This is a genomic window from Arthrobacter senegalensis (assembly GCF_059091765.1).
This window is the reverse complement of sequence record NZ_JBNHGZ010000001.1, coordinates 629656-1082678: the sequence shown is the minus strand read 5'-3', so window position 1 is coordinate 1082678 and position 453023 is coordinate 629656. Positions and strand designations below refer to the sequence as shown.

Sequence of the window (453023 nt, the reverse complement as noted above, 5' to 3'; positions counted from 1 at the left end):
AGGCCACGTCCTCCAGGTCCTGTCCTGACGGGCGCACGGCCGGCGGGCCCGCGGGACGCCGCGGGGGCATCGGCGGCCGGCGCGGGACGACCGGCTTTCGGGCACCGAGCAGGTCGGCGGACGGGCGTTCGGCGGGCTGCGGCCGGGTAGGTGCGGGCTGCGGCGCACGCGGTGTCCCCGGCCGGTGGCCCGCGACGCCGCGCCACTGTCCGGCACCGGCGCGCAGCCGCCCCGTACCGGACTTGGCGGCAGCGCCAATCCTGCGCGAAGCGGGAGCAATCTTGCCGCCCAACTCCTTGGCACGACCCGCGGCCTCCGCCCATGGCAGGGCGGAGATCGCCGGGCCGGCGGCGCGTGCCGCGGCCGAAAGCCGTTCGGCAGCCCGGCGCCGGCCACCCGCCTCGGGCCGGTTGAGCACCATCAGGATGGCCGCGAGCAAGGCGACCGGGATGGAGACCAACACGGCAACGGCGCCGGCATACATGGCCAGGAAAACCTTGGCGGGGGAATCAAACAGGCCGGTCACGAAGGCCGCGGCTCCCAGCAGCAGCCAGAGCCAGAAAACCATGACGCCGCAGAGCGTGGCGCGGGCCCGGCGGTAGGTGCGGAGCGACCGCCCGCGCACGGTGTGCTTAGCCGCCTCCACGCTTCCTACTCCCCAACGACAGCCCCACGAATAGGGGCACCTGAGCACATTGTAGGCAGCCGCGTGCGCCCGGCGCGCAGGGCACGCCGGGGGAGCGGGCCGGCGAATGCGGCCCTGCCGGAAGCGGGGCCCGACCGAGGGTTCAGCTGCGTCTGGGGCGGTGCTAGTCTGGCCGCAGGCCGGCCCCGCACCTGCCGGCGAAGGATGCACCAGGACCACCGAATCACTGTCGACAAACAGGGAGGAAACCTGGACCATGACCAATTCAGCGACGCCCCACATACTCATCCTGGGCGGCGGCTACGTCGGCCTCTATACTGCCTGGGGAATCCGCAAGCGGCTGGGACCGTCGTCGGCACGGATCACGGTGGTTGAGCCCAACTCCTACATGACGTACCAGCCGCTGCTGCCGGAGGTGGGCGGCGGAGAAATCGAACCGCGGATCGTCACGGTCAACCTCCGCAGCGCGCTGAAGAAGGTGGACATCGTCCGCGGCAAGCTGGTTTCACTGGACGTCCAGGCGAAGAACGCCCGGCTGCTCGAGCTCGGCGGCGACCAATTTTCGGTGGCCTACGACCATGTGGTCTTCGCCGTCGGTGCGGTCACCAGGACCTTCCCCACGCCTGGGCTGGAGCAGCACGGCATCGGGTTCAAGACCGTGGAAGAGGCCGTTTACTGCCGTGACAAGGTGCTCGACAACGTGGCCCTGGCCGCCGGCACGAGCGACCCGGAGGAACGGGCCAGGGCACTCACGTTCGTGGTGGTCGGCGGAGGGTATACCGGCGTCGAGGCCCTGACCGAGTTGAGCGACCTGTCCAAGCTCGCCGTGGACGCGCATCCGGAGCTGGACCGTTCGCAGTTGCGCTGGGTGCTGGTCGAGGCGCTGGACCGGGTTGCCCCCGAGGTCGGACCGCTTCTCTCGGAGTGGACCCTGGGCCAGTTGCGCCAGCGCGGCATCGATGTGCGGCTGAACACCACCATGCCGTCCTGCGAGGATTCGGTGGCCGAGCTCAGTACCGGCGAGCGCATTCCGGCCGGTCTCATCATCTGGACGGCCGGCATGAAGCCCAATCCCGTGCTGGACGACACAAACGTGCCGCGCGGCCCGAAGGGACACGTGAACGCCAACGCCCGGCTGCAGGTCATCGACGATGCCGGCCAGGTAGTGCAAGGCGCATGGGCCGCCGGCGACTGTGCCCAGGTACCCGATCTGGAAGCGGAGAAGCAGCCGGCCTACTGCCCGCCGAACGCCCAGCATGCGGTCCGCCAGGCCAAGCTGCTCGCCCAAAACGTGGTCAACGCCGTGCAAGGCCGGCCGCCGGCCGAGTACCGGCACAAATCGCTGGGCACGGTCGCGACCTACGGCGTCGGCCGGGGCGCCGCGAAGATCTTCGGCTACGAGCTAAAGGGCAAGCCCGCCTGGTACGCCGCCATGGGCTACCACGCCTTGGCGCTGCCCACCTGGATCCATAAGTGGCGCCTGCTGGCAGGCTGGAGCCCGCTGGTGTTCGGCGGCCGGGACATCACATCGATGGGCGCGACCCAGCACCCGCGCCGCGCCTTCGTGGAGGCACACGCCGGCACGCAGAAGGGCCGGACGTAGGCTTCCGGGCAAGCAGGCGGGCCGGCAGGCCGCAGGAAGGGCCCGGGCAAGAGCAAGGTGTCGGACAGGCCGCAGGCAGGGCGCTGGCCCGGGCTGCCGGCTGAGTTGGTGCCGGGTCGCCGCCGGTGGCTCCGCGGCTGCCCGCCGGCTGTGCGGAAGCCCCCTCCATGCCCGCGCCCTCCCGCGTCCGCCCTGGCACCACGAGGGCGGCCGAGTCCAGCCGGCGCCGCCAAACGTGAGCCAACTCTCCATTGTTACGGCGGGAGACCCTTCTGCTGCGAAGCCTGCCGCCGGAAGTTCGGCGCGGGGAGTAGCCTGCTGGACGGAGCCCCACCCGGGCAGCGAGGAGAGCAGTATGTCCAAACACCCCAGTGGCGCACTGCTTTTCGTCCTGACCTGCGCCATGGGCGTCGGCCCGCTGCTGAACTACGGCCTGAGCACCGTCAGCCCGCTGGTCATTGACGACCTGGGCATCAGCGAGGGCCAATTCGGCCTGCTGGCCACGGCCATTTTCGCCAGCGCCGCGGTCTCCAGCATGTGGCTGGGCAAACTCAGCGACCGGATTTCCAGCCGCGCCCAGCTGATCCTGATCTTCGCCGGCACGGCGGTGGCCCTGGTGGTCGCCGCACTGTCCCACCACTACCTGGTCCTGGTGATTGCCGCGCTGCTGGCCGGCCCCGCGCAGGCCATTTCCAACCCGACCACGAACCGGATCATCATGACCCAGGTTCCGGCACCCAAGCGCCCGGGCTGGATCGGGGTCAAGCAGTCCGGCGTCCAGGGCAGCCAGCTGTTCTCGGGCTTGTTCTTCCCCGTCGCCGCGCTCTGGGCCGGCTGGCAAGGCGCCACCGCCCTGGCGGCCGTCGTCGCCGTCGGGCTGCTGCTCTACGGCCTCCGCCACCTCCCGGAACGGGGCACCGAAACGACGGCGGCGAAGGGGCCTCCCGCCCACGCGGCGCCGTCCGCCACACCGCCGGGCGATACCCCAGCCCCACCTGGCGCAAGCACCGCGGCGGCCCCGCCGGGACGCACGGGCCGCACGAAGCAAACCGAGGACGCCGGCGCGCCGGCCCGGTTCCCGCTCTCGGTGTGGCTGTTCGCCGGTTACGCACTGCTGTCCGGCCTGGGCATGCAGGCCACCAATGTCTACCTGCCGCTGTTCACCGTGCGGGAACTGGACTTCAGCCTTGTCATGGGCGGCGTGGCAGCCGGCGTCTCCGGCGTCGTCGGGGTGACCTCCCGGGTGCTGTGGGGGCGGCGCATGGCCAAGGGCGTGCGGGCCTCCACGCTGCTCATCCTGCTCGGCATCGGGGCGCTCGGCGGAGCGGGGGCCTTCCTGGCCGCGGGGTCGCTCGGAATCCCGGCGTTGCTCTGGGTGGGCGTCGTCCTGCACGGGGCCACCGTGCTGGGCACCAACGTGGTGGTGATCGCCGGGGTGATGCGCGTGGTTGCGGCCGAACGGGTCGGAGCAGCCTCCGGGATTGTCTCGATGGGGATGTATGCCGGGTTCGCCGCCGGTCCGCTGCTCATGGGCCTGTTGCTGGAGGCCACCGGCAGCTTCGATACCGGCTGGCTGCTGGTGGGCGCCGGTTACCTGCTGTGTTCGGTGCTGGCCGTCGCCCTCCGCACCTACGGCAACCGCGCCGGCGTCGTACGCTGACCTGCCTGGCCCGACCGGTCCGGGGCAGCCGACGGGTCGCCTCGGGTAGCTTGGTGAATGGTTAGATTTGTAATTGCAGGAAGGCACATGGTGAAAAAGCGCGCGCTCGGACGGTCGGGATTGCACGTCTCGGAACTGAGTTTTGGGGCCGGCGGGTACTGGGGCATGAAGGCTTTCCCCGAACGGCAGGCGGCGCATCTGATCGGCCAGGCGCTCGACGGCGGCATCACCGCCTTCGACACCGGCCCGAATTACAGCCGCGGCAACGCCGAAGAGCGGCTGGGCCGGCTCCTCAAGGGCCGCACCGAAAATCTGGTGATCTCCACAAAGGTCGGATCCCACTGGATCAACAACCGGAATGTGAAGGATTACTCGGCCCGGGCCATCGAAAGGAGCGTGCACGGCAGCCTGCGGCGGCTCCAGCTGGACCACCTGCCCCTGCTGCACTTCCATGGTTTCCCCCGTCCGGCCGGTCCCGCGATCGACACCGTGTTGAAGCTGAAGGAACAGGGGAAGGTCGGGGCGCTCGGCGTCTCCACAGGTCGCGGCGGGGCAGCGAAGGCGCTGAAGCTGGGCATTTTCGACGCCCTCATGCTGGAATACAACATCGTGGACCGGTCCCTGGCGCCGGTGATCTCCGAGGCGCAGGAAGCCGGAGTGGGCGTCAAGCTCAAGTCACCGCTGGCCCAGACCCTCTACTCGCGCGACATCTTCAAGATCACCGGCCCCAGCGACGTCTGGTACCTGTTGCGGGCGCTGAAGAACCACCGGCACAAGTTTGTGCAAGGCCGGAAGTACCGGTTCATCAACGACGTCGACGGCCTCTCCGGGAGCGAGATCGCACTGGCCTTCGTGCTCAGCCATCCAGGGGTCTCCAGTGCGGTGATCGGCACCGTGAAACCGGAACACCTGCGCTCCAACCTCAAGGCGCCGCAGGTCCGTTTGCCGGCGGAGCTGTTGGAACGCATTGAGCAGGCAGGCTCTACGGCCCGGGGATGAGGGTGCACGCCCCGGAGCCGAAGCGGCCGGAAGGAATCGCCGCTTTCGCCCCTGCACGGGCCGCCGGTGCAGGGCTTTGCTAAGGCAGGTACGCCGAGGCGGTCCACAGATGGAAGACGGCGTAGGCCCGCATCGGCGACCAGGGCCGGCCGAGCGCGCGGGCCTCGGCCGCGGTTTTCACTCCGAGGGCCCGCCGCAGCACCAGATCGCCGTCGGGATAGGCATCGCGGTCGTGCAGCGCCCGCATGGCGAGGTATTCGACCGTCCACGGGCCGATGCCGGGCAGCGCCAGCAGGCGGCGGCGGGTGTCTGCGTGGTCCGTATCCGGAGAGAGGTCCAGCCCGTCCGCGCAGGCTTCGGCCAGGACCTGGACGGTCCGGGCGCGGGCGCCGGTCAGGCCGACGGCTTCGCGGAGGGCGTCGGGGCCGGCGGCGGCCAGGGCCTCCGGAGTGGGGAAGAGCGCCAGGCCGGTGCCGGTCCGCGGGCCGAAGGCAGCGACCAGCCGGGCCGTGAAAGTGCGGGCCGCGGCGAGCGAGACCTGCTGGCCGATCACGGTGGAGACGGCACCTTCGAAGCCGTCCGGGTACCCAAGGATCCGCAGCCCGGGGCGGTCGGCGAGCAGGGGCCCGAGCACCGGGTCGGTGCCCAGCGCCGCCGCCACCCGCTCCGGTTCCAGGTCCAGGTCGAGCCAGCCGCGCACCGCCGTCGTAATCTCCCTCACGGCGGCGGGGGAGTCGCTGCCGAGGTCCAACTCGACGGCGTCGGGCGACAGGGTGGCCGTGACCGGCACCGGCCCGGTGCCGGTGTTGAACAGGCGGGTGCAGGTGCCCGCGGTCACGTCGACGGTTTCCATGCCGGGTACCGCATGGGCGGCCAGGGCAGCCAGCGCGGCCCGGGAGTCGAACGGCGGAAGCAGCGGCAGGCCGACCTGCATGGGTCAGCGGGCCTTGACCGCCAGGACCGGACAGTCGACGGTCAGCAGGATCTCCTGGGCGGTGCTGCCCATGATCAGCTTGCCCACCGGGGAGCGCCGGCGCAGGCCGATGACCAGCAGCGAGACCGAGAGCTCGTCAACCAGTTCCACGATCTCGTCCACGGCGTCCTTGCCGCGGACATACTGCTTGAACTCTGCCTGCAGGCCGGAATTGTACAGTTCCTGCTGCACCCAGGCCGCGTCGTGGGCGTCCGAGAACGACTCGTCCTTCTGCGCCCCGCCCGGACTGGCGTTGACGACCACCAGCTTCTCATTGTTCTGCGTGGCCATTTGAATGCCCTTGCTCAGGGCCGCACGGCCCTCGGGACGCGGGGCGTAGGCAACAAGAATCGTCAACGTGCTCTCCTTACCGGATAACTCCTGCGGTGCCGGCTCCCGGTCGAACATGCACGTCCGGTTCCCCGAGGCCAGCGGGTGCACATCATTGTGGCACGCATCCCACGGTGCGGCGGATGCGTGAAGTGATTGTGAAAGCCGGTGTCAGTTCCAGATGCCGGAGGAGCCGCGGCGGTGGCTGTCCACCAGGTGGGTGTCGATCATGCCGATGGCTTCCATCAGGGCGAACATGGTGGTGGGGCCGACGAAGGCAAAGCCGCGCTTGCGCAGGGCCTTGGACAGCGCGACGGACTCCGGCGATGTGGTGGGCACGTCCTGGATGTGCCGCGGCGCGGGCGTCTCCTTCGGCTGGAACGACCAGACGAAGTCGCTCAGGCCGCCTTCTGCGCGCAGGTCGATGGTGGCCTTCGCGTTGGTGACGGCGGCGCGGATTTTGGCCCGGTTCCGCACGATTCCGGCGTCCTGCATCAGCGCCTCGACATCGTCTTCGGTGAACGCGGCGACGGTATCCACGTGGAAATCATGGAACGCTTGCCGGAAGGCGGGACGTTTGCGCAGGATCGTGGCCCAGGAGAGCCCGGCCTGGAAGGCCTCCAACGTGATGCGCTCATAGACGCCTTGCTCGCCGCGGACGGGCATGCCCCATTCGGTGTCGTAGTACTCGCGCAGCAGCGGATCCGTGGCGGCCCACGTGGGCCGGGCCAGGCCGTCCTCGCAGAGGACTACGCCGGAAGCGGTTGTCTCCATGATTCGATTCTCTCCTACCGCGGCGCAGCCCGCAGGCCCGCCCCCACATGCTGTGGAAGACCGCGAACCCTTATGCCAGGCCGGTCACCCGCATGGTCAGATTCAGCCGGCCGCCGGTCAGCCCGCAGGCGGGATCGGCCGTGCCCGGGTAGATCCTGGGCACGCCGTGGTAGGCAAACCGGGCCGGTCCGCCGAAGACGAACAGGTCGCCGGAGCGCAACCGGACGTCCGTGTACGGCTTGGTCCGCGTTTCGGTGTTGCCGAAGCGGAACAAGCAGTCGTCGCCCACGCTGAGCGAAACCACCGGGAAGTCCGCCTGTTCGTCCTTGTCCTGGTGCATGCCCATCTTCGCTGTGTCGTCGTAGAAGTTGATCAGGGCCGTGTCCGGCTCGTAGCCTTGCGCCGCGGCCGGATCCCCCGATGCGTCGGCCAGCGCCCGACGGCCCCACTCGGCCAGCCAGTCCGGGAACTCCAGCACGCGCGCGCCGTTCACGTCGTCGGCGGTGCGGGTGTACTTGTACGGCGCCCAGTGCCAGCCCAGGCACAGCGTCCGCACGCTCATTTCGTGGCCGCCCGGCAGCTTGGCGGCGCGGTAGGGGACCGGTCCGCGGCCGAATTCCCGGCAGGCCCGGACCAGTTCCCGCTGCTGTTCCACGGTCAGCCAGCCGGGCACATGCACCGCGCCCGGCGCGATCTCGCGCGGGCCGGCCGGAGCGTCCTCGAACAGGGTGCTCACGCCGCTGCCTCCAGTCCCAGCAGGTAGGCCTTGGCCTCCGGCCCGCCGAGGTAGCCGCCGAAGGCGCCGTCCGAGCGCAGCACGCGGTGGCAGGGCACGACGACGGGCAGCGGGTTGGTGGCGCAGGCGCTGCCCACCGCGCGCACCGCCTTGGGATTTCCGACGGCGGCGGCCACCTGCGCGTAGCTTTCGGTCCGGCCGTAGGGGATCTCGGGCAAGTGCCTGAGCACTTCCGCCCGGAATCCCTTGGACAGCCGGCGGTCCAGCCGGAGGTCGAAGGAGCGCCGCCGGCCCGCGAAGTACTCGTCCAGTTGCCGGGCGGCGGCCTGAAGTCGGGCCGGAGCATGCAGGATCCGGGGGCTGACGCTGGCTGCCAGGCCGGCCAGCACGGCATCGTGGTTTTCGTCCTCGAAGGCCACGCGGACCAGTCCTTCCTCCGTGGCGGCCAGCAGCAGCTGCCCCAGCGGCGTGTCGGCGGTAGCGTAGGCCAGGTCGAGGGTGCCTTCGGCGGCGGCCTCATGTTCCAGCCTGGTGTGCAGCCGCTCCAGCAGCGCCGGATCCAGGCGGGTCAGCACGTCGAGCCCGGGTCCGGGCGCGGCGGCCCGGGCCGCCGATTGTGCGTCGGTCATCGCAGAACTCCTTCGCTCGCGTGGTGTGCGGCCGCTCCCGCGTCCTGCTCCCGGCCGCCGCGGTAGGACGCCCGCAGCTTGGCGATGCCGTCGGCGGCCGCGCGGCGGACGGCTCCGGTGGTGGAGCCGGTCAGTGCGGCGGCTTCGGCGTACGGCAACCCGGCCAGGTAATGCAGCGCGACGGCTTCGCGCTGTCTCAGGGGCAGGGCAGCGACGGCCTGGTGCAGTTCGTCGTCGTCATTCCCGGGGATTCCCAACGTCGACGGAGACTCGGGCAGGTACCCTGCCGGCACCGGAGCGCGCTCCCGCCGCCGGACCACGTCGATGGCCTTGCGGTGGGCGATGGTGACCAGCCAGGCCTCGTGGTTCGCGGCGGCGGGCAGCCCCGGATAGGCCCTGAGCGCGGACAGGAAGGTCTCTGACCAGGCATCCTCGGCGTCCGGCCCGGGGCCCAGCACCACCCGGCAGACGCGCAGCACGGTGGGGCCGTGGTCGCTGACCAGTTGCTCGAAGGGTTTCATCTGCACACCTTGTAGACGCCCGCGGGGCGTATTCCGTGAGGTAGGCATCAGAAAAGCCTGCCCGCTTTCTGATCCGCGGGCTCTTCCAGCTCCAGCAGGAAGCGTTTCCGTTCCAGCCCTCCGGCATAACCCACCAGTGATCCGTCCGCTCCGACCACACGGTGGCACGGCACCACGATGGACAGCGGGTTCTGGCCGTTGGCATGGCCGACGGCCTGGGCCAGATGCGGGTCGCCCAGCGCGGCTGCGAGCTGGCCGTAGGAGCGGGTCTGGCCGTAGGGGATGTGCCGCAGCAGGGCCCACACCTTCTGCTTGAAGGGGTCGCCCTTCGGCGCCAAGGGCAGGTCGAACTCCCTGCGCCGGCCGGCAAAGTACTCGTCCAGTTGCGCAGAGGCTGCTGCAAAGACTGCTTCGCGGCCGACGGCGGTGCGCTCGCCGAACGTGTCGGCAGCCGGCAGCCGCTTGTGGCCCGGGAAGTAGAGCGCGGTCAGCGACCCGTCCTCGGCGACGGCCGTCAGCCGCCCGAGCGGGGTGTCGATGAGGGTGTGCACGCGGGTCATGGCGCTCCTTCGTCCGCTTTCATTCTCTCCCGTGCAGACGTTCCGGCGCGCGTTAAGGTGAGCCCCGCGCTTCTGTTCCGGCTTCCTCCGGGCAGCGGCAGCACGACGTGCCTCCGCAACGACGTGCCGCCGGGTGCCGGTCAGCCGCGGTAGCGGAACACCGTGTCCTGCCATTCTTTGTGCGCGGCCGGGTCGCTGCCCATGCTCACGTGTTTGATGTTTGTGTAGTCCTCCAGCGAATAGGCGGACATGTCCTTGCCGAAACCGGATGCCTTGTACCCGCCGTGCGGCATTTCGGAGACGATCGGGATGTGGTCGTTGATCCAGACGCAGCCGGCCTGGATCTCGGCCGATGCGCGCAGCGAACGGGCCAGGCTGCTGGTCCACGCGGAGGCAGCCAGCCCGTACTGGGTGTCATTGGCGAGGGCGAGGCCCTCGCCGTCGGTGTCGAACGGGATCGCGGTCAGCACCGGACCGAAGACCTCCTCGCGGACTATTTCCGCGTCCTGCCCGATGCCGGTGACCAGCGTGGGCCGGTAGTAGGCGCCGTCCGCCAGGTCGGCGCCGGGAGCGGCGCCGCCGGCCAGGATCTTCGCCCCCGTGTCCCGGGCCCGGTCCACGAAGCCAGCCACCTTGTCCCGGTGCGCGCGGCTGATCAGGGAGCCCATGTCGGTGGCGTCGTCGGTCGGGTCGCCCACCACCACCAGTTCCATCAGCTCGGCGACCCGTGCGGTGAAAGCGTCGAACAGCGGCCGCTGGATGTACGCCCGGGTGGCGGCGGTGCAGTCCTGGCCGCCGTTGATGGTGCAGCCGGCCACCGCCCCGTGCGCGGCGGCTTCCAGGTCCGCGTCGTCGAACACCACGAATGGTGCCTTGCCGCCCAGCTCCAGGTGCACGCGGTTCCCCCGAGCCGCGGCCAGCGCCATGATGCGGCGTCCGACGGCGGTGGAGCCGGTGAAGGACGTCATGGCCACATCCGGGTGGGTCACCAGGGTCTCGCCCGCTTCCCGGCCGGTGCCGTTGACGATGTTGACCACGCCGTCCGGTATTCCGGCCGCGGCGGCGGCTTCGGCGAAGATCAGGCTGGTGCCCGGCGTGAGCTCGGAGGGCTTGAGCACAATGGTGTTGCCGGCGGCGATCGCCGGGAGGATCTTCCATGCGGCCATTTGCAGCGGGTAGTTCCACGGCGCCACGGAACCCACCACGCCGATCGGCTCGCGCCGGATCATCGAGGTGCCGCCGGTGCCGTATTCGCCGGCCGCCACTCCCTGCAACTGGCGGGCCGCGCCCGCGAAGAACGCCGCGTTGTCGACCGTCCCGGGGACGTCGAATCCGGTGGCCAGGCGGATGCTCTTGCCGGTCTGCGCGGTCTCCACCGCCGCCAGTTCCGCGGCCCTGCGGTCCAGTTCGGCCGCCAGCTTCAGCAGGGCCTCGGAACGTTCGGCGGGCGTCGCGCCGGCCCAGGCCGGGAAGGCGGTCTTGGCCGCCGCCACGGCGTCGTCCACGTCGGCCCCGGAGGCATAGGCGATGGCCTCCGCGGCCTCGCCGGTGGCCGGGTTCACGCGCGTGGCGCGTTCTCCGCGGCCCTCGCGAAGTCCGCCGTTGATGTACTGGTGCATCCTTGTCTCCTTTACGAGTCGAAGCCCATGCCGGCGGCGTCCATGGCTTTTAACCAGGGGCCGCGTCGTCCCCGGTTGCGGTCGGCGCGGATCAGGGCGGCGGTGGTGAGTTTGATGCCGAGCCAGGCGAGCGGCTCGGGCGGGAACGGCAGCGGCTTCCGCCGCACCAGCTCCAGCTCCGTCCGTTCGGTCGGCCGGCCCGACAGCAGGTCGAGCATCACGTTGGCGCCGAAGCGCGATGCTCCCACGCCGAGGCCGGTGAAGCCGGCGCAATAGGCCACCCGGCCGGCGTAGGCGGTGTCGAAGAAGGAGAAGAAGCGGCTGCAGGTATCGATGGCACCGCCCCAGGCGTGGCTGAAGCGCACGTCGGCCAGTTGCGGGAAGGTGGCGGCGAAGTGGGCGGCGAGGCGGCGGTACGTTTCCGGGCGGTGGTCGTAGCCGTGCCGGAGCGACCTGCCGTAGTGGTAGACGGCGTCGTAGCCGCCGAACAGCATCCGGTCCTGCCCGTCGGCGTCGGTGGTCAGCCGGTAGTAATGGAACCGGTTGTCGTTGTCGGCGATGCCGAACCGCTCGGACCAGCCCAGCGATTCCCGTTGCCCGCCGGTCAGCGGTTCCGTCATCAACGCGTAGTCGTACACCGGGACGGTATGCAGCCGGGTGCGCGCCAGCAGCGACGGGAAGGCATTGGTCGCCAGCGCGACGCGTCCGGCGGCCACGGATCCGGCGTCGGTGCGCAGCAGGATGGAGTCCGCCTGCCGGGACAGGGAGCGTGCCGGCGTGTGTTCATACATCTCGACGCCGGCGCGCAGGCAGGCGTCGCGCAGCCCCCAGGCGAGTTTCGCGGGGTGCACCATCGCCGTTCCCCGCCGGTCCCGCAACCCTGCCCGGTAGGCGGGGGAGGCCACCTGCTGTTGGACGGCGGCCTGGTCGAGGAACTCGAGCGCGGGGTCCTCGGCGGCCTCCTCGGCAAGCCAGCCGACGTGGTGCTCTTCGGTGGCCACGGACAGCGTGCCGGTGCGTTCAAAGCCGGCGTCGATCCCGTACCGTGCCAGGCTCTCTTCGATCTCGTCCAGGTTCTGCAAACCCAGCTTGTCCAGCAGTTCGTTTTCGCCGGGGAGGTGTCTTTGCCCGTTCGCGCTCCCGTGGGTCAGGCTGGCCTCGCAGAAGCCGCCGTTGCGGCCGGACGCGGCCCAGCCGATGCGATTGCCCTCCAGGAGCACCACCGAGCGGTCCGGGTCGCGCTCCTTGGCGAGCAGCGCGGTCCACAAGCCCGTGTAGCCGCCGCCGACCACGGCCAGGTCCGCCGTTACCGTGCCGCGCAAGGACGGCAGCGGTGCGGGGCGCGAGGGATCATCCAGCCAGAACGGCGTCGGGGACGCCCCGGCCAGGGCGGCGTCGAGGCGTGCGGCCGGGATCTGCTCTTCGGCTCGGTCGTAGAACGTTTTCATGCCGGTGCCCCCTGCCGTTCGAAGACCGGTTGGCCCGCCACGAGGGTCATATCGGTGCCGACGGTGTGCAGTTCCTCCGGGGGCAGGCTGAACGGGTCGAGGGTCAGCACGGCCAGGTCGGCCGGCGCTCCGGGAAGAATGCGGCCGGCGTCGTCCTGGCGGTTCAGCCACGCCGAGCCGGAGGTGTAGGCGGCCAGCGCGGCCTCCAGGGACAGCGCCTCGCCCGGAAGCAGCGGCCCGTCGGAGCCGTCGTCCGGGTGTCGGCGGTTCACCCCCACGTGGATGGCCTGCCAAGGATCCGGGCTGGACACCGGCCAGTCCGAGCCCATCGCGAGCCGGGCGCCGGAGGCGGCCAGGGAGGCGAACGGGTACTGCCAGCCGGCCCGTTCCTCGCCGATCAGCGGCACGGTCAGCTCGCGCATCTGGGCATCGTTGCAGGCCCAGAGCGCCTGCAGGTTCGCGGTGACGTCGAGTTCGCCGAAACGGGTGACGTCGGCCGGGTGGATGATCTGCAGATGCGCCATGTGGTGCCGGCCGGCGCCGGGGCCGTTCGCGCGCCGGGCACGCTCCACAGCGTCCAGTCCCTCCCGCACGGCACGGTCGCCGATCACATGCAGATGCAGGTCGAATCCGGCGGCATCCAGCGCCGTCACCACTGCCACCAGAACGTCCTCGGGAAGATAGGTCAGCCCGCGGCCCGCCGACGGACCGTCCGCCGCGTTGCCCGGGGCGGGAGCGCCTTCGTGTCCCGCAGCGCCGGCACAGGCGCAGGGCTGCAGGTACGGCTCCAACATGGCGGCGGTCCGGTTCTCCGGCACCCCGTCCACCATGATCTTGGCGCTGGTGGTGCGGAAACCGGCCGCCGCGTTCTGCTCCCGGCGGGCGATGAAGTCCGCGACCAAGGCGGGGACCGTGGCCAGGCTGGTGCTCCGCGGCACCCAAAGGGCTCCGGCGGCGCGGCCGGTCAGCAGGCCCTCATCCAACAAGGCCCGGTACGCGGCGCTGGCCTCCGGATAGCCGGCGTAATCGCCCAGGATCGCTTCCTGCCATCCGGTGACGCCTACCGAGTGGAGGTAGCGCTGGGCCTCCAGCAAGCCGGCCCGCATGTCCTCGACCGTCGCCCGCGGGATGACCCGGTTGACCAGGTCCATGGCACCTTCGTGCAGGGTCCCGGCCGGGTTTCCGGAGGCGTCGCGCTCCAGCAGGCCGTCTGTCGGGTCGGGGGTGGCGGCATCGATGCCGGCCAACTCGAGCGCACGGCTGTTGACCCAGGCACTGTGGTGGTCCGCGTTGACTAGATAGACGGGGCGGTCCGGGACCACCGCATCCAGCGCCTGCCGGGTCGGATAGCCGCCCGGGAAATCCGCCTTGTGCCAGCCGCCGCCGGTGATCCAACCGCCGTCGGTGGAGGAGGCGCACGCGGCTATCCGGGCCAGCACCTCGTCGGCCCCGGCGCACAGGGACAGGTCGCAGCCCAACCGTTCCATCCCGCCCATCACGGCATGGACGTGGGCGTCCGTGAAGCCGGGCGCCAGCAGTCGGCCGCGCAGGTCCACGACGGTGGCATGAGGTCCCGCCGCGGTGCGGGCTTCGGCGTCGGTTCCGATGGCGGTGATTACCCCGCCCGTGACGGCGACGGCCGGGGTTCCGGGCAGCAGGCGGCGTCCATCGAAGATCCTGCCGGAGTGAAAGATCCAGTCCGCCGCCATGGCCGCTCCTCTGACCCGGCGGATGCCGGAAATGAATGGGTTTCACTTATGACACAGTGGCCGGGTCCCTTTGTCAACGGTTTTGGCCCGGTTCCCCGGTACGTGACGGCGCCGGTCCGGCTTTGCCGGCAGCCCGGGAGCTCCGGCGTCGAAATACGCAACGAAGTAGTTGCTTAATCCGCGTGAGCGTAGGCTACCCTTACTTTTGTTTCCCGTTCCTTGATCCGAGGAGGCCCGAGTTGGCCCTTTCACGCATGCGCCGATTGGCTGCCGCCGCCGCCGTCGTCCTGATGTCCCTGACCGCCTGTTCCACCGGTCCCGCGGGCGGAGGTTCCGAGGGCGGCCCGTCGGCCGCGGCGTCGGACCAGTTCCCGGTGACGGTGGAACACGCCTTCGGCGAGACGGTGATCGAGGAGCAGCCCGAACGCGTGGCCACCGTGTCCTGGGTTAATTCCGATGTGTCGCTGGCGCTGGGCGTGGTTCCGGTCGGCATGCCCAAGGAAGACTGGGGCGGAAACGAGAACGGGTCCACCCCGTGGCGGGACGCCAAGCTGGAGGAGCTGGGCGCCGCGATCGGCAGCGAGAATGCGCCCACCCTGTATTCCGAGGCGGACGGCATCGCCTTTGACGAGATTGCCGAGCTGGCCCCGGACGTCATCCTTGCCGCCTACTCCGGGTTGACCCAGGAGGACTACGACACGCTCAGCAAGATTGCCCCGGTCGTCGCTTACCCGGAGACTCCCTACGGCACGGACTGGCAGGACTCCACCCGGCTGATTGGTCAGGCGCTCGGGCGCAGTGCGGCTGCCGAGGATCTGGTGGCCGACACCGAGCAGACGATCGTGGCCAAGGCCGCGGAGTACCCGCAGCTGGCTGGCAAGAGCTTTATTTACGGCAACCTGGAACCGGCCAAGGGCGACGGCGTGAACGTCTACACCGCCAACGACAACCGGCCCAAGTTCCTCACCAGCATCGGCATGGTCCAGGCGGATGTTGTCACCGAGGCCACCGCCGGCTCCGACGAGTTCTTCATTCCCTGGTCGGCCGAGAAGGCCAACGAACTGGAATCCGATGTGTTCGTGACCTGGGTGCCGGACGACAAGACCGCCCGGCAAATCACCAAGGACCCGCTGCTGGGCCAGATCCCGGCGATTAAGGACGGCGCGCTGGTGGCGGACTCGGACAATACGCTGACCCTGTCCATTTCCGCCGCGTCGCCGCTGAGCCTGCCGTGGGCGCTGGATACCTTCCTGCCCATGCTCGCCGAGGCCGCTGACGCGGCTGACGCCGCCGCCGCCAAATAGCCCGCGGCCGCCGATCCCCAGGACGACGGCGAGGGGCCACGCTCCGCGCAGCGTGAGCAGTGCCGGGGGTGCCCCTTTGCCTGTCCCGTCGCATAAGGTTTCCGGAGATTGCCTAACGCGGAAGGGGTGGGGCGGTGAAGACCCGCGGGACCAGCCAGTCGTTGTCCGCCGGGCTGCTGATCGCCGGCATCCTGCTGGTGGCAGCCAACCTGCGCCCGGTGCTGACCAGCGTGGGCCCGCTGCTGGACCAGATCGGCGCGGACACCGGGCTGGGCACCACCGCCCTGGGCGTGCTCGCCGCGATCCCGCTGCTGGCCTTCGGCTCGGTGTCCCCGCTGGCGCACGGGTTGAGCGAGAAGTTCGGCGTCGAGCGCACGGTTTTCGGGGCCCTGATGCTGCTGGTGGCCGGGACGTTCCTGCGGCCGGTTCCGGGCGCCGTCGCGAATTTGTGGATCGGCACCTTCCTGGTCGGTGCGGCCATCGCCGTCTGCAACGTGATGCTGCCCGCGCTGCTCAAGCGGGACTTCCCGGAACGGATGGCCTCGCTGACCGGCGCCTATTCGGCGGTGCTGGGCGGCTGCGCCTCCCTCGGCGCCGGCCTGGCGGTGCCGCTGGCGCTCCTTCCGGTGGGCGGCGGACCGGCCGGCTGGCGCTTCGCCCTGGCGGCGTTCGTGGTGCTGGCGGTGCCGGCCGTGCTGCTGTGGCTTCCCCGCCTGCGCGGCGGCACCGCGGCCGAAGAGCGGGCCCGTGCCGCCGCCGCGGCCCCGGCGCTGGTGCGCGGTTCGGTGTGGAAGTCCGGCCTCGCCTGGCATGTGACGGTGTACATGGGGTTGCAGTCGATGACCTTCTACATTCTCATCACGTGGCTGCCCACTCTGGAACGTTTTCACGGCCGCGGGGACCTGGCCTCCGGCTGGGACCTCATGCTGTTCCAGCTGATCGGCGTGGTATCCAGCCTGCTGACCCCCGTTGCCCTGCGCGGGCCGACCCAGCGCCTGGCCGCCTCGCTGCCGCCCCTGCTGGTGGTGGCAGGCGGCCTGGGCATGATGCTGATGCCGCAGGTCATGCTGTTCTGGGTGCTGGTGGCGGGCTTCGGCTGCGGCAGTTCCCTGGTCACCGCGCTCTCGCTCTTCGGCTTGCGCACCCGCACCCACCGCGAAGCCGGCGCCCTCTCCGGGATGGCCCAGTCGATCGGCTACCTGCTGGCCGCCGCCGGTCCGCCGATTTTCGGCGGGCTCTTCGCCGCCACCGGGGCCTGGGAAACCTCCCTGGCGCTGCTGTGCCTGATTGCCGTGGCGCAGGCGGCCATCGGGCTGCTGGTTGGACGGGACCGCTTCGCCTTCACCCCGGTGAGCCCCACAGCGCCGGCCGCGTGAGCCCCGCAGCGCCGGCCGCCTGAGCCCCGCAGCGCCGGCCGGGTGAACGGGCAAGCGACCTGTCGGGCGGCCACCTACATGCCCTGGCGGTAGGTCTCCAGCTGCCGGAACCGGCGCTGCAGCGACTCGCGCCGGTGCTCGTCCTCGCCGGCGGTGAGCTCGATGTGGCGGCGGCCGAAGCGCCACAGCAGCAGATCGTCCAGCAGGCGGTCCGGTCCGGGGGAGTAGCGGTGTTCCAGGGCGGCGCGGACATCCGTGATGGTTTCCGGATTCAGCAGGGCCGCCAGCTCGGTCGTGGTCTTCAGGCCGTGCGCCGCCAGCAGCTCCGCCGCCCAGCCCCAGTCGTCGTCGGACTTGCGGTCCACGTGCGGCAGCAGGGTCTGCCAGACCTCGCGGACCCGGCGGGGGGTCAGCGGCGCGGCGCCTTCGCCCTCTTCGTCCCAGTAGCCGGTGACGGTTTCGTAGCGATCGTGGAGTTCGGCGAAGGCCGACTCGACCGCTTCCAGCATGGCGGCCGTGGCCGTGAACTGGCGGTCGAAATAGGGGCTCCAGGCACGCGGGTCAGCGGACTTGAAGCGGATATCGTGCTCCAATTCCGACCAGGCGTGCGAAAGGATCGTACGGATTTGTACTTCGAAGAGGTAGCTGCCGGTGGCGCGGGCAGGTTCGCCCAGGGCCTGCTGGTACGCCTTCACCGCGTTGTTCTGCAGCGTGCGCAGGATCAGGTGTCGGCTGGCGTACCCATAGGTGCCTGACTCGATCGAGCCGATATCCTTCTCCCGGTCGGCACGGCAGTCGAAGTCGCTGCGCTGGCGCTTGATCAACGCTGCGGCCTGCCGGATCTGGTGCGGCAGGCTGACGATCACCCGCACGCCCACCAGATCCTGGATTTCGCGCAGCGGATCGGGGAATTCCAGCGCCGGGGCGCCGCCGGGTTCGGCCGGCTGGAGCATCCGCGACGCCTTGTCGCGGAAAGACTCCACGCTCTTGGTCCGGGCCGTGACGAACAGCGGCGTGAGTTCGGCGGTGCGAAAGATGTTGCGGATGTCCGACTGCAGCTGCGAGGTGACCGTTTCCAACGCCGGGCGAACCCGCTCGTACTGCGCCGTGCTGGCTTCCACCTGCGGGCGCAGTTGCTCATCCAACCGATCCCAATGCATGCCCATGCTCCTGGCTCTCCTGCGGTAGCTTCATGCGGTAAGTGAACAACCTACCAAGACAGCGGCCGCGGAACGTATCCGCAGGATGTCGGGAGCGGACCGCAGGCCCGCGGCGAACGCGCACAGCCCCGCCGCGTTCGCCGCACACGGCAGGCCATGCGGCGAACGCGCACAGCCCCGGCGCGCCCGCCGCGCCCGCTCAGCCGGCGGCGTGCGTGTCCGCCAGCTCCAGCACCTCGTCCAGGATGGCCAGACCGGTGCGCGCATCCTCCACACTGATGTTCAGCGGCGGCACCACATGGATCCGGTTGAAGTTGGCGAACGGCAGCAGCCCACGGGACTTGCAGGCCGCGATCAGCTCGTTCATCTCCGGGCTGGAGGAACCGTACGGCGCCAGCGGCTCGCGCGTGGCCCGATCGCGCACCAGTTCCACCGCCCAGAAGGCCCCGACGCCGCGGACCTCGCCGACCGACGGGTGCTTGGCCGCCAGCTCGGCAAGCCCCGGGCCGAACACCGTGGTGCCCAGCTCCGCCGCATGCTCGACCATCTTCTCGTCCCGCATCGCGTTGATCGTGGCCACCGCTGCGGCGCAGGCCAGCGGATGCCCGGAATAGGTCAGCCCGCCGGGGTAGGCGCGTTGGGCGAAGGTCGCGTAGATCTCCTCGGAGATCGCCACGCCGCCCAGCGGCACGTAGCCCGAGTTCACGCCCTTGGCGAAGGTGAGCAGGTCCGGCACCACGCCGGCGTGGTCGATGGCGAACCACTTGCCGGCACGGCCGAACCCGGCCATCACCTCGTCGGCGATGAACACGATCCCGTATTTGGTCGCCAGCTCGCGGACACCCTTGAGGTAGCCGGGCGGGGGCACCATAATGCCCGCGGTGCCCGGGATCGATTCCAGCACGATGGCGGCGATGTTGGCAGCTCCCTCCAACTGGATCGTGGTTTCCAGGTGTTCCAGCGCGCGCTGGCATTCCTGCGCCTCGTCGGCGGAGTGGAACTGGCTGCGGTACAGGAAGGGTGCGTGGAAGTGGACCGTGCCGGCGTTGCCGTAGTCGTTCGCCACCCGCCGCGGGTCGCCAGTGATGTTGACCGCCAGCGCCGTCCCGCCGTGGTAGGAGCGGTAGGCGGAAAGCACCTTGTAGCGGCCGGTGTGGAGCCGGGCCATCCGGACCGCGTGCTCCACGGCGTCCGCGCCGCCGTTCGTGAAGAAGACCCGGTTCAAGTCCCCGGGGGTCAGCTCGGCGATCAGGCGCGCGGCCTCGGACCGGGCGGCGTTTGCATGCTGGGGTGCCACGGTGCACAGCAGACCGGCCTGCTCCTGGATGGCCGCGACCACCTTGGGATGCTGGTGGCCGATATTGGTGTTGACCAGCTGCGAGGAGAAGTCCAGCAGCCGGTTGCCCTCGCCGTCCCAGACCCAGGACCCCTCCGCCCGGGTGACAACCATGGGGGTGATCTGTTCCTGGGCGGACCAGGAATGGAACACATGCTGCCGGTCCAGCTGATAGGCGCGGCGGCCGGCTTCCAGTTCCGCCGAACTCAACGGTGTGCCTGTGGTGGTGGTCATGGCGCTCTCCTTTAGATGTTCTGCGGGAAGCCGAGGTTGATGCCGCCGTGGCTCGGGTCCAGCCAGCGCGAGGTCACAACCTTGCCGCGGGTGAAGAAGTGCACGCCCTCGGAACCATGCGCATGGCTGTCACCGAACAGCGAGTTCTTCCAGCCGCCGAACGAGTAGTACGCCATGGGCACCGGGATCGGCACATTGATCCCCACCATACCCACCTGCACTTCGTTCTCGAAGCGGCGGGCGGCACCGCCGTCGTTGGTGAAAATCGCCGTGCCGTTGCCGTACTGATTCCCGTTGATCAGCGCCAGCCCTTCGTCGTAGCCCGGCACCCGCACCACCGACAGGACCGGTCCGAAGATCTCATCCGTGTAGATGGACATCTCCGGCGTCACCCGGTCGAACAGCGTCGGGGCCAGGAAGAAGCCGTCGCCCTCCGCATCCGGCTCCACGCTGCGCCCGTCCAGCACCAGTTCGGCGCCTGCTTCAACGCCTGCCGTGATGTAGCCGGCCACCTTGTCCCGGTGAGCCGCCGTGATCAGGGGCCCCATGTCCGTGCCGCGCAGGCCGTCGCCCACGCGCAGCTTTGCGGTCCGCTCGGCGATCTTGGCCACCAGTTCGTCCGCGACGGACTCCACTGCCACCACCGCGGAGATCGCCATGCAGCGCTCGCCGGCCGCGCCGTAGCCGGCGTTGACCGCGGCATCGGCGGCAAGGTCCAGGTCGGCATCGGGCAGCACCAGCATGTGGTTCTTGGCCCCGCCCAGCGCCTGCACCCGCTTGCCGGAGGCCGTGCCGCGCTCATACACGTAGCGGGCGATGGGCGTCGATCCGACGAAGGAAACGGACTTGATCTCGGGGTGCTCCAGCAGGGCGTCCACGGCTTCCTTGTCGCCGTGTACCACGTTGAAGACGCCGTCGGGCAGCCCGGCTTCCTTCCACAGCTCGGCCATCCAGTTGGCGGCCGTGGGGTCCTTTTCGCTGGGCTTCAGGACCACGGTGTTGCCGCTGGCGATCGCCACCGGGAAGAACCACATGGGTACCATCGCGGGGAAGTTGAAGGGGGAGATGATTGCGGCCGGCCCCACCGGCTGCCGGATCGAGTGCACGTCCACTTTGGTGGAGGCGTTCTCGGTGTAGCCGCCCTTCAGCAGGTGCGGGATGCCGCAGGCGAATTCCACAACCTCCTGCCCGCGCGACACCTCGCCGAGCGCGTCGTCCAGCACCTTGCCGTGTTCGGCGGTGATGATGGCGGCCAGTTCGCCCTTGCGCGCGTTCAGCAGCTCGCGGAAGTTGAACAGGATCTGCATGCGGCGGGCCAGCGACGTGTCGCGCCAGGCCGGGAACGCTGCCGCCGCCGCCTGCACCGCTTGATCGACGACGGCGGTGCTGGCGAGGGCGACGCGGGCGGAGACTTTGCCGGTGGCCGGGTTGCTCACGTCGCCGAGTCGGCTGTCGGGCTGCGGGGCCATGTAGGTCCCCTGGATCCAGTGCTGGATGGTCTGCATGGTTCTCCTTGTTTCGAGTTGTTGCCCGCACTTGGCCCCCGGCCAGGAAGTGAACGGGGACACGTGCGATGGGTCTTCCCCTATCCTCGGGTGCCCCGTCCGCCCGTGCCACTGACACTCTGTCGGAAGATACGCGTTGGGGCTTACACTGTGTCAATGCAGCTGAGCGTGCGGGACGTACTCGACCTCGAGGTGGTGCGGGCCGGCGAACCCGAGGTCCTCTCGGGCGCCGACGCCTTGGCCTCGCCCGTCCGCTGGGTCCACGTGGCCGAGTTGCGGAGCCTTGCCGGCCTCCTGGAGGGCGGCGAGCTGGTCCTGACCACCGGCCTGGCGTTCGAGGACTCCGCCGCCGAAGCCACCCGCTACCTCGCCGAGCTGGCAGCGGCAGGGGCCGCCGCCGTCATCGTCGAAATCACCGCCCAGAGGCCCCGGGCCGCCGCCGCACTGCGCGAGGCCGGCCGCACCGCCGGCCTGCCGGTCATCCTGGTGACCCGCCGCATCCGGTTTGTGGAGGTCACCGAGGTGGTGCACCGCATGCTGGTGGCCGGACAGCTGGCGCAGCTGGAGCGATCGCGCCAGGTGCACGAGGTTTTCACCATGCTCAGCCTGGAGAACGCCCCGCCGGAGGAGATTGTGGCCCGGGCCGCCGAACTGATCAATGCTCCCGTGGTGCTGGAAGACGTGGCCCATCTGGTGCTCGCTTTCGCCCCGGCCGGCATGCCTGCTTCGGAACTGCTCGACGGCTGGGCCGAACGCTCGCGCCTGGTGCACTATCGCGAGGAGACGGCCCGTGCCGGCTCGGCAGGCTGGCTGCAGGCACCGGTGGGACTGCGCGGCCAGCGCTGGGGCCGCCTCGTGGTGCCGGTGGCGGGCGAACCGTTGGCCGGCGCTCGGGCGGACGGGACTGTTGAAACCGCCGACGCCGACGCCGCCATGGTGCTGGAGCGGGCCGGCCAGGCCCTGACCATCAACCGCATGGCGGAACGGGACCAGCGCGAACTTGCCCACCAGGCCCGCTCCGGCCTGCTGCACGAACTCCGCCGGCCCGGCGCACTGGAAGAGCCCGAGGCCCTGGCCCGGGCTGCGGCCCTGGGGCTGGCGTCCGCTCCGGTCTACCTGCCGGTGGTGTTCCAGCTGGCGCGGCCTGCCGCCGAAGAACCGATCGAACTGCAGCGGCGGGAGCGGGCGCTGCTGGACTTGCTGAACAGTGTGGCCGCGGCCGCCCGGGTGTCGGTGCTGGCAGCCAGCCTGCAGGCCGGCTCCATCGGGCTGCTGGTCTCGGTGCCGGCCAGGCAGCTGGAAGACCCCGTGCTGGAACGGCTGTGCGGCCAGTTGACCGAGCAGACCAGCCCCGACTGGACCGTGGGGGTTGGCCGCGGCCGGCAGGAGCTGCTGGCCGCTGCCGCGGGGATGGACGAAGCGGCACATGTGGCCGAGGCCGCGGCCGGGCTCGGCACCGGCAAACGGTTCTACCGGTCTTCGGACGTCCGGTTGCGCGGCGTGCTCTCCCTGCTGCGCGACGATCCGCGCGTGGCCGCCTTCGCCGACGCCGAACTCGCCGCCGTCGCCCACGACCGCGACGCCCTGGACCTGCTGCAGCGGTACCTGGAGGCCGGTGGCAACAAGGCCCGGCTCGCGCGCGACGGTTACCTCAGCCGCCCCACGCTTTATGCGAGGCTGGCGCGCCTGCAGGAGCAGCTCGGCGTCCCGCTCGAGGACGCCGAGTCGCGGACGTCGCTGCACGTGGCCCTGCTGCTGCACCGGATGCGCGGCTGACCCGACCGGCCCGGCGCAGGCTAGGCCGGCAGCGAACCCTTGCCAGCGGTGGCCGACCGGCCGATATGGTGGAGGCATGAGCCAGAGCAGCGACACGGCGGAGTTCAGCACCAAGGGCGCCTACGTCCACAGCGGCGAAGAGTTCGACCGGGACACGAACTACATCGAGGACCGGATCGTGGCCGATCCCGATGCCGTGCGTGCCTCGGACGGGCCGACCGGCGGCACCATCGGCAACCCGAACGGCGGCCTCGGCGACGGCGCCAAAGCCTGGCCGGTTGAGGCCGGCCGCTACCGCCTGGTCGCCGCCCGCGCCTGCCCCTGGGCCAATCGCGCCATCATCGTCCGGCGCCTGCTCGGGCTTGAGGACGCCATTTCGCTCGGCCTGCCCGGCCCCACCCACGATGCCCGTTCCTGGACCTTTGACCTGGACCCCGGCGGCCGGGACCCGGTTTTGGGCACCGAGCGCCTGCAGGAGAATTACTTCAAGCGCTTCCCGGACTACCCCCGCGGCATCACCGTGCCGGCCATCGTGGACGAGGCGAGCGGCGCCGTCGTCACCAATGATTACCCGCAGATGACCCTGGACTTCTCCACCGAGTGGAAGGAGCACCACCGCGAGGGCGCGCCGGACCTGCTGCCGGCCGACAAGCTCGACGAAATGCAGCCGGTCATCAAGCGCATCTACACCGAGGTTAACAATGGCGTCTACCGCTGCGGTTTCGCCGGCTCGCAGGAAGCCTACAACGCCGCCTACGACCGGCTCTGGGCCGCTATGGATTGGCTCGAGGAGCGCCTCACCAGCCGGCGCTACCTGATGGGCGACACCATCACCGAAGCCGACGTCCGCCTCTTCACCACGCTGGCCCGCTTCGACGCCGTCTACCACGGCCACTTCAAGTGCAACCGGAACAAGCTGACCGAGATGCCCGCGCTATGGGGCTACGCCCGTGACCTCTTCCAGACCCCGGGTTTCGGCGACACCACCGACTTCGTGCAGATCAAGCAGCACTATTACATCGTGCACGAGGACATCAATCCCACCCGGATCGTCCCGCAGGGCCCCGAGCTCTCCGGCTGGCTGACCGATCACGGCCGCGAGGCCCTCGGCGGCAGCCCCTTCGGGGACGGCACCGCACCGGGTCCGGTGCGCGAATCCGAACGTGTCACCGCCGGCCACAACCCGCTCTACCCCGCTTAGCAGCATGTCCCGCGGGGTGGATGACGACGGCCGTCCCCGCATTGCCGTCAGCTACGCCCGGGACGCCGCGTCGCATCCCGCCTGGTTCTCTGACGTCCTGGCCTCTCTGGCCCGGCACGCGGCCGCAGGCCTGGAAGCCGCCGGCGCGGATCCCGTCGTCGTGAATTCCGCGTCGGGCCACGTCTTCAGCGCGCTCGACTATGACGGCGTGGTCATCCTGGGCGGCGGGGACGTGGACCCGGCCCGCTACGGCGGCGACACCGACGAAAAAACCGTCCACGGCGTGGACACGGCCGCCGACGAGACCGAGATCGACCTGGTCAAGGGGGCTATTGCCAACGGCCGGCCGGTCCTCGGCATCTGCCGCGGACTCCAGTTGATCAACGTCGCCTTCGCCGGCACCCTCTTTGAGGATCTGGGCCCGGAGTCGTTCCACAAGATACATCGGCCGCAGCCGCCCATGGCCAGCCATCCGGTGCGGATTGCCCCCGGCAGCCTGCTGGCGGCGGCGCTCGGCAGCGGCGAAGTCGCGGTCCAGTCCGGCCATCACCAGGCCGTGCGCCGGTTGGGTGACCGGCTCCGCGTCGTGGCCACTGCGGCCGACGGCGTGGTGGAAGCCCTGGAACTCGCCCGCCCCGATGAAGGCTGGCTGCTGGCGGTCCAGTGGCACCCCGAAGAACCCGGGTCGCCCGAAGGGCAGTTCCAGGCGCTGCTCAGGCCCTTCGTCGAGGCGTGCCGGAAGACGACCGCAAGCCTGGGCTGACAGGGGCCGGCACTAAGCCAAATGCCTCTCGGCGTAGGCCTTCATGGCATCCCGCACGAAAGACGCGCCGGCCTCGCCGCCGTAGTTGGCGCCGAACCGCGGGTCGGCCACGTACATCTCGCCCAGACCGGTGAAGTAACCGTAGGACACCTGCTGGCCGCCGTTGGCACTGGAAAGCCAGTCGAACTGGCGCTGCGCCAGGGCCTGAGCCTCCGCGCTGTCGGCGGCTACCCCGGCCTGGCTGGCCGCGACCCAGTCGGCCATCAGCTGGCGGGACCGTTCCGTCCAGGCCTTCCGCTCCGCGTCGGACATCCCGCGCCACCACTTGTCGCCCTTGGCATACGCATCCTTGCCCCAGCGCTCTTCGACCTCCTGCTTGTACTGCGTGTGGTCGAATCCGTCGAACATTTCACTGGCCACGAGATCCTCGCCCCTTTCCGTCTTGTCGATGGTGGTCTTGACGGAGGCGATCTGCCGCTCCAGCCGGTCGCGCTCCTGCAGGAGAAGTTCCAGGTGGCCCCGCAGGGCCGCCGACGCGTCCCGGGTGCCCTCGAACACCTTGCCGATCTCCGGCAGCCCCAACCCGAGCTCCCGCAGCAGCAAAATGCGCTGCAACCGCAGGAGGGCTCCGTCGTCGTAATAGCGGTAGCCGTTGTGGCCGATGCGGCTGGGCTCAAGCAGGCCAATGTCCTGGTAATGCCGGAGGGTCCTGCTGGTTGTTCCCGCCGCCTTGGCGACCTCCTGGATCGAGTATTCGCCCCCTCCAACCTGCGGTGCTGTTCCCATGACAACCACTATGGAGCTTGACGCAGCGGCAAGGTCAAGTGGTCCGGTGCGGCGGTTCCCTGGCCGTCCGGGATAGCATCGGCACGTGCACACCGACCGGCCCGCAGATTCTCCCCGAGACCCCGGTGGCGGTGCCTCCCCGCCCGGCGGGCAGAACGTGGCGCACCGCCAAGGCATCCGGATGTCCGCGCCGCTCGCGTTGTTCCTGGCGTTGTTGGCAGGGGTCGGACTGGCCATGCAGAGCCGCCTCAACAGCCAGTTGGGCATCGAGCTGGGGGACCAGGTGGGAGCAGCCCTGGTCAGTTTCGGTACCGGGCTGGCGGCCGTTCTGCTCTTCACACTGGTGCACCCGTCGGTGCGGGGCAAGCTGCGTGCCGTTCCCCGGATCCTGCGGCAGCGGGCCTATCCGCGCTGGTACCTGGGGGCCGGGTTGGTCGGCGCCTTCTACGTGTTCGCCCAGGCGGCCACCGTCGGGCCGATCGGGTTGTCGCTGTTCACCATCGCCATTGTGTCCGGCCAAATGGCGTCCGGCCTCCTGATGGACCGGTGGGGGATCGGGGCCGGACGGAAAATCGCGGTCAGCGGTGCCAGGTTCGCCGGCGCGGCGCTGGCTTTCCTAGCCTCGCTCATTGCCGCCAGCGCCCACCTGGGAGCGTCAAGGACAACGGGGCTGCTCGTACTGTTCATGCTCATCCCGCTGGCGGCCGGGTTGATGCAGAGCGTGCAGCAAGGCGTTCTCGGCCAGGTGGGCGCGGCACACGGCAGCCCGGTGATTTCCACGCTGCTGAACTTCGGGGTAGGGACGGCCGCGTTGCTGGCGGTCTGGGCGGCCCAGGCGCTGATGACCGGGCGAACCGACCTGATCACCGGCGACTGGTGGTTGTACCTGGGCGGGCCGCTCGGAACCCTGATCCTGGCCGCCGGCACCGTCGCGGTGGCCAGCACCGGCGTGCTGCTGACCACCCTGACGGTGATCGGCGGGCAACTGGTGGGTGCGCTGGTATTGGATCTCTTCTGGCCCTCCGCGGGGAGCGCGGTCGGTCCGCAAACGCTGGTGGGCATCGCGCTGACGGGCGCCGGGCTGCTGATTGCTGCCCGTTCCGGCCGCGCACGCCGTTCCGGCCGCACTGGTTAGGAAGGCCGGTGCCGCAGGCGGCCCACCGCGCAAGCTTGGAGGGCCGGTGCCGCGGGCGGCCCGGCGGTGGGCGGCGCTACCATGGCCCAATGGACGACGGCGGTGCCTCCTGCGGCCCGGTGCGCTCGGTCTTCGGAGCGGATCCGGAGAGCCGCGCGGCCCTGGCCGTCCTGCAGATGCTGCGCGACCTTGAGCCATGGCTGCTGCGGGACGGGGCCGCCGTCGAGCAGGGGTCCGCGCTGGCGCTGCTGGACGATCGATTCGCCGCCGTCCACAGCGTGAGCAGCCTGCTGAACCAGTCCTTGGCCGCGGCGACGGACAATGTGCTGGCGCTGCGCCGGCTGCTGTTCGAGGAACCGGGGGAGCACGGAACAACGTCGTACCGGGTGCACACGCACTCGCCGTACTCGCTGGTGCGGACGGTCATCGAATGCACCTCCACGGTGCTGTGGGCACTCCAGCCGGAAGAAGGCACGGAGCGGGCGCGGCGCGGCCTGGTTCTCATTGCCCGCGACGTCTTCAACGCCGCGTCGTTCTGGGATGCGTATCTAGGCGACCTGCGGCCGGACCGGCATGCCCGGGCCATGGATTACTTCGACGGGCTCCGCGGCGCGGTCAACGAGGCCGCCGAGTCGCTGCAGCTGCCGCCGATTTTCGCCGCCAAGGCCGACGGTTCCTGGGGCTACGCCACCAAGAACCGTACGCAGACTTCGATCCTGAAGGACCTGCGGGAGGGGGACCTGCCGCCGTCGTTGATGTATGTCTGGCAGTTCTGCAGCGGACATTCGCACGGGCTTCAGTGGGCATCCGCCCAGGGGGTCCGGTACCCGGATCCGTTCAGCGACTCCGGGACCGAGGAGTTCCGCCCAGGGAGCATGCAGCAGCTGCGGCGGATGTGCGAGGTGTCGCTGGGCCTGGTGCCGCGGGCCTGGGACGTTTTCGACAGGGAGCGCCGGGTGTGGCCCTTGCTCTGACCCCAGACGGGGAATCAGCGGTAGGAGCGGTGCAGGTTTTCCTTGGCGGAGGCGCCGCCCGGGCGCCCGGAAATCCACGGTCCGGTGCCCTCGGACGGGTCCAGCACGCCGGTTTCCAGCCAGGTGTAGTCGCCCGCGAGCACGTGCGAGGCCAGCCGGCCGTCGCTGGCGTCGGAATTGCGCCAGAGGTCATCGAAGAGGTGGCCGATCCGTTGCCGGGCCTGCAGGCAGAAGGCGTCGGCCAGCTGGTAGGCCGACCTGCCCTGGGCGGCGTCCCGGCTGCGCAGCATTTCGGCGTGGCTGCAGCAGGCGGCCATGGCAAAGAGTTCGGCGCCGATATCCACGATCCTGCCCAAAAAGGCCTGCCGCTTTTCCAACCCGGCCTGCCACCGGCCCATCCCGAGGAACGTCTGCCGGGCCAGCCGGCGGGAGGACCGTTCGATGAACCGCAGGTGCCGGGCCAGCAGGCCGAACTCGCTGTACGACCGCGGGTTCATGCCGCGGCCGGCGAGCAGCCGGGGAAGCCAGCTGGCGTAGAAGCCGCTGGCGCTCAGGGCCGCCTTCGCCTTGGCCCGGGCGTCTGCGTCGGGCGAGGCCAGGTCGCCGGCCGCGGCCAGGTGGGCGTCGACGGCCTCGCGGGCAATCAGCAGGTGCATGATTTCGGTAGAGCCTTCGAAGATCCGGTTGATCCGCATGTCGCGGAACGCTTGTTCCGCCGGAACGGCGCGCTCGCCGCGGGCAGCCAGAGACGCGGCGGTCTCGTAACCCCGGCCACCGCGGATCTGGACCAGTTCGTCGGCAATCCTGAAGGCGGATTCGCTGGACCACAGCTTGGCCAGCGCCGCTTCAATCCGGATGTCCTTCATGCCGGCATCCGCGAGCCCGGCAGACAGCTCAAAAACCGCGTCGAGAGCGAAGGAGCCCGCGGCGATGAAGGCGATCTTCTTGCCGACCGCTTCGTGCTTGCCCACGGGTTTGCCCCACTGGACCCGCGCATTGGACCATTCGCGGGCGATCTTCAGGGACCACTTGCCGTTCGCGGCGCAGAGCGCGGGAATGGACAGGCGCCCGGTATTCAGCGTGGTCAGGGCGATCTTCAGGCCCTGGCCTTCACGGCCCAGGCGGTTGGCTGCGGGGACGCGGACGTTGTCGAACCGGGTCACGCCGTTTTCGATGCCCCTCAGGCCCATGAAGGCGTTGCGGTTTTCCACCGTGATCCCGGGGGAATCCGCTTCCACCACGAAAGCGGAGATGCCGCCGCGCTGGCCGTCATGCTCCGGCACCTTGGCCATCACCACTACCAGTTCCGCGATCACGCCGTTCGTGGTCCACAGCTTGCTGCCGTTGAGCAGGTACGCGTTGCCGTCCTCGGTGAGGGTCGCGGTGGTGCCCAGGCGGGCAGGGTCGGAGCCGACGTCGGGCTCGGTCAGCAGGAACGCCGTCACGGCGCCGGCCGCGCAGCGGGGCAGGTATTCGCGCTTTTGCTCCTCGGTGCCGAAGACTTTCACCGGCTCGGGCACGCCAATGGACTGGTGGGCCGAGAGCAGCGCGCCGAGCGAGGGGTGCACGGAACCCAGCAGCATCAGGGCGCGGCCGTAGTACAGCAACGACAGTCCGAGGCCGCCGTATTCGACCGGGATCTTGATGCCGAACGCTCCGATCCCGGCCAGACCGGCCAGGTACTCGTCGGGGATTCTCGCCTCACGCTCGATCCGCGCCCCGTCCATGGTCCGGGCGAACTCCGCCAGCGTCGCCAAAAACGCTTCGCCGGCCTCGCGCTCGGACGGAGCCGGCAGCGGATGTGGATGGATCAGGTCCAGGTCGAAGCGGCCCATGTACAGGCCCTTGGCGAAACTCGGCCGGTTCCATTCGGTTTCGCGGGCTGCCTCGGCGAGTTCCCTCGCCTCGCGCTCGCCGGTCTCGGCCGGTCCGGCTGTCCCTGCTTCGGCCGGCAATGGTCCTGCGTCGGGCGCCGTGCCGGCGTTCCCGGCCTTCGTTCCGGCAGCGGCTGTGCGGGCGGCAGTTGTCTGGTCGGTCTCGGCGCTCATGGCAGTCCCCTTCGACGCGGGCCTGCGGGCGCCAGGCCCTGTGCTGTCCCCTCATGTTACTGCCCGGTAGCGCTTTTGCCGAGGGAGGATTTTGAGAACGGGAATAACTGCGAATAGCTGAAGCTTCAACTAATTAGTTATTGCACGCAACCCCGGGAGCACCATGGACTTCGGCATTTTTACCTTCGGCGAATTAACGCGCGGCCCGGGCGGGGAGTCGCTGTCGCCCCGCCAGCGCCTGGAGGAACTGGTCCAGCTGGCCAAGATTGCCGACCAGGCGGGCATCTCGTTCCTCGGGCTGGGCGAGCACCACCGCAAGGACTTCGCCATTTCGGCGCCGGAAATCGTCCTGGCTGCCATCGCCCGCGAGACCACCAACCTGCGTCTGGCCACGGCGGTGACCGTGCTGTCCACCCAGGACCCGGTGCGCCTCTTCGAGCAGTTCGCCACGCTGGATCTGCTCTCCGGCGGACGCGCCGAGGTCATTGCCGGCCGCGGCGCCTTCACCGAGTCCTACCCGCTGTTCGGGTACGACACGGCCGACTATGACGGACTGTTCGAAGAGAAGCTTCAGTTGCTGCTGGCCGCCCGCGGACAGGAGAACCTGACCTGGAACGGCACCTACCATCACAGCATCCGGGGCATGGACGTGTCGCCGCGGCCGCTGCAAGAGAGGCTTCCGGTCTGGGTCGGCGTGGGCGGCACGCCTTCTTCCTTCGAGCGGGCCGGACGCCTGGGGCTGCCGCTGTACCTGGCACTGCTCTCCGGTCCGCAGCACTTCGTCCGGCACATTGAGTACTACCGTGAGTCCGCCGCGGCGCACGGGCACGACCCGGCCACGCTGCCGGTGGGAACGGGCGGCCACTTCTTCGTGGCTCCGACCTCGCAGCAGGCGCGCGACACGTTCTACCCGTACTACCGCGCATACTTCGAGCAGAACATGCCGCGGCCGGCCGGACACTTCCCGCGCGAGACCTTCGAAGCGTGGGCCGGCCCGGGCGGCGGCCTGCTCGCCGGGAGCCCGCAGGAAGTGATCGACAAGATCATGGAGCAGTACCAACTGTTCGGTCATGACCGCTACATGGCCCAGGTGGGCCTTGGCGGGCTGCCGTTCGCGGACACCGCCCGGTCCATCGAACTCCTGGCCACCGAGATCATGCCGGTCATCCAGCGGGAGACGCATCCGGCCAAGCAGCCCTAGCGCCCTCGATGAAGGGCCGGGCCCCGCGCGGCCGGGGTCAGGCGCCGCGCTCGGCGGACTCCGCGTGCCGCAGGACCGCGTCGGCGCAGGCGCCGGGCTGCTCCCAGTGCACCATGTGCCCGGCGTCCTGCACGGCCACGTGGTGCCAGTGCGGGTGCCGGGCCAGGAAGTCCGCGACCGCGGCAGGCGGCCGGGTGGGATCGCGGGTGCCGGTCACCACGAGGGCGGGAGCGGCCACCAGTGCCGCGACCTCGGGTGCGGCCCCGGCCAGCCCCGCGGGCAGGCTGCGGCGCACGACGTCGGGGTGCCGCCTGAAGGGGGCCCGGAATGTTACGCGGTCCGCGCCCTGCGGCTCGTTGCCGCCGCTAAACCACGCGCGAATCAGCTCCTCGCCGGCGGCCAGGTACGCTGCCGGATCGGAAGATTCCCCGCCGAACAGGCGGCTGAGCTTGTCGACGGTTGCCGCCGACGGCGGCACCGGCACCATCCCCACCACGGTGAGCGACGCCGTCGTCCGCGGAAAGCGTGCCGCGATGGTGGCGGCGATGTTGCCGCCGAGGGAGTGCCCGACCCAGTGCACCGGCCCGCCGCCGAAGCGGTCGACCAGGGCCGCGGCGACGTTCTCCACGGTCCAGTCGAAGCCGGCGGGCGGACCGCTGCCGTAGCCGGGAAGATCCGGGGCCGCGACGTCGCGGCCGCCGGCGGAGAGCCGGGCGGCCAGCGGTTTCCAATAGCCGGCGGAGCAGGCCCAGCCGTGCAGCAGGACAATCGGATGCGTCATGGCTCGATTATGCCCGGCAGCCCGCCCTGAACGGGACGGCCGGGCGACGGGTGTGCGGGCGGGTGATGCGGGCGGGTGCCGCGCGCTGTCCGGGCGCGCGGCCTGCGTGCGGGTCCGGCAGCAATTAGGGCAGGAAAGCGGTTCTTAATCGCGGAGAACATAGGTTAGCCTTACTTGAGTCGCTTTTTCCGGCCCGAGGGGGTATGCGCATGCCAGCTGATCCGGCGGCGACGGCGCCTTCCCATCCGGGGCCCGGGCCTCGGCTTGGCCGCGCTTCGGGCGGCGCCAACGGGACCGGCAGGCCGTCCTCCACTGCTTCCGGTGCGGCACGGCTGCCGCGCAGGGTGCTGGTGGGTATCCCGGCCGCCCTGGTGGTGCTGGCGCTGATCTGCTGTGCCTCGCTGGCCCTCGGGGCGCGCCCCATCGGCGTGGAGACGTTCATCCAGGCCTTCGCTGCCTTCGACCCCGCCAACGGAGACCACGCCGTGGTCCACTCGCGCATCCCGCGGACCGTCACCGGGCTGCTGGTGGGAGCGGCCTTGGGCGTCGCCGGCGCCGCCATGCAGGGCGTGGCGCGCAACCCGCTGGGCGATCCCGGCATCCTGGGCGTGAACGCCGGGGCCGCGCTCGCGGTCGTGGCGGGCATCTTCCTGTTCGGCGTGACGCAACTTTCCGGCTACGTCTGGTTCGCGTTCGCCGGCGCCGCGCTCGCTGCCGTGCTGGTCTACGGGGTGGCCAGCATGGGACGGGAAGGCGCCACCCCGATCAAGCTGGCGCTGGCCGGCGCCGCCCTGTCCGCGGGGCTGAGCTCGCTGATGTACTCGGTGCTGGTGACCAACCAGGACACGCTGGAGGGGTTCCGCTACTGGCAGGTGGGATCGGTGGCCGGCCGCGGCTGGGACCTGATCGGCCAGGTGGCCCCGTTCATCGCCGTCGGACTGGTGGTCACGCTGTTCACCGGGAGGATCCTGAACAACTTGTCGCTGGGCGACGACGTGGCCCGGGGCCTGGGCCAAAAGGTGGGCCTGTCCCGTGCCATCACGGCGCTCGGCGTCGTGATCCTGTGCGGCGCGGCGACCGCCATCGCCGGCCCGATCGCCTTCGTGGGCCTGATCATCCCGCACATGGTCCGCGCCCTGACCGGACCCGACTACCGCTGGATCCTGCCCTACTCCATGGTGCTGGCCCCCGTGCTGCTGGTCGGCGCCGACGTGGCCGGCCGCTTCCTTGCGCCGCCCGGCGAGATCGAAGCCGGCATCACCACCGCAGTGATCGGCGCGCCCGTGTTCATCTGGCTGGTCCGGCGGCGGAAGGCGGCCGGGCTGTGAGCAAGGTGGACACCCCGCGCGGAAAGCGCCCGGAATTGGCGCAGCAGGCTGCCGAGGCCGCCACGCCCCAGGCAGCCATGCCCCAGGCCGCCATGCCCGAGGCCGCCATGCCCCAGGCTTCGGACCGGCCAGTGCAGGGTTTATCGTCGAGGGCAGGGTATATGGACGGTGCACTCGAAGATTTACCCCGCACCCGCGGAGGCGGCGGCCAGCGAGCCGTGGCTTCCGTCAGGGCCGGACGACGCAGCCGGCGGCGCGCGGCGCTCATCGCCGCCCTGGCTGGCATCGTCGTCGTCCTGTTTTTTGTCAACGTCCTGCTGGGCAGCTACACCGTGACCATTCCGGACTTCTTCCGGCTGCTGGCGGGCGAACAAATCCCCGGGGCCAGCTTCATCGTGATGGAGCACAAACTGCCGCGGGCCGTGATTGGCGTGCTGGTCGGGCTCGCGTTCGGCCTGGCCGGCAGCATTTTCCAGACCATGCTGCGGAACCCGCTGGCCAGCCCGGACATCATCGGCATCAGCTACGGGGCCAGCGCCTCCGCCGTGACCGCGATCGTCGTGTTCGGCGCGGCCGGCGCCGCGGTCTCCGCCGCCGCCATGGCCGGGGCGCTGGTGGTGGCGGGGGGAATCTACGCGATTGCGTACCGCTCCAGCACGGTGTCCGGGGCGGCCGGCTCGCGGCTGATCCTGGTGGGCATCGGCTTCGCCGCGGTGATGCAGGCGCTGGTCAGCTACCTGCTGACCCGCACGGATATCCGCACAGCCCAGGGCGCGCTGGTCTGGCTCAACGGGTCGCTGAACTCCAGCAATTGGGACCGGGCCACGGTCCTGGTGGCCGGGCTGGCCGTGCTGTTCGTGGCCGTGGCACTGTTGGCGCGCAGCCTGCACGGCCTGGAAATGGGCGACGACGCCGCTGCCGCGCTGGGTGTCCGGGTGGCCCCGGCCCGGCTGAGCCTGATGACGGTGGGGGTGCTGCTGGCCGCCGTGGCCACTGCGGCGGCAGGTCCGGTCGCGTTCATCGCGTTCCTGTCCGGGCCGATTGCCCGCCGGTTGCTGGGCGGTGCGGCATCGCTGCCGGCGGCCGCGCTGGTGGGCGCCCTGATCGTGCTGGCCGCCGACTTCGCCGCGGCCAACCTCATCCCGATGTATCTGACCGACGGCGCCTCGCTGCCGGTCGGGGTGGTGACCGGAGCGCTGGGCGCGCCGTTCCTGCTCTGGCTGCTGGTCACCACCAACCGCCGAGGCCAAGGAGGCTAAGTGCGCACGCTCGAATCCCGCAACCTGACGCTGGCATACGACCAGCGCACCGTGGTGCAGGACCTCACCGTCCGGCTGCCGGAAGGCAAGGTGACGATCATCGTCGGGGCGAACGCCTGCGGCAAGTCGACGCTGCTGCGCGGGCTGGCGCGGCTGCTCAAGCCGGGTGCCGGGTCCGTGCTGCTGGACGGCAAGGACATCCACCGGCAGTCCACCCGCGACGTGGCGAAGGTGCTGGGCCTGCTGCCGCAAAGCCCGGCGGCCCCCGACGGAATCACCGTCGCGGAGCTGGTGGGCCGCGGCCGGTATCCGCACCAGGGCTGGTTCCGGCAGTGGACCCGGGAGGACGACGACGCCGTCAGCGCGGCCTTGGCGGCCACCGACACCCTGGAACTTGGCGACCGGAACGTGGACGAACTCTCCGGCGGCCAGCGCCAGCGGGTGTGGATCGCGATGGCGCTGGCCCAGGAGACCGACGTGCTGCTGCTGGATGAGCCGACCACGTTCCTGGACGTGGCCCACCAGGTGGAGGTGCTGGATCTGATCACCGACCTGAACCGGCGCCGCGGCACCTCCGTGGCCATCGTGCTGCACGACCTGAACCTGGCCGCCCGCTACGCCGACCAGCTCGTGGCGATGAAGGATGGCCGGGTGGTGGCCGAGGGCGCCCCCGCGCAGGTGGTCACCGAGGAGCTGGTGCAGACGGTGTTCGGACTGGAATCGCGGGTGATCCCGGACCCGGTGTCCGGAACGCCGATGGTGGTTCCGGTCGGCCGCCACCACTGCGCGGCGCCCGCCCCGGCCGAAGACGACGCCGACCCGGTCCTGTCCACGACGGACCTCAAGCACGAAGAACCCGCGGCGTGAGCGAGGCCGGCCGGCGCCGACAACCGCCCGCACAGGGGCCCGGCGGCGCCGGAAGGAAAACCCGGCGCGCAGCCGAAGGAACGGACATGGAGAACGGAGCACGATGACCGCCGTAGCAACTGAAACATCCGCCGTAGTGCCGGTGCTGGCCTTCGGCGTAGCCGTCGCCCGGGTCGAGGACATCTCGCCGAGCTACCGGCGGGTCACCTTTTGCGGGGAGTCGCTCCGCCGTTTCGGCGTGGACGGGCCGACGCTGGATCTGCGGATCAAGGTGATGATCCCGTCCACCGGCGCCGACGGGCGTCCGCTGCCGCTGCCGGCATTCGGCGGGCCCGCGCGCCCGGCCCCTCCCGTGACGCCGGGCAACCAGGAAACCATGGCGGCCGACACGGACACCGCCGTGGAACTGGGCGGCGGCTGGTACCAGCAGTGGCTGGCCATGGACCCGGCCCGACGCGGCTCCATGCGCACCTACACCGTCCGCGCCTTCCGGCCGGCGGAAGGCGGGCGGGGGCCCGAACTGGACGTGGACTTCGTGCTGCATTTCGACGCCGACGGAAACGGCGGTCCGGCGTCGTGCTGGGCGGCCGCCGCCGTCCCCGGCGACGAGGTCACCATCATCGGCCCGAACGCCGCGGCGGCCAACTGCGCGACGGCGAAGAGCTACGGCGGCATTGAGTGGCGGCCCGGGCTGGCTTCGCACGTGCTGCTCGCCGGCGACGAAACCGCCGTTCCCGCCATCGCGTCCATCCTGGAGAGCCTCCCGAAGCACATGACGGGCCACGCCGTGCTCGAGGTCCCCGACCCAGCGGACTTCCAGGACATCCGGTCTGCGGCGGACGTGCAGATCTCCTGGCTGGCGCGGGGCGCCCGCCCGCACGGCGAACTGCTGGACGAAGCGGTGCGCGCCGCCGTCGTTGTGCCCGGAGCCGGCCTGACGCCGGCGACGGGGGAGGACCCCGAAGAAGTGGACATTGACCAGGTGATCCTGTGGGAAACCACCGCCGGTTCCACCCGGCCGTTCTACGCCTGGATTGCGGGGGAGGCGGCGGTCATCCGCGGGCTGCGCCGTTACCTGGTCCGGGACGTGGGAGTGGACCGCAAACAGGTGGCGTTCATGGGCTACTGGCGGGCCGGCAAAGCCGAACTGTAGGGCGCCGGCACCCGCCTGTCCCTCCTGGCGGCGGCATCGCCGGCCGGGGACACGGGCGTGGTGCACGCGCCCGCTGGGGCCACGGCGCCCGCGGCTAAAATTCCCGGGCGAAACCGGGCAGGCCGCTGCCATACTTGCTCCATGGGCGTTGAGGGACAGCGGGACCAGGACGAATTTTGGGCCATCGTGGCCGAAGGGGAGCAGCGCATTCGGGAGACTTTTCCGGAGTTGCCGTGTTTCGGCCTGCGCGGGTGGGACGGCGGCGTCATGGTCGGCGAATGGATTTTCGACGGCGGCCCGCACGGGCTGCTGCATGGCGACCCGGGGCTTGGTTCGCCGTATGCGCAGGTCCTGACCACGGCCCACGAGGTAAACCAGAGGATTCGAACCATGCGGCTGGGCGCCCGCGCCGTGGTGGAGGACAAGGACGCCTACCTGCGGCAGCTGGACGAGTTGGACCGCCAGGAACCGCGCATGGTGGGCATCGCCGTCGACGGTGAACGGGTGGAATTCGCGCTCTGGCAGGACGGCGGCAAATGGTGGGCCGGTGCCGAGCGTGGGCGTTACGGCATCATCATCGAGGCGGCCGGGCTCGAGGCGCAGACGGTGGCGCTTGAAAGCGTGGCCGACATCGAGCCTTGCCTGGCCGCGCGGCGTCAGTGGCTGCGGCAGGTCCGCGGCGAAGCCGAATGAGGGCGGTGGGTGGCCCCGCCACCCACCGCCCTGCCGTTTCCGGGAAGGCCCCCTCCCCGGGATTCCTGCTGCCGGTCAGAGGTGGTTCATGCCCTCCGTGAGGACGGAGCGCAGGATCTGCTCGATCTGGTCGAATTCGCGCTGTCCGATGGTCAGCGGCGGAGCGAGCTGGACTACGGGGTCTCCACGGTCGTCCGCCCGGCAGTACAAGCCGGCGTCGAACAGCGCGTTGGACAGGTAGCCGCGCAGCAGGTGCTCCGACTCTTCGTCGTTGAACGTCTCCTTGGTGGCCTTGTCCTTGACAAGTTCGATCCCGTAGAAATAGCCCTCGCCGCGGACATCGCCGACGATCGGCAGGTCCAGCAGCTTTTCCAGCGTCTTGCGGAAGGCCGGGGCGTTCTCCTTGACGTGGTTGTTCAGGCCCTCGCGTTCGAAGATGTCCAGGTTGGCCATGGCAACGGCGGCCGAGACCGGGTGCCCGCCGAAGGTGTAGCCGTGGTAGAACGTCGTGTCGCCATGCTTGAACGGTTCGAACAGGCGGTCCGAGGCGATCATCGCGCCGATCGGCGAGTAGCCGCTGGTCATGCCCTTGGCGCAGGTGATCATGTCCGGCACGTAGTCGAAGTCGGTGGAGGCGAACATGGAACCGATCCGGCCGAACGCGCAGATGACCTCGTCGGAAACCAGCAGAACGTCGTACTCGTCGCAGATTTCCCTCACCCGCTCGAAGTACCCGGGCGGCGGCGGGAAACAGCCGCCGGAATTCTGCACCGGTTCCAGGAACACCGCGGCCACGGTGTCCGGGCCTTCGAACTCGATGGCTTCGCCGATCCGGTCCGCGGCCCAGCGGCCGAAGGCCTTCGGATCTTCCAGGCCCGCCGGCGCGCGGTACTGGTTTGTGTTGGGGACACGGAAGGCGCCGGGCACCAGCGGTTCGAAGGGTGCCTTCATGTCCGGGATGCCGGTGATCGAAAGCGCTCCCTGCGGGGTGCCGTGATAGGCGACGGCGCGGGAGATCACCTTGGTCTTGTTGGGCTTGCCCTTCAGCTTGAAGTACTGCTTGGCCAGCTTCCACGCGGATTCCACGGCTTCGCCACCGCCGGTGGTGAAGAAGACCCGGTTCAGGTCGCCCGGGGCGTGGTGCGCCAGGCGTTCGGCCAGTTCGATGGCCGCCGGGTGGGCATAGGACCACAGCGGCATGAAGGCCAGTTCCTTGGCCTGGCGGGCGGCCGCCTGCGCGAGTTCCTCGCGGCCGTGGCCCACCTGGACCACGAAGAGCCCGGCCAGGCCGTCGATGTATTCGCGGCCCTGGTCGTCGTAGATGAGGTGGCCCTCGCCGCGGGTTATCACCGGTACGTTGCCGCCGGCAACCAGTGGTGAGTGTCGGGCCATGTGCATCCACAGGTGGTCGCGGGCCGCCTGCTGGCGGTCCGTTCCCATCGGAGTGGTGTAGGTCCGGCGCATCGGGGCGTCGGTCGTGGTGCCGGCGGGCGTGCCTTGGCCCGGGAGGCTGGTGCTTGGCGATGCTGATGTCTGTGTCATCGGGTTCCCCAGTTGTATTCCTGCTTGCGCAGAGAGAGATACATGAATGTTTCGGTGCTCAGGACACCGGGAATGCCGCGGATCCGGTTGACCAGCCGCAACAAATCCTGGTCGTTTTCGCAAATGATTTCGGCCAGAATGTCGAACGAGCCCGCGGTGACCAGGCAGTAGTGCACCTGGTCCAGTTCGGCGATCTTGTCCGACACTTCCAGCAGGTCGGCAGCTGTCTTGATGCCCAGCATGGCCTGCCGGGCAAACCCCAGCTGCAGCGGGTCGGTGACCGCGACGATCTGCACGACGCCGGAGTCGATCAGCTTCTGCACCCGCTGCCTGACGGCTGCTTCGGAGAGCCCGACCGCCTTGCCGATGGCGGCGTAGGAGCGCCGGCCGTCTTCCTGCAGTTGCTCGATGATGGCCTTGGAGACCTCGTCAACCGCAGGGCTGTGGCCGTTGCCGATGAGGCCGTGGCCGGCACTGGGCAGCAAGGTCAAGCGTATCCACCTCCTAAGCGAATACCCGCCACCGGCAGGGATTGCTGACTATTGAATCCGTTGTGTGATGAGAGCGCAAGTGCTGAATCCGAAAAGATTCGCCGCGGAGGCTATCGATATACGCAGAACTAGAGGCTACTATCTGTTTGTGAAGCAGCTCACTTCAGCTTTCGCGTGCGGCCCTTCCGTCCGCCGGGTGCATACTTCGCGGATGCGCCCTCCGGGAGGGGACAATCCACGTGCAGGCAGCGGGGCATGCTTCGGATTTCGTCGTGTAACCAAAAATTTACAACTGAAACTATTGTCGGGGTCTCTGCGGTCTGCAAGTATCGACGCACCAGCGAGGCCCGATCCGTCAACAGGAGCACCAGATGCCGAAACGACTACCTGAAGACCCACGCCTGCGACGCCTGATCGCTGCGCAAATGTCCCGCCGGAACGTCCTGATGGGCGCCGGCGGACTGACTTTGGCCGGCCTGCTCGCTGCGTGTGGCACGGGCGGCACGGGCGGCTCGTCGAACACCGGCTCGGCCGGTGCGCTGTCCCCGGCGGAAGACCTGTCGGACCAGGAAAAGGAAGTCAACTGGGCCAACTGGACCCTGTACCTGGACTACGACGACTCCAGCCAGACCTACCCGTCGCTGGAGGCCTTCACCAAGAAAACCGGGATCCAGGCCAACTATTCCGAGGACATCGACGGAAACGACACGTACTTCGGAAAGGTCCAGGGCCAGCTCGCCGCCGGGCAGGACATTGGACAGGACATCATCACGCTCACCGACTGGATGGCGGCACGACTGATCCGGCTCGGCTACACCCAGGAACTGGACCACGCGAACATCCCGAACGCGGCCAACCTGTTGGAGACCCTGAAGAACGTGGACTTCGACCCGGACCGGAAGAACTCCCTGACCTGGCAGTCCGGATACGCGGGCATTGCCTGGAACAAGGAAGCGGTCCCGGGCGGGCTGCGGACGGTATCCGATTTGTGGAAGCCCGAGCTCAAGGGACGCGTGGAAGTGCTCGACGAGATGCGCGACACCATGGGCCTGCTCATGCTGGACAACGGCGTGGACATTTCCGGTGACTGGGGCACGAGCGAATACGACGCCGCCCTGGAGGTCCTGCAAAAGCAGATCGCCGACGGCCAGATCCGTCAGGTCAAGGGCAACTCCTACAAGGAAGACCTGATCTCCGGCGACGCGCTGGCGGTGATCTGCTGGTCCGGCGACATCACGCAGCTGAACTTCGAGGAGGGCGACAAGTGGCAATTCGCGCTCCCCGAGGCCGGCGGAACCCTGTGGTCGGACAACCTGCTGGTGCCCATCGGCTCGCCGCACAAGAAGAACGCGGAAACGCTGATGGACTTCTACTACGATCCGGAAAACGCGGCGACCGTAGCGGCCTACGTGAACTACATCTGCCCGGTGCAGGGAGCCAAGGAAGCCATGGAGAAGATCGACCCGGAACTGGTCGACAACCCGCTGATCTTCCCGACGGACGAAGACCTGGCCAAGGTCAAGGTCTTCCGCAGCCTGGAGGCCGACGAGGAAACCGACTTCGGCAACCGTTTCCAGCAGGCGATCGGCAACTGATGACCCAGGCACCACTGAGGACAGAGCACGCCCACGCCGTCGGCGAAGACAGCGGCGCGGATCTGGTGCTGTCGTCCGTGACCAAGCGGTTCGGCGATTTCGTGGCCGTCGATGACCTGGACCTGACCATTCCGGCGGGCCAGTTCTTTGCCCTGCTCGGCCCCTCCGGCTGCGGCAAGACCACCACCCTGCGGATGGTAGCCGGGCTGGAACAGCCCACGTCCGGCAGCATCAGCATCGGCGGCAAGGACATCAGCAAGGCCAGCCCGCACCAGCGGCCGGTCAACACCGTGTTCCAGAACTACGCCCTGTTTCCGCACATGAGCGTGCTGGACAACGTGGCGTTCGGGCTGCGCCGGCGCAAGGTCCGCGACGCCCAGGAGCAGGCGAAGAAGGCACTGGCGCTGGTGGAGCTGTCGCACCTGGGCGCACGGCGGCCGGCCCAGCTCTCCGGCGGTCAGCAGCAGCGCGTGGCGCTGGCGCGGGCCATCGTCAACCAGCCGGCGGTGCTGTTGCTGGACGAACCGCTGGGCGCGCTGGACATGAAGCTGCGCCGGCAAATGCAGGTGGAACTGAAGAAGATCCAGACCGAGGTCGGACTGACCTTTGTCCACGTCACCCACGACCAGGAAGAAGCCATGACCATGGCGGACACCGTGGCCGTCATGAACGCCGGCAAGGTGGAGCAGATGGGTGCTCCCCGCGAGCTGTATGAACTGCCGCGCACCGTGTTCGTGGCCAACTTCCTGGGCAAATCCAACCTGGTCGCCGGGGAGATCATCGAGGACCGGGGCGACGCCGTCGTCGTCAATGCCAACGGCAACCGGCTGGCCGTGCTGAAGGAGCGCGCGACCGTGCACCGGGGCAAGGCGCTGATCGGGATCCGTCCGGAGAAGCTGAAGATGATGTGGCCGGACGATGCGCCGGCCGAAGCCGCCAACGTCCTGCGCGGCACCGTGCTCGACACCTCGTTCACCGGGGTCAGTACCGAGTACCTGGTAGAGGTTGCCGGGATCGGCACGGTGGGCGTCTTCAGCCAAAACCACGGCCAGCAGCTGGCCCAGCCGGGCGACGCCGTCGTGCTCAGCTGGGACACGGAACACGCCTTCGGCCTCGACGGCGACGAGGAACCGCAGTACGGGGCGCCCGAGGACGGTGTCTGATGAGTGCGCTGGCCACCGCAGACACGTCATCGGCGCCGGATCAGGGACGCGGCAGCGGCGAGCTTAAGGAGGAACGCCGCCGGGGGCGGATGGGCTATTGGCTGATCCTGCCCGGCTTCTTCTTCCTGCTGCTGTTCTTTGTGCTCCCGGTGTTCTCGCTGCTCGCGACCTCGCTCTACACGAAGCCGCCGGGGGCCGACATCGGCCAGTTCGTGCCGGCGCTGGAGTTCAACAACTACGTGCGGGTGCTGGGCAGCTACTGGCCGGAGTTGCTGCGTTCCTTCGGGTTCGCGCTGGTCGCCACCGCCGCGGCGCTGCTGATCGGCTATCCCATGGCCTACCTGATCGCGGTCAGGCTGCGCGGGCGCGGCCTGCTGCGGGGCATCCTGCTGGTGCTGATCATCGCGCCGTTCTTCACCAGCTTCATCCTGCGCACGCAGGCCTGGAAACAGATCCTCGCCGACGAGGGCCCGGTGGTCTCCGTGCTCAGGGCGTTCGCCTTGCTTCCGGAGGACGGGCGGCTCACGGCCACCGCCTTCGCCGTGGTCTGCGGCCTGACCTATAACTTCCTGCCCTTCATGACCCTGCCCATCTACGCGAACCTCGAGCGGCTGGACACCCGGCTGATCGAGGCCGGCAACGACCTCTACGCGAACGGTTTCACCACCTTCAGGACCGTCACGCTGCCGCTGTCGATGCCCGGGGTGATGGCCGGAACGCTGCTGACCTTCATTCCGGCTGCCGGGGACTACATCAACGCCTCCCTGCTGGGCAACAACCAGAACACGACCATGATCGGCCAGGTCGTCGACTCCCGGTTCTTCCGCATCGTCGACTATCCGGGCGCTTCGGCACTGTCCTTTGTGCTGATGCTGGCCATCCTCGCCCTGGTCTTCATCTACGTGCGCCGTTTCGGCACCAAAGAACTGCTGTAGGGGGCTCTGACGTGAAAAACTCCTTCGGCCGCTGGCTGGTCCCTGTGTTCGGCGGCCTGGCGTTCGTCTTCCTGCTGGTCCCCATCGCCTACGTCTTCGTGTTCTCCTTCAACGACGCCGGGCGCACCAACCTCACCTGGCGCGCCTTCACGTGGGACAACTGGACCAACCCGTGCGGCGCCCCGGCAGTCTGCCAGGCGCTGGGCAACAGCCTCCAAATAGGCGCGGTTGCCACGGTGATCGCCGTCCTCCTGGGCACGGCCATCGCCATCGGGCTGGTCCGCTACCGGTTCCGGTTCAATTCCACCGCCAACATGCTGATATTCCTTCCGCTGGCCACCCCGGAAGTAGTCCTCGGCGCCTCGTTGCTGGCGCAGTTTCTGAACGTGGGCGCGGAGCTGGGCAAGGGCACCATCATCATCGCCCACACCGTCTTCTGCATTTCCTTCGTCGTGGTCACCGTGAAGGCCCGGGTCGCCAGCCTCGACCCGAAGCTGGAGGAGGCGGCGGCCGACCTCTATGCCTCCCCGATGCAGGCGTTCTGGCGGGTCACCTTCCCGCTGCTGCTGCCGGGGATCGTGGCGGCGGCCCTGCTGAGCTTCGCGATCAGCTTTGACGACTTCATCATCACCAACTTCAACTCCGGCAACGTGGATACCTTCCCGAAGTTCATCTACGTGGCCGCCACCCGCGGCATCCCCGCCCAGGCGAACGTGATCGGCTCGGCGATGTTCATCATCGCGCTGCTGATCGTGATCGGCGGGCAGATCCTCGCACACCGCCGCGCCAAGATGCTGGCGGCACGCTGACCCGCCCGACTCGCTGACTAGGAGCCCTTCATGATCGACCGGAACCGGCTGGCGGTGCTGTTCGCGCGCGAACTACAGGACTTCGAGGCCAAGCATCCCCAGTCCAAGGCACTGTACGACGGCGCGTCCCACCTCTTCGGGAAAGTCCCGATGACATGGATGAACAAGAGGGCGGGCAGCTTCCCCCTCTACCTCGCCCGGGCCCGCGGCTGCCGGGTGTGGGACGTGGACGGACTCGAATACGTGGACTTCGCGCTGGGCGACACCGGCGCGATGGCCGGCCACTCCCCGCAGCCCACCGTCGAGGCGATGATCCGGCGTGCCGCCGACGACGGGGGACTGGCCACCATGCTGCCCACCGCGGACGCCGAGTGGGTGGGGGCGGAGCTGGCCCGCCGGTTCGGCGTGGAGCGCTGGAGCTTCTCGCTCACCGCCACCGATGCCAACCGGTGGGCCATCCGGCTGGTCCGGGCCCTGACCGGCCGGAGCAAGATCCTGTTCAACCCGTACTGCTACCACGGGTCGGTGGACGAATCGCTGATCGTGGCCGGACCCGACGGCGAGGGCATGAACCGCCCGGGCAATGTCGGGGCACCGGTGGACGTTACGGAGACCAGCAGGGTCGCCGAGTTCAACGATCTTGCCGCCCTGGAGCGCCAGCTGGCCTACGGAGACGTGGCAGCTGTGCTGATGGAACCGGCACTGACCAACATCGGCATCGTGCTGCCGGAGCCGGGCTACCTGGACGGCGTGCGGGAACTGACCCGCCGGCACGGCACGCTGCTGATTATCGACGAGACGCACACCTTCTCCGCCGGCCCCGGCGGGGCGACCGCGGCGTGGGGGCTCGAGCCGGACGTGGTGGTGATCGGCAAATCCATCGGCGGCGGCATCCCCTGCGGCGCCTACGGGCTCAGCGCGGAACTGGCCGAACGGGCACTGGGCCGGGCCGATTTGGACCTGGTGGACATGGGCGGCGTGGGCGGCACCCTGGCCGGAAACCCGCTGTCCGTCGCGGCCATGCGGGCCACGCTCGAACACGTGCTGACGGACCAGGCCTTCGCCGCGATGACCGCGCGTGCCACGGAGTTCGCCACCGGCGTGCAGCGGGTGATCGATACGTATTCGCTGCCGTGGTCGGTGTCCCGGTTGGGTGCGCGGGCCGAATACCGCTTCGCCAACCCGGCGCCCCGCAACGGCACGGAGTCGGCGGCCAGCCACGACGGCGGGTTGGAGGACTTCCTGCACCTATACCTGGCCAACCGCGGCATCCTGCTCACCCCGTTCCACAACATGGCCCTGATGTGCCCGCAAACCACCAGCGCCGACGTCGAACGGCACCACGAGGTCTTCGAAGAAGCCGTCCGGGAACTGACCGGCGGCTGAGGCGGCGGGCGCCGAGCCGTCGGCTTGGGATACTGGATGGATGACGATCGCCAAATCCGCCATCCTGTTTGTCCTCGCCGCCGTCGCGGAGATCGGCGGCGCCTGGCTGGTCTGGCAGGCGGTGCGCGAAGGCCGGGACTGGTGGTTCGCCGGCTTGGGAGTGATGGCCCTGGGCCTGTACGGTTTCATCGCCGCCCAGCAGCCGGATGCGAACTTCGGCCGGGTGCTGGCCGCGTACGGCGGAGTGTTCATCGCCGGATCACTGGCCTGGGGCATGCTGCTGGACGGTTTCCAGCCGGACCGCTGGGATTTCATCGGCGCCGGCCTCGCGCTCGCCGGGGTCGCCGTCATCATGTACGCACCGCGCAGCGTCGCGTAGCGCCGCGCCGGGCCGCTGCCGGAACGGTTTCTTTGTTAATCTGGTCCGGTGACTTTCGCGCAGCGTTTTGTGGCCTTGGGGGATTCGTTCACCGAGGGGGTGGGAGACAAGGATCCCAGCCTGCCCAATGGTGTACGCGGCTGGGCCGACCGGGTAGCCGAGCAGCTGATGCTCGCCGATGCCGGCTGGGGCTATGCCAACCTTGCCATCCGCGGCAAAAAGATCACCCAGGTACTGAACGACCAGATCGACGCCGCCGTAGCGCTCCAACCGACCCTGGTCACCCTCTATGCCGGCGGCAACGATCTCCTGCGCCCGCGGGTGGACATCGACGCGCTGATGGCAGGGTACGAAGCCGGCGTGGCCAAGCTGGCCGCCACCGGTGCCGACGTCGTGCTGTTCACCGGCTTTGACACGGTGGCCTCGGCGGTCTTCAGCAAGACCCGCGGCCGCACCGCCATCTACAACGAGTGGGTGCGCGAGATCGCCGACCTGCACGGGGCGAAAATCGTTGACTACTGGCGGATGCGCGAGTTCCGCGACTGGCGTTACTGGGACGACGACCGCCTGCACATGTCCACGGCCGGGCACACGCTGATGGCCAAGAAGGTGTTGGAAGTGCTGCAGGCCGAGGACATCATCGACCTGCCGGCGCTGCCGGACCTGGCGGCGCTGACCCGCCGGCGCGCGATGGCCGCCAATGTCCGGTGGGCCCGGGAGCACCTGGGCCCGTGGATGGGACGCCGGCTGCGCGGCACGTCCTCGGGGGACTCGCTCACCGCGAAGTACCCGCAACTCACGGGGCTCCACACCACCGGACGGGTCTAGTGCCGTACGGGCAGAAGCGGAAGTGCCGGCCCGCCGGCCCTAACAGTTGAAGCCTCAAGTTTTATGGCAGAATAGAGGCATGACTTCTGCACGCTGGCTCGACCCCGAAGAACGCCAGGCCTGGCTGGCCTTGCTGGCGGTGTCCACCCTGTTGCCGGGCAACCTCGACGCCCCGCTGTACCGGGAGGGCAAGCTGACGCTCTTCGACTACAACGTGCTGGCCATGTTGTCCGAGGCTCCGGACCGGTCGCTGCCCATGAGCGAGCTGGCCTCCCGCACCTATTCTTCGCTGTCCCGGCTCTCGCACGTGGTCAAGAAGCTTCAGGGCCGCGGCTGGGTGACCCGGGCGCAGTGCGCCGATGACGCCCGGGTGACCATGGCGTTGCTCACGGATGCGGGGATGGACGCGATCGTGGCCCTTGCGCCGGGGCACGTCGAAACCGTGCGGCAGGCGGTTTTCGACGGACTGGACCGCCGGGATGTGCAGGACCTGGAACGCATCGGCAAGAAAATCGTGCAGCAGTTGGAGCCCAACAGCTGGGTGCTGCGCGAACCGCGGCTGAACAGCTGAGCCTTGCTCCCGGAGCCGCGGTTCGCTGTCGCCGTCGGGGACCGGCCGTTGGTTTGATCCAAACCGCCGCTGCCCCTAAGATGGAAAGGCGTTAAGTCACGCAACTTGGCACCCCCTTGCCCAGGCGGGGGGATGGCAACGTTGTGTGGCGTCCGTGTTTACCTAGAATTGAGGGTCGCGGATAGGCCGCGCCTCCCCCGGGAGGCAAGCGGCTTATTGCACCTGACTTCACCGTCTTCCCCGCGGCGAGGCACTTCGGCTGGATCTCACCCCGCCAGGTTCACCTCCGGAAAGTCGCAGTAATAACGGTGTCACAACTGGTGGCGGGCGCTCTTACACGCAGATTCGCAGGCGCTTTACTTACGTTTCTGCGTCAAGTCCGTCAATATTTACTACAACTGGAGGAGAGATCATGGCAGCACACTGCCAGGTGACCGGAGCCGAGCCCGGCTTTGGCCACAGCATTTCGCACTCGCACCGCCGCAACAAGCGCCGGTTCGATCCGAACATTCAGAAGAAGCGCTACTGGGTTCCGTCCCTGCGCCGCAACGTGACGCTGCAGGTTTCGGCCCGCGGCATCAAGACCATTGACGTCCGCGGCATCGACGCTGTCGTCGCCGAGCTCCTCGCGAAGGGTGTGAAGCTTTAATGGCCAAGGACAAGGACGTACGTCCCATCATCAAGCTGAAGTCCACCGCCGGCACCGGCTTCACCTACGTGACCCGGAAGAACCGTCGTAACGACCCGGACCGCATTGTCCTGAAGAAGTACGACCCGGTCATCCGCAAGCACGTCGAATTCCGAGAGGAGCGCTAAACATGGCCAAGAAGTCCAAGATTGCTCGCAACGAGCAGCGCAAGGTCGTTGTCGAGCGTTACGCCGCGAAGCGTGCCGAGCTGAAGAAGACCCTGGTCGACGCCAACGCGACCGACGAGGCCCGCGAAGAGGCCCGCCTGGGCCTGCAGAAGCTGCCCCGCAACGCGTCCCCGGTCCGCGTCCGCAACCGCGACCAGATCGATGGCCGCCCCCGCGGCACGCTCCAGAAGTTCGGAATCTCGCGCGTGCGTTTCCGTACCATGGCGCACAACGGCGAACTGCCGGGCATCAAGAAGTCCAGCTGGTAGAAATCCGGCCGGCTTCCCGGTGAAGCTGCATCAAGGCGGCGGTCCAGCAGGGCCGCCGCCTTTGCCATGCCCGGAGCGCTCCGGCAGGCAGCGGGGAGAACGAGGGCCGTGATCGACCGCTGGAACAGTCCATCGCCGTAGCTCCCACGCTGAAGCGGTGATCGTGTCGCGCCAGCCGTGCCACACGAAACCGGGGCAGCCGCGGCGCGCGGAAACGGCCCATCATATGCTCTCGGCGCAAAAAGCGGACCCCGCGGGGCTGAATCGGCCCGAAATCGGGGTATTTCGCTAAAAATTCCGCCAGATTCCGCGGATTTTGCCGGATCGGGGCGGCCAAGCTGGTAAGTTTTCGCTCAGTAGCTTTTCCGCAGCCTGCGGAGGCTCTGACCAAACCGAAGCAGTCCAGGAGGACAAAAATTGGCTATCAATCGCAGTGAACTTGTTGCAGCTGTTGCAGAGAAGGCCGGCACCAGCCAGACCGCAGTGAACGGTGTCCTGGACGCCGTGTTCGACATCTTCGCGACCTCCGTCGCCAAGGGCGAGAAGATCACCATCCCGGGCTGGCTCGCCGTCGAGCGCACCGACCGCGCGGCCCGCACCGGCCGCAACCCGCAGACCGGCGAATCCATCCAGATTCCGGCCGGCCACAGCGTGAAGCTGACCGCTGGTTCCAAGCTGAAGGCTGCTGTCGCCAAGAAGTAGTTTTCCCACCAGGCTTCCGCAGGACCGTCACCGGCAACCGGTGGCGGTCCTGCTCTTTAACGCCTTAACTTCTACCGGCGGTAAAATAGCCGGGCGGGGCGTGCGCCACAGGCACGCCCGGAAGCATCGGGACGGAGGACTCGGCATGGTCCAGCGGGAAGCGCGGCTGCTGCGCGGCTGGCTCGGCGCTGCCGTGGCCACCTCCGCCGCCGCGTTGTCGCATCTGGCCGGCGGGGGACATGCGCCCGCCCTGGCCGTCTGGTCCCTGTCCCTCGCCCTCTCCGGGCTGGTCTGCGTGGGCCTGGCCGGCAAGTCATTGTCCTGGCCGCGCCTGCTGGCCGCGGTGGGGGGCAGCCAGGCCATCTACCACCTGCTTTTCCGGGCGGGCCACGGCGCCCCGGCGGGAATGACCCCCGGCGCGGGAGCCCATGCCGGCCACGGCCCGGCGCTGCCTCCCGGCGACTGGGTGGCGGCCGCACCGGCCCCGCCGGCCGGGGCCGAGGATCCGGCGATGCTGGCAGCCCACCTTGCCGCTGCCGTTGCAACGGTCCTGCTGCTGCGCCGCGGCGAGCAAGCTGCAGCGGCCCTGGCCGGAACCGTGCTGTTGGCAATCCCGCGCCGGCTGTACGGCTGGCATCCGGTACCGCGGGCCAGGCTGGCCAGCCCCGGGGCACGGACTGTCCGTACCCTCGCCGCGCTTGGAGTGCCGCTGCTTTCGCTGCGGCACCGGGGGCCGCCCCTGCATCACGCTTTCTGACCGGCGCCATCCGCGCATCCCCCGACGAAAGAACGTGATGAACCCCCTGATGAACACCCCTGCACCCGTCCGCGTTGCCGCCTCCGGGTCTTCGGCAGCCAGGCAGCGCCGTGACGACGCCCGACGCCTCGCCCGGCAGGCGGCCCTGCGCCGACTGCTCGCGGCCGCCTTGGCCGCCATGCTGCTGTGGCTGTCGGCGGCGCTGACGCTGGCGCGCCCGGCCGCGGCCCACGACGAACTGATCGGATCCACCCCGGAAAACGGCGCCGTCCTCGACGTCCAGCCCGAGAGCATCGTGCTGGAATTCAGCGCGAATGTGATGGATATCGGCACCACCACCCAGGTCCTGGACAGCGCCGGCACCGACTGGGCCGCCGGAGCACCCGTGCTCGGCGGCCGTGAGGTCACCATCCCCCTGCAGGACGGGATGCCCGACGGCGACTACCAGCTGGGCTGGCGGGTCGTCTCCAGCGACGGCCATCCGATCGAAGGAACCACAAAATTCTCCCTTGCGGCCGGCGGCACCGCCTCGGCCCCGGCATCCGCAGCCGCGGCCGGCGGCACCGCCGAGGCAGCCGGGGAAGAGGACGGTGCCGGCGGCGCCGGACTGTTCCTCGCGCTGGGCGCCGGCACGCTGGCTATCCTGGCCGGACTGGCCGCCTTCGTGATGAGCAAGCGGGGCGGAGGCGCTGGCGGTCGTGGCTGAGCGGCTGACCCCTGCGGCTGACCGGCGTCCTGCGGCGATCACCGCCGACGGGATCGGCAGGGGATGGCTCCTGGCCGGTGCGGTCGTCCTGGTTCTGGCGCTGGCGGCAGCCCTGCTGTACTCCGGGGCGGCCGCCACCCGCCAGCTCTCCGACCCCGGCGCCTTGACCCGATGGGCGCTGCCGGTGGCCAAGGCCGCCAACAACACGGCTTTGGCAGCCGTCATCGCAGCGCTGCTCTTCGCCGTCGGCATCCTTCCCCGGCAGTTGCGTCCCGGCCGCAGGCCGGGCAACGGCGACCAGGGCCCCGAGCATCCCGCCTTCACGGCCGCGCTGCGGCTGGCCGCGGTTGCCGCCGTCGTCTGGACGCTGGCGGCCATGGCCGTGCTGGTCTTCAGTTTCTCCGACGTCGCCGGGCTGCCCGTGAGCGGGGACGCCAACTACACCGCCGGATTCATCGGCTTCATGACGGACATCGGGACCGGCCAAGCCTGGCTCGCCATCACCATAGTGGCCGCCGTCGTGGCCACGCTGATCTTCGGCCTCCGCTCCCTCCCGGGGCTGGCCACCACCTTGGCGCTGGCCACCATCGGCGGGCTGCTGCCGATGGCCCTGATCGGGCACTCGGCCGGCGGCGACGATCACTACGGGGCCGTCAACTCGATCGGGCTGCACCTGCTGGGTGCCTGCCTCTGGGTGGGCGGAATCATCGTCCTCGCGGTCATTTCCGGGACACTGGGCACCAGGGACATCACCGGGCAGGTGCTGCGTCGCTACTCATCGCTGGCACTGATCAGCTTCGGCCTGGTGTTCTTCTCCGGCATCATTAACGCGTCCATTCGGATCACCTCGCTGGACCAGCTTTCCACCCCCTACGGGGTGCTCGTGGTGATCAAGGCCCTCGCCACGCTGCTGCTGGGGGCCATCGGCTTCATGCACCGGCAGTGGATCATCCCCGAACTCGCAACGAAGTCCGGCAAGCGCGTCCTGTGGCAGCTCATCACCGTCGAACTCCTCATCATGGCGGCGGTCTTCGGCGTGGCGACGGCCCTGGCCCGCACTGCGCCGCCCACGCCCGAGGAACTGCCGCCGGACGCGTCCCCGGCGCGCATCCTGACCGGTTACGAACTGCCGCCGGAACTGGTCGGGAGCAGCTGGCTGACCGTCTGGCGGTGGGACTGGCTGTGGGTGACGTTCGCTCTGGTCACCGGCATCGCCTACCTGGTCGCGGCCGCCAGGCTGCGCCGGCGCGGCGACGGCTGGCCGGTGGCCCGGACCATCAGCTGGATCGTCGGCCTGCTGGCGCTCACCTATGTCACGTCGGGGGCGCCGGCAGTCTACGGGATGGTGCTGTTCAGCGCGCACATGCTGGACCACATGGCCCTGACCATGGTGGTGCCGCTGTTCCTCGTCCTGGGCTCGCCGGTCACGCTGGCGCTGAAGGCGCTGCCGCCGCGCCGCGACGGCAGCAAGGGCCTGCGCGAATGGATCCTCTGGCTGGTGCATTCGAAGTATTCCGCGGTCATCACCCATCCGCTCTTCGCGGCGGCGAACTTCGCCGGTTCGATCATCATCTTCTACTACTCGCCGCTGTTCGGCTTCGCCCTGCGCGAGCACGTGGGGCACGAGCTGATGAACCTGCACTTCCTGCTCACCGGCTACCTGTTCATCCTCTCGATGATCGGCCAGGATCCGCTGCCGCGGCGCGCGCCCTACCCGTTGCGGCTGTTGCTGCTGTTCGCGACGATGGCCTTCCACGCATTTTTCGGCGTCGCCCTGACCAGCTCCACGGCCCTGATCCAGGCCTCCTGGTTCGGCAGCATGGGACGCGAGTGGGGACTGCCGGCCATGGACGACCAGCAGCTGGGCGGGGCCATCATGTGGGGCATCGGGGAAATACCCACCCTCTGCATCGCCGTCGGAGTGGCCATCGCCTGGTCGCGGTCCGACGCGCGGGAAACAAAGCGTAAAGATCGTTCGGCCGATAGGAATAACGACGCCGAACTGGCGGCTTATAACGATATGTTTGCCAAGATGGCCCGGCAGGATGCACGCCTGGTCCCGCCGGGGGCAGCAAGGCCTGCCGCGGGGCCCGGCACGGACTCCGGCGACCATGAACTTCCGACAACCACCACCGGGCAGCCGCCCGTTCCGGAACCGGATGACGCCGGCCGGACACAAGGAGAAACCAGATGACTGAGGCAGCCGACACCATCCGCAGCAACTACCGGGTCCGTGCCTCGGACCTGGTGGGGCGCAACTGGCTGAACACCGGCGGCAAGCAGCTGGGGCTGGAAGACCTGCGGGGCAAGATTGTGCTGCTGGACTTCTGGACCTTCTGCTGCATCAACTGCCTCCACGTGCTGGACGAGCTGAGGCCGTTGGAGGAAAAGTACAAGGACGTGCTGGTCACCGTCGGGGTGCACTCCCCGAAGTTCGAGCACGAAGCCGACCCCGTGGCGCTGGCCGCGGCCGTGGAGCGGTACGAAATCCACCACCCGGTACTCGACGATCCGGAGCTGGACACCTGGCAGGCCTACGCCGCCCGGGCGTGGCCGACGCTGGTGGTCGTGGACCCCGAGGGCTACATCGTGGCGCACCTGTCCGGAGAGGGCCACTCGGGCGGCCTGGCGTCGCTGGTGGAAGAGCTGGTGGCCGAACACGAAGCCAAGGGCACGCTGCACCGCGGCGACGGGCCGTACGTGCCCGCGGAAACCACCGCCGGCGACCTGCGCTTCCCGGGCAAGGCCATTCCGCTGCCCGACGGCGTCGGTTCCGCCGGCGGGTCCTTCCTGGTCAGCGACACCGGCCACCACCGGCTGGTGGAATTGGCCGCTGACCTGTCGACCGTGCTCAGGACCTACGGTTCGGGCGTGAAGGGCTGGCAGGACGGGCCGGCCGATGCCGCGCAGTTCAACGAGCCCCAGGGCGTGGCCCTGCTTCCGGAAGGAATCCGCGGGAAGGCGGGCTACGACGTCGTCGTCGCCGACTCCGTGAACCACCGCCTCCGCGGCCTGTCCCTGGCCACCGGCGAGGTGACTACGATCGCCGGCAGCGGCGTGCAGCGGCTGCTCGATGCCGGCTCGCAGCGCACCGCGCCGGGGCTCGCCGAAGCCGGTCCCGGATCCGTGGCGGACGAAGCGGCTTCCGGGGAAGCGCTGGGGGAGGAACTGGCGGAAGCCATCGCATCGGGCCGGGAGCAGCTTCCCGCCGACCCGCTCGCCGTCTCGCTCAGCTCGCCGTGGGACGTCCTGTGGTCGACCCGGTTGGAGGCCGTGGTGATCGCCATGGCCGGCGTGCACCAGATCTTCACTTTTGACCCGGCCTCCGGCGCCGTCGCCATCCTGGCCGGTACAGGGCTGGAAGGCCTGCAGGACGGCGAGGCCACCGCGGCCTGGTTCGCCCAGTCGTCGGGCCTGGCCGAGGACGCGGCAGGAGGCATTTGGGTCGCGGACTCGGAGACGTCGGCCCTGCGCAAGATCTCCTTCGTGGAGGTCAAGGGCGAGCAGCGGGCGCACGTCTCCACCGCCGTCGGCACCGGTCTCTTCGACTTCGGATTCCGCGACGGGGAGGCAGCCGAGGCGCGGCTGCAGCATCCGTTGGGCGTGGCCGTCCTGCCGGACGGTTCGGTGGCCGTGGCGGATACCTACAACGGGGCGGTACGCCGTTACGACCCGGTGAGCGGGACCGTCTCCACCCTGGCGCGCGGTCTGGCCGAGCCGTCCGACGTCATGCTGGACACCTCTGCCGTGGCCGGGGGAGGCGAGCCGCTGCTGCTGGTGGTGGAAGCGAACAAGCACCAGCTCGTCCGGCTTCCCGTCCCCAAGGAAGCCCTGAAGGTGGACGAGGGGGCCTCGCAGACGCAGCGGCCCAAGACCGAGGTCTCGGCCGGGCCGCTGGCGCTGACCGTCCGCTTCGCGGCCCCCACCGGTCAGAAGCTGGATGACCGCTGGGGAGACCCGACGCAGCTGAAGATCTCTTCTTCGCCGGAGAAGCTGCTGGTTTCCGGCGCCGGCACCTCCGTGGGGCTGGTGCGCGAACTGGTGCTGTCCGACGAGGTCGCGGAGGGCGTCCTGCACATCACCGCACGGGCGGCGGCCTGCGACGGCGAACCCGGCGGCGAGATCCCGGACCATGCCGCCTGCCACCTGTACCAGCAGGACTGGGGCATCCCCGTGGTGATTGGCTCCGGAACCGGCGAGATGACCCTGGACCTGCGCGGGCTGAACTAGGCGGCCGCGCGGCAGGACTGACAACGCCAGAGGCGGACAGGACAGCCTGTCCGCCTCCGGCGTCTGGTTAGGAGCGGACTCAGTACTCCACGACGGGGGTCAGGGCCACTTTGCCGTCGATGACGGACAGCCGGCCGGTGAAGCCGAATTCCTGCTCGATCTCCCGCTCGACGGAGGCGCCGGTGAACAAGTCGATTTCCACGACGTTCAGCTTGGCGACGCCGGTCAGCGGGCTCAGCACCCAGCTGCCCTTGAAGGGTTCTACCTTAACGTCCGGGTACTTCACGATCGACCAGTTGATGGTGTCGTCCCGGACGCGGTCCATCGCGGCGCTGAACGGGCAGCCGGAGGGCTGCAGCACGCGCTGCTCCGCGCACGAGTCGAGGAAGGCATTGACCTGGGCGCCCAGGTCCTGAACCAGCTTGGGGGTGGCCGCCGTCGCCAGCGAGAGTTGGGCGTCCTGCGCGTTTTCCGGGCCGGTCAGCACGGATTCCACGACCGGGGCGGCGAAGTAGTCGCTCGCGTAGTGCGCCTCGAAGGTGCCGGGATAGAACACCGCAAAGGAATTCCTGCCTTCCGGTAGCGCCACCCGGGTACCGTTCAGTGAGGCCTCGTTCTCGTTGATCACGTCCACGCTGATGGTGGGAAGAGTGCTGGGCACGAAGGACCACTGGTTGAAAAAGAACCACGTCGTGCCGGTCTTTTCCAACGTGAACGTCGAGGTGTGCGGCGCCCCGCCAACCGTGTAATGGACGGGCAGGTCCACCTTGTCCTCGCCCGCCGGCACCGGATCGCCGACTTCCAGGTCTTCGATGTCCTCCACCGAGGCCTTGAGCGCGGCGCCGTCGAGCATGGCGGCGTTGGCATCCGGCACGCTTGCGTGAAGCAGACCGAGCGCCGCACCGCCGTCGCCGTCTTCCAGCGCTTTGAAGTACGCCTTCACCTGGTGCTGCGGGCTGAACACGAACGCATTGACCAGCATGATCGTCACAGCGGCAGCGGCCACGGCAAGCATCAGGCACAGCAGCCACGTGGCCACGGTCCTGAGCACTGTCGAATTTCCCACCCGCCCTACGTTACCTGCTGAGGGCGCCCGTTACCTGTCGGCGCGGTTCCCCGGACCGGTGTCAGCTGCGTTACATGCCGGCGGCTGGGCGTTCTGCCATAATCGGCCCATGGAACTGGCAACCGAGGACCTCAGGCATCTGCGGCGCTGCGTTGAACTGGCCCGTGAAGCGTTGGACGATGGCGACGAGCCGTTCGGTTCGGTGCTGGTCGACGCGGGCGGCAACGTCGTGTTCGAGGACCGCAACCGCGTCAAGGACGGGGACCACACCCGGCACCCGGAGTTCGAGATTGCCCGCTGGGCAGCCAGGAACCTTCCACCCGGGGAACGCAGGGCGGCAACCGTCTACACCTCGGGCGAGCACTGTCCGATGTGTTCGGCGGCGCACGCCTGGGTGGGCCTCGGACGGATTGTCTACGCAGTGTCATCCGAACAGCTGGGCCGGTGGCTGGCGGAGTGGGGCGTCGGGCCGGCGCCGGTGGCCGCGCTGCCGATTCAGCAGGTGGCGCCGGGAACCTTGGTGGACGGGCCGTCCGGCGAACTGGCGGACGAGGTCCGCGCGCTGCACCGGCAGTACCACCGGCGCTGAGCGCCGCCGGGGACGGTTACTTGACCGCGAACGGCGGGCGCATCAGCCCGTCGTCCACGGACTCCGCCGGGTCGGAGCCCAGGTCCACGATCCTGTTGCCGGCGTCCACGTGCACGACCGACGGCACGAAGGACCTGGCCTCGTCGTCGGTCATGTCGGCATAGGTAATCAGGATGACGAGATCGCCTTCGTGCACCAGGTGGGCGGCGGCACCGTTGATGCCCAGCACGCCCGATCCGCGTTCGCCGGCGATGGTGTACGTCTCCAGCCGGGCGCCGTTCGTGACGTCCACGATGGAGACCAGCTCGCCGGGAAGGATATCGGCGGCGTCCAGCAGGTCGAGGTCCACGGTCACGGACCCGACGTAGTGGAGATCCGCGTGCGTGACCGTGGCACGGTGGATCTTGGACTTGAACATTTTGCGCATCATCGCCTACCAGTTTAGTCCCCGCCCCGGCCGCCCCCGAAAGGGTTCCCGATCTGGCCCGCCGCCGGCGGCAGGTCTAGGGTGTACCCACAGGGGGCAACAACCTGCTTCAGCGAGGGCGATCGACGCAGGAGGCATGTGATGAGTTCGGAAATCGGCAGCAGCCGGCGGGACGGCGGGGTGCGGCCGGGCGACGATGTTCCGGCAGCCGCCCGCGAACCGCGGGACGGCGGGACCGAGCCCGCGCAGGCCGAACCCCCGCCGACCGAGGCCATGCCGGTGGCGGGCGAGGACCGCACCCGCAACGACCCTCCGGAGACGGCCGTGTTCGGCCGCCGGCCCACGGCGGACGACATGGACCCGGATGCCGTCGGCGGGAGCCCGGATGACGGGATGTATACCGAGCGGGGCTACCGGGACACCAGCGCCTACCGGCCCGAACCAACCCTCGACGAGGACTTGCTGTACCAGCGGCAGCACAATGCCTACGGCGGGCTAAGGCTGGGGTCTGCGTTCTTCGGCTGGCTGGCCGCCACGGCCATGATCGTGTTGTTCACCGCGGTCGCCGCCGGTGCCGCCGCGGTTTTCGGCCTCGCCAACGAGGCCGACGTGCGCGGCCGGCTGGACGACATCTCCGCCGGCAACGGGCCGGACGCCATGATCGCGGGGGCGGCACTGGCGGCCGGCATCCTGATCGCCTATTTCGCCGGCGGCTACGTGGCCGGACGGATGGCGCGGTTCGACGGCGTCCGGCAGGGCTTCGCGGTCTGGCTTTGGGGCCTGGTCATGGCGGTCATCGCGGGCGTGATCGGGCTGTCCGCCGGCGGGCTCGGCCTGCTGACGGGACCGGCGCCGGTGATCGACCGCCCCATCGGGCAGTTGGCGGTGCCGGGCCTGGTGGCGCTGGCCGTGGTGCTGCTGGCGAGTCTCGCCGGGTCGCTTCTGGGCGGTGCCGCGGGCATGCACTACCACCGGGCCATCGACCGTGCCGGCTTCGTGGCGGACGACGACGAGTAGGACGGCCGCTTCCCGCAGGGATGGGACAAACAAAGGCACCCCGGTCCGAGGGGCCGGGGTGCGCAGTGCGTGTGGAGCGGGCGACGGGAATCGAACCCGCGTATCGAGCTTGGGAAGCTAGCGCTCTACCATTGAGCTACGCCCGCACAGGATCCGCCGTGCAGGCGGATCCGGTCAACAACGAAACCGAGTTTACCCCAGTTCTGCGGCTGGCCGGAATTCAGGCCGGCTGGCCGGCCGTGGAGGCTTCCCGTTCGCGGGCTTCGGCGATTTCCTCTGCCCGGGCACGGTTGGCTTCCTCCGTCAGCGCCGCGCCGGCCGAGGCATCACGGGTCAGGTTTTCACCGGTCTCGGGGTCGAACAGATGCATCTTTCGGGTGTCCAGCCACAGTTCGGCGGAGCGCCCGCCGCGAATCCGGCTGGCGGCGTCCAGCGTGACCACGATCTGCGGCCGCAGTTCCTCGGCGTCCATCTCGCTGGCCAGCGAATTCAGCAACTCCCGGACGGCGGGGTCCGGGTCGAAGTTGATGTAGCCGTACTGCTCGTTGCCCAGCCACTCGGTGTGGGTCAGTTCGGCCATGAACGCGGATCCCCGGTCCTTCTTGTGTTCTTCCACCAGGGAGGCGTCCTCAAAGAACTCGGGCCGCAAACCCGCGAGCACCACCTTCCTGCCTTCGGCCGCCCTGGCCCTGTCACCGGACACGGGGATGTCGCCGATCGGCGTCTTCAGGACGTTGCCCTCCAGGGTGGCCGGCAGGAAGTTCATGGACGGCGATCCGATAAAGCCCGCCACGAACAGGTTGACGGGCTGCTCGTAGAGTTCCCGCGGGGAAGCGATCTGCTGCAGCAAGCCCTTTTTCAGCACCGCCACCCGGTCGCCAAGGGTCATCGCCTCGGTCTGGTCGTGCGTGACGTAGACGCTGGTGACTCCCAGCCGCCGTTGCATCTGCGAGATCTCGGAGCGCATCTGGCCCCGCAGTTTCGCGTCCAGGTTGGACAGCGGCTCGTCGAACAGGAAGGCATCGGCCTGGCGCACGATCGCCCGGCCCATGGCCACGCGCTGCCGCTGGCCGCCGGACAGGTTCCCCGGCTTGCGCTCCAGGTGGTCGGTCAGTTCCAAGGTCTTCGCGGCGTCGGTGACGCGCCTCCGGATATCGTCCTCGGTGAACTTGCCCTTGGCCAGGCGCAGCGGGAACGCGATGTTCTCGAACACGGTCAGGTGCGGGTAGAGGGCATAATTCTGGAACACCATGGCCAGGTTCCGGTCCCTGGGGGCCTTTTCGTTGACGCGCTCGCCGTCGATCAACAGGTCGCCGGAGGTGATGTCCTCCAGCCCCACGATCATGCGCAGGAGGGTCGACTTGCCGCAGCCGGACGGTCCCACCAGGATGATGAACTCGCCGTCGGCGATGTCGATGCTGACGTCGTTGACGGCGGCGAAACCGTCGCCGTACTCCTTGACGAGGTTCTGCAGCGTGATCGATGCCATGGGATTTCCTTTCCTGCCGCGGGCTCAGCCCTTGACGGCGCCTTGGGTCAGGCCGGAGACGATTTGGCGCTGGAACAGCAGGACCAGCAGCACGATGGGAATGGTGACGATGATGGCCGCCGCGGAAATAGCGCCGACGGGGGATTCGAACTGGGAGGCGCCGGTGAAAAAGGCCAGCGCCGCGGGAACCGGCCGCGCCGCTTCGGTGGACGTCAGCGAAATGCCGTAGACGAAGTCGTTCCACGCGATGAAGAAGGCGATGATCGCCGTCGTAAAGACACCGGGTGCGGCCAGCGGCACGATGGCCTTGCGGAACGCCTGCCAGGTGGTGGCCCCGTCAACCTGTGCGGCCTGTTCCAGTTCCCACGGAATCTGGCGGAAGAACGCGGCCAGGGTCCAGATGGAGATCGGCAGGGTCAGCGAAAGGTAGGGGATGATCAGCCCGGGCCAGGTGTCATAGAGGCCGACGTTCCGCCAGATGTTGAACAGCGGCGTGACGATCGAGATCACCGGGAAGATGGACACCGCCAGCGCGGTGGTCAGGATGACCTTCTTGCCGGGAAAATCCAGCCGCGCGATGGCGTAGGCGCACAGGGTGGCCAGCACGACGGCGATGAAGGTCGCAATCAGCGCGATGCCGATCGAGTTCCGCAGCGAGCTCAGGAACAGCTCCTGCGCCGAGCCGACCAGGATCTGCTCGTAGTTCGAACCCGTCCAGGTGTTGGGCAGGAACTGCCCGGAGGTCAGTTCGCTGGGCAGCTTGAACGAGGTGGCCAGGATGGACGCCACCGGGAACAGCGCATAAATAAGCACCAGCACGGAGATGATGGTCCAGATGACCCGCTCCTTGGTCCGCGACGCTCTCATCACTTGCCTCCTCTCTGGCCGGCGAGGTCCACTTTGAACAGCTTGACGGCGATGAAACAGATCAGCAGTACGCAGACGAAGAGCAGCACGGACACCGCCGAACCCAGCCCGATCTCCAGCCGCCCGATCGAGGTCCGGTAGGCCAGCAGCGACAGCACCTCGGTGCCGAACGCGCCGTTGGTCATGATGAACACGTTGTCGAAGATGCGGAACGCATCCAGCGCGCGGAACAGCACGGCCACCATGATCGCCGCCTTCATGTTCGGCAGGATCACGCGCCGCATCCGCTGCCACCAGGTGGCGCCGTCGACCTCCGCCGCCTCGGTGAGTTCGTCGGGGACCTGGGCCAGGCCGGCGAGCAGCAGCAACGAGATGAACGGCGTGGTCTTCCAGATCTCGCTGGCCATGATCACGCTCAGCGATGTTCCGGTGTTGGCGAACCAGTTCAGGTCGGGATCAATCCCGGGCACCCAGTCGAACCATGAGTTCACGAAGCCGGAGTTGATATCAAACATGTAGAACCAGGCGAACGCGGACACCACCGTGATGATGCCGTACGGGACCAGGATCGCGGTGCGCAGCCAGCCTCGCACCGCCTTCAGCGCCTTGTGCATGACCAAGGCCAGCGCGAAGCCCAGGACGAGTTCGACGACGACGGTCACCACGGTGATCAGCAGCGTGACGCCCAGGTCCCGCCACCAGACGATGTCCGTGAGGATCACGCCGTAGTTGGCCAGCCCGATGAACTCGCGCTCGTCCGGCGCGGTGAGGCGGTAGCTGAAGAGCGAGTCGAACACGGCCTGCAGGATCGGGTAGGCGGTGACGGCCAGCATGATGACGAAGGCGGGACCGGCCAGCAGCCAGCCCAGCCGCCGCTCGGCCTTGGCGCGGTCGCTGTACTGCTGGACCGCGCGCCGCCGTCCGGCCCGTCCGGTCCCGCTGGCGGGCTGGGTGGGGATTTCGATCGAGGTGCTCACAGCAGGTTCTCCCCCCGAAGAACGGAGACGATGAAGTCTGAGGTTTCCTGCGGCGTCGTGGCCGGATCCACTTGCGACGGCGGGGCGAAATTCTGCTGCAGGCTGGTGGAAACTTCGTTGTAGAAGACGGTCTGCGGCCGCGGCGCGGACAACTCCAGGGACTCGCGGATGGTGTCCGCCATCGGGAAGGACTCCTCGATCCGCGGATCCTCGTAGGCCTCCGTATTTGAAGGCGGGTTGCCGTTGGTGATAAAGTACTCGGCCTGGTTCTCCGGGGTGACGATGCACTCGATGGCCGCGTAGGCCAGGTCGGGATGCTCGCTCGCGGCGCCGACGCCCAGATTGATGCCGCCCAGCGGCGGAGCGGCGGGGTCGGTTTCGTTCATCTGCGGGTACAGGGTCCAGCCGATGTCCTCGATCAGCGAGGGGTCCACCGTGCCTTCTTCCGCGGCGGTGTTCGTGGCCGGCCAGACGAACGGCCAGTTGACCATGAACGAGCCCTCGTCGCCCTGGAACAGGATCATGGAGTTGTTCTCGTCCTGGGTCGGCAGCCCCGGGCCGCCCAGCCCCTCCCGGCCGATGGTCGAGATGACCTCCGCCGCAGCCGTCCCGGGATCGCTGGCCAGCCCCAGCTCTATCTGATCGGCGTCCGCCTCGGGGTTCTCCAGGATCTGACCGCCCGCCGACTCGACCAACGCGTTCAGCCACACGGTCATGGACTCGCCGCGCTGGCCCTGGACGCCCAGGAACTTCTCCTGCTCGGCCGCGGCATCCATCAGCTGCTGCCACGTGACCGGCTGCGTCATGTCCAGGCCGGCGGCTTCGGCCACCGACTTCCGGTACCACAGCAGTTGGGTGTTGGCCCAGAACGGGACGGCGACCAGCTCGTCTTTCCACGTGGCCCCCGCGAGCGCGCCTTCCACCACGTTCTGCGTGGTGCGCTCCGCAACATCGTCCGGGACCGGCGCCAGGAACCCGGGCTCGGCCAGTTCGGGGATGAACGGCGGGTCCAGGCTCATGATGTCCAACGACGAATCGCCGGCCGCAAGGCGCCGGGCAAGCTGCTCCCGCTGGGAGGCCGCGTCATTGGGCAGCAGCGACGTCTCGATCCGGTACGCGCCGTCCGCCTGATCGGTGCACAGTTCCGCGATCGTCGCCTGCCCCCCGTCGTCGGGGTTGATGTACCAGGTCAGGGTGGGAGTTCCATCCTCGGGGCTGCAGCCCGCCAGCAGCGTGGCTCCCAGAGCCAGCGTCACCGCCGCCCCCACGCGGGCTGTCGCGCGCCGGTGGCGCCGCCGGTTTTCGTCCTTGGGCATCGGCATGAGCCTCCCATTCTGGTAGACGCACTGGCCGCCCGGCTTCCGTTGCGCTTTGTGCCACGCAGCCTTGTGAAATAGAGCGTATTCTCCTGCAGGCGAATGCGCCATGGTTCGGCGGAGGTCAGGGACTGCGGGCCGGGGAATACCGCACGGCGGGCGGCACGTTGTGCCCCGTACTGCCGGAGTGCCCGGCAATTGATTTGAGGGACGGCGAGCATGACCACTCCACGCGACGAGACCCGCCGGCGGGAAAGCTGGCTCCGGTTCAGGGACAACCGGAACCAGGCGCTGGCAGCGGAGCACGGCTGGCTCACGCTCACCTCGCTGCAGTGGCTGCCGGCCGAGCCCGCGCGGCTGGAAAAGATCACCGGCCTGTGGAGCGCCAACGGGCCGGCATCCGGCGGCGGCCACGCCTCGTTGACGGCGAGCGCCGAGGACGGCCTGTATCGGGCAGACAGCGGGGAGCCGGCTACCGGCACCTTGACGGCATCCCTGGGAAACGAGGAGTCGCTGCTCTGGGTGCGCCGCGGCAGCGTCGCCGTCGAATTGGCCGTCCGGGGCGACCGGTACGCCATCCGGACGCGGGACAACGACTCGCCCAAGCGGCGGGACTTCGCCGGGGTCCCGGTGTTCGATTACAACCCGGACCTGGTGGTGGCCGGCCGGTTCCAGGCGTATCCGGAGCCCCTCGCGCTGCAGATAGCCACCTCGAACCCGGCGGTGGGAGGCATCGCCACCGCCGTCGGCACGGTCAGCTTCGAATTGGGCGGAACCGTCCATACCTTGGTGGCGGAGCAAGAGAAACTGGGCGCCCTGTCCCTGAACTTCCACGACGAAACCAACGGAGACAGCACCGCCGGCTGGCGTTCCGTGGTGACCCGCCGTCCCGGCCCCGACGGCACGGTGCTGATCGATTTCAACCGGGCCACCAACTTCCCCAGCGCCTTTACCGCGTTCGGCACCTGCCCGATGCCGGTGGAGGGCAACATTATTGCGGCACCGGTGGAGGCCGGGGAGCGCCGCATGGGCTGAGCATCGCCGGGAACGGTGGCGCTTGCCGCTCCTCTGCGGCAGGATCAGTGGATGGACCCAACGGCGGGAGACTTCCGCACCATCACCGATGACCTGGCCGGCCGCTTGGCGGAGCTCCCTGACGATGCCTGGGACGACCCCGCGCTGGAGCTGGAGTGGAGCTGCCGCGAGACGGTGGCCCACATCATGGACGACTTCGCGTTCTACGCCCTGCAGCTGTCGGGGCGGAACCCGCCGCGGGACGGCTACGTGGCGCTGCTGGACCCGCCGCCCTGGCGCCCGGGCGGGCCGCAGATCCTGTTCTGGCCCGACCCTGCCACGGGAACGGCCGGCATCGTCGGTTGTTTCGATGCCGCCGCGGGACTGCTGTACGCGGTGACGGCCACGGCCACCGGCACCCACCGCGGTTACCATCCGGCCGGGACCTCGGACGCCTCCGGTTTCGCGGCGATGGGCATCGCCGAAGCCGTGTTGCACGGATTCGACATACTGGCCGTCCACGGGGTCGGCTACCGGCCTGACGAAGCCGTGTTGAGACGGGTGCTGAACCGCATCTTTCCGGCCGCACGGCGCACCGGCGATCCTTGGCAGGATCTGCTCCACGCCAGCGGCAGGACGCCCGAAACCCGCGGCCGGAAGTGGCGGTGGGACTCCTCGGTCCGCGGCTGAGGACCCCAGCGCGGCTGCGGAGCATTCGCGGCGCCGGGGCCGTAGGCTGGTAGCAGGCCTGCAACGAGGCAGGAGGACCGACGGAAGCCGCCATGACCGTAGACAAGAACACCCGACGTCTCGAGGACGACATCGAGACTGATTTCTCGGACAAGATGAGCTATGGCTCCTACCTGTCCCTGGGCCAGTTGCTCTCCGCCCAGCACCCGGTCAGCCGCCCGGAGCACCACGACGAGATGCTGTTCATCATTCAGCACCAGACGTCCGAGCTGTGGTTGAAGCTGGTGCTGCACGAGCTGCGCACCGTCCGGCAGAAGCTGCGCGACGACGACTTGCGGTTCGCCATGAAAGGCATCGCCCGGATTAAGCACATCCAGCGCTCGCTGACCGAGCAATGGTCCGTGCTGGCCACGCTGACGCCTTCCGAATACGCCGAATTCCGGGGCGATTTGGGTGCGGCGTCGGGCTTCCAGTCCTACCAGTACCGTGCCGTGGAGTTCCTGCTGGGCAACAAGAACAAGGGCATGCTGGCCGTCTTTGCGGACGATCCGGCCGCCCAGGCCATGCTGGGCGAGCTGTTGGAACAAAGCAGCGTGTACGACGAATTCCTGGCTTACCTGCACCGGCACGGCTACCCGGTTCCGGCGGAGCTGCTGGACCGTGACGTGACCGAGGCCCACGAGTTCAACCAGGAACTGGTGGGGACGTTCAAGGCGGTCTACGAGAATGCCGGCGCGAACTGGGACGTCTATGAGGCCTGCGAAGAACTGGTGGACCTGGAGGACAACTTCCAGCTCTGGCGCTTCCGGCACCTGAAGACGGTGGAGCGGACCATTGGGATGAAGCATGGCACCGGCGGCTCCTCCGGCGCCGGCTTCCTTCGCCGGGCGCTGGAGCTCACCTTCTTCCCGGAGCTGTACGCGGTGCGCACGGAAATCGGCAAGGCCTGACCGCCGGCTTCTAAGCTGCCGGCGGAGGCCGTTCGTTCCCCCGCCGACAGCGGCCCGGTGGCCGCCACCGAGAGAGCTGCGGCCCGCCTGGTTCAATCGTCGCACCGCTGACACCGTTCCGACCAGAGGCCCGGTGCAAGTGCCCGGGCGGAGGCCGCGTCATGCGTCGGGGGAGAGCGCCGGTCCCGTGTATTTTTGAAGGGTGCTGATCTCCGACCGCGATATACGTGCCGAACTGGACTCCCAACGCATCGTCCTGGATCCGTTCCAGCCGGACATGATCCAGCCCTCAAGCGTGGACGTGCGGCTTGACCGGTTCTTCCGGCTGTTCGACAACCATAAGTACGCCCACATCGACCCGGAGTTGGAGCAGCCGGAGCTGACCCGGCTGGTGGAAGTGAACCCCGAGGAACCGTTCGTCCTGCATCCCGGCGAATTCGTGCTCGGCTCCACGTACGAGACCGTGACGCTGCCCCATGACATCGCGGCCCGGCTGGAGGGCAAGTCCTCGCTGGGGCGGCTTGGCCTGCTGACCCACTCGACCGCAGGGTTCATCGATCCCGGTTTCTCCGGGCACGTGACGCTGGAACTCTCCAATATGGCGACGCTGCCGATCATGCTCTGGCCGGGCTCCAAGATCGGCCAGCTGTGCTTCTTCCGGTTGTCCTCGCCGGCGGAGCATCCGTATGGTTCGGGCGTATACGGCAACCGCTACCAGGGCCAGCGCGGCCCCACGGCTTCGCGCAGCTACCAGAACTTCCACCGCACCGTCATCGAACGCTGACCCTGGCCGGGCGTCTCAGGCGCGGGGCGTACTGGCGCGCTGGATCCGTGCCGGTGTCTTGACCGGCAGCAGCGCCAGCAAGCCGGCGACCAGCACGACGAGGATGCCCAGGATGCCGTGGCGCTGTTCGCCGAAGACGGTGATGGACAGCGCAAACAGGGACGGGGCCAGGAAGCTGACGGCGCGCCCGGTGGTGGCGTAGAGGCCGAAGAATTCGCCCTCCTCGCCGCGCGGCGCGAGCCGGGCCAGGTAGGCCCGGGACGACGACTGGGCCGGCCCCACGAACAGGCACAGCAGCAGGCCGAAGACCCAGAACGTGGTGTCGCCGGTCCAGGCGTTGCCCAGGAACACGTGGTTGCCCGGGCCCAGCGCGAAAATGGCGACGGCGGCGACGATCAGCCCGACCAGCGCCCCCACGATGACGTTCTTCGGGCCGATGCGGTCGTCCAAGACCCCGCCCGCGACCGCGCCGACCGCTGCGACGACGTTTCCCGCGATGGCGAAGACAATTACTTGGCTGAGCGAGAAGCCGAAGGTGCCGGCGGCGATCACCCCGCCGAAGGTGAACACCGCCGCGAGCCCGTCGCGGAAGATGGCGCTGGCGATCAGGAAGAAAATCGTGTGCGGGCTGGAGGTGAAGATCGCCTTGATGCGGCGGAAGAGCAGCCCGTAGGACGCAAAAAAGCTCAGCGACGCGGCGGCAGGCTGGCGCGGGATCTCCGGGACGGCGAACAGTACCGGCAGCGCGAAGGCCATGAACCACACGGCGCAGAACACCGCCACCAGGCGGATGTTCAGCCCGTTCTCCGCCGTCGCCCCGAACCAGCCGGTTTCGGGCAGGACAAACCCGACCAGCACCAGGGCCAGCGCCACGACCCCGCCGACGTAACCCATGGCCCAGCCGAAGCCGCTGACCTTGCCGATGGTCGACGGCGTGGAGATCTGGGTGAGCATCGCGTAGTAATTCACGTTCGCGAACTCGAAGAAGATGTTGGCCAGCGCGATGAGTCCCACGCCCAGGAAAAGGAAGCCGGGGGAGGGGAAGACGAAGAAGCACAGGCCGGTCAGTACCGCGACGGCGACGCTGTTGAGCCCGAGCCACAGCCTGCGGCGGCCCCCGGTGTCGGAGCGTTGCCCGGTGACCGGGGCCAGGAGGGCGATGGCCAGCCCGGCGATAGCCAGCCCGTAGCCGAGGATTTCGGACGCGAAGGCCTCGCCGCCGAAGGCATCGCTGGTCAGATAGACGGTGAACACAAAAGTTGTCATGACCGCGTTGAAGGCGGCGGAGCCCCAGTCCCAGGAGGCCCAGGCCAGGACGTGCTTTTTATTCAACCGCTCCGCGGCCACGCCGCCCGCCGTGTGGGTTGCCGGAATGCCGGCCGACTCAGTCATACCGCGATGCTATCCGTTTCGCCTGCTGCGAACTTTGAGCAGCGCCGGGAGCCGCGTGAATCTTTGGCGAACAGCGGGATCACGAGCCCGCCGCGGCCTTCCCGGCCGCTGTCCGCGGCCTCCCCGGCCGCTGTCCGCGGCCCTCGGCGGGCGCCGCGCCGTCTATGCCATGGGTAGAATGGACCTTGGCCCTGTCCGTCTAAATCCTTGGCAAACCCGAAGGAAGTTCCGGAGTATCCTCGTGCTGATTGTGCTCACCCTGCTTTTTGCGGTGGCCTTTATAGCGCCCTTAATTTTCCGGAAGCTCGGCCGCTCAACGTTCTATATCCTCGCCGCGGTTCCCGCCGCCGGATTCGTCTGGCTGATCGCCACGTTCGACAACTACACCGGGTCCAGCCAGGCGGCGCTGGACGGCGCTCCGAACGCCCCGCCGTCGGAGGTCTTCGCCTGGGTCCCGGGCCTGCAGCTGGAACTGGCCTTTCGGATGGACACCCTCGCGGCGGTGCTGTGCATCCTGATCCTGGGCGTCGGCGCCCTGGTGCTGTTCTACTGCGCCCGCTACTTCAAGGCCGACGATCCGGACATCGGACCTTTCGGCGCACAGCTGCTGGCCTTCAGCGGCGCCATGTTCGGCCTGGTCACCGCCGATGACCTGATCCTGCTCTACATTTTCTGGGAACTCACCACCGTCCTGTCCTACCTGCTGATCGGGTACGCCAGGCACCGCCTCTCGGCGCGCCGGTCCGCGTTGCAGGCCCTGATGGTTACCACCCTCGGCGGGCTGACCATGCTGGTTGGCCTGCTCATGATCGGCCAAACCGCCGGCACCTACCGGATCTCCGAGATCCTCGCGGCAGCCGGAACGCTGATGGCACACGGCCAGATCATCGACATAGCCATCCTGCTGGTACTCATCGGCGCGATCAGCAAGTCCGCGTTGGTTCCCTTCCACTTCTGGCTCCCGGCGGCCATGGCGGCGCCGACCCCGGTCAGCGCCTACCTCCATGCCGCCGCCATGGTGAAGGCCGGCATCTACCTGGTGGCGCGGCTGTCACCCGGATTCTCCAGCACCGACTACTGGCACGGCGTCGTGCTGGGGCTCGGGCTGCTGACCATGCTGGTGGGCGGCTGGCAGGCCATGCGCCAGAACGACCTGAAGCTGATCCTCGCCTACGGGACGGTCAGTCAACTGGGCTTCCTGACCCTGGTGGTCGGGCTCGGTTCGCAGGAAGCCGCGCTGGCCGGAATGGGCCTGTTGCTGGCCCACGGTTTCTTCAAGGCGACCCTGTTCCTGGTGGTGGGCATCATCGACCACCAGGCCGGAACGCGTGACATCCGCGAACTGTCGCACCTGTACCGCAAGGCCCCAAAACTGTTCGTGGTCGCGGTCATCGGTGCCGCGTCGATGGCGGGCCTGCCGCCCCTGCTGGGCTTCGTCGCCAAAGAGTCGGTCTACGAAGCCTTCATCCACCGGGCCGAAGTCTCCGGCTGGGTGGGGGGCCTGCTCCTGGCCGGCGTGGTGGCCGGATCCATCCTGACCTTTGCCTACAGCGCCCGCTTCGTCTGGGGCGGGTTCGCGGCCAAACCCGGCCGCGCGGCCATCGAGTTCAAGCCAATTCCGTGGGCCTTCCTGGCGGCTCCCGCCGTGCTCGCCGTAGCCACCGTGGTGTTCGGGCTCTGGCCAGCCCCGGTGGAAGCCGCCGTCGCCCCCTACGCCGGTCTCTTCACCCTGGACACCGCAGCCACGCACCTGGCGCTGTGGCACGGGGTGACGCCGGCTCTCGGGCTGACCGCCGTCACCATCGCCGCCGGTGTCGCCCTGTTCCTGCTGCGCACTCCGATAGCGGCCTTCCAGGCCAGGATCAGCTTCATCCCGGACGCGGACCGGATCTACCGCGGCATCATCGGCGTGCTGGACGAGGTGGCCATCTGGGTCACGGGCCGGACCCAGCGGGGCTCGCTGGTCTTTTACCTGTGCGTGATCCTGATCGTGGCGATCGTGACTCCGCTGAGCGCCATCGTCCTGATGGACGCTCCGCTGCCCGAGAGCGTGGTGTGGTTCGATACCCCGGCGCAGGCCATCGCGGGGCTGATCGTGGCGGCAGGAGCGCTGGGTGCCATCCGCGCGAACAAGCGCTTCATGGCGGTGCTGATGGTCTCGGTGGCCGGCTATGGCCTGGCCTTTATCTTCGCCATGCAGGGGGCGCCGGATCTGGCGCTGACCCAGATGCTGGTTGAAACAGTCTCCCTGGTGGCCATCGTGCTGGCCCTTCGGTCCCTGCCGGCGCGACTGTGGCTGCGCACGCCGGGGCGCTTCAAACTGCTGCGCGCCATCATCGGCGCCGCTTTCGGCCTCACGATGATAGTGATCGCGATGACGGCGATGGCGGCACGCACGGCCGATCCGGTGTCCCTGGCCCTGCCGCAGCTGGCCTATGAGGGCGGCGGCGGCAAGAACATCGTCAACGTCATTTTGGTGGACATCCGGGCCTGGGACACGTTCGGCGAGATTTCCGTGCTGGCCCTGGCAGCTACCGGCGTGGCCAGCCTGATCTTCATCCGGAGCCGCGGGGAGAAGCGTCCGGAGCCCGTGGACGCCGTCGCCAGCGGATCCGTGGGGCGCGGTTACGAGACCGTGGCGCACTCGGACCGCGAGGCGGCGGCCCTGGCGACGGCCCGCAAGTTCGCCGTCGTCCCGCGCGACGCCTGGCTGGTGGCCGGCCGCACCCTGGCGCCGGAACGCCGCTCCATTATCTTCGAGGTGATCACCCGCCTCCTGTTCCACTCGGTGATGATCTTCTCCGTCTACCTGCTGTTGACCGGCCACAACCTCCCCGGCGGCGGGTTCGCCGGCGGCCTGCTGGCCGGCATCGCGCTGACCGTCCGCTATCTGGCCGGCGGACGGATCGAACTGGCCGAAGCCACGCCCATCAGCGCCGGCCTGCTGCTGGGCCTGGGGCTTGGCGCCGCGGCGCTGACCGCCGTCGTCCCGCTCTTCCTGGGCGGCCAGGTCTTCCAGAGCGCGATCCTTGAATTCAGCCTCCCGGTCTTCGGCGACCACAAGTTCGTCACGTCGACGATCTTCGACATCGGGGTCTACCTGGTGGTGGTGGGCCTGGTGCTGGACGTGCTGCGCAGTTTCGGCGCCGAGATCGACGAACGCACGGAGGAACGGACCCACGGCCGCCGCAAGACCGCCGAACTGCAAGTGCCCGCAACGATCGAGGAGGAGGTGTCCCGGTGACCGTGAACCTGACGCTGCTGCTGGTGATGGGCGTGCTGTTCGCCGTGGGCGTCTACCTGATCCTCGAACGCAGCCTGACCCGGGTCATGCTCGGCCTCATGCTCATCACCAACGGCGCCAACCTGCTGCTGCTCAGCACCGGCGGGCCGGCGGGCCTTGCCCCGATTTTCGGCAGCGACATCCCCGCCGACGCCTACAGCGACCCGCTGCCGCAGGCGTTGATCCTGACCTCCATCGTGATCTCCTTCGCCGTCACCGCTTTCATGCTGGCCATCATTTACCGCTCCTGGGTGCTGGGGCGGCAGGACGAGGTCCAGGACGACATCGAGGACCGCCGGGTGGCCAACCAGCCCACCTTCGACGCCGAGGACGACGCGGAAATCCCGGCCGAGACCACCGAGTTCGTCCCGCCCGACGAAGCCGAGGAAACGCCAGCCACCACCAGGTCACGGATGGAGAGAAAGCAGTGAACGCCGCCACCATCGCGCCGCTGGCAGTAGTCCTGCCGCTGCTGGGTGCTGCCCTGGCGTTCGTGCTGATCCGCCACCCCAACGCGCAGCGCCGGACCGGCGCCATCACGCTTACGGTAACGCTGGCACTGGAAGCCGTGATGCTGGCCTCGGCCTGGGCCAACGGCGCGCAGGCGGTGAACCTCGGCGGCTGGCTTCCCCCCTTTGGCATCACCCTGGTGGTGGATGAGCTGTCCGCCCTGATGCTGGTGGTCTCCTCGGCCGTTAGCCTGGCGGTGCTGCTGTACGCCTCCGGCCAGGGCATGACCGACGGCGACGAAGAAGGCCCGGTCTCGATCTTCCACCCGACCTACCTGATCCTGGTGGCGGGCGTTTCCAACGCGTTCCTGACCGGCGACCTGTTCAACCTGTACGTCGGCTTCGAAATGCTGCTCACGGCCAGCTACGTGCTGATGACGCTGGGCGGCACCAGCCCCCGGATCCGCGCCGGGGTGACGTACGTCGTCGTCAGCGTCATTTCCTCGGTGCTGTTCCTGGTCTCCATCGCGATGATCTACGCCGCCACCGGGACCATCAACATGGCCGACCTGGCGATCAAGCTCGGGCAGTTGGATCCGGCCACCCAGATGACGCTGCACCTGATGCTGCTGGTGGCCTTCGGCATCAAGGCGGCGGTATTCCCCCTGTCCTTCTGGCTCCCCGACTCCTATCCGACGGCGCCGGCACCGGTTACCGCGGTGTTCGCCGGCCTGCTCACCAAGGTGGGCGTCTACGCCATGATCCGCACCGAGACACTGCTGTTCCCCGGCGACCGGCTGAACACGTTCCTGATGATCGTGGCCGTGCTGACCATGGTGGTGGGCATCCTCGGGGCCGTGGCCCAGATCGACATCAAGCGCATGCTCTCTTTCACACTGGTCAGCCACATCGGCTACATGGTGTTTGGCCTGGCGATGTCCTCGGTGGTGGGGCTCGGCGCGGCGGTCTATTACGTGGCGCACCATATTACGGTGCAGACCAGCCTGTTCCTGGTGGCCGGGCTGATCGAACGACGCGGCGGAACCACGAACATGGACCGGCTGGGCGGCCTGGCCAAGCTGTCGCCGCTGCTGGCCATCCTGTTCTTCGTCCCGGCCATGAACCTGGCCGGCATCCCGCCGTTCTCCGGCTTCCTGGGCAAGATCGGCCTGGTGCAGGGCGGCGTGGAACTGGGCACCCAGGTCGCCTGGGTGCTCGTGGCGGGCAGCATGGTCACGTCGCTGCTGACCCTGCTGGCGATGGCACGGGTCTGGAACCGCGTGTTCTGGCGCCGCCCCGAAGACGCCGAGCACCCGGACCCGGTCCTGGTGGCCACCAAGCCCGACGGGTCCGCGCTGCGGACCACCCGCCACGTGGAAAACAAACCGCACGGGCGGTTCACCGGCCGCGGCGTCGTCCAGCTGCTGCCGCTGCCCATGGTCTGGCCGACGGTCGGGCTGGTGGCGATGGGCGTTGCCCTGACCGTGTTCGCCGGGCCCCTGTTCGAGCTCAGCGACCAGGCGGCGCGGGAGATGCTGCAGCGCACCCCGTACGTCGAGGCCGTCCTGGGTGAGGGTGCAATGCAGGAGGTGGGCCAATGAGGAAACCGCGCATCTCCATCTGGGTCGAGCTGCCGCTGCTGGCCTGGCTGGTCATCCTCTGGGGCTCCCTGTGGCAGGATTTCAGCCCGGGCAACCTGATCTTCGGCCTGTTGATCGCGCTGCTCATCGTGAACTTGTTCTACCTGCCGCCGGTCGAACTCAGCGGGCGTTTTAATCCGCTGGCCGCGGGAATCTTCGCCGCCACGTTCGTCTGGCAGGTCGCGGTCGCAAGCGTCGAAGTCCTGTGGCTGGCCCTGACCCGCGGCCCGACGCTGCGCAACGCGGTGGTGGCGGTCCGGCTGCGAAGCCACTCGGATCTCCTGGTGACTGCCACCGGGCATGCCATTTCGCTGATCCCCGGGAGCTTTGTGGTGGACGTGGACCGCTCGACGTCCACGCTTTACCTGCACGTGATCGACGTTGCCACCGAGGAGGCTGCCGAGCGTTTTCGCGCACAGGTGCGGCGGATCGAGGCCGGCCTGATCCGGACGATGGGCACGAAGGAAGAACTGGCGATGGTCAAGGCCGAAGGTACCGGCAGGGGAGGTGCAGTGTGAACGGGGACGTCATTCCGGTTGCGCAAATCGTCGTGAGCGCAGTGCTGGCCGTGGCCGCTGTACTGTCGCTGATCCGGCTGGCCCGCGGGCCGTCGCTGCTGGACCGGCTGCTGGCCATAGACGTGCTGCTGGCGATCGTCTGCGCCGGACTCATCGTAGACATGGCCGCCGGCGGCCACATGAACAACCTGACGCTGGTCGTCGTCATTAGCGTTGTCGGGTTCATCGGCTCGGTCGCCGTGGCTCGTTTCGTGACGGACGGGCGGCCCCGTGAACACTGACCTGATACTCGACATCGCGACCGCCGTCTGCCTGATCGCCGGCGCGGTGATGTCCCTGGCCGCGGCCATCGGCCTGCTGCGGTTTCCCGACCTGCTCTCGCGGATGCATGCGGCCACGAAGCCCCAGGTTTTCGGCCTGCTGCTGCTTCTGACTGGACTGGGATTGCAGCTGCGCAGCTGGGTGGCGGTGCCCGTGCTCCTCATAGCCTGGCTGTTCCAGTTGCTGACAGTTCCGGTGTCCGCCCATATGGTGGGCCGGGCCGGCTACCGCACCAAACACCTGCGCAAGGAAATCCTCAGCGTGGACGACCTCGACGCGGTGGTGGAGGCGGCGGCACGGGAAGACGCCGCGGCGTCCTCAGATGACGCACCGCTTGCCGGTCCCGGTGCCGCCGCCGACGGCGGCAGCCGTGCTGTGGCCGGGGGGCAGGACGCCGGGAAGCCGGGGGAACGGCGTAGCGCTGGGGCGGCGGCCGTTCCCGGGCGGACCGAGCGGGGCGGCGCCGGGCCCGCGGGCACTCCATAACCTGCGGACCAAGGGGGAGGTAACGCGCCGACCAAGGGGGGCGGTAACGCGCCGACCAAGGGGGCGCGGGGCGCGGGCGGGCGCCGGCGGCCGGTAACAGAGGGCCCGCGGCCCGTCCCCCATCGGAATCCTCGAGGGACCGCTTAGACCATTTCCCGGGTCTTGTCGTAGCGGATGACCGCCTTGGCGGTGGCGCGCTTGGTCAGCACCTGGATCACGCGCGCCACGGTGCCGGACACCACGGCGAAGGCTACCGCCGCCCGCAGGCTGTTCTCCAGGTCATCGTCGCTCTTCGGCGCATCTTTTCCGGTGACCATCTTCCAAACAATCCCCAGCAACTGGCTGGCTGCCAAGCCCGCGCCGATACTCACCAGTGTGCCCAAGAGCCTCAACACAACGCTCATGCCCGCTCCCTTCCGGGGCCGCAGCCCCGTCTCAACTGCTGTTCCGGTTCCCAGCCTACTGCCCGGCACCCGCCCGGGCCGTAGGCCGTCGTGCATTTTCCCCGGGTCTGCGCCCCGAATGCCGCGCCGCCGCGGGCGAGTGTAGACTGGTGCGTGCTGCCAGACAGCATCTAGTGACGACAGGGGAGCGTCCGACCGGCCGGTGCACACCGAGACCGGGAGGGACGCTGAGAGTGCGGATAGACCGCAGACCCTCGAACCTGCTCCGGTTAGTACCGGCGAAGGGAGTCGAGTTCTCGGGGCGCGCCGCGTGGCCGCCCTCCCCTCCTGCAACCAGGAGGATTCCAATGAGTACCGTTTCGAATGCACCCGCCACACCCACCCCTGCCCGGAGGCAGCGTTACGGCTGGCGGGTAGTGGACATCGTCGTGGCCTCGGTGGTCGCCGTGGCCGTCGGCGTCATCTTCTGGGCCTGGTCGGCGGGCTGGCCGCTGATCGAGGGCCTGACCATGGCCTTCCCGCCTTCCGCCGGGCTGTACACCGGCGGCTGGCTGATGGCGGGCGTGCTGGGCGGGCTGATCATCCGCAAGCCCGGCGCCGCCATCTACTGCGAGATGCTGGCCGCGGTTGTCTCCGCGCTGCTGGGCACGAGCTTCGGCATGACCGTCCTGGTCTCCGGCCTGATCCAGGGCCTGGGCGCCGAGGTCGTCTTCCTGCTCTTCCTGTACCGCAGGTTCAATCTCGGCGTGGCGCTGCTGGCCGGCCTGGGCGCAGGCCTGGCGCTGTCCATCAGCGAGAACATCCTCTACAACATGCTCTGGGCCGCCCAGTGGCAGCTGGCGTACGTGGGCTTCGCCGCCGTGTCCGGCGTCGTGATTGCCGGGCTGCTGCCGTGGCTGGCGGTCAGGGGCCTGGCGAAGACGGGTGCGCTGTCCTCCTTCGCCGCGGGACGCACGGCAGACGCCTGAGCCGTTTGATGGGAGCGCAGAGTACGACGGCGGCGCCCGGCCCGGTGCCGGTTCTCGCCGAGGGGTGGGGCTGGCGGCATGCCGGCCGCAAGGATCCGGCGGTGCGCGCGGCCAGTTTCAGCATCGCCCCGGGCGAACGGGTACTGCTGCTGGGCGCCTCCGGGGCCGGCAAGTCCACGCTGCTGCACGCCATGGCCGGCGTCCTCGGCGACGAGGGCGAAGGCGAGGAGACCGGCCGGTTGAGCGTGGCGGGGGTGCGCCCCTCCGAGGCCCGCGGCCGGGCCGGCCTCGTGCTCCAGGATCCGGAGAGCCAGCTGGTGCTGGCCCGGGTGGGCGACGAGGTGGCCTTCGGGGCGGAGAACCTGTCGCTGCCGCGCGGGCAGATCTGGGACCGGGTCAGCGAATCCCTGGCCGACGTCGGCCTGGCCGTCCCGCTGGACCATCCCACGTCGGCGCTCTCCGGCGGCCAAAAACAGCGGCTGGCGCTGGCCTCCGTCCTGGCCATGCGGCCGGGGCTGCTGCTGCTGGATGAGCCGACCGCAAACCTGGACCCCGCCGGGGTGCGGGAAGTACGGGACGCCGTGGCCCGTGTGCTGGACCGCACCGGCGCCACCCTTGTGGTGGTCGAGCACCGGGTGGCGGTCTGGGCGGACGTCGTGGACCGCGTGATCGTGCTCGCGGCCGGCGGCGGCGTGCTGGCCGACGGGCCGCCGGGCACGGTGCTCGCCGAGGGCGCCACCCGCACCCGGCTGATCGAGGCCGGCGTCTGGGTTCCCGGTCATACCCCGCGGCTGGAGCTGCCCGCGGCGCCCGCCCCGGGCGGGCCGTTGCTGCGGGCGGCGGCCCTGGACGTGTCGCGGAACCGGAAAGCCGCGCCGGTGCTGCGTGGGGTGGACCTGGACCTGTTGGCCGGGCAGGCGCTCAGCGTCACCGGCGCGAACGGTGCCGGCAAATCCACCCTGGCCCTCACCCTCGCCGGCCTGCTGGCACCCGCGGGAGGGGATCTCTCGGCGACGCCGGCCTTGCAGCGCGGTGCCGCCTTGTCCCCGGCTAAGTGGAAGTCCGCGCAGTTGGTGACCCGGATCGGCAGCGTCTTCCAGGAACCCGAACACCAGTTCCTCACCGGGACGGTGCTCGACGAACTGGAATTCGGCCCCCGCCGCGTGGCCAAACTGCCCGAGGCGGCCGTCCGGCAGCGCGTGGACACGATCGCCGAGCGGCTCCGGCTGACCCGCCTGCTGCAGGCCAACCCGTTCACCCTCTCGGGCGGCGAGAAACGCAGGCTGTCGGTAGCCACCATGCTGGCCACCGGCCCGGACATCCTGATGCTGGACGAGCCGACCTTCGGACAGGACGCCAACACCTGGGCCGAACTGGTCACGCTGCTGGCCGAGCTGGTGGCCGAGGGCCGGAGCGTGGTCTCGGTGACGCACGACGACGACTTCACCGCCGCGCTCGGCGGCGCCGTCATCCGGGTGGCGGACGGCGGCGTTCGCCCGGCCCAGCCGCTTAGGAGGGCAGCATGAGCATGGACCTGATGAACCCACGGCTGGCCGCCTCCCCGTTCAGCCGCGCCAACCCGGTGTCGAAGCTGGCCGCCGCCGCCCTGGTCACCGTGGTGGTCATGCTCAGTGTGGACTGGGTCAGCGCCTCCGTGGTGCTGGCCGCCGAACTGTTGCTGATGCCCGTGCTGGGTGTCAGCCCATGGCTGCTGCTGAAGCGCGGCTGGCCGCTGCTTGCGGCGGCTGCCGTCGGGGCCTGGGCAACCGCCTTGCTCGCCGAGAAGACCGGGGCCGTGCTGTTCCGGTTCGGTCCGCTGATCTTCACCGAGGACTCGGTGGCCGGCGGCGTTGCCATCGGCCTGCGGTCGCTCGCCGTTGCGCTGCCGGGCATTTTCCTGCTCCTGACGACCGACCCGACGGACCTGGCGGACGCCTTGGCGCAGAAGCTGAAGCTTCCCCACCGGTTCGTGCTGGGAGCGCTGGCCGCCATGCGGCTGGTGGGGCTGCTGGTGGAGGAATGGCGCACCCTCGGTCTGGCGCGCCGCGCCCGCGGTGTCGGGGCGGAGAACCGGCCGCTGGCCAAGGCGGGCGCGTTCGCGGGCCAGGCGTTCGGCCTGATCGTGCAGGCCATCCGCCGGGCCACCCGGCTGGCCGTCGCGATGGAGGCCCGCGGCTTCGGCGCCGGACCCCGGACCTGGGCGCGCGAATCCACCTACAGCATGGTGGATGTGTGGGTGTTGCTCGGCGGCGCGGTCGTCGCCGGCGCAGCCGCCGCCGCCGCCGTGGCCGCCGGGACCTGGAACTTCATCTTCGTGTGAACCGGCCCCCGGCGGACCCCGGCGATCGACGATCCATGAGAGCCGGGGTCCGCCGATCCATACAGGGCTAAGGCTTGAGCACCACCTTGATGCAGCCGTCCTCCTTCTTCTGGAACTTCTCGTACATCTCCGGCGCCTGCTCCAACGGAACCTGGTGGGTCGCCAGGTCGAGCACGCCCAGCGGGTCCGACGGGTCGTCGACCAGCGGCAGCAGATCGTCGATCCACCGCTTCACGTTGCACTGGCCCATCCGCAGCTGGAGTTGCTTGTCGAACATGGTCAGCATCGGCAGGGGGTCCTTCATCCCGCCGTACACGCCGCTGATCGAGATCGTGCCGCCGCGCCGGACGGCGTCGATGGCGGTGTAGAGCGCGTCGAGCCTGTCCACCCCTGCCGCCTCCATCGCCTTGCGGCCCACGGCGGACGGCAGCAGCCCCACCGCCTGGTGGACCGCGCCGGCCACGGGCGAGCCGTGCGCCTCCATGCCCACGGCGTCCACCACCGAGTCCGGCCCGCGGCCGTCCGTGCGCTCCCGCAGGTCGTCCGCGACGTCGCCGTGGAGGTCCAGCGTCTCGATGCCGTGGCGCTCCGCCATTGCCCGCCGCTCCGCCACGGGGTCCACCGCGAGCACCCGGTAGCCGAGGTGCCGGCCGATCCGGGCGGACATCTGGCCGATGGGACCAAGGCCGAGCACGGCCAGGGAACCGCCCTCCGGCGGGGCCGCGTACTGCACGGCCTGCCACGCGGTGGGCACCACATCGGAGAGGTACAGGTAGCGCTCGTCCTCACCGGCGTGGGGCACCTTGATGGGTCCGTAGTCCGCGTGCGGCACACGCAGGTACTCGGCCTGTCCGCCGGGCACCGAGCCGTAAAGCCGCGAGTAGCCCAGGAACTGGGCATTGTTGTTGTACTCGCGGACCTGGGTGGTCTCGCACTGGGACTGCAGGCCCTGCCGGCACATGAAGCAGTGGCCGCAGGAGACGTTGAACGGGATGACCACCCGGTCCCCGGCCTTGATGTGCGTGACGGCCGAGCCGACCTCCTCCACGATCCCCATGGGCTCATGTCCGATGATGTCGCCCTTGTCCATGAAAGGAGTGAGCACCTCGTAGAGGTGCAGGTCGGAGCCGCAGATGCCGGTCGAGGTGATCCTCACGATCGCGTCCGTGGGCTCCTGGATCCGCGGATCCGGGACCTCCTCCACGCTGACCGAGCGCCTCCCTTGCCACGTCAGAGCCTTCATTGTCCTCCTTCTCAGGGCTGCCGCCCGGACGGAACGACAGCATGCTGATCTTTCGGTCCAATCGACCCTAACACTGCACTAACGCGGTGGTCGAAGCGGGTATCGATCCCGGAAGGCGTCCAGGCCGAGGGGCATTTTTCATCAGTCCGACGGCAGGACGGCGTCCTACGAACCGACCAGGACGAAGACGTTGCCGTCGGGCGCACGCATCACGGCCACATGCCCCGACTCGGTGGCGAAGGGCGCCTCAATCCATTCCACCCCGCCGTTGGAAGACAGCTCCTCGAGGGTCGGCATGCAAACGCATTCAAGCTTCATGAACATGGGCGGTGGCTCCTCGGAAGACCCGGTCGGGGCAGCGTCAAGCGCGATGTTTCCTCACCGGTTACTCCTCCTGGCTGCCCTGGGCCAGCAGCGCCGTCAGTTCCTGGGTCAGATCGGGGGAGACGGGGATTTCCTTACCGTCGATGCTCTTGACCGGGGCAAGCAGGCGGATGCTCGAAACCAGCCAGACGGCGTCGGCTTCGTAGAGGTCGTGCGGCTCCAGCGGGCCGTAGCCCAACTGCCACCCGGCGGCTTCTGCCGCCTTGAACAGCACCGACTGGGACGTGCCCGGCAGGATGCCGCTCTCCAGCAGCGGCGTCACCAGCGTCTTCACGCCGTCGCGCACCCGCGCCATCAGTACCGTGGACGTGGGCCCTTCCAGCACGCGGCCGTCGCTGGACGTGAAGATGGCGTCGTCGGCGCCGTTCTTGTGCGCATAACGCAGCGCCGCCATGTTGACCGCGTAGGAGAGAGTCTTGGCCCCCATGAGCAGCCACGGGGCGCGTTCGGCCAGCGAGCTGTCGTACCCGCGGTCGAGCAGCAGCACGGAAATGCCGTCGGTGCGCTGGCGCCGCCCTGCCGCCGGTGGCAGCGAGGCCTGAACCCAGGCCGTGGGTGTGGGTGCACCTTCCACGCCGCGGGTCACCAGCAGCTTGATTACCAGCTCCTCGGCCGGCGGGTGCTCGGCGATTGCCGTCGCGATGGCACGCTCCCAGGCGTCCGGGGAGGGAAGCTGCAGGTCCATGGCCCGGGCGGAGCCGGCAAGCCGGTCCAGGTGCGCCCGCAGCTTGCGCGGGACCCCGTTGACCGCCAGCAGGGACTCGAAGATGCCGTCTCCGCGGGTGGCCCCGAGATCGGTGGCCATCAGCTGGGGCCGGGAGGCATCTGCGACACGTCCCGCCTCGTGGGCAGGGTCCAAAAACACCAGAACTGTCATGGCTCCAGCTTAGTGAGTCTGCCCCCAAACGCCGGGTAGGCTGGGAGGATTGCGCCGGCACACGGCGGGAGGGGAGGAACAGCCGCGTGCTGTGGTCGTTTGCGGGGCTGGGCACATTCCCCGAGTGGGCCGTCGTGATTCTGGGCGTCATGGATATGGCCATCCGCGTCATCGCCCTGGGCGTGATTCCCGGGAACCGCCGCCCCAATACCGCCATGGCCTGGCTGCTGGCCATCTTCTTCATCCCGCTGATCGGGCTGCTGCTCTTCTTCATGTTCGGCCGGTACCGCCTCTCGGAGCGCCGGATCGCCAAGCAGTCGGAGATCAACGGCCGGGTGTGGGCCGCCACCCGCAACCTCAAGGAGCCGACCAGCGAGCAGGAAGCCCCGGCCTGGGTGCACTCGGCTGCAGAGTTGAACCGGCGGCTCGGCGCCTTCCCCATGGTGGACAGCAACCACGTGGAGCTGTATCCGGACTACGACGAGTCCATTGACGCGATGACCGAGGCCGTGCGCGAGGCGCGTGAGTTCGTGAACATCGAGTTCTACATCATGAGCCGCGACGAAACCACCGGCAAGCTCTTCACCGCCCTGGAAGAAGCCGCCGCCCGGGGTGTCCGCGTGCGCCTGCTGTTCGACCACATCGGCACCCTCCGCGTCGCCGGCTACCGCAAGTTCCGCCGCTGGCTCGAGACCACCGACATCGACTGGCGCCGCATGCTGCCCGTGCTGCCGGTCCGCGGCCAGTGGCGCCGGATCGACCTGCGAAACCACCGCAAGATCCTGGTGGTGGACGGCCGGGTGGCGTTCACCGGGTCGCAGAACCTGATCGAACCCGGCTACCGCCGTACGTCCAGCCATAAAATCGGCCGCAAATGGGTGGAACTGATGGCGCGCTACGAAGGGCCCATCGTCACGGCGCTGAACGTTGTTTTCGCCACCGACTGGTCCAGCGAAACCGACGACACGCTCGAAGGCGAGCTGTTCACCCCGGCCCCCTTCCGCGAGCCCGGCCCCATGACCTGCCAGGCCCTGCCCAGCGGCCCCGGCTTCGCAACCGAGAACAACCTGCGCTTGTTCAACACGCTCATCTACGCGGCGGTGGAGCGGCTGTCCATCTGCAGCCCGTACTTCGTGCCGGATGACTCGCTGCTCTATGCCATTACGACGGCGGCCCAGCGCGGCGTCGAGGTCGAATTGTTCGTATCCGAACGCGGCGACCAGCTGCTGGTCCATCACGCCCAGCAGTCCTACTATCAGGCGCTGCTGGAGGCCGGCGTGCGGATCTACCGCTACCCGAAGCCGCTGGTGCTGCACGCCAAGCACTTCACCGTGGACGATGAGGTCGCGGTCATCGGCTCCAGCAACATGGACATGCGCTCCTTCTCCCTGAACATGGAGGTCTCCGTCATGATGCTCGGGGACCACATCGTTGAGCAGGTCTCGGAGATCCAGGACAGCTATCGGGTCATTTCCCGGGAGCTCACGCTCGAGGAGTGGAGGCAGCGGCCCCGCTGGCAGCGCTACGTGGACAACGTGGCCAGGCTGACGGCCACGCTGCAGTAACCGGGCCCCGCTCGGGGCGGTGCTTGTTGCCCTCCGTGAACGCCGCCAGGATCTGCCGCTTGAAGTCCGGCCGCGGGTGCGCCGCGGTGGACTGCGTTACTCCGGAAACGTTGCCCCGAGCGCCGAGAGCACCCCGTAGGCCTTGGCGCGGACCTCGTCCCATTCGTCTTCGGGCACGGAATCGGCCGTGATCGCGCCGCCAACGCCCAGGCTCAACCGGTTGCCGTCCATCACGAGGGTGCGGATCACCACGGACAGGTCCGCGGCCCCGTCCAGCGAAAAGTAGCCCACGGCACCCGAGTAGACGCCGCGCGGTCCGGTCTCCAGCCGATCCAGGATGTCCATGGTGCTGATCTTCGGGGCGCCCGTCATCGATCCGGCGGGAAAAGCCGCGGCCACGGCCTCCGCCCGCACCGCCCCGGGCAACAGCTGCGCGTCGATCGTGGACACCATCTGGTGCACCGTCGCGTAGGACTCGATGGCGCACAGCCGGCTGACCTGCAGCGAGCCCGGCACCGCAAAGTGGCTCAGGTCGTTGCGCAGCAGGTCCACGATCATGATGTTCTCGGCGCGGTCCTTGGCGCTGCCGGCGAGTTCCTCGACGACGGCGGCATCGGCGTCGGGATCCGGGAGGCGGCGCCGCGTGCCCTTGATCGGTTCGGCCCGCAGCCGGCCACCGGCGTCCAGGCCCAGGAACCGCTCGGGCGACGTGCTGGCCACGGTGAGCCGCCCGAACCGCAGGAGGCTGGCAAAGGGCGCGGGGTTGCGGCTGCGCAGGGCCAGGTAGGTGTCCAACGGATCCAGCGGTTCCGCCGCAGTCGCCTGCAGTTCCGTGGTCAGGCAGACCTCGTAGGTGTTGCCCTCGGTGATTTCCGCCTGCGCTTCCCGGATTTTGGCCAGGTAGGCCTCGCGCGTGTCGCGGGACCGGAATTCCGGCGCCTGTGGCGGCGCGCCCGGAGCCGGGGCGGGGCCTGGGGCCGGGGACAGTCCGCTGACCACCGCACCGGCAGCGGCGAGCCAGGCGTCGGCGTCGTCCCCCGCGGACGGGCCGGCCAACGCGAGCAGCCACGTGCACTGCCGCCCGTGGTCGAGCACGACGGCGCGGCCGGCGAACAGCAGCGCGGCATCCGGCGCCCCGTCCGGCACCCCGGCACCGACGTCCGAACCCCCGGTCTCGCGCTTGAGCCCGTAGCCCAGGTAGCCCAGCCAGCCCAGGGCGAAGTTCCCGGGGACCCCGGCCGGCAGGGTGACGGTGCGGCGTCCCCACACGGTGTCCAGCCAGCGGAAGAAACCGCCACGGACCCGGGCGGTGGCGTTGCCCCGGCCGACCATGGTCGTGCCGTTGCGGTGTTCGGCCCACGCGCCGAAGGCTCCGCCGTCGTCGGCCAGGACGCTGATCCGGTTGCGGTCGGCGGATTCACGGGTATTTGAACTGTCCAGCCAGACGCTGCGGCGGGAGCCGGCGTACAGGCGCCGGTAGATGTCTTCGGCGTCCGGATAGGCGGCCAGGCGTTCGGCGACCAAGCGGACGCCCTCGCGGGCGGCACGCTCCGGGGCCAAGGCGTGTTCGAGGGCGGGCACCGAGGCCAGCGCGTGGAGCACCTGCGCCGGATCGGTGCCGGAGGGACCGGATTCGACGACGACGTCGGCGGCCGCCGCGACGTCGTCGCTGGCCAGCCAGGCCTCTTCCTGCTCCGCCCAGACGTCCCAGAACGGTTCATACGCGGCGCCGTCCCGGGACAGGGCGCGGGTGCGCCGGTCGGCGGAGGGCGCCTGCAGCCAGATCACGGCGTCGAGGAGCCCGCGGGCAGCGGCATGGGCGGCACCGACGCCCTCGAACACCACCACGTCGGCCGGCTCCGTGGTGCGGGAGGCGCCGTCGCCGTTTGCTTCCCAGTCCCAGGCTGTCCAGCGCGCGCTGTCCCCGGCGGCCAGGGGCCGCAGCACGGAGTCCAGATACCGCTGCTGCCCGCCGGCCAGGCCGTGCCAGCCGGGGTAGATGTCCTCCAGATGGAACAGCGATACCGTGCGGTGGACCCGCAGCATCGCTGCCAGTTCCACGGCCAGCGTGGTCTTGCCGGCCCCCGAGCGCCCGTCGACGGCGATCAGTACGGGCTTAGTGCGCACGGATTTCCCCGCATCCGGTCGCGGCGGCGGCCCGGACCGGGGGATGCCCCCGGACGGGACCGCGGCGGCAGGGGCAGCCGGTGCTGGCGGCGATGATGCGGTACATGTCTTCGAGTCTATGAGAACCGGGCTACAGGAACGCCAGCATGAGGCCGACGGCGATGAACAGCGTGCCGAAGACCCGGTTCATCATCATCAGCCCGCGCGTGGTCCGCGTGAAGCGCTGGAAGGACCGGGCCGCGGCAGCAAAGAAGAACCACATCACGAGGATGTCCACCACCACCACGGTGGCGATCAGGACCAGGTACTGCTGCAGCTGGGGCTGGTCCAGCCGGATGAAGCCGGGCATGAAGGCCAGGAAGAAAACGATCGCCTTCGGGTTGAGCAGGTTGACCCAGAGGCCGCGCCGGAACATGGAGAAGGCGGGCTCGTTGCGCCGCCACTCTTCGATTTCCGCGCCGCCCGCCGGCTTGGCGAAGAACTGCCGCAGGCCCAGGTAGATCAGGTACACCGCACCCGCGTACTTGATGGCGGCGAACAGCATCGGCGACGTGGACACCAGCAGGCCCAGGCCCAGCGCCACGATCACCACGTGGACGACCAGGGCGGCCTGCTGGCCCAAAATCCCCCAGATGGAACGGCGGAAGCCGGCGTTGAGCGAGTTGCTCATGGTGTTGATGGCGCCGGCGCCGGGGGTGAAGCTGATGACCAGGGTGGCGCCGAGCAGCGCCAGCCATAACGAGATTTGCACCAGATGATCCTACGGTGCGGACCGGCGGGTTTCGGTCAGCGGGACTCGAGCACGGCCATGGCCGCGTTGTGGCCGCCCAGACCGCTGACCCCGCCGCCGCGCCGCGCGCCGGCCCCGCAGAGCAGGATCCGCTCGTGCGCCGTGCCCACGCCCCAGCGCCGCGCCGGGGCGTCGAGCGGTTCGTCGTCTTCGGCGAACGGCCAGTCCAGGGGACCGTGGAAGATGCTGCCGCCGGTCAGGTTCAGCTCCCGCTGGAGGTCCAGGGTGGTCTTGGTTTCGATGCACGGCTCTCCGCGTTGATCGCGCAGGATGCAGTCCTCGATCGGCTCGGCGAGCACGGAATTGAGCGAGGCGAGCACGGCGTCCTGCAGCCGCTGCCGCATCGCGTCGTTGTTCTCCTCGGTGATCAGCCGGTGCGGGGTCTGCAGCGTGAACACGGTGAGCGTGTGGGCTCCGGCTGCCTGCAGTTCCGGCGAGAGGATGGACGGGTCGGTCAAGGAGTGGCAGTAGATCTCGGCGGGCAGCGGATCCGGCACCCGGCCCGCGGCCGCTGCGGCGGCGGCCCCTTCCAGCTGCGAGTACAACTCGTTGATGTGGAAGGTGCCGCCGAACGCCGCCTCGGGCGCCACCGAGCCGTCCCGCAGCTTCGGCAGCCGGGACAGCAGAAGGTTCACCTTCGCCTGCGCGCCTTCCGGCGCCGCCTCCGGCCGGGTGGCCGGCCCGGCGCCGGCGGCCGCCAGCAGCCCGTTGAGCACGGCGGGGGAGACGTTGGCGAGCACGCGTTCGGCCGAGACGACGACGCCGCCCGCGCCGCCGTCGTCGTACGTCACCTCTCCCTCGGGGGAGACGGAGGTGACCCGCGCCCGGGTCCGCAGCTCCGCGCCGGCGCTGCGGGCCGCCTTTTCCAGCGCCGCGCTGACCGCACCCATGCCGCCTTCGGGCACGTCCCAGTCACCGGTCCCGCCGCCGATCACGTGGTAGAGGAAGCATTTGTTCTGCTGCAGCGAGGCGTCGTGGGCGCCGGCAAAGGTGCTGATCAGGGCGTCGGTGAGCACCACCCCGCGGACCAGGTCCGAGCCGAAACTGCGCTCGAGGACCTCGCCGATCGGCCGGTCGATGAAGTCGTTCCAGGCCTCGTCGTCGCCGACCCTGCTGCGCGCCTCGGAGCGGCGGGGCAGCGGTTCGGTGACGGAGGGCCAGAGGGCCCGGGCCAGCCGGCCGGTGCGCTGATAGAACCCGGTGAAGGGCTCGAAGTCGGTGGCCGCGCCCACGGCGGCGAAGGAGGAGCGGGTGGCGTCCGGGTCCTGGTTGTCCACCAGCAGGCCCGCCGCGGTCCCGGGCAGGGGAGTGTAGGACGAGAAGCGCCGGCGCAGCAGCCGCAGGTCCAGCCGCAGGTCCTCGATGATGCGACGCGGCAGCAGGCTGACCAGGTAGGAATAGCGCGAGATGCGGGCCCCGGTGCCGGGGAAGACTTCCGCCGAAACCGCGGCGCCGCCGACTTGGTCTTCGCGTTCGAGCACGAGGACGCTCCGCCCGGCGCGGGCAAGGTAGGCGGCCGCCACCAGGCCGTTGTGGCCGCCGCCGGCGATGATCACGTCGTAGTGGGGCATATCAGTCCTTCCGTCCCGCCGGCGGGATCAGGGTTTGCGGGCCAGGATCTCGCCGTTGGGAATCAGGAACCACGCATCCGGGGCAGCGGCCCACGTCAGCCATCCCCGGGCTATTCGTTCCAGTCCGGCCCGGTCGATCAGTCCCCGCTCCAGCGACTGTTCCGCGTAGCCGGAATGCAGGACCCGCTCGGACCAGACTTCGCCCTGCCAGCGGCGCTGCTCCTCGGTGGCGTACAGCCAGTTGGACGACGACGGAGTGATGTCGTGGAAACCGGCCGCCTGCGCCCAGGCGATGAGGTGCCGGCCGGCGTCCGGTTCGGCGCGGTTGCCGCGGGCCAGCTGCTGGTAGGTCTCCATCCAGTCGTCGAGTTCGGGCAGTTCCGGGTACCAGCTCATGCCGTGGAAGTCGGCGTCCCGGACGGCCACGATGCCGCCCGGCTTGACCACCCGCCGCATCTCGTAGAGCGCGGACACCGGGTCGGTCAGGTGCTGGAGGACCTGGTGGGCGTGCACGACGTCGAAGGTGTCGTCATCAAACTCGAGGTCGTAGATGTTGCCCGCGACGAAAGTGGCGTTCTCGATTCCGCGCAGGGCGGCGAGTTCGGCCGCCTGGGTCAGGACATCGTCGGACCGGTCCAATCCAGTCACCTGTCCCGGGGCCACCCGCTCGGCCAGATCAACGGTGATGCTGCCCGGGCCGCAGCCCACGTCCAGCAGCATCATGCCCGGCTTGAGCTCCGGCAGCAGGTAGGCCGCGCAGTCCTCGGCGGTCCGGATGGCATGGGCTTTGACCACGCTTTTGTGGTGTCCGTGGGAGTAGACCTCGTCCTTCATAGTGGGAGACTACTCCGCGCCCCCGCGGGCAGGCGGCTGCCGTGCCGGAATGTTGCGCTATTTGTCGGCCGACGCGAGCTCGTTCGATGCGACTTCGGCCGACGCGACTTCGGCCGACGCGACCTCGGCACAGGCGGTTTCGGTGGCGGCGATGATGTCCGCCAGGAACGCCGCGAGCAGCTGCCGGTCTTCCGCCGGATAGTCGGAGAGCACCCGGCCGATGTTTCGGGCCAGCGGCGCGAACATGGCGCCGCCGGTGGCGCGGGCCAGGTCCGTCAGCTCCAGGTGCACCTTGCGGCGGTCGGTGTCGCTGCGGGTCCGCTTCACGTGGCCGGAGCGGTCCAGCCGGTCCACCAGCGCGGTGGTCGCCGGCGAGCTGAGGTGCAGCTCGTTCCGCAGGCTGCCCGGGGTCACCGTGCGGCCCTCGGCGGCCGCCCGGACCATCGCGGCCAGGGCGTTGAGGTCGGTGCGGTGCAGGGCGTCCCGCTGGCTGACCGCTTCGATGTAGCGTTCGCTCTCCACGACGAACTGCTGCAGCAACAGCAGCAGCCGCTCTTCACTGTGCGCCACGTTCCTCCCTCCGGCAACCTCTCCAAGGATAGTTCACCCGAGACTTATCTCTACGGTGGAACTACTCTATAGTGGAGCTTGTTTTAGTCGGTCGACTTGCAAAGGCTCGGTTTCCCATGGCCCGTTGGCTCAGAATGCTCCTGCCCGCCCTGGTGGCGGTTGCCTGGCTCGCCGCCGCGGGCCTGGGCGGACCGACCTTCGGCAAGCTCTCCGAGGTGTCCACCAACGACCAGGCCGGATTCCTTCCGGCCGGCGCCGAATCCACCGCCGCGGGCGAATGGCAGGAACGGTTCCTGGATGCCGATGCGGTCCCCGCCATCGTCGTGGTCGAATTCGACGACCCGCTCCAGCCGCAGCAACTGGCGGAGTATGCCCCGCTGGCCGAACAGCTGTCGGAGGCTATCGGGACTGCGGGAGGTGGCGCCGCCGGGGTGGTCGGCCCGATTCCGTCCGAAGACTTCGAAGCGGTGCAGTTCATCGTCCCGGTGCCCGAGGACCTGGATACCGGCGAGGTGGTCGCCGGCCTCCGCGCCGTGCTGGCGGCCGAACTCCCGGTTTCCGCCACCGGCTATGTGACCGGACCGGCCGGGTTCATCGCCGACCTGGTGGAGGCCTTCGGCGGGATCGACGGGCTCCTGCTGGCTGTGGCGCTGGGCGCCGTGTTCGTCATCCTGCTGCTGGTCTACCGCGCGGTCCTGCTGCCGTTCCTGGTCCTGCTCACCTCCGTGTTCGCCCTCTGTGCGGCCATCCTCGTGGTGTACTGGTTCGCCCTGCAAGGCTGGATCCGGCTCAGCGGGCAGAGCCAGGGGATCCTGTTCATCCTGGTAATCGGCGCCGCCACCGACTACGCACTGCTGCTGACGGCCCGCTACCGCGAGGCACTGGGCGGGCAGGAGTCGAAATGGGCGGCAATGAAAACCGCCTACCGGGGGTCCGTCGAGCCGATCGCAGCCTCCGGCGCCACGGTGATCCTGGCCCTGCTCTGCCTGCTGTTCTCGGACCTTAACTCCAACCGCAGCCTCGGGCCGATCGCCGCGGTCGGCATCGTGTTCGCCGTGCTGGCCGCGCTGACCTTCCTGCCCGCCGTGCTGCTGCTGGCCGGCCGCGCCGCCTTCTGGCCGATCGTCCCCCGTCCCGGCCACCACCTGCACCGCGCGCGGCCCGACCGCCCCGTGGCCGGGACCGAGGGCCTGCGCGGGCTCTGGCTGCAGGTGGCCCGGCTGGTTGCCCGCAGGCCGCGGGTGACGTGGCTGGCTTCGGTGCTGGTCCTGGTGGCCGGGGCGCTGGGCGTGCTGCAACTGCAGGCGCACGGCGTGCCGCAGTCGGAGCTGGTGATGGTGCAGACGGATTCCGCCGACGGGCAGGAGGCCTTGGGCCGGCACTTCGACGCCGGTACCGGCAGCCCCGCCGTCGTCGTCGCCGATGCCGCGGCACGGGACGAGGTGCTGGATGTGGTCCGCAACCAGGAGGGCGTGGCGTCCGCGGAGTTTTACACCCGCGGCGACGCGGTGGTGGAACTGGACGGCCGGGTGCTGATCAATGCCACGCTCCGGGACGTGCCGGACTCCGAAGCCGCCGAGGGCACCGTCGCCGACCTGCGCGGGGCGCTGGACGGCGCCGATCCGGGCGCGCTGGTCGGCGGCGTCACCGCGGTGGCGCTGGATACCAATCTGACGGCGCAGGCCGACCTGCTGAAGATCACCCCGATGGTGCTGGGCGTCATCCTGCTCATCCTGATCCTGCTGCTGCGCTCGATCCTGGCCCCGGTGCTGCTGGTGCTGTCCGTGGCGCTGTCCTACCTCACCGCCCTGGGGGTCTCGGCGCTGGTGTTCAACCATGTCTTCGGCTTCCCGGGGGCGGATGCATCGGTGCCGCTGTTCGGCTTCGTGTTCCTGGTGGCGTTGGGCATCGACTACAACATCTTCCTGATGACCCGGGTGCGCGAGGAATCCCTGCGGCTGGGCACCCGGCCCGGCATCCTGCGGGGGCTGGGCTCCACCGGCGGCGTCATCACCTCGGCCGGCGTGGTGCTGGCGGCGACCTTCGCCGCGCTTGCGGTGATCCCGATCCTGTTCCTGGTCCAGCTGGCGTTCATCGTGGCGTTCGGGGTCCTGCTGGACACGGTCCTGGTGCGGTCGCTGCTGATCCCGGCGCTTTCCTACGACCTCGGACCGAAGATCTGGTGGCCGGCCGGGTTGTCCCGGCGGGGCCTCCCGCGGGACCCGGCGGAGCAGAAGTTGAGTCCGGTGCACTCAACTTGATTGACAAAGCCTGTCGTCCGAGTAAACTTGAGTGCAGAAGGCTCACATCGGCTGCCGCCCACCGCGGCGCCGCCCCGGATACTCCGGGGGTCGGGCCGCCACAGTAATCCAGGCCGTTGCGGCGGCCGCAAAGGAAGGACACGCGTATGTCTCGTGCAGTAGGTATCGACCTCGGAACCACCAACTCCGTTGTTTCAGTTCTGGAGGGTGGCGAACCCACCGTCATCGCCAACGCCGAGGGCGGCCGCACCACGCCGTCCGTCGTCGCGTTCTCCAAGTCGGGCGAGGTGCTGGTCGGCGAGATCGCCAAGCGCCAGGCCGTCAACAACATCGAGCGCACCATCGCCTCGGTCAAGCGCCACATGGGCACCGACTGGAAGGTGGAGATCGACGGCAAGAACTACACCGCCCAGGAAATCTCCGCCCGCATCCTGCAGAAGCTCAAGCACGACGCCGAGTCCTACCTGGGCGAAAAGGTCACCGACGCGGTCATCACCGTGCCGGCGTACTTCAACGACGCCGAGCGCCAGTCCACCAAGGAAGCCGGCGAAATTGCCGGCCTGAACGTGCTGCGCATCGTCAACGAGCCCACCGCGGCGGCCCTGGCCTACGGCCTCGACAAGGGCAAGGAAGACGAACTGATCCTGGTCTTCGACCTCGGCGGCGGCACGTTCGACGTGTCCCTGCTGGAAGTCGGCAAGGACGAGGACGAATTCTCCACCATCCAGGTCCGCGCCACCTCCGGCGACAACCGCCTCGGCGGCGACGACTGGGACCAGCGGGTGGTCGACTTCCTGCTGCAGCAGGCCAAGTCCAAGGGCGCCGACCTGTCCAAGGACAAGATCGCCCTGCAGCGCCTGAAGGAAGCCGCGGAGCAGGCCAAGAAGGAACTGTCCTCGGCCTCCTCCACCAACATCTCCCTGCAGTACCTCTCCGTCACCCCGGAGGGACCGGTGCACCTGGACGAGCACCTGAGCCGGGCCAAGTTCCAGGACCTGACCGCGGACCTGCTCGAGCGCACCAAGAAGCCGTTCCACGACGTGATCACGGAAGCCGGCATCAAGGTCTCCGACATCGACCACATCGTGCTGGTCGGCGGCTCCACCCGCATGCCCGCCGTCGTCGAACTGGTCAAGGAAATGGCCGGCGGCAAGGAGCCGAACAAGGGCGTGAACCCCGACGAGGTCGTGGCCGTTGGCGCCGCCCTGCAGGCCGGCGTCCTGAAGGGCGAGCGCAAGGACGTCCTGCTGATCGACGTCACCCCGCTGTCGCTGGGCATTGAGACCAAGGGCGGCGTGATGACCAAGCTGATCGAGCGCAACACCGCGATCCCGACCAAGCGGTCCGAGACGTTCACCACCGCGGATGACAACCAGCCCTCCGTGGCCATCCAGGTCTTCCAGGGCGAGCGCGAATTCACCCGCGACAACAAGCCGCTGGGCACCTTCGAGCTGACCGGCATCGCGCCGGCGCCGCGGGGCGTGCCGCAGGTCGAGGTCACCTTCGACATCGACGCCAACGGCATTGTGCACGTGTCCGCCAAGGACAAGGGCACCGGCGCCGAGCAGTCGATGACCATCACCGGCGGCACCGCGCTGTCCAAGGATGACATCGACCGCATGGTGCGGGAGGCCGAAGAGCACGCCGCGGAGGACAAGAAGCGCCGCGAGGCCGCCGACGTCCGCAACTCGGCCGAGCAGTTGGCCTACTCGGTGGACAAGCTGCTCGCCGACAACGATGACAAGCTGCCCGAAGAGGTCAAGACCGAGGTCAAGGCCGACGTTGACGCCCTGAAGTCCGCACTGGAAAAGCAGGACAACGACGACGAGGTCAAGGCCGCGTTCGAGAAGCTGCAGGCATCCCAGACCAAGCTGGGCGAGGCCATCTACTCGCAGGCGCAGTCCTCCGGCGCGGCCGGTGACGGTGCGGCCGCCGGCGACGGCGCCTCCGATGCCGGCTCCGGTGCGGCCGACGAGGACATCGTGGACGCCGAAGTGGTCGACGAAGACGAGAAGAAGTAACCATGGCGGAAAAAGGTAACGAAGAAGAACACCAGAGCGAGCCGGTGAACTTCCGCGACAACCGCAAGATCGATCCGGAAACCGGACAGGTCCGCGGGGCTTCGGGAGCAGCCGGGAACGCCGGGCAGGCCGCGGGAGAAACCCCCGCGGCCGGCCAGGGCGCCGACGCCGACGCGCTGGCCCAGGCGGAGCAGATCCTGAACGGGGCCGAGGTCCCGGCCGGGGAATCTGTTGCCCAGGGGACCACGTCGCAGGAGGCCGAGGAGTTGAAGAACGACCTGCTCCGGCTGCAGGCGGAGTACGTGAACTACCGCAAGCGGGTGGAACGCGACCGCGCCGTGGCCGGCGAGATGGCCGTCATCGGCGTGCTGAACTCGCTGCTGCCCGTTTTGGACGACATCGACGCGGCGCGCCAGCACGGCGATCTCGCGGACGGACCGTTCGCGGCCATTGCCACCAAGCTGGACGGTGTGCTCAAGACCTACGGCCTGGCCCGCATCGAGGAGACCGGCGTCGAATTCGACCCGAACATCCACGAGGCCTTGATGCAGCAGCCCGACGCCGAGGTGGAGCTGGACACCGTCAGCCAGGTCCTGCGCCTGGGCTACCGGGCCGGCGACCGGGTACTGCGCGCCGCCCAGGTAGTGGTAGCCGTACCGGCAGAATGACACCGGCAGCGGGCGCCACGGCGCCCAGCCCCTGATGACGGGTTGGCCTTCGGACGCTCGGAGGCCAACCCGTCACCGTCCGGGGGCGCCGGTGCCCATAGACTTTGTGACAACTGAAAGGAGGCGCCTGCATGGCTAGCCAGGACTGGGTCGAGAAGGACTTCTACAAGATCCTCGGTGTCTCCAAGGACGCATCCGACGCGGACATCAAGAAGGCGTACCGCAAGCTCGCGCGGACCCACCATCCGGATACCAACCGGGGGGATGAAGGTTCGGAAAAGAAGTTCAAGGACATCTCCGAGGCCTACTCGGTCCTCTCGGACCCGGGCGAGCGCGAGCAGTACGACGCGATCCGCGCCATGGGCAGCGGCGCGCGCTTCAGCGCCGGCGGTCCCGGCAGCGCCGGCGGGCCGGGCGCGGGCGGCTTCGAGGACATCTTCGGCAACCTGTTCGGCCAAGGCACCCGCACCCGCCCCGGCTCCGCGGGCACCGTGCCGCCGGAGTTCGCTGATCTGTTCGGCGGTTTCGGCGGTTTCCCGCAGCAGCAGCCCCCGCGCAGGGGCGCCGACCGCACCGCAACCACCAGCATTTCCTTCGCCGGTTCCATCAACGGCACCACCATCGGGCTGCGCGAACCCAGCGGCGAAGTGATCGACGTGCGGATCCCGGCCGGGATTAAAGACGGCCAGAAGGTCCGCGTCCGCGGCAAGGGCCAGGCCGGCCCCGCCGGCGCGGGCGACCTGATGGTGACCGTCAACGTCAAGCCCCACCCGTTCTTCCAGCGCGACGGCGACAACATCCGGATCCACGTCCCGGTCACGTTCCCGGAGGCCGCGCTGGGCGCGCAGATCGACGTGCCGACCCTGACGGGTGAATTCGTCAAGGTCAAGGTGCCGGCAGGAACACCCTCCGGCCGAACGCTCCGCGTGAAGGGACGCGGGGTGAAGACCTCGAAGAACACCGGCGACCTGCTCGTGACCATCGACGTGGTGGTCCCGCAGAACCTTGGGAAAGAGGCCGAAGACGCGGTTAACGCCTTCGCGGCGGCGACTGCCGGGTCCGACCCGCGCGGGAATCTTGCCGCCAAGGCCAGGCTGTAGCGGGAAGTTACGACAGGTCGGGACAGTCCGGACGGGAAACGCGCGAAGCGCAGGAGGGAGAGCACCATGAGCATCGATATGAATGCGCCGATCTTCGTGATTTCGGTGGCGGCCGAACTGGCGGACATGCACCCGCAGACGCTGCGCCAGTACGACCGTCTCGGCCTGGTCTCTCCGTCGCGCCAGCGGGGCAGGCAGCGCCGCTATTCGCAGAAGGACGTGAACACCCTGCGTGAGGTCCAGAGGCTGTCCCAGGAGGGCGTCTCGCTGGAAGGGATCAAGCGCATCCTCCAGCTGGAAAACGAGGTCGCCGCGCTCAAGGCCCAGGTCCGGGACCTCTCCGAGGAACTGATGGCACGGCAGCGCCGGGGCACCGACTCCAGCCGGGTGTTCGCCGCCGGCCTCGCCGGCGACGTGGTGACGCTGGCCCGCGGCCAGCGGCCGCGTCCGCGCAGCCAGGCGCTGATGGTCTGGCGGCCGCAGCGCTGACCCGTCCGGCCGGCGCCTGTGATCGGACGCCCGCAGCTGCCGGCCCCGGGCAGGCGGCCCCGGGCAGGCGGCTGCGGGCAGGATGGCGGCGTGGAGCTACTTGATCATTTCGCCGTCGGGGGCGACCACAAACCAGACGTCGTTCACGCCTTGTCCGGTCGTGTCTCCCGGGGCCTTGTCCTGCGCCCAGTAGTAGATGGGCATGCCGTTCAGCGTCACCTGCTGTTGCCCGTCCGGGGTGTCGATGAGGCCCACCTCCGCGGTGACCCCGTCGAGTTCCGGCTCTTCCTCGGCCAGCACGGGCGGCCACGCGGCCAGGCAGTCGCCCGTGCAGGCGCTCTCGCCTGAGTCCGGGACGTCCTTGGTGAAGTAGTAAACGGTCATGCCTTCGCCGTCCACCACGATTTCGCCCAGGTCGGATTCGGCCGTGGTGAGGGTAGAGGCGGCGCCGGATGCCTGCGCGCCGCCGGTCTCCCCGCCGTCTGTCTCCGGCGCCGCCGGAGAGGTCATTCCGGGGGCGCCCGTCGTCGGCGCCTCGCCTGCCGGCGGTGCCTCCGGGCCGGCAGGCGTTTCCGTACCCGAGCCTCCTCCGCACCCGGCGAGGCCCATCATGGCGGCGGCCAGCAGGGCTGCCGCGGCTGTCTGCGTGATTTTCATGGGGTTCCTTTGCCGTCTCCCGGGCGGTGCCCGGAACGTCGTGCCGCGGGGCGCGCGGCCCGCTATTGGCAAAGACGCCGGCCGCACCCACAATGGTTCAAACGTCGGGCGGAATGGATCCCGCGGGCTGGATGAACCGGAACGCCGCCGCCGTCGTCGTCCCCGGTAGGACGCCGCGTGGGACGCTGCACGGGGACGTCCGCCGCCGGCGGGGCGGCCGGGGCTGCCGGGAGGAAGGAGGCGGCCGTGGCATTGGACGACGAGGCCGTGGCCCGCCTCTACCGCGACCACGCCACGGCGCTGCGCCGGTTCGTGCGCGAGGCGACCTCCGACGCGGACCAGGTGGAGGACGTGGTGCAGGAGACGATCCTGCGGGTGTGGAAGCGCGGCCCGGAAACCGACAACATGCGCGGCTACCTCTACCAAACCGCCCGTCACGTCATTATCGACGGCTACCGGCGCCGCACCCGGCGGCCGGGCGAGACCGGCCTGGGCGAGGACGAGCCGGCCAGCGAAGAAGACCAGCTGGAGCGGCTCCTGCTCCGCGTGGTCATGGAGGAAGCGCTGGCACGCATCAGCCCCGAGCACCGCAACATCATCCTCGCCCTGCACTACCAGCGGCTCACGTCGTCCGAAGCCGCCCGGTCGCTGGGCATTCCGCTGGGCACTGTGAAGTCGCGGGCGTTCTACGCGGCCAAGGCCCTGCGGGCCGTACTGGACGAGATGGGGGTGGGGCAGCAGTGAATGCCAACGAGGAACAGCACCAACTGCTCGGCCTCTATGTGCTGGGCGGACTGGACCGCCGGGAACGGGCGGGCTTCGAAGAACACCTGGCCTCCTGCCCCGCGTGCCGCCGGGAGGCCGCGGAGCTGGAAACGCTGCCCGATCTGCTGGACGCGCTGCCACGCGACGCCGCCTTGGAGCTGGCGGCACCGCCGCAACACGAAGTCGAGGAACGCACCCGGGAACTGGTGGACGAACTGGCCCGCCGGCGGCGGAAGGAGCGACGGCGGTGGGCCGGGTTGGTGGCGGCGGTGGCGGGCGTGTGCCTGGTCGCGGGGGCGGCCATCGGGCCGTTGCTGACCCAACAGCAGCAGCCGCCGGTGACGGAGAGTTATGTGATGACCGCCGACGGCGGCCTGCAGCTGGAGCTGGCGCTGGTGCACAAGGCGTGGGGCACCGAGATGCAGGTAGCGGGGGAGCAGCTGCCGCGGGACGGACTACTCACCCTCTGGGTGACAGGAGACACCGGCTACACCTATCAGGTGGCCTCTTGGCAGGCGACGCCGGCGGGCCGCGCCACGCTCACCGCAGCCTGCGCCATGGCCACCGACGAGATTGTCCAGGTGGAGCTGCGCAACGGGGCGGACACAACGCTGGCGGCAGTGGTTACGGACTGAGCCCGCGGGGTCCAGTGCGGTTTAGCTCAGGCGGGGATCAGTTCCGGCGGTAGGCCAGGTCGAAGATCATCCGCCCGGCGTCGTGGGCCTTCTGCTCAAAGCTGGTCATGGTCCGGCCGTCGAAGCGGGGCGCCCAGCCGCCGTGCTCATCCATGCCTTCACCGGTGCTGGCATTTCCGGTACTGACCGGGATCTTGCCTTCGCGCACCGGGGCGCCGCCCACCACGCCTTCCACGCCGCTTTCCCAGACCTGGGTCAGCGGGCTGTCCTCGCCGGTGCGCTCGCCGGCATGCAGGTTGCGGAAGTCCGGCGAGGCGTCGGCCACCCGGCGCATCTGGATCGCGTAGTCGGACCAGTCGGTGGCCAGGCGCCAGATTCCGCCCGGCTGCAGGACGCGGGCGGCGAGGTCCGCGAAGCTCTCCTGCACCAGCCGCCGCTTGTGGTGGCGGGTCTTGTGCCACGGGTCGGGAAAGAACACCCAGAGCTCGGCGACCGAGGACTCGGGCAGCATGCTCGCGAGGGCGTCAGGCGCGTTGACCTGCGCCACCCGCACGTTGGACAGGCCGTGCTGGCCGATCCGCAGCAGGGTCTGCGCCAGCCCCGGCCGGTAGACCTCCAGGGCCAGGAAGTTCCACTCCGGATGCTGCTCCGCCGCATGGCAGACGGCCTCCCCGAGGCCGGATCCGATCTCCACCACCAGGGGTGCCTCGCGTCCGAAGGCTGCCGCCGCGTCGAAGACATAGTCCGGGTCCACGGTGGTGTCGCCGCCGTGGCGCGGGAGGTCCACGGCGAACCTGGGGCCGTATTCGTCCCAGGCCTGCTGGCGGCGGCCCTGCAGCCGGGATCCGCGGCGCACAAAGCTGACCGGACGGGCGAGGTGGGTGGGCTGCGCGAGGCGCGCACCGTCGTCGTTCGCGGGAAAATCAGGGGTGGGGGAGTCGCTGGTCATCCCCACCAGAGTATCGCCCGTGCGCGGGCGGCCCGGACGTGCTGCTAGACTGGTGCTACTCGGAGGCGCAGTTTGACGCGTTTCCCTGCGTCGATGAACGCTTTCAATTGCGCCGCCGCTTTCCGTCTAACGACGTGACCGGACAGGTCCGGGCGGTTGGCACTGTCTGATTTTTCTTCGGCGACCCTGGGCTAACCTGCCGCGGGGACACTGACCGGAAGACATTCTCACTTTCTTATGACTACTTTTGTTGCCCTTGGCGTGCCCAAGGCCCTTGCTTCGAAGCTCGCTGCCGATGGCATCGACGCCCCGTTCCCCATCCAGACCGAGACGCTGCCCGATACGCTGGCCGGCCGGGACGTGCTGGGCCGCGGCCGCACCGGCTCCGGCAAGACGCTCGCGTTCGCGCTGCCGCTGGTCGCCAGGCTGGCCGAGCGCGAGGCCGCCCATTTCCGCAAACCCGGACGCCCGCTGGGCCTGGTATTGGCGCCGACCCGTGAGCTGGCCACCCAGCTCAATGCCACCATTGAGCCGCTGGCGTCGGAGCTGGGCCTGAACACCACGGTGATCTACGGCGGCGTCTCGCAGCAACGCCAGGAAAAGGCGCTGCGCGCCGGCGTCGACATCGTGATTGCCTGCCCGGGCCGGCTCGAAGACCTGATGAAGCAGAAGATCATCACGCTGGAATCGGTGGAAATCACCGTCCTGGACGAGGCCGACCACATGGCCGACCTGGGCTTCCTGCCCGTGGTGAAGAAGCTGCTGGACACCACCCCGGCCGGCGGGCAGCGCATGCTGTTCTCCGCGACCCTGGACAACGGCGTGGACAAGCTGGTGCAGCGTTACCTGTCCAGTCCGCTGACCCACTCCGTGGACGACCCGCAGGCCGCGGTCACCACGATGGAACACCATGTGCTCGTAACCCGCGATGCCTCCGAAAAGAAGCAGGTGCTCAACCGGCTGGCCGCCGGAGCCGGGCGCCGCGTGCTGTTCACCCGCACCAAGCACCACGCCCGGAAGCTGGCCAAGGCCCTCACCGCCGCCGGCATCCCGGCGGTGGACCTGCACGGCAACCTGTCGCAGAACGCCCGCGACCGCAACCTCGCCGAGTTCTCCTCCGGCCATGTGCGCGTGCTGGTCGCCACGGACGTGGCCGCCCGCGGCGTGCACGTGGACGAGGTGGAACTGGTGATCCACGTGGATCCGCCCACCGAACACAAGGCGTACCTGCACCGTTCCGGCCGTACCGCCCGCGCCGGTTCCGACGGCACCGTCGTGACCCTGGCGCTGCCGGAACAGCGGCTGGAAGTCGGCAAGCTGATGAAGGCGGCCGGCGTGGACGTAGCCTTCGAAAGCGTCACCGCGTCCTCGGACCTGCTGGTGAAACTGGTGGGCGAGGTGGCCGCACCGGTCGATCCGCAGTTGCGGGCTCAGCAGCAGGCAGCGAACCTGCCGCAGCACGGCGGCGGCACTTCCACCGGCGCCAACGCCCAGCGCAAGCGGGCCATGCGGTCCGGCGGCCGCGGCGGACGGACCCGCTCCGGTGAAGCCCGCCAGGCCTCCGGCGCCGCACGCGCCGGCGGTCCGGAGAGCGGCCAGCGCCAGCCGGCCCGCGGCGAAAACCGCGGCCAGGCCGGCCGGGACGTTGCGGCCCGCGGCCACGGCAGCCATCGCAGCGCCGCCGGGGCGGATTCCGCCGGGCGCCGCGGCCAGTCGGGCACCGGTGCAGGCGGCCGCAGTGCGGGGCCGGCCCGTTCCGGCGGCCCGGCCCGGTCGGGCGGTGCGCCGCGCACCGCCGGCGGTCCGCAGCGCTCTACGGCCGGCGGCACCCGCCCGGTCTTCCGGTCGGAGACTCCGGCTTCCGAGCGTCCGGCCCGCCGCGGCCCGCGCCGCGCCACGGCGCCGGCTTCGCAGGAAAAGCGCCGGACAAGCTAGGCCGGGCGCAGAGCCGAAGGCCGCAGGGCGGTCCCTCCGTACGGAAGGGGCCGCCCTGCGGCCTTTTTGCTTTCCGGACAGGTCGTGTGGTGCCGGGGCGGGCCGCGCTGCGGTGCTCCACCGACGACCCGCGCCTCAACGGCACATCGGGGGCCACTCAGGGTCGTCCCGTATGGCGGCCGGGCGCGTCCGTGGCCAGAATGGTGGGATGAAGGCACTCCTGAACGTTATCTGGCTCCTGTTCGGCGGCATCTGGCTGGCGCTGGGCTACTTCCTGGCCGGCATCGTCTGCTGCCTGCTGATCGTGACGATCCCGTTCGGCATTGCGTCGTTCCGCATCGCGGGCTATGCGCTGTGGCCGTTCGGCCGCATGGTGGTCGACCGCGGCGGGCGCACCTACTTTATGTCCACGCTGGGAAACATCATCTGGCTGCTGGTCGCCGGCATCTGGATCGCGATCGGGCATGTGCTGACGGCGGTGGCGCAGGCGATCACCATCATCGGCATCCCGCTGGCGATCGCCAACCTCAAGATGATTCCGGTGTCCCTGACGCCGCTGGGCAAACAGATCGTGCCCACCGACCGGGCGTTCCCGGGCTACATTCCCGGCTATCAGCCGGGACCCGTTACCTGGCGCTGACCCGTCGGTGCGGCCGGCCGGCCAGGCGGGCGGCTACTCGATCTGCAGCCGGCGGCTGTCGCTGAGCCCCGGCGTGCGGCGGGCCGATGCCGGCACCACAAAACGCCGTCCGGTGACCACCGTGGGAACGATGCGGACGAAATTGTTCTTTTCGCCCGACTGCCAGGGGAACAGCGGCAGCATTGCCGATTCCAGGACGTCCTCAATGCTGTTCATCCGCTGGGCGCTGCCGCGCGCGACGGCGCTCCAGGCGACGCCGGTGGCCGGATCGAAGCCGTCCACCTCCAGAACCACTTCGCCGGCGAGGGCGGCGTCGAGCTTGGTTCCCGGGGCGGAGCGGAACACGATGCTGCCGTGATCCACGACGTAATTGACCGGAAAGATCTCCGGGTGGGAATCGACGACGACTCCGAGCCGGCCGAAGTCAGCGCTGCGGAACAATTTCCAGCAATCGGCCACAGGCAGCTGTGTCGTCGATGAAGGCATCTCGTTCGCGGTGGTCATGGCATCAGTCTATTGACCGCTGACAGGCTGGGATAGGGCGCGGATTCCGCCGGTCGGGTGCCGTTCCGGGGTCGCCGGGGCGGCCCCGGAATTCAGGCGCCCAGGTGGTGCACTGCGTCCCATTATGTGTTGGAATTACCACACGAGCCGCATGCGGCTGAAGGAGACGGCCGGGCGCATCCATCTGGCTTTGGGGAAGGCAGTGCCTGTGCCAGAGGAGGAGCGCTGCCATGTCCGAACTATCTCCTGATCTGTCCGGGGAGTGGCGGTTCGACCCGGCCCATACCCGGATCGGATTTTCCACCCGCCATGCCATGGTGACCAAAGTCCGGGGCGCGTTCAACGACGTGGAAGGCATCATCCAGGCCGACGTGGACAACCCGGCCAACTCGTCCGTCAAGGTCACGATCAAGGTCGCCAGCATTGATACCCGCAGCCCGCAACGCGACGAGCATCTGCGCACGAACGACTTCTTCGATGCGCCGAACTATCCGGAGATTACGTTCGTCAGCACCCGCATCGATCAGGTGGCAAGCGCAAACTTCATTGTGAACGGCGACCTGACCATCCGCGGCATCACCAAGCAGGTTGCGGTTCCGATCGACTTCATCGGCGTGGAGCGGGACCCGGGCGGGCAGCTCCGGGCGGGCTTTGAGGGCTCCCGGCGCATTGACCGGCAGGAGTTCGGGGTCAAATGGAACACGGCCCTGGACTCGGGCGGCATGCTCGTGTCGGACCGCGTGATGCTGGAGTTCGAGGTCTCCGCGGTCAAGGTCGAGGACGCCGCCGCGCAGTAGGGAACCGGCGCAATGAGGAGCCGGCTCCGGCGGCCCGGCGCCCTCAGGGCCCGGCCGCCTCAGTCCCCGGCGGGATAGACCGACACCAGTGCCGCGAACCCGCGGCCGCCGACCTCGGCCGCGACCGAGCCGACCACGGTGTCGTAGGGATGCAGCGGCTGGGCGGTGCCGTCAGCCGTCGCCTGGGCCTGGCCCTGCAGCAGCACCAGGTACTGTCCGTCCGACAGCCGCAGCGGCTGTTTCTTCGAGAGCTCGACGATCAGCAGGCCGGCGCCCCAGGCCCCGCGGCGGGTCATGACGTTCAGCGCGCGGCACGGCCCGGTGGGCAGGCTGCAGTCCGCGCTGCTCCCGCCGTCGAACCGGAACGGGCGGTAGCGTTCCATCCGGTGCTGGCTGCCGTCCACGGTCAGGAAGGCGACGTCGCCGTCCACAATGGTGAATATTCGGTCCACGCCCGGATATTCGGAGAAGCTGCCGTCCGAGCTGATGTCCGCCAGGCTTAACCGCCAACCGGGGAGCCCGTCCGTGCCGACGTCACCGGCCGCCAGTTCCCTGGTGACGCCGCCGCCGTTCCGCCACCGCTGTTCCTTGAGCGCGGCTGCGCGAATGATCTCCACTGGGACTCCTTGACCGGATGTTATAGCTGCCGGTCCCAGTTCAGCACATAAGCGTCCTGGTAGCCGTCCGGGCCGCTGACCGCCGCGGCCTCGTTCCGTTCGAACCCCAGCGACGTGACGATGCGCCGGGACGCGGTGTTGGCCGGATGGACCAGCGCCAGGATCGGCGGCAGTTCCAAGAACTCGTTGACATGGGCGACGACGGCGGCCACCGCCTCGCGCCCGTAACCGCGGTGCCACACGGCGGGGTCGAAACGGTAGTAGAGATTCAGCACCGGGCGCCCGGACAGCGCCACGTGCTTGACGCCGGCAAACCCGATGGCGTCTTCGCGGCCGGGCAGGCGGACGGCGAAGTAGCCCACGCCGTGGTCCTCCCACTGCCTTTCCCAGCGCTGGAACAGGCCCTCGGCTTCCTCGTTCCAGATCAGCGCGTCGGAAGGATTGAACCGCGTGGTGCGCCGGTCGGAGAGGATCCGGAACATGGCGCTGATGTCCTCCGGCGTCGGCTGGTTCAGCAGCAGCCGGGCAGTTTCCAACATGGTTTCCGTCAGGGCCACCTCCGTCCGCCTCCTGCACGTCCCCGCTACAGCCTATTCGCCGGACGCCCTTCCGGGCAGGGGCGCCGGGGCGACAAGATGGAGGCGGGCAAGGAGGCTTCGGGGGCGGGGGAGCAGAGCTCCGGGGGCGGTGATCCTGCGCTCCGCAGCCTGTGGATAACTTTACATTCAAAGTTGAGTGGAATACACTCAACTTAGTTTCAGGGCCGGCACTCACGGGGCTGGCCAGATCCATTCCGGAGCGAACGGAGAGATGCGTTGGACGCTAAATTCACCACCAAAAGCCAGGAAGCGCTGTCGGCCGCGGCGATGAACGCCTCGACGGCGGGCAATCCGCAGATCGAGCCCGCCCACCTGCTCAAGGCCCTGATGGACCAGCGCGACGGCGTGGCCGTAGCCGTGCTGAAGTCCGCCGGGGCCGATCCGGACTCGGTGAGTGTCCAGGCGAGCACCGCGATCAAGGCCCTGCCGTCGTCGTCGGGATCCTCCGTGGCGCAGGCGCAGTACTCCCGGGGCCTGCTCCAAGCGGTCCAGATCGCCCGGCAGGAGTCGGAAAAGTGGGGGGACACCTACGTGTCCACGGAATTTCTGCTGCTGGGCCTCGCGGCGGACAACGCCGCCGTCGGGAAGATCCTGCGCGACGCCGGTGCCTCCCATGAAGCACTCTTCGCCGCCCTGCCCGGTCTGCGCGGAGACCGGAAGGTCACCACCGCCGATCCGGAGAACACGTTCCAGGCGCTGGAGAAGTTCGGCACCGACCTGACCGCCATCGCCCGCGCCGGGAAGCTGGACCCGGTGATCGGCCGGGATGCGGAAATCCGCCGCGTGGTCCAGGTGCTCTCGCGCCGCACCAAGAACAATCCCGTGCTGATCGGCGAACCCGGGGTCGGCAAGACCGCCGTGGTGGAGGGCCTGGCCCAGCGTATGGTGGCCGGCGACGTGCCTGAATCGCTGCGCGGCAAGACGCTGATGTCGCTGGACCTCGCGGCCATGGTGGCCGGCGCCAAGTACCGGGGCGAGTTCGAGGAACGGCTGAAGGCCGTGCTGGAAGAGATCAAGAGCTCGGACGGGCAGATCGTCACCTTCATCGACGAGTTGCATACCGTCGTCGGCGCGGGGGCCTCCGAAGGCTCGATGGACGCCGGCAACATGCTCAAGCCGATGCTCGCCCGCGGCGAGCTGCGGCTGATCGGCGCCACCACGCTGGACGAGTACCGCGAGAACATCGAGAAGGATCCGGCGCTGGAGCGGCGCTTCCAGCAGGTCTACGTGGGGGAGCCGAGCGTCGAGGACACCATCGGCATCCTGCGCGGACTCAAGGAGCGTTACGAGGCGCACCACAAGGTGTCGATCGGGGACTCCGCCCTGGTGGCCGCCGCGACGCTGTCCAACCGCTACATCTCGGGCCGGCAGCTGCCGGACAAGGCCATCGACCTGGTGGACGAGGCCGCCTCCCGGCTGCGGATGGAGATCGATTCGGCGCCCGAGGAGATCGACCAGCTGCGCCGCGCCGTCGACCGGCTCACCATGGAAGAACTGGCGCTGGCCAACGAGACCGACGCGGCCTCGCGGGAACGGCTGGAGGCGCTGCGTGCCGACATGGCAGACAAGAAGGAGCAGCTGGCGGCCCTGAACACCCGGTGGGAGGCGGAGAAGGCCGGGCTGAACCGCGTGGGTGACCTGAAGGCCAAGCTGGACGAGCTGCGCTCGCAGGCCGACAAGTCCCAGCGCGAGGGCGATCTGGCCGAGGCCTCCCGGATCCTGTACGGGGAAATCCCGACGCTGGAAAAGGAGCTGGCCCAGGCGCAGGCGGCCGAGGAACAGGGCGGCGCGGGGCGGGACCAGATGGTCTCCGAGGAGGTGACCGCAGACGACATCGCCGAGGTCATCTCAGCGTGGACCGGCATCCCGGCCGGCCGCATGCTGCAGGGCGAGAGCCAGAAGCTGCTGCAGATGGAGGAGCACATCGGCTCACGGCTGATCGGCCAGTCCAAGGCGGTTGCCTCGGTCTCGGACGCGGTACGGCGCGCCCGGGCGGGCATCAGCGACCCGGACCGGCCCACCGGCTCGTTCCTCTTCCTGGGTCCCACCGGCGTCGGCAAGACCGAGCTGGCCAAGGCGCTGGCGGACTTCCTGTTCGACGATGAACGGGCCATGGTCCGGATCGACATGAGCGAGTACTCGGAAAAGCACTCCGTGTCGCGCCTGGTCGGCGCCCCTCCGGGGTACGTGGGCTACGAAGAAGGCGGCCAGTTGACCGAGGCCGTCCGCCGCCGTCCCTACTCCGTGGTGCTGCTGGACGAGGTGGAGAAGGCCCATCCCGAGGCCTTCGACATCCTCCTGCAGGTGCTCGACGACGGACGCCTCACCGACGGGCAGGGCCGCACCGTGGACTTCCGCAACGTGATCCTGGTGCTGACCTCCAACCTGGGCTCACAGTTCCTCGTGGACCAGACCATGGACGCAGACACGAAGCGCGAAGCGGTTTTGAACGTGGTGAACGCCAGCTTCAAGCCGGAGTTCCTCAACCGGCTGGACGACGTGATCATCTTCGACCCGCTGAGCATCGAAGAACTCTCCCGGATCGTGGATCTGCAGGTGGCGGCGCTGGCTGCGCGGCTGGCCGAACGCCGGCTGACCCTCGAGGTCACGGACGCCGCCCGCGAGTGGCTGGCCCTGACCGGCTTCGATCCCGCCTACGGCGCCCGGCCGCTGCGCCGGCTGGTCCAGCGCGAGATCGGCGACAAGCTGGCCCGCGGCCTGCTCGCGGGCGCGATCAGCGACGGCGACACCGTGCTGGTGGATGTGCCGGAGATCGACGTCGACGGCGGGGCCGGCGGGCTGATCGTGCAGTCGAAGGTGGGGGCGGTCCGGGGCGGCTGACCTGAGCGGCCCGGCCGGGTCGCGGAAGAAGTCCGGCGGCCCCGCCACGGCGGCCCCGCTACGGCGGGACCGCCGGACTGTTCCGTGCCGGGTTACAGGTCGACCAGCGACCCGGTGATTTCCTGGCCCTCCTCGGCGATCTTGAAGCAGTCGATCCGGCGATCGCCCTGCGCCCACGTCTCCTTTGAAGGCATGCCGTAGGAGTCCTTGAGGTCCGGCTGGTCGGCCGCGGAGTCGTTGAGGGCAACGGCCGTGCAGACCTCCTGGGCCTTGATGTTCAGTTCGTCGGCGCCTGGGAACTCTTCGTCGTCCCCGTAGGAGAAGGTGCCCACCAGTTGCGCCTCGTGCGGCGTGTCGCAGGTGACGACGGTTGCTTCACGCATGACGGCCTCGAAGTCGGTGAAGCACTGGCCCTGCTGGAAATCGAACGGCGAGACGTTCTCCGCGACGACGCCGTCCCCGTTGGGCGTCTCTGCGGCGGTCTGCGACGACGCCGGACTGGCCGCCCCGCCGGCAGGGGAGCCGCCGGTCAGGCTGGACACGATCATGGCGATAATCACGATCGCCACAATGACGACCGCGCCGATGATGACCAGCGGCTTCCAGTCCATTTTCCGGGCCGGGCCCGCGGCGGGATCGCCGGACGCTTCGTCAGCGGCGCCGCCGCGGCGCAGGCCGTCGGCGGCGGTGGAGTACCACTTCTTTTCCGGCGCGGAGCCGTCGGTGCCGGGCGGCGCGGGCTCCCAGGCCGACGGCGGGACGGCTGCAGCCGGCGATGCCGGCGCCCCGGTCGCGGCACCGGCCCCGGGGGCGGGGTTGCGGGCCGCGTCGGGCTTCGAGGTTTCCGGTGTGCCCGTGACGGCGGTGGCCCCGCGGGCGGGTTGAGGCGAGTCGGGCTTCGAGGCTTCCTCCGCTGTCCGGTCGCCTGCCGGGGCGTCGCCCGCCGGGCCCTGGTCGCCGGCGGGCGCCCCCGCGGGTGCGGTGCCGCGGGCCTTGACGGCGCGGTCCTCCCGGGTGCCGCCCACCAGTTGGCCGGCGGCATCGGCTTCCTTCTCCACCTCTTCGGCTTCGGCGGCAGCTTTGGCCAGGTCGGCCTCGGCCGCGGCATCCTCGCTGATGCTCGCCTGCCCCAGGGTTGGCTCGGCCAGCTCCACCTCGTCCGCGCTGACGTGCAGGCTGGGGTCGGGTACCTCGAGGCTCTCGGGGCGCTCCAGCGGAGGCCTCCCGTCGTCGTCAGGCCGCTTGTCCTGTTCGCTCATGGGGAAACTTGCCTTCCGTGCGTGTTGTCTTCCGGGAGAACGGGAGAACCGGTCCACGATGACTTTAGCCAACATTCCCGCGTTGCTGCACGATTTAGTCCTTTCGGGGCCGGGAGGGGCCCCTCGCGGCCACTGTTCGCCTGCCACGAGCGGTCGTGAAAACCATGTACCCTATAGGTACGACAGAATTGATCAATTATTCCGGGACCTCGTGCGCCAGTCGTGCGACCACTTCCGGATCGACGTACAAAGGGGGTCACGCCATGGGGCGCGGCCGTCAGAAGGCAAAAGCAACCAGGCAGGCCCGGGACATGAAGTATTTCAGCCCGGCCACTGACCTGACTGCACTCCAGCGCGAACTCGGCGCTGCGAAACGCCATAACTCCGACACGTTTTCCGAGGAGCCATATGAGCCGGACTACTCGGACTACGTGGACAAGTACGCAGATCAGTACGACGACGACGAAGACCACGGCAGCCGCAACGTAGGCTAGCCGGCTTCGGTCGTTTCTTCCCGGACGGGATCACGCACCAGCCTCACCCTCCTGCACCCTCTCGGGGTCTCCAGCGGGGGCACATGGCGTGCGCGGAAGTGCCTGCAGCAGGGGTGCCTGGCGTGCGCGGAAGTGCCTGCCCGGACTCCCGAACTCAGGTGCCGGACTGCTGCGGTTCCGGGGCGTCCGCCAGGGGCCACACCTCGATCACCCGGCGATGCCTCGGGTCTCCGTCAGGACGCATGTCCACCAGGGCCGCCTGGCCCACATGGACGGTGTCGCCGGCGTGGAGGCGGCCTTCCGCCTGATGGCTGACGTGCGGCCGGAAATGCCGGCGGGTATGGTGCGGACTCAGCACATGGGAATCCTCGCCGAGTGCGTCCAGCACGCCTTCGTGCAGCAACTGCAACCGTGGTTCCGGCTGTACCAGCGAGACGGGGACGGAACCGTTTCGGCCGAAAAAGTCGTCGGCGCCGATACGCACGTCAAACCCCGGTCGTCCGGCGAGAGCCCGGCCGACGCGCCAACCCACGGCCTCGGCCGGCCCCCGGGTATCGAAGCGGGCCAGCGTGATGTGCAGCGGCCACCGGCTGCGCGGGAACGTGTAGCCGGCGCTCACCGGCCTGACGAACGCCACCACCACGTACGCACCCATCCGTCCAGTGTGCCACCCTGACCGGACGGCCGGTATGCCGGACAAAACCGCCCCCGCACCGTCGCGTTCGCGGTGCGGGGGCGGTCCGGTGTCCGGGCGGGCCTAGGCGTAGGAGTTCACCAGGTGGACGGCACCGCCGTCGACGCCCTTGGCGCCCTGGACATAATCGATGCCGCCCAGGGACGGGTCGGCGGGACCGACCTGGCCCATCACCCAAGCGGGCACGCCGCGCTCATTCAGGCGCTGCAGGGCGGCGTCGGCACCGGCGCGGTCCACAATGGCAACCATGCCGACGCCGAGGTTCAGCGTCCGTTCCAGGTCCGCCTGCGGGACGTTGCCCAGTTCGCCGATGAGCTTGAAAATGGCCGGCAGCTCCCAGGTGGAACGGTCCACGGTGGCCATGAGTCCCTGCGGCAGCACGCGCGCGAGGTTCGCGGCCAGGCCGCCGCCGGTTACATGGCTGAAGCCGTGGACGCCGGCTGCTTCGTAGCGTGCCAGATCCAGGCAGTCCGCCGCGTAGACGCGGGTGGGCTCCAGGAGTTCCTCGCCCAGTGTCCTGCCGAATTCGCTGACCTGGCGGTCCAGCGCCCAGCCGGCATGGTTGATCACCCGGCGGACCAGGGAATACCCGTTGGAATGGAGGCCCGAGGAGGCCATGCCGATGACGACGTCCCCGTCCTTGACCCGTTCCGGGCCCAGCAGGTCGTCGGCCTCGACCAGGCCGGTGGCGGCGCCGGCAACGTCGTATTCGTGTTCGCCCAGCAGGCCGGGGTGCTCGGCGGTCTCCCCGCCCACCAGCGCGGTGCCGGCCACCTCGCAGGCGGCGGCGATGCCGCGCACGATGTCGGCGATCCGCTCCGGGACCACCTTGCCGCAGGCGATGTAGTCGGTCATGAACAGCGGTTCCGCCCCGACCACCACGATGTCGTCCACCACCATGCCGACCAGGTCGAAGCCGATGGTGTCGTGGATGTCCATGGCCTGGGCGATGGCGACCTTGGTGCCCACTCCGTCGGTGGAGGTGGCCAGCAGGGGCTTGCGGTACTTCAGCAGTGCCGAAACGTCGTACAGGCCGGCGAAACCGCCGACCCCGCCGATGACGTTGGCGTTGTGAGTGGCCTTGATGGCCCCCTTCATCAGCTCGACGGCCTTGTCGCCGGCCTCTACGTCGACGCCGGCGCTGGCGTAGGTGATCTGGCCCTGTTCGGGGGAGGTCATACTCGCTCTTTCTTGTCGTCGGCGGTCAGGAGCTTTTCCAGGTCCGAATCCGGCCCGGGGTCGCACGAGCCGTGTTCCTGGTCCGCCTCGCCGCGTTCCAGCAGGTTCTTGCCCAGGCGGTCGGCGGTGGGCAGTTCGATCGGGTACTCGCCCGTGAAGCATGCGGTGCACAGCCGCTCGCGCGGCTGTTCGGTCGCCTCGATCATGCCCTCTTCGGAGATGTAGCCCAGGCTGTCGGCGCCGAGCGACGCCCTGACATCTTCGACGCCGATGCCGTTCGCGATGAGCTCGGCCCGGCTGGCGAAGTCGATGCCGTAGAAGCACGGCCACTTGATGGGCGGAGAGGAGATGCGCACATGCACCTCGGCCGCACCGGCTTCACGGAGCATCCGGACCAGGGCCCGCTGGGTGTTGCCGCGGACGATCGAATCGTCAATCACCACGAGCCGTTTGCCCTGCACCACCGACCGCAGCGGGTTCAGCTTCAACCGGATGCCGAGCTTGCGGATGGTCTGGCTGGGCTGGATGAAGGTCCGGCCCACGTAGGCGTTCTTGACCAGTCCCTGGCCGTAGGGGATGCCCGAGGCCTCGGCATAGCCGATGGCGGCCGGGGTCCCGGATTCCGGCGTCGGAATCACCAGGTCGGCCTCGGCCGGGTGTTCCTTGGCCAGCTTCCGGCCCATCTCCACGCGGGCAGCGTGGATGCTGCGGCCGTTGATGGACGTGTCCGGGCGGGCCAGGTAGACGTATTCGAAGACGCAGCCGGCAGGCTTTTTCTCGGCGAAGCGCTGGGAGCGCAGGCCGTTCTCGTCGATGGCGATGAATTCGCCCGGTTCGACTTCGCGGACGAAGGATGCGCCCACGATGTCCAGCGCAGCGGTCTCGGAGGCGACCACCCAGCCGCGCTCCAGCCGGCCCAGCACCAGCGGGCGCACCCCGGCCGGGTCGCGGGCGGCGTACAGCGTGCCTTCGTCCATGAAGGTGAAGCAGAAGGCGCCGCGCAGCTTGGGCAGCAGCTCCAGCGAGCGTTCCTCGAGGGTCTGGCCCTCCTCGCCGGCCATGAGCGCGGTGACCAGCGCGGTGTCCGTGGTGTTGCCCTGGGCCAGCTCGCCGCGGTCGGGCTTGCCGAACTTCTCCAGCACCTTCTCGTACAGCTCCGCGGAGTTGGTCAGGTTGCCGTTGTGGGCCAGCGCGACGGTGCCGGTGGCGGTGGCGCCCAGCGTCGGCTGCGCATTTGCCCACGTGGAGCCGCCGGTGGTGGAGTAGCGGCAATGGCCGACGGCGATGTGCCCGCTCAGCGTGTTGAGGGTGGTCTCGTCGAAGACCTGGGACACCAGGCCCATGTCCTTGTAGACATTGATGCGTTTGCCGTCGCTGGTGGCAATACCGGCGGACTCCTGTCCGCGGTGCTGCAGGGCGTACAGGCCGTAGTAGGTAAGTTTTGCTACTTCTTCGCCGGGTGCCCAGACGCCGAAAACGCCACAGGCGTCCTGGGGTCCCTTTTCGCCGGGAAGAAGTTCATGGGAGAGTTTTCCGTCACCGCGTGCCACCCGCCCATTCTCTCATGCGCCCGGCGCGCGGCCGCACCGGGGTGACGGGGATTACGGGGGCCCGCCGGCAGGTTACGCCTGGCGTTCGCCTTCGGTTCCGCCCCCGGTTTCGCCCCCGGTTACGCCCTCGGTTCCGGCCCCGGTTTCGCGGTCCCGTTCGCGGGTGACGGGGGTGCTCCCGTCCCGATCGCGGGGCGTCTCCGGGACGTCGGCGGGGCCCGGATCCGCAGCCGGGTCCGCGGAGTCTTCCTGCCCGGGTTCGGCAACTGCCGTCAGGCGCTTCGCGCGTTTGACGCTGGCCCGGTCGATGAGCAGGAACAGCAACGATCCAACCAGGATGCCGGCCAAGCCGAACAGCACGGCCAGGAAGGCAAAAACGGTGCCGCGGGTGAACTCCGCGTTCTCCGGCCCGGTGTAGGCGGACACGGCGGCCAGCACGACGCCCAGCACGGCCCAGACGGCGATGAAGGGCGCATACTTCGGCGCCCGGCGAACGGTGACGTCGCGGCGCTCCGGCTCGATGGGTCTGCGGTCGCGAGCCGGTTCTTGCTCAGAAGTCATACGTTCCAGCCTACCGGGCGAAGAGCGGCAGCCTGTCCGCCAGTTCGGCCCGCAGCCCGGAGGCAGCGACCCTGCCCTCGGCGACGGCGGTGTCCCACCCGAGCGCCCCCGTCACCAAGGCAAGCCAGGTGGCGGGGTCGGTTTCCACCACGTTCGGCGGTGTGCCCCGGGTGTGCTTGGGGCCTTCGATGCACTGGGCGACGCCGAACGGCGGCACCCGCACCTCCACGCTGTTGCCGGGGGCACGGTCCGCCAGTTCCTCCAACGCGTACCGCACCGCCGTGGCAGTGGTCTGACGGTCCGTGGCCCCGCCGCGCCACGCAGCCACGGCGGCGTCGCCCTCCCGAGCCGGGATCCGGCGTCGTACTCCCATCGATTCAGGTCCTTCCGGGGCTCAGTCCAGCAGCGCGACCATGGGCGGCGCCAGCCGCAGCCTGCCCACCGGCTGGCCGCCGCCGAGGACGGGCTTGACCACGTCCTCCAGCACCGGGCCCACCTTCTCCACGTCGACGGCGCCGCAGGCGGCCAGCAGTGTCAGCGCGATCAGGGAACCGGCGCGGCCGCTGCCGTCCAGGATTTTCACCGCCACCGAGACGCCATTGGGGGTGGCCATCACCATCACGCCCTCGGCGCCGGACTTGGCAAAGACCCCCAGCTGCTCCATCACCACGGTGTTTTCCTGGCCCCAGCCGTGCACCGCCCACGGGTAGTCCAGCATGGCGGTGGCGATGGTGGCGGCGCGGGCATCGGCGTTCTTGTCCGCCGGAGCCTTCGCCAGCTTCCCCACGGCCCGGGCCAGGCCGGTCAACGACAGCGCGGGCGCCGGGGCGCCGCAGCCGTCGACGGCGATGTGCTCGATTTTTTCTTCGGCGTACTCCTCGATGACCTCCATCACGCGGCGCTGGAGGGGGTGGTTCGGTTCCAGGTAGGTCTGGGTATTCCAGCCGTTCTCCACGCAGGCCCAGAGGAAGGCGGCGTGCTTGCCGGAGCAGTTGAAGGACAGCCGCTGCTGGCCGCGTTCGGTGCGGACCAGCCAGCCGCGCGCCTGCTCGTCCTGCGGCCAGGCCGGCGGGCAGCGAAGATCGGCGTCGGTCAGGCCGGCGGCCTTGAGCATGCCCTCCACCACGTCCATGTGCTCGAGCGACCCCACATGGCTGGCGCAGGCCAGGGCCACCTGGTCGCCGCGCAGCGGGACGCCGGACTGCATGGCGGCCAGGGCCTGGAACGGCTTGAGCGTTGAGCGCGGGAAGATCGGTGCGCTGATGTCGCCGAGTTCGGTCACCACGGTGCCGTCGGCGGCCATGACCACCGCGGAGCCCAGATGGCGGGACTCGATGAAACCGTTGCGTTCGACGACGGCCAGTTCCACGGCGTCCGCGGCTTTGAATGTCTCGGGCATGGACTCAGTTTAGGGGCCGGTGCAACAACTTCGAGGCTCCGCCCCGCGACCAGTAGGCTAGTTCCTTGTGAAGGTACTTGTGATCGGCCCCGGCGGCCGCGAGCACGCAATAATCCGTTCCCTGCTGGCCGATCCCTTTGTCACCGAGGTGCATGCCGCCCCCGGCAACGCCGGCATCGCGCAGATCGTGCCCACGCATCAGGTGGATGCGGGCGACCCGGCGGCGGTGACCGAGCTGGCCCGGCGGCTGGAGTCCGACCTGGTGGTGGTGGGCCCGGAGGCCCCGCTGGCCGCCGGCGTGGCCGACCCGTTGCGCGCGGCGGGGATCCCGGTGTTCGGCCCTAGCAAGGAAGCGGCCAGGCTCGAAGGCTCCAAGGCCTTCGCCAAGCAGGTCATGGCCGCGGCGAACGTGCCCACCGCCATGGCTCACGTGGCCACCAACGCCGCCGAAGCGGCCGAGGCCCTGGATTCGTTCGGGGCTCCCTACGTGGTCAAGGACGACGGGCTGGCGGCCGGCAAGGGCGTGGTGGTGACCGAAGACCGCGACGCCGCCCTGGCACATGCCCAGGCCTGCTTCGACGCCGGCGGTTCCGTGGTCATCGAGGAATTCCTCGACGGCCCGGAAGTCTCCCTGTTTGTGATTTCCGACGGCGAACGCGCCATCCCTCTGGTACCGGCGCAGGATTTCAAGCGGATTTTCGACGGCGACGAGGGCCCGAACACCGGCGGCATGGGCGCCTATACGCCGCTGGCCTGGCTGCCGCCCGGTTTCGTGGACGAAGTCATGGACCGCGTCGCGCTGCCGACCATCCGCGAGATGGCCCACCGCGGCACCCCGTTCGTGGGCGTGCTCTTCTGCGGGCTGGCCGTGACCGGCCGCGGCGTGCGGGTGATCGAATTCAACGCCCGCTTCGGGGATCCGGAAACCCAGGCGGTACTGGCCCGGCTGCGCACACCGCTGGGCGGGCTGCTGCTGGCGGCCGCCAAGGGGGAACTGGACGACACCGAACAGCTGGTCTGGTCCAGGCGGTCCGCCGTCACGGTGGTGCTGGCGGCGGAGAATTACCCGGGAACTCCGCGCACCGGGGACCGGATCCGCGGCCTGAAGAAGGCCAATGCCTTGACCGACGTGCACGTGATCCACGCCGGAACCGCCCTGGACGGGAACGGCAAGGTGGTCAGCGCCGGCGGCCGGGTGCTCGCCGTCGTCGCGCTGGGTGAAGACCTGGTGGAAGCCCGCGAACGTGCCTACGAAGGCATCGACGCCATCAGCCTGGAGGGGGCGCAGTACCGCAGCGACATTGCCCTGCTGGCGGCCGAGGGCAAGATCAAGGTGCCCGCGTCCGGCACGAACTCCCGGGCCGGCGCACAGAGAGACTGAGGACGTCAACCATGGCATTTGCCCCCGAAGTACTCGAACTGCCCGGCTGGAAGCACGTCTACTCCGGCAAGGTCCGCGACCTGTACGTTCCGGCCGCTTCGCAGCAGGTGGAGACGGCCAGCGACGACATTGCCGCCGAAGGCCTGTTGGATCGGCGCAACGACACCGTGCTGGTGGTGGCGAGCGACCGGATCAGCGCCTACGACCACGTGCTGTCCAGCGAGATCCCGGACAAGGGACGGATCCTCACCCAGCTGAGCCTGTGGTGGTTCGAACAGCTCGCCCAGGGGGACAACCCGGTGGCGCACCACGTGGTGTCCACGGAGGTGCCAGACGCGGTGGCCGGCCGGGCGATGGTCTGCAAGAAACTGGACATGTACCCGGTGGAGTGCATCGCCCGCGGCTACCTGACAGGGTCGGGCCTCGCCGAATACCGGCAATCCCGGACCGTCTGCGGGTTGCCGCTGCCGGCCGGCCTGGTGGACGGCTCCCGGCTGGAGCCCGCCATCTTCACCCCCTCGGCCAAGGCCGAGGTGGGCGAGCACGACGAAAACATCACCTACGACGCCGTGGTCCACACCGTCGGAGCAGAGACCGCGGCCCGGCTGCGCGATAAGACACTGCAGATCTATACGCGCGCCGAAGCTATCGCCCGGGAGCGGGGAATCATCCTGGCGGACACCAAGGTTGAGTTTGGCGTCGATCCCACGACGGGGGAGATCACGCTGGGCGACGAGGTGCTGACCCCCGACTCCTCGCGGTTCTGGGACGCGGACACCTACGAGCCGGGCCGGGCGCAGCCGTCGTTCGACAAGCAGTTCGTGCGCGACTGGCTGACGTCGCCCGCCTCCGGCTGGGACAAGAACTCGGACGCTCCGCCGCCGGCCCTGCCGGAGGACATCGTGCAGAAGACGAGGGCGCGTTACGTCGAAGCCTACGAACGGCTCACCGGCCGGACGTTCGCCTGATCGGCAGCGGCGCGGGGCCGGGCCGGGTGCTCCCGGCCGCGCCCAGGGGGTCCGGCAGAGGGCCGGCCGGCAGCCCGGCCGGGCCCGCGGGGGAGCCGGGTGCGGTTTCCGGGAGGCGGCCGGCCGCGAGCTCGGCGGCCGCCAGCCGGGCCGCGGCTTCGGCGACGGCCGCGGGATAGCCGCCGACACCGCCGTCGTCGGCCGGACCAAGGGAACGCAGCGCGTCCGCACGTTTCAGGGCCCGGAGCATGGCAGCGGTGGCCGGGCGCGAGACGTCCGAAATGTCCGGGTAATCGATGGCCAGCGCCGGATCCAGTTCATAGGCCAGCCAGCGGGACCGGAGGCCGTCGTGCCGGGCCGCGGCTTCATGCCAGTCCCGGCTGTCCTGGTAGCGGATGGCGGCGGCGGCCGTACGGCTGATCCGCCAGACGGCGGGCGCGGCGCAGCCGGCAGCGAGCAGCAGCCAGAGCGGCACGGCGGACGGGAAGGCGGCCGCGGCGGCGAGCACCACGGCCAGGGCGCAGCACAGCCCGGAGAAGCAGTACCAGAACGCGGTGTCCGGATCGGGGCGGCGGCGCAGGCCGCGTTCCACCGCGTAGGAGGTCAGGAAAACCACGGCAGCCAGCACGGCCGTGGCGACGGCCAGCTGCGCGAACTCTGCGAGGAACATCGGCACCCCTGCTGACGGAGTTATCTTCCATTCCAGTACGGGGCGCGGGCAGAGTCAATGGGAGAGGGTGCCGCGGGGCCCCCGGGTCACTTGTCGACGCGGCCGACGACGTCGTCCAACTGCTTGAAGACCAGGGCCTGCGGCGCCTTGCTCATTACCGTCCGCTGGAGCTTTTGCTTCCACGGCTTCTGCTGCCGTGCCATGGCTGCCATCTTGCGCGAGCGCTCGACCACCTTGGCGGTGCGCGGGCCCCGCGCCCGTTCGTAGTTGCGCAGGGCGGTGGTGATGTTCCAGTCGGCGTTCAGCGCGCCGGCCAGCGCGACCGCGTCCTCAAGGGCCTGGCTTGCGCCTTGGCCGAGGAACGGCAGCATGGGGTGGGCGGCGTCGCCCACGAGGGTGGCGTGGCTGCCGGACCAGACGGCGGCGGGTTTCCGGTCGAACAGTTCGTGCGCCATGATGTCCTGGCTCTTGGTGGCGCCGATGACCGCCCGGACGGCCGGGTGCCAGCCCTCGAAGCGCTGCAGGGCCAGGGTGCGCCAGAGGACCTCGTCGTCCTGCGCCAGCACGTGGTTGGGCATGGTGGCGTACCAGTAAATGAGGCCGCCCGGCAGCGGGATCATGCCGAAGACCTCCCCGTTGCCCCAGGACTCGCCCCAGGGCAGCCAGCCCGGATCGAGGTCGCCGATCGGGCAGACTGCCCGCATGGCGGTGATGCCGGAGGCCCGCGGGGCGCCGTCGCCGATTAGGTCGTGGCGGACCAGCGAGCGCAGGCCGTCGGCGCCGACCACCAGGTCCGCGTGCAGGGAGCCGCCGTTGTTCAGCGTGACCGTCCCGCCGTGCTGATCGCGCCGGAACTTCACCGCCTGCAAACCCAGATGCACCGTGTTGACGTAGAGCGAGTCGTTCAGCAACGTGGTGAGGTCCGAGCGGTGGATGGAGCGCAGCGGGTGGCCGTAGCGCTGCCGGAGGTCGTCGCTGCTGAACGTGGACAGCACGTTGCCGAACTGGTCGTGCGAGCTGCCGCCGACCGGGAGGGAGGCCTCTTCAAAGGCGTCCAGCACGCCGAGCCGCTGCAGGGCGCGCGTCCCGTTGGCCCAGATCGTCAACCCGGTGCCCAGCTGCTGCAGCGTTCCGGCGCGTTCGACCACGTGGACTTTCCAGCCGGTTCGTTGCAAGGCCCGCGCAGTGGCGAGCCCGCCGATTCCGGCCCCTACGATGAGCGCCGAGCGCTGCAGAGACCCCATGGGTCCATACTTCCCGCTTTTGGGCCGGGTTCACAACTTTCGTCCGGTACAAACCGGTTCCGGGAGCGGAAAAGCAAGAACTCCCGCCGCTCCGAAGAGCGGCGGGAGTTCCCGGTGATTGGTCGGGGTGACAGGATTTGAACCTGCGACCTCGTCGTCCCGAACGACGCGCGCTACCAAGCTGCGCCACACCCCGATACCGTTGCCCCCGCCGTCGTCGTGACGGCCGCGAAAGCAACTGTTCAAGGATAGCGGAGACAGCCCCCAAAGGAGAAATCGGCGGTGGCCCGGCCGGGCCTCGGTCAGACCGGACGTCGGCCCGGCCAAGCCTCGGTCAGACCAGCGAGCGGCCAGGCCCCGTTCAGACCACCGAGTCCCTCCACGCCGCATGCAGTTGGGCGAAGCGGCCGTTGCCGGCGATCAGTTCCGCCGGCGAGCCGTCCTCGACCACCCGGCCCTCGTGGATGACCAGCACCCGGTCGGCGATCTCGACGGTGGAAAGCCGGTGCGCGATGATCAGCGCCGTGCGGTTGCCCAGCAGGGTCTGCAGGCCCTCCTGGACCTGGCGCTCGCTGGGAATGTCCAGCGACGCGGTGGCTTCGTCCAGGATCAGCACCGCCGGGTCGGCCAGGAACGCGCGCGCGAAGGAGATGAGCTGCCGCTGGCCGGCCGAGACGCGGCCGCCGCGCTTGTTCACATCGGTGTCGTAGCCCTCGGGCAGAGACAGGATGAACTCGTGGGCGCCGACGGCGCGGGCGGCGTCCTCGATCTGCGCACGGCTGGCCTCCGGGTTGCCCAGGGCGATGTTCTCCGCGACGCTGCCGCTGAACAGGAACGCTTCCTGCGTGACCATCACGACGGCGCGGCGCAGGTCTTCGTTGGACAGCTGACGCAGCTCGATCCCGTCCAGGGTGAGCGACCCGGAGGTCAGGTCGTAGAAGCGGGCGATCAGCTTGGCCACGGTGGACTTACCGGCCCCGGTCTGCCCGACGACGGCGACCGTCTGGCCGGCGGGAATGTCCAGGTCCAGCCTCGGCAGCACTACCCGGCCGTCGCCGTAGCCGAAGACGGCATCGCGGAACCGGATCGCCCCGCGGGCGTCCTTGAGCGGGACCGGGCGGGCCGGGGGAACGATGGTCGGTTCTTCCTCCAGCAGCCCGGAGACCTTTTCCAGCGCGGAGGCCGCGGACTGGAAGGAGCTGTAGAACATGGCGATCTGTTCTGTGGGGCGGAAGACCTGTTTGGTGGCCAGCAGCACCGCGACCAGGGTGCCGATGGCAAGGTCGCCGTCGAGCACCCGGAAGCCGCCGATCAGCAGCACCGCGGCCACGGTCAGGTTGCCGACGCCGTTCAGCACCGGCTGGAGCACGCCGAAGTACCTGATGTTCCGCAGGGTCGCGCCGCGGTAGTCGGCGGCCAGCTCGTTGTAGCGTGCGGAGTTGTCTCGCTCGCGGCGGAAGGCCTTGACGGCCCGGATGCCGGTCATGGTTTCCACAAAGTGCACGATCAACCGGGCTGACACCACCCGGGAGGCCCGGTTGGCCAGCTCGGAGCCCTTTTGGTACCACCGGGTGACGAAGGCGATGGGTATGGCGGCGACCAGGATGATCAGCCCGCTCTTCCAGTCCAGTCCGGCGATGCTGATGGCGGTGAAGAGCATGAACATCACGCCGGAGGTCAGCTGGGTGACGCCGTTGTCCAGCAGTTCCCGCAGCGCCTCCAGGTCCGACGTCTGCCGGGAGATGATTCGGCCGGAGGTGTAGGTTTCGTGAAACTCCAGGCTTAACCGCTGGGTGTGCCGGAAGACCCGGACCCGCAGGGCCAGCAGCATGGCCTGACTGAGCCGCGCGGTGACATAGATGTAGGCCGCCAGCAGGGATCCGCCGGCGATCGCGACGGCGGCGTAGGCGGCGCCGATCAGCACCAGGGGCATGGTGTCGCCGCCGGTGAAGGCCGGCAGCGCATTGTTGATGCCGAAGGCCACCAGCACCGGACCGGCGGCCCGGGCGGCGTTGCTGGCCACCACCAGCACGATGGAGAGCGCGAACAGCCGCTTGTGCGGGGACACCAGTTCGCCCAGCAGCCGCAGGGAGCGCCGCCTGACGGCTCTGCGGTCGGTTTGGTCCAGGTTGATGTTGTCTTCGCCGGCGACTCCGGTCATGGAACTCATCGGGCTTCCTTTGCGTCCAGGACGTCTTCGACCGTGGGCTCGGCCACCAGCGAGGCGATCACGTACCGGTAGTGTGTGCTGCTGCGCAGCAGCTCCGAGTGGCTGCCGACCGCCGTAATTTGGCCGTCCTGCAGCAACGCCACCCTGTCGGCCAGCGCCACGGTGGAGGGCCGGTGGGCCACGATCACGGTGGTGGTGCCGCGGAGTTCTTCCCGCAGCCGCTGCGTCACCGCTTCTTCGGTCCGCACATCCAGGGCCGAGAGCGGGTCGTCCAGCACCAGCACGGCCGGTTGCGCGGCGATGGCCCTGGCCAGCGCGATCCGCTGCCGCTGCCCGCCGGACAGGCTCAGTCCTTCCTCGCCAATCCGCGTGTCCACGCCCTGCGGCAGGTCATAGGCGAACCCGGCCTGCGCCACCTCGAGCGCCCGCGAGAGGAGGATTTCTGGATCTTCCCCGCGCGGGCGGGCACCGAGCAGCACGTTGTCCCGGACCGAGGTGGAGAACAGCGTGGAGTCCTCGAAGGCCACCGACACGCGGGCGCGCAGCTCGGCCAGCGGGAGATGACGGATATCCGTACCGTCCAGAAACACGGCGCCGGAGGTGACGTCGTACAGCCGGGGAATCAGCTGCAGCAGGGTGCTCTTGCCCGAGCCGGTGACCCCTACCAGCGCCAGGGTTTCACCCGCGCGCACGTGCAGGTCCACGCCGTCGAGAACCGGGGCCGCGTCCGCGGCGGCGTCGGGATAGCGGAAGACGACGTTGGACAGGCGCAGTTCCCCGCGCACGGGGCCGGCCGGTGCGGGAACGTCCGGGTCGATGATGGTGTTCTTCGTATCCATCACGTCGAAGTGCCGGTCCAGGGCGGTCTTCGCCGTCAGCGTCATGCCCATCAGGGAACCGATCGCTTCCACCGGACCGGCCACCACGGCGGCGGTGGCAAAGAAGGCGACCAGGTCGCCCACGGTCATGTGCCCGCCGGAGACCTGCATGATGCCGATGACCAACGCGGCGCCCAGCACCAGATCGGGCAGTGACACGACGGTGGCGAGGAACTTGGAAAGCGTGCGGGCCTTGGCCAGTTCGGTCTGGCGCAGTTCTTCGGCCTGGCCGTGGAAGTTCTCCAGCGCGTACTTGCCGCGGCCGAAGGCCTTGAGCACCCGGATCCCGTGCACCGATTCCTCCACGGTGGTGGCGAGGTCGCCCGCCTGGTCCTGGCTCAGCCGGGAGGAAGCGCCGAACGCGGTACGGAAGCGGAACCCCTGCCAGACGAGTGGCACGGCGGCGGCCAGGAAGATCAGTCCCAGCAACTGGTTCAGCGCGAACATCAGCGCCAGCCCCGCGACCACCGTCACCAAGGAGACCACCAGCATGAGCGACCCGAACGCCAGCCAACGCCGGATCAGGCCCAGGTCCGCCATGGAGCGGGAAAGCAGCTGGCCCGAGCCCCAGCGGTCATGGAAGGCGGCCGGCAGATGCTGCACGTGCCGGTAGAAGCTGGTGCGCATGCCCATCTCCACGTCCGTGGCGGGCGCGATCACGAACACGCGCCGCAGGTACACCAGGCCGGCCTCGGCCACGCCCAGCACCGCAATGACGACGGCGGGGCCCCAGACTTCCGAGGGGCGGCCGCCGGTATGGATGGTGTCCACCAGGCCGCGCAAGACCTGGGGAATGGCCAGTGCCACCAGGCTGGCGCCGAGGGCGCTGAAGAATCCCAGGATCAGCCGGGGGAGGATGGGCCGGACATAGTGTTTGAGCCGGGCGATCGAGCGCCAGAGGGATAACTCAGTCATGTGGTCGATTCGTCGCAGTGGTTCGGAGGGCTTCGTGTACTGCAGCAACTATCCTAGCGACCCGCGTTGAGGCGCTGGTCACTGTTGGCCCGGCCCGCGCCGACGCGTTGGGAAACCGATGCTTGCTAGGCTGTGCGGAACCATTCACCAACGGGGGGCGGGCATGGATCTGACGGACGTCGCGAACGGCTTCGGGGTGTTCCTGTGGATGTCAATGCTCTTTCCGCTGCTGCGGGTGGCCGGCGTCCTGCTCTTGGTGCTGCGGAAACCGGCCGGCTGGCTGGTGCTGCTGGCGGAACCGGTCCTGTCCATGGTGTTGATGGGCGTGGCTGGCGCATTTAGCCTGGCCGTCCTGATGTTGCCTGCGGTGGCCGCCTACGGATGGTGGCGGTGGCGATGGGGCCGGCGGTCGCGCCGACAGCGGGCGACCGGCGGGGTTCCGGTCCACCCGGTAGAGCGGTCCGACTGGCTGGCCGCGGCCGGGCTGATCGTGCTCGTCCTGCTGTTCTTCGGCATCGACGTGCTGCCCATGATGCTGATGCACATGGCGGACCCATGGGCGATTGTTGAAGCGGCGGTCGTTAGCCTCCTGACTCCGCTGCTGTACCTCGGTCTCGCGCGCGGCGTTATCGAAGCGTGGTGGATCGGCGTCGCCCTCTCGCTGATGGGGCTGACCAGACTGGCAGCGAACGCAAACCCGCAGGTCCTCTTTGCACTTGACGCCATCGTGTTCACCGTCCTGCTGGGAATTTTGAGTCTGTACGGCTGGTCCAAATGGCGCGAGGCGCACGCGGAGACGGCCGCTTCGACGTAGCATCGCGGCGCCGTCCTACCGTGCGCACGCAGGCTGCTTACCGCCTTTCGTAGGGCGTTCCCGGGTGGTGGCACCAGTTTGCAATAGGAGTAAGCGGGCTGCTTGCGGTCGTTTGGAGGCCTACCTGCACGGTTTTTCCCGGCCGCTCCCATCGTTACCCGCAAGCACTGCCTCTCGGCAGGCACTACTCCTACACACTGGGCCCTTTTGATGGCTATCGAATCTGTGTACGAATAAAATTGTGGTATGGCTCTTGCACCGTTGGACCGCACCGGGGAGATGGAAGCATCTCTGGATCAGGCGTGTGTGCTGCTGCAGGATGTTGCCGACCGCTTCCCCGTTGAGTTGTCGTCCCTGTCTACCCGGGACTTGGCCAACACGGTGGCGGCGGTCGAGGGTGTTTCGAAGCTCGTGGAGTTCCTGCAGGCGGTCGGCGCCCACGCGGTGGAGCGGGCGGACATCGCCGCCACCGGGGAACATGCGACGGCAGGACTCGGAGCAAGCGCCGGGGCCGGGGCGGAGGCGGGTGCCGTCGCGTCGGTCACCGCGGGGGCGGGGGAGTGGGCGGACCCGGTGGCGGCGATCAGCACCGGGAGCGTGGACGCCGCGGCCCCGGAGGGGTCCGGGGCGCCCCGGGTGCGGCGCGGCCGCAAGACGGAGTTCGCGAACACGGCGGAGTATCTGCGCTCCCGGTTGGGGATCGGGATTGTGGAGGCGCGGCGCCGGCTGCGGGTCGGCAAGGCGATCGCCGCGCCGGTGCGGTTGGACGGGGAGCCGGGTGCGCCGGCGTTGCCGGTTTTGGCCGAGGCCATGGCCGGCGGTGAGGTCAGCGGCCAGGTCGCGGCCTTGGTGGTTGATTCCCTGGACCGGGCCCGCCACGCCGGTAGCCCGGAGGCGTTGCAGGCGATGGAAGCGTCGCTGGTCCGACAGGCCGCGGACGCCGACGCGGACACCCTGGTGATGGTGGCCAGAACGTGGGAAACCGCCGTCGACCAGGACGGTGCCGAGCCGTCCGAGGAGGAACTGCGGGCCCGGCAGGGCATGTTCTACCGCGGCCGGCGCCGCGGGCTGCACCAGTTCGTCATCAACACCACCGACGCCCAGTACGAAGCCCTCGCCACCGTGATGAACAGCGCCGCGAACCCAAGGATCCGCCCCGACGCCATCGAAACCGCCGCCACCGGCAGCACCCCTACGGACACAGGCGAAGCAGACGCAACCGGCAACGCCAACACCGCAAAGGCGGGTCCGGCCGGTTCTGGGGAGTCCCACACCGAAAGTGACGGAACCACGGTCGCCGGCACGGCCAGCAGCGGCGGTAACCACGATGTTCCCGGCACCGGTCCCGGCACCGGTCCCAGCGCCGGTGCCGCGGAGGCAGGCAGGGGCGGAGCCGGTGCCGCTGAGGGTGACCGCGGCTACATAACCGGCGCGAGGGGCGATCTGTCCTCCGGGGCCGAAGCCAGCAGCGATAGTTCCGCCGGTGTGGATCCGACCGTGGTGGAGGCGATGGATGGTGCCACCCGGGCGCAGAAGCTGCTCGCGGGACTGGTCGGGGCGTGCCGGATCGCGCTGAACACCGGAAGGCTCCCGGACTCGGGCGGGCACCGCACCCAAGTGATCGTTACCACCGGGTACGAGCAGCTGGCCGGGCTGCTCTCCGGCGGCGGCAACGCGGTCTTCACCGGCCCGGTCTCGGCCACCACGGTCCGCCGGATGGCCTGCGACGCCGAGATCATCCCGGCCGTCCTGGGATCCGAAGGCGAAATCCTGGACCTGGGCCGGTCCCAACGGTTCTTCAACAGGGCCATCCGCCGGGCCCTGGTCGCCCGGGACAAGGGCTGCGCCTTCCCGGGGTGCAGCATGCCCGCGTTCTGGACCGAAGCCCACCACATCATCCCGTGGTGGGCCGGCGGCCGCACCGACGTCAACAACGGAGTATGCCTCTGCCTGCTCCACCACGACCTGATCGAGCAAGGGAACTGGGAGATCAACGTCGTCGACGGCATCCCCTGGTTCACCCCGCCGGACTACATCGACCCGCGCCGCAGACCGCTGCGCAACTCCTACTGGCACACCCACGTCCCACCCCAACCACTCCAAGCGTGACCGTGGCCGCTGCGGCGTGGGCGGATGCGCGGGGCACTGCTGAGGAAGTTTTAGCGGGCGGGCGCGCGGGGCGCAGCTGAGGAAGTTTCAGCGGGCGGGCGCGCGGGGCGCAGCTGAGGAAGTCTTAGCGGGCGGGCGCGCAGGGCGCATCTAAAGATGCATGTGCGGGTTGCGCAGAAGAAAGCGAGAGCTGGTGTAAGACCAGATGGACAAGCGTGCTTCTGTGCTCAGCTGAGCCCGGGGCCGGGCCCGGTGGGGCGGCCTTCGGCAGGGACTTCGCCGGCCGGATTAGCCGGTGTCAGTGTCAGCAGCACAGCCTCCGGGCGGCAGGCGAAGCGCACCGGAGCCAGACGCGACGTTCCCAACCCGGCCGACACGTTCAACGGGACGCTACGCCCCTCGTGCTCCCAGTACGTCAGCCCCCGGGCGCGCCACGTGGGCAGATCGCAGTTGCTGGTCAAGGCCCCGTAGCCGGGTAGGCGGACCTGGCCACCATGGGTATGCCCGGCCAGCATCAGGTCGGCGTCGTCGGCAGTGAACCGGTCCAGCACCCGCTGGTACGGAGCGTGGGCCACCGCGATCCGCAGGAATGCGGCCTCATCGGCGGATGTCGAACCGTTGGGGAAACCCGAATATTGGTCGCGCTGCAGGTGCGGATCGTCAACCCCCGTGAAGTCCAGCCGCACCCGGTCCACCACCACCGACTGGTGCCGGTTGGTCAAGTCGATCCAGCCCGCGGTGCCGAAAGCCGCATGCATCTCCCGCCAGGGCAGTTCACGCTCCGCGTAGTCCTTGGGCTGAGAGGAGGGGCCGGTGAGGTAGGAGAACGGGTTCTTCATCACCGGGGAGTAGTAATCGTTGGAGCCCGGGACGAACACGCCCGGAACATCCATGAGCGGTGCCAGCGAGTCCAGCAGGGGCTGCACGGCCTGATGATGGCTGAGGTTATCGCCGGTGTTGACCACCAAGTCCGGTTCCAGCGACGCCAGCTGCCGCAGCCACCTCTGCTTCAGCGTCTGCCCGGGAGTCATGTGGATGTCGGACAGGTGCAGGATCCTCAGAGGGCCTCGTCCGGCGGGCAGGATGGGCAGCGTTTCTTCGCGGACCTTGAAGAGGTTCCGCTCGATAACGGAGCCGTAGACGAGCGCGGCCCCGCCCGCAGCCGTGGCGCCCAGGGCCAGCGTGCCTGCGGTCCGGAGCCGTGCCCGCAACAAGTCAGTGTCCACGGTTAGTCGTTGCCTCCTCCGCCGTTGCCTCCGCCGTTTCCGTTACCCCCGCCGTTGCCGTTGCCTCCGCCGTTTCCGTTGCCGGAATCGCCGGAATCGCCGGAATCGCCGGATTCACCGGAATCGCCGGAGTCACCGGAGCCGCCGCCCGAATCCCCGTCGTCGCTGCTGTTGCTGGAATTCGAGTTGTTGTTCGACTCGGCGGGTGCCGGGGTCTGGACCGGTCGGGGCGGATACATCATGCTGCTCGGCGCGGAGCCGAACTCGCCCGTCTTGTACAGGCCGGCGACCTTCTCCATGTAATCGGTCCACTGCCCGCCGGCGATGGTCGCACCGTCCACGTAGTCGCGCGTTACGCCGTTGATGGGGATGTTGTTGATCGATTTGTAGGCATGCGGGTTGCCCACCCAGGAAGCAGTGGAAATGCCCTTGGTGTAACCCACCGTCCAGGTGTACTCAGACTTGTCGGTCGTGCCGGTCTTGACAGCGGCGGGAACACCAATCGGATGGATTCCTCCCAGCTGCAGGTTGACCAGGTTCTCCAGCGGGACGCTGACGGCAGCAGCCACTTCCTCCGAGATCGCCCGTTCGCAGGACTTCTTCGGCACCTCGTACTTGTTGCCCTGGGCGTCCGTCACGGAGGTCAGCGCGATCGGCTTGCAGTACACGCCGCCGTTGGCGAACGCCGCGAACGAAGCCGCCATCGTCATCGGGGACACGTTGGTCGTGCCGATGATGAAGGACGGGTGCTCAATGCTGATCGGTTCCTTGTCCGTCGCCGTCCGGACGCCGAGGCGCGTTGCCGCATCCTGGATGTCACAAAGGTCCAGCTGCGCGGCCATGGCGGCGGTAGCGGAGTTGATCGACCACGTCAGGCCCTGGCTGGCGGTCATGGTCCGCTCGAAACCTGGCAGCGCATTCTGGAAGTCCCACTCACTGAACCACGCGTCCGGCGGCAGGCAGCTGGCCTTCCACGGGTACTGCGCCGGGTACTCCGTCCGGCGCGCATCGACCGACGCGTTGAGCGCCTTGCCCGCTTCGAGCCAGGCGACCATGGTGTAGGGCTTCATCGTGGAGCCGGGCTGCCAGCCGTTGCCGCCGCCCATATCGGCGTCGACGTTGTAGTTCAGCTCCGTGTTGGCCGCGCCGTCTTCGGGGCTGTAGTTGGTGTTCTGGGCCATCATCAGGATGTTGCCGGTGCCCGGTTCAATCGAGACCATGGACGAGCCGACGCCGGACTCATCGCCCACCGGGACTTCCTGCTCGATCTGCTTCTGGCCTTCCTTCTGGAGGCGGGAGTCGAGCGTGGTCTTGATGGTGAGGCCGCCACGGGCCAGGAGCTTCGCCCGCTCGGTGGAGTCTGCACCGAACGCGTCGGACTGCATGATGGCGTGCTGCACGTAGCTGCAGAAGTAGTCGGCGAAGTTTGCCGCGACACAGCCGGAACGCACCGGCTTGAGGTTCAGGTTTAGGTCGCTGGCAACGGCTTTGTCGTACTCCTCTTGGGTGATCTTGCCCGCATTGCGCATGGCCGCCAGCACCGTATTGCGGCGCTCCACCGTGGCTTCCGGGTTGTTCACCGGATTGAAGTAGTTGGGCGACTGCACCATGCCGGCCAGCATGGCCGACTGCTGGATGTCCAGCTTGGCCGCGGGAACGCCGAAGAACGTCTTTGCAGCAGCTTCAATGCCATAGACCTGGCCGCTGAACAACACGATGTTCAGGTAGCCCTGCAGGATTTCTTCCTTGCTGAATTCCTTTTCGACGGCGATGGCCAGCTTCGCCTCGCGCAGCTTGTCGCCGATGTCCTTGGTGCCGCTGATGGTCAGCTCTTCGGCCCCCTTGCCCGCGGAAGCGCCGGCGTCGATCAGCACGTTGTTCACATACTGCATGGTCAGCGTCGACGCGCCCTGCAGGTCCCCGCCGGCCATGTTCGTCACCGCGGCGCGCATGATGCCTTGGGGGTCCACACCGTTATGTTCGTAGAAACGAACGTCCTCGATGGAGATGATGGCGTCCTGCATGTGCTGGGAGACCTTGTCCAGGGTCACCGGGACGCGGTTTTCGGCGTAGAACGTGGCAATCAGCTTGCCGTCGGCGGAGAGGATCCGCGACGGCTGGGACAGCGGTTGCGTCTGCAGTTCGTCCGGCAATTGGTCGAAGTATTCGATCGATGAGGTTGCCCCGACACCGGCCACGGCTGCGGCCGGAACCAGCAGACCGGCTGCGAGCACGCCGCAGAGCGCACTGATACCCAGGAAGCCAACAACTTTGCCTAGGGTGGTCGCAGTGTCGAAGAAGGGGGATTTGCGAGCGGCCATGGGGTTCAGTTTACAAGCAAGCGCTACCCTTTGAGTTATGACCAAATGGGAATACGCGACAATTCCGCTCATTATCCACGCGACCAAGCAGATTCTTGACCAGTGGGGGGAGGACGGCTGGGAGCTCGTCCAGGTGTTCCCCGGCCCGAACGGAACCAATCCGGTTGCCTATTTGAAGCGGGAGAAGCAGTAGCCATGACGGAAACCACTGAAGCCCGGAAGTCCACCGTCGAAGAGCGGCTGGCCGGCTTGGGACTGTCCCTGCCGGACGTGGCAGCTCCGGTGGCCGCCTACGTCCCGGCGGTCGTCTCCGGTAATTATGTGTACACCTCCGGGCAACTGCCGTTCGTCAACGGCGAACTTCCGGCCGCCGGCAAGGTGGGCGACGGTGCCGGCCTAGTCAGTGCCGACGAGGCGAAAAACCTCGCCGCGACGGCCGCCGTGAATGCCCTGGCAGCGGTCAAGAGCGTCATCGGTGACCTGGACCGGATCACCCGGGTGGTCAAGGTCGTCGGTTTCGTGGCCTCCGATCCGGCATTCACCGGCCAGCCGGGTGTGATCAACGGCGCCTCCGAGCTGCTGGGGCAGGTCCTCGGCGAGGCCGGCGCGCATGCCCGGTCCGCCGTCGGCGTGGCCGTGCTGCCGCTGGATTCGCCGGTCGAGGTAGAACTGATTGCCGAATTCAGCTAGTCCGCTGCGCGAGGAGCAGCGGCTCTTCCCCGTGGTACCGGACCAGCTGGGCGCGGCCCACAGCTGGTTCCACCACGGGGAACGTACGCCGCGCAAGCCCCGGATGGCCTCCTCGGTCGTCCTCGTTCGGGACGGCGCGGCCGGCACGGAAACGTACCTCGGCTACCGGTCGGGCTCCTCTCCGCTGGGCACGGTGGCCTTTCCCGGCGGCAGCGTGGAGGAGAGCGACGGCGACCCGGCGACCTGGTACGGCCCCTCGCCGAGCAAATGGGCCGAGATGCTCGGGCTGGACGACCACCGCCTGGCCCACGCCCACGTCGTGGGGGCCATCCGCGAGCTGTTCGAGGAAACCGGCGTGTTGCTGGCCGGTCCGGATGAATCCACCCTGCCGGAGTCCACCTCCGGCGCCGACTGGATGCGGACCCGCGAGGCCGTCGCCGCCCAGGAGGTGTCCTTCGGCGAAGCGCTCGGCAAGCGCGGACTCGGCGTCCGCACCGACTTGCTCAAACCCGTGGCCCACTGGCTCAGCCCCGATTTTGCCCATCGCCGCTTTGACACGCGCTACTTCGCTGCGGCCCAGCCGGCCAACCAGCGGCCGTCCCTGCTGGAAAGCAAGGGCGTGTGGGCCTCCTGGCTGCCGGCGCAGGAGTTGGTGGCGGGGCGGACGACCACGACACTGGGCGATCTGGTGGACCAGCCCGACACCCGCGGGTTGACGTTCAGCGAGGTGACCTCGCCCGCGGTGGAAATCATCGTGGAAAAGATCGCCGGCGCCCGCGGCTGCATCGCCTACCTCTCGCACAAGCGCCCGCAGCGGCTCTACCACCCGGAACTGATCCAGATCGACGGTGTGCCCATGCTGCAGGTCGCGGCCAACGCGGCCACCGAAGGCGGTGCCGCCCCGCGGGGACGCTGAGCCGCTCCGCCAACAGGGACCCCAGCCCGACGGCCCGTGCCGGACGGCCGACGGCACCCACCATCTCAAGCCACGACGACGGCGGGGGCCCACCATCGGTGAGCCCCCGCCGTCGTACTTTTGTGGCGAAAATCAGCGCGAACGCTGGCGCAGCCGCTGGATGTCCAGGATGACTACCGCGCGAGCTTCCAGGCGCAGCCAGCCGCGCTGAACGAACTCGGCCAGCGCCTTGTTGACGGTTTCGCGGGAGGCGCCGACCAGCTGGGCCAGTTCTTCCTGCGTCAGTTCGTGTGCCACCAGGATGCCGTCCGTGGCGGGGCGGCCGAAGCGGTCGGCCAGGTCCAGCAGGGCCTTGGCTACGCGGCCCGGAACGTCGGAGAAGACCAGGTCGGCCAGTGAGTCATTGGTGCGGCGGAGGCGGCGGGCCAAAGCCTGCAGCAGCTGCGCCGACACCTCGGGGCGGGTCTCCAGCAAACCACGCAGGTTCTCGTTCTTCAGCCCGGCGAGGCGGGTCTCGGAGACGGCGGTCGCCGAGGTGCTGCGCGGGCTCGGGTCGAAGAGGGCCATCTCACCGAAGAGCTCGCCCGGGCCGAGGATGGCCACCAGGTTCTCGCGGCCGTCGGCAGCGGTGCGGCCCAGCTTGATCTTGCCGGAGACGATGAAGTAGAGCTGGTCGCCCTGGTCACCTTCGCGGAACACCGATGCGCCGCGGGACAAGTCGACCTCGGTCAGCTCGTCGGTCAGCGCGGCGAAAACGTCGTCGTCAAGAGTGGCAAAAAGAGGTGCGCGGCGAAGGATCTCTACGTCCATGAATTCTCCAAGTTAGTACTGTTCGGCTGGGGTTCAAGCTGCTCTCCCGTGGGGGCACTGTTCTCCATTTTGCCGTATGTAAAGCCCGTGTGACATCTTCCACAAGGCTTTTCGCTCCCAGAGGAGGAAAGCGCGGCATCGAGCACCGGCACGGGCTGCCGGAGGTGACAACCCGTAACGGCGGTTAATAATTCCCGCGGGCGGACCGCCTAGACTGATGCACATCCCACCGCAACGGAGAATGAGTGATTTTCGGCCTGACCATCCTGGACGTTGTCCTGCTGCTGATCCTCTTGGCGTACCTGGTCTCAGGTCTGCGCAAGGGGTTCCTGCTCACCCTCGGCGGCATCGCCGGCATCGCCCTGGGAGCGGTGGCAGCTTTCTTCGCCATCCCCCTGGTCAGTGAATGGGTCCCCGACAGCGCCTGGCGGCTGACCGCAGCCATTGCCGTGGCCATGTTGCTCGTGGTGCTCGGGCACGCCCTGGGAACGGGTATCGGCGCAGCCATCCGGCGCCGGATGGACTTCCCGCCGCTGCGGCCGCTGGACCGGCTGCTGGGCGGCTTGATGAATCTCGCCGTGACCGCGCTGGTGATCTCCATGCTGGCGTTCAGCCTGGGCACCATGGGCGTGCCGTTCATCTCGCAGCAGATAGCCGCGTCCAAGGTGATCGCGTCGATCGAAAACCTCACCCCGGATCCGGTGAAGGCGTGGGCGGCGCAGGTGCGCTCGATCGTTGTTGCGGACGGCATCCCGCTGGTCCTCGACCCGCAGGCGCCGCAGGAGTCGGCGCCGGTTCCCGATGCCAGCACCGATACCGCGGCCCTGAACGAGGCGGCGGCCTCCGTGCTGCGGATCGCGGGGACGGCCTTCCAATGCGGGCAGAACCAGACCGGGTCCGGCTTTGCGGTGGCCCCGGACCGCGTGCTGACCAACGCCCACGTGGTGGCCGGCGTCAACGAACCGGTGGTGGAGATCCCCGACGGCCGGGTGCTGCCCGGACGGGTCGTGTTCTTCGACCCGGTGCGCGACCTGGCCGTCCTGGCCGTGGACGGGTTGGACGTGCGGCCGCTGCCGCTGGCGGGCGAACTGTCCGAAGGCGACCTGGCGGCGTTCCAGGGCTACCCGGCCGGCGGTCCCTTCCAGAGCAAGCCGGCCACCGTGCAGGGCCGTTCGCAGGTGCTGGTTCAGAACATTTACGGTGCGGACCCGTCGTCGCTCGAGGTCTACACACTGGCGGCGAACGTGCAGCAGGGCAATTCCGGCGGACCTTTGCTTGATGCGGACGGAAACGTGGCCGGCGTGGTGTTCGCCAAGTCCACGGAGGACGTGCCGGTGGGCTACGCCCTGACCCTGGCGGAGGTCCAGCCGGTCGTCGACGCAGCCCTCGGCTATCAGGAGACGATCTCCGCCGGCCAATGCGTGACCCGCTAGCGGCTCTCCTGCGGTAGCCAGTCCAGAAACTGGCCGTGCGGGCCGCTGACCGCCACCGGGCGCCCGTTGTGCGAAAGCAGGAAACGGCCCCGGCGGGTCCGGTCGTCCAGGCCGGGAATGTTGGAGTCACCAGCCGGCAGCGGCATCACGCCGGGACCTTCGTGCGCGAGCCAGTGCACGCCCCGCTCACGGATGAGCCCCTCCACCAGGGTGCGGAACCGCCGACGGTCCGGCTCGGGCAGGTAGGCCAGCACTGCCGAATGGAAGACGACGACGGCGGCATCCCCGGGCGCCTGGGCCACCAGTGCCGGCAGCTGCTCGGTCAGGTCGCCGGCCACCAGCCGGGCCGGTGTGCGGCGGGCAACCTCGATGGCCTGGTGCAGCCGACGGATGCGGAACTCCTGCCCCGGCCAGATCAGGGCCTCGAGCCAGGCGACGTCGTCGGCATCGTTAAGGTCCAGCGGATTCAGGTCGATTCCGGCGCGCCAGCGGACTTCGGGCAGCGACTCGGGCAGCGGCGGCCGGCCGGAGGTGGAGCATTCCAGCAGCGGCGGCTGAGCTTCACCGCCGGCGGGCGCGGCTTCCGCCCCGGCCCCCGCGGACGCCGATTCCGCCGCAGCCCCGGAGGGCGCCGTTTCCGCCCCGGCCCGGGCGGCAGGCGAGGACCGCGGCGCGAGGACCGCACCGCCGTCGTACTGGTAGCGGTACAGGTCGGGATAGAGCAACAGCCCCGCCGAGGCGCCCACCTCGATCAGCGCCAGCGGCTTGGCTTCGGAGGCGGCGATGGCCGCCAGGGACGGCAGGAAAACGGCGCAGCGGCCGGGTTCATTCGTCTGCGTGGTGCGCGCCAGTGCCACCTCCCGGACCGCGTCCCACCGCGACAGCAGGAAGTCGCGGAAGCCCGCGTACTCCGTCGCGCCGGCGCCAAGGGAGCGGGAGGCCGCCAGGATCAGGTTGGGCTGGCGCTTCGACGCGGGCAGGGCGTCGATCAGCGCCAGGACCTCGGGATCGTCGCTGATGCCCAGGGCCCATTCGACGTACACCGGGGACTGGCCTGCGGCCTCGTGCACGCCGAAGTTCCGGTACCAGCCGGCGGTGTCCCCTCGCTGTCCACCCATCGTCGCCGCGGCCGCTCCGCTACAGGGCCTCGGCGAGGTATTCGACCGCCAGCCGGTAGCCGGTGATGCCCGCGCCGGCGATGACGGCGTCCGCGATGCCGGAGATGTAGGAGTGGTGGCGGAACTCTTCTCGCCGGTGGATGTTGCTGATGTGAACTTCGACCACCGGGAGGGCCACGCCGGAGAGGGCGTCGCGCAGTGCCACGGACGTGTGGCTGTAGCCGCCGGGATTGATGACGATCGCATCGGCCGTGCCTCGGGCGGCGTGGACCGCGTCGATCAGCTCCCCTTCATGATTGGACTGCACGCACTCGGCGGTCCAGCCGCGGGCGGCCGCGGCGTCGGTGGCGAGCCGCTCGACGTCGGCCAGCGTGGCGGTGCCGTAGACGTCCGGTTCCCGCGTGCCCAGCAGGTTCAGGTTGGGGCCGTTGAGGATCAGGACGCGGCGGGTGCCGGGGATATCTGCAGTCATGCCTTTTACTATGCCTCAATCGCGTCTCGGGGGAGCTGACCTGTTCCAGCGGGGCGTCCTGGCCTCGCGGTGTGATGCCGTGGCCCGCCCGCCGCCAGGGGCGGGAGGGCCACGGCATTCAGCCGACTGTCCGGGCGTCAGGCCTTCAGCGAGGTCGCGATCTGCTGCATGACGGTGTTGTCCGCCAGGGTGGTGGCGTCGCCGACCTCGCGTCCTTCGGCCACGTCCTTGAGCAGGCGGCGCATGATCTTGCCGGAGCGGGTCTTGGGAAGTTCCGGCACCACCAGGATGGTGCGCGGCTTGGCAATCGGGCCGATCTCCTTGCCCACGTGGGCGCGGAGCGTGGCGACGATGTCCGGGTCTTCCGCCGCGCCGCCTCGCAGGATGACGAACGCCACGACAGCCTCGCCGGTTGTTTCGTCCTTGGCGCCGACGACGGCGGCCTCCGCGACGGCGGGATGGGAGACCAGCGCCGACTCGATTTCGGTGGTGGAGAGGCGGTGGCCGGAGACGTTCATGACGTCGTCGACCCGGCCAAGCAGCCAGATGTCGCCGTCCTCGTCCTTCTTGGCGCCGTCGCCGGCGAAGTACATGTTCTCGAAGCGGGACCAGTAGGTTTCCTTGAACCGTTCCGGGTCGCCCCAGATGCCGCGCAGCATGGCCGGCCACGGCTCGCGGATCACCAGGTAGCCGCCGTGGCCGTCCGGGACGGAGTCGCCAAGTTCGTCCACGACGTCGACGGCGATGCCGGGGATCGCCACCTGCGCGGAACCGGGCTTGGCGGCGGTGATTCCGGGCAGCGGGGCGATCATGTGCGCACCGGTTTCGGTCTGCCACCAAGTGTCCACAATCGGGGCCTTATCGCCGCCGATGACCCGGCGGTACCACATCCAGGCCTCCGGGTTGATGGGTTCGCCGACCGAACCGAGCACCCGGATGGAGGACAGGTCGTACTTGGCCGGGATCTCCTCGCCCCACTTCATCATGGTGCGGATCGCCGTCGGGGCGGTGTAGAGGATGGAGACCTTGTACTTTTCCACGATCTCCCACCAACGGCCCTGGTGCGGGGAATCGGGGGTGCCCTCGTACATCACCTGGGTGGCGCCGTTGATCAGCGGAGCGTAGGTGACGTAGGAGTGGCCCGTGACCCAGCCGATGTCCGCGGTGCACCAGAACACGTCCGTCTCCGGCTTCAGGTCGAACACCACCTTGTGCGTGTAGGCGCACTGCGTCAGGTAGCCGCCGGTGGTGTGGAGGATGCCCTTGGGTTTCCCGGTCGTGCCGGAGGTGTAGAGGATGAACAGCGGGTGCTCGGCGTCGTGCGGCACGGGCGTGTGCTCCGCCGACGCGGCCTCCACCGTGTCCGCCCACCACACATCGCGGCCCTGCTGCCAGTCGACGGGTTCGCCGTTGCGCTTGACCACCACCACCTTGGTCACCGTGTGGCCGGGGGCGGAGAGGGCCTCGTCCACGGCGGGCTTCAGCGGCGACGGCTTGCCGCGGCGCCAGGTGCCGTCGGCGGTGACCACCAGCTTCGCTTCGGCGTCGTCGACGCGGGAGCGCAGCGCGTCGGCGGAGAAGCCGCCGAACACCACCGAGTGCACGGCACCGATCCGGGCGCAGGCCAGCATGGTGATTACCGCTTCCGGGATCATCGGCAGGTAGACGGCGACCCGGTCGCCCTTGGCCACGCCGAGGGACTCGAAGGCGTTGGCGGCCTTCTTCACCTCTTCGGTCAACTGCGCGTAGGTGTACGTGCGGGTGTCGCCGGGCTCGCCTTCGAAGTGGATCGCCACCCGGTCGCCCAGCCCGTTCTCCACATGCCGGTCCAAAGCGTTGTAGGCCGCGTTCAGCTCGCCGCCGACGAACCACTTGGCAAACGGGGCGTCCGACCAGTCCAGCGCCTGGCTGAAGTCCGTGTCCCACGAGAGGACCTCGCGGGCCTGCTTGGCCCAAAAAGCCGGGCGGTCCGCCTCTGCGTCCGCGTAAACGTCCTGTTTGGCTACGGCTGCGGCGGCGAATTCAGCGCTGGGCGCAAATCTACGCTTCTCGTGGAGCAGGTTTTCCAGGGCGTCGCCGGTGGCGGCGGTCGACTGCGTTCCGTTGGCTTCAGACATGTGGGGGCCCCTTCGTCGTGCTGGGTCATTGGCGTGCCCCCGGCTTGTCAGCCGGGCGCACCTGCTGCTTGCCAGCCTAATCCTTTGTGCGCCGTCGGCGGTGTTGAGCGTCACACTGCACGATGTAAATGGAGGTGAATCTGCGGTGAACGGCACCCGGTGGCGCCGTCGCCCGCGGGAATCCGGCTAGTGAAGGGTGGGTTCCTTGACTACGCTGAGACCAGCGCCAGAAGGTTGCGCGGCGGCCCAAGCCCGCGGTGCAACCCGCAACGACCCACGGCGGGCCCGGCCCGCGCTGCAACCGTAAACGACCGGAGGATCGAAGATGTCCCAGAGCTCCCAGACCCACGGCACGGCAGGAACTGCGGTGGCCGGCCCGTTCACCGTGCGAGACATGGTGGTGGGCGCCGGCATCGTCCTGCTCTTCCTCTCGTCCGTGATGCCCCTGCAAGTTCTCCAGGGCATCGGCGTGAACCTATGGAATTCGGGGGGCCTGTTCCAACTGGGGCTGGGCATCCTGCTTCCGGCGGTGGTCTTGGTCCTGTTTGTCGTGCGGCGGCTGGCCCCGCAGACGCCGCTGCGGGTGGGCTCTTTGTCGGTCGACCAATTCGCCTCGGTGGTCGCTTCGCTGGCGCTGGCGTTCTACTTCCTGACGATCGTTACCGTCTTCAGCGTTAGCGGAGTCATCGGATTCATCGGCGCGGTGGTGCTCTTTGCGGGAACCGTTTGCGCGCGCTGGATTCCGCAGCTTGCCGTCGATTTCGCCGGCCGTCCCGAGGCCGTCGCCCACCCCGTGGCGCGCGACGCTGTTCCGGCTGCACCCCGGCCGAAGCAACCCAAGCCCGCCACCGGGCAGCCCGGCGCGAACCAGCCCGGCGCGAACCAGACGGGGGTCGGACAACCGGCCGGCCACAGCGGAGCCGCCCGCCAGGGAACGGCCAGGGCAGGTGCCGTCCGGATTGACGAGGCGGCGGAAGCACGCGGCGCAGGGGTCCCCGCCGGTTCCGCAGCACCTGCTCCGTCCGGCGCACACTACGCCGGAGCGCAACAACCTTCCACCGGGCAGTTCGCTGCACCCTCGGGTAAGGGAGCGGCCGGAGTGGCAGGCGCCGCCGCGGCCGCCCACGCCATGAACTCGCCGGAACACGGCACCGGCACCGGCACCGCGACGATCGCGTCGGGACGGGACACCGACGCCAGCCCGATCAGCACGCAGCGGGCCGAGGACCTTGAACCGGACGATTCCCTGTCGCCGGGGGCGGCAGACGGTGAGGCCGTCGGCATCCCCGTGACCGCCGATGCGAGCGGATCCGCAACGGCGCGCGCCGCCGCGTCCTCGGCGAGCGGCGTGGCCACGGACGTCGGCTACTCCGCCGGAACGGTGGTGGGCGGGTCTGCCGCGTCCGCCGGCGGCCGGCAATCCCGGGAGCCTGCCACAACGGGCCGCACCGGAACCGTGGATCTTGCCGGCGGTACAGGCGAGCATGGCGCAGCCGAACGGCAGGACGAGTCGGCCGTTCCCGCCGGCGGGCCCGTCGGTGGTGCAGCCGCCGAACCGGCCGCCGGTGCGGCCGTCGGCGGTGCAGCCGCCAAGCCGACCGGGGCCGGAGCCAGTGCCGCCACACCCGCCGACCAGACGACGACGGCAGCCACCACGGCCATGCCGTCGGTCGGGGAGAAGGTCACCGCTCGCGCCGGCGCCGACGCTGCCTCGGCGTCTGCTCCCATCAGCGCCACCAGGGAACACTACGAGGACGAGGAAGCCGAAGGGGAATACGAGGCCTTTTGGTTCGCAGTCGGGCGCACCCGTCCGGTGCTGGACGAGAACACCGGCCAGGCCATGTTCACGGTGGAGCCCGGGTCGTGGATCCTGGCGCTGCAGGACCGCGGCGACGAATTCCTGGTGCAGCACACGGACGGCCGGGTGGGCGTGTTGAGGGACCTGACGAACATTGAGCGTGCCTGATCGGGCGCCGGCCACCCGCCGGCGCAAGACCGAAGAGTCCCTTCTGGCGCGCAAACGCCGCGCCCGGCGGATCAACAAGGAGCTCGCCGAACACTACCCGTATGCCGTGGCGGAACTGGATTTCTCCAACCCCTTCGAGCTGCTCGTGGCGACCATCCTCTCCGCGCAGACCACCGACGTCCGGGTCAACATGACCACTCCGGTGCTCTTCCAGCGCTACCCGGACGCCCGCGCCCTCGCAGCAGCCGATGAGGCCGAACTGCAGGAGCTGATCAAGCCCACGGGCTTTTTCCGGGCCAAGTCCCAGAGCCTGCTGAAGATGGCCAACCAGATCGTCGACGAATTCGACGGCGAGGTCCCGGGAAACCTGGACGACCTGGTCAAGCTCGCCGGCGTCGGCCGAAAGACGGCGAATGTGGTGCTGGGCAATGCGTTTGGGATCCCGGGAATCACCGTGGATACGCATTTCCTCAGGTTGTCCCGCCGCTTTGGGTGGACCGGGTCGACCGACGCGGTCAAGGTGGAATTTGATGTTGCGGAGCTGTTCGAGCCCAAGGACTGGACCATGCTCTCGCACCGTGTTGTTTTTCACGGCCGCCGTGTGTGCCACGCCCGGAAGCCGGCGTGCGGCGCCTGTCCCGTCGCCCAATGGTGCCCGTCCTACGGCGAGGGAGAGGTGGACCCGGAGAAGGCGCGGAAACTGCTGAAGTACGAACTCGCGCCGGGACGCGAAGAACTGCTGGCCCGGATGATGGCCGGGGAGACGAGGCGGGAGCTTCGCGCAGCGGGCTTTCCGCTGGGAGCCTGACGATGAGCGCCAAGCAGGACCTGCAGCGGCTGGTGGAGCTGCCGATGGACCAGCGGCTCTCCGTCCGCGAACGGGAGCGCTGGTACGACGTCGCGCTTGACCAGGGGACGGCGCGCCCGGCCGCGGTGCTCCTGCTCTTCGGCGCCCTGGACGACGCACCGGCCCACTTCCACGATTCGGCCGTCCCGGATGACCTTGACCTGCTCTTCGTGGAACGCGCCGCGGGCCTCTCCTCGCATCCCGGGCAGGTGGCGTTTCCGGGCGGCCGCATCGACCCCGACGACGACGGACCCGCCGCCGCGGCGGTCCGCGAAGCGGTCGAGGAGACAGGCCTGGACGCGGCCGGCGTCGAAGTATTGGGTGTCCTGCCGGATATCCCGCTGTCGGTCAGCAACTTTTTGGTGACGCCGGTCTTGGCCTGGTGGGTTGCTCCCTCGCCGGTCGACGTGGTCGACTTTGCCGAGTCGGCGCAGGTCTTCCGTGTGCCGGTAGCCGACCTGCTGGATCCTGCCAACCGGCGGATGTCGGTGCTCCGCCGCGGCGGCCAGGTTTTCCGCAGCCCCGCATTCCTGGTCCACGGAGTGGTGGTCTGGGGCTTCACCGCCATCCTGCTCAGTCACCTGTTTGACGACCTGGGATGGTCGTTGGACTGGGACAGGTCGCGCGAAATCCCGGCACCGATCGCCCCGCGCCCTGCGGCCGGCTGACGGCTGCCCCGCCCGCCCTGTAACCGGCAGACGGCTGCCCCGCGCCCCTCCGGCCGGGCTTGACGGCCATGGTCCGCGCCCTGCGGCCGGCTGACGGTCATGGACCGGTGGCCAGCCGGGGGAGGCGCGCTGCCTTACTTGGCGTCGGCGTAGGAATCGACCACCGCCACACTGACCGGGAAGGCCACAGGGATGGCGCCGAAGACCAGGCGGGTGGCGGCAGCTGCGGATTCCTCCACCAGCCGGCAGGCCAGTTGGGCATGGTCCTCGCGGACGTGCAGCATGACCTCGTCGTGGAGGAAGAACACCATTTCCCCCACGAAGGTTCCTTCCGCCGCGCAGGCGCGCAGCCGCCGTCGTAATTCCGCCAGCCAGCACAGCGCCCATTCAGCGGCCGTGGACTGCACCACGAAGTTGCGGGTGAAGCGGCCGCGGCTGCGCGCGAGGGTATCGGCCCGTCGCTGCTCTTCGGCCGTGGCGGTCCGTTGGGAGGCCAGCCAGCGTTCCGACGGCGGAGGGCAGCTGCGGCCCAGGTAGCTGCTGACCACCTGCCCCGCCTCGCCGGCCCGGGCCGCGCGCTCGACCACCGCGATGGCCTGCGGATACGTCCGGGTGAGCTGGGGCATCAGCCGGCCGGACTCGCCGGTGGTCGCACCGTACATGGCCCCGAGCATCGCGATCTTCGCCTTGGCACGGTCGCCGCCGAATCCGGCGTCGGCAATGCCCTGATAGAGATCCTTGCCACGGCCGGCCGCTGCCAGGGCCTCGTCCTGCGCCAGCACCGCCAGCACCCGGGGTTCCAGCTGCGCTGCGTCCGCGACGATGAGCTTGTGGCCGGGATCAGGGCGGACGGCGTCCCGGATTTGGCCGGGTATCTGCAGGGCCCCGCCGCCGCGCGAGGCCCATCGCCCGGTGACCACGCCGCCCACCACGTACTCGGGCCGGAAGCGGCCGTCCCGGACCCAGGCGTCCAGCCAGGCCCAGCCATTGGCAGTGAACAGGCGGGCGAGCTTGCGGTATTGCAGCAGCGGCTCGATCGCTGGATGGGTGTGCTGCTTCAATTCCCAGGAGCTGGTGGTTTTGACCTCGATGCCGGCCCGGTGCAGGGCGCGGATGAGCTGCTGCTGGGAGTCGGGGTTGAACGTGGGATTGGCCAGCTCCTGTCCGAGCCTGACGGCGAGCTCCTCCAGCTTGTCCGGCCGCTGGCCTTCCCGCGGGCGTGCCCCCAGTTGGTCCTCAAGGATGCCCAGGTGCACGTCCTCGCGCCACGGCACGCCGGCGTGCTCCATCTCGGTGGCGATCAGGGCGCCTGCCGATTCGGCCGCCAGCAGCAGCTGCAGCCGGCCGCGGTGGACGGACGCGGCCACGGCCGCCAACTGGTCCTGCAGCTCGGCCACGAGGTCCTCCAGCTCGGTGCCGCCGGGCTGTGGTTCGTCAAAGAGGGTGAACTGGTCCGGGGACTGCTGCGGCGGCGGCAGCTGACGGGGCAGCTCTTCGTCCTGATGCGCGGCCGGCGCCTCCCGCAGCGCGCGGACATACCCGGTGTCCGGGGCGTGGACCGACAGGGCCAGGATGTTGCGGGCGAGCGTGAGATCGTGGCTGCGGTGCACGCCCGTGCCGGCGGCCAGCAGCGGCTGATATGCGGCGCGCGTGGCTTCGAAGACCCAGCGGGGTCCCTCGCCGTCCAGGCTTCGAACCGTCGAGGCGAGTCGTCCCTGGGGCACGACGACGGGCGGCCCGGAGGGGGTGCCATGCGCGTTGGTGCGCTGCAGGTAAGCGACGGGTTCTGTGCCCTCCGGCACGGAAATGTTCCGCGCGGCGGAGGCCAGGACCATGTACACACCTCAATTCTGCACCGACCGGTCCTCCACACGCCCCAAGCCGTCCCTGGCGGCCCACATCCGGAGTTGGCGTGGCGGGCGCGGGCCGGGAGTTCAGCGAAGATCGGGGCATGCCAGGACACCACACCGCCGCCGAGCGGTCCCGCTGGAAACCAGCGGAAGCGACGGACGTCGTCCTCGTCGGCGGCACCGACCGGCTGCGGGATGAAGTGGCCAGGATCGCGGCGGCGGCCGGGCTGGCACTGCGCCCCGACGGACGCCCCGACGGATTGCAGGGGGCCCCGGATGCCGCTCGTGGGGCCGCCCCGATGCTGCTGGGCACCGCCGGGCATCACCGGGTGCAGCGGACCAACGTGGACATCATCGTGGTCGGATTCATTGACGAGGCACCGGCCCTCTGGGACCTGGCGGCCTCCACGGGGGCCGGGCGGGTGGCGGTGCTGCCCGAGGGCGCGGTGTGGCTGGCGGAATACCTGAGCCGGACCTGGCGGCGTGAAACGGCCGGGAAGGTGGTTGCCGTGCACGGGGCCAGCGGTGGAGTAGGGGCCTCTGCTCTGGCCGCCTGGCTGGCCGCGGAGGCTGCCCGCTCGGGAACGGCCACGGTCTTGGTGGACGACGACCCGCTCGGCGGAGGGCTCTCGGCTGCCCTGGGTGCCGCCGACGTCCCGGGCCTGACCTGGCCGGATCTGGCGGCGGTGCAGGGAACGGTGAACCCGGTCCAACTGGCGGCGTCCTTGCCGGCGACCGGCGGATTCTCCCTGCTGTCTTGGCCGGGGACAGGGGACCCCGCCCTGCACGGCACCCCGCAGGACGAGGTGACGGCGGAGATCATGGCGGCCGCGTCAGGTGCTTTTGGCTTGGTGGTTGTCGACACCGGACGGCTGAGAAGACCGCCCCAGACCGGGCCTCCGGCCAACGACACTGTGCTGCTGGCCCGGACGGACAGCCGCTCCCTGCGGGCCGCGGCGGCCGCGGCGGCAGCGGCCGAAACCGGAACGAACCTGCACCTGGTGGTGCGGGGACCGTTGCCGGCCGGAGCCGACGAACAGCTGATCGCCGACGAGCTGGGGGTGCCGTTGGGCGGCTACGTGCCGCACCTGCGCGCGGTCCCGGCGGCACAGCGGGGAGGGCGCCTGCTGGATCTGGCCTCGAACAGGCGGATCCGCGCGTTGTGCGCCGGCCTGCTGGCGCGCCTCAACCCCGCACCGGGGCAGGGCAGCGGGTCATGAACGGGGCGGGACGCAGGCGGGCTGCCCCGGCAGCGGTCTCCGCCATCGGATTGGAGCCCTTCCGCCGCGCGGTGCTCTCCGATCCATCGCCGGTGACGGGGGCCCGACTGGCAGCAGCCGTTCAGTCGAGCGGCCGTTTGCTGGGAACGGCCGGTACGCTGCAGGCGGTGGACTCACTGGCCGCAGACTTGCGCGGACTGGGGCCGCTGCAACCGCTGGCGGACGCGGGAGCCACGGACATCCTGGTAAATGGCCCGCAGGACGTCTGGACCGACGGCGAACGCGGTCTGCTCCGTGCCCCCGTCGCTTTCGCCGGCGACGCCGAGGTCCGGGCGCTGGCCGTACGCCTGGTAGCAGCCGGCGGGCGCAGGCTCGACGACGGGAACCCGTGCGCGGATGTGCGCCTTGCGGGTTACCGGGTCCATGCCGTGCTGCCACCGGTTTCGACCGGCGGGACGCTGCTCTCGATCCGGCTCCATCGTCCGCGCCGCTTCACGCTCGCGGAACTGCTCACCGCCGCGCCGCAGTGGCAGCCCTATCTCGAAGCCGTCGTCGGGCAGCGCCTGAACTTCCTGATCTGCGGAGCCACCGGGTCAGGCAAGACGACCTTGCTTTCGGCGATGTTGGGGGCCGCCGGCCCGCAGGAACGGATGGTCTTGGTCGAGGATGCCGCCGAACTGGACCCGGACCATCCGCATGTGGTGGGCCTGCAGAGCCGGACCAGCAACGTCGAGGGCACCGGGTCGATCGGCATGGCGGAACTGGTTCGGCAGGCACTGCGGATGCGGCCGGACCGGCTGGTGGTCGGAGAGTGCCGGGGCGCCGAGGTCCGCGAGTTCCTTGCGGCGATGAACACCGGCCACGCCGGAGCCGGCGGCACCATCCACGCAAACTCCGCCGCGGCGGTCCCGGCCAGGCTGGCAGCCATGGGCGCGCTCGCCGGGATGAGCGCCGAAGCGGTCGTACTTCAGGCCGCGAGCGCACTGGACCTGGTGATCTCGATGCACCGGACCGCGGAAGGGCGCTGCGTGCGGGAGATCTGCCTGCTGCGGCGCGATCCCTCGGGTGGCTTGCAGACCATTCCGGCGCTGGCCGCTGACGGAGCCGGCATCAGACACTCGCCCGGTTCAGACGAACTCCACGAACGGTTGTTCCCATGACCGGCCTCACGGTATTCCTGTTGAGTGCGGCCGCCTGCCTGCTGCTGATGCCGAGGCGCGCATCCCGGTCGGCGGAGGTGCGCCGCGGCCCCAGACGTACCCTGGCCGGCAGCGGGACGCGGCGCCGGTCCGCCGGCGCCGAATTGGACCTGCTGCCCCTCTTCGTGCGGCAGCTGGCCGCGCTGTTGAGTGCCGGGCGCACGCCGGCCCAGCTCTGGCCGGACATGCTCTCCGTCTACGCGGCGGCGGGACCGCCCGACCGGTCCGCGCCCGGTGCACGGCGGCGGGATGGAACAGGGCCGGCGTCGGGTGCGGCAGCGCGGGAAGTGGGGCTGTTGCTCCCGACCCTTGAGGCGGCAGCACAGGCCGCGGATTTGGGGCTGGGAATAGGACCGGTTCTGCGGAGGCAGGGGCCGCGTGACGGCCGGCGGGTACGACCCGAGGCCGCCGCCGTGCAACGGATGTGGCATGATCTGGCTTCCTGCTGGGAGGTTTCCGAGAGGACCGGGGCACCACTGTCCCTGCTGCTGGAGAATTATGCGCGGCACCTGCAGCATCGGCTTGATGCCAGGGCTGCGCGCAGAATCGCGCTGGCGGGACCCAAGGCCACCGCGGCCCTGCTCGGGTGGCTACCGCTGCTGGGACTTGGGCTCGGCGCCGCGATGGGTGCCGACCCCGTCGCCACGCTGCTGCTGTCACCGACAGGGTGGCCGGTCCTGGTCACCGGGGCGGCACTCATGGTCGGCGCACGCTTCTGGTCCCGGCAGCTCGTGCGCCATGCTGCCGGAAGGGAGGGCCTGTGATTCCGGTGCTGACCGGTCTACTGCTCTTTGCTGCTGCCTGGCTGCGGTATCCGGGACTGGTCGGCGCCCGCCGCATCCCCGCGCAGCGGCCGCTGGTTTCAGGCGGAACCCGGAAAGGTGGCGGCAGGGATGAAGCGCCCGACGATCCGGCCCTGCACCTGGACTTGATGGGCGCGATGCTGGCAGCGGGACTTCCCTTGCCTCACGCCGTTGCTGCCCTCGCTGCCACCAGCCAGGGAACGACGAAGACGGCTTTGGACCAGGTCGCCTCGGCGTTGTTGCTGGGCGTGGACTGGCAGGAGGCCTGGGCGCTCGCAGAGAGCGGTTCCGGACTGCACATGTTGCGCGACTCCCTGCGCTTCGGTGCCGCAACGGGTGCGCCCTCGGCGGCGGTGCTCTTTGCCCAAGCCGACCAGCTGCGGCGGCGCGGGCATCAGGAAGACCAGCAGCGTGCGGCCGCGCTCGGCACCCGGCTTGTACTTCCGCTGGGGCTGTGCGCCCTTCCGGCCTTCATTGCGCTGGGCGTCGTGCCGGTGCTCGTCGCCCTCGTGCCCAAGCTGTAAGCACTCCTCCACAGCGCAGGCTCCATCCCGGAGTGTGCACCGGGACCAAGCCAGCAGTGCCGGGCCACTGGCCCGGTCGGGGAAGCTCGAATAACCGCAATCCGGCGGTCTCATCCAGGAGGAAAACATGTTGTCACTGGCCGAAATCCGGGACCGCACACCACGTTCGCTGCCGCCGAACCCTGCAGTGCAACTACCCGGAGACAAGACGGCGAGACCGTTCGCGACGGCGCAACCACCCGCGGCGGCGCAACCACCCGCGCCGGCTCAGCCGACCGCGACGGCGCAACCACCCGGGGCCACGGCAGGGCAACCATCCCCATCAGCGGAACCGACCGGGAACGCCGCGGCACAACGGCCTGCGGCGGCACTACTGCCCGCGGCGCAAGACGGCCCCGGCAGTCTGGCGGATGTCATTGACTTCCCGGCAGGCGGTCGGAGCAGGCTCGCCCGGAGAAACTGGCGGCACCTGACCGGCTCCGAAGCCGGAATGGCCACCGCCGAGTATGCCATCGCGACGCTTGCCGCGGTGGCGTTCGCCGGTCTCTTGGTCCTGATCCTGCGAAGCGGCGAAGTCCGCGGCATGCTCACGGACTTGGTGGAGCTGGCGCTGAGGGCGGTCTGACCGATGTCTGTGTGCCGCCCCGCCCGCTCCAGCACCGGCCGGCGTGCCCCGGCCGCCCAGCGCGCCGGCGAGCGCGGCAGTGTCACGGCGGAGTTCGCCGTTGTCCTGCCCTCCGTCGTCGTCGTGCTGGCTTTCCTGCTGGCCGGTGCGGCCGCCGGAGCAGCACAGCTGAATGTGGAGAAGGCCGCACAGGCGGCGGTCCGGCAGCTCGGCCGCGGCGAGCCGGAGACAGCAGCCGCGCACACGGTCCGCTCCATCGCCGGGGACGGCGCAACGTTGGCGTCCGGCAGCGGCGGCGGCTGGGTTACGGTCCATGTCACGGCTCAGGCATCCGGTCCATGGCCCGGGGTTGGCGGCTGGACGCTGGAGGCCCGGGCAACCGCGCCTGCCGAGCCGACCGGCGGGCCGGTGATTCCGCCAGGCGCAGGACATGGAGCCGGCTAAGCGACGGCCGGCGCCCCGTGCCGCACCACCCGGTGCGGGTGCCGGTTTCGGAACAGCCGGACCGGACAGCACCGACCACGGCGACGGCGCCGGCGCTGGCGTCACCGGACCGCACGGCACGGACCACGGCGCCGGAACGGTGCTGTCGGTGGGGCTGGTGCTCATGCTGTGCCTGATGCTCGCGGTGCTCGTCACGGTGATGCAGGCGGGCTTGGCCTCGGCGCGGGCGGGGAAGGCGGCCGACCTGGCTGCCTTGGCCGGCGCCGATGCTGCCCGCGGCCTGCTGGCCGGCGAACCATGTACCGTGGCCGCAGACGTGGCACGCAAGCAGGATGCCGAACTGCTGGCGTGCCACCGTTCCGGACCCGACGGTGTGGTGGTTGACGTCCGGACCCGAACCCGGCTGCCCGACCTGCTGGGGTGGCTTGACGGACAGTGGACGCATGCCGAGGGCCGGGCACGTGCGGGGCCACCACCGGGCGGGTAAGCCATCAACAGCGTGGGGTGGGCCAGCCCCAAGGCGATAACCATCGGCAGCGCGGACGAAGCGCTGTTTCCCACCTGGCGCGTGCAGGGATTGCCGAGTCAGACGGGCGTCGGTGCCCCTCGGTTAGGCGACGGCGGCCTGGTGCCTGTCGGCAGGGGCAGGGCCAGCTTGGGAAAGCAGAGCCTCGATCAGCGTGACCGCCCCCGACTTGTCCAAGGGATTGTTCTTGTTGCCGCATTTGGGGGACTGCACACAGGAGGGGCAGCCCGTTTCGCACTCGCAGGACCGGATGGCGTCCCGGGTGGCCGCCAGCCAGATCCTGGCTGCCTCAAAGCCCCGCTCGGCGAAGCCTGCGCCGCCGGGATGCCCGTCGTAGACGAAGATGGTCGGCTTGCCGGTATCGGCATGCAGTGCCGTCGATACCCCGCCGATGTCCCACCGGTCGCTGGAGGCCACCAGCGGGAGCAGCCCGATGCCGGCATGTTCGGCCGCATGCAGGGCACCGGGCACACGGGCCGCGACCAACCCCGCCGACGTTAGTTGCTGCTCGCCGATGGTGAACCAGACGGCCTTGGTGAACAGTTCCCTGGCACGAAGATCCAGGGGCTCTTCGCCCAGGATTTCGTTGGAGATGAACGCCTTGCGCTGGAAGGAGACGACTTTTGTGGTGACCTTGACGTCGCCGAAACAGGCCTGGACTTCGCCCCACTGCTCGGTTCGCTGCGCGCCGAGCACTTCGATCTGCGTGACGTCGCGGGCCTGGGTGTAGTAGTCCGGATTTCCCCGGGTCACCATCGCGCAGTGGTCCTGCTCGTTCAGCTCATCCACGACGTATGTCGTGCCCTGGTGCACGTACACGGCGCCGCTATGGGCCTGATAGTGCGACTGCGGGGAGTCCATGGTCCCGAGCAGCGTCCCGGAGTCCGATTCGACAATGCTGATGGGCCCACCGCCGTCGGCCCGCAGATTCACCATGGCCGCCGCGCTTTCCGGGTGGGTCCAGTACCAGCCGGCCGGCCGGCGCCGGAGATAGCCGTCGGCGGTTAGCTGGTCGAGCAGGCCCGGAGCCGCGGCGCCGAACAGTCCGATGTCCGCGGGCGTCAACGGAAGCTCTTGGGCGGCGGCGCACAGGTGTGGCCCCAAGACATAGGGGTTCGACGGGTCGAAAACGGTCGCCTCCACGGAGACGTCGAAGACGGCCTCGGGGTGGTGGACCAGATACGTGTCCAGCGGATCGTCGCTGGCCACGAAGGCAGCCAGCGCGTCCTGCCCGGACCGGCCGGCGCGGCCGATTTGCTGGAACAAGGAGGCGCGGGTGCCCGGCCAGCCCGCGACCAGGACGGCGTCCAATCCGGAGATATCGATGCCCAGCTCAAGCGCCGAGGTGCTCGAGACGCCCAGCAGCTGCCCCGACCTGAGCTTGGCTTCCAGCTCGCGGCGTTCCTCCGGCAGGTAGCCGGAGCGGTAGGCAGCCACCCGCCCGGGCAGCGAGGGGTGGACGTCGTCCAACAGCCGTTTGGTGATGGAGGAAATCGTCTCGGCACCCCGGCGGGACTTGATGAAGGCGATGGTACGCACCTGCGCCGCGACGAGATTGGCCAGCAGATCGGAGGTCTCGGCAACCACCGTGCGCCGTTCCTTGGCGCCGTTCTCGCCTTTGAGCTCGGTGAGCTGGGGCTCCCAGAACGCTACGGTCGTGGAGCCGTGCGGCGAGCAGTCTTCGGTCACCGCCTCTGCTACCGCGCCGATCAGCCGACGGAAGGAGGTTGCGGGGTCCGCGGAGGTGGCGGAAGCGCCGATGAACACGGGGTCCGCCCCGTAACTGGCGCAGACGCGGCGCAACCGCCGCACGAGATTGGCAACATTCGAGCCGAAGACACCGCGGTAACTGTGCGCCTCGTCAATGATCACGAAGCGGAGCCGGCGGAAGAACCGTGCCCACCAGGCGTGGTTGGGCAGGATCCCGAAGTGCAGCATGTCCGGGTTGGCCAGCACGAAGTTGGCATGGTCCCGAATCCAGCGGCGGGCACCCGGATCGGTGTCGCCGTCGTAGGTTTCCGCCCGCACGGTGGGCAGCTTCAGCGCCTTGATCGCCGCCAGCTGGTCGGCCGCCAACGCCTTGGTCGGGGCCAGGTACAGGGCGACGGCGCCGCTCGGCTCGAGGCTCACGGTGTCTGCCAGGGCCGTCCGGTGGATGGCGTCCAGGGCCGGCACCTGGTAGGCCAGCGACTTTCCGGAGGCGGTTCCCGTGGCAATGATCGTATGGCGGCCCTGATGGGCACCCTCGGCGGCGCGCACCTGATGGCGCCACGGCTCGTGCACACCGAGCGAGGCATAGGCGGCACGGATATCACCGTGGACCCACTCCGGCCACGGCTCGACCACGGCCTCCCGGGCCGGAAGCTCGCGGACATGCACCAGTTGCTCAGGCTCCGGACCGGAGCCGAGCAGCGGAATTAGGGAATCGTGCAGGGCCACCCGAACATTGTGTCACCACACCGGGGCGCGGCGGGCAGCACCCGCAGCACGGCAGCTGCGGGCCGTGCGGGCCGGCTGCTGCCCGCACCGATCGGCCAAGCAGCACGGGTGGGCCGGGCTGCATGGGCGGGCCGGCCTGCATGGGTGGGCACGCAGCACCGGTGTGCCAGGCAGCAGGCGGTCAGCCCTCCGCCACGGGCTTGAGGATCATCACATCGCAGACCGTGTCCCAGCCCAGGTGCCGGTACAGCATCTGGCCGTCGTGCGAGGCGATCAGCAGCCCGGTGTCCACCATGTGCTCCAGCACGGAGGCGATTAGCGCGCGCATCACGTGCGTGGCCAGCCCGCGCCTACGGTAGTTAAGGTCCGTTTCGATGTGGTCGAAGACCGCGAAATTGTCGACGGCGGCGGCGACGCCGTGGGCGGCCTCGTTTCCTTCATGCACCACCCGGACCTTGTGGACGTTCCCGTGCTTCTCGACCTCGGTCTTGTAATCGGGGTCGCGGTACCACGGGTCCTCGGCGTCCTGGCCGGACATGTCGGTGACCATCAGCGACTGGGCGTTGTGGTGCACCCGCAGCCCATGCTGCGGCGCCAGCTGATGGATCCGCTGCGCGTCGCGCGTCAGCACGGTGAAGATCCGTCCCGGTGACTTGGTGGTGTCGCGGGCCACGGCGGCGAATTCCTCGTCGCCGGGTTCGAACGCGAAGTACTCCCAGTCCCCGGTCTTGTCCGCCAGCAACACGGCCGGGTGTCCGTCGACCTCTTCGGCGGAGTAGCCGCGGCAGGCCGACCAGCCGGCGACCCAGGCGGCAAGGACGTCGTCGGGGACGTCAGTCGTATATTCGTGACCCATAGCAGGACTGTACCGAACAGCGGGCGCGGGCGGCATGCCTAATCGATGACAACCCTGTCACAATCCCTGATTACCGGCCACCGCGTAACCTTGATGCGTGGCTTTGAACCGGATTGTGCTTTATTACGCTTTCACCCCGTTGCCGGACCCGGACGCCGTCCGGCTCTGGCAACGCGCGCTGTGCGAGAAACTCGGCCTGCGCGGCCGGATCCTGATTTCCAAGGACGGCATCAACGGCACCGTCGGCGGAGAGCTGAACGCGGTGAAGCAGTACGTGAAAACCACGCGCGAATACCCCGCCTTCCGCGGCCTCGACGTGAAGTGGTCCGAGGGCGGGGCGGAAGACTTCCCGCGGCTGAGCGTCAAGGTCCGGGACGAGATCGTATCCTTCGGTGCCCCGGGAGAGCTCAAGGTGGACCAGGGCGGAGTGGTCGGCGGCGGGATGCACCTGCGCCCCGAGGAGCTGCACCAGCTCATCGACGCCAAAAAGGCGGTGGGCGAAGACGTGGTTTTCTTTGACGGCCGCAACGCCTTCGAAGCGCAGATCGGCAAGTTCAAAGACGCCATCGTGCCGGACGTGGCCACCACCCACGACTTCATCAAGGAACTGGACTCCGGCAAGTACGACGATCTTAAGGACAAGCCCGTGGTGACGTACTGCACCGGCGGCATCCGCTGCGAGGTGCTGTCGTCCCTGATGGTCAACCGTGGCTTTCAGGAGGTCTACCAGCTCGACGGCGGAATCGTCCGTTACGGCGAAACCTTCGGCGACGCCGGGCTGTGGGAAGGTTCGCTCTACGTCTTCGATCAGCGCATGCACCTGGAGTTCACGCCGGACGCCAAGACCATCGGGGAATGTGTCCGCTGCCAGGCGCCGACCAGCAAGTTCGAGAACTGTTCCAATCCGGACTGCCGCCAGCTGACGTTGTACTGTTCCGCGTGCGCAGCGGATCCGCAGACCCTGCGCTGCCCGGATGGCTGCCCGGAGCCTGCCGCGGCCTGACTGCCGCTGCTGACTGCCGCCGGCCGGCTCCCGTTGTGTGGCCCGGCGGCATCCGGGCCGTCCGTCCCGGGCAGGGGAGCGTCCCGGAGCTGTTTTGTGGACGTCGCGGGCTACCCAACGGCATCAGGTTCCGTGACGGGTCAGGCGTTCGCGGTCTCGGGCCACAGGCCCGCGGTGGCATCCTGGGGTTCGGTGTCCTCGACCTCGGTCTTGAACACGCTCATGCCCCGCGCCTGGTAGTTGGCCACGGCCGCCGGCCCGTCCAGCGAACAGGTATGCACCCAGACGCGCCGCACCGGCGGAAACCCGTCCCAGCGGCCATGCAACTGCCAGGCCTGCCGGATGCCTTCGGTTAGCAGGGCACCGCCGAAGCCGCGGCCGATCGCCTCGGGGAACAGGCCGAAGTACATGATTTCGACGTCGGTGCCGGTCTCGCCGGGCCGGCCCAACAGTTCCACGTAGCCGGCCGGAGCGTTGCCGGTGTACAGCACCCAGGTTTCCGCCCCGGGGGCACGCACTGCCTGTTCCCATTCGCTGCGCGTGAGCACCAGCCGGTCGGCCCAGTTCCAGCTGCTGCCCACACTGCGGTAGAGGAACTTGCTGAACTCGGGGCTGATCTGCCGCACCCGCACCACGGCGGCATCATCCGGCAGCGGGCGCGAGCCCGGCACCAGCTGGGCCGGATCGGTCTGTTCAAGGTAGGTGGTGGTGACGAGCATGAGGTCATTTAACCATCAGGGAACCGCCCCGGAGGCACGGGCAGCAGTGACCTGTGAGCGCTGAAGGGCCGCGGGCACCTTGGCCGGCAGGTCCGGGGCGTGTCTGTCCGGGTTACTAGACTTGGGCCGTGGATAGTGCAGATTTCTCCGACGTTCCCCATGCGCCCGCCAGCAGCGACCGGCGGCTGCTGGCGGACCTGGCCGCCGACCTGACCACCCTGGATTACAGCGTGGACGGCGTCGCGGCGCTGCTCGGAACCGAGGCGTGGGAGGCCTTGGACCGCGACCAGCTGGTTCCGGCCGTGCTGGCCACCGCCCGCCTGCTGGAGGATCCGGCACAGGGCCGACTGGCCGCCGTCGTGCGCCTGTGGCTGTTGGGTCGGAGCGTGCCGCCCGGGCTGCTGGCGCGGGCGTTCCCGCGCACCGGGGTGGACGGGCTCGCCGCCCTCCGGCTGGCCGAGCGCGACGGAGGTGAGTGGCGGGCCGCCGTAGACCTTCGCCCGTACGCCTTCGGCGAGACCGAGCTGTGGGTGGCCAGCGACCTCGGGGCGCACCAGCGGCCCGGCGTCCTCCGGCACGATCACGTCCTGGGCATCGGCCAGGCCTCGCTGACGCTGGCCCAGCTGACCGTCCGCACCGAGGTGGAACGGGCCCTGGACCTTGGCACCGGGTGCGGGATCCAGCTCTTCCACCTGCTGGGCCACGCCCGCCACGCCACCGCGACGGACATCTCGGAGCGGGCGCTGGCCTTCACCCGGTTCAACCTCGCCCTCAACGCCGGCGCCCTCGGGCTGGACCCGGACCACCTGGAGGAGCGGGTCAGCCTGCGGCTGGGCAGCCTGTTGGAGCCGGTGGCGGGGGAACGGTTCGACCTCGTGGTATCCAACCCGCCGTTCGTGATCACGCCGCGTCGCCCGGCCGAACGCGCCGACGAGCAGTTCACCTACCGCGACGGCGGACTGCCCGGCGACGACATCGTGGCCACCCTCTTCCGCTCCCTGCCCTCGGTGCTGGCCGACGGCGGCGTCGCACAGATGCTGGGCAACTGGGAAATTCCGGCGGGCGCGGGCAGCTGGCACGCCCGGTTGGAGCAGTGGCTGGCGCCGGACACCGACGCCTGGGTCATCCAGCGCGAGCAGCTCAGCCCGGCGCAGTATGCGCAGACGTGGCTGCGGGACGCCTCGGTGAACCGCGACCCCGAGCTGTTCGAATCCGCGTACGCCGCCTACCTGGACGATTTCGCGTCCCGGGACGTGGAGGCCCTCGGCTTCGGGCTCGTGTGGCTGCGCCGCTCCCTGCCCGACGCCGCGGCCGCCGCTGCAGGCGCAGGATTGCTGCGGAGGTTCGAGGAGATCACCTATCCGATCGAACAGCCCATCGGCCCGCACCTGGCCGCGGCGGTCGAGCGGGCCGATTGGCTGGCCGAGCACGCCGCGGACTTTGGCCGCCAGCACCTGCGGGCGGCCGAGGACGTGACCGAAGAGCGGCACCAGCGGCCGGGCGCCGAACATCCCGGCGTCATCCTGCTGCGCCAGGGCGCGGGGCTGCGCCGGACCAACCTGATGAGCACCGAGTTGGCCGGGTTCGTTTCCGCGTGCGACGGCGAGCTGGGCGTGGACCAGATCATCGGTGCGCTGGCGGCGCTGTTGGGCCGCGAGGAGCCGGACTTCGCCGGGCAACTCTCCGCCGAAGTGCGGAACCTGGTGGCAGACGGCTTCCTGGTGCCTGCCGGCGAATAGGAAATTGTTGCCGGATTGCAGTCCGGGATTGGCCGGCAGCCCCGCCCGGGAGCGGTGACCGGCATTACACTTACTGATCATGACTAAGGCTTCAAGCACGACGACCGGCCGGGCGGCCACGGCAGCGGCGGCCACTCCGGCCGAGCCGGCGGCCGGAGACAGGGTCAATATCTCCGATGCCCGCGCCATCCGTGCGCTGGCCCATAACGTGCGGCTGAAGGTCATCGAAGAGCTCTTTGATACACAGCAGCCGGCCACCGCCACGGAGTTGGCGCAGCGGCACGGGCTGACACCCAGCGCCATGAGCTACCACCTGCGGGCGCTGGAAAAGTGGGGATTCGTCAAACGGTGCGTGAACCAGGGCGACGGCCGGGAACGGCACTGGCAGGCCGCCGCCGGACGCCTGGACGTGACCAGCGTGGCGGACAGCCGTGCCGCCACCATGGGCGTGGTGGACGTGGAACTGAACGACCTGCGCGAACGCCTGTCCAAGTACGTCAAACGGGACAAGCAATTGCCGAACCCGGACACCTGGCGGCAGGAGGGGCACCTGGCTGCGCTCAGCACGGGGCGGTTCTACCTGACCGAGGAACAGCGGAAGGACCTCGGCCGGCGGATCGGCGAGATCCTGCTGGAATACAGCCCGACCACCAATCCCGAAAACCGGGGCGAAGGGGCGGAAAAGCTGTACTACGTCTTCTCCTTCCTGCCCGGCGACATCGACAACGATTAGGGCCTTGCCGCGGGCATCGGCAGCGGTCCGTTGCCGCGGAGGCAGCCGGCTGCACGCGCTGGCGTTTTCTGTTTCGCGGTACTGTTGCGGCTAACCTAGTGCTGACGGTCCTCCACCCCGCCGGGTTGGGGGACGTATTTACAAGCGCATCAACACCCTTTCTTTACGTAGGAGCACAGTGCCAGCCAAGGCCCGCGAAAAAACCGGTAAGAAACTCGTCATCGTCGAGTCCCCGGCCAAGGGCAAAACCATCGCCGGGTACCTCGGCGAGGGCTTTGAGGTCACGGCTTCCATGGGGCACATCCGTGACCTGCCCCAGCCCTCCGACCTGCCGGCCGAGCTGAAAAAGACGTCGGTCGGCAAGTTCGCGGTGGATATCGAGAACGATTTCGAGCCGTATTACGTGGTGTCTCCGGACAAGAAGAAAAAGGTGTCCGAGCTCAAGTCGATGCTCAAGGACGCCGACGAACTCTATCTGGCAACTGACGGTGACCGCGAGGGCGAAGCCATCGCGTGGCATCTGCTGCAGGTGCTGCAGCCCAAGGTGCCCGTGCACCGCATGACGTTCAGCGAGATTACCCGCGAAGCCCTGCAGCGCGCCCTGACCGAGGTCCGCGAGGTGGACACCGACCTGGTCGACGCGCAGGAGACCCGCCGGATCGTGGACCGGCTCTTCGGCTACGAACTCTCGCCGGTGCTCTGGCGCAAGGTCAAGGCGGGGCTCTCCGCCGGACGCGTGCAGTCCGTGGCTACCCGGCTGGTCGTCGAGCGCGAGCGCGAGCGGATGGCGTTCCGGGCGGCCTCCTACTGGGACCTGCTGGCAACCGTGGCGCCGGAGGACGCGGCCAAGGGCGGGGTGTTCAAGGCGAAGCTGGTCTCGGTCGACGGCAGCCGGGTCGCCGCCGGCAAGGACTTCAACGATCTGGGCCAACTCAAGGCGCGCTCGGCCGTCCATTTGGACGAGGCGGCCGCCACCGCGCTGGCAGACTCCCTGCGCAGCGCCAGCTTCTCCGTCCGCGGAGTAGAGAACAAGCCCTACACCCGCCGGCCGGCGGCGCCGTTCACCACCTCCACCCTGCAGCAGGAGGCGGCCCGCAAGCTCCGGTTCTCCGCCCGTTCGACCATGCAGGTGGCGCAGAAGCTGTACGAAAACGGCTACATCACCTATATGCGTACCGATTCGCCGGCGCTAAGCGATCAGGCCGTGAACGCCGCGCGGCGCCAGGCCTCCGAGCTGTACGGGCCAGAGTATGTCCCGGATGCCCGCCGCGTTTACAAGGGCAAGGACAAGAACGCCCAGGAAGCCCACGAAGCCATCCGGCCCGCCGGTGATTCTTTCCGCACGCCCGGCCAGGTGCGCAGCCAGCTTTCCGGCGACGAGTACCGGCTGTACGAGCTGGTCTGGAAACGCACGGTGGCCTCGCAGATGGCCGACGCCAAGGGATCGACGTCGACCGTGCGGCTGGGCGCCACGGCCGGGGACGGGCGGGACGCGGAGTTCACCGCATCCGGCACCGTCATCACGTTCCCCGGTTTCCTGGCCGCCTATGAGGAGGGCAAGGACGCCGGACGCGAGGACGAGGACGATGCCACCGGCGGGCGCCTGCCGAACCTCGCCAAGGGCGACGCGCTGGACGCGCAGGCGGTCGACGCCGTGGGGCACGAGACATCGGCACCGCCGCGCTACACCGAAGCATCGCTGATCAAGACGCTGGAAGACCGCGGCATCGGCCGTCCGTCCACCTACGCCGCCACCATCTCCACCATCATGGACCGCGGCTACGTCCGCACCCGCGGCTCCGCCCTGGTTCCGAGCTGGATCGCGTTCTCCGTGGTACGGCTGCTGGAGGAGTACTTCAGCGACTACGTCGACTATGACTTCACGGCGGAACTCGAAGAGGACCTGGACCGCATTGCCCGCGGCGAGGCCAGCCGGACCGAGTGGCTCTCCGGCTTCTACTACGGGGACCGCAAGGAAACCGGCCTGAACACCGTGGTGAACGACCTGGGCGAAATCGACCCGCGCCGGATCAATTCGATCGAGATTGCCGAGGGAATCACCCTGCGGGTGGGCAAGTTCGGCCCGTATCTGGAACGCAACGGCGAGGGCGACGGCGAGGAGCCGGAGCGGGCCAATGTCCCCGACGACCTGGCTCCGGACGAGCTGACCCCGGAGAAAGCCCTCGAGCTGATGGAAACCCAGGGGCCTGGCGAGCGCGAGCTTGGAAAGGACCCGGAGACCGGCCGGACGATCGTGGCCAAGGAAGGCCGTTACGGCGCCTACGTCACCGAGGTGATCCATGAGCCGACGGCCGAGGAACTGGCCGCACAGCCGGTGGAGTATTACAAGAACGGCAAGCCCAAGCCGCCGAAGAAGCCGGCCAAGGTCAGGCCTCGCACCGGTTCCCTGTTCAAGTCGATGAGCGTGGACACCGTCACCCTCGAGGACGCGCTGAAGCTCTTGAGCCTGCCGCGGGTGCTCGGCACCGATGCCGAGGGCACCGAAATTACCGTGCAGAACGGACGCTTCGGCCCTTACCTGAAGAAGGGCAGCGACTCGCGGTCGATCGGCTCCGAGGAGGAAATCTTCACCATCACGCTGGAACAGGCGCTGGAGATCTACGCGCAGCCGAAGACCCGCGGCGGCCGCACCGCCGCCGCACCGCTGGCCGAGTTCGGCGTGGACCCGGTGTCGGAGAAGAACATCGTGGTCAAGGACGGCCGGTTCGGCCCCTACATCACCGACGGCGTCACGAACATCACGGTGCCGCGCGCCACCAGCATCGAAGAGCTGACACGAGAGCAGGCCATCGAACTGCTGGCGGAGAAGCGCGCGAAGGGACCGGCGAAACCGGCGGCGAAGAAGCCGGTACGGCGCAAGGCCGCCGCCAAGAAGTAGCGGCCGCCCCGGCCGCTGCCCGCGGCGGCCGGGGCCGGACCCGTTGCCCGTTTGCGGTGCCCGTGCCGGAGGCCTGCATAATATGAACATGCGTCTGGGCGTTCTCGACATCGGTTCCAACACGGTGCATTTGTTGTTGGTGGATGCCCGCCCGGGTGCCCGGCCGGTGCCTTTCGCCTCGCACAAGCGGCCGCTGTCGCTGGTGGCGTATCTGGATGCCGACGGCAGTATCAGCGAAGAGGGCCAGCAGGAACTCATCGGCTTTATCCGAGAGGCCTGGCGGTTCGCCGGGCTGCACGGGGCCGAAGACATGCTGGCCTTCTGCACCTCCGCCATCCGCGAAGCGACCAACGGCAGGGCAGTGCTGGACCGGGTCAAGGCGGAAGCCAATGTCACGCTGCAGGAGCTGACCGGCCCCGAGGAGGCCGGCATGACCCTGGTGGCCGTCCGCCGCTGGTACGGCTGGGGGTCGGGCACCATCCTGGACCTGGACATCGGCGGCGGCTCCTTCGAGATGGCCATCGGCCACGACGAACTGCCCGAACACGCTGTATCGGTGCCGCTGGGAGCGGGCCGGCTGACCCGGGAGTGGCTGCCCGAGGACCCCCCGAGCGTGAAGAGCATCAAGGACCTGCACGGGTATATCCGCGAGACGCTGGCTCCCGCGGTCGAAGAAATTTCTGCCCACGGCCGGCCGGACATGGTGGTCGGAACCTCCAAGACCTTCCGCTCGCTGGCACGGATCGCCGGGGCCGCACCCTCGGCCGCCGGCCCGTACGTGCGGCGGGAACTGCACCGCACGGACCTGTCCCTGTGGACGCGGCGACTGGCCGCCATGCCGGTCAGCGACCGTGTCAATCTGCCGGGTGTCTCGATGGTGCGGGCGCCGCAACTGCTTGCCGGGGCGATGGTCGCCGAGGCGGCGATGGAGATGTTCGAGACCGAGACGCTGCAGATCTGCCCGTGGGCGCTGCGCGAGGGGCTGATCCTCAAACGCTTCGATCACCTGCTCTACGACAGCGACGCCCCGGTCAGTCCCGTGGGCACCATGCTGGTGCGGCAGGCGCTGGAGCCGGCCCCCGCCGTCGAGAAGGTGGGCAGTTAGCAGCCGCGGCGCAAAACCGCGGACACGTCACGCGGCAGGGCTGCGGTGGAGGGCTTAAATGGCGACGCCGGCGAACGTTGCGGTCGGTTGGGGGAGTCAACCGCTGTTCGCCGGCGCCTGGACCGGAACCAGCAGATCCGGTCCATCATCACTCGCACCTTGATGAGGTGTTTAAGACACTAGACGGGGACCTTGGGACAACGCCGTTAAACACCTGAACGGCACCTGTGAGTTCTTCCCCGCGGGTGTGCGCGGGGGCCCGAACGGCAGCACGCGCCGGATGACGGCGCCATGATTCAATGGCAGACATGACTGCTGACGCCAAGGAAACACCAACCGCTCGCCGCATCGCTTTCCTGGGCTGTGGGTCCATGAACGAGGCCATCCTGGCCGGGCTGCTGGCCTCCGGAACACCGGCAGAAAACGTGACGGCGACGGTGCGCCGCAGCGAACGCGCCGCGGAACTGCGCGGGCGTTATCCCGGCCTGACGGTGCTGGCGGAACAAGACGACCCGGCGGCCAACGCCCATGCGGTGCAGGGCGCCGACGTAGCCGTGCTGGGGGTGAAGCCGGCGGGCATCGCGGACCTGTGCCGGACCATCGCGCCGGCTCTGGATAAGCGGACCGTGGTGGTTTCCGTGGCCGCGGCAGTCACCGTCGCCGCCATGGAAGCTGCCCTGCCGGAAGGCCAGCCGCTGGTGCGCAGCATGCCCAACACGCCGCTCAAGGTGCGCCGCGGGGCGGTCGGCGTCTCCGCCGGCAGCCACGTGAGCGATGCCCAGCTGGAGGCCGCCCGCGAAGTATTCGCCGGCGCCGGCACGGTCGTCGTGGTTCCGGAACACCAGCTGGACGCGGTGTCCGCGGTCAGCGGTTCCGGCCCCGCCTATGCTTTCTACCTGGCCGAAGCGATGGCCGCCGCCGGCGTGGAGCTGGGCCTGGAACCGGAGCTGTCGATGACGCTGGCCCGCGAGACCGTGGCCGGCGCGGGCATCATGCTCGCTGCGCCGGATGCCGACCCGGCGGTCATGCGCCGTGCCGTCACCAGCCCGAACGGCACCACGGAACGCGCCATCGCCTCCTTCGACGACGACGGGCTGCCGCAGGTGATCGCGCGCGGTGCCGCGGCCGCTGCCGAACGGGCGGCCGAACTGTCGCGCGAGCTGGCCTGAGCCCTAAGGGGGCCTGGGTCCGCTGTTCTTGCGGGCGGCCCCGCTACGGGCGGCCCCCCTACGGGCGGGCCGCGAAACGCTCCAGCAGGTCCACGTGCCCGGAGACGATCAGCATGTCCCGGCTGGAGACCTTGGTTTCGGGCCGCGCATAGGTGAAGTCTTCGCCGGGCGACTTCACGCCCACCACCGTGACGCCGTACCTGGAGCGCACCTGCGACTCACCCAGCGTGAAGCCCTGGGTCTCCTTCGGCGGGTACATCTTGACGATGGCGAAACCGTCGTCGAACTCGATGAAGTCCAGCATCCGGCCGCCCACCAGGTGCGCGGCGCGGCGGCCGGCGTCGGCCTCCGGGTAGATGACATGGTTGGCGCCGATGCGCGAGAGGATCTTGCCGTGCGACGGGGTGATGGCCTTGACCCAGAGGTGCTCGATGCCCAGGTCCACCAGGTTCACGGTGATCAGCACCGAGGACTCGATCGAGGTGCCCACACCGACGACGGCGGAGCTGAACTCCTGGGCGCCCAGTTGGCGCAGCGCGTCGATGTTCGTGGCGTCGGCCTCCACCACGTGGGTCAACTGCCCCGACCACTTCTGCACCAGGGCCGGATCACGTTCGATCGCCAGCACCTCGCGGCCCTGCTTGACCAGTTGTTCCGCGGTCGAGGAACCGAAGCGGCCCAAGCCGACCACCAGCACGGGCGCGTTGTGGGCGGGACGTCTGTTCGATGCGGACTTGTCAGCCAATGATGGGCCTCTCTTCGGGGTAGTGGAACAGCTGGCGGCGCTCGCGCAGCGCCAGGGCGGCGGCCAACGTAATGGTGCCGACGCGGCCGGCGAACATCAGGGCGCAGAGCACATATTTGCCCTCGGGCGGCAGCTCGGCGCTCAGGTTGGTGCTCAGCCCGACGGTGGCGAACGCGGAAATGACCTCGAACAGCACTCGGTCCAGGCTTTCGCCGGTGAGGGCCAGCAGCAGGCCGGCGGCGAAGGCCACCAACGTGGCACCCATGACGATCACCGAGATGGCCACCCGCATGGCGCCTTCGGGGATGGTCCGGCCATGGACCTTCACATCCCGGTCGCCGCGGGCCTCGGCTGCGATGGCCAGGAACACGATCGCGATGGTCGTGACCTTGATGCCGCCCGCGGTCGAGGCGGAACCGCCGCCGGCGAACATCAGGGCATCGGAAAAGAGCATGGTGGACGGCTCGATGTCGTTCATGTCCACCAGGTTGAAGCCGAGCGAGCGGGTCATCACGGACGCGAACGTTGCGTGCAGGACCTTGTCCCAGGTGCTCATGCCGCCCAGGGTCTCCGGGTTGCTCCACTCCATGGCGCCCCAGACCAGGGCGCCTACCACCAGCAGGATCAGGGACACCTCGACCGTGAGCTTGGTGTGCAGGTTCCATTTACTGAAGCGCCAACCGCGCTCCAGAAGCACCATGACCACCGGGAACCCGAGGCTGCCCAGGAAACCGCCGACCATCAGCGGCAGCAGGATCCACTCGTCGGTCTCGTAGGGGACCAGGCCATCGGAGTGCGGGGTGAACCCCGCATTGTTGAACGCCGAGATGGCATAGAAGATGCCGTGCCAGGCGGCCTGGGGAAAGGATTCGCCGAGCATCAGGAAACGGGGGATCAGCACCAGGGCGAGCACCACCTCGATGATCACCGAGGTGGTGATCACGATCCGCAGCAGCGCGCCGACCTCGCCCAGGCGGCCCGCGTTGCTCATGGCGGACTGGGCGATCAGCTTGCCGCGCACGCCCAGCCGCTTGCTCACCATGAGCGCCAGCAGCGAGGCCAGCGTCAGCGTGCCCAGGCCGCCGATGAAGATGCCCAGCAGGATCACGGCCTGGCCGAGGAAGGTCCAGTGGCCGGCGGTGGACACCACGGTCAAGCCCGTGACGCAGACCGCCGAGACAGCCGTGAAGAAGGCGTCGTGCAGCGGCGTGATGACCCCGTCGCGGGCCGCGGCGGGCAAGGACAGCAGCCCGGTGAAGACCAGGATCACCGCCACGTAGACGATCAGCGCCAGCCGTGCCGGGGAACTGTTGGCAACGCTGTCCACGAAGTCGCGGAGCGTGCGCAAAAGCGAGAATCGTTCGTGTTCCCGCCCGGCTAGCCATGACGGCTGCTGTCTGGTCATCCCGATCGCTTCTGTCCGGCTCCGAAATCGCTGACTTGCTCCTTGCAGTAGTAAATCATCAATTGATCGCACGGGGCGCGGGAAGAATGCGCGCGCACCGGTGCTTTCGCGTAGCCTGTCTGTGATGTCAGCGACCCCAGTTCCCGCGGTTCCCACTCTGGCGGTGTGGAGTGAATCCGTCTTGGCCTACAATTTCGGCGCGCATCATCCCATGTCCCCGATCCGGCTGGACCTGACGGCCAGGCTGGCTGACGAATTCGCCATCTTCCACCGCCCGAACGTCACGTTGGCCGCAGCCGAAATCGCCGGCGACGCGGCGCTGCAGACCGTGCACGACCCGGCCTACGTGGCCGCGGTGAAGGCGGTCAGCGAAGACTCGGACGCCATCGACGACGAGCGCGGCCTGGGCACCGAAGACGATCCGGTGTTTCCAGGCATGCACACCGCCAGCGCCCGAATCGCCGGGGCCTCGCTGCAGTCCGCGGCCGCGATCCTGGACGGCACGGCGCTGCATGCGGTGAACTTCGCCGGCGGCATGCACCACGCCGCGCGCGGCAAGGCCAGCGGGTTCTGCATCTACAACGACTGCGCCCTGGCCATCCAGCACCTGCTGGATAACGGCGTGCAGAGGGTCGCGTACGTCGACGTCGACGCGCACCACGGCGACGGCGTCCAGTCGATCTTCTACAACGACCCGCGGGTGCTGACCATCTCCCTGCATGAAACCGGCACCCACCTGTTCCCGGGGACGGGCTTCGCGAACGAGAGCGGGGGCCCGGAGGCGCCGGGCAGTTCCGTCAACGTCGCCATGCCGCCCCGCTCCGGCGACGCCGCCTTCCTGCGGGCCTTCCATGCCGTGGTCCCGCAGCTGGTCAGGGCCTTCGCCCCCGAAGTTATCGTCAGCCAGCACGGCTGCGACAACCATGCCCGCGACCTGCTGAGCAGTCTTCGGCTGAGCGTGGACGCCCAGCGGCAAATGATGCTGGACACGGCCGACCTGGCGCGCGAGGTCTGCGGCGACCGCTGGATCGCCACGGGCGGCGGCGGCTACGACGTCTTCAATGTGGTGCCCCGGTCCTGGACGCACATGCTCGCCATTGTTTCCGGCCGGGCCATTCCGTTGCACAGCGAGGTGCCGCAGTCCTGGCATGACTACGTCGAGGTGCGGTACGGCCAGCAGGCACCGCTGTACATGGGCGACGACGCCGACCTGTGGTGGCGCTCGTGGGAGGTCGGCTATGACCCCAACGACGGCGTGGACCGCACCGTGATGGCCACCCGCAAGGAAATTTTCCCCTACCACGGGCTCGATCCCTGGTTCGACTAGGCCGTTACTGGGTTCGCCAAGCCCCCAGCGGATGGGGCGGCAGACCCTGGCCGGGCGGCCGCGCCAGACGCAGTCGTCCACCGAACCCGGTATCGAGATTCTGCCCTGCCCGGCGCCGGGACCAACGCCGGGGGTGTGCCCCGGAGCATATATGCGGTTAGGGTAATGCAATGGCCATCGATGATGTCTTTGCAGTGATTGCCGAAGGTACCCGCCGGGACATACTCGGGTCGCTCCGTGACGGCGACAAGGCGGTTGGCGAACTGGTCGAAGAGCTGGAGGTGAGCCAGCCGACCGTCTCCAAGCACCTGAAGGTGCTGCGCGAAGCCGGACTCGTGTCCATGCGCGCCCAGGGCCAGAAGCGCTACTACTCGCTGCAGACCGGGCCGCTGCAGCATGTGGCCGACTGGATCATCGGGTTCGGGGTCGATGTCCTGCCCGCCGCCGAGGCGGGGCCGGTGTCGCCCGCGGTGGCAGCCGCCGTCGTCGCCCCGCAGGAACCCGCGCATGCGGTGACGGGGCGGAGCCTCGAGGTTCCGGTTCCCGCCAACCTCAGCCGCTCCCTCGGCCAGGCGGCCAACAAGGCGACGACCAAGGCCGCGGACATCTTCGCGCATCTGCCCAAACTGCCGCGCCGCCGCCGCGGCTGAGCGGCGGCCACGGTGCCGATGTGAGCGGCGGCCCCGGGTGCCGGTGCCCGGCGACCCCGGAGCCGTTGCGCGCGGCAGCCCGGCCTGGACTCAGACGACGCCCGGCGGCAGCCCGGCGGCGCACGAGGCGGCAGCCCGGCGGAGTACCAGAGGGGCCACCCATGCGGGACGCGGAGGGCCCCGGGGCGTGAGGAGCCGCACATTCGGGCCCCGACGGGCGGGCGCGTTCGCCCGTGACGGCCGGCACTTTCCGCCCCGCCACCGCGCCCAGCGGTGCCGGAACTGCCCGGCGCAGTGCGACAAACCGGCCAACTGTACCGCCGTCCGGCGCGTTACGAGGCGGTTCGGCGATGTGTCAGGTGTGTTTCTTAGATCCCGCTTCTTATGGTTTTCTGTGTGAGGGCCCGCAGCAACCTGAGTGCCCCCATACGTCAGCTAGTGAAGGGACGCACCCATGGATGCCCACCTGCTTGAAGTCCGCGACGAAGTCTTCCGGCGCAATCCAGGCGAAACGGAATTCCACCAGGCCGTCACCGAAGTCTTCGAAACCCTCGAGCCGCTGTCCGCCCGGCACCCCGAATATTCCGACGCCGCCATCCTGCAGCGCATCTGCGAGCCCGAACGCCAGATCATCTTCCGCGTGCCCTGGGTGGACGACGCCGGCAACGTCCAGATCAACCGCGGCTTCCGCGTGGAGTTCAACTCCGCGCTTGGCCCCTACAAGGGCGGCCTGCGCTTCCACCCCTCGGTCTACCTGGGCATCATCAAGTTCCTGGGCTTCGAGCAGATCTTCAAGAATGCCTTGACCGGCATGCCCATCGGCGGCGGCAAGGGCGGGTCCGACTTCGATCCGCGCGGCCGGTCCGACGGCGAGGTCATGCGCTTCTGCCAGTCCTTCATGACGGAGCTCTACCGCCACATCGGCGAATACACCGACGTTCCGGCCGGGGACATGGGCGTGGGCACCCGCGAAATCGGCTACCTGTTCGGCCAGTACAAGCGCATCACCAACCGCTACGAGTCAGGCGTCCTCACCGGCAAGGGCATCGGCTGGGGCGGCTCGCTGGTCCGCCCGGAAGCCACCGGGTACGGCGCGGTGCTGTTCGCGCAGGAAATGCTCAAAACCCGCGGGCAGAGCCTGGACGGGCAGCGCGTGGCCATCTCCGGCTCCGGCAACGTGGCCATCAACGCCGTCGAAAAGGCGCAGGAACTCGGCGCCACGGTCGTCACCGCCTCCGACTCCGGCGGCTACATCGTCGACGAGGCCGGCATCGACGTCGAACTGCTGCGCCAGATCAAGGAAGTCGAGCGGGGCCGCATTTCGGAGTACGCCGAGCGCCGCGGCTCTGCCGTGCACTACGTGGCCGACGGCAACATCTGGGACGTCGACTGCACCGTGGCGCTGCCGTGCGCCACCCAGAACGAGCTGGACGAGAAATCCGCCCGGCGCCTGGTGGAGTCCGGGCTGGTCGCCGTCGCCGAGGGCGCCAACATGCCGTGCACGAGCGAAGCCGCCTCCATCTTCCAGGACGCGGGCCTGCTGTTCGGCCCGGGCAAGGCCGCGAATGCCGGCGGCGTGGCCACCTCCGCCCTGGAGATGCAGCAGAACGCCAGCCGCGACGCCTGGACCTTCGAGTACACGGAGCAGCGCCTGACGGACATCATGGTCGGCATCCACGACCGCTGCGCCGAGACCGCCGAGGAATACGGCATGCCCGGCAACTACGTGGCGGGCGCGAACATCTCCGGCTTCAAAAAGGTAGCCGACGCCATGCTCGCCCTGGGCCTCATCTAAGGCAGCCCACACAGCCAAGCACTGATGACGACGACGGTGCCCGCCACGGCGGGCACCGTTTCGTTCTGGTGGTGTGCGGGTCATCCCGCGGGTCCGGGCAGGCTTGACGGACGTTCCGGCCCGGCCTCCGCGGCGGCGGGACGCCCCGAGTAAGCTCACCCCATGGTGCAAAGACTCATCGGGCTGGACATCGGCGGCAGCAAGACACACGGCATCCGGCTGGACGACGGCTTGCCGGTCGCCGAAGCCACGGCGGGCAGCGCCAACGTGCAGAACGCCAGCCCCGCCCAGGCCGCCGCGGCCCTCGCCGAGGTCTTCGGCCGGCTCGGCGCGACCGGGATCACGGCGGTCTACGCAGGGGCGGGCGGAATCGACACCGAGGGCGACGCCGCGGCGCTGCGCGCCCTGATCGCCCCGCTGGCCCACGGGGCGGTCGTCCATGTTGTCCACGACACCCGCCTGGTGCTCGCCGCCGGACGCCTCCGCACCGGGATCGGCGTGGTCGCCGGAACCGGATCGTCCGTGTGGGGCATCAACGAGGCCGGGCTTGAGGTCCGCGCCGGCGGCTGGGGGCACCTGTTGGGCGATGAGGGCAGCGGCTACTGGCTGGGGCGGGAAGCCGTCCGGCACGCACTCGCCCGCCTGGATGCGGGCCTGCGGCGGGACCGGCTCACGGACCTGCTGCTGGACGACTGCGGGCTGCAGGAGCCGGCCGAGCTGATAGCGCTGTTCCACTCGGCGAAAACCGACCGGCGGTTTTGGGCGGGCAAGTCCCGCCTGGTGGTGGCCGCCGCCGACGGCGCCGATCCGGCGGCAGAGGCGATCGTCGACCGCGCGGCCGCCGACCTGGCCAGCCAGATTGCCCTGGTCGCCCGGCGGCTGGGCATGGGCGGCCCGGTGGTGCTCGGCGGCGGGCTGGGCATGAACGTCCCGCGGTTCCAACGCTCGCTCGCCGCCGCACTGGAACCGCACGGGATCGCAGACCTCCGCCCGCTGGACCGGGAACCGGTCTTCGGCATCGACGTGCTGGCCGGCCTGGCCTGAGCGGCCGGCGCCCCACACCTACGGATGCAGAAGCCGGCGCCCCGCCGTCGTCATAATCTGTCATGTCCCGGGCCCGCGTTTTCCTTCCCCCGCGGACCGGGCGTACAGTTCCGGGTATGACGACTCGTTGGTATGCGTATTTTGCGTTGGCTCTGGAGGGGCCTGACGTAACCGCCTAGCGCCTACGCATACCAACCTTCAGAGCCAACAGGGCAGAGATGATTCTCTGCCCTTCGCCATTTCTCCGGCGGGTTCTGTAGCGAAGTCCCGCCGCCAACAGACGGGACACCGACCATGAATTCAGCAGCCAACCAGCTCTTGGAAACCGAAGCGCCGACGCCGGCCGGCGTCGCAGCCGCCGACCCGGCCTCGCCGCGCAGCACGAACAACCTGCGGGTGGGCGGCTTCAGCCCGCTGCCGTCACCGGGCGAGGTGCTGCAGGAACAGCCCCTGACCGCCGAGGCCGCCGCCGTCGTCGCCCGCGGCCGGGAGGACATCCGGGCGGTCATGGACGGGGTGGACGACCGGCTCCTGGTGATCGTGGGACCGTGCTCGATCCACGACACCGCGGCGGGCCTGGACTACGCGCGCCGCCTGGCGCAGGTGGCACGTGAGCACCGCGAAGAGCTGCTGATCGTGATGCGCACGTACTTCGAGAAACCGCGGACCACGGTGGGCTGGAAGGGGCTGATCAACGACCCGCGGCTGGACGGCTCCCATGACATCGCCGCTGGCCTGCGGCTGGCGCGGACGTTCCTGCTGGAGGTGGCGGAGCTCGGCCTGCCGGTGGCCACGGAGTTCCTGGAACCGATCAGCCCGCAGTACCTGGCGGACCTGGTCAGCTGGGGAGCGATCGGTGCGCGCACCACCGAAAGCCAGATCCACCGCCAGTTGGTCTCGGGGCTCTCCATGCCGGTGGGTTTCAAGAACGGCACGGACGGCGGGCTGCAGGTTGCGCTCGACGCCTGCCACGCTGCGGCCGCGGCACAGGTGTTCCTGGGGATCGACGGCGAGGGACGGGCGGCGCTGGTCTCCACCAACGGCAACCCCGACACCCACGTGATCCTGCGCGGCGGCGCCAGCGGCCCGAACTACGGAGCCCAGGAGGTGGCGGCCGCGTCCGCGGCGCTGGCCGAAGCCGGCCTGAATCCGCGGCTGATCGTGGACGCCAGCCACGCCAACAGTGGCAAGAGCCACCACCGCCAGGCCGAGGTGGCGCTGGAGATCGCCGCGCAGGTCGAAGCTGGCGGCAGCGCCATCGCCGGCCTGATGCTGGAGAGCTTCCTGGTGGGCGGGGCACAGAAACTGGAGGTGTCCCAGGACGGCGGGGGAGCGGCGTTGGTTTACGGGCAGAGTGTCACGGATGCCTGCATGGAGTGGGACGTCACGGCGGATGTGCTGGCCCAGCTGGCGTCGGCCGCGGGGAACCGCGCCACGAAAGCGGCCCGAGGGTAAAAGGCCGTGCTTGGTTAAAATGCTTAAGCTACAGTGTGCACTTTCACTTTTGCCACAACAGCCTCTAAAGTATCTAGGAAGACGGTTGTTGGGGCGGGGCAAGGCGGCACGCCGCCGGTGTTGCTTACAGTAAAGGAACAGTGCGTAATGGCTGACGAGAACAATTTCTCGAGTGTGCGCTTCTTGACGGTGTCGGAAGTGGCCGCGGTCATGCGCGTGTCCAAGATGACCGTTTACCGCTTGGTGCATTCGGGCGAGATGCCCGCCGTGCGCTTTGGACGTTCCTATCGGGTGCCCGAATCGGCCGTGGAGGAGTACCTGCGCGGCGCCGTGATCGACCGGGAGACCGGGACGGCCTGACGCTCCGGAGCGGGCCGGCTGCCGTCCGACGGTCAAAGCGGGGGGCGCGGAGGCGGTACCCTGTTAAGGAACGTTTTACGTCATCGTCGAAAACCGTGAGTTGACGTGTGCCCCGCCGGGCACCGGCAGCTGACGAAACTATCAGTGAATGAGGGACTCGTGGGTTCAGTTATCAAGAAGCGCCGCAAGCGTATGGCCAAGAAGAAGCACCGTAAGCTGCTTCGCAAGACCCGTCACCAGCGCCGCAACAAGAAGTAGGACCGACAACCGGTTCCCTTTTCTTCCAAGGCCCGCCAGGAAACTGGCGGGCCTTGTGCCGTTAACCGGTTTTCATCCCCGCCGGCGTGGGTCCGGCCGTTACGCCGCCGGTCGCCGGAATCTGTTGACCCCGCGCCAGAGACCGTAGACCGCGCCGGCACCGGTGGCGGCCTTGAGACCCAAGGTGGCCGCCCGCCGGCCGCTCCTGTAGTCGTAGACCGGCCAGTTGTTCTCCCGGGCGTGCCGGCGCAGCCTGGCGTCCGGGTTGATCGCCACCGGGTTGCCCACCAGGGTCAGCAGCGGGACGTCGTTGTAGGAGTCGCTGTAGGCCCAGCAGCGCGCCAGGTCCATGCCTTGGCGGATGGCCAACTCCTCGACCGCGACAGCCTTGGCCGGCCCGTGCAGGATGTCCCCGATGAGTCGTCCGGTGTAGGCACCGTCTTCGGTTTCACCCACCGTGCCCAGGGCGCCCGTCAGGCCCAGCCGGTCGGCGATGACGGCGGCCACTTCAACCGGCGTGGCCGTGACCAGCCAGACCTTGCGGCCCACCCGCAGGTGTTGGTCCGCCAGGGCCCTGGTTCCGGGCCAGATCTTGGAGGCGATGACTTCGTCGTAGACCTCGTCGCCCAGTTGTTTGACGTCGTCGCTCAGCAGGCCGGTGGCAAGGGCCAGTGCCGTGTCGCGGATCGACTGGATGTCCTTGAGGTTCTCACCCCGCATCAGGAAGCGGGCCTGTTTGAAGCCGAAACCGGCAGCGTCGCGCATCCGGAAGGCGCCGCTCTGGTACATCTTGCGGGCCACGTGGAACAGGCTGGCGCCGCGCATCAGGGTGTTGTCGACGTCGAAAAATGCCGCTTCCGTCCCCGGGTCCGTGGAGACCGAGGCGCGCTGTGCATGGCCGGCGGCGGTCTTGGGCATGCTTCGAGTCTAACGAGGCGCCGGAGATTGTCCGTTCAGCGCCACCGGCCGCTACCGTGGAAGGCATGAGTGGATCCGACACGCGCCCCGGGCACGAACTGGTGCTGCTGACCAAACCCGGCTGCCATCTGTGCCAGGCGGCACGGGAGACCGTCGGGGGCGTTGCGGGGGAGCTCGGTCTCGCCTGGGAAGAGAAGAACATCCTCGAGGACCCCGAGCTCGAACGGCGCTTCGCCGAGGAGATCCCCGTGGTCATGATCGACGGCGTCCAGCGGGACTTCTGGCACATCGATCCGGACCGGCTGCGACGGCTGCTCACACAGTAGTCCGGGGCGGCCCGGCCGGCGTCACAGGAGTTGGAGAGCGGCGCGGGGGAGCTTAATCTTGGGGGGACACAAGCCTGCGGTTGGACAGCCGCCGGCGGCACCCAGGACCCGGAACGGCTGGAAACGGCACGGCCGGAGCCCCGCAGCAGGCATCGGAGCGACAACAGTGACCCACCTCCCGGATACCGAGGCTGCCAAGCCATCCGGCCACGAGATCCCGCCGGCCGCGCTCGCACGCCTGACCATCTACCTCCGGGCCCTGAATTCGCTGGTGTCCGAGGGCACGGAACGCATATCGTCCGAGCAACTGGCCGAGGCCGCCGGCGTGAGCCCGCCCACCCTGCGCAAGGACCTTTCCTACCTCGGGTCGTTCGGTACCCGCGGCGTGGGCTACGACGTCCGGCTGGTCGGCCAGGAGATTGCCGCGGCCCTGGGGCTCACCCAGGACTGGAAAGTCGCGATTGTCGGCATCGGCAACCTGGGCCGGGCCCTGGCCGGCTACTCCGGATTCACCACCAAGGGATTCGGAGTCGTGGCGCTCTTCGACGCGGATCCGCAGGTCGTCGGGTCCGAGGTCTCGGGGATGCGCGTCAGCCCGATCGGTGACTTGGAACTTATCCTGCGGCAGACCGGCACCAACATGGCGGTCCTGGCCGTGCCCGCCGGCGCGGCCCAGGGGCTCTGCGACCGGCTCGTCGAAGCCGGCGTCACGAGCATTCTCAGCTTCGCGCCGGCGGTGCTGCAGGTTCCGCCATCCGTGCAGCTGCGCAAGGTGGACATGGCCACCGAACTGCAGATCCTGGCGTACCACGCGCAACGGGCGCAGACGACGGAGCACGGCTGAACACTGCTGCGCCCCGCCGGGTTCCGGCCGTCAGGCGGCCGGAACCCGCTCCCGGTCAGCGGCCGTAGACGCCGAACTTGTGCGCCTTGGTGGCCTGGAAGAACCTGTTCGACGCCGGCAGGAACAGCAGCACGATCGCCGCGATGCCCAGCAGCACGGACAAGGTGCCGAACCAGATGTTGAAGAGTCCGAACAGCGAGAGCGCGGCGAACACCGCCCCGGTGATGCGGGCCCAGTTCTTGCCCGCCTTCACGCCGAAGGCCACCATCAGGTACAGCCCGACGGCGATCACCGCGGTGATGACGATGAACACTCCTGCCGTACCGCTCATCATTTCCGCCAGCTCGGCGTCGGAGAACTGGCCGCCCTGCTCGCCCAGGGCTTCGCGGACCGACGGGTCGTTGAGCACCATCGCCATGGTGCCGTCCAGGTTCGCCAGTTCCGTCAGCATTTCGATGGCGGTCAGCACGGCGGCAGCAATGATCAACCAGAACGCAATGACGACCTCGCGCGGCGCCGTGGGTTTGGCGGCGGTCTGCGCCTGCCCGCCGGGGTAGCCGTACTGGCCGGGCACGGCGTTCTGGTAGCCGTACGGGGACTGCCCGTACTGCTGGCCGTACGGGGACTGCCCCTGCTGGCCCTGGCCGTAGGGCTGCTGCCCGTACTGTTGTCCATACTGGGGTCCGGACTGCGGCGGGTTCTGCCCGTACTGTCCGTACTGCGGGGCGTTTTGCCCGTAGGGAGGCTGCTCCGAGCCGGGCTGCTGAGGCGCGTTCTGGCCGTATTGCGGCAGGTTCTGCCCGTACCGGGGCTGTTCCTGGCCTCCGGGCCGGCCCTCCCCGTCACCGGGCTGGTTCGGTTCGTTTACTGGGGTGCTCATGGCCGGTTCCTTTTCATCTCATCCACACGGGTCGCCCTCCGTGCGGCCGGCCTGCGCGCCGGCCGCAGAGGTGCTTGGCAGCTGTTAAGGCAACACTACAATGCAGGCCAGTGCCGCGGCGGTCGGCCGGAAGGATGATTTTCTTCCCGGGCAGCCGGCGGGGCCAGACACTACACCCCCGCGGGCGGACAGCGGGGCTTTTGGGCAAACACCGGCGGTTTGAGACACTTGTACCCATGCCCGAAGCTACCGTCCACCTGCTCCGCCACGGCGAGGTCCACAACCCCGACCGCGTGCTTTACGGCAGGCTGCCGAGCTTCAGGCTGTCCGCGCTGGGCCAGGAAATGGCCGAGTGTGCCGCGGGCTACTTTTCCGAACGCCGCGACGACGGCGCCAGGATCAGCTACCTGGTGGCCTCGCCGTTGGACCGGGCCCAGGAGACCGCGGCCCCGACCGCCAAGGCGCTTGGCCTCGAGATCGTCACCGACGAGCGGATCATCGAAGCCGAGAACCACTTCGAGGGGCTGGCGGACATCCGCTCGCACCTGAACCAGCCCCGGCACTGGCCGCACCTCTACAATCCCTTCCGGCCGTCCTGGGGGGAGCCGTACGCGGCGCAGGCCGCCCGGATGCGCGAGGCCATCGACGACGCCCGCCGGATAGCCGTGGAACGCGGCGGGGAGGGCGCCGAGGCGGTCCTGGTCAGCCACCAGCTTCCCATCTGGGTGACCCGGCTGGCCGCCGAGGGCAAACGGCTCTGGCATGATCCCCGCCGCCGCCAGTGCACGCTGGCCTCGGTGACTTCCCTGGAGTTCGACGGCGGCCGCCTCGCCGGGGTGCGCTACGCCGAGCCGTGCGCCCACCTCCTGCCCGGTGCGGCGAACCTGCCCGGAGCATAATAGAATTACTACGCGTTGTAGAAGTGGGACACCCCCAACCCCACGAAGAAAAGTGTGACTGTGACTGCCGATAACCCCCGTTCGTTCAATCGCCGTACCGCGTTCAAAGTCGGTGCGGGGCTGCTGGGCGCCCTGTCGCTCGCCGCCTGTTCCGTCGAGGATCCGTTGGCCCAGCAGGCCAACGCCGGCGACAACAAGAACTACATCGCCGGCGACGGCTCGGTCACCGAGTACGCGCCCGACTCGCGCGGCGAACCCGTCCAGCTGACCGCCAAGCTCTTCGACGGCACCACCGTCGATGCGGCCGACTGGGCCGGTCAGGTGACGGTCCTTAACTTCTGGTACGCCTCCTGCGCGCCCTGCCGGCTGGAAGCTCCGGACCTACAGGCGTTGAGCGAGGAATTCGCCGACGGCGCCCGGTTCTACGGCGTCAACATCCGGGACGAGCGCCCCACGGCAGAGGCCTTCGAGCGCAACTTCGGGGTGACTTACCCCAGCTTCATGGACAAGAACGGCGACGTCCTGCTGGCGATGACCGCCTACGTGCCCCCGCAGGCCGTCCCCACCACGCTGGTGCTGGACAAGGAGGGCCGCGTCGCCGCCCGGATCCTGGGCGTGGCGGACAAGGGCACGCTCCGGGCCCTGATTAAAGACGCAGTGGCCGCCTAGCAATGGGGTGGGCGACGGCCGCGCTGCCGATGACTGTGGGCGGCGCCTTCGGCGACACGGTGCTCAACGGCTCCGTGCTGCTGGCAATCCCCGTGGCCATGTTGGCCGGGCTGGTCTCCTTCCTGTCCCCGTGCGTGCTGCCGCTGGTGCCCGGCTACCTGGGCTATGTCACCGGCCTGACCGGCGTGGATCTTGAACGCCAGCGCCGCGGCCGGATGTTCGCCGGCATTGGCTTGTTCGTGTTGGGCTTTTCCATCGTCTTCGTGATCATCGGGGCGATCTTCGGCCAGCTCGGGGCCTGGTTGAAGGGAAGCGAAGCCGGCTGGGTCACCCAGGTGCTGGGCGTCGTCGTCGTCGCCATGGGCATCATCTTCATGGGCGGGCTGTCCTACTTCCAGCGGGACCGCAAGATCCAGTCGCGGCCGCCGGCCGGGCTGTGGGGGGCACCGGTCCTCGGCATGACGTTCGGGCTGGGCTGGGCGCCCTGTATCGGCCCCACCTTCTCGGCCGTGCAGGCGCTGGCCTACTCGGGCGGCGCCGACGCGGCCAAGGGTGCGTTCCTGGCCTTCGTGTACTGCCTGGGACTGGGGGTTCCGTTCCTGCTGATCGCGCTCGGCGTGCGGCGGGGGATGGGCGCCATGGCGTTCTTCCGCCGGCACCGGTTGTTCCTGCAGCGGGCCGGCGGCGCCATGCTGGTGGTTTTGGGCCTGCTGATGGCCAGCGGGTTATGGGGAGACTGGGTGACGCAATTGCAGGACTGGTTTGCAAATGAAGTGAGGCTCCCGATCTGATGAGTCAGAGACCCGAAGGCGCTGGACGCCACGACGACGCCGATGCCCCCGCAGCGGCCGGACCGGGGACGGATCGCGGCGGCCGGACTGTGAAGGACCGCCGACCCGCCGACGACCGGAAACGCAACCGCGGCCGGGACGACGTTGCCGTCCCCGCACTGGGTTTCGCCGGCATGCTGCGCTGGGCCTGGACCCAGCTGACGAGCATGCGCACTGCGCTGTTCCTGCTGCTGCTGCTGGCCGTGGCCGCGGTGCCCGGCTCGCTGTTCCCGCAGCGCCCTGCCAACCCCGCCGTCGTGACCCAGTACATTGCGGACAATCCCGCGGTCGGGCCGTGGCTGGACCGCTTCCAGCTCTTCGACGTCTACTCCTCGGTGTGGTTCTCCGCCATCTACCTGCTGCTCTTCCTGTCGCTGATCGGCTGCGTCATCCCGCGCGCCATCCAGCACTACAAGGCCATGCGGTCGCAGCCGCCCAGGACTCCCCGCCGGTTGTCCCGGCTGCCCGAGTACGGGTCCATGGCGGTCCCCGCGGACGCCGGCATTTCCGCCCGCTCCGCCGTCGAGGACGCCGCCCGCATGCTGAAGCGCCGCGGGTACCGGGTGGATGTGCGCGACGCGGACACCGACCGGCCCTCCGTGGGAGCGGAGCGCGGCTTCGCCAAGGAAATCGGCAACCTGGTCTTCCATACCTCGCTGATCGGCGTGCTGGTGTCCGTCGCCATCGGCGGGCAGTTCGGCTACACGGGCCAGCGGATCCTGGTCGAAGGCGAAACGTTCGTGAATTCGCTCATCGGCTACGACACCTTCAATCCCGGAACCGGGTTCACCGAGGACCGGCTGGAGCCGTTCTCCATGCGCCTCGACGAGTTCGATGTGGTCTTCGACCGGGAATCACCGACCCACTACGGCCAGCCGCTCGACTTCACCGCCACCCTGACCGTGCGCGCCGAGCCGGGGGCGCCCGAGGAGCAGCAGGTGCTGAAAATCAACCACCCGCTGACACTCGGCGGAACGAACGTGTACCTCATGGGCAACGGCTACGCGCCGGTCGTGACCATCCGGGACGGCGAGGGCAACATCGCCCACCAGGGTCCCGTCATCGCCATCCCGAACGACGGCGCCTACACCTCCACGCTGGTGATCAAGGCGCCGGACGCGCAGCCGGAACAGCTGGGCTTCGTGGGGTTCTTCCTGCCGACCGCGATGGAGGGCGAAGACGGGGTGGCCTACGGCAGCGACCCCGATCCCATGAACCCCCGGTTGTACCTGAACTCCTACTACGGGGACCTGGGCCTGGACAACGGCGACCCCAAGAACGTCTACGTCCTGGACACGACCGAGCTGACCGTCCTCAACGACCGCAACCAGGAGGACGGGGGCATCGAACTCGCCGCCTACGAAACCGCGGAACTGCCCAACGGGATGGGCAGCGTCACGTTCGACGGCCTCGTCCGCTATGCAGCGCTGGACATCCACCATGATCCCGGCAAGGTCGGTGCCCTCGTGTTCTCCTCGCTGGCCCTGGCCGGCCTGGGCGCCTCCCTGTTCATCGGCCGCCGCCGCGTCTGGGTGCGGGCCGGCACCCACGAGGACGGCCGCACCATGGTCGAATGGGGCCTGCTGGCCCGGGGCGAGGACCACCGGCTGGCCCCGGAAGCGGCCGCCCTCAGCAAACTCTTCCGCACCCAGTGGCTGACGGATGCCGCCCCCGGGGCGCACAATAGCAAGAGCGCCGCCGGCGTTGACAACCACTAAGGACATCTCTTCCCATGCCCACGATTGACCAGACCATGGCCCAGTACAGCGAGCTGTTCATCCTGCTCGGTGCGATGGCCTTCACCGTCGCCTTCATCGCCTTTTGCTGGGATTTGGTGACATCCAGCAAGACCATCAAGGCGGTGGAAGACCGGCTGGCCGCCGGGCACGACGCGGCCGAGCAGGGCGTGCTCGTCGGCGCCGCCGGTGCGGCGTCGACAGCTGCAGGCGCGAGGGCGGCCGGCGCGGGCGCCGGCGTCGAGATGGCCGCGGACTCGATGAACTACGGCAAGGAACGGCGTGCCGCCGCCCGGATCGGCGTGGCCCTGAGCGTGCTGGCTACCGTCATCCTGGCCGCCGGCGTGGTGGCCCGCGGCCTGGCCGCCCACCGCGTGCCGTGGGGCAACATGTACGAGTTCTGCACCACGGGGGCGCTGATGGTGGCAGTGGTCTACCTGATTGCGCTGACCCGCAAGGACCTTCGCTTCCTCGGCTCGTTTGTGATCGGCCTTGTGGTCGTCATGCTGATCGCGGCGTCCATCGGGTTCCCGACGCCGGTGGCCCACCTCGTGCCCGCCCTGCAGAGCTACTGGCTGATCATCCACGTCTCGGTCGCCGTGCTCGCCTCGGCGCTGTTCACGTTGACGTTCGCCATGTCCGTGCTGCAGCTCGTGCAAGCGAAACGCGAGGCCCGCGGCCGCGCCGGCAAGGCGGACAAGCTGGCCTTCATGCGGCTGGCTCCCTCGGCACTGACACTGGAGAACGCCGCCTACCGGCTCAACGCCGTCGGCTTCGTGTTCTGGACCTTCACGCTGGTGCTCGGCGCGATCTGGGCCGAACAGGCCTGGGGCCGTTACTGGGGGTGGGACACCAAGGAAGTGTGGACCTTCGTCATCTGGGTGGTCTACGCCGGCTACCTGCACGCCCGCGCCACGCGCGGCTGGACCGGTACCCGCGCCGCCTGGCTGTCCATCGTCGGTTACCTGTGCGTGGTCTTCAACTTCACGATCGTGAACGTCTTCTTCGCCGGCCTGCACAGCTACGCCGGGGTCTAGGACAAGCCGCCGGCATCGGCCGAAGGCCGCGGCCCCGAATCAAGACAAAGGACCGCAGCCTCCGAATCAACAGAAGGCCCGCAGCCCCATCGGGGCGGCGGGCCTTCTGCGGGTCCGGGGACCTGCGGGAGCCGGACGCCGGCGTCAGGTCAGCGGGCGCCTAGCGGGGCCCGTTCTCCGGGTCGTCTTCGCTCAACTGGCGGTCGTCATGGGCCGCGGGCTTGTCCTCGCCGCCGTGCTTGGGGTCCTCGCGCTTCTTGAGCTCCTGCTCCTTGCGGTTCAGTTCCTCTTCACGTTGTTTGGCGCGGCGCTGCGCATCGAGCGTGCGCAGGAAGGCGATGTCATCGTCCGGGGCCACCGGGCGGGGAGCCTGCTGGGCCTGCCGGCCGCCCGTCCTGGGGCGGCCCCACACGAACCACATCAGGGCTCCGATCAGGGGCACCAGGATGATTGTGAGGATCCATCCCGGTTTTGAGATACTGCGCACCTCGTGCGGCCGCGACCGGATGCACTCGATGAGGGCATAGATCACCACCGCGAGGGCCAGTACCGCGAGCAGGACATAGAGACGGACCATGAGTCAATTGTAGGTGAGCGTTAAGCCGGGGGCTGATGAATCTTCGGACCGGCCGGTCGATCTCGCGGGCAGCGTAAACTTGAGGCGTGGCTTTTTGGAAATTCAGCGCCCTGCGTCTCGGCATCATGGCCGTCATCTTTGTCATCTGCCTGTTTTTGAGGCTGGGTGTCGTCTACTCGGCCCTCGCCGCAGCGATCATGGGCTGGTGCATCACGTATCTGTTCTTCCGCAAGATGAGGGACGAAGCGGGGGCGGCACTGGCGCGCCGGTTCTCCGCCGGCGCCAAGGCACCGAGGACTTCGACGGAGATTTCGGACGCGCTGGCCGAGGACGCCGCCGTCGATCGGCACGGCGAACTGAACGTGGATTCCTACCGCAGGACCCGGGACTCCGGGCAGAAGCCGGACGGCACCCGGCCCGTGGACCGGGGCTGACCCGGTCTCGGGCGGGCCGCCGCGGCTACCGGCCGAGGGCCGGCTACGACAGCCGGCTCAGCACCACGCCGAGCGCGAAGGCGGTGGCGAACCCGAGGTTGATCATCCCGGTCTGCTTGAGTACCGGGATGAGGCTCTCGCGCTTCTTGCCCTTGAGCATCAGCCAGCTCGGCGTCAGGCATGCCGGCACCAGCAGCAGCACCAGCAGGATCCACGGGAAGTCGTAGACCATGATGAGCGGTAGCAGGAGCGCCACCGCGAGCATCATGACGTAGCTGACGCGCGCCGCCTCGTCGCCCATCCGGACGGCCAGCGTCAGTTTCCCCACCTCGCGGTCCGTCGGGATGTCGCGGACGTTGTTGGCCATCAGCAGTGCCGTGGCGATCAGGCCGGTCCCGACCGCGCCGAGGAAGGACGGCCAGCTGACCTGCAGGGCCTGCGTGTAGGTGGTCCCCATGGTGGCCACAATGCCGAAGAACAGGAACACGTACACTTCGCCCAGCCCCCGGTAGCCGTAGGGGTTGTTGCCGCCGGTGTATCCCCAGGCGGCGATCACGCAGCCGACGCCCACCAGCAGCAGCGGCCAGGTCTGCGACAGGATGATCAGGGCGAGCCCGGCCACCATGGCCAGCCCAAAGCTGGCGAACGCGGCGGCCTTCACCGCTTTCGGCTTGGCCAGCCCGGACCCGGTCAACCGCAGCGGGCCCACCCGCACGTCATCGGTGCCGCGGACACCGTCCGAGTAGTCGTTCGCGTAGTTCACGCCCACCTGGAACAGGACCGCGATGAGCGCCGCGAGGAGGGCATGCAGCGGCCGGAAGGAACCCAGGTCGTAGGCGGCCGCGCTGCCGATGATCACCGGAGCGACCGCCATCGGGAGGGTGCGGGGCCGTGCCCCTTCGAACCATTGCCCGGCTGTAGCCACTGTGGAGAGTCCTTACCTGTGGGGGTTCATGCATCGTTGGCTGCGGGCAGCCGCAGCACCGGTCTATTCTCGCCCATGGAAGCGGAAGGCCGGTGCAGCCGTCGCCGCAGGAGTGGCCGATGTCACGGCGACGGGGGTTTCCCGCCACGCGAGCCGCGGTCGTGGCCGGCGGCCTCCGCCGCCGCACGGCGCAGGAGATCGGCCACGGCCAGCCGGTCCGGCTTGCCGTTGGGCAGCAGCGGCAGCGCTTCGAGGCGCACCAGGTGGCGCGGGACGGCGGGGGCGCCCAGCGCCCGGCGCACCCGGGCCTCGATGTCCGCTTCCGCGGCGGAGCCCACGACGGCGGCGCAGACTCTGGTGCCCCACTCGGGATCGTCAATCCCCGCCACCAGCGCGGCCTGGACGCCCGGCAGCCCCTCGATCGCCTCGGCGACGGCCGCCGCGGATACCTTGACGCCGCCGGTGATCAGCACGTCGTCCGCGCGCCCGATGACGGTCAGCGCGCCGGCGTCGTCCGTCTCGCCGAGGTCCTCGGTGCGGAACCAGCGCGTGCCGCCGGACGCGCTGAAATGGGCGTCGGTCAGCTGCGGATTGTCCAGGTAGCCCCCGGCAACCACGTCGCCGCCGATCAGGACCCTGCCTTGCTCCAGCCGGAGGGTGACCCCCTGGAGCGGGACGCCGTCGTACACGCAGCCGCCGCAGGTCTCGCTCATGCCGTAGGTGCGCACGATCTTCAGCGACTGTTTGGCCGCCTCCGCCCGCAGCGCCTCCGGCATCCGGGCGCCGCCGAGCAGGATGGCATCGAACCGGCGCAGCGCCTTGAGCGTTTCGGGCTCCGCCGCGGCGAGCAGCCGGTGCAGCTGGGTGGGCACCAGCGAGGTGATCCGGAACCGGTCGGTCAGGGCGGCTGCCGCGTCGGTGAACGCGCGGGCGGTGAACCCGCCGGACAGGTCCATCGCCCGGGGCCGGGTGCCGGCGTAGAGGGAGCGGACCAGAACCTGGAGGCCGGCCACGTAGTTCGGCGCCAGCGTCAGCAGCCACTGCCCCTCGCCGCCCAGCCGCAGGGCCGTGCCCATCGACGACGCGGCCAGCGCGTCGATCCCCAGCATGGTGGCCTTGGGCGTGCCGGTGGACCCCGAGGTCCGCACGACCGCGGCGGTCCCGGGAACCAGTCCGGGCGAGGACACCGGCACCGGGGTGCCGTCCGGGGCGAGTTCGACGGCGGGGCCCTCGCCGCCCAGCGCCGCGGTCAGCGCTGCCAGTGCCGGCTCGATATCCATGCCGCCCGCCCTAGAAGTAGTAGGGGAACGACGACCAGTCGGGGTCGCGTTTGGCCAGGAAAGCTTCCTTGCCTTCAACGGCCTCGTCCGTCATGTACGCCAGGCGGGTGGCTTCACCGGCGAAGACCTGCTGGCCGGCCAGTCCGTCGTCGGCCAGGTTGAACGCGAACTTCAGCATCCGGATGGCCTGCGGGGACTGCCGGGCGATGTCCGCCGCGTATTCCAGCGCCACCTCCTCGAGCCGCTCATGGTCGACCGCCTCGTTGACGGCGCCCATGCGGACCATGTCCTCGGCCGAGTACTCCCGGGCCAGGAAAAAGATCTCGCGGGCGGCCTTCTGGCCGATCTGCCGCGCCAGCAGCGCCGAGCCGTAGCCGGCGTCGAAGCTGCCGACCGTGGCGTCGGTCTGCTTGAACTTGCCGTGCTGCCGGGAAGCGATGGTCAGATCGGACACGACGTGCAGGGAATGTCCGCCGCCCGCGGCCCAGCCGTTGACGACGGCGATGACCACCTTGGGCATGGTGCGCATCAACCGCTGGACTTCCAGAATGTGCAGCCGCCCGGCGCGGGCCGGGTCGATGAATTCGGCCGACTCGCCGGCCGCGTTCTCCACCGGGTACCGGTAACCGTCGCGGCCGCGGATGCGCTGGTCACCGCCCGAGCAGAACGAGTGGCCGCCGTCCTTGGGCGAGGGGCCGTTGCCGGTGAGCAGCACGGTGGCCACATCCGGCGTCATCCGGGCGTGGTCCATGGCGCGGTACAGCTCGTCCACGGTGCCGGGCCGGAAGGCGTTGCGCACTTCCGGCCGGTTAAAGGCGATGCGCACCGCCGGCAGGTCGCGCACCACGCTGCCGCTGGCGTCGCGCTCCACCTGGCGGTGGTAGGTCATGTCCTGGAAGTCGAAGCCTTCCACCACGCGCCACCGCGCCGGGTCGAAGAGGTCGGAAACCTTCTCCGGCAGGGCAGGCTGCGCCGGGACTCCGGCGTGGCCGGCGGTAGTGTTGGCGGTGCTGGCTGGGGCGGGGCTCTCGGAAGTCACCCTTCGAGTTTATCGTTGCCGTTTCGCGGCTGCGCCGGGAGCAGTGCCTCCACTAGGCTGTTCGAAACCTGACCCCTTCCGAAAGAGCGACCGTGGGCCATCACCTTGAAATAGTCCGGCACGTCAACGCACCGGTTGACGCCGTGTGGCGCGTGATCACCGACATCCCCGGCTCCGCCCGGACGCTGAGCTCAGTGACGCGGGTCGAGATCCTGACGCCCGGCGACTACGCCGAGGGCTTCCGGTGGCGCGAAACCCGCAAGATGATGGGCAAGGAAGCCACGGAGGAGATGTGGGTGGCGGACGTCGACGCGCCGGCGTCGACGACGGTCAAGGCGGCATCGAACGGCGCTGACTACACCACGAGGTTCACGCTCGCGCCCGTGGACGGCGGCACCCGGCTGGCCATGTTCTTCGGGGCCGAGCTGGAGAACCCGGGTACGCTCTCGAGGCTGATGATGGCGCTCTTCGGAAAGCTGGGACTGCGCGTGGCGCGCAAGCAGATGGCCAAAGACCTGGAAGAGATCGCCGCCAAGGCCGAGGGCCGGGACGAAACCGCCGGTTGAGCCGGCCGGGTTCCGTCGGGGCGCTGCCTCGGACCTTCTGCGTCACGGCAGTTGACCCCTCCCCGGCCGCGTGGGATTCTTTATAGAACGGTCGGTCGGTAATTTTAGTCGCCTGCGGCAGCCGAAGCGACCGCTCATCGTCACCGTTGAACGATCAAGCGCGAGGGATTATTTCTATGGCTGAGGCATTCCTGATTGGCGGGGCGCGGACCCCGGTTGGCCGCTACGGAGGGGCGCTCTCGGCGGTCCGTCCCGACGACCTGGCGGCGCTGGTCGTCAAGGAAGCCGTGGTCCGGGCAGGCATCGATCCGGATGCCGTCGAGGAGGTCATCCTCGGCAACGCCAACGGGGCGGGCGAGGAAAACCGCAACGTGGCCCGCATGGCCTGGCTGCTGGCGGGCTACGGCGACCACGTTCCCGGCATCACCGTTAACCGGCTGTGCGCCTCCGGCCTGAGCGCCATCATCCAGGCGTCGCACATGATCAAGGCCGGCGCCGCCGACATCGTCATCGCGGGCGGCGTCGAATCGATGAGCCGCGCACCCTGGGTGCAGGAGAAGCCGGGCAAGGCTTTCGCCAAGCCGGGCGAGATCTTCGATACCTCCATCGGCTGGCGCTTCGTCAACAAGCGCTTCGCCAGCGGCGACCTCAGCCGCGACGGCAAGATGACCTATTCCATGCCCGAAACCGCCGAGGAAGTCGCCGACGTCTACGGCATTTCCCGCGAGGACGCAGACGCCTTCGCCGTGCAGTCCCACCAGCGGGCCATCGCCGCCATCGAGGGCGGCCGGCTCAAGGAAGAAATCGTCCCGGTGACGGTCAAGGGGCGCAAGGGCGACACCGTCGTCGACACCGACGAGGGACCCCGCCCCGGCACCACCCTCGAGGTCCTGGCCGGCCTGAAGCCCATCAACCGCGCGGACGGCGTGGTGACCGCCGGCAACTCAAGTTCGCTCAACGACGGCGCCTCGGCCATCGTGGTCGCCTCCGAGGCCGCCGTCAAGAAGTTCGGCCTGACCCCTCGGGCCCGCATCGTCGACGGCGCCTCGGCCGGCGTCGCCCCGGAGATCATGGGCATCGGGCCGGTGCCGGCCACCCGCAAGGTGCTGGACCGCGCCGGCTGGAGCATCGACGACCTCGGCGCCGTGGAGCTCAACGAGGCCTTCGCCACCCAGTCGCTCGCCGTGCTGCGCGACCTGAAGCTGGACCAGTCGATCGTGAACAACGACGGCGGCGCCATCGCCTTGGGGCACCCGCTCGGTTCCAGCGGATCGCGCCTGGTGGTCACCCTGCTGGGCCGGATGGAGCGCGAAGGCGCACAGCGCGGCCTGGCCACCATGTGCGTGGGCGTCGGCCAGGGCACCTCCATGATCGTTGAGCGGGTCTGATGCTCTTCGACGACTACTCCTTCAGCACGCTGCGGCTGGACGAGCGGGAGGACCGCGTCCACCTCGCGCTGAACCGCCCGGAGGTCCGCAACGCCATCGACCAGGCCATGGTGGACGAACTGCATGCCGTCTGCGCCGTCCTGGAACGGGCGCCGAGGATCCTCATCTTGTCCGGCACCGAGGTCAACGGCAAGGGAATATTCGCCTCCGGTGCGGACATCTCCCAGCTGCGCGAACGCCGTCGTGATGACGCCTTGGCCGGAATCAATTCCACGGTATTCCACCGCATTGCCCAGCTGCCGATGCCGGTCATCGCGGCGCTCGACGGCTTCGCACTGGGCGGGGGAGCGGAACTGGCCTACGCCGCCGACTTCCGCATCGCCACGCCTTCCGTGAAGATCGGGCAGCCCGAGGTCGGCCTGGGCATCATGGCCGCGGCGGGGGCCACCTGGCGCCTGAAGGAACTGGTGGGCGAGCCGCTGGCCAAGGAGATCCTGTTGGCCGGCCGCATCCTGGACGCCGAAGAAGCGCTGGCGGCCCGCCTCGTCACCGAGATCCACGAGCCGGCCGCGCTCCTCGACGCCGCGCATGCGCTGGCCGACCGGATCGGCAAGCAGGATCCGCTGGCCGTGCGCATCACCAAGTCGGTGTTCCATACCCCGCGCGAGGCGCACCCGATGATCGACACCATCGCCCAGGGCATCCTGTTCGAGTCGCAGGCCAAGTTCGACCGGATGCAGGCCTTCCTAGACAAGAGCGCGGCCAAGAGCGCAGCCCGCAGTGCGGTCAAGACGGCTGCCGCCGCCCCGGACGGGGACGCCGTCCGAAGCCCTGGCGCCGCAGAGCAGCAAGGATCGAAGTGAGCGAGATGAATTCTGTGCAGACTATTCCCAACAACGTCGGTGTCCTTGGCGGCGGGCGCATGGGCGCCGGCATCGCCCACGCGTTCCTGACGGCGGGAGCCGACGTCGTCGTGGTGGAACGCGACGAGGCCGCCGCCGAGGCGGCCCGCGAGCGCGTGACGGGGGCCTTGGCCAAGAGCGTGGAGCGCGGCACGGCCACCGAACCCCTGGACGCGCTCAAGTCCCGGCTGTCGGTCTCCGTCGACTACGGCTCGTTCGCCGCGTGCGGGCTGGTCGTGGAAGCGGTGCCGGAGGACTTCGAGCTGAAGGCCACCGCGCTGAAGGCCGTCGAGGCCCAGCTGTCCCCGACGGCCTGGCTGGCGACGAACACGTCCTCGCTGTCCATCGCCAAGCTGGCCGACCAGTTGCAGCGCCCGGCGAACTTCTGCGGCCTGCACTTCTTCAACCCGGTTCCGGCCTCGCAGCTGGTCGAAGTGGTGCTGGCCCCAAAGACGTCGGAAGAGCTCGCCGCCGCCTCCAGGAGCTGGGTCGAGGCACTGAGGAAGACCGCCGTCGTCGTCAACGACGCGCCGGGGTTCGCCTCCTCGCGGCTGGGGGTGGCCATCGCGCTGGAAGCCATGCGCATGGTGGAAGAGGGCGTGGCATCCGCGGCGGACATCGACGCCGCGATGGTGCTGGGCTACAAGCACCCGGTCGGCCCGCTCAAGACCACCGACATCGTGGGGCTGGATGTGCGCCTCGGCATCGCCGAGTACCTCCATTCCACGCTCGGGGACCGCTTTGCCCCGCCGCAGATCCTCCGCGACAAGGTGGCCCGCGGCGAGCTGGGCCGCAAGTCCGGCAAGGGTTTCTTCGACTGGGAGGACTAGCCGGGCGGCTGTAGGCTGCTGCAATGTCGTCCGAACAGCCCCGCGATGCCGGCGCTGTTGCCTGGGAAGGCGCGGTCAACGCCCGCAGGGTGGCGGGGGACATCTTCCGCATGGGCCGCGCCGAATGGCTGACCGCCGCGGGCTGGCAGCAGGCGTACGACGACGGCGTGCGCACCATCGTGGACCTGCGGAACCCGGGCGAGCGCTCGCGCCGGCCGACCGATCCGGTGGTGCCGGCCGGGGCGCTGGATAAATTCAGGGTGCTCAACCGGCCGACCGAAGAGCCCGGGCACGCGGAGTTCGCCAACAGCGCCCCGTACATGAACCACCCGCGTTTTTACCTGGACAACGTGCGGGTCTTCCCGCACCTGATCGCCGAGGTGTTCCGCACCCTGGCACACGCGGAGGGCGCCGTCGTCGTCCATTGCTCCGCCGGGCGGGACCGCACGGGCATGGTCTCCATGATGCTGCTGCAGCTCGCCGGTGTCCCGGCCGAGCGGATCGCCGACGCACACGAGCTGGGCATCCGCGGCATCAACGACTGGCACCGGGTCAGCCCCTACCCGCATCCGGTGGAGCGGTACGTTGGCGGCGACGAGCTGGAGGCCCGGGTGGCGGAGATGCGCGGGTCCCTGCTGCAGGTCTTGGCCCAGCTGGAGGTGGAGCCGTTCCTGCTGCGCCATGGCCTGACGCCCGCCGACGTCGACGCGCTCCGGCGCCGGCTCGCCTGAATCCTTCGGCGGGCGGGGCGCCATGCGGTCACCGAAAAGGGGGCTGTGCCGGCTGCGGCTGTCATGTAGGCTGGATACGTTACCGACCGACCGTTCAGTATTTTATGTCCCGCCCCATCCTGCGCCAGCACCGGGGCCGGGCGAAGAAAGGGCTGTCAACGATGACCTCTACCGCCGTTGATGTCGAAATTGTTCCCAGCTACATCCAGGATGCCTGGTGGACCCCCGAGGGCGATGTGTCCGGCACCGAGGTCCGCGATGCCAGCACCGGCGCCGTGCTCGCCCGGGTCAGTACCGACGGCCTCGACCTCGCCGCAGCCGTCGAACATGGCCGCACCGTCGGCCAGGCCTCGCTGGGCCGGCTGACCTTCCACCAGCGCGCGCTCAAGCTCAAGGAGCTGGCCCAGTACCTGAACGCGCGGCGCGATGCGCTGTATGAGGTTTCGCACCGCACCGGCGCCACCAAGATCGACAACATGATCGACATCGACGGCGGGATCGGGGTGCTGTTCACCTTCGGTTCCAAGGGGCGGCGCGAACTGCCGAACTCTCAAATCGTGGTGGACGGCCCGGCAGAGGTGCTGGCGAAGGACGGCTCGTTCATGGGCCAGCACATCTACACCCGGATTCCCGGCGTGGCCGTGCAGATCAATGCCTTCAACTTCCCGGTGTGGGGCATGCTGGAGAAGTTCGCGCCGGCCTTCATTGCCGGCGTGCCCACCATCGTCAAACCGGCCACCCCCACCGGCTACGTGGCCGCCGCCGCGGTGAAGCTGATCATCGAGTCCAACATCCTGCCGGCCGGTTCACTCCAGCTGATTTCCGGTTCTGCCCGTGACCTGCTGGACCATTTGGATTACCGCGACGCCGTGGCCTTCACCGGGTCCGCCGACACCGCGAACCTGCTGAAGTCCCACCCGAACGTGGCCCAGGGCGGCATCCGTTTCACCGCCGAGGCAGATTCGCTCAACGCCGCGATCCTCGGGCCCGACGCGGTGCCGGGCACCCCGGAGTTCGACGCGTACATCAAGTCGCTGGTCACCGAAATGACGGCCAAGGCGGGCCAGAAGTGCACCTCGATCCGCCGCGCCATCGTCCCCAAGGACCGCATGCAGGACGTCGCCGACGCCGTGCGTGCCCGGATCGAACAGCGCGTCGTCGTCGGCGACCCGAGGGCCGAAGGCGTCACCATGGGCGCGCTCGCCTCGGTGGAGCAGCTAGACGACGTCCGCGCAGCCGTCCAGGCCATGATCGACGCCGGCGGCGAGCTCGCCTACGGCACGCTGGATTCGCCGCAGGTCACCCGCGCCGACGGGACCGTGGGCGACTCCGAGGGCGCCTTCATGTCGCCGGTGCTGCTGACCTGGGCCGATGCCGAGGCCGACGCCGTGCATTCGCTGGAAGCCTTCGGCCCGGTTTCCTCCGTCATCGGCTACGAGGACCTGGACGACGCCGTCCGGCTGGCCGCGAAGGGCTCCGGTTCGTTGGTGGCCACCGTCGCCACCAACGACCCCGAGGCCGCCCGCGTGCTGGTTACCGGGATCGCCGCCCACCACGGCCGCGTGCTGGTGCTCAACCGCGAAGACGCCAAGACGTCCACCGGCCACGGTTCCCCCGTACCGCACCTGGTCCACGGCGGACCGGGCCGCGCCGGCGGCGGCGAGGAATTGGGCGGCATCCGCTCCGTGCTGCACCACATGCAGCGCACCGCCATCCAGGGTTCGCCGAACATGCTTACCGCCGTGACCGGCGTGTGGCATACCGGCGCCGACCAGTATTTCGACGACGTGCATCCGTTCCGCAAGAACCTGGCCACACTGCGGATCGGCGACGCCATCCGTTCGGAGCTCCGCCAGGTCACGCTTGAGGACATCACCGCGTTCGCCAACGAAACCGGCGACACCTTCTACGCCCACACCAACCAGGAGGCCGCCGCCGCCAACCCGTTCTTCCCCGGCATTGTGGCGCACGGTTACCTGCTGCTCGCCTGGGGTGCCGGGCTGTTCGTGGAGCCGGCACCGGGACCGGTGCTGGCGAACTACGGCTTGGAGAACCTGCGCTTCATCACTCCGGTGGCAGCCGGCGACTCGATCCGGGTGACCCTCACCGCCAAGCGCATCACCCCGCGCGAGACGGACGGATACGGCGAGGTCGCCTGGGACGCGGTGCTGACCAACCAGAACGACGAGATCGTCGCAACCTACGACGTGCTCACACTGGTGGAGAAGTAGCCGGAGCTCCTCCTCCTGCCGCGTCCCCGGCGGCCCGGGCCCCGGGGACGGGCAGGAACACCACCGTGTGCCAACGCCAGAAGGCGAACAGCACCAGCAGCACGGTGGCGCCATACAGCAGCTGCGGCGTCGGCTGGCTGGGAAAGACCAGCGAGGTGGCCAGCTGCACCACGGCAAAAGCCAGCCACAGCCACCAGGCCTCATAGATCCGGTGCGCCAACCCCAGATACACCACCGTCATCACCGCCGCGTAGAACGCCTGGAGCAGGAGGACGGTCAGCAGGCCGCCCTCCAAGGGAAAGCCCGCCTGAATGTCGCTGGCCACGAAAACCACCGTGGCGGCGATGAGGACCAGCACGGCGGCCGCCCAGGTTCGGCCCGTTGCCCGCTGCACCCACACCGCCGGGCCGGCTGCACCCGGCGCAAGGAGCGGGGCGGCGGAACGCCAGCGCCACGCGCCGTAGCAGGGCAGCAGCAGCGCCACGCCTATCGAGGCATCGACGAAGAACCCGCCGCCGCCGTCGAAAGCCGGCGTGGGCAGCAGCAGGAAGATTAGGGCCTCCTGCACCAGCAGCACGGGCCAGGCCCAGCGGGAGTGGAGGCCGAACAGGAAGACCGTCAGCAGGCCCACCGACGCCTGCAGGTAGCCCACGGAAACCAGCGCGCCGGCAGGACCGTCCAGGACCTTCAAGGCCATGATCCAGTCCATGCCGCCGCCCTCCCGTCAGCTGGTTATGCGGCCCGTCCCGCCGGGCCGGGACCGGGAGCGGCCGGGCGCCCGGGAGCGGCCGGACGCCCCGGACGCACCGGCGCCAACCGGTGTTTGCTCCGCACCGGCCGCCGCAAGGCCGCCTGCCAGCCCAGGTAACCAAAGACCTGGAGGCCGGCCGCAATCGCGCCGTACAGCGAGACCCAGACCGGTGCGTCCCGGATGGCGGAGAGGAACATGGTGGACAGCGAGAGCGCTACGCCCAGCCACCACGACTGCAGGATGCCGTGGGCGAAGCCCAGGTACATGACGGCCGGAAGTGCGGCCAACAGGGCGTTGAACAGGTACAGGGGACCGATTTCGGCAACCGGGGTGACGCCGGCGAACCCGTTGAGCAGGAACAGCAGCAGCAACAGCCCCGCGCCGATTCCCCACTCACGCCCGTGGGCGGAGCGGAGCGGGACACGGACGCCTTCCCGCCGGTACTGGGTCCACTTCCACAGGCCGTAGAGGGCAGCAGCCAGCACAAAAACGGTGCTGGTGTTCAACCGGCCGTAGGGGATCCCGGTGGCCAGCAGCACGGCGGTTGCGGCCACCGGCAGCAACCAGGCCCACGGCACGCGGTAGGCGAACAGGACAATTGCGGCGATCGTGAGCGCCATGCTGAGCGCCGAGACCCACCCGAACTCCCCATCCATATCGATCACGTCCCCATAACATCGAATGGTGAGGTCAGCCTAGCAGGGGAGGACGGCGAATTCAGCAGGTACGCCGGCTCCGTCGGGCGGCCGCGGATCCGCGAGGGTGCGGCCGGCGCTGCCGCCGGGAATCAGGCGTTGGTGCGGGCCGGCGCTGCGCCGGGAGTCAGGCGATGACGCGGGCCGCGGCAGGCAGGTGGAGGCCGTCGAACATCATGGCGATCAGGTCGTCGGCGAGCTTCTGCGGGGACAGCGATCCGCCCGGTTTGTACCACTCGACGATGGAGTTGATCGTGCCGAACAGCAGCCTGGCCGTCGTCCTCGGGTCGATGTCCCCGCGCAGGGAGCCCTCGGCCCGGGCGGCGTCCACCAGGTCCGCCACCTTGTGGTCGAACGCGCGCCGGCGGTCCAGCGCGTCGCGTTCGATCTCGGTGTTGCCGCGCAGGCGCAGCAGCAGGGTGACGTAGGGCAGTTTTTCGCACAGGACCTGGACGGTGCCGCGGAGCACGAACTCCAGGCGCGCGTCCGCCCGGCCGGCGGAAGCCGACGGGTTTTCGAGCACGCCTTCCAGGCTGCCGAGGGCCTCATCCAGGGCCAGGCGCAGCAGGTCGCCCTTGGAGGGCACGTGGTGGTAGATGGCGCTCTTGGAGATGCCCAGGTTCTCGGCGAGGATGCCCATGGAGGTTGCCTCGTAGCCGTGCTTGTTGAACACGGCGACGGCGACGTTCAGCACCGACTGCTGGTCGTAGCCCGGGCGGCCGCGGCGGGCGGTCTCCTGGGTCCTTGTTTTCGCCATGGTCCTATTCTCCCACGACCGTTAGGTCAGTTATGCGGCGGGCGGCGCCTGCACAGGCCTGCTGCCGCCCGCCGTTCCCACATCCGTCAGGCGTTGTCGCGCAGGTCGTAGACCCGGCGCAGCTTGCCGCTGGACCGCGCGAGGGTGCCGGGGTCCGCAACCACGATCTTGCAGCTGGAGCCGACGTGGATCTTGATCTGGCGCTGCAGCTCCCGGGCCGCTTCGGTTGCCTTGGCGGGGGTGCAGTCTTCGCGGCGTTCGATCTTTACGGTCAGCTCGTCCATCCGGTGCGGCCGGCTGATTTCCAGCTGGAAGTGCGGGCTCAGGCCGGGGATGCGCAGGGCGATCTCCTCGATCTGGGTGGGGAAGAGGTTCACGCCGCGCAGGATGATCATGTCGTCCGAGCGCCCGGTGATCCGGCCGATGCGGCGCATATTCGGCCGCCCGGTGCCGGGCAGCAGCCGGGTGAGGTCGTGCGTGCGGTAACGGATCACCGGCATGGCCTCCTTGGTCAGCGACGTGAACACCAGCTCACCGGACTCGCCGTCGCCCAGCACCCGGTCGGTGAGCGGGTCGATGATTTCCGGCCGGAAGTGGTCCTCCCAGATGGTGGAGCCGTCCTTGTAGTCCACGCATTCGCCGGCGACGCCGGGGCCCATGACCTCGGAGAGGCCGTAGATGTCGCAGGCGTCGATGTCGAGCTTGCCTTCCAGCTCGTGGCGCATCTCATCGGTCCACGGCTCGGCGCCGAGCACGGCGACCTTCAGCGACGTCTTCGAGGGATCGACGCCGGCGTGCTCCATCGCGTCCACGATGGTGAGCAGGTAGGTGGGGGTGCAGAGAATGGCGTCCGGTTCGAAGTCCTGGATCAGCTGGATCTGCTTCTCGGTCTGGCCGCCGGACATGGGGATGACGGTGCAGCCGAGCTTCTCCGCGCCGTAATGTGCCCCGAGCCCGCCGGTGAACAGGCCGTAGCCGTAGGCATTGTGGACCTTCCAGCCCTTCTTGACGCCGGAGGCGCGGATGGAGCGCGCGAACAGCGTCTCCCAGTTCTGGATGTCCCGGCGGGTGTAGCCCACCACGGTGGCGCGGCCGGTGGTGCCCGAGGAGGCGTGGATCCGGGCCACCTCCTCCTGCGGCACGGCAAACATGCCGAACGGGTAGGAACGGCGCAGGTCTTCCTTGTCCGTGTAGGGGAACTTGGCCAGGTCGGACAGTTCCTTGAGGTCCTCCGGGCGGACGCCGGCGTCGTCGAACTTCTGCTTGTACATGGGTACGCGCTCATAGGCGTAGGCGACCGTGTGCTGCAGGCGCTTCAGCTGGAGGGCTTCCAGCTCGTCCCGGCTCATCAGCTCCTCCGGGTCGAGGGTGTCCTCGGCGGCGGGAGTCGTCTTGCGGGCTTTCGTACCGGTGGTGGTCGTCATGGGAACGGTCCTTTAATGCGGGTCGGGCAGTGCTGTCGGTGAAGGCTGGGGGCGTCGCTGTCGAAAGCTGCGGCGCAGTCAGGGCTTTCGCTGGTTGCGGGCGGGGTTGGGGACGGTGCGGGAACGGCCGCGGAATTCGAGCAGAACGTCGGCACCGCCGTCCGGTTTCTCCTGGGTGACGGTGATGTCGTACAGGCCGCTCCGCCCCGTCTGGTTGACCAGCCGGGCGGTTGCGGTCAGCAGCCGGCCGGCGAATCCCGGGTTGAGGAAATTGACGTCGACGCCGGAGGCCACCGTGATGGTGCTGCCGTCGCCGTCGGGGTCGTTGCAGGCCAGCGCGAAAGCCACGTCGGCGAAGGCGAACACCATGCCGCCCTGCGCCATGCCGAAGCCGTTGAGCATCTCTTCGCGCAGCCGCATCTCGATCACGACGTCGCCAAACTCCGCCTTCACGACTTCCACGCCCATCCAGCGTGCGGCCTGGTCGTTGACGAAGGCCGGGTGCACGGGCCGTTCGCCCGGCTGCAGCTCGTTGCTTTCCGCCGGAACGTCCCGGGAAGTGTCGACGTCGATGTCCGTCATGGAAGCCCCTCGCTGTTCATTACCGAATGTTCATTAGGTAATCCTGATTTGTGATTCAAGTCAAGGCGGCCGGGCAGCGCCGGGCGGGTCAGGCCGGCTCGCTGGCGCCGATCGCGTCGAGGGCGAAGGCGTAATCCCAGGCCCGGTCCTTCCAGGCTTCGTACCGTCCGGACGCGCCGCCGTGGCCGGCGTCCATCTCGGTCTTGAGCACGATCGGTTCGGTGCCGGTTGTGGCCTCCCGCAGGGCCGCCACCCACTTGGCCGGCTCCACGTACAGCACCCGGGTGTCGTTGAAGCTGGTGACCGCGGCGATCTTCGGATACGCGGCCGGCCGGACATTCTCGTAGGGCGTGTACGACTTCATGTACGCGTAGACCTCCGGGTCCGTGATCGGGTTGCCCCACTCCTCCCACTCCAGCGCCGAAAGCGGCAGGTCCGGGTCCAGGATCGAGGTCAGCGCGTCGACGAAGGGCACCTGCGCCACGATCGCCGCGTACTTCTCCGGCGCCAGGTTGGCGACGGCGCCCATCAGCAGGCCGCCGGCGGAGCCGCCCATGGCCGCGATCCGTCCCGAATCCGCCCAGCCCGAGGCCGCCAGCCACTCGGTGGCGGCGACGAAGTCCGTGAAGGTGTTCTTCTTGCGCAGCTTCTTGCCGTCCTCGTACCAGTGCCGGCCCATCTCGCCGCCGCCGCGGACGTGCGCCACCACGTAAACCACGCCGCGGTCCAGCAGCGACAGCCGCGCCGTGCTGAACGCCGGGTCCATGCTCACCTCGTAGCTGCCGTAGGCGTAGACCAGCGCCGGGTTGCTGCCGTCACGCCGCACCGAGGCCTTGCGGACCACCGACAGCGGAATCCTCGTGCCGTCCGCCGCGGCCGCCCACTCCCGCCCGGCCACGTAGTCCGCCGGGTCGTAGCCGCCGAGCACCGGCGTTTCCTTGCGCAGGTGCAGCGTGCCGGTGGCCAGCTCGTAGTCGTAGATCCGCGGCGGCGTCAGGAACGAGGTGTAGGCCAGCCGGATCACCGGTGCCTCGTAATCGGATCCGCCGACGCCGGCGGTGAACAATTCCTCGTCGAATGCCGGCTCCGCCGGGGCAGCCTGCGCGGCCGTGCCCAAACCGGCCAGGGGCAGCACCTGCACGCGCTCGATGGTGTCCTGGCGGATGGACAGCACCATATGGGTGGCGGTCACCCCGGCACCATTGACCCGCACGGCGTCGTCGTGCTCCACCACTGTGTCCCAGTGCTGCTCGGCCAGGGGCTTGGAGAACTCCGCGAGGTCCGCCAGCGAGACCATCGAGTTCACCGCGTCCTTGTTGTGGGTCAGCAGCACCTTCTCGGCACCGTCCAGCAGGAACGGCTCGGCGTCGTACAGTACCCGCTCGCCGCGCGGGATGAGCGTCCGCAGCCCGGCTTCCGGGGCGGCGAAGTCCAGCAGGCGCGTCTCGGAGTATTCGGAACAGCCGATCCCGATCACCAAATGCCGGCGGTCGGAGGACAGCTCGAACCCCATCCACATGGCCGGGTCGTCTTCCTGGTAAATCACGACGTCGGAGGCCGCCGGTGTGCCGATGGTGTGCGCCTTGATCTGGAACGGGCGCCAGGACTCGTCGACCACCGTGTAGAACACGCGGCTGCCGTCGGGATCGAACGCCAACGAGTAGAAGACGTTCTCCACGACGTCGTCCAACAGGTCGCCGGTGTCCAGGTCCTTGATCCTCAGGGTGAAGCGCTCGTCGCCGGCGAAGTCGGCGGCGTAGGCGTAGAGGCTGCCGTCTACGGTCACGGCAGAGCCGCCCAGCGAAAAGAACGGCTTGCCCTCGGCCTCGGCATTGCCGTCCAGCAGCACCTGCTCGCCGGGCACCGGCCGGCCGGCGTCGACCTGCGGGGGAGTCCAATCGGCTGCCCGGTCGCCGGTGTCCGCGGCCCGGACCCGGCACTGGATGCCGTACTGCTTGCCCTCTTCCATCCGGCCGTAGTACCACCAGCCGTCCTTGCGGACCGGAACCGACAGGTCCGTTTCCTGGGTGCGGTTCTTGATTTCATTGAAAATGGCCTCGCGCAACGGCTGCTGGTGCCCGGTGACCGCCGCCGTGTAGGCGTTCTCCGCCTCCAGGTGCGCAACCACCTCCGGGCTCTCCTTGTCCCGCAGCCACTCATAGTTGTCCACGAAGACGTCGCCGTGATGGGAGCGCTCGACGGGAACCTTGCGGGGCGACGGCGGTTCCGGCAGGGCTGCGGGGGAGGAGGCGGGGACGGTTTCGGCGGGGCTGTGCGTCATGCCACCAATATATAGAGCCCGCCCGCCCCGCCGGACGGGTTCGGCTGAGGGTGGAAGCACCGGGCCGGAAGTTGATCCCGGCTGATCCCTGACGGCCGCCCTTGGCCTTGACGGTTGCGGAAAATGCGCTATATCCTGAACGAACGGTCGGTAATTATTTCGCGGCCGGATTTCGTACAGTGAGGTGACCATCGTGGCAACGCAGACCCAGGCCGGCGACTCCCAGTTGCACGCCGTGCCGTCCCCCGAGGACGAGGCCGGGAAGGCCTACTTTGACAAGATCATTGCCGAGGACTCCCGGATCGAGCCGGCCGACTGGATGCCGGAGAAGTACCGCAAGACACTGGTCCGCCAGATGTCCCAGCACGCGCACTCCGAGATCATCGGCATGCAGCCGGAGGCGAACTGGATTACCCGCGCGCCCAGCCTGAAGCGCAAGGCCATCCTGATGGCCAAGGTGCAGGACGAGGCCGGCCACGGCCTGTACCTCTACTCCGCCACCGAGACCCTGGGCACGCCCCGGCACGTCCTCAACCAGCAGCTGCTCGAGGGCAAGGCCAAGTACTCCTCGATCTTCAACTACCCGGCCAACAGCTGGGCGGACATGGGGGCCATCGGCTGGCTCGTCGACGGCGCCGCGATCGCCAACCAGGTGCCGCTGTGCCGGGCCTCCTACGGCCCCTACGGCCGGGCCATGGTACGGATCTGCAAGGAAGAGTCCTTCCACCAGCGGCAGGGCTTCGAGATCCTGCTGGAACTGGCCAACGGCACCCCGGCGCAGAAGCAGATGGCCCAGGACGCGGTCAACCGCTTCTACGCCCCGGCGCTGATGATGTTCGGCCCCACGGACACCGACTCCCCCAACTCGCAGCAGTCGATGGCCTGGAACATCAAGCGCTTCTCCAACGACGAGCTGCGCTCGCGGTTCGTGGGGATGATCCAGGAACAGGTCAAGGTCCTGGGCCTGACCCTGCCCGATGACAAAATCCGCTACAACGAGGAAACCGGCATGTGGGAGCACGGCGAACTCAACTGGGACGAATTCTACGAAGTCCTCGCCGGCCGCGGCCCCTGCAACGCGCAGCGGATGGAACGCCGCCGCGAGGCACACGAGAACGGCGCCTGGGTGCGCGAAGCAGCAGCCGCCTACGCGGACAAGAAGGCACAGAAAGCACAGGTGGCCTGAATGGCAACTGGAGACCAGACCGCAATGGCCCGACCCGTGGAGACGGCGACGGCGGAAGCCGCGTCGTCCGACAAGCAGCCCTGGCCGCTGTGGGAAGTATTCGTCCGCTCCTCGCGCGGGCTCTCCCACGTGCACGCCGGTTCGCTGCACGCCCCGGACGCCGAGATGGCCGTGCGCAACGCGCGGGATCTTTACACTAGGCGCAACGAAGGCGTCTCCCTCTGGGTGGTGCCGGCGTCGGCCATCGTGGCCAGCGATCCTGACGCGAAGGGCGAGTTCTTCGAATCGCCCAAGGGCAAGGACTACCGCCATGCCACGTACTACACGAAGAGCGAAGGGGTGAAGCACCTGTGAGCGGCGAAAGCGCCACCCGGATCACGCCGGGCAACGCCCTGCGCCCGGAGGACATTGCCGCGCAGGTGACCGAAGGCACGAAGGCCAGCCACGACGTCGGCGAGTACGCGTTGCGCCTCGGCGACGACGCCCTGATCCTGGCCCAGCGGCTGGGCTGGTGGATCTCCCGCGCGCCGGAGCTGGAAGAGGACGTCGCGCTCGCCAACATCGCGCTGGACCAGATCGGCCACGCCCGGTCGTTCCTGACCTACGCCGGCTCCGCCTGGGGCAAGTCCGAAGACGACCTGGCTTACTGGCGCGGGGAGAACGAATTCCGCTCCAGCTACCTCGTCGAACAGCCCAACGGCGACTTCGGCAGGACGATCGCCCGCCAGCTGGTCATCGCCACGTACCAGCACGAGCTGTACTCGCGGCTGGTCGATTCACAGGACGAGACCCTGGCGGCCATCGCGGCCAAGGCGCTGAAGGAAGTGGACTACCACCGCGACCACGCGGCGCAGTGGACGCTGCGCCTGGGCGACGGCACGGAAGAGTCGCACCGGCGCATCGCCGCCGGCTTCCTCTCCATCTGGCCGTACGTGGAGCAGTTGTTCCTGGATGATGAGCTGATCGACCGGCTGCCCGGCATCGCCGTGCGGCCCTCGGAACTGCGCGAAGGCTTCGACGCCTTCATCGCGGACGTCTTCGCGGAGGCGACCCTGGAGGTCCCGGACGTCCAGCCCGCCATGACGGACAAGACCCGCGTCAAACACAGTGAACACCTGGGCTACCTGCTGGCTGAGATGCAGGTGCTGGCCCGCGAACACCCCGGCGCCACCTGGTAACCAGGCCGGTCATCGGAGTAACGGAGCTATTCATGTCCACCAATACGGCCCAACGGCCGGCAGGAACCGAAGCGGCGCGCGTCTGGGACGTCGCGGCCACCGTCTGTGACCCGGAGATCCCCGTGCTGAGCATCGAGGACCTGGGCATCCTGCGGTCCGTGTCGGTGCTGGATGAAACGGACGACGGCGGGCGGCCGGTCGTCGAGGTGACCATCACCCCGACCTACTCCGGCTGCCCGGCCATGGACGCCATCCGCGACGACGTCGTCGCCGCGCTGGCGTCCGAGGGCTACGCCGACGTCCGGGTGAAGCAGGTGCTGGCCCCGGCCTGGACCACGGACTGGATGACCGCCGAGGGCAAGGCCAAGCTGAACGAGTACGGCATCGCCCCGCCGTCTGGCATGGCGCCGGTCCGCACCGGACCGGTCAGGCTGGGCCTGAGCGTCAAGTGCCCGCGCTGCGATTCCCTCAACACCCGCGAGCTGTCCCGCTACGGCTCCACGTCGTGCAAGGCGCTGTACCAGTGCAACGACTGCCATGAACCCTTCGACTACTTCAAGGTGCTCTAGATGACTACTTCCACCCCGGAGGCCACGGCCGTCAAGCGCCGCGCCACCTTCCACCCGCTGACCGTCGCCGAGGTCCGCAAGCTCACGGACGAAGCCGTCGAGGTCACATTCGAGGTGCCGGAGGAACTGCACGGCCAGTACGATTACGTGCCCGGCCAGTACGTGGCGCTGCGCACCACGCTCGAAGGCCAGGAAATCCGGCGCAGTTACTCCATCTGCGCCGAGCCGAAGCCGGGCGAAATCCGGGTGGCGATCAAACGCGACATCGGCGGATTGTTCTCGAACTGGGCCAACGACCACCTCAAGGCCGGGGACGTCCTGGACGTCATGAGCCCCACCGGTGCGTTCATCTCCAAGCACCAGATGACGGAGATCAACCACCCCGAACAGATCAACGCCGACGCCGGGGCCACCTTCGTGGCGTTCGCCGCCGGGTCCGGCATCACGCCGGTGATCTCGATCGCGCGGACCGTGCTGGCCGCCAGCGACAGCGTCCGGTTCGACCTGGTCTACGCGAACAAGGCCGCCATGGACGTCATGTTCGTGGAGGAACTGGCCGACCTGAAGGACAAATACCCCACCCGCTTCGCGCTGCACCACGTGCTCTCCCGCGAACAGCGCATTTCGCCGCTGCTCTCCGGCAGGATCGACGCCGAGAAGCTGACCAGCCTGTTCGACAACGTGCTCCGCACCGACGACGTGGACGAATGGTTCCTCTGCGGCCCCTACGAACTGGTGCAGCTGTGCCGCGACACCCTGGCCGAACGCGGCGTGCCGGCCGAGAAGATCCGCTTCGAGCTGTTCAGCACCGGCGAGCCGACCAAACCGCAGGGCAACATCGGCCGGCCGGTGCAGCTCAACCCCAGCGCGGACAACTACGAGATCAACTTCAGGCTGGACGGGCTCTCCGGCACGGTCGCTTCGCCCAAGCATGCCCGGGAGTCGGTGCTCAACGCCGCGCTGCGCGTCCGCCCGGACGTTCCCTTCGCCTGCGCCGGCGGGGTGTGCGGCACCTGCCGCGCCAAGGTGGTCTCCGGCACGTTCACCATGGAGGAGAACTACGCGCTGGAACCGGACGAGATCGAGCGCGGCTACGTGCTGACCTGCCAGACCCACCCCACCGGCGACGAAATCACCGTCGACTACGACGCCTGACCGATCTTTAACAGCACCGACCCCGAAGGAGTCCCATGAGCATGATTGAGCTGTCCATCCAGGACAACATCGCCGAAGTGGTGCTCAACGCACCGGGCAAGATGAATGCGCTGGACGAACAGGCGGTCCATGACCTGGGCAAGGCGTACGACGACGCCGCCACCGCCGGCGTACGGGCGCTGCTGCTCCGCGGCGAGGGCCGCGGCTTCTGCGCCGGCCGCGACATCTCCGCGGTGGACCCGGCCACCGACGATGCCTACGGTTACCTGTCCGGCGTCGTCACCCCGGTGCTGCGGAAGATGGCGGAGTTCCCCGCGCCGACCTTCGCCGCCGCGCAGGGGGCGGCGCTCGGCGTCGGGCTCGGCCTGCTGATCGCCACCGATGTGGTGTACGTGGCCGACAGCGCCAAGATCGGCTCGCCGTTCGCCAACCTGGGGGCCACCCTGGATTCGGGCGGGCACTGGCTGTTCACCGAGCGGCTCGGTGCGCACCGCACGCTGGACCTGATCTATACCGCCGAGCTGATGAGCGGCGAGGAAGCGGTAAGGGCCGGGCTGTTCAGCCGGGCCATGCCGGCGGACGAACTGCTGGAGACCACCCGCGGCATCGTGGGCAAGGTGGCCCAGGGCGCCACCGGCGCGTTCCGCGCGTCCAAGGAGCTGGTGGCGAACATCCGTGACCAGCGGCTGGGCCTGTGGCTGGCCACCGAAGAGGAAAACGCCGCGCAGGGCCGGCTGTGCAAGAGCGACGACTATGCCGAAGGCTTCAAGGCCTTCCAGGAGAAGCGCAAGCCGGTCTTCAAGGGCTGACGGCGGGCCGAGGCCGGTGCCGCGCGGCTAGCCCGATGCCGCACGGTTGGTGCCGCGCGGTATCGGCCGCGCGATGAGCCTGTGCCCGCGCGGACGAACGGTAGGCTTCCAGGCGAAGCCCGTTCGCGCTGCCGGGCTGCCGGCCTCTGCTCCAGGAGTCACATGAACGCCGCCCCGCCTGCCGTCACCACCGTCGCCTGCCCCGACCGGGACCTGATGGCCGCCTTGGAACCCCTGCCCGCAGGGATCCGCACCGTCTATTGGGATTTCGACGGCGACCCCGAGGACGTCCGGCCCGAACAGATCGAGGCCGTGGTGCTGCCGTACCCGGACATGTCCCGGGCCGTCGCCCGCCTGCCGAAGCTGGCGAACCTGAAGCTCGTGCAGGCCCAAACCACCGGGGTTGACGGGATAGCAGCCGTCGTCGGACCGGACGTCGCCATCGCCAGCGCGGCGGGAGTGCACGCCGCGGCCACCGCCGAACTCGCCGTCGGGCTCGTGCTTGCCTCCTTGCGCGGGATCGACGTCGCCGCGCCGGGACCAGCCCGAGGGCCGGTGGCGCCACGTGCGACGGCCGTCGCTGGCGGACCGTAAGGTGCTGCTCGTCGGCGTGGGCGGCATCGGCCGGGAAATCGCGCGGCGCCTGGAGCCCTTCGACGTTCAGCTGACCCGGGTGGGGACCCGGGCCCGGGACGACGGCGACGGCCACGTCCACGGCACGGACGAGTTGACCGAGTTGGCCGCGTCCCACGAGGTCCTGATCCTCATCACACCGCTGACGGAAGCCACCCGCGGCTTGATCGATGCGGCGGTGCTGGCGGCCCTCCCGGATGGTGCTCTGGTGGTCAACGTCGCGCGCGGGGCGGTGGTCGACACGGCCGCCCTGACCGCGGAAGTCGTCTCCGGCCGGCTGAGGTGCGCGTTGGACGTCACCGATCCCGAACCGCTGCCGCCGGACCACCCGCTGTGGCGGGCCGGCAACGCGCTGATCACCCCTCATCTGGGCGGCGACACCACGGCATTCGAACCGCGGATCGTCCGGCTCCTGAAGAATCAACTGGCGGCGGTCGCAGCCGGCCGGGCGCCGCAGAACCTGGTGCAGCCGGGCCGCTTTCGGCCCTGACTCCCCGAAAGCGCCGCCGGTGGCCTGCCGAGGCGTCCGGGTCTGGACAACCCTCCCGGCCCGCGGGCAGGATGAAGGCGGCGCGTCGGCAGCGGTGTTACGCGCCGGGAGGGAAGACCCATGGGCATCATCGTGGCCAACATGTTCCTCACCCTCGACGGCGTGTACCAGTCGCCGGGCGCGGCCGACGAGGACCCGGAGGGCGGCTTCGACTACGGCGGCTGGCAGGCGCCGTTCTTCGACGAAGCATCCGGCGAGGCGATCGGGGAGGTCATCGACCGGATCGACGCGCTGCTGCTCGGGCGGAAGACCTACGACATCTTCGCGTCCTACTGGCCCAATGCCGGCGAGGACTCTCCGATCGCGGTGAAGTTCAACGCGGTGCCGAAGTACGTCGTGTCGACCACGCTCACCGAGCCCGCCTGGGCGGGCACCACCGCGTTGCACGATGCGATGGCGGCCGCCCACCTTCGCGAGCGGCACGACGAGGTGCACGTGTTCGGCAGCGGCGACCTGTTGCAGTCGTTGTTCACCGAGGACGTGGTCGGCCGCCTCAACCTCTTTCTGTATCCGCTCACGGTGGGCAGCGGGAAGCGCCTCTTCGGCGCCGGCACCATCCCGGCATCCTTCCGCCTCGCCGGCCCCGCCCGCTCCTTCGAGAAGGGCGCGGTGGCGCTGGTATATGAGCGGGCGGGCGGGGTCGAGACGGGCAACATGAACGAAGTCGCGGCGCCCCCGGGCGGGAACGGCGGCTGAGCGCGCCGGCAGGGCGTCGGGACCTGCGGGCCGGCGGCATGTCCCGGTGGCCCGCCGGCCGGTTCAGCGGGTGTCGAGGTCCTCGAATACCAGGAAGGTCTGGGTGTCGAGGATGCCGGGCATGGACTGGATCTGGTCAAAGATGACCCGGCGCAGGTCCACGTTGTCCACGGCACGGACCAGCAGGATGACATCGAAGTTCCCGCCGACCAGGGCGATGTGGTGCACCTCGGGGATGGCGCGCAGGGCCTCGCGCAGCTCGCGCCAGGAGTGCTGGCGCAGCTTCAGGGTCACGTAGGCGGATGCCTTCAGTCCCGCCTTAATCGGGTCCACCAACGCCGTGAACTTGGTCAGCACGCCCGCCTCGGTCAGCCGGGCGATGCGCGAGTAGGCGTGGGCGCGGGAGATGTGCACGTTTTCGGCGACCGCGGTCACGGACAGCCGGCCATCCCGGGTCAGCTCCGCCAGGATCCGGCGGTCGATCTCGTCCAGCTGCGGGACCTTTGCGGCGGCACCGTTGGCCATCTGTCTACACCTCGCGGGGTTATCCAGCTCACATTAACAATTCGTCTCCAAGACTACGGTCAGACAAGCAGATAATCCACGTTTTCCGGCACAAGTGGATACGAAAAGTAGCCGAATCCATACTAAAGCTACACAGTTTCTTCACCAGGGCCGCCCGCGCCATGCGGGGCGGCAGGCAACGGCGCCCGCCGACCAGGATTCGAATGGAGACACCATGACCATCTCAACCGGTAACCCGATCGAGGGATCGATGTCCGACCCGTCCGGCCGCCCCGGCATGGATGATCAGGTCACCGCCGAGGCCTACATGCTGCCCTCCGTGCAGCCCGTGCAGCTGGTGGACCCGGACGGCCGACACGTGCACAACGACAAGTACCCGCTGCCCGACGGCGAAGCCCTGCTGGGCGCCTACCGCGAACTGGTGGTCGGCCGCCGCGTCAACGACCAGGCCAACGCCCTGGTCCGCCAGGGCAGGCTGGCCGTCTACCCCTCATCGCACGGGCAGGAGGCCTGCCAGGTGGCGGCGGCCCTGTGCCTGGGCCGGGACGACTGGCTGTTCCCCACGTACCGCGACACCGTCGCCGTGATCGCCAAGGGCGTCGACCCGGTGCAGACCCTGACCCTGCTGCAGGGCGACTGGCACGGCGGCTACGATCCCTACGAGCACAAGGTGTCGATCCAGGCCACGCCGCTGGCCACCCAGCTGCTGCACGCCGTCGGCGTCGCCCACGCCGCCAAACTCAAGGGCGAGGACACCGTCGTCGTCGCCCTCTGCGGTGACGGGGCGACCAGCGAGGGCGACTTCCACGAGGCGCTGAACTTCGCCGCCGTGTTCCACCTCCCGGTCGTGTTCTTCGTGCAGAACAACCAGTACGCCATCTCCGTCCCGCTCAATAAGCAAACCGTGGCGCCGTCGCTGGCGCACAAGGCCATCGGCTACGGCATGCCGGGCGAGCGGGTGGACGGCAACGACACCGCCGCGTTGCTGTCCGTGCTCGGCAAGGCCGTGACCCGCGCCCGCGACGGCGGCGGCCCCGCCCTGGTCGAGGCACACACGTACCGGATGCAGTCGCACACCAACGCCGACGACGCCACCCGCTACCGCACCGACGACGAAGTGGCCGAGTGGGCGCCGAAGGACCCGCTGGTGCGCCTGCGGACATACCTCAAGGAACTGCACGTCCTGGACGAGGCCCTCGAAGAGGAAATCGCCGAGCGGGCGGAAACCGTGGCCGCGCAGATGCGCGACGGACTCAACGCCGAGACCGACGTGGACCCGGAGGACCTGTTCCGCTTCGTCTACACCGAAAAGACCAGCCAGCTGCGCGAGCAGGCCGCCATGCTCCGCGACGAGCTCTCGCGCGAGTCGGCCTGAGCGCCGCCGCCGACTAAAAGGACACAGCATGAGCACAACAATGACGTTCGCCAAGGCGCTGAACACGGCCCTGGCCGATGAGATGGAAGCCGACCGCTCCGTCGTCGTCTTCGGTGAAGACGTAGGCCCGCTGGGCGGCGTCTTCCGCATCACCGACGGCCTCACCAAGCGGTTCGGCGAGGAACGCTGCTTCGACACCCCGCTGGCCGAATCCGGCATCATGGGCATGGCGATCGGCATGGCGATGAACGGCCTCCGCCCGGTGGTGGAGATGCAGTTCGACGCGTTCGCCTACCCGGCGTTCGAGCAGGTGGTCTCGCACGTGGCCAAGATGCCCAACCGGACCCGCGGCAGGGTCAAGCTGCCGATGGTGATCCGGATTCCGTATGCCGGCGGGATCGGGGGAGTGGAGCACCACTGCGACTCCTCGGAGTCCTACTACGCGCACACGCCGGGCCTGACCGTGGTGGCGCCGGCCACGGTGGAGGACGCCTACACCATGCTTCGCGAAGCCATCCGCTTCCCGGATCCCGTGGTGTTCCTGGAGCCGAAGAAGCTCTACTTCTCCAAGGAGCAGCTGGACCTCGAAGCGCTGCAGTCACAGTGGGCCGCCCCCGCGATCGCGCAGGGATCCGGAGCGGGGCAGGCCGGAACCTCAGGGTCGGGCATCGGGCGCGCCGTGGTCGCCCGCCAGGGAACCGACGCCACACTGATTACCTACGGTCCGTCCGTGCCCACCGTCATGCAGGCCGCCGCGGCCGCCGCCGAGGAGGGGCGCTCGCTGGAGGTCATTGATATCCGGTCGATCGTGCCGTTCGACGATGAAACCGTGATGGCGTCGGTGCGGAAAACCGGCCGCGCCGTGGTCGTCGCCGAAGCCCCCGGCTTCGCGTCCGTCGCCTCCGAGATCGTGGCGCGCGTGCAGGAGCGCTGCTTCCACTCGCTGGCCGCCCCGGTGCTGCGCGTGACCGGTTTCGATATTCCGTATCCCGCGCCGAAGCTGGAGCGGCACTACCTGCCCAGCGTGGACCGCATCCTGGACGCGGTGGATGAACTTCAGTGGGAGGACGCGTAGCCATGTCGCGACAGGTATTCAAACTGCCCGACCTCGGCGAGGGCCTGACCGAGGCCGAGCTGGTCAACTGGCTGGTCAAGGTCGGCGACGAGATCCGCGTGGACCAGCCGGTCGCCGAAGTGGAGACCGCCAAGTCCATGGTGGAGGTGCCCAGCCCGTTCGCGGGGACCGTCGCTGTGCTGCACGGCGCGGCCGGCGACACCCTGGACGTGGGCAAGCCCCTCATCTCCGTCGACGCGCCGGGCTACGTGCACGACGACGGCGCCCAGGCTGCCGCGCCGCAGGCCCCCCGGGCGGGGGAGGCTGCCGCCGCGGTCGCGGCGGGAGACGCTCCCGACCCGGACCGCGCGGGGCCAGGCGCCGGCCATCCCGACGGCGAGGCCTACCGGAGGGAGGAGCGCGCCGGCATCCAGGAGCCGGCCGAATCGGGCTCCGGCAACGTGCTGATCGGCTACGGCACACCCGGCGGGTCGGCCGGGTCCAAGCGCACCCGGAAACCGAAGACCGGCCGCGTTGCCGTGGCGACCCTCCCGGTGGCCGCCCCGGCGGTGGTGGCCTCCCCGACGGCGGTGGCGTCCCCGGCGGTAGCTCCGACGACCGCGGCAACGCAGGAGGAACCCGTGCCGGCCGCGAGCGGACGGGCCCCGCTGGTCATCTCGCCCCTGGTCCGCAAGCTGGCCCGCGACTCGGGTCTCCGCTTGACCGACATCGCCGGCACGGGCCCGGACGGCATGGTGCTGCGCAAGGACGTGGAGGCCGCGCTAGCCGGAGCCCCGGCCCCCGCCGGCGCAATGGCCGAAGCCGCGGCCCCCGCCACCGGTGTCGCCGGAGCCCCGGCGGAGGGTCGCACGGCGGGTGCCGCCGATACCGACGCCCGTACCGGCCTGGGCATCGCCACCCGCACCCCGATGAAGGGCGTGCGGAAGACCGTGGCTCAGGCGATGTCGCGCAGCCGCAGCGAAATCCCCGAGGCCACCGTCTGGGTGGACGTGGACGCCACCGCCCTGCTGCAGATGCGCGCCGACCTCAAGCGCCGCGACCCGGAGAACACCCCGGGGCTGCTGGCCTTCATCGCGCGGTTCGTGCTGGCCGGCCTGGCCAAATATCCGGAGTTGAACACCCGGGTGGAAGGCGAGGAGATCGTCGGCTTCGACGGCGTGAACCTCGGCTTCGCCGCCCAGACCGACCGCGGTCTGATGGTGCCCAGCGTACGCAACGCCGACAGGCTCAGCGCCCGGCAGCTGGATACCGAGATCAGGCGGCTCACCGCCGTCGCCCGCGACGGCAAGGCCACGCCGGCCGAGCTGACCAGGGGCACCTTCACGCTGAACAACTACGGCGTGTTCGGCGTGGACGGCAGCGCCGCCATCATCAACTACCCGGAGGTGGCGATCCTCGGCGTCGGCCGGATCATCGACAAGCCGTGGGTGGTAAACGGACAGCTGGCGGTCCGGAAGGTGACCGAACTGGTGCTGGCCTTCGACCACCGCGTCTGCGACGGCGGCATCGCGGGCGGTTTCCTGCGCTACGTGGCGGACGCGATCGAAAACCCCGGCAGCGTCCTCGCCGACCTGTAGCAGCTCCCCGCCGGCCGGCGCCCGACCGGCCGGCGGCAGCCCGAATTTATCCCTAGCTGGCCCGTCCCGCCGGCGCTACCCTTAGGGCATGGTCACTCTGCCAGAGGCGTACAAAAAGTACCTCTCCCGCCTGTCTGCACACCATGCCGAGGCGCTGCGGCCGGTGTTCCTCGAGTCGGCTGCCGAAGGGGAACACGGCGTGATGGTCCGTGGCATGGGCTCCAAGCATGTGCAGGCGTACGTCGACGACTCCGTGCCGTTCGGCGAGGTGCGCGAGGTGCTTCGCTCCGTTCACGAACTCTAGCGCGGGACGCTCGCCAGGAGGCCGCAGCCAGTCGGCCGCGGTCTGGTGGCTGGGTGTGCCGGAGTGGTCGGCACGGTACCGTGGCAGGATCAGGCTGCGCCGTCTGCGCGGCCGGTGTTCGACGCGACGGAGGGTGACGACCCGGATGAGCGATGCCGCCCGATCAGAGGACAAGGCCGGAGGGCCGGGGGACATGCCCGGGGAGCTCGCGGAATGTGTGCAGGTGGCACCCGGCAATTACGTGATCAAGACCCGGGAGTATCTGTTGAACTCCGGGCTGGTCGTCGGCAGGAACAAGGCCTTGGTGGTGGATACCGGTGCCGGGCCGCGGCAGGCACGGCGGATCTACGCGGCCGTACGCGCGCTGACCAAGCTGCCGCTCGTCGTCGTGAACACGCATTTCCACTTTGACCACGTCTTTGGCAACGCCTACTTCGCGGCCCAGGGCGTGCAGGACTTTTACGCCCACCGCAATTGCGCGCACGACGTCGCAGAGAACGGCGTTCTCCAGCGCGAGGCAGTCGGGGAAACGGAACCCGAAATGGCGGCCGGCGACGGGGAGCATACCGGGATCAAGATGCCCAACAAGCTGGTGGACACGGAAACCACCGTCGACCTGGGCGAGGTCAGCGTCAAGCTCTTCCATCTGGGCCGCGGCCACACCGACGGTGACCTGCTGGTCGGTTCGCCCACCACGCTTTTTGCCGGCGATCTGGTGGAGCAGGGTGCCCCGCCCGCCTTCGAAGATTCCTACCCGCGAGACTGGGTGGAAGCGCTGCGCCGGATCTCCGGGCTGCGGCACGAGTACGACGTGCTGGTGCCCGGCCACGGCCAGACCGTCAGCGACGCTTTCGTGAAGAACATGTGCGAGACCATGACCCTGGCCGTCCGGATGGGGGAACAGGCCAGCCGCGACACTCCCGCGGACTCCACCAAGGCCATCCCGATCCTGCCCTACGGGCCCGTGCAGTCCCGCGCCCTGCTGCAGCGCCTCACCGCCAACCGGTAAGGGGAGTGGCGGCGGCGAGCGGGGGCGCGGCGTCGGAAAGGAGCGGATGCGGATGCGGGGGGCGGCGTCGGAAAGGCGTGCGTCAGCCCAGTTCCAGCCGCATGAGCACGCGCGGGAACCCGTTTATCACCGAGTCGGTGTCTGCCGCCTTCGTGAAGCCGGCCTGTTCGAAGAGCCTTCGAGTGCCGACGTAGGCCATGGTCAGGTCGACCTTCTTGCCCTCGTTGTCGACCGGGTAGCCCTCAATCGCGGGGGCATCGTGCCGGCGCGCCAAGTCGACGGCGCCCGCGAGCAGATGGTGCGAGATCCCCTTGCCGCGATGCCCCGGCCGCACCCGGATGCACCACGCCGACCACACATCGACGTCGTCCACGTGCGGGATCTTTCGGTTGCGCGCGAAGGCCGTGTCCGCCCGGGGATGCACGGCGGCCCAGCCAACCACCTCGTCGCCGTCGTAGGCGAGCACCCCCGGCGGCGGGTCCTGCCCGCACAAGCGCTCGACGAAGGCCGCTCGATCCTCGCCCCGCAGCGAGGCGTTGTCTTTCGACGGAAGGCGGTAGCTGAGGCACCAGCAGACGTTGGCATCGGCGCGCTTTGGCCCCAGCATGGCTTTCACATCGCCGAAGACCGTTGCCGGACGCACCTCGATGGCCATGGGATCACACTGCCACCGCCATCCTGTGCTGGCAACGCTCCGGGCCCGGGCGCTGAGCAATGCTTGAGCGCGGCCGCTGCCAATGCTCCGGGGCCCCGCCCGCCGGCCGGCCCCGAGCCCGGCCGCCGCTGCCGTTCCCACGCGTGGCCTAATGCCGGCGCGACTGGAGGCCGAACAGCCAGGTCAGCAGGGCGCTGAGCAGCATCCCGGTGCCGGTGATCAGGCCCATGCCGGCCCAGAAAAACAACGGGAGCCTGCCGGTGCCGGGGACGGGTGCCGCGCCGGCCTGTTGCGCCAGCAGGTAGAGTCCCGCGGCGGCGCCGATGCCCAGAACGGCCAGCAGCCAGCACAGCCGCGGCCACCACGCGGACGCCGCCCAGAAGCTGCCGTAGCCGGACCAGATGTTCCAGTCGCTGCCGCGCCGCAGCACGACCGGGCCGGCGGCCAGCACCCAAAAGCCGGCCACCAAAAAGGCCGCCACCACGTCCGCCGGGCGGTGCCAGCCGTTGATCAAGGTAGCGGCACCGGCCAGCACGGCATACAAACCGCCCGCGGCCGCAGCGAACGGCCGCCAGCGGGGCGAGACCACCAGGAAAATGGCCAGGGCCGCAGCGGTGGCGATGGTGGTGTGCCCCGACGGCAGCGAATTGTGTTCCAGCGTGGGCACGCCGCGGTCGGGCCGGTCCAGAACAAGGTTCTTCAGGATCCACGTCGTCGCCGCCGACGCCGCGACCACACCGACACCGACCACCGCCGGCCCCCACCGGCGTCGTACCAAGGCCGCCACCAGCAGCACGACGGCCGCCACGGCGACGGAGATATCCGGCAGCAAATCCAGGAAGTCCAGGAAAACGCCGCGGCCCAGCCGCCAGCCGGAGTCCGCCTCCGCCCAAGCCGATTCGTCGGCGAACTGCCCGGTAGTGGTGCGGACGAAGGCGTAGTAGTTCAGCACAAAGGCTCCCGCGCACAACAGCGCTCCCAGCCAGAACAGGGCAGGAGCGTGCGCCGCCGGACGGCTAGGCGCGGGCCGGGAGCGGACACGGGAACGCTGCGGAGTCATCGATTCTAGGGTCGCACACAATGCTGACAGCTTCCGGGAAGGGCGGCCGCCGTACAGTTGGAGGTGATGACACCGCACCAGATTCCCGATGTTCCCGGGCTTTCCGACCGGCCGGAGCTCCCCGACCTCGCCGACCTGCTCGCCACCGCACGCGCGGTGTCGCTGCCGATGAAAGTCCGCTTTCGCGGGGTGATGCAGCGCGAGGTGCTGCTGTTGGAGGGCCCGGCTGGCTGGGCGGAGTTCTCGCCCTTTCTTGAGTACGACGACGACGAAGCCGCCGCGTGGCTGGCGGCCGCGGTGGAGGCGGGCTGGCGGGGTTTCCCGACCCCGGTCCGGGACAGCGTCCCCGTCAACGCCACGGTGCCCGCGGTGGCGCCGGCGGAGGTACCCGGCGTGTTGGCCCGCTACGACGGTGCGCAGACGGTGAAGATCAAGGTTGCCGAAACCGGTCAGGACATCGACCAGGACGTGGCCCGCGTCGCCGCGGTGCGTGCCGCAGCCCCGCACGCTGCGCTCCGGGTAGATGCCAACGGCGGCTGGGATGTGCCCGCGGCGGTGGAGGCGTTGACCCGGCTGGCCGGGTATTCGCTGGAGTACGCCGAGCAGCCTGTCGCCGACATCGCCGGGCTGCGCGCCGTGCGGACCGAGCTGCGGCGGCGCGGGATCGCCACCCCGATCGCGGCCGACGAAAGCGTGCGCAAGGCCGCCGACCCCCTGCGGGTTGCCCGCGAAGACGCCGCCGACCTGATCGTGGTCAAGGTGCAGCCCCTCGGGGGCGTGCGGCGGGCGCTGGAGATCGTCGCACAAGCCGGGCTCCCCGCCGTCGTGAGTTCCGCCTTGGACTCCTCCGTGGGAATCCGTGCCGGCGTGGCGTTGGCGGCGGCGCTGCCGGAACTTCCCTTTGCCTGCGGGTTGGCGACGGTGTCCCTGATGGACGCGGACGTGGCGGCGGAACCGCTCGTGCCGGTGGCCGGCCGCCTCCCGGTGCGCGACGTGGTGCCCGACGCGGACCTTTTGGATCGTCTTGCGGCGCCGGAGGACCGGTGGCAATGGTGGCTGGAACGGCTGGCGCGGACCTACCGACTGCTGGAGCCGTGACGGAGGGTCGGGGGAACGGCTCCCTAGGGGGACCGTCCCGGCGGCCGGGGGACGTGCCGAAAGAGCAGGGGGATTGGCAGCGCCATCGACCTCGCCTGCGGGCCCGCTGGAGCAGTGAAGCGCCTGTGCTCCTGACGTGCTTCGGGGCTGCGGGAAGCAGCCCCTACAGCAACCTCAGGGGCTGAGGCCCGGTTACGCACGCTATGCCGCTCGCTTGAGGCTGAATTCGCGGCTCAATCGTGCGGTGAGCCCGTCTGGCCTTCTCGATTCCCTGCACCGCTGGCATGAGAACGAAGCCCTCAAACTGTCCGAGGCGGCCGGTAGCGTGTGGGTATGGAGGGCGAGGGCGACGAGCTTCGGTTCCCGGTTCCGGGACAGGGACTGGTGATGGACCTTGGCGTGCCTTCGCGTCCGGACAGTTCCCTGCTGGAAGCGCTGCTGCAGCACGTGGTGGCAGAGGCACTGCTCCGGCGGTATGGTATCGGCCCTGATCGCGCCGGTTTCTTTCCCGCGGCCGCTGAACCTGGCGCGCCTGCCGCCGCCGCGGCGGCCGACACTGCAGAGACTCCCTCACCGACCGAAGCCGCCGGCGGCGGGCAGCCAGCCATGCCCGAGGATCCCGGAGTATCCCAGGGATCTGCCACCGGACAGCCGACGGCCGGGACCACCAAGGAGGGGATAGGTCTGCCCGTGGTGCCGGAGGACGCCGATGGTAAGCCTGTGATGCCCGAGGGTGGGGTGGGGGTGCCTGCCGTGCTGGCCGGTTTGTTGGCGGTCGTGGAGCCGGCGGAACTGAATGACGTGCAGACCATGGATTATCTTTTGGCTGCGGCGCGGGTGGAGGCCTGGGTGCAGTCCTGCCGGGTGAAGGCGTTGGACCGCTTCGCCCGGCTGCGTCCCGGGACGGGCGGGGACCGGGACCCGGAAGGCTTTTCCCGCTTCGCGCCACAAGAGATCTCGGCGCACCTGTGCACCGGTGACGCGGCGGCGCGGGCCATGCTGGCCGACGCCCGGCAGATCTGCACGCACCTGCCGGACACTCTCGAGGCGATGGGCCGCGGCGACCTGGACTTGCCGCGGGCGAAGGCGCTGGCCCGCGGCTGCGCGGACCTGCCGGCCGAATGCCTGCAGGATTTCGAGGCCGCGGTGCTGCCCGGCGCCGGGGACGTCACACTGGATACCGTGCGGTCCCGTGCCCGGCGGATGCGGGACCGGCTGCACCCGGAATCCCTGGCGCAGCGGCACCGGCGGGCCAACGAGTCCCGCGACGTGCAGCTGACCGACCAGGACGACGGGATAGCCGAGTTGTGGATCCGCACCGGCGCGGACAAGGCGCATCTGGTCTTCGACCGGCTCCAGGCCACGGCCCGCTCCCTCCAAGGCCCGGGGGAGACCAGGACCCTGCCCCAACTGCGCGCCGACGTGTTCTGTGACCTCATGCTGGCCGGCCGCACCTTCCCGGCCGGCGGGGCGGAGACTACGACGGCGGAAGACGCGGGACCGGCAGTACCGGAGCCGGCCGCGGCACCGACAGAACCGGCCGCGGCATTGGCACCAGCCGGCAGCGGAAGCGGCAGGTTCGCTGAAGACTCCGTGGGGAACGGCGCTGTTGCGGCCCCTCCGCCGGCACCGGTCGGCGGAGGTACTCGGACCGCACCCGGCGGCGGTAACTGTGGTGGTGGTGCGGGGCTGGGGATGCTGGTCACGGTGCCCCTGGCCACGCTGTTGGGACTGGGCGAGGAGCCCGGGGACTTGGCCGGGCACGGCCCGATCCCGGCAGACATGGGACGGGAACTGGCGCAGCTGGCCAGGTCTTGGCTGCCGGTGCTCACCGACGACCACGGCCAGGCGATCGCGGCCGCACGGAAGCTGCGGATTCCGCCCGAATGGCTCAAACGCCTGGTCCGTGTCCGGGACCGGCACTGCCGCTTCCCCGGCTGCCGCCGCGCGGCCAGGTACTGCGAGATCGACCATGTCCGCGGGTGGGACGACGGTGGGCCAACTGTGCCGGAAAACCTGCAGTGCCTGTGCAGCGCCCACCACGCGGCGAAGACCGGCGGGCACGCCCGGGCCGAGGCCGGCCCACACGGTCAGATCACGTGGACCACGCGCACCGGCCACCGCAAGACCACCCACCCGGACGAGGGCTGGGACACCCTCCTGCCCCGGCCGAAGGAAACGGAAGCGGCAGCCACCGGCGAAAACGAAGACAACACCCGCGGCGCCAAAGGCGCAGGCGGAGACACCGACGATGGCGCCACACAAGCAGCCGACGGCGCCGCCGCCCGCGACATCAGCGACCAAGCACCACAAAAACGTACGCTCGGCGGCATCGAACTGCCCGACGACAACACCGACCCCAACGCACCACCCCCATTCTGACCAGGCGCTGCAATGCGCCTAGCCGATTCTGCGGGTGACACCTCTGATGCCGAGGCCAGCCGTGAAGAAACTCGTTGCCTCGCCCTGGAAGAACGCGAAGCCTCGCGGTCCCGGCCCAGCCCGGCAAGGTGTTTTGCCTGCCGTTGGCCGAAAATTCACCACTGCTCGGCCTGCCGGTCGACTTCGATCAGCACACTGGAGGACGATCCGACAGTTCAATGCAGAAGGTGAAAACGTGACCGAAACCAAGAAGCGCTACCTGCCAATGCTGGGCCATGTGTCCGGAAAACGCAGCGCCGTGACCTGCGCGCTCAAGTGCGACAACGCCTGCGCCAAGGGCGTCTGCAACACCTCGGACAATAACTACTTCCGGGACATCGTCTCCGCTGAATACTCCCGCCGCCGGATGATGGGGCTGGGCGGCGCCGGCGCGCTGGCGCTGATGTTCGGCGGCGGGGCTGCCGCCGAGGAACAGGTTGGGCTGGCCCCGGCCGCCAAGCCCGGGCGCGGACCCGGCAACCCAAGCAAGCTGAAGTTCGACGGCATCAAGGCCGTGCCCAACAACGTGGACGACGTCGTGGTACCCAAGGGCTACAACTGGAATCCGGTCATCCGCTGGGGCGACCCCCTGTTCCACGACAGCGCCGAATTCGATCCGGAGAACCAGACCAAGGAGTCCCAGTCGGGCCAGTTCGGCTACAACAACGACTACCTGGACATCATCGAGATCCCGGGTAGCAACGGCAAGCGTGCGGTCCTGTTCGCCAACCACGAGTACACCAATGAGGGCATCATGTTCCCGCCGGACATGCCCGTCGAACGCCAGCGCGAGGTAGCCATGGCCGCGCACGGGCTGTCCGTCGTGGAACTGGAGCGCAAGGGCAAGGGCCAGCCGTGGACCTACGTCCGCGGGGCCAGGCTGAACCGCCGCTTCCTGATGGACACCGAATATGAACTGACCGGCCCGGCCGCCGGCTCCGACCTGCTGAAGACGCAGGCCGATCCCACCGGCCGCATCGTGCTGGGGACGCAGAACAACTGCGCCGGCGGCACCACCCCGTGGGGGACGGTGCTCTCGGGCGAAGAGAACTTCAACCAGTACTTCAAGGTGTCCGCCCCGACCGCCGAGCAGCGCCGCTACGGCCTGACCAGCGCCGACCCGTCGCGCGGCTGGCACATCCCGGAGCCGCGCTTCGACACCGATCGGCCCGAGGGCAGGAACGAAGACAACCGGTTCGGCTGGATCGTCGAGGTGGACCCGTTCGATCCCACCTCCACCCCGCGCAAGCACACCGCCCTGGGACGGTTCAAGCACGAGGGCGCCAACGTGACCATCGCCGCCTCCGGCCACGCGGTGTCCTACTCCGGCGACGACGAGCGCTTCGACTACCTGTACAAGTTCGTCTCCAAGGGCACCTACCGCGAGGGCGACAAGAAGCACAACATGACCCTGCTGACCGAGGGCGACCTCTTCGTGGCCAGCTTCAAGGGCAATTCCCCGCAGAACCAGATCGACGGCTCCGGGGTGCTGCCCTCCGACGGCGCGTTCGACGGCACCGGGCACTGGATCCAGCTGACCCGCGACGGCGAGTCACTGGTGCCGGGCATGCGGATCGACCAGGTGCTGGTGTACACCCGGCTCGCCGCCGACGCCATGGGTGCCACCAAGATGGACCGCCCAGAGGACGTGGAGATCAACCCGGCGACCGGCAAGATCTACATGGCCTGCACCAACAACACCGCCCGGACCCGCGCGCAGGTGGACGAGCCCAACCCCCGGGCCAACAACCGCCACGGCCACATCATCGAAATGACCGAGGCCGGTGACCAGACCTCCACCGAGTTCACCTGGCAGCTGATCCTGGTGGCGGGCGATCCGGCGGTGGACGATTCGGTCTACTTCAGCGGCTACCCGGCCGACCAGGTGCAGCCGATCTCCTGCCCGGACAACCTGGCCTTCGACTCGGCCGGAAACCTGTGGGTCTCCACCGACGGGCAGCCCGGCACCATCCAGCGCAACGACGCTCTCTTCCGCGTCACGCTGGAAGGACAGGAACGCGGCAAGGTGGAGCAGTTCATGGCGGTGCCGATCGATGCCGAGACCTGCGGTCCGCTGATCCACGACGACGACGGGCTGGTGTTCGTCGCCGTCCAGCACCCGGGCGAGGACGGCAGCTGGGGAGCCCAGCGCTCCCTGTTCCCGGACTACGTCGGGGACGGGCGCCGCGCCAAGCCGGGCGACGCCGCGATGCCCCGGCCGTCCGTGATCCAGATGTTCAAGGGCAAGAACGGGCACATCAAGCGCTAACCCGGCCCCGCCGACGGAAGGCAGCCGGCCGCGTCCCTCGGGGCGCGGCCGTCTGCTTACCATGAGGGGGTGACTGCGCAGCTGAGCTCGATGGATACCGCCCGACTGGCCGTGAAGGCCTTGGTCTGGGGCGGAGTGCGCGACGTCGTCATCGCGCCGGGTTCGCGCAGCGCCCCGCTGGCGTACGCGCTTGCCGAGGCCGAAACGCATGGCGACCTGCGGCTGCACGTGCGCATCGATGAGCGGGGCGCGGCGTTTACCGCGCTCGGGCTCTCGCTGGGCTCGCTGCGCCCGGTTCCGGTCGTCACAACCTCCGGAACGGCCGTGGGCGAGCTGTTGCCGGCGGTGATGGAAGCCAATCACGCCGGCGTTGAGCTGGTGGTGCTCTCCGCCGACCGCCCGGCCGAAATGCGCGGCACCGGTGCCAACCAGACTACGGTGCAACACGGACTGTTCGGCATCCACGTGCGCTCGGCCGTGGACATCCCGGCCGGAGACGACCCGACGGACGCCATCCGCTCCATCCTCCTCAACGCGAAGGGCATCCCGCCGGCCCCGGCGGCCGCGACGGCCGACCTGCTCTCGCTGGCGGCCGCGCCGTCGGCGGCTAACGCAGCGACCACGGCGGCCGAAACGGCGGCGCATCCGGGTGCGGTCGGTCCCGTGCACATCAATCTCGCGTTCCGCGACCCGCTGTTCCCGGATACGGATACGGCTACTGACCACGCCGCGGCGCCGGTACGGGCAACGGACGACGGCGGTGCCTCGGCACCCGGGGCGATAGCACCCGGGCGGGCCACCAGTTGGAACGCGGGCCAGGCGGAACCGACTATCCACGCGACCGAGGAACGCCGCACCGTGGTCGTGGCGGGACACGGTGCGGGAGCCGGAGCCGAAGCCTTCGCGCGTGCACACGGGCTGCCGCTGCTGGCCGAACCGTCCTCCAACGCTAGGTTCGGCCCGAACGCCATCGGCCCCTACCGCCTGCTGCTGGGCCACCTCGGGTCACAGATCGAACGGGCCGTGGTCTTTGGCCGCCCGACGCTCTCGCGGCCGGTGTCCGCCCTGCTGGCGCGGGAGGACGTCCAGGCCGCGCTGTTCCAGCCGGATCCGGTCCCCTGGTACGAGCCCGGGCGCCGACGGGAGCGGGTGATTTCCGAGCCGGCGGACCTGTCGATCTTCTCGGGCCAGGGGTCCGGCGCGTGGTTGCGGCTCTGGCGGGACGCCGCCGATGCGGCCGATGCGGCCCTGATCAGACGCGTGGACGTCGAACCGGAGCTGACGGGCCTGCGGGTCGCACGATCGGTCTGGCTCCACACCCGTGGCCGGCTGGTGCTCGGTTCGTCCAACCCGATCCGCGACGTGGACCTGGCCGGAACGCCCACTGACATTCCGAACGCTTTCGTGCACGCCAACCGTGGGGTGGCCGGCATCGACGGCACCGTGGCGACTGCGGCGGGCATCGCGCTGGGAGCACGAACCGGAACCCGGGCCCTCATGGGCGACCTGACCTTCCTGCACGACGCCGGATCGCTGCTGCTCGGACCCGGGGAGCCCGAACCCGACCTGCAGATCGTGGTGGTCAACGATTCCGGCGGCGGGATCTTCTCGACCCTGGAACACGGAAAGGTGGGGGAGCACGCGGCGTTCACGTCCGCCGTCGAACGCCTCTTCGGCACCCCGCACCGCGCGGACCTTGCCTCGCTGGCGGCTGGCTACGGGGTCCGGCACCGGCTGGTCAAGGACGCGGACGAACTGGACTCCGTCCTCTCCGAGCCGGTGGCCGGGCGGAGCGCGGTGGAGGTGCGCACCGACCGAAGCCGGCTGCGGGCCGTGCACGCGGAAGTGGCGGCCGCCGTCGCGACCGCCACCTCCCGTCTGCTGGGGTGAGCTGCCCGTTGTGCTGTGTGAGCCTGCCCGGTGTGCTGGGGTGAGCTGCTCGTTGTGCTGGGGTGAGCCTGCTCAGAGGACCTTCGAGAGGAACGCCTTGGTGCGTTCGTGCTGCGGGTTGGCAAGCACGTCCTCTGGCTTGCCCTGCTCCACCACCACGCCGCCGTCCATGAAGACCACGCGGTCACCCACCTCGCGGGCGAAGCCCATCTCGTGCGTGACCACCATCATGGTCATGCCCTCGTCGGCCAGCTTGCGCATGACCTCCAGCACGTCGCCCACCAGTTCGGGGTCCAGCGCCGAGGTGGGCTCGTCGAAGAGCATCATGTCCGGGTTCATGGACAGGGCGCGCGCGATGGCCACCCGCTGCTGCTGCCCGCCGGAGAGCTGGGCGGGGTAGGCGTTCTCGCGGTTTGCCAGCCCCACCTTCTCCAGGTTCTTCCGGGCGACTTCCATGGCTTCGGCCTTGCCGCGCTTCTTGGCCCGGCGCTGGGCCAGGGTGAGGTTGTCCAGGACGTTCAGGTGCGGGAACAGGTTGAACTGCTGGAACACCATGCCGATCCGGGTACGGACCCGGTCCAGGTCCGTTTCCGGGTCGGTGATGTCCACGCCTTCCACCAGGACGGTGCCGCTGGTGGGCTCCTCGAGCCGGTTCACGCAGCGCAGCAAGGTGGACTTGCCGGAGCCCGAGGGCCCGATCACGCAGACCACTTCGCCCTGGTTCACATGAAAGTCAATGCCCTTGAGGACCTCGTTGTTGCCGAAGTTCTTGCAGAGGTCCTTGACCTCGATGGCCGGCCTGTCGTGGCGCAGCGATTCTTCAGTCATGGGGTTACCGGCTCCTGTTGTTGCGCTTCTCCAGCCAGGCGACCAGCTGGGTGAGCGGCAAGGTGATGATCAGGTACATGAGCGCCGCGGCGACCAGGGGAGTGGCATTGGCGAACTGGGAGACGCCGTCGCGGGCAAAAGTCGTGAGTTCCCGATTGCCCAGGGCCATGCCGGCGATGAAGAGCAGAGAGGTGTCCTTGATCAGGATGACCAGCTCGTTGGTCAGCGGCGGCGTGACGATGCGCACCGCCTGCGGCAGCACCACGGAGACCATGGTCCAGCTCGGGTTCATGCCCAGCGAGCGGGCCGCCTCCCGCTGCCCGGCGGGGACGGCCTCGATGCCGGCGCGGAGTGTCTCGGCAATGTAGGCGGCGGAGACGACGATCAGACCGATCAGCCCGGCCCCGGTGCTGCCTCCGGGCGGACGCCACTGGAACGCGATCGGGACCGCGAAGGCGAAGCCGAAGATGACCAGCAGGGCAGGCAGGCCGCGGAACAGCTCGATGTAGGCGGTCGCCACCCACCGGTAGGGGGCCACGGGCGAGAGCTTCATGAGCGCCAAAAGGAGACCGAAAAGCAAGCCGCCGACGAAGGCGATCAGGGTGTAGACGACCGTGTTCTTGGCCGCCGTGACGATGATGGTGGGGAACTGCTCACCCAGGACTTCCGGGTTCAGGAAGCTCGTGCGGATGGCCTCCCAATCGGCCACCAGGGCGACGGCGGCGACGGCGGCGATGAAGATGGCGTAAAGGACCCCGCGGAAAAGTCGGCGGCGGGTCGAAGGTTTCACTGGTGATGCCTTCCAGCTGTAAGTCGGCGGCCCCCGTTCCCGCTGCTTCACGCACGGGAACGGGGGCCGGAGGGCTTGCTACTCGGTGAAGTACTTGTCGTAGATTTCCTGGTACTTGCCGTTGTCGCGCAGCGTCGAGAGGGCATCGTTGACGGCCGAGACCAGGGCCTCGGACCCTTCCTTCTTCGCCGCGAAGCCGTAGGACTCGTCGGTCTTGTACTCCTCGACGATGGTGAACTTGCCGTCCTCGGTGTGGCCGATGTTCACCGGCAGGTCCTGCAGCAAGGCGTCGACCTGGCCGGCCTGGATGGCCTGGTACATCTCGGCATCGGACGGGAAGGCGACGACTTCGGCGTCCTCCGGCGCGTTTTCCCGGGTGTAGGCCTCGCCGGTGGTGCCCTGCTGGACGCCCACCTTCTTGCCGGAGAGATCGCCCACGGCCTTGATGTCGGAGTCCTTCGGGACCAGCAGCGACTGCAGCGAGTCGTAGTAGGGGTCGGAGAAGGCGATGTTCTTCTTGCGGTCCTCGGTGATGGTCATCGCGCTGGCGCCGAGGTCGCACTGCCCGGCGGCCAGGGTGACGCCCGACTGCAGGGCGTCGAAACCGACGTCCTGGATGGCCACCTCAAGGCCCATCTCCGAAGAGATCTCCGTGATCAGGTCGATGTCGAAGCCCGTGTACTTGCCGCCCTCTTCGAACTCAAACGGGGGGTAGGGGATGTCGGAGCAGACGGTCAGCGTGCCCGGCTGGACGAGGGGCAGCTCGGATCCCGCGCCGGCGGTGCCGGTGCCGCCGTTGCCGCCGGCGTCGTCCGAACCACCGCACGCGGTCAAAGCGAGTGCCGCCACGGCCAGAAGGGAGAACCCCTGGACCGCCTTGGATGCGTTTTTGCGCATAGTTACTACCTTTGTCTCGTTGGAAATCCGGCTTAAGTGTAACGGGAATGCCCGCAACAGGTGATATGCACCACAGGCTACAGCCATTGCCTATTGGAAAACAGCGTAGTCGGCGGGAGGCCGGTTGGCCCCCGGCCGTGCCGATTGTCGGTGAATAGTTATCTGCGGCGCAAACCGAGCGCCTCGATCATCGGCCGGAACTTGGCCCAGGTCTCCGCCAGCTCGGCCTCCGGATCGGAGCCGTCCACGATGCCGCAGCCGGCATAAAGCCGGACCCGCTGGGGACCCTCCACCACGGCGCCGCGCAGCGCGATGCCCCATTCACCGTTGCCAGCGCCGTCGGTCCAGCCCACCGGGCCGGCGTACGGCCCGCGGTCCATCTGCTCCAGTTCGCGGATCAGGGCGCCGGCGACCTCGGTGGGGGTGCCGCACACGGCCGCGGTGGGGTGCACAGCTTCGGCCAGTTCCAACGACGACGGCGGCTGCCCGCCGTCGTGCGCCAGCTCGGCCGAGACGTCGGACGCCAGGTGCCATACGTTGGGCAGCTCCAGCACGAACGGCTCGCTGTGCGAACTCATCGCGGTGGTGAAGGGCTCGAGTTTGCGGGTGAGCGAGTCGATGGCGATCCGGTGCTCGTGCAGCTGCTTCTCGGAGCCGGCGAGCACGCGCTGGGCGTAGTCGGTGTCCGATTCGCCGGCGTGGCCGTGGGCTCGGGAGCGGTCGAGCGTGCCGGCCAGCACGCGGGCGCGCGCCACGTTATTCTCCACCTTGATCAGCATCTCCGGCGTGGAGCCGATCAACCCGTCCACCGAGTACGTCCAGCAGTCCTTGTACCGCGCCGCGAGTTCGCGCAGCACCTGGGCGGTGGCGATGGGCGCGGCGAGATTGGCCACCACGTCCCGGGCCACGACGAGCTTGCTCAGGTTCCCGGCCCGGATGCGCTTGACCCCGGCCGCGACGGCATCCATGTACGCCTGCTCCGAGACCTGTCCCGGAACGAGGGAGTCGGCGGGATCGGGGCTGCGCTCTACCGAGATCTCTTCCAGCCAGCCCGCGAGCACGGCCTCGGCCGTCTCGGCGCTGAGGTGCGCATCGGCGTCGTACGTCAGATAGGTGAGCCAGGCGCGGTCGCCATCCAGGCCCACCAGCACCTCCGGCACCACCAGGCGGGAGCTGTGGGTCGAGGTGTAGGAGAACGCGAAGGAGCCGAAGGCGACCGCCCCGGTTCCCGGGCCGTCCACCCGGTTGTCGATGTCGGCGGTGGCCTGGATCCCGCGCCACCATGCGGCCGCCTGCCGGAAGCGGTCCGGCCCGCTGGCCGTGAACCGCGCGATCTCGCCGAAGCCGGCGAGCCCGCCCTCGCGCCGCACCCAGCAGAGCACGTCGTCGCGCACCAGATACTCCATGAGCCCTTGGGTGTCGGGCACCGCGGGCCACTCGACCGTGATGCCGCGCAGGGTCCCGCGGGGCAACCGGTCTGCGGCCTCCGGTTCCGTGCGGCCGGCCGCTGCGGCAGGCCCGGTTCCGGGCAGGCCGGACGAGGGGGACAGGGGGGAGGTCATGGTCATTAAGCCTACTCTGCCCGGCAAATGCCACCGCCCCCGAAGCCCGGGTTCGCGGGCGGCCGCCGGTCTTTGAGACAATGGCCCAGTGAATCGTGCATCGCTGGAGAAGCGCCCGGATGAAGTAGCCGCCATGTTCGATGACGTGGCGCCGAAGTACGACCTGGTCAACGATGTGCTGTCGATGGGCCAGACCCGCCGGTGGCGCCGGATCGTGGTGGACGCGGTGGGCGCCGAACGTGGCCAGAAGGTCCTGGACCTGGCCGCCGGGACGGGCACCTCCAGCGAACCCTATGCCGATGCCGGCATCCACGTGGTCGCGTGCGACTTCTCCCTGGGCATGCTGCGCGTCGGCAAGCGCCGCCGCCCCGACATCGACTTCGTGGCCGGGGACGCGACCAATCTGCCCTTCGCGGACAACTCCTTCGATGCCGTGACCATCTCCTTCGGCCTGCGCAACGTCAGCGATCCGAAACTGGCGCTGCGCGAAATGCTGCGCGTGGCCAAGCCCGGCGGCCGGCTCGTGATCGCCGAGTTCTCGCACCCCACCCTCCCGGTCTGGCGCACCGTCTACACCGAGTACCTGATGCGCGCGCTGCCGGCGATCGCGTCCAAGATTTCGTCCAACCCCGACTCCTACGTCTACCTGGCCGAGTCCATCCGCGCCTGGCCCAACCAGGACCAGCTGGGCGAGTGGATCACCGGCGAAGGCTGGCAGGACGTGGCCTACCGCAACCTGTCCGGCGGCATCGTCGCCGTGCACCGGGCGGTCAAGCCCGGCCGCGACGAGGCGGCCAACGCCCGGGCGCAGGCCGCGCTGCGGCGCCAGAGCAGCAGGCACACCCTGTAGCCATGTCAGTTCTCATTGTTGGGGCGGGGCCGGCCGGATCCACGGCCGCGTACTACCTCGCCCGCGCCGGCGTGGACGTGACCGTGCTGGAAAAGACGGCCTTCCCGCGCGAAAAGGTCTGCGGCGACGGCCTGACGCCCCGCGCCGTGCGCGAAGTCCAGCTGCTGGGACTGCCACACGAGGAATCCGCCGGCTGGCGCCGGAACCGGGGGCTGCGGCTGATCGCCGGCGGCCGGCAGCTTGAGCTGCCCTGGCCGGAACTGAGCGACTTCCCGGACTACGGCCTGATCCGCACCCGGATGGGCTTCGACGAGCAACTGGCCCGTCACGCGGCGGCCGCCGGCGCCGTCGTGCTGGAACGCCACTCCGTTTCCACCGCCCTCCGGGACGAGGCCGGACGGGTCACCGGGGTCCGCGCCAACGTGCTGGACGGGCGCGGACGCAAGACCGGGGAGACCGAGGACTTCTTCGCCGACGTGGTGCTGGCCGCCGACGGCAACTCCACCCGCACCGCCCTGAGCCTGGGCATCGAGAAGCGCGACGACCGGCCGCTGGGCGTGGCCGTCCGTACCTACTTCACCTCGCCCCGGCACGACGACGACTGGATGGAGGGATGGCTGGAACTCCCCGACGCGGCCGGCAACCCGCTGCCCGGCTACGGCTGGGTCTTCGGCGTCGGCGACGGTACATCCAACGTGGGCCTGGGCATCCTCAACTCGTCCAAGTCCTTCGGGAAGCTGGACTACCGGCAGGTGCTCCGCGAGTGGACCGCCGGCATGCCGGCGGAGTGGGGCTTCACCGAGGAAAACCAGGTGGGACAGGTCCGCGGTGCGGCCCTGCCGATGGGGTTCAACCGGACGCCGCACTACAGCCCCGGCCTGCTGCTGCTCGGCGACGCCGGCGGCATGGTCAGCCCGTTCAACGGAGAGGGCATCTCCTACGCCATGGAGTCCGCCCGCTACGCGGCCGAGCTGATCGCCGACGCGCACGGCCGCTTGTCCGGGACCGGCGGGCAGGTGCTCAGCATGGCCGGCTTCGACGCCGCGATGGCCCGCTACCCGGACATCATCCGCGGGCACTGGGGCAGCCACTTCACGCTGGGCCGGATTTTCGCCCAGCTGATCGGCAAACCGGCCATCATGAAACTGGCCCTGCGGACCGGAATGCCGGTCCCGCCGTTGATGCGCTTCGTGGTGCGGATGCTGGCCAATTTGACCGACTCGGGCGGCAAGGGATTTGAGGATAGAGTTATTCATCTGCTGGAGCAACTGACGCCGCCGGCATCGAACCAGGCCGGCGGCCACAAACCGGCCGGCCATACCGCCCCCACGATTAGTTAGTGTTGAACAGTGACTGACGCCAAACCGAGTTGGACTCCCGCCGGCCAGAACCCGCCGCAGTCGCCGGAGCTGGATACCGCGACTGCCGCCCTTGCCACCAGCCTGAACCTGCCGGACGGCTTCGCCCCGGTGGCCCAGGACGCCGAGCTCGGTCCCGCGGTTTCCACCGCCCTGGCGCGCGTGGAGAAGCAGTTGCGCGCGGCCATCGCACACTCCGACCCGTTCGCCGACGCCACCAGCCGCCATCTCGTGGAAGCCGGCGGGAAGCGGATCCGTCCGCTGCTGACCATCCTGGCCGCGCAGCTGGGCAACGGCTCCGTTCCCGACGTGGTGCAGGCCGCCGTCGTCGTTGAACTGACGCACCTGGCCACGCTCTACCACGACGACGTGATGGATTCCGCGCCGTACCGCCGGGGCGCCCCGACCGCGCACGAGGTGTGGGGCAACCAGGTGGCCATCCTCGCCGGCGACCTGATCTTCGCCCGCGCCTCGCTGCTGGTGTCCCAGCTGGGGCCCGAAGCAGTCGGCATCCAGGCGCGCACCTTCGAGCGGCTCTGCCTGGGACAGTTGCACGAGACCGTCGGCCCGCGCGAGGACGAGGATCCGGTGGAACACTACCTCTCAGTGATCGCGGACAAGACCGCCTCGCTGATCGCCACGTCCGGCCAGCTCGGCGCCATGTTCTCCGGAGCCGGCGAGCAGGCCGTGAACGTGATGCTGGAATACGGCGAGAAGGTGGGCGTGGCGTTCCAGTTGGCCGACGACGTGATCGACGTGACCGGCCTCAAGGCCAAGTCCGGCAAGACCCCGGGCACCGACCTGCGTGAGGGCGTCCCCACCCTGCCGGTCCTGCTGCTGCGCCAGGCCGCGGCCGACGGCGACGCGTCCGCCGCCGCCGTGCTGGACCTGGTGGACGCGGACCTGACGTCGGACCAGGCCCTGGCCGACGCCGTCACCGCGCTGCGCGGGCATCCGGTCACCGCCCAGGCCTGGGCCATCGCGGGCGAATGGGCCGACGCCGCCAAGGCCTCCCTTGCCCCGCTGCCCGAGAGCACGGTCAAGGCCGCGCTGACGGCCTTCGCCGAGGCCGTCGTGGACCGCGAGGTCTGACCGACGGGTCCACCTTGACCATGCCAACCCTGCCGGCGCCGTCCTTCGGGGACTAACGGGTGACCGTAGAACAAGCACTGGTGTCCTTCGCCCTGGTGGCCGGCCTGCTGACGCTGGTTCCCGGGATGGATACCGCTTTGGTGCTGCGCTCAGCCGTCAGCCAAGGCCGGGGCAGGGCGTACGCGACGGCGTTGGGCATCAACACCGGAGCCTTGGCCTGGGGCATCGCGGCCGCGGTCGGGGCGTCGGCCCTGTTGGCCGCCTCGGAAACGGCGTTCACGGTGCTGAAGGTGGCCGGCGCCGCTTACATGGCCTGGCTGGGCACCCGGATCCTGTGGAGGTCGTTCCGAAAACCTGCCACGCGCCCCGCAGACGCCGGCGCGCCGGCCGCTCCGGCGTCGTACGTCCGGGCGTGGCTCACCGGCGTCGGGACGAACCTGTTAAACCCGAAGGTCGGCGTCTTCTATGTGGCGATGATCCCGCAGTTCATCCCTCCGGGCGTCTCCCCGGCGCTGATGGGCATCCTGCTGGCCCTGGTGCACAACCTGGAGGGGCTGGTGTTTTTCTCGGCCATCATCTGGGGCACGCATGCGGCCCGGAAGTGGCTGCGCACTCCGGCCGTGACGCGTTCCATCGACCGGATCACGGGCATCGTGCTGGTCGGTTTCGGCGTCGCCCTGGCGGCCGAGAGCCGCTGAACCGGCCGGCGGCTCAGTCTTCCTCTTCGTCGTCGTCGCCGAAGACCCACTCGAACATCTCGAAGACGAACTCGCTGAAGGTCGCCTCCTCGCTCTGCCACTGCGGCTTCAGGCCGTTCGTGCGGATCCAGACGATGGGGTCCGGCACATCCAGGTGTTCGGTCTTGAAACCCCAGTTCGCTTCTTCGTCCATCTCGTCCAGGAACAGCAGGTAGCCGCCTTCGATCTCCAGTTCGTCCGGGTCGAAGAAGAAGTCGTGCGCCTCCATCAGGTCTTCGCAGCCCCCGAGCGCGTGGTAGAACTCCACCAGCGCCTGCGGGACCTGGAACTTGTGGGCGCCCAGCAGCCCTTCGAGTTCGTCGTAGGAGAGGCCGTCGTCCTCGGTCCACTTCCGGTCCAGGTACTTGGGCACGAGGGCACGGAATTTGTCCACGAACATTTCGGGCATGGTTTCTCCCTGGAACGGTTGATTGGAGGGCTTGGTCCCATCCTATGCGGCGGCACCGACTGCGCTGGACGGCGACGGCGGCACACACGGCCCGCCGGTGCCCTCGGACGGCCCGTCGTCAGTCGCGGCGGCGGGTAGCCAGGCCGGGGTAGTCGATGACGATGCCGTCCGAATCCACCACGATCTCGGCGCTGAAGTCCCCGGAGGTGTAGATGACCGCGGCGGTGCCCGTGCGGTCGTCGTAGGCGCGGGAGCCGCTGTAGATCTGCTGTTGGCCGAGCACGCGCAGGCTCGGCATCTCCACCCACGCGACCGTCAGTTCCGCGGCGGCCTCGGCGTCGTGAACCAGGCCCAGCCGCAGGATCGGCATCGTGTTGGTGGCCGGGCACAAACCCAGGTCGCAGTCCACCGCCCCGACCAGGGAGTCCGGATCGGCGATCCCCGGTTCCGGCAGGTCGCTGTCCCCGGACACCCTGGTCGCGGCGCTCCACCTGCCGTCGGGCGCGCGGTCCAGCACCAGATGCCGGCTCCAGCCCGGGCCGTGGACGGAAACCGTGAGGTTTTCGGTGAACCAGTTGCCGGTCGTCGTGAGGGACCAGCTGGCGGCGTAGCCTGCGGTGCGGGAGGCGCCGTGGGCGCTCAGGCGCTCCGGTTCCAGGTTCAGGGTTGCCGTGTCGGCGCGCTGCGGATCGTCGCTTCCCAGCCAGGTGACCGTCCGGCTTTCGTGCGTCTCGTGTCCCATGCCCCCAGCCTCGTGTCTGCGTCGAGTATTGGCAAGGGACCGGCCGGCTAGCCCTTCGTCCGCGACACCGAACCCAGCCGCCGCACCGTCAGGGCCAGCCACAGGTGCACCCGGTCCGCGGTGAGGGCGGGATCGTAGCCGGTCAGCTCCACGATCTGGGACAGCCGGTAGCGCACGGAGTTCCGGTGCAGGCCCAGCTCCTCGGCCACGGCCGCCACCGACCCGTTGAGCTCCAGATAGGCCTGCAGCGTGGGCAGCAGCGCCGCGTCGTGGGCCGCGTCGAACTCGGCCAGCGGGTCGAGTGCCTCGGCCGCAAGATCGGCCAGCGGCACGTCTTCCGAGGCCAGCAGCAGGGAGGTCAGGGACAGCCGCTGCGGCACGTTCAGCCGCTCGCCCCGGCCCACCGCTTCCTTGGCCTCGAAGTAGCTCCAGCGCAGCCCGTTCGCCTGCGCATAGCTGCCGCCCACCCCGACCGTGGCGGCGAAGCCCGCATTCTGCAGGTACGCACTGAGCTCCCGGCCCAGCGCCTCGCCCGATTCGGCGCCCTGGACCACCAGCACCAGCCGCTCGTCGACCAGGCCGGTGACCACGCCGTCGAACGCGGCGGGCAGCGGCAGCGTGGGCAGCGCGCGGCGCTGGGCGGCGGCCACCTGCACCATGACCACCAGCTGGCGCCGTCCGGCGTCGATCCCCACGTTGCTCAGCCGCAGGGAGGCGTCACCGCCCTGCAGCACCCCGCGCACCACGTCCAGCAGCACCTGGCCCACGGAACTGCGGTCGGCCGCGCGGCGGTGCGCCTGGTTGCTCAGTTCCAGGCTGATCAGGCTCTGCGCGTAGTCCACGATGGCGTTGCGCTCGTACGGCTTGCCCAGGGCCAGCGTGCAGCGGTCCTTCAGGCCGGTGGCGATGGGAAGCTCGTGCCAGCCGTTTTCCTCGCCGCCGCCGGTTCCGTACAGCCGGGTCCCGTATTGGGAGAGCACGACGTCGGTGCCCACCATCGCCGACAGGGTGCGCAGGAGCGCGGGGAGGCCGCCGCCGCCCAACAGCGAGGCGGCCAGCGCCTGGTGGTCCTTGAGGAGGTGCTCCAGGCGGTTGTAATGGTCGGCGGAAATGGCGTCGGCGACCATCTTGCTGATCGCCACGAAGGGTGTCTCGTAGGGAACTTCAAAGACCGGAAGCTCCAGCTGGTTCGCGGCGGCGAGCACGCCCGCCGGAACCCGGCGGTGCGTCAGCCCGAGCGCGAAGCCCATGCCGACCGCGCCGGCCTCGTGCACCCGCTCCACGAACCGGCGCTGCGCGGCCGCGGTCTTCTGGCGAAGGCCGGTGGTCAGCACCACTTCGCCGCCGGTCAGGAAGGGCAACGGGTCCTCGAGCTCGGTCGAAGCCACCCAGGTGATCGGCGCGTCCGGGTCGCCCTGCGCGGTACCGACCAGCTTCAGGTGCAGCGCGGGGGAGGCCAAGAGTTTGGCGAGAGTGACAGCCATGCCTTCACTATACGGGCCGCCGTTGTGCAGGTGCACTATTCGCCCAATAGCTGCCGCGGAGCGGCGGCCGGGCGGCCGGGGCGGGCACCCAGCCGTGCGTGCTCTCGCGTCGCGCCCGGGGCCGTGCCGGTTTTCGGGGCAGCCGCCCCACGGCGCTAGGATGGTCCGCGGCGTCACACGCGTCACACCACTGCCAGCCCTACACCGTGAGGTCCCTTCATGAGTACCAGTACCCCGCAGGCAGCGTTGGGCGCCAAGCCCAAGCGCGAGATGTGGTCCACCCGCAAGGTGTTCATCCTCGCGGCGATTGGCTCCGCCGTCGGCCTGGGCAACATCTGGCGCTTCCCGTACGTCGCCTACGAAAACGGCGGCGGCGCCTTCATCATTCCCTACCTGGTGGCGCTGTTGACCGCGGGCATCCCGCTGCTGTTCCTGGACTACGCCGTCGGACACCGCCACCGTGGCTCCGCCCCGCTGGCCTACCGCCGGCTGGCGCGCGGCGCCGAAGGGCTGGGGTGGTGGCAGGTGGCCATCTGCTTCGTCATCTGCGTCTACTACGCCGTCATCATCGCCTGGGCGGCGATGTACATGATCTACTCCGTCACCGAGGAGTGGGGGGACGACCCCGCCGGATTCTTCATGGAATCGTTCCTCCAGGTGAGCAAGGACGTGAACATCGGTTTCGACTTCGTGCCCACGGTCCTCATCCCGCTGGTGGTTGTCTGGGCGGTGGTGCTGCTGGTGCTGGCCGCGGGCGTCCAAAAGGGCATTGGACGGGCGAACATCGTGTTCCTGCCGCTGCTGCTGGTCATGTTCCTGCTCCTGGTGGTCCAGTCCCTGTTCCTGCCCGGTGCGGCCGACGGCCTGAACGCGCTCTTCACTCCCGACTGGGGTGCGCTTACGAACACGACGGTGTGGGCCGCGGCCTACGGCCAGATCTTCTTCTCGCTGTCCGTTGCCTTCGGCATCATGGTCACCTACGCGTCCTACCTCAAGCACCGGACGGACCTGACCGGATCCGGGTTCGTGGTGGGCTTCGCGAACTCCGGTTTTGAGATCCTGGCCGGCATCGGCGTCTTCGCGGCGGTCGGCTTCATGGCCTTCAGCGCCGGCGCCGAGGTCGGCGACGTTGCCGCCGGCGGGATCGGGCTGGCGTTCGTCGCGTTCCCGACCATCATTTCGGAGGCCCCGCTGGGCGGACTGCTCGGCGTGCTCTTCTTCGGCTCGCTGGTGTTCGCCGGATTCACCTCGCTGATCAGCATCATCGAAGTCATCATCTCCGCGGTCCAGGACAAGCTCGGCATGAGCCGGGTCAAGACCACGTGGTGCGTCGGCATCCCGCTGGCGTTGATTTCCATCCTGCTGTTCCCGACCACCACCGGCCTGAACCTGCTGGATGTCACCGACGCCTTCGTCAACAGCTTCGGCATCATGGCCTGCGCCCTGGCGACCGTGCTGCTGGTGACCTACGGATTCCGCAAGCTGCCGCTGCTGGGCGGACACGTCAGCCAGGTCTCGTCCATCAAGCTGGGCCTGGGGTGGCGGATCATGGTCGGCATCGTCTCGCCGATCGTGCTGGGCTACATCCTGATCAGCGAACTGATCAAGAGGATCCAGGAAGGCTACGGCGACCCGCCCATGCCCGACTGGTTCGTGAACGTCTTCGGCTGGGGCATGGCGGGGTCCCTGATCGTGGCCGGCTTCATCCTGTCGCTGATTCCCTGGAGCAAGAAGTCGGCGGCCAACGACCCGGAGCTGGATGCCCACACCCTGAAGGAGACACAGCCGTGAGTACCGCAGCAATTGTCATGCTGATCATTTCCATCCTGACGGTCTGGGGAGGCCTGGCGTTGGCCTTGGTCAACCTCAGCCGCCACCCCGAAGACGAGGGTGCCTTGCCGGCGGACCGCGCACCGGAGCTCTAACTCGACGGCCCGCCGCGGCGGCGTCCTGCGGCCTCCGTGCCGGCGGGCGCCGCCGTCTCTGCCTCTGGCCATCTGCACGGCAACATTGCACATTCGCTGTGCGGGCCGCCATAGGCAGCTGCGGGCCGGGAACCGTAATCTCGCTGTAGAGCTCGGCGTCCCGTGGCCCGGCCTGTCCGCCGGTTCCCCGCGAAGCTGCCGCTGCGATGCGAGTGTGCGGATCCTCCGGGCTGTCCGCTGCATTCCCACCCTCAACGTGAAAGGCACATCATGACCACTCAGACGACCCAGCCCCAGTTCCGGCTGGAGCAGAAGCGCGACGTCTCGGCCGGTTTCCCCGGCCCGAAGTCCGCCGAACTGGCCGCCCGCCGCAGCGCCGTGGTTGCCGGCGGCGTCGCCTCCGGCGTTCCGGTCTACGTGGCCGACGCCGACGGCGGCATCATCACCGACGTGGACGGCAACTCGTTCATCGACCTGGGCTCCGGCATCGCCGTGACCAGCGTCGGCGCCTCCGACCCCGCGGTCGTCGCCGCGGTGCAGGAGCAGGTCGCCAAGTTCACCCACACCTGCTTCATGGTCAGCCCCTACGAGGGCTACATCGCCGTCGCCGAGAAACTGGCCGAGCTGACTCCGGGCGACCACGAGAAGCGTTCCGTGCTGTTCAACTCCGGGGCGGAAGCCGTGGAGAACGCCGTGAAGGTGGCCCGCATTGCCACCGGCCGCACCGCCGTCGTCGCCTTTGACCACGCCTACCACGGCCGCACCAACCTGACGATGGGCCTGACCGCCAAGGCGACCCCGTACAAGTCCAGCCCGGCCGGCAGCTTCGGCCCCTTCGCGCCGGAGATCTACCGGGTGCCGATGAGCTACCCGTACCGCGAGGAAGCCGACATCAAGGGCGAGGACGCGGCACGCCGCGCCATCACGATGATTGAGAAGCAGATCGGCGCCGAGAACGTGGCCGCGATCCTGATCGAGCCGATCCAGGGCGAGGGCGGCTTCATTGTCCCGGCCGAGGGCTTCCTCCCCGCGCTGGCCCAGTGGGCCAAGGACAACGGCGTAGTGTTCATCGCGGACGAGGTCCAGTCCGGTTTCGCGCGCACCGGTGCCTGGTTCGCTTCGGAGCACGACGGCGTGGTGCCCGACATCATCACGATGGCCAAGGGCATCGCCGGAGGCATGCCGCTGTCCGCCATCACCGGCCGCGCCGAGCTGATGGACGCCGTGCACCCGGGCGGACTGGGCGGTACCTACGGCGGCAACCCGGTGGCTTGCGCCGCCGCGCTGGCTGCCATCGACACCATGCAGACCCAGGACCTCAACGCCCGGGCCCGCCACATCGAAGAGCAGGTCATGGGCCGGCTGCGGAAGCTGGCCGAGGAAGTCGACATCATCGGCGACCTGCGCGGCCGCGGCGCCATGCTGGCCATGGAGTTCGTCAAGCCGGGCACCGGCGCGACCACCAAGGAGCCCAACGCCGAGGCCACCAAGGAAATCGCGGCCGCCTGCCTGCAGGAAGGCGTCATCATCCTCACCTGCGGCACCTACGGCAACGTGGTGCGCCTGCTCCCGCCGCTGGTCATCGGCGACGAGCTGCTGGCCGACGCTCTGGACGTGCTGGAAGCAGCCATCCGCAAGGTGGCGGCGGCCTAGTACGGGCAGCGTCCGAACGGGCGGCTGCCGGATCCCTCGCCAGCGAGGTTTTCCGGCGGCCGCCCGCGGCCGTTCTGGAGGTGGCTCCGGCCGCCCGCCCCGTCCTGCTCCCGGCCTGTTGCAGCCGGCGGTCTCGGGTTAGAGTCGGAACCATCATCGCGTCACGGGGTGCGGATGTTGCCGGCACCGTCGCATCCGCTGCTCCACGGACAGGGACAGGGGTAGTTTGCATGCGTTATGTGGTGGGATACCAGCCGGACGAGCGGGGAGCCGATGCCGTGGCATTGGCCGTGGCAATCGCCCGGACGCAGGGGACGGGGCTGGATATCGTCTATGTGGTGGCAGACAGCGCCCCCTACGTGGCGTTGAATCCCGAAGGCAGCCGCGTCAGCGCCAGCGAGCAGGAAGTCCTCACCGCCCGCCGCGAGGCCCTGAAGCTGGTCCCGGCAGACGTCAACGCCGAATTCAAGGTACGGTCCGCCGAATCGTTCGCCGAAGGGCTGATCGCGGCGGGCGAGGAAGCCGGCGCCAGGTTGATCGTCATCGGCGCCAGCAGCAACAGCCTGTTTAAACGCTTCACGGTCGGCAGCGTGGCAAATGCCCTCCTGCACGCGTCGCCGATTCCGGTGGCGTTGGCGCCCCGCGGGTACCAGCGGACAGAGCCGCTGACCCGGCTGACCGCGTTCATCGGCGAGCGGCAGGGCGCGCAGGCCGCCCGGGACGTTGCCCTGAACGCGGCCTCGCGCCGCGGCCTGCAGCTGCGCCTGGTTTCCCTGGTCTCTCTGGACACCCGTGAAGCGCCGGACAGCGGCGAGGCAATCCACAGTGCCCACCTGCACGCGAACTCCGTGCTGGCCCAGGCCGCCACCGAACTGCCTCCCGGCAACGCCACGGTGACCGTGGCCCATGGGCGGAACATCGAAGAGGCCATCGATTCGCTGGACTGGGACGACGGGGAACTGGTGGTCATGGGATCCAGCCGGCTCGCCCAGCACAACCGCCTGTTCCTCGGTGCCACTGCGTACAAGGTCCTGCGTTCGCTGCCGGTGCCCATGGTGGTGGTTCCGCAGGAAGTGGACGGGGTGCGGGACTAAGGGGTGCGGGGAAGGCGGGGGATCGGCGGGGGCTCCGGTCTCCGCCCTGGCCGCCGGTAGCGGCCGTGACTGTTGCGGCGCCGGGGGCTCCGGTCTCCGCCCTGGCCGCCGGCAGCGGCCGTGTCTTGTCCGGCCGCCGCCATCCGGCACTGGTAACCTCCGTCACAAGCGGGTGTTTGTCTCACGCCATGTGTCAGCTTCCCGCCGTGACGCGCCTCAGGCGCACGTCGACGAGGGGGATCCTGCATGAGTGCTGTGCGCCGCTACGTTCTGCCGGTGGTTTGGCTGGCGATTTTCGCCGTCATAGCTGCCGCGCTCTTCAAGCTCGCCTTCGTGGATGGCATGCGCGCGGAGGCGGTCGACCAGCAGCCTTCGGCCCGCCTGGTCACGCCCAGCGTACCCGCGGCCGTGGGCACGGTGATCAACGTGGTCCAGCTCGAGGGATCGGTTGCCGGCGACCCGGCCGTGACCGTGCGCAGCACGGCGGAAGGCACGGTGAACCACCTCTTCGTAGAGGCCGGCGCGAACGTGGCCAAGGGTGATGCGCTGTTCCAGGTGCAGAAGCCGGTGGAACCCGACGCCGTGCAGCAGGTTTCGCTCGAACGGGATCCGGAGGACGAACCGGTCCCACCGGCCCCACCGGCTGCCCCGGCGTATACCTACGTGAACGTGGTGGCCCCCGCCGCGGGCAAGCTGACCGACCTGTCCGTGCTGGTGGACCAGCAGGTCTCGGTCGGTGCCGAAGCTGCCGTCATTTCCCCGGGCACCTTTTCGGTGACCGGGACACTGACCGCCGAGCAGCAGTTCCGGCTGCTCGACCGCCCCAGTTCCGCCACCGTGACGGTCATCGGCGGTCCGGCTCCCTTCGAGTGCAAGGCCGTGACGGTCGGGGAGAGCCCGGCAGCCGGCGCCCCGGGACCGGTGCCGGAGCAGCCCGGGGATCCGTTCGGGCCGGCGGCCCCGGCGGCGACGGGCACTGTCAACTGCGCCGTACCGGCCGATGTCAGGGTTTTCCCCGGGCTGGGCGCGACGATCGATATCACGGCCGGAACCGCCGAGAACGTGATCGTGGTGCCCACCACGTCGGTCCGCGGATCGGTGGACACCGGCCTGGTGTGGGTGGTGGAGGACGACGGCGGGGCGCCGGTTGAGCGCCCGGTCGCCCTGGGACTGACCGACGGGATGCAGGTGGAGATCGTCGACGGGCTGGACGAGGGCGACCTGGTCCTGCAGTTCATTCCCGGCGCGCCGGGGGACCAGATAATGCCCGGGATGGAAGGCGATTTCGGCATGGTGGGCGGATGAGCGCTGCGGCGGCGGGGGCCCCGCTGCTGGAGTTGCAGGGCGTGACGCGGAGCGTGCACATCCCGGACCGCGGCCCGCTGCACATCCTGCAGGGCATCGAGCTGAGCATCGGTACCGGCGAGCACGTGTCGATAGTCGGCCGGTCCGGGTCGGGAAAGTCCACCCTGCTGAACATCCTGGGCCTGCTGGATGTGCCGAGCACCGGTGAGATGTTCTTCGAGGGGCGGGCGGTTTCGTCCCTCGGGGAAAAGCAGCGCGCCATGGCCCGCGGTGCCCGCGTGGGATTCATCTTCCAGCAGTTCAACCTTCTGCCGGGCCGTACAGCACTGGAAAACGTCATGACCCCGCTGCTCTATGCCCGCGGCCGGCAATTCTGGCGGCGCGAGCGGCTGGCCGCTGAAATGCTCGATCGGGTCGGCCTGGGCGACCGGCTGGGGGAGAAACCGCACAGGCTCTCCGGCGGTGAGCAGCAGCGGATCGCCATCGCGCGGGCGCTGGTGCGCTCGCCCAGGCTGATTCTTGCCGATGAGCCTACCGGCGCCCTGGACATCGAAACCGGGCAAAACGTGATGGCCCTGCTGGACGAGGTGGTTCGGGAGTCGGGTGCGGCCCTGGTGACCATCACGCACGATGCAAACGTGGCGGTCCTGGCCCAGCGGCACTATCGGCTGGGCGACGGGATTCTGCACGCTTCGGAGCAGGCAGCATGACCGGCGCCGTTGCCCTCCTGGTCGAGGCATGGGCCGAGCTGCGCATCCACAAGACCCGGGTCCTGCTGGCCTTGATCGGCGTGGCGCTGTCCGTCGCGGCCCTGACCACCGTCGTCGGGCTCGGCAACATGGCCAGGGAAGGCATCGTGCAGGGGCAGGAACAATCCGGAGGCCGCGCAGCGACCGTGACGGCTGAGGTCCACCTGCCGACAGGAACCGAAGAACCGGCGGTCCTGCAGGCCGCCTTCGAGGGGCTCGTGGAACGCTACGGCGTGGAATACGCGAGCCGCCGGGCCTTCGCCCAGGTTCCCTTCCAGTTCCCCCACGGCGTCATGACGGCCGAGACCACGGTGGTGGACCGCAGCTACGGCGAGATGCGGCGGGTCAACCTGGTCACCGGCCGCTGGTTCACGGAAGCCGACGCCGCGGCGCTTGCGCCGGCGGTGATCATCAACGAAGCATTCCACCGGCAGCTGGGTGCACCGGACCTGGCGCTGAACCCCGTGGTGCAGATCTTCCAGCAGCGGCCGATCGCGGCCACCGTGGTGGGAGTGATGCCGGACTTCCACCAGGAAGCCATGGCCCAAGCCATGATGCTCACCAACCAATACGAGCGTTGGGGCCTCGGCGGGGAGGCAGGTCCTCCTCCCGTGCTGGAAATGTGGCTCCCGGTCGAGCTCGAGCCGGGCCTGAGCGCGGCGATCGCCGGTGACCTTCAGGCCCAGTTCCCCGATGCCCAGGCGAATGTGTACCGCAGCGACTATGCCGCCTGGGGCGACCCGTTCGAGGGCATCCAGTGGGCGGTAGGCGGCATCGCCGGCCTGGTGCTGCTGTTGGGCGCCGTGGGACTGCTCAACATTTCGATGGTGACGGTCAGGTACCGGGTGCGGGAAATCGGCATCCGGCGCAGCTTCGGGGCGACCTCCGGCCGGATCTTCTTCGGCGTCATGCTCGAATCGGTGGTCGCGACGTTCGTGGTCGGCGTGGCGGGGGTGATGCTCGCCGTCGCCGTGGTGAAGAGCCCGTGGATCCAGGACCTGATCGCCCAAGGCATCAGCGAACTGCCGCCGTTCCCGGTGGAAGCGGCGCTGCTGGGCATCGGCGCCGCGACGGCCGTCGGCGCACTGGCCGGCCTGATCCCGGCGGTGGTGGCCGTGCGGGTCAAGGTGATCGACGCGATCCGATACTAGTGCGGGGTTTGCCCGGCGGGCCGGACCGAAGCGGCAGAGCCCGAAGTGCCCGAGGGTGCGTTAGCCTCCGGGTATGCCTCTCCTAAGTCGTGCCGTTCACGCGGCGAAGGGACACGTGTCCCACAGGTGGTCCATGCCGGTGCCCGCGGCCCGCCTTTGGTGGGGGCTGACAGACCCGGAAGCCTTGCCTCATTGGCTGGGGAAGTTAACTTCCGGGCGGTTCGTCGGCGGGGATGTGGTGACCATCCAGCACGCGGAAAACTATTGCTGTACCAGCCGGATTCTGGAATGTGAACCGGAAAAACTGCTGCACATGACGTGGGACTTTCCGGACGAGCCGCCTTCGCAGGTGCGGATCACCCTCACCCCGGTCGGCAGTACGACCACCCTGGACCTGGCCCACGACGGGCTGGGGAGCGAAGCGGTCGATTACCTGCCCGGTTGGCACGCGCATCTTCTCTACTTGGAAGCGCTCACCCTGGGCCGGCCCCGACCCATGTCCGACTTCTGGTCAACGCACGACGGGCTGTCCGGCCTCTAGCCGCCGCACCCCGCTAGGGTGCCTCGGCGGCCGCCGGCTCCCCGCCGGCCTTGGGCGCCCGCTTCAGGGCCACGGCCATGTCCGTGGTCAGGATGGCCAGGGAGAGCCAGACCAGGCCGAAGCCGATCCAGCGTTCCAAGGGCATGGGCTCGTGCAGGAAGACGAGGGCGATGATGAACTGCAGGAGCGGGGCCAGGTACTGCAGCATGCCGACAGTGCTCAGCGGCAGCCGGCGGGCGGCGGCGCCGAAGAACAGCAGGGGCAGAGCCGTGATCAGGCCGCTGGCGGCCATCAGCCAGAAGTGGCCGCCGCCTTCGGCGAGCAGGGTTGCCTGGCCGCCGGCCATCAGGATGAGCATGACGGCCACGGAGACCGGGGTCAGCACCAGCGTTTCCACGCTCAGGCTGGTGACGGCGTCGACGCGGCCGCCGATGTTCTTCTTGACCAGGCCGTAGAACCCGAAGCTGAGCGCCAGGATCAGGGCAATCCACGGAACATTGCCGTACCCGAAGGCAAGCACCAGCACGGCGGCGAAGGCAACGCCCATGGCGGCCCACTGCGCCGGGCGCAGCCGTTCCTTCAGCAGGATGACCCCCAGCAGGACGGAGACCAGCGGATTGATGAAGTATCCCAGCGCGGCCTCGATGGCGTGTCCGTTCAGCACCGCGAACACGTAGGTCAACCAGTTGACCGCGATGAGGCCCGCGGCCAGGGACAACGTCCCGAAGGTGCGCCTGTTGCCCAGCGCGGCGCCGAAGGTGCGCCAGCCGCGCAGCGCCGTGATCAGCAGGAAGCAGAACAGCAGCGACCAGACAATCCGGTTGGCGACGATCTCCAGCGGGCCGGCGGGTATCAGCGCGGTGAAGTACAGGGGGAGGATGCCCCAGAGGCCGTAGGCCGAGAGGCCGTAGGCCATGCCGGCCCGGGTCTCGGTGTCCCGCCCCCCGCGGGACGCAGCGCTGGCGCCACCATCGGGGCTCCCGGCCACGCGGGCGGGGGAAGAGGGCTCCGAGGTGGCACCGCCGTCGTTCATGGACACGCTGGCGACAACCTCCGGTCGGTGGTTTCTATTCCACCCACCGTACCCCCGCGCGGCCGCGGCCGTCAGAACTTCCCGCCGGCCAGCTTTCCCACCAGGTCGCTGAATTCGTCGAGCGGATGCTGGCGGCCCCCGGAGGGATCGCGGTGGTACGTGACGGCGAGCGACTGCAGCGGCGGGACGCCCACCAGCCGCGCGCGCTCGCCGGCGGCGGCCAGGGCCTGCTGCGGGCCGAACTGCGCCAGCGCCTCCGGCCCGAAGAACGAGCAGGCGGGGACGCTGACGCCGGTGAAGCGCGCGGGAAAGGCCAACCGGTCCAGCAGCATGGTGTGCCCGGCCAGCGCGGTGCGGGCGTGGGCGCGGTGCATGGCCGAACCGAAGGAGGCCAGCTCGTCGTCGCTGAGCGGGTCCACCGATTCGCAGAACAGCTCCACCGACTCGTGCACACCCGTCGACGAGCGCGTCACGGTAAGCACGCCGATGGACGGCACCTCCGTACCGGGGCGGGGACGGCCGACCACGACGATGTTGCCGGTCATCGGCGCGAGACGGAAGCAGTAGTCGGTGAGGCCGGCAACGTCCCACGGTTCGCTGACCGGCTCGTGGATGCCCCAGCCCACCGGTGCGGCGCCGGTCAACTCGGTGAACAACGCGGCGGTGAACTCGCCGATGCGGGTGGATGCGCTGGCCGGATGCAGGATCTCGCCGCGGGCCTGGATCACGCCGTCGGATCCGGCCGGTGCCTGCAGGTAGTCCGGTGCCAACTGTTCCTCGGCGGCGAAGACGTCCCCGCCCCAGCGGTACTGCTGGCCGGTGAAGCCGTTGTAGAACGTGCCGTCCGCGGCGCTGGCCATCCAGACGCAGCCCTCGCGCTGCAGCAGTTGGTACAGCGGCAGCGTCAGCTTGCCGGTGCTGGGCGTCATCACCACGAACTGGCGCTCCGATGCGCGCGCGGCCACATAGGCGCGGGTGAGGGCGGGGGAGAGGAACGCCAGCGGCTTGTCCTGGAAGACGACGGCGGTTCGTTCGGTGTGGAAATCGAAGGCGGAGGCGTGCATGCCCATCCCTATTCTCCGGAGTTGGGCAGTTGGTGGGTGACGACGGCGCCGCGGCACCGCACGGCGATATTCTGCGCCACCCGGTAGCCGAGCGAGTCGCCGTCGGGGATGCCGTTGCGGACCGTGATCTCCTGCCACCACAGGTCCTGGTGCTCCGGCTCGGCGAAGTCCGGGTCGTCGGAGAAGATCGACGGGATCGGGGTGCCCTCGATGGCGTTCACGGTGGCGCCGGCGAGCAGCCGGGACACCTCGCCGGGAACCCGGACCAGGCGCGGCAGCTCGACGGCCAGCAGGGTGGTGCCGTTGCCGTCCTCGACCTCCAGCAGGGCGTTTCCGGCGGCCTCGCGGACGTACTCCTGCGGCACCACGGCCAGCAGCGAAACCATGACCACGTCCTGGCCCGGCTCATCGAGCGCGACGACGGTGACGGTGTTAGACATTGGCGGTCGCCTCCAGCGGGGTCCACAGGGTCTGAACTGTCTGCACCGGCCCGCCGGAGCGGACCAGCAGGCCGCGGCCGGGCGGCAGCCGGCGGGCGCGCACGTTGTTGAGCAGGCCGCCTTCGGAGCGGTCGCCGGAGAGGATCAGGCCGGTGCTGCCGGAGTCCCGCAGCGCGGCGAAGAACTGTTCGTACATGCCGCGGCCGGCCCCGCGCACCCGGCGGGTGAGGATCACGTTCAGCTGCAGTTCCGGGCCCATCGGCAGGTATTCGATCAGCGAGCGGAGCGGGCTGGCGCCGCCGGCCGTGAGGATGTCGTAGTCATCGGCCAGCAGGACGATCCGCGGGATGCTGTCCGCCTCGCCGATGCTGTCCTGCATCGCGTCGCCGCCGGTGGTCCGCTTGGACAGCTCCGAGGCGATCGCGTTGGCCAGCGGCTCGGCCTGGGCGGCGCTCGGCGCGTAGCCGCCCAGGTAGGCGTCCGGGACCACGTCGGCCAGCGCCCGGCGGGGATCGAAGACGGCGAAGACCAAGTCCCGGGACGGGTATTGCGCCACCAGCGAGGCGACCAGGGAACGGACGAGGTTGGTTTTGCCGGACTGTTCGTCGCCCATCACGATCAGGTGGTGCTCGCCGCGGACGACGTCCAGCATTTCGGGGCCCAGGTCAGTCTCGCGCAGGCCGAGCGGCAGCAGGCCCTGGAGCGCCGGGACCTCGAGCTGGGCGGCTTCCACCACCTGCGGCAGGATGCGCACCTGCATGGCGCGGGCATCGGTGGAGGCGGCGACGGCGGCCACCATGTCACGGGTGCCCTGCGTGGCCGTGTCCGCGTCGGCGACGCCGTCGATGCGCGGGAGCGCGAAGTGGCCGAAAAGCCTGGCGTCGGTCAGCGCGCGGCCCGGCCGGTCGGCGGGCATGGTCTCGGCCAGTTTGCGGCCGTAGGAGGAATCTGCCGGATCCGCCAGGCGCAGCTCGATCTTGGTGCCGAAGAAGGACTGCTGGGCCAGCCGGATCTCGTTTTGCCGGTTGGCGGTGGTGACCACGTGGATGCCGTAGCCGCCGCCGCGGGCGATCAGCGCGTGCACGGCCGGTTCGATGTCCTCGAATTCGTCGGTCAGCAGGCCGTAGCCGTCCAAGACCAGCACGACGTCGGCGCTGGGCAGCTCCGGAATCTTGCTTTGGGCGCAGAGCCTGCGCAGGGTGGCCAGCGAATCCACCTGGTACTTCTCGAAGACGATCTCGCGCTCGCCGAGCATGGCCAGCACTTCTTCCACCGTGCGGCGGACTACCTCGCGGTTGGTCCGCACGGCCACGCCGCCCACGTGCGGCAGGCCCTCCAGCGGGATCAGCGAGTTTCCCAGCAGGTCCACGCAGTAGATGCCCACTTCCTGCGGGCTGTGCGTGAGGGCCAGCGAGGCCGCGATGGTGCGCAGCGCGGTGCTCTTGCCCGACTGCGGTCCGCCGATGATGGCCACGTTGCCGCCCGCAGACTTCAGGTCCAGTTCCCAGACGCCCTGCCACTGTTTGGCCGGGTCATCGAGCAGGCCGATCGGGACCTTCAGCCCGCCGCCGGAGGCGAGCCGGATGCCCTGGCTGGTGGTGGTCACCGAACCGGCGGCGGTGTCCAGCGCCAGCGCCGCCGGCAGCGGCGGCAGCCAAATGGGATCCACGGCGCGCGGGAATCCGGCCAGGGTGGCCATCAGCGTGGACAGGACGGTCGGGCCGGTGGTGCGCTTGGACGCCCCGGTACGGGCCGGCCTGGCGGCGGCAGCGACGGCGTCGTCCGCCCGCTCCAGGCTGGCCGCATACGTGGGCATCGGCAGCACCCGGGGGCCGTCGTCGCCGGCGGTTTCGTCCGCCTCCTGGGCCTGGACATCCTCCAGCGGGCCCGAGACGTATCCGGCCTTGAACCGGGTGTAGACCGTGGTATCCACCTTCAGGTAGCCGTATCCCGGGACCGGCGGCAGGTGGAAGGCGTCCGGCGTGTCCAGCACGGTGCGGGATTCCGATTCGGAGAGCGTGCGCAGCCCGATCCGGTAGGACAGGTAGGTCTCCAGCCCGCGCAGCTTGCCGGACTCGATCCGCTGGCTGCTCAACAGCAGGTGCACGCCGATGGACCGGCCGATCCGGCCGATGGAGAGGAATAGGTCGATGAAGTCCGGCCGGGCGGTGAGCAGTTCGCCGAACTCGTCGATGATCACCACCAGGTGCGGCAGCGGCTCCATGGCCTCGCCGCGGGCGAGCCGTTCCTGCCGGTGCAGTTGGTAGTCGGTGATGTTGGCGATGTTGCCGGCGGCCTTGAGCACTTCCTGCCGCCGGACCACCTCGCCGTTGAGGCTGGAGTAGATGCGTTCGATCAGGCTCGCGTCATCGGCCAGGTTGGTGATCACGCCGGAGACCTGCGGCGCGTCGGCGAAGGGAGCGAACGTGGCGCCGCCCTTGAAGTCCACCAGCACCATGGACAGCAGCTCCGGCGGATGGGTGGCCAGCAGTCCCAGCACCAGCGACCGCAGCATCTCCGACTTGCCGGACCCGGTGGCGCCGACGCAGAGCCCGTGCGGGCCCATGCCGAACTGCGCCGATTCCTTCAGATCCAGCAGGGCCGGCCGGCCGCGGTCGTCGGGGCCCAGCGGGATCCGCAGGAAGTCCACTTCGCTGCGCGGCTTCCAGAGCCGCCTGATGTCCGCCTCGTCCAGCGCCGGGCTCAGGCCGAGCATGTCCAGGAAGCTGTCCGAGCTGGCGGCGGTGTTGTGTTCCAGCGAGTCCGCCGAGAGCCGCATCGGTGCCAGTTCCCGGGCCAGCGCCTCGGCGGTCGGCACGGCCAGGGGGTCCAGGGTTCCCTGTTCCACGACCGGCTCGACCGGATCCTCGCGGTAGTTCTGGATAGTGAATCCTGAGTCCGACGGCGGGGCGCCGGAGGCCGCGGAATCCGCGGCCGCGCCGGCCTGCGTGACGCGCACGCTGACCTCGCCGGGCTCCTGGCCGCGGTCGGCCACCAGATAGACCACCGTGATGCCCAGGTGGGCCAGTCCGGCGTGCCGGTCCGGCAGCACGAGTTCTTCGGGCAGCCCGCCGTAGCAGTCGGCGAGCACCAGCAGCCGCGGCAGGTGCTGGCTGGCGCCCCGGGCATTCTTGGAGGATTCGGCAGCCACCACCGCGCGGCGGTTCAGCTCGTCGGCGAGCACGGCACCGAGTTCGTCCAGGGAGCGGGCCATCCGGCGGACCGGGCCGGTGGCGTGGGCCTGCTTCTGATCCGCCAGATGCGGCAGCCACAGGGCCCAGTCCCAGTCGCCCAGCCGGTCTTCGCCGGCCGCGATCCCCACGTGCAGGTCCTCGGGCGAGTGGAAGGCACAGGCCTCGGCGAGCAGGTTCCGGGCGGCGTTGAGCACGAACCCGCGGGAGCCGATGATGCTGACGTTGCCGGCCGAGTCCAGCGGCAGGGTCAGCGGCAAATCCGGCGACGTCTCATACCGCCGCTGCAGGATCCGGACCTCGTTGTCCATGAAGGTGTCGCGCTGGGCCGTAACCGGGCCCTGCTCGTTGATGGTGATCTGCCGGCTGATCCGCTCGCCGGAACCGATCCGCACGTGCAGGAAGTCCTCGTTGCCGCGCCGCCGCTCCCAAAGCCGCTGCGTGTTGCGGACGATGTCGAAGAGGGCAGTGGGCTCCGGGTTGCTGGTGCGCGCCGTGGTGATGGTGCGCTGCTCGTCGGCGCGGAGCGTGGCCCGGGACTCCTCCAGGTATTCCAGGTAGCGGTCGCGTTCTTCGGCCCGGGCGCGGGCCGCCCGGCCGCGCTGGCCCAGCATCATGACGATGGACGCGACGACGGTCACGATCATCGCGATGGCGCCGACGGCGGCCAGGCTGTTGCCGCGGAAGAGCATCATCACGGTCATGGACAATCCGGCGCCCAGCAGCGGGATCAGCGCCATGGCGTTCATCCTGCCGGCCTTCTCGCCCATGGGCGGCGGGGCCTCCAGGCTGAAGGGGGCGGTCTCGCGCGCCGGGGCGGTGGTCCGGGCCGGCCGGTGGAAGATCTTCACGCTCATCGGCCGGTGTGCTCCATCGCCAAAGCCAGCGCGGTGGAGGCCAGCTCGGCCGCCTGCAGCCGGACGGCGCGGGACATCAGCCCCGGGTCGAGTTCCACCCCGCCGGCCAGGTGCCGGTCGTAGCCCAGGGGCAGCACCGAGATTCCGTCCCGCGCCAGCAGCTTCGCTTCGGCCATCGGGTCCAGCGGGGCGTCGGCATCCGTCCGGGTCAATACGGCCAGCAGGCCGGTCCCGGCCAGCTCAGGGGTGGCCGCCCACGCGGCCGCCGTGCGCCGCACGTCCTGGACCCCGGCCACCGAGGCGGGGGCCACCAGCACGGCCAACTGTGCGACGCCGATGGCCCAGTTGGTGTCCGGGTTCTCGCCCGGGCCGGTGGCGCAGTCGTAAACCGCCACCGGGCAGTACCGGGAGATGTTCTGGCCGGCCGCCGAGAGCGCGGCATTGCCGGCATGCCCGCCGAGCGCACGTTCCCCGGCCACCCAGAGGTTGGGCCCGGCGGCGGCCAGCTGCCGGCGCAGGTCGTCCGCGCTCCCGGCGGGGGAGTAGTGCAGGACGGCGGCGGCGTCGTCGATGGCCGGTGCGTCCGGCACCCCGAGCCGCAGCGCCAGGGTCCCGCCGGCGGGCGCCAGGTCGACGGCCGCGATGGTGTCCTGCCGGGCCGCCGCATACAGCGATGCGAGCAGCGCCGCCGTCGTGGTCTTCCCGGCCCCGCCCCGGCTGCCGATCACGGCGATCCGGCGCCCCGTGCTGACCGCGGCCTGCGCGCCGGCCGTGGCGGCGACCAACCGCCGCGGGTAGTCGTCGGAGGAGAGCAGGCCCCTCGCCGCCAGCACGGTGCGGACCAGCCAGGGCTCGCCGCGCCGGCCACGCAGGCGGCGGCGCCGCTGTTCGGCATCGGACTCGAACGGGCCGGGCCCGGCGGGTCCGGCGGCCGGGGCCGGCGTGCTCCACGGGTCGGCCACCTGTGTCCGGCCGGGCAAGCCCGCAGCGGACGGGGCGGCCGGGGGCACGGAAGCCTGCCGGGGCGGGCCTGCCGGGACGTGCCCGGTGGCGGTATTCTCCCGGGCGATCAGGTCCCTGCGCGACATCGGTTCCATGGAATCGGTTCCAACCTGTCTCAGTCGAAGGTGGTCAGCAGCGAGGCGAAGACGCCGAACAAGCCGATGACCAGCGGGACGGCGGCCAGGATGGCCAGCGTCTCCAACCGGTTGGCCAGCAGGCGCAGTTTCGCGGTGGAATGGTCGGCCAGCGTGACGGTCAGCGAGATCACCACGGCGATGGCCAGCACCAGCAGGCCGGCCGCCACGAACCAGCCGTGCCCCGGAGAGAAGGCCAGCACCGAGCGCGCCAGGGCCAGCGTGCCGACGGCGGCCGCCAGGTACAGCGCGATCCGGTCGGTGGCCAGCGGAAAGGCGCGCGCCCGCAGCCCGGTGGCCAGGGCCAGGCAACCGATCAGCGGCATCGTCCAGGCCTGCCGCTCGGTGTCCGTTCCCAGGATCCACAGTCCGGCGGCCACCGAGAGCGCCGCCAGCGCGGTGCCGAAGCTGAGGCCGCGGTGCGCCGAGCCGATGGCCACGTGGACGTCGGTGCGGCCGATGCGGCCTCCCTTGGCCCGCCGGTCGTCCAGCGTGGCCAGTCCGGACGCGGAGAGGGCGATCTGCGGCAGCAGGCCGAGGGTCGCGCAGCTGAGCAGCGCGGCCACGCCGGCGGCCAGCACCGGGGCGCCGAAGAGAGCCAGCGAGGCAGCCCAGAAAACGGTGAGCAGGGCGAGCAGGCCCGCCGCAGACATCAGCGCCCGCGGACGCTGCGAGATCAGGCCGGCACCGACCAGTGCCACGGCGCTCGCCGCGGCGGCCAGCAGCACGTGCGTCCCGTGATCGGCAGGCAGACGCAGCACGCCGCCCACGGCCAGCAGCCAGCCGGTGCCCACCAGCAGCGGGCCCAGCACCGTGGCGGTCACCCGGCCCAGGTAGATGCCGGCGCCCAGCAGCACCGCGGCCAGCGCGAAGAAGACGGCCGCGGCCATGGCCGTGGCGGCGCCCTCGAGCAGCAGGTGCACGCCCAGGTACAGTCCGACGGCGGCGAAGACGGCGCCCGTCCCGCGGCGGACCCGCTCGGTCCAGCGGCCGCCGATCTCCTCGGTCTGTTCCACCACGGCGTCGGTGATGTCGTACACCACCGGTGCCGGCGGGGCCTCGGAGACATTCACCAGCCGGAGCATGGCGCCGTCGGCAATGCCCGCGTCGGTCAGCGACGCGTCCTCGCGGACCGGATCGCCGGCGGGGGTGATCAGCGTTTTCACGGCGACGGCGGCGGCCGGCTGGTCATCGAGCAGGTCCAGGACCTGCGGCAGCAGCAGGCCGACGGGCGTTTGCGACGGGAGCAGGACGTCCACATGGCGCTGCGGCCCGGCCACGGTCACGCGGGTAAAGGTTTCGGCCATGCTCAAGCGGCTCCTCGGTGGGGGACGGGCGGCAGGCGGGCGCCGTCGTCGTCCGCCGGATGGCCACCGAGGTGGAAGACGACGGCGGACTGCGAGCGCTGCTGCCGTTCCTGCCGCAGGTCTTCCAGCAGGTTGGTCACGAACGAATAGCCCACGCAGACGGCGGCGATGACAGCCGCCATGGCGATGCTGAAGAAGAAGGTGCGCACGCTGGACTTCCAGCGCCGCTGGAGCGGGTTCGCGCCGTACAGCAGCGCCGTGGTCAGCCGGGCACGCCGGACAGCCACTGACTCAATGAGCTGGTTGTCGTAATCGTGAGCCACATCTCTCCTCCCAAGCGGTGCGTCGCCTACCGAGCTTATCGCTCCAAACGATGGATAAATTCCCGCGTGTCCCGCTCAGGATGGGGAGATGTACCCATTAACGTCGATTGACGCGGTGCGAGCCAGCGCGTTCTATGGTAAAGGCGGGAAACCGCTCGAAGACAACCGGCCGGGCGGCAACCCGGCGCACCGCGGACGCAGCAGGCGTCCGCCGGCGGAAGCGGCAGCTACAGCCCCGTGACGGGGCACGGAGGTGGAGCAATGAGCGGCAACCAGTTCATCAAGATGGAAAAGAGCGCGTTTGTCGACGCCGGGAAGGCCAGCGCGGCGGCCGATACCGAACTCCAGGCGCTGATGAAGGAGCTTGAGGCAGTTCCCGAGCCGATGCGTGGCAACACCGCCGGCGACTTCTGGGAGAAGTTCAAGGGCATCATGGGCCGGGCCAACATGGTGGCGTCCGGGCTGCAGAAATCGCTGGTTTCCATTCAGCAGGGCCAGTCCGAGGTCAACACCACCATGCAGCTGGGCGAGCAGCAGCAGGCCGACGACGCCGATGCCACCGAGGGCAAGGCGGCCTGGGACGACGCCGTCTTCCGCAACCGCGGCTAGCCTGCACCGGAAGCAGGCAGGCTCCCGCCGCTCAAGCGGCAATGACCCACAGACGATCTTTTTCCGGCCGAGGCCGGGCATGAGGAAGGAAACATCATGGCAGACCAGAATTCATTCGCCTTCTCCGACGGCGGAGCATCGCAGGCCCAGGACAACCTGGACCGGGTGAAGAAGAAGCTTAACGCGCTGGTGGAAACCCGCAAGAAAGACGCCGCGGACCTGCAGGCCAAGTTCCAGGCCACCGACATCGCAGAGCAGTACGACCGGGTGGAGCAGGCCTGGGCAGACGCGGGCTTCGCGTTCGCAGGCATCATGGCGGACGTGCACAAGCTGCTGGAGGATGCCAAGAGCACCGCCGGCAACACCATCAAGACGGCCGGCGCGAAGATCGCCAACATCTAGACCGGCAGCATCCAGATCGCATCCAGTCCGCCAAGGTCCGGCACGAAAGGCAAACAGCAGTGGCACTCGACGGCTGGGACATCGAACCCACCAAAGTCCAAACAATCGTCACCACCGCCAGCGGGCGGGCCGACAGCTTTGAGACGGATTTCCCGGCCCTGGGTACCGCCGTCAGCGACATCGTCGCTGCCGCAAAGTCCGGCCCGGTAATGGACGCGCTCAACGGCTGGGCGGAGAAGACCGTCCAACCGGGCCTGAACAGTGTTGCCGGACGGCTGCAGACCACCTTCCAGGGCACCATGGACGCGGTGAATTCCTACGTCATGGGGGACGCGCAGATGGCGTCGGATGCCCAAAACCTGATCGGGACGCTGCCCGAGGAGGGAGACGCCTCGCGGCCGCACCGGCCGCACGGACCCACTCCGCTGGCGCTCTGATCGACCGGTCCCGCAAATTTCACAAACATCAAGTCTCACGCACCGAATAAGGGGAAGCAATGACGGCCTGGGATCCCTACGCCGAGGAATACCCGCAGCGGCCCGACGCGGAACTGCTGCGCACCCACGCCAAGGCGCTGGACGACAAGGCCGAAGACATTGACGACGCCGTCGAACTGATCGAGAGCGACTGGAGCGGGCTGGAAGCGGTCTATAAGTCACCGGAAGCCCCGCAGGTCTACGTCGCGGTCAAACCCATCAGGACCACCACCGAGGACCTCAAGTCCGACACCGCGGCCATCAAGTCGGCCATCGAGGCGTTCGCCGACTGGGCGGACACCTTCACCTCGCGCTACGACGCGCTGGTGGCCCGCTGGCACGGCGTGCGGGCGCGGATCGCCAACGAAGGCAGCAATTGGCGCAAGGACGAGGACCTGGTCAACGACGACAACCGGATCCTCAGGGACGCCAATGCGCTGGCGGCCGAGCACATGGCGGCCGAGCGAACCTGCGCCAACGCGATTGCCGCGCTCTACGGCGGCATCACCCTGGCCGAAACCACGCAGGACGGCCCCGGCACCGGCCAGCAGGCCTACGGCTACTCGGCAGAACAGCTTGATTCGGCGACCGGCGAGGGGCACATTCCCTGGGGCAAGCCGACGGAGTGGGACAAGCCGTGGTACGCGGACGCCTGGGACGGCATGGTGTCCTTCGGCAAGGGCGTCTGGAGCGGGATCACCGGCACGGTGACCGGCCTGTGGAACATGGTCAACTTCACCGACGGCGAGACCTTCGCCGCCACCTGGAAGGGCATCGGCCAGATCGCACTGAACGTGGCCATCGTCTCCAGCCCCATCTCCGCGCTCGTGGCCGAGTCGATCGGCGGCCCGGGCACGGTCAAAAAGGCAGGCGAGGAACTGCTGGCCGTCGGCAAGGCGGCCATCCACTGGGACGACTGGCAGCGCGACCCGGCCTACGCCGCCGGCGCGACGGCGTTCGATCTCTCCGCCATCCTCCTGACCGCCGGCGGCGGCGCCGTGGCCAAGGCCGGCGGCGTGGCCAACAAGGTCACCGCGGTCAGCCGGGCCGGCGGGGCAGCGGCCAAGGTGCTGGACTTCTCCGGCCTGTCCAAGACCGCGGGCCTGACCACCCGCGCCATCGATTTCTCCACCAACTTCAAGTTCACTGCCATCGATGTCACGACCAGCGGCTTCAAGACGGTCACCGGCACGGTCCGCCCCTACGTCAGCACCGCCGGCCACGCTTTCACCGACGGGCTGCGCAACGCCGCCTCGGGCCTGCGCGCCGGCGCGGACAACTTCACGACGTCGCTGCGCACCGGTACGGACAACCTGGCGAACGCGCTGGGCGGCCCGCGCCTGGCTACCGCGGGCGGCGGTTACACCACCGGGCACCGGTTCGATGTGGAGGCGCCGTCCGGCCGCAACGCCAACAGCATCATGAACTTCGACGCGGACGGACCCAAACCGTCGCCGCGCTCCGGCGGCTACACCGTGCCGGAACGTCCCGGCCCTCCGCAATACGGCCAGCGGATTGAGACGCCGGAGGCCAAGCCGGCGCCGGCACGCACCCCCGACGCGGAGGCTCCGTCACGCACTCCCGACACGGAGGCTCCGTCACGCACTCCCGACGCCGGAGCCGATGTCTCAGGCTCAAGGGCCCCGGAACCCGATCCCATTACACCCAAGGCGACCGCTGCGGGGTCCGGCGACGGAATCAACGCCTACGACGTGAACGGACAGCGAGTCAACGACAGCTTCCGCCATCCGCAGGAACCGCAGTACGGCACCGCTGTGCCCGACGCGATCCAGAACCCGGAGGCACACGCCAGATATGGCCAGCACCGGGCCGATGACCTCTACCAGGACGTGGAGATGCCGGACTGGGCGGACCTGCCCAAGGACCAGCACGGCCGCCTGGACATCAACAGCGACCTCGACGCCATCGTGGACCGCTCCCAGCCCGCCTACGGCACCGACGAGCTCGGGAACCCCTTGGATAGAGCCGAGTACGCGAACCGGTACAGCGAGTTGGACGAGTTCCGCCCGGACGAGTACCGGGCGGCCTATCCGGACAACGCCGGGGCGGTCGAAGGAACCATCCGGACGTACTCGTCGTACGACGAGCTGCAGTCAGACTTTGGAAATGTCCAGCTGGACCGGATCGGCCCCAACGGCGGAGCCTACCTGGCCATCGAGGGAACCCCGTGGCACATGCGCGGCCTGCCGGTCGATACCCTCGGCAAGGAGCTGCACCACTTCGAGCTTGGACGCCTGCCCGAGGGCGTCAAGGTCGAGGTCTCCGAAATCGCCCCGGCTTTCGGGCGCCCGGGCGGCGGAACCCAGCTGCGGTTCCTCGACACCACCCAGGGGACCGATCCCAAGGCCATCGGCGTCGACGAACTGATCCGCAGGGAGGGCCTCCACGAGACCGGGCCGCGCCAGTTCGACCCGCCGTGGGCGCGCAACGCCGGCGACCCGGTGGACCTGCTGGCCAAGCACGACCTCGACTTGTCCGCACGGAAATCGGTCATTGACGCGGTCGAAGAGCAGCGCATCACGCTGGAACCCACGACCGTCTACGAGGTGGATGGCCGCGGCAAGTTTTACACGAACTCCGCCGGCCACATCCAGCAGATCGAGGCTCCCAGCGGAACCAAGGGCAACTGGAATCCCGAGTTGAACAACCCGCGGCCCAACGTCCGCTACCACATCGACGGCAACATCGTGGTCCACACCGACGGGTTGGGGCGCCCCACGGCACTGCACGCCCACGACCTCGAGTACTTCCCCAAGGAGCAGGCCGACACCTGGCGGCATCCGGGCAACCAGACCCACGTCGGAGGGCACGGCGGCGGCGACTACGACGGCGGCCACCTCCTCGCGGCCATGTTCGGCGGACCGGGGGAGAAGATCAACCTGATTCCCCAGCTGAACATCCAAAACCGGAATCTCGGCCTGGGCGCCCTGACGCCCATCGAGCGGTTGCGGCTGACGGGGGCCGCCGACACCTGGTATGACACCGAGCTTTGGATCCGCGACCAACTCCGCAACGTGCCTCCCGGGGGCAGCAAGCCCTCGGTCACCTGGGACGTCCGCCCGATCTACGATGCTGGTGGGGGAAACCGTGTTCCACATATGGTGGAACTCAAGGTAACGGTTAACGGCCAAACCCGGCGCTTCGACTTCGAAAACTAAGGAATGTACTCCCCGTGACATCACAGCTGCTCTCCGACGAGTTTTTGTCGGCCATGGCAACCGCGGCCTCTTCGCGGTTCCGGACCTATCAGGAGATCCGGCTGGAGTTCGAGATTTACGGTGCAACCGTCTCCTGGACGGAGATGGCACAAACGGCGGAAGGCGCATGGGTCAGCATTGACTTCTCCGACGCCGTGCCGCTGGACCGCAGGGCGTTGAAGTCGGACAAAGCCGCCAGCTACACCAAAGGCAAGGGCACATGGTTCGCCGCCCGGCTGACCCTGGTCCCTGACGAAGAGCCGCGGTTCGAACGGTTCGACACGGAGCCGTTGGAACCTGCCCCGGGCGCCCTCCAGATGCCGGTACCTCCCGCTGCGGTCCAGGCCGAGCTGGCCCTGTTTCCGCGCGAACAGGAACGGGTTCCCGGCTGGATGCGCGACATCCTCGAAAGCAACGGTTTGGACGTGCCGTATCTCGACCCGGCGACCGAAGAGCTGGTGCTTGGCAGTGAACGGGCTCCGTTCCAGGATCCCGCCCAGTAGCTCCCCCGCACCCTCCCGGAAGAAGGAACCCATTCCATGTCCGAACAGACGCCTGTGCTGCTCCGCCAACAGCAGTTGGCCGAGATACTCGCCGGCTGGATGCTGCAGGCCGTCAACTCCGAGCCCGGTTGGGACCGGATGGTGCTGGAGCTGAAACCATCCGCCGACGCCATGCTCATGCGCATCACCCAAGACCGCGGCGGCATGGCCGCGGCCAATGCCGGCGCCCTGCAGCCCGGCACCGCGCCCTTTGACGCCGCCGTCGAACTGCGCAGCCTCAGCGCGGGGGAGAACGGAGAATCCTGGCGCTCGGCAGTCGTGAACCTCTCCGCACGGGACTGGCCGGAACCGAAATACTCCCTGGACACCTACTTCAATTTCGACCAGCCCGCGCCCGATTTCGGTCTGGGAGAACCGGCCGACCAGGGACCCGCATCAGCGGCCGGGCAGGAACAGGCCGGCCGGCGCGGGCTGGATAACCGCTTGGTCGCCGACGCCGTGGCGAGATTCAGCGAGAATCCGGGGAAGACGGCGGCCGTCAATGTGTTGCGCCACCTGATCGGCAGCGAAGTGTTGCTCGATGCCACAGATAATCCCGGCCGCCCGGGCATCAGCGTCGTCGAAGTCCACGGTTCGCCGTCCGTGCTCGCCTTCACCTCGCAGGAGAAGCTGGCCGAATTCCGGGCCTCCACGGGCCGGCCGGGGGCGCCGGTGTCCTGGGTCCAGCCCGGCGAGGAACTGGTGAAGTTCGTCGACGGCCAACGGGACATTGCCTACCTCTACATCAATCCCGCCGGCCCCGCCTGCGCCCTCGGTCGTGCGGAAATCGGCTTTGCGGCCGGGAGCCTGGCCAATGTCGGCCTAAAGCGGGCAGTGGCGGGCCAGGGCGGCACCGACGCCGTCGCCGAACAGCTCAAGCGGCCCGGCGCCGTCGTTCTGGCGGTTGACCGTCCGGACGAGGGTGGTTCCGACGGAGGCCCGATCCTGCTCAAGGGCCAGGACGGCGGGCCGATTCTTCCCGTCTTCTCGTCCGGGCCGGAAGTTGCCGCTTTCCGGCCGGCGGCTCGGTTCAGGGAAGTGCCGGCGACCTGGGCCATCGACATGCTGCGCCAGAGGCCCGAACTGTCGATGGTGGTGGACCCCGCCGGCCCGGAAGCGCTGCTCCGCGCCTCGGACTTCTGACATGGCCGCCCACCTGGGGCAGCTGGACGAAGCCCTGCTGACGACAGCTGCAGAGTGGTTCGGGGGCCGCAGTTCCCTGGAGGACGGCGCCTGGACCGTCCGGAACGACTACGGCGTTCGGATGTCCATCGCGGCCGAGGCCGACGGCTTCGTCTTTCGGGACGTCATCGCGCCTTACTGGCCCGGGAAGCCGGAATACGTCCGCACCGCGGACCCGGAGGCCCTGCTGCGCTGCCTGTTGTTCCGGGCGGCGTTCTGGCAGCGCAAACGCCGCGGCCTGCGCTTTCTGGCTCTCTCCGACCAGGGGATGGATGACGCCGGCGGCTGGACGCTTCGCAGCAAGCCGCACAAGTCGCCCGCCGTGCTCGAACGTACGGGACCCGGCGGCACCGTCACCGCCGGCTTTCCGGTGGCACGCGACGCGCGGATCTTCACCCGGTATGCCGCACTTCCGATGGAGTCCCTCGTGGCGTCACTCGTCGCGGCGGACGGTGCCCCGTTGTTCGGGCCGGGCAGGCCGGGCCACGTTCTCCAAGGGCTGCCGGGCCGGCTGGCGGAACTGCCGCCCGAACGGATGGACAAGGCCGTCCAGTACGCCGCCATAGCCGAACCGCTGATCCGTGACGATCAGTGGGCGTACATGAACGCGGCCGGAGAGCGCACGACCGTCAGCGCGACCGCCGACGGGTACATCCTGGACTTTGAAATGCCGCACGACAACGCGGACCGGAAAAGGTCCTACGTGCGCACCGAGGACCCGGACATACTCACGCGGTGCCTGTTGTTCCTCAGCGGCCGGGCCAACCGGTTCCTGGAGGCAGCGGACGCCGGGGACGGTTTCCTGCCCTACACCGACCGATACGGTTGCCGGGTCGAGGACCCCGACCAGGCCTACCCCGTCACCCTCACCGGCACCAGCGAGCGGGGGGAGTTCCGGGCCTTCTTCCCCGCCGGCACCGGGGCGCGCCACCTGACCTATTACTCTGGGGCGCCCATCGAGGAGCTGCTGGCGTCGATCGAGTCGGACGACGGCTCGCCGCTGTTCGGTCCGGATCGGCTGGGAGCCGCCGGCTGAGGGCCGGACGATGCGGCAAGACTGACGAGCCGCACCGGTCCCTGGCCCCCGGCGACGCACCGCCGGCGCCCTGGAGCCAGTGAGATACGCGGCACACTGTTAGGAGGGAAACCGGCGGGCATTTAGAATAGGAAACTGTGCGCTTATTGCGCAGGAGGATTCCCGAAGAAGAAGGACTGCCCGTGTCTAACTCTGCCGAGGCCATCACCCAGCGTCCCCTGAGGGTGGCTATCGTCGGCGCCGGACCAGCCGGCGTTTACGCCGCCGACATCCTCACCAAGGCGGAGCGGGATTTCGAGGTCAGCATCGACCTCTTCGACCGCTACCCCGCGCCCTACGGGTTGATCCGCTACGGCGTGGCCCCCGACCACCCTCGGATCAAGGGCATCGTCAACGCCCTGCACAAGGTGCTGGACCGCGGCGACATCCGCTTCCTGGGCAATGTCGACTACGGCCGGGACCTGACCCTGAGCGACTTCCGGCACTTCTACGACGCGGTGATCTTCGCGACGGGCGCCATCCAGGATGCCGAGCTGGACATCCCCGGCGTTGAGCTCGAAGGATCCTTCGGCGCGGCCGACTTCGTGTCCTGGTACGACGGCCATCCGGACGTGCCCCGCGACTGGCCGCTGGAGGCCAAGGAAATTGCGGTCATCGGCAACGGCAACGTGGCGCTGGACGTGGCCCGCATGCTCTCCAAGCACGCCGACGACCTGCTCAGCACCGAGATCCCGGACAACGTCTACCGAGGCCTGAAGAACTCTCCCGTCACCGATGTGCACGTCTTCGGCCGGCGCGGTCCGGCGCAGGTGAAGTTCACCCCGCTGGAGCTGCGGGAGCTTTCGCATTCGCGCGACGTGGACATCGTGCTCTACCCGGAGGACTTCGACTTCGACGAGGGCTCCGACGAGGCGATCCGCTCCAACAACCAGACCAAGACGATGGTCAACACCCTGACCAACTGGCTGGTGGAAGAACAGGACACCGGCGCTTCCCGCCGCCTGCACCTGCACTTCCTGCACACGCCCGTGGAAATCGTGGAAGGCAGCGGCGACGGCGCCGGGCACGTGGCGGCGATCAAGTTCGAGCGCAACGAGCTGGACGGCACCGGCAACGTCCGCGGCACCGGCGAAATCGTCGAATACCCGGTCCAGGCCGTCTACCGGGCCATCGGCTACTTCGGCTCCGAGCTGCCCGAGGTCGGCTACGATGCCCGCCGCGGCGTCATTCCCAACGAGGGCGGGCGCGTGCTGGACGAGGACGGCAACCCGGTGCCGGGCATCTATGCCACCGGCTGGATCAAGCGCGGGCCGGTGGGCCTGATCGGCCACACCAAGGGCGATGCGCTGGAGACCATCGGCTTCCTGCTCGAGGACCGGCTGGACCTGCCCGCGGCCTCCGACCCCGCCGAGGATGCGATCATCAAGCTGCTCGAGGAGCGAGGCGTCGCCTACACCACGTGGGAAGGCTGGCTGAAGCTGGATGCCCATGAGCGTGAGCTCGGGGCCTCCTTCGTCCCAGAAAACAACGACGGCGATGTTCCCGCCGTCGAGCGCGAGCGCGTCAAGGTGGTCCCGCGCGAAGAAATGGTGAAGATCTCGCAGCACTGACCCGCGGAACCGGGTACCCGGTTCCGCGCGGGGAGCCCGCCCGACCCGGCGCCGCGTCGGCGCGCGTTGTGCGGCGCGCGGCTAGCGCTTGAGGTAGAAGCGCAGGACGTCGCCGCCGGGAAGTTCCACGCGGACCTTGTCGTCGCCGGGCGTGCTGAGGCGGGCTTCGGGATAGGTGGAACGCAGGCAGCTGAGCAGCGCCTGGTAAGGATCCGGGAGACAAGCATCCGGTCCGGGCGGGCTTCCCGATTCCGGGCGGTGGAGCCAGGTCCGGAAGCGGCCGCCGCACCGCTGCAGCAGGGACTGTACTGGAGCCACCATCGCCATCCTCGCCCGCTTCACTGCCGGCCGCCGGCCGGTCTGATTCCGCGTTTCTGCCCTTTCGCCCAGTATGGGAGCCGGCGGCCCTTTATCTGCGAGGCGTCCCGGCATGTCGCGGAAGAACGGGTGTCGGGCCGGCAACGACTATGCTGAAGCCGAGCCGGTGGCCGCCGCGTCCACCGGCGTCCCGATCCGCGTCGGGCGCTTCAGGTCCCACGCAGAAGGAGGCAGGGCACACCGCATGGCCAGACCGCAGAACCCGCAGCGCAAGCCGCAGCTGCTCGAGGACATCCTGGCCTACCTGCAGGACAAGAACCTCGCGGACCTGTCCTTTCGCCCGCTCGCCGAAGCCCTGGGCATCAGCAGCTACATGCTGGTCTATCACTTCGGGCACCGGGAACAGCTGCTTGAGGAGATTGTGCAACGGGTCGAGGCCGATCTCTCCGCGCCGTCGCCGGAGCAGTTGGCCGGCCTGGCGGTTCCGGAGCTGCGGCAGTTGCTGCTCCAGGTGTGGGAGCACTCGCAGACCCCGCACAGCCGCGCCCTGCAGCGCCTGGGATTCGAAGCGGCCATCCAGCAGGCGGCCGCCCGGCACACCACCCATCCGGTGCCGCCGGCGCGACCGCCCGGGTTCGTCCGCTGGCGCGATGCCGCCACCGGGTGGCTGCGGGCCCGCGGGGCAGGGGAGCAGACGGCGGCGGCCGAAGGAACGCTCTTCGCCGCCGGCGTGTGCGGCCTGTGGTTCGGGCAGGTGGTTGCCGACCAGGCCGGGGAGCCGGCGGCGGCGTTCAACCTGCTCCTGGAACGTTTCCTGGCGGCCGCCGCCTGAGAAGTCCGCGCGGCGCCGTGGTGACCCTGCGGGAGCCGCCGCCGGACGGAAGGGGCGCTCCGCCGTCGTGATTCGGCAGGGGCTCGCATACTCTGGGGGAGTGACGAACGATATACCGCTGAATGAAGAACAGACCCGACGCGTGGTTGCGCTCGCCATGGACCTGGCCCGCGAGGGTAAGACCGGTGAGCTCGCGGAGTTCCTCGACCACGGGCTGCCCGTGGACGCGCTGGATTCCGACCACAACACCCTGCTGATGCTGGCCGCCTACCACGGGCAGGAAGAGACGGTGGGCATGCTGCTGGAACGCGGGGCCAATCCCGATATCCGCAACGTGCGCGACCAGTCGCCGATCGCCGGCGCCCTGTTCAAGGGCGAGGACGCCGTGGTGTCCAGGCTGCTGGCGGCTGGGGCGGACCTGGATGCCGGCACGCCGTCCGCGCGCGATGCGGCCAAAATGTTCGGCCGCGAGCATCTGCTGGACAAGTAGCAATCCACTAGAACGAAAAAACTGCCCGGGACCGGCCGCAAGGGCTGGTTCCGGGCAGTTTTATGCCGTCAGGCGGGGCAGTTACGCCGAGTCGGTGTTCACGTCGACCGGGGAGATCTTGCCGGCCTGCAGGGCCTCGATGGCCTTGCGCACGCCTTCGCCGTAGGCCGGGTCGGCCTTCGTGCAGTTGGCGATGTGGCGTTCGATGGTCGCCTGGGAGGCGCCGTCGATGGCACGGGCGGTGTTCTCGAACAGTACCTGCCGCTGCTCGGCGGTCATCTTCTCGCGGAAGAGGATGCCGGGCTGCTCGTAGTAGTTGTCGTCGTCCTCGCGGAAGTTGAACCGGTCGGCGACGGCGCCCACGGCCTGGGCCGGGTCGCGGTAGGCCGGCTGTTCCTGCCAGCGGCCGTAGCCGTTGGGATTGATGCCTGGGGTCGCGCCCTGGTTCCCGTCAACGCGCATGGCACCGTCACGGTGGAAGGAGTTGACGAGCCCGGCGCCGCGCGGGTAGTTGACCGGGATCTGGTGGTGGTTGACACCCAGGCGGTAGCGCTGCGCGTCGCCATAGGAGAACAGGCGTCCCTGCAGCATGCGGTCCGGCGAGAAGCTGATGCCCGGAACCACGTTGGCCGGGGTGAAGGCAGCCTGCTCGACGTCGGCGAAGTAGTTCTCCGGGTTGCGGTTCAACTCCCACTCGCCAACCTCGATCAGCGGGTAGTCCTTCTTGGACCAGACCTTGGTCAGGTCGAACGGGTGGTACTTGTAGGTCTCCGCGTCGGCCTCGGGCATGATCTGGACCATGAGCTTCCACTTCGGGAAATCGCCCTTGTCGATGGACTCGAGCAGGTCGCGCTGGTGCGACTCGCGGTCCACGCCGACCAGCGCGGCGGCCTCGGCATCGGTGAGGTTCTTGATGCCCTGCTGCGTGCGGTGGTGGAACTTCACCCAGTAACGCTCGCCGGCGTCGTTGATGAAGCTGTAGGTGTGCGAGCCGAAGCCGTGCATGTGGCGGTAGGACGCCGGGATGCCGCGGTCGGACATGACGATGGTGACCTGGTGCAGGGCCTCGGGCAGGTTGGTCCAGAAGTCCCAGTTGTTCTCGGCGCTGCGCAGGTTGGTGCGCGGATCACGCTTCACTGCGTGGTTCAGGTCCGGGAACTTCAGCGGGTCGCGGAAGAAGAACACCGGGGTGTTGTTGCCCACCAGGTCCCAGTTGCCCTCTTCGGTGTAGAACTTGACCGAGAAGCCGCGGATGTCACGCTCGGCGTCGGCCGCGCCGCGCTCGCCGGCGACGGTGGAGAAGCGGGCGAACAGTTCGGTCTTCTTGCCGACCTCGGAGAAGATCTTGGCCTTGGTGTACTTGGTGATGTCGTTGGTCACCGTGAAGGTGCCGAAAGCACCGGAGCCCTTGGCGTGCATGCGGCGCTCGGGGATGACCTCGCGGTCGAAGTGGGCCATCTTCTCCAGGAACCAGACGTCCTGCAGCAGCATCGGGCCGCGGGGACCCGCGGTCAGGCTGTCCTGGTTATCGGCTACGGGCGCGCCCGCAACAGTTGTCAACGGCTTGGTGTTATCAGCCATTTAGTTATCGCTCCTTGTCGGATCTTCCAATTGAAGGTCTTTCGTGGCAGTGCAGGCGGGGCAGGTGCCCCAGAAGGTGACCTCGGCTTCGTCGATCGCGAAACCGTGGCCCTCGGCCGCCGTCAGGCACGGTGCCTCGCCCACGGTGCAGTCGACGTCGGCAATATTGCCGCACGACCGGCACACCACGTGGTGGTGATTGTCGCCGACCCGGGCCTCATAGCGCGCCGGGGACCCCGAGGGCTCGATCCGGCGCAGCAGCCGGGCGTCCGTCAGCGCCGCCAGCACGTCGTAGACGGCCTGCTTGGAGACGCCGCCGAGTTCGTCCCGCACCACACCGATGATGGTGTCGGCGTCGGCATGCGGGTGCGCGCGGACTGCTTCCAGCACCGCCGCCCGCGGACGGGTCACGCGCAGCGACGCCTCGCGCAACAAGTCCTCCGGATCCCTCATCTCGACCATGAAACGATTCTGCCACCTTTTTTGGACTGAGTCCAGAAAATTATCTGGGCTCAGTCCAATCATTACGACGGCGGCGCCGGCCGCCGGAAGGCACCTCGCCCGGGCGCGCTGCCCGCCCGGGCGCGCTGCCCGCCGGGGCGCCGCGCCGGCAGCCGCGGCGCCGGCTGCGGGGCTCCCAACGCCCGGGCGCGCCGGCCGCCGGGAGACGCCTCGCCCGGGGCGCGCCGCGCGCCGGGCCGCCACGCCGGCCGCCGGGGCTCGAACCGCCCGGGAAAGGTGCTGCGGGCAACTAGAATCTCCGCCATGCCCAAGTTGTTCGCCGATACGGCGCCGCTCAAGGAGAGCCCGGATTTCCGCCGGCTGTGGATCGGAACCTCGCTCTCCGCGATCGGCGCGCAGTTGACGGCTGTGGCGGTAAGCCTGGAGGTCTACCAGCTCACCGGGTCGACCTTGGCGGTGGGCGGCGTCGGCGTCGTCGGGCTGATCCCGCTGGTGCTGGCGGGCCTCTACGGCGGCTCCGTGGTGGATGCCTACGACCGGCGCAAGGTAGCGCTCTATTCCGGCCTGGTGTTGTGGGCCTGCACCGCCGTGTTTGCGCTGCAGGCATGGTTCCGGTTGGAACAGGTGTGGCTGCTGTACCTGGTGATCGCGGTGCATTCGGCCGCGGCCGGGCTCAACCAGCCGGCCCGCAGCGCGATCGTGCCGCGGCTGGTCCGGCGTGAGATGCTGCCGGCCGCCAATGCCCTGACCATGATGACGTTCGGGCTGGGCATGACCATCGGTCCGCTGGCGGCCGGGGTGCTGGTGGCAGGGGTGGGCTTCGGCTGGACCTACACCCTCGACGTCCTCACCTTCACGGCGGCCATCTGGGCGGTGGTCAAGCTGCCGCCCATCCCGCCCGAAGGCGAGGTCCGGAAGGCCGGCCTGCGCTCGGTGGCCGAAGGCTTCCGGTTCCTGCGCACCCGTCCCAACATCCGCATGACGTTCCTGGTGGACATGGCCGCGATGGTCCTGGCCCAGCCGCGCGCCCTGATGCCCGCCATCGGTGCGGTCATCATCGGCGGCGGCGAGGCGACGGCGGGCATCCTGCTCGCCGCTGTCGCCGCCGGGTCGTTCATCGCCGCGGTGTTGTCGGGGCCGTTGGGAGGCGTCCGCCGGCAGGGGCTGGCGGTGCTGTGGTGCGTGGTGGTGTGGGGGATAGCCGTCGCGGGGTTCGGCGCCGTCGTCGTCATGGCCGGGCAGACAAACGCCGCGGCCGCCGGGGACGTGAGCGGATGGCTCCTGCCGGCGGCCCTCTGCCTCGCCGCTGCAGGTGCGGCCGATACGGTGAGCGGCGTCTTCCGCAACACCATCCTGCAGGCGGCGACGCCGGATGCGATGCGGGGCCGGCTGCAGGGCATCTTCATCGTGGTGGTGGCGGGCGGCCCGCGGCTCGGCGATGCCGTCGCCGGCGGCGGCGGTCAGTGGCTGGGCGAAGGTTTTGCCGCGCTCGCCGGCGGTGTCGCCTGTGTCTGCGCCGTCGGGCTGCTGCACAGGTTCCAGCCGCGGTTCTCCCGCTACAACGACAGGCACCCCGAGCCCTAAGCGCCTGAGCGGAACATGGCGCCGGACTCCAGCGTTGGAATAAGTGACCGGTGGATACACTGAAAGACGGAGCCCTGTGCCTGCATGGCACGGGGCCGATGGGCGCGGGAGAGGACTCATAAGCGGTGCACAACCACTTCAATGGACTGAAAACGGCCGGCCTGCTCGGTGGGCTCTTTGCCCTCCTGCTGGCAATCGGCGCCCTGCTGGCCAGCGGGACCGGCAGCGCCAATTGGATCTGGATCATGGCCCTGATCGGCGTGGGCACAACCGCCTACAGCTACTGGAACAGCGACAAGCTCGCCATCCGCAGCATGCAGGCCTACCCCGTGACCGAAGCCGACCAACCGGGCATGTACCGGATCGTCCGTGAATTGTCTGCGCGGGCGAACCAGCCGATGCCCCGGCTCTACGTGTCCCCGACGATGGCGCCCAATGCCTTTGCCACCGGCCGCAATCCCAAGAACTCGGCCGTGTGCTGCACCGAGGGCATCCTGCGCCTGCTGGATGAGCGCGAATTGCGCGGCGTGCTGGGCCACGAGCTGATGCACGTCTACAACCGCGACATCCTGACCTCCTCCGTGGCCGCCGCGGTGGCGGGCGTGATCACGTCGGTCGCGCAGTTCCTGTTGTTCTTCGGCGGTCGCGACCGCAACGCCAACCCGCTTGCGCTGATCGCCATGTCGCTGCTGGCTCCGCTTGCCGCCATGCTGATCCAGATGGCCGTCAGCCGCACCCGCGAGTACGACGCGGACGAGGACGGCGCCACGCTGACCGACGATCCGCTGGCCCTGGCGTCGGCGCTTCGCAAGCTGCAGTACGGCACGCAGCAGGCGCCGCTGCCGCAGGACCAGAGGCTGGTCAACACCAGCCACCTGATGATTGCCAACCCGTTCAAGGGCGGCGGCGCGAAGAAGCTGTTCAGCACCCACCCTCCGATGGACGACCGTGTGGCGCGGCTGGAACGGATGGCCGGACGCCCGCTGGGCTACTGAGGCCGGCATGCGGCTGCTGCTGATCCGGCACGGGCAGACCCACTCCAACGTCCGCGGGCTGCTGGACACCGGTGCCCCCGGCGCCGAGCTGACCGACCTGGGGCATGCACAGGCGCGGGCGCTGCCGCAGGCGCTCGACGGCGAGCCGATCGACGCCCTGCTCGCATCCACCCTCGTGCGCGCCCAGCTCACGGCGTCCCCGCTGGCCGCCGCCCGGAAGCTTGAGACGGACGTGCGGGACGGGCTGCGCGAAATCTCGGCCGGCGAGCTGGAAATGCGCGGCGACCGCGATTCCATCATTGCCTACATGACCACGGTCTTCGCCTGGGCGGCGGGCGACCTGGAGCGCCGGATGCCGGGCGGCCCGGACGGCCACGAAACGTTCGGACGCTTCGATGCCGTGATTGAAGAAGCCCGATCCTCCGGCATCGGAACCCTGGCGGTGGTCAGCCACGGCGCCATGATCCGCAGTTGGGCCGGCGCGCGGGCGTCCAACCTGACGGTCCCGTTCGTGGCCCGGAACCAGTTGAGCAACACCGGGGTGGTGGTGCTCGACGGTGGTCCCGACGGGTGGGAGGCGCTCACCTGGATGGGCCAGGCCGTTGGCGGGCCCGAACTGGCCGACCCGCTCACCGACGGACCGACCGCCGATCCGGTCAACCCCGGGAGCGTCCCCTCCGGCCCCGACTCCCGGGACTGACAAGCAAAAAACCGCGCAGACCCGGAGCGGCCGCCGGCCGATGTCACACATCTGCCGGCGGCGGTGTCCTGTCTCTGTAACCACACACGAGAGGGAGTTCACGGTGAGCGCTAAGCATCAAATTGTCATCATAGGGGCGGGCTACGCCGGAGTCATGGCCGCAAACCGGCTCGCCGGCAGCAAGGAGCTGGCGGGCAGGATCTGCGTGAGCGTCGTCAACCCTTCGGCGGACTTCGTCGAGCGGATACGGCTGCATGAGGTCGCGGCGGGAGGCCGGGAATCGGCCGCCGTTCCGATGGAGTCGCTGCTGCACCCGGAGGCCACCCTGGTGGTCGGAACGGCCTCCCGGATCGATCCCCGATTGCGCACCGTCCACTTCGACGACGGCCGGGCCGCGCTGGAGTATGACTTCCTGATCTACGCTCCCGGCAGCGCGAGCCAACCCGTCCCCTCGGGATCAGTCGGCTTCACGCTGCAGGACGCATCCTCCGCCGCCCGTCTGCAGCACGCGTTGCAGCAGTTGGCTCCCGGCGCCGTCGTCAGCGTCATCGGTGGTGGCCTGACCGGCATCGAGGCAGCTGCCGAAATTGCCGGGGCGCTTCCGCGATTGAAGGTGCGGCTGGTCTCGCGCGGGCGGACAGGTGCGGACCTGTCCGAGCGGGGCCGCCGAGCCCTGCTGGCACAGTTGGCGGACATCGGCGTCGAGGTCATGGACGGAACCCGGGTGGACCGGTCGGACGCGCAGCGCATCATCCTGTCGGACGGCACGGCCGTGGGCTCAAACTGCACCGTCTGGGCGGCCGGTTTCAGCGCTTCCGGCCTCGCCGAAGCGAGCGGGTTGGCCACCGATGACCGCGGCAGGCTGCTCGTCGACTCAACGCTGGCCTGCCCCGGGTACCCGGAGATCGTCGGCGCCGGAGACGCCGTCCGCCCCCAGGACACGGTGGCCTCGCACCTGCGGATGGGCTGCGCCGTGGCCATGCCCATGGGTGCCCACGCCGCAGAGAACGTCATCGCCCGGATCCGGCAGCGCTCCCCTCAGGAGTTGTCCGTCGGGTTCATGGTGCGCTGCATCAGCCTGGGCCGGCGGTCTGGACTTGTCCAGCCGGTGCATGCCGACGACACCCCGCGCCGGTTCGCCCTGGGCCGCAGGGGCGGCGCCCTCGTCAAGGAACAGGTGTGCCGCATGACCCTGTCGTGGATCCGGGGCGAGCTCAAACGCAGCGGTTCGTACAGTTGGCCCCGCGGCCCCCGCACCGCCGCGGCACGGTAACCGCAGCACTCGGAGGGGGCGAGGGGCGCGACCGCGTACTCGGTTTCCGCGGGCCTGATTACCGGCGGGAGCGGGGCAAATACCCGGCTTCCGGTGGGCAAACACGGGGATGTATTTGGCCCACTACTCGACTCTTGCGGATCCGCCTGAGTTCCGTTGCCCCCGGTTTAGTCCGCCTGTTAGTGTCGCCGGATCCGCGCCGCGCGGGGTTCAGTTGGGGGAAGAGAGTTCATCATGCGTTTTTCGTCATTGGTGGCCGCGACGACGTTGGGGCTCGTCGTCGCATTGGCGCCAGCCGGCCCGGCGCTCGCCGGTCCAGCCGAACGGCAGGCCGCCTGCACAGCGCTGGGCGGAACGCTCAGCGGCAACGGCAATAATCAAACCTGCACCGTCGAAACCGTCGTCGTAGGTCCGGATGTTCCGTCAGGCACCCCGACGACCACATTCAGCCCGGACCGGCCCGTGGGCGACCCTGTCACCGTGGACACGTCGCTTCCATCCCGGCAGCCGGATCCCACGGTGACAACCGAGGAACGCAACGTCGGCGACGCGACTGTCGTCAGGACCGAGCGCGCCGGCACCCCGGTCGTGACCGAGGAAGAGCGCAACGCCGGCGAGGCCGTCAGCGAGGACGTCGTTGTTCCCGGCACGCCGACGTCGACAACCCGGACGGAGCGGGGCACGCCGACGAGCACCGAGACGCCCGCGACCACCAACTGCCGCAGGGTAAACAACGAGCGGGCGGCAAAGCCCGTGGAGAGATGCGAAAGGGCCGTCCTGACCACGACGACGACGCCCACAACGATCGTCACCACGACGACGACCCCGCAGGAACGGGTCACCACGACGACCCAGCCGCGGGAAACGCTGATTACCACGACGACGCCGTTCACCGAGGTCTTTACCAGCACCCAGCAGCGTGAAATGTGCACCACCACGACCTACCAGACGGTGGTCGCCACCGCGACGACGCAGCAGACGGAGCGCACGGCGACGACTACGCAGCCGACGACGCGGACCACCACCACGACGACCACCACGTACAACTTCCCGCGCGGCACCGACGTCCCTACCCCCACCGGCGTGCCGGTGGTGACGCAGGAAACGGAACCAGGGACTCCTGTGGTGACGGAAGCGGTGGTTCCCGGCACGCCGATCGTGACCACCGGAACCCGGCCGGGCGACGAGGAATCGGAGACCGAGTGCGCGCCGATCGCTCCCGTGGTGACGGTCACCGAAGGGGAAACGAGGCAGGAGGTTACGACGGCGACCGTGCCCGCAGAGCCGGTTGTCACCGTGACCCGTGAGGACATCGAACCGCTTGTCGTCGAGACCGAGGCCCCGGGGGCGCCGATCGTGACGACCGACGTCCGCAGCACCGGGCAGACCTGCTACAACAACCCCTCTAACGCAGAGCAGAGGAGCAACCGCTGCGCAGCCTAGCTCCGAACGGGTTCACTGACGCTGCCGCCTTCCCTCCGGGAGGGCGGCAGCGTGATGCGGTGTTGCCAAAGCTTTTAGGTGGCTAGAGCCCGTGCACCAGGAGGTTCCGGTGCGGTTGGAGCCAGCCTTTGGCCAATGCTGTTTTCGCGTCGTATCCGTCGGCGATCAGCTTGGCCTTGATTCCGGAGGCTTCGAGTCCAAGTGGGCCAGTATGCTCGAGCCGGCCACATCCGGCGGCGTAAAGACCGGCTGCCGGATTGTCCACGATCAAGCACATTTCGCGGGGATCAGGAGTGTCCATCGAGGCGGCGTAGAACGCGTAGCCGTTCATCTCCGTCAGGAACCGTACGCTGTCCGGGACTACGTCCAGGTGTTCCAAGCGCTCCGCCGGTATGTCATCCGCGGTGCTGGATGGGGCTGACAGCGCCGACACCCGGGGAGGCTGGTGGCTGGTGCAGCCTGCCAGCGCCAGCAGTACCGCGGCTGCAACGCTCAGTTTGGTCAGCGTGCGCATGATCTCCCCGCCTCCGGTGAAACAACGTTTGCCTCACGCTAAGCGGGAAATGATCAGCAAAGGACGAAACGAACGTTGCGATGCGGTAACTAAAGCACCAAGGAGTGGAAATTGGGCGGAATTGAGGAACTTATGGCCGAGTCCAACGAACGTTGGGCTAAAGCGGCTAAAAGAGCCCAAGGGTTGACGGACAACGGACTGGGCGCCGCCGTGAAGGTCTACTACACGCGATTCTGGCTAGTGGGCGTGATCGTCCTGATCCCGATTGGTTCCCTGGCGGCGGCTCTGGCGTTTGGGGCTTCTTATGGTGACTGGCCAACGTACCTACCGTTCGGCTGCATGCTGGCGGGGCTAGGCACCATGATCGGAGGTCTGATCTTCAACTCGAAAAGGGTCGTACCGGCAGCCGAATATGGAAACGTCGACGTGACCCTGTCGCTGACGAGCGAGGAACGAACGCACGTCCGCCGGCAGGTGGCAGGCAAGGCGGCAGTCGTTCCGGAGCATCTCACGGTAACGCGCGGCGCGGCTGTGCAGATGCGAAAGGCTCTTGCGACGCAGCTGTTGATAATGCCGTTCTACCCTTTGGTTTTCATTCCGCAAGCCATCAACGGCGCCGGACGGAATGATCCATTCGGCTGGGTCTTTGCAGGCATGGTATTTCTCTTCATGATCGGGCTCCTATTTCTCATACGGGATTTCCGCCGCTCGGGTCAATTCCTCGCACGCACGGCTGATCAGCCTTGAGGGGTGCCCTTGCCAATCCGTCATCAGGGAAGTCGCTGCGGTGGGGTGGCGTCAGGGCCTATGACAAGACAAGGACCGCAGCCGCTGGTCTTATGGCTGCGGTCCTTGTCGCTCCCGCGGATTCTCTGCGGGCTAGCGCCTGGTAATCATGCTTTGACTGGGCGTTATGTTTTGGGCTACCGGTAGTTGATGAACTGCAGGTCGACATCCAAGTCGGAGCCCTTGAGCAGCGAAATGACTTCCTGCAGGTCGTCCCGGGACTTCGAGGTGACGCGGAGTTCGTCACCCTGGATCTGTGCCTTCACACCCTTGGGGCCCTCGTCGCGGATGATCTTCGAGATCTTCTTGGCCTGGTCCTGTGCGATGCCCTCCTTGACGCCGGCCTCGATCCGGTACTCCTTGCCGGAAGCGAACGGCTCGCCGGCGTCCAGCGACTTCAACGAAATGCCGCGCTTGACGAGTTTCGACTGGAGCACGTCCAGAACGGCCTTGACCCGTTCCTCGGAGTTGGCCTTCATCAGGATTTTTTCGCCGCTGAAGTCAACCTCGGCGCCGACTCCCTTGAAGTCATAGCGCTGCGCGATTTCCTTCTGCGCCTGGTTCAACGCGTTGGCGACTTCCTGCTTGTCCACCTTGCTGACGATGTCGAACGAAGAGTCGCTGGCCATGGTTCCTCCTGGGTCGGGGCGTATGTGTCTTGCCACCAGCCTACTGAATCGCATCCGATGGCGCGGCTTTCCCAGCTGGGACGCAGGTTCCGTCCATTGTTCCTTCATCCGGGTTGGCGAGAATCGAGAAGCCGTATCGACACCAATCTTCAGGAGAAGCACACACATGGCAGCCCGCCCGCAGTACATAGTCACTTCGATGAGGGTTGCCGCGGGTTCGTTCCTGACCGTGACGGCCGTCGCCACAGTGGTTGTGATGGGCTCCGCGCCGGCCTCGGCGGCCACTGCCTCCCTGGCGTCCGCGCAGGCGCCCGCCGCGGCGGCCGGCGCCGCGACGATGATCCGTCGGGACACCCAAGAGCTGGAGCGTGAACTCCGCCAGGACCTCGCGGCAGGAGCCGTCTTCGATGGTGCCACCGGCGATGGCGGGTTGGCAGGCCTGGGCGACCCGTCCAGCGCCGCGGGCGCCGACTCCAGCGCCGCGGGGGAGAGGAATGGTTCCGGGCCCGCTGCCAGGTTGGACGGCATCCGCCGCGAGATGGATCAGGCGGTGCGGATGCAACTGGTCACCGCGGAGCAGGCAGAGCGGTTCGTCGGGCAGATGGAGGAGCGGATTTCCCGGGGTTTGTAGACCCCGCGGAGCCCGATTCGATTCTTGGACCGATCTTTGTGTAAAGTTGTCTTGCTTCCTCACGGGGAAGCGGTCTTCTTCTGAAGAAGGCGTTCGGCAGATTACCCGAGCGGCCAAAGGGGGCTGACTGTAAATCAGCTGGCATTGCCTACGGGGGTTCGAATCCCTCATCTGCCACCGAACGGGAAACCCCGTCTGACCAGGTGAATCACTGGTCGGACGGGGTTTTTCCGTACCTGCCGGCCATGCCGGCCGCCGCTGGTTCATTCCCCGGCACAGGGTTGGGGACCGGCGTCGATAGACTTGACCGCGGATGTGACCGGCGACGACCAACTGCCACGACGAGGAGTTTTCTTGCGACAATTCACCGCCCGCTTCGCGACGCCGGAGGAAATCGAGGCATGGGACAGCCATGTCACGGCCAACCCCAACGGCGGCAACATGCTCCAAGCCAAGGCCTACGCCCAGGTCAAGGCGGACCACGGGTGGAAGCCGCTGTACCTGGCGTATGAGACCGAGGACTACACCAGCTACAACCTGGTACTGGAAAAGCACGTTCCGCTGCTGGGCAACTACTGGTACATGATCAAGGGTCCCGACGTCGCCTCGCCCGAGGACCTGCCCGGCATCTTCGAGGCCAACCGCAACTTCTGCCGGGAGCAGGCACGCGGCGTCTTCGCGATCCGGATCGAGCCGGATGTCGAGGCCACGGACGGAACCCGCGCGCTTCTGGCGCGCGAAGGCCTGGTCAAGATGCCCGACCTGCAGCCGAACGACCACACCGCAATCGTGGACATCTCCCCGGAGCCGGACGTCGTCCTCAAGAGCTTTTCGTCCCGCGGGCGCAACGCCGTGCGCCGCGCCATCCGCGAGGGCGCCGAAGTGGTAACGGCCGAACCGACGGAAGAGAACTTCCGGGCGATGTTCAACCTGATGGGACAGGTGCAGCAGGGCCAGAAGAACGTGCAGGTCCGCTCCTTCGAGTACTTCAAGGCGTTCTGGGGCAACTTCATTGCCGCCGGGCAGGGCCGGCTGCTGTTCACGTACGAAGACGGCAAGCCGTCGGTGGGAGCGTTCGTGGTCAACTACGGACGCAAGGGCACCTACAAAGACGGCGGATCGCTGCCGCGCCGCAAGCAGTACGGCGACTCCCACCTGATCCAGTGGACGGCCATGAACCAGCTCAGGGAGCTGGGCATCACCAGTTACGACCTGTGCGGGACTCCGCCGTCGTCCGAACTGAAGAACCCCGAACATGAGTACTACGGCCTGGGCCTGTTCAAGACCAGCTTCACCAAGACCATCACCGACTTCGTCGGCTGCTATGACCAGGTGATCTCCCCGTTGAAGTACAAGCTGTGGTCCGCTGCCGGGGAAAAGATCGCCCGCGGGCTCTACGTGCGCCGCCGAAACCAGCCCTTCTACTGAGCGGCGCCGCCGGCCCCAGCGCAGGCACCTCGCAACAGCCCGCCCAGCCCTGTAGCCGCCCGGACAGCGAGTGTTCAGGCCGCTTCGGCCAGCGGCAGCGGATGGATGTCCCAGAGGAAGCAGTACGTTTTCGGCCCGGAATGGTGCATCACGTTGTAGTACAGCCACTGCCAGGCAGTGGCGCCGTTATGGTCTGCCGGAGCAGGCGGACAGTCGGCTGGCGTGTACCACCGCCCTTCGCTCCAGATGCAGTGCAGGTCGCCCACGTAGGTGGCCGCCGGTCCGGCGCCGGGCCTGCCGTGCGGCAGCCCGATCCTGCCCTTCAGCGCGGCGCCCTCACCCACGGCGTACAGCTCGTTCCGTGACGGGTCGTGGGCAAACGGCAGGTGCTCCTCCAACTCGTCCATCACGGCGAGGCTCTTGGAAATGGCGGCGTCGAGTTCCAGTCCGTCGGTGACAATCAGGACGGTGAAGCGGTTCATGTCGAATCCTCCGGTCGCGGTTTCTGGTGGAATTGACCTTAGGGATTCGGCCACGGCGGCCGGTAGCCCCGGCGGGGGATTGTGGATAACGGCCGGGGCGCCGGCTCATGCGCTGAGCGAACAGGGGGCGACAGGCCGCAACCCCGCGCGTTAGCGTGGAGGTATGGCAACCATCGATATCACCGAGGCCCAGTTCCCGCAGACCATCGAAGAGAACGACATTGTGTTCGTTGACTTCTGGGCCGACTGGTGCGGCCCGTGCAAGCAGTTTGCCCCCGTCTACGATGCCGCGTCCGAGGAACACGGCGACATCGTCTTCGCCAAGGTGGACACCGAAGCCGAGCAGGGCCTGGCCGCCGCGGCCGGCATCACCTCGATTCCGACCCTCATGGCCTTCCGCGAAAAGGTGCTGGTGTTCTCCCAGCCCGGCGCCCTGAACTCCAGCCAGTTCGGGCAGTTGGTGGACGCGGTCAAGGGACTGGACATGCAGGAAGTCCACGCCCAGGTGGCCGCCCAGCAGCAGGCGGCGCAGGAGGGCCAGGCCTCCGAATAGCTACAACGGTCAGGACTCCAGAGGGGGCGGGGCGCATGCCCTGCTCCCTCGGGGTTTAAGGCGCGGGGTAGTTTTCCGGCGTTGGTGCGGCGTCAGAGCCGTGTTAGTGCCGGCGGTGGTCCTGCGGCGCCAGCCGCGGCCCGAAGGCGGGCTTGCGGAAACCGCTCAGCACCAGCATCCGCACCACCCGCTGGCGGTGGCCCCGCCACGGTTCCAGGAGCTCGAGCATGCCGGCGTCGTCCGTCTTGCGTCCGGTGAGGGCGTAGCCGACGAACGCCGCCAGATGGAAGTCGCCCACCGACACCGAGTCCGGATCCCCGTGCGTGCGCTGCGCGGTCTCGGCCGCGGTCCACGGCCCGATCCCCGGGACGGTGCACAGCTTGCGGGCCAGTTCTTCTCCGGCCGGCAGCGACGCCAACCGTTCCAGGGCACCGGCCGAGGAACACACCCGCATGATGGTGCCCGAGCGCTTAGAGTCCACCCCCGCCCGGTGCCAGTCCCAGGACGGGATGCGCCGCCACCCCTGCGCCGTCGGCGGGACCATGAGCCCGCTCGGTGCGGGCCCCGGCGCCGGAGACCCGTGCCGGCGGACGAGGTATTTGTAGGAGTAGCGTGCCTCGATGGTCGTGATCTTCTGCTCCAGGATCACCGGCACGAGCGCATCGATCATCCGCCCGGTCGCCGGCAGCCGCAGCCCGGGGTGCCGCCGGCGGGGCTCACGCACCAGCCGGGGCAGGCCGGTATGGAAATCCGGGGTGTCGAACCCCGACCAGTCATCGTCCGCCCCCAGCAGCGCGGGGAGCCCGGCCAGCGCTTCCTCGGCACCCGGCCCCCAGGCCCGTCCCATGACGACGGCGGTGCCCCGGCTGCCGTCGTGCCCTCCCGGACCGCGGGTGAGGCGCAGGGTTGCCGCGCCGGAGGAGGTGTTCAGCGTCAGCCAGGCACCGGCGTCGTCGATCCGGGCGGTGGGATCCTGCGTGCCGCGGGACAGGATGGACAGGGTTCCGCGCAGGTCATACGGCTCCGGAAACTCCACCAGTGCGGTGAGCCCGATGCCGGGCGCGGTGGCGGTGGACAGCATGGATTAATCGTCCCACGCGCTCCGGACAGTTCTTTCACCCGGGCCTGTTCGGGCAAGACCCTTTTCGGGCAAGCAGCCGCGCAGGCGCGGCACACGGCGGCCGCAGGCGGGCCCCGGGCATGAACCCGTCTTACGCCGGATGTGCCCCCGGATACGCTGGCGGGTAGATTTGGGCCCATGAAATATGCCAATTCCGTTCTGGACCTGATCGGCAACACCCCGCTGGTCAAGCTGAACAAAGTGACCGAAGGTCTTGCCGCCACCGTCCTGGCGAAGGTGGAGTATTTCAACCCGGGCGGTTCGATCAAGGACCGCATCGCGGTGAAGATGATCGAAGAAGCCGAAAAGGACGGGCGGCTCAAGCCCGGCGGCACGGTCATCGAACCCACCAGCGGCAACACCGGGGTGGGCCTGGCCCTGGTGGCGCAGCAGAAGGGCTACAAGTCCATCTTCGTGACCCCGGACAAGGTGGGCCTGGAAAAGCGCGACGTGCTCAGGGCCTACGGCGCCGACGTCGTCGTCACCCCGACCTCCGTAGCGCCGGACAGCCCGGAGTCCTACTACGGCGTCTCCGACCGGCTGGTGACCGAGGTCGACGGCGGCTACAAGCCGGACCAGTTCAACAACCCGGCCGCGCCGGCCAGCCACTACGAGTCCACCGGCCCGGAGATCTGGCGCGACACGGACGGCCGGGTGACCCACGTGGTGATCGGCGCCGGCACCGGCGGAACCATCACGGGAACCGGCCGCTACCTGAAGGAAATTTCCGCCGACCGCGCCGGCGGTCCCGTGAAGATCATCGGCGCCGACCCCGAGGGATCGGTCTACTCGGGAGGCAGCGGACGGCCGTACTTCGTCGAGGGCGTCGGCGAGGACATGTGGCCGGACAACTACGACAAGTCGGTTCCGGACGAGGTGCTGGCCGTCAACGACGCCGAGGCCTTCGCGATGACCCGGCGGCTGGCCCAGGAAGAGGGGCTGCTGGTCGGCGGTTCCTCCGGCATGGCCGTGGTGGCAGCGCTCAAGGTGGCCGAGGGGCTGGGGCCGGACGACATCGTGGTAGTGATCCTGCCGGACTCCGGACGCGGCTACCTGGGCAAGATCTTCAACGACGACTGGATGAAGTCCTACGGCTTTATCGCCGGCGGAGACGAAGCGACAGTGGGCGAGGTGCTGCGGGGCAAGAGCGGCACGCTGCCGGACCTGGTCCACACCCATCCCTACGAGACTGTGCGCGACGTCATCGGGATCATGAACGAGTTCGGCGTCTCGACCCTGCCGGTGCTCTCGCAGGAGCCGCCGGTGGTCATGGGCGAGGTGGTCGGCGCAGTGAACGAACGCGAACTGACGGCCAAGCTGTTCAAGAACGAAGCGAAGCTGACAGACAAGGTCGGCGACCATCTGAGCGCGGCGATGCCGCTGGTCGGGGCGCTGGAACCGGTCTCGGCCGCCCGCGAGAAGCTGCAGGCGGTCGACGGCGTGCTGGTGACGTTGGCCGGTGCCCCGGTGGGCGTGCTGACCCGCCACGACCTGCTGTCCTACCTGACGAGCTGAAGGAGAGAAGAATGAGCGCAGAGAACACCCAGGGCTTCAACACCCGCGCCGTGCATGCCGGCCAGGTGCCGGACGAGGCCACCGGCGCGGTGGTGCCGGCGATCTACCAGTCTTCGACCTACGCCCAGGATGGCATCGGCGGGCTGCGCAACGGCTACGAATACGGCCGCGGCACCAACCCGACCCGCGATTCCCTGCAGGTGCAGCTGGCGGCGGTGGAGGGCGGCAAGCACGCCTTCTCCTTCGCCTCCGGGCTGGCAGCCGAAGACGCGCTGATCCGTGCCCTGCTGTCCCCGGGCGACCACATCGTGCTGGGCAACGACGCCTACGGCGGAACCTACCGGCTCATTGACCGCGTGCTCGGTGCCTGGGGGATCGGCCACACCGTGGTCGATATGTCCGACGAGTCGGCCGTGGCCGCCGCGGTCAACGAGCACAAGGCCCGGTTCCTCTGGGTAGAGACCCCGTCCAACCCGATGATGAAGGTCACCGACATCGCCGCCCTCGCCGAGCTGGCCCACGCCGCCGGCGCGCTGCTGGTCGTGGACAACACCTTCGCCTCTCCGTACCTGCAGAACCCGCTGGCCTTCGGCGCCGACGTCGTGGTGCATTCGACCACCAAGTACATCGGCGGACATTCGGACGTGATCGGCGGGGCCGTGGTGCTCAACGACGACGCGCTCGCCGAGAAGGTCGGTTTTGTGCAGTTCGCGGTGGGGGCCGTCTCCGCGCCGCTGGACGCTTTCCTTACCACCCGCGGGCTGAAGACGCTGGGCGTGCGGATGGACCGGCACTCGGCGAACGCCCAGGCCGTGGCCGAATGGCTGCAGGGCCGGGCCGAAGTCGAGGCGGTCTACTATCCTGGCCTGCCCGACCACCCCGGCCACGAGCTGGCCAAGAAACAGATGCGCGGCTTCGGCGGCATGGTCTCCGTTTCCTTCACGGGCGGCGAGGCGGCGGCCCGCAAGGTGGCCGAGTCCACCGAGGTGTTCACGCTGGCGGAATCGCTGGGCGGCATCGAGTCGCTGGTCAACTACCCTGCGGAGATGACCCATGCCTCGGTGAAGGGCACCGAACTGGCGGTGCCGGAGAACCTGATCCGGCTGTCGGTGGGCATCGAGGACATCGATGACCTGATCGCGGACCTGGAAAAGGCCTTCGGCCAGCTCTAGGCACCCATGGAGGCGGCGGTACCGGCAGGCCGGTCCGCCGCCTCTGGCGCGTCCGGGGCCGGAAGAGAATACTGTGTCCATGGATGCGAACAAGCAGTACCCTCCGGCCAGCGTCGTCGCCGGTCTGCAGTCGCGCAAGGCCCACGAACTGATCGAGTTCCTGACCGGGGCCATGGGATTCATCGAGCATGCACGGTTCGAGGAGCATGGCCTGGTGGTGCACGCCGAGTTGCTCTGGCCCGAGGGCGGGATGGTGATGGTCTCCAGCCACGCGGAGGGGACCCTGTGGGCCCGGGAACCCGGTTCGGCCCAGCTGAACGTCTACACCCGCGACCCGGACGGCGCGTACGAGCGCATGAAGGCGGCCGGGGCTTCAATCATCCGGGACCTGCAGGACACCGACTACGGCGACCGAGGCTTTGGCATCAACGACCCGGACGGAAATCTGTGGGCCATCGGAAAATACCGCGGGCAACCGCTGCCGGCCGACTCGGCCAAGGAACAGGACGTCAGCTACGAGGGCCACGCCTGAGCCAGCACCGGACGCACCTATGATTGCCCCATGAAATCCGGATCCCTGCTGGCCCTCTGCCGGCTGCACGCCTTGAAGCCCGATGCCAGCAAGGTGGGAATCACCGGGATCGACAAGCGCCCGGTCGACGGACGGGTGCCGGTCCACCCGATGGGGCTGCGCGCCGATGTCCAGGCGGATCGCAAAAACCACGGCGGAGAGCTCAAGGCCCTCTACGCCTATGCCCAGGAGGATGCCGACGCGTGGTCGGCCGAGCTCGGGCGCGGCATCGCGCCGGGGCTGTTCGGCGAGAACCTGCGGACCACCGGCCTGGACGTCAGCGGGGCGCTGGTGGGGGAGCGGTGGCGGGTGGGCCCCGACGTCGTCGTCGAAGTGACGATGCCGCGGATACCGTGCGCCACCTTTGCCCGCCACATGGGCGAGCCCCGGTGGGCCAAGCGTTTCCTGCACAAGGGGTTGCCTGGCGCCTATCTCAAGGTCATCGCCACCGGCTCGCTGGCGGCCGGTGACAGCATCGAGGTCCTCTTCCGCCCGGCGCACGGCGTCAGCGTGGCCGACTCCTCGCTGGGGCTCAGCCCCGGGCAGGCGCAGGCGCTGTGGGCTTCCGAGACCAGTGGGGAGATTGCGCTGCACGGCAACGTCGCCAAGGCGGTCCGGAGGGCACTCGGCCGAGTCCAGGCCTGAGACGCAGGCCGCGCTCCTCGGACCCCGGTTGTCCGGCGCCGCCCCGGGCCGTAGGCTTTATGCAACTTGTTGTGCAAAGGAGTGCATCGTGCCCGTGGCCTACCCGAAGTTGTTCGAACCGCTGGACCTCGGCTTCACGGTCCTGCCCAACCGGGTGCTGATGGGGTCCATGCACGTCGGGCTGGAGGAACTGCCCGGAGGCTTCGAGCGCATGGCCGCCTTCTACGCCGAACGCGCGCGCGGCGGCGTCGGGCTGATCGTGACGGGCGGCTTCGCCCCCAACGCGGCCGGCCGGCTGCAGCCCGGCGGCGCCATGATGACGACGGCGGAGGAGGCCGCCCGCCACACGATCGTCACCGACGCCGTCCACGCCGCAGGTGGGCGGATAGCGCTGCAATTGCTGCACGCCGGACGTTACGCCGCGCATCCCGATCCGGTAGCGCCCAGCCCGCTGCAGGCCCCGATCAGCCCGTTTACGCCCCGCGGGCTCAGCGAACCGGAGATCGGGCAGACCATCGAGGACTTCGCGAACGCTGCCGCGCTGGCCCGCGAAGCAGGATACGACGGCGTCGAAATCATGGGGTCCGAGGGCTACCTGATCAACGAGTTCATCGCCGCCCGCACCAACCGGCGGACCGACGGCTGGGGCGGCAGCTACCGGAACCGGATCCGCTTTCCGCTGGAGGTTGTCCGCCGGACCCGCGAACGGGTGGGCGAGGATTTCATCATCATCTACCGCCTGTCCATGCTGGATTTGGTGGAAGGCGGTTCCACCTTCGAGGAAGTCGCCGAACTGGCCCGCGGAGTCGAAGCGGCGGGGGCCACCATCATCAATACCGGCATTGGCTGGCACGAATCCCGCGTGCCGACCATCGCCACCTCGGTCCCGCGCGCCGGCTTCTCCTGGGTCACCCGCCGGCTGATGGGCGCCGTCGGACTTCCGTTGGTAGCCACCAACAGGATCAACAGCCCCGATACCGCCGAACAGCTGCTGGCCGACGGATACGCCGACATGGTGTCCATGGCCCGCCCGTTGCTCGCCGACCCGGCATTCGTGCTCAAGGCCTCGCGCGGACGGGCGGACGAGATCAACACCTGCATCGCCTGCAACCAGGCCTGCCTGGACCACACCTTCGTCGGCAAGACCACCTCCTGCCTGGTCAATCCGCAGGCCTGCCATGAGACCGAACTGCTGATCGCGCCCGCCGCCGCGCCCAAATCGCTGGCCGTGGTCGGGGCCGGGCCGGCCGGACTGGCCTGTGCGGTCACCGCGGCCAGGCGCGGGCACCGCGTCACCCTCTTTGAAGCGGCGGACGGCATCGGCGGCCAGTTCAACCTGGCCAAGCAGATCCCGGGCAAGGAAGAGTTCCACGAGACCATCCGCTATTTCAGCCGCCAGCTGGAACTGCTCGGCGTGGAGGTGCGGCTGAAGACCCGGGCCACCGCGGCGGCCTTGGCCGAAGGCGGGTTTGACGAGGTCGTCCTCGCCACCGGCGTGCTGCCGCGGGTCCCTGACCTGGACGGCGTGGACCACCCGAGCGTGCTCGGCTACCTGGACGTGCTGCGCGACCACCGGCAGCTCGGTGAAACCGTGGCGGTGCTGGGCGCCGGCGGCATCGGCTTCGACGTCAGCGCGTACATCACGCAGGCCGGTCCCAGCGCCACCCTGGATCCGGGCCGGTTCCGCGAGCACTGGGGGGTCGACGACGACCCCGCGGCGCACGGCGGCCTGGCCGCTCCGCGGCCCGAACGCCCGGCCCGCAGCGTTTACCTGCTGCAGCGCAAGGAATCCAAGCTCGGCGCCGGGCTGGGCAAGACGACCGGGTGGATACACCGGGCCGAGCTCAAGAGCCGCGGGGTGCAGATGATTCCGGCCGTGACCTACCGCAGGATCGACGACGACGGACTGCACCTTACCGTCGACGGCACCGACACGGTGCTCGCCGTCGACAACGTGGTGCTCTGCACCGGCCAGGAGCCGCAGCGGGAGCTGCAGGAGGCGCTCGAAGCTGCGGGGCTGCCGGTCCACCTGGTCGGCGGCGCCGACGTGGCGGCCGAACTCGACGCCAAACGCGCCATCAACCAGGCGACCCGTCTGGCCGCGGCGCTGTAACGGAGCGAGCCCTCATGTCCTTGCCGCACGCCATCCTCACCGCCTTGCTGGAGCGGCCCGGGTCCGGGGCGGAACTGGCCCGCCGCTTCGACAAGTCGTTCGGCTTCTTCTGGCCGGCGACGCACCAGCAGATCTACCGCGAGCTCGCCAAGCTGGAACAGAACGGTTTGGTCGAATCAACGGGCCGCGACTCCAGCCGCGGGCGCGCCAAGGAGTACCAGGTCCTTGCCGTCGGCCGGGAGGAACTGCGGCGCTGGACCGACGAACAGCAGAACCCCCGCCCCGTCCGGGAAGAGCTGATGATCCGCCTCCGCGCCTCCTCGGTGCTCGGAGATGTCCCGATCAACGGCGAAATCGAGCGGCATCTGGGCCTGCACCGCGCGCAACTCGCGGCCTACCGCCAGCTCGACCAGCGGGGCACTTGGACCGACGCCAACCGGCTGCAGCGGGCCGTGCTGCAGGCAGGCATCATGTTCGAGCAGGCCTGGATCGAGTGGGCCGAGCAGACCCTGCAGGGGGAGTAGGAACACGACCCGGGGCTCGGCGCCGGGTGCCCGCTGTGCCAAAGGTCACCGCCCGCCGTCGTGCTCCCCGTCCCCGCCCACCCGGAGCGTGCCGTACACTGGATACATCCCCCACTGTCGGTATTCCCTTAGTTCTGCGCGATAATGCCGTTTACGGTCTTGTCGAAGCGTCTGATTGTGTGTGGGCCCGCCTCTATGCGGCGGGCAGTTTCATGTTTGGGAGCGCCGGCTAAAGAAAACGCCGCCAGGTCTCTCCGCAGCTTGCGGGTGGCCAGCGAAGCGGCGGAAAGCCCTGCCACGGGATTGTAATAGCGCCGGGCTTTGAGTCAGAGGACCGCGGACATCAATGTGCCGCGGCCACCGGTCCCCAGCTGAATACGAGGAACTGCCCCGTGTCCGAAAACACTGTTAACACCCTGCCCGAAAACACCGACGCCGCCCCGGCCGTCGAAGACGAGAACACCGTACTCTTCACCGACTTCGGCCTCGACGGCCGTGTCCTGGCCGCACTGACCGACGTCGGCTACGAGAAGCCCTCGCCCATCCAGGCCGCCACCATTCCCGTCCTGCTCGAAGGCCGCGACGTCGTCGGCCTGGCGCAGACCGGCACGGGCAAGACCGCAGCCTTCGCTGTTCCCGCCCTCTCCCGGATGGCCGAACTGCCGCCGACCAAGAACACCCAGATCCTGGTGCTGGCCCCCACCCGCGAGCTGGCCCTGCAGGTGGCCGAGGCCTTTTCCTCCTACGCCGCCCACATGGACGACTTCACCGTGCTGCCCGTCTACGGCGGCTCCGCGTACGGGCCCCAGCTGGCCGGCCTGCGCCGCGGCGCCCAGGTGGTTGTCGGTACCCCCGGCCGCGTGATCGACCACATCGAAAAGGGCTCGCTGGACCTGTCCGAACTCCAGTACCTGGTGCTTGACGAGGCCGACGAGATGCTGCGCATGGGCTTCGCCGAAGAGGTCGACCAAATCCTCTCCAAGACCCCGGAAAGCAAGCAGGTTGCCCTGTTCTCGGCGACCATGCCGACCGCCATCCGCCGGATCGCGAAGAAGTACCTGAAGGACCCGGCCGAGATCACGGTCAAGGCCAAGACCACCACGGGCACCAACACCCGCCAGCGCTACCTGCAGGTCATGGGCCCGCACAAGCTGGATGCCATGACCCGGATCCTGGAAGCCGAAGATTTCGACGGCGTCATCGCCTTCGTGCGCACCAAGATGGCTACCGAGGACCTGGCCGACAAGCTCAAGGCCCGCGGCTACCGGGCCGCCGCCATCAACGGCGACATCCCGCAGCAGCAGCGTGAGCGCACCGTCGAGGCCCTGCGCGACGGCAAGATCGACATCCTGGTCGCCACGGACGTCGCCGCCCGCGGACTCGACGTCGAACGCATCACCCTCGTGGTCAACTACGACATTCCGCACGACACCGAGTCCTACGTGCACCGCATCGGCCGCACCGGCCGTGCGGGCCGCTCGGGCGACGCCATCCTGTTCATGACCCCGCGCGAGAAGTACCTGCTGCGGGCGATCGAGAAGGCCACGCGCCAGCCCGTCGAGCAGATGCACCTGCCCTCGGCGGAGACCATCAACAACCTGCGGATGCGCAAGTTCGCGGAACAGATCACCGAGACCCTGGCGTCCGAGGACGTCTCGATCTTCCGCGACCTGATCGCGAACTACGAGACCGAGCACGACGTGCCGGCCGCCGAGATCGCGGCCGCGCTGGCGGTCATGGCTCAGGGCGGTCGCCCGCTGCTGGTCCAGGACCTGCCCGAGGCACCCAAGGGCCAGCGCGAGCGTGCCGGCGGCGGACGCGACGCCATGAATTCGCGGGGCCCGTCCCGCACGCTGACCGAGGGCAACGCCACGTACCGGATCGCCGTGGGGCGCCGGAACCGCGTGATGCCCGGCTCCATCGTCGGCGCCATCGCCAACGAGGGCGGCCTGTCCGCCGCGCAGATCGGCGGCATCGACATCCGCTCGGACCACTCGCTGGTCGAGCTGCCCGCTGACCTGAGCAAGGACCAGCTGCGCGCGCTGTCCAAGACCCGCATCGGCGGCGAGCTGATCCACCTGGAGCTGGATGGCGGCCGCAAGCCGCGCCGGGACCGCGACGACGTCGCCGGCGGACACCGCGGCGGCTTCCGCAGCGACCGGGGCGACCGGCCGTTCAAGAAGAAGTTCGAAAGCGACCGCCCCTACAAGAAGAAGTTTGAGGGCGACCGTCCGTACAAGACCGACGGCGAACGCAGCTTCAGCGGGGACCGCTCCGACCGTGGATTCGGCGGGGAGCGCAGCGACCGCGGCTTTGGTGCCGCGCGCAAGCCGCGCCACACCCGCGGCTAGCCTCCGCGCAGGCCGCGCCTCCCGCGGCTCGCCTGGCCGGTTTGGCTTTCAGCCAGGAACCACCCCTCCGGGGCACTTGTCATTGGACAGGTGCCCCGGAGGCATTTAACGTTCCTGCCGCTTTCATGCAACGTCCCCGCCACGTTCAACCCGCCGGCCGGGTGCCGGAAACCACCGTGGAGGCGTGCTCCTCGGAACGGGCGATGGCCGGAACCAGTCCGCGCGCTTCGAAGGCCCCGGCCGCTGCCTCCGCCTGCCGCTCACTCGTTTCCACCAGCACCGACCCGCCCGGCGCGAGCCAGTCCGACGCCCCCTCCGCGACCCGCCGCATGACAGCCAGGCCGTCAGGGCCGCCGTCGAGCGCCCACGGTGCTTCGTGGAGGCGGGCTTCGGGCGGCAGCAACGTGATTTCCTCTGTGGGCACGTAGGGGACGTTCGCGGCCAGGACGTCGACGCGGCCGCGCAATGCCGCCGGCAGTGCCGCGTACAGGTCGCCCGCGTGCACCTGTGCCCCCGGCAGGTTCGCGCGCGCGCACGCCACCGCCGCCGGATCCACATCTGCGGCGTGCAGTTCGCTGGGCCTGAGCAGTGCGGCCAGTGCCGCCGCCACGGCCCCCGAACCACAGCACAAATCGACGACGACGGCGGTGGGCACAGGGGCCAAGGCCGCGGCCTGCCGGACCAGGAACTCGGTCCTCCGCCGGGGGACGAAAACCCCGGGGGAAACGTGAATGCGCAGGCCACAGAACCCGGCCCAGCCCAGGACTTGTTCCAGGGGAGTCCCGGCTGCCCGCTGTTCCACCTTGGCGGAAATTTCTTCCGGGGGACCGCCCTCGGCGAGCAGCAGGTCGGCCTCTTCCTCGGCGAAGACGCAGCCTGCCGCGCGCAGCCGGGAGGCGATGTCGTCCCGGCCCCATGGCTGGGAAACCTGCATGTGGAGTCCTTTCGAATGACGCCAGAGTACCCTTTCGTCCGCGTCCGCTGGCCGCCTCGCTGTGATCTTGACTGCAGTTCATGCGCCCGAAACGCCACCGGGGACAGGCCGCCCGGGGCTGTCCGCGGAGGAGACCGCCGTCGGACGTGTGGCCTTCACCACGGGGCACGATTCCGATTTCTTCCAGAGGGGAATTGCTGGTAATGTATTTCTCCGTTGCCCCCCTAGCTCAGTGGTAGAGCGCGTTCTTGGTAAGAACGAGGTCACCGGATCGATTCCGGTGGGGGGCTCTGAATGGCAAAGCCCGCGTCTGCGTCGCGAGACGCAGCGCGGGCGCTGCCATTCGTGGCGGTGTAGCTCAGCTGGTTAGAGCGCACGACTCATAATCGTGAGGTCCCCGGATCGAGTCCGGGCACCGCTACCAAGACCCTGAGGGGCCCGATCGGAACTTTGGTTCCGGCCGGGCCCCTCGGCTGTTAAACGCCCCCGCTGGCCCCGAAGGCCGGCCCCGCGACCGCAGCCGGCGGGGTCAGGGGAACTCTCACGTCGTTTACTAGAGTGGACGCCATGCCCGCCCTGTATCTCGCCCACGGCATCGCCTGGACCCCCGCGGGCCCCCGGCTGCGCCTGGCAACTCCGGACGGCACGCCGAAAGACCTGCCCGTGACGCAGGGGTCGAGGCTGGGCTTCCGCGTGATGGACCCCCAACGCTACTGCCTGGGCAGCCACCGGGTACTTTCCGCCGCGGAGCGCACGCATGTGCCGTGCCGGCTGCAGGCTCCGGCGGAGCGGGGTCACCAATGTGTGAACTGCTTCCTCAATGACGACCTGCGCTTCATGCATGACAGCCACCGTAGCGGCCGGGCTCCCGAGGGGCTGCTGGCCTACCTCGCCCAACCCCATTGGCTGTATGTGGCGACGTTTGCCAACGGTGCCAGCAAGGTGGGCACGGCGGCTCACGTGCGGAAATCGTTGCGGCTGGCCGAACAAGGCGCGGTGGCCGCCCGTTACGTCGCCCGGGCGCGCGACGGACGGGTGGTGCGGGTACTTGAGGACGCGGTCTCGGGAAACACCGCCCTGACGCAAGCCGTGCGCAGCGCCGCCAAGTTCACCGGGCTGCTGGCGCCGCTGCCGGTGCCCGAGGTGGACCGGCTCAACTCCGGCCATGCTGCCGCTGTGCGCGAACTGCTGCCTGCCGTTCAACTGGAGGGCTTCGACGTCGTCGACGAACAATGGCAGGTCCCGGAGCTGGCGGCACCGGTGCTGGAGGAGGGCATCAAGAGGGGCTATCCGGGCAGCTTTGCCTCGGGCGACCACGGGTTCATCGTGGAGGGCCTCCTGGGCAGCGTCGCGGCCGCGCGGCTGCAGGATGGCGGCCCGCTCTTCTTGGTGGACCTGGGCGGGGTGAAGGGCCGCCGCATCGCCGTCGGCGACTTCGCCTCGGAGCAGCCCGTCATCCAGGAACAGCTGTTTTAGGCGATCGGCAGGCGTTGCCCGGAGCCCGCAGTCCCGCACGGCTCCGCGGTTCGGCTGGCAGGGGGCGTGGCCGGTAACCTTGACGTATGAATCCTTGGGATCTTGGCTCGCCGCTGTACCGCAAGCTGGTCATCTCTGCCATGGTGCTGATCGGCGTCGGGATCCTCCTGTCTGTCATCGCCGCGTCGGCGAGCATCCAATGGCTGATCTGGGCTGCACTGGCCGCCATCATCACGGGTTTGCTGACCCACCTGGCCGGGCTGCTGGTCCGGTTCCGCGACGCCCGGGCCCGGCAGGCAGCCGCCCACCCGCGGGGCACACGGCCAGCGAAGCGTCGATAGTCCCATCCACTCCATCTGAAGGAGATCCATGTCCGAACATGCCGGGGTCAACCCCGACCTCGCCGGCCGCACCTACCCGGCCGGCCCCGCCTACATCGTGGGCCGCGAGAAGATCCGGGAGTTCGCATCGGCGGTCAAGGCCACGCATCCAGCGCACTTCAACGTCGAAGCCGCGCAGGAACTGGGCTATGTCGATCTGGTGGCTCCGCCCACCTTCGCCATCATCGTGGCCCAGCGTGCGGACGCCCGGCTGATCGAGGACCCGGATTCCGGGATCGATTTCTCCCGTGTGGTCCATGCTGACCAGCGGTTCGTGCACCACCGGCCGATCGTCGCCGGCGACGAACTGGTGGCCGAGTTGCACGTTGACCAGGTGCGAGCGATGGGCGGCGGCGCCATGATCACCACCCGGGCGGAAATCAGCACCGTCGCCGGCGAGAAAACGGCCACCACCACGTCGTCGATCCTGGTGAGAGGGGAAGGCCAGTGAGCGTTGAACTGAACGAACTGACTGTTGGACAGGACATTGGCTCACGGAGCATTGAGGTTTCCCGCGCGGACCTGGTCAGGTATGCCGGAGCGTCCGGCGACTTCAACCCGATCCACTGGAACGGACGCTTCGCCGAGCAGGTAGGCCTCCCCGGCGTCATCGCGCATGGCATGTTCACCATGGGTGCCGCGGTGCAGCTGGTGACGGACTGGATCGGCAACCCGGCCGCCGTCGTCGACTACCAGACGCGCTTCACGAAGCCGGTCCTCGTGGAAGATCTCGACGGACCCGGCGCCACAATCGACGTCAGCGGCGCCATCGGGGCCATCGACCAGGACAACGGCACGGCGCGGGTCGACCTCACCGTAACCGCTGCAGGCGTGAAGGTGCTGGTCAAAGCCCAGGCGGTCGTCAAGATTTGGTAAACCGCACCGCGCCCACAGCGGGTGGGAGGCCCGCACCGTGACTGAAACGATTCTTGCGCCGCTGACTACGGTCGGTGTGGGCGGTCCAGCCCGGCAATTCATTGAAGCAGGCTCCGAGTCCGAGATCATCGAGGCCGTCCGTGCCGCCGACGAGTCCGGAGACCACCTGCTCGTCATTGGCGGCGGGTCCAACCTCGTGATTTCCGACGACGGTTACCCCGGCACCGTGGTGGCCATCGCCAACCGCGGCTACAGCGTCCGCGAGGATGACGGCGCCGTCGGACTAACGGTGCAGGCGGGCCACCCATGGGACGAGCTGGTGGCGCTGACGGTCGACAACGGGTGGGCCGGGCTGGAGGCCCTCTCCGGCATTCCCGGACTGACCGGGGCAACGCCCGTTCAGAACGTCGGCGCTTACGGATCCGATGTCTCGCAGACCATCGTCCGGGTGCGAACCTGGGATCGTAAGACCGGGTCCGTCCGGGAATTCGCGAACCGCGACCTCACCTTCGGCTATCGGGATTCGGTCCTGAAACAAAGCACGTCCAATGGATCTCCACGCTTCGTGGTACTGGAAGTCGAGTTCCGCCTGGCCCCCAGCCGTCAGAGCCTTCCGGTCCGTTACGCCGAGCTGGCACGCGTGCTGGGTGTCGACGTCGGAGGCGTGGCCAAGGCCGCCGACGTTCGCCGTGAGGTACTCCGGCTCCGCGCCTCCAAGGGCATGGTCCACGATTTAGCCGACCGGGATACGTTCAGCACGGGCTCGTTCTTCACGAACCCCATCGTCGACATGGACACGGCGGCGAAGCTGCCGGCTGATGCGCCACGCTGGCCGGCCGAGGACAAGGCCAAGCTAAGTGCTGCCTGGCTGATTGACCACGCGGGCTTTTCGAAGGGCTTTGGGCTTTCGGGAACGTCAAACGGTCCCCTCAGCGGCTACGAGGTGGCGGGCGGCCGCGCCTCGCTTTCGACCAAACACACGTTGGCGATTACCAATCGCGGCGGTGCCAGCGCCGAGGATATCCTCGCGATTGCACGCGTAGTCCGGGACGGAGTTGAACGGTCCTTCGGGATCCGGCTTCAGCCTGAGCCCCTTCTGATTGGCTGCAGTCTGTAGCTGCAGTTCTCTTGGTCGCCTGGCTGCCGGTTTAGTCCACGGCACGTTGTGAGCGCCCGGGGCGCCGGCTGTCCGCCCTCCGCCCTCCGGACACCGGGTGTTGCGCGGTGCCCGCATGAGTGCGCCTATGAATGCCCGGCCGCTTCGGACACGAGGTCGTCGTCCGCCAGCGCAGGTTCCTGCCGCGTGAGGTGGGTGAAGTAGGCCGCTGTGCCTGCCAAGGCCACGAGGCCTCCGCGTGCGAAGGCCTCGCGCTGGAACCGGGAGCCCGTGCCTCGCGCCTGGACCTCCTGGCATAGGAGCCCGATGTCGGTCTCGTCCCCGGCGTCGGCAAGGGCCTGCCGGGTGTGCTCCAAGAGCAGGGAGATCACGGTGTCGGCACGGCAAGGAACGCCGGTGAGTGGATGCAGGAGATTGCCGGCGATGCCCCAGCGGCTGGCTTGCCAAGCGGACAACCGGAGTACCGACGCCGGAACCGGTGCAGGGGGCAACCCGGACCTCCACTCTCTCGTCGCCGTCTCCACGAGTGCCCTGGACAATCCGGCGATCAACACTGTGTCGCTGGCCTGAAGGCAGACATCGGCCACCCGGATCTCGACCGTCGGGTGCTTGTGGGACAGCCGCGCGTCGAGATAAAGCATGGCGTGGTCGAGTACGACGCCGCTGTCCAAGGCACGCCGGAGCGAGCGGTGGTAGGCGGCAGCCGAGCCGAATATTTCCGAAGGCCCGGTGCCCGGCCAGCGCAACCAAGCCTGGGTTCTGAAACCGGCATACCCAGTGTCGCGGCCCTGCCAGAACGGGGAATTGCTGCTGAGGGCGGCGAGTACGGGAAGCCAAATCCGAATGCGGTCCAGCACAGCTACGCCCTCCTCCTCAGAATCCACGCTGACGTGGACATGGCAGCTGGAGGTCAAGGACTCTTCTGCGGTCAGCCCGAACTGCGCCCTCAGTGCCTGGACGCGGGTATCAGGAGCTGGATGCGGTGCGGCCGGCGACGGCGATGTGGCCAGCGCAACGGCCCTTGCTCCGGACGCGCGGGCACAAGCGTCGGCCAAGGCTCGTCCGGCCAGAATCTCGGCTGCCAGATCGGACAAGGCTGCGCGGGGCGGGGAGATGACCTCGATCTGTTCCTGCTGGAGTTCGGTTGCGAGCGTCGGGCCGGTTGAGGCAGAGGCAGCAGCGACTTCCTTTTGCCCAGATTGCTGGGCTTCTCCCGCTGTGAGCCGATACTGGTCCATGACGGCTGCCGAGCGCGGCACAGACAGGCCCGTGGCGGGGTCGACCAGCAGTAGCTCCTCTTCGACACCGAAAGTGCGCATGCAACCACCTTTCGCCGGGCTTGTGTTGAGGGTGACGGCCGGGATGCCGCTGCTTAGCCGGGCTCACCAAGAGAGTACGTGCGGGAAGCCGGGCGGTCCACAGCGGCAACCGAACCTCGCCTCACTTCGTTGGCGATCCCCAAGAGGTGTGTGCGGACTCGGCGTCGTGCGTCCAGCCGCGCCGAGCGGGAGGTCCTCGGACATTCGGCGACCCTGTCTGGCGAGGCATGCTCCTAGGGAAGGTCTTCCCGTCCGATCGTCGCGTCAGCCTGCGGGTCTTCGACCTGCGGCGCTCCTGCCGGTCGTGGAATGCGCTGCCGTTCGGCGCGGCGCTTGGAATGTGCGGAAAGCTCGTCATGCCGAATCATGAAGCGGATGATGCTCGGGCGAAGCGCACGAAGATTGACCAGCCCGCTGCCGCAAAGCCAGCAGACCAGTCGGTAGCTGTGGTTCACTTGGACCAACCGGTCGGTACCGTGGTCCATGAGCCAATCGGGCGACAAAAACTCATGCATGGGTGGCAGCAAATGATCGGCGGGCAGTAGCCGCGCGAACGCATCCCGCGGTTCGAAGCACTGTTCCAACTGGAGCATCATCCACCATTCTTCGGAGAGGTAGGCAGGACCGCAGGTCTCCAGGAAGCGCCGAAGGTGAGCCTCCAACCTGAGTGAGCGGTCGAGCTGGATTGGTCTTACCTGACGTTGTTGGACGAAGAACTCCCGTAGCACGTCGTCGACTCGCGCCTTGGGCCTCGCATACCTGGTCACTGTTGAATCCTCTTGCTATGGGTTTCGCTTCATGTCGGTTGGAGCAGTGGGGCGTTTAGAACGGTGGCGGGGTGTTGTCCCATGGGCCGTCCGTGGCTTCGTCGACGCCATCACCGCTGGTCTCATTCCGCGGACTGATTGCCCCGTTGGCTCCGTTTTCCGTGGCTTCTTCTGCGCCGGGGGCTGAGGGGAGCGTGAGCGTCCAGCCTTCGTCGGGGGTGGTGGTGTGGGTGTGGCCGGAGCGGGTGGTGAAGTGGAGGGTCCCGTCGGGGTCCTGGGTGACGGTTCCGCCGCCGTGGTGTTTGGTTTTGTGCCCGGGTTTGCATCTGGCGCTGAGATTTTCGATGACTGTTTTGCCGCCGTCTTCCCAGGCGATGGTGTGGTCGATGTCGCATTGGTCGGCGGGGACGGTGCAGCCGTAGTCGCGGCAGTGGCGGTCGCGTAGCCGGACGAGGCGTTTGAGCCATTCGGGCGGGTGGCGCAGGTCTTTGGCGACGGCGGCTGCCTTGCCATAGTCATCGGTGAGCACGATCAACCAGGACTTGGCGAGCGCGGCAAGGTCGCGGGTCATGCCGGGCGGGATCGGCCCGTAGCCGGTGAGGTCGCCGGGTTCTTCGGCGAGCCGGAGCAGGGTGTGCAGGGGCGCGGTGACGGCGACCGAGGCGGTCACATTCCCGGCACCGCAGGTACAGGGCCCCTGCCCTGCCGTCCCTCCGGCTGCCGTGTTTCGGGCGGTGCACGCCGCAACTTCCGCGTCCGGGATTTTTGGGCCGGTTTTCTCGGGGGCGCCAGGTGGAGCGGCTGCCGTTGTCATTGCCGTTGCGTTCGTTACAGAGCCGAGCACGGTCCCGGATCCGGCAGCAGTTCCGGAACGGCTTGCTGCTCTCGGTCCGGCTGCTCCCTGGTTGGCGACTGTTTCGCCGCCGGTGATTCCGGTAGTTGCCGCGGCTGTGTCGCCGGCGGCGGTTCCGGTTGTGAAGGTGTCTGTGGCGGGCTGGTAGGCGTGGCCGGGGTAGCGCAGGAGCATGTCGGTGAACACGTCGGCGCGGAGTTGGCCCAGGGTGCGGGTTTCGTCGACGGTTTGGAGTTTGCGGGCGTGGGCCTGCATCAGGTTGTAGGCGAGCAGCGCTTTGTCGGCGCTGGTGCGGATGTAAAGTTCGGCCATCCCGTCGTCCTGGGGCTGGTAGTGGACGGTGCGGCGTTCCATCGCGGCCCGGTGCCGGATCTCGAGGGGTTCGGGGTGCAGCCGGTCGCGGACTGTGCGGGCCCTGGCCTGGACGGATTCCAGGGTGATAATCCCGGCGCCGGGAACAACGCGGGCCTCGTAGCCGGCCAGGACCTCGGGCGGCAGGCCGGCGCCTTTGCGGGCGATGGCGGTGGCGCGGGGCAGGTCGAGGTCGCCGGCGTCGAGGGCGGTGAGGGTGGCGGGCAGGCAGGTGGCGATCTGGTGTGCGTCGGCCAGTTCCGCGGCCGCGCGTTGGCGGGGCACGGCCAGGATGGGTGCGAGCTCGGCGGCGGCGTGCCGGCAGATCCCGTCCGGTGCCCCGGCGTCGGGCCCGGTTGCCGGGCGGAGCACGGCCAGGCGGTGCACGGCCCGCAGCCGGCGGGACTGGGTCCAGGCCTCGTGTTTGCGCACCGCCTGGAGGTAGTCGAGGGTCGACCAATCGTCCAGGGCCGCGGGGTCGGTGCCGGCGAGCAGGCCGGCCAGTTCCGCCGGTCCCAGGTCCTGCCAGTCGTCCGCCCACCCCCGCGGGACCGGTGCCGGTTCGGCGGAACCATTGTCCGGCGCGGCACCATCGTCGGACGCGGCAGGGGTACCGGAGGATTCCTCCGGCTCCTGCGCATTGTCCAACGGTTCCGCTGCCATACTTCAACGCTACGCAGCCCACGCCGCGGGTAGAACGGGTCTTCGATGAAAGTGCACAACCTGCCGTCGACACCTGCCTGTGTAGGACAACTCAGCCGGCGGATGGCTGAACGGGGAACCGTCATTCCCCTGTGTAGGACAACTGAGCAGGCGGACGGCTGAACGGGGAGCCGACCCTGCCCGTGCAGGACAAGTCGGAAGGCGAACGATTCGACGCGGAGCCGTCCACTGCCTGTGGAGGACGGCGTCCCCTGCATAGTGTCCTGATGTCGACAGCTCAGGATACGGCGTAGCGGGACTTCCATGGGCAGCCTGCGCCGCCGGAAAAGCGAACTGCCACCAGCGGGAGCCCACCCCTACAACAGCAGGAGCCCGTCCCCAAAGGGACGGGCTCCTCGTGGCTCATGGCTTCCGCCGGCCTCGGGCGGCAGGTCCTAAAGGTTGCCGGTGGCGATGCGCAGCATGCGGCGCAACGGCTCCGCCGCGCCCCACAGGAGCTGGTCGCCCACGGTAAAGGCGCTGATGTACTCGGGACCCATTTCCAGCTTGCGGATACGGCCTACCGGGATCTCGAGCGTGCCGCTGGCCGCCACCGGCGTCAGGTGCTCCATGGTGGCTTCCTTGGTATTGGGAACCACGCGGGACCACTCGTTGTCGGCGTCGATGATCCGCTCGATTTCGGCCACCGGCAGGTCCTCGGTGAGCTTCAATGTCAGGGCCTGCGAGTGCGACCGCATGGCGCCGATACGGACGCACAGGCCGTCGAACGGGATCCGCTTGTCGTCGCTCAAGCCCAGGATCTTGTTGGTCTCGGCGGGGGCTTTCCATTCTTCCTTGGACTGTCCGTTGCCCAGGTCCTTGTCGATCCACGGGATCACGGAACCGGCCAGCGGCACGCCGAACTGGGAAGCATCCAGTTCGGGGCTGCGCTGCTGGGCGAGGATCTTGCGGTCGATTTCCAAGATGGCGGAGGAGGGCTGCGCCAGCTCGTCGGCCACCGCGGCGTTCAGCGTACCGAACTGGTTCAGCAGTTCGCGCATGTGCCGGGCGCCGCCGCCGGAGGCCGCCTGATAGGTCATGGACGTGCCCCACTCGACGAGGCCGTTCTTGAACAGTCCGCCCAGGCCCATGAGCATGCAGGAGACGGTGCAGTTGCCGCCGATGAATTCCTTCACGCCCCGCGCCAGGCCGGCGTCGATCACGTCGCGGTTGACCGGGTCCAGCACGATGATGGAGCTGTCCTGCATCCGCAGGGTGGACGCCGCGTCTATCCACAGGCCGTCCCAGCCGGCGTCGCGCAGCTTCGGGTACACCTCGGCGGTGTAGTCGCCGCCCTGCGCCGTCAGGATGATCGGCAGCTTTGCCAGCGTCTCGATGTCGTACGCGTCCTGCAGCTTGCCCGCACCCGCGGCGAAGGACGGAGCGTCGCCGCCGGCGTTCGACGTGGAGAAAAACACGGGGTTGATGAGGTCGAAGTCGCCTTCATCCTGCATGCGCTGCATGAGGACGGAGCCGACCATGCCGCGCCAACCGATCAGGCCGACGGACTGGGCAGATGAAGTGGCTGCTGGGGAAGTCATGCATTCCATTTTACGGACCGGGTCAATTTAAGCGCTGTGAGTTACACAAGGTAGGCGCTGCGGGTTACACAAAGTAGGCGCGGCGGCTTACACGAGGTGGCGCTGTGAGTTGCACAGAGTGGGTGGAGCGCAAGCGTCACCATGACGACGGCGTTGCCCGGCGCCGGCAATTCCATAGGCCCGGCCTGTCCGCTCCGGCCGGGCCTACACGTAGGGCCTTAGCGCTCCTACTCCGGGCCGCGGACCCAGAGCGAGATGCGGTAGCGGGTGCCGTTGGCCGCGGTGTGCCAGTCCTCGGTGGGGCTGACGCCCTCGAACTTCCATTCCGGGCCGAGCTGGGGGGCGTACGTGTCGCCGTCCGTCTCCAGGTCGATGACCGTCACCGAGGCCGCGTTCGCGTGCTGCCTGGCGAGGTTGAAGATCTCGCCGCCGCCCAGGATCCAGATTTGGTCGCTGCCCGGGCTGGCCGCCGCCTCCGCCAGGGCGTCTTCGATGGTTTCGACGACGACGGCGCCCGCAGCGGCCAGCTGCCCGCGCAGTTCCGGCCTCCGGCTGACCACGATGTTGGTGCGCCCCGGCAGCGGCCGGTACTTGTCGGGAAATGACTCCCAGGTCTTGCGTCCCATGATCACCGGATGGTTCAGCGTGGTCCGCTTGAAGTGTGCCAGGTCCTCGGGCAGGTGCCAGGGCATGCCGCCGTCGCGGCCGATGACGCCGTTGCTGGTCTGTGCCCAGATCATCCCGACCACCGGAGCGGAGAGCGCCCCGGTCCGTCCGGCCCCGAGTACGGCTTCGGCGACGCTGTCCGGGTACGGGCGCGCGGCTGGGTGGTCGGCGCTCATACGGCCACCGGTGCCTTAATGGCCGGGTGGTGCTGGTAGCCGGCCACCTCGAAGTCCTCCAGCGAGTAGTCGAAGATGCTCTCGGGCTTCCGCAGGATGTTGAGCGTGGGGTAGGGGTAGGGCTCGCGCGACAGCTGCTCGCGGACCTGGTCCACGTGGTCGTCGTAGACGTGCACGTCGCCGCCGGTCCACACGAAGTCGCCCGGTTCCAGGCCCACCTGCTGGGCCAGCATCAGGGTGAGCAGCGCGTAGGAGGCGATGTTGAACGGCACGCCCAGGAACATGTCGGCGCTGCGCTGGTACAGCTGGCAGGACAGCCGGCCGTCCGCCACGTAGAACTGGAAGAACGCGTGGCACGGCGGCAAGGCCATGTTCTTGATCTCGGCCACGTTCCACGCGGATACGATGTGGCGGCGCGAATCCGGATTGTTCTTCAGGTCATCGACCAGCTGGGCGATCTGGTCGATGTGTCCGCCGTCGGGCGTGGGCCAGGACCGCCACTGCACCCCGTAGACCGGGCCGAGCTCGCCGTCGGCGTCCGCCCATTCGTTCCAGATCTTGACCCCGCGCTCCTGCAGCCATTTCACGTTCGAGTCGCCGCGCAGGAACCACAGCAGCTCCAGCGCCACGGACTTGAAGTGCACGCGCTTGGTGGTGATCAGCGGGAACCCCTGGGCCAGGTCGTAACGGAGCTGGCGGCCGAAGACGCTGCGGGTGCCGGTGCCGGTGCGGTCGGATTTGGCCCGGCCGTTGGCCATGACGTCGCGCAGCAGGTCCTCGTACGGGGTGGGAATCGCGTTCACAGCGTCCAGTGTAGTTGAGGGGTGCTGCGGCGGCTGCCGAGGGACGGCAGGCTCACGGTGCGTCCGGTGCGTCCGGTGCGAACCCGCGCGGGCGCCGCAACTGGCCGCGAACCAGGTTCAGGACCGTCTCATCGTCCAGTCCCGCGTCGCGGGCGGCGCGCACCAAATGTACGACGGCGAGGCCCACCTCGGCGGATCCCGCTGCGGTTTGGTGCGTGGCGGCTGCCGTGTCAGCCACGGTAGTGCCATGGCGCCGGCGGCTGACGAGCAGGCCCGCGGCCTCAAGCTCCTTGTACGCACGGGCCACGGTGCCGGCGGCCACACCCAGATCTGCGGCCAGGCTGCGCACCGGGGGCAGGCGTTGTCCGGCAGCCAAGGTGCCGACGGCGATGAGCGAGGCGACCTGGCTGCGGATCTGTTCGTACGGGGGAGTCGGTGCCGCCAGATCCACCCGGATCTGGGTGCTCACGGTGTGCGGTCCTGGCGAACAGCGGGCTCGTCGCGGTCCCGGCCGAGGTCGCGCGGCCCGCCGACGGCGTTGCCGGAGGGCTGCGTGACGGGGTGGCCGACATAGCTGGCCATCGAACGGCGCGGCCGCGATGCTCCCGGTAGAAGCGCCAGCACGATGGCGGCCAGGTAGAGCACGGCCGTGGTGATGCGGAGCGCTGTATGCAGGCCGGGGGAAAGCTGGTGGAGGTAGGACGAGATGCCGCCGTCCAGGAACCAGCCCCAGGCCGCCGGATGGGCGTTGAGCAGTTGGGCGGTCAGGGCGAACAGCCCGCCGGCGGTCATCCGCGCAACGCGGAAGCCGGAAACGCAGCGGAGCAAGTTGTCCGCCTCCGGAGTTGCCTCGAACAGCGGGGGACGGCGGTGCACCAACAGGACGGCCGCTGCCCCGAGCAAGAGCAGGGCAAGACCGGCCACGGCGAAGGCTGCCAGCAGGTCGGGCTGTCGGCCCGGGGCGGCGGCATTGAAGCCGATGGCGACGGCCAGCAGCACCGCGCCGGCGGCAACGGCGGCAAGGAGCGGGCGCGGAACCAGCCGGGTCGCAGGCATCATCCGGTCGTCAGAGGGCGAGCCGGAAGTGGCTTGGCCGGACGATCTGGTGTGGCCGCGCCAGAGCCGAACTTCCCCGGCTGCGACAACGGCCAAAAACACGGCCACCGGCACCGCAAACGCCAGAGGCAGCAATAGTAAGGGCGAAGCAGGGAAGATGGGGTTCCCGTCGTCGGAGACGGTGGCCGGCTGGACCGCGAAACCGGCCCACCCACCGACAGCAACCAGCGCAACTGCGGTGAAGACCATCGCGACGGTATGCATGGACTCCGTGATCTCCTGCCCCGCGGCATAGCTGCCGCGGTAGATGACCGGACGGCCCGGAGTGCCGTCGGGGGCCAGCAGGGGAGGGCGCCACAGGGCCATGGCGATCATTAGCGTGACCGTGAGCCAGCCTGCCAGTTGCTGGGCGGGTTCCCAGCCGGTGGCCGGTGCCGGTCCGTCGAGGATGAGGGCCGGCGCCTGGTGATTGGCGAAGCTGACTGCCATGGTGCCGAGCGTGGCGAAGAGCAAGGTGGCCGTGCGGAACAATCGATTGATGAGGATGCGCCGCAAGATGTCGTTGTCCTCGCGGTTGAGCGAGTCCACGGAGCGTCTGCGCACGACGACCGCCGTCGCCGCGGCGACACCGGCCGCGAGCGTCAGGATGCCGATCAGCAGGATCGGGGCAAAGTAGCTGCCGGGCTGGCGGCCGTTGTGCCCGCCGGAGACCTCAACACCGGCGAAGGATTGGGAACCGCTGAATCCGTCGATGCCCGGCAACTCCCGGACGACGATCGCCGCGATCACGGCCAGCACGGCCGCCGAAATCATGACTGAGAGCAGCGCCGGGGGGATGTAGTCGCGGATGCGCCGGATAGTGATGTCGGCGCGGCGGACCCTGCCGCGGGGCTTGGGCCAGGTGTATTGGCCGATGATGTAGATTCCGGCCAGGCTGACCAGCGGCACCAGGACGGTTAGGAGGTCAGCCAGCCAGGAAGGCGCCGGTGTATGTCCGGCGTAGTAGGCGGCCGGAATATCGCCGACCTTCGAGGCCGCAGACAGCCCGCTGGCGAAGAACGCGATGAGGGCCGTCCAGAACGCATGCATCCGGGCGGCGTCCAGTCCGGCCCCGTCCGATGGATCGGTGTCCACGCCGGAGCCCGCCTCCGCGAGGATGGCTGCACTGGCGCCGGCCCTGCCAGCGATGATCCGCAGCACGCCGTAGATGATGACGGCGCCGAACAGCAGGCCGGTGATGGTGCTGGTCAGTAAGTCCACGATCCCCCTCGTGCTGTATCAATGGATCAAGTATTTGATACAAAACGGCAAGGGGTCAAGGGTGGGGGTTGCCGGGCGGCGGCACGAGCACTCGTCAGGTGCCGCTAGTCGTCGTAGGCGTCGAGTATTTCGAGCGCGACGATCCGCCCGCCCCGGTGCTTGGCGATGTGGCAGACCAGCACGGCTCCCGGCCGCAGGTAGGGATCGTCCGTGGGCAGCTGCGCGGCGAGTTCGGGATCCATCCGGTCCGCCAGCACCTGGAACAGGTTCGGCAGCACCGGCCGGTGGCTGCAGACGGCGGTGGGCTTGCCCTTGTCGAGCATCTGGATGAGGGCGGCCCGGGCCTTCTTCGGGTTGCGCTCGTTGTTGTGTTCGGTGATGGCCTCGACGGTCCGCAGCTTGGTCTGGGTGTGCAGCACGTACGGGGTGACGGTCTGAACGCAGCGCAGCCAGGGGCTCGAGACGATCCGTTTGGGCTTCCACACGGACAGCATTCGGCACACGGCCAGCGCCTGCCGCCGCCCGGTGGCGACCAGCGGGCGCTCGCCCTCGGCCTGCGACCAGGCGGACCGCGGTTTGGCCTTGGCGTGGCGGACGACGACGAACGGATAGGTATCGAGTTCGTCCCGCCGGTGCGCGGCCTCCAACGCGTCCAGCGGTTCCACGTCGGAACGGTTGGTCAAGAGTTCACGGGCCCGGGCGGGCGGACACCACAGCACGCGGTCCACCTCGTCGCCGTCGGGCACGGGGTCCTGTTTCTCCAGCTTGGCGGCCCAGTACACCACCTGCTTGAGTCCGGCGCTGACCCGGTAGCGGATGGTGGGCAGCGGGATGCCCAGGCGCACCTGGACGCCGATTTCCTCGTGGACCTCGCGGACGGCGCACTCGGGCGTGGTTTCGCCCCTGTCCAGCTTGCCCTTGGGCCAGGACCAGTCGTCGTAGCGCGGCCGGTGGATCAGCAGCACTTCCAGCCGGCCCTGGCGGACGCGCCAGCACAAAGCCCCGGCGGCGGTGATCCTGGCGCCCGGGGGAGCGCCGGCGTCGCTGGTCTTGCTCTGCGTCATCAGCGGCGGGTGGCGGTGCGCTGGCGGGAGCGGGAGGCGAGCAGCCAGGACTGGATATCCGAGAGCGGGTTGCCGTCGTCGTCCTTGTGGTGCCTGGTCCACGCGCCGTCGCTGTCCAGGTGCCAGCTGGCGGTTCCGGGGTCCATGTAACGGTCCATCAGGAACAGCAGGTCGTTGATGTCCTCCCGGGAGTTCAGTTGCACCAGCGCCTCCACGCGGCGGTCGAGGTTGCGGTGCATCATGTCGGCGGAGCCGATGTAGACCACCGGTTCGCCGCCGTTGGCAAAGCCGAACACGCGCGAATGCTCCAGGAACCGGCCGAGGACGGAGCGGACCCGGATGTTTTCGCTCAGCCCGGGGACACCCGGCCGCACCGCGCAGATCCCGCGGACGATCACATCGACCCGCACGCCGGCCTGCGAGGCGCGGTAGAGCGAGTCGATGACGGCCTCGTCCACCATCGAGTTCACCTTGATCACCACGCGGGCGGCGCGTCCGGCCTTGCTGTTGGCGATCTCCTTCTCGATCCGGTCGATCAGGCCGGAGCGCACCGACCGCGGGGCCACCAGCAGTCGCTTGAATGTGGACTTCGGGGCGTAGCCGGAGAGCTGGTTGAACAGCTTGGACAGGTCCTCGCCCACCTGGTAGTTCGCCGTCAGCAGGCCCAGGTCCTCGTAATAGCGGGCGGTGCGCGGGTGGTAGTTGCCGGTGCCGATGTGGCAGTAGCGGCGCAGCCCGTCGCCTTCCTGGCGGACCACCAGCGAGAGCTTGCAGTGTGTCTTCAGGCCCACGATGCCGTAGACCACGTGGACGCCGGCCTGTTCCAGCTTCCGCGCCCAGTCGATGTTGGCCTGCTCGTCGAACCGGGCCTTGATCTCCACCAGCGCCAGCACCTGCTTGCCGGCTTCGGCGGCGTCGATCAGCGCGTCCACGATCGGCGAGTCACCCGAGGTCCGGTACAGCGTCTGCTTGATCGCCTGCACCTTCGGGTCGGCGGCGGCCTGCTCCAGGAAGGCCTGCACGGAGGTGGAGAACGAGTCGTACGGGTGGTGCAGCAGGATGTCGCGCCGGCGCATGGCCGCGAAGACGTTGGCCGCCTTGGACGTTTCGCTTTCGTTCAGGTGGCGGCTGGTGTGCGCCAACTGCTTCGGATACTTCATGTCCGGCCGGTCGATCTGGTAGATCGCCTCCAGCCCGCGAAGGTCCAGCGGCGCGGGCAGCGCGTACACCTCGGATTCTTCGACGCCGAGTTCGCGCACCAGCAGCTCGCGTACGCTGGGATTGATGTCCGTGGCCACTTCCAGCCGCACGGGCGGCCCGAACCGGCGGCGCAGCAGTTCCTTCTCCAGCGCCTGGAGCAGGTTCTCGGCGTCGTCCTCTTCGACTTCCAGGTCCTCGTTGCGGGTCACCCGGAACGTGTGGTGCTCCAGCACTTCCATGCCCTGGAAGAGCAGGTCCAGGTGCTGGGCGATGACGTCTTCCAGGGTGATGAACCGGGCCGTGCGGCCGGGGATCGAGCCGGCGCGGGGGCCGTCCACGGGGATCAGCCGCGAGAGCTGGTCCGGGACCTTGAGGCGGGCAAAGAGTTCCTTTTCGCTCACCGGATTGCGCACGATCACGGCCAGGTTCAGCGAGAGCCCGGAGATGTAGGGGAAGGGGTGGGCCGGGTCCACGGCCAGCGGCGTCAGGATCGGGAACACCCGCTCCCGGAACATCACGGACAGTTCGGTCCGCGCCGCCTCGTCCAGTTCGTCCCAGCGCACGATGTGGATGTGTTCGTAGGCCAGCGCCGGGCGGATCTGCTCGGCGAAGATCCGGGCGTGGCGCTGCTGCAGCTTGTGCGCGGCGACCTTGATTTGTTCGAGCTGCTCGATCGGGGAGAGCCCGGCGGCGGACGGCACGGCCAGCCCGGTGGCGATCCGGCGCTTCAGGCCCGCCACCCGGACCATGAAGAACTCGTCCAGGTTGGAGGCGAAGATGGAGAGGAAGTTCAACCGCTCCAGCAGGTAGAGGTCCTCGTCCTCGGCCAGTTCCAAGACCCGTGCGTTGAAGTCCAGCCAGCTGATTTCCCGGTCGAGGAAGCGTTCCAGCGTGAAGTCCCCGTCGGGCGCCAGCGAGGGCGCGAATTCCGGAATGTCGATGCGGTCCTGGGTGGCGCGGGCAGGGACCATTTCCGAGGAACCCAGCCGGGGAATGGCTGCGGCTTCGGGTTCGATGACCATGCTCTCTCCTGGGGCGTTGGGGCGGGCCGGACTCACCTCATCGTAGAGGCGTCCGGTAGCTATAAGGTTACCGACTGTTGCCCGCCGGCCTGCTCCTGCGGTGCGTACATCACATCCGCATCCCAGCGGGTGAAACCCAGCTTGCGGTACAGCCCGACGGCGGGCTCGTTGTCCGCGTCGACGTAGAGCATGATGGCGTGCTCGCCGGCGTCCTGCAGGTGCTTGATGCCGGCGATGGTCAGCGCCTTGCCCAGCCCGGTGCCCTGCGCCTGCGGCGTGACGCCCACGACGTACACTTCGCCGATGGACGGGTGGCTGCCGGAGCGCGGGTGGACCTTGGTCCAGTGGAACCCGACCAGGCCGCCGCCGTCCTCGCGCTCGGCCAGCAGGAAGCCGGCCGGGTCGAACCAGTCCTCGGCCATCCGCGCCTTCAGGTCGGAGAGCGTCATCGCGCCCTGTTCGGGGTGGTCGGCGAAGGCAGCGGCGTTGGCCGCCAGCCACGCCTCCTCATCCCTGCCGGGCACGAAGGAACGGATGGCCACGCCGGGCGGCAATTCGGCGGCGGGCAATCCGGTCGGGTGGGTCAGGCGCATCCGCCACAGTTCCCGGACCGGGGCGAAACCGAAGCGCGCGGCCAGCCGCCCCGCGGCCTCATGGCCGCCGTGCGACCAGGCCTTGAGGCCCGTCAGTTCGGTGTGCTGCCGGACGGCTTCGACCAGCCGGGTCCCCACCCCTTCGGCGCGGTAGGAAGGGTGCACCACCAGTTCCAGGACGTTGTCGGTGCCGGCAGCGGTGGTAAGGCTGACGACGGCGACGCCGGCCAGCGCCGTCGCGGTGGCGGGATCGGAGCGCTCTTCGCCCGCGTAGGTCGCCAGCACCAGCACGTCGGCCGACTCCGCAGCCCGCAGGTTCACCCACGTCTGCTCGGAGAGCGGGGGATTGCCGTCGGCCTCCTCGGCGGCGGCGGCCAGCGCCTTGATGTCCGCGAGGGTCTCGGCGTCGGGGGCGCCCTTGATGGTCAGCACGGGCCAGAGGTCCGAATCCGATGCAGTCATGAGCACAGACTATCCGAGCGGCCTCCGGCGGCGGGAGGGCGCCGCGGTCCGGCGCAGACCGGGCCGCCTCAGCCGACGCCGCTGGGTTCTTCTTCCGCCTCGCGTACCAGCGTGAACCGGTAGCCGACGTTGCGGACCGTGCCGATCAGCTGCTCGTGGTCCGGGCCCAGCTTCGCCCGCAGCCGCCGCACATGCACGTCGACCGTGCGCGTGCCGCCGTAGTAGTCGTAGCCCCAGACCTCGTGCAGCAGCTGGTCGCGGGTGAACACCCGGCCTGGGTGCTGGGCCAGGTACTTGAGCAGTTCGAATTCCTTGTAGGTCAGGTTCAGCGGCTGTCCGCCGACGCGCGCGCTGTAGCTGGCCTCGTCGATCACCACGCCGGATGCGTGGATCTCCGTGCGGGTGTCCTGGTCGCCGGCACGGGCGCGGGCGATGACCAACCGCAGCCGCGCCTCGACTTCGGCCGGTCCGGCGGTTGCCAGCACCACGTCGTCGGCAAGCCAGTTGGCGCTGACGGCGGCCATGCCGCCTTCGGTGAGCACCAGCATCAGCGGTGCCCCCAGGCCGGTGGCCTTCAGCAACTGGGTGAGCGAGCGCGCCCCGGCCAGGTCCTTACGGGCGTCAACCATGACCACGTCGGCCGGGTCGGTTTCCAGCAGGGCGGTCGGTTCGGCCGGCAGGATGTGGACCTTGTGGTTCAGCAGCTCGAGGGCGGGCAGGACGTCGATCGACGAGCCGGAACTGTTGGTCAACAGCAGAATGTGCGGCATGGTTCCTCCAGGGGTTTCGCGGCGCACATCATCGGGCCGGGCCCGGCAGGTCCTCACACGCGCAGGCGCAGCCTGCCGGACGGTGGCATAAGTATAGCGCCGCGCCCCGCCGGGCCGCGGTTTCTCGCCCCGCCCCTGCGTCATAGGGCAGTATGACTAGCGTGAAAACGTGGATCGTCGCCGCAGCCGCTGCCGCCGTACTGTGCGCCGTCATCGGCGCCTCCTACCTCTCCCTCCCGGTGCTGACGGCGGCGGTATGCGTCGCCGCGGTGGTGATCGGGATCGGCTGGCCGGTGTTGCTGGGCGTGCCCGCCAAGAAGACCCTTGCCGCCGTCATCTCCCTGGCCGGGATTGCGACGGCGGTGCTCGCCGGGATCGCGCCCGCCGGCATGCCGCTGCTCTGGATGGCCGTGGTGATTGCGCTCGGCGTGATGGCCGTCTTCCTGATCCAGCTGCTCCGCGGCACCGGCCAGCCCCGGCGGCTCGAATCGACCTTCGGCGCCAGCGCCGGCCTGGTGCTCACCTCGCTGGGCGCCGGCTGGGTGGCCGCCGACCGGCTCTCGGCCAATGCAAACAACGGCGGAATGATGCTGGTGACCGGGATCAGCATGCTGGTGGCCATCGGCGTCTGCCTGCTGCCCTGGCCCGACCGGATCGTCGCGCCGCTGGGCGTGGTCCTGGCCCCGCTGGCAGGGGCCCTGGCCGCCCCCTTGTTCTCCACCGTCCACATGCTGCCCGCCGCGGCGGTGGGCGCCGTCGCCGGCATCATCCTGGTCAGTTTCCGCCGGCTCGTGCTGGCCGACGGCGGTCCCACCCGGCTGCCGGCGATGCTCGCCGTCGGCGCCGCCCCGGTCATGGCCGCCGGATCGCTGGTCTACTTCCTGGAGCGGATGCTGCTGCGCTGAAATGAGCGGGGCCGCCGAATGAGCGAGGTCACAGTGCGGGCCGGCGTCACGGGCAGGCATCCTGCGGCCGGGGCCGTTACTATGGAGCCATGTCGTATCTCGGTCTTGAAATTTTCTACCTGTCCCTGCTGGTCCTCGCCGGCCTTGGCATCGCGGGCTTTGCCTCGCTGGTGGTTTACCGCCTGTTCAAGGGCCAGAAGTAAGCGACCAAAGCTTAACAATGCCGATTGAACTCCCGACGGAGCTGACCCCGGAACTGGTGCCGCTGTCCTGGCTGCTGGGTACCTGGGAAGGTGCCGGCCGGTTGGGTGCGGGCGAGGAGGGGGACGAACATTTCGTCCAGAAGGCCACGTTCACGCAGAACGGCCTGCCCTACCTGCAGTACACCGCCGAGAGCTGGCTGACCGACGAGGATGGCAACCGGCTGCGCCCGCTGTCCGTGGAAACCGGCTTCTGGGCGCTGGACCGCAAGCTCAACGACGCCGACGTCGGCCCGGGCTTGGTCCCCGCCGAAATCGTGCCGGCCCTGAGGTCGGCGGACGAGGTCGAAGAGCTGCGCAACGCCGACGGCGGCTTCGATATCACCGCGACCATCGTGCACCCGGGCGGTATCTCCGAGCTCTATTACGGGCAGATCAAGGGTCCCCGCGTGCAGCTGAGCACCGACATGGTGATGCGCGGTTCGCAGTCCAAGGACTACAGCGCGGCCACGCGCATCTTCGGCCTGGTCAACAACGATCTTTACTGGCGCTGGGACGTTGCCGAGGCCAAGGGCAAGGACCTGGCCCCGCACGCCTCGGCGATCCTGGCCAAGCGCGCCTGACCGGGGAGGGAATTTGGCACGGCCGCCGGGAGTTGACGCCGGTATGACCTACCGCAGCCCTTTGCTCCTGCAACACGGCGCCGTCGAAGCCTCCGGGGCCGACGCCGGCGTCGCCGCCCACTACTCCGACCCGCTGCGCGAACAGCGCGCCCTGGCCCGCGGCGAGGCCGTCACGGACCTTTCCCACCGCGGGGTGGTGACGGTGGCCGGCGAAGACCGGCTGAGCTGGCTGAACACGCTCTCCTCGCAGTTGCTGCTGAACCTGCGGCCCGGGCAGTCCAGCGAAGCGCTGCTGCTCACGGTGCAGGGCCGGATCGAATACGACGCCCGCATTATCGACGACGGCGAACGCACCTGGCTGATCGTCGAATCCTTCGAGGCGGCGCCGCTGGCCGCATGGCTGGATTCGATGAAGTTCATGCTGCGGGTAGAGGTTGCCGATGTCTCCGCCGACTGGGCCGTGGTGGGTTCGGCCAGGCCGGTCCCGGCCTTCGAGGGCCGCCTCGTGTGGCAGGATCCGTGGCCGCAGATCGGTGCCGGCGGCTATGCCTACACCGGCATCGAGGAACCCAAGCACCCCGGCCTGGAACGGTCCTGGTACGAATACCTGCTGCCGGCGGCCGACCTGGAATCGGCCGTCTCCGGGCTACAGCTGGCCGGGGTCTGGGCCGCCGAGGCGCTGCGGATCGCCGCGTGGCGGCCGCGGGTCGGGGCGGAGACCGACGAGAAGACCATTCCGCACGAGCTGGATCTCATCCGTACCGCCGTGCACCTGGAGAAGGGCTGCTACAAGGGCCAGGAAACCATCGCCCGCGTGCATAACCTGGGCCGCCCGCCGCGCCGGCTGGTGTTCCTGCAGCTGGACGGCTCGCAGCACACGCTGCCGGTCCCGGGCAGCGACGTGATGCTCGGCGACAAGCGCGTCGGGGCGGTCACGTCCGCGGCGCAACACTACGAGATGGGACCGATTGCGCTGGCCGTGGTCAAGCGCTCGGTCGATCCGCAGGCGCAGCTGACCGTGCTGGACGACGGCGAGAGCTACGACGCCGCCCAGGAAGTGATTGTCACCCCCGACGCCGGTCAGGTGGTCGGCCGCCAGACCGGGTTCCTGCGCCCGCCGCGCTGAGCCGCGTCGGCGCGCACCCAGCCGCGTCGCGGCCCGCAGGTGCGCATGCGCTGCGCCGCGGTCAGCTCCGCTTCTGCAGAATCACCGAGGTCTGGGTGCCCGCGTCCCAGAATCCCAGGCTCGCGGCCAGCGCGCGGGAGGCCCTGTTCTCTTCGTGCGAGCGCCACTGCGGAATGAGTCCGGATGAAAGCGCCTCATGGCCGGCGATCGCCGCGATCAACGCGCCGGCTCCGCGGCGCCGGTAGGCGGGGGCGGTCAGCACGCCCACGTGGCCGAGGATCTGCTGCCACTCCTGGTAGCCGGCGCCGGCCATCGGGGTGCTGCCGTCCAGCAGCACGAACGACTTGTCCATGCCGGCCAGCCCCGCTTCGTGCGTGTCATCGGGCGGGCACCTGTCTTCCAGCCGGGCGACGTCGCTGCCCGCGGTGGACACCAGGGCCTCCCGTTCGGGCTGGACCACCGGCAGGTCTTCGGCGTAGGACAGCACGGCCTTGCCCAGCCCGTGCCCGCCGTGCTCCCGGCTCAGCAGCATCAGCGTCTGGTGTTCGGCCAGGTCGTCGTCCGAGTACCGGGCGGCCGCGGCGAGGGCCCAATCCGGCCCCACCAGCGCTGAGCGGCCAAACAAGCGCACGAAGGTGAGCGTCCCGGCGTCCTCGTTGATCCTGGTCAGCCGGTCGCCGGCCGCGGTGAAGGCGTTGTCGGAAAATCCGAGCAACCGTGCCCACGCCAGCAGCACAATGTCAGCCGTCCCTGCGTCCAATCGCATACCTGCCACACTACTGAACGCTTAGCCGAAGAGAACCCTTGCCTCGTCGTAACGATGCTGGGGGACGGTTTTTAGATTGTTCAGCGCCGACTCGAAGCCCACGTGCACGACGTCCGTGCCCTTCAGTGCCACCATGGAGCCCCAGCGCTTCTCCACCACCGAGTCCACGGCCGCCATGCCCAGGCGGGTGGCCAGCACGCGGTCGTAGCCGGAGGGGACTCCGCCGCGCTGGATGTGCCCCAGCGTGGTGGCGCGCGTTTCGATCCCGGTGCGCGCCTCAAGTTCGGGGGCCAGCCGCTCGCCGATGCCGCCGAGCCTCGGCCGCCCGAAGCTGTCCACACCGCGCTCGGCGTGCGGGCCCAGTTCGCCGTCGGGGACCCAGCCCTCGGCCACCACCACCAGCGGCGCGCGGCCGCGCTTCTGCGCGTGCAGCACCCAGTCGGATACCTGGTCCATGCTCACGCTCTGCTCGGGAATCAGGATGGCGTGCGCGCCGGTGGCCATGCCCGCGTGCAGCGCGATCCAGCCCACGTTGCGGCCCATCACCTCGGCGATCATGCAGCGGTGGTGCGATTCGCCGGTGGTGCGCAGCCGGTCGATCGCCTCGGTGGCGATCTGCACCGCGGTGTCGAAACCGAAGGTGTAGTCGGTGGCTTCCAGGTCGTTGTCGATGGTCTTGGGCACGCCGACGATCTTCAGCCCGCTTTGGGTGAGCCGGTAGGCGCCGGCCAGGGTGCCCTCGCCGCCGATCACGATCACCGCGTCCACGCCCAACCGGTCCAGCGTCTGCTGGATCTTCTCCGGCCCGCCGTTGGGACCCTCGAACGGGTTGGTGCGCGAGGTGCCCAGGATCGTGCCGCCCTGCTTGGAGATGCCCCGCACCTGGTGCCGCGGCAGTTCCATGATGTCGCCCTCCAGCACGCCGCGCCAGCCGTCGCGGAAGCCGACAAACTCGTGCCCGTGCGCGGTGATGCCCTTGAGCACGATGCCGCGGATCACCGCATTCAGGCCGGGGCAATCCCCGCCGCTGGTCATGATGCCAATCCTCATGGGTACTCCTTCTCGGTTGCTGGCCGGTCGGCGCGAGCACCCCATTGAGCCCGCCTCAATCCTATGCAGGAACCGGGGCCCGAGTCATTCCGGCCGCGAGCGGCTCCGGCGGCGGGGAACCCTGCCGGGCGGGACGGCGCCTCAGGCGGGCAGCAGGCCGTGCTGCATGGCGACGACGACGGCGCGCGTGCGGTCGTCGACGTCGAGCTTGGCGAAGATCCGCAGCAGGTGCGTCTTCACCGTGGTCTCGGCGATGAACAGCCGGGCGGCGATTTCCGGGTTGCTCAGGCCGTCGGCCACGGCCCCCAGCACCTCGGTCTCCCGGGCCGACAGCGCCGGCGGCGCGGGCGAGCGCAGCCGGGAGACCAGCTTGGCCGCGATGGGCGGGGCCAGGACCGTTTCGCCCCGGGCGGCGGCGTAGACCGCGGCGATCAGCGCCTCGCCGGGGGTGTCCTTGAGCAGGTAGCCGACCGCGCCGGCCTCCACCGCGCGGACGATGTCGGCGTCGCCGTCGTAGGTGGTCAGGATCAGCACCTTGGTGCCCGGCCGGGCGGCAACGATCCGCGCGGTGGCGTCGGCGCCGTCCAGCCGCGGCATCCGCAGGTCCATCAGGACGACGTCGGCGCCCAGGTCCAGCGCGGCACTCACCGCCGCGGCGCCGTCGGGAGCCTGGGCCACCACCTCCAGCCGGTCCTCGGTGCCCAGCAGGCCGGCCAGCCCGGCGCGGACCACGGGGTGGTCGTCGGCGATGACGACCCGGATGCGGGGGGCTTCGGTGGTGGCCCCGGTGTCGTTGCCCGGGCTGTCCGGTCGGGGTTCAGCGGACATTGCCGGCTCCTTGCAGCTGCAGCGGGATGGTCATGGTCAGCCGGGTGCCGTCGCCCGGTGCCGAGCGCACGTCGAGGCTGCCGCCGATTTCGGACAGCCGCTCGGCCATGGCGCGCAGCCCGTAGCTGTCGCCGGAGGCCCCCGCCCCGGGGACGAAGCCGGCGCCGTCGTCGTCCACGGAGAGCACCAGGGACACTCCGTCGAGGTGCAGCCGCAGCCGCGCGGAGCCCGCCCCGGCGTGCCGGCGGACGTTGTTCAGGGCCTCCTGCGCGGCCCGCAGCACCACCACCTGCTGCGCCGGCGTCAGTTCCGGCAGCGCAGCCGGCAGCTCCACGCTCAGCCGGGCGCCGTCCAGGCCGGTGGCCTCGAGCCGCCGCAGCGCGCCAAGCAGGTCGCCGCCGGCCAGCTGCGTGGGGCCGGAGGCCGCGATCAGGGCCCGCGCTTCCTGCAGGTTGTCCCGTGCGGTGTCCCGGATCCCGGCCAGGGAGGACGCAAGCACCGCCGGGACCGGGGTACCGGCCTTGCGCAGCTGCGCCTGGGCCGCCTCCGAGAGCATCACGATCGAGGTGAAGCCCTGCGCCAGCGTGTCGTGGATCTCGCGGGCCATCCGCTCCCGCTCGGCCATGGCGCCCTGGCGCTCGTGCGCGGCCCCCAGTTCCGCCCGGGCGGCGTTGAGCTCCGCGATCAGGTCCGCCCGCTGCTCGCTCTGTTCGATGATCTTGTAGATCCACAGGCCCAGCAGCGTGCTGGCCAGGAAGGAGATCACCGCCTGCAGCCCGGCGGCCAGCAGTCCGGCGGCGCCGGTGCCGTACAGGTGCAGCTGGCCGGCGGCCACGAGCACGCAGATCAGCGCGGAGGCGGCAACGCCGTTGCGCTCCGACCCCGCGAACATCCACACCTGCGGGAACGCGATGAAGAGGATGATCGAGCCGGCGCCGGAGAGGAACGCCAGGTAGGTCACCACGGCGATCAGAAGCACCACGTACAGCTTCGGCTTCCAGGTGTGCAGGTCCTTCGCCCGGGTCAGGAACGGGTAGGCGGCCCCGAGCAGAACGAGGGACGCGACCGCCGATGCCTTGGCGGGATTCCCCGCCTCAGCGCTGACCCAGACGATGACGGCGACGGTCGCCAGCGCCACGTAGAACCCGAGGTGCCACCACTTCAGGCCCCGGAACCAGATCGAGTCCCCGACGGACGGCGGGGCAGGCGCCGGCGCAACCGCGGATTCACTCATGGCATCACCTTACGACGGCCCCGCCGCCCGGCCGGCGCGGCGCCCTGCCGCGGGGGACTACTTCTGCGGCGGCCAACGGAACATCAGCCGGGTCAGCACCAGGCCGGCCGCCAGCCAGCTGAGGATCACGACGGCGGACATCCCCAGGTTCCAGCTCCCGCCGGGCTCCACGGCCTCCCAGCCCTCCGGCAGGAACACCGAGCGCATGCCGCTGGCCGTCCAGCGCAGCGGCGTCAGGTCCGCAAGGCCGCGCAGCCAGTCCGGGATCTGCGGGAACGGGAAATAGACGCCGGAGATGAAGGACAGCAGCAGCGGCGGCACGGCCGCCATGGTGGAGGCGGAGGGCCCGGACCTGGCCAGGCAGGCGAAGGCGATCCCCACCGCCGACCAGGCCGCCGTGGACCCCAGGAGCAGCCACGCGAACGTCAGCCAGGCCTCCGGCGTCGCCGGCAGGGGCACATCGAACAGGAACCGCGCGCCCAGCAGCAGCAGGGCCGTTTGCGTCAGGATCAGGACCAGCGTCATGCCGGTCTTGCCCAGGAAGTAGGACAGGCTGGGCAGCGGTGTTCCGGCCAGCCGCTTGATGCTGCCGTTGAACCGTTCGGCGGCCACGTAGGCGCTGAGGTTTTGGAAGCCACTCAGGACCGTGCCCAGCGCCAGCATCGCGGGCAGGAAGTACTCGGCCGGGCGCAGCAGCGACTCCGGCCGCGCCGGATCACCCATCGACGCGTCCTCGCCGAAGACGGTGCTGAACAGGCCCATCATGATCAGCGGGAACAGCAGGGTGAAGACCACCGCGGCCGGGTCGCGCGAGAACATCCGCACCTCCAGCAGCGTCCGTTTCCAGCCCAGCAGCACGGCGTTCGGCCGCCAAGCCCGGAATGCCCCGGGGCGGCCGGATGTAGACGGGGCGGACACGGCGGGGCCGGATGTCGAGGGGGACGGGGCGTTCATGCCGCGTCGGTCCTGTCCGTGCCGTGCTGCTGCAGCAACTGAAGGTAGATGTCCTCGAGGTGCGGCACGCGCACCTGCAGGTTGGCCGGCTCGCGCCGCCCGCCGCCGCTGAGCCGGTGCACCAGCGCCGCCGGCTCGTCGGTCGTTTCAAGGTGGTCGCCGGCCTCGTCCGTCCAGCTGACCCTGGGCCGGCGCAGTGCCGCCCCGCCGATCGTTGCGGGCGTGCCTTCGGCCACCAGCCGTCCCGCGGCGATGACGCCCAGCCGGTCCGCCAGCTGCTCGGCTTCGTCGAGGTAGTGCGTGGTGAGCACGATCGTGGTGCCGTCGGAACCCAGGCGGCGGATCAGCTCCCAGAAGGACCGCCTGGCCTCCGGGTCGAAGCCGGTCGTCGGTTCGTCTAGGAACAACAGGTCGGGATTGCCGATCAGGCCCATGGCCACGTCCAGCCGCCGGCGCTGGCCGCCCGAGAGGGCGCCGATCCGCGCGCCGGCCTTTTCCTCCAGCCCGACGGCGGCGATCACCTCGTCGACCGGGCGCGGGGCGGGGTAGTAGGCGGCGAGGGCGCGCAGCGACTCGGCCACCTTCAGCTCGCCGGCGTCGGTGGCCTCCTGCAGCACGACCCCGATGCGGGCACGGAACGACGGCGCCGCCCGGTACGGGTCGACGCCGAGCACGGCGGCGCGGCCGGAGGTCGGCTTCCGGTGGCCCTCCATCATCTCGATGGTGGTGGATTTGCCGGCCCCGTTGGGCCCGAGCAGCGCGTACGTTTCGCCCGTGCGGATCTGCAGCGTGATGCCGTCCACGGCGCGGAAAGTTCCGCCGCCGGCACGGGGGTACTCCTTCACCAACCGGTCGAGGACGACGGCGGCGCCCGGCGGGGCAGGATCGGATGCGGTGGCGGGTGTTCTCATGCTTCCAGCATGCTCCGCCCGGGGCCGTGGCCGGAACGTCCGTCCTGCCGACTCCCTTGTCCTCCGGCCGGTGGACAGCGGATCAGGATTTGCGGGCGAGCAGCTTCTCCAGCGCGATGCTGCCGTCGTACTTCGGCAGCAGCAGCCACAACACCAGGTAGGTGCCGATGCCGACGCCGGGGAACAGGAAGACCAGCAAGGTGGCGATCCGCACCCACATCACGTCCCAGCCGAACCTGGCGGCGATGCCGCCGCAAATGCCGGCGACCCAGCGGTCGGGGCCGCGGCGGACGGGGCTGGAGCGGAGCACTCGGTAGAAGGTATCCATGGCACCATGCTTTCGTGTTCGGGAGCTGTTGTCACTGCCGGTTCGTCGAAGGCGGCCCGCGCGGGTGGCGCGGGCCGCCTTCGTTGTCGGTCTGGGTGGGGGTGTGGTCCTGTCGGTCCTTGGGCTGGCGGTCCCGGGTTAGCGGTCCCGGTTGCGGGTGGCGCTCAGGACGCCGGCGACCACCAGGGCGATGCCGGAGCCGATCAGCAGGGCGATCATCACGTAGGCCCAGTTGAAGCTGATGTCCCACCAGGTCCCGGCGAGCACCAGCAGGCCGACGGCCACGGCGATCAAGCCCCAGATGATGGTGCCGACGCGGGGACGGCGATCCTGGTCGCGGTTCAGTTGGCTGCTCATCGGATTTCCTCCAGTTCGCTGACGGTCACGATGTCGACGTTGCTGGCCACGCCCCGGACGGCCAGGACGATTTCCGGCGCTCCGCCGTCGTCGTTGATGGTGTAGCTTCCCGGCTGCCAGAACCCGGACTGCCGGCCGCTGTCCGCGCCGGTGACGTATTCGACGTTGCCCAGCGCCATCTGCGTTTCCACCTTCACCGGGACGTCGTCGGGGATGATGACGGTGATGGAGGAGGCCACGGCGTTGACCGGGACGACGACCGGGCCGCCGAAACGGGAACCGGAGACGGCGCGCAGGTCCACGGTGCCGTCGCCGGCCACGACGCTGTAGCCGTCACCCTGGGCCGGGGTCGCGGTCGAGGTCCAGGTGCGGCTGGAGGCGATGGCGTAGTTGGAGGCCGTCCACTGCGTTCCCGCGGAGAAGGCCAGCGCCAGGACCAGTCCCACCGCGGCCAGGAAACCGAGGACGCCGGAGGTTCGGCCGACGGCGCCCAGCACCACGACGCCGATGCCGATCACGACCAGCGCCGCGGCGATGGCGACGGGCACGACATTCCGGCCCAGCTCAACGAATTCCAGCGCGTTGAGCCCCAGGACCACGCCGGCGGCCAGCATGGCGGCGCCCAGGGTCAGGGCGATGGCCGCACCCGAGGGGCCGCGGGGGGCGGGCTTGTAGGGCCGCGGCGCGGGCTGGGGATACGGGCGCGGCTGCGGATAGGCCTGCCGCGGCGGGCCCTGCTGGCCGCCGTGGCCCGCGTTGCCGTATCCGGTCGCGGAAGCCGGCGTCGAACCGTAGGCGGCGCCGGTGGTGCCGGAGGTGCCGGGGGCGCCGTAGTAGGCGGAGGTACCGCTGCCGGTGGCCGGCGCAGGCGGGAAGCCGTCCGCTCCGGTCGGTGCCGAATCCGGTGCGCCTGCCTTGTTGCGCGTGGCGAGCCAGTAGATGAAGAACCCCACCGCGCCCAGCCAGATCACGGCCCAGACGAAGCCGCCGAAGCCCCAGCCGCCGTCGTTGTTGAACCCGAAGATCCAGCTGAACGGGCGGCTGAACACGCCGAGGGCCGTGAAGATCACCGCGCCGGTCATGCCTGCCGTCCAGTTGCTGCGGCCGGCTTCTTCCGCATGGATCCGGCCGTCCGGCTCGGGCAGCAGGGCCCAGGCCACGCCGTAGAGCAGCACGCCGATGCCGCCGAAGACGGCGAGCAGGATGAACAGCCCGCGGACCAGGATCGGGTCCAGCCCGATCCGGTGTGCGACGCCGGAGGCCACCCCGCCGATCCAGCGGTCCTGCCCGCGGGAAACGCCGAGGTTGCGGAACCAGCTGAAGAACGCGTTGCTGTGCGCGGGGAAGCCGCCGGCGGGCGGCGGGGGGTAAGCGCCGGCGCTGCCCGGAGGCGGCGGGAAGTTGCCGCCGCCTCCGTCACGGCCGGCGTAACCGGTCCCGTCGGCCCCGGCCGCGTTTGCGTAGCCGGGATCGTGGTGGCCCGCGCCCAGCGGCAGGGTGGGGTTGGTGCCCGGAAGGATGGGCTGGGTCGGATTGGCGGGTGCGTCGTCGTCCTCTGCCGCCTGGACGGTCCGGGGCTCGTCGGGAACGGGCGCCTGGGGCGCTGCCGGGGCGGATTCCTGCCCGGATTCGGGAACTGCCGGTTGCTGGTCCGGTTCGTCTGTTCGGTCGCTGCCGTCGTTATCCGACGGGCTCGGTGCGTGTGAGGTCATGGTTTGATCATTCCAACCGGCAGCCCGCTCCTCTATGGGGTGCCACCCTGACCCTTCCCTGACCGGCCGGCCGGGTTCCCCTGATTCGGCGCCACCCGGTAGGTCGGGTGCGCCCGCGCGTGCTTGGATTGACCCATGAGAGAACCACTCGTCCGCTCCACCGAGGACCGCATTATCGCGGGCGTGTGTACCGGCCTGGCCCGGCACCTGGGCACCTCGGTCGGGATCGTCCGGGTCGGCATGGTGGTCCTGGCGATCGCCGGGGGAGCGGGTGTGCTGCTCTATGTCTGGCTTTGGCTGCTGGTGCCGACCGCGGCCGACGAGGCCCTGGCAGCCGAGCGCGCCTTCAATCCCCGCGGCATCGCCGAGAACTTCGCACGGGGATTCGGCCCGCCCCGTCCCGGCCAGGAGGGGAACGGCCGGCCGGTCGTGCAGGCGGCCGGCCTGCCGGTGGGCCGCCCCGTCGCGCAGCCCGGCCCGCCCCCGCGCCGCCCGGGCGGGCAACCCGGAGCGCTTCCGCAGGCCGCGGTCGGCGCCCCGCGGCTGATGCAGCGCGGCGGCGGCAAGGAAATCCTGATCGGCGCGGCCCTGGTCCTCGCGGGCGGCGCCGTCGTCGCCCAACTGGCGGGCATCAACCTGCCGTGGGGGACCTGGCTGCCGGTCCTCGCCATCGCGGCCGGCGCGGTGATCGCGTGGATGCAGCTGGATGATTCCCGGCGCAGCGGCCTGATGGACCGCGCCGGGGCGACCGGGGCGCAAGGCGCCGTGCGGTTGCTGGCCGGGCTGGTCCTGGTGGTGGCCGGCATCGTCACCATGGTGTCCGGTTCGATTACCTGGGAGGCCATGTGGCCCACGCTGTTTGCCTCGCTGGCCGTCCTGGCCGGGGTCCTGCTGGTTTTGGCGCCGTGGGTGCTGAAGTACTGGCGGGACCTGGAGACGGAACGCTCCGGCCGGATCCGGGAAACCGAACGCGCGGAGATCGCCGCGCACCTGCACGATTCGGTGCTGCAGACGCTCGCCCTGATCCAGAACCGCGCCGGTTCGGAACACGACGTCACCCGGTTGGCCCGCGCCCAGGAACGGGAACTGCGCGAATGGCTCTACCGGGACAGGCGGCAGGAAGAGGGCAACCTGGTGGACCGCGTGAAGGCGGTGGCCGCGGAAATCGAAGACGCCTACGGGCATCCCGTGGACGTCGTCGCCGTGGGCGACAGCGACATGACCGACCGGCACGAGGTCCTGGTGCATGCCACCCGGGAGGCGGTGCAGAACGCGGCGAAGCACGCCGGCGGCCCCATCTCCGTCTACGTTGAATGCACGCCGGGCAGCAGCGAAATCTTCGTCCGGGACCGCGGTCCCGGGTTCGAGCCCGCCGCCGTGCCGCCGGACCGGATGGGCGTGCGCGAATCACTGATCGGCCGGATGGAGCGGCACGGCGGCCAGGCAAAAATCCGCAACACCGGCAGCGGCACCGAAGTCCATCTCAGCCTGCAGCACCCCCAGGAAGGAACCGCATCGTGACCGAACCCATCCGCGTGGTCGTCGTCGACGACCACGCCATCTTCCGTTCCGGCTTGAAAGCGGACCTGGACGGGCGGATCGAGGTGGTCGCCGAGGCCGCGACCGTGGAGCAAGCGATCGCGGCCATCCACGAGCAGCGGCCCGCGGTCGTCCTCCTGGACGTGCACCTGCCCGGAGGCAGGGGCGGCGGCGGGGCCGAGGTTGTCGCGGGCTGCGCCGACCTGCTGGCGGAGACCAAATTCCTGGCGCTGAGCGTGTCCGACTCCGCCGAAGACGTCGTCACCGTCATCCGGGCCGGCGCCCGCGGGTACGTCACCAAGACAATCTCCGGCGCCGAAATATCCGACGCCGTGGAGCGCGTGGCCGGAGGCGACGCTGCCTTCTCGCCGCGGCTGGCCGGGTTCGTCCTGGACGCCTTCGGCACCGCAGCCGTAGCCAACGTTGACGACGAACTGGACAAGCTCTCCGCGCGCGAACTGGAGGTCATGCGGCTCATCGCCCGCGGCTACCAGTACAAGGAAGTAGCCAAGGAACTGTTCATCTCCATTAAGACCGTCGAAACGCACGTCTCGTCCGTGCTGCGCAAGCTCCAGCTGTCCTCCCGGCACGAACTGACCCGCTGGGCTGTTGACCGCCGGATCCTATAGCAGGGGCACCGGGCCCTGTCGTACCCCCAGGCGCCGGTGGTAGCTTGGGGGAACTGTCAGGACCGACGAGCGCAGGAGGATTCATGACCGACTCCCCACGGCACGACGAACTTCCGCTGCCGGACTACGACCACATACCCCTGGGCACGCTCCCGACCCGGATCACCGGGCTGGACGAGCAGGGAATGACGGAGCTCCTGACCTACGAGCGGGAGCATGGAAACCGGCTCCCGGTCGTCCAGGTCCTTGAGCGCCGGCTCGAGGAGTTGCGTGCCGGAGCAGAGCCAAGCGGCACCACGGTGCCGGACATGCCCGAGGTCGGCGGAAGCCAAGGCGGCTCCGCGGCGCAGCCGGAAACCTCGGGCCCACGGGTCGTGCCGCCGTTCCACGGCAATCCGGCCCACCAGTCCCAGCCGGAAAAGTAGCCGGAACGCCACGGCCGGCCGGGCTGCCCCTGGGCAGTCCGGCCGGCACCGTTTCGGGCGGCTACTTGGCCTTCGCCAGGAAATCCTGCAGCCGGCCGACGCCGGTGGCCAGGTCTTCGTCGCCAAGGGCGTAGGACAACCGCACGAAGCCGGACGGCCCGAAGGCCTCGCCGGGAACGACGGCGACCTCGACCTCGTCGAGGATCAGCGAGGCGAGCTCGGCGGAGGTCGCCGGACGGATGGTGCCGTCCGCCGTCGGGAATTCCTTGCCCAGCAGCCCGCGGACGTCGGCGTAGGCGTAGAACGCGCCCTCCGGCGTCGGGCATTCGACGCCGGCGATGGCGTTCAGGCCCTCGACCATGGCCTTGCGGCGCCGGTCGAAGGCAACCTTCATCTCGTCCACCGCGGTCAGCGGTCCGGACACGGCGGCCAGCGCCGCCATCTGGGACACATTGGCCACGTTGGAGGTGGCGTGGGACTGCATATTGGTGGCGGCCTTGACCACGTCCTTCGGGCCGATCATCCAGCCCACCCGCCAGCCGGTCATGGCGTAGGTCTTGGCCACGCCGTTGAGGATGACGACTTTGTCGCCCAGCTCCGGCGCGGCCGTCGCGATGGAGGTGAAGGGCACGCCGTCGTAGGTGAGGTGCTCGTAGATCTCGTCGGTGATGACCCACAGGCCCTTGGACGCGGCCCACCGGCCGATCTCGGCAACCTGTTCCGGCTGGTAGACGGCACCGGTCGGGTTGGACGGGGAGACGAAGAGCAGCACCTTGGTTTTGTCGGTCAGCGCGCCTTCGAGCTGGTCGACGGTGACCAGATAGCCCTGCTCCGGCCCGGCGAAGACCTCCACCGGGACGCCGCCGGCCAGCCGGATCGCCTCGGGGTAGGTGGTCCAGAACGGCGTGGGGACCAGGACCTCGTCGCCCGGATCCAACAAGGTGGCGAAGGATTCGTACACGGCCTGCTTGCCGCCGTTGGTCACCAGCACCTGGGCCGGGTCCACCCGGTAGCCGGAATCGCGCAGCGTCTTGTCCGCGATGGCCTGCTTCAGTTCGGGCAGGCCGCCGGCGGGGGAGTAGCGGTGGAAGCGCGGCTGGCGCGCGGCCTCGATGGCGGCCTCCACGATGTAGTCCGGGGTCGGGAAGTCCGGTTCGCCCGCCCCGAAGCCGATCACCGGGCGCCCGGCAGCCTTCAGCGCTTTTGCCTTGGCATCGACGGCGAGGGTGGCGGATTCGGCGATGGACGCAATGCGCCGGGAGACGCGGGCGTTGGCAGGCATGGTGTTCCCGTCTTCAGTAGCGTGTAGGACTGTTCCCTAGTCTAGGTGCAGGCCGAGTCCGGGTGCAGCCCGTCGGAGGTACGGCCCGTTGCCGGGTGCCCGCACGGCCCCTTGGTCAGCGGGCCGGCGGAAATGTTGCATAATGGATCAGTCGCCTTGTGGGCGGCAAACGGGGTTCGGTTCGACGTCGGCGCATCGCTGGCGTAAACTGGATCTTCGGTGTTGAAAACGCCATGATGTTCCATGCCCGCGCGGCGGGGCATCCGGCGGTATTCGGCTCCATAGGGTAGTGGCGCAATTGGTAGCGCAGCGGTCTCCAAAACCGCAGGTTGCAGGTTCGAGTCCTGTCTGCCCTGCGCAGAACCGCCGCAGACATAGACTGCAGCAGTTCAGCATCCCAGCACGAAGCAGCGGTCCAGGCCGGCCGAGGCCGTCCGGGGGCCGGACACCGGACAGAATGAGTGAGGCCAGGTTGACCGATACGTCTTCCAGCAGTCCCCAGGGACGCCCCACCGGACGAAAGACCGAGAAGCGCGGTCTCTTCGCCCGGATCATTTTGTTTGTCCGCCAGGTCGTTGCCGAACTCAAAAAGGTCGTCACGCCGACCCGCAAGGAATTGCTGAACTACACGCTGGTGGTGATCGCTTTTGTGGCGGTCATGATGTTGATCGTCACGGCACTGGATCTGGTTTTCGGCCAGGGCGCGTTCTTCGTCTTCGGAGACGGCATACCCGAACAGTAACGTCCGCGTTGCGGCAGCCGTACGGATGGATACGACGACGGCGCAAAGCCGCCGCGAGTCAAGTGAGCTGAAGAAGAAAGCAGGAAGCTAAGTGTCCGACCAGGAACTCGAAGCCCAGAACTCCGAAGAGAACGCGGAGCTGGAAGCCGACGAGCAGGTTACCGGGACCGGCACCGACGAGGTGCCGGCTTTTGGCGTTGACGCCGCAGAAGAGGCTGCCGGTGCCGATCTGGCGAGCGAGCTTGACCAGGCCGCCGACGACGCCCCCGTCCTCGACGAGGCCGCCGAAGCCGCCGCCGAGGCGGACCTGACCGAAGCCGAGGCCGCCGACGGGGCCCCGGAGGAGACCGGGCCGGCCGAAGAAGCCGAAGAGGTTGAGCAGACCGAAGAGGAAGCCCTCGAAGCCTTCCGGGCCAAGCTGCGCCGCCAGCCCGGCGACTGGTACGTCATCCACTCCTACGCCGGCTACGAAAACCGTGTGAAGGTCAACCTGGAGACCCGCATCCAGACCCTGAACATGGAAGACTTTATCTACGAGATCCAGGTCCCGATGGAAGAGGTCGTGGAGATCAAGAACACCACGCGCAAGCTGGTCAAGCGCGTGCGCATCCCGGGTTACGTGCTGGTCCGGATGGACCTGACCGACGCCTCATGGGGCGCCGTCCGCCACACCCCCGGCGTGACCGGGTTCGTCGGCAACGCCCACAACCCGGTGCCGCTGAGCCTGAAGGAAGTTGCTTCCATGCTGGAGCACACCATCACGGGCACCAAGACGGAAGCCGGCGGCAAGGCTGCGGGCAAGTCGACGGCACCGAGCACGCCGATCACCGTCAACTTCGAGGTCGGCGAGTCCGTCACCGTCAACGACGGGCCGTTCGAGACGCTGCCGGCAACGATTTCCGAAATCAAGCCGGAATCCCAGCAGCTGGTGGTGCTGGTGACCATCTTCGAGCGCGAAACCCCGGTGACGCTCTCGTTCAGCCAGGTCACCAAGATCCACTAACCAAGACTTCGTGCGGATACGGACCCGCTTTGTCCGAATCCGCACGGCCGGCCGCCAAGCCATGGCGGCCAACCACCGCCGGCACGCTCCTGTGCCGCCGGTACGTAATGTGAGAGAAGGACCCGATATGGCCCCCAAGAAAAAGGTCACCGGCCTCATCAAGCTCCAGATCCAGGCAGGCGCCGCCAACCCGGCCCCGCCGATCGGTCCGGCGCTTGGTCAGCACGGTGTCAACATCATGGAATTCTGCAAGGCGTACAACGCCGCCACGGAATCCCAGCGCGGAAACGTGATCCCGGTTGAAATCACGGTCTACGAAGACCGTTCCTTCACCTTTATCACCAAGACCCCGCCGGCCGCCGAGCTGATCAAGAAGGCCGCAGGCGTGCAGAAGGGTTCGGCTACCCCGCACACCAACAAGGTTGCGAAGCTGACCCAGGCGCAGGTCGATGAGATCGCCGGCACCAAGATGGCTGACCTCAACGCCAACGACATCAAGGCTGCCGCCAAGATCATCGCCGGCACCGCCCGTTCCATGGGCATCGAGGTGGAGGGCTAAACACCCTCAACCCGGAGGCCGCAGGACAGATGTCCAGCAAGGCCTTCACCAAGACAATTCACAAAACGACGGCGACACAGCTCGCCACAGGTGGGAACACCGCCGTCGTTGTGGCAGGGCCGGGCGCGGTCCGCAGACCACAACTGCACAAGGAGAAAAAGCAGATGGCAAAGCGCAGCAAAGCATATGAGGCAGCTGTAGCCAAGATCGAGGCGGACAAGGTTTACGCCCCGGTCGAGGCAATCACTCTCGCCAAGGAGACCAACCCGTCCAAGTTCGACGCGACCGTCGAGGTGGCTTTCCGCCTCAGCGTCGACCCGCGCAAGGCAGACCAGATGGTCCGCGGCACGGTGAACCTGCCGCACGGCACCGGCAAGACCGCCCGCGTGCTGGTCTTCGCCACCGGCGACAAGGCCGAGGCCGCTATCGCCGCGGGCGCCGACTTCGTTGGCTCCGACGACCTGATCGAAAAGATCCAGGGCGGCTGGACCGACTTCGACGCCGCCGTGGCGACCCCGGAACTGATGGGCAAGGTCGGCCGCCTGGGCAAGGTCCTCGGCCCCCGCAACCTGATGCCGAACCCGAAGACCGGAACGGTGACCCCGGACGTTACCAAGGCCGTCAACGACATCAAGGGCGGCAAGATCGACTTCCGCGTCGACAAGCACGCCAACCTCCACTTCATCATCGGCAAGGTGTCCTTCGACGCCAACAAGCTGGTGGAGAACTACGCCGCCGCCCTGGAAGAGGTGCTGCGCCTGAAGCCCTCGGCCTCCAAGGGCCGGTACATCGCGAAGGCCACCATCACCACCACCTTCGGCCCGGGCATCTCCGTGGACCCGAACGTCACCAAGGTGGCCGTGGAGGCCTAACCGGGACTTCAGGTTCGCCGGCAACGGCGGACACTTCGGCTATGGCCGCAGCAGATGCTGCGGCCATAGCCCGTTTAAGCGGGAGATAGTGCGGCGCGGCGGGATGCAGTAGTGTGATTGGCACTACTCAATCACTGCCTCGCGCCGAGGAGCACGCATGCCCACGACCTCGATCACGATCGCGCCGCTGCCGATCCCGCCCGCCCTTCAGGGCCCGGGCGGTGCGGACTTTGCCGCCTCCGCCGAGCTGGCCAACCTGGTCAACGGGCTGATCTGGGGCAACAACGATTTCTGGGTGAGCCCGGCAGTGAGGCTCGAGGGGGCGCGGCCGAACGACTACTCGGTGACGTATCTCTGGGCGGCCAGGGACGGGGACCGGCACGTCGGGCGCGCCCTGCTCGAGCTGTCGCTGCGGGACAACCCGCGCAACGGGTACGTCTTTGTGGCCGTACATCCCGACTACCGGCGTCGGGGCGTGGGAAGCAGGCTGCTGGCCGAAGCCGAGGCCTGCGCCGCCCGCCGGGGCCGGACCACCCTGCAGGCCTGGAGCGAACATCCTGCCGGATTCGATCCAGGAGGCCCGGACATGCTCCGGCCGGGGACCGGGTCCGGGGCCCTGCCGGCGTCCGCGCCGGCCGTGCGCTTCGCGCTGGCCGGCGGCTTCCGGCTCGAACAGGTGGAGCGATGCAGCAGGATGCCGCTCCCCGCCGACCAGGACAGTCTGGCGGCCCACGCGTCGGCGGCTGCCGGGAAGGCCGGCGCGGACTACCGCCTGGTCGAGTGGGCCGACAGTTGCCCGCCGGACTGGGTGGACCAGTACGCGGCCCTGCGGCAGCGGATGAGCACCGACGTCCCGCTGGGTGACCTGGACTACGAGGAAGAGGCGTGGGATGCCGCCCGCGTCCGCCACCATGAGGAGGAGCTGCGGCGCAAGGGCGGCCGCTGCCTGGTGGTCGCGGCCGGGCATGTGCCCAGCGGCCGGCTGGTGGGCCATACGGTGCTGGAATTCTTCCCGGAGCAGCCCGAGGTGGTCTTCCAGGAGGACACGTTGGTGCTGCGGGCCCACCGCGGCCACGGCCTGGGCCTGTGGATCAAGGCCCGCAACCTGCAGCGGGTGGCGGAGGCGTGGCCGCAGGGGCGCCGGCTCTACACCTGGAACGCCGACGAAAACAGCCACATGCTGGACATCAACACCGCCCTCGGCTTCGCTCCGGCCGGGTACGAGGCCGCCTGGCAGAAGAAGCTGCGTCCGGGGCCGCAGGCCGGGGAGACCCGCCCGGCCGGCGCCGCGTGACGGCGTACCGGGCGTGTTCGTACACGTGTCGCCGGAGCGTCATGCTACGCGCCGGTAACCGGCAGCGGCGGTTACGATGTCAGCGCGCCGGCATGCTGCCGGGTGTGGCGGGAGGGCCGATGGAACGCAGGACGCTGGTTGACACGGTGGCGGAAGACCTGCTGGAGCAGATCATCGCCGGCCGGATGGCGCCCGGCGACGCGCTGCCCACCGAAGCCGAGATCGCCGCCCGGTCGCAGGTCAGCCGGCTGACTGTCCGGGAAGCCCTCACCATGCTGCGGGCGATGAACGTGATCAGCATCCAGCGGGGCCGCGGCACCTTTATCAATCCGCCCGGGTCGTGGACCTCGGTCGAGGCCGTCGTCCGCGCCGCGGCGCACAGCATGAGCGACTCCGCCGCCTCGCGGCAGTTGCTCGAAGTGCGGCGCCTGGTCGAGTCCGGGGCCGCCGCGCTGGCTGCGCTCCGCCGCACCGCTGCGGACCTGGAGTTGCTGCGCGGGGAGTTGGAGTCGATGGCCGCCGCGGACGCCGCGGGCGACGCGGATGCCTTCGTCGAAGCCGACCGGCTGTTCCACACGGTGGTACTCAAGGCGTCCGGCAATATCCTCTTTCCGGCGGTCTTCGTGCCGATGGGCCGGGTGCTGGCCGACGCGCGGCGGGAAGCGTTTGGGGCGCAGGCCGTGCGCACCCGCACCCTCGCCATGCACCGCAGGGTGCTCGCCGCCGTCGAAAGCGGGGACGCCCAGGGAGCCCGCGAGGCGATGGAGGATCACGTGGACCAGGTCCAGGACGACCTCGACGCCAATGCCGCCGGCCCGGCGAGAGCCTCCGCGCTGCGGTCGGCCGCCGGCTGATCCGTCCGGGGGTGCAGTCGTGGGCGCGGCTCCGGGCCGCCGATTTGGCGTCCGGCGGCAGGATCCCGTAGCCTTGAAGAACCAAAGACCGTCGGTCGTTGAATTCCTCCACGTTTTCAACCGAAAGTCCCATGCCTGGGACGGCCTGCGCAGGTGAACGAAGCATTGCCCCGCCGCCGTAACTCCGGTGCGGGAACCATGCCCCGTGCGCCTGCATGGGGCGTTTTTTATGCGTGCGACCCGAACCACCGGCACTATTCCCCGGAAGGAGGGTTATGGCAACGCCAACCAAGGTGGCAGCCGTTGAAGAAATCACCAGCGATTTCAAGGAATCCAGCGCTGCAGTCCTAACCGAATACCGCGGGCTTACCGTTGCACAGCTCAAGGAGCTGCGTGTTTCTCTCGGCCAGGACACCAAGTTCTCGGTCGTCAAGAACACCCTGACTGGCATTGCAGCCAAGGAAGCCGGCATCGACGCGTTCGAAGGCCAGCTTTCCGGACCCACTGCTATCGCCTTCATCAAGGGTGACGCCGTTGCAGCCGCCAAGTCCCTGACGGATTTCGCAAAGTCCAACCCGCAGCTCATCATCAAGACCGGTATCTTCGAGGGGAAGGCCCTGGATGCAACCGCCGTTGCTGCGCTGGCCGCTCTCGAATCCCGCGAGCACCAGCTGGCCCGCGTCGCCGGTGTCCTCAAGGCGCCGATGTCCGCACTGGCCCGCACCCTCGATGCGCTGCGCATCAAGCAGGAGGAGAACGGCGGCGCCGCTGCCGAAGCTCCGGCCGAAGCTGCCGAAGCCGAAGCTCCCGCTGCCGAAGCAACCGAGGCCCCGGCCGAGGCTGCCGCCGAAGAGCAGTAAGACTCTTCACCAACCAACTCTTGGTGCGGACACACCAGCCGCATCACCTATCAGGAAGGACGCCAACCATGGCGAAGCTCACCAACGAAGAGCTCATTGAAGCTTTCAAGGAACTGACCATCATCGAGCTCTCCGAGTTCGTCAAGCTGTTCGAGGAGACCTTCGACGTCACCGCTGCAGCCGTTGCCGTTGCGGGCCCCGCAGCCGGCGGCGCCGGCGAAGCCGCTGCTGAGGAGCAGACCGAGTTCGACGTCGTCCTCGAAGCTGCCGGCGACAAGAAGATCGCAGTGATCAAGGAAGTCCGCGCGCTGACCTCCCTGGGCCTCAAGGAAGCCAAGGACCTGGTCGACAGTGCTCCGAAGGCCGTCCTCGAAGGCGCCACCAAGGAAGCCGCCGACAAGGCCAAGGAAGTTCTCGAGGCTGCCGGCGCGACCGTCACCCTCAAGTAAGCTCTCTTTAGCTTCCGCAAAGCCCCGCCGCCCCACCGGGCGGCGGGGCTTTGTGCTGTGCGGGCCGGAACCAGCAGCCGGTGCCCCGGCGGCTCAGCGGGCCCGGCGGGCTCAGGCCGGGTCGGAGATGTCGGCGACGGTGGCGCCGAGCGCGGAGGTCAGCGCATCGGCGTCGACGAAGGCGGAGTAACCGTGTTCCCCGGCGCCCAGCGATATCCGCCGGCCGCGGATGGACTCGTCGGCGTACACGGGCCAGGCCGTGCTGCTGCCCAGCGGGGTGATGGTGCCGCGCCGGTATCCCGTCGCCGTGTAGGCAACATCGGCGTGCGGCAGCGAAAGTTTGTTGACCCCCAGCAGCGAGCGGAGCTTGGGCCAGGAGATCTGCCGGTCGCCGGGGATGAGGGCGAACAGGAACGAGCCGTCCTTGTGCTTGATGACCAGGGTCTTGACGATGTCGGCCTCGGCGATGCCCAGCAGTTGCGCGGCCTCGGCGAGGCTGCGGGCGCCGGAGCGTTCGGCGACGTCGACCTTCAGGGAGTGGGCTTGGGCGCCGGCCAGGAAACGCTGCAGGCCGGCCGGCAGGGCAGGGGCACCGGAGTCGTTGCTCATGCCCGGTTCAAGCCCCGGCGCCCGCCCGGTATTCCCGGCCGGGCCGCCGGGGGCCGCCCGGAACCGCTAGTCCCGGTAGAGCAGCAGCGCCTCGCCCTGGCCGCCGCCGCCGCACAGGGAGACCGCGGCCTTGCCGGTGCCGCGCCGGCGCAGTTCCAAGGCGGCCGTCAGCGCCAGCCGGGTGCCGGAGGCGCCGATCGGATGGCCCAATGCGATGGCCCCGCCGTGGATGTTGCACTTCTCCAGCGGGTAGTCCAGGTCCTGCAGCGACTGCACCGCCACGGCCCCGAAGGCTTCGTTGATCTCGATGAAGTCCAGGTCGGCCGTGGTCCAGCCCGCACGCTTGAGCGCCTGGGTGATCGCGTTGGACGGCTGCGACTGCAACGAGGTGTCCGGTCCGGCCACCTGCCCCGGACGGCCGACGACGGCGAGCCAGTCCAGGCCGTTGTCCTCGGCAAAGCCGCGGGTCGCGACCACGACGGCGGCCGCGCCGTCGGACAGGGGGGAGGAGTTACCGGCGGTGATAGTGCCGTCCTTGGCAAACGCCGGGCGCAGCGGGGCCAGGCTTTCCACGCTGGTCTGCGGGCGGACACCCTCGTCGCTGTCGACCACCAGGTCCTCGCCCTTGCGCTGCGGCACCGCGACCGGGACGATCTCGTCGTCGAAGACCCCGTTCTTGGCGGCGGCGGCGGCGCGCTGGTGGGAGGCGGCGGCCACTTCGTCCTGCGCTTCGCGGGGAATGCCCAGCTCGGCGTTCCGGCGCTCGGTGGAGACGCCCATCGACTCGTGGTCGAAGGCATCCGTGAGGCCGTCGTGGGCGGTGGCATCGAGGGCGGTCAGGCTGCCGTAGGTCCAGCCCTGGCGGGAACCGGGCAGCAGGTGCGGGCCGTTGGTCATCGACTCCTGACCGCCGGCCACCACCACCTGCGCCTCGCCGCAGCGGATCAGCCGGGCGGCGTCGGTGACGGCGGCCAGCCCGGAGAGGCAGACCTTGTTGATCGTCACGGTCGGCACGTTCCAGCCCAGCCCGGCGGCGATGGCCGCCTGCCGGGCGGGGTTCTGGCCGGCGCCGGCCTGGATGACGTGCCCCATGATGACCGCGTCCACCTGTTCGGGGGCGACGCCGGAGCGGTCCAGCGCCGCGGCGATCGCTTTGCCGCCGAGCTGGACGGCGGTGAAGGACGCGAGCTGGCCGTTCAGTCGTCCCGTGGGCGTGCGTGCGCCGTTCAGGATGACGACGTCGTCGCGGCTGCTGTTGTTCTCGGCCATGGTGTCGATGCCTCTTTTCCGCGCCTGTGGCCTGCGCAAGCAGGGGCCACATGGCTGCTGCCGTGGGTATGATCTGCTTCACAGATTACCCGTGTTTGGGCAACTCGCCTGGAGCGCGGGCCGGAAATTGCGGGCGGGCCGGTATATGCTGGTGGCGTTGTCCCGGGGAAGACAACCGCGAAGACGCCCCTTTCGCACCGCGTTTCGCACCGCAGGCCGCTCGAATCCCGATGGCGGGGGAGCGGTGACTGGTGCCTGCCCGGCATGTTGGACAAGCCGCGACGCGGTGCCGTACACTAAGTATTTGCGTCTTCCCTCAAAACCTTTGGCCTTCATATAGCGGTGGGCTTCGCCACGCCCTATCTGTGTTTAACTGCAGATCGTGCGGCGGGCAAGGATCATATAGCGGATCCAGGTGATGTCCGGACCCCATTCGGGGTGCCGGCGGTGCGGAAGCGCAGGACAAGCCTGAAGGTCTGTGGAAGGATCCCTCTTGGTCGCCTCGAGCACCTCTAATACCGATACCGCTAACAGCCTGCTGGACGCCTCGTCGAACGACGGAGCAACCCGGCGGCTCTCATTCGCCAAGATTCACGAACCTCTTGACGTTCCCAATCTGCTCGCCCTTCAGACCGACAGCTTCGACTGGCTGGTCGGCAACGAACGCTGGAAGGCGCGCGTAGCCAAGGCCCAGGAAGAAGGCCGCCAGGGTGTGGCCGGCACCTCCGGCCTCGCCGACATCTTCGAAGAGATCTCCCCGATCGAGGACTTCCAGGGCACCATGTCCCTGAGCTTCTCGGAGCCGGAGTTCGCCGATCCGAAGTACACCATGGCCGAGTGCAAGGACCGCGACGCCACGTACTCCGCGCCGCTGTACGTCAAGGCCGAGTTCATGAACAACAACACGGGCGAGATCAAGCAGCAGACCGTGTTCATGGGCGACTTCCCGCTGATGACCGACAAGGGTACCTTCGTCATCAACGGCACCGAGCGCGTCGTCGTCTCGCAGCTGGTCCGCTCGCCTGGCGCCTACTTCGAGAAGACCGCCGACAAGACCAGTGACAAGGACATCTTCACCGCGAAGATCATTCCGTCCCGCGGCGCCTGGTTCGAGCTGGAAATCGACAAGCGCGACCAGGTCGGCGTCCGCCTCGACCGCAAGCGCAAGCAGTCCGTGACCGTGCTGCTCAAGGCCCTGGGCTGGACCGAGGGCCAGATCCTGGAGACCTTCGGCGAGTACGACTCCATCCGCGCCACGCTGGAGAAGGACGCCACGCAGACCCAGGAAGAAGCCCTCCTGGACATCTACCGCAAGCTGCGTCCGGGCGAGCCGCCGACAGTCGAGGCTGCCCAGTCCCTGCTGGACAACCTGTACTTCAACCCCAAGCGCTACGACCTGGCCAAGGTCGGCCGCTACAAGATCAACCGCAAGCTGGGCATCGACAAGCCGCTGACGGATCCGGACGCCTCGGTCCTGAACAATGACGACATCGTCGCCATGATCAAGTTCCTGGTCGCCCTGCACGCCGGCGAGACCACTATCCCGGGCAAGCGCGACGGCGCCGACCACGACGTCCGCGTCGAGATCGACGACATCGACCACTTCGGCAACCGCCGCATCCGCGCGGTCGGCGAGCTGATCGAGAACCAGGTCCGCACGGGCCTCTCCCGCATGGAGCGCGTGGTCCGCGAACGCATGACCACGCAGGATGTCGAAGCGATCACGCCGCAGACCCTGATCAACATCCGCCCCGTGGTGGCAGCGATCAAGGAATTCTTCGGCACGTCGCAGCTGTCCCAGTTCATGGACCAAAACAACCCGCTGGCCGGCCTGACGCACAAGCGCCGCCTGTCGGCGCTGGGCCCGGGCGGCCTGTCCCGCGACCGCGCCGGCATGGAAGTCCGTGACGTGCACCCCTCGCACTACGGCCGCATGTGCCCGATCGAGACTCCTGAAGGCCCGAACATCGGCCTGATCGGCTCGCTGGCCTCCTACGGGCGGATCAACGCGTTCGGTTTCATCGAGACCCCCTACCGCAAGGTCGTCGACGGCCAGGTCACCGACCAGGTCGACTACCTCACGGCCGATGATGAGATCGAGTGCGTGATCGCCCAGGCGAACGCCCCGCTCACCGAGGACCTGCACTTCGAAGAGGACCTGGTCCTCAGCCGGGAGCGCGGCGGCGGCGGCGAGCCGGTGCTCGTGCCTGCCACCGAGGTCGACTACATGGACGTTTCCCCGCGCCAGATGGTGTCGGTGGCGACCGCCCTGATTCCGTTCCTGGAGCACGACGACGCCAACCGCGCGCTGATGGGCGCGAACATGCAGCGCCAGGCCGTGCCGCTGCTGCGTTCGGAAGCCCCGCTGGTGGGCACCGGCATGGAGCGCTACGCGGCTGTCGACGCCGGCGACTCCGTGGTTGCCGCCAAGCCGGGCGTGGTCACCGAGGTCTCCGCGGACCTGGTTACCGCCCTGAACGACGACGGCACCGAGACCCGGTACCCGATCATGAAGTTCGCCCGCTCCAACCAAGGCAACGCGTACAACCAGCGCGTCCTCGTCTCCGAGGGCCAGCGGCTGGAAACCGGCAGCATCATCGCCGACGGTCCGTCCACCGACCAGGGCGAACTGGCGCTGGGCAAGAACCTGCTCGTGGCCTTCATGTCCTGGGAGGGCCACAACTTCGAGGACGCGATCATCCTGTCGCAGCGCGTGGTCTCCGACGACGTGCTGACCTCCATCCACATCGAGGAGCATGAGGTTGATGCCCGCGACACCAAGCTCGGTGCCGAGGAAATCACCCGCGACATCCCGAACGTGTCGGAGGAAGTGCTCTCCCAGCTGGACGAGCGCGGCATCATCCACATCGGCGCGGAGGTCGACGCCGGCGACATCCTCGTCGGCCGCGTGACCCCCAAGGGCGAGACCGAGCTGACCCCGGAAGAGCGCCTGCTGCGTGCGATCTTCGGCGAGAAGTCCCGCGAAGTGCGCGACACCTCCCTGAAGGTCCCGCACGGCGAGTCCGGCACGGTGATCGGCGTGCGGATCTTCGACCGCGACAACGACGACGAGCTGCCCCCGGGCGTGAACCAGCTGGTGCGCGTGTACGTGGCGCAGAAGCGCAAGATCACGGACGGCGACAAGCTCGCCGGGCGCCACGGCAACAAGGGCGTCATCTCCAAGATCCTGCCGGTCGAGGACATGCCGTTCCTGGAAGACGGAACCCCGGTCGACGTCGTGCTGAACCCGCTGGGTGTCCCCGGCCGCATGAACGTGGGCCAGGTGCTGGAAATCCACCTCGGCTGGGCCGCGAAGCAGGGCTGGAACATCGAGGGCAACCCGGACTGGGCCAAGGACCTGCCGAACCTGCCCCGCCAGTCGGGTCCGACGACGGTGGCCACGCCGGTGTTCGACGGTGCCAGCGAGTTCGAGATCACCGGGCTGCTGGATGCCACCAACCCGACCCGCGACGGCGAGCGCCTGATCGGCGCCTCCGGCAAGGCCCGTCTGTTCGACGGCCGCTCCGGCCAGCCGTTCCCGGATCCGGTGTCCGTGGGCTACATGTACATCCTGAAGCTGCACCACCTGGTGGACGACAAGATCCACGCGCGTTCCACCGGCCCGTACTCGATGATCACCCAGCAGCCGCTGGGCGGCAAGGCGCAGTTCGGCGGCCAGCGCTTCGGCGAAATGGAAGTGTGGGCCCTGGAGGCCTACGGCGCCGCGTACACCCTGCAGGAACTGCTCACCATCAAGTCCGACGACATCCACGGCCGCGTCAAGGTCTACGAGGCGATCGTCAAGGGCGAGAACATCCCGGAGCCGGGTGTTCCCGAATCCTTCAAGGTGTTGATCAAGGAAATGCAGTCGCTCTGCCTGAACGTGGAAGTACTCTCCACCGACGGCACCGCGATCGAAATGCGTGACTCGGATGAAGAAGTCTTCCGGGCCGCGGAAGAACTGGGCATCGACCTTTCCCGGGCCGAGCCGAGTTCCGTCGAAGAGGTCTAGCCGCGCCGGCCGGCCGCCGGTGCCTTGGAGCACCGCGGCCGGCCCGCGCACGGCGCCCCTCTTTCCGTAACCCGACAGACTTTCAGATTTAGAGAACAAGAGAGAACAGGGACCATATGTCCAGCGAATCCTCCTTCGGCCTCATGCGCATCGGCCTTGCCACCGCGGACGACATCCGCGACTGGAGCTACGGCGAGGTCAAGAAGCCGGAAACCATCAACTACCGCACCCTGAAGCCCGAGAAGGACGGCCTCTTCTGCGAGAAGATCTTCGGACCTTCCCGCGACTGGGAGTGCTACTGCGGCAAGTACAAGCGCGTGCGCTTCAAGGGCATCATCTGTGAGCGCTGCGGCGTCGAGGTCACCCGTGCCAAGGTCCGCCGCGAGCGGATGGGCCACATCGAGCTGGCCGCCCCGGTCACCCACATCTGGTACTTCAAGGGTGTCCCCTCCCGCCTGGGCTACCTGCTCGACCTGGCGCCGAAGGACCTGGAGAAGGTCATCTACTTCGCCGCCTACATGATCACCAGCGTGGACGAGGAGCGCCGCCACGAGGAACTGCCCAACCTGCAGGCCGAGCACGACCTGGAGAAGAAGCAGCTGGCCGATACCCGCGACTCCGACATCGCGGCGATCGCCAAGGACCTCGAGGACGAGCTGACCCGCCTGGAGGGCGAGGGCGCCAAGGCCGCCGAGAAGAAGAAGGCCCGCGACTCCGCCGACCGCCAGATGGCCAACGTGCGCAAGCGTGCCGACGCCGAGATCGAGCGCCTCGACATGGTCTGGGACCGCTTCAAGAACCTCAAGGTCGCCGACCTCGAGGGCGACGAGGGGCTCTACCGCGAGCTGCGCGACCGCTACGGCCTCTACTTCGAAGGCGCCATGGGTGCCGAAGCCATCAAGAACCGCCTCGAGAACTTCGACATGGCTGCCGAGGCCGAGTCCCTGCGCGACATCATCAAGAACGGCAAGGGCCAGCGCAAGACCCGCGCCCTGAAGCGGTTGAAGGTGGTCAACGCTTTCCTGACCACCACCAACTCGCCGCTGGGCATGGTGCTGGACGCCGTTCCGGTGATCCCGCCGGAGCTTCGCCCGATGGTGCAGCTGGACGGCGGCCGCTTTGCGACCTCCGACCTGAACGACCTGTACCGCCGCGTGATCAACCGCAACAACCGCCTGAAGCGCCTGCTGGACCTGGGCGCGCCGGAAATCATCGTCAACAACGAAAAGCGGATGCTGCAGGAAGCCGTGGACTCGCTGTTCGACAACGGCCGCCGCGGCCGACCGGTCACCGGGCCGGGCAACCGTCCGCTGAAGTCGCTGTCCGACATGCTCAAGGGCAAGCAGGGCCGCTTCCGGCAGAACCTGCTGGGCAAGCGCGTCGACTACTCCGGCCGTTCCGTGATCGTGGTCGGCCCGCAGCTGAAGCTGCACCAGTGCGGCCTGCCCAAGCAGATGGCGCTGGAGCTGTTCAAGCCGTTTGTCATGAAGCGGCTGGTGGACCTGAACCACGCGCAGAACATCAAGAGCGCCAAGCGGATGGTGGAGCGCTTCCGCCCGCAGGTGTGGGACGTGCTCGAAGAGATCATCACCGAACACCCGGTGCTGCTCAACCGTGCACCAACCCTGCACCGGTTGGGCATCCAGGCGTTCGAGCCGCAGCTGGTCGAAGGCAAGGCGCTGCAGCTGCACCCGCTGGTGTGCGCCGCGTTCAACGCCGACTTCGACGGCGACCAGATGGCCGTGCACCTGCCGCTGAGCCCCGAGGCCCAGGCCGAGGCGCGCATCCTGATGCTCTCCTCGAACAACATCCTGAAGCCGTCGGACGGCCGTCCGGTGACCCTGCCCTCCCAGGACATGATCATCGGCCTGCACCACCTCACCACCAAGCGCGAAGGCGGAACCGGCGAGGGCCGTGTCTTCGCCAGCCCGGCGGAGGCCATCATGGCCCACGACGCCGGCGAGCTGCACCTGAACTCCGTCGTCAAGATCCGCGTGCCCGGCTTCGTGCCCAGCGCGGACCAGCCGGCACCGGAGGGATGGGAAGAGGGCCAGGAAGCGCTGATCGAAACCTCGCTCGGCCAGGTCATCTTCAACGACACGCTGCCCGATGACTACCCCTGGGTGGCGCGCGTGGCGGACAAGGGCCAGCTCTCGGCGATCGTGAACGATTTGGCCGAGCGCTACCCGAAGGTCGTCACCGCGGCGACGCTGGACAACCTCAAGGACGCCGGGTTCTACTGGGCGACCCGTTCCGGCGTGACCGTGGCGATCTCCGACATCGCGGCCCCGGCCGAAAAGGCCGCCATCATGGAGGGCTACGAGACCCAGGCCGCCCGCGTCGAGTCCCAGTACAACAAGGGCCTGATCGCCGACGACGAGCGGCGCCAGGAACTGATCGACATCTGGAACAAGGCGACCAACGAGGTTGCCGACGCGATGCGGAAGAACCTGACCAAGGAGAACACCATCAACCGCATGGTGTCCTCCGGTGCCCGTGGCAACTGGCTGCAGGTCCGCCAGATCGCCGGTATCCGTGGTCTGGTGGCCAACCCGAAGGGCGAGATCATCCCGCGCCCGATCAAGTCCTCCTACCGCGAGGGCCTGTCGGTGCTGGAATACTTCATCGCCACGCACGGTGCCCGCAAGGGCCTGGCCGACACCGCGCTGCGTACCGCCAACTCGGGTTACCTGACCCGCCGCCTGGTGGACGTCTCGCAGGACGTGATCGTGCGCGAAATGGACTGCGGCACCGAGCGCGGCCTGAACACGGTCATCGCCGAAGCCGACCACAACGGTGAACTGCGCCGGCACGAAGAGGTGGAGAACTCCGCTTACGCCCGCACGCTGGCCACCGATGTGGTGAACTCCGAGGGCACCGTGGTGGCCACGGCAGGCGCCGACGTCGGCGATGTGCTGATCCAGGAACTGATCGACGCCGGCATCACCGAGATCAAGGTGCGCTCCGTGCTCACCTGTGAGTCCGCCGTCGGTACCTGCGCGCTCTGCTACGGCCGCTCGCTGGCCACCGGCAAGACCGTGGACATCGGCGAGGCGGTCGGCATCATCGCCGCCCAGTCGATCGGCGAGCCCGGTACCCAGCTGACCATGCGTACCTTCCACACCGGTGGCGTAGCCTCCGCGGAAGACATCACCCAGGGTCTGCCCCGTATCCAGGAGCTCTTCGAAGCCCGTACCCCCAAGGGTGTCGCGCCGATGGCCGAAGTGGCCGGACGCGTGTCCATCGAGGACGGCGAACGCCAGATGCGCGTCATCGTCACCCCCGATGACGGCTCGGAAGAGATCGCCTACCCGGTGCTGCGCCGTGCACGCCTGCTGGTCGAAGACGGCCAGCACGTGGACGTCGGCCAGCAGCTGGTCACCGGTGCCAAGGACCCGAAGCAGGTGCTGCGTATCCTCGGCCCGCGCCAGGCGCAGAAGTTCCTGGTGGACGAGGTCCAGAGCGTGTACCGCAGCCAGGGCGTCGGCATCCACGACAAGCACGTGGAAGTCATCGTCCGCCAGATGCTGCGCCGCATCACCGTGATCGAGTCCGGCGAGACCGACCTGCTGCCGGGCGAGCTGGCCGAGCGGAGCCGCTTCCAGGCGGAGAACCGCAAGGCCGTCTCCGAGGGCAAGCAGCCGGCCAACGGCCGTGACGAGCTGATGGGCATTACCAAGGCCTCGCTCGCCACCGAGTCGTGGCTGTCGGCCGCGTCCTTCCAGGAGACCACCCGCGTCCTGACGCAGGCGGCGATGGAGGGCAAGTCCGACCCGCTGCTGGGCCTGAAGGAGAACGTCATCATCGGTAAGCTGATCCCGGCCGGCACCGGCCTGGACCGGTACACCCAGGTGTCGGTGGAGCCGACGGAGGAAGCGAAGGCCAACCTGTTTACCGGCCCGAGCGCCTTCGGCGACTTCGACTACGCCGGCGCCGACGGTTCGCTGACGCCCGAGTTCCACGCCATCCCGCTGGATGACTACGACCTGGGCAGCGACTACCGCTAGCCGCCAGTATGGAACCGCCTCCTGCTCCCCGATACCGGGGCGGCGGGGGGCGGTTTCCGCGTTTAATAGCCCCGGCGGCCGTGGCGGACGTGAGATTCTGGGTACATGGCCAATTCCCCGTCCGGTGACTCGATGCTGGACCGGCTGGTGCGCATCCTGTCTGCGTTCGAACCGGACAAGCCGGCGATGAACGTCGCCACGCTCTCCCGCCGGGCGGATGTGCCGCTGGCAACGACCTACCGGCTGGTGGAGGCGCTGTCCCGCCACGGGCTCCTGACGAAGGAGGGCCCCGGCGAAATCCGGCTCGGGCTCCGGCTGTGGGAGCTGGCCAACCGGAGCTCGCCCGCCGTCGACCTGCGGCAGGCCGCCATGCCGTTCATGGAGGACATCCAGTCCGTGGTGCGCCAGCACACCCAGCTGGCGGTGCTGCGCGAGGACGAAGTCCTGGTGATCGAGCGGCTCTCCAGCCGCGGCTCCGTGGTGAACCAGGCCCAGATCGCCGGCACCATGCCGGTGCACCGGACCTCGATGGGCATGGTGCTGCTGGCCTATTCGCCCAACCATGTCCAGGAGTCCTACCTGACCCGGCATCCGGAGGCCGTCACGTCGGCCGACCCGGTGTCCTTTGACCTGCGCCGGCACCTGGCCGACATCCGCAAGCGGGGCTACGCCGCGTTCGACGGGCGGATCGACGTGGACACCACCGGCATCGCCGTCCCCGTGCTCGGCCCGGCCGGCCGGCCGCTGGCCGCCCTCGGCGTGGTGGTGCCGCTGGGCTTCGAGAACTTCCACGCCGTGGTGCCGGCGCTGATGACGGCGGCGCGCGGCATCTCCCGGGCCATGGGCGTCGCGCTGTGACCGCGGCGGCGGCCACCGCCGTCGTAATTCTCATTCAATAAGAACGCCGGGGCGGAACGTGTGTCGCCGGGCTCACACTGGTGAAGAGACGGCTTCCTCTTCGACCCAGGAGACTCACCCATGGCGCAACCGCAGATCATCAAAACCAAGGTAGGAATCGTCGGCGGGGGACCGGCCGGCCTGATGCTCAGCCACCTGCTGGCCCGGCACGACATCGACAACCTCGTGGTGGAATCCCGTGACCACGACACCATCCACAACACCCACCGGGCCGGCATCCTGGAGGCGGGCTCGGTCAAGATGCTCACCGACACCGGCGTCGACGGCCGCGTGCTGACAGAGGGCGACGAGCACGCCGGCATCGATCTGCGCTTCAACGGAGAGTCGCATCCGCTGGACTTCAAGGACCTCGTGGACGCCACCGTGACCCTGTACGCGCAGAACGAGGTGTTCCTGGACCTGGCCGCCGCCCGCAGGCGCGACGGCGGCGACGTGCGCTACGAGGCCGAGGTTACCGAGGTGCTGGACCTGGAGACCACCACGCCCAAGTTCAGGTTCACGGACAAGGACGGCGCCGCCTTCGAGGTGCACTGCGACATCCTGGTGGGTGCCGACGGCTCCCGCAGCTTCTGCCGCCGCGCGGTGAAGGGGGAGCAGGACTACAAGATCGAGTATCCGTTCGCCTGGTTCGGCATCCTGACCGAGGCCCCGAAGAGCGCCCCGGAACTGATCTACGCGAACTCGCCGCACGGCTTCGCGCTGATCTCCCAGCGCAGCGAGACCGTCCAGCGCATGTACTTCCAGTGCGATCCGGCCGAGAACGTGGACGACTGGAGCGACGACCGGATCTGGGCGGAACTGCAGAAACGGGTCGACGGGCCGGACGGCTTCCAGCTGAAGCAGGGACCGATCTTCGACAAGACCGTGCTGGCCTTCCGCTCCTTCGTGCGGGAACCCCTGTCCCACGGGCGCATGTTCCTGGCCGGCGACGCCGGGCACACGGTGCCGCCCACCGGGGCAAAGGGCCTGAACCTGGCCTTCGCGGACGTCAAGGTGCTCTTCGAGGCCATCGACTCGTTCTACTCCACCGGCAGCGACGCACTGCTGGAGGGCTACTCCGACCTGGCGCTGCAGCGGGTCTGGAAGGCGCAGAACTTCTCCTACTGGATGACCAGCATGCTGCACACCCGCACCGATGCCTCGCCCTTCGAGACCAAGCGTGCCCTCGGCGAACTGGCCACCGTGACCGGTTCCCGCTTCGGGCAGCAGTACCTGGCCGAGTCCTACACGGGCTGGCCGCACAAGTGACCGCTGCGCCCGCACCACGCCGGGCGCGCAAATCCTTAACCATCCACAGCCACAACGGAAAGGAGTCCCGATGAGCGACGCACAAGCTCCGGACGAGGCTTTCGAGGACGAGACGTTTGACGACAGCCACCTGCTGGACCCTGCCGCCACCGCGGATTCGCAGGAGAAGATCAGCCAGGAAATTGCCGACAGCCACGAGGCGTACCGCAAGAGCGTGGAGGCCGGCGGCGCCGAAGAGACGCAGCCGCGCATCGACTTTGCGCCGTACCGCTCCTCGCTGCTGCGCCACCCGACCAAGGACCTGCACCACGCGGACCCGGAGACCATCGAGTTGTGGAGCCCGGCGTTCGGCGAGCGTGACGTGCACGCCCTGGAGTCGGACCTGACCATCCAGCACAACGGCGAGCCGATCGGCGAGCGGATTATCGTGCAGGGCCGTGTCCTGGACGGCGACGGACGCCCGGTGCGCAACCAGCTGGTGGAGGTCTGGCAGGCCAACGCCGCCGGCCGCTACGTGCACAAGCGCGACCAGCACCCGGCCCCGATCGACCCGAACTTCACCGGCGTGGGCCGCTGCATCACCGGGCCCAACGGCGAGTACAAGTTCACCACCATCAAGCCGGCCCCCTACCCGTGGAAGAACCACCACAACGCCTGGCGCCCGGCACACATCCACTTCTCGCTGTTCGGCACCGACTTCACCCAGCGCATGATCACCCAGATGTACTTCCCGGGCGACCCGCTGTTCCCGCTGGATCCGATCTACCAGTCGATCACCGACCCGGCGGCCCGCGACCGCCTGGTCGCCACCTACGACCACTCGGTCACCAGCCACGAGTGGAACACCGGCTACCGCTGGGACATCGTCCTTTCCGGCAGCAACCGCACCTGGATGGAAGAAGGCGAGGAGCACTGATGAGCGAGTCCACCACCAAACTGGTGCCCACCCCGGGCCAGACCATCGGCCCGTTCTACGGCTTCGCGCTGCCCTACGAGAAGGACAGCCAGCTGGTCCACCGCGCGCACCCCGGCGCCATCCGGCTGCACGGCGTGGTCTACGACGGCAACGGCACCGTGATCCCCGACTCCATGCTGGAGATCTGGCAGGCCGACGAGCACGGCAAGATCTCCCGCGAAACCGGTTCCCTGGTCCGCGACAACCACACCTTCACCGGCTTCGGCCGCGTGGCCGTGGACAACGTGGGCCACTACACCTTCACCACGGTCAACCCGGGTGCCACCGAGCCGGGCAAGGCCCCGTTCATCTCCCTGGTGGTCTTTGCCCGCGGCCTGCTGAACCGGCTGTTTACCCGGATCTACCTGCCGGAGGACACCGAGGCGCTGGCGAACGACCCGCTGCTGTCCTCGCTGCCGGAAGAGCGGCGGAACACGCTGATCGCAGAGCGCGAACCGAACGGCGATCTGCGCTTCGACATCCGGCTGCAGGGTGACGGCGAGACCGTCTTCCTGACCTACCCGGGGATTTAGGCCTGTATGAATCCGGCGGACCACGCTGATTTCGGGCTGCTGTCTCCGGCCTCGGCCGGGACAGCAGCGTCCCGTTTAACCAGCGACTACCAATTCATCCAGGCCATGCTCGACGTGGAGCTCGAATGGACCCGCGTGCTGGCCGACGCCGGCCGGGTGGCCGCCGAGGCCGTGCCGGCCGTCGAGCGGGCCTCGCACGCCGACCTCTACGACGCCGCGGGGCTGGCCGAGCGGGCCCAGGGCGGCGGCAACCCGGTCATCCCGCTGCTGGCCGACCTGAGGGCGGAGATCAGGAAGCACGACCCGGCCGCCGTCCCGGCGATCCACCGGGGCGCCACCAGCCAGGACATCCTGGACAGCGCCCTGATGCTGATGGCCCGCCGCGCGCTGGCCGGGATCGTCACCGACCTCAAGTCCGCCGCCGCGGCCCTGGGCCGGTTGGCGGACGAACACCGCGCCACCGTCACGGTGGCCCGCACCCTGACCCAGCATTCGCTGCCGTCGACGTTCGGGCTCAAGGCGGCCAACTGGCTCTCCGGCGTCGCCCAGGCCGGCGTCCGGCTGGAGCGGGTGGCCGGCGGACTGCCGCTGCAGTGGGGCGGCGCGGCCGGCACCATGGCGGCGCTCACCGACCTGGCCGACCTGCCCGCCCGCCCGGCGGCGGAGGGCACCGGGCAGGACGACGACGGCGGTGCGCTGGCTTTGGCGGCCCGCCTCGCCGGGCGGCTGGGGCTCGCCGATCCGCTGGCTCCGTGGCAGACCAACCGGCTGCCGGTCACCGCGCTGGCCGCCGCGCTGGCCGACGTGCTGGCGGCCGCCGGCAAGGTCGCAAACGACGTGCTGCTGCTGAGCCGGCCCGAAGTGGGCGAGGTCTCCGAACCCGCCGCCGACGGCCGCGGCGGCTCCTCGGCCATGCCGCAGAAGCAGAATCCGGTGCTGTCCGTGCTGATCCGCAGCGCCGCCCTCGCCGCCCCCGGGCACCTGGCCCAGGTCCAGGCCGCCGCGGCCGGGGCGGTCGACGAGCGGCCGGACGGCTCCTGGCACGTGGAGTGGCAGGCGCTGCGCCAGTTGCTCCGGCTCGCCGGCGGCGCAGCCGCCAAGCTGGCCGAACTCTCCGAGGGCCTGGTGGTCCGCCCGGAGAAGATGCGCCGGAACCTGCAGATCACGGGCGAGCTGGTGGTCAGCGAACGCGTCATGGCCACGGTGGCGCCGATGCTGGACGGCGGAACCCCCGGCGCCGGCAAGGCGAAGGTCCAGAGCCTGGTCAACCAGTCGCTCGCCGGCCAGGGCAGCCTGTCGCAGCTGCTGCGCGAAGCCGTGCCCGGCGACGTCCTCTCCGACACTGCGCTGGCCGAACTGCTGGACCCGGCCGGGTATACCGGCCAAAGCAGCGGCCTGATCGACCGGATCACGTCCCGCTACGCAGAATGGAGCCAATCGTGACCGTTCCCGACATCACCCCCACCCTCCTGTCCGAGGGCAAAGGCAGGCCGGTGCTGCTGGCCGGCGCCGGACTGGGGACCGGCGCCAAGGCGCTCTGGGCCGACGCCGTGGAGCACCTGCAGGACTTCCAGGTGGTGGGCGTGGACCTGCCAGGCCACGGGGCCAGCCCGGCCTCGACCGGACCGTACACCATGGCCGAACTCGGGCAGGCGGTCGTGGCGATGCTGGACAAGCTGCGCGAAGCCGGCGACATCGACGCCGGCGCCGAGGTGCACTTCGCCGGCGTCTCGATGGCCGGTGAACTGGCCCTGCAGCTGGGCCTGGACCATCCGGACCGCTTCGCCGGCCTGGGCGTGGTCTGCTCCGGCGCCAAGATCGGCGAACCGGCCGCGTGGCTGGAACGCGCGGAGACCGTACGCCAGGCGGGCACGCCCACGATGGTCACCGGCTCGGCGCAGCGCTGGTTCGCGCCGGGCTTTATCGAGAAGCACCCCGAGCGCACCACCCGGCTGCTGCACACCCTGCAGAACGCGGACCGCTTCGCCTACGCCCACGCCTGCGAGGCCCTGGCCGGCTTCGACGTCCGCGAGCGGCTCGGCGACATCACCACTCCGGTGATCGCCGTCGCCGGGGCGCTCGACCAGGTGTGCCCGCCCGAGTTCGCCGAAGCAGTGGCCGCCGGCGTGCAAAAGGGCAGCTCCGCCGTCGTCGACGGTGTGGCCCACCAGGCGCCCGCCGAGGCACCCGCGGAAACCGCCGCGCTGCTGCGCGATTTCTTCCTGGCCGCCTGAAACCGCAGCCGGACCGATGACTGAACAACCAAGGAGTACACGCCGTGAGCGATAACCGCACCTTCGATCCTGCCCAGACCCAGCAGGAAGTGTACGACGAGGGCATGGCCGTGCGCCGGCAGGTGCTCGGCGATGCCCACGTGGACCGCGCGAACAGCTCGATCGATGAGTTCACCCAGGACTTCCAGGAACTGATCACCCGCTACGCCTGGGGGACCATCTGGACCCGGGAGGGGCTGCCGCGCACCACGCGCAGCGCCATCACGCTCACCGCCATGATCGCCAAGGGCCACTGGGAGGAATTCGCCATGCATGTCCGGGCGGCGCTGACCAACGGCATGACCCGCGACGAGATCAAGGAAGTCGTGCTGCAGTCGGCCATCTACTGCGGCGTCCCGGACGCCAACGTCGCGTTCAAGGTGGCCAAGGGCGTCTTTGCCAGCCTTGACGAGGATCACAAGGGCTCGGTATAGTTCATATAACGTACATGCGTTCGTGTAGCGAACACTTCGGCTGGAACGGAAGAGCCCGCGACGGTTCCCGCCGAAACGGTATGTTCCGCGCGGACCCCCGTGTCGACGGAGCGGTCCGGTCCGGCCTGAGCGCCGGGCCGGGCCGTTTGCTGTAACCCAAAGGCGCACCCCGGAAGTGCGCCGCGAAGGAGCCTCGAATGAACCAGGCATATCTGTTTGACGCCGTCCGCACCCCCTTCGGCAAGTTCGGCGGTGCGCTGGCCGGCGTCCGCCCGGACGACCTGGCGGCCGAAGTCGTCAAGGCGGAAGTTTCCCGCGCCCCGGGCCTGGACCCGGAACGCATCGACGAGGTGATCTTCGGCAACGCCAACGGCGCCGGGGAAGAGAACCGGAACGTGGCGCGCATGGCCACGCTGCTGGCCGGCCTGCCCACCTCGATCCCGGGGACCACCGTGAACCGGCTGTGCGGCTCCAGCCTGGACGCCGCCATCATCGCCTCCCGGCAGATCAACGCCGGCGAAGGCGACCTGGTGCTGATCGGCGGCGTCGAGTCGATGAGCCGGGCGCCGTGGGTGCTGCCCAAGACCGAGAAGCCCTACCCGGCCGGCGACATGACCCTCGCGTCCACCACCCTGGGCTGGCGCCTGGTGAACAAGAAGATGCCGCGGGAATGGACCGTCTCCCTGGGCGAGGCCACCGAACAGCTGCGCGAGCGCCACGGCATCAGCCGCGAACGGCAGGACGAGTTCGCCGCCGCCTCGCACCGCCTCGCCGACGAGGCCTGGAACGCGGGCAAGTACGACTCGATGGTGGTGCAGGTTCCGGGCACCGACCTGGCCCGCGACGAGTCCATCCGCCCCACCAGCACCGTTGACGTCCTGGCCGGGCTGAAGACCGTCTTCCGGCCGGCGGGCGACGGCCCCGAGGGCGGCACGGTCACGGCCGGCAACGCTTCGCCGCTGAACGACGGCGCTTCGGCGGCGTGGCTGGGCAGCGAGGCCGCCGCCGGGCTGCTGGGGACCGGGCCGCTGGCCCGGATCGCCGGCCGCGGCGCCGCCGCGCTGGAGCCGCAGTTCTTCGGGTTCGCGCCGGTGGAGGCCGCGAACCAGGCCGTCAAGCGGGCCGGCATCAGCTGGTCCGATGTCGCCGCCGTCGAGCTCAATGAGGCCTTCGCCGCGCAGTCGCTGGCCTGCATCGACAACTGGGACATCGACCCGGCGATCGTGAACGCTTGGGGCGGGGCAGTGGCCATCGGCCACCCGCTGGGCGCCTCGGGCATCCGCATCCTCGGCACGCTGGCCCGCCGGCTGCAGGAATCGGGCGACCGCTGGGGCGTGGCCGCCATCTGCATCGGCGTGGGCCAGGGCCTCGCCGTCGTGCTGGAAAACGTCAACTCAACCAAGAACTAAGGAGGTAAGCGGGTGCCTACATTCGCTGCTACTGCCCGGGACGCCGTGGCCGGCATCCAGGACGGCGCCACGGTGCTGATCGGCGGCTTCGGCAACGCCGGCCAGCCGATGGAACTGATCGACGCGCTGATGGACTGCGGCGCCACCGACCTGACCGTGGTGAACAACAACGCCGGGCAGGCGGACGCCGGGCTGGCGCTGCTGATCAAGGAGCGCAGGGTCAAGAAGATCATCTGCTCCTTCCCGCGCCAGTCCGACTCCTGGCACTTCGACACCGCCTACCGCGCCGGCGAAATCGAACTGGAACTGGTGCCGCAGGGCAACCTGGCCGAACGCATCCGCGCCGCCGGCGCCGGGATCGGCGCCTTCTTCACGCCCACCGGCTACGGCACCATGCTGGCCGAGGGCAAGGAGACCCGGATGATCGACGGGCGCGGCTACGTGCTCGAGACGCCGATCCACGGCGACGTCGCGCTGATCAAGGCGCTGACCTCCGACCGGAAGGGCAACCTGGTCTACCGCAAGACCGCCCGCAACTTCGGACCGATCATGGCCGCCGCCGCCAAGCAGAGCATCGTGCAGGTCTCCGGCATCGTGGAGACCGGCCAACTGGATCCCGAGGTCATCGTGACTCCGGGCATCTACGTGGACACCGTCGTCGAAATTGCGCCGCAGGCCGCAGAGGGAGAGGCAAACCAGTGAGCGAGAAACTCAGCCGCGAAGATCTGGCCAGGCTGGTGGCCCGGGACATCCAGCCCGGTTCCTTCGTCAACCTCGGCATTGGCCAGCCGACGTCGGTCTCCAACTACCTGACCGCCGAGCAGGACATCACCCTGCACACCGAAAACGGCATGCTGGGCATGGGCCCGGAGGCGCAGGGCGACCAGATCGACCAGGACCTGATCAACGCGGGCAAGGTCCCGGTCACCGAGGTGCCGGGCGCGTCCTACTTCCACCACGCCGACTCCTTCGCCATGATGCGCGGTGGCCACCTGGACGTCTGCGTGCTCGGCGCGTTCCAGGTCTCCGCCACCGGCGACCTGGCCAACTGGCACACCGGCGCACCCGACGCCATTCCCGCCGTCGGCGGCGCGATGGACCTGGCCACGGGGGCCAAGGACGTCTACGTGATGATGTCCCTGTTCACCAAGGACGGCAAGCCGAAGCTGGTGCCCGAATGCACCTACCCGCTCACGGGAGTGGGCTGCGTCACCCGCGTATACACTAATGACGCGGTCTTCCTGATTACCGAGGAAGGCGTGCGTGTGCGCGAGACGTTCGGAACCACGCTTGAGGAATTGCAGTCCAAGATGGACATCAAGCTGCTTCCGCCCACCGAGTAAAAGGAACCATGACCGAGACCAAGACGCCGGGCGACCAGTTCGTCCAGTCGCTGGCCCGCGGATTGACCGTGATCAGGGCCTTCGACGCCGACAACGTCACCATGACGCTCAGCGAGGTCTCCAAGAGGACCGGCCTGACCCGTGCCACCGCGCGGAGGTTCCTGCACACCCTGGTCGACCTGGGCTATGTGCGCACCGACGGCCGCGTCTTCGAACTCACCGCTCTGGTGCTCCAGCTGGGGTATTCCTACCTCGCCGGGCAGAGTCTGCCCCAGCTGGTGCAGCCATTGCTGGAAGAGCTTTCCGCGGAGCTGCATGAATCCACCTCCGCATCGATTCTCGACGGCGATGAGATCGTCTACATCGCCCGCATCCACACCCGGCGGATCATGACCGTGGGCATCATGGTGGGCACGCGTTTCCCCGCCTACGCCACGTCCATGGGCCGCGTGCTGCTCGCCGGCCTGCCCGCCGGCCGGCTGGAGGACTATCTGGCCTCGGCCGAGCTGAAGCCGTTGACGTCACGGACCATCTCCGACCCGGACAAGCTTCGGGCGGAGCTGGACAAGGTGCGGAGCCAGGGATGGGCCCTGGTGGACCAGGAACTGGAGATCGGCCTGCGCTCGGTGGCCGTTCCGGTCCTGCATCCGGACGGTTCCGTGGCCGCCGCCTTGAACATGTCCATGCAGGCATCGCTGGCAGACGGCACCCGGGACGTGGACGCCGTCGTCGCGGAAGCCCTGCCGAAGCTGCAGGCCGTCGCCGCCAAGGTCACCGACGCGCTGCGCGCCCAGCAGTAGGTCCCGAAGGCGGGCGCGCCGGCCCCCGCCACCGGCAGGAATCGAGTTCCCCAGGGAGGATTGCGCATATGGGAAAACGTCAAACCATGTTTTCGCTCCGGGCCGCCTCCGGCCTGGCCGGCGAACTGCTCGTGACGCTGGGAGCCATCGTTCTCCTCTACGTCGTCTGGCAGCTGTGGTGGACCAACCTGGACGCCCGGGCGGCGCAGCAGGACGCGGTCACCGCCCTGTCCCGGCAATTCGAAGGCCCCGCCGTGAGGGCCGCCGCCGAGGACTTCGGGCCGCCGCAGCCGGGCGGGCAGCCCCGGGACGGCGAGACCTTCGGGATCGTCTACGTCCCGCGCTTCGGCGATGACTTCACCGTGCCGGTCTCGGCGGGGGTGGGTCCCGAGATCCTCGATTCGCTGGGGCTGGGCATGTACGACGGCACGGCGATGCCGGGGGAGGTCGGAAACTTCGCGGTGGCCGGCCATCGCCAGACCTACGGCAAGGTCCTCGACAACATCGACGCGCTCCGGCCCGGGGACCGCATCCATGTGCGCACTGCCAACGGGTACTTCACCTACGTCTTCGAGGAGCACACCATCGTGACGCCGGACCGGACGGATGTACTGCTGCCGGTGCCGGAAAAACCAGGGGCCGAACCTGTCAGGGCGATGATGACCCTGACCACCTGTCATCCACGGTTCGGCGACCGGGAGCGGTACATCGCGTACGCCGCGCTGGAATCATGGCGCCCCGCCGAGGCGGGACCCCCTGCCGACATCGCCGGCCTGGTCGCCGCGCAGGCAGGAGCCTGAGGTGTACGCCTGGATCTTCCGCAACCTGCCCGGCCCGTTCGCCGTGCGGATCCTGCTGTCGCTGATGCTGCTGGCGGCGGTCGTCCTGGTGCTCCTGGAGTTCGTTTTCCCGTGGATCAGTTCCCTCGGGCTGCTGGAAGGCGAGGCAACACTCAGCCAGGGCCGGGCAGACGGCGGGGCCGGGGAGCGGTCAGGGTAGGACGACCCGCGTTGCCGCGGACCCGGCAGGCGCGCCGGATTAGCGGATGTGACCTGCATCATTTATATTTCTGCAAGGGCCGGTAAATGCCGGCCGACGCAGGGCACCGAAGCAATCGGATCGGCGCGATCTCCGCCCTGCCAGGACAGCCGAGTTGGGGACAGGACATTTCACGTGACATCACGACTGCGCGCTGCGCTGCTCACCGGCACTGTTGCCGCCGCTCTCGCCCTGGGCAGCGTTCCCGCCCACGCCGGCAGCCAGGATCCGGCCGGGCAGCCGGGCCCGATCCCCGGTGACACCGCTCCCGAGCCCGGCCCGGACGCGGTTGCCGTAGGGACGGTTGGGTCGGAAGCGACGGTGAACGCGCCGGTTGAAGAAACTGCCCCTGCCGAGCCGGTTCAGGCGGAGCCGGAAGAGGCCCTGGCTGGCGCCGTGGTTACCCTGCTGGTCGAGGCTCCCGCAGCTAACGACGGCGGACCGATGGACGGCGCCGACGGCACCGACGGGGCCGCGGGCGCGATCGAATTTCCCGCGGATGGCGAAGAGGTGGCCTCCGCGGAAGGCGCCTCGGCCGAGGACTCAACTCCGGCACCGGAAACCATACCCACTTCTCCCGCCGCCGATCCGTCCGCCCCTGCCGTGGAGCCCCCCACGGAGGCTGCGCCCGCACCCGCAGCTCCTCCGGCGGCAAAACCCGCTCCCGTGATCGAGCCGATTGTGGTGGGCGGACGTACCCTGACCCACAGGGACTTCAACATCCCGGATGACATCGCCGCCGGCGACGAGGAAACCGTCATGCGCTGGATGGAAGAGAACATGGACCTCGTGCTCGAGTCCGAGGGCATGACGTACCTGATGGACCTCATCATGGAGTACCTCATGGCGGGCGACCTGGACGGCCTGGCCGCGCTGATCCGGGAAATGAGCGCCTCCGATCCTGCAGCGGGGGAGGAGCTCATCCTGTGGATGTACGAGCTGTTGGACGGAATCGGTGAATGGCCGGGCGACTTCGGCGAGTGGCCGGTTGTCGATGAGCCCGGACCGGGGCAACCCGCCAAGGAACCTGCGGCAGTTATCATCCCGGCCTCGCAGCCCCAGCCGGCAGCGCCGTCTAACGTGCTGCCGGCGGCCGTCCCGGCCGGGGCGCTGGCGGACACCGGTGCCGCCGGCACCGCCTGGCTCGCCTCGGGCGGAGTGGGCCTGTTGATGCTCGGCTCGGCCCTCCTCTGGTGGCGGCGCCGCACGGCCTGAGGTAGCCGGCCCGGTCCTGCACCCGGGCGTTCACCCCGCCGCCAACTGTCGTTGACCTTGGCATGGCTGAATGTCCTGCGATGGATCCTGAGACAACGCCGCGGCGGAAATTCCTGCCCGAAATCCAAGCCCTGCGCGCCCTTGCGGTGCTGTTGGTGGTGGCCTACCACCTGGAGCCGCGCTGGCTGCCCGGCGGCTACGTCGGAGTGGACGTCTTCTTCGTCATCTCCGGCTTCCTGATCACCGGCCACATGCTCCGCGAGGCGGCGGCCACCGGCACGCTGTCCCTGAGGTCATTCTGGGCCGCCCGCATCCGGCGCATCCTGCCCGCGGCGCTGCTGACCGTTGCCGTCGTCCTGGCGGCCACGCTGGCGCTGCTGCCCATGAGCCAGTGGGAGCGCATCGGGGGCCAGGCCCTGGCCTCCACCCTCTATGTCCAAAACTGGGTCCTGGCCGCCGACTCCGTCGACTACCTGGCCGCGACCGAGACGCCGACGCCGCTTCAGCACTTCTGGTCCCTGGCCGTCGAGGAACAGTTCTACCTGCTGTGGCCGCTGCTGGTCCTGCTGGCCGTCTTCGCGGCGCGCCGAACGAAGCAGGGCCGCCGGGGGATCGCAGCCGCGATCTTCGCCGCCGTCGTCGCGGCGTCGCTGGCCTATGGCATCTGGGCCACCGCCGGCGGCAGCCCGGCCGCCTACTTCATCACGCCCACCAGGATCTGGGAACTCGGGCTGGGTGGGCTGCTGGCCGCCCTGCACCGGGACACGCGCCGCTGGCCGTACCTGCGCAGCCTGCTGGCGGCAGCGGGCCTGGCCGCGATCACGGCCTCGGCGTTCCTCTTTAACGCGAGCACGCCTTTTCCCGGGGCGGCGGCACTGCTCCCGGTGCTGGGCACCATGGCCGTCATCGCTGCCGGACGGACCGGCGGGCCGCTGTCCCTGCACCGCCTGGTGGACTGGCGGCCTGTCCAATGGACGGGGAATGTCTCCTACTCGCTCTACCTCTGGCACTGGCCCCTGATCGTGTTTTTCACCATCCTGGCGGATCGGGAACCCGGGCCGCTCACCAGCCCGCTGCTGCTGGCCTGTTCCTTTGGCCTGGCCGCCCTGAGCTACTACTTCGTGGAGACACCGGTGCGCCGCTTTGGCTGGTTCAGCGCCAACTCCTGGCGGCCGCTCGCCGCAGGCGCCGCGGCCACCGCGCTGGTCGGCACGCTGGCCTTCGTGCCGGCCAACCAGCAGGAACGCGTCCTGGCTCAGCGTGCCGAGGCGACGTCCGCGCTGCTGGCCGCCCCGCCGCCCGGCTTCGGCGTCGCCTCGATCACGGAGGACGGCCACCGCGCCTTCGCCACCGAGACCCCGCTGGTGGTCCCGGATCCCGCCCGGGCCGGAGCCGACCAGTCCGGCCTCGGCGATTGCGCCGTCACCTCGATGGCGGCCGAAACCAAGGAATGCACCTACGGGGACCCGGAGGGGGACTTCACCCTGGCGCTGGTGGGAGACTCGCACGCGGGGCAGTGGTTCAAGGCCTTGGAGCCTGTTGCCCGAGAGCGGGGTTGGCGCCTGCTGACATACATCCATCATTCCTGCCCGTTCAACGCGGAGCAGCGCAAACTGGAAGCGAAGGGGGAGTCCGTCTGCCGCGGGCCCAACGAACAGACCATGGAACGGCTGACCAGCGGCGGCGTGGACGCGGTCCTCACCTCGTACTACGCGGAGTCCTCCTTCGTGGACTCGGGCACCGGCCAGCGGCCCGGAGCGGCGGGCTTCGCCGAGTACTGGAACCAACTCGCCGACGCCGGCATCGACGTGTACGCGCTCAAGGACACGCCCCGCCCGCGTGAGGGCGCGGTCGCCCGGGACTGCGTGGCGGTGAACTACGAGGACCCGGCCGAATGCGGCCAGCCGCGCAGCGACGGCCTCGACGGGAAGGACCTCACCGAGGATGCCGCCAGGCTGGCCCCGCGGGCGCGGGTCATCGACCTGTCGGCGCACTTCTGCGACCGGGAGACCTGCCCGGCGGTGATCGGCAACGTCCTGGTGTACCGGGACCTCAACCACGTCTCCGGCACCTACATGAAAACGCTGGCCCGGCCGCTGGAAACGGCCCTGCTGCTGGCGATGGAACGGCCGTGACGCCGCGGCCGGGCCGCCGTGCAGCAACCGTTGGGCAGCCGCCGGGCCACCGCGTCGTGCGCGACCCGCATACTCTGCTAGACTTATGTTCGATTGTTTTTGTGTGGCAGTGGATGAAGGCCGTTTCGGATAATAACGGAACGGGGCCTGTTTCCGGTCCGCGGGGTTCTTGCGCGGAGAATGCCACACTTTTGCACGCCTACGGTCGCTTCGATTCCGCAGCGGGTGCGAAGACGACCGACAGTGCCTGGCCCTGCATGACAGACGGGGCAAAGCCCAAGAAAAACGGAGAACACGAAAGTGCCTACGATTAACCAGCTGGTCCGCAAGGGCCGCTCACCTAAGGTGAATAAGACCAAGGCGCCTGCCCTCAAGGGCAGCCCGATGAAGCGCGGCGTTTGCACCCGCGTTTACACCACCACCCCGAAGAAGCCGAACTCCGCGCTCCGTAAGGTAGCCCGCGTCAAGCTCGCCGGCGGCATCGAAGTGACTGCATACATCCCCGGTGTAGGCCACAACCTGCAGGAACACTCCATCGTGCTGGTGCGCGGCGGCCGTGTGAAGGACCTGCCCGGCGTCCGCTACAAGATCGTTCGCGGCGCGCTTGACACCCAGGGCGTCAAGAACCGCAAGCAGGCTCGCAGCCGCTACGGCGCGAAGATGGAGAAGAAGTAATATGCCTCGCAAGGGTCCGGCCCCCAAGCGGCCGCTAGTTGTAGATCCCGTCCACGGTTCCCCGCTGGTGACCCAGCTGATCAACAAGGTTCTCGTTGACGGCAAGAAGTCCACCGCAGAGCGCATCGTTTACGGTGCCCTCGACGGTGTCAAGGCCAAGTCCGGCGGCGATCCCGTTGCCGCCCTGAAGAAGGCCATGGACAACGTCCGTCCGACCCTGGAGGTCCGGTCCCGCCGCGTCGGCGGCGCCACCTACCAGGTTCCGGTTGAGGTCAAGCCGGGCCGCGCCACGGCGCTGGCCCTGCGCTGGCTGGTCGGCTACTCGAAGGCCCGCCGCGAGAAGACGATGACCGAGCGTCTGATGAACGAGATTCTGGATGCGTCGAACGGTCTCGGTGCCGCTGTGAAGCGTCGCGAAGATACCCACAAGATGGCTGAGTCCAACAAGGCCTTCGCCCACTACCGCTGGTAAAGAGTCGATACGACGACGGCGCCAACCGCCGTCGTCGTATCCCTCACCTACAAAGGGAGACATTGTGGCACTGGACGTGCTAACCGACCTCACGAAGGTCCGCAATATCGGCATCATGGCCCACATCGATGCCGGCAAGACCACCACTACCGAACGCATCCTGTTCTACACGGGTGTGAACCACAAGCTCGGCGAAACTCACGACGGTGCGTCGACCACTGACTGGATGGAACAGGAAAAGGAACGCGGCATCACCATCACCTCCGCCGCGGTGACTTGCTTCTGGAACCAGAACCAGATCAACATCATCGACACCCCGGGCCACGTGGACTTCACTGTGGAGGTGGAGCGTTCGCTGCGCGTCCTCGACGGTGCCGTTGCTGTCTTCGATGGTAAGGAAGGCGTGGAGCCGCAGTCGGAGACTGTGTGGCGCCAGGCCGACAAGTACGAAGTTCCGCGTATCTGCTTCGTCAACAAGATGGACAAGCTCGGTGCTGACTTCTACTTCACGGTAGACACCATCATCAAGCGCCTGGGCGCAAAGCCGCTGGTCATGCAGCTGCCAATCGGCTCCGAGAACGACTTCATCGGCGTCGTCGACCTGATGACCATGAAGGCACTGGTATGGGAAGGCGACGCCAAGGGCGACGTCACCATGGGTGCTGCCTACGAGACCCGGGAGATCCCCGCGGACCTGCAGGCCAAGGCCGAGGAATACCGCGCGCAGCTCGTTGAGACCGTGTCCGAGTCCTCGGACGAGCTCATGGAGAAGTACCTCGAAGGCGAAGAGATTTCGATCGACGAGCTGAAGGCCGGCATCCGCAAGATGGTCGTCAACTCGGAGATCTACCCGGTCTTCTGTGGTTCCGCGTTCAAGAACCGCGGCGTGCAGCCGATGCTGGACGCCGTCATCGACTACCTGCCGTCGCCGGTCGACGTCCCGTCGATGATCGGTCACGATCCCAAGAACGAGGAAATCGAGCTGACCCGCAAGCCGAGCGAGGACGAGCCGTTCTCCGCTCTGGCGTTCAAGGTTGCCGCGCACCCGTTCTTCGGCCAACTGACGTTCATCCGCGTCTACTCCGGTAAGGCCACTTCCGGTACGCAGTTGCTGAACACCACCAAGGGCAAGAAGGAGCGCATCGGAAAGCTGTTCCAGATGCACGCCAACAAGGAAAACCCGGTGGAAGAGGTGCACGCAGGCCACATCTACGCGGTGATCGGCCTGAAGGACACCACCACCGGCGACACCCTGTCGGCCGTCGATGCACCCATCGTGCTCGAGTCCATGTCCTTCCCGGAGCCGGTGATCTTCGTGGCCATCGAGCCGAAGACCAAGGGCGACCAGGAAAAGCTCTCCACGGCGATCCAGAAGCTCTCCGCCGAGGACCCGACGTTCACCGTTTCGCTGAACGAAGAGACCGGCCAGACCGAAATCGGCGGCATGGGCGAGCTGCACCTGGACATCCTGGTGGACCGCATGCGCCGCGAATTCAAGGTCGAGGCCAACGTGGGCAAGCCCCAGGTTGCCTACCGTGAAACCATCAAGAAGGCTGTCGAAAAGGTCGACTTCACCCACAAGAAGCAGACGGGTGGATCCGGCCAGTTCGCGAAGGTCCAGGTCTCCTTCGAGCCGCTGGACACCAGCGACGGCACCTTCTACGAGTTCGAGAACAAGGTCACCGGTGGCCGTATTCCGCGCGAATACATCCCCTCGGTCGACGCTGGCATCCAGGATGCCATGCAGCTCGGCATTCTGGCCGGCTACCCGCTGGTCGGTGTCAAGGCCATCCTGCTCGACGGCGCATACCACGACGTCGACTCTTCGGAAATGGCCTTCAAGATCGCTGGTTCCCAGGTCTTCAAGGAAGGCGCACGCCGCGCCAACCCGGTCCTGCTCGAGCCGCTGATGGCCGTCGAGGTACGTACCCCTGAGGAATACATGGGCGACGTGATCGGCGACCTGAACTCCCGCCGTGGACAGATCCAGTCCATGGAGGACGCTAGCGGCGTGAAGGTTGTGCGCGCTAACGTTCCGCTTTCCGAGATGTTCGGCTACATCGGCGACCTGCGTTCCAAGACGCAGGGCCGCGCGGTGTACTCGATGCAGTTCGAAAGCTACGCTGAGGTCCCGAAGGCTGTTGCCGACGAGATCATCCAGAAGACGCGCGGCGAGTAAACCCCAGGGTGGCGGGTCCTTATCCGTAAGGATCCGGCACGCCGTGCAGGCGGCCGGTCGGCTCACGCAGCCGGCCGCCGGCACAACCCACTGACGGAACCGCGCAAGTTTTTGCCGGTACCTGACGGAACCAGTAATTTCACCAAATACAAAAGCCCGAAGTAGACTTGTTCAAGTTTCGGCCGTGACAATCGCGTCCGAAGAGCAAATCTTCTCAACACGTTCTAGGAGGAACCCGTGGCGAAGGCAAAGTTCGAGCGGACTAAGCCGCACGTCAACATTGGCACCATCGGTCACGTTGACCACGGTAAGACCACGTTGACCGCTGCCATTTCCAAGGTGCTTGCTGACAAGTACCCCGATCTCAACGAGCAGCGTGACTTCGCAGCTATCGACTCTGCCCCGGAAGAGCGCCAGCGCGGCATCACCATCAACATCTCGCACGTCGAGTACCAGACCGAGAAGCGCCACTACGCACACGTGGACGCCCCCGGCCACGCCGACTACATCAAGAACATGATCACCGGTGCCGCCCAGATGGACGGCGCAATCCTGGTGGTTGCCGCGACTGACGGCCCGATGGCCCAGACCCGCGAGCACGTTCTGCTGGCCCGCCAGGTTGGCGTTCCGACGCTGCTGGTGGCCCTGAACAAGTCGGACATGGTTGAGGACGAGGAACTGCTCGACCTGGTCGAAATGGAAGTCCGTGAGCTGCTCAGCTCGCAGGAGTTCGATGGCGACAACGCGCCGGTCATCCGCACTTCCGGCCTGAAGGCCCTGGAAGGCGACGCCCAGTGGGTCAAGTCCGTCGAGGACCTGATGGACGCCGTTGACGAGTACATCCCGGACCCGGTCCGCGACAAGGACAAGCCGTTCCTGATGCCGGTTGAAGACGTCTTCACCATCACCGGCCGCGGCACCGTGGTGACCGGCCGCGCCGAGCGCGGTACCCTCGCCATCAACTCCGAGGTCGAGATCGTCGGCATCCGCCCGGTCCAGAAGACCACGGTTACCGGTATCGAGATGTTCCACAAGCAGCTCGACGAAGCATGGGCAGGCGAGAACTGTGGCCTGCTGCTGCGCGGTATCAAGCGCGAAGACGTGGAGCGCGGCCAGGTTATCGTGAAGCCGGGTTCGATCACCCCGCACACCGATTTCGAGGCCAACGTCTACATCCTGTCCAAGGATGAAGGCGGCCGCCACAACCCGTTCTACTCGAACTACCGTCCGCAGTTCTACTTCCGCACCACCGACGTGACCGGCGTTATCACCCTCCCCGAGGGCACCGAAATGGTCATGCCGGGCGACAACACTGAGATGACCGTTGAGCTCATCCAGCCGATCGCCATGGAAGAGGGCCTCGGCTTCGCTATCCGTGAAGGCGGCCGCACCGTTGGTTCGGGCCGCGTCACCAAGATCACCAAGTAACTCTGTGATCTGCTGACCGGAGGTTTCCGGTCGGAGGCAGGAGAACCCCCGACGTCTCAGGACGGCGGGGGTTCTTTCTTTTAATGGTGCGCCGGATGTGATGCTGCGCGCACGCTCCGGGCGCGCCTTCCGTCATGGTCCTTCCGTTTTAGATGTTCTGGTGCAGGCAGAGAATGTTGCCTTCCGTGTCCGGGAACCAGGCGCAGCGCTGGTGGCCGGTCACCGCGATGTGGTTCTCGGTCTTGAGGCCCGGCAGGTCGTAGTCCGCGAAGTCGACGCCGCGGCCGGCCAGTTCGGACATCTCGGTTTCCAAATCGGCCACCTCGAAGCTGATCGAGGTGTGGTCCGACGTGTCGGCGTCCGGTCGGACGATGAGTTCTACCGCGGTGGAACCGTCGCTGGAGAAAAGGAACGAATCCTCTCCGAGCGGGCCGGCCGGCTGCAGGCCGAGGGAATCCTGGTAGAACGCGCGCGCCCGGTCCATGTCCTTCACGGGCAGGACCGTCGTCATGGTTTTGGTGCTGAGCATGGTTGTCCGGCTTCCTGGGAGCATCTGCGGTGGACACTCCCAGAATAGTCGCGGCCGTGGGCCCGGGAACTGGGGGACGGGCACGAATTTTGACCGCCAACCAGTAGGATCGGACCATGGAATGGCTGATCGTGTGGATCGTCGTGGGCCTGGCCGCCGCGGTGGTCGGGGCGGTGTCCTGGGGCAGGCGGTACTTCCGCCACGAACTGGACCGTGCCCGCCGCATCCGGCGCGCCAACGGCGGGCGGTAGCGAAGCGCCGGGGACCGTTGAACGCGCCGGCGGGCCGTCAGGCCTGACCCGGTGCTGCCACCGCCGGCTCGGTCTGCCCGGCCGCCTCGCCGGCACCGGCACGAGTGCGGCGCGCGGCCACATCCTTCAGCCAGTGGAAGGACGCCTTGCGGATCCGCTGCTGGGTGGCGAAGTCCACGTACACCAGGCCGAAGCGCTGGCTGTATCCGGCCGCCCATTCGAAGTTGTCCATCAGCGTCCACACGTAGTAGCCGCGCAGGTCGATGCCGGCTGCGGGCCCGTCCGGCGCCGTCGCGGTGAGCGCGGCCTCCAAATGCGAGGCCAGGTAGTCGATCCGCCGCACGTCGGCGACCGACGGCTCCTTGGTCAGCGCGTCGCGGACCACCACATCCTTGAAGCTGGCGCCCCCCTCGGTGATGTAGACCGGCGGCAGATTGGGGTAACGCCCGGCCATCTGGGCCAGGGCGACCTGCAGGTAGTCGGGTGCCACGGGCCAGCCGAATTCTGTCCGGTCATACCCCGGCCACGCGGCCAGGTGGAACGGCAGCTCGCCGCCCTGCTCCCAGAGCAGCTCGGGCAGGCCGTCGGGGATCGCCTCCGGCCCGGTCAGCGGCCCCGGGCCGATGCCGATCCTGGTGGGGAAGTAGTAGTTCAGCCCGTAGAAGTCCAGCGGCTGGCTCATCACCGCCAGGTCCTCGTCCGGAATCTCGCGCAGGTACTGGAGTGCGGGCTTGAGCACCGGGTTGAACGTTGGGTAGCGGCCCAGCAGCACCGGGTCCGAAAACATGCCGTTGTGGAGCACGTCGTACAGTTCCACCAGCACATCGTGGGCCAGCCCGTCCTTGGCGCCCACCACGGGGGAGTAGACGTTCGTGATGCCCGCATCGCCCGTGATCCCGCCGGCCCGCAGGGCCGAGAGGCTGAGTCCGTGCGCGAGGATGAGGTGGTGCGCGGCCGGCAGGGCGTCGAAAAGCCCGGCCTGGCCGGGAGCATGGACGCCGAGGCCGTAGCCATTGAGGGTGACGGTGGTCGGCTCGTTGATCGTGACCCAGCGGTCCACCCGGTCGCCGAACTTGTCCGCGGCGATCGCCGCGAAGTCGGCGAGCCGGTACGCGGTATCCCGGTTGAGCCAGCCGCCGCCGTGCTCCAGCGGCAGCGGGGTGTCCCAGTGGTAGAGCGTGCACATCGGGGAGATGCCCCGGGCCAGCAGTTCATCCAGCAGGCGGTCGTAGAAGTCGATGCCGCGCTGGTTGACCGGCCCCTGTCCGCCGGGCTGGATCCGTGGCCAGGACAGCGAGAACCGGTACGAGTCAACGCCGAGCTCGGCCATCAGCGCGACGTCTTCCGGCATCCGGTGGTAGTGGTCGCAGGCCGCGTCCGCCGTCGCGCCGCCGGCAATCCGCCCGGGCTCGTGCGAAAACGCGTCCCAGCCGGAGGGTCCTCGGCCGTCCTCGGCCACGGCGCCCTCGATCTGGAATGCCGCCGTCGCCACTCCCAGGGTAAAGTCGGACGGGATCATTGCCGCCAGGCGCCCGCTGTCCATTGCCATTCGCTGCTGTCCTCCTGAAACCTGGTCTCTCGTGTGCGGCGCCCGCAGGAGCGGGCTGGCACCAGCATCGCACTGCCGGCTGGTCCGCGCCATAGCATGGCGGCGGGGGAGCGGGCACCGGCCCGGGGGCCGATTCGCAATCAGGGCCGAAGTCTGCCACACTAGATGAGTTGTTCAAGCGCTTTTGCATGTCTTCGTGCGAAGCTGGGTCCCGCCCGGGATAATGCCCGGGGCAGGGTCAGGCTCCACGGATTTCAAAGAAGCCCAAATATAACCCACCCTCCATTTTGAGCGGGCGGAGTGCGCAGAATGTTCGCGACACGCCCGACCGCGGGGGTCGGAGCCTCAGCAGGGTGAGGAACCCGGATTTATCCGGATTCAGTCTGCCGGAGGAGCGCCAGGCCAGGAGCGATCCAGCCGTCGGGGCGCATCAGGAGAAAGTCAACAGAGCAGCACTGAGAAAGAGAGCGGAGACGCCATGGCGGGACAGAAAATCCGCATCCGTCTGAAGTCATATGACCATGAGGTCATTGATGTTTCAGCACGGAAGATCGTTGAGACGGTCACGCGTGCAGGCGCAACGGTAGTGGGCCCCGTGCCGCTGCCCACCGAGAAGAACGTGTACTGCGTTATCCGGTCGCCGCACAAGTACAAGGACAGCCGGGAGCACTTTGAAATGCGCACCCACAAGCGGCTGATCGACATTATCGATCCCACGCCCAAGGCCGTCGATTCGCTGATGCGGCTCGACCTGCCGGCGGACGTGAACATCGAAATCAAGCTGTAGGGGAGTGAGTATTTTGTCTACCACTACACGCCAAGTAAAGGGACTGCTGGGCACCAAGCTCGGCATGACCCAGGTCTGGGACGAGAACAACCGGCTCATCCCGGTCACGGTCGTCAAGGCCGACTCCAACGTCATCACCCAGCTGCGCTCTGCGGACGTCGACGGCTACACCGCCGTCCAGATCGGCTACGGCCAGATCGACCCGCGCAAGGTGACCAAGCCGCTGGCCGGCCACTTCGAGAAGGCCGGGGTTACCCCGCGCCGCCACGTGGTTGAGCTGCGCACCGCCGATGCCGGCTCCTACGAGCTGGGCCAGGAACTCTCCGTGGAACTGTTCGAGACCGGCCAGAAGGTCGACGTCGTCGGAACCACCAAGGGTAAGGGCTTCGCCGGTGTCATGAAGCGTCACGGCTTCGCCGGTGTGGGTGCCTCGCACGGCGCGCACAAGAACCACCGCAAGCCCGGTTCCATCGGTGGCGCGTCCACTCCGGGCCGCGTTTTCAAGGGCATGCGCATGTCCGGCCGCATGGGTGCCGTCCGCCAGACCACGCTGAACCTGACGGTTCACGCTGTGGACACCGAGAACTCGCTGCTCTTGATCAAGGGTGCCGTTCCCGGTGCCCGCGGCTCGGTCGTTCTCGTCCGTTCCGCTGTGAAGGGAGCCTAGTTCAATGGCCAACACGCTCAAGGTTGACCTGCCTGCAGAGATCTTCGACGTCCAGACCAACGTGCCGCTGCTGCACCAGGTCGTCGTCGCCCAGCTCGCTGCTGCCCGGCAGGGAACCCACAAGACCAAGACCCGCGCCGAGGTTTCCGGTGCCGGCCGCAAGCCGTTCAAGCAGAAGGGCACCGGCCGCGCCCGCCAGGGTTCGATCCGCGCCCCGCACATGACCGGCGGCGGCGTCGTGCACGGCCCGACCCCGCGCGACTACAGCCAGCGCACCCCCAAGAAGATGAAGGCCGCTGCCCTGCGCGGCGCCCTCTCGGACCGGGCACGCAACGGCCGCATCCACGTCGTGGAGGCACTGGTTGCCGGCGACAAGCCGTCCACCAAGGCCGCTACCGAGGCCCTGCGCGCCGTCACCGACCGCAAGAACCTGCTCGTAGTCATCGAGCGCGCCAACGATGTGGCGGCCCTGAGCCTGCGCAACATCGAGGCTGTTCACACCATTTACGTGGATCAGTTGAACACCTACGACGTGCTCGTTTCCGACGACGTGGTCTTCACCCAGGCCGCCTACGAGGCATTCATCGCAGCTAAGGCAACTGCCAAGGAGGACGCCAAGTGAGCGCGACCACCACAAAAGATCCCCGCGACGTGATCCTTGCTCCCGTCGTTTCGGAGAAGAGCTACGGCCTGATCGACGAAGGTAAGTACACCTTCCTGGTCGACCCCCGCTCGAACAAGACCGAGATCAAGCTGGCCGTGGAGAAGATTTTCTCCGTCAAGGTCGACTCGATCAACACCATCAACCGTGCCGGTAAGCGCAAGCGGACCAAGTTCGGATGGGGACAGCGCAAGGACACCAAGCGCGCAATTGTCACCCTGAAGGAAGGCACAATCGACATCTTCGGCGGTCCGCTTTCTTAAGCGGAGACCACTTTAACGAGGAAATGAACTATGGGAATCCGTAAATACAAGCCGACTACACCGGGCCGTCGCGGCTCGAGCGTAGCCGACTTCGCTGAAATCACGCGATCGACGCCGGAAAAGTCGTTGCTGCGCCCGCTGACCAAGTCAGGTGGACGTAACAACTCCGGCAAGATCACTACCCGCCACAAGGGCGGCGGACACAAGCGCCAGTACCGTCTGATCGACTTCCGTCGCCACGACAAGGACGGCGTGCCCGCCAAGGTCGCTCACATCGAGTACGACCCGAACCGCACCGCGCGGATCGCCCTGCTGCACTACGTTGATGGCACCAAGCGCTACATCCTGGCTCCGGCCAAGCTGAAGCAGGGGGACACGGTCGAGGCCGGCGCCAGCGCCGACATCAAGCCGGGCAACAACCTGCCGCTGCGCAACATCCCCGTCGGTACGGTCATCCACGCCGTGGAGCTGCGCCCGGGCGGCGGTGCCAAGATGGCCCGCTCCGCCGGTGCCTCCGTGCAGTTGGTGGCCAAGGAAGGCAAGTACGGCCAGCTCCGCCTGCCGTCCGGCGAAATCCGCAACGTTGATGTGCGCTGCCGCGCAACCATCGGCGAGGTGGGCAACGCCGAGCAGTCCAACATCAGCTGGGGCAAGGCCGGCCGCATGCGCTGGAAGGGCGTTCGCCCGACCGTCCGCGGTGTGGCCATGAACCCGATCGACCACCCGCACGGTGGTGGCGAGGGCAAGACCTCCGGTGGCCGTCACCCGGTCAACCCGAACGGCAAGCCCGAGGGCCGCACCCGCCGCCCGAACAAGGAAAGCGACCGCCTGATTGTGCGTCGCCGTCGTACTGGCAAGAACAAGCGATAGGAGCCTGGGAACATGCCACGCAGCCTGAAGAAAGGCCCCTTCGTCGATCAGCACCTCTTCGTGAAGGTAGCTGCAGAGAACGAAAAGGGCACCAAGAACGTCATCAAGACGTGGTCCCGCCGTTCGATGATCGTGCCCGACATGCTCGGACACACGATTGCCGTACACGACGGACGCAAGCACATCCCGGTGTTTGTCACTGAGTCGATGGTCGGGCACAAGCTCGGCGAATTCGCCCCGACGCGGACCTTCCGCGGCCATGTGAAGGACGACCGCAAGGGCAAGCGCCGCTAGGCGCTGCTCTTACGGCAGAAGACGAGAGAAGGAAAGCAATGGAAGCCAAGGCTATTGCGCGCCATATTCGCGTGACGCCTATGAAGGCCCGGCGCGTCGTCAACCTTGTTCGTGGCAAGCAGGCGAATGAGGCTCTGGCAATTCTGAAGTTTGCCCCGCAGGCAGCTTCGGAGCCGGTCAGCAAGGTACTCGCGTCGGCAGTCGCCAACGCCCGCGTTATCGCGGACCGCGACGGCGTCGCCTTTGACGAGAGCGACCTGTACATCAGCGAAGCATTCGTAGATGAAGGCCCCACCATGAAGCGGTTCCAGCCGCGCGCCCAGGGGCGTGCCTACCGCATCAAGAAGCGGACCAGCCACATCACGCTTGTTGTCGCTACCCCGGAGAAAGAGGAGGACCAGTAAGTGGGACAGAAAGTAAACCCGCACGGATTCCGACTCGGTATCACCACCGACCATGTCTCCCACTGGTTCGCTGACAGCAACAAGGCCGGCCAGCGCTACAAGGACTTTGTCCGCGAGGACGTGAAGATCCGCCAGCTGATGTCCACGGGCATGGACCGCGCGGGCATCGCGAAGGTTGAGATCGAGCGTACCCGTGACCGCGTGCGTGTGGATATCCACACCGCCCGCCCCGGCATCGTGATCGGCCGCCGCGGCGCCGAAGCAGACCGCATCCGCGGCGAGCTGGAGAAGCTCACCGGCAAGCAGGTGCAGCTGAACATCCTCGAGGTCAAGAACCCGGAGATCGAAGCGCAGCTGGTTGCCCAGGGCATCGCCGAGCAGCTGACCTCCCGCGTGGCCTTCCGCCGCGCCATGAAGAAGGCCATGCAGTCCGCCACCCGCGCCGGCGCCAAGGGCATCCGTGTCCAGTGCTCCGGTCGCCTCGGCGGCGCCGAAATGAGCCGCTCGGAGTTCTACCGCGAAGGCCGTGTGCCCCTGCACACGCTGCGGGCGAACATCGACTACGGCTTCTTCGAGGCCAAGACCACGTTCGGCCGCATCGGCGTCAAGGTCTGGATCTACAAGGGCGACGTGACCGCGAAGGAACTGGCGGCCCAGCAGGCTGCCGCTCCGTCCTCGCGTGGCCGCGGCGACCGTCCGGGCCGCCCTGCCGGTGGCGAGCGCCGTCGTCGTAATGACCGTGCTGCCGCTCCCGCCGCAGGCGAGGGCGCAGCCAAGGCCGAGGCACCTGCCGCTGAGGCAGCAGCGCCGGCGGCAGAAGGAGGAGAAGCTTAAATGCTTATCCCACGTCGAGTTAAGTTCCGTAAGCAGCACCACCCGGGTCGTTCCGGCGCTGCTTCCGGCGGCACCGAGGTCAGCTTCGGCGAGTGGGGTATCCAGGCTCTGACGCCGGCATACGTCACCAACCGCCAGATCGAAGCGGCCCGTATTGCGATGACCCGCCACATCAAGCGTGGCGGCAAGGTTTGGATCAACATTTATCCGGACCGCCCGCTGACCAAGAAGCCGGCCGAAACCCGCATGGGTTCCGGTAAGGGTTCGCCGGAATGGTGGGTCGCAAACGTCAAGCCGGGACGGGTTCTGTTCGAACTGTCCGGTGTCAATGAAGAGGTAGCTCGCGAGGCCCTGCGCCTGGCGATCCACAAGCTGCCGTTGAAGGCACGCATTGTGCGTCGCGAAGGTGGTGAATAGAAATGGCAGTTGGTTCAAAGGAACTGGCAACCGATCAGCTCGAGACTTTCGATAAGGACCGTCTCGCAGAGGAGCTGCGCAAGGCCAAGGAGGAGCTGTTCAACCTCCGTTTCCAGTCCGCCACCGGTCAGCTGGAAAACCACGGCCGCCTGAAGGCCGTCAAGCGGGACATCGCGCGCATCTACACAGTGCTGCGTGAGCGCGAGCTGGGCATTCGTCCCGAGGTCGTTGCTTCTGCGGAGGCTCCGGTTGAGGAGAAGAAGGCCAAGAAGGCTAAGAAGTCTGACAAGGCCGAAGCCGAAACCGCCGGGACCGAAACCCCCGCTTCGGAGGATGAGGCCAAGTGAGCGAAAACACGAACAAGGATGCAACTGTGGAAGAAGCCACTCAGGCTCGCGGTTACCGTAAGACCGCCCGCGGCTACGTCGTCTCGGACAAGATGGAAAAGACCATCGTGGTCGAGGTTGAGGACCGCGTGAAGCACGCGCTGTACGGCAAGGTGATCCGCCGGACCGAGAAGCGCAAGGCCCACGACGAGCAGAACTCCGCCGGCATCGGCGACCTGGTTCTGATCGCCGAGACCCGGCCGCTGTCCGCCACCAAGCGGTGGCGCCTGGTCGAGATCATCGAAAAGGCCAAGTAGGACCTACGTCCTGCGCGGGGCCCGCCTGCCGAGCGGGCGGGCCCCGCACCCTTAAGTTTCCCTTCCGGCACCATGGATCCCGGTCCGCCGGAGCAGCCGGAAGGGTTTGGAAGGGTCCGTGGTTTCGGCCGCGGCCCCTTTGAAAAGCACAAGCCCCTGGCCGTGATTTCACGTCCGGGGTGTCTTGGTCATAAACTAGTAATCTTGCCTGTGCCGTTTGGAAAGACCATCCATCCTTCCGCATGGACAGAATAGGCAAATTCCCGCAACCGCCTTCGGACCGCACACGCGTGCGGCCAGGGGGAGTTACGGTGCGGGCTACCCATATCCGTTCCGCAAGGCTCAGCAATGAGAACCGGCGCGACGACAGGAGTAATAAGTGATTCAGCAGGAGTCGCGACTGAAGGTCGCCGACAACACGGGTGCCAAGGAAATCTTGACCATCCGCGTTCTCGGTGGATCCGGCCGTCGCTACGCAGGCATTGGCGACACCATTGTTGCCACCGTCAAGGATGCAATTCCCGGCGGCAACGTCAAGAAGGGTGACATCGTCAAGGCTGTCATCGTTCGCACCAAGAAGGAACGCCGCCGTGCGGATGGTTCCTACATCAAGTTCGATGAGAACGCAGCCGTGATCCTCAAGAACGACGGCGACCCCCGCGGTACCCGTATCTTCGGCCCGGTCGGCCGTGAGCTTCGCGACAAGAAGTTCATGAAGATCATCTCGTTGGCTCCGGAGGTGCTGTAGTCCATGGCTAAGTACAAGATCAAGAAGGGTGACCTGGTTCAGGTCATCACCGGTGCCAAGGCTGAGCGCGGCGGCGACCGCGGCAAGCAGGGCAAGGTCCTGAAGGTGTTCACGGAGTCCAACCGGGTGCTGGTCGAAGGCGTTAACCGCGTCACCAAGCACACCAAGGCCGGGCAGTCTGAACGCGGCACGAAGACCGGTGGCATCGAGACCGTTGAGGCCCCGATCCACATCTCGAACGTGGCGATCGTCGATCCCGAGACCAAGAAGCCGACCCGCGTTGGCTACCGCACCGAAACCGTCGAGCGTGATGGCCGTGAGCGCACTGTGCGCATCCGCGTGTCCAAGGCCTCCGGGAAGGACCTCTAATGACTGAGACTGTCACCAAGATCGTCCCCCGCCTGAAGACTCGCTACGCCGGCGAGATCAAGCAGGCTCTGCGGGACGAGTTCAAGTACGAGAACGTGAACCAGGTTCCCCGCCTGGTCAAGGTCGTAGTCAACATGGGTGTTGGAGATGCCGCCAAGGACTCCAAGCTCATCGACGGCGCCGTGCGCGACCTGACCCAGATCACCGGTCAGAAGCCGCAGATCACCAAGGCCCGCAAGTCCATCGCCCAGTTCAAGCTGCGCGAAGGCATGCCGATCGGCGCCCACGCGACGCTGCGCGGCGACCGCATGTGGGAATTCGTGGACCGCCTGGTCACCCTGGCCCTGCCCCGTATCCGCGACTTCCGCGGACTCAACGGCAAGCAGTTCGACGGCAACGGCAACTACACCTTCGGTCTGACCGAACAGTCCATGTTCCACGAGATCGATCAGGACAAGATCGACCGCGTGCGCGGTATGGATATCACCGTAGTAACCACTGCAAAGACCGATGACGAGGGCCGCGCGCTGCTGAAGGCGCTGGGCTTCCCGTTCAAGACCGAAGATTAATTAGCTACGTGAAAGGTCCCGCCCCGGCGCCCAGCGCTGACCGGAGCGAGGAAACCGTTACGAGGAAGGGCAAGAGCCCACAATGACTATGACAGATCCTGTCGCAGACATGCTCACGCGTCTGCGCAACGCCAACTCGGCATACCACGACTCAGTGTCGATGCCGTACAGCAAGCTCAAGGCTCGCGTCGCCGACATCCTGAAGGCCGAAGGCTACATCGCCGGCTGGAAGGAAGAAGAGGCCGAGGTTGGCAAGAAGCTGACCCTGGAACTCAAGTTCGGTCCGAACCGCGAGCGTTCCATTGCCGGCATCCGCCGCATCTCCAAGCCCGGTCTGCGCGTTTACGCGAAGTCCACCAACCTGCCGCACGTACTCGGTGGCCTGGGCATCGCAATCCTGTCCACCTCTTCCGGGCTGATGACTGATCGTCAGGCCGGCAAGAAGGGCGTGGGCGGCGAAGTCCTCGCTTACGTCTGGTAACGGAAAGGAAGAGATTAAATGTCACGTATTGGACGTCTCCCCATCACCGTTCCCGCAGGCGTTGAGGTCAAGATCGACGGCAACGTCGTCTCCGTCAAGGGCGCCAAGGGCGAGCTGAGCCACACTCTGGCTTCGCCCATCACGGCCTCCCTGGACGAGAACACCATCACCGTCTCCCGCCCGAACGACGAGCGCGAATCCCGGTCCCTGCACGGCCTGACCCGCACGCTGATCAACAACATGATCGTCGGCGTCACCGAAGGCTACAAGAAGAACCTCGAGATCGTCGGCACCGGTTACCGCGTGCAGGCCAAGGGCTCGGACCTCGAGTTCGCCCTCGGCTTCAGCCACCCGGTGGTCGTCAACGCACCCGAGGGAATCACCTTCGCCGTGGAGGGCGCCACCAAGCTCTCCGTCTCCGGCATCAACAAGCAGCAGGTCGGCGAAGTTGCTGCCAACATCCGCAAGCTGCGCAAGCCCGACCCCTACAAGGGCAAGGGCGTTCGCTACGCTGGCGAGCAAATCCGCCGCAAGGTCGGAAAGGCTGGTAAGTAAACCATGGCGATCAGCATTAATAAGAAGCGGACCTCGAAGTCCAAGTCCGCAGCACGCGGCCGCCGCCACCTGCGCGTCCGCAAGCGCATCACCGGTACCGCGGTCCGTCCGCGCCTGGTGGTCAACCGCTCCGCACGCCACATCTTTGTCCAGGTTGTCGATGACAGCAAGGGCATCACCGTGGCTTCCGCTTCCACCATGGAAGCCGACCTGCGGGCGCTCGACGGCGACAAGTCCGCCAAGGCAAAGCGCGTCGGTGAGCTCGTTGCCGAGCGTGCCAAGGCTGCCGGTGTTGCCGCCGTGGTCTTTGACCGCGGCGGCAACCGGTACCACGGCCGTATCGCAGCGGTTGCCGACGGCGCACGTGAAGGTGGGCTGGCACTGTGACCGCTGAGAACAACGAAAAGGAAACTCAGGTGACTGAAGCAACTGAGACCGCTGCCGCGGGATCCGCTGAAACCACCGCTGCTTCCGGCCAGGAGGACCGCCGCGGCGGCCGTCGTGGCGAACGCGGTGGCAGCGACCGTGGTGGCAACGACCGTGGCGGCCGCGGCCGTGGCCGCGACAACGCCCGCGACGCCGAGAAGGACAAGTTCCTCGAGCGCGTCGTCACCATCAACCGCGTGTCCAAGGTCGTCAAGGGCGGCCGCCGCTTTAGCTTCACGGCCCTGGTAGTTGTCGGCGACGGCAACGGCATGGTCGGCGTGGGCTACGGCAAGGCCAAGGAAGTTCCGGCAGCGATCGCCAAGGGCGTGGAAGAGGCCAAGAAGTCCTTCTTCCGCGTCCCGATCATCGCCGGCACCGTTCCGCACCAGGTGCAGGGCGAAGCCGCTGCAGGCGTTGTCATGCTGCGTCCGGCTGCTGCCGGTACCGGTGTGATCGCCGGTGGCCCGGTCCGCGCCGTGCTCGAGTGCGCCGGTATCCACGACGTGCTCTCCAAGTCGCTCGGCTCGGCCAACGCGATCAACATTGTGCACGCTACAGTCGATGCGCTGCGTCGCCTGGAGGAGCCCCGCTCCGTGGCTGCCCGCCGTGGCCTGCCCCTGGACGAGGTTGCTCCGGCTATCCTGCTGCGCAACATGCAGAAGGCAGGTGCGTAATGACCACACCCAAGAATCTGACTCCGTCGGATGCGCAGTTGGAAATCACGCAGATCAAGTCCGTCATTGGCGGCAAGCAGAACCAGCGCGACACGCTGCGTTCACTGGGCCTGAAGCGCATCGGACACACCGTTGTCCGCAGCGCCGATGCAGTGACCGTCGGCATGGTCAACACTGTTTCTCACCTGGTGAAGGTTGAGGAGGCGAAGTAAAGATGGCAGAAGAGAACAAAACTCTGAAGGTCCACCACCTGCGTCCTGCCCCCGGTGCCAAGACCGCCAAGACCCGTGTCGGTCGTGGTGAAGGCTCCAAGGGCAAGACCGCCGGTCGCGGTACCAAGGGTACGAAGGCCCGTTACCAGGTCAAGGCTGGCTTTGCCGGCGGCCAGCTGCCGCTGCACATGCGCCTGCCGAAGCTGCGCGGCTTCAAGAACCCGTTCAAGGTGGAATTCCAGGTCGTAAACCTGGACAAGCTCAACGAGCTGTTCCCCGAGGGCGGCGAAGTGACCGTGGACGCCCTGGTGGCCAAGGGTGCGGTTCGCAAGAACCAGCCCGTGAAGGTCCTGGGCACCGGCGACATCACCGTCAAGGTCGATGTGAAGGTTGACGCCTTCTCCGCCAGTGCCGCTGAAAAGATCGCCGCCGCCGGCGGCACCGTGACGGCGCTCTAGCAGCCCGTGACTGGTGGGGTCTTTTAGCAGCCTCTGACTGAACTCGTGGTGGCCGGTTTACGCCGGCCGCCACGAGTTCAGCCGCTTTAAGGCACACCACGTATTCTTAACCCGTTTAATGCGAACGGGCCGAGCCGATAGACTCGGATCTTGTGACTTGCCGCGCAGCGGCATCAGAAACTTCTTGGGAGGACGCTTGCTTAGCGCAATTGGCCGGGCATTCCGGACGCCGGACCTGCGGCGCAAGTTGCTGTTCACGCTCGGCATCATGACGGTCTACCGCATGGGCGTCTTCATCCCCGCCCCCGGCGTGGACTACGGCAACGTGCAGCAGTGTCTGGCGCTGGGCAACACCAGCGGCGGGTTGTACCAGTTCGTCAACCTCTTCAGCGGCGGTGCGCTGCTGCAGGTGTCCATCTTCGCCCTCGGCATCATGCCGTACATCACCGCCAGCATCATCGTGCAGTTGCTGCGCGTCGTCATTCCCCGGTTCCAGGAACTGCATCAGGAAGGCCCGCAGGGCCAGTCCAAGCTCACGCAGTACACCCGTTACCTGACCATCGCGCTGGGCCTGCTCAACGCCACGACGCTGGTGTCGCTGGCGCGGACCGGCGCCCTCCTGGGGGACTGCCCGGTCCCGATCATCCCCGAGGACAATCTGGTCACGATCTCCCTGATCATCCTGACCCTGACCGCAGGCACCGGCCTGATCATGTGGATGGGCGAGCTGATCACCGAGAAGGGCGTCGGCAACGGCATGTCCCTGCTGATCTTCATCTCCATCGCCGCCGGTTTCCCGAGCTCGCTGGGCGAGATCTGGAACACTCAGGGCGTGAACGTGTTCCTGGGTGTGCTGATCGTCGGCCTGCTGACCGTCGCCGCGGTGGTCTTCGTGGAACAGTCGCAGCGCCGCATCCCCGTGCAGTACGCCAAGCGCATGGTGGGACGCCGCACGGTCGGCGGCACCAGCACCTACATTCCGATCAAGGTGAACATGGCCGGTGTCATCCCGGTAATCTTCGCGTCGTCGATGCTGTACCTGCCGTCCCTGATCGCCCAGTTCAACACGCCGGCCGACGGCACCACCGCGCCGCCGGAGTGGGTCAACTGGATCAACACCTACCTGGTCAGCGGGGACTCGCCGTTCTACATGGCGGTCTACTTCGCGCTGATCGTCTTCTTCACCTACTTCTACGTGGCCATCACGTTCAACCCCGAGGAAGTCGCGGAGAACATGAAGAAGTACGGCGGCTTCATCCCGGGCATCCGGGCCGGCCGCCCCACGGCCGAGTACCTGCAGTACGTGCTGGCCAGGATCACGCTGCCCGGCGCGCTCTACCTGGGCATCGTCTCGCTCATCCCGCTGATCGCCCTGGTACTGATCAACGCCAACCAGAACTTCCCGTTCGGCGGCGTCTCCATCCTCATCATGGTTGGTGTGGGCCTGGAGACCGTCAAACAAATCAACGCTCAACTACAGCAACGTCACTACGAAGGACTTCTGCGATGACACAAATGCTCATTATCGGCCCGCCCGGATCGGGCAAAGGCACCCAGGCCTCCCGCATCTCCGACCGGCTGGGCATCGTCGCGATCTCCACCGGAGACATCTTCCGAGCCAACGTGAAGGAAGAGACGCCGCTCGGCGTCGAGGCCAAGAAGTACATCGACAAGGGCGAGTTCGTGCCGGACAGCGTCACCAACAACATGGTGCGCGACCGGTTGAAGCAGTCCGACGCCGCCGACGGCTTCCTGCTGGACGGCTACCCCCGCACCAGCGGCCAGGTCGACGAGTTGGACAGCATCCTGGCCGACGCCGGCTCGCAGCTGGACATCGTGCTGCAGCTGACCGCCGACGACGAGGAGCTGGTCAAGCGCCTGCTCGGCCGCGCCGCGCAGGAAGGCCGCAGTGACGACAACGAAACGGTGATCCGGCGTCGGCTGGCCCTGTACCACGAGCAGACGGAGGCCGTGGTGAGCCGTTACGCTGACCGCGGGATCGTCGCGACCGTTGACGGCATCGGCGATATCGACGAGGTCACCGAGCGCATCATGTCCGCGCTCAAGTCCGTCACGGCCTGACACCCGCCAGACAGTTAGAAGAGGCAGCCCATGGCCTTCGGCCAGCCCAGCATCGAATACAAGACCAAGGACCAGATCCGGAAAATGCGGACCGCCGGCCTGGTGGTCAGCCGCGCCCTGGACGCTGCGGTTGCCGCCGCCGTCCCCGGCGCGACGACCGCGGATGTGGACGCGGCCTTCGAAGCAGTGCTGGACGAGGCCGGGGCCAAGAGCAATTTCAAGGGCTACCACGGCTTCCCCGCAACGGTCTGCGTGTCCGTCAACGAGGAAGTGGTCCATGGAATCCCGGGCGGCAAGGTGCTCGGCGACGGGGACATCATCTCGATCGACGGGGGCTGCAGCATTGACGGCTGGCACGGCGACTCCGCCCGCGGCGTGATCGTGGGCACCGCCGATCCGGAAGACCAGCGGCTGTCCGACGTCACGGAGGAGGCCATGTGGCACGGCATTGCCGCCCTCGCCACCGGCAACCGCGTGGGCGACATCGGCAACGCCATCGACGACTACGTCTCCTCGGTGCCGGGCAAACCGTTGGGCATCCTGGAGGACTACGTGGGCCACGGCATCGGCACCGCCATGCATCAGGCCCCGGACGTGCTGAACTACCGGACGAACCACCGCGGCCCGAAGATCCGTCCCGGGCTCTGCCTGGCCATCGAACCCATGCTGGTGCGCGGGGACATCGAGACCAAGGTGCTGGACGACGACTGGACCGTCGTGACCACGGACGGCTCGCGGTCCTGCCAATGGGAGCACACCGTGGCAGTGCACGACGGCGGCATCTGGGTTTTGACCGCCGAAGACGGGGGAGCGGCCAGGCTGGCTCCGCTGGGGGTTATCCCGGTACCGCTGGACTAAACGCCCGCTGCCACACCCTTGGCCTGACGTCATCGAAAGGCCGGGTCCCGCTGGATCCATCGTCCAGCCGGCCCGGCCTTTAGAGGTTAATCCGCAGCCCGCAGCCACGATCCCGGCCCTGCGCCCAGACGACTGGCTCCGCACCCTGACCAGGCTCGCCGCGGCCAGCCGACTGGCTGCGCCCGGATACCGCACCACCCACCCTGGCCTGTCAGTCGATAGGCTGCGCGCGGACGCCGCACTCCCGAAAGGACCTTGCCCATCATGATGGGAGCCCACCACGCCCTCTCCGGCGCCGCCGCCTGGATCGCGGTCACCAGCCAGGTCCACATACCGCTGAATGCCCTGACGACGCCGATGGGCTGGGGCGGCCAGAGTCTCACCCTGGGCTGGGGGCTGCTGGACGTGGGACCGCTCGGCCTGATCACCGGTGCCATGGTGACCGCCGGCGCCGCACTCGTCCCGGATGCCGATCACCGCCACGCCACCATCGCCCGCTCGCTGCCGCCGCTCTCCAATGCGGTCTGTGCCGGTATTGGCGCCGTGGCCGGCGGGCACCGCAGGGGCACCCACTCGCTGATCGGCTTGGCGGCGTTCGTCGCGATCGCGTGGGTCGCCGGGCTCTGGACTGCCGAGACCGAGCGGTTCGGCACGGTCTACCCGGGCGCCGGTATTCTGTGCGTGTTGCTGGTCGCCTTTGCCGCCAAGGCCCTGAAGTTCCTGCCCGACGGGCTGCAGAAAATTCCGTGGGCCGTCGGCCTGTCTGTGGCGGTCTTCATCGCCCTGTACGCCCCGGAACAGCACAACTGGTTCCCGCTGGCCATGGGCATCGGCGTCGTCATGCATGTGCTCGGCGACATGCTGACCACCGGGGGAGTGAACCTGCTGTGGCCGCTGCGGATCAAACCCCCGAAGGTGTGGCGCAGGATCCCGCTGCTCAACGCCATATGGCGGCGGAACGGCTACTTCGCCCTGCCGCTGCTGGGCAATGCCGGTTCGGCACGCGAGTGGGCGCTGCTGGTCCCGGTCAGTGCCTATGTGGTGGTCCTACTCCTCGGGGCGTGCCTCGACGTCGGGCAGCAGAGCCTGGTCGCCATCGGGGCCGGCTAGCTGCTAATCGCCGGATTCGAGAAGAGTCTGAGGGCCTTCCCCGAGCGGCAACGGGCTGGCCGCTTACGCCGCTTTGGTTCCGGGCGGCGGGGTGCCCGGCGGTGGCGGCGCGGTGTTGATGTAGGTGTGCCCGGTGGGGGTCGTGGTTTCGACTTGGTGCAGGGGCCCGCCGACTGTCCGGTTGGACCAGCTTTCGGCTTCTTTGTCCTGGTTACAGCGTTCGCACAGGCCCTGTCCGTTGGTGATGGTGGTTTTCCCGCCGTCGGACCAGGCGACGATGTGGTCGATGTGCCGGATCGGGGCATCGCACCAAGGGCCGGAGCAGACCTGGTCGCGGGCGATGACCATCCGGCGTAGTCCGGCCGGGAACCTGCGGGCTTTCGAATCCATGCCGAGCAGTGCCCGGTGCCGGGGGCGGTGTAGAGGCGGCGGATCCAGACGTCCGCCACGCCGCCGGGTTTCAGCTCTTTGCTGCGTCGGCTGGTCTGCCGTGCGGTCTTCCAACCAGGTTCGGTGCCTGCCGGCGGCGCATTCTGTCGGGGCGCTTCGCCCGGCGACTCCTGGTCGGTCAGCGTTCCTGCCGGTGCGCTTTGGTCGGGTGGCCTCTTGCCGGCCAAGCCCGCCGCGTGGCCGATGCCGCCCCTGGCGGTGCCGGTTGGTACGGGCGGGTTTTGCGGGAGGCGGATGAGGTCCCGGGCGTACTGAGCCGGGACGACGCCGTAGCCAGTGAGCCAGGCCGGTTCGCTGTCGCCTTGGAGCAGGGCGCGGTCCGTCATGACGAGCTGTATTTCGGTGCGGGCGGGGTCGGCGGTGGAGGCACCGGTGACGCGTTCGAACATGGTGTCGGCCATAACCTGGCCGCGTGTCCTGGCGTCGCCGTTGTTGCGCAACCGGTCGGCTTCGCGGTGCAGCGCGGCCATCAGGGCCACGCCCTGGACGACGGGCAGCAGTGTCCGGACGGCCACCATTGTGTCGGGTTGGGGGCGGGCGGAGACGTGCCGGTCGGCTTCGGCTTTCGCGGCGCGGTGCACGACGGCGCGGGGGTCCAGACGGTAGGCGATCCGTTTGGCTTCGGCTTCGAGTTGCCGGTTGCCCAGCCCGTGCAGGCGGGCCGGGTTGCCGGCCAGTTCCTTGTCCACCGCGGCGCGGTCTTCCTTGGTCAGGCACGCGGTTTCGCGGACCAGGGTCGCTGCGCGCCACTCGTTCAGGTGCCCGGTGGCCAGGGCGTTGAGGGTGTGCGGCATTTCGGTGACCAGGATCTTCGCGACGCCGAGCATGAGCGCGGCGCGGTGCGGGGATTCCCGCCGCGCCAGCCCGATCTGCTTCGCGATGCCCTGGCCCTGCCGGTTCTTCGGGACCCCGGCGGCGGCGCGCCGGGCCCGCGTGGCCTCATCCAGAGCTACCTGCAGCTTGGCCTGGGCGGCAGCGGCCGCGTCCTTGGCGTTTTCCAGCGCGGTGAACCGGTCCACCAGGTCCTGTTCGGAACCGAGCAGGTCGACCCGGGCCAGGGCGTCGGCGAAGGCGTTGATCCCGGGCGTCCGGACCGGCCCGCCGTGTTCGGCGTGCGCAGGCCGCGCTCCCGTCGCTGGATGCGCTCCTTCGCGTGCCTCGGCTGCTTCGGCTGCTTCTGGTGGCTCGGGTCCTGCGGGATCAAACATGTCGGCGTCTCAATCTTCGGCGTGCCCGCGGCACGGCAACGACTACGAGAGGTCATGGAACAAGGTCCACAGACGCCGCCGGGACCCCCACCCCGATGGCCAACGATTCTGCTGAACTACTAGAAACAGGCTATTAGCCGGGTACGACAGTTTCGGAACCCGCAGCGGACCGGTGGGCAGGGGAGACGTGCCGGGCGTGCTTACCGCTGCACCTCATCCTTGCCCATCCCCATCCTCCGGGCGAGGATGAGGCCATGGCTTCTTCCATTACCGACGTGCCCGGCATCCGCGTGGGCCAGGTCCAAAAGATCGGCGACGGCTGGCTGACCGGCGTCACCGTGGTGCTGCCGCCGGCCGGGTCGGTCGGCGCAGTGGACGTCCGCGGGGGCGGGCCGGCCACGCACGAGACCGACGCGCTCGATCCCACCACGCTGGTGCCCACCGTGGATGCCGTGGTGCTCGCCGGGGGCAGCGCCTTCGGGCTAGTGGCCGCGCACGGCGCGCAGCGCTGGCTGGAGGAGCAGGGGCGCGGCTTCCGCACCCAGAATGCGGTGGTGCCGATCGTTCCGGCCGCTGCCCTCTACGACCTGGGCCGCGGCGGGGACATCAGGGCGCGGCCTGATGAGCAGATGGGGTACGACGCCGCTGCCTCCGCCGGCGCGATGGAGGACTTTGGTGTCGTGCAGCGGGGTAACGCGGGCGCCGGCACCGGGGCTGCGATGGGCTTCCAGCAGTACAAGGGGGGAGTGGGGACCGCCTCGCTGCGCATGGGCGGCGCGAACGAGGGAATCGTGGTTGGCGCGCTCGCGGTGGCCAATGCCGCCGGGAATCCGTTCCGCGGGACCAGGGGAGCATCGCCCGCGGCGCAAGCAGAAAAAACGCTTGGCACACCCGGCGCGGCAGGAGGGTCCGGAGCACCGGGAGCGGCAGGAGCACCGGGAGGAAGCGGCTCACAGGGAGCCGGGCCGCTGAACACCACCCTGTGCGTCGTCGCCACCAACGCCGTGTTGGATCCGGCGCAGGCCAAGCGGACGGCGTCGGCCGCGCACGCCGGCCTGGCCCGGGCCGTTAGCCCGTCGCACACCCTGATGGACGGGGACGTGACCTTCGTCCTGGCCACCGGGGCGCAGCAGTTGGTGCAGGACGGGCCCATTGATCCCCGGGCGGAACTGCACGTGCTGGCCGCGGAAGCGGTCACCGCGGCCATTTGGGACGCCGTGGTGAGTGCCGAACGGGTGGAGGCGGCCGGCGTCGTACTGGAGAAGTATCCGCACCTCGGCTGAAGTCTGTCGCGCGCGAGCCCCGTGCGTTACCCGGATTTAACTTTATCCGGCTTCCGGAGTACAGTTGTCTGTTGGTTGTCTCTACTTTCATGCCCATCTTCGGGTGCATGGCGCCCGCGAAAGCCTGCCGGAACGTACGGCTCAGTGGGAGTGTAGCGGCAAGCGAAACCCTAAAACTAGCCACCGCTCCGGCGATGGTTACTGACGTTAGCGGAGGATATGGCTAAGAAAGACGGTGTCATTGAGATTGAAGGCACTGTGCAGGAGGCTCTGCCCAATGCGATGTTCCGCGTTGAGTTGACCAACGGGCACGTTGTGCTGGCTCATATCTCGGGAAAGATGCGTCAGCACTACATCAGGATCCTCCCCGAGGACCGCGTTGTGGTGGAACTCAGCCCGTACGACCTCTCACGGGGCCGTATCGTCTACCGCTACAAGTAAAGGCTTATGCCGCAGGCAACTGCGGAGAACCGTAAGTAGTTACAAGGCAGCATCAGCTAACAACGCAAAGGAAAACCATGAAGGTCCAGCCGAGCGTCAAGCGGATTTGTGACAAGTGCCAGGTGATTCGTCGCAAGGGCAACGTCATTGTGATCTGCGAGAACCCGCGCCACAAGCAGCGCCAGGGCTAAGACTCCTGCTTCAAGCAGGGGCAGCACGCCCACGCGTAGTAACTCAAGATAAAGGCAGCGCAGCAGGGCAACCTGCACACCCCCGGCACGGAGGCCGGGGACCCGAACAACGGGGCCGCGCTGCTTCAGACCTCCGGATACAACAAGGAGAACCGCCACTATGGCTCGTCTCGCTGGCGTAGATATTCCCCGCGAAAAGCGGGTAATTATCGCCCTGACTTACATCTACGGCGTGGGTAAGACCCGTGCAGAGCAGGTTATCGCGGAGACCGGCATCAGCCCGGAAACCCGCGTCAAGGACCTCACCGACGCTGAGCTCGTGCAGCTGCGTGACTTCATCGAGGGCAACTACAAGGTAGAAGGCGACCTCCGCCGCGAAGTTGCAGCCGACATCCGCCGCAAGGTTGAGATCGGCAGCTACGAAGGCATCCGCCACCGCCGTGGCCTGCCCGTCCGCGGACAGCGCACCAAGACCAACGCTCGCACCCGCAAGGGCCCGAAGCGCACCGTCGCCGGTAAGAAGAAGACCCGCTGATTCCCAGCCGGTCAGATAGCTACCAACCAACTTTGTAGGAGAAGCAATGCCCCCCAAGACTCGTGGAGCGGTACGCAAGCCGCGTCGCAAGGACAAGAAGAACATCGCGCTGGGCCAGGCGCACATCAAGAGCACCTTCAACAACACCATCGTGTCCATCACGGACCCGACCGGTGCCGTCATCTCGTGGGCCTCGGCCGGCGAGGTTGGCTTCAAGGGCTCCCGCAAGTCCACCCCGTTCGCCGCGCAGATGGCTGCCGAATCGGCCGCCAAGCGTGCCCAGGAGCACGGCCTGAAGAAGGTCGACGTCTTCGTGAAGGGCCCGGGATCCGGACGCGAGACCGCAATCCGTTCGCTGCAGGCCGCTGGCCTCGAGGTTGGCTCCATCCAGGACGTCACCCCCAGCGCGCACAACGGTTGCCGTCCGCCGAAGCGCCGCCGCGTCTAAACAGCCCAAGGATACTTTTGGCCGCCGCACAGATTCCTCCCACTTTTGCGGGAGACTCTGTCGGCGGCCGAAAGTTCCACGCTGGAGGCTGACCAGCCGCCCTTTTCCACCAATTCGTGCTGCGTCATATAGCGGATGCTCGCTGAAAGGAAATCTAAGTGCTCATTGCACAGCGCCCCACCCTTACTGAAGAAGTAGTGGCCGATAACCGCTCCCGGTTCGTCATCGAACCGCTGGAGCCGGGCTTTGGCTACACCCTCGGAAACTCCCTCCGCCGCACGCTCCTGTCCTCGATTCCGGGGGCTGCCGTCACCAGCATCCGCATCGACGGCGTGCTGCATGAGTTCACCACCGTGCCGGGTGTGAAGGAAGATGTCACCGAGATCATCCTGAACATCAAGAACCTGGCTGTCTCCTCCGAGCACGACGAGCCCGTGGTTGCCTACCTGCGCAAGCAGGGACCCGGTGTCGTCACCGCCGCGGACATCGCGCCGCCGGCCGGCGTGGAGTTCCACAACCCGGACCTGCACATCGCCACGCTGAACGAGAAGGGCAAGTTCGAACTCGAACTGACCATCGAACGCGGCCGTGGCTACGTGTCGGCAGCCCAGAACAAGTCCGGCGACCAGGAGATCGGCCGCATCCCGGTCGACTCCATCTACTCGCCGGTGCTGAAGGTGACCTTCAAGGTTGAGGCAACCCGTGTTGAGCAGCGCACCGACTTCGACCGCCTGATTGTCGACGTCGAAACCAAGGCCTCCATTGCACCGCGCGACGCCGTCGCCTCTGCCGGAACCACCCTGGTTGAACTGTTCGGCCTGGCCCGCGAGTTGAACACCGCCGCCGAAGGCATCGAGATTGGCCCGAGCCCCACGGACGCCGCCCTGGCTGCCGACATGGCCCTGCCTATCGAGGACCTGGAACTGACCGTCCGTTCCTACAACTGCCTTAAGCGTGAGGGCATCCACACCGTGGGTGAACTCGTAGCCCGCTCCGAGGCCGACCTGATGGACATCCGCAACTTCGGTGCCAAGTCCATCGACGAGGTCAAGGCAAAGCTGGTGGAACTGGGTCTGTCGCTGAAGGATTCGCCCCCTGGATTCGATCTGGCTGCCCGCGCCGCAGCCATCGACGAGGACGAAACCTTCGAGGACGAACTCTAAAACGCAAGAATTCTGCCGCCACGGCGCTCGGGAGCGCACAGCGGCACCATTGAGGAGAAAACATAATGCCTACCCCCGCTAAGGGTCCGCGCCTCGGAGGCGGTCCTGCCCACGAGCGCCTGATGCTCGCCAACCTGTCCGCCGCGCTCTTCGAGCACAAGCGGATCACCACCACGGTCACCAAGGCCAAGCGCCTGCGCCCGTTCGCCGAGCGCCTGATCACGTTCGCCAAGCGCGGCGACCTGGCCTCGCGCCGCCGCGTGCTGGCAGTGATCAGCAACAAGGGCATCGTGCACGAGCTGTTCACCGACATCGCGCCGGTGATGACCAACCGCGACGGCGGCTACACCCGCATCACCAAGATCGGCAACCGCAAGGGCGACAACGCCCCCATGGCCGTCATCGAACTGGTGATGGAGCCGGTGTCCCCGAAGCAGGCCGTCGTGAACGAGGCCGAGAAGGCCACGGCCAAGGCTGCCCCGGCTCCGGTCGAGGAAGAGACCGCTTCGGCCGAGTCCGCTGAATCGCCCGAGTCGGCGCAGTCCGGCGATTCCGCTGACTCTCCCGAGTCCGCAGAGTCCGCTCCGTCGGCCGAGTCCGCCGAGGAAGCTGCCGAAGAGAAGAAGTAGTTCTTCGCCTTCACTGCTTGAAGCCCGCCGTCCCCTTCCGGGGCGGCGGGCTTTTTCGTATCTTCAAGCCCCCCATAACGACGCCGGGGCCCGCCTCGGGGGCGCGGGGTCCGGTCCCGCGGGAGCTTGGTGCGGCCGGTTCGCCGCGACGCGGTTCAGCGTCGTGGACGGGAATCGGCCGGCTGGCCAGCGGCATGCCCCGGGGCCGCCACGTCGACACCAGCGCGAAGGCCAGCAGCAGCTCGGCAACGTCTCCGCCGTAATACATCAGTTCGCCGGCAAGCCTCAGCTCGGCGGCCGGCGCCGGGACCTGGACGAACAGCCCCGCGTAGAGCAACTGGGACAGGACCGCATGGCCGGCGATGGCGACGCCCAGCACCACCAGCCGCGCCGGCACGGAGGGCCTGCGCGGTGCCGGGTCGGGCCCGGCGATCACCCAGGCGAAGAGGCAGCCGGCGGCCAGGAAGTGCAGGTGGACGGCGTGGTGCAGCAGCGGGGTGTCCGCCGCGAGGCTGTAGAGCGGCGTGAAGTACAGCCCCGCCAGCCCGCCGAGGGTGAGTACCAGCGCAGTCACGGGGTTGGCCACCAGATGGGCCGGGCGTGAGCGCAGCACCCTTCCGATCACCCTGCCGCAACGGCGCGGCACCGACCTCAGCAGCAGAGTCACCGGCGCACCAAGCACCAGGCCGATCGGCGCATACATGCCAATCAGCAGGTGCTGGACCATGTGGGCCGGCAGCCCGCCCGGCGGCAGCGGCATCAGCTGCGGCGCGAGGCCCAGCGCCAACAACAGCGCGCCGGCGAGGAAGGAAACGGTCCGCCGGCGGCTCCAGCCGCGGTCCTCGCGGCTCCGCAGCCACGCCAACGCCAGGTAGGCTACGGCCGCCGCCGCCACGAGGGCCGGCGGCAGCACGCCGTCGAACACTGCCGGCTGATGGTTGTGGGCTGAGTGGGCGCCGATCACGCCGGTTCCCGCCCGGGGGTGCCAGCCCTCAGGTCTACCACCCGCCCGGACCGTTGCAGCAGCCAGCCGCCGATCACCAGCAGCGCCCCGAATATCAGGAAGAGAATGTCGGCCAGCATCTGGTACTCGCCGCCGATGACGTGGTGAATGGCGAGGATGTGGTGGTCGATGATCCCCTCGACGAGATTGAAGAGTCCCCAGCCGAGCAGCATCCAGCCCCAGAGGGTCCGGGATGCCCAGACCCGTCCGCGCGAGGTCGTCACCCGCGAGTACAACAGGCCCAGCCCGATCAGCACGGCCAGCCAGGTCACCGTATGGAACAGCCCGTCCCACAGTGTGTTCATCTGCAGGCCGTGGACGGTGCTCGCCGGATACGAACCGACGTCGATGTTCGCGGTGTCCGCGCTCGTGAGCATGTGGTGCCACTGCAGGATCTGGTGTAACAGGATGCCGTCCACGAAGCCGCCGAGCCCCACCCCGAGGACGATCCCGGGCAGGGCGATCCGGCGGTTGTGATCCGTGGTGGTTGCCGTTCCGGGGCTGCCTGCCATCGCTCCTCCGAACCTCGCGGTCCCGCCCGTGAGTGCGGGCGCTGTCCCAGCAACATAGACCGAATGCCCGCCCCCGTCGACAGTCCGCCGATGCCTGGCAGGTCGCCGGCCCGCAACCATCCGCGGGCGCCGGCGGCATCCGGAGGACTCGGGGGGCTCCCGGTAGCATGGAATCCATGCCTCCGACTGTTTCCCCCGTCCCCGGCCGGGACGGCGGGCCCTTGCGTGTCCGCCTGGATCTTGCGTACGACGGCGGCCCCTTCAGCGGGTGGGCCGTGCAGCCCGGCCGGCTGACCGTGCAGGGCGCGCTCGAGGAGGCGCTGGCAATCATGATCCGCCGGCCGATCCGGCTGACGGTTGCCGGCCGCACCGACGCCGGGGTCCACGCTCGCGGGCAGGTGGTGCATTTTGACCTGGACCCCGGGGAGTGGCACGGCCTGGCCCGCAGCCGGGAGGTCGATCCCGCCGAAGCCCTGGTCCGGCGCTTGCGCGGCGTGCTGGCCAAGGTGCTCGGCGGCCGCGTCGGCGCCCCGGTACCCTATCGGGACCTTGCCGGGGCCATCGAGGTTAAGCGCGCCGCCGTCGCCCCCGACGGATTCGACGCCCGGTTCTCCGCCCTCTGGCGCCGCTACAGCTACCGGATCGCCGACCGGGCCGAGACGTGGGACCCGCTGTCTCGCAACACGACGCTGTGGCACAAGCACGCCGTCGACGTCGATCTCCTGAACCGCGCAGCCGCCGGGCTCCTGGGCATCGGCGACTTCCTGGCGTTCTGCAAGCCCAGGGAAGGCGCCACCACCATTCGGGAGTTGCAGAAGTTCGAATTCGCCCGAGGAGGCGACGGCGTGGTCACGGCCACGGTGCAAGCCGACGCGTTCTGCCACAACATGGTGCGTGCCCTGATCGGCGCATCGTTGTTGGTGGGCAGCGGCGAGCAGGCGCCGGAGTGGCTGCGCGACCGGATGCTGGCGAAGGTAAGGGACTCGAAGAGCAAGCTGGCTCCGCCGCACCCGTTGGTGCTGGAAGAGGTGCTCTACCCCGACGGCGGCGAACTGCTGCGCCGGGCAAAGCTGACCCGGGCAAAACGCGCGGATCCGGACGAGGGGTGAGGGTGGTTGCTTCCGGCGGTTCCCCCATAAGCCGCCGGAAGCCATAACCGGTGATTCCGGATCCCCCAGCAGGTCCCTTGGACCGTGGGCATAACTCTTGCACGGTAGCCGCCGTCAGCTCAATAGTTTCAGACGTCTGACTTCTTCAGCCGTTACCGCCGTGTCACGCGATCGGCGGGTGAAGCTAGGCGGCCTGCGGTGTCAGTTCGGCACGGAGCGGCCAGTCCTGGCCTTCCAGAATGACTTGGGCGCTGACGCCGGTGTGCACGTTGACCACGATCGGGGCCATCAGGTTCACGGTGGCGCCCGATTCGCCGGGGTTGGCCACCACCAGCACCATGGCGTCCTCGGAGGCATTGAGGTCCAGGGCGGCACGGTCGTCGTCGGAAATCACGGGGGTGTACTGGTTCAGGTAGGTCGCCGCGTCCAGGACGAAGAGGCGTTTGCCCGGTTCGGCCACGGCCTGAAGGGAGTACAGGCCGGCCGCGCCCGCGATCTCGTCGAGGGTGAAATTAACCAGCGGTGCCAGTCCCGGGGGAGGGGCCACGAAGGTCAGCGCGGCGCTCATCGCAGGAAGTCCATCAGCGTCGGCTGCAGCACCCGCGCGGTGACCTGCAGGGCGGCCTGATAAGCCACTTCCTGCATCTTGAGGTCCAGGATGACCTTTCCGATATCCGGATCCTCGATTCCGGAGCGGCGGGCTTCAAGCGAAACAGCTTCGTCCAAGTTCGTCTCCTGGGCTTTCAGGATCTGGGCGTGGCGGGTGCCGACCTCGGCGCGCGCGTTGATCACGGTGTTCAGCCGGGCGTCGATGGCGTTTAAGTCTTCGCTGACGCTGCCAGTGCCGTTGAGCTTTGCGATCATTGAATCCAGCAGGGCGAAGACCGACGGGCCCGTGCCCGTGGAATCGTCGCCGAAGACCGCAGCAGCGCTGGCATCGACGCGTACCGTCTGGTGTGCCCCGGGTCCGATGCGACGCTCCACGCCGGTGGCGTTCGGTTCGGTCACGGTGTACGGCGCGGTTGGGGCGGTTAGGGAGTCTTTATATACGTCCGGTTTGTCGGAGTTCCCCGCAAACACGTTGCGTCCCAGGTACTGCGTCCGAGTCGCAGCCAAAAGGCTTTCCTTGATGCTTCCGAGCTCCAAGGCGACCGCCTCGCGTGCCGTTGGCGAGAGGGAACCATTGGAGGCCTGAATCGTCAGGTCGCGGGCCTTGTTGAGCAAATCGGTGACTGTGCCCAGCGCGGAGTCGGTGGTGGTGAGCCAGCCATTGGCGTCGTCGATGTTGTGCTTGTATTGCGCGTTGGCGCGCATATCCGCACGAGTGCGCATGGAATCGGCGGTGCCCGTCGGGTTGTCCGAGGGGCGGGCAATCAGCGACTCTCCTGCGGCCAGCTCCTGCAGCTTGGCAATACGCGCCATGTTGTCCTGCAGGTTGCGCTGCGCGAAGCTGCTCATCGTTTGGTTAGTGACTCGTGAAATCATGGCTACCTCCCGACCAAACCGGTGCGGTTGATCAACGTATCGAGCATTTCATCAATCGCCGTCATGACTCGAGCCGCGCCCTGGTAGGCGTGCTGGTATGTCAGCAGGTTGACGTTCTCTTCGTCCATGTCCACCGACGCGTTGGACAGTTGCAACGTCTTGGCGGACTGGGACGCGATGTCCGCGAGGTTGGACTGCTGCAGCTCCGTCTTTGCGGCTACACCGATGGTGGTGACAATGTTCTCCCAAAATCGATCCGGAGATTCGGAGCCGATGCCGAGCTGGGCCATCTTGTCTGCATTTGAACCGTCGAGGCTGCCGCCCGAGGCCGCGGAACCGGTGGCCAACTGTGCGACGCCGGTGACTGATACGGAGATTCCCAGCGCGGCAGGCACGCCGTCACTCGATGGGGGAAAGCTGAAGAAATCGCTTCCGGCCGTACCGCCACGCGTTACGCCTGTGGTGTGGACGTCGTTCACAACGCGCGCCAGCTCGGTGGCGAAGTCGTTGTAGTCCTTGGCTGCGCTTCGCAGCGGGCCGCCATCGGTGCCGCTCAGCATGGAGATCGCGCCTGCTATTTCACCGCTGCCGAGAACCACCGGCATGCCAATCCGACTCGGACTCGCCCACTCGAGACTCACGCCTTTGGTGCCTGAAATATCCGTATCCGAGTCCGCTGTAACGGCGATTCTTTGGGCGCTGGAACCGGTGACAATCGCATTGCCGCCGATCAGCACATCCACCTGCCCGTCGCTGCCGTGGCGAACCGTGGCCCCGGTGAGGGCAGCCAGCCGTTCGGTCAGCAGGTTGCGGTGGTCCATCAGCTCGTTCGCGGAGCCCCCGTTGGCGACGGCAAAACGAATCTTCTCGTTGAGGTTGGCTACCTGGGACGCAGCGCCGTTGACCTCCGCGGTCATCGTGTCCACATCGGAGCGCAGGCGGGAGAACTGCTCGCGGACTTCCTGGTAACCGCGCTTGACCATGTTGGCCAGGATGTTCGCCTCTTCCAGCACCACCGCGCCGGCGGCGCCGTCATCCGGCCGGTTCGACAGGGCCTGCCAGGAAGCCCAGAACTCCTGAAGCTGCGTCGAGATGCCGTATTGGCCCGGCTCGCGCAGCGACGCTTCCAGGCCAGACATCGTATTGGCGCGCACGGCAGAATAGCCGGCGACACCGGCCGAGAACCGAACGCGCGTGTCCAGGTGCATGTCACCCAGACGCGCAATCGCGTCCACGGAAACGCCTTGGCCGATCTGCACTCCGCCGGTCAGCAGGCCGGTGCGGTCGAGGGCTCCGATGGACGAGGTGCTGACCCGCTGGCGGGTGTAGCCCTCAGTATTGGCGTTGGCGATGTTCTGGCCCACCACGTTCAAACCTTGGCGGGCGGCCACCAGACCGGTGTACGCGGTGTTCAGGCCGCTAAAGGTACTCACTGCGAAAACCTCAGATCGTTGTGTCGAACAGCTGGGAGCGGTTGCCCGAAAGCCCTGCCGTCCCCTGCGAGTCGTAGGTCCCGGCATCGGGATTGCAATTGGCCAGCGTTTCCTGGGTGGAGCGGGCCGCCGCACGCAGGAACTTCTCGTTCACGTCGCGCAGTTCGCGGATCTGCAGGGTCAGCTGGGTCAGCGCCTGCAGATGTCCCGTGAAGATCTCGCCCCAAGGACCCACCGGGGCCTGTTCGGTCAGCTCCCGCAGCGTGGCGCCCTCCGGCGTACCCCACTCCCGGGCCAGTGCGGCCACCTCCACCGTGCGGGCCAGGCCGGCGTCGCGAAGGCGCTCCAACACCTGTTCCACCTCCCGGGTGGCATGCTGCAGCCACCGGGACTTGCCGGCGGTCAGGAGCAGTTGCTCCTCCTCGAGTTTGAAGACCAGCAGTTCAAGAAGTTCGCGTTCGTGCCACAGCATGGCGGACAGTTCATGGGCTCCCATGTCAGGCACCTCCCCTGGTTGATTCTGCGGACACAACCCCCGCGGGTCCGCGTCAAAAAGCCGCACTGGATGAACAAGTAGTAACGGCATGGCTACATTCCTATCTATCGGCCGCACATACCCTTGCGTAAGGAGCATTTGATGGTAGGTTTCACCAAGAGATGAATCGTTCATTCCGGGGCCGCACCCCTCGGTAGCAGGATCGATCGTCGACGTATTTCTGGGCACGGAGGGGGACATGTCAGTGAATCGTGCTGACCGTAATGCACTGGTGGTTGAGAACCTCCCGCTCGTCGGATATCTGGTCTCCGAAGTGTGTGCCAAAGCCACCCACCTCTCCCGCGACGACCTCGCCTCTGCCGGCTCGGTAGCCCTCATCACCGCCGCCGACGCCTTCAACCCGGATCTCGGCGTCCCCTTCGGCGCCTTTGCCCGCCGCCGCATCATCGGCGCCTTTGCCGACGAGATGCGTGCCATCGACTGGGCTCCCCGCTCCGTTCGCAAGCGGATCAAACAAACGCTGTCCGTCCGCGAAACCCTGACCGCCGAACTCGGCCGCTACCCGAGCGTCGACGAGCTTGCCGCCGCTCTCGGGGTGGACCGCCCAACCGCGGAGGCGGCCATAGACGATGCCTCCCGCACCGTCTCCGCCCTGGATGACACCACGGCCGAATTCCTGGTCTCCGAGACGGCGTCGCCCGAAGGCTCACTCCTCACCGAGGAGCGGCTGGCCTTCCTGAAGGCCGCCGTGCACCACCTTCCCGCGAAGATGCGCTACATCGTGGAGCAAATCTACTTCGAGGACCGCACCGTGAAGGAAATCGCCGAAGAGCTCGGCGCTACCCACTCGGCCGTCTCCCAGCAGCGCTCCGAGGCCATCCGCCTCCTCCGAGACGGCCTGCACACCCACTATTCCGACGACGACGGTGCCGGCCATGTGCCCGAGTCGCGGATCGCTCCCTCCCGTCGGAAGGCGTACCTGACTGCGCTGGCCGACCAGACCATCGGCGGGATTACACGCTTCGCCGCCACCCAGCCACGGGCCGCGGTTTCTTGACCCGTTCGCAGCGGCCGGCCCCGGCGGCCCGCACCGCGAAAAATTCTTTGCACTTCTCCTAACGGATCCTCGTAATCCTCCGATAGCTACAAGTGCCAGCCCATGGACGGGCCGGTGAATTTGTACCATCTCATGGAGGAGTTTCATCATGGCTTTCGCCATTAACACCAACGTTGCGGCCCTGAACTCGTACCGCAACCTGTCGAACACCCAGAACGACATTTCCAAGTCCCTGGAGAAGCTGTCCACCGGCCTGCGCATCAACCGCGCTGCCGATGACGCAGCCGGCCTGTCCATCTCCGAGGGCCTGCGCTCGCAGGTCAACGGCCTGAACGTTGCCGCCCGCAACGCCCAGGACGGTGTCTCGGTTATCCAGACCGCTGAAGGTGCGCTCACCGAGGTCCACTCCATCCTGCAGCGCATGCGCGATCTTGCCGTTCAGGGCGCGAACGACTCGAACAACGCCGACGCCCGCGGTGCGATCGCTAAAGAAGCAACGCAGTTGGGTGAGGAACTGGCTCGTGTTGCCTCTTCTGCCAACTTCAACGGAGCCAAGCTCTTGCAGGGCGGCACGATGACCTTCCAGATTGGCGCAGACGGCTCTGCCGACAACGCGTTGACCGTCAACCTCGGCAATGTTGCAACTGCGGTCACAGGTCTGGCGAAGGGCGACATCACTGATGCGGCCGGTGTAGCAACGACTATGGCCGGTGACGTCTTCAAGGTTGGCACCAACGTCGAGGCCCAGGACACGATCAAGGCGATCGATGCGGCTATCAAGAACGTCTCCGGTCAGCGTGCGGATCTCGGCGCCTCCCAGAACCGCTTCGAGACCGCGATCAAGTCGATCAATGTTTCTGCGGAAAACCTGTCGGCTTCGGAATCCCGTATCCGCGACACCGACATGGCTTCGGAAATGGCTAAGTTCACCAAGAACCAGATCATGTCCCAGGCCGGCACTGCGATGCTGGCTCAGGCCAACCAGATCAACCAGGGTGTGCTGCAGCTCCTCGGCTAAATCCGGGTAGCTAACGGCTGAATGCGGCCCGGCAGCGAGGCGAACGAATTGGACCTCACACTCTTCGCTGCCGGGCGTCAGCATTTCTTCTAGTAAACAGGCTTCTTTCAGGAGGAACTGGCGTGGCGTTTTCGATCGGCGGCATGGTCAGCGGTTTGGATACCGCCACCATGATTAATCAGCTCATGCAGCTGGAAGCGCGCCCGCAATCACTCCTGAAAAACAAGGTTTCCAGCACCCAGACGCTGGTCAGCGCTCTCCAAGGGCTGAACACGCGGATCGCCGATCTCGGAAAAACGGCGACCGAGACGTCCAAAGCCAATTCTTTGAACATCTACTCCGGCACCAGCAGTTCGGAGAAGATCTCTGTTGCAGCTGCCGAAGGAGCTTCGGCCGGTGGCATTGACTTGGAAGTCGTCCAATTGGCGAAGGCTCAGGTATCCGTCTCGGCTTTGTTGAGCGACTGGCCTGAGACGGCTACACGTCTCACCATTGCCCTCCAAGACGGCAAAGTGGAAGTTGATACTGCTGGGAAGACCCTTGACCAAATCGTTGGTGAGATCAACCAATCCGGGGTTGGAGTTACAGCGACAAAGGTGTCAGTCGGAACAGACCCAGCGAACCCCCAATATCGCCTGCAGTTCGCGGCAAAAGAAACGGGCGAAGCAGGTGGATTCTCCATCGCTTTCCAAGGAACCCCGGTTGTATTTGCGGAAGTCACACCTCCTGTGGATGCAAAGGTGTCCATCTGGGGTGGCCTGCAAACAATCTCCTCGTCCACTAATACGTTCACTGACCTCCTGCCGGGTGTAAGCGTCACCTTGGGGGCCGACGCGGTTTCCGGGGATAAGTCGACTATCACGATCACTCGCGACGATGAAGCCGTGACCGCAAAGGCCAAGGCGCTGGCCGACGGCTTGAAGGATCTGTTCGCCTTCATCTCCAAGAACTCATCCGTGAACGTCTCCACGTCCACAGGGTCAACGACGACCAAGGGCGGAATCTTCACAGGGGACAGCAGCGTCCGCGATATTCAGCAGCGCATGATGACCGCTGCCATCAGCCCCATCGACGGACGGTCGCCGTCGGAAATAGGCATCAGCATCACCAAGGACGGCTCGATTGAGTTTGATGCCGAGAAGTTCGGCAAGGCGATGACGCAAGACTCTGCGTGGGTCGAGAAGGTGGTCCAGACGATCGCCGGTCGCGTGGCTACGGCTGCAACGGATGCCTCGGACAAGTACGACGGCGCCATCACCAAGCGAATCCAAGGCCAGGAATCCCTGGTCCGCAGCATGAATGATCAAGTTGCCGAGTGGGATACCCGGCTGGCGATGCGCCGCTCTACACTCGAACGGACTTGGGCCCAACTTGAAGTAACGCTTAACGGCCTGCAGTCGCAGGGGGACTGGCTCAACTCGCAGCTGGCCACCCTGCCCTCATGGGGGAGCACGAAGAAATGACACTGACATACGGGCCGGGCTTCGGAGCCCAGGCCAAGCGCAACCAGTTCCAGCGTGACGCGATCATGTCCGCCACGCCCGCCCGGCTGCTGACCATGTTGTATGACCGGCTGCTCTTGGACCTGAACCGGGCGGAGGCCGCGCAGCAGAACCAGCACTGGTCGGTGGCGTCCGAGAATCTGATCCATGCGCAGGCCATCGTGTCCGAACTGATGTCCTCGCTGAAGACGGACGTGTGGGACGGGGGAGAGGGCCTGAAAGCGCTCTACACCTACACGCTGACCGCGATGATGAACGCGAACATCCACCGCGATGCGGCCCGGACCCGCGAATGCATCGAACTGCTGGAGCCGCTGCGCGAGGCCTGGCACGAGGCCGCAGGGCAGCTCCCGGCACAGCCTGCCCGTGGCGCCGGCCTCGGCGGCGAACTTGGCATCGCCTGACGTGCCGGAGGGCGAAGTTTCCGCGCTGGAGCGCTGGACGGCCGTGCTGGACGAACTCGAACTGGCTCTCGCCGAGGCGGCCGAGACCCGTGGCCAAGGTAGCGGACTCAACGAAACGGCCGAGACCGGTGGCCATGGCAGTGGACTCAACGAAACGGCCGAGACCGGGGGCCATGCCGGCGGACTCACCGGAACTGCCGAGACCGGTGGCCATGGCAGCGCGCCCGCCGAAGTTGCTCTCCCCGGGGACAAGACCGATGAAGCGGCAGTGAGCAGCCCGCGCACCGCCGTCGCGCGGTGGAAGGCCCCGCAGGGGCTGGGGCCGATTCCGGACGAGCTGGTGGAGCGGGCGACAGAGCTCGCCGCCGCGCAGCAGGCAGTGATCCGGGAATTGCGCGCCGAGATGCGGCAAAACCGGCAGGAATCCGCGCTTCTGGATGCCGTTCCCACCCCTGGTACTTCTGGTCGTTCCGTCTACCTCGACGTAAACGGTTAACCAATCTCAAGATTCACCTAACGCACTCCCGTCTTCTGCCGATAACTGGATAGTGAGCACGGATCGCTCACAGAACAGGCCATGGATCGGCCGCCCACATGCCAGTAGTAAGACGGGTCTTTGCTGTGTTCGAATCTGTGACGGGGGCTGCCATGCAGAGCGCCCTGGACGGCCTCGCCATGCGCCAGCGCGCCATCGCCAACAACATCGCGAACGTGAACACCCCCGGCTACCATGCGCAGCGCGTCCAGTTCGAGGATGCACTCGCGAAATCGGTGGCCCACGGGAACGGCAGCGCCAGTGCCACGATGGAACGCTCGCTGGAGCCCACCCGGCTCGACGGCAGCAACGTCAACCTGGACACCGAGACGCTCTCCAACATTGAAACAGTGCTGCGCTACCAGTTTGCAGCCCGTGCCGCCGAGAGTCCTTTCAGCGGCGTCCGCACGGCGATGAGGACCAACTGATGACTTTCGACGCCATTGGAATCGCCGGGACCGGCCTGACCGTCCACCGCAAGTGGCTGGACGCCGTCTCCGACAACCTCGCCAACGCGAACAACGCCACCAGCACCGACGGCGCGGCCTTCCAGGCGCGCTACGTGATCGCCCAGGAAGGCCAGGGCGTTTCCGGTGTCTACGTGGCCGGGGCCGAATTCGGGGAGGCCGAGGGCCGCATGGTCCACGAGCCCGACCACCCGCTGGCGGACGAGGACGGCTACGTCCGCTACCCGGACATCGACCTGTCCCAGCAGATGGGCAACCTGATCCTGGCCCAGCGCGGCTACCAGGCCAACGCGGCCGTGGTGGACCGGGCGAAGACGACCTACGAGGCCGCCCTCCAGATTGGACGCAACTGATGCCGCTCTCTTCCATTCCGCCGATTCAGGGCGTGACCGGCACCGGTTACCTGCCGGCCGCCGAGGCTCCGCAGGCCACCAACGGCGTCGGCTTTGCCACCTCCCTGACCGGTGCCATCGACAACCTGCAGCAACTGCAGTCCACGTCCAATGAACTGGCCATCCAGGCCGTTACCGGCGACCTGAACGACATCCACAACGCGACCCTGGCCTCCACCCGCGCCGCCGTGACGCTGGAACTCGTGGCAGCCGTCCGGAACAAGGGCGTTGACGCCTTCAACGAGATCATGAGGATGCAGGCCTGATGCCCGGCAAGGTCTCCTCCTGGTTCTCCCGGCTGGGCAAAACCGTCAGCGAGTTCACCGTCGCCCAGCGCACCATCGCGATCATCGGCATCGCCGTCGTCGTGCTCGGCATTGCCGCCCTGACGACGTGGGCGTCCAAGCCCTCCTACACACCGCTGTTTTCCGGGCTGGCCGCGGCCGACGCGAACACCATCGTGGAGCAGCTGCGCACCGACGGGGTGCCGTACGAGTTGACCAACGGCGGCGGGACCATCCTGGTGCCGGAGGACAAGGTCTACGACCAGCGGCTCAAGGCCGCCGCGGCCGGCCTGCCGAGCTCGTCCACCGGCGGCTACTCGCTGCTGGACGACATGGGCGTGACGTCCTCCGAGTTCCAGCAGTCGGTCACCTACAAGCGGGCATTGGAAGGCGAGTTGGCCTCCACCATCGAGGCACTCGACGGCGTCAAGACCGCCTCCGTACGGCTGGCCATCCCAGAGGAGACGGTCTTCGTCTCCGAGAAGGGCGAGGCCACCGCCTCCGTGTTTGTGGACACCGAAAAGACCACCCTGTCCGCCGACCACGTCCAGGCCATCGTTCACCTGACCTCCGCCTCGATCGACGGCATGAAGCCGGAAAACGTCGCCGTCATCGACGCCGCCGGCACCGTGCTCTCCGCGGTGGGTGTGGGCGCCACCGGCTCCGCGGACAAGCAGGCCTCCGACTACGAGGAGCGCGTGCGCGCCTCGGTGCAGAGCATGCTGGACCGCGTGGTCGGGCCCGGCAATTCCTCCGTGGTGGTTGCCGCGGACATGAACTACGAGTCCGCCGAGCGTGTGGAAGAGACCTTCACGACGCCGGACGGCGCGCCGGCCCTGAACGAGTCCGCGCAGACCGAAGAGTACGAGGGGACCGGCGGGGGAGCGGCCGGCGTGCTGGGCCCGGACAACATCGCCGTACCGGGCAACACCGGCGGCGACGGGACCTTCACCTCCGAGTCGGAGACCAAGAACAACGCCCTGAACAAGGTGACCGAGACCCGCGCCATCCCGGCCGGGGCGATCAACCGCCAGACCGTGTCCGTGGCCCTGGACGCCGACGCCGCCGGGGCCCTGAACGTGGCCAACATCGAGGACCTGGTGACCACCGCCGCCGGCATCAACGCCGACCGCGGGGACGAGGTCACGGTCGAACTCGTGCCGTTCAACACCGCCGGCGCGCAGGAGGCCGCCGAGGCGCTCGCCGCCGCGCAGGCCGCCGAGGAAGCCGCGCGCCAGGCCGAACTGATCCGCACCGCCATCATCACCGCCGGCATCATCCTGCTGGTGATCATCGCCCTGCTGGTCTACGCCCGATGGTCGCGGCGGCAAAACCGCGAGCCGGTGGACCTGGGCGAACTGCAGGATTTCCAGCCCGAGATCGAGGCGCCGCAGGACCTGCAGCTCCCCGCGAAACCCATCATCGTCCCGGAACCGATCCCCGTGGTCACCGGCCCGAACACCACGGCACTGGAGCTCGCCGGCCCGCCGGAGCTGTCCGACGAGCAGAAGGAAATGAACCGCAAGCGGGCGGAAATCGACGCCCTGGCTGCCCAGGAACCGGACAAGACCGCCGACTTCCTGCGCTCCCTGATGGATGACAAGCAGAACGCATGAGCGAGTTACTGACCACGTTGACCGGCACCCAGAAGGTGGCGGTGGTGCTGATGCAGATGGAACAGGCCCGGGCCGCCGAGGTCATGAAGCGCTTCAGCGAGGCCGAGGCGGAGCTGATCACGGCCGAGCTCGTGAGCATGGGCCGCGTGGATCCCGAGACCGCCGAGGAGGCGTTCAAGGAATTCCACGACATGACGGTCAAGGGCCGGCGCCGGCCCCGCGGCGGCAGGGAGTTTGCCGCCGGCCTGCTGGCCGCCTCCTTCGGTGCGGAGAAGGCCGCCGGCGTGCTCGACCGGCTGGCCACCTCCATGGCCGGGAAACCCTTCGAGTTCCTGGATGACGCCGACCCCACCCAGCTGATCACGCTGCTGAACGGCGAGATCCCGCAGACCATCGCGCTGGTGCTCGCGCACGTGCGCCCGGAGCTGGCGTCCACGGTGATCGCCGGGCTGGAGGATTCGGTGCGGCCGGAGGTAGCCCAGTGCATCGCCACCATGGGCACCGCCACCCCCGAAGCAGTGTCGATCGTGGCGGACACGCTCAAGGTGCGGGCCGGCGCCGTCGTGCCCCGCCAGCAGGTGGAGGTAGTGGGCGGCGTCGGGCCGCTGGTGGACATCATCAACCGCGCCGACGTCGCCACCGAACGCGCGCTCCTGGAAGCCCTGGAGGAACGCGATCCGGAGCTGGCGGAGGAAGTCCGCTCCCGGATGCTCACCTTCGAAGACATCACCAAGCTGGAACCGCGCGACGTGCAGCAGGTGCTGCGCGGCATCGAGATCGCGGTGCTCGCGGTGGCTATGAAGGGCGCGAGCGAACCGGTCACCGAGCTGATCCGCAAGAACGTCTCCGAGCGCAACCGCGACATCCTCGACGACGAGATCAAGGCCACCGGCCCGCTGCGCATGTCGCAGATCGAGGAGGCCCGCGCGGACATCGTCCGCTCGATCCGCGAGCTCGAGGCCAGCGGCATCATCACCGTCCAGCGCGGGGCGGAGGAGGACGAATATGTCTACTGACGCCGCGTTCTCCAGGATGAGTTTCCCCGAGCTGAACACCGGGTCCGGGGCCTTCGCCAAGCTGCGCTACACCGAACTGCGCAATGACGACTCGCAGGACAAGGCGCTCGAACAGGCCAGGGTCCGCGGCCACTCCGCCGGCTACACCGCCGGCATGCGCGAAGGCGCCGAGCTGATGCGCGAACGCCAGCTCGCGATGGAGCAGGACCACGCCGACGCGATGGCGGACGCGCGTGCCCGCCTGCAGCACGCAGTGGCAGCGCTCGGCGCGGCCACGCGTGCGCTGGAGGAGCGGACCGCGCCGGTACTTGCCGCCGCGCAGGACACCCTGGCCGCCGCGGCCATGGAACTGGCCGAAGCCATCCTGGGCCATGAACTGTCCGACGGCGCGGCCTCCGCCCGTTCGGCCCTCACCCGGGCGCTGGCCGGGGTTGATGCCTCGCGCGTGCACACCGTGCGGATGAATCCGACGGACCTGACCATGCTGGCGCCGGAGACGCGGCAGCAGGCCGGCGTGAGCTTCAGCCCCGATTCGTCGCTCGCGCCCGGGGACGCCGTCACCGAATTCGCCGACGGGTTCCTGGACGCGCGGATCGGCGCCGCGCTGGCCCGCGCCAAGGCCGCGCTGCTGGAGGCCCGGCAGTGACCGCCGTCGCCTGGCGCCCCCGCGCCGACCGGTTCGCCGGCGCGCTGGCGGCAGCCCGGCCCCCGCGCTACGGGATGGTTTCCTCGGTGGTGGGCCTCGGCGTCGAAATTATTGGCCTTGATTGCGCCATCGGCGACCTGGTGCTCATCGGCGACGGACTGGGCGTGGAGGCAGAGGTCGTGGCGACCGGCCGGGACAGCATCCGCTGCATGCCGCTGGGCCGGCTCACCGGGATCAATACCGGCACCCCGGCCAAGGCCAAGGGGGCGCCGGTGCTGGTGCCCACCGGCAACGGGCTGTTCGGCCGGGTGTTGGACGGGATGGGGCGGCCGATCGACGGCAAGGGGCCGCTGGTCTTCGACTCGCTGGTCCCGCTGGACAACGACACCCCGTCCGCCATGCACCGCGCACGGATCGAGACGCCGCTGCAGCTGGGCGTGCGCGTGCTGGACACGCTCACCACCGTGGGCAAGGGCCAGCGCATGGGCCTGTTCGCCGGCTCCGGCGTGGGCAAGTCCTCGCTGCTGTCCATGATCGCCCGCGGCACCGACGCCGAGGTCTCCGTGATCGCGCTGGTCGGGGAGCGCGGGCGTGAAGTCCGCGAGTTCCTCGAAGACGACCTCGGCGAGGCCGGCCTGGCCCGGTCCATCGTGGTGGTCTCCACCTCCGACGAGCCGGCCTTGATGCGGCTGCGCGCCGCCTTCACCGCCACCCGGATTGCCGAATCGTTCCGCGACCGCGGGGCGGACGTGATGCTGATGATGGACTCGCTGACCCGCGTGGCCATGGCCCAGCGCGAGATCGGCCTCTCCGTCGGCGAGCCACCGGCCACCCGCGGGTATCCGCCGTCGACCTTCTCCCTGCTGGCCCGGCTGCTGGAACGCGCCGGAACCGCCGAAACAGGTTCCGTGACGGGGATGTACACCGTACTGGTGGACGGCGACGACCACAACGAACCGATCGCCGACTCGGCCCGCTCCATCCTGGACGGGCACGTGGTGCTGGACCGCAAGCTCGCCGTCTCCGGGCACTACCCATCCGTGGACCCGCTCGGCTCGATCTCCCGCGTGGCGTCCAAGGTCAACAGCCCGGAGAACTCCCGCGCCGCGGGCGCACTGCGCAAGGTGCTGGCGGCCCGCACGGCCGCGCAGGACCTGCTGGACGTGGGCGCCTACCAGCCCGGTTCCAACCCGCTGGTGGACGCGGCCGTCCAGCATGAAGACGACATCAACCTGTTCCTGCAGCAGCGGATGGATGACCAGACGCCGGCCGCGCAGTCGTGGGAGCAGCTGCACCGCCTGGCCCGCACCCTTGGAGGTATGTAGAGATGACACGATCCTTCCCCCTGGCCGGGCTGCTGCGGCTGCGCCAGCTTCAGCAGGACCAGGCCGCCGGCAACCTCGCCGCCGCGAACCATCGCGCCCGCGAATCCGGCGCCCGGGTGGTCGCTGCCCGCGGCGAGTTGGGCGAGATCATCAGCGAAGTCTCCGATGCGGCCACGCTGCACGCGGTGGCCGCGGCCCGCTCCGCCTCGCGCAGCATGCTGGCCGACCTGGAGAACCTGGACCGGGCCCGGCAGAACGAGGCGCAGCAGGCCCAGCAGGAGTTCCTCGCCGTGCGCAAGCAGTCCGTGGGCCTGGAGAAGCTCGAGACCCGGCACCTCGCGGCCGAGGCGTTCGAGGAGCTGCGGCGCGAACAGCTGGTGCTGGACGAGCTGTCCACCGGCGCCCGGGGCGGCGACGGACGATGAGCATGACCGACACCCTCGGGCGGATCCAGCAGATCCAGTCCACGCTGACCCAGCTCGCCCAGCCCGCCGCCGCCGCGGAAGCCGCGGCCAGGGCCACCGCGGCCGGCAGCACCGGCGGCGCCACGGCAAGCGCGTTCGCCGACGCGCTGACGGCGGCAGCCCAGGCCCCCGCCGCCGGCGCCGCTTCCGGGATCGGCGCCGCGAACGGAACCGGCGCCGCGACCGGGACCGCCGCCGAGCTGATCAAGGCCACGGAGAAGTACGTGGGCCTGCCCTACGTCTGGGGCGGCAACGACGCGTCCGTCGGCCTCGACTGCTCGTCCTTCGTGCAGCACGCCTTCCGCGACGTCGGCATCGACCTGCCGCGCGTCACCTGGGACCAGATGAAGGAAGGCACGCCGGTGGCTTCCATGGCCGACGCCAAGCCCGGCGACCTGCTCTTCAGTTTCGACGGCGGCCACGTGTCCATCTACCTGGGCAACGGCAAGGCCATCGACGCCCCGCAACCCGGCGACACGATTAAGGTCCGGGACGCCTGGGAGAACGACTCCAACCTCACCACCATCCGCCGCATCCTGCCCGAGGAGTCCTCGGTCCAGGCCGCGGGCGCCGGTTCCGGGGTGGCTGCCGGCGCCGCCGGGTTGCGCGCGGACCAGCAGAGCGCGCTGACCGAACTGATCGGCGCAGCCCAGCTCTCTACGTCCACTGGGCTGAGCTCCATGCTCACCGGGCAGAACGGCACGGCCGGCGCGATCACCGCCATGCTCTCCGGCCAGACCGGAAACACTGGACTGGCCTCGATCAACGGCGGCCAGGGCTCCGGCGCCGCCGGACAGCTGACCGACCTGCTGGCCTCCGCGCAGGCGGCCATGGCGAGGGGACGAACCGCATGAGCCTGCCCGTGAACTCCCTGCCCGTCGCCCCTGCGTCCTCCGCCCGTTCCGGCGGGCCGGCTGCCGCGCGCTCCTCTTCTCCCGGCTTCGACGCCGCCATGCAGGATGCGCTGAGGCACGGTTCCGCTGCTTCCGCCAAGCGTTCCAAGCACGACGGCGGTGCCTCCGCCGGGGGCGGTGCCGAGGCTGCCGCCGGTGCCGCGGGTGCCGCCGAGTCAACCGGGGCGGCTGAAACTGCCCGGGGTGAAACCTGTCGCGGTGCAGCATCGCAACCAGGCAACGGCACGGCCGAGTCCGCCACCGGTCCCGCTACTGCTCCTTCCCGCGACGCTGCAGCCACTGATCCGGCGGCCGCAGTCGCCGGTCACGGCGGCGCTAAGGCACCTTGGCCGCTCCTGGCCGGGCAAGGCCTCACCGCCGGCGATCCGACCAGCGTGGGTACGCCGATCGGCGAAGTGGGTGCCGACGCGGCTCAGTCCCCGGTGACGGCCGATGCTGCCGCCGGAAGCCAGCAGGACGCCGGTGAGGGCGCTTCCGATGGCCGCGGTGGCTTCGGGATGTCAGGTGCAACCGGTGCATTTTTCGGTACTGGCGGCTGGCCCTCCTTTGTCGACGGCACGGCAGGCGCCGGAGCATCCGCTGGGGCCAGCTTGGTTGGCCCGGCAGCTTCCGACTCCGCAGCAGCCGCAACCCAGGCTGGTACTGCGTCCGCCGCTGGCCCTGTTGACGGCGGGAGCGTCGCCGGGGAACGCGCAGGAAGTCCGGCTGCCACCTTGGCACGTGCTGCCGCAACAGACACCGGTGCACCCGGGCCGGGCGCTGGAGCAGCGACAGCCGCCGCGACAACCCCCGCGGCCGGAACCGGCGTGGTGCCGGTGGCCGGGACAGGCGACGCTGCGCAGAACCAGCCGGCCGGCCCGGTGGGGCTGGTGGTTCCCACCCAGCCCGCAGCCCAGGCGACCATTCCCACGCAGCCGACCACCGGCGTCGTGCTTCCCGGACAATCCGTACCGGGCGCTCCTGCCGGCGGGGCCGCGACTGGTGTGGCCGCAGCGACCGCCACAGCCGCCGCCGCAGCGGGGCGCGGCGAGAGCGAACAGCTGCAGCCGGGCCTCCAGGTGCCGGTCGCCGGACAGCCGGTCCCGGTGTCCCAGCCGACGGCTGCCGCCCCCGCCACGGCGCCCGCTCCCGTCCCGCCGCACCAGCAGCTGCCGTTCGCCGCGCAGGTGGCCCGCCCGCTCTTTACGCTCTCGCAGGCCAAGCCCGGCGAGCACGTGATGACCATCAGCGTCACCCCTGACAACCTGGGCCCGGTCACCGTCCGCGCCCACGTGACGGGCGAGGGCGTCCGCGTGGAGCTCTTCGCCCCGAACGACGCCGGCCGGGACGCCTTGCGCGTCGTCATGGCCGACCTGAAGCGCGATCTTGCGGCCACCGGCCTGAACGCCAACCTTGACCTGTCCAACCAGAACCGCCCGAACGATGCGCGCCCCGGCATGCAGTTCGGCCCCGACGGCCGGCCCTCCGGCGGCCCCCAGGGGCAGGAAGGCCGCCCCGGCGCGGCCACCGGAACCACCGCAGACGCGGCCCCGGACACCACCGACCCATCCGCCCTGAGACGTCCCTACGGGATATCGACCAGCCTCGACGTGCTGGCCTGAGACAAGGAGAACCATGCCCACCGACTCAGTCGCGCCCGTTGGCACAGTCGCCCCGACGTATACCGCCCCGCCCGTGCGCGCACCGAAGCAGTCCATGGACGGCGAGATGTTCATGCACCTGCTGGTCACCCAGCTGCAGAACCAGGACCCCAGCTCGCCGATGGACACCAACCAGATGATCTCCCAGTCCACGCAGCTGGCCATGATGGAAAGCATCGCGACCATGACCACCACCAGCGAGGAGAACTTCTCCCTGCAGATGCGTGGCGTAGCCGCGGCGCTGGTGGGCCGCGAGGTCAGCTACTACGGCGCGGACGGTTCGCTCGTCACGGGAACCGCCACTTCGGTGTCCTATGCCGGGCCGGTCCCGCAGGTGATCGTGGACGGCCGGGAAATCCCGCTGGATCTGGTCGCCGGGATCACCGCGGCCGGCGCCCCGGGGGAGTCGGGTTCGGGTGAAGCCACCAACGACGCCGGCGCCTCCGGCTTGGGTGCCAACGACGCCGGTGCTGCCTCGGGTGCCAGCGGCACCGATGCGCCGGGCGCCAACGGCGCGGCCAGCGACGCCGGTACCACCGGGGGTGCCGCCGCCTGAGATGCTGCCCCCTAAGCCGGCTTATGCCGCCACCAAATTTTCCCAATCACTGAATTACCCGTCCGTTCCACGATCCGAAAGGCGCTGATCATGCTCCGCTCCCTCTACTCCGGAATCTCCGGACTTCGCTCCCACCAGACCATGCTTGATGTCACCGGCAACAACATCGCCAACGTCAACACCACCGGCTTCAAGGCCTCCTCGGTGCAGTTCCAGGACACCCTGTCCCAGATGACGCAGGGCGCTGGCGGCCCGCAGGCCCAAGCCGGCGGCACCAACCCCGCTCAGGTGGGCCTCGGCGTGCAGGTGGCCGGCATCTCCACCAACTTCACCCAGGGCTCCTCGCAGGCCACGGGCAAGGCCACCGACATGATGATCTCCGGCGACGGCTTCTTCGTCACGACCAAGGGCGGCGAGCAGCTTTACACCCGCGCCGGCGCCTTCGAACTCGATTCCATGGGGCGCCTCGTCTCCCCGGACGGGGCAATCCTGCAGGGCTGGATGGCCAACGGCGGAGCGGTGACCACGGGTGGCCCGGTCACCGCTATCGATCTGTCCCCGTCGGCAATCTCGCCGGCTAAGGCGACGACATCAGCGGTGATGGCTGGCAACTTGCCCTCCGAAGCTGCCGACGGCGCGGAACTGTTCCGCGACATTGAGGTCTTTTCCCAGGACGGGACGAAGGGTACCCTGCAGTTGAAGTTCACCAAAGAGTCCGGTTCTTCTTGGACTGTGACTGACGGGACTGCCACCGCGACCCTTGCCTTCGGTGCGAATGGCAAGCCGACGGCTGCGTCCGCTGCCGCATTGGCAGGCAACATTCCCGTCAACCTATCCGCCCTGACCGGGTACGCCGGACTCAGTACGGTGGCCTTCGACAGCCAGGACGGCCACGCAGCCGGTTCGCTCGAATCCTTCACTATGTCGCCCGACGGCACTCTGATGGGTTCGTTCAGCAATGGCGGGCAGGCCATCGTTGCACAGGTCGCCATGGCCAACTTCACCAACCCGGGAGGCCTTGAAAAGGCAGGCTCGTCGTCGTACCGTGCAACTGCCAACTCTGGCCAGGTCGAGCTGGGTACCGCCGGAACGGGCGGCCTTGGCACGCTGGCCGGTGGCTCGCTGGAGATGTCGAACGTGGACCTGTCGCAGGAGTTCACCAACCTGATCGTCGCGCAGCGCGGCTTCCAGGCCAACGCCCGCATCATCACCACCTCCGACGAAGTGCTGCAGGAACTGACCAACCTGAAGCGCTAAAATTTCGGAACTTTTACCCTGTCTCCTAACAGACACAGGAAAATAGCCCCGGTTCGATAGGTTCGGACCGGGGCTATCTCCTATTTGTGTGACCTGCATTACACTCGTCCCAATACCGGGGGGGCAGGTTCATGTCGAGGACACGCATCTAATACGGCGGCGGGCGGGATCCGATCGTCGTCGAGCAGGAGCTCGGCGTGCCCTCGCTGGACATCCCGCCCGTCCTCTCGCCGGTGCTCACCGTGGACGGACTGTAGTGGGGGCTGCTGCGGCTCCGCTAGTGGTTGGGCCGTGGTCTCCGCGGGCACCGAGCATCGGAGCTGCGGACCCTTGTTAAAGTGCAGTCAGCCCAAGCGAATCGAGGCAGGGCATGCGTAAGAGGCAGCACATCGCTGTATATATTTCCATGGCGATCTTTGCACTGTTGGCGGCGCTATACGCCGCGCTCGTTTTGGATTCGAGTCAAGCCGTTCCTAGAGCGGCTATCCTTCTATGCGCTGTTGTATTGCTCGCGACTGCAGTTTGGGGATACGTAATGAATGTTCAACGAAGGTGACGCTTCAGACATCCATCGCCGTTGCCCAAACCCCTACCTCTTCAAGCAAGCCATTCATGCCCGCGCCACCGGCTGGGTCAGGTTCGGTGTCCGCTACTACAACCCTGACACTGGACGTTTCGCCCAGCAGGACACCCTCGACACTCCCCTCGAGCGGGGTCGCCGCTTCCATTGCCCTCGGATTGGGCACTCTGAGCGGGGGATGGGGGACCGTCATTCCTCGGAGCCAGTTGCGCGCTGAGCGTTACTACAGGTATTTTTTGCAGAATTTAGTAACGGACAACCCAGCAGACGCCATGAGCATAGAAATGGTCTGAACTATCTTGCTTTCCTCGGAGACTTGGCGCGGATAGGTAACGCCCTTCGTTAGATTGGAGTGACAATGTTCCCGAAAAGAGGGCAGGTCTGGACTTACCGTGAAAGAGGGCGATTCCTTACTCTCATGATGGGCATACCGCTAGTCCTGATGCTGGTTGCTGGCATCTACTTCATGATTACTGAGTCGAATTGGACACTCATCCTCGTAACCATACTTGGCCTCATGTTTTTGGCTATGTTCTTATTCGACAGCGAACGCAAGCATCGTGGAGAACCTTGAATTGGGCGCCGAACGCGAACCGGCCCTGGTTTCGAACATGGCCGTCTGGGAACCCTCGCATCTGTAGTGGGAGCCGTCGGAGGGCTGGGTGTGTGTGGGCATTGGGTTACACAACTTATGAGGACTCGTGATGAAACTAAGAGTTGCCGTTATCACTCCCGCCCTCGTACTGATGCTTGCGATGTGTGGTTCTTCTGGCAACGGCCGCCTTCGTCCTGACGATGACGGCCCTGGCACTGACCGTGCCTTCGGATCTGCTGCCCCTTCTTTTAATCGCCACGATCGTCGCAGCGGTTGCGGCGGGGGGTGACTGCACTCCTTCTGGAGCGCCGGTCGAGGCAGTAACGTGCGGCTCCGGGTGCGGCCGCGGCTGGAACGGGAGTGGGATGAGCGTGACCCCTACTCCGGCTGAGCGGAGATGGATCCAAGCTTCTTTTTATCGGATCAGGCCTGCGATCTAGAGGGGCACTGCCTACAGGATGGTAGAGAGATTGCAGACCATTTCCTCATCGTCACCCCTAAGATTACGTACCGCCCTTGTCGGATTCCGCCGCGCTGCCGAAAGGCGCGCCCGGTCCCGGAAACGTTCACACGTGAGCATTCCGACGGTCACAGGGGATGACCCTCCGGTTGCGGTCCGCCTTCCCGGAGCTGCGAAATGATTACCACCGAAGTGCAGCTGCCCGACGGTTCGCGGGCAGCTGCAGCGGCCGCCTGCACCGTTCGCAGGCGGCCGCTTTTTCTTTGCCGCGAAATCAAAGCTCGTGCACCAGTTGCTTGAGTGGCGTGCCACTACTCCTACACATTGGCGCCTTTTGATGGCTATCGAATCTGTGTACGAATAAAATTGTGGTATGGCTCTTGCACCGTTGGAACGCACCGGGGAGATGGAAGCATCTCTGGCTCAGGCGTGTGTGCTGCTGCAGGATGTTGCCGACCGTTTTCCCGCGGAGTCGGGGTCCCTGCGTACCCGGGACCTGGTCAATACGGTGGCGGCGGTCGAGGGTGTTTCGAAGCTCGTGGAGTTCCTGCAGGCGGTCGGCGCCCACGCGGTGGAGCGGGCGGACATCGCCGCCACCGGGGAACATGCGACGGCAGGACTCGGAGCAAGCGCCGGGGCCGGGGCGGAGGCGGGTGCCGTCGCGTCGGTCACCGCGGGGGCGGGGGAGTGGGCGGACCCGGTGGCGGCGATCAGCACCGGGAGCGTGGACGCAGCGGCCCCGGAGGGGTCCGGGTCCAAGCGGGTGCGGCGCGGCCGCAAGACGGAGTTCGCGAACACGGCGGAGTATCTGCGCTCCCGGTTGGGGATCGGGATTGTGGAGGCGCGGCGCCGGCTGCGGGTGGGCAAGGCGATCGCCGCGCCGGTGCGGTTGGACGGGGAGCCGGGTGCGCCGGCGTTGCCGGTTTTGGCCGAGGCCATGGCCGGCGGTGAGGTCAGCGGCCAGGTCGCGGCCTTGGTGGTTGATTCCCTGGACCGGGCCCGCCACGCCGGTAGCCCGGAGGCGTTGCAGGCGATGGAAGCGTCGCTGGTCCGACAGGCCGCGGACGCCGACGCGGACACCCTGGTGATGGTGGCCAGAACGTGGGAAACCGCCGTCGACCAGGACGGTGCCGAACCGTCCGAGGAGGAACTGCGGGCCCGGCAGGGCATGTTCTACCGCGGCCGGCGCCGCGGGCTGCACCAGTTCGTCATCAACACCACCGACGCCCAGTACGAAGCCCTCGCCACCGTGATGAACAGCGCCGCGAACCCAAGGATCCGCCCCGACGCCATCGAAACCACCGCCACCGGCAGCACCCCTACAGACACAGGCGAAGCAGACGCAACCGGCAACGCCAACACCGCAAAGGCGGGTCCGGCCGGTTCTGGGGAGTCCCACACCGAAAGTGACGGAACCACGGTCGCCGGCACGGCCAGCAGCGGCGGTAACCACGATGTTCCCGGCACCGGTCCCGGCACCGGTCCCAGCGCCGGTGCCGCGGAGGCAGGCAGGGGCGGAGCCGGTGCCGCTGAGGGTGACCGCGGCTACCTAACCGGCGCGAGGGGCGATCTGTCCTCCGGGGCCGAAGCCAGCAGCGATAGTTCCGCCGGTGTGGATCCGACCGTGGTGGAGGCGATGGATGACGCCACCCGGGCGCAGAAGCTGCTCGCGGGCCTGGTCGGGGCGTGCCGGATCGCGCTGAACACCGGAAGGCTCCCGGACTCGGGCGGGCACCGCACCCAAGTGATCGTTACCACGGGATATGACCAGCTGGCCGGGCTGCTCTCCGGCGGCGGCAGCGCGGTCTTCACCGGCCCGGTCTCGGCCACCACGGTCCGCCGGATGGCCTGCGACGCCGAGATCATCCCGGCCGTCCTCGGTTCAGAAGGCGAGGTCCTGGACTTGGGCCGGTCCCAACGGTTCTTCAACCGCGCCATCCGCCGGGCACTGGTCGCCCGGGACAAGGGCTGCGCCTTCCCGGGGTGCAGCATGCCCGCGTTCTGGACGGAGGCGCACCACATCATCCCGTGGTGGGCCGGCGGCCGCACCGACGTCAACAACGGGGTGTGCCTGTGCTTGCTCCACCACGACCTGATCGAGCAAGGGAACTGGGAGATCAACGTCGTCGACGGCATCCCCTGGTTCACCCCGCCGGACTACATCAACCCCCGCCGCAAACCGCTGCGCAACACCTACTGGCACACCCACATCCCACCCCAACCACTCCAAGCCACTGGATGATGAGGCAGGCCTCCCGCGATGCCCGCTGTCCAGTCTTGCTACGGGAGCTACGGGATGAATCACCACCCAGACAGCAGCTGGGGCCTTCTTTAGGGTCGCTGAGTGAATGTCTTGCTGCGGCAAGACCCGGAATCAGGACCAACTCCAGCCACTCTCCGCGTGACGCGCGCGACAAGTGGGCTGGGCAGCTAACCGCGGGGCGCGCGCGGCCGAAGGTAGTAGGTAGCGGCTCACCGGAGCCCTCGAGAGACCTGGGACGGGGCCAATGATCGTAGTAACGCGGCTGAATGACAGCCAGTTTGCGGTCAACCCTGACCTGATTGAGCGCGTCCATTCCAACCCGGACACCACTTTGGTGATGGTTGACGGCGCCAAGTACATCGTCATCGAGACGATGAGCCAGGTCATCGAGATGATCGCCAGCTACCGCGCCTACGTGCTGCACCTGGCCCGTGAGTTGCCGCCTTCAGTCCACCAGCACGGTCACCCCCAGCTCGGCCTCGTGCCACCAGCCGCCCCGGCCCCCGGAGACGACTCCGCGGACCCCGGCAACACTGTGCCGCTGCGCCCTAGGAATACGTAAATGGATCCCGCAACACTTATTGGCCTCCTGCTGGCCTTCGGCTCGCTCTATGCCATGATCACCCTCGAGGGCGCCCACGTCTCGGCGCTCCTCATCCCGGCTCCCATGATCCTGGTCTTCGGTGCAACTATCGCCGTGGGCTTGGCCAGCACCACCCTCAGGGACGGCCTGCACGCCTTCAAAGCGTTGCCCCGGGCTTTCACCGGCAAGGTGGCGAAGCCCCAGACGGTCATTGACCGAGTCGTCGAGCTGGCCGAAAAGGCGCGCAGCGAGGGGCTGCTGGCACTGGACGCAGAGGCGACCGAGGAGAAGGACCCGTTCATGCAGCGGGCGCTGCAGAACATCGCCGACGGCACCGACGGCGAGGAACTGCGGATCCTTCTCGAAGACGAGATCAGCACGAAGGCGCGCGCCGATCGCCAATCCTCCAAGTTTTTCATGGGCATGGGCGGCTACGCCCCGACCATCGGCATCATCGGCACCGTCGTATCGCTGACGCACGTGCTGGAAAACCTTTCCACACCGGACACCCTCGGACCGATGATTGCGACGGCGTTCGTTGCCACGCTGTGGGGGTTGCTCTCCGCCAACTTCATCTGGCTGCCGATCGGCGGCAAGCTGAGGCGCTTGGCCGACCTGGAAACCGAGCGCATGACCCTGCTGATGGAAGGCATGCTTGCCGTCCAAGCCGGCAGCCAGCCTCGGCTGTTGGGCGAACGCCTGCGCGCCATGGTTCCGGAGCATGAGATGGGCGCGGGGAAGCCGGCCAAGGAAGGCAAATCCGGGAAGTCCGACGACAAGCCTGCGGTCAAGGCAGCATGAAGTCGCGGCGCCCGCGCCGGCCTCTCGGCGCGGAAGAGGACGAGCACCCGGACGAGCGGTGGATGGCCTCCTACATGGACATGGTCACCGTGCTGATGTGTATGTTCATCGTGCTCTTCGCCATGTCCACGGTGGATGCGGCGAAGTTCGAGAAGCTGGCCAACTCCTTGGCCACCGGTTTCGGCGTGGAACGCACCCAAGCGGTCGACACGGCCGAAGGGGTAGTGGTCCCGTCTGAACTCATTGACGAGGAGGGCCAGGGGTTTACCAGTGGCGACGCCGAAGAGGACACGGAGGGTGAACTGAAAACCGATCTCGACGTGGCCATCAAGGAAGTCAACGACCTGCGCAACATCCAGGCAAAGATCACCAAGGGGCTGCAGGAAGAAGGCCTTGAAAAGGCTGTCCGCTTTCAGCTTGACGAGCGCGGCCTGACCGTTCGCCTGATCGGCAGCGAGACGTTCTTCGAGCCCGACTCGCCGGTGCTCACCCGGCAGACCATCAAGATCCTGAACGTGGTGGGTCCGGTGCTGAAGCCTGTCGGCTACGAGCTGAAGGTGGAAGGGCACACGGCCCAGGTGCGCCACCTGGACCCGAACGCACTGGACTGGGAGCTCTCCTCGGAGCGTGCCGTGAACGTGCTGCGCCATCTGGTGGAAGACAGCGGCGTGGTTTCGAACCGCATCTCCGCGGTCGGGTTCGGCGAATCCAGGCCGCTGACCCGCAGCGGGAGTGATGCAGATCTCGCCATGAACCGCCGCGTGGACATTGTGGTGCTCTCGGGCCAGCCGGAGGCCATCCGCAACCTGATTCCCGAAGTCATGAAGGATCCTGCCGGTGCCGCTAAAGAGGCCGCCGCGGAACGTGCGGAATTGGCCAAGAAGGCCGCTGAAGCTGAATCTGCGGAAAAGGCGGAGGCCGAGTCGGCTGAAACCGAAGCCCCTGAGGACAAACCTGCCGAGCGCGTAGCAGGCGAACCGGGTAAAAGCTCCGGGCGCGACGTGGTCACCGGTAGTGGCCGAAGCGGCGGCCCGGGGCCGGACGCCACCTACGCGCCGGCGCCCGGCGGGGCATCCTCCGACCACTGAGCGCCCGCCTCTGGCATAGGCCGGCCGGCGTTGGTAGTCCTCCCACTGAGCGCCCGCCTCTGACACGGCCGAGTTGGACGTGCGGCGGGGCACCCCACCCGCATTATCCAAACTCCTAACATGCCGAACCACGCTGCCGATAGTGCCTGCTGTGACGGTCCAGGAACATGCGCACTCTAGCGCGCCCGAAAAGCCGGCCAGAGCCGTCGAAGTTTACGACTTCCGGCGGCCGACCACCCTGGCGCGCGAGCATTCCCGCGTGCTGGAGTTGGCCTTCGAAACATTCGCCCGACAGTGGGGCACCCAGCTGACTGCCAAGGTCCGCGTGATCTGCACGGTCACGTCGGAGCAGGTCCAGATGCAGACCTACGACGAGTACGCGGCCTCGTTGCCGGCCAGTACTGCGATGGTTCTCTGCGCCCTCGATGACATCACCGGCAAGGCCGTGATCCAGTTTCCGACCAAGGCCGCGATGACGTGGGTCGACCATATGCTGGGCGGCAACGGCAGCCACGACTATCCGGACCGCAAGTTCACGCAGATTGAACAGGCCCTGGTCAGCCGGTTGATGGAGGATGCGCTGGAGGACCTGCGCTACTCGCTGGGTTCCCTGCTCACCACGCCCATCAGCCTGGACCAGATCCATTACAACTCACAGTTCGCGCAGGCGGCGGCCACCAACGACCTGATGATCGTCGCCACCTTCGAAATCCGTGTCGGCGACCTGTCCGCGCCCGCCACGGTCGCCATCCCGGCCGAGGTACTGCTGACCCAGCTGCGTGATTCGTTCGCGATGAGCAGCCCGGCCAACGCGCGAAAACTGCTGGAGACCCAGCTGGTGCAAATCCCGGTGGACGTATCCCTGCAGTTCGCCCCCATGCGCGTCCGGCCCGGCCAGGTCCTGGACCTAACCATCGGCGACCTGCTGCCGCTGCCGCACCCGCAACACCGCCCACTGGATGTTGCCGTCAACGGCGAACGGCTGGCACACGCCGCCGTTGGCGCCAACGGCAACCGCCTGGCCGGAGTCATTGTTACAACCGAGGAGAACGCCCGATGACACAGACCCAGACCCTTCAGGCTGCTGCCGCCGACGCGCTCCTGGGGCTGCTGCCCACCAACACGCCGCTCTACGCGGTGCGCCAGGATGAAGGCGGGCCGCTGCCGGGGCAGGTGGCCTCCGCCGTCGTCGGGTCCTTCGTGGGCGGAACCTCGGCCGACGTGGCCTTGGTGGTGGCCGACCAGGCCGCCCTGTCCGCAGCCGCGGGCACGGATTCCCCCTTGGTGTCTGCCGCCGACCTGTTGCGCCCGGCGCTGGAAGCTGCCACATCCGTGCTCGGCGCCGGTGTGCTGGGCGAGGCACGCGTCGGCAACGCCGCGGCGCTGTTCTCCGATCCGGAAGCCGCCGTCTTCAAGCTCACCGGCGGCGACGGCGAGGCCGGCGGCTGGTTCGCCATCCGGCTGCGCGAGAACCCGGCCGGGCACGGCGCCGACGACTCGGTGTTGGCCAAGCTGGGCCGCATCAACAACGTCGAAATGGCCCTGACGGTGGAAATCGGCCGCACGCGGATGTCCGTGCGCGATGTGCTGAACCTGGAACCGGGCGGCGTGATCGAACTGGACCGCTCGGCCGGCGCCCCCGCCGACGTGTTGCTCAACGGCCGCCTGATCGCCCACGGCGAAGTCGTCGTCGTCGACCAGGACTACGCCGTGCGCATCACCAAGATCCTCGACGTGCCCGAAGGACTCCTCTAAATGGAGACAGTCGTCCTTGCCGTGCGGGTAGCGCTCTCGCTGGCCGTGGTGCTGGGGCTGCTCTGGGTGCTGCAGCGGCGCTTCAGCCGCGGCGCCCGCACCGGCGCCCGCAAGCTGGTGCGCGTGGTGGAACGCCAGACCATCGGGCCCAAGGCCGCCGTCGTGGTGGTGGACGCCGACGGCCAGCGCTTCGTGCTGGGCGTGACGGATCAGGCGGTGCACGTGCTGGACAGCCGCGAAGCGCCGGTCGAAGAGGCGGCCGAGCCCGCCCACCGCGCCCCACAGACCGCGGCGGACAGCTTCTCCCGGCTGCTGGAACTGGCCACCGGCCGCGCATCGGGCCAGGTCCAGTCCGATGGGGACGTCGCGGCCCCATCCGGGTCGGTCGACGCTGCCGTCGCCGCCCGTCCGGCGACATTTTCCGACGGCGACGCCGGTGTCCCGCGCCGCGCGGCCCGTCGTGCCGCCGCTATGCCCGAGCAGCCCGTCGAACAAACGTTTCAAGAGCACCGTGACGTCGCGCAGGAGTTTGACGAGCCGCACCACGACGGCGACGTCATTCCCCTCCGGCAGGCCGGGCTGTATCCGATCGACGGCGGACGGCGTTCCGTTCGCACGGGCCGCCGGGCGTCGCGTCCGGCCGGCCGGCAGGAGCAGGTGGCGGATTCCCCGCTGGCCGGGTCCATCTTGTCGCCGTCCACCTGGAAGCAGACCGCCGAAGCCCTGAAGCAGGTCCGTTCGCGTTGAGAAGCACCGGCATCATGGCCGTGACCGCGGGCCGCTGGCCCCGTCTGGCCACCGCAGCATTGCTGGCATTACTGCTGGCAGTGGCCTTTGCCGTCGCCGCCGCCATCCTGAGTGCGCCGTCCGCCTTCGCGTCGCCGGTCGCCCCGGTTCCCCCCGTTGACCCGCTGGCCCCCGTCGAACCGGGCTCGCCGGACGGCGACGGCGGGTTCTCGGTGGAGATCAACGGGCCCAACGGCACGCCGTCGTCCGCCGTCATCACGCTGCTGGGCATCACGCTGCTGTCGGTGGCCCCCGCGCTGCTGCTGATGATGACGTCCTTCACCAAGATCTTCGTGGTGCTGGCGATGACCCGGAACGCGCTGTCCCTGCCCTCCATCCCGCCGAACCAGGTGCTGGCCGGGCTGGCACTGTTCCTGTCGCTGTTCATCATGTGGCCGGTGCTGACCCAGGTGAACGAGCTGGGCGTCCAGCCGTATATGGAAGGGACCACGGACTTCACGGATGCGGTGGGCGCCGCCGCCGCTCCGCTGCAGAACTTCATGCTGGCGCACACCCGCGAAGAAGACCTGGCGCTGATGATGCGGGCCGCCGACCTGCCCAACCCGGAGAATCCCGAGGCCGTGCCGCTGCAGACCCTGATCCCGGCGTTCATGATTTCCGAGTTGCGCGCCGCGTTCATCATCGGGTTCGTCATCTTCGTGCCGTTCCTCGTGATCGACCTGGTGGTGGCCTCGGCGCTGATGTCCATGGGCATGATGATGCTCCCGCCGGTGATGATTTCGCTGCCGTTCAAGATCCTGCTCTTCGTGCTGGTGGATGGCTGGGGCCTGATCATCACCGCCCTGGTCGGAAGTTACGGTACCTAGCCGTGGATACAAACGCCGTCCTCGACATCGGCCTGCAGGGCCTGCTGGTCGCCGCCAAACTCTCCGCCCCGGTGCTGGTCACCGCGCTGGTGGTGGGCTTTGCCGTCTCCCTGGTGCAGTCCATGACACAGATCCAGGAAATCACGCTGTCCTTCGTGCCCAAGGCCGTGGCCGTGGCCGTGGCGCTGCTGATCTGCGGACACTGGATGATTTCCGAGATGGTCTCCTTCACGCAGGAAATGTTCGAGAAAATCCCCGGCCTGCTCGGCGGCGGATAATGAACATCCCGCTCGACCAGGCGTGGATCGAGGCCACCATGCTGGCAGGTGTCCGCATGGTGGCTTTCCTGCTGATTGCCCCGCCGTTCTCCTACGGAGCCATCCCAACCCGCATCAAGGCGATGCTCGGCGTCGGACTGGCCCTGGCGGTGTCCCCGCGGGTGGCCAACGGGTACGAGCCGATGAGCACGGCGGGATTCTTCGGCGCGCTGGTGCTGGAGATCCTGGTGGGCGCCCTGCTGGGGTTCCTCGTGCTGGTGGTGTTCTCCACGGTGCAGTCGGCGGGCACGTTGATCGACCTGTTCGGCGGCTTCTCCATGGCGCAGGCGTTCGACCCGCAGTCCATGGTCAACGGCGCGCAGTTCACCCGGCTGTTCCAGATGGCCGCGCTGGCGCTGCTGTTCGCCTCCGACGGCTACCAGTTGATCATTGGCGGGCTCGCGCGCAGTTTCACCGCGCTGCCGCTGGGCGGGGGAGTCGACCTGGCCGAGCCGGTGCAGCTGATCATCACCGGTGTGACGCAGATGTTCCTGGCGGCGGTGCAGATTGCCGGACCCCTGCTGGTGGTGCTGTTCCTGGCCGACGCCGGCCTGGGCCTGCTCACCCGGGTGGCCCCGGCGCTGAACGCGTTTGCGCTGGGTTTCCCGTTGAAGATCTTCCTGACCCTGACCCTGGCCGGCGTGGTGTTCGTGGCGCTGCCGCGGATTGTCTCCTCGCTCGCCGGGCAGGCCGTGACGGCGCTGACGGGGGTGGTGGGCTAGATGTCGCAGGACACCTCCGAAGAACGGACAGAGCAAGCCACCGCCAAGCGGATGAAGGAAGTCCGGCAGAAGGGCCAGCTCTCCAAATCCCAGGACCTCACCGCCTGGCTGGGCGTGGGCGCGGCCGCGTTGATGCTGCCGATGACCATCGGCCGGGCCTCCCAGGCCGGCACCGACCAGATGTTCACCGTCACGCGGATGATCCAGTCGCCGGACCCGGGGCTGGTGGTCAAGGCGCTCGAGGACGGCCTGGGCACGATCATGTACACGCTCACGCCGATGTTCCTGGCCGTGGTCGCCGTGATCATCGCGGGTGCGGCGCTGCAGGGCGGCATCCACTGGAAGAAGTTCAAACCCGAGACCCAGCAGTTCAACCTGGTCAACGGGCTGAAGAAGGTGTTCGGCCTGCAGGCTCTCTGGCAGGGTGCCAAGGCGCTGCTGAAGACCGTGGTGGTGGGACTCGCTCTCTACTTCGTGATCCAGGGCCTGGTCCCGGTGCTGATGACCGCCGGCGGGCTCTCGGTCGGCTCGCTGCTCGAGGCTGCGGGCGGCGGCACCGCCGGGCTGCTGCAGACCGCAATCATCGCCGGCCTGGTGCTGGCCGCGCTGGACGTGATGGTGGTAATCCGGCGCAACCGCAAGAAAACCCGGATGACCAAGAAGGAAGTCCGCGACGAAAACAAGAGCTCCGAGGGCGACCCGTTGATCAAGTCGCAGCGGCGCTCGCGGCAGTTGGCGATGAGCCGCAACCGCATGATCGCCGCGGTGGGAGGCTCCGACGTCGTGCTGGTCAACCCGACCCACTACGCGGTGGCGCTGAAGTACGAACCGGGAAAGTCCGCGCCGCGCGTGGTGGCCAAGGGGGCGGGCAACATTGCCGCCCGCATCCGCGAGGAAGCCGAAACCACCCGCGTGCCGGTGGTGCGCGACGTCCCGCTGGCCCGGGCGCTGCACGGCGCCTGCGAGATCGGCCAGGAGATCCCCCTGGAGCTTTACAACGCCGTGGCCCGCGTGCTGGCCTTCGTCATGAGCCTGAAGGCCCGCGGCGCCTCGGCCGGTACAGCCGCGGGCGTCCACACCATGGCGGAGCCGGCGATGACCGACGCCGACGCTGCCGCCCACGCTTCAACCCGGCAGGGCCGCCGAGCCTTGTCCCTACCGTCACCCGGAGGTGACTGATGAACCGCAACCTCTCCAAGCTCGCCGTCCCAATCGGCGTGGTGGGCATCGTCCTGCTGCTGGTGGTGCCGATTCCGGCTGGACTGCTGGACGTGCTGATCATCGTGAACATCCTGCTGGCGCTGGTGATCCTGCTGACCACGATGTTCGTGAAGAAGCCGCTGGACTTCTCCGTGTTCCCGTCGCTGCTGCTGGTGGCCACGCTGTTCCGGCTGGGCCTGAACGTGGCGTCCACCCGGCTGGTGCTGGGCGACGGCTACGCCGGGCAGGTGATCGAGGCCTTCGGCCACGTGGCCGTGGGCGGCTCGATCATCATCGGCGCGGTGGTGTTCCTGATCCTGGTGGTCATCCAGTTCGTGGTGGTCACCAAGGGCGCCGAGCGCGTGGCCGAGGTGGGAGCGCGCTTCACGCTGGACGCAATGCCGGGCAAGCAGATGGCGATCGACGCCGACCTGAACGCCGGGCTGATCACCGACGTGCAGGCCCGGGAACGCCGTGCCGCGGTATCCGCCGAAGCCGACTTCTACGGCGCGATGGACGGCGCGTCCAAGTTCGTCAAGGGCGACGCCATCGCCGGCATCATCATTATCATCATCAACATCGTCGGCGGCATCGCCATCGGCATGCTGCAGCGCGGCATGGAAATCGGCGACGCGGTCAGCACCTACACCCTGCTGACCATCGGCGACGGCCTGGTCACGCAGATCCCGGCGCTGCTGATGGCCGTGTCCACCGGCATGGTCGTGACGCGTTCGAATGCCGACTCCGAAATGGGTTCCGACGCCTCCGACCAGCTGACCCAGTCCCGGCAGGCGCTGATGATCGCCGGCGGCGCGGCCATTCTGCTGGCCCTGATCCCGGGCATGCCCAAGATCCCGTTCATCCTGGTGGGCGCGTTCCTGATCTTCATGGCGCAGCGGCTCAAGGCCACCGAGGCGGCCAAGGCCAAGGACGACGACGCCGCCGCCGCCGAGGCGGGTCAGGCGGCTCCCGCTTCGGAGACTACCGAGGACCTGATTGAACAGATGCGGGTGCACGCGCTGGAGATCCAGCTGGCCCCGGACCTGGTGGATTTGGTCTCCGGCGCCTCCGACGACCTGCTGGCGCGGGTGCGTGCGCTGCGCCGGAAGATAGCCATGGAACTGGGCGTCGTGGTGCCGCCGGTGCGCACCCGCGACAGCATCGACCTGCCGATGTCCACCTATGTGATCCGGATTGCCGGCGTGGAGGCCGGCCGCGGCGAGGCCCCGGCCGGCAAGGTGTTGGCGCTGGGGGACAACCTGGAATCGCTGCCGGGCATCGCCACGGTGGAGCCGGTGTTCGGGCTGGCCGGCAAGTGGGTCCCGGCGGAGATGCGGCACAGCGCGGAGATGGCGGGAGCCACCGTGATCGACCGGGTCTCCGTGCTGGTCACCCACCTGTCCTCGTTGATCTCCGCCAACGCCGCCCGGCTGCTGACCCGTGAGGACGTGCGCGTGCTGACCGAGGGTGTGAAGTCGGTGAACCCGTCCGCGGTGGACGAACTCACCCCGTCCCTGCTGTCGCTGGCCGAGGTGCAGCGCGTGCTGCAGGGGCTGCTGGCGGAGCAGATCCCGATCAACGACCTGCCGCGCATTTACGAGGCGCTGGCGCTGAAGGCCAAGTCGTCCACCGACCCGGAGGGGCTGATCGAGGCCGCCCGGCAGGCGCTGGGCCCGGCCCTGACCGCGCAGTACCTGGACGGGCAGCTGCTGCGGGTGATCATGATCGATCCCACCCTGGAGCAGTCCATGCTGGAGGGCATGCGCCCGTCCGAGCACGGCACGCAGATCCTGCTCTCGGTCGAGCGGACCGAAGCCGTGCTGGCCTCACTGCGGGAGGCGCTGGAGAAAGTGGAAGCCAACGGCTTCACCGCGGTGCTCGTATGCGCGCCCGCGCTGCGCCCGGCCATCCGGCGGCTCGTCTCGGCACAGGCCGGGGGACTTCCGGTACTGTCCTATCAGGAGGTCACCTCCGCCAGCGTGAAGATCGAGACCGTGGGGGTAGTACGTGTCGGCCAGACGGCTGCAGCTTAAGGGCGCTTCCCTCCAGGAACTCAAGGCCAAGGTCCTGGTCGACCACGGACCCGACGCAAAGATTGTCGCGGCCGAGAAGGTCACGGTCGGCGGCATCCGCGGCTTCTTCGCCCGCGAACACTACGAAGTCACGGTGGAACTGCCGGCCTCGGCCGTGCGCGGCCAGCATGCCCTGGACCAGAAGGCCCGCGCCGGAATCGCGGCGCTGCTGGCCGACGCCGAGCGCACCGAATCCAGGCTGCACGGCAAGGCGCCGGAACTGCACGTCTCCACCCACACCGACCAGTTCGCGGTCATCATGGACAACCTGACCCTCAACACGGCGCGGCCCACCCGCCTGCCCAAGGGCGCCCGGCTGGAGCAACCGCCGCCGGAAGCTGCCGGGCAGGCGGAGCGCCCCGGAGCCGCGGCGGCAAGGCCCGGCTGGGGGCGGCGGCGGAACGACCCAAAGCCCCCGAAGGACGCTGCAGCAGATTCCGGCGGCGCAACCGCGCTTGGACCGGGGGCCGGGGCAGGGGCCCTGGAAGCCCCCGCCACGGCAGTCCCCGTTGCGGAAGACGCCGCCGGGGCAGCGGCAGCGGGGGCAGTCGCAGCGACAGCCACAACCCCAGCCCTGGAGGCAGCCTCGGCGGCTTCGGCCCTGTCCGCGGCCGCCCAAGCTGACGACTCCCGGGAGGTTGCCGGACCCGTTAACCGGACGGCCGGGACGGGTCGGCGCGCGGCGGCCCGAGCCACTGCGGCCGGGGCGTTCGAGGCGGAGCAGGCCGGGCAGGCGGGGCAGGACGATGAGGCCGGGCAGGCAGGGCATGTTGGGCAGTCGGGCCGGGTAGCCATCGAACCGGCTGCCCAGCGCTCAGACCTCACCGGCCACCCGGGCTCCGGCACGGGCTCCGGCGTCGTCGTTGGCGCCGTTTTGGAGGATGGGCAGCCGCCGGCAGTGGAGGCACAACCCGCCGCCGCCGAAAGGGCGCGCCAGCCGGCCGTTCCGGTGCCGCTCTACGGGCCGGGGGACCTGGTGCTCGTGATTGGCCAGGGTGATGTTGCCCTGGAGGCCGCCAACTCCATGGCCGCCGCGGCCCCGGCGGTCAACGGTGCGCCCTCGGAGGCCGCCGACTGGATATCGGGCGGCGGCAACATGGTGAAGATGGCCGGCGCGCATGCCGCCGATGTCCGGCGACCGGTGCAGGACCGCAACAGCGCGATTGGTGCCCGTGCCCGGGGCGTGGAGCGGGGACAGAGCGTCTTCGTGGCCTTTGGCCTGGGCCAGGCGCTCACGCCGCCTGTGGAGATGCTCGCGCTGCTTCCGGCACTGGGAGCGGACCAGATCTGGCTGGCGGTGGACGCCCGGCGAAAGGCCGAAGACACCGACCGCTGGGTGCAGGCCGTGCAGCGGGTGGTGGTTCCCGACGGCCTGGCGGTCACCGGGACGAGGCACACCGGCTCGCCCAAGACCGTGAACACCCTGGGGGTGCCGGTGGGTTGGGTGGACGGCGCGCCGTCCGAGACCGCCTGGCTCTGACTGCCGCGGCGGGTCGAGCGGGCCTGCCCGGGCGCCGAGTTCAGCTGCGATAGAGTTGACGCGTGCTGGTGCTGACGCGAAAACCCGGAGAGCGGATCCTGATCGGTGACGACATCGTCATCACCGTGCTGGACGCCCGCCGCGACGGCGTCCGCCTGGGCATCGAGGCCCCGCGCGGCGTGAAGATCCAGCGTGATGAGGTGGTCCAGGCGGTCAGCGAGGCCAATATGGCTGCCGCCCAGAGCGGCCCGGAGGCCGAGGAGCGCATCAAGGCCCTGCTGGGCCTGAACCTCCCCGGCAGCAGCGGCCCCGGCGGCCCCGGCAGCTGATCCGCTCGCCGGCGGCCCCACCGGCGCCGGCCAGCTAAACCCGTTCACGGGCGGGGCCAGGGGCAGCGGCAGGCACCGGCGTCGTCGTGCTGTTGTGGCCTTTTTGACCTAACCCGGCACGGCAGGATAACCTTGGTAGTCGTTGTGCGTGTCCAACCTCGATACGCTATGTCCGTGTGGCGGCCCAGTTGCAGGGCCAACCTGGTCCACGGAAATAGCCGAGACTTTCTGGGCCACTGGTTACATTTCAGTCCTCACCTGAAGTTCCGGTAGCGCATCACCAACTTTGCGCGTGTGTTCTGTGAAGAATGCGCCGCTACCTTAGAACACCAAACGAAGGCAAAAACCGTGCGTACGTACACTCCGAAGCCCGGCGATATCAACCGCCAGTGGCACGTCATTGACGCCACCGACGTCGTCCTGGGTCGTCTTGCCAGCCAGACCGCAACACTGCTGCGCGGAAAGCACAAGCCGACCTTTGCTCCTCACATGGACATGGGCGATTTCGTCATCATCATCAACGCTGAGAAGGTCGCCCTGACCGGCGCCAAGCTCGAACAGAAGCGTGCCTACCGCCACTCCGGGTTCCCGGGTGGCCTGTCCTCCGTCAACTACGCCGAACTGCTGGAGAAGAACCCGGTTCGTGCAGTTGAGAAGGCCATCAGGGGCATGCTGCCGAAGAACTCCCTGGCTGCCCAGCAGCTGTCCAAGCTGAAGGTCTACACGGGTGCCGAGCACCCGCACGCTGCCCAGCAGCCGAAGACCTTCGAAATCACCCAGGTCGCCCAGTAGCGCCGGCCACCACTAGAAACTTAATTCAAGGAGCATCGTGGCTGAAGAGCTGAACACCGCTGCTGAGGGCGAAACCCTCACCAGCTACACCTCGGAATCATCCGAGGTCACCGAGACCGCCAAGAAGGAACGCCCCGCCCTCACCGTAGGCGGAGGCGCCGTGGGTCGCCGCAAGCAGGCTATCGCCCGCGTACGCCTGGTTCCGGGTGCCGGCAACTGGACCATCAACGGCCGTGAGCTGGCGAACTACTTCCCGAACAAGCTGCACCAGCAGGAAGTGAACGATCCGTTCAAGATCCTGGATCTGGAAGGCGCGTACGACGTCATCGCCCGCATCCACGGCGGCGGCCCCTCCGGCCAGGCCGGTGCGCTGCGCCTGGGCGTTGCCCGTGCGCTGAACGAGATCGACCGCGAGAACAACCGCCCGACCCTGAAGAAGGCCGGTTTCCTCACCCGCGACGCACGCATCATCGAGCGCAAGAAGGCTGGCCTTAAGAAGGCCCGCAAGGCGCCGCAGTACTCGAAGCGCTAAACCGCTTCCGAAGCTTTTGCTTCCACGCGAGGTCCCGCAGCATGGCTGCGGGGCCTCGCGTGTGTTTAAGCGGCTGTTGCGAGGGGCGGACCCGGGGTGTGAGGCCGCTTGCGGCGGGGTCAGAGGCCAAAACAGGGCGCAGCACGCGGCCGCCGGCGGGAGGTGAACCGGCTCCTTGGTGCGCTGCCGTAAAATGGGTCGCGATGTCTAGATTATTTGGTACCGACGGAGTCCGCGGACTGGCCAACGGATTGATCACTGCAGAGCTGGCGCTCGAGGTCGCGCAGGCGGCCGCAGTGGTCCTTGGCCACCGGCAAGTTGAAGACGGCAAGCGCCCGACGGCGGTGATCGCCCGCGACCCGCGCGCCAGCGGCGAGTTCATCAGCGCCGCCGTGGAGGCCGGCCTCGCCAGTGCGGGCGTCGATGTCTACGACGCCGGGGTGCTGCCCACCCCTGCGGCCGCTTACCTGGTGGGGGACCTGGCGGCCGACTTTGGCGTGATGATTTCCGCCTCGCATAATCCGGCCCCGGATAACGGCATCAAGTTTTTCGCCCGCGGCGGGCACAAGCTGCCGGACGAGGTCGAGGACGCGATCGAGCAGGAGATGGCGCAGCCGCGCGTCCGGCCCACGGGCGCGGAGATCGGACGTATCCAGCGTTTCGCAGACGCGGAAGACCGCTACATCCTGCACCTGCTGCAGACCCTGCCTTCCCGCCTGGAGGGCCTGAAGGTGGTTCTCGACTGCGCGCACGGCGCGGCCAGCGGCTGTTCGCCGGAGGTGTTCCGCGCCGCCGGTGCTGACATTGTGGTGATGGGTGCCGAGCCGGACGGGCTGAACATCAACGACGGCGTGGGGTCCACCCACCTGGAGAAGCTGCAGGCAGCCGTGGTCGAGCACGGCGCCGACCTGGGCATTGCCCACGACGGTGACGCCGACCGCTGCCTGGCCGTGGACGAGCGCGGCGACGTCGTGGACGGCGACCAGATCATGACCATCCTGGCGTTGGCCCTGCGCGACGCCGGCCGGCTCAAGGACGATGTCCTGGTCGCCACGGTCATGAGCAACCTCGGGATGAAGCTGGCCCTGCAGGATGCCGGCATCCGCATCCAGGAAACCGCCGTGGGCGACCGGTACGTGCTGGAATGCATGCGCGCCCACGGATACTCGCTGGGCGGCGAACAGTCCGGGCACGTGATCTTCTCGGAGTACGCGACCACCGGCGACGGCGTCCTGACCGGGCTGCAGTTGGCCGCACAGGTGGCCAAGTCCGGCAAGCCCCTCTCGGAGCTGTCGCAGCGGATGGTCCGGCTTCCCCAGGTCCTGATCAATGTCAAGGACGTGGACAAGTCGGGGGTCGAAACCAACCAGCCCCTCCAGCAGGCCGTGGCGGCCGCGTCCGCCGCGCTGGGTGGGACCGGACGGGTGCTGCTGCGCCCCTCCGGCACCGAGCCGGTCGTGCGCGTGATGGTCGAAGCCGCTGACATGGAAACCGCCCAGGCTACCGCCGAGGAGCTGGCCCGGACCGTGAAGGCGCACCTGTCGCTGGAGGCGGCCGCCGCCGAGTAGGGGCGCCGCCGCAGACTGGGCGGGCGGGAGGCCGGTCCGGCGGTCGGCGGACCTGCCGGGACCCAAGGACCGCGTGCGGGGCAGCCATCAGCGCCGGGCCTTCACCAGCACCACCTCGTAGCTGTCCGCCGTCGGCGGGTTCCCGGTGTCGAACTTCGCGTTCACGACGGCGAGTCGGCGGCCGAACAGCGCGGCGGTGGTCGGGGTCTGGAAAGCGTCACTGGTGATCACGGACCGGACCTCCCCGGAGTCAATCCGGCGGTCCAGCCTGATCACGCTGATCTGGTTGTCCATGTTTTGGACCGCCCAAAGCCAGCGGCCCTTCAGCACCAACCCATCGACGTTGGGGACGCTGACGCCGGAGATTTCGGCGCTGTCACCGGTTTCCGGGTTCACGGTGTACAGCGCAGCGTTGGCCGAGTGGGCCACAATCAGCTGCCGCCCGTGGTCGGCCGCCACTATGCCGTTCAGGTTGAACGCCGCGGGGGTTTCCGCGGCAGGGCCGCTCAGTTGCAATGTCCGCGGGCTGCCCAGCTGCCCGCGGTGGCCGATCGGCACGAAGTACAGCTCGCCTTCGCGCGAGTTCGTAAACCAGGCGCCGCCCCGGCCAAGGGCTACGTCGTTGATGAAGGAGCCGGCGGGGTCGTTCAACTGGAACTCGGCCACAGGTTCCGCGGTCCGGGTGTTGTAAACATAGGCCTTGCCGGTAGGTCCGCCGGCCACGAAGAGCAGGTTCCGCCGCGTGTCGGCAGCCATGCCGACGGCGAACCGGCCGTCCGGTGCGTCGATGAACTTCTCGGCGGTGCCCCGCCGTACGTCGCCACGGAAGATGTCGCCCGCCAGCAGGTCGCCGGCGTAGAAGGTGCTGCCACGGCCGGCGGCGATGCCCTCCGCGGACGTCGCGTCCGGCAGGTCGATGATTCGGTCCGTACACTCCGGTGACGAGCCGTGGGTGCCGGAGACAACGTGGCCGGCGGAAGCCGGCAGCCCCGTCAGCATCAGGGCGAGGGCGGTCAGCAGGGCGGCGGCACATCGAGCCGCCAGGGAAAGGGGGAGGTGGGGTCGCATGGAGGTCACCTGATTCTTGCGTGATGGCGTCGGGAGTTCCCTCCAGCAGGCTCCCGATGGTGATGCTCATAGCGTACGCCGGGCCGGCGGAAACGTCAGGCCCTCCCGGAGGCGCTGCCCAAACGGCCCGCAGCGGCGGTAGCGGCCGGCTTCCGGGCGTCGTCATTACGCCTGGTTGCGTGCCTGCAGTGCGTCCCGAATCTCGGTGAGCAGCGCGACCTGAGGGTCGACGGCCTCTTCTTCCTTGTTGATCCCCAGGCGGCGGTTGCGCCGCTCGATCATGTGGTTCATCGGTGCCATGATGACGAAGTAGATCGCCGAGGCGATGAGCAGGAAGTTCACGATGGCGGTCAGCAGGACACCGAACGCGACGTCGTTCCCGTTGAAGTTCCAGAGCAGGAAACTGTCGAAATTCGGCGAGCCGACCAACCCGGCGATGAACGGCATCAGCACGCTGTTGACCAAGGCGTTGACCACGCTCCCGAAGGCCCCGCCGATGATTACGGCCACGGCAAGGTCAATGACGTTGCCCTTCATAATGAACTCTTTGAATCCGTTTATCATGTGGCCAATGTAGCGCCTCGGGGCAGGGATCTGGGGTCGCGGGGGCAGGGGCGGGAGGCCGCCGGGGGATGAAGCCGCCACAGGATGGGGTCCTTGCGACCGCTCACGAATAGCGGGCGGCTCCGGGCAACCCGAAGTACTCCTCGAGCGTCTCGATGCCCCGTTTGGCCATGTCCGCGGCCACCTTCTTTCCCACGTAGCGCAGGTGCCAGGGTTCCGGCGAATAACCGGTCATGGCCTCGGAGCCGGGCCGGTAGCGGATGATGAATCCGAAGCGGGCGGCGTTGTGGGCCGCCCAGTTGCCCGCCGCCGTCTCGGCGAAACACTGCTGCAGGTTGCAGACCCCGGTGGCGTCGCCGATGTCCAGGGACAGCCCGGTCTGGTGCTCCGAATAGCCGGGCCGCGCCGAAATCATGTCAGCGGCGGCCTCGCTGCCGTGTTGCCGGACCCAGTGGTTGTAGGTGCTGGCCTGCGTCGCGTAGGACCGGAACCCGCTGATCATGATCATGAACGCGCCGTCGGCGGCGGCCGCGTTGAACATGTCTTCGGTGGCGGTCGCCACGGCGTCCCGCAGCAGCGCCGATTCCTCGCCCGTGCCCAGGGCCACCGCCGGCTGGCGCAGGTCTCCGGGGTGGTAGTCCAAGGGATTGAGCGGCCGGGCCTTGTTGACGACGACGGCGATGCTCGCCGGATCCGTGTGGTCCTCCCCGGCGCCGTCCTTATTGCCGCCGCCGCCCGCGCCGTCCTTCTTGCCGCCGCCCGCGGCCCCGCCCTTGCTTCCGCCGTCCTTCTGGCCGCCGCCGGTGGCGTCGCCGTCTTTCTTCGGAGCCTTCGGGCTCTGTTCGGGGACCGGAAGGGACGTGGTTCCCTCGGCCGGGGTCGGCGCCGGTGCGGTCGGTGCGGCCGTCGTCGTGCCGGCGGACGCGGCGGGGGGCGGAGCGGTTTCCCCCGCCGGGGCGCAACCGGTGAGCAGGGCCAGCGCGGCGGCCAGGCCGGCTGCGAGCACCGGAGCCCTCAGAACGGCCATGTCAGGTTTTCCGCAGCAGCATTCTGCGGATCGAGTGGTCCGCGTCCTTGGTGAGCACCAGCTGTGCCCGCCCGCGTGTCGGCAGCACGTTCTCCCTCAGGTTCGGTTCGTTAATCCGGCGCCAGATGCCCAGGGCCGTCTCGGTGGCCTCCTCGTCCGTGAGCGAGGCGTAGCGGTGGAAATAGGATTCCGGATCCGTAAAGGACGTCCGCCGCAGTTTGTGGAAACGGTTGACGTACCACTGCTCAATATAGGACGTCTTGGCATCCACATAAATGGAGAAGTCGAAGAAATCGCTGAGCGCCAGCCCGGTGCGTCCGTCCGCCCGCGGGCGCGCCGGAGCCAGGACGTTCAGGCCCTCCACGATCAACACATCCGGACGGTGGACCACCACTTCCTTGTCCGGCACGATGTCGTAGGTCAGGTGCGAATACCAGGGCGCATGCACTTCCTCTGCCCCGGACTTCACCTCGGACACGAAGCGCAGCAAGGCCCGCTGGTCGTAGGACTCGGGGAAGCCCTTGCGTTCCATGAGCCCGCGCCGCGCCAGTTCGGCGTTGGGGTAGAGGAAACCGTCGGTGGTGACCAGCTCCACGTTCGGGGTGTCCGGCCAACGGCGCAGCATCTCGCGCAGCACGCGGGCGGTGGTGGATTTCCCGACGGCGACCGATCCGGCCACGCCGATCACGAACGGTGTGCGGCGGCTGGTTTCGCCCAGGAAGGTGGTGGTGGCCCTGTGCAGCTCGCCGGCCGCGCCCACATACAGGTTGAGCAGCCGGGAGAGCGGCAGGTAGACCTCGCGGACTTCGTCCAGGTTCAGGGCATCGCCCAGGCCCCGGAGCCGCTCGATATCGTCCTGGTCCAGGGGCTGTTCAATCTCGTTGGACAACCGGGACCAGGTCTGCCGGTCCAGCTCCACGAATGGTGTGAAGTTACTCTCACCGTTGGACGCCGTCGTCTTCGGTGTCGCATCAGTCACCTATGAATTGTGCCTGCTGCGGGATTCAAATCCCAAAAGGCGCCCCGCTGCGGCGCGGCGGATTGCCCCGTCCCGCCTTCGCAGCGGCCGGCGGGATGGCGTGCGGAACCCTCTGTCGGTGACGGTCCCGCGGGCAGGTACCCTTAATCCCATGTGTGGAATCGTAGGTTATGTTGGCCGCCGCGACGGCGGGGCCGGAGTCAGCGCTGCTGATCACAGCGCCCTGGACGTCGTTCTCGAGGGCCTTCGCCGCCTGGAATACCGCGGTTACGATTCCGCGGGAGTGGCAGTCATCTCCAGCTCCGGGATCGAGGCGCGGAAGAAGTCGGGCAAGCTGAGCAATCTGCTGGACGAGCTCGAGTCCGCCCCGCTGCCCGAGTCACTGACCGGCATCGGCCACACGCGCTGGGCCACGCACGGCGGCCCCACCGACGAAAACGCGCACCCGCACCTGGCCGACGGCGACAAGCTCGCCGTGATCCACAATGGCATCATTGAGAACTTCGCCGAGATCCGTGCCTCCATGCTGGCCAAGGGCCACACGTTCCGCTCGGAAACGGACACCGAGGTGGCCGCGGTGCTGCTCGGAGACCTCTACCGTTCCCTGGCCGCGGAGGATCCCGCCACCGCGACCCTGGCCAAGGCCATGCAGCTCGCCTGCCAGCGGCTGGAGGGCGCCTTCACCCTGCTGGCCATCCACCAGGACCAGCCCGACGTCGTCGTGGCCGCACGCCGTAACTCGCCGCTCGTCGTCGGACTGGGCGAGGGCGAGAACTTCCTGGGCTCCGACGTCTCCGGCTTCATCGACTTCACCCGCCGCGCCGTGGAGCTGGAGCAGGACCAGATCGTGACCATCACCCCCGACTCCTTCGAGATCACCGACTTCTTCGGCAACGCCGCCCAGGGCACCGAATTCGAGGTGAACTGGGATGCCGCCGCCGCGGAGAAGGGTGGCTACCCGTCCTTCATGGAGAAGGAAATCAACGACCAGCCCGAGGCGGTCGGCCAGACCCTGCTGGGCCGCTCGGACCTGCACGGCAGGCTGACCCTGGACGAGCTGCGGATCGACCCGGAGCTGCTCAAGACCGCCAACAAGATCATCGTGCTGGCCTGCGGCACCTCGGCCTATGCCGGCCAGGTGGCGAAGTACGCGATCGAGCACTGGTGCCGCATCCCGGTGGAGGTCGAACTCTCGCACGAGTTCCGGTACCGGGACCCGATCGTGGACGCCAACACCCTGATTGTGGCCATCTCTCAGTCCGGAGAGACGATGGACACCCTGATGGCCGTCCGGTATGCCAAGGAGCAGGGGGCCAAGGTCCTCGCCATCTGCAACACCAACGGTTCGACCATCCCGCGCGAGGCCGACGCCGTGCTGTACACCCACGCCGGACCCGAGATCGCCGTCGCCTCGACCAAGGCCTTCCTGGCGCAGATCACCGCAGCCTACCTGCTGGGCCTCTACCTGGCGCAGCTGCGCGGGAACAAGTTCCAGGGCGAGATCAAGGACATCCTGGCCGACCTGGGCAAGATCCCGGCGAAGATCCAGAGCGTGCTGGACAACGCCAAGGACATCAAGGACCTGGCCGTGCTCATGGCCGAGAGCAAGTCGGTGCTGTTCCTGGGCCGGCACGTCGGCTTCCCCGTCGCCATGGAGGGCGCGCTGAAGCTTAAGGAGCTGGCCTACATCCACGCCGAAGGCTTCGCCGCAGGCGAGCTCAAGCACGGGCCGATCGCTTTGATCGAGGAAGGCCAGCCGGTCTTCGTGGTGGTACCTTCGCCGCGCGGCCGCAACTCGCTGCACGCCAAGGTCGTCTCGAACATCCAGGAAATCCGCGCCCGAGGCGCCAAGACCATTGTCATCGCCGAGGAAGGCGACGTCTCCGTCAAGGACTTCGCCGAGTTCGTCTTCTACGTTCCCGAGACGCCGACGCTGCTGGCTCCGCTGCTCACCACGGTCCCGCTGCAGATCTTCGCCTTGGCACTGGCGACGGCCAAGGGCTACGACGTGGACCAGCCGCGCAACCTGGCCAAGAGCGTCACCGTCGAGTAGCAGGCAGTTGGCAGGCATGTCCACCCGGTTACTCTTCGCGGCGCCCCGGTCTCCGTACAACAGGATCGGGGCCTGCTCCGTTCCCAGACGTCCAGTCCGCGCCCGCCACGCGGCGCTCCGGCGCCGCGTCCGGCTGCTGTCCGTGCCGCCCGTGCGGTGCACCCTGATTTCCACCGGGGAGCCGGTCCTGGCTCCGCGGTGCGCCCGCTCGCCGTGGTCGGTTCGGGCGGGAGCCGAAGAATGATCGTGGGCATCGGCGTGGACGTGGTGGAAGTTTCCAGGTTCCGCCGGCAGTTGCAGCGCACCCCGGCCTTGCTGGAGCGACTGTTTACGCCCGCGGAACGCGAGCTCAACACCCGGTCCTTGGCCGCCCGCTTCGCCGCCAAGGAAGCGATCGCCAAGGCACTGGGGGCTCCGGCCGGCATGAACTGGCAGGACTGCACCATCTGTGTCGACGCAGGGGGAGACCCCTACCCGGAATTCACCGGCACTGTCGCCGCGGCGTCCGCAGCCAGGGGTGTGAAGTTCTGGCACCTGTCCATGAGCCACGACGGCGATCTGGCAACTGCCATGGCGGTCGCCGAGAAGTAGCGGCCGGCAGCCGGGCGCGCGTCGGGGCCGGGCTAACGTTCCACCCGATAGTGCAGGTACACGACGCCGTTGCCGAAGCGGCGCTCGTCCAGCAGCTCGAGCCCGACTCTCAGGTCCTCCGCCAGAAAGCGCTTCCCGCCGCCCACGACGACCGGCGAGACGAAAAACAGGCATTCATCGACCAGTCCCGCCGCGAAGGCGTGGCCGGCCAGGTCGGGCCCGCTGATGCTCAGGTCCGCCGCTGCCGAGGCCTTCAGGCGCCGCACCGCCTCCGGCTCGAATTCCCGCTCGATCCGGGTTCGGGCGCTTGAAACCGTCTGCAGGGTCCGGGAATAGACCACCTTGTCCTTCCGCAGCCACGACTCCGCGAAGGCCCGCTCGACCGGGGAAACCTCCGGGCCGTCGGGCACGGTTTCCCAGACGGCCATCACCTCGTACATGCGCCGGCCGAAGAGATAGGTGCCCACCCGTCCCTCCAGATCGTTGACGAAGAAATGCACCTCCTCGTCGGGAACGCTCCAGTCGAAGTTGCCGTCCCGGTCGGCAATGTAGCCGTCCAGCGACATGATTGCGGAATACAGCAGCTGTGCCACGATGACTCCTAGGCTATTGGGCAGGGCGGGGGAGGGTCCGCCCATTGTTCCCCAACCTTGCGCATCGGCGGAAGGCCGGGGCTGTCGTTCCGGACCGCTGCGCTGTTCCCCCTTGCTCCGCCGTCGCGATCGCCGTCGGGCGGACCGGTGCCGGGCCCTGTTCCGGGCAAAGCGTGCGATGTATCCTGACAGCCGGCGCCCGCCGCTCGCCGCACACTGAGGGGGAAGAGCCGTGCCAGCATCGGAGCAGTACGCCAGCGTCCGCTACCTCGTGGACGACGTCGGGGCGGCCGTGGACTTCTACACCGGTCATTTCGGCTTCACCGTCAACATGCGCTCGCCCGCCTTCGCCGACGTGACGCGGGGGCCGCTGCGGCTGTTGCTCTCCGGGCCGGCAAGCTCGGGGGCGCGCGCGACCCCACCGGATTATGCGGCCGCCGGGCGCAACCGCATCCACCTGGTCGTGCAAGACCTGGACGCGGAGATCGACCGGCTGCGCGGGGCGGGACTGTCGTTCCGCAGCGAAGTGGTTGCCGGTCCCGGTGGACGTCAGATACTGCTCGCCGACCCGGCTGGAAATCTGGTGGAACTGTTCCAGCCCGCAGGGCAGGGGGCAGGGTAACGGCGCCCGTCTTCAGCTGCCGCCCAGGCTTTTAACGTAGGCATACGCCTCGTCGACGACGCTGAGCCACTGTTGCCCGGCAGCCGACGCGTCGCCGGCCGCCGACGCGTCGCCGTCCATCGCCGGGAAGGCCACCCATTCCTTCATCGTCCGACGTCCCATGGTGACCGGTTCCGCCGCTCCGGAAGCAACAAACTCTTCCGCGCGCTGCCGCGGAACCTTCACGATCAGCCGGCCGCCGTGGCCGAGGAACGCGAAGATCTTTCCGGCCACCCTCAGCCCGTCACTGCGGAACATGGTGCCGCGTTCGACCAGCGGGTCATCCGCAAACCGGCGTGCGAGAGTGTCCAGCAGGACGAGGCCCTGGTCGCCGTCTGAAGGGGAGGCAGTCGTCATGGCTTCGTCCCGGCGTCAGGCTCGGATGAAGATGGCGGATGCGGCCGCGGATTCGACCATGAGGTCGCTCATGCCGACCACCACGTACCAGTAGGTGCGTCCACGGACGGCGCCCGTGTCCACGAACCTTTCGGGATTGCCGCGGCGGCGGTGCACGCGCCGGAGGGCTCCAGCCTGCGAGGGAATGAACGCCGCCGCGGCGCCGTCGGACTCCCAGCGGTAGATGGCATAGTGCCTCGGCAACGTCCCGCTCGTCGCGCCCCGCCAGACGAGTTCGACGCCGGTTCCGTTCCACCGGGCGCTGGCGATCAGCGGCGCGTAGGGTCGCTGGGCGCCCAGGTGGGACATCACCGGGGTCATCGCCACGCGCCGGTAGAACTTGTCATGGACGAGGCCGATGCCGCCCAGCCGATTGGCCCGGACGGACTTGGCGGAGAAGTAAACCTGGCCGCGCACCGCCGGCGTGGCCCGGCATTTCGCCGTGTGGTTGTAGAGCTCGCGGGGGTCCTGCCAGTCGGCCCCCTGGGCGGGGTCGCCCACCTTGTAGGCCGCCTCGCCGATGTAGAGCTTGCAGACCGTGCCGCCCACCTGGGCCGCCCACCAGTTGACCAGGGTGTTGTAATCGGCAGCCGGGTTCCCCTGGTGCCAGTACAGCTGCGGGACCACGTAGTCCAGCCAGCCTTGTTTGACCCAGAGCCGGGAGTCGGCGTACGTGGCGTCGTAGCTCTGCAGGCCGGAGGTGGCGGAGCCCAGGCTGTCGGTCGATCGGTTGCGCCAGATGCCGAAGGGGCTGATGCCGAACAGCATCCGGGGTTTGGCCGTGAAGATCGCGGCGCTGAGGTCGCGGACGAAAGCATTGACGCTGCGCCGCCGGAAATCCGCCACGCTCTCGCCGGCCAGCCGGTAGGCATTGTAGGCAGCGGAGTCCGGGATGGTTTGCCCGGCGACCGGGTAGGGATAGAAGTAGTCGTCGAGGTGGACGCCGTCCACGTCGTACTTGGCAACGACTTCGGTGATCACCTTGATGATGTAGCTGCGGACGGCGGGGATGCCGGGGTTGTAATAGCGCCGCCCGCCGTAGGCAAAGCTCCAGCCCGGGTTTTTCCGCGCCGGATGCCAGGAAATCAGGTCCGCCGGGTCCGCCGTCATGGACACACGGAACGGGTTGAACCAGGCATGCAAATGCAGGTTGCGGGCATGCGCCTGACCGATCGCGTAGGCCAGCGGATCGTACCCGGGATTCCGCCCCTGGGTGCCGGTCAGGTAGCGGGACCACGGCTCTCCCGCCGTCGACGGCCAAAAGACGTCTGCCGCGGGACGGACCTGCAGCAGCACGGCGTTGAGGTTTCGGCTGCGGGCAAGGTCCAGCCAGCCGCGCAGTTCGGCCTGCTGAACGGCCGCCGACAGGCCGGGGCGCGACGGCCAATCGATGTTCAGCACGGTCGAGAGCCAGAAGCCCCGGAATTCGTGCTTGGGCGCGTCCGTGACCCGCGCCCGTTCACGGGCGGTAATGCGGTAGACCCGGTTAATGACCGCCGCCGCGAGGCTGACCTCCAGCGGACCGCCGGGGGCCGTTGCCGCGCGGGAGAGGCTGCCGCCCAACAGGCCTGCCGCGCCGAGCACGGTGAGGGCGGTCGCCGTCGTGAAGTGGCGCCGGGAGACAGCGCCTGTGGAACCGGAACCGCTGCCAGTCATGGCCAGCCCTGCCTCACGCGAACCTGATGGTAGCTCCACGATACGCCCGCATTCGTGCCGCCGACAGTGGCGGAAACCGTGATGCCGACAGCGGCAGGGACCGTGACGGGGGCGGGCGGGGTGGCCGTGGCCGGGCCGGCCGCCGGGGGGTGCCGCCGCCCGTGTGTTCAACGCAACGAGTGCCGGGGCAGCGGGCCGGAAACGCCTGCCGCGCCGGCTCGGGTTGCCCGCCGGGCGGACAACCGGGGGATATCCATTGTCAGGACCATGGGGTATGAAGGGAACAGGGACCACAACCGATCATCAGGAGTTTGCACATGGAAGTTTGGCCGGGAGACGCCTACCCGCTGGGGGCCACGTATGACGGCAACGGCACCAATTTCGCCGTGTTCAGCGAGGCAGCGGAGGCCGTTTTCCTGTGCCTGTTCGACGACGAAGGGGCCGAGACCCGGATCGAGCTCAAGGACGTCGACGGCTACGTCTGGCACTGCTACCTTCCGCAAGTCCAGCCGGGACAGAAATACGGCTTCCGGGTGGACGGGCCGTACGACCCGGGCCAGGGGCAGCGCTGCAATGTGAACAAGCTGCTGCTGGACCCCTACGCGAAGGCCGTCAGCGGCCAGATCGACTGGGCCCAGCCACTGTTCGGCTACAACTTCGGGGACGAGGACTCCCGCAACGACGAGGACTCTGCCGGGCACATGATGCTCGGCGTCGTCGTGAACCCGTTCTTTGACTGGGACGGCGACCGCAAGCCGCGCACCCCCTACCACCGCTCGGTGATCTACGAGGCCCACGTAAAGGGCCTGACCCAGCTGCACCCGGAAATCCCGGAAGAACAGCGCGGTACCTACGCCGGCATCGCGCATCCGGCGGTCATCGGGCACCTGCAGAAGCTGGGCGTCACCGCCATCGAGCTGATGCCGGTCCACCAGTTCGTCAACGACAGCACGCTCCAGGAGAAGGGGCTGTCCAACTACTGGGGCTACAACACCATCGGCTTCTTCGCGCCGCAGAACACGTATTGTTCCTCCGGCGACACCGGGCAGCAGGTGCAGGAGTTCAAGGCAATGGTCCGGGAACTGCATCTGGCCGGCATCGAGGTGATCCTCGACGTCGTGTACAACCACACGGCCGAGGGCAACCACCTGGGCCCGACGCTGTCCTTCCGCGGACTCGACAACGCGGCCTACTACCGGTTGGTCGAGGACCAGCAGCAGTACTACATGGACTACACCGGCACGGGAAATTCGCTGAACGTGCGCCACCCCCATTCGCTGCAGCTGCTGATGGACTCGCTGCGCTATTGGGCATCGGAAATGCACGTGGACGGCTTCCGCTTTGACCTGGCCTCCACCCTGGCCCGCGAGTTCTACGACGTGGACCGGCTGTCGACCTTCTTCGAAATGGTGCAGCAGGATCCGATCGTGTCCCAAACCAAACTCATCGCCGAACCGTGGGACATCGGCCCGGGCGGCTACCAGGTGGGCAACTTCCCGCCGCTGTGGACCGAGTGGAACGGCCTGTACCGGGACACGGTCCGCGACTTCTGGCGGGGCGAGCCCTCAACGCTGGGCGAATTCGCCTCCCGCATCACCGGCTCTTCGGACCTGTACGAGGCCACGGGGCGGCGCCCGGTTGCCTCCATCAATTTCGTCACCGCCCACGACGGATTCACGCTGCGGGACCTGGTGTCCTACAACGAGAAACACAATGAGGCCAACGGCGAAGACAATAACGACGGCGAATCGCACAACCGCTCGTGGAACTGCGGGGTCGAGGGGCCCTCCGACGACCCGGCGGTCCTCACCCTGCGCGCCCGCCAGCAGCGGAACTTCCTGGCCACCCTGCTGCTGAGCCAGGGCGTGCCGATGATCGCGCACGGGGATGAGCTGGGACGCACGCAGCAGGGCAACAACAACGTGTACTGCCATGACTCGGAATTGTCCTGGGTGGACTGGAACAACGTGGACCAGCCGCTGCTCGAGTTCGTGGCCACCGTCAACCGGTTAAGGGCCGAACACCCGACCTTCCGGCGGCGGACGTTCTTCGACGGAAAGCCGGTCCGCCGGGGCCAGGGCGAACCGTTGAGCGACGTCGTCTGGCTGACCACGGAGGGAACACCGATGGAGCCCGAGGACTGGGACGAGGCCCTCGGCCGCTGCATTGGCGTCTTCCTCAACGGCCAGGGCATCCGCGGGCGCGACGACCGCGGGCAGCGGATCACGGACGAGCACTTCCTGGTGTACTTCAACGCCGCCGACGACGACGTGCCGTTCGTGCTGCCGCCGCGGGAGTACTCGGCGGCCTGGGACATCATCATCGACACGGCCGGCGGCGACCAACTGCCCGGCCCGCTGACGGCCGGAACGAAGGTGCCGGTGGCCGCCAAGTCCACGGTGGTCCTCAAGGCCCACACGGCGCCGGAAGAAGAGCCCGACCACTCGGTCGCCGCCTCCGTTGCCGCGATGGCCGAGGCGGAGCGCACGGCCGGGGCCGAGCCGGCCGGGGAACCCGGGCAGCGGGGCGCCGGGAGCGAGACCGGGCAGGCGAAGGGATGAGGGCCCCGGCGTCGACCTACCGGCTGCAGATCAGGGAATCGTTCACGCTTTATGACGCCGCCGAACTGCTGCCCTACCTGCACCGGCTCGGCGTCGACTGGGTATACCTGTCGCCCCTGCTGACCGCGGAGCCGGGGTCCGACCACGGCTACGACGTTGTCGACTTCAACGCGGTGGATCCGGCCCGGGGCGGAATCGACGGGCTGCGGGCGCTCTCCGCCGCCGCCCGGAAGTACGGAATGGGCGTCCTGGTGGACATCGTGCCGAACCACATGGGGGTGGCCACGCCGGCCAACAACCGCTGGTGGTGGTCGCTGCTGTCGGAGGGCCGCGGCTCCCGCTATGCGGAAGCGTTCGACATCGACTGGGATGCCGGCGGCGGCAAGCTCCGGCTGCCCGTGCTGGGCGACGGCGACGCGGAACTCGAGGCGTTGGAGCTGGCCGACGGCGAGCTGCGCTACTACGACCACCGCTTCCCCCTCGCCGAGGGGACCGGCGACGACGGCGCTACCGCCCGCGACGTCCATGAGCGCCAGCACTACCAGCTGGTGAACTGGCGGCGGGCCGATGCCGAACTCAATTACCGCCGGTTCTTCGGCGTCAACTCCCTGGCCGGGGTCCGGGTGGAGGTGCCGTGGGTCTTCGACGAATCCCACGCCGAGATCAAGCGCTGGTTCGACGAGGGCCTGGTCGACGGGCTGCGCGTGGACCACCCCGACGGGCTGGCCGACCCCAAGGGCTATCTCCAGCGGCTGCACGAGCTGACCGGCGGCGCCTACGTCCTGGTCGAGAAAATCCTGGAGCCGGGGGAGGAGCTGCCGGCAGACTGGGCCTGCGCGGGCACCACCGGGTACGACGCGCTGGCGGACGTGGACCGGCTGCTGGTCGATCCCGACGGGCGGGAACGCCTCACCGACGCCGTCCCCGTCCAGCCCTACCAGCACATGATCCACGACACCAAGCGGGGCATCGCCGACGGTATCCTGCGCTCCGAGGTGCTGCGCCTGGCCCGGCTGGTTCCCGCCGGCACCGGCCTGGACTTCGAGACGGCGGCCGATGCGATCGCCGAACTGCTCAGCTGCTTCCCGGTGTACCGGAGCTACCTCCCGGTCGGCGCGCAGTACCTCGAGGAAGCCGGAATCGCCGCCCGGGTCCGCCGTCCCGACCTGGCCGACGCCGTCACCACCCTGCTGCCGCTGCTGAATCCGCAGGGAGTGCTCACCGAACTCGCGGTGCGGTTCCAGCAGACCTCCGGCATGGTGATGGCCAAGGGAGTGGAAGACACCGCGTTCTACCGCTACACCCGCCTGACCTCCCTCAACGAGGTGGGGGCGGACCCGTCGATCTTCGCGGTGGAGCCGTTCGAGCTCCACACCCGGTTGATCCGCCGGCAGCAGGAACAGCCGCTCGCCATGACCGCGCTGTCCACCCACGACACGAAGCGCAGCGAGGACACCCGGGCCCGCATCTCGGTGCTCGCGGAACTGGCGGACCAGTGGCCGGATTGGCTGGCCGAGCTGGACCGGCTGGCACCCTTCGGGGACCTGCCGTTCGCGGACCTGCTCTGGCAGGCGGCGCTGGGGGCATGGCCGTTCAGCCGGGCACGGGCCCACGCCTACGCGGAGAAGGCCGCCCGGGAAGCAGGCAACAGCACCTCGTGGATCGACCCGGACCATGACTTCGAAAAACAACTCCACGCCGCCGTGGACGCGGCCTTCGACAACCCGGAGGTGAACCGGCTGCTGGTCAACCTGGCGGAAAGGATCAAGCCCTTCGGCTGGAGCAACTCCCTCTCGGCCAAGCTCATCCAGCTGACCATGCCCGGAGTGCCCGACGTCTACCAGGGCACCGAGTTCTGGGACCATTCGCTGGTGGACCCGGACAACCGCCGGCCGGTGGATTTCACCGCCCGCCGCCGGGCGCTGGACAACCTGGACCGGGACGGGACGCCGTCGGTGGACGACGGCGCGGCAGCCAAGCTGCTGGTGGTCGCCCGGGCACTTCGGCTGCGCCGCGACCGGCCCGAGCTGTTCACCGGCTACGAGGTCGTCCCGGTCCGGGGCGCGGCGGCCGGCCACGCCTTCGGCTTCGACCGCGGCGGCGCCATCACGCTGGCCACCAGGCTCCCGGTGCGGCTGCAGCGCGACGGCGGGTGGCGGGACACCGCCGTCGTCCTGCCCGCCGGACGATACCGTGATGTGCTGAGCGGGCGGAGCCATGCCGGCAACGGTATCCTGCCGTTGGCCGGCGTGCTGACGGAATTGCCGGTGGCGCTGCTGGTGCGCGAACAGGAGGAGACGTCATGAGCCGGGACTTCGCGGTGTGGGCCCCGCGTGCCGGAAGGGTGGAACTGCAGGCCGGCGCCGCACGGCTGCCGATGCAGGGCCCGGACGACGCCGGCTGGTGGCGCCTGGCAGACCCCGCCGCCGCGCCGGAGGGGGAGAGCGACTACGGCTATCTGCTGGACGGCGGGGACGCGGTGCTGCCGGATCCACGCTCGCGCCGCCAGCCGGAGGGGGTGCACGGGATGTCCCGGACCTTCGACGCCGGGGCCCACCGCTGGCAGGACCAGGACTGGGTTTCGCCGGGGCTGGGCGGGGTGATCTACGAACTGCACATCGGCACGTTCACCTCCGAGGGGACGCTGGATTCCGCCGCGGCCAAGCTCGACTACCTGGCCGGGCTCGGGGTGGATCATGTGGAACTGCTGCCGGTCAACGCGTTCAACGGCACCCACAACTGGGGCTACGACGGCGTGCTCTGGTATGCGGTGCAGGAGAGCTACGGCGGGCCGGCCGCCTACCAGCGGTTCGTGGACGCCGCGCACGCCAAGGGAATCGGCGTCATCCAGGACGTGGTCTACAACCACCTGGGCCCCAGCGGAAACTACCTGCCGCGGTTCGGGCCGTACCTGAGCAGCGGCAGCGCCAACACCTGGGGCGAGTCCGTGAACCTGGACGGACCCGGATCGGACGAGGTCCGCCGCTTCATCATCGACAACGTGCTGATGTGGTTCCGCGACTACCACGTGGACGGCCTGCGGCTGGATGCGGTGCACGCGCTGCGGGACGAGCGCGCCGTGCACATCCTCGAGGAGATCGCGGCGGCGACGGACGAGTGTGCCGCCGAGCTGGATAAGCCGTTGTTCCTGATCGCCGAGTCGGACCTCAACAATCCGCGGCTGATTGAGTCCCGGCAGGTGAACGGTTATGGCCTGGCCGGCCAGTGGAGCGATGACTTCCACCACGCCGTGCACGTGAACCTCACCGGCGAAACCAGCGGCTACTACGCCGACTTTGCCGGACTGGGGGCGCTGGAAAAGGTGCTGCGGGACGGCTTCTTCCACGACGGCGGCTATTCCTCGTTTCGGGAACGGCACCACGGCCGGCCGATCGACAAGGACCGGGTGACCGCCCGGCAACTGGTGGTCTGCACCCAGAACCACGACCAGATCGGCAACCGTGCCGCCGGAGACCGGCTCACCGGCACCCTCGGCTACGGGCAGCTGGCGCTGGCCGCCGTGCTGAACCTGATGTCTCCGTTTACGCCGATGGTGTTCATGGGCGAGGAGTTTGCGGCGTCCACCCCGTGGCAATTCTTCACCTCCCATCCCGAACCGGAGCTCGGCGAGGCGACCTCCGCCGGCAGGCTCAAGGAGTTCGAGCGGATGGGCTGGGATCCGGAGGTAGTGCCCGATCCGCAGGACCCGGCGACGTTCCACAACTCCAAACTGGACTGGACCGAGCCCGCCACGGGCGACCATGCCCGGCTCCTCGAGCTCTACACCCGGCTGATCGCCCTCCGGAAGCAGCATCCGGAGCTGACGGAACCGGACTTCGCGTCCGCGTCGGTGGAGTCCCAGGCGGAGGAGGGCTGGCTGATCCTGCGGCGCGGCTCCTTCGCGATCTGCTGCAACTTCTCCACCGAGTCGCGGCGGCTCCCCGCCCGGCCGGGCACGCTGGTCCTGGCCACCGACGACGGCGCCACGCTCGCCGCCGGGGGCAACGGCGGTCCCGCCGCCGGCGGGACCGGGTCCGCGGAGGCCGCAGCAACCGGCCCGCTGATGCTGCCCGCACACTCGGCCGCCATTGTCCGCAGCGTGCCCACCCGCTGAACCGAGGGGATTGCATGATCCGCGCCTGGTCCCCGGAGGACATCCGCGCCGCCGAACGGCCGCTGCTGGACGCCGGGCAGGGCCCGCTGCTGATGGCCCGCGCCGCGGCCGGGCTTGCGGCCGCCGTCATCCGGGAACTGAAGCGCGTCCGGGGCCGGGTCTATGGCGCCCGGGTGGTGGTGCTGGCCGGCAGCGGCAACAACGGCGGCGACGCCCTCTTCGCCGCTGCCTCGGTGGCCCGCCGCGGCGTCAGGGCGACGGCGGTGCTCACCTCGGAGCGGGTGCATGCGGCGGCGCTGGCCGCGTTCGAGAGGGCAGGAGGATCCGTGCTGCGGCTGGCGGCGGAAGGAGCCGGCGAGGGCCCGGCCCGCCAGGCCCCGAAGGCTGGTGAGGCTCCGCAGCTTCGGGAGGCCGCACGGGTCATCGGCGAGGCGGCCGCGACCTGTTGTGCCGCCGACGTGTTGGTCGACGGGATGTTGGGCACCGGCGCGTCCGGGGCACTGCGGGGACCGGCCCGGGAGCTGGTCCGAGCGGTCCTCGAACCGCAGCCGGGCCCCCGCCGCCCGCGGATCGTGGCGTGCGACCTGCCCAGCGGCGTCGACGCCGAAACCGGCGAGGTGAACCACCCCGTGCTGCCGGCGGACCTCACGGTCACCTTCGGTGGAGCCAAGACCGGCCTGATGCTGGATCCCGCGGCGGCGCTCGCCGGCCGGGTGGAAACGGTGGACATCGGCATCGCGAACCTCCTTCCGGCGCCGCGGCTGCGGCGGCTCCAGGTACAGGATCTGGCCCGCTTGTGGCCCGTGCCCCGCCGAACCGACCACAAGTACACCCGCGGGGTGCTCGGTGTCGCCGCCGGCTCTGCGTCCTATCCCGGGGCTGCCCTGCTCGCGACCCAGGCGGCCGCCGCCACCGGCGTGGGCATGATCCGCTACCTCGGCCCCGCCGAGGTGTGCCGCCAGATCAACGTGCTGACCCCCGAAGCCGTCTGCTCGCAGGAGTCCGTCGCCGCCTCCCGCGTCCAGGCGTGGCTGGTGGGGCCGGGAACCGACGGCGACGCGGAGCAGCGCCGGCGCACCAGGGACGCCCTGGCGTCCGGGCTGCCGGTGATTGCCGACGCCGGTGCCTTCGACGCGTTGCCCGCGGAGCCGGGACCCCGGGTGGTCCTGACGCCGCACGCCGGCGAACTGGTGCGCATCCTCTCAGCCCAAGGGGTGGAGACCGACCGGGAGCACATCGAGGCGGCTCCCGCGGAGTTCGCCGCGCTGGCCGCCGGGCTCACCGGGGCCACCGTCCTGCTCAAGGGCGCCGTAACGGTGATCGCCGCCCCGGACGGCGCCCTGTTCAGCCAGGACGACGGGCCGGTATGGCTGGCCACGGCCGGTTCGGGCGACACCCTGGCCGGGATCCTCGGTGCGCTCGCGGCGACCGTCCGGACCGAAGACCTGGAGGCGGCCGGTTTCGCCGCGGCCGAGCACGGGGCGGTGGTGGCTGCCATGGCCGCCTGCCTGCACGGGCTCGCCGCGACGGAGGCATCCACGGAGGCATCCATGCGGGACGGCGCAGGGCGGGAGGCCTGGGCACGGCCGCAGCCTCGGGGGACGGAGGGACGCCCCGCAGGGCGGAGCGCAACGCCGTCGTCGTCACCGGGTGCGCCCCTGGCCGCCTCCGCTATCAGCGCCGCCCTCCCCGCGGTTGTGGGCAGGATCATTGCCGGTAGGGACCGGTAGCCGCACGATGGCATGATGAGGGGATGGCGTATGAGGCTGCAGAGAACCGGTACCAGAACATTCCCTACCGCCGGGTGGGCCGCAGCGGGCTGAAGCTGCCCGCCGTCTCGCTGGGCCTCTGGCACAACTTCGGCGACGACAAGCCGTTCGAAGTGCAGGGCGCGATCCTGCGCCGGGCCTTCGACCTCGGTGTGACGCACTTCGATGTGGCCAACAACTACGGCCCGCCGGAGGGCAGCGCCGAAACCAATTTCGGCCGGCACATGCGCCAGGATTTCCTGCCCTACCGGGACGAACTGGTGATCTCCACCAAGGCCGGCTACCTGATGTGGCCCGGCCCGTACGGCGAGTGGGGTTCGCGCAAATACCTGCTCTCCAGCCTGGACGCCTCGCTGAAGCGGATGGGCCTGGACTACGTGGACATCTTCTACAGCCACCGGCCCGACCCGAACACGCCGCTGGAGGAGACGATGGGCGCGCTGGACCAGGCCGTCCGGTCCGGCAAGGCCATGTACGCGGGCATCTCGTCCTACACTCCCGAGCAGACCCGGGAGGCCGCACGGATCATGCGCGCGCTGGGGACCCCGCTGCTGATCCACCAGCCCTCATACTCGATGCTCAACCGCTGGGTGGAAGGCGGCAGCCCGAACCTGCTGGAAGTCCTGGAAGACGAAGGCATGGGTTGCATCGCGTTCTCGCCGCTGGCCCAAGGCATGCTCACCGACCGCTACCTGAACGGCATCCCCGGTGACTCCCGTGCCGCGCAGGACAAGTCGCTGTTCCCGCAGATGCTCTCCGACGAGAATCTGGACCGCGTCCGCGGACTGAACCAGTTGGCGGCGGACCGAGGCCAGTCGCTGGCGCAGCTGGCCATCGCCTGGGTGCTCCGCCGGCAAGCCAAGGGCGCCCCGGTCACCTCGGCCTTGATCGGGGCCTCGAGCGTGCAGCAACTGGAGGACAGTCTCGCCGCCGTGGCCAAACTGGACTTCACGGCCGAGGAAGCAGACGCGATCAACCGGTTCGCGGTGGACTCCGACATCAACATCTGGAAGCCGCAGGGCTAGGGGCGCCAAGGCCTCCAAATGCGGTATCCGATCCGACTGGCCAAGGATTTCATTGAGCAGGGGAAAAACCGCGTGACGGGGTACCCGGCGATACCTGTTTCCACTACGCTGTAGGGGTGCCGACCGCACCGCAGGGGCACGGCGCGGGGCACCGGAGGCAGGATCCTCCCGAGGGATGGCAACCTCAAGTAACCACTGTTGGGCCGGGGGCAGTCCCGTCTTTTTTCCGGCACCAGTGAGCGGCAGCGGCGATAGGAAGCCGGGGGGCCCGCCAGGCCGCTCATCGATGACAGGCGGACGCGCCTTCCGCGTTCCCGGCCTCCCGGAAAAGCACGGAAGCACTCTCAGCAATGAAAACTTCAGCAAGACTGCGCGTGTGGTTGATGATGACCGGCGTAATCCTGGGACTTCTCGCGTCAATCGGCGTAGCGGCACCGGCCGGTGCCAGCAGCGTGGCGGTACCTGCTTCGCATTCCGACCACGATTACGGCGACCACCACGACGACGACGCCACCCTGAAGCTGCGCATTTATGATGACGGCGATTACCGGGTAAGGGGCGAGGACTACGAAGCGAGGCGCGTCCACGTGTGGATCATCAACGTTTCGAAGCATAAGGTCGTGGATCATTTCTACGTCCGGACCCATGACGGCGACTTCACCGTCCGTGGCGACGACCTGAAGTGCGGCAAGACGTACAAGGCTGTCAGCTACAGCCGCGACGACGGATGGGTGTCGAGCGACCGCGTCAAGTTCCGGTGCGACGACGACGACTACGGCCACGGCCACCACTAGGAGATCACCCTTAAGGTAGGTATCCCGCCAGGGGTGCCCCAACGGTGGGGAGGGACGGGGATCTCCCGGACCTCTTCACCGTCCTGAGCCACAGCATCACTTAAAACGGCAGTGAGGAGCCGCAGGCCCGAAAACGGCGCCGGCGGCTCCTCACCGATGTGGTCCGGTTGTGACCCGGTTCTAGGCGAACCAGGTATCCGGCGGACCCAGGTAGAGCAGCAAGCCGAAGACGGCGGCAACGGCTGCTATGACGACGGCGATGGCCGCCAGCGGGCGGGCGAGCACGGCCGCCTGCAGCTTTTCGAGGAAACCGTGCGGGGCGTCACCGCCTGCGCCGAGCCGCCAAACGTCGCCGAGCAGGCCGTGGCGGTCCATCGACTTCTCGACGGGAATCGTCGCATACGGAATGGCGGCAGAGACCACGGCCAGGGTGCCGCGGCCTGCCGACCACCTTTGGTTCACCCAGGTGAAGCAGGTGCTGACGACGTAGCAGAGGAAGACAAAGCCGTGCAGGCCGCCCGCGATACTGACCGCCAGGCGTGCTTCCGGCACCAGCGCCCGCAGGAGCAGGGCCAGTAACAGCAACGTCCACGTCACCGCCTCGGCGAAGGCGACGGTACGGAACAGGGTACGCGGAGACATGCACGTCCTAGGAGACTAGTTGGCTTCGGCAATCGTGCCGTGGGTGTCCTCGGGGGTAGGGCACCCCCACTAATTTAGCCGAGGACCCGGCCACACCCGTAATGTTTCTGCACACAAGGCAACTTTGCATGGTGTGCAACTTAGCCCTACACTGGCCCGATGAGCGCACAAACTCCGGTTCCCCTTGAAGGGCTCCGTGAACGAAACAAGGCGGCTACGCGCGGCGCCATCACCGCGGCTGCCTTGCGGCTGACCAGGGAACAGGGGCCGGGCGGCTTTACGGTGGACCAGGTGGCAGCAGAGGCGGGCGTTTCGCGCCGGACCTTCTTCAACTACTTCCCCTCCGTCGAGGCGGCGGTCACGCGGCCGGTGGAAGAATTTTTGGCCGAGTCCTTCAAGCGGCTCGATGAGCGCCCGGACGACGAACCGATCATGGACGCGGTCCTGGCCACTTTCGGCGGGGAGATCAGCCAGGGCCGGCTTGCGCTGCTGTGCGAGATCTACCAGATGGGTATCGACGACGCCCAGTTGGAGCGCGTGCAACTGCAAGCCTGGAGCCAGGCCAGGCAGTCGCTCGAAGACGGACTGCGCCCCCGGCTGCCGGAGAACGCCGGCGAGCTCATGGTCACGGCGCTTGCCGGTTCGCTGATCGCCTGCGCTCAGGCTGCCATGCGCATGGCCGCCACCCAAACCCCCGCCGGCGGGGCACCCGAACCGTCGGCCTTCCGCCAGCAGTTGCTCGAGAGCCTCACCATGCTGCGCAGCGGCTTCAACCCCCACTCCAAGGACTGACCCCATGGCCTCACTGCTCTACAGACTCGGTAAGCTCGCCGCGCGGAAACGCTGGTGGTTCGTCTCCGCGTGGCTGGTGGTCATGGTCGCCGTCGGCGGATCCGTCGCTGCCTTCATGGGCACCCTCTCCAACAGCTTCACCATTCCCGGCACTCCCGCCCAGGCGGTTGCGGACGACCTGCGGGAGAAAATGCCGGCCGCCTCGGGCGGCCTCGGCACCATCGTGTTCACGACGGCGGATGGTCGGGCGTTCACCGCGGGACACCAGGACGCCATTGCGGCCATCGCCGCGGACCTCACGAAGCTGGACGCGGTCAAGAACGCCACGAACCCGGTGGAATTGCAGGCCGCCCTGGACAATGCCCCACGCACGATCGCCGCCGGCGAAGAGAAGCTCGACGCCGCCGCACAGCGGCTTGAGGACGCCCAGGCCGAGCTGGACGCGGGCAAGGCGCAGTTGGAGCCGGGCCTGCAGCAGCTGAAGGCGGCCGAGGCGCAGATCGGGCAGCTGGAGGCAGCCGGCCAGGCGGCGATGGCCGAGCAGGCACGTGCCCGGCTGGAGCCGCAGCGGGCGCAGCTGGAAACGGCACGGGCCCGGTTGGCGGAAGCCGAACGCCAGCTGGCAGACGGCCGGGCGGAGTACGAGTCAGGCGTCGCCGATCTGGAGGCGGGGAAGCTGCGGCAGCAGTCCTCCGAGGGGCTGCGGTTCGTATCCGGGGACGGCTCGGCCGCGTTCATCCAGGTCCAGTTCGAGCAGGGCATGATGGAGGTTTCCAAGGAGGACCGCGAACAGGTCCAGGAGGTCACCGAGGCCGGCCTGGTGCCGGGATTGCGGGCGGAGTACAGCAAGGACATCGTCGAGGACATCTCCAGCCTGTTCGGAGCCGCCGAGATCATCGGCATCGCGGTCGCCGCCGCCGTCCTGGTGCTCATGCTCGGCACGCTCATCGCGGCCGGACTGCCGCTGCTGATGGCGATCGTCGGCGTCGGGGTCGGCGTGGGCGGCACCATGGCGCTCAGCGGTGTCATCGAGATGAGCTCGGTTTCGCCGGTGCTGGCGCTGATGCTGGGCCTGGCCGTGGGCATCGACTACTCCCTGTTCATCGTCAACCGCCACCGCACCCAGCTGCTCTCCGGCGTGCCGCTGATCGAATCGATCGGCCGGGCCACCGGCACCTCCGGCAACGCAGTGCTCTTTGCCGGGCTCACCGTGATCATCGCCCTCGCCGCGCTGGCGGTGCCGGGCATTCCGTTCCTGACGGTGCTGGGACTGGCCGGAGCCGCCACGGTGGCGGTCGCCGTCGTCGTCGCCTTGACCTTGACCCCGGCGATGCTGGCCATCATGGGCAGGCGCATTCTCTCCCGACGCGCATGGGCCAAGGCCGGCCTGCCCGGCCCGGCCGCCGCCGACGCAGAGACCACGACGAGGGTGGCGGACTTCCACAACGACCCCAAGCGCAGCTGGGGCAAAACGGTGACGAAGCACCCGTGGCTCGCGCTGGCCGCGGGCGTGGCGGTGCTGGGCCTGATGGCGGTGCCGGCCGCCGAGCTGCGGCTGGGCCTGCCGGACGGCAGCTCCGAGCCTGCGGACTCTACGGCCTACCAGTCCTACCGCCAACTGGGCGAGAGCTTCGGCGAGGGAATCAACGGCCCGCTCATCGTGGTGGCCGACCTCCCTGCGGGCCTGGAAGGGACCGGGACCGACGAGGCGCTGCTGCGGCTATCGCAGGAGCTGCGGTCAATGGACCACGTCGCCGCAGCCGTTCCGACCGGCACCAGCGGGGACGGGCGCACCGCCGTGCTCCAGGTCATTCCGGCAGAGGGCCCGGCGGCCGAAAGCACCGAGGAGCTGGTCCATAACCTCCGGGCGCAGGCCGGCGCACTCGAGCAGGAGACCGGCGTCGCGATCTCCGTGACCGGGCAGCCGGCGATGCAGATCGACGTCTCCGACAAGCTGGCGGACGCCATGCCGGTCTATCTGGCCATCGTGATCGGGCTCTCGCTGATCCTGCTGCTGCTGGTCTTCCGCTCCGTCCTGGTGCCGCTGCTGGCCACCGCGGGTTTCCTGCTGTCACTCGGGGCCAGCTTCGGCGCCGTGGTGGCGATCTACCAGTGGGGCTGGCTGGGCGGCATCTTCGACGTCCACGACCCCGGGCCGATCCTGAGCTTCCTGCCGATGATCATGATCGGCGTGCTGTTCGGCCTGGCGATGGACTACCAGATGTTCCTGGTCTCCGGCATGCGGGAATCCTATGCGCACGGCGAGGACGCCAGGGCCGCCGTGGTCAGCGGCTTCAACCACGGCGCCAAGGTAGTCACGGCCGCGGCAATCATTATGGTCTCGGTGTTCGCCGGCTTCATCTTTTCCCACCTGACCATGGTCCGGCCGATCGGCTTCGCCCTGGCCCTGGGCGTGCTGCTGGACGCGTTCGTGGTGCGGATGACGCTGATCCCGGCGGCGATGCACCTGTTCGGCAAGGCGGCCTGGTGGATGCCGGCGTGGCTGGACAAGGTGCTCCCTGACGTGGATGTGGAAGGCGCCAAGCTCGCGCAGCACGCCCGGCGGCCCGAGCAGGCCGAGGCGCAGCCCGCCGGGGCGCGCTAACGTCCCGGACGGGCCCGGGGGTGCCCGCCGGGCGGCTGCGCCTCAGCGGCTGTGCCGGCCTCCGGCGAGCCGGAACGATTCGTCGAGCAATTCTTCGAGATGGCCGGGTTCGACTTTGTCCAGGCGCATCAGCACCAGCAGCCGGGAACGCTCGTGGTGCGGGGTCCAAAAGAAGACGTCCGGAGCCGTCGCGGCCAGGGCGTCGCGCTCGTCGGACTTGACGGTCAGCACGCCCGGCTCCCACATCCGCGCCATCAGCGACTTGGCGAACCAGGCGGGCTGGCCCCAGCTGGGCCGCTCGGTGACGCCGGGCAGGGCCAGACAGAGGCGGCGCACATCGTCCTCGGTGGGCATGTCCTCACCCTGCCACGTGCGGCGCCGGCGGACCAGCCTCCCCGCCCGGCCGGCCTTACCGGCTGGCCGGCCGGGGCCGCGATCAGGCCCGGTCAGTTCCAGCGGTATCCGTGGGCCTGTTCGTAGGCCGCGAGCAGGCGGTGGGCCACATGGCCGGAGGTAATCAGCGGATGGATCATGAAGGCCCGCAGGGCCGCCGCGCGGTCTCCCTGCCCGCCGCGGATGACCTCCTGCTCCACGGCCTTGAGCTGCGTCATCAGTCCGGCCTGGTGCAGGGTCAGCGGCTTTACCGGCAGGGGACGGGCGCCGTCCGCATCCACCACCGACGGAACCTCCACGACGGCGTCGTCCGGCAGTTGCGGGATGGTGCCGGCGTTGCGCACGTTGAGGATCAGCTCCGTGCGCTCGCCGGACAGCAGGGCGCGCATCACGTCCAGGGCCACCTGCTCGTAGCCGCCGGCGGCCAGGTCCTGTTCGTCGCGCGAGACGCCGATCTCGCGGGCCTCGGAGAGATAGCCCTCCTCGCGGCGGCGCAGGGCGTCCTCCCAGTCCGCGTAGGGGGTTCCGGAAGCCTGCAGCCTGGCGTACAACTCCTGCTGCAAGTCGTGGATGGACTCGCCGCGGGTCTGGGCGGCGCCGGCCAGGGCCAGGGTGGCCTCCCGGCGGAAGTAGTAATAGAACAGGTAGGCATTCGGAATGGCGCCGAGCACCTGCAGTTCGCGCGTGCCGAAGATCCGGCCCTCTTCGAACGACTGGAGCCGCCCCGGCTCGCCGAGCAAACCGGGAAGCCGGTCCCGGCCCTCGTGCTCCAGCCCGCGCAGCCACCCCAGGTGGTTGAGGCCCGCATAATCCACGCCCGCCAACGAGCCGCGGCGCAGCGTGACCCCGGCGGCCCTCGCCGCGCGGCGCACCAGCCCGATGGGCGTGTCGCAGATCCCGACCACCCGATGGCCGAGCAGCGGCAGCACGGCTTCGGTGACCAGCCCGGCGGGATTGGTGAAGTTAATCAGCCACGCGCCCGGGCACAATTCATTCATCCGCCTGGCGATGTGCAGGGCGGCGGGGACGGCGCGCAGGCCGGCGGCTATCCCGGCGGCGCCGGTGGTCTCCTGGCCCAGCAGGTTCAGCCGGGTTGCCACCCGTTCGTCCAGCGTCCTGCCCAGGGTGCCGCCGGGACGGATGGCCGAGAAAACGACGTCGGCGCCGGCCAGGGCGCTATCCAGGTCGCGGGCGGACTCGATCTTCGGCGGCCGGCCGGCCCCGGGCAAGGGAGCATCCTCCAGCACCCGGACGATCGCCCGCTGCCGGCTGGCGTCTACGTCGTGGAGCACCAGCCGGTCCACCAGGCCGGCCGCGGATCCGTTGGCCAGTGCGCGATAGACCAGCGGCACCCGGAACCCGCCGCCGCCCAGTATGGCAAGTGTTGCCACTGCTCCCCCCGAACCATTGACATTGGATAACGATCGGGCCGCCCGCGGCCCGGGACCCGGCCCTTGCTTGTATTGTGCCAGCAAGGGCCAACCACAGGCCCTGGCGGCTGAACCTGCGCCCGCGCCGAAGATCGTCGGCCGGTGCCTTCGCTGCGGTACGTTGACGCGGTGCCTTCCGCCCCGCGGCGCAGGCCTTCAGCCGGAAGCATGCTTCGGATGGGAGAATGGATCCGTGAGCTCTACAACGTCACCGCTGCCCTATGACCGCCAAGCCGTCATTGACCTGGCCGCCATCCGCGCCAACGTGCGGCACCTGCGCGAGGTCGCGGCTCCCGCCCGGGTGATGGCGGTGGTCAAGGCGGACGCCTACGGCCACGGCGCCGTCCCGGTGGCCCGGGCCGCACTGGAAGCCGGTGCGTCCTGGCTGGGCGTTGCGCACTTCACCGAGGGGCTGGCCCTGCGCGCGGCGGGCATCGACGCGCCCATCCTGGCCTGGCTGCACACCCCGGACACGGACTTCGCCGCGGGCATCGAGGCCGGCATCGACGTCGGCGTGTCCGGTTGGGAACTGGAGCCGGTGGTCAAGGCGGCCCGGCGGCTCGAACGGCCGGCACGCGTGCACCTGAAGATCGATACCGGGCTGGGGCGCAACGGCTGCCCGCCGGCGCTCTGGGAGGACCTGGTCAACCGGGCCGTGGAGTACCAGGAACAGGGGCTGCTGCGGGTGGTCGGCGTCTTCTCCCACCTGGCGGTCGCCGACGAACCGCACCGGCCGGAGACGGACGAGCAGGTGGACCGCTTCCGCGAGGCCGTAGCGGTGGCCGAGAACGCGGGGCTGGACCTGGAGGTCCGCCACCTGGCAAACACGCCCGGCACGCTCAGCCGCCCGGACGCGCACTTCGACATGGTCCGCGTGGGGCTCGGCATTTACGGGCTCTCGCCCTTCGAGGGGCAGACCCCCGAGGAACTCGGGCTGGTGCCGGCCATGACGTTGCGAGCACGGGTGGCCAACTGCAAACGGGTGCCCAGCGGCCAGGGCGTCTCCTACGGGCTCAGCTACCTGACCTCCGGGCCGAGCACGTTGGTGCTGGTGCCGCTGGGCTATGCGGACGGCATCCCGCGCAGCGCCGCCAACGTCCAGGTGTCCATCCGCGGCCGCCGCTATGACGTGGTGGGCCGGGTGGCCATGGACCAGTTCGTGGTGGATCTGAGGACCAACGACGCCGAAGACCTCGTGGGTGAGGAAGTGATCGTTTTCGGGCCGGGCCGGGACGTCCCGGACGCCCAGGACTGGGCGGCGGGCGCCGGCACCATTAACTACGAGATCGTCACCCGCGTCAGCCAGCGGGTCCCGCGCTACTACACCGGAACCGCCGACGAACGGGAGGGCGGCGAGGCCGGCACTGAAGCGGCCGCGGCACCCGGAGTCACGGCGTCCGCGGCCGAGCAGGCAGCGGCGGCGGCCCAGGTCCGGGCAGCGCTGGCGGCGATCGACGACCGGAACACCGACAGCGCCGGGGATCCCGGCGCCGTGCTGGCATGAAGGCCGTGCTTACGTGAAGGATGACACCGACCGGACAGGGGGAGCACCTGCCATGACGCAGCAGCAACCGGCCGCGCCGGTGTGGGAGCGCGAGTTCCACGTGGGCTCGGCCGAGGAAACGCAGGCGCTCGCCGCCCGGCTCGGCAGGATTTTGCGGGCAGGCGACCTGGTGGTGCTCAGCGGCGGGCTGGGGGCGGGCAAGACCACCTTCACCCAGGGGCTGGGAGAAGGACTCGGCGTCCGTCCCGGCATCATTTCCCCCACCTTCGTGCTGGTCCGCAGCCACCCCAGCATGAACGGCGGGCCGGATTTGGTCCACGTGGATGCCTACCGGCTGCAGTCGGACGGGGAGATCGACGACATCGACCTGGAAAACACCATGGACCAGGCCGTGACCGTGGTCGAGTGGGGCCGCGGCCGGGTGGAGCACCTCTCCGAGAGCTGGCTGGACATTTCGCTGGTCCGGGCCACCGGGGCAGACCTGGCGAACCGGCCAGCCGAGGGAGCGCAGGACGGGCCGCGGGGTGCGGCACCGGGCGCCGCCGGGCCGGGCGACACCGCCGTGCCGGCCGCCGGGGGTGGCGCCGCGGGAGCGCAGCGGAGCACCGGCGTCGTGCTCGACTTTGACGAGCCCGACGACGGCGAGCCGCGGATGATCCGCATGGCCGCCTACGGGCCGCGCTGGGCCGCGTACATCTTTGCCTGACCCGCAGCGGATTCTCCCGTCGCGCCGGTTGCGGAGGCGCCGCCGGGCCTGCGGGCACCGCCGTTTCATCCGCGCGGGTGAATTTAGCCGGACGGGGACCTCGGGGAGCCAGCGGTCTTCACGGCCCCCTGGCGCAGGTCCATAATCGATGGCGTCATCAGACCACGAGGAGGCCCGCCATGGAGACCAAGCTGAACCCGTACCTGGGATTCCGCGACCAGGCCAGGGAAGCCATGACGTTCTACCAGTCGGTGTTCGGCGGGGAATTGACGCTGAACACCTTCGGCGATTTTCAGGCCAGCGACGACCCGGCGGAGACCGACAAGATCATGCACTCGCAACTGTCCACCGAGCGCGGGCTGGTGCTCATGGCAGCGGACACCCCCGCCAGCATGGAATACACCCCCGGGTCCAGCCACTCGCTCTCGCTCAGCGGCGACAACGAGGCCGAACTGCGCGGCTACTGGGAAAAGCTGATCGACGGCGCCGACGTCACGGAGCCGTTGCAAAAAGCGCCCTGGGGCGACACCTTCGGCATGTGCACGGACAGGTTCGGCATTCAGTGGCTGGTCAACATCGCCGGTACGCCGCAGGAAGCCGGCACACCGCAGGCGTGAGCGCCGCCCGACATGGCCCGCCTGCGCGGCCGCCGCGGGTGCCCTAACCCTGTTCCGGCCGGGATGCGGCGCCTCCTGATCGGCGCCCGAAAGCCACCCCGCGTGCCTCAAGTAAAATTGACGCGTGCTCATTCTCTCCATTGATACCTCCGCCATCGCCAGCGCCGCGTTGCTGGCCGGACAAGGAGAGATCCTGGCCGCGTTCGCCACCGAGGACACGCGCACCCACGCCGAGGTGCTGGCCCTCGGGATCAGCAAGATCATGACGACGGCGGACGTCACCGGCGCCGAACTCGACGCGTTGGTGGTGGGTGTGGGCCCGGGACCGTTCACCGGCCTGCGCTCCGGCATCGCCACCGCGCGGGCGCTGGCCTTCGCCTGGGGCAAGCCGCTGCACGGGGCGATGAGCCTGGACGCCATCGCCGTGGACGCCGCTCCGGACGCGTGGCGCGCCGGCGTGGACGAGTTCGTGGTGGCCACCGACGCGCGGCGCAAGGAAGTGTACTGGGCGCGCTACCGCAGCACCGGCGGCACGCACGAACTGCTCGACGGCCCGCATGTCGGGCCGCCCTCGGACGTTCCGCGCCTGCCCGCCTACGGCATGGGCGCCGGGCTGTATTCGGAGCAGCTGCTGGCCGTCACGGAGTACAGCGGCACCCAGCCGACCGCCGAAGCGCTGGGCCGCACCGCCGTCGCCCGACTGGACAAGGGGCTTGCCCTGCCGGACACCACCCCGCTGTACCTGCGCGAGTCCGATGCCAAGGTTCCCGGTCCGCGGAAGCGCGCCCTGTGACCGCCCGCACGCCACGGCCGGCGGGCGGCATCCGGCCGATGACCGAGGCCGACGTGCCGGCCGTGGACGCGCTGGAACGGAAGCTGTTCCCGGACGACGCGTGGCCGACGGAAATGTTTTACGAGGAACTGGCACAGGACACCCGCAGCTACTTCGTGGCCGAGGACGCGCTCGGCGCGGTGATCGGCTACGCGGGGCTGATGTGCGTGCGGCCGATCGCCGATGTGCAGACCATTGCGGTGGTCCCCGAGCGCGAGGGGCAAGGCATCGGCACCACGTTGCTGACCCTGCTGATCGACCTGGCACGCAGCCAGCGGGCCGACGACGTCTTGCTGGAAGTGCGCGCGGACAACCCCCGGGCGCAGCGGCTCTACCGCTGGTTCGGCTTCGAGCAGATCCATGTGCGCCCGCGCTACTACCGGGGCGGCGTTGATGCCCTGATCATGCGGCTGCGCCTCAAGGACTGGGCAGGTGCTCCCGGCGCCGAGGCCCGCACCGGCACCGAGGCCCGCACCGGCACCGAGGCCCGCACCGGCACCGACGGCGGCACCGGGACCGGCCGGACAACCCACGAACCCGAGACGACGGAGGACACACGATGAATTGCACCGAACCGCTGGTGGTGGGCATCGAGTCCTCCTGCGACGAAACGGGCGTGGGCATCGTCCGCGGGGATACGCTCCTGGCCAACACGGTGTCCTCCTCGATGGAGGAACATGTGCGCTTCGGCGGGGTGATCCCGGAAATCGCCTCGCGCGCCCACCTCGACGCCTTCATCCCCACGCTGGAACAGGCGCTGGACACGGCCGGGGTCACCCTCGGCGAAGTGGACGCGCTCGCGGTGACCTCCGGCCCCGGGCTGGCCGGCGCCCTGATGGTCGGGGTGTGCGCGGCCAAGGCCCTGGCGCTGGCCACCGGGAAGCCGCTGTACGCCATCAACCACCTGGTCGCCCATGTGGGCGTCGGCGTGCTGGACGGGGGAGCGCTGCCGGAGAACCTGGGCGCGCTGCTGGTCTCCGGCGGACACACGGAGATCCTGCGCGTGCGCTCGCTGACCGACGACGTCGAACTGCTCGGCTCCACCATCGACGACGCGGCGGGCGAAGCCTACGACAAGGTGGCCCGCATCCTGGGCCTGGGCTATCCCGGCGGCCCGGCGATCGACAAACTGGCGCGGGAGGGCGACCCGAGGCGCATCCGGTTCCCCCGCGGACTGAGCCAGCCCAAATACATGGGCTCGGCCGAGGCCCCCGGCCCGCACCGCTATGACTGGTCCTTCTCCGGCCTGAAGACGGCCGTGGCCCGCTGCGTGGAGCAGTTCGAGGCCGCCGGGGACCCCCTGCCGGTGGCCGACATCGCCGCGTCCTTCCAGGAAGCCGTGGCGGACGTCATCACCGCGAAGGCGATGCTGGCCTGCACCGAAAACGGCATCACCAACCTGCTGCTCGGCGGCGGCGTTGCGGCGAACTCGCGGCTGCGGGCGCTGACCGAGGAACGCTGCGCGGAGCACGGCATCTCCCTGCGGGTGCCGCCCGTGTCCCTGTGCACGGACAACGGGGCGATGGTCGCAGCGCTCGGCGCCCAGGTGGTCATGGCCGGCGGCCGGCCCTCCGGCCTCGAATTCGCTCCGGATTCGTCCATGCCGGTCACCAGCGTGCACCTCTAGGGCGATCCGGCCCGCGCCCGCCGCGCAGCACGCACACCGTCTATCCCAATCCTCGGCGGGGTCCTAGGCTGAAACCACGGCGGGGCACGCCGGCCCCTCCTCACAACTCTCCCATCCGGTCGGACGGCGGAACGACGGAGGTCAACGTCATGGGTTCATTTGCCGGACGAATGAAACTGCCGGCGGCGGTGGCCGTCACGGCGGCGCTTTTGCTGACGTCCTGTTCCCGCACGGGTGAAGAGACGGGGGAGGGGCCGGAAGCGGGAGGCGCCGGAGGCTTCGAGAGCGGCTCCTTGATCGGTGTGTCCCTCTCCGCCGACACCGCGTACGCCGAAGCGCTGTTCACCGAACAGATCGAGGACTCGAACTTCGAACCGAATGTCCAGGTTGCCGAAACCGCCGCTGAACAGCAGCAACAAATCAGCACCATGCTCGAGGGTGAACCGGAGGTGCTGATCGTGGACCCGGCAGACCCGGCAGGCCTGGGGGAGCAGTTGGCCGCGGCGCAGGAGGCGCAAATCCCGGTCATCGCGTTCGGCACCATGGTCACGGGCACCGGCGCGGTCGGCTACCTGGTGGGCGCGGATGCCTTCCAAACCGGTGAGCTCCAGGCCCAGGCACTGCTCGACGGGCTGGCCGAACGGCAGGGCGAAGGACCCTACAACGTCGAGCTGTTCAGCGGCCACCCGGACGACGGCGGCGCGCGTCTGGCGTTCGACGGAGCCATGAGCGTGCTGCAGCCCAAGATCGACGACGGCACCGTGGCCGTGCTGTCCGGCCAGACGGATTTCGAGGCAACCGCCGGCGAAAACCCGGATGCGGCGGCAGAACGGCTGGCCGGCCTGTTGCAGGAGGAATATGCCTCCGATGACGTGCACGGCATCCTGGCCGCCGATGACGCCACCGCCCAGGCCCTCATCCGGGCCGCCGAAGACGGCGGGCAGGACTCCGCCGTCGTCGTCGGCAGCGGATCCGCCCCGGCAGCCGTGGAATCAATCATGGCCGGCAAGCAGTACGCTACCACCTACGCCGACCCAGCGGCCATGGTGGGGGAGGCCCTGACGGTCGTCAAAGGGTTCGCGCAGGACGATGCACCCGAGGCCGACGAGGAAGAGTCTTACGGCAACGCGCAAACCAGCGTGGCCGCCTACCTGACCGAAGCGGAGCCGGTCACCAAGGAGAACGCCGCGGAGGTCTTCGCCGACAACCAGGAGCTGCTGCAGCTCGTCAAGTAGACGCCGCGGGATCTTCCCGTTCAGGCGCGCAGGCGCCGGGCCAGGCCCCTGACCGCCAGCGCGGCCAGGCCGCCTGCCGCCAGCCAGGGACCGGCCACGATGACCGGGTCGAGCCACTGGTGGCTCAGGTCCGCACGCTTCGCCCCGGTCCGGGAGGCCAGCCCGTGATGGCTGAACTCGCTGCGCACACCGGATTCGGTGACGGGATTGTCCGGACGCAGGGTCGCGAAGGAGCGGAGGTGGCTTTCCCAGGCGTCGACCCGGTCGGCGGCCAGCAGGATCACCCAGTGCGCCGCCCGCGCCTCGCTGTACTTCCGGTAGGAGTACCGCCGCAGGGCGCCCGAGAGTCCCTTGGGCGGCGTCGACGTGCCGAAGACGGGCGTCAGCATGCGGTGCTCAAGGGATCGCTCGCGCGGCCATTTCTCCTCCTGGCGGTCGGGAAAGTCCCAGTGTGCGCCGGTGGCTCCGGGATCGAAGCGTTCCTTCGGCACGGCCGGACGGTCCTTCGGATCCAGGTCGGCACCCCAGCCCGGGATCCGGGCGCGGAGTTCTTCGCTGGTATGCCTGCGCTCGGGTTTTTCGGCTCTGTAGGGCATCGGGGGTCTCCTAGCCGGCATCGGGCACGATGAGCGGCTTGATGCAGCCATCGAGTTTCGACGAGAAAATGTGATAACCGTCGGAGATATGCTCCAGCGGTATGCGGTGGGTAACGATGTCGTTGGGTTTTAGGTAACCGTTGCGGATGTGCTCGAACAGCCGCGGCCACTGGCGCTTGACCGGGCACTGATTCATCCGCAGCGTCAACCCTTTGTTCAGGGCGTCCCCGAACTTCACCGCGCTGAACATCGGACCGTAGGCGCCCATCACGGAAACGGTCCCGCCCTTGCGGACCGAATCGATGGCCCAGTTCAGGGCGACGGGCGAGCCGCCCTGCAGCTTGAACTTGGCGGAGGTGAGGTGCTGGGTCAGGTTGCCGTCCGCCTCGGCGCCCACGGCGTCGATCGCCACGTCCGCTCCCAGGTCATCCGTTACCTTCTTCAGGTGCACCACGATGTCGTCATGCTCGACGAAGTTGTAGGTCTCCGCCTGCGCGAAGGAACGGGCCATCTCCAGCCGGTACTCCAGGTGGTCGATGACGATCACGCGCCCTGCTCCCATGAGCCAGGCGGACTTTGCGGCAAACAACCCCACCGGTCCGGCCCCGAACACCACCACGGTGTCGCCTTCGACGATGTCGCCCAGCTGCGCCCCGAAGTAGCCGGTGGGCAGGGCGTCGGTGAGCATCACGGCGTCCTCGTCGTCCATCCAGTCCGGGATCAGGGCGGGGCCGACGTCGGCGAAGGGCACCCGGACGTATTCGGCCTGGCCGCCGTCGTAGCCTCCGCAGGTGTGGGAGTAGCCGTAGATGGCGCCCACCGCCGTGGCATTCGGATTCACGTTGTGGCAGTTGGAGTACAGGCCCCGCGCGCAGAAGTAACAGGAACCGCAGTACACGTTGAACGGCACCATGACCCGGTCGCCGGGTGCGAGGTTCCGGACCGACGGCCCCACCTCGTGGACCACGCCGATGAACTCGTGGCCGAAGGTCATCCCGACCCGGGTATCGGGCATCATGCCGTGGTAAAGGTGCAGGTCCGAGCCGCAGATACCGGCCAGCGTCACCCGGACTATGGCATCGTTGGGGTGTTCAATGGCGGGAATGTCTTTTTCTTCTACCCGGGTCTTGTAGGGCCCGCGGTACACCATGGCTCTCATCGGTGCCTCCTGGGGGAAGCGGATAGTCGAGTGCCCGCAAGCTTCACACGCCCGGCAAGCAACGGTCAAGGCCCTCAGGCGTCCGGGAGGCCCGCGCCCGGGAGACCGTGTTGCCGGAGACGGGCGTGCCCGGTCCTAGGCGCCCTTTTCCGGTTCCCGCGGGGAGGTTGGTTCCTTGTCCCCGTCTTCCGCCCGGTCCTCGGGCCCGCGGTCGACGTCCGGTTCGATGGCGGCTTCCAGCCCGGCCGAGCCGGCATGCGGCGGCGCGTCGGAGTCCTGCTCCGGATCCGGGGCGTCCGCCTGGTACAGCGCCTCGTCGTCAGCGTGCTTGTCCCCGGCCATGCCCAGCCCTTTCCCGCATCCGGCTCTGTATTCCCTGGGGCAGAGCCTACGCCTGTTCGGGACCAAACGGGACCGGTTTCCGGCTCTCAGTTGCTCCCGCGAAGCTGGCTGACCACGTCGAGGACGACGGCGCGCAGGTCGCCGCCGTGTTCCGCGGCAACCCTGCGCTGGCGCTGGTAGCCGGCGCCGGCTTCGAGGATCTTCTCCACGTCTGCCAGTTCGTCGCTGCAGCCAAGCTTTCGGGCGACCGGTTCCAGCCGGTTCAGCACGTGTTCGCGCAGGTGCTCCGTGACCGGCATTTCCTTGCCGGCGGCGTTGAGGATGATGATGGCGTCCATGCCGTAGCGGGCGGCACGCCACTTGTTCTCCTGCACGTGCCACGGCGGCATGGTGGGGATCGCCCAGCCGTTGTCCAGCGCGGTGGAGAACTCGTCCACCAGGCACTGCGTCAGCGCGGCCACGGCCCCGACGTCCTGCAGGGTGGACAGCCCGTCGCACACCCGCATCTCGATGGTGCCCAGCGCGGGAACCGGCCGGATGTCCCAGCGGATCTCGCTGATCGTGTCGATCACCCCGGTGGTGAACATGTCCTCGACGTAATCCTCGTACACCGCCCAGCTGGGGAACTGGAACGGCAGCCCGGCGGTGGGCAGCTGCTGGAACATCAGCGCGCGCTGCGAGGCGTAGCCGGTGTCCTCTCCCGCCCAGAAGGGGGAGGAGGCGGAGATTGCCTGGAAGTGCGGGAAATAGTTGACGAGCCCGTCCAACACCGGCAGGGCCTTGTCCCGGTGGTCCAGGCCTACGTGCACGTGCACGCCGTAAATCACCATCTGGTGCCCCCACCACTGGGTACGGTCGATCAGCTTGGCGTACCGTTCCTTGTCGGTGACCGGCTGCAACCGCGGCGCGGCAAACGGATGGCTGCCCGCGCAGAAAAGCTCCACCCCCATCGGGTCGGTGACGTCGCGGACGGCCGCCAGGGCGCTGCTCAGGTCCGCTTTGGCCTCGCGGACGGTGTTGCAGACGCCGGTGACCAGCTCCACGGTGTTCAGCAGCAGCTCTTGCTTCACATGCGGGTGCTCGTCATCGTCCCGCAGCTCCGGATGCCCGGCGCGGACGGCGTCCAGCACCTGCTCGGCCACCGAGACCAGTTCGCCGGTCTGGGCATCCACCAGCGCCAGCTCCCACTCAACCCCGAGGGAGGATTGGGCGGACCGTGCGAAATCGATGTACAAACGTTGCTCCGTCTTTGGCTGGACCGGCTGCCGCCGGAGGTATGCGTCTGCTGGGGCCGCGGGGCCAGACACAGCTTGATTCTAGTGCGTCAGGGCCTGGCGCTGCGCTCGCGGCTGCGGGCGCCGGCGGCGGGAACGGGCTCGACGACGATGGCGATCCGGTCCTCGCCGACCCTCGTCAGCACCAGGGTCGCCTTGTTCGGCCCCTTGCCGGAACCGGTCAACAGGGTCTTGCGCAGCTCGTCCGGTGCAACCGACGTGCCGCGCTTCTTGATCTCCAGCGTGCCGATCCGGCTCGCCTTCACCCAGGCCTTGAGCTTCTTGACGTTGTACGGCTTGACCTCCAGCACCCGGTACGCCCGGGCGAACGGCGATGGCTGCAGCTGCGGGGCGCAGATGTAGGCGATGTGCTCATCCAACAGGTGCCCGCCCAGCCCGCGGGCCAGGTCGGCCACCAGCCCGGCGCGGATCACGGCGCCGTCGGGCTCGTACAGGTACCCCGCCGCCGGTCCGATCGCCACGTCCTGGTTGGCCGGGTCGTAGCCGACGGCGCTGGTCAGCTCGGCGGTGCCGCCGGCTCCGGTGACCAATGCCGCCCGCCGGATGCCCGGCCGCGCCAGCCGGTTGAACCACAGCGCCGCCTCGACCACGTCGCCGTCGACGGATACCCATTGGGCCTCGCAGTTGTCGGGCAGCGCCTCATGGGGAATCCCCGGGCCGAGCTTGACCCCGACCGGCATTCCCCGGTCAGCCAGCCTCTCCACGAAGGACAGCGGCGGAGAAAACGCCTCCGGGTCGAAGATCCGGGTGGTGCCCGAGGCCGTCGTCGTCCGCCGCGCCGGGTCCAGCCACACGCCGTCGATCCCGGTGAGGTCCAGTCCCTCCGCATCGGCATTGACCACGGTCGCGGTCGGCCACGGCATCAGGTTGATGGTGGCCACCGCGGCGGTGGTCTCGTCCCGTTCGACGGCGGTGACCCTGCGGTCCAGGCTGGCCAGCGCCATGGCGTCTGCGCCGATTCCACAGCCCAGGTCCGCGACGTGCTCCACCCCGGCGGCCTGGAACCGCCGCGCGTGCAGGGCCGCGATGTTCAGCCGCGTGGCCTGTTCCAGCCCCGCCGGGGTGAACAGCATTTTCTCCGCGAACGGACCGAACTTCGCCTTGGCCTTCGCACGCAGGCGGGACTGTGTCATGGCGGCTGAGACTAGTTCGGGGGAGTGGCCGGCCTTGCGCAGCTCGGTGCCGGTGTGCAGGCTCTCCGCTTCGGAATAGGGGCCGAGCGAATTCAGCAGCTCCCAGCCTTCCGGAGTGAGAATCGGTGCAATGCTCTCGGCGTGGGTCTCGGATGCCATGGTTTCAAGCCTAGTGCAGCGCATTCAGGCAGTGGACGCAGGCAAGCGGACCGGCCGATTCGTGCCTTTAAAGCGGCGATGGGTAGTTCTCCCCATGGCGGGATATGCTGGGACTCCGTAGGGTCGGTAAGGAAGCTTACTGTGAGGAGGCGTGCATGATGTCCACATCCATCGACGGGTACGACATTGATACAGACGCTTGCCAAGCCGAGATTGAAGCGGAACTTGGCGAGCTGATCGAAGCCGGCAACAGGGCACACCGGGGCTGGCAGGCCCTCTGGGATGACGTCGCCGCAGGCGTCGCTGCACCTGCCCCGGGCTGGAAGCCGGAGCTGCGGCGCCTCGCCTGAACGACTCCTGCGGTCATTCAGGGCCGGACCGGTTAGGACGAAGGGGACGCTGGTCGCGGCCGCCTGCCGGCCGTAGCATGGGCGCATGATCGAATCGGCGGCAACGTTCCTGTCCGCGGGCCGGTACTTCCGCGAGGTGCTGGCAAACGTGCCGCCGACCGCATGGAACGCACCCGGGCTGGACGACTGGAGCGTCCGGACGCTCGCCGGACATACCAGCCGGGCGCTGTCCACGGTGCTGACCTACCTGGGGCGCCCCGCCAAGACTGTCCAGGTGGAATCGGCCGCGGACTATTACCTGGCCACCGGACTGGCCAATGATCCCGGCGTCACCGAACGGGCCGTGGCAGCCGGCAAGGAGTTGGGCCCGCACCCAGTGGACATGGTGGACCGGCTGCTGGCCCAGCTGGAAAACACGCTGCCGCTGACCGAGGACCGGGTTATCGAGACGGCCGCCGGCGGGATGCGCTTCAGCGACTACCTGCCCACCCGGATCTTCGAACTTGCGGTGCACACGCTCGACCTGTCCCGGGCCTGCGGCCTGGTGGCGGAGCTGCCGCGCAGCGTGGAGCTGGAAGCCGGGCGGCTGGCCATGGAGATTGCCGCCGAACGCGGCGACGGGGCGCAGGTGCTGCTGGCCCTGACCGGGCGGACCATGCTGCCCGGCGATTTCTCCGTGGTCTGACGCCGTGCCGGCCCTGCCGGCCCTGCCAGCCTCGCAGGCCGGGGCCCCGTGGCGGCAACAACTCCGCCGTCCGGCGTCAGGCGAAGTAGACGCCGATCCTGTTGCCCTCGATCTCCTCGATGCGGATGTCGATGTCGTACACGTCGCGCAGCACGTCCGGCTGCATGATCTGCGCCGGAGGGCCCTGGTGCACGAGGCGGCCGGAGCGCATGGCGATGATCGAGTCCGAGTAGCAGGACGCGAAGTTGATGTCGTGGATGACCAGCACCACGGTCTTGCCCAGCTCGTCGGTCAGCCGGCGCAGCAGCCGCATCATCTCCACCGAGTGCTTCATGTCCAGGTTGTTCAGCGGTTCGTCCAGCAGCAGGTAATCGGTGTCCTGGGCCAGCACCATGGCGATGAACGCCCGCTGCCGCTGGCCGCCGGAGAGTTCGTCCACGAACTTGTCCGCCATCGACGTCAGGTCCAGGTACGCCAGCGCCTGCTCGATCTGGACGAGGTCGGCCGGGCCCGGCCGACCGTTGTTGTGCGGGAAACGGCCGAAGCCCACCAGGTCCCGTACGGTCAGGCGGACGGTCAGCTGGTTGTCCTGGCGCAGGATGGCCATCTTGCGGGCCAGTTCCTTGCCCGCGGTCTTGCCGACGTCGAGCCCGTCGATGGTCACCGCCCCGGCGTCCATGGGCAGCAGCCGGGAGACCATGGACAGCAGCGTGGACTTGCCGGCGCCGTTCGGCCCGATGATCGAGGTGATGCCGCCGTCCTTGATGTAGCAGCTGACGTCGTCCACCACGGTCTGCGTGCCGTAGGTCTTGGAGACTCCGGAGACGTGGATCATTTGATGGAGCCTTTCAGCAGCAGGGCGATGAACAGGATGCCGCCGGCGAATTCAATGACGATGCTCAGCGCGGTATCGAAACTGAACACCTGCTCGAGGACCAGCTGGCCGCCGACCAGGGCGATGGCGCCCAGCAGCACGGCGATGGGCAGCACGTACACGTGCCGGAAGTGCGAGCACAGCAGGTAGGCCAGGCTGGCCACCAGCAGGCCAAAGAACGTGATCGGTCCCACCAGTGCGGTGGATACGGCCACCAGGATGGCGCAGAGCATCAGGACGGTGGTGACGGCCCGCCGGTGGTCAACGCCCAGGTTCAGCGCCGTGTCCCGGCCCAGCGCCAGCACGTCCAACTGCCGGCGCATCCGCCAGACCGGGACGGTGGCCGCGGCCACGGCCAGCGCGGACACGGCCAGCAGCACGCCGTCCACGTTGTTGAAGCTGGCGAAGAAAAGGTCCTGCAGGATGATGAATTCGCTCGGGTCGATCAGCCGCTGCAGCAGCGAGGAGATGCCGCGGAACATGGTCCCGAACACGATGCCCACCAGCAGCATCAGGTGCAGGCTCTTGCCGCCGCCGGTGAACAGCCAGCGGTAGATCAGGAAGGAGAAGCCCACCATCAGCATCACTTCGATCACGAAGCGCACCGGCGCGCCCAGGCTCAGCAGCGCCTGCCCGCCGATCGCGAAGGTCAGCCCGGTCTGGATCAGCATGTAGAGGGCATCGAAGCCCATGATCGACGGAGTCAAAATCCGGTTGGCGGTCACCGTCTGGAACAACACCGTGGACACGCCCACGGCGTACGCCACCAGCAGCATCGAACCGACTTTGATGGCACGCCGGGGCAGGATGTAGCCGAGGTTGCCGCGCAGGTCGATGGTCATGAACACCGCCACGAGGGCGGCCGTCAGCAGGCCCAGCAGGATGATCCAGGTCCGCGGCCGGACCGTGGTGAGGGTGCGGCGCTTGCGCTGCGTCAGGGCGGCGGGAAGTACCGAATCAGCCATTCTTGCGGGTCCTCAGCAGCAGGTAGAGGAAGACGGCGCTGCCGACGGCGGAGACGATCACGCCCACCGGGATTTCGTAGGGGTAGCGGATGGTGCGGCCGATGATGTCGCACAGCAGCACAAAGCCCGCACCGAAGACCGCAACCCAGGGAACCGCGCGGCGGGCGCTGTCGCCGAACGCCAGCGACACCAGGTTGGGCACCACCAGCCCCAGGAACGGAATGGCGCCGATGTTGACCACCACCACGGCGCTGATCAGCGAGACGATGACCAGCCCGAGCGTCAGGATCCGGCCGTAGTGCAGGCCCAGATTGGTGGAAAATTCCTGCCCCATGCCGGCCATCGTGAAGCGGTCCGCGCACAGGTAGCCGATCACCGCGAGCAGCGCGACAATCCAGAGGAGCTCGTAGCGGCCGCGGAGCACACCGGAGAAGTCGCCGATCATCCAGCTGTTCAGCGTCTGCAGCAGGTCAAAGCGGTAGGCAAAGAACGTGGTCACCGCGGCGATGACGCCGCCCAGCATGATCCCCACCAGCGGCACAATGAGCGTGTTGCGCAGCGGGATCCGGCGCAGCACCAGCAGGAACAGGCCGGTCCCGGCGGCCGCGAACACGGTCGCCACGGACATCTTGGCCAACAGGGTGGCACCGGGGATCGCCACCGTGACCACCAGGATGCCCAGCGAGGCAGACTCCACGGTGCCCACGGTGGACGGCTCCACGAATTTGTTCCGCGCCATCAGCTGCATGATCAGCCCGGCAATCCCCAGCGCCGCGCCGGCCAGGATGACCGACAGGGTGCGTGGCAGCCGGCTGATCCAGAAAATGTCCCAGGCCTTCTGGTCACCGGCCAGCAGGGCAGGCAGCGACACATCGCTGACGCCCACAAACATGCTGGCAATGGCCAGGACGACGACGGCGGTGGCCGCCCAGGCGAGCTGGGACCCGGATCCGCGGGCGCGGGAGCGTCCCGCCGCGGCTGCTGCCGCCGGGGCCGGACTGGAAATCGTGGAGGAAGCCATGGGTCGGGCCACCGCGCAGGCCGCCGGCGGGACGCCGGCGGCCGTACGGGTGCTACTTCGTGACGGCTGCCTGGACGGCGCTGATCATGGCGTCCGTATTGTTCAGGCCGTAGCCCACCAGGTACCAGGAGGCCGAGTCCAAATAGGTGATGCTGTCGTTCTTGGCGGCGCTGGTGCCGTTGACCAGGTCGTTGTCCAGGACGGCCGCAGCGGCTTCCCCGGATTCGCCGACGGCGGAGTCGCGGTCGATCACGAACAGGTGGTCCGGGTTGGCCTCGGCGACGAATTCGTGCGAAATGGCCTCGCCGTGCGGGCCCTCGGACTTCACATCCGCGGCGGTCTGCACGCCCAGGACATCGTGCACGATGCCGAAGCGGGACCCTGAGCCGTAGGCCGTCATCTCGCCGCCGCTCGTCATCAGCACCAAACCGGTGCCGGCGTCGGCGGCTGCGGCCTTGGTGTCCTCGATCCGGGTGTCGATGGCCGCCAGCTTTTCTTCGACTTCGGCTTCCTTGCCGAAGATCTCGCCGAGGGTCGCGGAGACTTCCTTGAAGCTCTCGATCGGAGCGGCGGTGTCCACGCTCAGGTCGATGGTCGGGGCGATTTTGCTCAGCTCCCCGTAGGCCTCGGCGGTGCGGCCCGAGATGATGATCAGGTCGGGTGCGCCTTCGCTGATGGCCTCGAAGTCGGGTTCCTTCATGGAGCCGATCTTGGTGTATTCGTCGCCGGCGTACTGCGCCAGCGATTCGGGGAACACGGCCGCCTCCGGGACGCCGTCGACCTCGACGCCCAGGGCGGTGAGGCTGTCCAGCACCCCGAGATCGAAGGTGTAGACCGTCTCCGGGTTCACCGGCACGTCGGTGGTGCCGGAGGCGTGCTCAACGCTGATCGTCTCGGCGCCGGTGCCTGCCGCGGCGTCGGTCTGCTGGCCGCAGGCGCTCAGGGCGAGCATGGAAACGGCTGCGGTCATGGCCACCAGGCCGGACTTCAGGGGCTTTTTCACTGACTCTCCATTGTTCGTCAACGCCGTCCCGGGCGGGGACCGGCATTAGGCAACATAAACGTTTGCTATTTGCGCGCAGCTTGAAAGCTACCGGGTTAGGTTAGCCTTACGCAACTTGGCCGGTGGACGGCGGAGCCGATCTTCGTCACATAGGCGGCGGCCGCGGAAACCGGAGGGCCCGCCGCTGGCACTCGCCTTGACCGAGTGCTAATCCTTCTCATAGAGTCGCAGTTAGCACTCACCCCGTGTGGGTGCTAATACAAGGAACCGCCTGCCGGCACCGCGACGACGGCAGACATCTCCTTGGCCAACCTATTCGTAGCGCATGAAAAGGAGAGAGCCGAGTGTCGGTCTCCATTAAGCCTCTTGAGGATCGTATTGTTGTCCAGCCGCTCGAAGCAGAGCAGACCACGGCCTCCGGCCTGGTCATTCCGGACACCGCCAAGGAAAAGCCGCAGGAAGGCAAAGTTGTCGCGATCGGCCCCGGCCGCGTCGATGACAATGGCAACCGGGTTCCCGTTGACGTAGCCGAGGGTGACGTCGTCATCTACTCGAAGTACGGCGGAACCGAGGTCAAGGTCGGCGGGGAAGAGTACCTGGTGCTCTCCGCCCGCGACGTGCTGGCCATCGTCACCAAGTAAGGCCCATCAGCTGAGTCCGGCGGCTCGGGCGCGCGCAGTCGACGCCCGCAGCCGGAATCACGGACAACCGAAATGCCCCGGCTGCCTCCTCTAGCAGCGCAACCGGGGCATTTTGCGTGAAAGGAACAAATTCATGGCAAAGCAGTTGGAGTTCAACGACGCCGCCCGCAAGGCGCTGGAAGCCGGCGTCGACAAGCTCGCCAATACCGTCCGGGTCACCCTCGGTCCGCGTGGCCGCAACGTGGTCCTGGACAAGAAGTGGGGCGCCCCCACCATCACCAACGACGGCGTGACCATCGCCCGCGAGGTGGAACTCGACGACCCGTACGAGAACCTCGGCGCGCAGTTGGCCAAGGAAGTCGCCACCAAGACCAACGATGTTGCCGGTGACGGCACCACCACGGCTACCGTCCTGGCCCAGGCGCTGGTGAAGGAAGGCCTCCGCAACGTGGCCGCCGGCGCCGCCCCCGGCGCCCTCAAGCACGGCATCGAGGTGGCGGTCGAAGCCGTTGCCGCCCGCCTGCTGGAGAATGCCCGCGAGGTCGAAGGCAGGGTCGCCGAGGTCGCCACCATCTCCGCCCAGAGCCCCGAGGTCGGCAAACTGCTGGCCGAAGCCTTCGACAAGGTGGGCAAGGACGGCGTCATCACCATCGAAGAGGGCTCCAGCATGGAGACCGAGCTGGTGCTCACCGAGGGCATGCAGTTCGACAAGGGCCTGCTGTCGCAGTACTTCGTCACCGACCAGGAGCGCCAGGAGGCAGTCCTCGAGGACGCGCTGATCCTGATCTCCCAGGGCAAGATCTCCACGGTGCAGGAGTTCCTGCCGCTGCTGGAGAAGGTGCTGCAGGCCAACAAGCCGCTGTTCATCATCGCCGAAGACATCGACGGCGAGGCCCTGTCCACCCTGGTGGTCAACAAGATCCGCGGCACCCTCAACGTTGCCGCCGTGAAGGCGCCGGGCTTTGGCGACCGCCGCAAGGCCATGCTGCAGGACATCGCGGTGCTCACCGGCGCCCAGGTCGTGTCCGCGGACCTCGGCCTGAAGCTGGACCAGGTGGGCCTCGAGGTGCTGGGCACGGCACGCCGCATCACCGTCACCAAGGACAACACCACCATTGTTGACGGCGCCGGCTCCGAGGCCGACGTGGCCGACCGCGTGTCCCAGCTGCAGGCGGAGGTGCTGCGCACCGATTCCGATTGGGACCGCGAGAAGCTCCAGGAGCGGCTGGCCAAGCTGTCCGGCGGCATCGGCGTGATCAAGGTCGGCGCTGCCACCGAGGTCGAAATGAAGGAGAAGAAGCACCGGATCGAGGACGCCGTGTCCTCCACCCGGGCTGCCCTGGAAGAAGGCATCGTGGCCGGTGGCGGCACCGCCCTGGTGCACGCCGCCCAGGCTCTGGACACCGACCCGAACGTGCTGGCGCTTGAGGGCGACGCAGCC

441 protein-coding genes, 6 tRNA genes, 2 pseudogenes and 1 riboswitch (2 of these 450 only partly in view) are annotated in these 453023 nt (G+C 68.6%); of the genes and pseudogenes, 295 read left to right on the top strand and 154 right to left on the bottom strand.

From position 1 onward, the window contains the following. A protein-coding gene (locus tag AC5RVG_RS05085; RefSeq protein WP_494012940.1) for a hypothetical protein crosses the window boundary here: on the bottom strand, window positions 1–646 show its 5' portion. The gene continues 5 nt to the left of window position 1, outside the view; the window shows 646 of its 651 coding nt (coding positions 1–646); its start codon is at window positions 644–646; its stop codon lies off the left edge, out of view. Window positions 647–902: 256 nt separating this feature from the next. Here AC5RVG_RS05085 and AC5RVG_RS05080 point away from each other — a divergent pair, with 256 nt between their 5' ends. The 3 genes from AC5RVG_RS05080 to AC5RVG_RS05070 all read left to right on the top strand — a co-directional run bounded on the left by AC5RVG_RS05080 (window position 903) and on the right by AC5RVG_RS05070 (window position 4908). Next, entirely contained in the window at window positions 903–2249 is a 1347-nt protein-coding gene (locus AC5RVG_RS05080; RefSeq protein ID WP_494012939.1) for an NAD(P)/FAD-dependent oxidoreductase, read from the top strand. A gap of 355 nt (window positions 2250–2604) precedes the next feature. Beyond that, on the top strand, window positions 2605–3909 hold the full coding sequence (locus AC5RVG_RS05075) for an MFS transporter (RefSeq protein ID WP_494012938.1): 1305 nt from the start codon (window positions 2605–2607) through the stop codon (window positions 3907–3909). A gap of 87 nt (window positions 3910–3996) precedes the next feature. Next, window positions 3997–4908 carry an aldo/keto reductase gene (locus AC5RVG_RS05070; RefSeq protein ID WP_494012937.1) on the top strand — a complete coding sequence of 304 codons (912 nt, stop codon included), beginning with the start codon at window positions 3997–3999 and terminating at the stop codon, window positions 4906–4908. A 79-nt stretch (window positions 4909–4987) separates the two neighbouring features. Here the strand turns inward: AC5RVG_RS05070 and AC5RVG_RS05065 are convergent, their stop codons facing one another. The 10 genes from AC5RVG_RS05065 to AC5RVG_RS05020 form a co-directional block, all read right to left on the bottom strand. After that, a complete protein-coding gene (locus AC5RVG_RS05065) occupies window positions 4988–5842 on the bottom strand; it encodes a DNA-3-methyladenine glycosylase family protein (RefSeq protein WP_494012936.1) in 855 nt (284 codons plus the stop codon). Window positions 5843–5845: 3 nt separating this feature from the next. After that, complete coding sequence (locus AC5RVG_RS05060) at window positions 5846–6238, bottom strand: universal stress protein (protein WP_494012935.1); 393 nt, start codon at window positions 6236–6238, stop codon at window positions 5846–5848. A gap of 144 nt (window positions 6239–6382) precedes the next feature. Then, window positions 6383–6985 carry a DNA-3-methyladenine glycosylase I gene (locus AC5RVG_RS05055; RefSeq protein WP_494012934.1) on the bottom strand — a complete coding sequence of 201 codons (603 nt, stop codon included), beginning with the start codon at window positions 6983–6985 and terminating at the stop codon, window positions 6383–6385. 70 nt (window positions 6986–7055) lie between these two features. Further along, complete coding sequence (locus tag AC5RVG_RS05050) at window positions 7056–7721, bottom strand: alpha-ketoglutarate-dependent dioxygenase AlkB family protein (protein WP_494000761.1); 666 nt, start codon at window positions 7719–7721, stop codon at window positions 7056–7058. Beyond that, on the bottom strand, window positions 7718–8350 hold the full coding sequence (locus AC5RVG_RS05045; protein ID WP_494012933.1) for a methylated-DNA--[protein]-cysteine S-methyltransferase: 633 nt from the start codon (window positions 8348–8350) through the stop codon (window positions 7718–7720). Before AC5RVG_RS05045 ends, AC5RVG_RS05050 begins: the two co-directional genes overlap by 4 nt. After that, window positions 8347–8871: an RNA polymerase sigma factor gene (locus AC5RVG_RS05040; protein WP_494012932.1), complete on the bottom strand. Its 525-nt coding sequence runs from the start codon at window positions 8869–8871 to the stop codon at window positions 8347–8349. Before AC5RVG_RS05040 ends, AC5RVG_RS05045 begins: the two co-directional genes overlap by 4 nt. Before the next feature lie 47 nt (window positions 8872–8918). Further along, a complete protein-coding gene (locus AC5RVG_RS05035) occupies window positions 8919–9431 on the bottom strand; it encodes a methylated-DNA--[protein]-cysteine S-methyltransferase (protein WP_494012931.1) in 513 nt (170 codons plus the stop codon). Window positions 9432–9571: 140 nt separating this feature from the next. Next, entirely contained in the window at window positions 9572–11050 is a 1479-nt protein-coding gene (locus AC5RVG_RS05030; RefSeq protein WP_494012930.1) for a gamma-aminobutyraldehyde dehydrogenase, read from the bottom strand. Between the two features lie 11 nt (window positions 11051–11061). Further along, window positions 11062–12498, bottom strand: a complete 1437-nt coding sequence (locus AC5RVG_RS05025) for an NAD(P)/FAD-dependent oxidoreductase (RefSeq protein WP_494012929.1) — start codon at window positions 12496–12498, stop codon at window positions 11062–11064. Continuing rightward, window positions 12495–14207 carry an amidohydrolase gene (locus tag AC5RVG_RS05020; protein WP_494012928.1) on the bottom strand — a complete coding sequence of 571 codons (1713 nt, stop codon included), beginning with the start codon at window positions 14205–14207 and terminating at the stop codon, window positions 12495–12497. The genes AC5RVG_RS05025 and AC5RVG_RS05020 overlap by 4 nt, the downstream gene beginning before the upstream one ends. Window positions 14208–14461: 254 nt before the next feature. Here AC5RVG_RS05020 and AC5RVG_RS05015 point away from each other — a divergent pair, with 254 nt between their 5' ends. After that, the gene (locus AC5RVG_RS05015; RefSeq protein ID WP_494013012.1) at window positions 14462–15511 is read left to right on the top strand and encodes an iron-siderophore ABC transporter substrate-binding protein; all 1050 of its coding nucleotides are present in this window, start codon (window positions 14462–14464) and stop codon (window positions 15509–15511) included. Window positions 15512–15645: 134 nt separating this feature from the next. Then, a complete protein-coding gene (locus AC5RVG_RS05010; protein ID WP_494012927.1) occupies window positions 15646–16887 on the top strand; it encodes an MFS transporter in 1242 nt (413 codons plus the stop codon). A 74-nt stretch (window positions 16888–16961) separates the two neighbouring features. Here the strand turns inward: AC5RVG_RS05010 and AC5RVG_RS05005 are convergent, their stop codons facing one another. The 3 genes from AC5RVG_RS05005 to AC5RVG_RS04995 all read right to left on the bottom strand — a co-directional run bounded on the left by AC5RVG_RS05005 (window position 16962) and on the right by AC5RVG_RS04995 (window position 21122). Next, window positions 16962–18053: a GTP pyrophosphokinase gene (locus AC5RVG_RS05005; protein WP_494012926.1), complete on the bottom strand. Its 1092-nt coding sequence runs from the start codon at window positions 18051–18053 to the stop codon at window positions 16962–16964. 193 nt (window positions 18054–18246) lie between these two features. Next, window positions 18247–19617: an aspartate aminotransferase family protein gene (locus AC5RVG_RS05000; RefSeq protein ID WP_494012925.1), complete on the bottom strand. Its 1371-nt coding sequence runs from the start codon at window positions 19615–19617 to the stop codon at window positions 18247–18249. An 11-nt stretch (window positions 19618–19628) separates the two neighbouring features. Further along, window positions 19629–21122 (bottom strand): CoA-acylating methylmalonate-semialdehyde dehydrogenase, encoded by a 1494-nt coding sequence (locus AC5RVG_RS04995; protein ID WP_494012924.1) that lies wholly within the window; start codon window positions 21120–21122, stop codon window positions 19629–19631. A gap of 156 nt (window positions 21123–21278) precedes the next feature. Here AC5RVG_RS04995 and AC5RVG_RS04990 point away from each other — a divergent pair, with 156 nt between their 5' ends. The 3 genes from AC5RVG_RS04990 (at window position 21279) to AC5RVG_RS04980 (ending at window position 24862) form a co-directional block, all read left to right on the top strand. After that, entirely contained in the window at window positions 21279–22898 is a 1620-nt protein-coding gene (locus tag AC5RVG_RS04990) for a PucR family transcriptional regulator (RefSeq protein ID WP_494012923.1), read from the top strand. Window positions 22899–22974: 76 nt separating this feature from the next. Continuing rightward, on the top strand, window positions 22975–24099 hold the full coding sequence (locus AC5RVG_RS04985; RefSeq protein ID WP_494012922.1) for a glutathione S-transferase family protein: 1125 nt from the start codon (window positions 22975–22977) through the stop codon (window positions 24097–24099). Between the two features lie 4 nt (window positions 24100–24103). Beyond that, window positions 24104–24862, top strand: a complete 759-nt coding sequence (locus tag AC5RVG_RS04980; RefSeq protein ID WP_494012921.1) for a gamma-glutamyl-gamma-aminobutyrate hydrolase family protein — start codon at window positions 24104–24106, stop codon at window positions 24860–24862. 12 nt (window positions 24863–24874) lie between these two features. Here AC5RVG_RS04980 and AC5RVG_RS04975 read toward each other — a convergent pair whose 3' ends face one another. Next, window positions 24875–25648 (bottom strand): MerR family transcriptional regulator, encoded by a 774-nt coding sequence (locus AC5RVG_RS04975; RefSeq protein WP_494012920.1) that lies wholly within the window; start codon window positions 25646–25648, stop codon window positions 24875–24877. Window positions 25649–25733: 85 nt separating this feature from the next. On the opposite strand from AC5RVG_RS04975, the gene AC5RVG_RS04970 reads away from it, so the two are divergent. Beyond that, window positions 25734–26783, top strand: coding sequence for a DMT family transporter (locus AC5RVG_RS04970; protein WP_494012919.1), 1050 nt, complete (start codon window positions 25734–25736; stop codon window positions 26781–26783). A gap of 89 nt (window positions 26784–26872) precedes the next feature. Then, window positions 26873–27757, top strand: coding sequence for a hypothetical protein (locus tag AC5RVG_RS04965; protein WP_494012918.1), 885 nt, complete (start codon window positions 26873–26875; stop codon window positions 27755–27757). Window positions 27758–27771: 14 nt separating this feature from the next. On the opposite strand, the gene AC5RVG_RS04960 is transcribed toward AC5RVG_RS04965, so the two are convergent. Then, complete coding sequence (locus AC5RVG_RS04960; protein ID WP_494012917.1) at window positions 27772–29805, bottom strand: acyl-CoA dehydrogenase family protein; 2034 nt, start codon at window positions 29803–29805, stop codon at window positions 27772–27774. Between the two features lie 163 nt (window positions 29806–29968). Here AC5RVG_RS04960 and AC5RVG_RS04955 point away from each other — a divergent pair, with 163 nt between their 5' ends. Then, window positions 29969–31006: an LLM class flavin-dependent oxidoreductase gene (locus tag AC5RVG_RS04955; protein WP_494012916.1), complete on the top strand. Its 1038-nt coding sequence runs from the start codon at window positions 29969–29971 to the stop codon at window positions 31004–31006. A 37-nt stretch (window positions 31007–31043) separates the two neighbouring features. On the opposite strand, the gene AC5RVG_RS04950 is transcribed toward AC5RVG_RS04955, so the two are convergent. Then, window positions 31044–31787, bottom strand: a complete 744-nt coding sequence (locus tag AC5RVG_RS04950; protein ID WP_494012915.1) for an alpha/beta fold hydrolase — start codon at window positions 31785–31787, stop codon at window positions 31044–31046. Between the two features lie 209 nt (window positions 31788–31996). On the opposite strand from AC5RVG_RS04950, the gene AC5RVG_RS04945 reads away from it, so the two are divergent. The 5 genes from AC5RVG_RS04945 to AC5RVG_RS04925 all read left to right on the top strand — a co-directional run bounded on the left by AC5RVG_RS04945 (window position 31997) and on the right by AC5RVG_RS04925 (window position 37087). Next, on the top strand, window positions 31997–33115 hold the full coding sequence (locus AC5RVG_RS04945; RefSeq protein WP_494012914.1) for a FecCD family ABC transporter permease: 1119 nt from the start codon (window positions 31997–31999) through the stop codon (window positions 33113–33115). 161 nt (window positions 33116–33276) lie between these two features. Continuing rightward, window positions 33277–34374 (top strand): FecCD family ABC transporter permease, encoded by a 1098-nt coding sequence (locus AC5RVG_RS04940; RefSeq protein WP_494013011.1) that lies wholly within the window; start codon window positions 33277–33279, stop codon window positions 34372–34374. Continuing rightward, a complete protein-coding gene (locus tag AC5RVG_RS04935; RefSeq protein WP_494012913.1) occupies window positions 34375–35241 on the top strand; it encodes an ABC transporter ATP-binding protein in 867 nt (288 codons plus the stop codon). 103 nt (window positions 35242–35344) lie between these two features. Beyond that, a complete protein-coding gene (locus AC5RVG_RS04930; RefSeq protein WP_494012912.1) occupies window positions 35345–36394 on the top strand; it encodes a siderophore-interacting protein in 1050 nt (349 codons plus the stop codon). Between the two features lie 141 nt (window positions 36395–36535). Continuing rightward, on the top strand, window positions 36536–37087 hold the full coding sequence (locus AC5RVG_RS04925) for a hypothetical protein (RefSeq protein ID WP_494012911.1): 552 nt from the start codon (window positions 36536–36538) through the stop codon (window positions 37085–37087). Between the two features lie 75 nt (window positions 37088–37162). On the opposite strand, the gene AC5RVG_RS04920 is transcribed toward AC5RVG_RS04925, so the two are convergent. Beyond that, window positions 37163–38551 carry an aspartate aminotransferase family protein gene (locus tag AC5RVG_RS04920; protein ID WP_494001304.1) on the bottom strand — a complete coding sequence of 463 codons (1389 nt, stop codon included), beginning with the start codon at window positions 38549–38551 and terminating at the stop codon, window positions 37163–37165. Window positions 38552–38625: 74 nt separating this feature from the next. Further along, window positions 38626–39120: an Lrp/AsnC family transcriptional regulator gene (locus AC5RVG_RS04915; RefSeq protein ID WP_494000737.1), complete on the bottom strand. Its 495-nt coding sequence runs from the start codon at window positions 39118–39120 to the stop codon at window positions 38626–38628. Between the two features lie 371 nt (window positions 39121–39491). Between AC5RVG_RS04915 and AC5RVG_RS04910 the strand changes: the two genes are divergently transcribed. The 16 genes from AC5RVG_RS04910 (at window position 39492) to AC5RVG_RS04835 (ending at window position 54305) form a co-directional block, all read left to right on the top strand. Beyond that, the gene (locus AC5RVG_RS04910) at window positions 39492–40715 is read left to right on the top strand and encodes an ABC transporter substrate-binding protein (protein ID WP_494000736.1); all 1224 of its coding nucleotides are present in this window, start codon (window positions 39492–39494) and stop codon (window positions 40713–40715) included. Beyond that, complete coding sequence (locus AC5RVG_RS04905; RefSeq protein ID WP_494000735.1) at window positions 40715–41878, top strand: ABC transporter ATP-binding protein; 1164 nt, start codon at window positions 40715–40717, stop codon at window positions 41876–41878. The genes AC5RVG_RS04910 and AC5RVG_RS04905 overlap by 1 nt, the downstream gene beginning before the upstream one ends. Next, entirely contained in the window at window positions 41878–42813 is a 936-nt protein-coding gene (locus tag AC5RVG_RS04900; protein ID WP_494000734.1) for an ABC transporter permease, read from the top strand. Before AC5RVG_RS04905 ends, AC5RVG_RS04900 begins: the two co-directional genes overlap by 1 nt. An 11-nt stretch (window positions 42814–42824) precedes the next feature. After that, window positions 42825–43622 (top strand): ABC transporter permease, encoded by a 798-nt coding sequence (locus AC5RVG_RS04895; protein ID WP_494000733.1) that lies wholly within the window; start codon window positions 42825–42827, stop codon window positions 43620–43622. A gap of 30 nt (window positions 43623–43652) precedes the next feature. Continuing rightward, window positions 43653–45008 (top strand): transaminase, encoded by a 1356-nt coding sequence (locus tag AC5RVG_RS04890; RefSeq protein ID WP_494000732.1) that lies wholly within the window; start codon window positions 43653–43655, stop codon window positions 45006–45008. A gap of 40 nt (window positions 45009–45048) precedes the next feature. Beyond that, the gene (locus AC5RVG_RS04885) at window positions 45049–45387 is read left to right on the top strand and encodes a YnfA family protein (protein ID WP_494000731.1); all 339 of its coding nucleotides are present in this window, start codon (window positions 45049–45051) and stop codon (window positions 45385–45387) included. Between the two features lie 48 nt (window positions 45388–45435). After that, window positions 45436–46215, top strand: a complete 780-nt coding sequence (locus AC5RVG_RS04880) for an SGNH/GDSL hydrolase family protein (RefSeq protein ID WP_494000730.1) — start codon at window positions 45436–45438, stop codon at window positions 46213–46215. Between the two features lie 79 nt (window positions 46216–46294). Continuing rightward, window positions 46295–46786, top strand: coding sequence for a MarR family winged helix-turn-helix transcriptional regulator (locus tag AC5RVG_RS04875; protein WP_494012910.1), 492 nt, complete (start codon window positions 46295–46297; stop codon window positions 46784–46786). A 412-nt stretch (window positions 46787–47198) separates the two neighbouring features. Next, on the top strand, window positions 47199–47435 hold the full coding sequence (gene rpmB, locus AC5RVG_RS04870) for a 50S ribosomal protein L28 (RefSeq protein WP_136785732.1): 237 nt from the start codon (window positions 47199–47201) through the stop codon (window positions 47433–47435). Continuing rightward, a complete protein-coding gene (gene rpmG / locus AC5RVG_RS04865; protein ID WP_127512989.1) occupies window positions 47435–47602 on the top strand; it encodes a 50S ribosomal protein L33 in 168 nt (55 codons plus the stop codon). Before rpmB ends, rpmG begins: the two co-directional genes overlap by 1 nt. A 2-nt stretch (window positions 47603–47604) precedes the next feature. Further along, window positions 47605–47910, top strand: coding sequence for a 30S ribosomal protein S14 (gene rpsN / locus AC5RVG_RS04860; RefSeq protein ID WP_127512988.1), 306 nt, complete (start codon window positions 47605–47607; stop codon window positions 47908–47910). A gap of 417 nt (window positions 47911–48327) precedes the next feature. Further along, window positions 48328–48612 carry an HU family DNA-binding protein gene (locus AC5RVG_RS04855; protein ID WP_136785733.1) on the top strand — a complete coding sequence of 95 codons (285 nt, stop codon included), beginning with the start codon at window positions 48328–48330 and terminating at the stop codon, window positions 48610–48612. A gap of 145 nt (window positions 48613–48757) precedes the next feature. Then, window positions 48758–49369: a hypothetical protein gene (locus tag AC5RVG_RS04850; protein ID WP_494000728.1), complete on the top strand. Its 612-nt coding sequence runs from the start codon at window positions 48758–48760 to the stop codon at window positions 49367–49369. Window positions 49370–49418: 49 nt separating this feature from the next. Further along, window positions 49419–50075, top strand: a complete 657-nt coding sequence (locus tag AC5RVG_RS04845; protein WP_494012909.1) for a copper resistance CopC family protein — start codon at window positions 49419–49421, stop codon at window positions 50073–50075. Beyond that, the gene (locus tag AC5RVG_RS04840) at window positions 50068–52269 is read left to right on the top strand and encodes a bifunctional copper resistance protein CopD/cytochrome c oxidase assembly protein (protein WP_494012908.1); all 2202 of its coding nucleotides are present in this window, start codon (window positions 50068–50070) and stop codon (window positions 52267–52269) included. Before AC5RVG_RS04845 ends, AC5RVG_RS04840 begins: the two co-directional genes overlap by 8 nt. Further along, window positions 52266–54305: an NHL domain-containing thioredoxin family protein gene (locus AC5RVG_RS04835; RefSeq protein ID WP_494012907.1), complete on the top strand. Its 2040-nt coding sequence runs from the start codon at window positions 52266–52268 to the stop codon at window positions 54303–54305. The genes AC5RVG_RS04840 and AC5RVG_RS04835 overlap by 4 nt, the downstream gene beginning before the upstream one ends. 79 nt (window positions 54306–54384) lie before the next feature. Here the strand turns inward: AC5RVG_RS04835 and AC5RVG_RS04830 are convergent, their stop codons facing one another. Further along, on the bottom strand, window positions 54385–55371 hold the full coding sequence (locus tag AC5RVG_RS04830) for a hypothetical protein (protein ID WP_494012906.1): 987 nt from the start codon (window positions 55369–55371) through the stop codon (window positions 54385–54387). Window positions 55372–55480: 109 nt separating this feature from the next. On the opposite strand from AC5RVG_RS04830, the gene AC5RVG_RS04825 reads away from it, so the two are divergent. Continuing rightward, a complete protein-coding gene (locus AC5RVG_RS04825) occupies window positions 55481–55960 on the top strand; it encodes a nucleoside deaminase (RefSeq protein WP_494000723.1) in 480 nt (159 codons plus the stop codon). A 16-nt stretch (window positions 55961–55976) separates the two neighbouring features. Here AC5RVG_RS04825 and panD read toward each other — a convergent pair whose 3' ends face one another. Further along, window positions 55977–56390, bottom strand: a complete 414-nt coding sequence (gene panD, locus AC5RVG_RS04820) for an aspartate 1-decarboxylase (RefSeq protein ID WP_494000722.1) — start codon at window positions 56388–56390, stop codon at window positions 55977–55979. Between the two features lie 138 nt (window positions 56391–56528). Here panD and AC5RVG_RS04815 point away from each other — a divergent pair, with 138 nt between their 5' ends. Further along, on the top strand, window positions 56529–57404 hold the full coding sequence (locus AC5RVG_RS04815; RefSeq protein ID WP_494012905.1) for a hypothetical protein: 876 nt from the start codon (window positions 56529–56531) through the stop codon (window positions 57402–57404). Window positions 57405–57476: 72 nt separating this feature from the next. On the opposite strand, the gene AC5RVG_RS04810 is transcribed toward AC5RVG_RS04815, so the two are convergent. The 5 genes from AC5RVG_RS04810 to AC5RVG_RS04790 all read right to left on the bottom strand — a co-directional run bounded on the left by AC5RVG_RS04810 (window position 57477) and on the right by AC5RVG_RS04790 (window position 62053). Further along, a tRNA-Gly gene (locus AC5RVG_RS04810) sits at window positions 57477–57550 on the bottom strand. A 74-nt stretch (window positions 57551–57624) separates the two neighbouring features. Then, window positions 57625–58893 (bottom strand): ABC transporter ATP-binding protein, encoded by a 1269-nt coding sequence (locus AC5RVG_RS04805; RefSeq protein WP_494012904.1) that lies wholly within the window; start codon window positions 58891–58893, stop codon window positions 57625–57627. Window positions 58894–58917: 24 nt separating this feature from the next. Continuing rightward, window positions 58918–59760 (bottom strand): carbohydrate ABC transporter permease, encoded by an 843-nt coding sequence (locus AC5RVG_RS04800; protein ID WP_494012903.1) that lies wholly within the window; start codon window positions 59758–59760, stop codon window positions 58918–58920. Next, on the bottom strand, window positions 59760–60719 hold the full coding sequence (locus tag AC5RVG_RS04795; RefSeq protein ID WP_494013010.1) for a carbohydrate ABC transporter permease: 960 nt from the start codon (window positions 60717–60719) through the stop codon (window positions 59760–59762). The genes AC5RVG_RS04800 and AC5RVG_RS04795 overlap by 1 nt, the downstream gene beginning before the upstream one ends. 14 nt (window positions 60720–60733) lie before the next feature. Continuing rightward, window positions 60734–62053 carry an extracellular solute-binding protein gene (locus AC5RVG_RS04790; RefSeq protein ID WP_494000718.1) on the bottom strand — a complete coding sequence of 440 codons (1320 nt, stop codon included), beginning with the start codon at window positions 62051–62053 and terminating at the stop codon, window positions 60734–60736. A gap of 219 nt (window positions 62054–62272) precedes the next feature. Here AC5RVG_RS04790 and AC5RVG_RS04785 point away from each other — a divergent pair, with 219 nt between their 5' ends. The 4 genes from AC5RVG_RS04785 to dcd all read left to right on the top strand — a co-directional run bounded on the left by AC5RVG_RS04785 (window position 62273) and on the right by dcd (window position 65491). Continuing rightward, window positions 62273–63088, top strand: coding sequence for a DUF1684 domain-containing protein (locus tag AC5RVG_RS04785; RefSeq protein WP_494012902.1), 816 nt, complete (start codon window positions 62273–62275; stop codon window positions 63086–63088). 51 nt (window positions 63089–63139) lie between these two features. Next, the gene (locus AC5RVG_RS04780; protein ID WP_494012901.1) at window positions 63140–63757 is read left to right on the top strand and encodes a DinB family protein; all 618 of its coding nucleotides are present in this window, start codon (window positions 63140–63142) and stop codon (window positions 63755–63757) included. A gap of 92 nt (window positions 63758–63849) precedes the next feature. Then, window positions 63850–64707 carry a tryptophan 2,3-dioxygenase gene (locus AC5RVG_RS04775; protein WP_494012900.1) on the top strand — a complete coding sequence of 286 codons (858 nt, stop codon included), beginning with the start codon at window positions 63850–63852 and terminating at the stop codon, window positions 64705–64707. A 202-nt stretch (window positions 64708–64909) separates the two neighbouring features. After that, complete coding sequence (gene dcd / locus AC5RVG_RS04770) at window positions 64910–65491, top strand: dCTP deaminase (protein WP_494012899.1); 582 nt, start codon at window positions 64910–64912, stop codon at window positions 65489–65491. 15 nt (window positions 65492–65506) lie between these two features. Here dcd and AC5RVG_RS04765 read toward each other — a convergent pair whose 3' ends face one another. Further along, complete coding sequence (locus tag AC5RVG_RS04765; protein ID WP_494012898.1) at window positions 65507–66883, bottom strand: MFS transporter; 1377 nt, start codon at window positions 66881–66883, stop codon at window positions 65507–65509. Between the two features lie 241 nt (window positions 66884–67124). Here AC5RVG_RS04765 and AC5RVG_RS04760 point away from each other — a divergent pair, with 241 nt between their 5' ends. From AC5RVG_RS04760 to mnhG, 6 genes and pseudogenes are all read left to right on the top strand, one after another. Further along, on the top strand, window positions 67125–70127 hold the full coding sequence (locus AC5RVG_RS04760; protein WP_494000712.1) for a Na+/H+ antiporter subunit A: 3003 nt from the start codon (window positions 67125–67127) through the stop codon (window positions 70125–70127). Continuing rightward, window positions 70124–70597 carry a Na(+)/H(+) antiporter subunit C gene (locus AC5RVG_RS04755; protein WP_493989594.1) on the top strand — a complete coding sequence of 158 codons (474 nt, stop codon included), beginning with the start codon at window positions 70124–70126 and terminating at the stop codon, window positions 70595–70597. The genes AC5RVG_RS04760 and AC5RVG_RS04755 overlap by 4 nt, the downstream gene beginning before the upstream one ends. Then, window positions 70594–72216 (top strand): Na+/H+ antiporter subunit D, encoded by a 1623-nt coding sequence (locus AC5RVG_RS04750; protein WP_494012897.1) that lies wholly within the window; start codon window positions 70594–70596, stop codon window positions 72214–72216. The genes AC5RVG_RS04755 and AC5RVG_RS04750 overlap by 4 nt, the downstream gene beginning before the upstream one ends. Next, window positions 72213–72773, top strand: a complete 561-nt coding sequence (locus tag AC5RVG_RS04745) for a Na+/H+ antiporter subunit E (protein WP_494012896.1) — start codon at window positions 72213–72215, stop codon at window positions 72771–72773. Before AC5RVG_RS04750 ends, AC5RVG_RS04745 begins: the two co-directional genes overlap by 4 nt. Beyond that, window positions 72770–73054, top strand: a complete 285-nt coding sequence (locus AC5RVG_RS04740; protein WP_494012895.1) for an MrpF/PhaF family protein — start codon at window positions 72770–72772, stop codon at window positions 73052–73054. Before AC5RVG_RS04745 ends, AC5RVG_RS04740 begins: the two co-directional genes overlap by 4 nt. After that, window positions 73044–73421, top strand: a pseudogene (mnhG, locus tag AC5RVG_RS04735) (monovalent cation/H(+) antiporter subunit G); the annotation flags it as partial. The gene AC5RVG_RS04740 and the pseudogene mnhG, both read left to right, overlap by 11 nt. Before the next feature lie 302 nt (window positions 73422–73723). Here mnhG and AC5RVG_RS04730 read toward each other — a convergent pair. Next, on the bottom strand, window positions 73724–73984 hold the full coding sequence (locus AC5RVG_RS04730) for a DUF4235 domain-containing protein (RefSeq protein ID WP_494012894.1): 261 nt from the start codon (window positions 73982–73984) through the stop codon (window positions 73724–73726). Window positions 73985–74155: 171 nt separating this feature from the next. Further along, window positions 74156–74288: riboswitch (TPP riboswitch) on the top strand. Between the two features lie 43 nt (window positions 74289–74331). Here AC5RVG_RS04730 and AC5RVG_RS04725 point away from each other — a divergent pair. From AC5RVG_RS04725 to AC5RVG_RS04715, 3 genes are read left to right on the top strand one after another with little or no spacing between them, the layout of a single operon-like run. Continuing rightward, on the top strand, window positions 74332–74952 hold the full coding sequence (locus tag AC5RVG_RS04725; RefSeq protein ID WP_494012893.1) for an ECF transporter S component: 621 nt from the start codon (window positions 74332–74334) through the stop codon (window positions 74950–74952). A gap of 8 nt (window positions 74953–74960) precedes the next feature. Further along, window positions 74961–76478 (top strand): ABC transporter ATP-binding protein, encoded by a 1518-nt coding sequence (locus AC5RVG_RS04720; protein WP_494012892.1) that lies wholly within the window; start codon window positions 74961–74963, stop codon window positions 76476–76478. Continuing rightward, the gene (locus tag AC5RVG_RS04715; protein ID WP_494000705.1) at window positions 76475–77272 is read left to right on the top strand and encodes an energy-coupling factor transporter transmembrane component T family protein; all 798 of its coding nucleotides are present in this window, start codon (window positions 76475–76477) and stop codon (window positions 77270–77272) included. The genes AC5RVG_RS04720 and AC5RVG_RS04715 overlap by 4 nt, the downstream gene beginning before the upstream one ends. Window positions 77273–77339: 67 nt before the next feature. On the opposite strand, the gene AC5RVG_RS04710 is transcribed toward AC5RVG_RS04715, so the two are convergent. The 3 genes from AC5RVG_RS04710 to AC5RVG_RS04700 all read right to left on the bottom strand — a co-directional run bounded on the left by AC5RVG_RS04710 (window position 77340) and on the right by AC5RVG_RS04700 (window position 79776). Beyond that, window positions 77340–78515, bottom strand: a complete 1176-nt coding sequence (locus AC5RVG_RS04710; protein WP_494012891.1) for a zinc-dependent alcohol dehydrogenase — start codon at window positions 78513–78515, stop codon at window positions 77340–77342. Window positions 78516–78680: 165 nt separating this feature from the next. Then, the gene (locus tag AC5RVG_RS04705; protein ID WP_494012890.1) at window positions 78681–78812 is read right to left on the bottom strand and encodes a hypothetical protein; all 132 of its coding nucleotides are present in this window, start codon (window positions 78810–78812) and stop codon (window positions 78681–78683) included. A gap of 88 nt (window positions 78813–78900) precedes the next feature. Beyond that, a complete protein-coding gene (locus AC5RVG_RS04700) occupies window positions 78901–79776 on the bottom strand; it encodes an aminodeoxychorismate lyase (RefSeq protein ID WP_494000702.1) in 876 nt (291 codons plus the stop codon). Window positions 79777–79862: 86 nt separating this feature from the next. On the opposite strand from AC5RVG_RS04700, the gene cls reads away from it, so the two are divergent. After that, window positions 79863–81341: a cardiolipin synthase gene (gene cls / locus AC5RVG_RS04695; RefSeq protein WP_494012889.1), complete on the top strand. Its 1479-nt coding sequence runs from the start codon at window positions 79863–79865 to the stop codon at window positions 81339–81341. A 96-nt stretch (window positions 81342–81437) separates the two neighbouring features. Here cls and pabB read toward each other — a convergent pair whose 3' ends face one another. The 5 genes from pabB to AC5RVG_RS04670 all read right to left on the bottom strand — a co-directional run bounded on the left by pabB (window position 81438) and on the right by AC5RVG_RS04670 (window position 87233). Further along, window positions 81438–83468 (bottom strand): aminodeoxychorismate synthase component I, encoded by a 2031-nt coding sequence (gene pabB, locus AC5RVG_RS04690; protein WP_494012888.1) that lies wholly within the window; start codon window positions 83466–83468, stop codon window positions 81438–81440. A gap of 130 nt (window positions 83469–83598) precedes the next feature. Continuing rightward, window positions 83599–84219, bottom strand: coding sequence for a LysE family transporter (locus AC5RVG_RS04685; RefSeq protein ID WP_494012887.1), 621 nt, complete (start codon window positions 84217–84219; stop codon window positions 83599–83601). Between the two features lie 35 nt (window positions 84220–84254). Beyond that, window positions 84255–85829 carry a phytoene desaturase family protein gene (locus AC5RVG_RS04680; protein WP_494012886.1) on the bottom strand — a complete coding sequence of 525 codons (1575 nt, stop codon included), beginning with the start codon at window positions 85827–85829 and terminating at the stop codon, window positions 84255–84257. 27 nt (window positions 85830–85856) lie between these two features. After that, complete coding sequence (locus tag AC5RVG_RS04675) at window positions 85857–86663, bottom strand: class I SAM-dependent methyltransferase (RefSeq protein ID WP_494012885.1); 807 nt, start codon at window positions 86661–86663, stop codon at window positions 85857–85859. Between the two features lie 57 nt (window positions 86664–86720). After that, window positions 86721–87233, bottom strand: coding sequence for a MarR family winged helix-turn-helix transcriptional regulator (locus tag AC5RVG_RS04670; RefSeq protein WP_494012884.1), 513 nt, complete (start codon window positions 87231–87233; stop codon window positions 86721–86723). 116 nt (window positions 87234–87349) lie between these two features. Here AC5RVG_RS04670 and AC5RVG_RS04665 point away from each other — a divergent pair, with 116 nt between their 5' ends. From AC5RVG_RS04665 to AC5RVG_RS04645, 5 genes are all read left to right on the top strand, one after another. Further along, window positions 87350–89494 carry an MMPL family transporter gene (locus AC5RVG_RS04665; RefSeq protein WP_494012883.1) on the top strand — a complete coding sequence of 715 codons (2145 nt, stop codon included), beginning with the start codon at window positions 87350–87352 and terminating at the stop codon, window positions 89492–89494. 146 nt (window positions 89495–89640) lie between these two features. Continuing rightward, window positions 89641–91515: a molecular chaperone DnaK gene (dnaK, locus tag AC5RVG_RS04660; protein ID WP_494012882.1), complete on the top strand. Its 1875-nt coding sequence runs from the start codon at window positions 89641–89643 to the stop codon at window positions 91513–91515. 2 nt (window positions 91516–91517) lie between these two features. Next, complete coding sequence (locus AC5RVG_RS04655; RefSeq protein ID WP_494012881.1) at window positions 91518–92183, top strand: nucleotide exchange factor GrpE; 666 nt, start codon at window positions 91518–91520, stop codon at window positions 92181–92183. A 131-nt stretch (window positions 92184–92314) separates the two neighbouring features. Further along, window positions 92315–93283 carry a DnaJ C-terminal domain-containing protein gene (locus AC5RVG_RS04650; RefSeq protein WP_494000692.1) on the top strand — a complete coding sequence of 323 codons (969 nt, stop codon included), beginning with the start codon at window positions 92315–92317 and terminating at the stop codon, window positions 93281–93283. Window positions 93284–93349: 66 nt separating this feature from the next. Beyond that, complete coding sequence (locus tag AC5RVG_RS04645) at window positions 93350–93772, top strand: heat shock protein transcriptional repressor HspR (protein WP_493978112.1); 423 nt, start codon at window positions 93350–93352, stop codon at window positions 93770–93772. A gap of 96 nt (window positions 93773–93868) precedes the next feature. Here the strand turns inward: AC5RVG_RS04645 and AC5RVG_RS04640 are convergent, their stop codons facing one another. After that, on the bottom strand, window positions 93869–94429 hold the full coding sequence (locus AC5RVG_RS04640) for a COG4315 family predicted lipoprotein (RefSeq protein ID WP_494012880.1): 561 nt from the start codon (window positions 94427–94429) through the stop codon (window positions 93869–93871). Window positions 94430–94675: 246 nt separating this feature from the next. On the opposite strand from AC5RVG_RS04640, the gene AC5RVG_RS04635 reads away from it, so the two are divergent. Then, window positions 94676–95173 carry a sigma-70 family RNA polymerase sigma factor gene (locus AC5RVG_RS04635; protein WP_494012879.1) on the top strand — a complete coding sequence of 166 codons (498 nt, stop codon included), beginning with the start codon at window positions 94676–94678 and terminating at the stop codon, window positions 95171–95173. After that, the gene (locus AC5RVG_RS04630; protein ID WP_494012878.1) at window positions 95170–95829 is read left to right on the top strand and encodes a zf-HC2 domain-containing protein; all 660 of its coding nucleotides are present in this window, start codon (window positions 95170–95172) and stop codon (window positions 95827–95829) included. Before AC5RVG_RS04635 ends, AC5RVG_RS04630 begins: the two co-directional genes overlap by 4 nt. Before the next feature lie 37 nt (window positions 95830–95866). On the opposite strand, the gene trmB is transcribed toward AC5RVG_RS04630, so the two are convergent. After that, on the bottom strand, window positions 95867–96778 hold the full coding sequence (gene trmB, locus AC5RVG_RS04625; protein ID WP_494012877.1) for a tRNA (guanosine(46)-N7)-methyltransferase TrmB: 912 nt from the start codon (window positions 96776–96778) through the stop codon (window positions 95867–95869). Window positions 96779–97015: 237 nt separating this feature from the next. On the opposite strand from trmB, the gene AC5RVG_RS04620 reads away from it, so the two are divergent. Further along, entirely contained in the window at window positions 97016–98713 is a 1698-nt protein-coding gene (locus tag AC5RVG_RS04620) for a DEAD/DEAH box helicase (protein WP_494012876.1), read from the top strand. 208 nt (window positions 98714–98921) lie between these two features. Next, window positions 98922–99353, top strand: coding sequence for a YccF domain-containing protein (locus AC5RVG_RS04615; RefSeq protein ID WP_494000686.1), 432 nt, complete (start codon window positions 98922–98924; stop codon window positions 99351–99353). Window positions 99354–99386: 33 nt separating this feature from the next. Here AC5RVG_RS04615 and AC5RVG_RS04610 read toward each other — a convergent pair whose 3' ends face one another. Next, the gene (locus tag AC5RVG_RS04610; RefSeq protein WP_494012875.1) at window positions 99387–99857 is read right to left on the bottom strand and encodes a pyridoxamine 5'-phosphate oxidase family protein; all 471 of its coding nucleotides are present in this window, start codon (window positions 99855–99857) and stop codon (window positions 99387–99389) included. Window positions 99858–100087: 230 nt separating this feature from the next. On the opposite strand from AC5RVG_RS04610, the gene AC5RVG_RS04605 reads away from it, so the two are divergent. Continuing rightward, a complete protein-coding gene (locus tag AC5RVG_RS04605) occupies window positions 100088–100654 on the top strand; it encodes a YceI family protein (RefSeq protein WP_494012874.1) in 567 nt (188 codons plus the stop codon). Window positions 100655–100713: 59 nt separating this feature from the next. On the opposite strand, the gene AC5RVG_RS04600 is transcribed toward AC5RVG_RS04605, so the two are convergent. Further along, a complete protein-coding gene (locus AC5RVG_RS04600; protein ID WP_494012873.1) occupies window positions 100714–101271 on the bottom strand; it encodes a HutD/Ves family protein in 558 nt (185 codons plus the stop codon). 20 nt (window positions 101272–101291) lie between these two features. After that, window positions 101292–101828 (bottom strand): GNAT family N-acetyltransferase, encoded by a 537-nt coding sequence (locus tag AC5RVG_RS04595; RefSeq protein ID WP_494012872.1) that lies wholly within the window; start codon window positions 101826–101828, stop codon window positions 101292–101294. Window positions 101829–102086: 258 nt separating this feature from the next. On the opposite strand from AC5RVG_RS04595, the gene clpB reads away from it, so the two are divergent. Beyond that, window positions 102087–104711, top strand: coding sequence for an ATP-dependent chaperone ClpB (gene clpB / locus AC5RVG_RS04590; RefSeq protein ID WP_494012871.1), 2625 nt, complete (start codon window positions 102087–102089; stop codon window positions 104709–104711). 92 nt (window positions 104712–104803) lie between these two features. Here the strand turns inward: clpB and AC5RVG_RS04585 are convergent, their stop codons facing one another. Further along, window positions 104804–105970, bottom strand: coding sequence for a septum formation family protein (locus tag AC5RVG_RS04585; RefSeq protein WP_494012870.1), 1167 nt, complete (start codon window positions 105968–105970; stop codon window positions 104804–104806). A gap of 263 nt (window positions 105971–106233) precedes the next feature. On the opposite strand from AC5RVG_RS04585, the gene AC5RVG_RS04580 reads away from it, so the two are divergent. Further along, window positions 106234–106464 (top strand): DUF3073 domain-containing protein, encoded by a 231-nt coding sequence (locus AC5RVG_RS04580; protein WP_494000679.1) that lies wholly within the window; start codon window positions 106234–106236, stop codon window positions 106462–106464. Window positions 106465–106618: 154 nt separating this feature from the next. Here the strand turns inward: AC5RVG_RS04580 and AC5RVG_RS04575 are convergent, their stop codons facing one another. The 6 genes from AC5RVG_RS04575 to AC5RVG_RS04550 all read right to left on the bottom strand — a co-directional run bounded on the left by AC5RVG_RS04575 (window position 106619) and on the right by AC5RVG_RS04550 (window position 111847). Beyond that, a complete protein-coding gene (locus AC5RVG_RS04575; protein ID WP_494012869.1) occupies window positions 106619–107119 on the bottom strand; it encodes a 2'-5' RNA ligase family protein in 501 nt (166 codons plus the stop codon). A 102-nt stretch (window positions 107120–107221) separates the two neighbouring features. After that, window positions 107222–108337 carry a phosphoribosylformylglycinamidine cyclo-ligase gene (gene purM / locus AC5RVG_RS04570; protein ID WP_494012868.1) on the bottom strand — a complete coding sequence of 372 codons (1116 nt, stop codon included), beginning with the start codon at window positions 108335–108337 and terminating at the stop codon, window positions 107222–107224. Then, window positions 108334–109887, bottom strand: a complete 1554-nt coding sequence (purF, locus tag AC5RVG_RS04565) for an amidophosphoribosyltransferase (protein ID WP_494012867.1) — start codon at window positions 109885–109887, stop codon at window positions 108334–108336. The genes purM and purF overlap by 4 nt, the downstream gene beginning before the upstream one ends. A 72-nt stretch (window positions 109888–109959) precedes the next feature. Next, window positions 109960–110448 (bottom strand): hypothetical protein, encoded by a 489-nt coding sequence (locus tag AC5RVG_RS04560; RefSeq protein WP_494012866.1) that lies wholly within the window; start codon window positions 110446–110448, stop codon window positions 109960–109962. Between the two features lie 10 nt (window positions 110449–110458). Further along, window positions 110459–110821: a sterol carrier family protein gene (locus AC5RVG_RS04555; protein ID WP_494012865.1), complete on the bottom strand. Its 363-nt coding sequence runs from the start codon at window positions 110819–110821 to the stop codon at window positions 110459–110461. A gap of 21 nt (window positions 110822–110842) precedes the next feature. Then, a complete protein-coding gene (locus AC5RVG_RS04550) occupies window positions 110843–111847 on the bottom strand; it encodes an asparaginase (protein ID WP_494012864.1) in 1005 nt (334 codons plus the stop codon). A gap of 67 nt (window positions 111848–111914) precedes the next feature. Between AC5RVG_RS04550 and purD the strand changes: the two genes are divergently transcribed. Both purD and AC5RVG_RS04540 read left to right on the top strand, forming a co-directional pair. After that, window positions 111915–113228, top strand: a complete 1314-nt coding sequence (gene purD / locus AC5RVG_RS04545) for a phosphoribosylamine--glycine ligase (RefSeq protein ID WP_494012863.1) — start codon at window positions 111915–111917, stop codon at window positions 113226–113228. Window positions 113229–113239: 11 nt separating this feature from the next. Beyond that, on the top strand, window positions 113240–114196 hold the full coding sequence (locus AC5RVG_RS04540; protein WP_494012862.1) for a phosphoribosylaminoimidazolesuccinocarboxamide synthase: 957 nt from the start codon (window positions 113240–113242) through the stop codon (window positions 114194–114196). Here AC5RVG_RS04540 and AC5RVG_RS04535 read toward each other — a convergent pair. The 5 genes from AC5RVG_RS04535 to AC5RVG_RS04515 all read right to left on the bottom strand — a co-directional run bounded on the left by AC5RVG_RS04535 (window position 114174) and on the right by AC5RVG_RS04515 (window position 120073). Continuing rightward, window positions 114174–114866, bottom strand: coding sequence for a hypothetical protein (locus AC5RVG_RS04535; protein WP_494012861.1), 693 nt, complete (start codon window positions 114864–114866; stop codon window positions 114174–114176). The genes AC5RVG_RS04540 and AC5RVG_RS04535 overlap by 23 nt on opposite strands. 86 nt (window positions 114867–114952) lie before the next feature. Then, window positions 114953–116110 carry an FAD-dependent oxidoreductase gene (locus AC5RVG_RS04530; RefSeq protein ID WP_494000669.1) on the bottom strand — a complete coding sequence of 386 codons (1158 nt, stop codon included), beginning with the start codon at window positions 116108–116110 and terminating at the stop codon, window positions 114953–114955. A gap of 119 nt (window positions 116111–116229) precedes the next feature. Further along, a tRNA-Pro gene (locus AC5RVG_RS04525) sits at window positions 116230–116306 on the bottom strand. A 165-nt stretch (window positions 116307–116471) separates the two neighbouring features. Further along, entirely contained in the window at window positions 116472–118280 is a 1809-nt protein-coding gene (locus AC5RVG_RS04520) for an ABC transporter ATP-binding protein (protein WP_494012860.1), read from the bottom strand. Continuing rightward, complete coding sequence (locus tag AC5RVG_RS04515; RefSeq protein ID WP_494012859.1) at window positions 118277–120073, bottom strand: ABC transporter ATP-binding protein; 1797 nt, start codon at window positions 120071–120073, stop codon at window positions 118277–118279. Before AC5RVG_RS04515 ends, AC5RVG_RS04520 begins: the two co-directional genes overlap by 4 nt. A gap of 163 nt (window positions 120074–120236) precedes the next feature. On the opposite strand from AC5RVG_RS04515, the gene AC5RVG_RS04510 reads away from it, so the two are divergent. Beyond that, entirely contained in the window at window positions 120237–120887 is a 651-nt protein-coding gene (locus AC5RVG_RS04510) for a nicotinamide mononucleotide transporter (protein ID WP_494012858.1), read from the top strand. A 246-nt stretch (window positions 120888–121133) separates the two neighbouring features. Beyond that, window positions 121134–122996, top strand: a complete 1863-nt coding sequence (locus AC5RVG_RS04505; RefSeq protein WP_494012857.1) for an HNH endonuclease signature motif containing protein — start codon at window positions 121134–121136, stop codon at window positions 122994–122996. Between the two features lie 227 nt (window positions 122997–123223). Here the strand turns inward: AC5RVG_RS04505 and AC5RVG_RS04500 are convergent, their stop codons facing one another. Together AC5RVG_RS04500 and AC5RVG_RS04495 are read right to left on the bottom strand one after the other, a co-directional pair. Next, complete coding sequence (locus tag AC5RVG_RS04500; protein WP_494012856.1) at window positions 123224–124222, bottom strand: metallophosphoesterase; 999 nt, start codon at window positions 124220–124222, stop codon at window positions 123224–123226. 2 nt (window positions 124223–124224) lie between these two features. Then, window positions 124225–126543: a transglycosylase domain-containing protein gene (locus tag AC5RVG_RS04495; RefSeq protein WP_494012855.1), complete on the bottom strand. Its 2319-nt coding sequence runs from the start codon at window positions 126541–126543 to the stop codon at window positions 124225–124227. Between the two features lie 37 nt (window positions 126544–126580). Between AC5RVG_RS04495 and sp36 the strand changes: the two genes are divergently transcribed. Genes sp36 through AC5RVG_RS04480 form a run of 3 tightly spaced genes read left to right on the top strand, consistent with a single transcriptional unit; the run spans window position 126581 to window position 128149 of the window. Then, window positions 126581–126736 carry a Sp36 family protein gene (gene sp36, locus AC5RVG_RS04490; protein WP_493978079.1) on the top strand — a complete coding sequence of 52 codons (156 nt, stop codon included), beginning with the start codon at window positions 126581–126583 and terminating at the stop codon, window positions 126734–126736. A gap of 2 nt (window positions 126737–126738) precedes the next feature. Further along, the gene (locus AC5RVG_RS04485; protein ID WP_494012854.1) at window positions 126739–127233 is read left to right on the top strand and encodes a RidA family protein; all 495 of its coding nucleotides are present in this window, start codon (window positions 126739–126741) and stop codon (window positions 127231–127233) included. Next, window positions 127217–128149, top strand: coding sequence for an NUDIX hydrolase (locus AC5RVG_RS04480; RefSeq protein ID WP_494012853.1), 933 nt, complete (start codon window positions 127217–127219; stop codon window positions 128147–128149). The genes AC5RVG_RS04485 and AC5RVG_RS04480 overlap by 17 nt, the downstream gene beginning before the upstream one ends. Before the next feature lie 132 nt (window positions 128150–128281). Here AC5RVG_RS04480 and AC5RVG_RS04475 read toward each other — a convergent pair whose 3' ends face one another. After that, a complete protein-coding gene (locus tag AC5RVG_RS04475) occupies window positions 128282–128959 on the bottom strand; it encodes a Crp/Fnr family transcriptional regulator (protein ID WP_493966729.1) in 678 nt (225 codons plus the stop codon). A gap of 248 nt (window positions 128960–129207) precedes the next feature. On the opposite strand from AC5RVG_RS04475, the gene AC5RVG_RS04470 reads away from it, so the two are divergent. Beyond that, complete coding sequence (locus AC5RVG_RS04470) at window positions 129208–130392, top strand: MarP family serine protease (RefSeq protein ID WP_494013009.1); 1185 nt, start codon at window positions 129208–129210, stop codon at window positions 130390–130392. Here the strand turns inward: AC5RVG_RS04470 and AC5RVG_RS04465 are convergent. The 3 genes from AC5RVG_RS04465 to acs all read right to left on the bottom strand — a co-directional run bounded on the left by AC5RVG_RS04465 (window position 130389) and on the right by acs (window position 134099). Next, a complete protein-coding gene (locus AC5RVG_RS04465; protein ID WP_494012852.1) occupies window positions 130389–131510 on the bottom strand; it encodes a DUF2332 domain-containing protein in 1122 nt (373 codons plus the stop codon). The two genes, AC5RVG_RS04470 and AC5RVG_RS04465, sit on opposite strands and share 4 nt — an antisense overlap. 19 nt (window positions 131511–131529) lie before the next feature. Beyond that, window positions 131530–131982, bottom strand: coding sequence for a type II 3-dehydroquinate dehydratase (gene aroQ, locus AC5RVG_RS04460; RefSeq protein ID WP_494012851.1), 453 nt, complete (start codon window positions 131980–131982; stop codon window positions 131530–131532). A gap of 137 nt (window positions 131983–132119) precedes the next feature. Further along, window positions 132120–134099: an acetate--CoA ligase gene (acs, locus tag AC5RVG_RS04455; RefSeq protein ID WP_494012850.1), complete on the bottom strand. Its 1980-nt coding sequence runs from the start codon at window positions 134097–134099 to the stop codon at window positions 132120–132122. Window positions 134100–134424: 325 nt separating this feature from the next. On the opposite strand from acs, the gene AC5RVG_RS04450 reads away from it, so the two are divergent. From AC5RVG_RS04450 to AC5RVG_RS04440, 3 genes are read left to right on the top strand one after another with little or no spacing between them, the layout of a single operon-like run. Further along, entirely contained in the window at window positions 134425–136065 is a 1641-nt protein-coding gene (locus tag AC5RVG_RS04450; RefSeq protein ID WP_494012849.1) for a hypothetical protein, read from the top strand. Then, window positions 136052–136873: an endonuclease III gene (gene nth / locus AC5RVG_RS04445; protein ID WP_494000656.1), complete on the top strand. Its 822-nt coding sequence runs from the start codon at window positions 136052–136054 to the stop codon at window positions 136871–136873. The genes AC5RVG_RS04450 and nth overlap by 14 nt, the downstream gene beginning before the upstream one ends. A gap of 2 nt (window positions 136874–136875) precedes the next feature. After that, window positions 136876–137580 carry an NUDIX hydrolase gene (locus AC5RVG_RS04440; protein WP_494012848.1) on the top strand — a complete coding sequence of 235 codons (705 nt, stop codon included), beginning with the start codon at window positions 136876–136878 and terminating at the stop codon, window positions 137578–137580. Window positions 137581–137714: 134 nt separating this feature from the next. On the opposite strand, the gene AC5RVG_RS04435 is transcribed toward AC5RVG_RS04440, so the two are convergent. Next, window positions 137715–139415 carry a bifunctional 3'-5' exonuclease/DNA polymerase gene (locus AC5RVG_RS04435; protein ID WP_494013008.1) on the bottom strand — a complete coding sequence of 567 codons (1701 nt, stop codon included), beginning with the start codon at window positions 139413–139415 and terminating at the stop codon, window positions 137715–137717. Between the two features lie 116 nt (window positions 139416–139531). On the opposite strand from AC5RVG_RS04435, the gene ssd reads away from it, so the two are divergent. The 7 genes from ssd to AC5RVG_RS04400 all read left to right on the top strand — a co-directional run bounded on the left by ssd (window position 139532) and on the right by AC5RVG_RS04400 (window position 144732). Continuing rightward, window positions 139532–140650: a septum site-determining protein Ssd gene (gene ssd / locus AC5RVG_RS04430; protein ID WP_494012847.1), complete on the top strand. Its 1119-nt coding sequence runs from the start codon at window positions 139532–139534 to the stop codon at window positions 140648–140650. Further along, the gene (locus AC5RVG_RS04425) at window positions 140647–141810 is read left to right on the top strand and encodes a TadA family conjugal transfer-associated ATPase (protein ID WP_494012846.1); all 1164 of its coding nucleotides are present in this window, start codon (window positions 140647–140649) and stop codon (window positions 141808–141810) included. Before ssd ends, AC5RVG_RS04425 begins: the two co-directional genes overlap by 4 nt. Then, window positions 141807–142613, top strand: coding sequence for a hypothetical protein (locus AC5RVG_RS04420; RefSeq protein WP_494012845.1), 807 nt, complete (start codon window positions 141807–141809; stop codon window positions 142611–142613). Before AC5RVG_RS04425 ends, AC5RVG_RS04420 begins: the two co-directional genes overlap by 4 nt. After that, a complete protein-coding gene (locus AC5RVG_RS04415) occupies window positions 142610–143176 on the top strand; it encodes a type II secretion system F family protein (protein WP_494012844.1) in 567 nt (188 codons plus the stop codon). The genes AC5RVG_RS04420 and AC5RVG_RS04415 overlap by 4 nt, the downstream gene beginning before the upstream one ends. Before the next feature lie 127 nt (window positions 143177–143303). Further along, window positions 143304–143801, top strand: a complete 498-nt coding sequence (locus AC5RVG_RS04410) for a DUF4244 domain-containing protein (RefSeq protein ID WP_494012843.1) — start codon at window positions 143304–143306, stop codon at window positions 143799–143801. A 3-nt stretch (window positions 143802–143804) separates the two neighbouring features. Further along, window positions 143805–144245: a TadE family type IV pilus minor pilin gene (locus AC5RVG_RS04405; protein ID WP_494012842.1), complete on the top strand. Its 441-nt coding sequence runs from the start codon at window positions 143805–143807 to the stop codon at window positions 144243–144245. Beyond that, entirely contained in the window at window positions 144232–144732 is a 501-nt protein-coding gene (locus AC5RVG_RS04400; RefSeq protein WP_494012841.1) for an Rv3654c family TadE-like protein, read from the top strand. The genes AC5RVG_RS04405 and AC5RVG_RS04400 overlap by 14 nt, the downstream gene beginning before the upstream one ends. Before the next feature lie 123 nt (window positions 144733–144855). Here AC5RVG_RS04400 and AC5RVG_RS04395 read toward each other — a convergent pair whose 3' ends face one another. Together AC5RVG_RS04395 and AC5RVG_RS04390 are read right to left on the bottom strand one after the other, a co-directional pair. Then, window positions 144856–147210 carry a DEAD/DEAH box helicase gene (locus tag AC5RVG_RS04395; RefSeq protein WP_494012840.1) on the bottom strand — a complete coding sequence of 785 codons (2355 nt, stop codon included), beginning with the start codon at window positions 147208–147210 and terminating at the stop codon, window positions 144856–144858. Between the two features lie 181 nt (window positions 147211–147391). Then, complete coding sequence (locus AC5RVG_RS04390; RefSeq protein ID WP_494000646.1) at window positions 147392–148066, bottom strand: GNAT family N-acetyltransferase; 675 nt, start codon at window positions 148064–148066, stop codon at window positions 147392–147394. A 97-nt stretch (window positions 148067–148163) separates the two neighbouring features. Between AC5RVG_RS04390 and trhO the strand changes: the two genes are divergently transcribed. After that, window positions 148164–149069 (top strand): oxygen-dependent tRNA uridine(34) hydroxylase TrhO, encoded by a 906-nt coding sequence (gene trhO / locus AC5RVG_RS04385; protein WP_494012839.1) that lies wholly within the window; start codon window positions 148164–148166, stop codon window positions 149067–149069. Window positions 149070–149209: 140 nt separating this feature from the next. On the opposite strand, the gene AC5RVG_RS04380 is transcribed toward trhO, so the two are convergent. Then, window positions 149210–149788, bottom strand: a complete 579-nt coding sequence (locus AC5RVG_RS04380; protein WP_494000644.1) for a GNAT family N-acetyltransferase — start codon at window positions 149786–149788, stop codon at window positions 149210–149212. A gap of 128 nt (window positions 149789–149916) precedes the next feature. Here AC5RVG_RS04380 and AC5RVG_RS04375 point away from each other — a divergent pair, with 128 nt between their 5' ends. From AC5RVG_RS04375 to proC, 5 genes are all read left to right on the top strand, one after another. Further along, window positions 149917–151527, top strand: coding sequence for a DUF7059 domain-containing protein (locus AC5RVG_RS04375; RefSeq protein ID WP_494012838.1), 1611 nt, complete (start codon window positions 149917–149919; stop codon window positions 151525–151527). Window positions 151528–151606: 79 nt separating this feature from the next. Continuing rightward, on the top strand, window positions 151607–152260 hold the full coding sequence (locus AC5RVG_RS04370; RefSeq protein ID WP_494000642.1) for an ArsR/SmtB family transcription factor: 654 nt from the start codon (window positions 151607–151609) through the stop codon (window positions 152258–152260). A 178-nt stretch (window positions 152261–152438) separates the two neighbouring features. Then, window positions 152439–155159 carry a type I DNA topoisomerase gene (topA, locus tag AC5RVG_RS04365; protein ID WP_494012837.1) on the top strand — a complete coding sequence of 907 codons (2721 nt, stop codon included), beginning with the start codon at window positions 152439–152441 and terminating at the stop codon, window positions 155157–155159. Window positions 155160–155247: 88 nt separating this feature from the next. Next, the gene (locus AC5RVG_RS04360; RefSeq protein WP_494012836.1) at window positions 155248–156264 is read left to right on the top strand and encodes a Ppx/GppA phosphatase family protein; all 1017 of its coding nucleotides are present in this window, start codon (window positions 155248–155250) and stop codon (window positions 156262–156264) included. A 308-nt stretch (window positions 156265–156572) separates the two neighbouring features. Continuing rightward, the gene (gene proC, locus AC5RVG_RS04355) at window positions 156573–157433 is read left to right on the top strand and encodes a pyrroline-5-carboxylate reductase (RefSeq protein WP_494012835.1); all 861 of its coding nucleotides are present in this window, start codon (window positions 156573–156575) and stop codon (window positions 157431–157433) included. 58 nt (window positions 157434–157491) lie between these two features. Here proC and AC5RVG_RS04350 read toward each other — a convergent pair whose 3' ends face one another. Next, complete coding sequence (locus tag AC5RVG_RS04350) at window positions 157492–158130, bottom strand: potassium channel family protein (RefSeq protein WP_494001300.1); 639 nt, start codon at window positions 158128–158130, stop codon at window positions 157492–157494. Between the two features lie 40 nt (window positions 158131–158170). Further along, complete coding sequence (locus AC5RVG_RS04345) at window positions 158171–159583, bottom strand: TrkH family potassium uptake protein (RefSeq protein WP_494000638.1); 1413 nt, start codon at window positions 159581–159583, stop codon at window positions 158171–158173. A gap of 124 nt (window positions 159584–159707) precedes the next feature. Here AC5RVG_RS04345 and AC5RVG_RS04340 point away from each other — a divergent pair, with 124 nt between their 5' ends. From AC5RVG_RS04340 to AC5RVG_RS04310, 7 genes are all read left to right on the top strand, one after another. After that, window positions 159708–160910 (top strand): acetoin utilization protein AcuC, encoded by a 1203-nt coding sequence (locus AC5RVG_RS04340; protein ID WP_494012834.1) that lies wholly within the window; start codon window positions 159708–159710, stop codon window positions 160908–160910. 170 nt (window positions 160911–161080) lie between these two features. Next, entirely contained in the window at window positions 161081–161560 is a 480-nt protein-coding gene (locus tag AC5RVG_RS04335; RefSeq protein WP_494012833.1) for an ArsR/SmtB family transcription factor, read from the top strand. A 454-nt stretch (window positions 161561–162014) separates the two neighbouring features. Continuing rightward, a complete protein-coding gene (gene gdhA / locus AC5RVG_RS04330; RefSeq protein WP_494012832.1) occupies window positions 162015–163355 on the top strand; it encodes an NADP-specific glutamate dehydrogenase in 1341 nt (446 codons plus the stop codon). Window positions 163356–163517: 162 nt separating this feature from the next. Next, window positions 163518–164399, top strand: coding sequence for an N-acetylglucosamine kinase (locus AC5RVG_RS04325; RefSeq protein ID WP_494012831.1), 882 nt, complete (start codon window positions 163518–163520; stop codon window positions 164397–164399). A 294-nt stretch (window positions 164400–164693) separates the two neighbouring features. Beyond that, window positions 164694–165854, top strand: coding sequence for a 3-deoxy-7-phosphoheptulonate synthase (locus AC5RVG_RS04320; RefSeq protein ID WP_494012830.1), 1161 nt, complete (start codon window positions 164694–164696; stop codon window positions 165852–165854). A 147-nt stretch (window positions 165855–166001) separates the two neighbouring features. Next, window positions 166002–166214: a helix-turn-helix domain-containing protein gene (locus tag AC5RVG_RS04315; protein WP_493978048.1), complete on the top strand. Its 213-nt coding sequence runs from the start codon at window positions 166002–166004 to the stop codon at window positions 166212–166214. 159 nt (window positions 166215–166373) lie between these two features. Then, complete coding sequence (locus tag AC5RVG_RS04310; protein WP_003792170.1) at window positions 166374–166472, top strand: 30S ribosomal protein bS22; 99 nt, start codon at window positions 166374–166376, stop codon at window positions 166470–166472. A 99-nt stretch (window positions 166473–166571) separates the two neighbouring features. Here the strand turns inward: AC5RVG_RS04310 and AC5RVG_RS04305 are convergent, their stop codons facing one another. Beyond that, on the bottom strand, window positions 166572–167390 hold the full coding sequence (locus AC5RVG_RS04305) for an HAD family hydrolase (protein ID WP_494012829.1): 819 nt from the start codon (window positions 167388–167390) through the stop codon (window positions 166572–166574). A 65-nt stretch (window positions 167391–167455) separates the two neighbouring features. On the opposite strand from AC5RVG_RS04305, the gene AC5RVG_RS04300 reads away from it, so the two are divergent. Both AC5RVG_RS04300 and AC5RVG_RS04295 read left to right on the top strand, forming a co-directional pair. Continuing rightward, on the top strand, window positions 167456–167716 hold the full coding sequence (locus tag AC5RVG_RS04300) for a glutaredoxin family protein (RefSeq protein WP_494012828.1): 261 nt from the start codon (window positions 167456–167458) through the stop codon (window positions 167714–167716). A 166-nt stretch (window positions 167717–167882) separates the two neighbouring features. Continuing rightward, entirely contained in the window at window positions 167883–168560 is a 678-nt protein-coding gene (locus AC5RVG_RS04295; RefSeq protein ID WP_494000630.1) for a redox-sensing transcriptional repressor Rex, read from the top strand. A 55-nt stretch (window positions 168561–168615) separates the two neighbouring features. Here AC5RVG_RS04295 and AC5RVG_RS04290 read toward each other — a convergent pair whose 3' ends face one another. After that, complete coding sequence (locus AC5RVG_RS04290) at window positions 168616–169440, bottom strand: hypothetical protein (protein ID WP_494000629.1); 825 nt, start codon at window positions 169438–169440, stop codon at window positions 168616–168618. 236 nt (window positions 169441–169676) lie between these two features. Here AC5RVG_RS04290 and AC5RVG_RS04285 point away from each other — a divergent pair, with 236 nt between their 5' ends. The 5 genes from AC5RVG_RS04285 (at window position 169677) to ccsB (ending at window position 174611) form a co-directional block, all read left to right on the top strand. Further along, window positions 169677–170339: a histidine phosphatase family protein gene (locus AC5RVG_RS04285; protein WP_494012827.1), complete on the top strand. Its 663-nt coding sequence runs from the start codon at window positions 169677–169679 to the stop codon at window positions 170337–170339. Between the two features lie 54 nt (window positions 170340–170393). Continuing rightward, complete coding sequence (locus tag AC5RVG_RS04280; protein ID WP_494000627.1) at window positions 170394–171008, top strand: TlpA family protein disulfide reductase; 615 nt, start codon at window positions 170394–170396, stop codon at window positions 171006–171008. Between the two features lie 2 nt (window positions 171009–171010). Beyond that, window positions 171011–171799: a cytochrome c biogenesis CcdA family protein gene (locus AC5RVG_RS04275; RefSeq protein WP_494000626.1), complete on the top strand. Its 789-nt coding sequence runs from the start codon at window positions 171011–171013 to the stop codon at window positions 171797–171799. Between the two features lie 173 nt (window positions 171800–171972). Continuing rightward, on the top strand, window positions 171973–173556 hold the full coding sequence (gene resB, locus AC5RVG_RS04270) for a cytochrome c biogenesis protein ResB (RefSeq protein ID WP_494013007.1): 1584 nt from the start codon (window positions 171973–171975) through the stop codon (window positions 173554–173556). Between the two features lie 14 nt (window positions 173557–173570). Beyond that, window positions 173571–174611: a c-type cytochrome biogenesis protein CcsB gene (ccsB, locus tag AC5RVG_RS04265; RefSeq protein ID WP_494012826.1), complete on the top strand. Its 1041-nt coding sequence runs from the start codon at window positions 173571–173573 to the stop codon at window positions 174609–174611. Window positions 174612–174771: 160 nt separating this feature from the next. Here ccsB and AC5RVG_RS04260 read toward each other — a convergent pair whose 3' ends face one another. Next, on the bottom strand, window positions 174772–175188 hold the full coding sequence (locus tag AC5RVG_RS04260) for a PLD nuclease N-terminal domain-containing protein (protein WP_494012825.1): 417 nt from the start codon (window positions 175186–175188) through the stop codon (window positions 174772–174774). 86 nt (window positions 175189–175274) lie between these two features. On the opposite strand from AC5RVG_RS04260, the gene AC5RVG_RS04255 reads away from it, so the two are divergent. Continuing rightward, a complete protein-coding gene (locus tag AC5RVG_RS04255) occupies window positions 175275–175622 on the top strand; it encodes a DUF4229 domain-containing protein (protein WP_494000623.1) in 348 nt (115 codons plus the stop codon). 43 nt (window positions 175623–175665) lie between these two features. Here AC5RVG_RS04255 and AC5RVG_RS04250 read toward each other — a convergent pair whose 3' ends face one another. The 3 genes from AC5RVG_RS04250 to AC5RVG_RS04240 form a co-directional block, all read right to left on the bottom strand. Further along, window positions 175666–176547: a 1,4-dihydroxy-2-naphthoate polyprenyltransferase gene (locus AC5RVG_RS04250; RefSeq protein WP_494000622.1), complete on the bottom strand. Its 882-nt coding sequence runs from the start codon at window positions 176545–176547 to the stop codon at window positions 175666–175668. Window positions 176548–176669: 122 nt separating this feature from the next. Beyond that, window positions 176670–177827 carry an AMP-binding protein gene (locus AC5RVG_RS04245; RefSeq protein ID WP_494012824.1) on the bottom strand — a complete coding sequence of 386 codons (1158 nt, stop codon included), beginning with the start codon at window positions 177825–177827 and terminating at the stop codon, window positions 176670–176672. A gap of 10 nt (window positions 177828–177837) precedes the next feature. Then, window positions 177838–178788, bottom strand: a complete 951-nt coding sequence (locus AC5RVG_RS04240) for a 1,4-dihydroxy-2-naphthoyl-CoA synthase (protein WP_494013006.1) — start codon at window positions 178786–178788, stop codon at window positions 177838–177840. A gap of 170 nt (window positions 178789–178958) precedes the next feature. Here AC5RVG_RS04240 and AC5RVG_RS04235 point away from each other — a divergent pair, with 170 nt between their 5' ends. The 6 genes from AC5RVG_RS04235 to paaZ all read left to right on the top strand — a co-directional run bounded on the left by AC5RVG_RS04235 (window position 178959) and on the right by paaZ (window position 185514). Further along, window positions 178959–179432 carry an SRPBCC family protein gene (locus AC5RVG_RS04235; RefSeq protein ID WP_494000620.1) on the top strand — a complete coding sequence of 158 codons (474 nt, stop codon included), beginning with the start codon at window positions 178959–178961 and terminating at the stop codon, window positions 179430–179432. Window positions 179433–179608: 176 nt separating this feature from the next. Next, window positions 179609–180820 carry a thiolase family protein gene (locus AC5RVG_RS04230; protein WP_494000619.1) on the top strand — a complete coding sequence of 404 codons (1212 nt, stop codon included), beginning with the start codon at window positions 179609–179611 and terminating at the stop codon, window positions 180818–180820. Beyond that, window positions 180820–181683 carry an enoyl-CoA hydratase/isomerase family protein gene (locus AC5RVG_RS04225; RefSeq protein WP_494012823.1) on the top strand — a complete coding sequence of 288 codons (864 nt, stop codon included), beginning with the start codon at window positions 180820–180822 and terminating at the stop codon, window positions 181681–181683. The genes AC5RVG_RS04230 and AC5RVG_RS04225 overlap by 1 nt, the downstream gene beginning before the upstream one ends. Before the next feature lie 5 nt (window positions 181684–181688). Then, on the top strand, window positions 181689–182552 hold the full coding sequence (locus tag AC5RVG_RS04220; RefSeq protein ID WP_494013005.1) for a 3-hydroxyacyl-CoA dehydrogenase family protein: 864 nt from the start codon (window positions 181689–181691) through the stop codon (window positions 182550–182552). A gap of 23 nt (window positions 182553–182575) precedes the next feature. Next, on the top strand, window positions 182576–183283 hold the full coding sequence (locus tag AC5RVG_RS04215) for a tyrosine-protein phosphatase (protein ID WP_494012822.1): 708 nt from the start codon (window positions 182576–182578) through the stop codon (window positions 183281–183283). A gap of 161 nt (window positions 183284–183444) precedes the next feature. Further along, on the top strand, window positions 183445–185514 hold the full coding sequence (paaZ, locus tag AC5RVG_RS04210) for a phenylacetic acid degradation bifunctional protein PaaZ (RefSeq protein WP_494012821.1): 2070 nt from the start codon (window positions 183445–183447) through the stop codon (window positions 185512–185514). On the opposite strand, the gene AC5RVG_RS04205 is transcribed toward paaZ, so the two are convergent. The 6 genes from AC5RVG_RS04205 to AC5RVG_RS04180 form a co-directional block, all read right to left on the bottom strand. Further along, window positions 185495–186211 carry a nicotinamide mononucleotide transporter gene (locus AC5RVG_RS04205; protein WP_494012820.1) on the bottom strand — a complete coding sequence of 239 codons (717 nt, stop codon included), beginning with the start codon at window positions 186209–186211 and terminating at the stop codon, window positions 185495–185497. The two genes, paaZ and AC5RVG_RS04205, sit on opposite strands and share 20 nt — an antisense overlap. A 35-nt stretch (window positions 186212–186246) precedes the next feature. Beyond that, window positions 186247–186921 (bottom strand): nicotinamide mononucleotide transporter, encoded by a 675-nt coding sequence (locus tag AC5RVG_RS04200; RefSeq protein WP_494001296.1) that lies wholly within the window; start codon window positions 186919–186921, stop codon window positions 186247–186249. A gap of 166 nt (window positions 186922–187087) precedes the next feature. After that, the gene (locus AC5RVG_RS04195; RefSeq protein WP_494000614.1) at window positions 187088–187717 is read right to left on the bottom strand and encodes a TetR/AcrR family transcriptional regulator; all 630 of its coding nucleotides are present in this window, start codon (window positions 187715–187717) and stop codon (window positions 187088–187090) included. A gap of 86 nt (window positions 187718–187803) precedes the next feature. After that, window positions 187804–189141 carry a phenylacetate--CoA ligase PaaK gene (paaK, locus tag AC5RVG_RS04190; protein ID WP_494012819.1) on the bottom strand — a complete coding sequence of 446 codons (1338 nt, stop codon included), beginning with the start codon at window positions 189139–189141 and terminating at the stop codon, window positions 187804–187806. A gap of 78 nt (window positions 189142–189219) precedes the next feature. Then, window positions 189220–189723 (bottom strand): hotdog fold thioesterase, encoded by a 504-nt coding sequence (locus AC5RVG_RS04185; protein WP_494000612.1) that lies wholly within the window; start codon window positions 189721–189723, stop codon window positions 189220–189222. Between the two features lie 88 nt (window positions 189724–189811). Continuing rightward, window positions 189812–192004 carry a S9 family peptidase gene (locus tag AC5RVG_RS04180; protein WP_494012818.1) on the bottom strand — a complete coding sequence of 731 codons (2193 nt, stop codon included), beginning with the start codon at window positions 192002–192004 and terminating at the stop codon, window positions 189812–189814. 193 nt (window positions 192005–192197) lie between these two features. Here AC5RVG_RS04180 and paaA point away from each other — a divergent pair, with 193 nt between their 5' ends. From paaA to AC5RVG_RS04135, 9 genes are all read left to right on the top strand, one after another. Beyond that, window positions 192198–193190, top strand: coding sequence for a 1,2-phenylacetyl-CoA epoxidase subunit PaaA (paaA, locus tag AC5RVG_RS04175; RefSeq protein WP_494000610.1), 993 nt, complete (start codon window positions 192198–192200; stop codon window positions 193188–193190). Window positions 193191–193214: 24 nt separating this feature from the next. Next, window positions 193215–193544, top strand: a complete 330-nt coding sequence (gene paaB / locus AC5RVG_RS04170; protein WP_494001295.1) for a 1,2-phenylacetyl-CoA epoxidase subunit PaaB — start codon at window positions 193215–193217, stop codon at window positions 193542–193544. Continuing rightward, on the top strand, window positions 193541–194368 hold the full coding sequence (gene paaC, locus AC5RVG_RS04165; protein WP_494000609.1) for a 1,2-phenylacetyl-CoA epoxidase subunit PaaC: 828 nt from the start codon (window positions 193541–193543) through the stop codon (window positions 194366–194368). The genes paaB and paaC overlap by 4 nt, the downstream gene beginning before the upstream one ends. 32 nt (window positions 194369–194400) lie before the next feature. Then, entirely contained in the window at window positions 194401–194937 is a 537-nt protein-coding gene (gene paaD / locus AC5RVG_RS04160) for a 1,2-phenylacetyl-CoA epoxidase subunit PaaD (RefSeq protein WP_494012817.1), read from the top strand. Further along, window positions 194938–196092, top strand: coding sequence for a 1,2-phenylacetyl-CoA epoxidase subunit PaaE (gene paaE, locus AC5RVG_RS04155; protein ID WP_494012816.1), 1155 nt, complete (start codon window positions 194938–194940; stop codon window positions 196090–196092). It begins immediately after the preceding gene. Between the two features lie 41 nt (window positions 196093–196133). Beyond that, a complete protein-coding gene (locus tag AC5RVG_RS04150) occupies window positions 196134–196901 on the top strand; it encodes an enoyl-CoA hydratase/isomerase family protein (protein ID WP_494013004.1) in 768 nt (255 codons plus the stop codon). Window positions 196902–197063: 162 nt separating this feature from the next. Next, window positions 197064–197495, top strand: a complete 432-nt coding sequence (locus AC5RVG_RS04145; protein WP_494012815.1) for a Rossmann-fold NAD(P)-binding domain-containing protein — start codon at window positions 197064–197066, stop codon at window positions 197493–197495. Continuing rightward, window positions 197467–198024, top strand: a complete 558-nt coding sequence (locus AC5RVG_RS04140) for an NAD(P)-dependent oxidoreductase (RefSeq protein ID WP_494012814.1) — start codon at window positions 197467–197469, stop codon at window positions 198022–198024. The genes AC5RVG_RS04145 and AC5RVG_RS04140 overlap by 29 nt, the downstream gene beginning before the upstream one ends. 120 nt (window positions 198025–198144) lie before the next feature. Next, a complete protein-coding gene (locus tag AC5RVG_RS04135) occupies window positions 198145–198780 on the top strand; it encodes a dihydrofolate reductase family protein (RefSeq protein WP_494012813.1) in 636 nt (211 codons plus the stop codon). A 63-nt stretch (window positions 198781–198843) separates the two neighbouring features. On the opposite strand, the gene AC5RVG_RS04130 is transcribed toward AC5RVG_RS04135, so the two are convergent. Further along, window positions 198844–199305 (bottom strand): Lrp/AsnC family transcriptional regulator, encoded by a 462-nt coding sequence (locus AC5RVG_RS04130; protein ID WP_493978019.1) that lies wholly within the window; start codon window positions 199303–199305, stop codon window positions 198844–198846. Window positions 199306–199519: 214 nt separating this feature from the next. On the opposite strand from AC5RVG_RS04130, the gene pdhA reads away from it, so the two are divergent. The 5 genes from pdhA to AC5RVG_RS04105 all read left to right on the top strand — a co-directional run bounded on the left by pdhA (window position 199520) and on the right by AC5RVG_RS04105 (window position 204645). After that, window positions 199520–200680, top strand: coding sequence for a pyruvate dehydrogenase (acetyl-transferring) E1 component subunit alpha (gene pdhA / locus AC5RVG_RS04125; RefSeq protein WP_494012812.1), 1161 nt, complete (start codon window positions 199520–199522; stop codon window positions 200678–200680). Window positions 200681–200708: 28 nt separating this feature from the next. Next, complete coding sequence (locus AC5RVG_RS04120; RefSeq protein WP_494012811.1) at window positions 200709–201755, top strand: alpha-ketoacid dehydrogenase subunit beta; 1047 nt, start codon at window positions 200709–200711, stop codon at window positions 201753–201755. Window positions 201756–201757: 2 nt separating this feature from the next. Further along, window positions 201758–203332, top strand: a complete 1575-nt coding sequence (locus tag AC5RVG_RS04115; protein WP_494012810.1) for a dihydrolipoamide acetyltransferase family protein — start codon at window positions 201758–201760, stop codon at window positions 203330–203332. A gap of 88 nt (window positions 203333–203420) precedes the next feature. Beyond that, window positions 203421–203636 (top strand): hypothetical protein, encoded by a 216-nt coding sequence (locus AC5RVG_RS04110; RefSeq protein WP_494000602.1) that lies wholly within the window; start codon window positions 203421–203423, stop codon window positions 203634–203636. 145 nt (window positions 203637–203781) lie between these two features. After that, window positions 203782–204645, top strand: a complete 864-nt coding sequence (locus AC5RVG_RS04105) for an MBL fold metallo-hydrolase (protein ID WP_494012809.1) — start codon at window positions 203782–203784, stop codon at window positions 204643–204645. A gap of 82 nt (window positions 204646–204727) precedes the next feature. Here AC5RVG_RS04105 and AC5RVG_RS04100 read toward each other — a convergent pair whose 3' ends face one another. Together AC5RVG_RS04100 and AC5RVG_RS04095 are read right to left on the bottom strand one after the other, a co-directional pair. Continuing rightward, window positions 204728–205300 carry a GNAT family N-acetyltransferase gene (locus tag AC5RVG_RS04100; protein ID WP_494012808.1) on the bottom strand — a complete coding sequence of 191 codons (573 nt, stop codon included), beginning with the start codon at window positions 205298–205300 and terminating at the stop codon, window positions 204728–204730. Window positions 205301–205448: 148 nt separating this feature from the next. Beyond that, the gene (locus tag AC5RVG_RS04095) at window positions 205449–206360 is read right to left on the bottom strand and encodes a phosphatase PAP2 family protein (RefSeq protein WP_494000599.1); all 912 of its coding nucleotides are present in this window, start codon (window positions 206358–206360) and stop codon (window positions 205449–205451) included. A gap of 66 nt (window positions 206361–206426) precedes the next feature. Between AC5RVG_RS04095 and AC5RVG_RS04090 the strand changes: the two genes are divergently transcribed. From AC5RVG_RS04090 to menD, 4 genes are all read left to right on the top strand, one after another. Further along, the gene (locus AC5RVG_RS04090) at window positions 206427–207458 is read left to right on the top strand and encodes an o-succinylbenzoate synthase (RefSeq protein WP_494012807.1); all 1032 of its coding nucleotides are present in this window, start codon (window positions 206427–206429) and stop codon (window positions 207456–207458) included. A 333-nt stretch (window positions 207459–207791) separates the two neighbouring features. After that, window positions 207792–209840 (top strand): HNH endonuclease signature motif containing protein, encoded by a 2049-nt coding sequence (locus AC5RVG_RS04085; RefSeq protein ID WP_494012806.1) that lies wholly within the window; start codon window positions 207792–207794, stop codon window positions 209838–209840. Window positions 209841–210075: 235 nt separating this feature from the next. Beyond that, window positions 210076–212148: a PhoX family protein gene (locus AC5RVG_RS04080; RefSeq protein WP_494012805.1), complete on the top strand. Its 2073-nt coding sequence runs from the start codon at window positions 210076–210078 to the stop codon at window positions 212146–212148. A 69-nt stretch (window positions 212149–212217) separates the two neighbouring features. Continuing rightward, a complete protein-coding gene (gene menD, locus AC5RVG_RS04075) occupies window positions 212218–214038 on the top strand; it encodes a 2-succinyl-5-enolpyruvyl-6-hydroxy-3-cyclohexene-1-carboxylate synthase (RefSeq protein WP_494012804.1) in 1821 nt (606 codons plus the stop codon). Between the two features lie 72 nt (window positions 214039–214110). On the opposite strand, the gene AC5RVG_RS04070 is transcribed toward menD, so the two are convergent. From AC5RVG_RS04070 to AC5RVG_RS04055, 4 genes are all read right to left on the bottom strand, one after another. Next, window positions 214111–214866, bottom strand: coding sequence for an amino acid ABC transporter ATP-binding protein (locus AC5RVG_RS04070; RefSeq protein WP_494000594.1), 756 nt, complete (start codon window positions 214864–214866; stop codon window positions 214111–214113). 4 nt (window positions 214867–214870) lie between these two features. Continuing rightward, complete coding sequence (locus AC5RVG_RS04065) at window positions 214871–215656, bottom strand: amino acid ABC transporter permease (RefSeq protein ID WP_494000593.1); 786 nt, start codon at window positions 215654–215656, stop codon at window positions 214871–214873. 78 nt (window positions 215657–215734) lie between these two features. Beyond that, window positions 215735–216553, bottom strand: coding sequence for a basic amino acid ABC transporter substrate-binding protein (locus AC5RVG_RS04060; protein ID WP_494012803.1), 819 nt, complete (start codon window positions 216551–216553; stop codon window positions 215735–215737). A 158-nt stretch (window positions 216554–216711) separates the two neighbouring features. Beyond that, window positions 216712–217959 (bottom strand): isochorismate synthase, encoded by a 1248-nt coding sequence (locus tag AC5RVG_RS04055; protein WP_494013003.1) that lies wholly within the window; start codon window positions 217957–217959, stop codon window positions 216712–216714. 244 nt (window positions 217960–218203) lie between these two features. On the opposite strand from AC5RVG_RS04055, the gene AC5RVG_RS04050 reads away from it, so the two are divergent. Genes AC5RVG_RS04050 through AC5RVG_RS04035 form a run of 4 tightly spaced genes read left to right on the top strand, consistent with a single transcriptional unit; the run spans window position 218204 to window position 222113 of the window. Further along, window positions 218204–218965: a demethylmenaquinone methyltransferase gene (locus AC5RVG_RS04050; RefSeq protein WP_494012802.1), complete on the top strand. Its 762-nt coding sequence runs from the start codon at window positions 218204–218206 to the stop codon at window positions 218963–218965. Between the two features lie 2 nt (window positions 218966–218967). Then, a complete protein-coding gene (locus tag AC5RVG_RS04045; RefSeq protein WP_494012801.1) occupies window positions 218968–220305 on the top strand; it encodes a geranylgeranyl reductase family protein in 1338 nt (445 codons plus the stop codon). A 9-nt stretch (window positions 220306–220314) separates the two neighbouring features. Beyond that, window positions 220315–221415 carry a polyprenyl synthetase family protein gene (locus tag AC5RVG_RS04040; RefSeq protein WP_494000589.1) on the top strand — a complete coding sequence of 367 codons (1101 nt, stop codon included), beginning with the start codon at window positions 220315–220317 and terminating at the stop codon, window positions 221413–221415. A 59-nt stretch (window positions 221416–221474) separates the two neighbouring features. Further along, on the top strand, window positions 221475–222113 hold the full coding sequence (locus tag AC5RVG_RS04035) for a LysE family translocator (RefSeq protein WP_494012800.1): 639 nt from the start codon (window positions 221475–221477) through the stop codon (window positions 222111–222113). A gap of 13 nt (window positions 222114–222126) precedes the next feature. Here AC5RVG_RS04035 and AC5RVG_RS04030 read toward each other — a convergent pair whose 3' ends face one another. From AC5RVG_RS04030 to AC5RVG_RS04020, 3 genes are all read right to left on the bottom strand, one after another. Continuing rightward, on the bottom strand, window positions 222127–222561 hold the full coding sequence (locus AC5RVG_RS04030) for a hypothetical protein (protein WP_494012799.1): 435 nt from the start codon (window positions 222559–222561) through the stop codon (window positions 222127–222129). Window positions 222562–222679: 118 nt separating this feature from the next. Beyond that, window positions 222680–223303 (bottom strand): putative glycolipid-binding domain-containing protein, encoded by a 624-nt coding sequence (locus tag AC5RVG_RS04025; protein WP_494012798.1) that lies wholly within the window; start codon window positions 223301–223303, stop codon window positions 222680–222682. Between the two features lie 47 nt (window positions 223304–223350). Next, window positions 223351–224787 (bottom strand): PucR family transcriptional regulator, encoded by a 1437-nt coding sequence (locus AC5RVG_RS04020; RefSeq protein ID WP_494000585.1) that lies wholly within the window; start codon window positions 224785–224787, stop codon window positions 223351–223353. Window positions 224788–225006: 219 nt separating this feature from the next. Between AC5RVG_RS04020 and AC5RVG_RS04015 the strand changes: the two genes are divergently transcribed. The 8 genes from AC5RVG_RS04015 (at window position 225007) to AC5RVG_RS03980 (ending at window position 233205) form a co-directional block, all read left to right on the top strand. Further along, window positions 225007–226578: a sodium-dependent transporter gene (locus AC5RVG_RS04015; RefSeq protein ID WP_494012797.1), complete on the top strand. Its 1572-nt coding sequence runs from the start codon at window positions 225007–225009 to the stop codon at window positions 226576–226578. Next, window positions 226575–226712: a methionine/alanine import family NSS transporter small subunit gene (locus AC5RVG_RS04010; RefSeq protein ID WP_494000583.1), complete on the top strand. Its 138-nt coding sequence runs from the start codon at window positions 226575–226577 to the stop codon at window positions 226710–226712. The genes AC5RVG_RS04015 and AC5RVG_RS04010 overlap by 4 nt, the downstream gene beginning before the upstream one ends. 270 nt (window positions 226713–226982) lie before the next feature. Further along, complete coding sequence (gene gabT, locus AC5RVG_RS04005; protein WP_494012796.1) at window positions 226983–228365, top strand: 4-aminobutyrate--2-oxoglutarate transaminase; 1383 nt, start codon at window positions 226983–226985, stop codon at window positions 228363–228365. 230 nt (window positions 228366–228595) lie between these two features. Next, the gene (locus AC5RVG_RS04000) at window positions 228596–229459 is read left to right on the top strand and encodes a universal stress protein (protein ID WP_494012795.1); all 864 of its coding nucleotides are present in this window, start codon (window positions 228596–228598) and stop codon (window positions 229457–229459) included. Window positions 229460–229705: 246 nt separating this feature from the next. Further along, entirely contained in the window at window positions 229706–230764 is a 1059-nt protein-coding gene (locus tag AC5RVG_RS03995; protein ID WP_494012794.1) for an efflux RND transporter periplasmic adaptor subunit, read from the top strand. Next, window positions 230761–231474, top strand: coding sequence for an ABC transporter ATP-binding protein (locus AC5RVG_RS03990; protein ID WP_494000579.1), 714 nt, complete (start codon window positions 230761–230763; stop codon window positions 231472–231474). The genes AC5RVG_RS03995 and AC5RVG_RS03990 overlap by 4 nt, the downstream gene beginning before the upstream one ends. Beyond that, the gene (locus AC5RVG_RS03985; RefSeq protein WP_494012793.1) at window positions 231471–232664 is read left to right on the top strand and encodes an ABC transporter permease; all 1194 of its coding nucleotides are present in this window, start codon (window positions 231471–231473) and stop codon (window positions 232662–232664) included. The genes AC5RVG_RS03990 and AC5RVG_RS03985 overlap by 4 nt, the downstream gene beginning before the upstream one ends. 73 nt (window positions 232665–232737) lie before the next feature. Beyond that, on the top strand, window positions 232738–233205 hold the full coding sequence (locus AC5RVG_RS03980) for an SRPBCC domain-containing protein (protein WP_494012792.1): 468 nt from the start codon (window positions 232738–232740) through the stop codon (window positions 233203–233205). Between the two features lie 13 nt (window positions 233206–233218). Here AC5RVG_RS03980 and rarD read toward each other — a convergent pair whose 3' ends face one another. The 7 genes from rarD to AC5RVG_RS03945 all read right to left on the bottom strand — a co-directional run bounded on the left by rarD (window position 233219) and on the right by AC5RVG_RS03945 (window position 242556). Continuing rightward, entirely contained in the window at window positions 233219–234238 is a 1020-nt protein-coding gene (rarD, locus tag AC5RVG_RS03975; protein ID WP_494013002.1) for an EamA family transporter RarD, read from the bottom strand. Window positions 234239–234309: 71 nt separating this feature from the next. Next, window positions 234310–235302, bottom strand: coding sequence for a DUF6177 family protein (locus tag AC5RVG_RS03970; protein ID WP_494012791.1), 993 nt, complete (start codon window positions 235300–235302; stop codon window positions 234310–234312). 8 nt (window positions 235303–235310) lie between these two features. Continuing rightward, a complete protein-coding gene (locus tag AC5RVG_RS03965; RefSeq protein ID WP_494012790.1) occupies window positions 235311–235742 on the bottom strand; it encodes a hypothetical protein in 432 nt (143 codons plus the stop codon). Further along, a complete protein-coding gene (eccCa, locus tag AC5RVG_RS03960) occupies window positions 235735–239790 on the bottom strand; it encodes a type VII secretion protein EccCa (RefSeq protein ID WP_494012789.1) in 4056 nt (1351 codons plus the stop codon). The genes AC5RVG_RS03965 and eccCa overlap by 8 nt, the downstream gene beginning before the upstream one ends. Beyond that, window positions 239787–240887: a nucleotide-binding protein gene (locus AC5RVG_RS03955; protein WP_494012788.1), complete on the bottom strand. Its 1101-nt coding sequence runs from the start codon at window positions 240885–240887 to the stop codon at window positions 239787–239789. The genes eccCa and AC5RVG_RS03955 overlap by 4 nt, the downstream gene beginning before the upstream one ends. A 20-nt stretch (window positions 240888–240907) precedes the next feature. Beyond that, window positions 240908–242233 carry a type VII secretion integral membrane protein EccD gene (gene eccD / locus AC5RVG_RS03950; RefSeq protein WP_494012787.1) on the bottom strand — a complete coding sequence of 442 codons (1326 nt, stop codon included), beginning with the start codon at window positions 242231–242233 and terminating at the stop codon, window positions 240908–240910. 2 nt (window positions 242234–242235) lie between these two features. Next, complete coding sequence (locus AC5RVG_RS03945) at window positions 242236–242556, bottom strand: hypothetical protein (protein ID WP_494012786.1); 321 nt, start codon at window positions 242554–242556, stop codon at window positions 242236–242238. Between the two features lie 261 nt (window positions 242557–242817). Between AC5RVG_RS03945 and AC5RVG_RS03940 the strand changes: the two genes are divergently transcribed. The 8 genes from AC5RVG_RS03940 (at window position 242818) to AC5RVG_RS03905 (ending at window position 251631) form a co-directional block, all read left to right on the top strand. Next, window positions 242818–243165, top strand: a complete 348-nt coding sequence (locus AC5RVG_RS03940; RefSeq protein ID WP_493939538.1) for a hypothetical protein — start codon at window positions 242818–242820, stop codon at window positions 243163–243165. Between the two features lie 96 nt (window positions 243166–243261). After that, complete coding sequence (locus tag AC5RVG_RS03935) at window positions 243262–243567, top strand: hypothetical protein (RefSeq protein ID WP_493939539.1); 306 nt, start codon at window positions 243262–243264, stop codon at window positions 243565–243567. A 59-nt stretch (window positions 243568–243626) separates the two neighbouring features. Continuing rightward, a complete protein-coding gene (locus AC5RVG_RS03930) occupies window positions 243627–244004 on the top strand; it encodes a DUF6507 family protein (protein WP_494012785.1) in 378 nt (125 codons plus the stop codon). 59 nt (window positions 244005–244063) lie between these two features. After that, window positions 244064–247222, top strand: coding sequence for a glycohydrolase toxin TNT-related protein (locus AC5RVG_RS03925; RefSeq protein ID WP_494012784.1), 3159 nt, complete (start codon window positions 244064–244066; stop codon window positions 247220–247222). A 14-nt stretch (window positions 247223–247236) separates the two neighbouring features. Next, window positions 247237–247764 carry a hypothetical protein gene (locus AC5RVG_RS03920; RefSeq protein WP_494012783.1) on the top strand — a complete coding sequence of 176 codons (528 nt, stop codon included), beginning with the start codon at window positions 247237–247239 and terminating at the stop codon, window positions 247762–247764. A gap of 36 nt (window positions 247765–247800) precedes the next feature. Continuing rightward, entirely contained in the window at window positions 247801–248946 is a 1146-nt protein-coding gene (locus tag AC5RVG_RS03915; protein ID WP_494012782.1) for an SseB family protein, read from the top strand. A 1-nt stretch (window position 248947) separates the two neighbouring features. Next, a complete protein-coding gene (locus AC5RVG_RS03910; RefSeq protein ID WP_494012781.1) occupies window positions 248948–250021 on the top strand; it encodes an Imm61 family immunity protein in 1074 nt (357 codons plus the stop codon). Between the two features lie 182 nt (window positions 250022–250203). After that, window positions 250204–251631, top strand: coding sequence for an FAD-dependent oxidoreductase (locus tag AC5RVG_RS03905; protein WP_494012780.1), 1428 nt, complete (start codon window positions 250204–250206; stop codon window positions 251629–251631). Window positions 251632–251712: 81 nt separating this feature from the next. On the opposite strand, the gene AC5RVG_RS03900 is transcribed toward AC5RVG_RS03905, so the two are convergent. Then, the gene (locus AC5RVG_RS03900; RefSeq protein ID WP_494012779.1) at window positions 251713–251952 is read right to left on the bottom strand and encodes a hypothetical protein; all 240 of its coding nucleotides are present in this window, start codon (window positions 251950–251952) and stop codon (window positions 251713–251715) included. 241 nt (window positions 251953–252193) lie between these two features. Between AC5RVG_RS03900 and AC5RVG_RS03895 the strand changes: the two genes are divergently transcribed. Both AC5RVG_RS03895 and AC5RVG_RS03890 read left to right on the top strand, forming a co-directional pair. Further along, entirely contained in the window at window positions 252194–252781 is a 588-nt protein-coding gene (locus AC5RVG_RS03895; protein WP_494012778.1) for a TetR/AcrR family transcriptional regulator, read from the top strand. A gap of 157 nt (window positions 252782–252938) precedes the next feature. Continuing rightward, window positions 252939–253271, top strand: coding sequence for an ankyrin repeat domain-containing protein (locus AC5RVG_RS03890; RefSeq protein WP_494013001.1), 333 nt, complete (start codon window positions 252939–252941; stop codon window positions 253269–253271). Between the two features lie 81 nt (window positions 253272–253352). Here the strand turns inward: AC5RVG_RS03890 and AC5RVG_RS03885 are convergent, their stop codons facing one another. Together AC5RVG_RS03885 and AC5RVG_RS03880 are read right to left on the bottom strand one after the other, a co-directional pair. Then, complete coding sequence (locus tag AC5RVG_RS03885; RefSeq protein ID WP_494012777.1) at window positions 253353–254852, bottom strand: catalase; 1500 nt, start codon at window positions 254850–254852, stop codon at window positions 253353–253355. Then, on the bottom strand, window positions 254853–255314 hold the full coding sequence (locus AC5RVG_RS03880) for a Fur family transcriptional regulator (protein ID WP_494000561.1): 462 nt from the start codon (window positions 255312–255314) through the stop codon (window positions 254853–254855). A 303-nt stretch (window positions 255315–255617) separates the two neighbouring features. Between AC5RVG_RS03880 and AC5RVG_RS03875 the strand changes: the two genes are divergently transcribed. From AC5RVG_RS03875 to AC5RVG_RS03855, 5 genes are all read left to right on the top strand, one after another. Beyond that, complete coding sequence (locus AC5RVG_RS03875) at window positions 255618–256898, top strand: MFS transporter (RefSeq protein WP_494012776.1); 1281 nt, start codon at window positions 255618–255620, stop codon at window positions 256896–256898. Between the two features lie 125 nt (window positions 256899–257023). Continuing rightward, window positions 257024–257893 carry a zinc metalloprotease HtpX gene (gene htpX, locus AC5RVG_RS03870; RefSeq protein ID WP_493979860.1) on the top strand — a complete coding sequence of 290 codons (870 nt, stop codon included), beginning with the start codon at window positions 257024–257026 and terminating at the stop codon, window positions 257891–257893. A 7-nt stretch (window positions 257894–257900) separates the two neighbouring features. Then, complete coding sequence (locus AC5RVG_RS03865; protein ID WP_494000558.1) at window positions 257901–258593, top strand: histidine phosphatase family protein; 693 nt, start codon at window positions 257901–257903, stop codon at window positions 258591–258593. A gap of 103 nt (window positions 258594–258696) precedes the next feature. Further along, window positions 258697–259866: an NAD(P)/FAD-dependent oxidoreductase gene (locus tag AC5RVG_RS03860; RefSeq protein WP_494012775.1), complete on the top strand. Its 1170-nt coding sequence runs from the start codon at window positions 258697–258699 to the stop codon at window positions 259864–259866. 234 nt (window positions 259867–260100) lie between these two features. Then, window positions 260101–261309 (top strand): hypothetical protein, encoded by a 1209-nt coding sequence (locus AC5RVG_RS03855; RefSeq protein WP_494012774.1) that lies wholly within the window; start codon window positions 260101–260103, stop codon window positions 261307–261309. Window positions 261310–261391: 82 nt separating this feature from the next. On the opposite strand, the gene AC5RVG_RS03850 is transcribed toward AC5RVG_RS03855, so the two are convergent. Beyond that, on the bottom strand, window positions 261392–261823 hold the full coding sequence (locus AC5RVG_RS03850; protein ID WP_494012773.1) for a hypothetical protein: 432 nt from the start codon (window positions 261821–261823) through the stop codon (window positions 261392–261394). Window positions 261824–261955: 132 nt separating this feature from the next. On the opposite strand from AC5RVG_RS03850, the gene AC5RVG_RS03845 reads away from it, so the two are divergent. Beyond that, the gene (locus AC5RVG_RS03845) at window positions 261956–262570 is read left to right on the top strand and encodes a hypothetical protein (protein ID WP_494012772.1); all 615 of its coding nucleotides are present in this window, start codon (window positions 261956–261958) and stop codon (window positions 262568–262570) included. Window positions 262571–262746: 176 nt separating this feature from the next. Here the strand turns inward: AC5RVG_RS03845 and AC5RVG_RS03840 are convergent, their stop codons facing one another. Beyond that, a complete protein-coding gene (locus tag AC5RVG_RS03840) occupies window positions 262747–263238 on the bottom strand; it encodes a YajQ family cyclic di-GMP-binding protein (protein ID WP_494000553.1) in 492 nt (163 codons plus the stop codon). A gap of 199 nt (window positions 263239–263437) precedes the next feature. On the opposite strand from AC5RVG_RS03840, the gene AC5RVG_RS03835 reads away from it, so the two are divergent. The 3 genes from AC5RVG_RS03835 to AC5RVG_RS03825 all read left to right on the top strand — a co-directional run bounded on the left by AC5RVG_RS03835 (window position 263438) and on the right by AC5RVG_RS03825 (window position 265297). Next, complete coding sequence (locus AC5RVG_RS03835; RefSeq protein ID WP_494012771.1) at window positions 263438–263869, top strand: hypothetical protein; 432 nt, start codon at window positions 263438–263440, stop codon at window positions 263867–263869. Window positions 263870–263964: 95 nt separating this feature from the next. Further along, window positions 263965–264046, top strand: a tRNA-Tyr gene (locus AC5RVG_RS03830). Window positions 264047–264223: 177 nt separating this feature from the next. Continuing rightward, a complete protein-coding gene (locus tag AC5RVG_RS03825) occupies window positions 264224–265297 on the top strand; it encodes a lipid II:glycine glycyltransferase FemX (RefSeq protein ID WP_494012770.1) in 1074 nt (357 codons plus the stop codon). Window positions 265298–265371: 74 nt separating this feature from the next. On the opposite strand, the gene AC5RVG_RS03820 is transcribed toward AC5RVG_RS03825, so the two are convergent. Next, window positions 265372–265779 (bottom strand): hypothetical protein, encoded by a 408-nt coding sequence (locus tag AC5RVG_RS03820; protein ID WP_494012769.1) that lies wholly within the window; start codon window positions 265777–265779, stop codon window positions 265372–265374. A 163-nt stretch (window positions 265780–265942) separates the two neighbouring features. Between AC5RVG_RS03820 and AC5RVG_RS03815 the strand changes: the two genes are divergently transcribed. Continuing rightward, window positions 265943–266332 carry a thioredoxin family protein gene (locus AC5RVG_RS03815; RefSeq protein ID WP_494012768.1) on the top strand — a complete coding sequence of 130 codons (390 nt, stop codon included), beginning with the start codon at window positions 265943–265945 and terminating at the stop codon, window positions 266330–266332. Window positions 266333–266435: 103 nt separating this feature from the next. On the opposite strand, the gene AC5RVG_RS03810 is transcribed toward AC5RVG_RS03815, so the two are convergent. Further along, the gene (locus AC5RVG_RS03810; RefSeq protein WP_494012767.1) at window positions 266436–267413 is read right to left on the bottom strand and encodes a DNA-3-methyladenine glycosylase family protein; all 978 of its coding nucleotides are present in this window, start codon (window positions 267411–267413) and stop codon (window positions 266436–266438) included. A 177-nt stretch (window positions 267414–267590) separates the two neighbouring features. Here AC5RVG_RS03810 and AC5RVG_RS03805 point away from each other — a divergent pair, with 177 nt between their 5' ends. From AC5RVG_RS03805 to AC5RVG_RS03775, 7 genes are all read left to right on the top strand, one after another. After that, a complete protein-coding gene (locus AC5RVG_RS03805; RefSeq protein ID WP_494000547.1) occupies window positions 267591–268967 on the top strand; it encodes a cystathionine beta-synthase in 1377 nt (458 codons plus the stop codon). 11 nt (window positions 268968–268978) lie between these two features. Beyond that, the gene (locus AC5RVG_RS03800) at window positions 268979–270139 is read left to right on the top strand and encodes a cystathionine gamma-synthase (RefSeq protein ID WP_494012766.1); all 1161 of its coding nucleotides are present in this window, start codon (window positions 268979–268981) and stop codon (window positions 270137–270139) included. A 79-nt stretch (window positions 270140–270218) separates the two neighbouring features. Further along, entirely contained in the window at window positions 270219–270671 is a 453-nt protein-coding gene (locus AC5RVG_RS03795; protein ID WP_494000545.1) for a VOC family protein, read from the top strand. 30 nt (window positions 270672–270701) lie between these two features. Beyond that, window positions 270702–271355, top strand: a complete 654-nt coding sequence (locus AC5RVG_RS03790) for an MOSC domain-containing protein (RefSeq protein WP_494012765.1) — start codon at window positions 270702–270704, stop codon at window positions 271353–271355. Window positions 271356–271443: 88 nt separating this feature from the next. After that, on the top strand, window positions 271444–273468 hold the full coding sequence (locus tag AC5RVG_RS03785; RefSeq protein ID WP_494012764.1) for an FAD-dependent oxidoreductase: 2025 nt from the start codon (window positions 271444–271446) through the stop codon (window positions 273466–273468). A 14-nt stretch (window positions 273469–273482) separates the two neighbouring features. Next, window positions 273483–273992 carry a PadR family transcriptional regulator gene (locus AC5RVG_RS03780; RefSeq protein ID WP_494012763.1) on the top strand — a complete coding sequence of 170 codons (510 nt, stop codon included), beginning with the start codon at window positions 273483–273485 and terminating at the stop codon, window positions 273990–273992. 392 nt (window positions 273993–274384) lie between these two features. Then, window positions 274385–276343 (top strand): DEAD/DEAH box helicase, encoded by a 1959-nt coding sequence (locus tag AC5RVG_RS03775; protein ID WP_494012762.1) that lies wholly within the window; start codon window positions 274385–274387, stop codon window positions 276341–276343. Between the two features lie 145 nt (window positions 276344–276488). Here AC5RVG_RS03775 and AC5RVG_RS03770 read toward each other — a convergent pair whose 3' ends face one another. Beyond that, window positions 276489–277277 carry a putative protein N(5)-glutamine methyltransferase gene (locus tag AC5RVG_RS03770; protein ID WP_494012761.1) on the bottom strand — a complete coding sequence of 263 codons (789 nt, stop codon included), beginning with the start codon at window positions 277275–277277 and terminating at the stop codon, window positions 276489–276491. Window positions 277278–277495: 218 nt separating this feature from the next. On the opposite strand from AC5RVG_RS03770, the gene AC5RVG_RS03765 reads away from it, so the two are divergent. The 7 genes from AC5RVG_RS03765 to AC5RVG_RS03735 all read left to right on the top strand — a co-directional run bounded on the left by AC5RVG_RS03765 (window position 277496) and on the right by AC5RVG_RS03735 (window position 281126). After that, window positions 277496–277567 (top strand) — tRNA-Thr (locus AC5RVG_RS03765). A gap of 57 nt (window positions 277568–277624) precedes the next feature. Further along, a tRNA-Met gene (locus AC5RVG_RS03760) sits at window positions 277625–277701 on the top strand. 143 nt (window positions 277702–277844) lie between these two features. After that, window positions 277845–278753: a DUF2797 domain-containing protein gene (locus AC5RVG_RS03755; protein ID WP_494012760.1), complete on the top strand. Its 909-nt coding sequence runs from the start codon at window positions 277845–277847 to the stop codon at window positions 278751–278753. A gap of 86 nt (window positions 278754–278839) precedes the next feature. Further along, window positions 278840–279094, top strand: coding sequence for a hypothetical protein (locus tag AC5RVG_RS03750; RefSeq protein WP_494000538.1), 255 nt, complete (start codon window positions 278840–278842; stop codon window positions 279092–279094). A gap of 28 nt (window positions 279095–279122) precedes the next feature. Continuing rightward, window positions 279123–279584 (top strand): FAS1-like dehydratase domain-containing protein, encoded by a 462-nt coding sequence (locus AC5RVG_RS03745; RefSeq protein ID WP_494012759.1) that lies wholly within the window; start codon window positions 279123–279125, stop codon window positions 279582–279584. Continuing rightward, on the top strand, window positions 279581–280009 hold the full coding sequence (locus tag AC5RVG_RS03740; protein ID WP_494000536.1) for a MaoC family dehydratase: 429 nt from the start codon (window positions 279581–279583) through the stop codon (window positions 280007–280009). Before AC5RVG_RS03745 ends, AC5RVG_RS03740 begins: the two co-directional genes overlap by 4 nt. A 37-nt stretch (window positions 280010–280046) precedes the next feature. Then, a complete protein-coding gene (locus tag AC5RVG_RS03735; protein WP_494012758.1) occupies window positions 280047–281126 on the top strand; it encodes a UDP-N-acetylmuramate dehydrogenase in 1080 nt (359 codons plus the stop codon). A 125-nt stretch (window positions 281127–281251) separates the two neighbouring features. On the opposite strand, the gene AC5RVG_RS03730 is transcribed toward AC5RVG_RS03735, so the two are convergent. The 12 genes from AC5RVG_RS03730 to AC5RVG_RS03675 all read right to left on the bottom strand — a co-directional run bounded on the left by AC5RVG_RS03730 (window position 281252) and on the right by AC5RVG_RS03675 (window position 295731). Next, window positions 281252–282445: a carboxylate-amine ligase gene (locus AC5RVG_RS03730; RefSeq protein ID WP_494012757.1), complete on the bottom strand. Its 1194-nt coding sequence runs from the start codon at window positions 282443–282445 to the stop codon at window positions 281252–281254. A 233-nt stretch (window positions 282446–282678) separates the two neighbouring features. Then, window positions 282679–283041, bottom strand: coding sequence for a hypothetical protein (locus tag AC5RVG_RS03725; RefSeq protein ID WP_494012756.1), 363 nt, complete (start codon window positions 283039–283041; stop codon window positions 282679–282681). 226 nt (window positions 283042–283267) lie between these two features. Beyond that, window positions 283268–285079, bottom strand: coding sequence for an HNH endonuclease signature motif containing protein (locus tag AC5RVG_RS03720; RefSeq protein ID WP_494012755.1), 1812 nt, complete (start codon window positions 285077–285079; stop codon window positions 283268–283270). A gap of 434 nt (window positions 285080–285513) precedes the next feature. Then, window positions 285514–286659, bottom strand: a complete 1146-nt coding sequence (gene asd / locus AC5RVG_RS03715; RefSeq protein WP_494000531.1) for an aspartate-semialdehyde dehydrogenase — start codon at window positions 286657–286659, stop codon at window positions 285514–285516. A gap of 227 nt (window positions 286660–286886) precedes the next feature. Continuing rightward, window positions 286887–287501 (bottom strand): dihydrofolate reductase, encoded by a 615-nt coding sequence (locus AC5RVG_RS03710; RefSeq protein ID WP_494012754.1) that lies wholly within the window; start codon window positions 287499–287501, stop codon window positions 286887–286889. Then, window positions 287498–288259 carry a thymidylate synthase gene (locus tag AC5RVG_RS03705; protein ID WP_494013000.1) on the bottom strand — a complete coding sequence of 254 codons (762 nt, stop codon included), beginning with the start codon at window positions 288257–288259 and terminating at the stop codon, window positions 287498–287500. The genes AC5RVG_RS03710 and AC5RVG_RS03705 overlap by 4 nt, the downstream gene beginning before the upstream one ends. 97 nt (window positions 288260–288356) lie before the next feature. Continuing rightward, window positions 288357–288773, bottom strand: a complete 417-nt coding sequence (locus AC5RVG_RS03700) for a GntR family transcriptional regulator (RefSeq protein ID WP_494012753.1) — start codon at window positions 288771–288773, stop codon at window positions 288357–288359. Next, window positions 288770–290620 (bottom strand): hypothetical protein, encoded by a 1851-nt coding sequence (locus AC5RVG_RS03695; RefSeq protein WP_494012752.1) that lies wholly within the window; start codon window positions 290618–290620, stop codon window positions 288770–288772. Before AC5RVG_RS03695 ends, AC5RVG_RS03700 begins: the two co-directional genes overlap by 4 nt. A 104-nt stretch (window positions 290621–290724) precedes the next feature. Next, window positions 290725–291684: an NUDIX hydrolase gene (locus tag AC5RVG_RS03690; protein ID WP_494000527.1), complete on the bottom strand. Its 960-nt coding sequence runs from the start codon at window positions 291682–291684 to the stop codon at window positions 290725–290727. Beyond that, window positions 291684–293906, bottom strand: coding sequence for an RNA degradosome polyphosphate kinase (locus AC5RVG_RS03685; protein ID WP_494012751.1), 2223 nt, complete (start codon window positions 293904–293906; stop codon window positions 291684–291686). The genes AC5RVG_RS03690 and AC5RVG_RS03685 overlap by 1 nt, the downstream gene beginning before the upstream one ends. Window positions 293907–293965: 59 nt before the next feature. Beyond that, window positions 293966–294961: a mycothiol synthase gene (gene mshD, locus AC5RVG_RS03680; RefSeq protein ID WP_494012750.1), complete on the bottom strand. Its 996-nt coding sequence runs from the start codon at window positions 294959–294961 to the stop codon at window positions 293966–293968. Window positions 294962–295029: 68 nt separating this feature from the next. Next, on the bottom strand, window positions 295030–295731 hold the full coding sequence (locus AC5RVG_RS03675) for a winged helix-turn-helix transcriptional regulator (RefSeq protein WP_494000524.1): 702 nt from the start codon (window positions 295729–295731) through the stop codon (window positions 295030–295032). 152 nt (window positions 295732–295883) lie between these two features. On the opposite strand from AC5RVG_RS03675, the gene AC5RVG_RS03670 reads away from it, so the two are divergent. The 3 genes from AC5RVG_RS03670 to ygfZ all read left to right on the top strand — a co-directional run bounded on the left by AC5RVG_RS03670 (window position 295884) and on the right by ygfZ (window position 298585). Further along, window positions 295884–296636 (top strand): hypothetical protein, encoded by a 753-nt coding sequence (locus tag AC5RVG_RS03670; RefSeq protein WP_494000523.1) that lies wholly within the window; start codon window positions 295884–295886, stop codon window positions 296634–296636. Between the two features lie 220 nt (window positions 296637–296856). Next, entirely contained in the window at window positions 296857–297459 is a 603-nt protein-coding gene (locus AC5RVG_RS03665) for a nitrobindin family protein (RefSeq protein WP_493980177.1), read from the top strand. 43 nt (window positions 297460–297502) lie between these two features. Beyond that, window positions 297503–298585 (top strand): CAF17-like 4Fe-4S cluster assembly/insertion protein YgfZ, encoded by a 1083-nt coding sequence (gene ygfZ / locus AC5RVG_RS03660; RefSeq protein WP_494012749.1) that lies wholly within the window; start codon window positions 297503–297505, stop codon window positions 298583–298585. Window positions 298586–298646: 61 nt separating this feature from the next. Here ygfZ and AC5RVG_RS03655 read toward each other — a convergent pair whose 3' ends face one another. From AC5RVG_RS03655 to AC5RVG_RS03615, 9 genes are all read right to left on the bottom strand, one after another. Further along, complete coding sequence (locus AC5RVG_RS03655) at window positions 298647–299351, bottom strand: GNAT family N-acetyltransferase (protein WP_494012748.1); 705 nt, start codon at window positions 299349–299351, stop codon at window positions 298647–298649. Between the two features lie 21 nt (window positions 299352–299372). Next, complete coding sequence (locus tag AC5RVG_RS03650) at window positions 299373–300401, bottom strand: 6-phosphofructokinase (RefSeq protein ID WP_494000520.1); 1029 nt, start codon at window positions 300399–300401, stop codon at window positions 299373–299375. A 141-nt stretch (window positions 300402–300542) separates the two neighbouring features. Beyond that, the gene (locus AC5RVG_RS03645) at window positions 300543–301229 is read right to left on the bottom strand and encodes a response regulator (RefSeq protein ID WP_494012747.1); all 687 of its coding nucleotides are present in this window, start codon (window positions 301227–301229) and stop codon (window positions 300543–300545) included. Then, a complete protein-coding gene (locus AC5RVG_RS03640) occupies window positions 301219–302463 on the bottom strand; it encodes a sensor histidine kinase (RefSeq protein WP_494012746.1) in 1245 nt (414 codons plus the stop codon). Before AC5RVG_RS03640 ends, AC5RVG_RS03645 begins: the two co-directional genes overlap by 11 nt. Window positions 302464–302520: 57 nt before the next feature. Beyond that, window positions 302521–303417: an ABC transporter permease gene (locus tag AC5RVG_RS03635; protein WP_494012745.1), complete on the bottom strand. Its 897-nt coding sequence runs from the start codon at window positions 303415–303417 to the stop codon at window positions 302521–302523. Beyond that, window positions 303414–304328, bottom strand: a complete 915-nt coding sequence (locus AC5RVG_RS03630; protein WP_494012744.1) for an ABC transporter ATP-binding protein — start codon at window positions 304326–304328, stop codon at window positions 303414–303416. Before AC5RVG_RS03630 ends, AC5RVG_RS03635 begins: the two co-directional genes overlap by 4 nt. 82 nt (window positions 304329–304410) lie before the next feature. After that, window positions 304411–304656, bottom strand: a complete 246-nt coding sequence (locus AC5RVG_RS03625; protein WP_494012743.1) for a PspC domain-containing protein — start codon at window positions 304654–304656, stop codon at window positions 304411–304413. A 138-nt stretch (window positions 304657–304794) separates the two neighbouring features. After that, a complete protein-coding gene (locus AC5RVG_RS03620; protein WP_493980168.1) occupies window positions 304795–305013 on the bottom strand; it encodes a hypothetical protein in 219 nt (72 codons plus the stop codon). Continuing rightward, complete coding sequence (locus AC5RVG_RS03615; RefSeq protein ID WP_494012742.1) at window positions 305010–306725, bottom strand: PspC domain-containing protein; 1716 nt, start codon at window positions 306723–306725, stop codon at window positions 305010–305012. The genes AC5RVG_RS03620 and AC5RVG_RS03615 overlap by 4 nt, the downstream gene beginning before the upstream one ends. Window positions 306726–306860: 135 nt before the next feature. Between AC5RVG_RS03615 and AC5RVG_RS03610 the strand changes: the two genes are divergently transcribed. The 3 genes from AC5RVG_RS03610 to AC5RVG_RS03600 all read left to right on the top strand — a co-directional run bounded on the left by AC5RVG_RS03610 (window position 306861) and on the right by AC5RVG_RS03600 (window position 309318). Then, window positions 306861–308246 (top strand): ATP-binding protein, encoded by a 1386-nt coding sequence (locus tag AC5RVG_RS03610; RefSeq protein WP_494012741.1) that lies wholly within the window; start codon window positions 306861–306863, stop codon window positions 308244–308246. After that, complete coding sequence (locus AC5RVG_RS03605) at window positions 308243–308893, top strand: LuxR C-terminal-related transcriptional regulator (protein ID WP_494000511.1); 651 nt, start codon at window positions 308243–308245, stop codon at window positions 308891–308893. The genes AC5RVG_RS03610 and AC5RVG_RS03605 overlap by 4 nt, the downstream gene beginning before the upstream one ends. Before the next feature lie 83 nt (window positions 308894–308976). Beyond that, on the top strand, window positions 308977–309318 hold the full coding sequence (locus tag AC5RVG_RS03600; protein ID WP_494012740.1) for a DUF8129 domain-containing protein: 342 nt from the start codon (window positions 308977–308979) through the stop codon (window positions 309316–309318). Between the two features lie 61 nt (window positions 309319–309379). On the opposite strand, the gene AC5RVG_RS03595 is transcribed toward AC5RVG_RS03600, so the two are convergent. Then, window positions 309380–310600, bottom strand: a complete 1221-nt coding sequence (locus AC5RVG_RS03595; RefSeq protein WP_494012739.1) for a pyridoxal phosphate-dependent aminotransferase — start codon at window positions 310598–310600, stop codon at window positions 309380–309382. 283 nt (window positions 310601–310883) lie between these two features. On the opposite strand from AC5RVG_RS03595, the gene AC5RVG_RS03590 reads away from it, so the two are divergent. The 9 genes from AC5RVG_RS03590 to rplL all read left to right on the top strand — a co-directional run bounded on the left by AC5RVG_RS03590 (window position 310884) and on the right by rplL (window position 317233). Beyond that, window positions 310884–310956 (top strand) — tRNA-Trp (locus AC5RVG_RS03590). A 116-nt stretch (window positions 310957–311072) separates the two neighbouring features. Then, window positions 311073–311342 (top strand): preprotein translocase subunit SecE, encoded by a 270-nt coding sequence (gene secE, locus AC5RVG_RS03585; protein ID WP_494000508.1) that lies wholly within the window; start codon window positions 311073–311075, stop codon window positions 311340–311342. A 91-nt stretch (window positions 311343–311433) separates the two neighbouring features. Next, entirely contained in the window at window positions 311434–312345 is a 912-nt protein-coding gene (nusG, locus tag AC5RVG_RS03580) for a transcription termination/antitermination protein NusG (RefSeq protein ID WP_494012738.1), read from the top strand. 127 nt (window positions 312346–312472) lie between these two features. Beyond that, complete coding sequence (gene rplK / locus AC5RVG_RS03575; protein ID WP_493979247.1) at window positions 312473–312904, top strand: 50S ribosomal protein L11; 432 nt, start codon at window positions 312473–312475, stop codon at window positions 312902–312904. Window positions 312905–313068: 164 nt separating this feature from the next. Next, window positions 313069–313776, top strand: coding sequence for a 50S ribosomal protein L1 (rplA, locus tag AC5RVG_RS03570; RefSeq protein WP_494000506.1), 708 nt, complete (start codon window positions 313069–313071; stop codon window positions 313774–313776). A gap of 157 nt (window positions 313777–313933) precedes the next feature. Next, entirely contained in the window at window positions 313934–315070 is a 1137-nt protein-coding gene (locus AC5RVG_RS03565; protein WP_494012737.1) for a GNAT family N-acetyltransferase, read from the top strand. A gap of 119 nt (window positions 315071–315189) precedes the next feature. Beyond that, window positions 315190–315924 (top strand): FadR/GntR family transcriptional regulator, encoded by a 735-nt coding sequence (locus tag AC5RVG_RS03560; RefSeq protein WP_494000504.1) that lies wholly within the window; start codon window positions 315190–315192, stop codon window positions 315922–315924. 275 nt (window positions 315925–316199) lie between these two features. Next, on the top strand, window positions 316200–316784 hold the full coding sequence (gene rplJ, locus AC5RVG_RS03555) for a 50S ribosomal protein L10 (RefSeq protein WP_494012736.1): 585 nt from the start codon (window positions 316200–316202) through the stop codon (window positions 316782–316784). A 68-nt stretch (window positions 316785–316852) separates the two neighbouring features. Continuing rightward, window positions 316853–317233, top strand: a complete 381-nt coding sequence (gene rplL / locus AC5RVG_RS03550; RefSeq protein WP_494000502.1) for a 50S ribosomal protein L7/L12 — start codon at window positions 316853–316855, stop codon at window positions 317231–317233. Between the two features lie 111 nt (window positions 317234–317344). Here the strand turns inward: rplL and AC5RVG_RS03545 are convergent, their stop codons facing one another. Together AC5RVG_RS03545 and AC5RVG_RS03540 are read right to left on the bottom strand one after the other, a co-directional pair. Further along, the gene (locus AC5RVG_RS03545) at window positions 317345–317842 is read right to left on the bottom strand and encodes an aminoacyl-tRNA deacylase (protein ID WP_494012735.1); all 498 of its coding nucleotides are present in this window, start codon (window positions 317840–317842) and stop codon (window positions 317345–317347) included. Window positions 317843–317908: 66 nt separating this feature from the next. Then, window positions 317909–319111 (bottom strand): acetyl-CoA C-acetyltransferase, encoded by a 1203-nt coding sequence (locus AC5RVG_RS03540; RefSeq protein ID WP_494012734.1) that lies wholly within the window; start codon window positions 319109–319111, stop codon window positions 317909–317911. Between the two features lie 493 nt (window positions 319112–319604). On the opposite strand from AC5RVG_RS03540, the gene rpoB reads away from it, so the two are divergent. The 21 genes from rpoB (at window position 319605) to tuf (ending at window position 346185) form a co-directional block, all read left to right on the top strand. After that, complete coding sequence (rpoB, locus tag AC5RVG_RS03535; RefSeq protein ID WP_494000499.1) at window positions 319605–323123, top strand: DNA-directed RNA polymerase subunit beta; 3519 nt, start codon at window positions 319605–319607, stop codon at window positions 323121–323123. Window positions 323124–323239: 116 nt separating this feature from the next. Beyond that, a complete protein-coding gene (locus AC5RVG_RS03530; protein WP_494012733.1) occupies window positions 323240–327130 on the top strand; it encodes a DNA-directed RNA polymerase subunit beta' in 3891 nt (1296 codons plus the stop codon). 105 nt (window positions 327131–327235) lie between these two features. Continuing rightward, a complete protein-coding gene (locus tag AC5RVG_RS03525; RefSeq protein ID WP_494000497.1) occupies window positions 327236–327988 on the top strand; it encodes an IclR family transcriptional regulator in 753 nt (250 codons plus the stop codon). A gap of 120 nt (window positions 327989–328108) precedes the next feature. After that, window positions 328109–329296, top strand: a complete 1188-nt coding sequence (locus tag AC5RVG_RS03520; protein WP_494012732.1) for a 4-hydroxybenzoate 3-monooxygenase — start codon at window positions 328109–328111, stop codon at window positions 329294–329296. A 70-nt stretch (window positions 329297–329366) separates the two neighbouring features. Beyond that, complete coding sequence (pcaH, locus tag AC5RVG_RS03515; protein WP_494012731.1) at window positions 329367–330212, top strand: protocatechuate 3,4-dioxygenase subunit beta; 846 nt, start codon at window positions 329367–329369, stop codon at window positions 330210–330212. Next, on the top strand, window positions 330212–330784 hold the full coding sequence (pcaG, locus tag AC5RVG_RS03510; RefSeq protein ID WP_494012730.1) for a protocatechuate 3,4-dioxygenase subunit alpha: 573 nt from the start codon (window positions 330212–330214) through the stop codon (window positions 330782–330784). The genes pcaH and pcaG overlap by 1 nt, the downstream gene beginning before the upstream one ends. Before the next feature lie 6 nt (window positions 330785–330790). Next, window positions 330791–332227 carry a lyase family protein gene (locus AC5RVG_RS03505; RefSeq protein ID WP_494012729.1) on the top strand — a complete coding sequence of 479 codons (1437 nt, stop codon included), beginning with the start codon at window positions 330791–330793 and terminating at the stop codon, window positions 332225–332227. After that, a complete protein-coding gene (locus AC5RVG_RS03500; RefSeq protein WP_494012728.1) occupies window positions 332224–333018 on the top strand; it encodes an alpha/beta fold hydrolase in 795 nt (264 codons plus the stop codon). Before AC5RVG_RS03505 ends, AC5RVG_RS03500 begins: the two co-directional genes overlap by 4 nt. A gap of 44 nt (window positions 333019–333062) precedes the next feature. Beyond that, the gene (pcaC, locus tag AC5RVG_RS03495) at window positions 333063–333491 is read left to right on the top strand and encodes a 4-carboxymuconolactone decarboxylase (protein WP_494012727.1); all 429 of its coding nucleotides are present in this window, start codon (window positions 333063–333065) and stop codon (window positions 333489–333491) included. Window positions 333492–333688: 197 nt separating this feature from the next. Then, entirely contained in the window at window positions 333689–334900 is a 1212-nt protein-coding gene (locus AC5RVG_RS03490) for a thiolase family protein (protein ID WP_494012726.1), read from the top strand. A 12-nt stretch (window positions 334901–334912) separates the two neighbouring features. Continuing rightward, complete coding sequence (locus AC5RVG_RS03485; protein WP_494000489.1) at window positions 334913–335602, top strand: 3-oxoacid CoA-transferase subunit A; 690 nt, start codon at window positions 334913–334915, stop codon at window positions 335600–335602. Then, window positions 335599–336243 carry a 3-oxoacid CoA-transferase subunit B gene (locus AC5RVG_RS03480; protein ID WP_494000488.1) on the top strand — a complete coding sequence of 215 codons (645 nt, stop codon included), beginning with the start codon at window positions 335599–335601 and terminating at the stop codon, window positions 336241–336243. The genes AC5RVG_RS03485 and AC5RVG_RS03480 overlap by 4 nt, the downstream gene beginning before the upstream one ends. Window positions 336244–336251: 8 nt before the next feature. Further along, on the top strand, window positions 336252–337043 hold the full coding sequence (locus AC5RVG_RS03475) for an IclR family transcriptional regulator domain-containing protein (protein WP_494000487.1): 792 nt from the start codon (window positions 336252–336254) through the stop codon (window positions 337041–337043). A gap of 68 nt (window positions 337044–337111) precedes the next feature. Continuing rightward, window positions 337112–337843, top strand: a complete 732-nt coding sequence (locus AC5RVG_RS03470) for a class E sortase (RefSeq protein WP_494012725.1) — start codon at window positions 337112–337114, stop codon at window positions 337841–337843. Window position 337844: 1 nt separating this feature from the next. Then, window positions 337845–338042 (top strand): hypothetical protein, encoded by a 198-nt coding sequence (locus AC5RVG_RS03465; RefSeq protein WP_494012724.1) that lies wholly within the window; start codon window positions 337845–337847, stop codon window positions 338040–338042. Window positions 338043–338216: 174 nt separating this feature from the next. Beyond that, window positions 338217–339296, top strand: a complete 1080-nt coding sequence (locus tag AC5RVG_RS03460; protein ID WP_494012723.1) for an LPXTG cell wall anchor domain-containing protein — start codon at window positions 338217–338219, stop codon at window positions 339294–339296. Between the two features lie 80 nt (window positions 339297–339376). After that, window positions 339377–341431: an acyltransferase family protein gene (locus AC5RVG_RS03455; protein WP_494012722.1), complete on the top strand. Its 2055-nt coding sequence runs from the start codon at window positions 339377–339379 to the stop codon at window positions 341429–341431. A gap of 300 nt (window positions 341432–341731) precedes the next feature. Continuing rightward, a complete protein-coding gene (gene rpsL / locus AC5RVG_RS03450; protein ID WP_127511055.1) occupies window positions 341732–342106 on the top strand; it encodes a 30S ribosomal protein S12 in 375 nt (124 codons plus the stop codon). 1 nt (window position 342107) lies between these two features. Next, window positions 342108–342578: a 30S ribosomal protein S7 gene (rpsG, locus tag AC5RVG_RS03445; RefSeq protein WP_127511056.1), complete on the top strand. Its 471-nt coding sequence runs from the start codon at window positions 342108–342110 to the stop codon at window positions 342576–342578. 64 nt (window positions 342579–342642) lie between these two features. After that, window positions 342643–344757 carry an elongation factor G gene (fusA, locus tag AC5RVG_RS03440; RefSeq protein ID WP_494012721.1) on the top strand — a complete coding sequence of 705 codons (2115 nt, stop codon included), beginning with the start codon at window positions 342643–342645 and terminating at the stop codon, window positions 344755–344757. 237 nt (window positions 344758–344994) lie between these two features. Beyond that, the gene (gene tuf / locus AC5RVG_RS03435) at window positions 344995–346185 is read left to right on the top strand and encodes an elongation factor Tu (RefSeq protein WP_493940539.1); all 1191 of its coding nucleotides are present in this window, start codon (window positions 344995–344997) and stop codon (window positions 346183–346185) included. A gap of 148 nt (window positions 346186–346333) precedes the next feature. Here the strand turns inward: tuf and AC5RVG_RS03430 are convergent, their stop codons facing one another. Beyond that, on the bottom strand, window positions 346334–346714 hold the full coding sequence (locus AC5RVG_RS03430; protein WP_494000481.1) for a VOC family protein: 381 nt from the start codon (window positions 346712–346714) through the stop codon (window positions 346334–346336). Between the two features lie 116 nt (window positions 346715–346830). Between AC5RVG_RS03430 and AC5RVG_RS03425 the strand changes: the two genes are divergently transcribed. Further along, window positions 346831–346965 (top strand): hypothetical protein, encoded by a 135-nt coding sequence (locus AC5RVG_RS03425; RefSeq protein ID WP_494012720.1) that lies wholly within the window; start codon window positions 346831–346833, stop codon window positions 346963–346965. A gap of 37 nt (window positions 346966–347002) precedes the next feature. On the opposite strand, the gene AC5RVG_RS03420 is transcribed toward AC5RVG_RS03425, so the two are convergent. Then, window positions 347003–348514, bottom strand: a complete 1512-nt coding sequence (locus AC5RVG_RS03420; RefSeq protein ID WP_494012719.1) for a glycoside hydrolase family 1 protein — start codon at window positions 348512–348514, stop codon at window positions 347003–347005. A gap of 478 nt (window positions 348515–348992) precedes the next feature. On the opposite strand from AC5RVG_RS03420, the gene rpsJ reads away from it, so the two are divergent. The 24 genes from rpsJ to AC5RVG_RS03300 all read left to right on the top strand — a co-directional run bounded on the left by rpsJ (window position 348993) and on the right by AC5RVG_RS03300 (window position 362896). Beyond that, window positions 348993–349301, top strand: a complete 309-nt coding sequence (gene rpsJ / locus AC5RVG_RS03415; protein ID WP_003803825.1) for a 30S ribosomal protein S10 — start codon at window positions 348993–348995, stop codon at window positions 349299–349301. Window positions 349302–349314: 13 nt separating this feature from the next. Beyond that, on the top strand, window positions 349315–349968 hold the full coding sequence (rplC, locus tag AC5RVG_RS03410; protein WP_493979219.1) for a 50S ribosomal protein L3: 654 nt from the start codon (window positions 349315–349317) through the stop codon (window positions 349966–349968). A gap of 4 nt (window positions 349969–349972) precedes the next feature. Beyond that, entirely contained in the window at window positions 349973–350590 is a 618-nt protein-coding gene (rplD, locus tag AC5RVG_RS03405; RefSeq protein WP_494012718.1) for a 50S ribosomal protein L4, read from the top strand. Continuing rightward, on the top strand, window positions 350587–350892 hold the full coding sequence (gene rplW / locus AC5RVG_RS03400; RefSeq protein ID WP_493941555.1) for a 50S ribosomal protein L23: 306 nt from the start codon (window positions 350587–350589) through the stop codon (window positions 350890–350892). The genes rplD and rplW overlap by 4 nt, the downstream gene beginning before the upstream one ends. A 30-nt stretch (window positions 350893–350922) precedes the next feature. Continuing rightward, entirely contained in the window at window positions 350923–351762 is an 840-nt protein-coding gene (rplB, locus tag AC5RVG_RS03395; RefSeq protein ID WP_493979217.1) for a 50S ribosomal protein L2, read from the top strand. Between the two features lie 12 nt (window positions 351763–351774). After that, window positions 351775–352056 carry a 30S ribosomal protein S19 gene (gene rpsS / locus AC5RVG_RS03390; protein ID WP_074701289.1) on the top strand — a complete coding sequence of 94 codons (282 nt, stop codon included), beginning with the start codon at window positions 351775–351777 and terminating at the stop codon, window positions 352054–352056. Window positions 352057–352094: 38 nt separating this feature from the next. Next, the gene (gene rplV, locus AC5RVG_RS03385; protein WP_136784918.1) at window positions 352095–352460 is read left to right on the top strand and encodes a 50S ribosomal protein L22; all 366 of its coding nucleotides are present in this window, start codon (window positions 352095–352097) and stop codon (window positions 352458–352460) included. After that, complete coding sequence (rpsC, locus tag AC5RVG_RS03380) at window positions 352461–353294, top strand: 30S ribosomal protein S3 (RefSeq protein WP_494000477.1); 834 nt, start codon at window positions 352461–352463, stop codon at window positions 353292–353294. Beyond that, window positions 353295–353711 carry a 50S ribosomal protein L16 gene (gene rplP / locus AC5RVG_RS03375; protein ID WP_493979215.1) on the top strand — a complete coding sequence of 139 codons (417 nt, stop codon included), beginning with the start codon at window positions 353295–353297 and terminating at the stop codon, window positions 353709–353711. Between the two features lie 2 nt (window positions 353712–353713). Beyond that, window positions 353714–354058: a 50S ribosomal protein L29 gene (gene rpmC, locus AC5RVG_RS03370; RefSeq protein WP_493979214.1), complete on the top strand. Its 345-nt coding sequence runs from the start codon at window positions 353714–353716 to the stop codon at window positions 354056–354058. Beyond that, window positions 354055–354354 carry a 30S ribosomal protein S17 gene (gene rpsQ / locus AC5RVG_RS03365; RefSeq protein ID WP_493979213.1) on the top strand — a complete coding sequence of 100 codons (300 nt, stop codon included), beginning with the start codon at window positions 354055–354057 and terminating at the stop codon, window positions 354352–354354. Before rpmC ends, rpsQ begins: the two co-directional genes overlap by 4 nt. Window positions 354355–354733: 379 nt before the next feature. Then, window positions 354734–355102, top strand: coding sequence for a 50S ribosomal protein L14 (gene rplN / locus AC5RVG_RS03360; protein WP_127511069.1), 369 nt, complete (start codon window positions 354734–354736; stop codon window positions 355100–355102). A 3-nt stretch (window positions 355103–355105) separates the two neighbouring features. Further along, a complete protein-coding gene (rplX, locus tag AC5RVG_RS03355; protein ID WP_493979212.1) occupies window positions 355106–355471 on the top strand; it encodes a 50S ribosomal protein L24 in 366 nt (121 codons plus the stop codon). Then, on the top strand, window positions 355471–356040 hold the full coding sequence (rplE, locus tag AC5RVG_RS03350) for a 50S ribosomal protein L5 (RefSeq protein ID WP_493989348.1): 570 nt from the start codon (window positions 355471–355473) through the stop codon (window positions 356038–356040). The genes rplX and rplE overlap by 1 nt, the downstream gene beginning before the upstream one ends. Before the next feature lie 82 nt (window positions 356041–356122). After that, window positions 356123–356521 (top strand): 30S ribosomal protein S8, encoded by a 399-nt coding sequence (rpsH, locus tag AC5RVG_RS03345; RefSeq protein ID WP_136784914.1) that lies wholly within the window; start codon window positions 356123–356125, stop codon window positions 356519–356521. A gap of 18 nt (window positions 356522–356539) precedes the next feature. After that, window positions 356540–357076 carry a 50S ribosomal protein L6 gene (rplF, locus tag AC5RVG_RS03340; protein ID WP_494000475.1) on the top strand — a complete coding sequence of 179 codons (537 nt, stop codon included), beginning with the start codon at window positions 356540–356542 and terminating at the stop codon, window positions 357074–357076. Between the two features lie 3 nt (window positions 357077–357079). Next, window positions 357080–357463, top strand: a complete 384-nt coding sequence (rplR, locus tag AC5RVG_RS03335; RefSeq protein ID WP_494012717.1) for a 50S ribosomal protein L18 — start codon at window positions 357080–357082, stop codon at window positions 357461–357463. Next, entirely contained in the window at window positions 357460–358176 is a 717-nt protein-coding gene (gene rpsE / locus AC5RVG_RS03330; protein WP_493989347.1) for a 30S ribosomal protein S5, read from the top strand. Before rplR ends, rpsE begins: the two co-directional genes overlap by 4 nt. Next, window positions 358176–358388 (top strand): 50S ribosomal protein L30, encoded by a 213-nt coding sequence (gene rpmD / locus AC5RVG_RS03325; protein WP_127511076.1) that lies wholly within the window; start codon window positions 358176–358178, stop codon window positions 358386–358388. Before rpsE ends, rpmD begins: the two co-directional genes overlap by 1 nt. A gap of 2 nt (window positions 358389–358390) precedes the next feature. Then, window positions 358391–358846, top strand: coding sequence for a 50S ribosomal protein L15 (rplO, locus tag AC5RVG_RS03320; protein ID WP_493979208.1), 456 nt, complete (start codon window positions 358391–358393; stop codon window positions 358844–358846). A 196-nt stretch (window positions 358847–359042) separates the two neighbouring features. Then, a complete protein-coding gene (secY, locus tag AC5RVG_RS03315; protein ID WP_493979207.1) occupies window positions 359043–360356 on the top strand; it encodes a preprotein translocase subunit SecY in 1314 nt (437 codons plus the stop codon). After that, on the top strand, window positions 360353–360928 hold the full coding sequence (locus tag AC5RVG_RS03310; RefSeq protein WP_494012716.1) for an adenylate kinase: 576 nt from the start codon (window positions 360353–360355) through the stop codon (window positions 360926–360928). The genes secY and AC5RVG_RS03310 overlap by 4 nt, the downstream gene beginning before the upstream one ends. Before the next feature lie 30 nt (window positions 360929–360958). Further along, window positions 360959–361786, top strand: coding sequence for a type I methionyl aminopeptidase (map, locus tag AC5RVG_RS03305; protein WP_494012715.1), 828 nt, complete (start codon window positions 360959–360961; stop codon window positions 361784–361786). 264 nt (window positions 361787–362050) lie between these two features. Further along, window positions 362051–362896, top strand: a complete 846-nt coding sequence (locus tag AC5RVG_RS03300; protein WP_494012714.1) for a metal-dependent hydrolase — start codon at window positions 362051–362053, stop codon at window positions 362894–362896. A gap of 63 nt (window positions 362897–362959) precedes the next feature. Here AC5RVG_RS03300 and AC5RVG_RS03295 read toward each other — a convergent pair. Further along, a pseudogene (locus tag AC5RVG_RS03295) lies at window positions 362960–364554 on the bottom strand (HNH endonuclease). 254 nt (window positions 364555–364808) lie between these two features. Between AC5RVG_RS03295 and AC5RVG_RS03290 the strand changes: the two are divergent. From AC5RVG_RS03290 to rplQ, 7 genes are all read left to right on the top strand, one after another. Further along, window positions 364809–365837: a P1 family peptidase gene (locus AC5RVG_RS03290; protein ID WP_494012713.1), complete on the top strand. Its 1029-nt coding sequence runs from the start codon at window positions 364809–364811 to the stop codon at window positions 365835–365837. A 219-nt stretch (window positions 365838–366056) separates the two neighbouring features. Continuing rightward, entirely contained in the window at window positions 366057–366278 is a 222-nt protein-coding gene (gene infA / locus AC5RVG_RS03285) for a translation initiation factor IF-1 (protein ID WP_005267757.1), read from the top strand. Between the two features lie 77 nt (window positions 366279–366355). Further along, entirely contained in the window at window positions 366356–366469 is a 114-nt protein-coding gene (rpmJ, locus tag AC5RVG_RS03280) for a 50S ribosomal protein L36 (RefSeq protein WP_005267758.1), read from the top strand. Between the two features lie 160 nt (window positions 366470–366629). After that, window positions 366630–367004: a 30S ribosomal protein S13 gene (rpsM, locus tag AC5RVG_RS03275; protein WP_493979201.1), complete on the top strand. Its 375-nt coding sequence runs from the start codon at window positions 366630–366632 to the stop codon at window positions 367002–367004. A gap of 46 nt (window positions 367005–367050) precedes the next feature. Then, window positions 367051–367452, top strand: a complete 402-nt coding sequence (rpsK, locus tag AC5RVG_RS03270) for a 30S ribosomal protein S11 (protein WP_005267760.1) — start codon at window positions 367051–367053, stop codon at window positions 367450–367452. A gap of 158 nt (window positions 367453–367610) precedes the next feature. Continuing rightward, window positions 367611–368615 carry a DNA-directed RNA polymerase subunit alpha gene (locus AC5RVG_RS03265; RefSeq protein ID WP_493979200.1) on the top strand — a complete coding sequence of 335 codons (1005 nt, stop codon included), beginning with the start codon at window positions 367611–367613 and terminating at the stop codon, window positions 368613–368615. 65 nt (window positions 368616–368680) lie between these two features. Beyond that, window positions 368681–369244: a 50S ribosomal protein L17 gene (rplQ, locus tag AC5RVG_RS03260; RefSeq protein WP_494000469.1), complete on the top strand. Its 564-nt coding sequence runs from the start codon at window positions 368681–368683 to the stop codon at window positions 369242–369244. Window positions 369245–369254: 10 nt separating this feature from the next. On the opposite strand, the gene AC5RVG_RS03255 is transcribed toward rplQ, so the two are convergent. Together AC5RVG_RS03255 and AC5RVG_RS03250 are read right to left on the bottom strand one after the other, a co-directional pair. Next, window positions 369255–370208 carry a cytochrome c oxidase assembly protein gene (locus AC5RVG_RS03255; protein ID WP_494012712.1) on the bottom strand — a complete coding sequence of 318 codons (954 nt, stop codon included), beginning with the start codon at window positions 370206–370208 and terminating at the stop codon, window positions 369255–369257. Then, on the bottom strand, window positions 370205–370759 hold the full coding sequence (locus AC5RVG_RS03250; RefSeq protein ID WP_494012711.1) for a DUF2243 domain-containing protein: 555 nt from the start codon (window positions 370757–370759) through the stop codon (window positions 370205–370207). Before AC5RVG_RS03250 ends, AC5RVG_RS03255 begins: the two co-directional genes overlap by 4 nt. 167 nt (window positions 370760–370926) lie before the next feature. Between AC5RVG_RS03250 and AC5RVG_RS03245 the strand changes: the two genes are divergently transcribed. Further along, window positions 370927–371868, top strand: coding sequence for a tRNA pseudouridine synthase A (locus AC5RVG_RS03245; protein WP_494012710.1), 942 nt, complete (start codon window positions 370927–370929; stop codon window positions 371866–371868). Between the two features lie 184 nt (window positions 371869–372052). Here AC5RVG_RS03245 and fliW read toward each other — a convergent pair whose 3' ends face one another. The 4 genes from fliW to AC5RVG_RS03225 are packed head-to-tail and all read right to left on the bottom strand — an operon-like array spanning window position 372053 to window position 375282. Further along, window positions 372053–372436, bottom strand: coding sequence for a flagellar assembly protein FliW (gene fliW / locus AC5RVG_RS03240; protein ID WP_494012709.1), 384 nt, complete (start codon window positions 372434–372436; stop codon window positions 372053–372055). Beyond that, the gene (locus AC5RVG_RS03235) at window positions 372433–373326 is read right to left on the bottom strand and encodes a flagellin N-terminal helical domain-containing protein (RefSeq protein ID WP_494012708.1); all 894 of its coding nucleotides are present in this window, start codon (window positions 373324–373326) and stop codon (window positions 372433–372435) included. Before AC5RVG_RS03235 ends, fliW begins: the two co-directional genes overlap by 4 nt. 29 nt (window positions 373327–373355) lie before the next feature. Next, window positions 373356–374786, bottom strand: coding sequence for a flagellar hook-associated protein FlgK (gene flgK, locus AC5RVG_RS03230; RefSeq protein ID WP_494012707.1), 1431 nt, complete (start codon window positions 374784–374786; stop codon window positions 373356–373358). 10 nt (window positions 374787–374796) lie between these two features. Continuing rightward, window positions 374797–375282 carry a flagellar protein FlgN gene (locus AC5RVG_RS03225; RefSeq protein ID WP_494012706.1) on the bottom strand — a complete coding sequence of 162 codons (486 nt, stop codon included), beginning with the start codon at window positions 375280–375282 and terminating at the stop codon, window positions 374797–374799. 244 nt (window positions 375283–375526) lie between these two features. Between AC5RVG_RS03225 and AC5RVG_RS03220 the strand changes: the two genes are divergently transcribed. The 35 genes from AC5RVG_RS03220 to glmM all read left to right on the top strand — a co-directional run bounded on the left by AC5RVG_RS03220 (window position 375527) and on the right by glmM (window position 409125). Further along, window positions 375527–376339: a sigma-70 family RNA polymerase sigma factor gene (locus AC5RVG_RS03220; RefSeq protein WP_494012999.1), complete on the top strand. Its 813-nt coding sequence runs from the start codon at window positions 375527–375529 to the stop codon at window positions 376337–376339. A 148-nt stretch (window positions 376340–376487) separates the two neighbouring features. Then, window positions 376488–377357, top strand: a complete 870-nt coding sequence (locus AC5RVG_RS03215; protein ID WP_494012705.1) for a flagellin N-terminal helical domain-containing protein — start codon at window positions 376488–376490, stop codon at window positions 377355–377357. 122 nt (window positions 377358–377479) lie between these two features. Further along, window positions 377480–378820: a flagellar filament capping protein FliD gene (gene fliD, locus AC5RVG_RS03210; protein WP_494012704.1), complete on the top strand. Its 1341-nt coding sequence runs from the start codon at window positions 377480–377482 to the stop codon at window positions 378818–378820. After that, the gene (fliS, locus tag AC5RVG_RS03205) at window positions 378817–379263 is read left to right on the top strand and encodes a flagellar export chaperone FliS (RefSeq protein WP_494012703.1); all 447 of its coding nucleotides are present in this window, start codon (window positions 378817–378819) and stop codon (window positions 379261–379263) included. The genes fliD and fliS overlap by 4 nt, the downstream gene beginning before the upstream one ends. Beyond that, window positions 379226–379759: a hypothetical protein gene (locus AC5RVG_RS03200; RefSeq protein WP_494012702.1), complete on the top strand. Its 534-nt coding sequence runs from the start codon at window positions 379226–379228 to the stop codon at window positions 379757–379759. The genes fliS and AC5RVG_RS03200 overlap by 38 nt, the downstream gene beginning before the upstream one ends. Window positions 379760–379884: 125 nt before the next feature. Continuing rightward, on the top strand, window positions 379885–380226 hold the full coding sequence (locus AC5RVG_RS03195; RefSeq protein WP_494000458.1) for a flagellar basal body rod protein FlgB: 342 nt from the start codon (window positions 379885–379887) through the stop codon (window positions 380224–380226). Further along, window positions 380226–380618 carry a flagellar basal body rod protein FlgC gene (locus tag AC5RVG_RS03190; RefSeq protein ID WP_493979188.1) on the top strand — a complete coding sequence of 131 codons (393 nt, stop codon included), beginning with the start codon at window positions 380226–380228 and terminating at the stop codon, window positions 380616–380618. The genes AC5RVG_RS03195 and AC5RVG_RS03190 overlap by 1 nt, the downstream gene beginning before the upstream one ends. Next, the gene (fliE, locus tag AC5RVG_RS03185) at window positions 380618–380923 is read left to right on the top strand and encodes a flagellar hook-basal body complex protein FliE (RefSeq protein ID WP_494000457.1); all 306 of its coding nucleotides are present in this window, start codon (window positions 380618–380620) and stop codon (window positions 380921–380923) included. Before AC5RVG_RS03190 ends, fliE begins: the two co-directional genes overlap by 1 nt. After that, entirely contained in the window at window positions 380923–382557 is a 1635-nt protein-coding gene (gene fliF / locus AC5RVG_RS03180; protein ID WP_494012701.1) for a flagellar basal-body MS-ring/collar protein FliF, read from the top strand. The genes fliE and fliF overlap by 1 nt, the downstream gene beginning before the upstream one ends. Then, the gene (gene fliG, locus AC5RVG_RS03175; RefSeq protein WP_494012700.1) at window positions 382554–383573 is read left to right on the top strand and encodes a flagellar motor switch protein FliG; all 1020 of its coding nucleotides are present in this window, start codon (window positions 382554–382556) and stop codon (window positions 383571–383573) included. Before fliF ends, fliG begins: the two co-directional genes overlap by 4 nt. Then, window positions 383563–384219 (top strand): FliH/SctL family protein, encoded by a 657-nt coding sequence (locus AC5RVG_RS03170; RefSeq protein WP_494012699.1) that lies wholly within the window; start codon window positions 383563–383565, stop codon window positions 384217–384219. Before fliG ends, AC5RVG_RS03170 begins: the two co-directional genes overlap by 11 nt. Further along, a complete protein-coding gene (locus AC5RVG_RS03165) occupies window positions 384216–385544 on the top strand; it encodes a FliI/YscN family ATPase (protein WP_494012698.1) in 1329 nt (442 codons plus the stop codon). Before AC5RVG_RS03170 ends, AC5RVG_RS03165 begins: the two co-directional genes overlap by 4 nt. 2 nt (window positions 385545–385546) lie before the next feature. Further along, a complete protein-coding gene (locus AC5RVG_RS03160) occupies window positions 385547–385969 on the top strand; it encodes a flagellar FliJ family protein (protein WP_494012697.1) in 423 nt (140 codons plus the stop codon). Window positions 385970–385971: 2 nt separating this feature from the next. Next, window positions 385972–386862 carry a C40 family peptidase gene (locus tag AC5RVG_RS03155; protein ID WP_494012696.1) on the top strand — a complete coding sequence of 297 codons (891 nt, stop codon included), beginning with the start codon at window positions 385972–385974 and terminating at the stop codon, window positions 386860–386862. Window positions 386863–387635: 773 nt separating this feature from the next. After that, window positions 387636–388523, top strand: coding sequence for a flagellar hook-length control protein FliK (locus AC5RVG_RS03150; protein ID WP_494012695.1), 888 nt, complete (start codon window positions 387636–387638; stop codon window positions 388521–388523). A gap of 13 nt (window positions 388524–388536) precedes the next feature. After that, a complete protein-coding gene (locus AC5RVG_RS03145; protein ID WP_494012694.1) occupies window positions 388537–389118 on the top strand; it encodes a flagellar hook assembly protein FlgD in 582 nt (193 codons plus the stop codon). A gap of 90 nt (window positions 389119–389208) precedes the next feature. Then, window positions 389209–390375, top strand: coding sequence for a flagellar hook protein FlgE (locus AC5RVG_RS03140; protein ID WP_494012693.1), 1167 nt, complete (start codon window positions 389209–389211; stop codon window positions 390373–390375). 539 nt (window positions 390376–390914) lie between these two features. Continuing rightward, window positions 390915–391172 (top strand): RHS repeat-associated core domain-containing protein, encoded by a 258-nt coding sequence (locus tag AC5RVG_RS03135; RefSeq protein WP_494012692.1) that lies wholly within the window; start codon window positions 390915–390917, stop codon window positions 391170–391172. 1211 nt (window positions 391173–392383) lie between these two features. Continuing rightward, window positions 392384–394252: an HNH endonuclease signature motif containing protein gene (locus AC5RVG_RS03130; RefSeq protein WP_494012691.1), complete on the top strand. Its 1869-nt coding sequence runs from the start codon at window positions 392384–392386 to the stop codon at window positions 394250–394252. Between the two features lie 265 nt (window positions 394253–394517). Beyond that, window positions 394518–394835: a flagellar FlbD family protein gene (locus AC5RVG_RS03125; protein ID WP_494012690.1), complete on the top strand. Its 318-nt coding sequence runs from the start codon at window positions 394518–394520 to the stop codon at window positions 394833–394835. Next, window positions 394836–395657: a motility protein A gene (locus AC5RVG_RS03120; RefSeq protein WP_494000442.1), complete on the top strand. Its 822-nt coding sequence runs from the start codon at window positions 394836–394838 to the stop codon at window positions 395655–395657. Then, window positions 395654–396745, top strand: coding sequence for an OmpA/MotB family protein (locus tag AC5RVG_RS03115; RefSeq protein ID WP_494012689.1), 1092 nt, complete (start codon window positions 395654–395656; stop codon window positions 396743–396745). Before AC5RVG_RS03120 ends, AC5RVG_RS03115 begins: the two co-directional genes overlap by 4 nt. Window positions 396746–396887: 142 nt before the next feature. Continuing rightward, entirely contained in the window at window positions 396888–397805 is a 918-nt protein-coding gene (locus AC5RVG_RS03110; protein ID WP_494000440.1) for a flagellar motor switch protein FliM, read from the top strand. Beyond that, complete coding sequence (gene fliN, locus AC5RVG_RS03105) at window positions 397802–398500, top strand: flagellar motor switch protein FliN (protein ID WP_493979153.1); 699 nt, start codon at window positions 397802–397804, stop codon at window positions 398498–398500. Before AC5RVG_RS03110 ends, fliN begins: the two co-directional genes overlap by 4 nt. Further along, the gene (locus AC5RVG_RS03100) at window positions 398501–399247 is read left to right on the top strand and encodes a FliO/MopB family protein (RefSeq protein ID WP_494012688.1); all 747 of its coding nucleotides are present in this window, start codon (window positions 398501–398503) and stop codon (window positions 399245–399247) included. A 14-nt stretch (window positions 399248–399261) separates the two neighbouring features. Further along, window positions 399262–400113 carry a flagellar type III secretion system pore protein FliP gene (gene fliP, locus AC5RVG_RS03095; RefSeq protein ID WP_494012687.1) on the top strand — a complete coding sequence of 284 codons (852 nt, stop codon included), beginning with the start codon at window positions 399262–399264 and terminating at the stop codon, window positions 400111–400113. A gap of 2 nt (window positions 400114–400115) precedes the next feature. After that, window positions 400116–400391: a flagellar biosynthesis protein FliQ gene (gene fliQ / locus AC5RVG_RS03090; RefSeq protein WP_494000437.1), complete on the top strand. Its 276-nt coding sequence runs from the start codon at window positions 400116–400118 to the stop codon at window positions 400389–400391. Continuing rightward, a complete protein-coding gene (locus AC5RVG_RS03085) occupies window positions 400391–401152 on the top strand; it encodes a flagellar biosynthetic protein FliR (RefSeq protein ID WP_494012686.1) in 762 nt (253 codons plus the stop codon). Before fliQ ends, AC5RVG_RS03085 begins: the two co-directional genes overlap by 1 nt. Next, window positions 401153–402331 (top strand): EscU/YscU/HrcU family type III secretion system export apparatus switch protein, encoded by a 1179-nt coding sequence (locus AC5RVG_RS03080; RefSeq protein WP_494012685.1) that lies wholly within the window; start codon window positions 401153–401155, stop codon window positions 402329–402331. Continuing rightward, entirely contained in the window at window positions 402331–404385 is a 2055-nt protein-coding gene (flhA, locus tag AC5RVG_RS03075) for a flagellar biosynthesis protein FlhA (protein ID WP_494012684.1), read from the top strand. Before AC5RVG_RS03080 ends, flhA begins: the two co-directional genes overlap by 1 nt. Beyond that, window positions 404360–405904: a hypothetical protein gene (locus tag AC5RVG_RS03070; protein ID WP_494012683.1), complete on the top strand. Its 1545-nt coding sequence runs from the start codon at window positions 404360–404362 to the stop codon at window positions 405902–405904. The genes flhA and AC5RVG_RS03070 overlap by 26 nt, the downstream gene beginning before the upstream one ends. Before the next feature lie 62 nt (window positions 405905–405966). Then, complete coding sequence (gene csrA, locus AC5RVG_RS03065) at window positions 405967–406233, top strand: carbon storage regulator CsrA (RefSeq protein WP_494012682.1); 267 nt, start codon at window positions 405967–405969, stop codon at window positions 406231–406233. 348 nt (window positions 406234–406581) lie between these two features. Further along, a complete protein-coding gene (gene rplM / locus AC5RVG_RS03060) occupies window positions 406582–407025 on the top strand; it encodes a 50S ribosomal protein L13 (protein WP_493979145.1) in 444 nt (147 codons plus the stop codon). 37 nt (window positions 407026–407062) lie between these two features. Further along, window positions 407063–407557 (top strand): 30S ribosomal protein S9, encoded by a 495-nt coding sequence (gene rpsI / locus AC5RVG_RS03055; RefSeq protein WP_493979144.1) that lies wholly within the window; start codon window positions 407063–407065, stop codon window positions 407555–407557. Between the two features lie 203 nt (window positions 407558–407760). Next, a complete protein-coding gene (glmM, locus tag AC5RVG_RS03050) occupies window positions 407761–409125 on the top strand; it encodes a phosphoglucosamine mutase (protein WP_494012681.1) in 1365 nt (454 codons plus the stop codon). 87 nt (window positions 409126–409212) lie between these two features. On the opposite strand, the gene AC5RVG_RS03045 is transcribed toward glmM, so the two are convergent. The 4 genes from AC5RVG_RS03045 to coaA form a co-directional block, all read right to left on the bottom strand. Beyond that, window positions 409213–410193, bottom strand: coding sequence for an SMP-30/gluconolactonase/LRE family protein (locus AC5RVG_RS03045; protein ID WP_494012680.1), 981 nt, complete (start codon window positions 410191–410193; stop codon window positions 409213–409215). Between the two features lie 165 nt (window positions 410194–410358). After that, window positions 410359–410757 (bottom strand): large conductance mechanosensitive channel protein MscL, encoded by a 399-nt coding sequence (gene mscL, locus AC5RVG_RS03040; protein WP_494012679.1) that lies wholly within the window; start codon window positions 410755–410757, stop codon window positions 410359–410361. Between the two features lie 103 nt (window positions 410758–410860). After that, window positions 410861–411784 carry a M15 family metallopeptidase gene (locus AC5RVG_RS03035; RefSeq protein ID WP_494012678.1) on the bottom strand — a complete coding sequence of 308 codons (924 nt, stop codon included), beginning with the start codon at window positions 411782–411784 and terminating at the stop codon, window positions 410861–410863. A 1-nt stretch (window position 411785) separates the two neighbouring features. Further along, window positions 411786–412763, bottom strand: coding sequence for a type I pantothenate kinase (gene coaA, locus AC5RVG_RS03030; protein WP_494012677.1), 978 nt, complete (start codon window positions 412761–412763; stop codon window positions 411786–411788). Window positions 412764–412914: 151 nt separating this feature from the next. Here coaA and glmS point away from each other — a divergent pair, with 151 nt between their 5' ends. After that, window positions 412915–414816 carry a glutamine--fructose-6-phosphate transaminase (isomerizing) gene (gene glmS, locus AC5RVG_RS03025; RefSeq protein WP_494012676.1) on the top strand — a complete coding sequence of 634 codons (1902 nt, stop codon included), beginning with the start codon at window positions 412915–412917 and terminating at the stop codon, window positions 414814–414816. Between the two features lie 240 nt (window positions 414817–415056). Then, window positions 415057–415407 carry a holo-ACP synthase gene (locus AC5RVG_RS03020; protein WP_494000425.1) on the top strand — a complete coding sequence of 117 codons (351 nt, stop codon included), beginning with the start codon at window positions 415057–415059 and terminating at the stop codon, window positions 415405–415407. Window positions 415408–415439: 32 nt separating this feature from the next. Here the strand turns inward: AC5RVG_RS03020 and AC5RVG_RS03015 are convergent, their stop codons facing one another. Continuing rightward, window positions 415440–416000 (bottom strand): dihydrofolate reductase family protein, encoded by a 561-nt coding sequence (locus AC5RVG_RS03015; RefSeq protein WP_494012675.1) that lies wholly within the window; start codon window positions 415998–416000, stop codon window positions 415440–415442. A gap of 232 nt (window positions 416001–416232) precedes the next feature. Between AC5RVG_RS03015 and AC5RVG_RS03010 the strand changes: the two genes are divergently transcribed. Continuing rightward, window positions 416233–416622 (top strand): VOC family protein, encoded by a 390-nt coding sequence (locus AC5RVG_RS03010; RefSeq protein WP_494012674.1) that lies wholly within the window; start codon window positions 416233–416235, stop codon window positions 416620–416622. A 12-nt stretch (window positions 416623–416634) separates the two neighbouring features. On the opposite strand, the gene AC5RVG_RS03005 is transcribed toward AC5RVG_RS03010, so the two are convergent. Then, window positions 416635–417018: a hypothetical protein gene (locus AC5RVG_RS03005; protein ID WP_494012673.1), complete on the bottom strand. Its 384-nt coding sequence runs from the start codon at window positions 417016–417018 to the stop codon at window positions 416635–416637. A gap of 15 nt (window positions 417019–417033) precedes the next feature. Continuing rightward, the gene (locus AC5RVG_RS03000) at window positions 417034–418713 is read right to left on the bottom strand and encodes a glycoside hydrolase family 10-like protein (protein ID WP_494012672.1); all 1680 of its coding nucleotides are present in this window, start codon (window positions 418711–418713) and stop codon (window positions 417034–417036) included. Between the two features lie 317 nt (window positions 418714–419030). On the opposite strand from AC5RVG_RS03000, the gene glgX reads away from it, so the two are divergent. From glgX to AC5RVG_RS02970, 6 genes are all read left to right on the top strand, one after another. Then, the gene (gene glgX, locus AC5RVG_RS02995; protein ID WP_494012671.1) at window positions 419031–421274 is read left to right on the top strand and encodes a glycogen debranching protein GlgX; all 2244 of its coding nucleotides are present in this window, start codon (window positions 419031–419033) and stop codon (window positions 421272–421274) included. Beyond that, the gene (gene treY, locus AC5RVG_RS02990) at window positions 421271–423580 is read left to right on the top strand and encodes a malto-oligosyltrehalose synthase (protein ID WP_494012670.1); all 2310 of its coding nucleotides are present in this window, start codon (window positions 421271–421273) and stop codon (window positions 423578–423580) included. The genes glgX and treY overlap by 4 nt, the downstream gene beginning before the upstream one ends. Next, complete coding sequence (treZ, locus tag AC5RVG_RS02985; RefSeq protein WP_494012669.1) at window positions 423577–425388, top strand: malto-oligosyltrehalose trehalohydrolase; 1812 nt, start codon at window positions 423577–423579, stop codon at window positions 425386–425388. Before treY ends, treZ begins: the two co-directional genes overlap by 4 nt. Before the next feature lie 14 nt (window positions 425389–425402). Then, window positions 425403–427118 carry an NAD(P)H-hydrate epimerase gene (locus AC5RVG_RS02980; protein ID WP_494012668.1) on the top strand — a complete coding sequence of 572 codons (1716 nt, stop codon included), beginning with the start codon at window positions 425403–425405 and terminating at the stop codon, window positions 427116–427118. Window positions 427119–427141: 23 nt separating this feature from the next. After that, entirely contained in the window at window positions 427142–428182 is a 1041-nt protein-coding gene (gene mgrA / locus AC5RVG_RS02975; RefSeq protein WP_494012667.1) for an L-glyceraldehyde 3-phosphate reductase, read from the top strand. 350 nt (window positions 428183–428532) lie between these two features. Beyond that, window positions 428533–428976 (top strand): hypothetical protein, encoded by a 444-nt coding sequence (locus tag AC5RVG_RS02970; protein WP_494012666.1) that lies wholly within the window; start codon window positions 428533–428535, stop codon window positions 428974–428976. 180 nt (window positions 428977–429156) lie between these two features. Here AC5RVG_RS02970 and AC5RVG_RS02965 read toward each other — a convergent pair whose 3' ends face one another. Further along, window positions 429157–429618, bottom strand: coding sequence for a DUF3817 domain-containing protein (locus tag AC5RVG_RS02965; protein WP_494012665.1), 462 nt, complete (start codon window positions 429616–429618; stop codon window positions 429157–429159). 159 nt (window positions 429619–429777) lie between these two features. On the opposite strand from AC5RVG_RS02965, the gene AC5RVG_RS02960 reads away from it, so the two are divergent. Further along, entirely contained in the window at window positions 429778–430410 is a 633-nt protein-coding gene (locus tag AC5RVG_RS02960) for a TetR family transcriptional regulator (RefSeq protein ID WP_494012664.1), read from the top strand. Window positions 430411–430414: 4 nt separating this feature from the next. Then, the gene (locus AC5RVG_RS02955; protein WP_494012663.1) at window positions 430415–433015 is read left to right on the top strand and encodes an MMPL family transporter; all 2601 of its coding nucleotides are present in this window, start codon (window positions 430415–430417) and stop codon (window positions 433013–433015) included. A gap of 42 nt (window positions 433016–433057) precedes the next feature. Here AC5RVG_RS02955 and AC5RVG_RS02950 read toward each other — a convergent pair whose 3' ends face one another. Together AC5RVG_RS02950 and AC5RVG_RS02945 are read right to left on the bottom strand one after the other, a co-directional pair. Then, on the bottom strand, window positions 433058–433369 hold the full coding sequence (locus AC5RVG_RS02950; protein WP_494012662.1) for an MmcQ/YjbR family DNA-binding protein: 312 nt from the start codon (window positions 433367–433369) through the stop codon (window positions 433058–433060). A 92-nt stretch (window positions 433370–433461) separates the two neighbouring features. After that, window positions 433462–434799, bottom strand: coding sequence for a family 4 glycosyl hydrolase (locus tag AC5RVG_RS02945; RefSeq protein WP_494000410.1), 1338 nt, complete (start codon window positions 434797–434799; stop codon window positions 433462–433464). Window positions 434800–435031: 232 nt separating this feature from the next. On the opposite strand from AC5RVG_RS02945, the gene alr reads away from it, so the two are divergent. The 7 genes from alr to AC5RVG_RS02910 all read left to right on the top strand — a co-directional run bounded on the left by alr (window position 435032) and on the right by AC5RVG_RS02910 (window position 441359). Continuing rightward, window positions 435032–436342, top strand: coding sequence for an alanine racemase (gene alr / locus AC5RVG_RS02940; protein ID WP_494012661.1), 1311 nt, complete (start codon window positions 435032–435034; stop codon window positions 436340–436342). Window positions 436343–436394: 52 nt separating this feature from the next. Beyond that, complete coding sequence (tsaE, locus tag AC5RVG_RS02935; protein WP_494012660.1) at window positions 436395–437048, top strand: tRNA (adenosine(37)-N6)-threonylcarbamoyltransferase complex ATPase subunit type 1 TsaE; 654 nt, start codon at window positions 436395–436397, stop codon at window positions 437046–437048. Window positions 437049–437227: 179 nt separating this feature from the next. Next, a complete protein-coding gene (locus AC5RVG_RS02930; protein ID WP_494012659.1) occupies window positions 437228–437665 on the top strand; it encodes a VOC family protein in 438 nt (145 codons plus the stop codon). 124 nt (window positions 437666–437789) lie between these two features. Further along, on the top strand, window positions 437790–438458 hold the full coding sequence (gene tsaB / locus AC5RVG_RS02925) for a tRNA (adenosine(37)-N6)-threonylcarbamoyltransferase complex dimerization subunit type 1 TsaB (protein WP_494012658.1): 669 nt from the start codon (window positions 437790–437792) through the stop codon (window positions 438456–438458). 38 nt (window positions 438459–438496) lie between these two features. Then, window positions 438497–439060, top strand: a complete 564-nt coding sequence (gene rimI, locus AC5RVG_RS02920; protein ID WP_494012657.1) for a ribosomal protein S18-alanine N-acetyltransferase — start codon at window positions 438497–438499, stop codon at window positions 439058–439060. Further along, window positions 439057–440124 (top strand): tRNA (adenosine(37)-N6)-threonylcarbamoyltransferase complex transferase subunit TsaD, encoded by a 1068-nt coding sequence (gene tsaD, locus AC5RVG_RS02915; protein ID WP_494012656.1) that lies wholly within the window; start codon window positions 439057–439059, stop codon window positions 440122–440124. Before rimI ends, tsaD begins: the two co-directional genes overlap by 4 nt. A gap of 149 nt (window positions 440125–440273) precedes the next feature. Next, window positions 440274–441359 (top strand): substrate-binding domain-containing protein, encoded by a 1086-nt coding sequence (locus AC5RVG_RS02910; RefSeq protein ID WP_494012655.1) that lies wholly within the window; start codon window positions 440274–440276, stop codon window positions 441357–441359. A gap of 20 nt (window positions 441360–441379) precedes the next feature. Here AC5RVG_RS02910 and AC5RVG_RS02905 read toward each other — a convergent pair whose 3' ends face one another. From AC5RVG_RS02905 to AC5RVG_RS02885, 5 genes are all read right to left on the bottom strand, one after another. Further along, a complete protein-coding gene (locus tag AC5RVG_RS02905) occupies window positions 441380–441955 on the bottom strand; it encodes a hypothetical protein (protein ID WP_494012654.1) in 576 nt (191 codons plus the stop codon). 10 nt (window positions 441956–441965) lie between these two features. Next, the gene (locus AC5RVG_RS02900) at window positions 441966–443114 is read right to left on the bottom strand and encodes a zinc-dependent alcohol dehydrogenase (RefSeq protein WP_494012653.1); all 1149 of its coding nucleotides are present in this window, start codon (window positions 443112–443114) and stop codon (window positions 441966–441968) included. Between the two features lie 135 nt (window positions 443115–443249). After that, window positions 443250–443456 carry a hypothetical protein gene (locus tag AC5RVG_RS02895; RefSeq protein WP_494012652.1) on the bottom strand — a complete coding sequence of 69 codons (207 nt, stop codon included), beginning with the start codon at window positions 443454–443456 and terminating at the stop codon, window positions 443250–443252. An 86-nt stretch (window positions 443457–443542) separates the two neighbouring features. Then, window positions 443543–444691, bottom strand: coding sequence for a glutamate--cysteine ligase (locus tag AC5RVG_RS02890; RefSeq protein WP_494000400.1), 1149 nt, complete (start codon window positions 444689–444691; stop codon window positions 443543–443545). An 89-nt stretch (window positions 444692–444780) separates the two neighbouring features. Then, window positions 444781–446043 carry a THUMP-like domain-containing protein gene (locus AC5RVG_RS02885; RefSeq protein ID WP_494012651.1) on the bottom strand — a complete coding sequence of 421 codons (1263 nt, stop codon included), beginning with the start codon at window positions 446041–446043 and terminating at the stop codon, window positions 444781–444783. A gap of 155 nt (window positions 446044–446198) precedes the next feature. On the opposite strand from AC5RVG_RS02885, the gene AC5RVG_RS02880 reads away from it, so the two are divergent. Together AC5RVG_RS02880 and AC5RVG_RS02875 are read left to right on the top strand one after the other, a co-directional pair. Further along, on the top strand, window positions 446199–446393 hold the full coding sequence (locus AC5RVG_RS02880) for a hypothetical protein (protein WP_494000398.1): 195 nt from the start codon (window positions 446199–446201) through the stop codon (window positions 446391–446393). A gap of 85 nt (window positions 446394–446478) precedes the next feature. Beyond that, window positions 446479–447078 (top strand): maleylpyruvate isomerase N-terminal domain-containing protein, encoded by a 600-nt coding sequence (locus AC5RVG_RS02875; RefSeq protein ID WP_494012650.1) that lies wholly within the window; start codon window positions 446479–446481, stop codon window positions 447076–447078. Window positions 447079–447154: 76 nt separating this feature from the next. Here AC5RVG_RS02875 and AC5RVG_RS02870 read toward each other — a convergent pair whose 3' ends face one another. Genes AC5RVG_RS02870 through AC5RVG_RS02855 form a run of 4 tightly spaced genes read right to left on the bottom strand, consistent with a single transcriptional unit; the run spans window position 447155 to window position 450941 of the window. Further along, window positions 447155–447913 (bottom strand): iron ABC transporter ATP-binding protein, encoded by a 759-nt coding sequence (locus AC5RVG_RS02870; RefSeq protein ID WP_493979500.1) that lies wholly within the window; start codon window positions 447911–447913, stop codon window positions 447155–447157. After that, a complete protein-coding gene (locus AC5RVG_RS02865; RefSeq protein ID WP_494000396.1) occupies window positions 447910–448917 on the bottom strand; it encodes an iron chelate uptake ABC transporter family permease subunit in 1008 nt (335 codons plus the stop codon). Before AC5RVG_RS02865 ends, AC5RVG_RS02870 begins: the two co-directional genes overlap by 4 nt. Further along, the gene (locus AC5RVG_RS02860) at window positions 448910–449938 is read right to left on the bottom strand and encodes an ABC transporter permease (RefSeq protein WP_494000395.1); all 1029 of its coding nucleotides are present in this window, start codon (window positions 449936–449938) and stop codon (window positions 448910–448912) included. The genes AC5RVG_RS02865 and AC5RVG_RS02860 overlap by 8 nt, the downstream gene beginning before the upstream one ends. 52 nt (window positions 449939–449990) lie before the next feature. After that, window positions 449991–450941, bottom strand: a complete 951-nt coding sequence (locus AC5RVG_RS02855; protein ID WP_494000394.1) for a siderophore ABC transporter substrate-binding protein — start codon at window positions 450939–450941, stop codon at window positions 449991–449993. A 344-nt stretch (window positions 450942–451285) separates the two neighbouring features. Between AC5RVG_RS02855 and groES the strand changes: the two genes are divergently transcribed. Both groES and groL read left to right on the top strand, forming a co-directional pair. Next, a complete protein-coding gene (groES, locus tag AC5RVG_RS02850) occupies window positions 451286–451582 on the top strand; it encodes a co-chaperone GroES (RefSeq protein ID WP_127511177.1) in 297 nt (98 codons plus the stop codon). Window positions 451583–451715: 133 nt separating this feature from the next. Beyond that, on the top strand, window positions 451716–453023 hold the 5' portion of the coding sequence (gene groL, locus AC5RVG_RS02845; protein ID WP_494000393.1) for a chaperonin GroEL. It continues 297 nt past the right edge of the window; only the first 1308 of its 1605 coding nucleotides appear in the window; its start codon is at window positions 451716–451718; its stop codon lies off the right edge, out of view.

Coding starts and splice junctions, on each gene's coding strand:
- AC5RVG_RS03640 (WP_494012746.1), bottom strand. CDS start 302,463: ATGAGTGAATCCGCGGTTGCGCCGGCGCCTGCCCCGCCGTCCGTCGGG.
- AC5RVG_RS02865 (WP_494000396.1), bottom strand. CDS start 448,917: ATGGCTGATTCGGTACTTCCCGCCGCCCTGACGCAGCGCAAGCGCCGC.
- AC5RVG_RS03645 (WP_494012747.1), bottom strand. CDS start 301,229: ATGTCCGCTGAACCCCGACCGGACAGCCCGGGCAACGACACCGGGGCC.
- AC5RVG_RS04790 (WP_494000718.1), bottom strand. CDS start 62,053: ATGCCCAAGGACGAAAACCGGCGGCGCCACCGGCGCGCGACAGCCCGC.
- AC5RVG_RS04230 (WP_494000619.1), top strand. CDS start 179,609: ATGGCTGAGGCATTCCTGATTGGCGGGGCGCGGACCCCGGTTGGCCGC.
- treY (WP_494012670.1), top strand. CDS start 421,271: ATGAGGGCCCCGGCGTCGACCTACCGGCTGCAGATCAGGGAATCGTTC.
- glgX (WP_494012671.1), top strand. CDS start 419,031: ATGGAAGTTTGGCCGGGAGACGCCTACCCGCTGGGGGCCACGTATGAC.
- AC5RVG_RS03665 (WP_493980177.1), top strand. CDS start 296,857: ATGCCGATTGAACTCCCGACGGAGCTGACCCCGGAACTGGTGCCGCTG.
- rplA (WP_494000506.1), top strand. CDS start 313,069: ATGGCAAAGCGCAGCAAAGCATATGAGGCAGCTGTAGCCAAGATCGAG.
- AC5RVG_RS02960 (WP_494012664.1), top strand. CDS start 429,778: ATGAGCGCACAAACTCCGGTTCCCCTTGAAGGGCTCCGTGAACGAAAC.
- AC5RVG_RS03840 (WP_494000553.1), bottom strand. CDS start 263,238: ATGGCCAGCGACTCTTCGTTCGACATCGTCAGCAAGGTGGACAAGCAG.
- AC5RVG_RS05075 (WP_494012938.1), top strand. CDS start 2,605: ATGTCCAAACACCCCAGTGGCGCACTGCTTTTCGTCCTGACCTGCGCC.
- gdhA (WP_494012832.1), top strand. CDS start 162,015: ATGGATGCCCACCTGCTTGAAGTCCGCGACGAAGTCTTCCGGCGCAAT.
- AC5RVG_RS04990 (WP_494012923.1), top strand. CDS start 21,279: ATGCAGCTGAGCGTGCGGGACGTACTCGACCTCGAGGTGGTGCGGGCC.
- AC5RVG_RS02885 (WP_494012651.1), bottom strand. CDS start 446,043: ATGGCATCCGAGACCCACGCCGAGAGCATTGCACCGATTCTCACTCCG.
- AC5RVG_RS04850 (WP_494000728.1), top strand. CDS start 48,758: ATGGTCCAGCGGGAAGCGCGGCTGCTGCGCGGCTGGCTCGGCGCTGCC.
- AC5RVG_RS04180 (WP_494012818.1), bottom strand. CDS start 192,004: ATGACGCACAGCCCCGCCGAAACCGTCCCCGCCTCCTCCCCCGCAGCC.
- AC5RVG_RS04955 (WP_494012916.1), top strand. CDS start 29,969: ATGGACTTCGGCATTTTTACCTTCGGCGAATTAACGCGCGGCCCGGGC.
- fliS (WP_494012703.1), top strand. CDS start 378,817: ATGACACTGACATACGGGCCGGGCTTCGGAGCCCAGGCCAAGCGCAAC.
- AC5RVG_RS04200 (WP_494001296.1), bottom strand. CDS start 186,921: ATGGATGGGGAGTTCGGGTGGGTCTCGGCGCTCAGCATGGCGCTCACG.
- AC5RVG_RS04585 (WP_494012870.1), bottom strand. CDS start 105,970: ATGAGCGAACAGGACAAGCGGCCTGACGACGACGGGAGGCCTCCGCTG.
- AC5RVG_RS04665 (WP_494012883.1), top strand. CDS start 87,350: ATGGCCCGTTGGCTCAGAATGCTCCTGCCCGCCCTGGTGGCGGTTGCC.
- rpmB (WP_136785732.1), top strand. CDS start 47,199: ATGGCAGCACACTGCCAGGTGACCGGAGCCGAGCCCGGCTTTGGCCAC.
- AC5RVG_RS04550 (WP_494012864.1), bottom strand. CDS start 111,847: ATGCCCGAGACATTCAAAGCCGCGGACGCCGTGGAACTGGCCGTCGTC.
- AC5RVG_RS02905 (WP_494012654.1), bottom strand. CDS start 441,955: ATGCCCTACAGAGCCGAAAAACCCGAGCGCAGGCATACCAGCGAAGAA.
- AC5RVG_RS03620 (WP_493980168.1), bottom strand. CDS start 305,013: ATGAGCAGCCAACTGAACCGCGACCAGGATCGCCGTCCCCGCGTCGGC.
- AC5RVG_RS02900 (WP_494012653.1), bottom strand. CDS start 443,114: ATGAGAGCCATGGTGTACCGCGGGCCCTACAAGACCCGGGTAGAAGAA.
- infA (WP_005267757.1), top strand. CDS start 366,057: ATGGCTAAGAAAGACGGTGTCATTGAGATTGAAGGCACTGTGCAGGAG.
- AC5RVG_RS03865 (WP_494000558.1), top strand. CDS start 257,901: ATGCGGCTGCTGCTGATCCGGCACGGGCAGACCCACTCCAACGTCCGC.
- resB (WP_494013007.1), top strand. CDS start 171,973: ATGCTGCGCTGGGCCTGGACCCAGCTGACGAGCATGCGCACTGCGCTG.
- AC5RVG_RS04785 (WP_494012902.1), top strand. CDS start 62,273: ATGACCACTCCACGCGACGAGACCCGCCGGCGGGAAAGCTGGCTCCGG.
- AC5RVG_RS04805 (WP_494012904.1), bottom strand. CDS start 58,893: ATGGCATCGATCACGCTGCAGAACCTCGTCAAGGAGTACGGCGACGGT.
- AC5RVG_RS04095 (WP_494000599.1), bottom strand. CDS start 206,360: ATGACTCCGCAGCGTTCCCGTGTCCGCTCCCGGCCCGCGCCTAGCCGT.
- AC5RVG_RS04130 (WP_493978019.1), bottom strand. CDS start 199,305: ATGGCCAACGGTGCCGCCGCAAAGGTCCCGCAGCTGGACGAGATCGAC.
- proC (WP_494012835.1), top strand. CDS start 156,573: ATGACTGCTGACGCCAAGGAAACACCAACCGCTCGCCGCATCGCTTTC.
- tsaE (WP_494012660.1), top strand. CDS start 436,395: ATGACGCAGCAGCAACCGGCCGCGCCGGTGTGGGAGCGCGAGTTCCAC.
- AC5RVG_RS04440 (WP_494012848.1), top strand. CDS start 136,876: ATGAGCGCCAAGCAGGACCTGCAGCGGCTGGTGGAGCTGCCGATGGAC.
- AC5RVG_RS03595 (WP_494012739.1), bottom strand. CDS start 310,600: ATGCCTGCCAACGCCCGCGTCTCCCGGCGCATTGCGTCCATCGCCGAA.
- purM (WP_494012868.1), bottom strand. CDS start 108,337: ATGACCTCCCCCGAACAGGGCCAGATCACCTACGCCAGCGCCGGCGTC.
- AC5RVG_RS05030 (WP_494012930.1), bottom strand. CDS start 11,050: ATGCACCAGTACATCAACGGCGGACTTCGCGAGGGCCGCGGAGAACGC.
- AC5RVG_RS05070 (WP_494012937.1), top strand. CDS start 3,997: ATGGTGAAAAAGCGCGCGCTCGGACGGTCGGGATTGCACGTCTCGGAA.
- tsaD (WP_494012656.1), top strand. CDS start 439,057: ATGAATTGCACCGAACCGCTGGTGGTGGGCATCGAGTCCTCCTGCGAC.
- AC5RVG_RS04945 (WP_494012914.1), top strand. CDS start 31,997: ATGCCAGCTGATCCGGCGGCGACGGCGCCTTCCCATCCGGGGCCCGGG.
- AC5RVG_RS03215 (WP_494012705.1), top strand. CDS start 376,488: ATGGCTTTCGCCATTAACACCAACGTTGCGGCCCTGAACTCGTACCGC.
- pcaG (WP_494012730.1), top strand. CDS start 330,212: ATGAGCGAGTCCACCACCAAACTGGTGCCCACCCCGGGCCAGACCATC.
- AC5RVG_RS03290 (WP_494012713.1), top strand. CDS start 364,809: ATGGCTTCTTCCATTACCGACGTGCCCGGCATCCGCGTGGGCCAGGTC.
- rplJ (WP_494012736.1), top strand. CDS start 316,200: ATGGCAACGCCAACCAAGGTGGCAGCCGTTGAAGAAATCACCAGCGAT.
- AC5RVG_RS04920 (WP_494001304.1), bottom strand. CDS start 38,551: ATGCGCCGGACCTACACCACTCCGATGGGAACGGACCGCCAGCAGGCG.
- map (WP_494012715.1), top strand. CDS start 360,959: ATGGCCTTCGGCCAGCCCAGCATCGAATACAAGACCAAGGACCAGATC.
- AC5RVG_RS04715 (WP_494000705.1), top strand. CDS start 76,475: ATGAGCATGGACCTGATGAACCCACGGCTGGCCGCCTCCCCGTTCAGC.
- trmB (WP_494012877.1), bottom strand. CDS start 96,778: ATGACCAGCGACTCCCCCACCCCTGATTTTCCCGCGAACGACGACGGT.
- rpmG (WP_127512989.1), top strand. CDS start 47,435: ATGGCCAAGGACAAGGACGTACGTCCCATCATCAAGCTGAAGTCCACC.
- AC5RVG_RS03810 (WP_494012767.1), bottom strand. CDS start 267,413: ATGCTGTCCACCGCCACCGCGCCCGGCATCGGGCTCACCGCACTGGTG.
- AC5RVG_RS03995 (WP_494012794.1), top strand. CDS start 229,706: ATGAGTGCTGTGCGCCGCTACGTTCTGCCGGTGGTTTGGCTGGCGATT.
- rpsS (WP_074701289.1), top strand. CDS start 351,775: ATGCCACGCAGCCTGAAGAAAGGCCCCTTCGTCGATCAGCACCTCTTC.
- AC5RVG_RS03520 (WP_494012732.1), top strand. CDS start 328,109: ATGGCGCAACCGCAGATCATCAAAACCAAGGTAGGAATCGTCGGCGGG.
- AC5RVG_RS04275 (WP_494000626.1), top strand. CDS start 171,011: ATGGGGTGGGCGACGGCCGCGCTGCCGATGACTGTGGGCGGCGCCTTC.
- AC5RVG_RS03820 (WP_494012769.1), bottom strand. CDS start 265,779: ATGAACCGCTTCACCGTCCTGATTGTCACCGACGGACTGGAACTCGAC.
- fliE (WP_494000457.1), top strand. CDS start 380,618: ATGCCGCTCTCTTCCATTCCGCCGATTCAGGGCGTGACCGGCACCGGT.
- AC5RVG_RS03135 (WP_494012692.1), top strand. CDS start 390,915: ATGTTCAACGAAGGTGACGCTTCAGACATCCATCGCCGTTGCCCAAAC.
- AC5RVG_RS03990 (WP_494000579.1), top strand. CDS start 230,761: ATGAGCGCTGCGGCGGCGGGGGCCCCGCTGCTGGAGTTGCAGGGCGTG.
- AC5RVG_RS03045 (WP_494012680.1), bottom strand. CDS start 410,193: ATGCGACCCCACCTCCCCCTTTCCCTGGCGGCTCGATGTGCCGCCGCC.
- paaK (WP_494012819.1), bottom strand. CDS start 189,141: ATGACGACCACCACCGGTACGAAAGCCCGCAAGACGACTCCCGCCGCC.
- AC5RVG_RS03145 (WP_494012694.1), top strand. CDS start 388,537: ATGCCCACCGACTCAGTCGCGCCCGTTGGCACAGTCGCCCCGACGTAT.
- AC5RVG_RS04465 (WP_494012852.1), bottom strand. CDS start 131,510: ATGGGTGGACAGCGAGGGGACACCGCCGGCTGGTACCGGAACTTCGGC.
- AC5RVG_RS03650 (WP_494000520.1), bottom strand. CDS start 300,401: ATGAGGATTGGCATCATGACCAGCGGCGGGGATTGCCCCGGCCTGAAT.
- fliG (WP_494012700.1), top strand. CDS start 382,554: ATGAGCGAGTTACTGACCACGTTGACCGGCACCCAGAAGGTGGCGGTG.
- rplV (WP_136784918.1), top strand. CDS start 352,095: ATGGAAGCCAAGGCTATTGCGCGCCATATTCGCGTGACGCCTATGAAG.
- rpmC (WP_493979214.1), top strand. CDS start 353,714: ATGGCAGTTGGTTCAAAGGAACTGGCAACCGATCAGCTCGAGACTTTC.
- AC5RVG_RS03505 (WP_494012729.1), top strand. CDS start 330,791: ATGAATCCGGCGGACCACGCTGATTTCGGGCTGCTGTCTCCGGCCTCG.
- AC5RVG_RS04875 (WP_494012910.1), top strand. CDS start 46,295: ATGACTTCTGCACGCTGGCTCGACCCCGAAGAACGCCAGGCCTGGCTG.
- AC5RVG_RS04400 (WP_494012841.1), top strand. CDS start 144,232: ATGGAGCCGGCTAAGCGACGGCCGGCGCCCCGTGCCGCACCACCCGGT.
- AC5RVG_RS03425 (WP_494012720.1), top strand. CDS start 346,831: ATGGAATGGCTGATCGTGTGGATCGTCGTGGGCCTGGCCGCCGCGGTG.
- AC5RVG_RS04515 (WP_494012859.1), bottom strand. CDS start 120,073: ATGACTGAGTTATCCCTCTGGCGCTCGATCGCCCGGCTCAAACACTAT.
- AC5RVG_RS04890 (WP_494000732.1), top strand. CDS start 43,653: ATGATCGACCGGAACCGGCTGGCGGTGCTGTTCGCGCGCGAACTACAG.
- rplD (WP_494012718.1), top strand. CDS start 349,973: ATGGCCAACACGCTCAAGGTTGACCTGCCTGCAGAGATCTTCGACGTC.
- AC5RVG_RS05080 (WP_494012939.1), top strand. CDS start 903: ATGACCAATTCAGCGACGCCCCACATACTCATCCTGGGCGGCGGCTAC.
- AC5RVG_RS04560 (WP_494012866.1), bottom strand. CDS start 110,448: ATGACTTCTGAGCAAGAACCGGCTCGCGACCGCAGACCCATCGAGCCG.
- AC5RVG_RS03250 (WP_494012711.1), bottom strand. CDS start 370,759: ATGGCAGGCAGCCCCGGAACGGCAACCACCACGGATCACAACCGCCGG.
- AC5RVG_RS04225 (WP_494012823.1), top strand. CDS start 180,820: ATGCTCTTCGACGACTACTCCTTCAGCACGCTGCGGCTGGACGAGCGG.
- AC5RVG_RS03140 (WP_494012693.1), top strand. CDS start 389,209: ATGCTCCGCTCCCTCTACTCCGGAATCTCCGGACTTCGCTCCCACCAG.
- AC5RVG_RS03815 (WP_494012768.1), top strand. CDS start 265,943: ATGGCAACCATCGATATCACCGAGGCCCAGTTCCCGCAGACCATCGAA.
- AC5RVG_RS04485 (WP_494012854.1), top strand. CDS start 126,739: ATGACGGAAACCACTGAAGCCCGGAAGTCCACCGTCGAAGAGCGGCTG.
- AC5RVG_RS03705 (WP_494013000.1), bottom strand. CDS start 288,259: ATGGCCAACGGCCGGGCCAAATCCGACCGCACCGGCACCGGCACCCGC.
- AC5RVG_RS04110 (WP_494000602.1), top strand. CDS start 203,421: ATGGTCACTCTGCCAGAGGCGTACAAAAAGTACCTCTCCCGCCTGTCT.
- AC5RVG_RS04725 (WP_494012893.1), top strand. CDS start 74,332: ATGAGTACCGTTTCGAATGCACCCGCCACACCCACCCCTGCCCGGAGG.
- AC5RVG_RS03430 (WP_494000481.1), bottom strand. CDS start 346,714: ATGCTCAGCACCAAAACCATGACGACGGTCCTGCCCGTGAAGGACATG.
- AC5RVG_RS03690 (WP_494000527.1), bottom strand. CDS start 291,684: ATGACGCAGAGCAAGACCAGCGACGCCGGCGCTCCCCCGGGCGCCAGG.
- ccsB (WP_494012826.1), top strand. CDS start 173,571: ATGCCCACGATTGACCAGACCATGGCCCAGTACAGCGAGCTGTTCATC.
- AC5RVG_RS03245 (WP_494012710.1), top strand. CDS start 370,927: ATGGAATCCATGCCTCCGACTGTTTCCCCCGTCCCCGGCCGGGACGGC.
- AC5RVG_RS03685 (WP_494012751.1), bottom strand. CDS start 293,906: ATGGTCATCGAACCCGAAGCCGCAGCCATTCCCCGGCTGGGTTCCTCG.
- paaB (WP_494001295.1), top strand. CDS start 193,215: ATGGCCCGACCCGTGGAGACGGCGACGGCGGAAGCCGCGTCGTCCGAC.
- AC5RVG_RS04420 (WP_494012845.1), top strand. CDS start 141,807: ATGACCGGCCTCACGGTATTCCTGTTGAGTGCGGCCGCCTGCCTGCTG.
- AC5RVG_RS03855 (WP_494012774.1), top strand. CDS start 260,101: ATGCGTTTTTCGTCATTGGTGGCCGCGACGACGTTGGGGCTCGTCGTC.
- AC5RVG_RS03125 (WP_494012690.1), top strand. CDS start 394,518: ATGATCGTAGTAACGCGGCTGAATGACAGCCAGTTTGCGGTCAACCCT.
- AC5RVG_RS04205 (WP_494012820.1), bottom strand. CDS start 186,211: ATGGCCTTGAAGGTCCTGGACGGTCCTGCCGGCGCGCTGGTTTCCGTG.
- AC5RVG_RS04980 (WP_494012921.1), top strand. CDS start 24,104: ATGTCCCGCGGGGTGGATGACGACGGCCGTCCCCGCATTGCCGTCAGC.
- AC5RVG_RS04045 (WP_494012801.1), top strand. CDS start 218,968: ATGTCAGTTCTCATTGTTGGGGCGGGGCCGGCCGGATCCACGGCCGCG.
- AC5RVG_RS04650 (WP_494000692.1), top strand. CDS start 92,315: ATGGCTAGCCAGGACTGGGTCGAGAAGGACTTCTACAAGATCCTCGGT.
- AC5RVG_RS03600 (WP_494012740.1), top strand. CDS start 308,977: ATGACCGACTCCCCACGGCACGACGAACTTCCGCTGCCGGACTACGAC.
- AC5RVG_RS03035 (WP_494012678.1), bottom strand. CDS start 411,784: ATGGCCGTTCTGAGGGCTCCGGTGCTCGCAGCCGGCCTGGCCGCCGCG.
- mshD (WP_494012750.1), bottom strand. CDS start 294,961: ATGACTGCATCGGATTCGGACCTCTGGCCCGTGCTGACCATCAAGGGC.
- rarD (WP_494013002.1), bottom strand. CDS start 234,238: ATGAACGACGGCGGTGCCACCTCGGAGCCCTCTTCCCCCGCCCGCGTG.
- fliP (WP_494012687.1), top strand. CDS start 399,262: ATGGCCGTGACCGCGGGCCGCTGGCCCCGTCTGGCCACCGCAGCATTG.
- AC5RVG_RS03985 (WP_494012793.1), top strand. CDS start 231,471: ATGACCGGCGCCGTTGCCCTCCTGGTCGAGGCATGGGCCGAGCTGCGC.
- AC5RVG_RS03100 (WP_494012688.1), top strand. CDS start 398,501: ATGGAGACAGTCGTCCTTGCCGTGCGGGTAGCGCTCTCGCTGGCCGTG.
- glmS (WP_494012676.1), top strand. CDS start 412,915: ATGTGTGGAATCGTAGGTTATGTTGGCCGCCGCGACGGCGGGGCCGGA.
- AC5RVG_RS04615 (WP_494000686.1), top strand. CDS start 98,922: ATGAAGGCACTCCTGAACGTTATCTGGCTCCTGTTCGGCGGCATCTGG.
- AC5RVG_RS04425 (WP_494012846.1), top strand. CDS start 140,647: ATGAACGGGGCGGGACGCAGGCGGGCTGCCCCGGCAGCGGTCTCCGCC.
- AC5RVG_RS03235 (WP_494012708.1), bottom strand. CDS start 373,326: ATGAGCAGCTTCGCGCAGCGCAACCTGCAGGACAACATGGCGCGTATT.
- AC5RVG_RS04580 (WP_494000679.1), top strand. CDS start 106,234: ATGGGGCGCGGCCGTCAGAAGGCAAAAGCAACCAGGCAGGCCCGGGAC.
- AC5RVG_RS02950 (WP_494012662.1), bottom strand. CDS start 433,369: ATGCCCACCGAGGACGATGTGCGCCGCCTCTGTCTGGCCCTGCCCGGC.
- AC5RVG_RS02910 (WP_494012655.1), top strand. CDS start 440,274: ATGGGTTCATTTGCCGGACGAATGAAACTGCCGGCGGCGGTGGCCGTC.
- AC5RVG_RS03190 (WP_493979188.1), top strand. CDS start 380,226: ATGACTTTCGACGCCATTGGAATCGCCGGGACCGGCCTGACCGTCCAC.
- AC5RVG_RS05020 (WP_494012928.1), bottom strand. CDS start 14,207: ATGGCGGCGGACTGGATCTTTCACTCCGGCAGGATCTTCGATGGACGC.
- AC5RVG_RS04885 (WP_494000731.1), top strand. CDS start 45,049: ATGACGATCGCCAAATCCGCCATCCTGTTTGTCCTCGCCGCCGTCGCG.
- AC5RVG_RS04215 (WP_494012822.1), top strand. CDS start 182,576: ATGTCGTCCGAACAGCCCCGCGATGCCGGCGCTGTTGCCTGGGAAGGC.
- AC5RVG_RS04015 (WP_494012797.1), top strand. CDS start 225,007: ATGAGTACCAGTACCCCGCAGGCAGCGTTGGGCGCCAAGCCCAAGCGC.
- acs (WP_494012850.1), bottom strand. CDS start 134,099: ATGTCTGAAGCCAACGGAACGCAGTCGACCGCCGCCACCGGCGACGCC.
- AC5RVG_RS02870 (WP_493979500.1), bottom strand. CDS start 447,913: ATGATCCACGTCTCCGGAGTCTCCAAGACCTACGGCACGCAGACCGTG.
- AC5RVG_RS04085 (WP_494012806.1), top strand. CDS start 207,792: ATGGAGGGCGAGGGCGACGAGCTTCGGTTCCCGGTTCCGGGACAGGGA.
- AC5RVG_RS04505 (WP_494012857.1), top strand. CDS start 121,134: ATGGCTCTTGCACCGTTGGACCGCACCGGGGAGATGGAAGCATCTCTG.
- AC5RVG_RS04115 (WP_494012810.1), top strand. CDS start 201,758: ATGTCGCGACAGGTATTCAAACTGCCCGACCTCGGCGAGGGCCTGACC.
- AC5RVG_RS04475 (WP_493966729.1), bottom strand. CDS start 128,959: ATGGACGTAGAGATCCTTCGCCGCGCACCTCTTTTTGCCACTCTTGAC.
- AC5RVG_RS03155 (WP_494012696.1), top strand. CDS start 385,972: ATGACCGACACCCTCGGGCGGATCCAGCAGATCCAGTCCACGCTGACC.
- AC5RVG_RS04540 (WP_494012862.1), top strand. CDS start 113,240: ATGGCATTTGCCCCCGAAGTACTCGAACTGCCCGGCTGGAAGCACGTC.
- AC5RVG_RS03910 (WP_494012781.1), top strand. CDS start 248,948: ATGGCCGCCCACCTGGGGCAGCTGGACGAAGCCCTGCTGACGACAGCT.
- AC5RVG_RS04775 (WP_494012900.1), top strand. CDS start 63,850: ATGACCGTAGACAAGAACACCCGACGTCTCGAGGACGACATCGAGACT.
- AC5RVG_RS05005 (WP_494012926.1), bottom strand. CDS start 18,053: ATGGGCATGCATTGGGATCGGTTGGATGAGCAACTGCGCCCGCAGGTG.
- AC5RVG_RS02965 (WP_494012665.1), bottom strand. CDS start 429,618: ATGTCTCCGCGTACCCTGTTCCGTACCGTCGCCTTCGCCGAGGCGGTG.
- AC5RVG_RS04260 (WP_494012825.1), bottom strand. CDS start 175,188: ATGGTCCGTCTCTATGTCCTGCTCGCGGTACTGGCCCTCGCGGTGGTG.
- AC5RVG_RS05000 (WP_494012925.1), bottom strand. CDS start 19,617: ATGACCACCACCACAGGCACACCGTTGAGTTCGGCGGAACTGGAAGCC.
- AC5RVG_RS04675 (WP_494012885.1), bottom strand. CDS start 86,663: ATGAAGGACGAGGTCTACTCCCACGGACACCACAAAAGCGTGGTCAAA.
- AC5RVG_RS04405 (WP_494012842.1), top strand. CDS start 143,805: ATGTCTGTGTGCCGCCCCGCCCGCTCCAGCACCGGCCGGCGTGCCCCG.
- AC5RVG_RS03310 (WP_494012716.1), top strand. CDS start 360,353: ATGACACAAATGCTCATTATCGGCCCGCCCGGATCGGGCAAAGGCACC.
- AC5RVG_RS04320 (WP_494012830.1), top strand. CDS start 164,694: ATGAATTCAGCAGCCAACCAGCTCTTGGAAACCGAAGCGCCGACGCCG.
- AC5RVG_RS04410 (WP_494012843.1), top strand. CDS start 143,304: ATGTTGTCACTGGCCGAAATCCGGGACCGCACACCACGTTCGCTGCCG.
- AC5RVG_RS04055 (WP_494013003.1), bottom strand. CDS start 217,959: ATGGAGTATCTGGTGCGCGACGACGTGCTCTGCTGGGTGCGGCGCGAG.
- fliN (WP_493979153.1), top strand. CDS start 397,802: ATGACACAGACCCAGACCCTTCAGGCTGCTGCCGCCGACGCGCTCCTG.
- rplQ (WP_494000469.1), top strand. CDS start 368,681: ATGCCTACCCCCGCTAAGGGTCCGCGCCTCGGAGGCGGTCCTGCCCAC.
- rpsK (WP_005267760.1), top strand. CDS start 367,051: ATGCCCCCCAAGACTCGTGGAGCGGTACGCAAGCCGCGTCGCAAGGAC.
- rpsG (WP_127511056.1), top strand. CDS start 342,108: ATGCCTCGCAAGGGTCCGGCCCCCAAGCGGCCGCTAGTTGTAGATCCC.
- AC5RVG_RS04340 (WP_494012834.1), top strand. CDS start 159,708: ATGTCAGCGACCCCAGTTCCCGCGGTTCCCACTCTGGCGGTGTGGAGT.
- AC5RVG_RS03120 (WP_494000442.1), top strand. CDS start 394,836: ATGGATCCCGCAACACTTATTGGCCTCCTGCTGGCCTTCGGCTCGCTC.
- AC5RVG_RS03965 (WP_494012790.1), bottom strand. CDS start 235,742: ATGTCTAACACCGTCACCGTCGTCGCGCTCGATGAGCCGGGCCAGGAC.
- AC5RVG_RS04390 (WP_494000646.1), bottom strand. CDS start 148,066: ATGGGTCACGAATATACGACTGACGTCCCCGACGACGTCCTTGCCGCC.
- AC5RVG_RS02980 (WP_494012668.1), top strand. CDS start 425,403: ATGATCCGCGCCTGGTCCCCGGAGGACATCCGCGCCGCCGAACGGCCG.
- rplB (WP_493979217.1), top strand. CDS start 350,923: ATGGGAATCCGTAAATACAAGCCGACTACACCGGGCCGTCGCGGCTCG.
- rplP (WP_493979215.1), top strand. CDS start 353,295: ATGCTTATCCCACGTCGAGTTAAGTTCCGTAAGCAGCACCACCCGGGT.
- ssd (WP_494012847.1), top strand. CDS start 139,532: ATGCCAGGACACCACACCGCCGCCGAGCGGTCCCGCTGGAAACCAGCG.
- AC5RVG_RS04025 (WP_494012798.1), bottom strand. CDS start 223,303: ATGGGACACGAGACGCACGAAAGCCGGACGGTCACCTGGCTGGGAAGC.
- AC5RVG_RS03770 (WP_494012761.1), bottom strand. CDS start 277,277: ATGCAGGTTTCCCAGCCATGGGGCCGGGACGACATCGCCTCCCGGCTG.
- AC5RVG_RS03745 (WP_494012759.1), top strand. CDS start 279,123: ATGTCCGAACATGCCGGGGTCAACCCCGACCTCGCCGGCCGCACCTAC.
- AC5RVG_RS04195 (WP_494000614.1), bottom strand. CDS start 187,717: ATGGCGAAAACAAGGACCCAGGAGACCGCCCGCCGCGGCCGCCCGGGC.
- AC5RVG_RS03000 (WP_494012672.1), bottom strand. CDS start 418,713: ATGACTGGCAGCGGTTCCGGTTCCACAGGCGCTGTCTCCCGGCGCCAC.
- AC5RVG_RS04435 (WP_494013008.1), bottom strand. CDS start 139,415: ATGGTCCTGGCCTCCGCCGCGCGGAACATTTCCGTGCCGGAGGGCACA.
- AC5RVG_RS04070 (WP_494000594.1), bottom strand. CDS start 214,866: ATGACTGAAGAATCGCTGCGCCACGACAGGCCGGCCATCGAGGTCAAG.
- AC5RVG_RS05040 (WP_494012932.1), bottom strand. CDS start 8,871: ATGAAACCCTTCGAGCAACTGGTCAGCGACCACGGCCCCACCGTGCTG.
- AC5RVG_RS04835 (WP_494012907.1), top strand. CDS start 52,266: ATGACTGAGGCAGCCGACACCATCCGCAGCAACTACCGGGTCCGTGCC.
- AC5RVG_RS04120 (WP_494012811.1), top strand. CDS start 200,709: ATGAGCACAACAATGACGTTCGCCAAGGCGCTGAACACGGCCCTGGCC.
- rplF (WP_494000475.1), top strand. CDS start 356,540: ATGTCACGTATTGGACGTCTCCCCATCACCGTTCCCGCAGGCGTTGAG.
- rplK (WP_493979247.1), top strand. CDS start 312,473: ATGGCCCCCAAGAAAAAGGTCACCGGCCTCATCAAGCTCCAGATCCAG.
- AC5RVG_RS04105 (WP_494012809.1), top strand. CDS start 203,782: ATGAGCGATGCCGCCCGATCAGAGGACAAGGCCGGAGGGCCGGGGGAC.
- AC5RVG_RS03225 (WP_494012706.1), bottom strand. CDS start 375,282: ATGGGAGCCCATGAACTGTCCGCCATGCTGTGGCACGAACGCGAACTT.
- AC5RVG_RS04030 (WP_494012799.1), bottom strand. CDS start 222,561: ATGCCCGAAATGTTCGTGGACAAATTCCGTGCCCTCGTGCCCAAGTAC.
- AC5RVG_RS04900 (WP_494000734.1), top strand. CDS start 41,878: ATGAGTGCGCTGGCCACCGCAGACACGTCATCGGCGCCGGATCAGGGA.
- AC5RVG_RS05025 (WP_494012929.1), bottom strand. CDS start 12,498: ATGAAAACGTTCTACGACCGAGCCGAAGAGCAGATCCCGGCCGCACGC.
- AC5RVG_RS03845 (WP_494012772.1), top strand. CDS start 261,956: ATGGCCGAGTCCAACGAACGTTGGGCTAAAGCGGCTAAAAGAGCCCAA.
- paaD (WP_494012817.1), top strand. CDS start 194,401: ATGTCCACCAATACGGCCCAACGGCCGGCAGGAACCGAAGCGGCGCGC.
- AC5RVG_RS03915 (WP_494012782.1), top strand. CDS start 247,801: ATGTCCGAACAGACGCCTGTGCTGCTCCGCCAACAGCAGTTGGCCGAG.
- rpmJ (WP_005267758.1), top strand. CDS start 366,356: ATGAAGGTCCAGCCGAGCGTCAAGCGGATTTGTGACAAGTGCCAGGTG.
- AC5RVG_RS04520 (WP_494012860.1), bottom strand. CDS start 118,280: ATGAGTTCCATGACCGGAGTCGCCGGCGAAGACAACATCAACCTGGAC.
- mscL (WP_494012679.1), bottom strand. CDS start 410,757: ATGATAAACGGATTCAAAGAGTTCATTATGAAGGGCAACGTCATTGAC.
- AC5RVG_RS04150 (WP_494013004.1), top strand. CDS start 196,134: ATGATTGAGCTGTCCATCCAGGACAACATCGCCGAAGTGGTGCTCAAC.
- AC5RVG_RS04610 (WP_494012875.1), bottom strand. CDS start 99,857: ATGACCACCGCGAACGAGATGCCTTCATCGACGACACAGCTGCCTGTG.
- fliW (WP_494012709.1), bottom strand. CDS start 372,436: ATGAGCGCCGCGCTGACCTTCGTGGCCCCTCCCCCGGGACTGGCACCG.
- aroQ (WP_494012851.1), bottom strand. CDS start 131,982: ATGACTGCAGATATCCCCGGCACCCGCCGCGTCCTGATCCTCAACGGC.
- AC5RVG_RS04995 (WP_494012924.1), bottom strand. CDS start 21,122: ATGCAGACCATCCAGCACTGGATCCAGGGGACCTACATGGCCCCGCAG.
- AC5RVG_RS04185 (WP_494000612.1), bottom strand. CDS start 189,723: ATGACGGACATCGACGTCGACACTTCCCGGGACGTTCCGGCGGAAAGC.
- AC5RVG_RS04720 (WP_494012892.1), top strand. CDS start 74,961: ATGGGAGCGCAGAGTACGACGGCGGCGCCCGGCCCGGTGCCGGTTCTC.
- rpsJ (WP_003803825.1), top strand. CDS start 348,993: ATGGCGGGACAGAAAATCCGCATCCGTCTGAAGTCATATGACCATGAG.
- AC5RVG_RS03085 (WP_494012686.1), top strand. CDS start 400,391: ATGAACATCCCGCTCGACCAGGCGTGGATCGAGGCCACCATGCTGGCA.
- AC5RVG_RS04245 (WP_494012824.1), bottom strand. CDS start 177,827: ATGGATATCGAGCCGGCACTGGCAGCGCTGACCGCGGCGCTGGGCGGC.
- AC5RVG_RS04910 (WP_494000736.1), top strand. CDS start 39,492: ATGCCGAAACGACTACCTGAAGACCCACGCCTGCGACGCCTGATCGCT.
- AC5RVG_RS02875 (WP_494012650.1), top strand. CDS start 446,479: ATGATCGAATCGGCGGCAACGTTCCTGTCCGCGGGCCGGTACTTCCGC.
- AC5RVG_RS05045 (WP_494012933.1), bottom strand. CDS start 8,350: ATGACCGACGCACAATCGGCGGCCCGGGCCGCCGCGCCCGGACCCGGG.
- AC5RVG_RS04655 (WP_494012881.1), top strand. CDS start 91,518: ATGGCGGAAAAAGGTAACGAAGAAGAACACCAGAGCGAGCCGGTGAAC.
- rpmD (WP_127511076.1), top strand. CDS start 358,176: ATGACCACACCCAAGAATCTGACTCCGTCGGATGCGCAGTTGGAAATC.
- AC5RVG_RS04680 (WP_494012886.1), bottom strand. CDS start 85,829: ATGCCCCACTACGACGTGATCATCGCCGGCGGCGGCCACAACGGCCTG.
- AC5RVG_RS04020 (WP_494000585.1), bottom strand. CDS start 224,787: ATGGCTGTCACTCTCGCCAAACTCTTGGCCTCCCCCGCGCTGCACCTG.
- AC5RVG_RS04700 (WP_494000702.1), bottom strand. CDS start 79,776: ATGACAGTTCTGGTGTTTTTGGACCCTGCCCACGAGGCGGGACGTGTC.
- AC5RVG_RS04300 (WP_494012828.1), top strand. CDS start 167,456: ATGAGTGGATCCGACACGCGCCCCGGGCACGAACTGGTGCTGCTGACC.
- AC5RVG_RS03900 (WP_494012779.1), bottom strand. CDS start 251,952: ATGGTGGCTCCAGTACAGTCCCTGCTGCAGCGGTGCGGCGGCCGCTTC.
- AC5RVG_RS03885 (WP_494012777.1), bottom strand. CDS start 254,852: ATGGCTGATAACACCAAGCCGTTGACAACTGTTGCGGGCGCGCCCGTA.
- AC5RVG_RS04605 (WP_494012874.1), top strand. CDS start 100,088: ATGTCCGAACTATCTCCTGATCTGTCCGGGGAGTGGCGGTTCGACCCG.
- AC5RVG_RS03970 (WP_494012791.1), bottom strand. CDS start 235,302: ATGCACGCCTCCGCCTTCGATTTCCACACCGAACGAACCGCCGTCGTC.
- rplR (WP_494012717.1), top strand. CDS start 357,080: ATGGCGATCAGCATTAATAAGAAGCGGACCTCGAAGTCCAAGTCCGCA.
- AC5RVG_RS04940 (WP_494013011.1), top strand. CDS start 33,277: ATGGACGGTGCACTCGAAGATTTACCCCGCACCCGCGGAGGCGGCGGC.
- AC5RVG_RS03935 (WP_493939539.1), top strand. CDS start 243,262: ATGGCAGACCAGAATTCATTCGCCTTCTCCGACGGCGGAGCATCGCAG.
- AC5RVG_RS03475 (WP_494000487.1), top strand. CDS start 336,252: ATGACCGAGACCAAGACGCCGGGCGACCAGTTCGTCCAGTCGCTGGCC.
- AC5RVG_RS02955 (WP_494012663.1), top strand. CDS start 430,415: ATGGCCTCACTGCTCTACAGACTCGGTAAGCTCGCCGCGCGGAAACGC.
- AC5RVG_RS02860 (WP_494000395.1), bottom strand. CDS start 449,938: ATGGCTTCCTCCACGATTTCCAGTCCGGCCCCGGCGGCAGCAGCCGCG.
- AC5RVG_RS04370 (WP_494000642.1), top strand. CDS start 151,607: ATGACTAAGGCTTCAAGCACGACGACCGGCCGGGCGGCCACGGCAGCG.
- AC5RVG_RS05065 (WP_494012936.1), bottom strand. CDS start 5,842: ATGCAGGTCGGCCTGCCGCTGCTTCCGCCGTTCGACTCCCGGGCCGCG.
- AC5RVG_RS03560 (WP_494000504.1), top strand. CDS start 315,190: ATGGAACGCAGGACGCTGGTTGACACGGTGGCGGAAGACCTGCTGGAG.
- AC5RVG_RS04290 (WP_494000629.1), bottom strand. CDS start 169,440: ATGAGCACCCCAGTAAACGAACCGAACCAGCCCGGTGACGGGGAGGGC.
- AC5RVG_RS03835 (WP_494012771.1), top strand. CDS start 263,438: ATGAGGGTTGCCGCGGGTTCGTTCCTGACCGTGACGGCCGTCGCCACA.
- AC5RVG_RS04380 (WP_494000644.1), bottom strand. CDS start 149,788: ATGCTCGTCACCACCACCTACCTTGAACAGACCGATCCGGCCCAGCTG.
- AC5RVG_RS04705 (WP_494012890.1), bottom strand. CDS start 78,812: ATGCCGACCCTCGAGGAGCTGTCTTCCAACGGCGGGGTGGAATGGATT.
- AC5RVG_RS03895 (WP_494012778.1), top strand. CDS start 252,194: ATGGCCAGACCGCAGAACCCGCAGCGCAAGCCGCAGCTGCTCGAGGAC.
- AC5RVG_RS04950 (WP_494012915.1), bottom strand. CDS start 31,787: ATGACGCATCCGATTGTCCTGCTGCACGGCTGGGCCTGCTCCGCCGGC.
- AC5RVG_RS03655 (WP_494012748.1), bottom strand. CDS start 299,351: ATGCGATTGGACGCAGGGACGGCTGACATTGTGCTGCTGGCGTGGGCA.
- AC5RVG_RS03115 (WP_494012689.1), top strand. CDS start 395,654: ATGAAGTCGCGGCGCCCGCGCCGGCCTCTCGGCGCGGAAGAGGACGAG.
- AC5RVG_RS02970 (WP_494012666.1), top strand. CDS start 428,533: ATGAAAACTTCAGCAAGACTGCGCGTGTGGTTGATGATGACCGGCGTA.
- AC5RVG_RS03880 (WP_494000561.1), bottom strand. CDS start 255,314: ATGGTCGAGATGAGGGATCCGGAGGACTTGTTGCGCGAGGCGTCGCTG.
- rplO (WP_493979208.1), top strand. CDS start 358,391: ATGGCAGAAGAGAACAAAACTCTGAAGGTCCACCACCTGCGTCCTGCC.
- AC5RVG_RS03800 (WP_494012766.1), top strand. CDS start 268,979: ATGAGCGCAGAGAACACCCAGGGCTTCAACACCCGCGCCGTGCATGCC.
- AC5RVG_RS04335 (WP_494012833.1), top strand. CDS start 161,081: ATGGCCATCGATGATGTCTTTGCAGTGATTGCCGAAGGTACCCGCCGG.
- AC5RVG_RS03725 (WP_494012756.1), bottom strand. CDS start 283,041: ATGATGCTCCAGTTGGAACAGTGCTTCGAACCGCGGGATGCGTTCGCG.
- sp36 (WP_493978079.1), top strand. CDS start 126,581: ATGACCAAATGGGAATACGCGACAATTCCGCTCATTATCCACGCGACC.
- AC5RVG_RS03545 (WP_494012735.1), bottom strand. CDS start 317,842: ATGAGCAACGACTCCGGTGCCCCTGCCCTGCCGGCCGGCCTGCAGCGT.
- eccCa (WP_494012789.1), bottom strand. CDS start 239,790: ATGAGCGTGAAGATCTTCCACCGGCCGGCCCGGACCACCGCCCCGGCG.
- dnaK (WP_494012882.1), top strand. CDS start 89,641: ATGTCTCGTGCAGTAGGTATCGACCTCGGAACCACCAACTCCGTTGTT.
- AC5RVG_RS05015 (WP_494013012.1), top strand. CDS start 14,462: ATGCGCCGATTGGCTGCCGCCGCCGCCGTCGTCCTGATGTCCCTGACC.
- AC5RVG_RS04730 (WP_494012894.1), bottom strand. CDS start 73,984: ATGAGCGTTGTGTTGAGGCTCTTGGGCACACTGGTGAGTATCGGCGCG.
- AC5RVG_RS03890 (WP_494013001.1), top strand. CDS start 252,939: ATGGACCTGGCCCGCGAGGGTAAGACCGGTGAGCTCGCGGAGTTCCTC.
- AC5RVG_RS04325 (WP_494012831.1), top strand. CDS start 163,518: ATGGTGCAAAGACTCATCGGGCTGGACATCGGCGGCAGCAAGACACAC.
- panD (WP_494000722.1), bottom strand. CDS start 56,390: ATGATGCGCAAAATGTTCAAGTCCAAGATCCACCGTGCCACGGTCACG.
- AC5RVG_RS04745 (WP_494012896.1), top strand. CDS start 72,213: ATGAGGAAACCGCGCATCTCCATCTGGGTCGAGCTGCCGCTGCTGGCC.
- AC5RVG_RS03940 (WP_493939538.1), top strand. CDS start 242,818: ATGAGCGGCAACCAGTTCATCAAGATGGAAAAGAGCGCGTTTGTCGAC.
- AC5RVG_RS04640 (WP_494012880.1), bottom strand. CDS start 94,429: ATGAAAATCACGCAGACAGCCGCGGCAGCCCTGCTGGCCGCCGCCATG.
- AC5RVG_RS04645 (WP_493978112.1), top strand. CDS start 93,350: ATGAGCATCGATATGAATGCGCCGATCTTCGTGATTTCGGTGGCGGCC.
- rpsH (WP_136784914.1), top strand. CDS start 356,123: ATGACTATGACAGATCCTGTCGCAGACATGCTCACGCGTCTGCGCAAC.
- asd (WP_494000531.1), bottom strand. CDS start 286,659: ATGACTTCCCCAGCAGCCACTTCATCTGCCCAGTCCGTCGGCCTGATC.
- AC5RVG_RS02880 (WP_494000398.1), top strand. CDS start 446,199: ATGATGTCCACATCCATCGACGGGTACGACATTGATACAGACGCTTGC.
- pdhA (WP_494012812.1), top strand. CDS start 199,520: ATGACCATCTCAACCGGTAACCCGATCGAGGGATCGATGTCCGACCCG.
- AC5RVG_RS03710 (WP_494012754.1), bottom strand. CDS start 287,501: ATGAGCGCCGACCACCCAGCCGCGCGCCCGTACCCGGACAGCGTCGCC.
- flhA (WP_494012684.1), top strand. CDS start 402,331: ATGAACCGCAACCTCTCCAAGCTCGCCGTCCCAATCGGCGTGGTGGGC.
- AC5RVG_RS03170 (WP_494012699.1), top strand. CDS start 383,563: ATGTCTACTGACGCCGCGTTCTCCAGGATGAGTTTCCCCGAGCTGAAC.
- AC5RVG_RS04060 (WP_494012803.1), bottom strand. CDS start 216,553: ATGCGCAAAAACGCATCCAAGGCGGTCCAGGGGTTCTCCCTTCTGGCC.
- AC5RVG_RS04710 (WP_494012891.1), bottom strand. CDS start 78,515: ATGAAGGCTCTGACGTGGCAAGGGAGGCGCTCGGTCAGCGTGGAGGAG.
- AC5RVG_RS04975 (WP_494012920.1), bottom strand. CDS start 25,648: ATGGGAACAGCACCGCAGGTTGGAGGGGGCGAATACTCGATCCAGGAG.
- AC5RVG_RS03675 (WP_494000524.1), bottom strand. CDS start 295,731: ATGCCGCACATTCTGCTGTTGACCAACAGTTCCGGCTCGTCGATCGAC.
- AC5RVG_RS04845 (WP_494012909.1), top strand. CDS start 49,419: ATGAACACCCCTGCACCCGTCCGCGTTGCCGCCTCCGGGTCTTCGGCA.
- AC5RVG_RS03080 (WP_494012685.1), top strand. CDS start 401,153: ATGTCGCAGGACACCTCCGAAGAACGGACAGAGCAAGCCACCGCCAAG.
- AC5RVG_RS05055 (WP_494012934.1), bottom strand. CDS start 6,985: ATGGAGACAACCGCTTCCGGCGTAGTCCTCTGCGAGGACGGCCTGGCC.
- mgrA (WP_494012667.1), top strand. CDS start 427,142: ATGGCGTATGAGGCTGCAGAGAACCGGTACCAGAACATTCCCTACCGC.
- AC5RVG_RS03980 (WP_494012792.1), top strand. CDS start 232,738: ATGCCTCTCCTAAGTCGTGCCGTTCACGCGGCGAAGGGACACGTGTCC.
- AC5RVG_RS03755 (WP_494012760.1), top strand. CDS start 277,845: ATGCCCGCCCTGTATCTCGCCCACGGCATCGCCTGGACCCCCGCGGGC.
- AC5RVG_RS03750 (WP_494000538.1), top strand. CDS start 278,840: ATGAATCCTTGGGATCTTGGCTCGCCGCTGTACCGCAAGCTGGTCATC.
- AC5RVG_RS04765 (WP_494012898.1), bottom strand. CDS start 66,883: ATGACTGAGTCGGCCGGCATTCCGGCAACCCACACGGCGGGCGGCGTG.
- paaE (WP_494012816.1), top strand. CDS start 194,938: ATGACTACTTCCACCCCGGAGGCCACGGCCGTCAAGCGCCGCGCCACC.
- AC5RVG_RS05035 (WP_494012931.1), bottom strand. CDS start 9,431: ATGACCCGCGTGCACACCCTCATCGACACCCCGCTCGGGCGGCTGACG.
- AC5RVG_RS04000 (WP_494012795.1), top strand. CDS start 228,596: ATGCGTTATGTGGTGGGATACCAGCCGGACGAGCGGGGAGCCGATGCC.
- AC5RVG_RS04620 (WP_494012876.1), top strand. CDS start 97,016: ATGACTACTTTTGTTGCCCTTGGCGTGCCCAAGGCCCTTGCTTCGAAG.
- AC5RVG_RS04090 (WP_494012807.1), top strand. CDS start 206,427: ATGACACCGCACCAGATTCCCGATGTTCCCGGGCTTTCCGACCGGCCG.
- AC5RVG_RS04575 (WP_494012869.1), bottom strand. CDS start 107,119: ATGGGTGCGTACGTGGTGGTGGCGTTCGTCAGGCCGGTGAGCGCCGGC.
- paaZ (WP_494012821.1), top strand. CDS start 183,445: ATGACCTCTACCGCCGTTGATGTCGAAATTGTTCCCAGCTACATCCAG.
- AC5RVG_RS03635 (WP_494012745.1), bottom strand. CDS start 303,417: ATGAACGCCCCGTCCCCCTCGACATCCGGCCCCGCCGTGTCCGCCCCG.
- AC5RVG_RS03805 (WP_494000547.1), top strand. CDS start 267,591: ATGAAATATGCCAATTCCGTTCTGGACCTGATCGGCAACACCCCGCTG.
- pcaH (WP_494012731.1), top strand. CDS start 329,367: ATGAGCGACGCACAAGCTCCGGACGAGGCTTTCGAGGACGAGACGTTT.
- rplL (WP_494000502.1), top strand. CDS start 316,853: ATGGCGAAGCTCACCAACGAAGAGCTCATTGAAGCTTTCAAGGAACTG.
- AC5RVG_RS03020 (WP_494000425.1), top strand. CDS start 415,057: ATGATCGTGGGCATCGGCGTGGACGTGGTGGAAGTTTCCAGGTTCCGC.
- AC5RVG_RS04780 (WP_494012901.1), top strand. CDS start 63,140: ATGGACCCAACGGCGGGAGACTTCCGCACCATCACCGATGACCTGGCC.
- AC5RVG_RS04495 (WP_494012855.1), bottom strand. CDS start 126,543: ATGGCCGCTCGCAAATCCCCCTTCTTCGACACTGCGACCACCCTAGGC.
- AC5RVG_RS04145 (WP_494012815.1), top strand. CDS start 197,064: ATGAACGCCGCCCCGCCTGCCGTCACCACCGTCGCCTGCCCCGACCGG.
- AC5RVG_RS04135 (WP_494012813.1), top strand. CDS start 198,145: ATGGGCATCATCGTGGCCAACATGTTCCTCACCCTCGACGGCGTGTAC.
- AC5RVG_RS04450 (WP_494012849.1), top strand. CDS start 134,425: ATGTCCCAGAGCTCCCAGACCCACGGCACGGCAGGAACTGCGGTGGCC.
- AC5RVG_RS03490 (WP_494012726.1), top strand. CDS start 333,689: ATGAACCAGGCATATCTGTTTGACGCCGTCCGCACCCCCTTCGGCAAG.
- AC5RVG_RS04815 (WP_494012905.1), top strand. CDS start 56,529: ATGAGTTCGGAAATCGGCAGCAGCCGGCGGGACGGCGGGGTGCGGCCG.
- AC5RVG_RS03565 (WP_494012737.1), top strand. CDS start 313,934: ATGCCCACGACCTCGATCACGATCGCGCCGCTGCCGATCCCGCCCGCC.
- AC5RVG_RS04960 (WP_494012917.1), bottom strand. CDS start 29,805: ATGAGCGCCGAGACCGACCAGACAACTGCCGCCCGCACAGCCGCTGCC.
- rplX (WP_493979212.1), top strand. CDS start 355,106: ATGGCTAAGTACAAGATCAAGAAGGGTGACCTGGTTCAGGTCATCACC.
- AC5RVG_RS03540 (WP_494012734.1), bottom strand. CDS start 319,111: ATGGCCGAGAACAACAGCAGCCGCGACGACGTCGTCATCCTGAACGGC.
- AC5RVG_RS04985 (WP_494012922.1), top strand. CDS start 22,975: ATGAGCCAGAGCAGCGACACGGCGGAGTTCAGCACCAAGGGCGCCTAC.
- AC5RVG_RS03160 (WP_494012697.1), top strand. CDS start 385,547: ATGACACGATCCTTCCCCCTGGCCGGGCTGCTGCGGCTGCGCCAGCTT.
- rpsN (WP_127512988.1), top strand. CDS start 47,605: ATGGCCAAGAAGTCCAAGATTGCTCGCAACGAGCAGCGCAAGGTCGTT.
- treZ (WP_494012669.1), top strand. CDS start 423,577: ATGAGCCGGGACTTCGCGGTGTGGGCCCCGCGTGCCGGAAGGGTGGAA.
- AC5RVG_RS04510 (WP_494012858.1), top strand. CDS start 120,237: ATGGATCTGACGGACGTCGCGAACGGCTTCGGGGTGTTCCTGTGGATG.
- AC5RVG_RS04530 (WP_494000669.1), bottom strand. CDS start 116,110: ATGGGGTCTCTGCAGCGCTCGGCGCTCATCGTAGGGGCCGGAATCGGC.
- AC5RVG_RS03130 (WP_494012691.1), top strand. CDS start 392,384: ATGGCTCTTGCACCGTTGGAACGCACCGGGGAGATGGAAGCATCTCTG.
- AC5RVG_RS04825 (WP_494000723.1), top strand. CDS start 55,481: ATGGAACTGGCAACCGAGGACCTCAGGCATCTGCGGCGCTGCGTTGAA.
- AC5RVG_RS02895 (WP_494012652.1), bottom strand. CDS start 443,456: ATGGCCGGGGACAAGCACGCTGACGACGAGGCGCTGTACCAGGCGGAC.
- rimI (WP_494012657.1), top strand. CDS start 438,497: ATGACCGAGGCCGACGTGCCGGCCGTGGACGCGCTGGAACGGAAGCTG.
- AC5RVG_RS04925 (WP_494012911.1), top strand. CDS start 36,536: ATGGGCGTTGAGGGACAGCGGGACCAGGACGAATTTTGGGCCATCGTG.
- AC5RVG_RS03300 (WP_494012714.1), top strand. CDS start 362,051: ATGATGGGAGCCCACCACGCCCTCTCCGGCGCCGCCGCCTGGATCGCG.
- AC5RVG_RS04305 (WP_494012829.1), bottom strand. CDS start 167,390: ATGCCCAAGACCGCCGCCGGCCATGCACAGCGCGCCTCGGTCTCCACG.
- AC5RVG_RS03630 (WP_494012744.1), bottom strand. CDS start 304,328: ATGAGAACACCCGCCACCGCATCCGATCCTGCCCCGCCGGGCGCCGCC.
- AC5RVG_RS03625 (WP_494012743.1), bottom strand. CDS start 304,656: ATGGATACCTTCTACCGAGTGCTCCGCTCCAGCCCCGTCCGCCGCGGC.
- AC5RVG_RS03670 (WP_494000523.1), top strand. CDS start 295,884: ATGACTAGCGTGAAAACGTGGATCGTCGCCGCAGCCGCTGCCGCCGTA.
- rplE (WP_493989348.1), top strand. CDS start 355,471: ATGACTGAGACTGTCACCAAGATCGTCCCCCGCCTGAAGACTCGCTAC.
- AC5RVG_RS04315 (WP_493978048.1), top strand. CDS start 166,002: ATGGCTGACGAGAACAATTTCTCGAGTGTGCGCTTCTTGACGGTGTCG.
- AC5RVG_RS03005 (WP_494012673.1), bottom strand. CDS start 417,018: ATGACGACTGCCTCCCCTTCAGACGGCGACCAGGGCCTCGTCCTGCTG.
- AC5RVG_RS04360 (WP_494012836.1), top strand. CDS start 155,248: ATGCGTCTGGGCGTTCTCGACATCGGTTCCAACACGGTGCATTTGTTG.
- AC5RVG_RS03875 (WP_494012776.1), top strand. CDS start 255,618: ATGCCCAAGTTGTTCGCCGATACGGCGCCGCTCAAGGAGAGCCCGGAT.
- AC5RVG_RS03720 (WP_494012755.1), bottom strand. CDS start 285,079: ATGGCAGCGGAACCGTTGGACAATGCGCAGGAGCCGGAGGAATCCTCC.
- AC5RVG_RS04535 (WP_494012861.1), bottom strand. CDS start 114,866: ATGTTCCTCGCAGAGTTCGCGCAGCTGGCCGTCGCCACGGCCGTGCTG.
- AC5RVG_RS03780 (WP_494012763.1), top strand. CDS start 273,483: ATGTCCTTGCCGCACGCCATCCTCACCGCCTTGCTGGAGCGGCCCGGG.
- AC5RVG_RS04555 (WP_494012865.1), bottom strand. CDS start 110,821: ATGGGAGTACGACGCCGGATCCCGGCTCGGGAGGGCGACGCCGCCGTG.
- AC5RVG_RS04965 (WP_494012918.1), top strand. CDS start 26,873: ATGGACGACGGCGGTGCCTCCTGCGGCCCGGTGCGCTCGGTCTTCGGA.
- AC5RVG_RS03795 (WP_494000545.1), top strand. CDS start 270,219: ATGGATGCGAACAAGCAGTACCCTCCGGCCAGCGTCGTCGCCGGTCTG.
- AC5RVG_RS03530 (WP_494012733.1), top strand. CDS start 323,240: ATGTCCAGCGAATCCTCCTTCGGCCTCATGCGCATCGGCCTTGCCACC.
- AC5RVG_RS03420 (WP_494012719.1), bottom strand. CDS start 348,514: ATGGCAATGGACAGCGGGCGCCTGGCGGCAATGATCCCGTCCGACTTT.
- fliF (WP_494012701.1), top strand. CDS start 380,923: ATGCCCGGCAAGGTCTCCTCCTGGTTCTCCCGGCTGGGCAAAACCGTC.
- AC5RVG_RS04930 (WP_494012912.1), top strand. CDS start 35,345: ATGACCGCCGTAGCAACTGAAACATCCGCCGTAGTGCCGGTGCTGGCC.
- AC5RVG_RS03850 (WP_494012773.1), bottom strand. CDS start 261,823: ATGCGCACGCTGACCAAACTGAGCGTTGCAGCCGCGGTACTGCTGGCG.
- AC5RVG_RS03525 (WP_494000497.1), top strand. CDS start 327,236: ATGGCCAATTCCCCGTCCGGTGACTCGATGCTGGACCGGCTGGTGCGC.
- AC5RVG_RS03955 (WP_494012788.1), bottom strand. CDS start 240,887: ATGGAACCGATGTCGCGCAGGGACCTGATCGCCCGGGAGAATACCGCC.
- AC5RVG_RS03925 (WP_494012784.1), top strand. CDS start 244,064: ATGACGGCCTGGGATCCCTACGCCGAGGAATACCCGCAGCGGCCCGAC.
- eccD (WP_494012787.1), bottom strand. CDS start 242,233: ATGGCCGAAACCTTTACCCGCGTGACCGTGGCCGGGCCGCAGCGCCAT.
- glmM (WP_494012681.1), top strand. CDS start 407,761: ATGTCTAGATTATTTGGTACCGACGGAGTCCGCGGACTGGCCAACGGA.
- AC5RVG_RS03615 (WP_494012742.1), bottom strand. CDS start 306,725: ATGACCTCACACGCACCGAGCCCGTCGGATAACGACGGCAGCGACCGA.
- AC5RVG_RS04345 (WP_494000638.1), bottom strand. CDS start 159,583: ATGACCAGACAGCAGCCGTCATGGCTAGCCGGGCGGGAACACGAACGA.
- rpsM (WP_493979201.1), top strand. CDS start 366,630: ATGGCTCGTCTCGCTGGCGTAGATATTCCCCGCGAAAAGCGGGTAATT.
- ygfZ (WP_494012749.1), top strand. CDS start 297,503: ATGACCTACCGCAGCCCTTTGCTCCTGCAACACGGCGCCGTCGAAGCC.
- AC5RVG_RS04100 (WP_494012808.1), bottom strand. CDS start 205,300: ATGGCCATCGAGGTGCGTCCGGCAACGGTCTTCGGCGATGTGAAAGCC.
- AC5RVG_RS03455 (WP_494012722.1), top strand. CDS start 339,377: ATGGATCCTGAGACAACGCCGCGGCGGAAATTCCTGCCCGAAATCCAA.
- AC5RVG_RS03790 (WP_494012765.1), top strand. CDS start 270,702: ATGAAATCCGGATCCCTGCTGGCCCTCTGCCGGCTGCACGCCTTGAAG.
- AC5RVG_RS04220 (WP_494013005.1), top strand. CDS start 181,689: ATGAATTCTGTGCAGACTATTCCCAACAACGTCGGTGTCCTTGGCGGC.
- AC5RVG_RS04800 (WP_494012903.1), bottom strand. CDS start 59,760: ATGAGAGCGTCGCGGACCAAGGAGCGGGTCATCTGGACCATCATCTCC.
- AC5RVG_RS04285 (WP_494012827.1), top strand. CDS start 169,677: ATGCCCGAAGCTACCGTCCACCTGCTCCGCCACGGCGAGGTCCACAAC.
- AC5RVG_RS03470 (WP_494012725.1), top strand. CDS start 337,112: ATGGGAAAACGTCAAACCATGTTTTCGCTCCGGGCCGCCTCCGGCCTG.
- gabT (WP_494012796.1), top strand. CDS start 226,983: ATGACCACTCAGACGACCCAGCCCCAGTTCCGGCTGGAGCAGAAGCGC.
- AC5RVG_RS03610 (WP_494012741.1), top strand. CDS start 306,861: ATGAGAGAACCACTCGTCCGCTCCACCGAGGACCGCATTATCGCGGGC.
- AC5RVG_RS04905 (WP_494000735.1), top strand. CDS start 40,715: ATGACCCAGGCACCACTGAGGACAGAGCACGCCCACGCCGTCGGCGAA.
- AC5RVG_RS03730 (WP_494012757.1), bottom strand. CDS start 282,445: ATGCGCACTTTCGGTGTCGAAGAGGAGCTACTGCTGGTCGACCCCGCC.
- AC5RVG_RS02930 (WP_494012659.1), top strand. CDS start 437,228: ATGGAGACCAAGCTGAACCCGTACCTGGGATTCCGCGACCAGGCCAGG.